Annotated in this window: 342 protein-coding genes, 1 tRNA gene, 3 pseudogenes and 3 riboswitches (1 of these 349 running past the window's edge); of the genes and pseudogenes, 184 read left to right on the forward strand and 162 right to left on the reverse strand. The window is 67.6% G+C overall.

All coding sequences use genetic code 11. The annotated features are described in order from the left end of the window. From U742_RS0109455 to U742_RS0109480, 6 genes are all read left to right on the forward strand, one after another. Nucleotides 1–1106 carry the 3' portion of a D-arabinono-1,4-lactone oxidase gene (locus U742_RS0109455; protein ID WP_029352354.1) on the forward strand. Its footprint begins 163 nt before the window's first position, so only the last 1106 of its 1269 coding nucleotides appear in the window; its start codon lies off the left edge, out of view; the stop codon is at nt 1104–1106. A 128-nt stretch (nt 1107–1234) separates the two neighbouring features. After that, nucleotides 1235–3235: a sigma-54-dependent Fis family transcriptional regulator gene (locus tag U742_RS0109460; RefSeq protein WP_029352355.1), complete on the forward strand. Its 2001-nt coding sequence runs from the start codon at nt 1235–1237 to the stop codon at nt 3233–3235. 311 nt (nt 3236–3546) lie between these two features. Beyond that, nucleotides 3547–4650 carry an ABC transporter substrate-binding protein gene (locus tag U742_RS0109465; protein WP_029352357.1) on the forward strand — a complete coding sequence of 368 codons (1104 nt, stop codon included), beginning with the start codon at nt 3547–3549 and terminating at the stop codon, nt 4648–4650. 36 nt (nt 4651–4686) lie between these two features. Continuing rightward, nucleotides 4687–5784 (forward strand): ABC transporter ATP-binding protein, encoded by a 1098-nt coding sequence (locus tag U742_RS0109470; RefSeq protein WP_029352359.1) that lies wholly within the window; start codon nt 4687–4689, stop codon nt 5782–5784. Beyond that, nucleotides 5777–7531 (forward strand): ABC transporter permease subunit, encoded by a 1755-nt coding sequence (locus U742_RS0109475; RefSeq protein ID WP_029352361.1) that lies wholly within the window; start codon nt 5777–5779, stop codon nt 7529–7531. The genes U742_RS0109470 and U742_RS0109475 overlap by 8 nt, the downstream gene beginning before the upstream one ends. Nucleotides 7532–7599: 68 nt before the next feature. After that, nucleotides 7600–9063 carry an aldehyde dehydrogenase family protein gene (locus tag U742_RS0109480; protein ID WP_051661010.1) on the forward strand — a complete coding sequence of 488 codons (1464 nt, stop codon included), beginning with the start codon at nt 7600–7602 and terminating at the stop codon, nt 9061–9063. A 104-nt stretch (nt 9064–9167) separates the two neighbouring features. Here the strand turns inward: U742_RS0109480 and U742_RS0109485 are convergent, their stop codons facing one another. Genes U742_RS0109485 through U742_RS0109495 form a run of 3 tightly spaced genes read right to left on the reverse strand, consistent with a single transcriptional unit; the run spans nt 9168 to nt 12215 of the window. After that, complete coding sequence (locus tag U742_RS0109485; protein ID WP_029352364.1) at nt 9168–10703, reverse strand: tripartite tricarboxylate transporter permease; 1536 nt, start codon at nt 10701–10703, stop codon at nt 9168–9170. A 12-nt stretch (nt 10704–10715) separates the two neighbouring features. Then, on the reverse strand, nt 10716–11183 hold the full coding sequence (locus U742_RS0109490) for a tripartite tricarboxylate transporter TctB family protein (RefSeq protein WP_029352366.1): 468 nt from the start codon (nt 11181–11183) through the stop codon (nt 10716–10718). Between the two features lie 60 nt (nt 11184–11243). After that, nucleotides 11244–12215 carry a Bug family tripartite tricarboxylate transporter substrate binding protein gene (locus U742_RS0109495; protein ID WP_029352368.1) on the reverse strand — a complete coding sequence of 324 codons (972 nt, stop codon included), beginning with the start codon at nt 12213–12215 and terminating at the stop codon, nt 11244–11246. 104 nt (nt 12216–12319) lie between these two features. Here U742_RS0109495 and U742_RS0109500 point away from each other — a divergent pair, with 104 nt between their 5' ends. From U742_RS0109500 to U742_RS0109510, 3 genes are read left to right on the forward strand one after another with little or no spacing between them, the layout of a single operon-like run. Beyond that, nucleotides 12320–12997, forward strand: coding sequence for a response regulator transcription factor (locus U742_RS0109500; RefSeq protein WP_029352370.1), 678 nt, complete (start codon nt 12320–12322; stop codon nt 12995–12997). Next, on the forward strand, nt 12984–14363 hold the full coding sequence (locus U742_RS0109505) for a sensor histidine kinase (RefSeq protein WP_029352372.1): 1380 nt from the start codon (nt 12984–12986) through the stop codon (nt 14361–14363). The genes U742_RS0109500 and U742_RS0109505 overlap by 14 nt, the downstream gene beginning before the upstream one ends. Before the next feature lie 8 nt (nt 14364–14371). Continuing rightward, entirely contained in the window at nt 14372–15484 is a 1113-nt protein-coding gene (locus tag U742_RS0109510; protein WP_029352374.1) for an ABC transporter substrate-binding protein, read from the forward strand. A gap of 42 nt (nt 15485–15526) precedes the next feature. Here U742_RS0109510 and U742_RS0109515 read toward each other — a convergent pair whose 3' ends face one another. Further along, the gene (locus U742_RS0109515) at nt 15527–16660 is read right to left on the reverse strand and encodes an alpha/beta hydrolase (RefSeq protein ID WP_051661011.1); all 1134 of its coding nucleotides are present in this window, start codon (nt 16658–16660) and stop codon (nt 15527–15529) included. Between the two features lie 378 nt (nt 16661–17038). Between U742_RS0109515 and U742_RS0109520 the strand changes: the two genes are divergently transcribed. Next, a complete protein-coding gene (locus tag U742_RS0109520; protein WP_029352378.1) occupies nt 17039–17329 on the forward strand; it encodes a hypothetical protein in 291 nt (96 codons plus the stop codon). A gap of 31 nt (nt 17330–17360) precedes the next feature. Further along, complete coding sequence (locus tag U742_RS0109525) at nt 17361–17816, forward strand: hypothetical protein (protein WP_051661012.1); 456 nt, start codon at nt 17361–17363, stop codon at nt 17814–17816. On the opposite strand, the gene U742_RS0109530 is transcribed toward U742_RS0109525, so the two are convergent. Both U742_RS0109530 and U742_RS0109535 read right to left on the reverse strand, forming a co-directional pair. Then, on the reverse strand, nt 17817–19322 hold the full coding sequence (locus U742_RS0109530; protein WP_029352382.1) for a hypothetical protein: 1506 nt from the start codon (nt 19320–19322) through the stop codon (nt 17817–17819). A 118-nt stretch (nt 19323–19440) separates the two neighbouring features. Further along, nucleotides 19441–20070 carry a hypothetical protein gene (locus tag U742_RS0109535; protein WP_029352385.1) on the reverse strand — a complete coding sequence of 210 codons (630 nt, stop codon included), beginning with the start codon at nt 20068–20070 and terminating at the stop codon, nt 19441–19443. Between the two features lie 323 nt (nt 20071–20393). On the opposite strand from U742_RS0109535, the gene U742_RS0109540 reads away from it, so the two are divergent. Continuing rightward, nucleotides 20394–20738, forward strand: a complete 345-nt coding sequence (locus tag U742_RS0109540) for a twin-arginine translocation signal domain-containing protein (protein WP_029352387.1) — start codon at nt 20394–20396, stop codon at nt 20736–20738. A gap of 115 nt (nt 20739–20853) precedes the next feature. On the opposite strand, the gene U742_RS0109545 is transcribed toward U742_RS0109540, so the two are convergent. The 3 genes from U742_RS0109545 to U742_RS0109555 all read right to left on the reverse strand — a co-directional run bounded on the left by U742_RS0109545 (nt 20854) and on the right by U742_RS0109555 (nt 25698). Then, nucleotides 20854–21192: a hypothetical protein gene (locus U742_RS0109545; protein WP_029352389.1), complete on the reverse strand. Its 339-nt coding sequence runs from the start codon at nt 21190–21192 to the stop codon at nt 20854–20856. A 197-nt stretch (nt 21193–21389) separates the two neighbouring features. After that, entirely contained in the window at nt 21390–22319 is a 930-nt protein-coding gene (locus tag U742_RS0109550) for a response regulator transcription factor (RefSeq protein ID WP_029352391.1), read from the reverse strand. Then, nucleotides 22309–25698: a hybrid sensor histidine kinase/response regulator gene (locus tag U742_RS0109555; protein WP_029352394.1), complete on the reverse strand. Its 3390-nt coding sequence runs from the start codon at nt 25696–25698 to the stop codon at nt 22309–22311. Before U742_RS0109555 ends, U742_RS0109550 begins: the two co-directional genes overlap by 11 nt. Before the next feature lie 463 nt (nt 25699–26161). Between U742_RS0109555 and urtA the strand changes: the two genes are divergently transcribed. From urtA to U742_RS0109590, 7 genes are all read left to right on the forward strand, one after another. After that, nucleotides 26162–27436 carry an urea ABC transporter substrate-binding protein gene (urtA, locus tag U742_RS0109560; protein ID WP_029352396.1) on the forward strand — a complete coding sequence of 425 codons (1275 nt, stop codon included), beginning with the start codon at nt 26162–26164 and terminating at the stop codon, nt 27434–27436. Nucleotides 27437–27531: 95 nt separating this feature from the next. Next, nucleotides 27532–28458 (forward strand): urea ABC transporter permease subunit UrtB, encoded by a 927-nt coding sequence (gene urtB / locus U742_RS0109565; RefSeq protein WP_029352397.1) that lies wholly within the window; start codon nt 27532–27534, stop codon nt 28456–28458. 10 nt (nt 28459–28468) lie between these two features. Continuing rightward, nucleotides 28469–29635 carry an urea ABC transporter permease subunit UrtC gene (gene urtC / locus U742_RS0109570; RefSeq protein WP_029352399.1) on the forward strand — a complete coding sequence of 389 codons (1167 nt, stop codon included), beginning with the start codon at nt 28469–28471 and terminating at the stop codon, nt 29633–29635. Between the two features lie 12 nt (nt 29636–29647). Continuing rightward, complete coding sequence (gene urtD / locus U742_RS0109575) at nt 29648–30409, forward strand: urea ABC transporter ATP-binding protein UrtD (protein WP_029352401.1); 762 nt, start codon at nt 29648–29650, stop codon at nt 30407–30409. 11 nt (nt 30410–30420) lie between these two features. After that, on the forward strand, nt 30421–31110 hold the full coding sequence (gene urtE / locus U742_RS0109580) for an urea ABC transporter ATP-binding subunit UrtE (protein ID WP_029352403.1): 690 nt from the start codon (nt 30421–30423) through the stop codon (nt 31108–31110). 67 nt (nt 31111–31177) lie between these two features. Beyond that, nucleotides 31178–32416 carry a formamidase gene (gene fmdA / locus U742_RS0109585; protein WP_029352405.1) on the forward strand — a complete coding sequence of 413 codons (1239 nt, stop codon included), beginning with the start codon at nt 31178–31180 and terminating at the stop codon, nt 32414–32416. 118 nt (nt 32417–32534) lie between these two features. Next, nucleotides 32535–32900: an FmdB family zinc ribbon protein gene (locus tag U742_RS0109590; protein ID WP_029352408.1), complete on the forward strand. Its 366-nt coding sequence runs from the start codon at nt 32535–32537 to the stop codon at nt 32898–32900. 19 nt (nt 32901–32919) lie between these two features. Here U742_RS0109590 and ggt (U742_RS0109595) read toward each other — a convergent pair whose 3' ends face one another. Next, a complete protein-coding gene (ggt, locus tag U742_RS0109595; protein WP_029352410.1) occupies nt 32920–34689 on the reverse strand; it encodes a gamma-glutamyltransferase in 1770 nt (589 codons plus the stop codon). Between the two features lie 446 nt (nt 34690–35135). On the opposite strand from ggt (U742_RS0109595), the gene U742_RS0109600 reads away from it, so the two are divergent. Continuing rightward, a complete protein-coding gene (locus U742_RS0109600) occupies nt 35136–35603 on the forward strand; it encodes a YaiI/YqxD family protein (protein WP_029352412.1) in 468 nt (155 codons plus the stop codon). Between the two features lie 48 nt (nt 35604–35651). On the opposite strand, the gene U742_RS22490 is transcribed toward U742_RS0109600, so the two are convergent. Further along, nucleotides 35652–36314, reverse strand: coding sequence for a sulfotransferase family 2 domain-containing protein (locus U742_RS22490; RefSeq protein ID WP_029352414.1), 663 nt, complete (start codon nt 36312–36314; stop codon nt 35652–35654). A gap of 207 nt (nt 36315–36521) precedes the next feature. Here U742_RS22490 and U742_RS0109610 point away from each other — a divergent pair, with 207 nt between their 5' ends. Together U742_RS0109610 and U742_RS23190 are read left to right on the forward strand one after the other, a co-directional pair. Then, the gene (locus U742_RS0109610; protein ID WP_029352416.1) at nt 36522–37289 is read left to right on the forward strand and encodes a 3-keto-5-aminohexanoate cleavage protein; all 768 of its coding nucleotides are present in this window, start codon (nt 36522–36524) and stop codon (nt 37287–37289) included. A 446-nt stretch (nt 37290–37735) separates the two neighbouring features. Then, on the forward strand, nt 37736–39310 hold the full coding sequence (locus U742_RS23190) for a hypothetical protein (protein WP_156034183.1): 1575 nt from the start codon (nt 37736–37738) through the stop codon (nt 39308–39310). 54 nt (nt 39311–39364) lie between these two features. Here the strand turns inward: U742_RS23190 and ppc are convergent, their stop codons facing one another. Continuing rightward, nucleotides 39365–42145 (reverse strand): phosphoenolpyruvate carboxylase, encoded by a 2781-nt coding sequence (gene ppc, locus U742_RS0109620; protein WP_029352420.1) that lies wholly within the window; start codon nt 42143–42145, stop codon nt 39365–39367. A 211-nt stretch (nt 42146–42356) separates the two neighbouring features. Between ppc and U742_RS0109625 the strand changes: the two genes are divergently transcribed. Both U742_RS0109625 and U742_RS0109635 read left to right on the forward strand, forming a co-directional pair. Next, nucleotides 42357–42641 (forward strand): hypothetical protein, encoded by a 285-nt coding sequence (locus U742_RS0109625; protein WP_197028224.1) that lies wholly within the window; start codon nt 42357–42359, stop codon nt 42639–42641. Between the two features lie 470 nt (nt 42642–43111). After that, nucleotides 43112–44125: a Tim44 domain-containing protein gene (locus U742_RS0109635; RefSeq protein ID WP_038361132.1), complete on the forward strand. Its 1014-nt coding sequence runs from the start codon at nt 43112–43114 to the stop codon at nt 44123–44125. Nucleotides 44126–44224: 99 nt separating this feature from the next. Here U742_RS0109635 and U742_RS0109640 read toward each other — a convergent pair whose 3' ends face one another. Continuing rightward, the gene (locus tag U742_RS0109640; RefSeq protein WP_029352426.1) at nt 44225–44617 is read right to left on the reverse strand and encodes a DUF805 domain-containing protein; all 393 of its coding nucleotides are present in this window, start codon (nt 44615–44617) and stop codon (nt 44225–44227) included. 581 nt (nt 44618–45198) lie between these two features. Between U742_RS0109640 and U742_RS23195 the strand changes: the two genes are divergently transcribed. After that, on the forward strand, nt 45199–45603 hold the full coding sequence (locus U742_RS23195; RefSeq protein WP_156034185.1) for a hypothetical protein: 405 nt from the start codon (nt 45199–45201) through the stop codon (nt 45601–45603). Nucleotides 45604–45834: 231 nt separating this feature from the next. Here U742_RS23195 and uvrB read toward each other — a convergent pair whose 3' ends face one another. Together uvrB and U742_RS0109650 are read right to left on the reverse strand one after the other, a co-directional pair. After that, complete coding sequence (gene uvrB / locus U742_RS0109645) at nt 45835–48420, reverse strand: excinuclease ABC subunit UvrB (RefSeq protein WP_029352428.1); 2586 nt, start codon at nt 48418–48420, stop codon at nt 45835–45837. Nucleotides 48421–48497: 77 nt separating this feature from the next. Continuing rightward, on the reverse strand, nt 48498–49388 hold the full coding sequence (locus tag U742_RS0109650; protein WP_029352430.1) for an SDR family oxidoreductase: 891 nt from the start codon (nt 49386–49388) through the stop codon (nt 48498–48500). A 78-nt stretch (nt 49389–49466) separates the two neighbouring features. Between U742_RS0109650 and U742_RS0109655 the strand changes: the two genes are divergently transcribed. Then, nucleotides 49467–50324, forward strand: coding sequence for a helix-turn-helix transcriptional regulator (locus U742_RS0109655; protein ID WP_081852929.1), 858 nt, complete (start codon nt 49467–49469; stop codon nt 50322–50324). Nucleotides 50325–50332: 8 nt separating this feature from the next. Here the strand turns inward: U742_RS0109655 and U742_RS0109660 are convergent, their stop codons facing one another. Then, nucleotides 50333–51013: a hypothetical protein gene (locus tag U742_RS0109660; protein WP_156034186.1), complete on the reverse strand. Its 681-nt coding sequence runs from the start codon at nt 51011–51013 to the stop codon at nt 50333–50335. Nucleotides 51014–51405: 392 nt separating this feature from the next. Between U742_RS0109660 and U742_RS0109665 the strand changes: the two genes are divergently transcribed. From U742_RS0109665 to U742_RS0109715, 11 genes are all read left to right on the forward strand, one after another. Next, nucleotides 51406–52092, forward strand: a complete 687-nt coding sequence (locus U742_RS0109665) for a cysteine hydrolase family protein (protein ID WP_029352436.1) — start codon at nt 51406–51408, stop codon at nt 52090–52092. 52 nt (nt 52093–52144) lie between these two features. Further along, the gene (locus U742_RS0109670; protein WP_029352438.1) at nt 52145–53761 is read left to right on the forward strand and encodes a hypothetical protein; all 1617 of its coding nucleotides are present in this window, start codon (nt 52145–52147) and stop codon (nt 53759–53761) included. Nucleotides 53762–53972: 211 nt separating this feature from the next. Next, on the forward strand, nt 53973–54476 hold the full coding sequence (locus tag U742_RS0109675; RefSeq protein WP_029352440.1) for a peptidoglycan-binding domain-containing protein: 504 nt from the start codon (nt 53973–53975) through the stop codon (nt 54474–54476). 168 nt (nt 54477–54644) lie between these two features. Next, nucleotides 54645–54998: a cupin domain-containing protein gene (locus U742_RS0109680; protein WP_029352441.1), complete on the forward strand. Its 354-nt coding sequence runs from the start codon at nt 54645–54647 to the stop codon at nt 54996–54998. 174 nt (nt 54999–55172) lie between these two features. Next, nucleotides 55173–56420 carry an aminotransferase class III-fold pyridoxal phosphate-dependent enzyme gene (locus U742_RS0109685; protein WP_197028225.1) on the forward strand — a complete coding sequence of 416 codons (1248 nt, stop codon included), beginning with the start codon at nt 55173–55175 and terminating at the stop codon, nt 56418–56420. Between the two features lie 3 nt (nt 56421–56423). Next, nucleotides 56424–57059 (forward strand): helix-turn-helix domain-containing protein, encoded by a 636-nt coding sequence (locus tag U742_RS0109690; protein WP_051661014.1) that lies wholly within the window; start codon nt 56424–56426, stop codon nt 57057–57059. Nucleotides 57060–57173: 114 nt separating this feature from the next. Continuing rightward, nucleotides 57174–57650 carry a hypothetical protein gene (locus U742_RS0109695; protein WP_029352446.1) on the forward strand — a complete coding sequence of 159 codons (477 nt, stop codon included), beginning with the start codon at nt 57174–57176 and terminating at the stop codon, nt 57648–57650. After that, on the forward strand, nt 57647–58309 hold the full coding sequence (locus U742_RS0109700) for a ribonuclease T2 family protein (protein WP_029352447.1): 663 nt from the start codon (nt 57647–57649) through the stop codon (nt 58307–58309). The genes U742_RS0109695 and U742_RS0109700 overlap by 4 nt, the downstream gene beginning before the upstream one ends. A gap of 16 nt (nt 58310–58325) precedes the next feature. After that, entirely contained in the window at nt 58326–59177 is an 852-nt protein-coding gene (gene rlmJ, locus U742_RS0109705) for a 23S rRNA (adenine(2030)-N(6))-methyltransferase RlmJ (RefSeq protein WP_029352448.1), read from the forward strand. A gap of 239 nt (nt 59178–59416) precedes the next feature. After that, nucleotides 59417–59632, forward strand: a complete 216-nt coding sequence (locus tag U742_RS0109710; protein WP_029352449.1) for a cold-shock protein — start codon at nt 59417–59419, stop codon at nt 59630–59632. A 111-nt stretch (nt 59633–59743) separates the two neighbouring features. Continuing rightward, nucleotides 59744–60352 (forward strand): glutathione S-transferase family protein, encoded by a 609-nt coding sequence (locus U742_RS0109715; RefSeq protein WP_029352450.1) that lies wholly within the window; start codon nt 59744–59746, stop codon nt 60350–60352. Between the two features lie 85 nt (nt 60353–60437). On the opposite strand, the gene U742_RS0109720 is transcribed toward U742_RS0109715, so the two are convergent. Beyond that, on the reverse strand, nt 60438–61208 hold the full coding sequence (locus U742_RS0109720; RefSeq protein WP_029352451.1) for an outer membrane protein: 771 nt from the start codon (nt 61206–61208) through the stop codon (nt 60438–60440). A gap of 241 nt (nt 61209–61449) precedes the next feature. On the opposite strand from U742_RS0109720, the gene U742_RS0109725 reads away from it, so the two are divergent. After that, on the forward strand, nt 61450–61719 hold the full coding sequence (locus tag U742_RS0109725) for a hypothetical protein (RefSeq protein WP_029352453.1): 270 nt from the start codon (nt 61450–61452) through the stop codon (nt 61717–61719). A 14-nt stretch (nt 61720–61733) separates the two neighbouring features. On the opposite strand, the gene U742_RS0109730 is transcribed toward U742_RS0109725, so the two are convergent. Next, nucleotides 61734–62378 (reverse strand): outer membrane protein, encoded by a 645-nt coding sequence (locus U742_RS0109730; RefSeq protein ID WP_029352455.1) that lies wholly within the window; start codon nt 62376–62378, stop codon nt 61734–61736. A gap of 430 nt (nt 62379–62808) precedes the next feature. On the opposite strand from U742_RS0109730, the gene U742_RS0109735 reads away from it, so the two are divergent. Beyond that, nucleotides 62809–63606, forward strand: coding sequence for an SDR family oxidoreductase (locus U742_RS0109735; RefSeq protein ID WP_029352457.1), 798 nt, complete (start codon nt 62809–62811; stop codon nt 63604–63606). A gap of 9 nt (nt 63607–63615) precedes the next feature. Here U742_RS0109735 and U742_RS0109740 read toward each other — a convergent pair whose 3' ends face one another. Beyond that, nucleotides 63616–64554: a DMT family transporter gene (locus tag U742_RS0109740; RefSeq protein WP_029352459.1), complete on the reverse strand. Its 939-nt coding sequence runs from the start codon at nt 64552–64554 to the stop codon at nt 63616–63618. Nucleotides 64555–64983: 429 nt separating this feature from the next. On the opposite strand from U742_RS0109740, the gene U742_RS0109745 reads away from it, so the two are divergent. From U742_RS0109745 to U742_RS0109765, 5 genes are all read left to right on the forward strand, one after another. Further along, nucleotides 64984–66009, forward strand: a complete 1026-nt coding sequence (locus U742_RS0109745) for an aldo/keto reductase (protein ID WP_029352461.1) — start codon at nt 64984–64986, stop codon at nt 66007–66009. Between the two features lie 260 nt (nt 66010–66269). Continuing rightward, complete coding sequence (uvrC, locus tag U742_RS0109750) at nt 66270–68207, forward strand: excinuclease ABC subunit UvrC (RefSeq protein WP_348981013.1); 1938 nt, start codon at nt 66270–66272, stop codon at nt 68205–68207. 110 nt (nt 68208–68317) lie between these two features. Then, on the forward strand, nt 68318–68959 hold the full coding sequence (gene pgsA, locus U742_RS0109755) for a CDP-diacylglycerol--glycerol-3-phosphate 3-phosphatidyltransferase (RefSeq protein WP_081852930.1): 642 nt from the start codon (nt 68318–68320) through the stop codon (nt 68957–68959). Then, on the forward strand, nt 68956–69207 hold the full coding sequence (gene moaD, locus U742_RS0109760; protein WP_029352467.1) for a molybdopterin converting factor subunit 1: 252 nt from the start codon (nt 68956–68958) through the stop codon (nt 69205–69207). The genes pgsA and moaD overlap by 4 nt, the downstream gene beginning before the upstream one ends. Before the next feature lie 5 nt (nt 69208–69212). After that, complete coding sequence (locus tag U742_RS0109765; RefSeq protein ID WP_029352469.1) at nt 69213–69710, forward strand: molybdenum cofactor biosynthesis protein MoaE; 498 nt, start codon at nt 69213–69215, stop codon at nt 69708–69710. 54 nt (nt 69711–69764) lie between these two features. On the opposite strand, the gene U742_RS0109770 is transcribed toward U742_RS0109765, so the two are convergent. Next, nucleotides 69765–70652, reverse strand: coding sequence for a branched-chain amino acid aminotransferase (locus U742_RS0109770; protein ID WP_029352471.1), 888 nt, complete (start codon nt 70650–70652; stop codon nt 69765–69767). A 246-nt stretch (nt 70653–70898) separates the two neighbouring features. On the opposite strand from U742_RS0109770, the gene U742_RS0109775 reads away from it, so the two are divergent. Genes U742_RS0109775 through U742_RS0109790 form a run of 4 tightly spaced genes read left to right on the forward strand, consistent with a single transcriptional unit; the run spans nt 70899 to nt 74559 of the window. Then, nucleotides 70899–71510 (forward strand): MarR family winged helix-turn-helix transcriptional regulator, encoded by a 612-nt coding sequence (locus U742_RS0109775; RefSeq protein ID WP_051661073.1) that lies wholly within the window; start codon nt 70899–70901, stop codon nt 71508–71510. An 11-nt stretch (nt 71511–71521) separates the two neighbouring features. Continuing rightward, nucleotides 71522–72253 (forward strand): response regulator, encoded by a 732-nt coding sequence (locus U742_RS0109780; protein ID WP_029352475.1) that lies wholly within the window; start codon nt 71522–71524, stop codon nt 72251–72253. Between the two features lie 38 nt (nt 72254–72291). After that, a complete protein-coding gene (locus tag U742_RS0109785) occupies nt 72292–73779 on the forward strand; it encodes an ATP-binding protein (RefSeq protein WP_248310319.1) in 1488 nt (495 codons plus the stop codon). 12 nt (nt 73780–73791) lie between these two features. Next, nucleotides 73792–74559, forward strand: a complete 768-nt coding sequence (locus U742_RS0109790; RefSeq protein WP_029352478.1) for a bestrophin-like domain — start codon at nt 73792–73794, stop codon at nt 74557–74559. Nucleotides 74560–74587: 28 nt separating this feature from the next. Here U742_RS0109790 and U742_RS0109795 read toward each other — a convergent pair whose 3' ends face one another. The 6 genes from U742_RS0109795 to U742_RS0109820 form a co-directional block, all read right to left on the reverse strand. After that, a complete protein-coding gene (locus tag U742_RS0109795; protein WP_029352480.1) occupies nt 74588–74941 on the reverse strand; it encodes a tRNA-binding protein in 354 nt (117 codons plus the stop codon). A 22-nt stretch (nt 74942–74963) separates the two neighbouring features. Further along, complete coding sequence (locus tag U742_RS0109800) at nt 74964–75689, reverse strand: TetR/AcrR family transcriptional regulator (protein ID WP_156034188.1); 726 nt, start codon at nt 75687–75689, stop codon at nt 74964–74966. 332 nt (nt 75690–76021) lie between these two features. Then, the gene (proC, locus tag U742_RS0109805) at nt 76022–76846 is read right to left on the reverse strand and encodes a pyrroline-5-carboxylate reductase (RefSeq protein ID WP_029352487.1); all 825 of its coding nucleotides are present in this window, start codon (nt 76844–76846) and stop codon (nt 76022–76024) included. Nucleotides 76847–76936: 90 nt separating this feature from the next. After that, on the reverse strand, nt 76937–77434 hold the full coding sequence (locus tag U742_RS0109810) for a type III secretion system chaperone family protein (protein ID WP_029352489.1): 498 nt from the start codon (nt 77432–77434) through the stop codon (nt 76937–76939). 248 nt (nt 77435–77682) lie between these two features. Then, nucleotides 77683–77964 (reverse strand): accessory factor UbiK family protein, encoded by a 282-nt coding sequence (locus U742_RS0109815; protein WP_029352491.1) that lies wholly within the window; start codon nt 77962–77964, stop codon nt 77683–77685. 126 nt (nt 77965–78090) lie between these two features. Further along, the gene (locus tag U742_RS0109820; RefSeq protein WP_051661015.1) at nt 78091–79026 is read right to left on the reverse strand and encodes an AraC family transcriptional regulator; all 936 of its coding nucleotides are present in this window, start codon (nt 79024–79026) and stop codon (nt 78091–78093) included. A 96-nt stretch (nt 79027–79122) separates the two neighbouring features. On the opposite strand from U742_RS0109820, the gene U742_RS0109825 reads away from it, so the two are divergent. From U742_RS0109825 to U742_RS0109895, 15 genes are all read left to right on the forward strand, one after another. Then, entirely contained in the window at nt 79123–79869 is a 747-nt protein-coding gene (locus U742_RS0109825; protein ID WP_029352494.1) for an SDR family oxidoreductase, read from the forward strand. Between the two features lie 149 nt (nt 79870–80018). After that, nucleotides 80019–80849 carry a prolipoprotein diacylglyceryl transferase gene (gene lgt / locus U742_RS0109830; RefSeq protein ID WP_029352496.1) on the forward strand — a complete coding sequence of 277 codons (831 nt, stop codon included), beginning with the start codon at nt 80019–80021 and terminating at the stop codon, nt 80847–80849. Continuing rightward, nucleotides 80846–81973: a class I SAM-dependent methyltransferase gene (locus tag U742_RS0109835; protein ID WP_029352498.1), complete on the forward strand. Its 1128-nt coding sequence runs from the start codon at nt 80846–80848 to the stop codon at nt 81971–81973. The genes lgt and U742_RS0109835 overlap by 4 nt, the downstream gene beginning before the upstream one ends. Continuing rightward, nucleotides 81970–82731 carry a peptidoglycan editing factor PgeF gene (gene pgeF, locus U742_RS0109840; protein ID WP_029352500.1) on the forward strand — a complete coding sequence of 254 codons (762 nt, stop codon included), beginning with the start codon at nt 81970–81972 and terminating at the stop codon, nt 82729–82731. Before U742_RS0109835 ends, pgeF begins: the two co-directional genes overlap by 4 nt. A gap of 25 nt (nt 82732–82756) precedes the next feature. Further along, nucleotides 82757–83908, forward strand: a complete 1152-nt coding sequence (locus tag U742_RS0109845; protein WP_029352502.1) for a M24 family metallopeptidase — start codon at nt 82757–82759, stop codon at nt 83906–83908. 123 nt (nt 83909–84031) lie between these two features. After that, complete coding sequence (locus U742_RS0109850) at nt 84032–84652, forward strand: hypothetical protein (RefSeq protein ID WP_248310320.1); 621 nt, start codon at nt 84032–84034, stop codon at nt 84650–84652. 205 nt (nt 84653–84857) lie between these two features. Next, complete coding sequence (locus U742_RS0109855) at nt 84858–85811, forward strand: ribose-phosphate pyrophosphokinase (RefSeq protein ID WP_029352505.1); 954 nt, start codon at nt 84858–84860, stop codon at nt 85809–85811. Between the two features lie 100 nt (nt 85812–85911). Beyond that, the gene (locus U742_RS0109860) at nt 85912–86724 is read left to right on the forward strand and encodes a hypothetical protein (protein ID WP_156034189.1); all 813 of its coding nucleotides are present in this window, start codon (nt 85912–85914) and stop codon (nt 86722–86724) included. 138 nt (nt 86725–86862) lie between these two features. Further along, nucleotides 86863–87681: a chromate resistance protein ChrB domain-containing protein gene (locus U742_RS0109865; protein ID WP_029352508.1), complete on the forward strand. Its 819-nt coding sequence runs from the start codon at nt 86863–86865 to the stop codon at nt 87679–87681. 11 nt (nt 87682–87692) lie between these two features. Then, nucleotides 87693–89096: a chromate efflux transporter gene (gene chrA, locus U742_RS0109870; RefSeq protein ID WP_029352510.1), complete on the forward strand. Its 1404-nt coding sequence runs from the start codon at nt 87693–87695 to the stop codon at nt 89094–89096. A 213-nt stretch (nt 89097–89309) separates the two neighbouring features. Then, nucleotides 89310–89954, forward strand: a complete 645-nt coding sequence (locus U742_RS0109875) for a 50S ribosomal protein L25/general stress protein Ctc (protein ID WP_029352512.1) — start codon at nt 89310–89312, stop codon at nt 89952–89954. Nucleotides 89955–90036: 82 nt separating this feature from the next. Then, nucleotides 90037–90645 carry an aminoacyl-tRNA hydrolase gene (gene pth, locus U742_RS0109880; protein WP_029352514.1) on the forward strand — a complete coding sequence of 203 codons (609 nt, stop codon included), beginning with the start codon at nt 90037–90039 and terminating at the stop codon, nt 90643–90645. Between the two features lie 77 nt (nt 90646–90722). Further along, entirely contained in the window at nt 90723–91820 is a 1098-nt protein-coding gene (gene ychF / locus U742_RS0109885) for a redox-regulated ATPase YchF (RefSeq protein ID WP_029352516.1), read from the forward strand. A gap of 150 nt (nt 91821–91970) precedes the next feature. After that, entirely contained in the window at nt 91971–92429 is a 459-nt protein-coding gene (locus tag U742_RS0109890) for a MaoC family dehydratase (RefSeq protein WP_029352519.1), read from the forward strand. A gap of 13 nt (nt 92430–92442) precedes the next feature. Further along, complete coding sequence (locus U742_RS0109895; protein WP_029352521.1) at nt 92443–92919, forward strand: MaoC family dehydratase; 477 nt, start codon at nt 92443–92445, stop codon at nt 92917–92919. A 274-nt stretch (nt 92920–93193) separates the two neighbouring features. Here U742_RS0109895 and U742_RS0109900 read toward each other — a convergent pair whose 3' ends face one another. From U742_RS0109900 to petA, 3 genes are read right to left on the reverse strand one after another with little or no spacing between them, the layout of a single operon-like run. Then, the gene (locus U742_RS0109900; RefSeq protein ID WP_029352522.1) at nt 93194–94075 is read right to left on the reverse strand and encodes a cytochrome c1; all 882 of its coding nucleotides are present in this window, start codon (nt 94073–94075) and stop codon (nt 93194–93196) included. A gap of 14 nt (nt 94076–94089) precedes the next feature. Further along, entirely contained in the window at nt 94090–95319 is a 1230-nt protein-coding gene (locus U742_RS21990; RefSeq protein WP_051661016.1) for a cytochrome b, read from the reverse strand. Nucleotides 95320–95344: 25 nt separating this feature from the next. Beyond that, on the reverse strand, nt 95345–95905 hold the full coding sequence (gene petA / locus U742_RS0109910) for a ubiquinol-cytochrome c reductase iron-sulfur subunit (protein WP_029352524.1): 561 nt from the start codon (nt 95903–95905) through the stop codon (nt 95345–95347). Between the two features lie 206 nt (nt 95906–96111). Here petA and U742_RS0109915 point away from each other — a divergent pair, with 206 nt between their 5' ends. Further along, nucleotides 96112–96624, forward strand: coding sequence for a tRNA (cytidine(34)-2'-O)-methyltransferase (locus U742_RS0109915; protein ID WP_051661017.1), 513 nt, complete (start codon nt 96112–96114; stop codon nt 96622–96624). 9 nt (nt 96625–96633) lie between these two features. Here the strand turns inward: U742_RS0109915 and U742_RS0109920 are convergent, their stop codons facing one another. Beyond that, nucleotides 96634–98499, reverse strand: coding sequence for an ABC transporter ATP-binding protein (locus U742_RS0109920; protein ID WP_029352528.1), 1866 nt, complete (start codon nt 98497–98499; stop codon nt 96634–96636). Nucleotides 98500–98723: 224 nt separating this feature from the next. On the opposite strand from U742_RS0109920, the gene hemF reads away from it, so the two are divergent. Continuing rightward, nucleotides 98724–99617, forward strand: a complete 894-nt coding sequence (hemF, locus tag U742_RS0109925; protein ID WP_029352530.1) for an oxygen-dependent coproporphyrinogen oxidase — start codon at nt 98724–98726, stop codon at nt 99615–99617. 54 nt (nt 99618–99671) lie between these two features. Here hemF and U742_RS0109930 read toward each other — a convergent pair whose 3' ends face one another. The 5 genes from U742_RS0109930 to U742_RS0109950 all read right to left on the reverse strand — a co-directional run bounded on the left by U742_RS0109930 (nt 99672) and on the right by U742_RS0109950 (nt 103097). Beyond that, nucleotides 99672–100085, reverse strand: coding sequence for a VOC family protein (locus tag U742_RS0109930; protein WP_029352531.1), 414 nt, complete (start codon nt 100083–100085; stop codon nt 99672–99674). A 156-nt stretch (nt 100086–100241) separates the two neighbouring features. Beyond that, a complete protein-coding gene (locus U742_RS0109935) occupies nt 100242–101477 on the reverse strand; it encodes a CCA tRNA nucleotidyltransferase (protein ID WP_029352533.1) in 1236 nt (411 codons plus the stop codon). Continuing rightward, nucleotides 101474–101737, reverse strand: coding sequence for a DUF6111 family protein (locus U742_RS0109940; RefSeq protein ID WP_029352535.1), 264 nt, complete (start codon nt 101735–101737; stop codon nt 101474–101476). The genes U742_RS0109935 and U742_RS0109940 overlap by 4 nt, the downstream gene beginning before the upstream one ends. Continuing rightward, on the reverse strand, nt 101737–102387 hold the full coding sequence (locus U742_RS0109945) for a CoA pyrophosphatase (protein WP_029352536.1): 651 nt from the start codon (nt 102385–102387) through the stop codon (nt 101737–101739). Before U742_RS0109945 ends, U742_RS0109940 begins: the two co-directional genes overlap by 1 nt. Next, entirely contained in the window at nt 102384–103097 is a 714-nt protein-coding gene (locus U742_RS0109950) for a DUF1285 domain-containing protein (RefSeq protein WP_248310321.1), read from the reverse strand. The genes U742_RS0109945 and U742_RS0109950 overlap by 4 nt, the downstream gene beginning before the upstream one ends. A gap of 54 nt (nt 103098–103151) precedes the next feature. On the opposite strand from U742_RS0109950, the gene U742_RS0109955 reads away from it, so the two are divergent. The 4 genes from U742_RS0109955 to U742_RS0109970 are packed head-to-tail and all read left to right on the forward strand — an operon-like array spanning nt 103152 to nt 110065. After that, nucleotides 103152–104162 carry an AAA family ATPase gene (locus U742_RS0109955; protein WP_029352539.1) on the forward strand — a complete coding sequence of 337 codons (1011 nt, stop codon included), beginning with the start codon at nt 103152–103154 and terminating at the stop codon, nt 104160–104162. 40 nt (nt 104163–104202) lie between these two features. Beyond that, a complete protein-coding gene (locus tag U742_RS0109960) occupies nt 104203–105129 on the forward strand; it encodes a DUF58 domain-containing protein (protein WP_081852931.1) in 927 nt (308 codons plus the stop codon). Further along, complete coding sequence (locus tag U742_RS0109965; RefSeq protein WP_029352542.1) at nt 105126–108002, forward strand: DUF4159 domain-containing protein; 2877 nt, start codon at nt 105126–105128, stop codon at nt 108000–108002. Before U742_RS0109960 ends, U742_RS0109965 begins: the two co-directional genes overlap by 4 nt. Then, a complete protein-coding gene (locus tag U742_RS0109970) occupies nt 107999–110065 on the forward strand; it encodes a membrane protein (RefSeq protein WP_029352545.1) in 2067 nt (688 codons plus the stop codon). The genes U742_RS0109965 and U742_RS0109970 overlap by 4 nt, the downstream gene beginning before the upstream one ends. Before the next feature lie 42 nt (nt 110066–110107). Here the strand turns inward: U742_RS0109970 and U742_RS0109975 are convergent, their stop codons facing one another. Both U742_RS0109975 and U742_RS0109980 read right to left on the reverse strand, forming a co-directional pair. Continuing rightward, nucleotides 110108–110320 carry a hypothetical protein gene (locus tag U742_RS0109975; RefSeq protein ID WP_029352547.1) on the reverse strand — a complete coding sequence of 71 codons (213 nt, stop codon included), beginning with the start codon at nt 110318–110320 and terminating at the stop codon, nt 110108–110110. A gap of 81 nt (nt 110321–110401) precedes the next feature. Next, on the reverse strand, nt 110402–110944 hold the full coding sequence (locus tag U742_RS0109980; RefSeq protein WP_029352549.1) for a GNAT family N-acetyltransferase: 543 nt from the start codon (nt 110942–110944) through the stop codon (nt 110402–110404). Between the two features lie 274 nt (nt 110945–111218). On the opposite strand from U742_RS0109980, the gene U742_RS0109985 reads away from it, so the two are divergent. Continuing rightward, complete coding sequence (locus U742_RS0109985) at nt 111219–111782, forward strand: helix-turn-helix domain-containing protein (RefSeq protein ID WP_029352551.1); 564 nt, start codon at nt 111219–111221, stop codon at nt 111780–111782. Between the two features lie 6 nt (nt 111783–111788). Continuing rightward, nucleotides 111789–112313 (forward strand): GNAT family N-acetyltransferase, encoded by a 525-nt coding sequence (locus U742_RS0109990; RefSeq protein WP_029352553.1) that lies wholly within the window; start codon nt 111789–111791, stop codon nt 112311–112313. 25 nt (nt 112314–112338) lie between these two features. Here the strand turns inward: U742_RS0109990 and U742_RS0109995 are convergent, their stop codons facing one another. Beyond that, on the reverse strand, nt 112339–112731 hold the full coding sequence (locus U742_RS0109995) for a GFA family protein (RefSeq protein WP_029352555.1): 393 nt from the start codon (nt 112729–112731) through the stop codon (nt 112339–112341). Nucleotides 112732–112872: 141 nt separating this feature from the next. Here U742_RS0109995 and U742_RS0110000 point away from each other — a divergent pair, with 141 nt between their 5' ends. Beyond that, nucleotides 112873–113838, forward strand: a complete 966-nt coding sequence (locus tag U742_RS0110000) for a glutathione S-transferase family protein (RefSeq protein WP_029352556.1) — start codon at nt 112873–112875, stop codon at nt 113836–113838. On the opposite strand, the pseudogene U742_RS23545 reads toward U742_RS0110000, so the two are convergent. Further along, nucleotides 113772–113969, reverse strand: a pseudogene (locus tag U742_RS23545) (hypothetical protein); the annotation flags it as partial. The gene U742_RS0110000 and the pseudogene U742_RS23545 sit on opposite strands and share 67 nt — an antisense overlap. Before the next feature lie 149 nt (nt 113970–114118). Beyond that, complete coding sequence (locus U742_RS0110010; protein ID WP_051661018.1) at nt 114119–114484, reverse strand: winged helix-turn-helix transcriptional regulator; 366 nt, start codon at nt 114482–114484, stop codon at nt 114119–114121. Nucleotides 114485–114634: 150 nt separating this feature from the next. Between U742_RS0110010 and U742_RS0110015 the strand changes: the two genes are divergently transcribed. Then, nucleotides 114635–115228, forward strand: a complete 594-nt coding sequence (locus U742_RS0110015; protein ID WP_029352560.1) for an FMN-dependent NADH-azoreductase — start codon at nt 114635–114637, stop codon at nt 115226–115228. Nucleotides 115229–115355: 127 nt separating this feature from the next. Here U742_RS0110015 and U742_RS0110020 read toward each other — a convergent pair whose 3' ends face one another. Genes U742_RS0110020 through mnmA form a run of 3 tightly spaced genes read right to left on the reverse strand, consistent with a single transcriptional unit; the run spans nt 115356 to nt 117560 of the window. Beyond that, nucleotides 115356–115637: a hypothetical protein gene (locus U742_RS0110020; RefSeq protein ID WP_156034190.1), complete on the reverse strand. Its 282-nt coding sequence runs from the start codon at nt 115635–115637 to the stop codon at nt 115356–115358. A gap of 8 nt (nt 115638–115645) precedes the next feature. Then, nucleotides 115646–116329, reverse strand: coding sequence for a class I SAM-dependent methyltransferase (locus tag U742_RS0110025; RefSeq protein WP_029352564.1), 684 nt, complete (start codon nt 116327–116329; stop codon nt 115646–115648). Between the two features lie 34 nt (nt 116330–116363). Next, nucleotides 116364–117560, reverse strand: coding sequence for a tRNA 2-thiouridine(34) synthase MnmA (gene mnmA / locus U742_RS0110030; RefSeq protein ID WP_029352566.1), 1197 nt, complete (start codon nt 117558–117560; stop codon nt 116364–116366). Between the two features lie 219 nt (nt 117561–117779). Here mnmA and U742_RS0110035 point away from each other — a divergent pair, with 219 nt between their 5' ends. Together U742_RS0110035 and U742_RS0110040 are read left to right on the forward strand one after the other, a co-directional pair. Beyond that, the gene (locus U742_RS0110035) at nt 117780–118427 is read left to right on the forward strand and encodes a hypothetical protein (RefSeq protein ID WP_051661019.1); all 648 of its coding nucleotides are present in this window, start codon (nt 117780–117782) and stop codon (nt 118425–118427) included. A 199-nt stretch (nt 118428–118626) separates the two neighbouring features. Continuing rightward, complete coding sequence (locus U742_RS0110040; RefSeq protein WP_029352570.1) at nt 118627–118902, forward strand: CtrA inhibitor SciP; 276 nt, start codon at nt 118627–118629, stop codon at nt 118900–118902. Between the two features lie 46 nt (nt 118903–118948). Here the strand turns inward: U742_RS0110040 and phnN are convergent, their stop codons facing one another. From phnN to phnG, 8 genes are read right to left on the reverse strand one after another with little or no spacing between them, the layout of a single operon-like run. Then, a complete protein-coding gene (gene phnN, locus U742_RS0110045) occupies nt 118949–119557 on the reverse strand; it encodes a phosphonate metabolism protein/1,5-bisphosphokinase (PRPP-forming) PhnN (protein WP_248310322.1) in 609 nt (202 codons plus the stop codon). Next, on the reverse strand, nt 119554–120696 hold the full coding sequence (locus U742_RS0110050; protein ID WP_029352573.1) for an alpha-D-ribose 1-methylphosphonate 5-triphosphate diphosphatase: 1143 nt from the start codon (nt 120694–120696) through the stop codon (nt 119554–119556). The genes phnN and U742_RS0110050 overlap by 4 nt, the downstream gene beginning before the upstream one ends. A gap of 7 nt (nt 120697–120703) precedes the next feature. Beyond that, a complete protein-coding gene (phnL, locus tag U742_RS0110055; protein ID WP_029352575.1) occupies nt 120704–121402 on the reverse strand; it encodes a phosphonate C-P lyase system protein PhnL in 699 nt (232 codons plus the stop codon). 5 nt (nt 121403–121407) lie between these two features. Continuing rightward, nucleotides 121408–122184, reverse strand: a complete 777-nt coding sequence (gene phnK / locus U742_RS0110060; protein WP_029352577.1) for a phosphonate C-P lyase system protein PhnK — start codon at nt 122182–122184, stop codon at nt 121408–121410. After that, complete coding sequence (locus U742_RS0110065; protein WP_248310323.1) at nt 122181–123200, reverse strand: alpha-D-ribose 1-methylphosphonate 5-phosphate C-P-lyase PhnJ; 1020 nt, start codon at nt 123198–123200, stop codon at nt 122181–122183. The genes phnK and U742_RS0110065 overlap by 4 nt, the downstream gene beginning before the upstream one ends. Continuing rightward, nucleotides 123197–124309 (reverse strand): carbon-phosphorus lyase complex subunit, encoded by a 1113-nt coding sequence (locus U742_RS0110070; protein WP_029352581.1) that lies wholly within the window; start codon nt 124307–124309, stop codon nt 123197–123199. The genes U742_RS0110065 and U742_RS0110070 overlap by 4 nt, the downstream gene beginning before the upstream one ends. A gap of 4 nt (nt 124310–124313) precedes the next feature. Further along, a complete protein-coding gene (gene phnH, locus U742_RS0110075) occupies nt 124314–124931 on the reverse strand; it encodes a phosphonate C-P lyase system protein PhnH (RefSeq protein WP_029352583.1) in 618 nt (205 codons plus the stop codon). 1 nt (nt 124932) lies between these two features. Then, entirely contained in the window at nt 124933–125397 is a 465-nt protein-coding gene (gene phnG / locus U742_RS0110080) for a phosphonate C-P lyase system protein PhnG (protein WP_029352585.1), read from the reverse strand. 139 nt (nt 125398–125536) lie between these two features. Between phnG and phnF the strand changes: the two genes are divergently transcribed. Together phnF and U742_RS0110090 are read left to right on the forward strand one after the other, a co-directional pair. Continuing rightward, on the forward strand, nt 125537–126307 hold the full coding sequence (gene phnF / locus U742_RS0110085) for a phosphonate metabolism transcriptional regulator PhnF (RefSeq protein ID WP_029352586.1): 771 nt from the start codon (nt 125537–125539) through the stop codon (nt 126305–126307). Between the two features lie 23 nt (nt 126308–126330). After that, nucleotides 126331–126939, forward strand: coding sequence for a pyridoxamine 5'-phosphate oxidase family protein (locus tag U742_RS0110090; RefSeq protein WP_029352588.1), 609 nt, complete (start codon nt 126331–126333; stop codon nt 126937–126939). Here the strand turns inward: U742_RS0110090 and U742_RS0110095 are convergent. Beyond that, entirely contained in the window at nt 126918–128036 is a 1119-nt protein-coding gene (locus U742_RS0110095) for an alpha-hydroxy acid oxidase (RefSeq protein ID WP_029352590.1), read from the reverse strand. The genes U742_RS0110090 and U742_RS0110095 overlap by 22 nt on opposite strands. A gap of 98 nt (nt 128037–128134) precedes the next feature. On the opposite strand from U742_RS0110095, the gene U742_RS0110100 reads away from it, so the two are divergent. Continuing rightward, nucleotides 128135–128725, forward strand: a complete 591-nt coding sequence (locus U742_RS0110100; RefSeq protein ID WP_029352592.1) for a hypothetical protein — start codon at nt 128135–128137, stop codon at nt 128723–128725. An 8-nt stretch (nt 128726–128733) separates the two neighbouring features. Here U742_RS0110100 and U742_RS0110105 read toward each other — a convergent pair whose 3' ends face one another. Beyond that, the gene (locus tag U742_RS0110105; RefSeq protein ID WP_029352593.1) at nt 128734–129651 is read right to left on the reverse strand and encodes a metallophosphoesterase family protein; all 918 of its coding nucleotides are present in this window, start codon (nt 129649–129651) and stop codon (nt 128734–128736) included. Between the two features lie 102 nt (nt 129652–129753). Between U742_RS0110105 and U742_RS0110110 the strand changes: the two genes are divergently transcribed. Then, nucleotides 129754–130188, forward strand: a complete 435-nt coding sequence (locus U742_RS0110110) for an NUDIX domain-containing protein (RefSeq protein ID WP_029352595.1) — start codon at nt 129754–129756, stop codon at nt 130186–130188. A 9-nt stretch (nt 130189–130197) separates the two neighbouring features. On the opposite strand, the gene U742_RS0110115 is transcribed toward U742_RS0110110, so the two are convergent. Beyond that, nucleotides 130198–130911 carry a methyltransferase domain-containing protein gene (locus U742_RS0110115; RefSeq protein WP_029352597.1) on the reverse strand — a complete coding sequence of 238 codons (714 nt, stop codon included), beginning with the start codon at nt 130909–130911 and terminating at the stop codon, nt 130198–130200. A gap of 143 nt (nt 130912–131054) precedes the next feature. Between U742_RS0110115 and U742_RS0110120 the strand changes: the two genes are divergently transcribed. The 5 genes from U742_RS0110120 (at nt 131055) to U742_RS0110140 (ending at nt 137996) form a co-directional block, all read left to right on the forward strand. Then, a tRNA-Met gene (locus U742_RS0110120) sits at nt 131055–131131 on the forward strand. 610 nt (nt 131132–131741) lie between these two features. Continuing rightward, entirely contained in the window at nt 131742–133106 is a 1365-nt protein-coding gene (locus U742_RS0110125; protein ID WP_197028227.1) for a capsular biosynthesis protein, read from the forward strand. A 5-nt stretch (nt 133107–133111) separates the two neighbouring features. Beyond that, a complete protein-coding gene (locus U742_RS0110130; protein WP_197028228.1) occupies nt 133112–134416 on the forward strand; it encodes a glycosyltransferase family 4 protein in 1305 nt (434 codons plus the stop codon). Beyond that, nucleotides 134413–136407, forward strand: a complete 1995-nt coding sequence (locus tag U742_RS0110135; RefSeq protein WP_051661022.1) for a capsular polysaccharide biosynthesis protein — start codon at nt 134413–134415, stop codon at nt 136405–136407. The genes U742_RS0110130 and U742_RS0110135 overlap by 4 nt, the downstream gene beginning before the upstream one ends. A 479-nt stretch (nt 136408–136886) precedes the next feature. Next, the gene (locus U742_RS0110140; protein WP_248310324.1) at nt 136887–137996 is read left to right on the forward strand and encodes a polysaccharide biosynthesis/export family protein; all 1110 of its coding nucleotides are present in this window, start codon (nt 136887–136889) and stop codon (nt 137994–137996) included. Between the two features lie 96 nt (nt 137997–138092). On the opposite strand, the gene U742_RS22870 is transcribed toward U742_RS0110140, so the two are convergent. Beyond that, nucleotides 138093–138764 carry a class I SAM-dependent methyltransferase gene (locus U742_RS22870; RefSeq protein WP_081852933.1) on the reverse strand — a complete coding sequence of 224 codons (672 nt, stop codon included), beginning with the start codon at nt 138762–138764 and terminating at the stop codon, nt 138093–138095. 413 nt (nt 138765–139177) lie between these two features. Between U742_RS22870 and U742_RS0110150 the strand changes: the two genes are divergently transcribed. From U742_RS0110150 to U742_RS0110180, 7 genes are all read left to right on the forward strand, one after another. Further along, complete coding sequence (locus U742_RS0110150) at nt 139178–140245, forward strand: GSCFA domain-containing protein (RefSeq protein WP_081852934.1); 1068 nt, start codon at nt 139178–139180, stop codon at nt 140243–140245. A gap of 4 nt (nt 140246–140249) precedes the next feature. Then, nucleotides 140250–140918, forward strand: a complete 669-nt coding sequence (locus U742_RS0110155; protein ID WP_197028229.1) for a GDSL-type esterase/lipase family protein — start codon at nt 140250–140252, stop codon at nt 140916–140918. 411 nt (nt 140919–141329) lie between these two features. Further along, on the forward strand, nt 141330–142109 hold the full coding sequence (locus U742_RS23365; protein ID WP_029352612.1) for a tetratricopeptide repeat protein: 780 nt from the start codon (nt 141330–141332) through the stop codon (nt 142107–142109). Beyond that, nucleotides 142106–144376, forward strand: a complete 2271-nt coding sequence (locus tag U742_RS22495; RefSeq protein ID WP_051661026.1) for a glycosyltransferase — start codon at nt 142106–142108, stop codon at nt 144374–144376. The genes U742_RS23365 and U742_RS22495 overlap by 4 nt, the downstream gene beginning before the upstream one ends. Further along, nucleotides 144306–144728: a hypothetical protein gene (locus tag U742_RS0110170; protein WP_029352617.1), complete on the forward strand. Its 423-nt coding sequence runs from the start codon at nt 144306–144308 to the stop codon at nt 144726–144728. Before U742_RS22495 ends, U742_RS0110170 begins: the two co-directional genes overlap by 71 nt. 21 nt (nt 144729–144749) lie before the next feature. After that, entirely contained in the window at nt 144750–145925 is a 1176-nt protein-coding gene (locus U742_RS0110175) for a hypothetical protein (protein WP_156034191.1), read from the forward strand. A gap of 259 nt (nt 145926–146184) precedes the next feature. Beyond that, nucleotides 146185–147015 (forward strand): polysaccharide pyruvyl transferase family protein, encoded by an 831-nt coding sequence (locus tag U742_RS0110180; protein ID WP_029352621.1) that lies wholly within the window; start codon nt 146185–146187, stop codon nt 147013–147015. Between the two features lie 12 nt (nt 147016–147027). Here U742_RS0110180 and U742_RS0110185 read toward each other — a convergent pair whose 3' ends face one another. The 7 genes from U742_RS0110185 to U742_RS0110215 all read right to left on the reverse strand — a co-directional run bounded on the left by U742_RS0110185 (nt 147028) and on the right by U742_RS0110215 (nt 154694). Then, on the reverse strand, nt 147028–148350 hold the full coding sequence (locus tag U742_RS0110185) for a glycosyltransferase family 4 protein (RefSeq protein ID WP_029352622.1): 1323 nt from the start codon (nt 148348–148350) through the stop codon (nt 147028–147030). Nucleotides 148351–148363: 13 nt separating this feature from the next. Then, nucleotides 148364–149107 (reverse strand): ABC transporter ATP-binding protein, encoded by a 744-nt coding sequence (locus U742_RS0110190; protein WP_248310325.1) that lies wholly within the window; start codon nt 149105–149107, stop codon nt 148364–148366. Beyond that, a complete protein-coding gene (locus tag U742_RS0110195) occupies nt 149107–150333 on the reverse strand; it encodes a KpsE/RkpR family capsule polysaccharide export protein (RefSeq protein ID WP_029352625.1) in 1227 nt (408 codons plus the stop codon). The genes U742_RS0110190 and U742_RS0110195 overlap by 1 nt, the downstream gene beginning before the upstream one ends. Beyond that, complete coding sequence (locus tag U742_RS0110200) at nt 150330–151121, reverse strand: ABC transporter permease (protein WP_029352628.1); 792 nt, start codon at nt 151119–151121, stop codon at nt 150330–150332. Before U742_RS0110200 ends, U742_RS0110195 begins: the two co-directional genes overlap by 4 nt. Continuing rightward, nucleotides 151118–152296, reverse strand: a complete 1179-nt coding sequence (locus tag U742_RS0110205; RefSeq protein WP_051661027.1) for a KpsE/RkpR family capsule polysaccharide export protein — start codon at nt 152294–152296, stop codon at nt 151118–151120. The genes U742_RS0110200 and U742_RS0110205 overlap by 4 nt, the downstream gene beginning before the upstream one ends. 73 nt (nt 152297–152369) lie before the next feature. Then, entirely contained in the window at nt 152370–153314 is a 945-nt protein-coding gene (locus U742_RS0110210) for a hypothetical protein (protein WP_156034193.1), read from the reverse strand. A 138-nt stretch (nt 153315–153452) separates the two neighbouring features. Then, nucleotides 153453–154694 carry an FkbM family methyltransferase gene (locus U742_RS0110215; RefSeq protein ID WP_197028230.1) on the reverse strand — a complete coding sequence of 414 codons (1242 nt, stop codon included), beginning with the start codon at nt 154692–154694 and terminating at the stop codon, nt 153453–153455. A 382-nt stretch (nt 154695–155076) separates the two neighbouring features. Between U742_RS0110215 and U742_RS22875 the strand changes: the two genes are divergently transcribed. Next, on the forward strand, nt 155077–155889 hold the full coding sequence (locus U742_RS22875; RefSeq protein WP_029352636.1) for a glycosyltransferase family 2 protein: 813 nt from the start codon (nt 155077–155079) through the stop codon (nt 155887–155889). A gap of 155 nt (nt 155890–156044) precedes the next feature. Here U742_RS22875 and U742_RS23760 read toward each other — a convergent pair. The 3 genes and pseudogenes from U742_RS23760 to U742_RS0110235 form a co-directional block, all read right to left on the reverse strand. Then, a pseudogene (locus U742_RS23760) lies at nt 156045–156716 on the reverse strand (phosphatase PAP2 family protein); the annotation flags it as partial. Between the two features lie 126 nt (nt 156717–156842). Then, a complete protein-coding gene (locus U742_RS0110230) occupies nt 156843–157160 on the reverse strand; it encodes a lipid-A-disaccharide synthase N-terminal domain-containing protein (protein WP_248310326.1) in 318 nt (105 codons plus the stop codon). Between the two features lie 25 nt (nt 157161–157185). Beyond that, entirely contained in the window at nt 157186–158877 is a 1692-nt protein-coding gene (locus U742_RS0110235) for an ArnT family glycosyltransferase (protein ID WP_038361140.1), read from the reverse strand. Nucleotides 158878–159154: 277 nt separating this feature from the next. On the opposite strand from U742_RS0110235, the gene U742_RS0110240 reads away from it, so the two are divergent. The 3 genes from U742_RS0110240 to U742_RS0110250 all read left to right on the forward strand — a co-directional run bounded on the left by U742_RS0110240 (nt 159155) and on the right by U742_RS0110250 (nt 165696). Continuing rightward, nucleotides 159155–160369 (forward strand): efflux RND transporter periplasmic adaptor subunit, encoded by a 1215-nt coding sequence (locus tag U742_RS0110240; protein WP_197028231.1) that lies wholly within the window; start codon nt 159155–159157, stop codon nt 160367–160369. Beyond that, nucleotides 160366–163482: a multidrug efflux RND transporter permease subunit gene (locus U742_RS0110245; RefSeq protein ID WP_029352645.1), complete on the forward strand. Its 3117-nt coding sequence runs from the start codon at nt 160366–160368 to the stop codon at nt 163480–163482. The genes U742_RS0110240 and U742_RS0110245 overlap by 4 nt, the downstream gene beginning before the upstream one ends. 105 nt (nt 163483–163587) lie before the next feature. Further along, nucleotides 163588–165696 carry a glycosyltransferase gene (locus U742_RS0110250; protein WP_051661030.1) on the forward strand — a complete coding sequence of 703 codons (2109 nt, stop codon included), beginning with the start codon at nt 163588–163590 and terminating at the stop codon, nt 165694–165696. Nucleotides 165697–165699: 3 nt separating this feature from the next. Here U742_RS0110250 and U742_RS0110255 read toward each other — a convergent pair whose 3' ends face one another. Beyond that, a complete protein-coding gene (locus U742_RS0110255) occupies nt 165700–166137 on the reverse strand; it encodes a GlcG/HbpS family heme-binding protein (RefSeq protein WP_029352649.1) in 438 nt (145 codons plus the stop codon). A gap of 123 nt (nt 166138–166260) precedes the next feature. Here U742_RS0110255 and U742_RS0110260 point away from each other — a divergent pair, with 123 nt between their 5' ends. Beyond that, complete coding sequence (locus tag U742_RS0110260) at nt 166261–167061, forward strand: enoyl-CoA hydratase/isomerase family protein (protein WP_038361142.1); 801 nt, start codon at nt 166261–166263, stop codon at nt 167059–167061. Between the two features lie 27 nt (nt 167062–167088). On the opposite strand, the gene U742_RS0110265 is transcribed toward U742_RS0110260, so the two are convergent. Then, a complete protein-coding gene (locus U742_RS0110265; RefSeq protein WP_029352654.1) occupies nt 167089–168102 on the reverse strand; it encodes an amino acid ABC transporter substrate-binding protein in 1014 nt (337 codons plus the stop codon). A gap of 34 nt (nt 168103–168136) precedes the next feature. Further along, entirely contained in the window at nt 168137–168751 is a 615-nt protein-coding gene (locus U742_RS0110270; RefSeq protein WP_248310327.1) for a L,D-transpeptidase, read from the reverse strand. 630 nt (nt 168752–169381) lie between these two features. On the opposite strand from U742_RS0110270, the gene U742_RS22005 reads away from it, so the two are divergent. The 4 genes from U742_RS22005 to U742_RS0110290 all read left to right on the forward strand — a co-directional run bounded on the left by U742_RS22005 (nt 169382) and on the right by U742_RS0110290 (nt 172458). Continuing rightward, complete coding sequence (locus tag U742_RS22005; RefSeq protein WP_038361144.1) at nt 169382–169756, forward strand: DUF2946 family protein; 375 nt, start codon at nt 169382–169384, stop codon at nt 169754–169756. A 116-nt stretch (nt 169757–169872) separates the two neighbouring features. Further along, nucleotides 169873–170442: a copper chaperone PCu(A)C gene (locus tag U742_RS0110280; protein ID WP_051661031.1), complete on the forward strand. Its 570-nt coding sequence runs from the start codon at nt 169873–169875 to the stop codon at nt 170440–170442. Between the two features lie 95 nt (nt 170443–170537). Further along, complete coding sequence (locus tag U742_RS0110285) at nt 170538–171908, forward strand: PepSY-associated TM helix domain-containing protein (protein ID WP_029352661.1); 1371 nt, start codon at nt 170538–170540, stop codon at nt 171906–171908. Nucleotides 171909–171963: 55 nt separating this feature from the next. After that, nucleotides 171964–172458, forward strand: a complete 495-nt coding sequence (locus U742_RS0110290) for a winged helix-turn-helix domain-containing protein (RefSeq protein WP_081852937.1) — start codon at nt 171964–171966, stop codon at nt 172456–172458. On the opposite strand, the gene modC is transcribed toward U742_RS0110290, so the two are convergent. From modC to glgA, 6 genes are all read right to left on the reverse strand, one after another. After that, on the reverse strand, nt 172367–173542 hold the full coding sequence (gene modC, locus U742_RS0110295) for a molybdenum ABC transporter ATP-binding protein (protein ID WP_051661033.1): 1176 nt from the start codon (nt 173540–173542) through the stop codon (nt 172367–172369). The two genes, U742_RS0110290 and modC, sit on opposite strands and share 92 nt — an antisense overlap. After that, the gene (gene modB / locus U742_RS0110300) at nt 173539–174228 is read right to left on the reverse strand and encodes a molybdate ABC transporter permease subunit (protein WP_038361248.1); all 690 of its coding nucleotides are present in this window, start codon (nt 174226–174228) and stop codon (nt 173539–173541) included. The genes modC and modB overlap by 4 nt, the downstream gene beginning before the upstream one ends. A 129-nt stretch (nt 174229–174357) precedes the next feature. Next, a complete protein-coding gene (gene modA / locus U742_RS0110305) occupies nt 174358–175143 on the reverse strand; it encodes a molybdate ABC transporter substrate-binding protein (RefSeq protein ID WP_029352668.1) in 786 nt (261 codons plus the stop codon). Between the two features lie 201 nt (nt 175144–175344). Next, nucleotides 175345–175584, reverse strand: coding sequence for a hypothetical protein (locus tag U742_RS0110310; protein ID WP_029352670.1), 240 nt, complete (start codon nt 175582–175584; stop codon nt 175345–175347). A gap of 415 nt (nt 175585–175999) precedes the next feature. After that, complete coding sequence (gene glgX, locus U742_RS0110320; protein WP_029352672.1) at nt 176000–180184, reverse strand: glycogen debranching protein GlgX; 4185 nt, start codon at nt 180182–180184, stop codon at nt 176000–176002. Further along, a complete protein-coding gene (glgA, locus tag U742_RS0110325) occupies nt 180181–181638 on the reverse strand; it encodes a glycogen synthase GlgA (RefSeq protein WP_029352674.1) in 1458 nt (485 codons plus the stop codon). Before glgA ends, glgX begins: the two co-directional genes overlap by 4 nt. Nucleotides 181639–181837: 199 nt before the next feature. Between glgA and U742_RS0110330 the strand changes: the two genes are divergently transcribed. Further along, nucleotides 181838–182911: a site-specific integrase gene (locus U742_RS0110330; protein ID WP_029352676.1), complete on the forward strand. Its 1074-nt coding sequence runs from the start codon at nt 181838–181840 to the stop codon at nt 182909–182911. A gap of 309 nt (nt 182912–183220) precedes the next feature. Here U742_RS0110330 and U742_RS0110335 read toward each other — a convergent pair whose 3' ends face one another. Further along, the gene (locus U742_RS0110335; protein WP_051661035.1) at nt 183221–183892 is read right to left on the reverse strand and encodes a helix-turn-helix domain-containing protein; all 672 of its coding nucleotides are present in this window, start codon (nt 183890–183892) and stop codon (nt 183221–183223) included. Between the two features lie 138 nt (nt 183893–184030). On the opposite strand from U742_RS0110335, the gene U742_RS0110340 reads away from it, so the two are divergent. The 5 genes from U742_RS0110340 (at nt 184031) to U742_RS23705 (ending at nt 189072) form a co-directional block, all read left to right on the forward strand. Continuing rightward, nucleotides 184031–185185 (forward strand): mandelate racemase/muconate lactonizing enzyme family protein, encoded by a 1155-nt coding sequence (locus U742_RS0110340; protein WP_029352680.1) that lies wholly within the window; start codon nt 184031–184033, stop codon nt 185183–185185. A gap of 42 nt (nt 185186–185227) precedes the next feature. Continuing rightward, entirely contained in the window at nt 185228–186238 is a 1011-nt protein-coding gene (locus U742_RS0110345; RefSeq protein WP_029352682.1) for a dipeptidase, read from the forward strand. Continuing rightward, nucleotides 186235–186597 (forward strand): carboxymuconolactone decarboxylase family protein, encoded by a 363-nt coding sequence (locus U742_RS0110350; protein ID WP_051661036.1) that lies wholly within the window; start codon nt 186235–186237, stop codon nt 186595–186597. The genes U742_RS0110345 and U742_RS0110350 overlap by 4 nt, the downstream gene beginning before the upstream one ends. Nucleotides 186598–186712: 115 nt before the next feature. Then, nucleotides 186713–187567, forward strand: a complete 855-nt coding sequence (locus tag U742_RS0110355) for a substrate-binding periplasmic protein (RefSeq protein ID WP_029352685.1) — start codon at nt 186713–186715, stop codon at nt 187565–187567. A 26-nt stretch (nt 187568–187593) separates the two neighbouring features. Then, complete coding sequence (locus tag U742_RS23705; RefSeq protein ID WP_029352687.1) at nt 187594–189072, forward strand: amino acid ABC transporter permease/ATP-binding protein; 1479 nt, start codon at nt 187594–187596, stop codon at nt 189070–189072. A 256-nt stretch (nt 189073–189328) separates the two neighbouring features. Here the strand turns inward: U742_RS23705 and U742_RS0110365 are convergent, their stop codons facing one another. Further along, nucleotides 189329–190117, reverse strand: a complete 789-nt coding sequence (locus tag U742_RS0110365; RefSeq protein ID WP_029352689.1) for an SDR family oxidoreductase — start codon at nt 190115–190117, stop codon at nt 189329–189331. Beyond that, nucleotides 190114–190443 carry a nuclear transport factor 2 family protein gene (locus U742_RS0110370; RefSeq protein WP_029352691.1) on the reverse strand — a complete coding sequence of 110 codons (330 nt, stop codon included), beginning with the start codon at nt 190441–190443 and terminating at the stop codon, nt 190114–190116. The genes U742_RS0110365 and U742_RS0110370 overlap by 4 nt, the downstream gene beginning before the upstream one ends. 127 nt (nt 190444–190570) lie before the next feature. Here U742_RS0110370 and U742_RS0110375 point away from each other — a divergent pair, with 127 nt between their 5' ends. The 19 genes from U742_RS0110375 (at nt 190571) to acnA (ending at nt 211759) form a co-directional block, all read left to right on the forward strand. Next, complete coding sequence (locus tag U742_RS0110375) at nt 190571–191494, forward strand: LysR family transcriptional regulator (RefSeq protein WP_029352693.1); 924 nt, start codon at nt 190571–190573, stop codon at nt 191492–191494. A gap of 517 nt (nt 191495–192011) precedes the next feature. Next, entirely contained in the window at nt 192012–192395 is a 384-nt protein-coding gene (locus tag U742_RS0110380) for a carboxymuconolactone decarboxylase family protein (protein WP_029352694.1), read from the forward strand. A gap of 23 nt (nt 192396–192418) precedes the next feature. After that, a complete protein-coding gene (locus tag U742_RS0110385) occupies nt 192419–193123 on the forward strand; it encodes a 4-carboxy-4-hydroxy-2-oxoadipate aldolase/oxaloacetate decarboxylase (RefSeq protein WP_051661037.1) in 705 nt (234 codons plus the stop codon). A 42-nt stretch (nt 193124–193165) separates the two neighbouring features. Continuing rightward, nucleotides 193166–194644: an aldehyde dehydrogenase gene (locus tag U742_RS0110390; RefSeq protein WP_029352697.1), complete on the forward strand. Its 1479-nt coding sequence runs from the start codon at nt 193166–193168 to the stop codon at nt 194642–194644. Nucleotides 194645–194674: 30 nt separating this feature from the next. Continuing rightward, nucleotides 194675–195388, forward strand: coding sequence for a GntR family transcriptional regulator (locus tag U742_RS0110395; RefSeq protein WP_197028232.1), 714 nt, complete (start codon nt 194675–194677; stop codon nt 195386–195388). An 83-nt stretch (nt 195389–195471) separates the two neighbouring features. Continuing rightward, nucleotides 195472–195921, forward strand: coding sequence for a tripartite tricarboxylate transporter TctB family protein (locus tag U742_RS0110400; protein ID WP_197028233.1), 450 nt, complete (start codon nt 195472–195474; stop codon nt 195919–195921). Next, entirely contained in the window at nt 195921–197423 is a 1503-nt protein-coding gene (locus tag U742_RS0110405) for a tripartite tricarboxylate transporter permease (protein ID WP_029352703.1), read from the forward strand. Before U742_RS0110400 ends, U742_RS0110405 begins: the two co-directional genes overlap by 1 nt. A 16-nt stretch (nt 197424–197439) precedes the next feature. Next, nucleotides 197440–198189 (forward strand): electron transfer flavoprotein subunit beta/FixA family protein, encoded by a 750-nt coding sequence (locus U742_RS0110410; protein WP_029352705.1) that lies wholly within the window; start codon nt 197440–197442, stop codon nt 198187–198189. Nucleotides 198190–198207: 18 nt separating this feature from the next. After that, nucleotides 198208–199143 (forward strand): electron transfer flavoprotein subunit alpha/FixB family protein, encoded by a 936-nt coding sequence (locus U742_RS0110415; protein WP_029352708.1) that lies wholly within the window; start codon nt 198208–198210, stop codon nt 199141–199143. Nucleotides 199144–199617: 474 nt separating this feature from the next. Further along, nucleotides 199618–201144, forward strand: coding sequence for an FAD-dependent tricarballylate dehydrogenase TcuA (gene tcuA, locus U742_RS0110420; protein ID WP_051661040.1), 1527 nt, complete (start codon nt 199618–199620; stop codon nt 201142–201144). A 30-nt stretch (nt 201145–201174) separates the two neighbouring features. After that, nucleotides 201175–202113 (forward strand): NAD(P)-dependent oxidoreductase, encoded by a 939-nt coding sequence (locus U742_RS0110425; protein WP_248310328.1) that lies wholly within the window; start codon nt 201175–201177, stop codon nt 202111–202113. Further along, entirely contained in the window at nt 202113–202802 is a 690-nt protein-coding gene (locus U742_RS0110430; protein ID WP_051661044.1) for an HpcH/HpaI aldolase family protein, read from the forward strand. Before U742_RS0110425 ends, U742_RS0110430 begins: the two co-directional genes overlap by 1 nt. Nucleotides 202803–202908: 106 nt before the next feature. Next, nucleotides 202909–203847 carry a LysR substrate-binding domain-containing protein gene (locus tag U742_RS0110435; RefSeq protein WP_029352716.1) on the forward strand — a complete coding sequence of 313 codons (939 nt, stop codon included), beginning with the start codon at nt 202909–202911 and terminating at the stop codon, nt 203845–203847. A 152-nt stretch (nt 203848–203999) separates the two neighbouring features. After that, on the forward strand, nt 204000–204989 hold the full coding sequence (locus U742_RS0110440) for a Bug family tripartite tricarboxylate transporter substrate binding protein (RefSeq protein WP_029352718.1): 990 nt from the start codon (nt 204000–204002) through the stop codon (nt 204987–204989). A gap of 104 nt (nt 204990–205093) precedes the next feature. After that, entirely contained in the window at nt 205094–205624 is a 531-nt protein-coding gene (locus U742_RS0110445) for a thiamine pyrophosphate-binding protein (RefSeq protein ID WP_029352719.1), read from the forward strand. 2 nt (nt 205625–205626) lie between these two features. Next, the gene (locus U742_RS0110450; RefSeq protein ID WP_029352722.1) at nt 205627–206226 is read left to right on the forward strand and encodes a thiamine pyrophosphate-dependent enzyme; all 600 of its coding nucleotides are present in this window, start codon (nt 205627–205629) and stop codon (nt 206224–206226) included. A gap of 71 nt (nt 206227–206297) precedes the next feature. Continuing rightward, a complete protein-coding gene (locus U742_RS0110455) occupies nt 206298–207695 on the forward strand; it encodes a CapA family protein (protein ID WP_156034197.1) in 1398 nt (465 codons plus the stop codon). Beyond that, nucleotides 207692–209059 (forward strand): MmgE/PrpD family protein, encoded by a 1368-nt coding sequence (locus U742_RS0110460; protein WP_051661047.1) that lies wholly within the window; start codon nt 207692–207694, stop codon nt 209057–209059. The genes U742_RS0110455 and U742_RS0110460 overlap by 4 nt, the downstream gene beginning before the upstream one ends. Nucleotides 209060–209071: 12 nt before the next feature. Next, the gene (acnA, locus tag U742_RS0110465) at nt 209072–211759 is read left to right on the forward strand and encodes an aconitate hydratase AcnA (protein WP_029352729.1); all 2688 of its coding nucleotides are present in this window, start codon (nt 209072–209074) and stop codon (nt 211757–211759) included. Between the two features lie 252 nt (nt 211760–212011). Here the strand turns inward: acnA and glgC are convergent, their stop codons facing one another. From glgC to U742_RS0110495, 5 genes are all read right to left on the reverse strand, one after another. Beyond that, nucleotides 212012–213280 carry a glucose-1-phosphate adenylyltransferase gene (glgC, locus tag U742_RS0110475; protein ID WP_029352731.1) on the reverse strand — a complete coding sequence of 423 codons (1269 nt, stop codon included), beginning with the start codon at nt 213278–213280 and terminating at the stop codon, nt 212012–212014. Between the two features lie 43 nt (nt 213281–213323). After that, a complete protein-coding gene (glgB, locus tag U742_RS0110480; protein WP_029352733.1) occupies nt 213324–215522 on the reverse strand; it encodes a 1,4-alpha-glucan branching protein GlgB in 2199 nt (732 codons plus the stop codon). A gap of 135 nt (nt 215523–215657) precedes the next feature. Further along, on the reverse strand, nt 215658–218159 hold the full coding sequence (locus U742_RS0110485) for a glycogen/starch/alpha-glucan phosphorylase (RefSeq protein ID WP_029352734.1): 2502 nt from the start codon (nt 218157–218159) through the stop codon (nt 215658–215660). Nucleotides 218160–218282: 123 nt separating this feature from the next. Beyond that, on the reverse strand, nt 218283–218660 hold the full coding sequence (locus tag U742_RS0110490; protein ID WP_029352737.1) for a DUF423 domain-containing protein: 378 nt from the start codon (nt 218658–218660) through the stop codon (nt 218283–218285). Nucleotides 218661–218705: 45 nt separating this feature from the next. After that, nucleotides 218706–220040, reverse strand: coding sequence for a cobyrinate a,c-diamide synthase (locus U742_RS0110495; protein WP_029352739.1), 1335 nt, complete (start codon nt 220038–220040; stop codon nt 218706–218708). A gap of 38 nt (nt 220041–220078) precedes the next feature. Here U742_RS0110495 and U742_RS0110500 point away from each other — a divergent pair, with 38 nt between their 5' ends. Continuing rightward, nucleotides 220079–221206, forward strand: coding sequence for a cobalt-precorrin-5B (C(1))-methyltransferase (locus U742_RS0110500; protein ID WP_029352740.1), 1128 nt, complete (start codon nt 220079–220081; stop codon nt 221204–221206). Nucleotides 221207–221208: 2 nt separating this feature from the next. On the opposite strand, the gene cobM is transcribed toward U742_RS0110500, so the two are convergent. Genes cobM through U742_RS0110515 form a run of 3 tightly spaced genes read right to left on the reverse strand, consistent with a single transcriptional unit; the run spans nt 221209 to nt 223624 of the window. Next, a complete protein-coding gene (gene cobM / locus U742_RS0110505; RefSeq protein ID WP_029352742.1) occupies nt 221209–221967 on the reverse strand; it encodes a precorrin-4 C(11)-methyltransferase in 759 nt (252 codons plus the stop codon). Further along, on the reverse strand, nt 221964–222398 hold the full coding sequence (locus U742_RS0110510; protein ID WP_248310329.1) for a cobalamin biosynthesis protein: 435 nt from the start codon (nt 222396–222398) through the stop codon (nt 221964–221966). Before U742_RS0110510 ends, cobM begins: the two co-directional genes overlap by 4 nt. Continuing rightward, a complete protein-coding gene (locus tag U742_RS0110515; protein WP_038361260.1) occupies nt 222377–223624 on the reverse strand; it encodes a bifunctional cobalt-precorrin-7 (C(5))-methyltransferase/cobalt-precorrin-6B (C(15))-methyltransferase in 1248 nt (415 codons plus the stop codon). Before U742_RS0110515 ends, U742_RS0110510 begins: the two co-directional genes overlap by 22 nt. A gap of 10 nt (nt 223625–223634) precedes the next feature. Here U742_RS0110515 and U742_RS0110520 point away from each other — a divergent pair, with 10 nt between their 5' ends. Then, nucleotides 223635–224438 carry a cobalt-precorrin-6A reductase gene (locus U742_RS0110520; RefSeq protein ID WP_029352748.1) on the forward strand — a complete coding sequence of 268 codons (804 nt, stop codon included), beginning with the start codon at nt 223635–223637 and terminating at the stop codon, nt 224436–224438. On the opposite strand, the gene U742_RS0110525 is transcribed toward U742_RS0110520, so the two are convergent. The 7 genes from U742_RS0110525 to U742_RS0110555 form a co-directional block, all read right to left on the reverse strand. Next, nucleotides 224405–225166 carry a precorrin-3B C(17)-methyltransferase gene (locus U742_RS0110525; RefSeq protein ID WP_029352750.1) on the reverse strand — a complete coding sequence of 254 codons (762 nt, stop codon included), beginning with the start codon at nt 225164–225166 and terminating at the stop codon, nt 224405–224407. The two genes, U742_RS0110520 and U742_RS0110525, sit on opposite strands and share 34 nt — an antisense overlap. Then, nucleotides 225163–225909, reverse strand: coding sequence for a precorrin-2 C(20)-methyltransferase (locus U742_RS0110530; RefSeq protein ID WP_029352752.1), 747 nt, complete (start codon nt 225907–225909; stop codon nt 225163–225165). The genes U742_RS0110525 and U742_RS0110530 overlap by 4 nt, the downstream gene beginning before the upstream one ends. Continuing rightward, entirely contained in the window at nt 225906–226535 is a 630-nt protein-coding gene (locus U742_RS0110535; RefSeq protein WP_029352753.1) for a precorrin-8X methylmutase, read from the reverse strand. The genes U742_RS0110530 and U742_RS0110535 overlap by 4 nt, the downstream gene beginning before the upstream one ends. Nucleotide 226536: 1 nt before the next feature. Then, nucleotides 226537–227790, reverse strand: a complete 1254-nt coding sequence (gene cobG / locus U742_RS0110540; RefSeq protein ID WP_029352754.1) for a precorrin-3B synthase — start codon at nt 227788–227790, stop codon at nt 226537–226539. Then, nucleotides 227787–231056 carry a cobaltochelatase subunit CobN gene (gene cobN, locus U742_RS0110545; RefSeq protein ID WP_029352756.1) on the reverse strand — a complete coding sequence of 1090 codons (3270 nt, stop codon included), beginning with the start codon at nt 231054–231056 and terminating at the stop codon, nt 227787–227789. The genes cobG and cobN overlap by 4 nt, the downstream gene beginning before the upstream one ends. A 21-nt stretch (nt 231057–231077) precedes the next feature. Continuing rightward, on the reverse strand, nt 231078–232124 hold the full coding sequence (gene cobW / locus U742_RS0110550) for a cobalamin biosynthesis protein CobW (RefSeq protein ID WP_029352758.1): 1047 nt from the start codon (nt 232122–232124) through the stop codon (nt 231078–231080). A gap of 104 nt (nt 232125–232228) precedes the next feature. Next, nucleotides 232229–232440, reverse strand: a riboswitch (cobalamin riboswitch). A 38-nt stretch (nt 232441–232478) separates the two neighbouring features. Then, the gene (locus tag U742_RS0110555) at nt 232479–233636 is read right to left on the reverse strand and encodes a serine hydrolase domain-containing protein (protein WP_197028234.1); all 1158 of its coding nucleotides are present in this window, start codon (nt 233634–233636) and stop codon (nt 232479–232481) included. A 122-nt stretch (nt 233637–233758) separates the two neighbouring features. Continuing rightward, a riboswitch (cobalamin riboswitch) is annotated at nt 233759–233977 on the forward strand. Between the two features lie 32 nt (nt 233978–234009). Between U742_RS0110555 and U742_RS0110560 the strand changes: the two genes are divergently transcribed. From U742_RS0110560 to U742_RS0110585, 6 genes are all read left to right on the forward strand, one after another. Further along, on the forward strand, nt 234010–234204 hold the full coding sequence (locus U742_RS0110560; RefSeq protein WP_029352761.1) for a CbtB domain-containing protein: 195 nt from the start codon (nt 234010–234012) through the stop codon (nt 234202–234204). 24 nt (nt 234205–234228) lie between these two features. Then, a complete protein-coding gene (locus U742_RS0110565; RefSeq protein WP_029352763.1) occupies nt 234229–234999 on the forward strand; it encodes a CbtA family protein in 771 nt (256 codons plus the stop codon). Then, nucleotides 234996–235535: a bifunctional adenosylcobinamide kinase/adenosylcobinamide-phosphate guanylyltransferase gene (gene cobU / locus U742_RS0110570; protein WP_029352765.1), complete on the forward strand. Its 540-nt coding sequence runs from the start codon at nt 234996–234998 to the stop codon at nt 235533–235535. The genes U742_RS0110565 and cobU overlap by 4 nt, the downstream gene beginning before the upstream one ends. Continuing rightward, nucleotides 235532–236146: a cob(I)yrinic acid a,c-diamide adenosyltransferase gene (cobO, locus tag U742_RS0110575; protein ID WP_029352767.1), complete on the forward strand. Its 615-nt coding sequence runs from the start codon at nt 235532–235534 to the stop codon at nt 236144–236146. Before cobU ends, cobO begins: the two co-directional genes overlap by 4 nt. A 102-nt stretch (nt 236147–236248) precedes the next feature. Beyond that, nucleotides 236249–236473: an NINE protein gene (locus U742_RS0110580; protein ID WP_029352769.1), complete on the forward strand. Its 225-nt coding sequence runs from the start codon at nt 236249–236251 to the stop codon at nt 236471–236473. A gap of 52 nt (nt 236474–236525) precedes the next feature. Then, nucleotides 236526–237971, forward strand: a complete 1446-nt coding sequence (locus tag U742_RS0110585) for a cobyric acid synthase (protein WP_029352771.1) — start codon at nt 236526–236528, stop codon at nt 237969–237971. An 8-nt stretch (nt 237972–237979) separates the two neighbouring features. Here the strand turns inward: U742_RS0110585 and cbiB are convergent, their stop codons facing one another. After that, nucleotides 237980–238963, reverse strand: coding sequence for an adenosylcobinamide-phosphate synthase CbiB (cbiB, locus tag U742_RS0110590; protein WP_029352774.1), 984 nt, complete (start codon nt 238961–238963; stop codon nt 237980–237982). An 81-nt stretch (nt 238964–239044) separates the two neighbouring features. Between cbiB and recQ the strand changes: the two genes are divergently transcribed. From recQ to tmpT, 4 genes are all read left to right on the forward strand, one after another. Then, a complete protein-coding gene (recQ, locus tag U742_RS0110595) occupies nt 239045–240874 on the forward strand; it encodes a DNA helicase RecQ (RefSeq protein WP_029352776.1) in 1830 nt (609 codons plus the stop codon). 168 nt (nt 240875–241042) lie between these two features. Continuing rightward, nucleotides 241043–241543: an SRPBCC family protein gene (locus U742_RS0110600; protein WP_248310335.1), complete on the forward strand. Its 501-nt coding sequence runs from the start codon at nt 241043–241045 to the stop codon at nt 241541–241543. Nucleotides 241544–241632: 89 nt separating this feature from the next. Continuing rightward, nucleotides 241633–242580 (forward strand): YVTN family beta-propeller repeat protein, encoded by a 948-nt coding sequence (locus U742_RS0110605; RefSeq protein WP_029352780.1) that lies wholly within the window; start codon nt 241633–241635, stop codon nt 242578–242580. Between the two features lie 10 nt (nt 242581–242590). Next, a complete protein-coding gene (tmpT, locus tag U742_RS0110610; protein ID WP_051661053.1) occupies nt 242591–243283 on the forward strand; it encodes a thiopurine S-methyltransferase in 693 nt (230 codons plus the stop codon). Here tmpT and U742_RS0110615 read toward each other — a convergent pair. Continuing rightward, the gene (locus U742_RS0110615; RefSeq protein ID WP_029352784.1) at nt 243271–244374 is read right to left on the reverse strand and encodes a sulfate/molybdate ABC transporter ATP-binding protein; all 1104 of its coding nucleotides are present in this window, start codon (nt 244372–244374) and stop codon (nt 243271–243273) included. The genes tmpT and U742_RS0110615 overlap by 13 nt on opposite strands. Nucleotides 244375–244661: 287 nt before the next feature. On the opposite strand from U742_RS0110615, the gene U742_RS0110620 reads away from it, so the two are divergent. After that, the gene (locus U742_RS0110620; protein WP_029352786.1) at nt 244662–245303 is read left to right on the forward strand and encodes a GNAT family N-acetyltransferase; all 642 of its coding nucleotides are present in this window, start codon (nt 244662–244664) and stop codon (nt 245301–245303) included. 9 nt (nt 245304–245312) lie between these two features. Here U742_RS0110620 and U742_RS0110625 read toward each other — a convergent pair whose 3' ends face one another. Continuing rightward, nucleotides 245313–245708, reverse strand: coding sequence for a flagellar export protein FliJ (locus tag U742_RS0110625; RefSeq protein WP_029352788.1), 396 nt, complete (start codon nt 245706–245708; stop codon nt 245313–245315). A gap of 548 nt (nt 245709–246256) precedes the next feature. Between U742_RS0110625 and ctrA the strand changes: the two genes are divergently transcribed. Continuing rightward, nucleotides 246257–246958: a response regulator transcription factor CtrA gene (ctrA, locus tag U742_RS0110630; RefSeq protein WP_029352790.1), complete on the forward strand. Its 702-nt coding sequence runs from the start codon at nt 246257–246259 to the stop codon at nt 246956–246958. 148 nt (nt 246959–247106) lie between these two features. Here the strand turns inward: ctrA and U742_RS0110635 are convergent, their stop codons facing one another. The 5 genes from U742_RS0110635 to U742_RS0110655 form a co-directional block, all read right to left on the reverse strand. After that, entirely contained in the window at nt 247107–247571 is a 465-nt protein-coding gene (locus tag U742_RS0110635) for a CopM family metallochaperone (RefSeq protein ID WP_029352792.1), read from the reverse strand. 68 nt (nt 247572–247639) lie between these two features. After that, nucleotides 247640–247933 (reverse strand): hypothetical protein, encoded by a 294-nt coding sequence (locus U742_RS22010; RefSeq protein WP_197028235.1) that lies wholly within the window; start codon nt 247931–247933, stop codon nt 247640–247642. Between the two features lie 138 nt (nt 247934–248071). Then, nucleotides 248072–248437 carry a response regulator gene (locus tag U742_RS0110645; RefSeq protein WP_029352796.1) on the reverse strand — a complete coding sequence of 122 codons (366 nt, stop codon included), beginning with the start codon at nt 248435–248437 and terminating at the stop codon, nt 248072–248074. A 127-nt stretch (nt 248438–248564) separates the two neighbouring features. Further along, on the reverse strand, nt 248565–249611 hold the full coding sequence (locus U742_RS0110650; protein WP_051661055.1) for a chemotaxis protein CheW: 1047 nt from the start codon (nt 249609–249611) through the stop codon (nt 248565–248567). A gap of 123 nt (nt 249612–249734) precedes the next feature. Then, nucleotides 249735–250379 carry a histidine phosphotransferase ChpT gene (locus U742_RS0110655; protein WP_029352800.1) on the reverse strand — a complete coding sequence of 215 codons (645 nt, stop codon included), beginning with the start codon at nt 250377–250379 and terminating at the stop codon, nt 249735–249737. 297 nt (nt 250380–250676) lie between these two features. On the opposite strand from U742_RS0110655, the gene U742_RS0110660 reads away from it, so the two are divergent. After that, nucleotides 250677–251255 (forward strand): DUF1134 domain-containing protein, encoded by a 579-nt coding sequence (locus tag U742_RS0110660; protein ID WP_029352803.1) that lies wholly within the window; start codon nt 250677–250679, stop codon nt 251253–251255. A 254-nt stretch (nt 251256–251509) separates the two neighbouring features. Further along, nucleotides 251510–252724: a coiled-coil domain-containing protein gene (locus U742_RS0110665; protein WP_051661057.1), complete on the forward strand. Its 1215-nt coding sequence runs from the start codon at nt 251510–251512 to the stop codon at nt 252722–252724. Between the two features lie 3 nt (nt 252725–252727). Here U742_RS0110665 and U742_RS22015 read toward each other — a convergent pair whose 3' ends face one another. Both U742_RS22015 and U742_RS0110675 read right to left on the reverse strand, forming a co-directional pair. Further along, nucleotides 252728–253417, reverse strand: coding sequence for a DUF2865 domain-containing protein (locus tag U742_RS22015; RefSeq protein ID WP_051661059.1), 690 nt, complete (start codon nt 253415–253417; stop codon nt 252728–252730). A 188-nt stretch (nt 253418–253605) separates the two neighbouring features. Beyond that, nucleotides 253606–253914: a hypothetical protein gene (locus U742_RS0110675; protein ID WP_051661060.1), complete on the reverse strand. Its 309-nt coding sequence runs from the start codon at nt 253912–253914 to the stop codon at nt 253606–253608. Between the two features lie 202 nt (nt 253915–254116). Between U742_RS0110675 and U742_RS0110680 the strand changes: the two genes are divergently transcribed. Together U742_RS0110680 and U742_RS0110685 are read left to right on the forward strand one after the other, a co-directional pair. Beyond that, nucleotides 254117–255484 carry an NAD(P)H-dependent oxidoreductase gene (locus U742_RS0110680; protein ID WP_029352810.1) on the forward strand — a complete coding sequence of 456 codons (1368 nt, stop codon included), beginning with the start codon at nt 254117–254119 and terminating at the stop codon, nt 255482–255484. Nucleotides 255485–255685: 201 nt separating this feature from the next. Continuing rightward, on the forward strand, nt 255686–256222 hold the full coding sequence (locus U742_RS0110685) for a DUF2087 domain-containing protein (RefSeq protein ID WP_029352812.1): 537 nt from the start codon (nt 255686–255688) through the stop codon (nt 256220–256222). Nucleotides 256223–256265: 43 nt separating this feature from the next. On the opposite strand, the gene U742_RS0110690 is transcribed toward U742_RS0110685, so the two are convergent. The 6 genes from U742_RS0110690 to U742_RS0110715 all read right to left on the reverse strand — a co-directional run bounded on the left by U742_RS0110690 (nt 256266) and on the right by U742_RS0110715 (nt 261714). Continuing rightward, on the reverse strand, nt 256266–256871 hold the full coding sequence (locus U742_RS0110690; RefSeq protein ID WP_029352813.1) for a thiamine phosphate synthase: 606 nt from the start codon (nt 256869–256871) through the stop codon (nt 256266–256268). 24 nt (nt 256872–256895) lie between these two features. Further along, the gene (locus tag U742_RS0110695) at nt 256896–257690 is read right to left on the reverse strand and encodes a thiazole synthase (RefSeq protein WP_197028242.1); all 795 of its coding nucleotides are present in this window, start codon (nt 257688–257690) and stop codon (nt 256896–256898) included. 11 nt (nt 257691–257701) lie between these two features. Next, nucleotides 257702–257899: a sulfur carrier protein ThiS gene (gene thiS / locus U742_RS0110700; RefSeq protein ID WP_029352816.1), complete on the reverse strand. Its 198-nt coding sequence runs from the start codon at nt 257897–257899 to the stop codon at nt 257702–257704. Then, on the reverse strand, nt 257877–258881 hold the full coding sequence (locus U742_RS0110705; protein WP_029352819.1) for an FAD-dependent oxidoreductase: 1005 nt from the start codon (nt 258879–258881) through the stop codon (nt 257877–257879). Before U742_RS0110705 ends, thiS begins: the two co-directional genes overlap by 23 nt. A 53-nt stretch (nt 258882–258934) precedes the next feature. Next, a riboswitch (TPP riboswitch) is annotated at nt 258935–259066 on the reverse strand. An 82-nt stretch (nt 259067–259148) separates the two neighbouring features. Then, a complete protein-coding gene (locus U742_RS0110710; RefSeq protein WP_029352821.1) occupies nt 259149–261401 on the reverse strand; it encodes a response regulator in 2253 nt (750 codons plus the stop codon). 115 nt (nt 261402–261516) lie between these two features. Beyond that, complete coding sequence (locus U742_RS0110715; RefSeq protein ID WP_029352822.1) at nt 261517–261714, reverse strand: DUF3008 family protein; 198 nt, start codon at nt 261712–261714, stop codon at nt 261517–261519. A 235-nt stretch (nt 261715–261949) separates the two neighbouring features. Here U742_RS0110715 and U742_RS0110725 point away from each other — a divergent pair, with 235 nt between their 5' ends. The 3 genes from U742_RS0110725 (at nt 261950) to U742_RS22505 (ending at nt 263637) form a co-directional block, all read left to right on the forward strand. Next, entirely contained in the window at nt 261950–262690 is a 741-nt protein-coding gene (locus U742_RS0110725; RefSeq protein WP_081852941.1) for a phosphatase PAP2 family protein, read from the forward strand. An 80-nt stretch (nt 262691–262770) separates the two neighbouring features. After that, a complete protein-coding gene (locus U742_RS0110730; protein WP_029352827.1) occupies nt 262771–262983 on the forward strand; it encodes a hypothetical protein in 213 nt (70 codons plus the stop codon). A gap of 21 nt (nt 262984–263004) precedes the next feature. Next, the gene (locus tag U742_RS22505) at nt 263005–263637 is read left to right on the forward strand and encodes a lysozyme inhibitor LprI family protein (protein WP_197028236.1); all 633 of its coding nucleotides are present in this window, start codon (nt 263005–263007) and stop codon (nt 263635–263637) included. A 20-nt stretch (nt 263638–263657) separates the two neighbouring features. Here the strand turns inward: U742_RS22505 and U742_RS0110740 are convergent, their stop codons facing one another. Beyond that, nucleotides 263658–264224 (reverse strand): RBBP9/YdeN family alpha/beta hydrolase, encoded by a 567-nt coding sequence (locus U742_RS0110740; protein ID WP_029352830.1) that lies wholly within the window; start codon nt 264222–264224, stop codon nt 263658–263660. A 15-nt stretch (nt 264225–264239) separates the two neighbouring features. Then, nucleotides 264240–264638: an MAPEG family protein gene (locus U742_RS0110745; protein WP_029352832.1), complete on the reverse strand. Its 399-nt coding sequence runs from the start codon at nt 264636–264638 to the stop codon at nt 264240–264242. A gap of 81 nt (nt 264639–264719) precedes the next feature. Between U742_RS0110745 and U742_RS0110750 the strand changes: the two genes are divergently transcribed. Then, nucleotides 264720–265241 (forward strand): NUDIX hydrolase, encoded by a 522-nt coding sequence (locus U742_RS0110750; protein ID WP_197028237.1) that lies wholly within the window; start codon nt 264720–264722, stop codon nt 265239–265241. Nucleotides 265242–265303: 62 nt separating this feature from the next. Here the strand turns inward: U742_RS0110750 and U742_RS0110755 are convergent, their stop codons facing one another. Together U742_RS0110755 and U742_RS0110760 are read right to left on the reverse strand one after the other, a co-directional pair. Next, nucleotides 265304–265711, reverse strand: a complete 408-nt coding sequence (locus U742_RS0110755) for a DUF1236 domain-containing protein (protein WP_029352837.1) — start codon at nt 265709–265711, stop codon at nt 265304–265306. A 136-nt stretch (nt 265712–265847) separates the two neighbouring features. After that, entirely contained in the window at nt 265848–267092 is a 1245-nt protein-coding gene (locus U742_RS0110760) for a multidrug effflux MFS transporter (RefSeq protein WP_248310330.1), read from the reverse strand. Between the two features lie 360 nt (nt 267093–267452). On the opposite strand from U742_RS0110760, the gene U742_RS0110765 reads away from it, so the two are divergent. After that, complete coding sequence (locus U742_RS0110765) at nt 267453–268355, forward strand: SDR family NAD(P)-dependent oxidoreductase (protein ID WP_051661064.1); 903 nt, start codon at nt 267453–267455, stop codon at nt 268353–268355. 16 nt (nt 268356–268371) lie between these two features. Here the strand turns inward: U742_RS0110765 and U742_RS0110770 are convergent, their stop codons facing one another. After that, nucleotides 268372–268956, reverse strand: a complete 585-nt coding sequence (locus U742_RS0110770; RefSeq protein WP_038361153.1) for a TetR/AcrR family transcriptional regulator — start codon at nt 268954–268956, stop codon at nt 268372–268374. Nucleotides 268957–269127: 171 nt separating this feature from the next. On the opposite strand from U742_RS0110770, the gene U742_RS0110775 reads away from it, so the two are divergent. Further along, on the forward strand, nt 269128–269619 hold the full coding sequence (locus tag U742_RS0110775) for a hypothetical protein (RefSeq protein ID WP_038361156.1): 492 nt from the start codon (nt 269128–269130) through the stop codon (nt 269617–269619). A 28-nt stretch (nt 269620–269647) separates the two neighbouring features. Here U742_RS0110775 and U742_RS0110780 read toward each other — a convergent pair whose 3' ends face one another. Both U742_RS0110780 and U742_RS0110785 read right to left on the reverse strand, forming a co-directional pair. Further along, on the reverse strand, nt 269648–271060 hold the full coding sequence (locus U742_RS0110780; protein WP_029352848.1) for a TRAP transporter large permease: 1413 nt from the start codon (nt 271058–271060) through the stop codon (nt 269648–269650). 51 nt (nt 271061–271111) lie between these two features. After that, a complete protein-coding gene (locus U742_RS0110785; protein ID WP_029352849.1) occupies nt 271112–271651 on the reverse strand; it encodes a TRAP transporter small permease subunit in 540 nt (179 codons plus the stop codon). A 158-nt stretch (nt 271652–271809) separates the two neighbouring features. On the opposite strand from U742_RS0110785, the gene U742_RS22510 reads away from it, so the two are divergent. The 5 genes from U742_RS22510 to U742_RS0110810 all read left to right on the forward strand — a co-directional run bounded on the left by U742_RS22510 (nt 271810) and on the right by U742_RS0110810 (nt 279072). Beyond that, the gene (locus U742_RS22510) at nt 271810–274146 is read left to right on the forward strand and encodes a glycosyltransferase family 4 protein (protein WP_156034200.1); all 2337 of its coding nucleotides are present in this window, start codon (nt 271810–271812) and stop codon (nt 274144–274146) included. Continuing rightward, complete coding sequence (locus U742_RS22020) at nt 274143–276050, forward strand: glycosyltransferase (protein ID WP_038361159.1); 1908 nt, start codon at nt 274143–274145, stop codon at nt 276048–276050. Before U742_RS22510 ends, U742_RS22020 begins: the two co-directional genes overlap by 4 nt. Continuing rightward, entirely contained in the window at nt 276047–276925 is an 879-nt protein-coding gene (locus U742_RS0110800) for a hypothetical protein (protein WP_051661066.1), read from the forward strand. The genes U742_RS22020 and U742_RS0110800 overlap by 4 nt, the downstream gene beginning before the upstream one ends. 49 nt (nt 276926–276974) lie before the next feature. After that, entirely contained in the window at nt 276975–278567 is a 1593-nt protein-coding gene (gene ggt / locus U742_RS0110805) for a gamma-glutamyltransferase (protein WP_029352855.1), read from the forward strand. Between the two features lie 73 nt (nt 278568–278640). After that, complete coding sequence (locus tag U742_RS0110810) at nt 278641–279072, forward strand: globin family protein (protein WP_029352857.1); 432 nt, start codon at nt 278641–278643, stop codon at nt 279070–279072. A 51-nt stretch (nt 279073–279123) separates the two neighbouring features. Here U742_RS0110810 and U742_RS0110815 read toward each other — a convergent pair whose 3' ends face one another. The 10 genes from U742_RS0110815 to U742_RS0110860 form a co-directional block, all read right to left on the reverse strand. Then, on the reverse strand, nt 279124–279369 hold the full coding sequence (locus U742_RS0110815; RefSeq protein ID WP_029352859.1) for a hypothetical protein: 246 nt from the start codon (nt 279367–279369) through the stop codon (nt 279124–279126). 126 nt (nt 279370–279495) lie between these two features. Further along, nucleotides 279496–280350, reverse strand: coding sequence for a Pnap_2097 family protein (locus tag U742_RS0110820; RefSeq protein ID WP_038361162.1), 855 nt, complete (start codon nt 280348–280350; stop codon nt 279496–279498). A gap of 8 nt (nt 280351–280358) precedes the next feature. Next, entirely contained in the window at nt 280359–281618 is a 1260-nt protein-coding gene (locus tag U742_RS0110825) for an MSMEG_0569 family flavin-dependent oxidoreductase (RefSeq protein WP_029352862.1), read from the reverse strand. 17 nt (nt 281619–281635) lie between these two features. Next, nucleotides 281636–281923 (reverse strand): MSMEG_0570 family nitrogen starvation response protein, encoded by a 288-nt coding sequence (locus U742_RS0110830; RefSeq protein ID WP_029352864.1) that lies wholly within the window; start codon nt 281921–281923, stop codon nt 281636–281638. Beyond that, entirely contained in the window at nt 281916–283067 is a 1152-nt protein-coding gene (locus tag U742_RS0110835) for an MSMEG_0565 family glycosyltransferase (RefSeq protein ID WP_029352866.1), read from the reverse strand. Before U742_RS0110835 ends, U742_RS0110830 begins: the two co-directional genes overlap by 8 nt. Further along, nucleotides 283064–284056 carry a sll0787 family AIR synthase-like protein gene (locus U742_RS0110840; protein WP_029352868.1) on the reverse strand — a complete coding sequence of 331 codons (993 nt, stop codon included), beginning with the start codon at nt 284054–284056 and terminating at the stop codon, nt 283064–283066. Before U742_RS0110840 ends, U742_RS0110835 begins: the two co-directional genes overlap by 4 nt. Then, the gene (locus U742_RS0110845; protein WP_029352870.1) at nt 284056–284598 is read right to left on the reverse strand and encodes an MSMEG_0567/Sll0786 family nitrogen starvation N-acetyltransferase; all 543 of its coding nucleotides are present in this window, start codon (nt 284596–284598) and stop codon (nt 284056–284058) included. Before U742_RS0110845 ends, U742_RS0110840 begins: the two co-directional genes overlap by 1 nt. Further along, the gene (locus U742_RS0110850; RefSeq protein WP_029352872.1) at nt 284595–285737 is read right to left on the reverse strand and encodes an MSMEG_0568 family radical SAM protein; all 1143 of its coding nucleotides are present in this window, start codon (nt 285735–285737) and stop codon (nt 284595–284597) included. Before U742_RS0110850 ends, U742_RS0110845 begins: the two co-directional genes overlap by 4 nt. Beyond that, the gene (locus U742_RS0110855; RefSeq protein ID WP_029352874.1) at nt 285655–286707 is read right to left on the reverse strand and encodes a Nit6803 family nitrilase; all 1053 of its coding nucleotides are present in this window, start codon (nt 286705–286707) and stop codon (nt 285655–285657) included. Before U742_RS0110855 ends, U742_RS0110850 begins: the two co-directional genes overlap by 83 nt. Before the next feature lie 34 nt (nt 286708–286741). Further along, nucleotides 286742–287224, reverse strand: a complete 483-nt coding sequence (locus U742_RS0110860; protein WP_029352876.1) for an MSMEG_0572/Sll0783 family nitrogen starvation response protein — start codon at nt 287222–287224, stop codon at nt 286742–286744. Between the two features lie 383 nt (nt 287225–287607). Between U742_RS0110860 and U742_RS0110865 the strand changes: the two genes are divergently transcribed. Both U742_RS0110865 and dapB read left to right on the forward strand, forming a co-directional pair. After that, nucleotides 287608–288996, forward strand: a complete 1389-nt coding sequence (locus U742_RS0110865) for an aminotransferase-like domain-containing protein (protein ID WP_029352878.1) — start codon at nt 287608–287610, stop codon at nt 288994–288996. Nucleotides 288997–289180: 184 nt separating this feature from the next. Next, nucleotides 289181–289990 carry a 4-hydroxy-tetrahydrodipicolinate reductase gene (dapB, locus tag U742_RS0110870; RefSeq protein WP_029352880.1) on the forward strand — a complete coding sequence of 270 codons (810 nt, stop codon included), beginning with the start codon at nt 289181–289183 and terminating at the stop codon, nt 289988–289990. Between the two features lie 4 nt (nt 289991–289994). Here dapB and U742_RS0110875 read toward each other — a convergent pair whose 3' ends face one another. Both U742_RS0110875 and U742_RS0110880 read right to left on the reverse strand, forming a co-directional pair. Further along, nucleotides 289995–291233, reverse strand: a complete 1239-nt coding sequence (locus U742_RS0110875) for an NAD(P)/FAD-dependent oxidoreductase (RefSeq protein ID WP_029352882.1) — start codon at nt 291231–291233, stop codon at nt 289995–289997. A 25-nt stretch (nt 291234–291258) separates the two neighbouring features. Beyond that, nucleotides 291259–291462, reverse strand: a complete 204-nt coding sequence (locus U742_RS0110880) for a tautomerase family protein (protein ID WP_029352884.1) — start codon at nt 291460–291462, stop codon at nt 291259–291261. 155 nt (nt 291463–291617) lie between these two features. Here U742_RS0110880 and U742_RS0110885 point away from each other — a divergent pair, with 155 nt between their 5' ends. Next, nucleotides 291618–292427, forward strand: a complete 810-nt coding sequence (locus U742_RS0110885; protein ID WP_029352886.1) for a shikimate dehydrogenase family protein — start codon at nt 291618–291620, stop codon at nt 292425–292427. 8 nt (nt 292428–292435) lie between these two features. On the opposite strand, the gene U742_RS0110890 is transcribed toward U742_RS0110885, so the two are convergent. The 11 genes from U742_RS0110890 to U742_RS0110940 form a co-directional block, all read right to left on the reverse strand. Beyond that, complete coding sequence (locus U742_RS0110890; protein WP_029352888.1) at nt 292436–293221, reverse strand: SDR family NAD(P)-dependent oxidoreductase; 786 nt, start codon at nt 293219–293221, stop codon at nt 292436–292438. After that, nucleotides 293218–294072 (reverse strand): sugar phosphate isomerase/epimerase family protein, encoded by an 855-nt coding sequence (locus U742_RS0110895; protein WP_029352890.1) that lies wholly within the window; start codon nt 294070–294072, stop codon nt 293218–293220. Before U742_RS0110895 ends, U742_RS0110890 begins: the two co-directional genes overlap by 4 nt. A gap of 4 nt (nt 294073–294076) precedes the next feature. Then, on the reverse strand, nt 294077–295807 hold the full coding sequence (locus U742_RS0110900; protein ID WP_029352892.1) for a hydantoinase B/oxoprolinase family protein: 1731 nt from the start codon (nt 295805–295807) through the stop codon (nt 294077–294079). 38 nt (nt 295808–295845) lie between these two features. Further along, complete coding sequence (locus U742_RS0110905; protein WP_029352894.1) at nt 295846–297918, reverse strand: hydantoinase/oxoprolinase family protein; 2073 nt, start codon at nt 297916–297918, stop codon at nt 295846–295848. 165 nt (nt 297919–298083) lie between these two features. Beyond that, on the reverse strand, nt 298084–299811 hold the full coding sequence (locus U742_RS0110910) for a dihydroxy-acid dehydratase (protein WP_029352896.1): 1728 nt from the start codon (nt 299809–299811) through the stop codon (nt 298084–298086). 70 nt (nt 299812–299881) lie between these two features. Further along, the gene (locus U742_RS0110915; RefSeq protein WP_029352898.1) at nt 299882–300550 is read right to left on the reverse strand and encodes an amino acid ABC transporter permease; all 669 of its coding nucleotides are present in this window, start codon (nt 300548–300550) and stop codon (nt 299882–299884) included. Nucleotides 300551–300553: 3 nt separating this feature from the next. Next, on the reverse strand, nt 300554–301222 hold the full coding sequence (locus tag U742_RS0110920) for an amino acid ABC transporter permease (protein ID WP_029352900.1): 669 nt from the start codon (nt 301220–301222) through the stop codon (nt 300554–300556). Then, nucleotides 301222–301995, reverse strand: a complete 774-nt coding sequence (locus tag U742_RS0110925) for an amino acid ABC transporter ATP-binding protein (protein WP_029352902.1) — start codon at nt 301993–301995, stop codon at nt 301222–301224. Before U742_RS0110925 ends, U742_RS0110920 begins: the two co-directional genes overlap by 1 nt. Nucleotides 301996–302072: 77 nt before the next feature. Further along, nucleotides 302073–302843: a transporter substrate-binding domain-containing protein gene (locus U742_RS0110930; protein WP_248310336.1), complete on the reverse strand. Its 771-nt coding sequence runs from the start codon at nt 302841–302843 to the stop codon at nt 302073–302075. A gap of 220 nt (nt 302844–303063) precedes the next feature. Beyond that, nucleotides 303064–304689, reverse strand: coding sequence for a choline dehydrogenase (locus U742_RS0110935; protein ID WP_029352906.1), 1626 nt, complete (start codon nt 304687–304689; stop codon nt 303064–303066). A 61-nt stretch (nt 304690–304750) separates the two neighbouring features. Next, the gene (locus U742_RS0110940; RefSeq protein ID WP_029352908.1) at nt 304751–305521 is read right to left on the reverse strand and encodes an SDR family oxidoreductase; all 771 of its coding nucleotides are present in this window, start codon (nt 305519–305521) and stop codon (nt 304751–304753) included. Between the two features lie 415 nt (nt 305522–305936). Here U742_RS0110940 and U742_RS0110945 point away from each other — a divergent pair, with 415 nt between their 5' ends. The 12 genes from U742_RS0110945 to U742_RS0111000 all read left to right on the forward strand — a co-directional run bounded on the left by U742_RS0110945 (nt 305937) and on the right by U742_RS0111000 (nt 320351). Then, nucleotides 305937–306686, forward strand: a complete 750-nt coding sequence (locus U742_RS0110945) for a GntR family transcriptional regulator (RefSeq protein ID WP_051661067.1) — start codon at nt 305937–305939, stop codon at nt 306684–306686. A gap of 107 nt (nt 306687–306793) precedes the next feature. Further along, entirely contained in the window at nt 306794–307141 is a 348-nt protein-coding gene (locus tag U742_RS0110950) for a hypothetical protein (protein WP_156034201.1), read from the forward strand. A 121-nt stretch (nt 307142–307262) separates the two neighbouring features. Continuing rightward, nucleotides 307263–307853, forward strand: coding sequence for an ANTAR domain-containing response regulator (locus U742_RS0110955; RefSeq protein ID WP_029352914.1), 591 nt, complete (start codon nt 307263–307265; stop codon nt 307851–307853). 37 nt (nt 307854–307890) lie between these two features. Beyond that, the gene (locus U742_RS0110960; RefSeq protein WP_029352916.1) at nt 307891–309042 is read left to right on the forward strand and encodes a CmpA/NrtA family ABC transporter substrate-binding protein; all 1152 of its coding nucleotides are present in this window, start codon (nt 307891–307893) and stop codon (nt 309040–309042) included. 415 nt (nt 309043–309457) lie between these two features. Then, the gene (locus tag U742_RS0110965; protein WP_029352918.1) at nt 309458–310777 is read left to right on the forward strand and encodes a CmpA/NrtA family ABC transporter substrate-binding protein; all 1320 of its coding nucleotides are present in this window, start codon (nt 309458–309460) and stop codon (nt 310775–310777) included. Between the two features lie 32 nt (nt 310778–310809). Next, entirely contained in the window at nt 310810–311706 is an 897-nt protein-coding gene (gene ntrB / locus U742_RS0110970) for a nitrate ABC transporter permease (RefSeq protein ID WP_029352919.1), read from the forward strand. Nucleotides 311707–311716: 10 nt separating this feature from the next. After that, entirely contained in the window at nt 311717–312511 is a 795-nt protein-coding gene (locus U742_RS0110975) for an ABC transporter ATP-binding protein (protein WP_029352920.1), read from the forward strand. 11 nt (nt 312512–312522) lie between these two features. Further along, a complete protein-coding gene (locus U742_RS0110980) occupies nt 312523–312960 on the forward strand; it encodes a globin family protein (RefSeq protein ID WP_029352922.1) in 438 nt (145 codons plus the stop codon). A gap of 17 nt (nt 312961–312977) precedes the next feature. Then, on the forward strand, nt 312978–314222 hold the full coding sequence (locus U742_RS0110985; RefSeq protein WP_081852955.1) for an NAD(P)/FAD-dependent oxidoreductase: 1245 nt from the start codon (nt 312978–312980) through the stop codon (nt 314220–314222). Beyond that, nucleotides 314222–316006, forward strand: a complete 1785-nt coding sequence (locus tag U742_RS0110990; protein ID WP_029352926.1) for a NirA family protein — start codon at nt 314222–314224, stop codon at nt 316004–316006. Before U742_RS0110985 ends, U742_RS0110990 begins: the two co-directional genes overlap by 1 nt. Beyond that, nucleotides 316003–317616, forward strand: a complete 1614-nt coding sequence (locus U742_RS0110995) for a sulfite reductase subunit alpha (RefSeq protein ID WP_029352928.1) — start codon at nt 316003–316005, stop codon at nt 317614–317616. The genes U742_RS0110990 and U742_RS0110995 overlap by 4 nt, the downstream gene beginning before the upstream one ends. Then, entirely contained in the window at nt 317616–320351 is a 2736-nt protein-coding gene (locus U742_RS0111000; protein ID WP_081852944.1) for a nitrate reductase, read from the forward strand. The genes U742_RS0110995 and U742_RS0111000 overlap by 1 nt, the downstream gene beginning before the upstream one ends. A 13-nt stretch (nt 320352–320364) precedes the next feature. Here U742_RS0111000 and U742_RS0111005 read toward each other — a convergent pair whose 3' ends face one another. The 4 genes from U742_RS0111005 to U742_RS0111020 are packed head-to-tail and all read right to left on the reverse strand — an operon-like array spanning nt 320365 to nt 323732. Then, nucleotides 320365–320724, reverse strand: a complete 360-nt coding sequence (locus U742_RS0111005) for a hypothetical protein (protein ID WP_029352932.1) — start codon at nt 320722–320724, stop codon at nt 320365–320367. Nucleotides 320725–320779: 55 nt separating this feature from the next. Beyond that, entirely contained in the window at nt 320780–321532 is a 753-nt protein-coding gene (locus tag U742_RS0111010; protein WP_051661069.1) for a cysteate racemase, read from the reverse strand. Further along, nucleotides 321529–322899, reverse strand: coding sequence for a dicarboxylate/amino acid:cation symporter (locus tag U742_RS0111015; RefSeq protein ID WP_029352936.1), 1371 nt, complete (start codon nt 322897–322899; stop codon nt 321529–321531). The genes U742_RS0111010 and U742_RS0111015 overlap by 4 nt, the downstream gene beginning before the upstream one ends. A gap of 8 nt (nt 322900–322907) precedes the next feature. Beyond that, nucleotides 322908–323732 (reverse strand): substrate-binding periplasmic protein, encoded by an 825-nt coding sequence (locus U742_RS0111020; protein WP_081852945.1) that lies wholly within the window; start codon nt 323730–323732, stop codon nt 322908–322910. A 241-nt stretch (nt 323733–323973) separates the two neighbouring features. Between U742_RS0111020 and U742_RS23370 the strand changes: the two are divergent. The 3 genes and pseudogenes from U742_RS23370 to lhgO all read left to right on the forward strand — a co-directional run. Then, nucleotides 323974–324099 (forward strand): annotated as a pseudogene (locus U742_RS23370) (biotin synthase); the annotation flags it as partial. A gap of 7 nt (nt 324100–324106) precedes the next feature. Beyond that, entirely contained in the window at nt 324107–324562 is a 456-nt protein-coding gene (locus tag U742_RS0111030) for a hypothetical protein (protein WP_029352940.1), read from the forward strand. Next, nucleotides 324466–325665, forward strand: a complete 1200-nt coding sequence (lhgO, locus tag U742_RS0111035; RefSeq protein ID WP_029352941.1) for an L-2-hydroxyglutarate oxidase — start codon at nt 324466–324468, stop codon at nt 325663–325665. The genes U742_RS0111030 and lhgO overlap by 97 nt, the downstream gene beginning before the upstream one ends. 109 nt (nt 325666–325774) lie before the next feature. Here lhgO and U742_RS0111040 read toward each other — a convergent pair whose 3' ends face one another. The 3 genes from U742_RS0111040 to U742_RS0111050 are packed head-to-tail and all read right to left on the reverse strand — an operon-like array spanning nt 325775 to nt 328215. Further along, nucleotides 325775–326701 carry a dihydrodipicolinate synthase family protein gene (locus U742_RS0111040; protein WP_029352943.1) on the reverse strand — a complete coding sequence of 309 codons (927 nt, stop codon included), beginning with the start codon at nt 326699–326701 and terminating at the stop codon, nt 325775–325777. After that, a complete protein-coding gene (locus U742_RS0111045) occupies nt 326698–327405 on the reverse strand; it encodes a ribonuclease activity regulator RraA (RefSeq protein WP_029352945.1) in 708 nt (235 codons plus the stop codon). The genes U742_RS0111040 and U742_RS0111045 overlap by 4 nt, the downstream gene beginning before the upstream one ends. A 24-nt stretch (nt 327406–327429) precedes the next feature. Beyond that, nucleotides 327430–328215 (reverse strand): SDR family oxidoreductase, encoded by a 786-nt coding sequence (locus tag U742_RS0111050; RefSeq protein ID WP_029352947.1) that lies wholly within the window; start codon nt 328213–328215, stop codon nt 327430–327432. A gap of 90 nt (nt 328216–328305) precedes the next feature. On the opposite strand from U742_RS0111050, the gene U742_RS0111055 reads away from it, so the two are divergent. Beyond that, nucleotides 328306–329178: a LysR family transcriptional regulator gene (locus U742_RS0111055; protein WP_029352949.1), complete on the forward strand. Its 873-nt coding sequence runs from the start codon at nt 328306–328308 to the stop codon at nt 329176–329178. Nucleotides 329179–329191: 13 nt separating this feature from the next. On the opposite strand, the gene U742_RS0111060 is transcribed toward U742_RS0111055, so the two are convergent. The 6 genes from U742_RS0111060 to U742_RS0111085 all read right to left on the reverse strand — a co-directional run bounded on the left by U742_RS0111060 (nt 329192) and on the right by U742_RS0111085 (nt 335962). Further along, nucleotides 329192–330094, reverse strand: coding sequence for a succinate--CoA ligase subunit alpha (locus U742_RS0111060; protein ID WP_197028238.1), 903 nt, complete (start codon nt 330092–330094; stop codon nt 329192–329194). Next, nucleotides 330091–331218 (reverse strand): succinate--CoA ligase subunit beta, encoded by a 1128-nt coding sequence (locus U742_RS0111065; protein WP_029352953.1) that lies wholly within the window; start codon nt 331216–331218, stop codon nt 330091–330093. The genes U742_RS0111060 and U742_RS0111065 overlap by 4 nt, the downstream gene beginning before the upstream one ends. Before the next feature lie 10 nt (nt 331219–331228). Then, nucleotides 331229–332644 (reverse strand): acylating sulfoacetaldehyde dehydrogenase, encoded by a 1416-nt coding sequence (locus U742_RS0111070; protein WP_156034205.1) that lies wholly within the window; start codon nt 332642–332644, stop codon nt 331229–331231. 223 nt (nt 332645–332867) lie between these two features. Then, nucleotides 332868–334376, reverse strand: a complete 1509-nt coding sequence (locus U742_RS0111075; RefSeq protein ID WP_029352956.1) for a tripartite tricarboxylate transporter permease — start codon at nt 334374–334376, stop codon at nt 332868–332870. 35 nt (nt 334377–334411) lie between these two features. Further along, complete coding sequence (locus U742_RS0111080) at nt 334412–334969, reverse strand: tripartite tricarboxylate transporter TctB family protein (protein WP_051661070.1); 558 nt, start codon at nt 334967–334969, stop codon at nt 334412–334414. A 90-nt stretch (nt 334970–335059) separates the two neighbouring features. Beyond that, complete coding sequence (locus U742_RS0111085) at nt 335060–335962, reverse strand: tripartite tricarboxylate transporter substrate binding protein (RefSeq protein WP_248310331.1); 903 nt, start codon at nt 335960–335962, stop codon at nt 335060–335062. A gap of 320 nt (nt 335963–336282) precedes the next feature. Between U742_RS0111085 and U742_RS0111090 the strand changes: the two genes are divergently transcribed. Beyond that, nucleotides 336283–337212: a LysR substrate-binding domain-containing protein gene (locus U742_RS0111090; RefSeq protein WP_081852956.1), complete on the forward strand. Its 930-nt coding sequence runs from the start codon at nt 336283–336285 to the stop codon at nt 337210–337212. Nucleotides 337213–337267: 55 nt separating this feature from the next. Here U742_RS0111090 and U742_RS0111095 read toward each other — a convergent pair whose 3' ends face one another. Together U742_RS0111095 and U742_RS0111100 are read right to left on the reverse strand one after the other, a co-directional pair. Beyond that, nucleotides 337268–338926 (reverse strand): GMC family oxidoreductase, encoded by a 1659-nt coding sequence (locus U742_RS0111095; RefSeq protein ID WP_081852947.1) that lies wholly within the window; start codon nt 338924–338926, stop codon nt 337268–337270. A 108-nt stretch (nt 338927–339034) separates the two neighbouring features. Beyond that, nucleotides 339035–340345, reverse strand: a complete 1311-nt coding sequence (locus U742_RS0111100) for an MFS transporter (protein ID WP_029352967.1) — start codon at nt 340343–340345, stop codon at nt 339035–339037. Nucleotides 340346–340576: 231 nt separating this feature from the next. Here U742_RS0111100 and U742_RS0111105 point away from each other — a divergent pair, with 231 nt between their 5' ends. Beyond that, the gene (locus U742_RS0111105) at nt 340577–341338 is read left to right on the forward strand and encodes an IclR family transcriptional regulator (RefSeq protein WP_029352969.1); all 762 of its coding nucleotides are present in this window, start codon (nt 340577–340579) and stop codon (nt 341336–341338) included. A 106-nt stretch (nt 341339–341444) separates the two neighbouring features. Next, nucleotides 341445–341663, forward strand: a complete 219-nt coding sequence (locus U742_RS0111110) for a hypothetical protein (RefSeq protein ID WP_029352970.1) — start codon at nt 341445–341447, stop codon at nt 341661–341663. 114 nt (nt 341664–341777) lie between these two features. Here the strand turns inward: U742_RS0111110 and xsc are convergent, their stop codons facing one another. Further along, the gene (xsc, locus tag U742_RS0111115) at nt 341778–343571 is read right to left on the reverse strand and encodes a sulfoacetaldehyde acetyltransferase (protein ID WP_029352973.1); all 1794 of its coding nucleotides are present in this window, start codon (nt 343569–343571) and stop codon (nt 341778–341780) included. 296 nt (nt 343572–343867) lie between these two features. On the opposite strand from xsc, the gene U742_RS0111120 reads away from it, so the two are divergent. Both U742_RS0111120 and U742_RS0111125 read left to right on the forward strand, forming a co-directional pair. Beyond that, entirely contained in the window at nt 343868–344629 is a 762-nt protein-coding gene (locus tag U742_RS0111120; protein WP_029352974.1) for an IclR family transcriptional regulator, read from the forward strand. A 33-nt stretch (nt 344630–344662) separates the two neighbouring features. Then, nucleotides 344663–345592, forward strand: a complete 930-nt coding sequence (locus U742_RS0111125; protein ID WP_156034202.1) for a bifunctional enoyl-CoA hydratase/phosphate acetyltransferase — start codon at nt 344663–344665, stop codon at nt 345590–345592. 244 nt (nt 345593–345836) lie between these two features. On the opposite strand, the gene U742_RS0111130 is transcribed toward U742_RS0111125, so the two are convergent. After that, nucleotides 345837–347414: a winged helix-turn-helix domain-containing tetratricopeptide repeat protein gene (locus U742_RS0111130; protein ID WP_029352982.1), complete on the reverse strand. Its 1578-nt coding sequence runs from the start codon at nt 347412–347414 to the stop codon at nt 345837–345839. Between the two features lie 214 nt (nt 347415–347628). On the opposite strand from U742_RS0111130, the gene U742_RS0111135 reads away from it, so the two are divergent. From U742_RS0111135 to U742_RS0111150, 4 genes are all read left to right on the forward strand, one after another. Beyond that, nucleotides 347629–348579 carry a helix-turn-helix transcriptional regulator gene (locus U742_RS0111135; protein WP_029352984.1) on the forward strand — a complete coding sequence of 317 codons (951 nt, stop codon included), beginning with the start codon at nt 347629–347631 and terminating at the stop codon, nt 348577–348579. Between the two features lie 175 nt (nt 348580–348754). Then, nucleotides 348755–349960 (forward strand): NAD(P)/FAD-dependent oxidoreductase, encoded by a 1206-nt coding sequence (locus U742_RS0111140; protein WP_029352986.1) that lies wholly within the window; start codon nt 348755–348757, stop codon nt 349958–349960. Between the two features lie 118 nt (nt 349961–350078). Further along, nucleotides 350079–350996 carry an MBL fold metallo-hydrolase gene (locus U742_RS0111145; RefSeq protein ID WP_051661086.1) on the forward strand — a complete coding sequence of 306 codons (918 nt, stop codon included), beginning with the start codon at nt 350079–350081 and terminating at the stop codon, nt 350994–350996. Between the two features lie 125 nt (nt 350997–351121). Continuing rightward, nucleotides 351122–352150: a mechanosensitive ion channel family protein gene (locus U742_RS0111150; protein ID WP_038361169.1), complete on the forward strand. Its 1029-nt coding sequence runs from the start codon at nt 351122–351124 to the stop codon at nt 352148–352150. A gap of 435 nt (nt 352151–352585) precedes the next feature. On the opposite strand, the gene U742_RS0111155 is transcribed toward U742_RS0111150, so the two are convergent. From U742_RS0111155 to U742_RS0111185, 6 genes are all read right to left on the reverse strand, one after another. Further along, a complete protein-coding gene (locus U742_RS0111155) occupies nt 352586–355261 on the reverse strand; it encodes a DEAD/DEAH box helicase (RefSeq protein WP_029352992.1) in 2676 nt (891 codons plus the stop codon). Then, the gene (locus U742_RS0111160; RefSeq protein ID WP_029352994.1) at nt 355258–356916 is read right to left on the reverse strand and encodes a site-specific DNA-methyltransferase; all 1659 of its coding nucleotides are present in this window, start codon (nt 356914–356916) and stop codon (nt 355258–355260) included. The genes U742_RS0111155 and U742_RS0111160 overlap by 4 nt, the downstream gene beginning before the upstream one ends. After that, complete coding sequence (locus tag U742_RS22025; protein WP_038361172.1) at nt 356913–358727, reverse strand: AIPR family protein; 1815 nt, start codon at nt 358725–358727, stop codon at nt 356913–356915. Before U742_RS22025 ends, U742_RS0111160 begins: the two co-directional genes overlap by 4 nt. A 3-nt stretch (nt 358728–358730) precedes the next feature. Then, entirely contained in the window at nt 358731–361592 is a 2862-nt protein-coding gene (locus U742_RS0111175) for an SNF2-related protein (protein WP_029352997.1), read from the reverse strand. After that, nucleotides 361582–361833, reverse strand: a complete 252-nt coding sequence (locus tag U742_RS0111180) for a methylation-associated defense system helix-turn-helix domain-containing protein MAD1 (RefSeq protein ID WP_081852948.1) — start codon at nt 361831–361833, stop codon at nt 361582–361584. The genes U742_RS0111175 and U742_RS0111180 overlap by 11 nt, the downstream gene beginning before the upstream one ends. Before the next feature lie 155 nt (nt 361834–361988). Further along, nucleotides 361989–362654, reverse strand: a complete 666-nt coding sequence (locus U742_RS0111185; protein ID WP_029353001.1) for a hypothetical protein — start codon at nt 362652–362654, stop codon at nt 361989–361991. Here U742_RS0111185 and U742_RS22885 point away from each other — a divergent pair. Both U742_RS22885 and U742_RS0111195 read left to right on the forward strand, forming a co-directional pair. After that, nucleotides 362653–363042, forward strand: a complete 390-nt coding sequence (locus tag U742_RS22885; RefSeq protein WP_156034203.1) for a helix-turn-helix domain-containing protein — start codon at nt 362653–362655, stop codon at nt 363040–363042. The two genes, U742_RS0111185 and U742_RS22885, sit on opposite strands and share 2 nt — an antisense overlap. 545 nt (nt 363043–363587) lie before the next feature. Further along, on the forward strand, nt 363588–365696 hold the full coding sequence (locus U742_RS0111195) for a DUF3363 domain-containing protein (RefSeq protein ID WP_029353004.1): 2109 nt from the start codon (nt 363588–363590) through the stop codon (nt 365694–365696). On the opposite strand, the gene U742_RS0111200 is transcribed toward U742_RS0111195, so the two are convergent. Beyond that, nucleotides 365693–366964: hypothetical protein (locus U742_RS0111200; protein WP_248310332.1), on the reverse strand; the 1272-nt coding region annotated here is incomplete at its 5' end. The two genes, U742_RS0111195 and U742_RS0111200, sit on opposite strands and share 4 nt — an antisense overlap.

Consider the following 366964-nt stretch of genomic DNA (forward strand, 5'->3'; position numbering starts at 1 on the left):
CGAGCGGCGCCGGCCACTCCAATCCGGCCGTCGTGCCGACGCCGGGCGTGCACGTCGATTTCGACGCCTTCAACCAGGTCGTCTCGGTCGACAAGGAGAAGCTCCAGGTCACCGTGCGTCCCGGCATGCGGGTCAGCGAGCTGACCCGCTTCCTGCGCGCGAACGGCATGTCGCTCAACAACCAGGGCGACATCGACCGGCAGGCGGTTCCCGGTGCGCTGATGACCGGCACGCATGGCGCCGGCAAAAAGCTCGGCTGCCTGTCCACCCAGCTCATCGCCGCCCGCATCGTCACCGCGGACGGCGAGCTGCGCGACCTCACGGCCGCCGACGGCGAGCTGTTCAAGGCGTTCCGCACCTCGATCGGCCTGTTCGGCCTCATCGTCTCGCTGACGATACAGGCCGTGCCGTCCTACAACATCCTCAAGCGCTCCTGGAACACCGATACCGAGGACTGCATCGGCAACCTCCACGAGCTGCTCGACGCCAACCGGACCTTCTGGTTCTTCTGGCTGCCGCGCAAGGAATCCGCCGATCTCTATGAGCTGCCGGGCGGCGTGGTGCCCTCCAAGGCGACGCGCGACTTCGACATCTGCCACATGCGGACCTACAACGCCGTGCCGGTCGCCGAGCCGGCGCCCGATCTCGGACCGGGCGAGCAGTTCGACCACTCCTCGATCATCTACCCGAACGACTACATCCCCAACTTCCGGGAGATCGAATACGCGGTGCCGTTCGCGCGCTTCGAGGAGTGCTTCGCGGAAGTGCGGCACATGTTCCAGACCAAATATCCGGACGCGCTCTACCCGGTGGAGTGCCGCGCGGTGAAGGCCGACGACACCTATCTATCCGCCTATGCCGAGCGCGATGGTTACGCCCTCTCCATCTCCGGTCCGCTGGAGGAATCCACCTGGGCCATGCTGCGCGACGCCGACGCGATCCTCGACCGCTATGACGCGCGCCCGCACTGGGGCAAGCACCACTTCATGACGCCCGAGCGGCTGGAGCGCATCTATCCGAAATACGACGCCTTCAAGCGCCTGCGCCGCGAGATGGACCCCGACGGGGTCTTCCTGAACGACCATCTGCGCATGCTCTTCGCCTGAGGGAACGGGCCGGCTCAGCCGGCCCGTTCCGCATTTCCGCCGGTCCGTCCTCGCGAAGGGGATTCAGGTTGACGACCAAGATTTGTGCTGCGCAAAATTTAATCGAGGGACCTGACCCGGAGCCCCCGATGCTGGATCTGCGCAGTCACGTCTCGCGCATCGTCTCGAACGCCAACCAACTCTCCGTCTCCGGCGGCGAGGGTCGGCAGCTACGCGCGGCCGACGCCATGGCGGCGTCCTGGCGGCGCTGCATGGAAGGCTACCGCTTCGATCCGGCCGCGAAGTTCCGCATCGAGGCGGTGAGCGATGCCGAGCTGCGGCTCCAGCGTGAGGCGAACGACAAGCTGCTCAGCATCGCGCAGCCCGAGATCGACGCGATCTTCGGCGCCGTCTCGCTGGCCGGCTTCAGCATCAGTCTCGGCAATCTCGACGGCTACATCATCGCCGAGCGGGCCAACTACAATCCTGAGTTCTACAGCGAGGTGGAGCGGGCGGGCACGGCCTGGGCCGAGCAGTCGGCCGGCACCAACGCCATCGGCACCTGCCTGGTGGAGCGCCGGCCGGTCGGGGTCCACACCAACGACCACTTCTTCTACGAGTTCTCGGCGCTCTCCTGCGCCAGCGCCCCGCTGTTCAGCCCCGACGCCGAGCTGATCGGCGCGATCAACATCTCGATCCGCAATCCGGAGCTGCAGCGCGAGACGCTGAAGGTCGTGCTCGGCCTGTCCACCGGGCTCGCCGACCGTATCGGCGAGCGCCTGTTCCGCGAGGCCTTCCGCCGCAACTACATCCTGAAATTCGCGACCAGCCCGGTCGATCACGGACTCATCGCGATCGATAGCGACTTCCAGCTCGCCGGCCTGAACCACGCCGCGCGCGAGGCGCTGCAGGACAAGGTCCAGCTCGCCCGGGTGCGCAGCCTGTGGGCGGTGTTCGAGCGTGACCACCGCCTGTTCGACCTGACGCGGCTGTCGGGCTCCGAGCTGACGCTGCATCTGCAGAAGGGCGGCGATGCCGTCGCCGTCTCCCTCAGCGCTCCGATGGAAGCGCCGCCCCAGATGATGCGTGCGGCCGCGATGCCGAGCGAGCCCGCGCGCCTGCGCAACCCGGCCCCGCCGCAACGCACCACCACCGGCGCCCTCACCCTCGACGACTGCGCGGGCAGCGACCCGCGCATGGCGACCAATGTGCGCTTCATCCGGCGCGTGCTCGGCGGATCGCTGCCGATCCTGCTGCTCGGCGAGACCGGCGTCGGCAAGGACGCCTTCGCCCGCGCCGTGCATGACGAGAGCCCACGCCGCGACGGCCCCTTCGTCGCCTTCAACTGCGCCTCGGTTCCGGACACACTGATCGACAGCGAGCTGTTCGGCTATGGCGGCGGTGCCTTCACCGGCGCGCGACGCGAGGGCAGCCCCGGCCGCCTCGTCGAGGCCGACGGCGGCACGCTGTTCCTCGACGAGATCGGCGACATGCCGGTTAGCCAGCAGACCCGCCTGCTGCATGTGCTGGAATCCGGAACGGTCACGCCGCTCGGCTCCGGCAAGCCGCGCCGCATCGACGTGCAGGTGGTCGCCGCCACCAACCAGAATCTCGAGGCCCGCATCGCCGAGGGGCAGTTCCGGCAAGACCTCTATTACCGTCTCGCCGGCGCCGTGATCGACCTGCCGGCCCTGCGCGAGCGGACCGACCGCCGCGCGCTGATCGAGACCGTCTTCTCCGACCTCGCGGAGGGACGCCGGCTGGCCTTGTCCCCCGAGGCGCTGGCCCTGCTGATGGGCCATGACTGGCCCGGCAACATCCGCGAGCTGCGGCATGTGCTGAACCGGGCCGTGCATGTCTGCGAGGGCGGCCTCGTCATGCCGGGCGACATCCAGATCCGCGGCACTACCCGGGTCACGGCCCCGCTCGCCGCGCCGTCCACTCCGCCGGCGCCCGAGGCACCACTCGATATGCCTCTCGATGCGCTGGAGGCGGGCACCGCGCGCCACGCCATCGCCGCCGCCGAGCGGGAAGCCATCGTCGCCATGCTGGCTCGTTGTGGCGGCAACGTGAAGGCCGCCGCCGCCGCCCTGCGGCTCAGCCGGGCGACGCTCTACCGCAAGCTCCAGCGCTACCAGATCGTTCACTGAAAACCGCCGCGCTGCGCGGAGGAGAATGTCGCATTGGCGCGACACACTGGCTCATTCACGCAACGTCGCGACGCTGACACCTGTGTGTCTCATTCCTGCACGTACATTTCGACGTGTCTCATGGATGATCCCGACATATACGCTCGCATATTCTTCGATCGGCACGCGGATAAATCATTTTTATTGTGAAACAGTAGGTATTTTGCCTATCACACAGGCCTGATTGTTTTTCGTATCCTGATCATTTCGGCTGGCACGATAGTTGCCGAACCCTGCAGAGGCCGCCAGAGGCCCAACCACAGGGGATAAGAATGACCAGCCTCAATGGAAGCGGGGCGCCGTCGCGGCGCAGCGTAATCAAGAGCATGGGCGTCGCGGCTGCCGCCCTGGCCGCCCCCGGCGTCCTGCGGCGCGCCTATGCGCAGGACCCGATCGTGCTCCTGACCTGGGAGACCTACCACGATCCGGCATGGTGCAAGGAATGGAGCGAGGCGAACGGCGTCGAGGTGAAGCCGGTGGTCATCGGCTCGGTCGACGAGCTGTTCTCCCAGCCCTTCTCCGGCGCCATCAAGCCGGACGTCATGTACATCGAGACCGGCTCGCTGCCGCGCTTCAAGGAGGCCGGGCTGATCACCGCGTTCAACACCGCGAAGGTGCCGAACATCGCCAACATCACCCCGAAGCTCGACTGGAAGAAATACACCACGGTCGGCGGCGAGGTGGTCGGCGTGCCCTATAACTGGGGCACCCAGCCGCTGATGTTCAACGCCGACGTCGTCAAGTCGCCGGATAGCTGGGCGATCCTGTGGGACGAGAAGTACAAGGGCAAGGTCAACGTGTTCGACGACTGCACGATCGTCTTCCCGATGATCGCGCTCTATGTCGGCGCCAAGGATCCGTTCAACCTGACCGACGCCGACTTCACCGCCTGCGAGAAGGCGCTGCGTGCGCTGCGCGGCCAGGTGCGCACCATCGCCCGCGGCTTCGACGACGCCACGACGATCTACGCCGCCGGCGACGCCGTGATCGGCTATTGCCAGAACATCGCGGTGGTCACCTCGCTGCAGGACAAGGGCAAGAACTTCAACTACTCGCTGCCCAAGGAAGGCACCCCGACCTGGATCGACTGCACCGGCGTCTCCAAGAAGGGCGACCGCGACATCGTCTACAAGTTCATCAACGACAACCTCGCCACCAAGTGGCAGGCCCGCTTCATCGAATCCTCCACCAACAACGGCGTGCTCACCGCCGCCGAAGCCAAGAAGGGCGGCGTCACCGAGAAGACCCTGAAGCGCACCAATCTTGAGGACGCCGAGGCCGGCGACTTCTGGCAGAAGCTCGTCATCCTGCAGAAGCCGGAGGATTTCGACCGGCGCCTGCAGATCTGGAACGACTTCAAGGCCGGCACGCTCTGACAAGCGCGCGTTCCCTCGAACATCGGAGCACGGGTGATGGCGAAGGATTCGCAGCCGATCCTCAACGTGGCGGGCGTCGACAAGACCTATGAGGGGGCGGTGCGTCCGGCCCTCGACAGGATCTCATTCTCGGTCGAGCCCGGCGAATTCTTCTCCATCCTCGGCCCGAGCGGCTCCGGCAAGACGACGCTGCTGCGCCTGATCGCCGGTTTCGAGCGCCCGGACATCGGGCGCATTATCATTGACGGCGAGGACGTCACCCACGTCCCGCCGTTCCGCCGCGACGTGCGCACGGTGTTCCAGAGCTATGCGCTGTTCCCGCATATGAGCGTGCTGGAGAACGTCGCCTATCCGCTGCGCATGGCCGGCGCCCGCAAGGCCGAGCGCATGGCGAAGGCGCAGGAAGGGCTGGAGCTCGTCAGCATGGGCGAGTTCGCCGCCCGCCTGCCGCACCAGCTCTCCGGCGGCCAGCGCCAGCGCGTGGCGCTTGCCCGCGCCATCGTCTGCCGGCCGCGCATCCTGCTGCTCGACGAGCCGCTCGGCGCGCTCGACCTGCGCCTGCGCCAGCAGATGCAGCATGTGCTGGTCTCGCTGCAGCGCGAGCTCGGCATCGCCTTCGTCTACGTCACCCACGACCAGGGCGAGGCCCTCTCCATGTCCGACCGCGTGGCGGTGATGAGCGAGGGCCGCATCGCCCAGCTCGGCACGCCGCGCGAGATCTATTTCGACCCCTCCTCCGAGTTTGTCGCCCAGTTCGTCGGCTGCTCGAACCTGCTGCCGATCGAGTTCGTCACCCGCGGCAGCGAGGTGACGGCGATGCTCGGCGGCCAGCCACTCGCCGGCCTCGACGCGCCGCGCGGCGATGCCGGATCGCGGGCCGGGCCGGCGCGCATGGCGGTGCGCTTCGAATGCGTCCGCCTCGGCGCCCCCGGCGAGCCGGCGAACGGCGCCTGCAGCCTCGAAGGCACGGTCGAGGACGTGCTGTTCCTCGGCAATGCTCTGGAGGTGAACGTGCGTTGCGGCGAGATGAGCATCATCGCCCATGTGCCCTCGACGGGTGGGGAAGGCGCCGCGCCCGGCCAGAGGGTGCGGGTCATGTTCGAGCCGGACAACGCGACGGTGTTCCATGGCTGACATCGCCACCGAAGCCGTCGAAGCCGGAACCATGGCCACGCCCGTCGCCCGCCCTCTCCGGCTCCGGTCCTTCAGCATGCTCGGCTGGCCGGTCTATGCCTGGTTCGTCGCCCTCGTCCTGGTGCCGAACCTGCTGCTGATCGGCACCAGCTTCCTGCGCACCTCCAACGGGCTGATCGTCTTCGATCCGAGCGTCGCCAGCTATCTGCGGCTGTGGAACTCCGCCAGCTTCCAGTGGCTGCTGATGCGCACGCTGGCGACCAGCGCCGCCGCCGCCGTGCTCGGCTGCCTCATCGCCTACCCGATGGCCTATTACGCGGCGCGTGTCGTGCAGCGCGGCCGCTCGGTGCTGATCGTATTGGTGATCATCCCGCTGTGGATCAGCCTGCTGATGCGCGTCTTTGCCTGGCGCATGATCCTCGGCCAGAACGGCATATTGAACTCGTTCCTGGTGAACAGCGGCATCCTCGACCAGCCGAGCGAGGCCTTCCTCTATACCGGCTTCTCGGTGCTGCTGACCTATACCTACATCTCCATTCCCTTCGCCTTCATCGCCATCTTCACGGCGCTGGAGAAGATCCCGCATTCGCTGATCGAGGCCTCGCAGGACAGCGGCGCCTCCGCCTGGCAGACCTTCCGCCACGTGGTGTGGCCGCTCTCGCGCCCGGGCGTCGCCATCGGCTTCGCACTCGCTTTCCTGACCACGGTGGGCGACTACATCACGCCCTCCATGGTCGGCGGCATCGACGGCACCATGATCGGCATGGTGATCGCCTCGCAGTTCGGCATCGCCAACAACTGGCCCTACGGCTCGGCCATCGCGGTCTGTCTCATGGTGAGCGCGGGCCTCGTGCTCGCTTTCGTCATGTGGCTCGGCCAGACGAAGGGCGTGCTGATGGGCGACGAGGGCGCCAAGCCGCCATCGTCACGCGCACCGCGCACCCCCGGCGAACGTCTGCTGCGCGCCGGCGCGGCCGTCGCCTTCGCCGTACCCTATCTGTTCCTCTACGCGCCGCTCGCCATCATGATGCTGATGTCGTTCAACGATTCCTCGGTGCAGGCCTTCCCGCTGCAGGGGATGACGCTGCGCTGGTACGTCGAGCTCGCGCAGAACGACGCGATGCTGGAGGCGGTGCAGCGCAGCCTCGTCGTCGGCTTCACCGTGGTGCTGGTTTCCACCGTGGCGGCGACCGGCTTCGCCTTCGCCATCCATTACGGACGGGTGCGTCAGCCGCGCTTCTTCGAGTTCGCGCTGGCGCTGCCGGTGGCGATACCGGGCGTGGTGCTCGGCATCGTCATGGTGCTCGCCACCCAGCTCGCGCACATCCCCTCCGGCGTCCCGCGCACCGTCATCGGGCAGGCGAGCTTCGTCATGCCGGTGATCCTGATGGTGATCCTCGCCCGGCTGCGCCGGCTCGACGGCGCGCTGCTGGAAGCCTCGATGGATGCCGGCGCCAATCACTGGCAGAGCTTCGTCCATGTGCTGTTCCCCTCGATCCGCGGCGCGGTCATCGGCGGGGCGCTGCTCGGCTTCACTTTGTCGGCCGACGACGTGATGGTGACGCTGTTCCTCTCCGGCACATCGCCGACGCTGCCGATCTGGGTGTGGAACCAGATGCGCTTCGGCTTCACCCCGTCGGTGAACGCCATCTTCACGCTGGTCGGCGTCGGCTCGCTGCTGATCATCCTGCTGTGCAACCGGCTGCTCTTCCGCGGCCCGTCGCGCGGCAACGGCAGCGCCTCCTAGCGGAGCGCAAGGACAAGGCGTGCCGCTCGAACCTACGGATTTTCAGAGCCTGCGAAGGGGACAAGCAGATGCGTGAGTACGGTCATTTCATCGACGGCGTGAATGCCGGATCGACCGGCGGCGAGATGATCGCGCGGGAGAACCCCGCCACACGCATGCCCGTCGCCTCCTGGCCCGCCGGCACCAAGGCCGATGTGGACCACGCCGTGGCGGCAGCCGGCGCCGCCTTCAGAGACGGCCGCTGGTCCAACCTGCCGGCGCTGGCGCGCTCCGACGTGCTGCGCAAGGTGGCCGAAAAGCTGCGCAATGACGGGGGCGCCCTCGCCCGCATCGAGAGCGAGGAGACCGGCAAGCCGCTGCGGCAGGCCACCGAGGAAGTGCCGTGGGCCGGCGACATCTGGGATTTCGCCGCCGGCCAGGCGCGCGCCATCCATGGCGACGTGCACTCCAATCTCGGCCGGGACAAGCTCGCGCTGGTGCTGCGCCAGCCGGCCGGCGTGGTGGCGCTGATCACGCCGTGGAACTATCCGCTCGTCGTGCTGAGCCAGAAGCTGCCCTTCGCGCTCGCGGCCGGCTGCTCGGTCGTCGTCAAGCCGAGCGAGATGACCTCGGGCACCACTCTCGAAATCGCCCGTATCCTGACGGAAGCGGGCCTGCCGGACGGCGTGTTCAACGTCGTCACCGGCGTCGGCGATCCGGTCGGGCAGGCTCTCGCCGAGCATCCCGACGTCCGGGTGATCTCGTTCACCGGCTCGACCGCCACGGGCCGGAAGATCGTCCAGGCCTCCGCTGGCAACATGAAGAAGGTGGTGCTCGAACTCGGCGGCAAGAATCCCTTCGTCGTCTTCGACGATGCCGATCTCGACGCCGCCGTCGACAATTGCATCAAGGGCTTCGTCTACAATGCCGGCGCCGAGTGCTGCAGCGGCAGCCGGGTGTTCGTGCAGCAGGGCATCTTCGAGCGTTTCGCCGGCTTGCTCACCGAGAAGCTGAAAAGCGTGAAGGTCGGCGATCCCAACGACCCGGACACGGTGATGGGCGCGCTGATCAGCGAGACGCACTTCCGGAAAGTGACCGGCCATATTGCCGAGGCGCGCAGGCTCGGCACGCTGCTCCATGGCGGAGGCACGCTCGACGCGCTGCCGGGCTATTTCGTCGAGCCGACCGTGATCGCCGGGCTGCCGGCCGGCGCCGCGGCGCTGCGCGAGGAGATATTCGGCCCGGTCATCGCCCTCGTTCCCTTCACCGACACGGCCGAGGCCATCGCCGTGGCGAACGACACGGAATACGGCCTCGCCTCCAGCATCTGGACCGACAGTCTCAACACCGCCAACGAGGTGTCGCGCGCCATCGAATCCGGCATCGTCTGGGTCAACACCTTCCTCGACGTCGCCTCGGAAATCCCGATCGGCGGCATCAAGCAGAGCGGCTACGGGCGGGAGAACGGCCGTCAGGCCATCGAGGAATTCACCGTCCTCAAGACCATCGTCCAGCAGGACACACGGACCATCGGCCGCTATCTGCCGGGCTGAGCCGCGCATCCGGATCGCAGGAAGGACCATACGACATGCGAGAACGCGGCGCTCAGGGCGCCGCGTTCGTCATTGTAGTGGCTGGCCCGATGCGTCCCGGCGTCTCAGCCTGCCTGCGAGGCCCGCCCCTGCAGTTCCGCCTGCGCGCGCGCCGCACGCGCCTTGGCGCGCCGGCTGATCAGATAGGGCAGGACCGCGATGGCGATCGCCATGATCCACAGCACGATGGAAATGGTGCTGCTGAACAGGATACCGATCTCGCCGCCGCTGATGGCGAGCGCGTTGCGCAGGTTCACCTCCATCACCCTCCCCAGCACGAAGCCGAGGATGATCGGCGCCATGTCGAAGCCGAGCTTGCGCAGCAGCCAGCCGACCACGCCGATGCCGAGCATCATCAGGATGGCGAGCACGCTCGCATGGGTCGAGTACACGCCGACCACCGAGAGGACGAGGATGCCCGGCACCAGGATCCAGTTCGGCAGCAGCAGCACGCGCGAGAAGATGCCGACGAAGGGCAGGTTCAGGATCAGCAGCAGGACGTTGCCGACATAGAGCGAGGCGATCAGGCCGCCGACCAGTTCCGGCCGCTCGGTGAAGAGCTGCGGGCCGGGCTGGATATTGTAGAGCATCAGCGCGCCGAGCATCACCGCGGTGGTGCCGCTGCCGGGCACGCCGAGGGTGAGCATCGGCACGAAGGCGCCCATGGCCGTCGAGTTGTTGGCCGCCTCCGGCGAGGCGAGACCACGCATGTCGCCCTTGCCGAAAGTGCCCTCCCGGTCGGAGATGCGCTTCTCGGTGGTGTAGGACACCGCGCTCGACACCGAGGCGCCGGTGCCCGGCAGCACGCCGACCACGAAGCCGATGATCGAGCCGCGCAGGGTGGCGCCGGTGCAGAACACGATGTCGGCCCAGCGCGCCAGCGTGCGCCCGGTGACCTTGATGATCGAGCCGCCGCTCGCCTGATGCTCCAGCATCAGCATCGCCTCGGAGATCGAGAACAGGCCGATCACCAGCACCACGAACTCGATGCCGTCGCCGAGCTCCGGCTCGTTGAAGGTGAAACGATAGGCGCCGGAGGTGGCGTCGAGGCCGACGGTGGCCAGCATCAGACCGATGACGCAGCCAATCAGCGTCTTCACCGGCTGGTCGCCGACCATCGAGCCGAGAGTCGCGAAGGCGAAGATCATCAGCACGAAATACTCGGCCGGGCCGAAACCGATGGCGAGGCCGCTCAGCATCGGCGCGAAGAAGGTGAGGCCGATGACGCCGATGATGCCGCCAACGAAGGAGGACAGGCCGGAAATCATCAGCGCCTCGCCCGCCCGGCCCTGCCGCGCCAGCGGATTGCCGTCGAGCGCGGTCATCACCGCTCCGGCGTCGCCCGGCACGTTGAGCAGGATCGAGGAGATGCGCCCGCCATATTCGGCGCCGGAATAGATGGCGGCGAGCAGGATCATCGTGCTCTCGGCCGGTAGGCCCAGCGTGTAGGCGATCGGCAGCAGCAAGGCGATGCCGTTGATCGGCCCGATCGCCGGCAGCGCGCCGATCAGCGTGCCGAGGAAGCAGCCGATGAAGCCGATGAGGAGGTTGGTCGGCGTCAGCGCGACGGCGAAGCCGGTCCACAGATAGCTCAAATCCATGTCGGTCGCCCCTTAAAGGCCGAGAAGGCTGCCGCCCGGCAGATAGACGTCGAGCAGGTAGCGGAAGATCACGAACCACAGCGCCGCCTGCGCGACGCCGCCGATGAGCGCGGCGCGCCAGCTCGCCCCGAAGATGCGCCCGACGCCGACCACCATGACGGTGATGGCGATGGCGAAGCCGAGCGGCTCCAGCAGCAGCGCCGCCGCCAGCACCAGGGCGGGGATCGCCAGAGAGGCGGCGAGCAGCCGACCGCGCGGCCAGCTCTCCGCCCCGCTCGGACGCATCAGGTAGATCAGCGAGAGCAGCGCCAGCAGGCCGGCGAGCGCCAGCGGGAAGACGCGCGGCCCGAGCGGGTCGGAGGAGAAGGAGTAGGCGATGCGGCTCGCCTCCAACCCATAGAGCAGGGCGAGGACGAGCAGGACGATCGCGCCGATGCGATCGCTCCGCGTGCTGGCGCGCGGGCCGGTCGAGGTCGTCATGACGGGTCCAATCGAAAAAGGGCGGCCCCGGTCACCGGAGCCGCCGCCATGCGTGGAGGATCAGAGACCGGCCTCGGTGGCCAGGGTCTTGAAGCGCTGCACGTCCTTCTTCACCTGCGCCTCGAAATCCGCGCCGATCAGGGTGAAGGGGAACAGGCCGCGCGCTTCGCGCTCCTTCACGAATTCAGGGCTTTCCGACAGCTTCTTGAAGGTGTCAGCCCACCACCGGTAGTCGGCATCGGAGACCTTCTTGCCGACATAGTAGCCGCGCCAGACCACCCAGTCGAAGGCGTAGCCCTGCTCGCGCGCGGTCGGGATCGCGGAAAGCTCGCCCGGCAGGCGCTCGGGGGACATCACCGCGATGATGCGCACCTTGCCGGCGGCGTGGTGCTTCGCCATCTCGGACGCCTCGCCGGCGCCGATCTTGATGTGGCCGCCTTCGAGCGCGGTCAGCACCGCGCCGCCGCCTTCGAGAGCCACATAGCGGATCTTCTTCGGGTCCTGATCTGCGCTCTTGGCGATCAGCGCCGCCTTCATCCAGTCCTGGCTGCCGACCGCGCCGCCGCCGCCGATGGCGAACTCGTTCGGTGCCTTGCGGTAGGCCTCGACGAGATCCTTCATCGACTTGTAGGGCGAATCCGCCGCGACGACGATGACGCCATAATCGGCGCCGAGCGCGCCGAGCCAGCGCACCGCGTTCTCGTCATACTGGCCGAACTTGCCCTGCGCGAGCAGCAGCGCCGAGCCGGTGGAGGCCGCGGTGATCAGCGTCGGGTCGGCCGAGCGCTTGCCGACCACATGGTTGTAGGCAACCGCGCCGACGCCGCCCTCCATGTAGGTCACGATCATCGGCTTCTCGATCAGCTTGGCCGCGAGCAGCGAGTTCGCCGCCAGCCGGCAGGTGACGTCGAAGCCGCCGCCTGGCTTGGCGCCGGCGAGGCACTCGGTCTTTTCCGGAGCTGCCGCAGCGGGAAACGCAAAGGCGCTCGCAAGCACCACGGCCGCAGTGTAATAAGCGATGGTTTTCATCATGTTCGACCTCCCGGTTGAATAGAAAAACGCCCGTCTTGAGCGGTGCTTGCGCGGGACGCTAGGGCGGGAACCTGTCATCCACCTGTCACGCCGCCGGCCGCCGCATGCGCATTTTTCTCGTCGAGGACACGCTGGACGTCGCGGAGGCGATCATTGAGCGCTTCGCGCGCATCGGACACGTGGTCGACCACGAGACCGACGGCACCGCCGCCGCCGCAACGCTGGAGGCCACGACCTACGACCTCGTCATCCTCGACGTTATGCTGCCGGGGCAAAGCGGCTTCACGCTGCTGCAGCGCCTCCGTGCCGCCGGCCGCACCACCCCGGTGCTGATGCTCACCGCCCGCTCGGAGATCGAGGACCGCGTCGGCGCGCTCGACATCGGCGCCGACGACTACCTCGTGAAGCCGTTCGACTTCCGCGAGCTGGAGGCGCGCGCCCGCGCGCTGCTGCGCCGCCGCCATGGCGACGCGACCAACATCCTGACCTGCGGCGACATCACCATCGACCGCTCGGCCCGCTCGGTGCAGGTCGGCGAGCGGGAGGTGCATCTCACCCGCCGCGAGGTCACGCTTCTGGAGATCCTCGCCTCCCGGCCGGGGCGGGTGTTCAGCAAGGAGGACCTGCTCGACCAGGTCTTCGGCTATGACGTCGAGGCGCCGTCCTTCAACGCCGTCGAGCTCTATGTCGGCCGGCTGCGGCGCAAGCTGCAGGGCGCCAAGGCGCAGATCGTGACCGTGCGCGGTTTCGGCTATCAACTGGTGCGCGATGGCGCGACGTGAACCATCGATCTTCGCGCGGCTCATCGCGCTCATCTCGGTCGTGCTCGCGGTCGGCGCCGCCCTGCTGACGACCGCCGCCTGGTATTACGCGCGCGAGGCCGCGAACGAGGCCTATGATCGGCTGCTGGTCGGCGCTGTGCTGCAGATGGCCGAAGCGGTTCAGGTCGAAGGCGGGACGCTGCATGTGGAACTGCCGGTATCGGCCTTCGAGCTGCTGGCGCTCTCCGAGCGCGACAGCATCTACTACCGGATCGTCGACACCGCGGGGCGCACGCTAACCGGCTATGGCGACCTGCCGGTGCCGGAGGCCAGCGCCGATGTGCTGGAACGTCCGGCGATCGAGGATGGCCGCTATCGCGGCGTCGCCGTGCGCATCGCCAAGACCTCGCGCAATTTCGCCGACCCGGCCGTGCAGGGCCGCGTCGACGTCGTCGTCGGGCAGACCACCGAGGCGCGCAAGCAGCTCGCGCGCGAGCTCACCCTGCGCGCGGTCGGCCTGATCGCGGTGATGAGCGGGCTCGCGCTCGGCGGCGCGGTGTTCGCCATCCGCTACGCCCTGCGCCCCATCGAGCGGGTCGGCAACGCCCTGCGCCGGCGCGACCCCCACGACATGACGCCGGTGACCATCGACACGCCGCGCGAGCTGCGGCCCTTCGTGGCGGCGACCAACGAGTTCATCGCGCGGCTGAAGAGCCGCGTCGATCTCATGCAGCAATTCGTCGCCGACGCCGCCCACCAGATCCGCACCCCGCTGACCGCGCTGAAGTCCCAGTCCGACCTGCTGTCGCGCTATCCGATCGACGGGCAGGCCCGCGTGCATCTCGGGCGCGTCGAGCAGCGGGTCGACCAGCTCTCGCGCCTTGCCGGGCAGCTTCTGAGCCATGCCATGGTCGGCCACCGCGCCGGCGTGGTGCGGTTCGAGCCGGTCGACCTCGTCGAGATCGTCCGCCGCGCGATGCGCGAGGCGGTGCCGGACACGCTGGAGCGTGACATCATCACGACGCTTGAGGCGCCGCGCGGATCGCTGGAGATCATGGGCGACGCGATCAGCCTGAAGGAGGCGGTCAAGAACGTCATCGACAATGCCGTCCGCCACGGCGCCCCGACGCGCATCACCATCCGCCTGCGCGAAATACCTGGCGGGGCCGAGATCGAGGTGGAGGATGACGGGCCGGGCATTCCCGAGACGGACTGGCCGCGTGTCGTCACCCGCTTCGGCGCCCCTTCGGAGCGGGGGTCCGGCCTCGGGCTCGCCATAGCGGTCGAGGTGCTCGCCATGCATGGCGGCGCGCTCGGCTTCGCCGCGCGGGGCGCGGACGGCTTCGCGGTGATCATGACGATCCGGCACGACGGAGACGAGGCATGAGGAAGCACATGACAGCCGCATGGACGTTGCGGCGCGTCACCCGGCCCGGCCTGCTGGCGGCGCTGGCGATACTCGCGGCGGGTGCGGCGCAGGCGCAGGTGACGACCGATTTCCCGAGCCGCGGCGCGGAGCAGGAGGTGCTGTCCATCCACGCCGCCACCGACCTCGCGGCGATGCGCCCGCTCATCCTCGACTTTCAGGAGGCCAATCCCGGGCTGCGGGTCGCCTTCGTCGAATATGTCACCAACGACCTCTACGCCGCCGCGTCGGAAGCCTGCCGCAGCGGGCGCGTCATCGGCGACATCCTGCTCTCCTCCTCCGTCGACCAACTGGTGCGGCTCGCCAATGACGGCTGCGCCCATAATGTCGATCCGCCGAACGCCGCCGCCCTGCCCCGCTGGGCGAAATGGCGGGGCGACGTGTTCGGCTTCACCTTCGAGCCGGTGGTCTTCGTCTATAATCGCAAGCTCGTGCCGCCGGACGCCGTGCCGAAGACCCATCTCGAGCTCGCCGACCGGCTGCGCCTCGAACCGGAAACCTATCGCGGCCGCGTCGGCACCTACGACATCCGCCTCTCCGGCATCGGCTATCTGCTCGCCTTCAACGACGCGCTGCAGACCACCACCACCTATGGGCGCCTGCTGGAAGGGCTCGGCCGCGCCGCGGTGGTGGTGCGCTGCTGCACCAGCGAGATCCTCGACGAGGTCGAGGCCGGGCGCGTCCTGATCGGCTACAACATGCTGGCGTCCTACGCCTATGCTCGAATGCGCGCCGGGGCGGATATCGGCATCGTCATGCCGGCCGACTACACACTCGTGCTCAGCCGCGGCGCCATGATCCCCAATGGCGCGCCGCACCTTTCCGCCGCCACGCGCTTCCTCGACTATCTGCTCTCCCCGCGCGGCCAGACGACGGCGCGGGAGAAGGCCTTCTTCTTCGGTTTCGACGGACAGGCGCCACCGGATATCGAGGGCGCGTCCGCCATCATGCAGACCGGCATCGGCCGGCCCATCGCCATCGGCCCCGCCCTGCTCGCCGTGCAGGACGACCAGCGGCGCGGCCGCTTCCTCGGCGAGTGGAGCCGCAGCATGGTCGACATCGGCGCCAGCGGCTCGCAGTGACGCGGCGCATGGCGCGCCGCGTCACGCATCCTCGCGCGGCCTCTATTTGCGGGCGTCGAGACCGGTGCGCCTGAGGAAGTCGGAGAACACGTCGGCGACCTCGACATTGTTGAGGTCGAGCATCAGCAGATGCGTGTTCCCCTTGATGCCCTTCTCCGGTAGATAGACGACCTCGACCTGCCCGCCGGCCTCGTTGACGAGCTCGGCGAAGCGCCTGGCATAGATCAGGCTGATGCGCCGGCGCTCCGGGCCGCGCACCTTGCTGCTCTCGGTCGGGATGAAGTCGCCGAAGACGAGCTGCATCTTCACGTCCTTCAATCGCGCGAATTCCTCCGCGCTCACCTCGACGCCGGGGTCCTGCGGCTTGTTGTTGAAGCCGGTGACGATCGCCTCCGGCTTCTTGCCGGGCGGGAACACGAAGGCGCTCGGCTCATAGGACACCACCGCCTTGACGTGCGGCACGCGGGTGGCGGTGAAGAAGCCCATCACCCCGCTGCCGGAATGGGTGACGAGAATGGAATCGCCGGCCTTGTCCAGCAGCGCGCCCACGGCAGCCGCGTTGCGGGCATTGGCATCGTCGCCCTCGGCTTCCGGATAGCGGGCGCGCAGCACCTGGTCGAGCCATTGCGGATCGTTGGCCGGCACCTGTGCGCCCGGATAGAATTTCGGCGCATCCGGCGGATTCCAGGTGCCGAAGCGCCAGCCGTCGAAGGTGTACTGGTCGAGACCCGGATTGGGCTTGTATTCGAGCACGCCGCAACCATTGCCGGCACGCCCCTGCCCGGGCAGGTCGATGATGTAGACCGGGAAGCCCCGGCGCAGGAAGATGCTCTGGAAGCCGTCGCGCCCGTCAGGCGAGGATTCCCACGTCACCGTGCTGGCGCTGTGCCAGAAGACGATCGGATAGCGGCGCGGCTCGACGGGAATCTGGAACTGCGCATAGCCGTGGTTGCAATGCTGCGTGCCGCCCTTCTCGCCGGTGATGGTGGTGCCGCCGAAGGCGAAGGCGCCCATCTTCTGCAGCATGATCGGTGCGTCCTCGGCCGTCGCCGGCGCGGGCAGCGACATCGCCGCCAGGGCAAGGCCAAAGGCAGCGGCGAGAGCATGGCCGGCGGCGCGGCCGCTTCCGCACCGGCTCGGCGGGAGGCGGCGCGATCGGGTCGTCTGGCGTTCCATGGGCGGTTTCCTCCTGTCCCGGTTCTCTTGTGCCCCCGGCGACGTCGTGGTCCGGCCTCCGGTTGGGCAGCCCGACAAAGGCGCTCCGGTTTAGGCCACATCCGACATTTTGTCGACAGTTGACGATTTTGAACAAATCTGGATGGAAGGCGCAGCCATCAGTATAATCCGATGTATTAAATTATTTGCTTTCAAATGATAACGTCATTTCATAAGAATATTCTCAGCAACGTAAAAAGACACTCCCCTGCAATCGAACTATCAAGCTTCTGCTGATACTGTCAGGAATTGATCGCAGCTACGTCACGATGCCTCTCCCGGCCTTGCCCGAGCCCGCCCCTTCTGGAAGAATGCCCGGCGCAATGGGGAGTAGACCCGATGGTCCTTCGACGTGCCCACCTCGCTCCTACCGGTATTTTGATTGTCGCTCTCGGCCTCGCCGGAGCCACGCCCGCCAGCGCCCATAACAGCACCGGCGCGCTGATCGGCGGCCTGGTCGCCGGCGCGCTCATCGGCGGTGTCGTGAGCGCCGCGACCACACCGCCGCCCCCGCCGCCGACCTATTATTACGGTCCGCCGCGGGCCTATGCCCCACCGGCGCCGGTCTATGGTCCGGGCTATTGCGGCGCGCCGCCCTATCCGCCCTGCCGCACGCCCGTGCCCTATTGATATGCCCCCTTCATCGCTCAAGGCCGTTTCCATGCCTGCCATCGCTTCCCGCCTGCTTCTCGGCGCCTGTCTTCTTGTGATCGCGGGCCCCGCTTCCGCCCAGACCCCGGCCGCTGCTCCGGCGCCGGCCGCCGCCACGGCTCCGCCGCTGCCGGGGCCGCTCGACTGCAGCTTCGACAAGGCGTTCCTCTGCGAGCCAGCCAAGGGCTGCGCCACGGTTAACACGCTCGGCGAGCTTCCACTGCCCGGCCGCATGCTGGTGCATTTCGAGAAGCAGATCATCGCCAGCACCGCCAAGGATGGCATGCCGCACGTCTCCGGCATCACCTCGGTGGCGAGCGCCGGCGACAGCCTCGTCCTGCAGGGCGTCGACGGCACCATCGGCTGGGTGATCCAGACCCTGCACAAGGGCCCCGCGGCCTCCTTCACCGCGGTCGATCACGATTCGGTCCTGACCGCCTTCGGAACCTGCAAGCCGGCCGAGTGATCAGGGCGGGCTCACACCCAGCCCGGCGCGGCGGGCGACGACGACCGCCGCGTTTCTGCCGAAAATCTCCATGGAGATGCGGGCGCCGGCATAGTCCGGATTCCAGCTCGTGAAATACGCCGCCTGACCTTCCGCGCCGGCCGGTATCGGGCCCGTATCGGTGTGCGGAATCCACACGATATCCGGACATCGGCCGGGCGGGCTCTCGATCGGTTTCGTTTCGAGGTCCGCAAGCGGCAGGCCGACATCGCGTGCCATCATTGCATGAGCGAGCACCCGGACCCGATCCTCGCCATAGACAGGAGAAGGATTGAGCTCCCTCGCGACCACACGCGAGGTTGGGCAGGCAGCGAGCAGTTCCTTGACCCGCGCCGCCGGCCCGTACCAGCGCGGCTCGCTGGCACGGACCCCGGCCGCGCCGATGAGCAGCAGGACGCTCGTCGCCATCACGGCTCCCCGCACCCACCTGCGGTCGAACGCCGCGAGTTCCCCGAGATTGGCGACCACCGCCAGCGCCGCGACGCCGAGAGTGAGGACATAGCGATCCTGCACAATCGCATGGCGGGCGTGGTAAGCCAGGAGCACTATCGCAGCGAGCGCGATGCCGAGGCTCGTCAACAGCGCGACATCGATGCGTCCCGAGCGCACCGTCGCGGCGAGACGGCCCTCGCGCCACTGGCGCAGGAGTTCGTTGCCGGCAAGCAGCAGCACGACGATCTGACCGAGCGCCGCCAGCCCCACCACGAATATGATGAAAGCCGCCGCCTTCGGCGTTGAGGTCGTGATCCAGGTGCCGGCATTCGCCTGGATCACCTCGTGATTGCGGATGAAGAAGCCCAGCATCGGCACGCAGGCGGCGATCCCCATCAGGGCGATGCGCAGAAAGTCCCCGGTGCGGCCCGCGAGCAGGAAGCGCAGCCCGAACACGCCGACGATGAGCGCTGTGATCAGCGCCGTGATGAAGTGCACGTTCAGGCACAGCAGCAGCGCGACGAAGAAGACCGTCCATACGCCCCAGCCGAAGCCCGCGCCGGGAATCGGCTCCGACAGGCGGCGCAGGCACAGCATCACCACCGCGAAGGTGCACATGCCGAGGAAATAGGAGCGCAGCTCGGCGAAATAGGTGACGAACATCACCGACGAGGTGACACCGAGCAGGAACAGCACAGTGAAGCGCCGCATCGCCGGTTCGCGCGCAATGAACGCGGCAGCGGCGAGGAGGCCAGCGAGCGGCACGAAATTGAGCAGCCGGCCCTGATCGACGCTGAGCGGCGCCCATGCGGCCGCTGCATGCACCAGCGCCACATAGAGCGGCGGGTGCACATCGATGCTCCAGCGCTCCCACAATTCGCCGGCGGTCAGGGTGCGGTCGGTGAGCCACAGCGTCCAGTACTCGTCCAGCCAGGGCCCGCGATGGGTGGCGACGAAGGCGAGCGCCACCACCAGCAGAACGAGATAGACACCGACGAGGGCACCGATGCGCACGCGCGGGGCTTGGCTGTTCATGCGTTGCGGCTCCGGTCGAATGGCGGCTTCGGACAGGCCGTCCCCCATACCGGCGCAGCCCTTAAAATCCGATGACGGCGACCCGTAAAGGCTGCCGCATCCGGTGTCGCGCGAGGGCCTATTTCAGGTTGATGCCGAAGAAGAAGACGAGGATCGTCAGGATATACATCAGCGAGTTGCCGACGCTGAGGATGGTCGTGCGGAACGCCGTCCTGGCGTCGATCTCGGCGGCCACGCGGTTGGAGCTTTCCTGCAGCATGGTGAGCTGGCGGCTGGCATCGGCGATCATCGCGCTCTCGGCCGATTGCAGCTCGCGCACCGTCTCGGCGCTGCGATAGTCCTGCTGCACCAGATGCTCATAGGGCGCCATCCGGTCCTTCCACTCGACCGGATAGAGGGTGGCGGCGACCCGGCGCATCGAGTTCAGCGCGTTCAGCCGGAACAACTTGTCGAGCGCGAATTTGAGCTGAATGTCGGCGTCCTGCCCGTTCATGATCAGCAGCAGGGCGGCGCGGTCGAGCTGCAGGCGCTCGACGTCGCGCGTGAAGCTGTCGAGCTCGCGCGAGGTCTCAGTGAGCCGGTCGCGGCGCTGCGTCAGCCCGGCGATCTCGGCGTCCACCGAGCGCGACATGATGAAGGAGCCGGTGGCGGCGAGGATCGCCGGCGAGGCCAGCAGCACCGCGTTGAGGCTCGCGCGGTTCCAGACGAAACGGCGGAAGGCGAGCGCCGCGCGGCTCATCTCGGGCATGGGAGGTCCTTGTCGCGGGAAGCGCGGCGGAGGTGTACTGCCACCAGTTTGCCCGCCCGCGCCCGCTGCGTCGAGACGGTCGCGGAGCTGCCGCGAAGAATGCCGGCGCGGGAGAATGTTTTTCATGGCAGGTTACCGATGTCGGATGCGCCTGCGGCCTGTTAGTCTGCCGGCATCATGGAACCGACGGCGAGCCGTCGGAACGGAACTCGGTGCAGCACACCGAGTTGAGTAAGGCCCTTTCCGTGCCGGTGATCGGTCGGGAACCGGGCACGGAAACGGTGAACGCCGCACCCCGCGCGGCATTGTTCGGAGGCTGGACTATGGATCGTCGCTCATTCCTCACTGGGCTCGCCGGCACGGCCGGCATCGTCGCGGCCGGGGCCGCCGGCATCTCCATGCTTCCCTCCGCCGCCGAGGCGACGCCGCTCGATCAGCTCCGTGCGCTGTCGGGCCGTCGCCGCGAACTCGGCGAGGATCCGCGGGCGACGAATATCGACGACGGGCTCGATGGCGAGTTCGATGCCGACGCCGCCGACCTCGCCTATGGCGCGGCGCCCGATGGCACGCCGGTCGAGCAGGTCTGGCATCATCGCCGCCGCCGCGTCTGCCGCTGGTACTGGCGTCGCGGCGTCCGCGTGCGTCGCTGCTGGTGGGTCCGCTGGTAGGAATCCGGGCCCGTCGAGGTCCATCCGACATGAAAAAAGCCGGCCATCGATCAACCCCGATGGCCGGCCTTCCTCGTGGACGTCCCGCTGCCTCCAGCGGCCCGGCGGCAGGCACTCAGAGCAGTTCGACCAGCATATAGGTGAGGCCGCCGGCAATCGCGGTGGCGGCCAGCGGCCCGATATAGCCGCTGGAACGCTGCCGCGGCGGCACCGCGCCGGGCGCCAGCGTGTCGCGCTCCTCAGTCACCTCGCCGCTGGTGATGTGCCCGCTCTCCAGAAAGAACTCGGCCACCGCCCGCGCATGCGGCGACCAGGGCGACGTCTGGTGGAATTGCGAGCGGACCTCGTTCCGCAAGGCCGCCGGAACGCGATCAAGATGCCCGACGCGCGCCATGTCGCGCCACGCGTCCAGGACGACGATCACGCCTCCGGCCACGTCTCCGCTATTGGACATTTCCGTATCCCCTCCCCGCGCACATTCCTGTTGCGACGGGCAATATTTATGGGCCGGGGCCCATTCCGGGACGGGCGGACGGTCGGCGCCCCTCGCCGGAACGGACCCAAGCAAAAATAGTTTACAATTGGTTTTACGGAACGACAAGAATACGTAACTACCTGCGCGTGCAGGGCGCCAACCGGTGCAGCCTCATATCATTTGGGCGCGAGCGCCCGCACCGCGAGGGCAGTGGCGGCGGCGCGGTTCTCGACGCCGATCTTCGAATAGATCTGTTCGAGATGCTTGTTCACCGTGCGCGGCGACAGGCCGAGAATCTCGCCGATGTCGCGGTTGGCCTTGCCGCGGGCGAGCCAGGTAAGCACCTCCGCCTCGCGCAGCGTCAGGTTGAGCCGCGCCTTGAGTATCTGCTCGGGCGGCAGTCCCTCGTCCTCGACGATGCGCAGGAGGAGCTCGTCCGGGCCGATCTGCCCGACATAGGAAAGCTTGAGGCGGCGCGCCGATCCTTCGAGCGGCACGTCGATCGAATCCGGCTCGGCGCTGGCTTCGCCCCGCCGCCCATCGAGCCAGCGCCGCACCGGCTCGGGCAGGAGAAAGCTGTCGCCCGGCGGCGAGACGGTGATGGCGGTGAGCAGCGCGGTCGCCTGCGGCGTACTCCAGAGCACCCGGCCGGCGCGCGTCGCCGACAACAGGAAGCGGCCCGACGCGTCGAGCGCCGCGCGGGCGGAATGGGTATGGCGGGCATTGGCGAGGTGCACGCGCATACGGGCGATAAGCTCATCGGGCGCGATCGGCTTGGTCACATAATCGACGCCGCCGGCCTCCAGCCCCTTCACGATCTGCTCGGTCTCCGAAAGACCGGTCATGAAGATCACCGGCACATGCGCCACCGCCTTGTTGCGCTTGAGCTGGCGGCAGGTCTCGAAGCCGTCCATGCCGGGCATCACCGCGTCCATCAGGATGACGTCGGGGGTGATGCGCTCGACCAGCGCCAGCGCGTTGGCGCCCTCCACCGCCACCAGCACGGTGGCGCCGGCGGCTTCCAGCGCATCGGTGAGCAGGCTCAGCGTTTCGGGGGAATCGTCCACCACCAGGACGATGTCGCGGCGCTCCATGCTATGCATCATTGCTGCGCAGCGCCCCCAGAACCGCCATGTACTGCTTGAAGTCGAAGGTTTCCATCAGGTCGCGCATGTGGTTGACGAACGCCTCGTAGTCCGGGGAATTTGCCTCGATCTCGCTCAGCTTCGCCTGGATGCCGCGCACATAGCCGATCTCGCCCAGCTTCATCAGGTCGTCGATATGACTGCCCGACGGCGCGTGGATCGCCTGGACGGGCATCGGCGCCGGCTGGCCCGGCACGATGTCCCCCTCGCCGATCCATTCGAGGTCGAGCAGGCTCTGCATCTTCTCCATCAGTCCGCGCAGATGCACCGGCTTGATGATCTGGTCGTCGTGATGGCTGGCATTGGCCGGCTCGCGGATCTCGCCGGCATTGGCCGAGATCATGATGATGCGCAGCTTCGAGAAGCCCTCGTCGCGCAGTTGCCGCGCCACCTCCCAGCCGTTCAGCCCCGGCATGGAGATGTCGAGCAGCAGAAGCTCCGGCTCCCACTGGCGTGTCATGTCGAGCGCGGCGACGCCGTCCGCCGCCGAAAGGACGGTGAAGCCGAGCGGCGCCAAAAGCTCGTGCATGAGGTCGCGATGCGCCTCGTCGTCATCCGCCACCAGCACGGTGCGCCGCGGGCCCGTATAGCCGACGATGCGCCGGTGCTGGATCGGCCCGGTACGGGTCGGGCTGCTGACCTCCGAGAGCATCAGCCGGACGCGGAAGGTGCTGCCCGCGCCCGGCGTCGAGGTGAGCGCGATCTCCCCGCCCATGATCTCGGTCAAAAGCTTGGTGATGGTGAGGCCGAGGCCGATGCCGCTGGTCGAATAGGTGCCGGCTCGCTCCCCCCGCTCGAAGGGCTCGAAGATGCGCTTGTGGTCGGCCGCCGGAATGCCGATGCCGGTGTCCTCCACCTCGAATTCGGCGACCTGGTTGCGATAGGCGACGCGCAGCCCGACGCGTCCCTCATGGGTGAACTTGATAGCGTTGGACAGGAGGTTGATGAGGATCTGCCGTAGCCGCTTCTCGTCGGTGTAGACCACCGCCGGCAGCCGTTCGGGGCGGACATAGACGAAGTCGATGCCCTTGGCGGTCGCCTGCAGGCGGAACATGTCGACGAGCTGGTCGAGGAACTCGCCGATGCGCACCTCGTCGCGGGTGAGGTGCAGCCGCCCGGCCTCGATCTTGGAGATGTCGAGCAGGCCGTCGATGAGGCCGGACAGATGCTCGGCCGAGCGGCGGACCACGCGGATGGCGTCGCGCCGGTGCGGCGGGATCGAAATGTCGCGCTCGAGCAACTGTGCATAGCCGAGAATGGCATTGAGCGGCGTGCGCAGCTCGTGGCTGATGCCGACGACATAGCGGCTCTTGGCGAGGTTGGCAGCCTCCGCCACCTCCTTCGCCTTCTGCAGCTTGGCGTCGGTGCGCTTGTGCGCCTCGATCTCGCGCATCAGCAGCGCGGTCTGGCGCTGGCTCTCCTCCTGCGCGACGCGGCGGCTCTCCTGCGCCAGCACGAACAGCCAGGCGGCGACGCCGGCGATGATCAACAGGATGAAGTAGAGCGTGAAAAGCACCTGGCCGATGGCTTCGCGCCCGACAGCGGGCGCGAAGGTGGCCTGGAAATAGATGACGGCGAGTATCCCGCCGATCACCGTCGCGAGCAGCGACAGCACGCCGAGATAGTGGCCGAGCCGCGAATTGAGGCGCACCACCATCCAGCTCGGCAGCGTCGCCTGCATCACCGCGAGGATCTGGTCGGGGAAGCGCGCATCCTCCTTGCACCGGTCGTGGCAGCGCGCGTCGAGCGAGCAGCACAGCGAGCAGATCGGCCCGGCATAGACCGGGCAATGCGCCATGTCCTCCGGCTCGAACTTGTGCTCGCAGATGCAGCACTTGATGGTGAGGCGCGAGTCCCAGTTCTTGGTGGTGCGCCGGGCGATGTAGTAGCGGCCCTGCGTCGCGAAGGCGATTGCCGCGGCACTCACGAAGGAAGCAACGAGCGCGAGGAACGGCGCGAAGGCCTGCAGCGCCGGCCCCAGGAAGCCGGTGAAGGCGATCGTGCCGATCAGCGTGCCGACGATGACCGCGCCGACCCCAACCGGGTTGATGTCGTAGAGATGCGCCCGCTTGAACTCGATGCCCGGCGGGCTCCAGCCCATCGGCTTGTTGACCACCAGATCGGCGACCAGCGCGGCCACCCACGCCACCGCGACGATGGCGTAGAGCCCGAGGATCTGCTCCAGCACCTTGTAGATGCCGAGCGCCATCAGCATCAGCGCGATGGTGACGTTGAACACCAGCCACACCACCCGCCCCGGATGGCTGTGCGTCAGCCGCGAGAAGAAGTTCGACCAGGCGATCGACCCCGCATAGGAGTTGGTCACGTTGATCTTGAGCTGGGCGAGGATGACGAACACGCCGGTGAAGGCGAGCGCCACCTCCGGCGAGAACACCGTGCGGAACGCCGCCAGATACATCTGTGTCGGCTCGGCGGCATGGACGAACGGCACGCCCTGGGTGAGCGCGAAATAGGCGAGGAAGGAACCGGCGAGCATCTTGATGCCGCCGGGGATGATCCAGCCCGGCCCGGCCGAGAGCAGCGCCACCCACCACAGCGCGTTGCGGGTCGCCTCGCTGCGGCCCGGCGCCCGGCGCGGCAGGAAGCGCAGGAAGTCCACCTGCTCGCCGATCTGCGCCACCAGCGCGAAGATCACGGTGCAGGCCGCACCGAACATGAGCCAGTCGAACGAACCGTCCAACGCGCCGAGGCGGCCGGTATAGGAGGTCCATCCGGCGAAGGAATCGCCGTGATAGACGAGGATGAAGCCGAACGGGATGAGGTTCAGCAGCAGCCAGAACGGCTGGGTCCAGAGCTGGAAGCGGCTGATGAAGGTGATGCCGTGCGTCACCAGCGGGATCACCACCAGCGCGCTGATGAAATAGCCCACCATCAGCGGCACGCCGAAGCACATCTCCAGCGCCAGCGCCATGATCGCCGCCTCGATGGCGAAGAACAGATAGGTGAAGGAGGCGTAGATCAGCGAAGTGACGGTGGAGCCGATATAGCCGAAGCCGGCGCCGCGGGTGAGCAGGTCGATGTCGACGCCGAACTTCGCGGCGTAGTAGCTGATCGGCAGCCCGGCCGCGAAGATGACGACGCACACCGCCAGAATGGCGGCGACCGCGTTTGGAAAGCCGTAGGCGAGCGTGATGGCGCCGCCGATCGCCTCCAGCGCGAGGAAGGACACGGCGCCGAGCGCGGTGTTGGCGACGCGCAGCGCCGACCAGCGCCGCGCGCTCTTCGCGGTGAAGCGCAGCGCGTAGTCCTCGAGTGTCTCGTTGACCACCCACTGATTGTACTGGCGGCGAACACGGACAATCTTCTGTTCCGCAGCCATGACATCTCGCCCCGTCGCCCCGACGCCCGATGTCCTCCCTGGCTGCACGCGTTCCCTGCCCATTTTTTTGATCACCCCGTGGCGCGAGCGTTTCGCCGCCGGCACCGCGCCGAACATAGCGGACCGACCATGCACGAGACGTTCCACCACGCGGTGTGGCAAATATGCGCAATGGCGACAGTCCAGACTGGCCGACGGTCGCGAAGAATTCCGTCTACCGGCCGGACTTTCCGCACTCGCTGCAACATTCGCCTTGGATTTACCGAGCGCGCGCGCGCGAAAAACATGCGTGCACGCGCGATCCCGCACGACATCCTTGTCCGCAACTGTGTGACCGCGGGCCGAAAACCCCTATACGTCAATTGACGTATTGCTGCAGCGCGGCAATCCCGCCCACGATCCTCGCAATACAAGCCAAAATGAAAAGCTTGTTGGGCCACGTCTAACCCGTGGAGGGGATCGCATGTCTTCAAATAACGACAATCATGACAAGTTTTCCGGCACACGTCGCCGGCTTCTACAGGGGATGGCGGCGCTGCCTCTGCTGTCGACGACTTCGCTGTTCTCGGGATCAGCCTTCGCCCAGGCGCCCGCGACCTCGGCCGTGAATACGACGGGGCTTGCGGTTACTGACACCGAAGTCACCGTCGGCATTCTCCATTCCGTCACCGGCACCATGGCGATCTCGGAGACCGGCTCGGTGCAGGCCGAGAAGCTCGCCATCGAGCAGATCAACGCCTCCGGCGGCGTGCTCGGCCGCAAGATCAAGTTCATTCAGGAGGACGGCGCCTCCGACTGGCCGACCTTCGCCGAGAAGGCCAAGAAGCTGCTGGTCAACGACAAGGTTGCGGCGATCATGGGCTGCTGGACCTCGGCCTCGCGCAAGGCGGTGCTGCCGGTGGTCGAGCAGTACAACGGCATGCTCTACTACCCGACCTTCTACGAGGGTCTCGAGCAGTCGAAGAACGTCATCTACACCGGCCAGGAGGCGACCCAGCAGATCCTCGCCGGCCTCGACTGGGTGCAGAAGGAGAAGGGCGGCAAGACCTTCTACCTCATCGGCTCGGACTACATCTGGCCGCGCACCTCGATGAAGATCGCCCGCAAGCACATCGAGGGGCACCTGAAGGACTCTTCGGTGGTGGGCGAGGAATATTTCCCGCTCGGCCACACCCAGTTCAACTCGGTGATCAACAAGATCAAGCTGAAGAAGCCGGACGTGATCTACGCCGCAGTGGTCGGTGGCTCGAACGTCGCCTTCTACAAGCAGCTCAAGGCCGCCGGCATCGACCTCTCCAAGCAGACGCTGCTCACCATCTCGGTGACCGAGGACGAGATCGACGGCATCGGCGGCGAGAACATCGCCGGCGCCTATAGCTGCATGAAGTACTTCCAGTCGCTCGACAACCCGAACAACAAGGAGTTCGTCGCCGCCTTCAAGAAGATGTGGGGCGAGAAGACGGTGATCGGCGACGTGACGCAGGCCGCCTATCTGGGCCCGTGGCTGTGGAAGATGACGGTGGAGAAGGCCGGCTCCTTCGACATCGACAAGATCGCCGAAGCCTCGGCCGGCATCGAGTTCACCAAGGCGCCGGAAGGCTACGTCAAGATCCACCCGAACCACCACCTGTGGTCCAAGACCCGCGTCGGCCAGGCGCAGCTCGACGGCCAGTTCAAGGTGGTGTTCGAGACCGCCAATCTCATCGAGCCCGATCCGTTCCCCAAGGGCTACCAGTGACCGCCTGAGCTCCCGCCCGGAGAGGACGGCCACGTCCTCTCCGGGTCCTCGTGTCGTGAAGACCGCGCGGGCACGCGCATGTCGGGGGATTCGTGATGTTTTCTGATTATTCGCTGGCCGAACTCGGCTCGATCTTCGTGATGCAGGGCTTCGCCGGGCTCATCCTGTTTTCCGTCTTCGTGCTCATGGCGCTCGGCCTCGCCATCATCTTCGGACAGATGGGCGTCATCAACATGGCGCATGGCGAGTTCATGATCCTCGGCGCCTATGTCACCTATTTCACGTCACAGTTCTTCCTGAACTACCTGCCGGGCCTGTTCGGCATCTACTTCTTCATCGCGATGATCCTCGCCTTCATCGCCGCCGGCGCGCTCGGCATGGCGGTGGAATGGCTGATGATCCGAAGGCTCTACAAGCGCCCCCTCGACACGCTGCTCGCCACCTGGGGCCTCAGCCTCATCCTCCAGCAGATCTACCGCTCGGTGTTTGGCCCGCGCGAGGTCGGCGTCGAGCTGCCGGGCTGGATGATGGGCTCGCTGCCCGTAACCGATTCCATCGAGATGCAGATCAACGGCCTGTTCGTCATGGGCCTGACCATCTGCATCACCATCGCGGTGGCGCTGCTGATGTACCGCTCCAACTGGGGCATCCAGGTGCGCGCCGTCGTGCAGAACCGCATCATGGCGGGCGCGGTGGGCATCAACACCGAGAAGGTGGACCGCTACACCTTCGGCCTCGGCTGCGGCATCGCCGGCGTCGCCGGCTCCGCCTTCACCATGATCGGCTCGACCGGGCCGACCTCCGGCCAGCTCTACATCGTCGACACCTTCCTGGTCGTCGTGTTCGGCGGCGCGCAGAGCCTGCTCGGCACCATCGCCTCCGCCTTCACCATCTCGCAGGCCCAGTCGACCCTGGAGTTCTTCCTCTCCGGCTCGATGGCCAAGGTCCTCACGCTGCTCGGGGTGGTCATCATCCTGATGCTGCGGCCCCAGGGCCTGTTCGTCATCAAGGTCCGGCGTTGAGGAGGCGCACATGACCCAATCCGGCCGCACCTTCTTCCTGCGCCCCCGAGACATGATCGGGATCGTCATCCTCGCCTTCCTGCTGATCGTCGTGCTGCCCCTGACGCTCGACAATTTCCGCCTGCAGTTCGTCGGCAAGTACCTCACCTACGCCTTCGTGGCGCTCGGCCTCGTGCTGTGCTGGGGCTATGCCGGCATCCTCTCGCTCGGCCAGGGCGTGTTCTTCGGCCTCGGCGGCTACTGCATGGCGATGTTCCTGAAGCTGGAGGCCTCCAGCGTCGCGAACACCAAGATCCAGACCACGCCGGGCATCCCGGACTTCATGGACTGGAACCAGATCACCGCCCTGCCCTGGTTCTGGGAGCCGTTCCGCAGCTTCCCGTTCACCGTGCTCGCCGTGGTGCTGGTGCCGGCGATCTTCGCCTTCATCGTCGGCTTCGCCCTGTTCAAGCGGCGGGTGGGCGGCGTCTACTTCGCCATTATCACCCAGGCGCTCGCGGCGATCATGACCATCCTGATCGTCGGCCAGCAGGGCTACACCGGCGGCATCAACGGCATCACCGACCTACGCACGCTGAACGGCTGGGACATCCGCACCGACAGCGCCAAGACGGTGCTCTACTTCGTCTGCGTCGGCCTGCTCATCGCCTGCATCCTGATCGCCTATTTCGTGAAGTCGTCCAAGCTCGGCCGCATCCTCGTCGCCATGCGCGACAAGGAGGACCGCGTCCGCTTCTCGGGCTACGACGTCTCGAACTTCAAGGTGTTCGTGTTCTGCCTGGCGGCATCGCTGTCGGCGATCGGCGGGGCGATGTTCACCCTGCAGGTCGGCTTCATGTCGCCCTCCTTCGTCGGCATCGTGCCCTCGATCGAGATGGTCATCTACACCGCGGTCGGCGGGCGCCTGTCCATCCTCGGCGCCATCTACGGCACGCTGCTGGTCAACTGGGCGAAGACCTCCTTCTCCGAGACCTTCCCCGAGCTCTGGCTGCTCGGCCTCGGCGGCCTGTTCATCGCGGTGGTCCTCGCCTTCCCGAACGGCATCGCCGGTCTCTGGCAGACCTATGTCGCCCCGCGCCTCGGCCCGCTGTTCAGCGACGCCGTGAAGCGCCGCGACGCCACCCCGCCCGCGACGCCCCCGGCCTCCGGGCCGGTGGCGCCCGCCGCTGCCGAGTGAGGAGAGCACGCCATGAACGTCATCACCGACCAGATGAACAAGGACTTCGTGCTCGCGGTCGAAGGGCTCACCGTCTCCTTCGACGGCTTCAAGGCGGTCAACGACCTGTCCTTCTACGTCGACGAGAATGAGATCCGCGTGATCATCGGCCCGAACGGCGCCGGCAAGACCACGGTGCTCGATCTCATCTGCGGGCGCACCAAGGCGACCAACGGCTCGATCCGGTTCAAGAGCCAGGAACTCACCAAGATGAAGGAGCACGAGATCGTGCGCGCCGGCGTCGGCCGCAAGTTCCAGAACCCCTCCATCTATGAGGACCTGACGGTCTTCGAGAATCTGGAGATCTCCTACCCCAAGGGCCGCTCGGTGTTCGGCGCGCTCGCCTTCCGCCGCGACGCCCCGGTGAAGGAGCGGGTGCAGGAGATCGCCGAGACCATCTTCCTCGCCGACCAGCTCGACCAGCGCGCCGAATATCTCTCGCATGGCCAGAAGCAGTGGCTGGAGATCGGCATGCTGCTCATCCAGGACCCCGAGCTGCTGATGCTCGACGAGCCGGTGGCCGGCATGAGCGTGTCCGAGCGCAAGAAGACCGCCGAGCTGCTCAACACCATCATCAAGGACCGCTCGGTGATCGTCATCGAGCACGACATGAAGTTCGTCGAGGACATCGCCCACAAGGTGACGGTGCTGCACCAGGGCAAGATCCTCTCGGAAGGCTCGATGGCCAAGGTCCAGGCGGACCCGAAGGTCGTCGAGGTCTATCTCGGCCATTGAGGAGGCGCGCGATGCTGAACGTATCCCACCTGCACGTCTCCTACGGCGAGAGCGAGGTGCTGCACGGGCTCGACTTCAAGGTCGCGCCCAACGAGATCGTCGCCATCATGGGCCGCAACGGCATGGGCAAGACCACGCTCATGAAGTCGCTCATGGGCATCGTGCCGACCAAGAGCGGCGCGGTGTCGATCGGCGACACCGACATCACCAAATTGAAGAGCTATGAGCGCGTCGCCAACGGCATCGCCTATGTGCCGCAGGGCCGCATGATCTTCTCCACCATGACGGTGCAGGAGAACATCGAGACCGGGCTGATCCCGCGTGGCGCCTCGAAGGTGCCGCCGGACCTCTACGAGCTGTTCCCTGTGTTGCTGGAGATGAAGGGCCGTCGCGGCGGCAACCTCTCCGGCGGCCAGCAGCAGCAGCTCGCCATCGCCCGCGCGCTCGCCACCGAGCCCAAGGTGCTCCTGCTCGACGAACCGACCGAGGGCATCCAGCCCTCCATCATCCGCGAGATGGCGCGCACGCTGAAGCGCATCCGCGACGAGCGCGGCCTGTCCATCGTGGTGTCCGAGCAGGTGCTCTCCTTCGCCCTCGACATCGCCGACCGGGTGCTGGTGCTGGAGAACGGGGAGATCGTCCACGAAGACGCCCGCGCCGATGTCGACGAGGCGAAGGTCGCGAAATTCCTGTCCGTCTGAAGACGCGTGCCGGCGGGGTCCGCCGGAGCGTGACGTTCGTTGCAGCCCAAGGGGAACGGAGTGCGCAATGCCTGAAACACTGATCTCGGTCGATCTGTCCAAGCCGGCCACGGAGAACGAGTACCTCCACAATCGCTGGCACCCCGACATCCCGATCGCCACCTGGGTGGAGCCGGGCGCCGACTTCATCGTCGAAACCGTCGACTGGACCGGCGGCGCCATCGCCAACAACGATTCCGCCGACGACATCCGCGACGTCGACCTCTCCACCGTGCACTATCTGTCCGGCCCGATCGGCGTGAAGGGCGCCGAGCCGGGCGATCTCCTGGTCGTCGACATCCTCGACGCCGGCACGCTCAAAGGTCACGAATGGGGCTTCAACGGCTTCTTCTCGAAGAAGAACGGCGGCGGCTTCCTGACCGACCACTTCCCGCTCGCCCAGAAGTCGATCTGGCATTACGAGGGCATGTTCACCCGCTCGCGCCACGTGCCCGGCGTCGGCTTCGCCGGCCTCATCCATCCCGGCCTGATCGGCACCCTGCCCTCGCAGAAGCTGCTCGACACCTGGAACGCCCGCGAGCAGGCGCTGATCGACACCAACCCGACCCGCGTGCCCCCGCTCGCCAACCCGCCCGCGCCGAAGACCGCGCATCTCGGCAAGCTCGGCAAGGGCACCGATGCCTATGCCAAGGTCGCCTCCGAGGGTGCCCGCACCGTGCCGCCGCGCGAGCACGGCGGCAATTGCGACATCAAGGACCTGTCGCGCGGCTCGAAGATCTACTTCCCGGTCTATGTGCCCGGCGCCGGCCTCTCCATGGGCGACATGCACTTCTCCCAGGGCGACGGCGAAATCACCTTCTGCGGCGCCATCGAGATGTTCGGCGCGTGGCTGCACATCAAGGTCTCGCTGATCAAGGACGGCATGGCGCTGTACGGGATCAAGAACCCGATCTTCAAGCCCTCGCCGATCACCCCGAACTACAAGGACTACCTGATCTTCGAGGGCATCTCGGTCGACGAGAGCGGCACGCAGCATTACCTCGACGCCAACGTCGCCTATCGGCAGGCCTGCCTCAACGCCATCGAGTACCTGAAGAAGTTCGGCTATTCAGGCGCGCAGGCGCACTCGATCCTCGGCGTCGCGCCGGTGCAGGGCCATTTCTCGGGCGTGGTCGACATTCCGAACTCCTGCGCCACGCTGTGGCTGCCGACCGAGATCTTCGACTTCGACATCAAGCCGTCGGCGGCCGGCCCGACCAAGTTCATCGACGGCTCCATCGACATGCCGATTTCGCCGGACCTTTGACCCCCGCTTAAGTCCGGCGTCGCGGGGCGGCCCACATGCCGTCCCGCCCCCATCGAGGAAACGCCCAGGGACGGTGCTCCACACCGTCCCTCAAAACAACGACCCGAGGAATCCGGCCATGCCCGTCTACGAGTACATGTGCGAGAGCTGCGGCGACTTCACCGAACTGCGGCCGATGAGCGAGTACCAGGATCCGCAGCCCTGCCCGGATTGCGGCGCCGCCTCGCCCCGCGTGCTGCTGACCGCGCCGCATTTCACCGCGATGTCGCGCGAGCGCATGATCGCCCATTCGACCAATGAGAGCGCGCGCCACGCGCCGATGAGCATCGACGGCTACAAGGAAAAGCAGGAGCGCGCCAAGCACGCCGCCGGATGCTCCTGCTGCTCCGGCATGCAGAGCCGGACCAAGAAGAACCGCACGGCGACCTCGAAGAGTGGCGCCAAGAGCTTCCCCTCGGCACGCCCCTGGATGATCAGCCACTAGCCACCGGCGTGCTTCCTCATCACTCCCCGATCGCCAGACCTTCGCGGCGCGGATCGGCGGCGCCGGTCAGCCCGTCCGGCGCGATGAGCACCGCCTGCACGCCCGATGTCATCTCGGCGCTGGTCACCGGAAAGCCGAGCTGCTTCAGCTCCGGCACCAGCGCCTCCGCGGAACTGCCCTTCTCGACCTCCACCGCATCGAAACGCGCCAGCACGTTGGGCGCGGCGATCGCCTGCTCGATCGGCAGGCCCCAGTCGAGATGGGCGATCAGCGTCTTCGCCACATAGCCGATGATCTGGCTGCCGCCCGGCGAGCCGAGCGCCAGCACCGGCGCGCCGTCCTTCATCACGATGGTCGGCGCCATGGAGGAACGCGGCCGCTTGCCGGGCTCGACCCGGTTGGCGACCGGCACGCCGTCGACCTGGCTGCGGAAGGAGAAGTCGGTCAGCTCGTTGTTGAGCAGGAAGCCGCCGGCCATCAGCCGCGAGCCGAAGCCGTTCTCGATGGTCGTGGTCATGGAGAGCACATTGCCGTCGGCATCGACGATGGAGATCTGGCTGGTCGAGGGCAGCTCGATCGCCCCGCCATCGGCGTAGCGCGGCGGCGCCTCGAGGCCGGCATGGCTCCATTTCGGCTGTCCCGGCACGACCTCAGGTAGCGCGTCGTCGCCCTTCAGCAGCGTCGCCCGCGCGGCGAGATAGTCCGGCGCGATCAGGCCCTTGGTCGGCATCGGCACGAAATCGGCATCGGCCATGTAGCGGCCGCGATCGGCGAAGGCGAGGCGGGAAGCGTCGGCGATCAGCCGCCACGCCTCGGGCGAGGTCGGCCCCAGAGCCTTGAGGTCGAAGCCCTGCAGCATGCCGAGGATCTGCCCGAGGGTCAGCGCGCCCGAGCTCGGCGGCCCCATGCCGCAGACGTCATAGCCGCGATAGGGCGCGCAGACCGGCATGCGCTCCTTGACCCGGTAATTCGCGAGGTCCGAAAGCCGCATCACGCCGCGATTGCCCGGCGCCCGGCGCACCGTGTTCACGATGCCGCGCGCCAGCGGGCCGGTATAGAAGGCGTCAGCCCCGTTCTCGGCGAGGTGGCGCAGCGTGCGCCCATAGGCGGGGTTCTTCAGGATGTCGCCGGCGACGAGCGGCGTCCCGTCGGCATGGAAGAAATAGCCGCGCGTACCCGGAAAGCGCTTCAGCCCTTCGCCCTCGGCGGCGATCAGCCCGGCGAGGCGCGGCGAGACGGGAAAGCCGGCCTCGGCCAGTTGGATCGCCGGGGCGAAGAGCCGCCGCCATGCCAGCTTGCCGTAGCGCCGGTGCGCGGTCTCCAGCAGGCGCGGCGTGCCCGGCACGCCCACCGAGCGCCCACCGATCACCGCATCCATGAAGGCGAGCGGCTCGCCTTTCGCATTCTGGAACAGGGTCGGCGTCGCCGCCGCCGGCGCCGTCTCGCGCCCGTCGAAGGTGGTGAGCCGCTTGGCCGCATTGTCCCAGTAGACCAGGAAGGCGCCGCCGCCGAGGCCGGAGGACTGCGGCTCGACGAGGCCGAGCACGAGCTGCACCGCCACCATGGCGTCGACCGCGCCGCCGCCCGCACGCAGCACGGCGGCCCCCGCCTCGGCGGCCAGCGGGTTCGCCGCGGCGACCATCCAGCGCTTCGCGTGGACGGCGGGCCTGGCGGCGATCGCGCCCGCCCGCTCCGGCGCCAGGGCGTCGGATGCCTGCTGCGCCGGCGCGGAACCCACGGCGAGCGCAAGGAGAAGGGCCGTCAGACCCGCACGCACGACGCCTCGCATCGAAGGAACTCCCTCTTCGCAGTGCACAAATCGTCTCACATCGTAACCGGATTTGAACAAAACTCACCCGGAGAGGGGTGACGAATCACTCAGATCACGTAAACTCGTAGTCGTTCTCAACAATCGAAAGGAGGTGATCCTGTGTCTATCAGTCTTGACACGCGGTCGGAGGTGACCGCGACGAGGATACTCGCCTCCTGCGAGGTTCTGGTCGCGTAGAGCGCATTGCCGCTGCGTCATCGACGCTGGCTCCATTCGGATGATGTCGTCCGAACAGGAAACGAATGCTCCGGCGATAGCCGGGACAGGATCGTTGCGTGAAGTGCTTTGCCTTCGCGCGGGCAGTCGTCGGGATGCCAACCGGGCCGGACCGCGGTCTGACATTGGGAAGGGCTGCTCGCAAGGGCAGCCCTTCTTGCTATGAAGGACGCCCTGGAGGCGCCCCCTTGAAACCGATCACCATCTATATCGACGCCGACGCCTGCCCGGTGAAGGACGAGACCTACCGCGTCGCCGGCCGCCATGGGCTGCGCACGGTCGTCGTCGCCAACAGCTACATCGCCCTTCCCCGTGATGAGCTCATCGAACGCGCGCTGGTCGGCGCCGGAGCCGACAAGGCGGACGATTTCATCGCCGAGCACGCCGGCGCAGGCGACGTCGTCATCACCGCCGACGTGCCGCTGGCCGCCCGCTGCGTGGCGACGGGTGCCGAGGTGCTGGCGCCGAACGGCACCGCCTTCACCGCCTCGTCCATCGGCATGCAGCTCGCCACCCGCAACCTGATGCAGGAGCTGCGCGAGACCGGCACCGTCACCGGCGGCCCGCGCCCCTTCGCCCCGCGCGACCGCTCGAATTTCCTGCAGGCGCTGGAACGCACCGTGGTCCGGCTGAAGCGCAGGGGCGGCACCGCCTGACGATGCCGGAGCGGACCAGACCGCGGCCGGGCATCTCGGCGGCGGCGTTCAGCCGATCATCTCGTAGCCGAAGATGCGGAAATCGCGCTCATAGATCCGGTTGACGATCGCGATCGACGCCGGCGTCAGATAGTCCTGGAACGAGCCGGCCATCGGGCGGCTGTTGCGGTGCCTCGCGCCCCGCAGTTTCAGCGCCAAATCCGGACGCAGCAGGCGCAGCGCCTCCAGGCACTGCGGATAATCCTCGATCTTCATGACGAGATCGACATATCTCTTCGTTCCCAGATAAGCGAAGTCGACCTGTCGGACGAAATGCCGGAAATCGAAGGTCCACCCGTCCACCATATCGCCGGTCATGCCGCCGATCAGCTCGTTTAGGCTGCGCACATAGCCTTCCCGGCCATCCTCCGTGTCATGGGTGGCATAGAGCGCGTCGCGGGTTTCGTTGAAGGCGGAGATGATGCGCGAATAGGGGTTTCGCACGAACATGAACGAGAAATAATCGTCGAACAGCGCGAAGTAGTCCGGGTATTCGTCCTTCAGGATCGACAGCGGCAGATGCGCCTTGTCGATCGTCTTGCCGTCCTTCTCGTCATACAGCCAGAAGAAGTCGCCGGTGGTGTCGAAAGCACGCAGCGCCCGCCGGACCGAGGTGCCGCCGCATTTCGGATTATGGACGAAAATAAAGCGCTTACGCGTACTGACGATCATCGGTCGGTTCGGCGCCGCCCCCAAGATGCAGGATGACCAAGGTTAGGACAGAACCGGTCCGCTCCACAACGAAGCGCGGCCGCGCAAGACGCGACGGCGCCCCGAAGATTGAACTGCGCGATGCTACGACTGCAACGAAACGGCGCCGCACGGGATTAAGCTTGCTGAATTGAAAGCTCGCTGGGTTAACGCGGACAGGAGAACACCATGCTGCAGGCCTGCCTCAACGGTTCCCGCGACAAGGACTTCCATCCGCAAACGCCGGTCACGCCTGCCGAGCTGGCGGCGGATGCGAGGCGCGTGGTGGCGGCCGGCGCTGCCGAGCTGCATTTCCACCCGCGCGACGCGGACGGCGCCGAGACACTCGATGCCGCCCATGTCGCCGCCGCCATAAAGGCGGTGCGCGCCGCCGTGCCCGGCACACCGATCGGCCTCTCCACCCACGCCGGCATCGCCCCCCGCGGCAGGGGACGGCTCAAGACCGTCGAGGCCTGGACGGTGAAGCCCGACTACGTCTCGGTGAACCTCGTCGAGGAGGACGCACCGCAGATGATCGCACTGGCGCTGGACAAGGGCATCGGCGTCGAGGCGGGGCTGTGGTCGGTCGCCGACGCCGAGCGCCTCATAGCGCTGCCGCGGGCGCACGACTGCCTGCGCATCCTCATCGAGATCAACGAACAGGACATCGCGCAGGGGCTGGAGGTCGCCGCCGCCATCCGCACGCTGCTGGCCGGCGCCAATCTCGATCTGCCCATCCTCCAGCACGGCTTCGACGCGAGCGTCTGGCCGCTCTACGAGGACGCGCTGCTGCGCCAGCTCGACACCCGCATCGGATTGGAGGATGGCCGCCACCTTCCGGACGGCACGCCCGCCGCCGACAATGCCGCGCTGATCACCGCCGCGCTACGCCTGGCGCGCCTCGCTCCCAACCTGCCGCCGGAAGCGGCCGCTCCCACGCGGGCCACCCGGAATTGAGCCGGCGGCCGACCGCCCCCGCCGCCTTCAGCTTCGCTTACGCGCGGACACCGATCTCGGGCCGGCCCGCTGATCCCGGCATATTTTTCGGGCATCGGCGCGCTGCAAGGCTTTACCGCATCTTGATTTGCGGCAGCAACCCGTCAGACTTGCTCGACTTCACTTCGCAACTCCACACGGATGCGACACTGCGGCGAACAGCCCGCCCGACGATCCGCCGAACCCCTCGCATGACATCCGCGGAGACCCGCAAGCCATGACGAAAGCGACGTGGATTTCCGGGCTGGCAAGGCGCGGCTCGCCATCCGAATATTTCGGATGTCATCCAGAGCGCATGACCGGCGATATGTACCATGGCAACACGACGTGATATTTCATTAGTATATAATGATAATTTGAGAAATATATACTATCGAGCATGCTTCATATGCCTGTGCATACTTGCGATGATTGCATCCGCCAATGCACAAACTCCACCCGCGCCGGGAAACATCAACGCTCCATTCGAAGGTCGCTGGGGCGGCTCATATGCCTGCAACGAAACAGAAAAGCATGTTTCCTTGAGCGTCATATCGAACGGCACCAGCCTTGACGCCACGATGATCAGCTTTGGACTATCCGATGACGGGCGGCTGAAGGTCGACAGAGCTCGCGCGACGATCGCGCCGGAATCCGGAAACGCTGCTTACTCGATAACATCGGATTCCCCGGACATACCGATATTCAAAGGTCGATTCGGACTTGGCAACGGCACGTTCCGCGGCGATATGAACACCTCGGGCTGCACTTATTTTTCTTTTCGTCGCATGTCGGCTGACGAACAGAAGATCTATGAAACGTCGGCTGAATCCCGATTGAGAAAAGCGGCGCAGAGCAAAACAAATCTTGCCAAAGCAATCACGAACAATACATCGACACCATTGACCGAAGACCAGATTCTGAACTATCTCCCTCGCCATAAGAACTATCAAGGCGATATCGTCGCAAGCTTTGAAGACGCCTATGCGCCGTGCGAGGAAGCGCCCCGCAATCTCAGTGGTTTCAAGATTGAATCTTGCCTTATATTCTATCATTTTTATAAAACACGAAGCACAATATCGATCAGAAATATAATCGATAAGAATGATTCCTGTGTCGAATTCATAGATTTCTATAACTCATATATCGTTTATGACCTGAGAGGTGGCCGGAAAAGCGCGCTTCTTTCCGTGAGTCCGGCGAGCTGCCGAGCGGTCGCGGAAGTATACAAGCGCAACGGTCAGGAAAAGCCGTGGCGATACTGCATCGATGACGATCTGAAACGCAATCCGGACGCCATAGCGACCTGCGGCGCGGGGGCTCCGCTCGGAAGCGACGCCCTTCGCGCGGCATGGGCGAAGGCGGCAGACCAATGCGCTGCGACGAACGGTGCCGAGTTGATCGGCAATATCCGCGACCTCCAGTACAAGACATTTGACCGCGAGGACGTTCTAATCTCGTGCGACACGGTGCTCGACATTGCTCAGAGGGTGGGCGCGATCGCGCCGGCCGACGCGGCGCGCCACAGACGGTCACTGGCCGAGATGATCGGCCGCCGCCCACCGAGCGATTTCGAGATCGACGAGCTGTATCGGGCCGCCTTTGGCCGAACCTATGACTGCTCCGTCAATGGCGCCGAAACATGCAATATTCATCGCCCCAGAAAGGCCGTCGACAGGGCCGCGATTCAGCTCGGCAACGATATGGCCAAGCTCTTCGCCGATGCTTTCGCGGAAGCCTCGAGCATCAGCAAGACGCCGAATCTCGGGCCGACTGTGACCGAGATTCATTTGGGTGTTCGGTACGTCGGGAATACGAAATGCCGAACTCTCAGTCCATCGTCCTATTCATGCGTGTTCGTCGTTACGCGCACATGCGCGATCGCCGCCCAGACGAGGGAATTGTCGATTCTGTATCGACCGCTCATTTGTCCAAAATTTCTTGTGCCTGCGATATATGAATGGTCATTTTCTTGGGATGGTGATCGCATCGTGGCGCAATAGCCTCGCGACCGAGGCGCAACGCCGTGCACAGCCTTACCAGGCGCGTCGCCTGCCTCACCCCGAATTCCGCAACCCCGCCGAGATGCCGTTGATGGTGAGCTGGATGCCCTGCAGCACCTTCTCGTCGGTGTCGTTGGCGCGGTACTTGCGCAATAGCCCGACCTGCACGTGGTTGAGCGGATCGATATAGGGGAAGCGGTAGCGGATCGAGCGGTCGAGCACCGGGTTGGCGGCGAGCAGCTTCGGCTGCTGGGAGATCGTCAGCAGCGCGTCGATCGAGTCGTGATACTCGGTGCGGATGCGCCCGAAGATGCTCTCGCGCAGCTCCACGTCCTCGACGAGTTGCGCATAGCGCGAGGCGATGGCGATCGAGCTCTTCGACAGCACCATGTCCATGTTGGAGAGCTGGGTGCGGAAGAAGGGCCACTCGCGATACATCTCCTGCAGCAGCGGCAGCCCGTCCGGGTGCTTGGCGAGCCATGCCTTGACCGCAGCGCCGAAGCCATACCAGCCGGGCAGCATCAGCCGGCACTGCGCCCAGGAGAACACCCACGGAATGGCGCGCAGGTCCTCGATCCGCCGCGTCTTCTTGCGCGAGGCCGGGCGCGAGCCGATGTTCAGCGTCGCGATCTCGTTGATGACGGTGGATTCCCAGAAATAGTCCTCGAAGCGCGGCGTCTCGTAGACGAGCCCGCGATAGGCGCTGAACGCGGCGTCGGAAAGCTCCTCCATCACGGTGAGATATTCGTCGCGCGGCGCCTTGGCGTCGCCCGAGAGCAGCGTCGCCTCCAGCGTCGCGGCGGCGAGGATCTCGAGATTGCCGCGCCCGACGCTCGGATTGGCGTATTTCGAGGAGATGATCTCGCCCTGCTCGGTGATGCGGATGGCGCCCTGCACCGCCCCGCCCGGCTGGGCGAGGATGGCGTCGTAGCTCGGCCCGCCACCGCGCCCGACCGAGCCGCCGCGGCCATGGAACAGCCTGAGCCTGACGCCATGGCGCTTGAAAACCTCGATCAGCTCGATCTCGGCCTTGTAGAGCTCCCAGCCGGAGGTGACGAAGCCGCCGTCCTTGTTGCTGTCGGAATAGCCGAGCATCACCTCCTGCATGGAGCCGCGGCTGTCGACCAGCCTGCGATATTCCGGCAGGCGGAACATCTGCTCCATCACCCGGGCGGCGTTGCGCAGGTCCTCGATGGTCTCGAACAGCGGCACGATGTTCACCGCGCTCGTCCCGGCCGGGTCGACGAGGCCGACCTCCTTCAGGAGCAGCGCCAGCTCCAGCATGTCCGAGACGCCCTCGGCCTTGGAGATGATGCAGGTCTGGATCGCCTCGGGGCCGAAAAGCTGGTGGATGCGCGCGCAGGTGCGCAGCATCGCCATCTCGCCCAGCGTCTCCTCCGAGTACTTAGCGAAGGGCGAGGTCAGCGGACGCGCCGTCGCCAGCTCGCGCAGCAGCATGGAGACGCGCGTGCCTTCCGGCAGGCCCTTGTAGTTGGTGCCGGGCGCGGCGACCTCGAACAGCTCGGCGACGCAGCGCTCGTGCACGTCGGAGTTCTGGCGCGAGTCGAGGATGGCGAGATGGAAGCCGAAGCAGTCGACCGCGCGGCGCAGGTGCCGCAGCTTGCCGCGCGCGATGGCCGCCGACTTGTGCATGCGCAGCGAGCGGTCGATCACGTCGAGATCGGCCTTCAGCTCGGCGGCGCTCTCGTAGGGCACCGCCGCCGGCTTGTAGGCGATGCCGACCAGATCGGCGATCTCCAGGCGGAAGGCGGTGGCCTTCAGCCGCGCCGCGATGGTGGTGGTGGCGAGGCGATAGGGCTCATTGCGCCGGTGCGGCGAGGGATCGGGCGAACTGTCGACGAGGGCGAGCAACTCCTCGGAGACATGCACGCGGATGGTGCTGATGGAGAGCTCGGCGCCGAGCGCGGAGAGCTCGTCGAGATAGAACTTCACCGCCACCGCGGATTGCAGGCGCATGGTCTGCGCCGTCACCTCGGCGGTGACGAAGGGATTGCCGTCGCGGTCGCCGCCGATCCAGCTACCGGTGCGCAGGAAACGACCGACCGCCGGTCCCTCCCCATGGCCCTCGATCGCCGCCAGCCGGTCCTCCAGCGCCGCATAAAGCTTCGGCAGTTCGCGCAGAAAGGTGCTCTCGTAATAGGAGAGCCCGTTCGCCACCTCGTCGAGCACCGTCAGCTTGGTCTTGCGCAGCAGGTTGGTCTGCCACAGCGTCAGCACCCGGCGGCGCAGCTCGTCGGCGCCGCTCTCCAGCTCCTCGGGCGTCGGGTCGATCCGCTCGCGCTCGGCCAGCAGCTCGGCGATGCGCGATTCGTGGGTCATGGTGGAGCGTCGGCGCACCTCGGTCGGATGCGCGGTCAGCACCGGGCTCGCCAGCGCCGTCTCGAAGAACTTGCGCAGCTCGGCCGTCGGGATGCCGCTCTCGCGGGCATGCCCGAGCGCGTGGGTGAGCGTGCCGGGGCGCAGCTCCCCGTTCGCCGCGGCGGTGCGGTTGCGGCGGATGACGTGCTGGTCCTCGGCGATGTTGGCGAGGTGCGAGAAATAGCTGAAGGCCCGCACGATGGTGATGATCTGATCCGGCGGCAGGTCGGCGAGGATCGCTTCCAGCTCGTGGCGCGCGCCTTCGTCCTCCTCGCGGTGAAAGCGCGTCGAGAAGCGGCGGATGCGCTCGACGAGCTCGAACATCGCCTCGCCTTCCTGATCGCGCAGCGTGTCGCCGAGCACCCGCCCGAGCATGCGGATGTCGTCGCGCAGCGAGATGTCGAGGTCGTGCTCGTTCTCAGGAATCGACTGCGCGACGTGGAGGGCGAGTGACATGGCTGGAACGCTCCGCTGACCGAAATCAACATAGCAATTAGCATGCCGTCGACGACAGCGATGCCACCCTCGCTGCGGCAGATCGCCGGGATTACGCCACGGCAATTCCTCGATCCGCCGCATCCTCGCCGCGATGCTGAACCGATCGGGCTCCTATATGAACGGGCCGCTCAGACGGGGTTCAGGCCAAGCCTCGTACAAGGACGGCATGGTGAGCGTGCTTTCCCGGTCGCCGTCGAACAGCAGCACCGGGGCGCGCATGCCTCAGGAGTTGAGAGTGGCAGTGAGTGTAAAGGAGGCTGAAATGGCCAGAGTTTCCAATGGTCCGGAAGGTGGCGCCGCCACCGCGGAACGTCCGGCCCGGACCTTTATCAGCACGCCGGCGCGCCGCGCCGACGCCATTGATGCGCCCGAGCGGAAGAACGCGGGGACCCCGGCATCCGGCAACATGCCGGCCGGCTCCATCGCCGCCATCGAGGCGCGGCTCGGATTCTGATCCCGCAGGGTCAGACAGGCCTCGTCAGCTCACGCCGATCAGCAGGAATGCGAACGGCAGCAGCACCGGCGAGAGGCCGAGCAGCAGATTAAGGCACATTCGGCCCATTTGTCGTGCGCCCGGAAGGCGCCTCCTGTTATGCGCCCCTTCCGGGGAGCTCCCTGTCCGCCGGGCGACGCCTGCGTCGGCGCCGCTCACGCTGCGAGGCAACAGCCTGGACACGGGAAGTTTCCGGCGTCTTGCCGGTCCGCACGCAAACGTGATCGCGGCAGGAAAATCGCCGATCGCGGTTGATCCGCTCTCGCCGCGCGCTCCCAGAATCCGTGATGCCCATTTGCAATCCGTTCACCGGACGGGATGACAAACCGCGCCGGGCGCCCCATATGGATGACCTTACGGCAGGCACTATCGCTCTGCCGCGTCACATGGAATCAGCAGCACCGATGCCCGCTTCCCCGACGACCCGCCGTATGCCGCGTGCCCTGCTCGCGGTGCTGGCGCTCGCCGCCGGCCTCATGGTCGCCACCGATTTCGCCGAGGCCCGGGTCGGGCGCAGCGGCAGCTTCGGCAGCCGCGGCAGCCGCACTTGGTCGACGCCGGCGCCGACCCCGACCGCGCCGACCGCCCAGCCAATGCAGCGCTCGGCCACCCCGAACACCACCCAGCCCGGAGCGACGCAGCCCGGAGTAACGCAGCCCGGCGCGGCCGCGCGGCCGGCCGGCGGACTGTTCAACCGTCCCGGCCTGATGGGCGGTCTCATGGGCGGCCTGCTCGGCGCAGGCATCTTCGGCCTGCTGATGGGCACCGGCTTCTTCTCCGGCCTCGGCAGCCTCGCCGGCATTCTCGGCTTCGTCCTGCAGATGGTGCTGATCGTCATCGTGGCGCGGCTCGTCCTCGGCTGGTGGCGCTCGCGCAACCAGCAGCCCTCCTATGCGGGCGGCCCCGCCGGCCCGCGACCGGGCCCAATGTCGCGCGATCCGCACGCGGAAGGCGCAGCCTCCGGCAGCGCGATGGGTGCGCCGGACGGCGCGGCCCGCGCCGGCTTTGGCACCGGCCCGCGCGGCAAGCCGCTGAAGCTCGCGGCGAGCGACTTCGACAGCTTCGAGCGCACGCTCGGCGAGGTGCAGGAGGCCTATGGCCGCGACGACCGCGCCACCCTCGATCGCCTGCTGACCCCGGAGATGGCCGGCTATATCGGCGAGGAGCTCGACGAGCTTGCCCGCGACGGCCTCGTCAACCGCCTCTCCGACGTCAAGCTGCTGCAGGGCGACCTCTCCGAGGCCTGGAGCGAGCCGGACGAGGGCGGCACCTCGGAATACGCGACCGTCGCCATGCGCTACGAGCTGAAGGACGCGCTGGTCGAGCGCGCCACCGGCCGGCTGGTGCAGGGCGACCCCGACCGCCCGACACAGGCCACCGAGTTCTGGACCTTTGTGCGCCGCCCCGGCGGCGCGTGGAAGGTCAGCGCCATCCAGCAGGGCTGAGCCGCCTTCAGCGGCTCCGCTCCTCCGGCGCGGCGGATCTCCTCTCCAGCCGTTGTGCCTTCCCGATCCCCGGCCTCTCGGCCGGGGATTTTTTATGGCTCAGGCCGGGCCGAGCGGATCGGGCCCGTAACGGTTGGGGCCTTCGGTGCCCTTGAACATGAACCAGAAGAAGATGACAAAGGCGCCGATGCCTGTCAGCCCGATCAGGATCCACCAGCCGGTGCGGTCCATGTCGTGGAAGCGCCGCACGCCGACCGCGATGGAGGGGATGAGCAGCGCCAGCCCCACCAGCGAGGTGATCGGCGTGAAGGCCTGGGTGTCACCGAAGCGGTAGAGCGCGTATCCGGCGAACACCGCGAAATCCAGCAGGCTGGTGGCCCAGTTCACGATGACGATGAACAGCACCCACCACCAATATTCCGACCGCGGCGCGCGGCCTTCGAAGGTGGCGTATTTGTTGAAGACGGACGAAACCGCCTGAGTGAGTGTCATTGCGAGCCCCCGACCGCATCGATCGGGAGAGTGGAGTCCGCGGCGTGAGTCGAGTCAATGCTCGCGGCAGGCATCCCGACCAGCACGATCTGCCCCCTCCTCCACCCGGGCGGAGGTTGGGTCGGGCGGTCTTTCAGTTAGCGGCAGGGAGGCAACTATGTGGCCGGTAGCGAACTTGCGACGGGATCGCCGCTTCTTTCAAAAGATCGAGTCTTTCGATGCTAGGGACAGGCCATTGTATCGAGGTCGAGCCGGACCTTGGCGACTTGGCCTGACTCAGCCATGATTGTGCGGCGAAAATCTACAATCCCAGGGAGCGAGACTTGAGTGTATTCACTGACTTTCAGCACAGCATCGCATCTGCGAGAAGCCTTACGGCAATGTACGTGGAACTTCGAAGATTCCGTGGTCTTGGTCGGCGCGGCCAACTTCCTCCAGGGAATGACGACTTGCTGTGGCTTCCACGTTCCGCCGTTGTCGCTGCGATTTCCTCTTTGGACGCTTATGTACACGCAGCCATTCTGGAGCGTCTACCTCACGTGCTGAGAGCTAGTCCAGTGCCGTCGGCGCTTTGTGCTGCGATGGCTGATATTCTGCCAATCAAGAATTCTGATGGTTTTCGCGAGGCGCTTCCGGTTATCATCAGTCCAAGTGGGGAAATCGAACTCACGAAACGCCTGAATGAAAAAGTTCTTGCGTTCAGCTCTTACCAAGCACCTGAGAAAGTACAGGGGGCGTACGCTATTATTGGTCATTCAAACGTGTTCGATGCTGTCGCTGCGACGTGGCCAGGGCCAAACAGCTCCGCCGATGACCTTAAGAGATTGTTGGCGAATTACGTAAAGCGTCGAAATCAAATTGCGCATGAGGGAGACCGCGAAGCCACTGGGTCTGTTCGCCCCATGCAGCCCAGCTATGCCAACAACTGTACGGCTTTTATCGAGAATCTAGTGACTCGCCTCAATCGGATCGTTTACGGCGTGTGACCAGTGCGTGCTGCCGACCGCGTCGGCTGCGACCGTTATAAACGGCAGGGCTGGGTTGAAAGGCAAAATGCAACCCACCATAATCCTTGATTGTCAGTCGTCAGGCTCTGACAGCGAGTTCCCTATACAAGGTTCTTCCCGGCACAGCCGCTCCGGACTTGCAGGGGATTTGCTAGAATAGCATCTCGCCCTTTTCCCTCCCGGCTCACTCCGTCGCTTACCACCAGTGCCTCACCGCCCCTTGCGCCGCCCGCCCTTGCGATGGCCCTTGGTCATCGGGTCCGGCCGCGCGGGACGGTTCCAGCCGTCAGCGCCGAGCGGCTCGGCGCGGTCGGTGCCGGGGCCCATGTCATCCAGCGAAGGACGCACGACGCGCGAGCGGAAGGTTTCGCCCGCTCCCGCATCATAGGCCGCCTGCGCCTCGTCCGCCCGCGCCTCGTGGCCGGACGATACGTGACCCGGCGAGGAACGTACGCCCGATCGTCCGCCACGCGCCTTCTTCTCCGGCAGATTGGCCGAACGGCCATATTTGCGCTCGCCGCGATAGCCGCCGGTGCGGTCGTCGATCGCGTCCTGACGCGCCAGCGGATCGTCGGAGACGGCGAGCTCGGTAGCCTGCAGCCGCTTGATCTCGTCGCGCAGCCGCGCCGCCTGCTCGAAATCGAGATCGGCCGCGGCCGCACGCATGCGCTTCTCAAGGTCCGCGATCACCGCCGCGAGATTGTGCCCATAGGCGGCCGGCGCCTCGGCGAGGCCGCTGTCGACCGTCACATGGTCGCGCTCATAGACGCTGTTGAGGATGTCGCCGATCGCCTTCTTCACGCTCTCCGGCGTGATGCCGTGCTCGACGTTCCAGGCGATCTGCTTGGTGCGGCGGCGCTCGGTCTCCGCCATCGCCCGCTCCATCGAGCCGGTGATGTTGTCGGCATAGAGCACCACGCGGCCGTCGACGTTGCGCGCGGCGCGGCCGATGGTCTGCACCAGCGAGGTCTCGGAGCGCAGGAAGCCCTCCTTGTCGGCGTCGAGAATGGCGACGAGCCCGCATTCGGGGATGTCGAGCCCCTCGCGCAGCAGGTTGATGCCGATCAGCACGTCGAAGGCGCCGAGGCGCAGGTCGCGGATGATCTCGATGCGCTCGATGGTGTCGATGTCCGAGTGCATGTAACGCACGCGGATGCCGTTCTCATGCAGATATTCGGTCAGGTCCTCGGCCATCCGCTTGGTCAGCGTCGTCACCAGCGTGCGGTAGCCCTTGGCCGCCACCTCCCTCACCTCGCCGAGCAGGTCGTCGACCTGCGTGCGCGCCGGGCGCACCTCCACCGGCGGATCGACGAGACCGGTCGGGCGGATCACCTGCTCGACGAACACGCCGCCGGTGCGGTCCATCTCCCATGGGCCGGGAGTGGCCGAGACATGCACCGTCTGCGGGCGCATCGCCTCCCATTCCTCGAAGCGCAGCGGCCGGTTGTCCATGCAGCTTGGCAGGCGGAAGCCGTATTCGGCGAGCGTCGCCTTGCGCCGGAAGTCGCCGCGATACATGGCGCCGATCTGCGGCACCGTCACATGGCTCTCGTCGACGAAGATCAGCGCGTTGTCCGGCACATATTCGAACAGCGTCGGCGGCGGCTCGCCGGGGCGGCGCCCGGTCAGCCAGCGCGAATAGTTCTCGATGCCGGCGCAGCTTCCCGTCGCCTCCATCATCTCGAGGTCGAAGGTGCAGCGCTGCTCCAGCCGCTGCGCCTCGAGGAAGCGGCCCATGGCGTTGAGCTCTTCCAGCCGGTGCTTCAGCTCGGCCTTGATGCCGTGGATCGCCTGGATCAGCGTCGGGCGCGGCGTCACATAATGCGAGTTCGCATAGACCTTCACGAATTTCAGGTCCTGCGACTTCTGCCCGGTGAGCGGGTCGAACTCCTGGATGCTCTCCACCTCGTCGCCGAACAGCGAGACGCGCCAGGCTCGGTCCTCGTAATGCGCCGGGAAGATCTCGATCACGTCGCCGCGCACCCGGAAGGTGCCGCGCCCGAAATCGCCCTGGATGCGCTTGTATTGCAGCGCCACCAAGTCGGCGAGGATGCCGCGTTGGTCGATGCGGTCGCCGACCTCGATCTTGAAGGTCATCGAGGCATAGGTCTCGACCGAGCCGATACCGTAGATGCAGGACACCGAGGCGACGATGATGACGTCGTCGCGCTCCAGCAGCGCGCGGGTCGCCGAGTGGCGCATGCGGTCGATCTGCTCGTTGATCGACGATTCCTTCTCGATGAAGGTATCGGTGCGCGGCACATAGGCTTCCGGCTGGTAGTAGTCGTAATAGGAGACGAAATACTCGACGGCGTTGTCGGGGAAGAAGCTCTTGAACTCGCCATAGAGCTGCGCCGCCAGCGTCTTGTTCGGCGCCAGCACCAGCGCCGGGCGCTGCAGCCGCTCGATGACATTGGCCATGGTGAAGGTCTTGCCGGAGCCGGTGACGCCGAGCAGCACCTGGTCCCGCTCACCCTGCCGCGCCGCCGCGACCAGCTCGTCGATCGCCTGCGGCTGGTCGCCGGCCGGCGCATAGTCCGACTTGATGACGAATTTGACGCCGCCCTCGGACTTGTCCGGCCGCGCCGGGCGGTGCGGCACCCACACCTGCCCGTCGACCTCCGGGCGTCCGCCCTCGATCAGCGCCGACAGCGCGGCGACGGTGGCGGAGGCACCCGAGGTCGGCGCCACGCCGAGCTTCTCGGCGAGCGCGGGATCGAGCGTGGCGGATTGCGCGGGTTCGAAGGCGCGCTGAGAGCGCTCCGCGAATCCGCCGGGACGAGCAGCTTTGGCCATGGCCGGGAATATGGGGCGGCCAGGCGCCGGAGGGAAGGGCCGGCGAGCGTCCACCCGCCGGCGCGTGGACGGCCCTCTCAGCCCGCGAAATAGCTCGGCCGGTCGAGATCGGCGAGAAGCCCCGGCTGCTCGGGCGCCCAGCCCAGCAGCGCCCGCGTCCGCGCGCTCGACGCCGGAACGTCCATCGCGGCGAAGGACGCGAACCAGCCGAAATGCCCCGCCGCCTCCTGTGCCGGCACGCCGATCACCGGCAGGTTCAGGCGGCGGCCGATCACGCTCGCGATCTCCCGGAACGGCACGCCCTCCTCGGCGATCGCGTGATACGGACCTTCGGCTGCACCCCGCTCCAGCGCCAGCCTGTAGATCCGGGCGGCGTCGAGGCGGTGCACCGCGGGCCAGAGATTGAGGCCCTCGCCGACATAGGCCGAGACGCCCCTCTCGCGCGCCAGGCGGATGAGGATCGGCACGAACCCGTGATCGCCTTCGCCATACGTCGATGGCGGAAGCCGGACCACCGCTGCGCGAACCCCGCGCTCCGACAGCGCGACCGCGGCCACCTCCGATCGGCGCGGATAGGCGAGATCGGTGCTCACCGCATCGGCCTCTGTCGCGACGCGGCCCGAAGCCAGATCGGCAAGACCCGAGGTGACCAGCAGAGGGCGCTCGGTTCCCGCAAGCGCGGCGCCGAGCGTCTCGATGGCGCGCCGGTCGGCCCGGCAGTTCTCGGCGAAGCGGGAGAAGTCATGGTTGAAGGCGGTGTGGACCACCCCGTCCGCCAAGGCCGCACCGGCGCGCAGGCTTTCAGGATCCTCGAGCGAGCCGCGATGGACCTCGGCGCCCGCCGCACGAAGAGCGGCGGCGCCGGCTTCCGATCGGGCGAGGCCAACCACCTTGTGGCCCGCGCCGATCAACTCCCGGACAATGGCCGAGCCGACGAAGCCGGTGGCGCCGGTGACGAGAACGCGCATGGAAAGTCTCCGGTTATGAACCGCGCGACTGTCCTCACGTTGATTATCCCGGTAAAGTCGTGACCTTATCAGGGTATAATGCCTAACAGGATCAGCATGGTCGAGGCGAGCGAACTGCTGGGCAGCTATCTCAAGGACCGCCGTTCGCGGCTCGATCCGGCGGCGCTGGGGTTCTCCTCGACGCGCCGGCGAACGCCCGGCCTGCGCCGTGAGGAGGTGGCGCAGCGCGCCAATATCAGTCCGACCTGGTACACCTGGCTCGAACAGGGCCGGGGCGGCGCCCCTTCCGCGGACGTGCTCGACCGGATCGCCCGCGCGCTGATGCTGACGGAGGTAGAGCGGGAGCATCTCTTCCTGCTCGGCCTGGGCCGGCCGCCGGAGGTGCGCTACCAGGCCGCCGAGGGGGTCACGCCGCGCCTCCAGCGGGTGCTCGACGCGCTGGAGCTCAGTCCCGCGCTGGTGCGAACCGCGACCTGGGACGTGGTGGCGTGGAACCGGGCGGCGGCGGCGGTGCTGACCGACTACGGATCGCTCCCGCCCCCGCAACGCAATATCCTGCGCCTGATCTTCTGCGATCCCCGCGTCCGCGCCGCGCAGTTCGACTGGGACAGCGTCGCCCGCTTCGTGGTCGGCGCCTTCCGGGCCGACGCGACGCGGGCCGGGGCAACGGCGCAGGTGAAGGCTCTCATCGACGAGCTCTGCCAGCTCAGCGCGGATTTCGCGGCGATGTGGCGCGACTACGACGTGCGCACCTATGGCGAGGGCATGAAGCGCCTGCGCCACCCGACGCTTGGATCGATCGCGTTCGAATATTCTGCCTTCGCCGTCGACGGACGCCCCGACCTCGGCATGGTGGTCTACAACCCGGCGACGGCGCAGGATGCCGACCGCGTCCGGTCACTGCTGCATCCCGGCGCCGCGTCTGCACCGCCGTAGTCGCGCTTTCACGATCCCTCGCCGTTCTTCACCAGCAGGACGACCGAATAGACCAGCCCGCGCCCGGAGAACTTCAGCGAGAAGCTCCGGCTCAGCGTCGCCTGGATCTGCGGTCCCAGCGCGTCGAGCTTCGCCAGTACGGACGCGCTCAGATTGAGGTTCTGCCGGCGGGTGAAGATGATGTCGCCGACATAGGCCGACTTCACCTGATAGACGGCGTTGTCGCGCACCGTCAGGCCGAATTCGTCGCGGCAGGCGCGCTGCTTCATCAGGCCGTTGAAGACGATCCGGGCCGACGTCGCGGGTATGTCGTAGAAGGTGACGTTGGTGATCTTGTACTCGAAATAGTTAGTCACCGAGCCGCTCAAGCCGAGATCGGCGAGATGGCTGGTGAAGCCGGCCAGCGACGCCGCGATCTGCCGGTTCGCGAACAGATCGACATCCGCCGACTCGCTGCCCATGGGCGGAGGCACCCCGAACTCGGCGAGATCGCGCGATACGGCGCACAGGGAAAAGAGCGACACCGGCTTGTCGATCTTCGTGGTCGGCTGCTCCCGCGCCGAATAGAGGCCGCCGACATAGATCCCCTTGCCCGGCGGCTGAATCTCGCGGGCGCCGAACAGCCCGCCCTGCGTACATCCGGCCACCGCCAGCGCACCCAGCAGCACCAATCCCCATCCCGCCCGCATGCCAACCCCCAATGATTGCATGGGAAAATATATACACTCATAAGTTGATATCTGTACATCTCCATCGTGAGTTGAGCGACGAGTTCCGACATACGTGCGCAGATGGCCGCCACCGACTCTCGTCCTACACATTCAGGCGGAGGCACTGGCGCTCATATCGTTCTGATTAATTTTTGATCATAACGCCCGCAAACGTCACGCCGGAGCGCCGTCGGCACGGCGCGGGAATGGCGTATCTCCACGACATATAATGCATTAATTTCAGTTATTTAATTGAAATATGCCATGCCTCGAAACGCTGGCACGCGGCATGCATACGAAATTGTATGCATGCCGCGGCGCCCCCGGCTCCGTCCGGCATGTGTGTTCCCCGCACCGTCCGTGGAGCCGCCATGCCGAAGCTCAATCTCGCCGCCGAGCCCGCCCCGCTCGCCTTCGATCCGCCGCGCACGGCGCTGATCATCATCGACATGCAGCGCGACTTCCTGGAGCCGGGCGGCTTCGGCGAAACGCTCGGCAACGACGTCTCGCTGCTGCAGGCGGCGGTCGGTCCGTGCAAGGTGGCGCTCGCCGCCGCCCGCGCCGCCGGCATGCTGGTCATCCACACCCGCGAGGGACACCGCCCGGACATGGCGGACGCGCCGCCCGCCAAGGTCGAGCGCGGCGAGCCGACCGCCCGCATCGGCTGCGCCGGCCCGATGGGCCGCATCCTGATACGCGGCGAGGCCGGCCACGACATCATCGCCGAGCTCTATCCGGCCGAGGGCGAGGTCGTGCTCGACAAGCCCGGCAAGGGCGCCTTCTACCAGACCGACCTCGAGCTCATCCTGAAGAACCGCGGCATCGACACGCTGCTGGTCTGCGGCGTCACCACCGAGGTGTGCGTCCACACCACCATCCGCGAGGGCAACGACCGCGGCTATCGCTGCGTCGCGCTGGCCGATTGCTGCGCCTCCTATTTCCCGGAGTTCCACCGGATGGGGCTGGAGATGATCAAGGCGCAGGGCGGCATCTTCGGCTGGGTGTCGGATTCCCGTGCCTTCGCCGGCGCGCTCGGCGCCGCCGCCAGGGCCGCCTGACGGCGCGGATCGCCGACCGCATGCACAAACGCATCATCGTGGGGATGACAGAATGAGCGCGACAGACATGACGCCAATATCGCCCTCCCGGATCGGCATGCGGCCGAACCTGTGGACCAAGGGCGACTGGAACGCCCTGTTCGGCTTCGGCACGAACATCCTTGTCAACATGCTGGTGCTCACCGGCCTGCTGCAGTTCGTGCTGAAGATGCCGCCCGATATCGTATTCGGCCGCATCCTGCCGGCGGTCGGGCTGATGATGTTCCTGTCGACCGCCTATTACGCCTTCCTCGCCTATCAGCTCGCCAAGAAGACCGGCCGCGAGGACGTGTGCGCCCTGCCCTCGGGCATCTCGGTGCCGCACATGTTCGTGGTCGTCTTCGTCATCATGCTGCCGATCGGCGCATCCACCGGCGATCCGATCCAGGGCTGGGAGGCCGGCCTCGTCTGGGTGTTCTTCCAGAGCTTCATCCTGATGATCGGCGGCTTCGTCGCCCCCTATATCCGCCGCATCACGCCGCGCGCCGCGCTGCTCGGCACGCTCGCCGGCGTCTCCATCGCCTTCATCTCGATGCGTCCGGCTTTCGAGATCTTCATGACGCCGGTGATCGGCCTCACCTGCTTCGCCATCATCCTGGTGAGCTGGTTCGGCGGCGTGAAATACCCGAAGGGCATTCCCGCCGGCCTCGTCGCCATCGCGGTGGGCATGGTCATCGCTTGGGGCTCGAACCTCGTCGGCCTGAACTATGGCGGCCTCAGCGTCGAGAAGCTCGGCGACTCCTTCGCCAATTTCGGCTTCTCGATCCCGCTGCCGGCCTTCGACCACGTCTTCCACGGCTTCAAATATCTCGGCGTGATCCTGATCACCGCCATCCCCTTCGGCATCTACGACCTCGTCGAGGCGATGGACAATGTCGAAAGCGCGGAAGCCGCCGGCGACCATTTCCCGACCACCCGCGTGCTGAGCGCCGACGGCGTGGTGAGCCTGATCGGTTGCCTGATGGGCAACCCCTTCATCAACGCGGTCTATATCGGCCATCCGGGCTGGAAATCGATGGGCGGGCGCATCGGTTACTCCGCCGCGACCGGCGTGCTGGTGCTGCTGCTGGCCTGGTTCGGCATCATCGCCGTGCTGTTGGCGCTGATCCCGATCGTCGCCATCTCGCCGATCCTGCTCTACATCGGCATGCTGATCGGCGCGCAGGCCTTCCAGACGACGCCGAGCCGCCATGCTCCTGCCGTGGTGCTGGCGCTCACCCCGCATCTCGCCGCCTGGGCGAAGCTGCTCATCGACAACACGCTGAACCTCGCCGGCACCTCGGCGCAGGCTCTCGGCTTCGACAAGCTCGGCGGCGTCGGCGTGCTTTATCATGGGCTCGAGGTGATGGGCGGCGGCGCCATCCTGGTCGGCCTCGTGCTCGGCGCCATCGGCGTCTTCATCGTCGACCGCAAGTTCATGCACGCAGCCGCCTTCGCCGGGGCCGGCGCGGTGCTCACCTTCTTCGGCTTCATGCATGGCGAGAAGGTCGGCTTCGCGGTGACTCCGGGGGTCGCCGTCGCCTATCTCCTCGTCGCCGGCGTGTTCGTCGCCTGCGCCAAATATGCCGAGGTCGAGAAGCCGGCGGAGGAGCCGCTCGTCGAGGGCGCCCACCCGGCGCCGGCCGAATAGCCGGCAACGAGACGCAGCGCCGGCGGGGGCGGCGGCGCGGCCGGGAGGGGACGCCGGAACGGCGTTCCCTCTCTTATCATTCGTACACACCCCTTTCCGTTACCATCGAAGCTGTGCTCTGATCGCGCCGCGCGCGACGTCCATGCCACGGTCACGCAAGACGTGTACGGCAGGCATGCATGATTCTGCGTCAGCTCAAGGAGAGGCGACGATGTCGGTACTGAAGAAGGGGCTCGCCGGCGAGCCCGTGAAAGTCCTGCAGCAGAAGCTCGGCGTGCCCGCCGACGGCCAGTTCGGCCCGAAGACCGAGGAGGCGCTCAAGGCCTACCAGAAGGAACACGGCCTCGCGGTCGACGGCATCGCCGGCCCGGACACCTTCGCCACCCTCGGGCTCTACGAGCTGATCCTCCTGAAGGTCGGCACCTCCGGCGAGACGGTCAAGAAGCTGCAGACCGCGCTCGGCATCGCCGCCGACGGCAAGTTCGGTCCCGGCACCCAGAAGGCGGTGAAGGAATATCAGGCGAAGAACGGCCTCGCCTCCGACGGCTTCGCCGGCCCGGCGACGCTCGCCAAGCTCACCATCTTCAAGGAGATCACCCCGGAGGTTGTCTCCAAGGCGGAGCTCAAGCCGGGCGCCGCTCCGGCGGAGGCCTCCGCCACCGATGAAGCTCCCGCCAAGAGCATCTGGGCGACCATCAAGGGCTTCTTTAGCTGAGAAGCACGGGCGGCGCCTCACCGTGCCGCCCGACCTGCTCCGTGCGTCTGCCCTGAGCCGGAGGCTGCCGCAAAAGACGTGGACCGTCCGGACAAGCCGGCCATGACGGCGGAAACGGCCTCGGCTCCCCATACTTTGTCTCTTCCGGCCAAGCCCCGAGGTCGAACGATGTCCTCCCTGCTCCGCTTCGACCCCGCCGCCCTCGGCGCTCCCGAGGAAGGCGCGCCGCCGGCCGAGCGCATCGTGACGGGCGAGCCCCGGCACCGCACATGGAACCTTGAGACCGCCTATGACGAGACACAGTTCGCCGGGATATGGGAATCGACGCCCGGCGCCTGGCGGGTGGTCTATGAGGAGTGGGAGTTCTGCACCATCCTCGAGGGCGTCTCGATCCTGCACGAGGACGGCGCCGCGCCGGTGCGCCTCACCGCCGGCGACAGCTTCGTGCTGCGCCCCGGCTTCACCGGCGTCTGGGAGGTCGTCGAGACCACCCGCAAGCTCTACGTGATCCGGCTGGCCTGATCCGTCCGCGGTGACATCGTCCGGCGGCTTCGAATAATTTTCGATCTCGAAAAAATCCTTTGATTACGCCGATATCTGGCGAAACTCATATTTCGATCTCGAAAATATGCCGGCTGTGGCGCCCTCGGCCGGTCGGTCCGGCATGACATCAGCCCTGCACGAAAGGGACGCGCGGTGACAAGCACGCATGCGCTTTACGACGCCTATGAGCAGCGCTACTGGCGCGAGCTCGTCCGCCGCACCCGCTCGCGCGGCATCGAGTTCGTCCTCGGCCGGCGCGAGGGACCCTATGTCTGGGAACGCGACAGCGGCTTCCGCCTGCTTGACTGCGGCCTCACCGGCGGCGTGCACGGCCTCGGCCATCGCCATCCTGATATCCTCGCCGCGCTGACCGGCGCGCTCGAGGCGGGGCTCGATTCCGGGCTATGGAACTTCCCCACCCACGAGATGCTGGCCTTCCAGGACCTGATGGCGGCGCTCGCTCCGGTGCCCGCGCTCAACCGCACCGTGGTGACGCTCGGCGCCACCGCCAGCATCGACCTCGCGGTGCAGTTCTGCGCCCGGGTGACCGGCCGCCACAAGGTGCTGGCCTATCGCCATGGCTATCACGGCCATGCCGGCTTCGCCGCCATGGTGACCGGCTCGGAATCCGAGGGCATCGCCGGCCATTATGGCCTACCCAATTCGACAGCGCGCTTCTTCCCGAACTACGGCGTGCTCGACGATGTCGCCGCCGCCATGGGGCCGGACATCGCGGCCATCATCATCGAGCCCTTCAACTACGAGACCTTCGCGCCGCCTCCGGCCGACTATCTGCCGGGGGTCGAGGCGCTGTGCCGCCGGCACGGCGCGCTTCTCATCATCGACGAGACCCGCACCGGCCTGTCGCGCTCCGGCCGGCTGTGGATGAGCGAGCATGACGCCTTCACGCCCGACATCCTCATTTCCGGCAAGGGCCTCGGCGGCGGGCTCTATCCGGTGAGCGCCCTGCTCACCACCGAGGCGATCTATGACGACTGCATCAACGGCCATGCCTATGGTTTCGCCAGCAGCATGGCCGGCAACGAGATCGCCTGCACGGTCGGCCGGCGGGTGCTGGAGGTGGCATCCCGGCCGGAGACGCTGGCGCATGTCGCGCGGCTCGAAGCGCGCTTCCGGGAGGCCTTCGCGGCGCTGTGCGAGCGCCACCCCGGCGTCTATGCGCCGGCCCATATCAGGGGTGGTGTCGTCACCCTCGGCCTACGCGATCCGGCCGACGCCGACGCCATCGGCCCGGCGCTGTTCCGCCACGGCGTCTATTGCCACAGCGTCTCGCTGGTCGATCCGCTGGTGGTGAAGTTCTTCCCGGTGCTCACCGCGCCGCTCGACATCGTCGACGAGGTCGCCGAGGCACTCGACCGCTTCGCCCGGCGCGGACATTAGGCCATGAACACCGCGCGCAGCCTCACGGCCGACATCCACGGCGGCGACACCGGCCCCCGCGACATCGTCCGCGCGCTGAGCGAATACCGGCTGCGCCGCCGCATGACGCTGCAGGACGTCGCCAATCTTACCGGCGTGTCGGTGGGCACGCTGTCGAAGCTGGAGAACGACAAGGCGACGCCGAGTTTCGGGACGCTGACCCGCATCATGCGGCACATCGACCTTTCCGCCGACCTACCCCTGCGTCCGGCGGCGCCGGCCGCCAGCGCGCGCAAGGCGGTGACGCGGGAGGAGAACGTCATCACCGCCACCACCGACCGCGCCATCATGTCGATCCACGCCGCCGAGCTGATGAGCAAGCAGATGTTCCCGATGGTGGCGCAGATCACCCTGCACGAGACGCCGCCGGTCGAGGAATGGACACGCCACGCCGGCGACGAGTTCGTCTATGTGCTGAGCGGCGAGGTCGAGGTCCACGTGGAACCCTACCGACCCTTCGTGCTGCGCTCCGGCCAGAGCGCCTATTACGACAGCGGCATGCGCCACGTCATCGTCTCGCGCGGAAGCGAGGACGCCGTCGTCCTCTCGGTGTCGACCTCGCCAGCCAGCGCGGACATTACCGCGCCGGACCCGCGCTGAGCGCCACAGCCTCGAAGGGTGGTGCATTTTCGTTGCACTGTGGCGCCGCCGACATTGACGCCGGCCCTGCGGCCGACGCATCGTCCGCTCAACAGGCATACGGGGAGACTGAACATGCGCGCAGCGCGGCGGAGCTCGGCGGTCCGGCGGGCCGTGACCGGATTGGTGACGGCGGCCCTGCTGGCGGCATCGGCGGCAAGCGGCCATGCCGCGAGCTTCCTCGAGAAGAACTTCTGGCTCTCCGGGCCGAACTGGGACGGCGTCGTGCCGGCCTGTGACACGCCCGGCGCCATCTCGCTCATCCAGAGCCGTTTCGCCACCACCGAGGGGCGCTTCTGGAACTCGGCGCTGACGCTCGGCGAGTTCGACCGCATCCATCAGGTCGCCTTCCGCCCCTGGGGCGAGGAATACCAGCCCCGCCGCTATTGCTCGGCCCGCGTGCTGGTCTCGGACGGCCGCCGCCGCACCATCTACTATTCGATCATCGAGGATGGCGGCTTCATCGGCGCTTCATGGGGCGTCGAATGGTGCGTGGTGGGCCTCGACCGCGGCTGGGGCTATCCGCCGCGCTGTACGGCGGCGCTGCCGTGAGGCTTGCTAGCGCGGCGCGGCTTCTCCTCGCCGCGCTTCTCCTGCTGGGCATGGCCCTCCCCGCCGCCGCGCAGAAGGCCGGCTGGCCGGGCGATTTCGACTATTACGTGCTCTCGCTCTCCTGGTCGCCGAGCTATTGCGAATCCGCCGGCCAGAAGGCCGATCCGCTGCAGTGCCGGCGCGGCGGCCCGCCACTCGGCTTCGTCGTGCACGGCCTGTGGCCGCAATACAAGGACGGCTGGCCGCAGGACTGCCGGAACCCGGCGCCGCGCGTGCCTGAGGCGACGCTCGCCGGCATGCTCGACCTGATGCCGAGCCGCCGCCTCGTGCTGCACGAATGGCGCAAGCACGGCACCTGCTCGGGCCTCGCGCCCGACGCCTATTTCACGGCGGTGCGCGAGGCCTTCGGCAAGGTCACCGTTCCCGGCCAGTACCGCGGCGTCGCCCGGCCGATGTCGACCTCGGCGCCGGAGGTCGAGAACGCCTTCCGCGTCGCCAATCGCGACATCGCCGCCGACATGATCGCGGTGACCTGCGAGGACGGGCGGGTGAGCGAGGTGCGCGTCTGCTTCGACAAGTCGCTTGCCTTCACCGCCTGCCCGGCGGTGGACCGGCGCGCCTGCCGCGCCGGCCGCATCACCCTGCCGCCGACGCGGTGAAGCCCGCGGCGCGCCCATGAACTACCGCCACGCCTTCCATGCCGGCAATTTCGCCGATGTGCTGAAGCACGTCGTGCTGGCGCGCATCCTCGCCTATCTCGGCCGCAAGGACGGCGCCTGGCGGGTCATCGACACCCATGCCGGCGCCGGGCTCTACGATCTCGCCGGCGAGGAGGCCGAGCGCACCGGCGAATGGCGCCAGGGCGTCGGCGCCGTCTTCGAGGCGACGCTCGCTCCGGAGGTCGAGACGCTGCTCGCGCCGTGGAAGGCCTCCGTGGCGGCGGCCAATCCGCAGGGCGGCCTGCGCCATTATCCCGGCTCGCCGCTGGTCGCGCTGTCGCTCGCCCGCCCGCAGGACCGGCTGCTGTTCTGCGAGACCGAGCCCGGCATCCGCGCCGCCCTCGCTGAAGCCGTGAAGGGCGACGCCCGCGCCAAGGTGCTCGCCACCGACGGCTGGCAGGCACTTTCCGCCTATGTGCCGCCGAAGGAGCGGCGTGGCGTGGTGCTGGTCGACCCGCCCTTCGAGCAGCCGGGCGAGTTCCAGCGCCTCGCGGACGGGCTGATCTCTGCGCATGCCCGCTGGCAGGGCGGCGTGCTCTGCGCCTGGTATCCGATCAAGGACATTCGCGCGGTCGACGCCTTCCGCCGCGAGATCACCCGCGCCGGCATCCCGAAGACCCTGCGCGTCGAGCTCGACATCTACGCCACCCGCCAGCCGGACCGGCTCTCCGGCTGCGGCATGGTCGTGGTCAATCCGCCCTTCACCCTTGCCGACGAGATGCGCACCGTGCTCACCGCCCTCGCCCCGCTGCTCGCCGCCGACGGCAAGGGCCGTGTGCGGGTCGGCTGGCTGATGCCCGAGCGATAACGCAGCCGACGGGTCCGGCTGAGGCCCCCGGTGGCCATGTTGCCGCAGCGTCGGAAAGATGTTTTCTCGCCGCCCCCGATGTCCTACCAATTTCACATCCAGTGAGTGAAGTTTGGGTTGGAGGAACGGGGCCCAGCGCCGCGCCTGCGCGCACGGCATCGGTTTTGCTTGAGCCAATCCAGCGGAGCGATCGACGGGGTGGTGTGGGAGCCACCTGTGGCGTGAAGGAGCAGGACGCGATGGCGATGACGGGTACCGTCAAATTCTTCAACACGGAAAAGGGCTACGGCTTCATTCGCCCGGATGACGGCGGGCGCGACGTCTTCGTGCATGTCTCCGCCGTCACACGTTCCGGCCTCGGCACGCTCGCCGAAGGGCAGCGGGTGAGCTTCGAGGTGGAACCGGACAAGCGCGGCAAGGGGCCCAAGGCGGTCGACCTGCAGACGGCCGACTGATAAGCACGGAGCCCGTTGGTGGCGGCGCGGCGCGCCACCGGCTGCCATCCGCCGCCATCTTCCGGGCGCGTAAGGGACGGCCTTCCGCACGCGCCGCAGATGGCGGATTTCATGCAACTGCGTTCCTCCCCTGCCTCGCCGTTCGGACGCAAGGTCAAGATCGGCGCGGCCCTGTGCGGCGTCGCCCTCGACATCGTCTGGGCCGACACCTCCGATCCCGGCGATTCGCTGCGCAGCCAGAACCCGCTCGGCAAGATCCCGGCGCTGCTGCGCGAGGGCAAGGCGCCGGTCTTCGATTCCCCCGTGATCCTCGAATTCCTCGACATCGAGGCCGGCGGCGGATGCATCATCCCCGCCGCGGGCGAAGCGCGGATCGCCGCCCTCACCCAGCAGGCGCTGGCCGACGGCATCATGGATGCCGCGCTTTTGCAGGTCTACGAGGTCCGCCACCGCGCCGAGAACGAGCGCAGCCCGAAATGGGTGGAGAACCAGGCCGGCAAGGTGACGCGCGGGCTTGATGCCTTCGCCGCCGCGCTGCCGGCGCGCGGTGGGGTGAGCGCCCCGGCCCATGTCGGCGAGATCGGGCTCGCCTGCGCGCTCGGCTATCTCGACCTGCGCTTCGCCGGAGCCTGGCGCGCCGGCTATCCCGTCCTCGTCGACTGGCTGGCCGATTTCGCCGCGCGCGTGCCTGCTTTCGAGGCAACCCGCCCGCCGGCGTGAGGCGCCGGAAAACAAAAGGCCCGGGCGGACCGGCCCGGGCCTTCGACGTGCGCCTCCCCTTGGCGAACGCCAGATGCAGTGAACCTCAGAACTTGTAGTTCACGCCGACCTTCAGCGTCTGGATGCTGAAGTCGAGGTCGCTGCTGTTGAAAAGCTGGTCGAAATTGGTCGCGCCGAGATCCGAGTAGATGTACTCGGCCTTGAGCGTCCAGTGGTCGGTGACGGCATATTCGACGCCGGCGCCGATCGCCCAGCCCCAATAGGTCTCGCTCTCCGACCCCTGGTACCAGCCGAGCTGCGGGCCGCCCGAGAGGTCGACGGTGCCGTTGCCGGAGACCTCGACATTCGCCCAGGCGAGACCGCCGGTGATGTAGGGCAGGAAGCGGTCGGCGGCGTAGCCGAGGCGGGCGCGGACGGTGCCGAAGGTGTCGATCTTCGCCGTGGCGGTGGCGTTGTAGGTGTCGGTGATGCCCGGCAGCACCGCGCCATAGCCAAAGCTGAAGGTGTCCTTCATGTCGGCGAACATGACGTCCGCTTCGATGCCGAGCACGACGTTGTTGTAGAATTGGTAGTTGTAGCCGGCCTGCAGGCCGCCGAACCAGCCGTCCGGCTCCATCGAGCCCGAGGTGTAGGTGTTGATGTAGGAATCGTAGCCCGGCACGTAATAGGGGCCGACGCCGTCGACACTGGTCCAGCCATAGCCGACCGAGCCGCCGATGTAGAAGCCGGTCCAGGTGAAGACCGGCACCACCGCCACGATCGGCGCCTTGACCGGATAGGAGAGATCGGCCGCCATGGCCGGCGCGGCCGAGAGCGCGACGGCGAGGGCGGTGCCGCTCAGAAGCTTGCGAACCATGACTGGCACTCCGCGTGAAGAACTGCATTCTTCATACGCGAATGACCTAAAGACATCTATGGCATAAAAGTCACAGCGAAGATCGCCATATACACTCTCAAGACGAGATAATGTATATACTGGTTAATAACTTGATAAAATACTTAAATCGGCAATCGATTCAATTTTAATCAAATCCGACCAATCGCCAACATGGTTAAAAACCCGCTAATCCAACAGCTTAGCGGTGAGAATAGGCGAGATGTGCACGGGTTTTGCCGCTCATCACGAGGAGCGCCGCACGCCCGGAAGCCGCAACGGGCACCGCATTTTCTTTGAGCGGATGACGTGGCAATACAGCCGGCGCCGTCACGCCGGACAACAGAAGGGTCACGCGGCCGCTCTCATGGAGCAGAAGGAGGGCGCGCGCCCGGTGGGCACCCAGCCCGCCGCAGCGGTCGGCCCCTCCGCGGCCCGAAAACAGTTCGGCGGAAACGGCATCGCCGTTCCCGCCGAAAGGCTCGTACTCTGATACGCTCAGGAAGATCAGAACTTGTAGTTCAGACCAGCGCGCAGGACGTTGGCGGTGAGGCCGGCATCCGCGCCGATGCTGTCGTAGTACTCGTCGCCGAAATCCATGTAGAGGTATTCGGCCTTGGCGGTCCAGTTCGGCGCGAAGCCCCACTCGACACCACCGCCGACGGTCCAGCCGACATGGGTCTTGTCGGAGGTGAAGCCGTCATACTTGATCTCGTTGTGGCCCCAGGCGAGACCGCCGGTCACGTAGGGCAGCACGTTGTCGAACGCGTAGCCGAGGCGGGCGCGCACCGTGCCGAAATAGTCCATCTTGGAACGGACGCCATAGAAGTCGTCGTTATCCTTGAAATCCGAACCCTGGATGTCGGCCTCGGCGCCCAGCACGACATTGTTGCCGAACTGGTAGTTCACGCCGATCTGGCCACCGGCCAGCCAGCCGTCCGGATCGATGCCGAGGTCATCCGTCAGGCCGGAGCCGCTGCCCCAGCCATAGCCGGCGTTCACGCCGAGATAGAAGCCGGTCCAGTTGAAGGCCGGGGCGATGATGGCCGCCGGAGCCTTGGTCGGATAGGGCTGGGACATATCGGCGGCGAAGGCCGGGGCCGCAGCGAGGAGCGCCGCCGCCGCAATGCCAGTGCCAATGATCTTCTTCATAGGTGTGGTCTCCGACGATACTGCAACTATACAACTACGCAGTCGCGAGATTGGATAGAGGTCGAGCTTGGCAGGTCGAAGGCAGGATTGCGGCAGATAGTACATAATTGGTGCCCTATTCGCCCCTCACAGCCGTGTGAATTAACCGGCCGGGACTTTGCAGGTGCATGATTCGTGGAGGTATCCGCCGCGCTCTTTAACCATGAATGCCAGCAACAATTTCGCCACGATTCATTGCGCGATGACGAACACCTGTGTCGTACATATCACAGATTCCCGATTACTTACGTACCGTAATAGGCGCCGGGCGGCTGGAATACGCGCCGGCATGGACCCCGGAATCTGTCAAGATCGCCCTGTCCGCCCCTGAATCCGGTCCGCCGCGGGTTCGCGGCTGGACGCCTGCCGCAATTGCGGGCATCACACGCCGATGCCCTCGCCCGACGCCACACATCCTTCCCCGCGGCAGGTCGCCCTCGTCACCGGCGGCGGCGTGCGGATCGGCCGCGCCATAGCCTGCGCGCTGGCCGGGGCCGGCTACGACGTCGCGATCCACCTGCGCCGCCCACCGACCGGCGAGACGCAGGCGCAGGCCGACGCGCTGCTCGCCGAGGTCGCCGCCTGTGGCGGCCGGGGCGCCCTCGTCCATGCCGAGCTCGCCGACGCGTCCGCCGTCGCCGGGCTGCTGCCGGCGGCGGAGGCCGCTCTCGGCCCGGTGACGCTGCTCGTCAACAACGCCTCCGAATTCCACGATGACGGCATCGGCCATCTCGACGCGGCGGTCTGGGACCGCCAGTTCGCGGTCAATCTGCGCGCGCCGGTCTTCCTTGCCGAGGCACTGGCGGCACGACTGACGGAGGGTGCGAATGCAGCAGTGGTCAATATTATTGACCAGAGGGTATTGAAGCCGACGCCGCGCTTCCTCTCCTACAGCCTCGCCAAGAGCGGCCTGTGGGCGGCCACCCGCCTGCTTGCCCAGGCGCTCGCCCCGCGCGTGCGGGTCAACGCGGTGGCGCCGGGCCCGACCATGCGCAGCGCCCGCCAGAGCGAGGAGGATTTCGCCGCGCAGAACGCGGCCATGCCGCTGGGGCGCGGCGCGAGCCCGGAGGAGGTCGCGGACGCCGTGCTGTTCCTCGCGCGCGCCACCAGCGTCACCGGCCAGATGATCGCGGTCGACGGCGGCCAGCACATCGGCTGGCAGACGCCGGACACCTTCGTGATCGAATAGCGGACAGGCTCAGCGCCGGCTGTCCGCCAGCGTGAACCAGCCGACGCTCACCATCACCAGCACCGCGCCAGCGATCTCGGCGGGCGTCACGCTCTCGCCGAGCACAAGGACCGCCAGCACCATGGTGGCGACCGGGCTCACCGTGCCGATGGTGGCGTTGGCCTGCGCCGAGATGCGCTGCAGCGCCGCGTTCATCAGGAAGGTCGGCAGCACGGTGGCGCCGATGGCGATGGCGACCGACAGCGCGAAAAGGCGCGGCGAAACCAGCAGCGCCGAGAACGGCCGAATGGCGGCGAACTGCAACAGCGAGGCGAAGGCCGCCGCGCTCATGGCGATGCAGGTGAACAGCCACGACGATCCGATCCTTCCGATCAGGTCGCGGGCCATGAGCTGGTAGAGCGCGAAGCTCATAGCCGCCATCATGACGAAGCCCGAGCCGCGCGCGACGTCGACACCCGCCACCGAGAAGTTCTGCAGGAAGATCAGCGCCAGGCCGGCATAGCTGACGAGAAACGCCAGCAGCGCCCGAGGCCGGATCGGCTGGCGAAACAGCAGCGCGCCGAACAGCACGGTGAACAGCGGATAGGTGAACAGGATCAGCCGTTCGAACGAGGCCGAGATGTACTGTAGGCCGAGAAAGTCGACATAGCTGGAGAACCAGTAGCCGAGCGCACCGACCCCCATCGCCTGCAGCACCAGCCCACGCGGCGGCAGCTCCAGCGCCCTGGCCCGCATGCCGCGTGCCGCCAGCACCCCGATCACGATGTAGAAGGGCAGCGAGAGCCCCATGCGCAGGGCGAGCAGCGTCTCCGCGTCGATTCCCTCGGCATAGGCGAGCTTGATGATCACGCCCTTGGCCGAGAACAGGATCGCGCCGGCCGCGCCGAGCGCATAGCCGGTCATTGGCAGGCGCGCCGGGGCCTCCCGTTCGTCCTGAGCCGTCGTCATTGCCGTTCCTTGTGTCGGAAGCAGGCGGAGCGTCGCGCGCTGGAGGGAAACCGGCATCGCGAGCCCCGCGTGCCGGTGGAGAGGTCGATCGGATTGATCAGCCGCCCCCACCGCTACGCGTGGTAGCGGTAAGCGTAAGGCCTCGCCAGTGGCGGGCCGGGATGCGGCTGGAAACGATCATGATGCCGCCGGATTAGCACCGCGGAACAGCACCGGCAATGCGTACCGTAGGGTCAGACGAACAGGCTGCCCCTGTTCGGCGGCGCCGGCGACACCTATCTGCAGGAGAGGTCCCCCGATGGACCTGCTTCCTTCCTTTGCGCCTCAGGCGCCTTTCATCCTTCCGACCCCCGCCTTTCGCGAGGGCCGCGTTCCTCTCCCGGGCGGCGGCGCGCGGCGTCCTGCCCTGCACGATCACAGGATCACGGCATGCGCTACAAGACACTCGGCAATACCGGCCTCCTCGTCTCCGAAATCTGCCTCGGCACCATGACCTTCGGCGGCAAGGGCTTCTGGACCGCCATCGGCACCCTCGACCAGTCCGTGGCGGACGACATCGTCGCCCGCTCGCTCGACGCCGGCGTCAATTTCATCGACACGGCGGACGTCTATTCGGAAGGTGTCTCCGAGGAGATCACCGGCGCGGCGATGCGCAATTCCGGCCGGCCGCGCACGGACGTCGTGCTGGCGACCAAGGTCTATGGTTCGGTCGGCAGCGGCGGCCCCAATGACCGCGGCGCCTCGCGCGGCCATATCATGGATGGCGTCAAGGCCAGCCTGAAGCGGCTCGGCACCGACTATATCGACCTCTACCAGATCCACGGCCTCGACACGCTGACCCCGATCGAGGAGACGCTGCGGGCGCTCGACGATCTCGTCCGGCAGGGTCATGTCCGCTATGTCGGCGTATCGAACTGGTCGGCCTGGACGCTCATGAAGGCGCTAGGCCTCGCCGACCGGCACGGCTGGACCCGGCCGGTGACGCTGCAGGCCTACTACACCATCGCCGGCCGCGACCTCGAGCGGGAGATCGCCCCGTTGCTCGAGGCCGAGAAGCTCGGCCTGATGGTGTGGAGCCCGCTCGCCGGCGGTCTGCTCTCCGGCAAATATGACCGCGAGGGCAGCGGCCCGCAGGGCTCGCGCCGCGCCAGCTTCGACTTCCCGCCGGTGGACCGCGAGCGCGCCTTCGACTGCATCGACGCCATGCGCCCGATCGCGCAGGCGCATGGCGTCTCAGTGGCGCGCGTGGCGCTCGCCTATGTGCTGGCCAAGCCCTTCGTGATGTCGGTCATCATCGGCGCCAAGAATGTCGAGCAGCTCGACGACAACCTCGCGGCGACCGGCCTCGTGCTGTCGCCGGAGGAGATCGCCACGCTCGACGCGGTGAGCGCCCTGCCCCGCGAATATCCGGGCTGGATGATCGAGCGGCAGTCGGAAGGCCGCCGCATCGGCTGATCCGGCATCGCATCCAACCTCGCGGCGGCGGCCCCTGTTCGCCGCCGCCGCGAATCCCTATTTTGCCGCGCATGACATCCCGCCGGACCATCGACGCCCCCGAGCTCGACGACGATCTCGCCGAGACCGAGGACGAGGCGCTTCCCCTCGCCGAGGACCTCGCCGACAGCACCCTGCCGAGCGCCGGCTCGATCGCTTCGGGCCGCGAGGCGATCCTGCGCGCGGTGAAGCACGCACCCTCCGGTGCCGGCGTCTACCGCATGCTGGGTACCGACGGCGCCGTGCTCTATGTCGGCAAGGCGAAGAGCATCAAGAAGCGCATCATCGCCTATACGCGCCCGACCGGCCTGACCAACCGCATCGCCCGCATGGTCGCCGCCACCGCCGAGATGGAATTCGTCTCGACCGGCACCGAGACCGAGGCGCTGCTGCTGGAGGCCAACCTCATCAAGCAGTTGAAGCCGCGCTTCAACGTGCTGCTGCGCGACGACAAGTCGTTCCCCTACATCCTCATCACCCGCGACCACGCGGCGCCGCAGATCACCAAGCATCGCGGCGCGCACTCGCGGCCGGGCGACTATTACGGCCCCTTCGCCTCGGTCTGGGCGGTGAACCGCACCATCAACGCGCTGCAGAAGGCGTTCCTGGTGCGCTCCTGCACGGACAGCTTCTACGAAGCGCGCACCCGGCCTTGCCTGCTGTTCCAGATCAAGCGCTGCTCCGGCCCCTGCACCGGCGAGATCTCGCACACCGACTACGCCGCCCTGGCGCAGGAGGCGCGCGACTTCCTCTCCGGCCGCAGCCGCGCGGTGAAGGAGCACATGGCGCGCGAGATGGAGGAGGCCGCCGAGACGCTGGAATTCGAACGCGCCGCCGCCCTGCGCGACCGTCTCGCCGCGCTCTCTGCCGTGCAGGGCACGCAGGGCATCAACCCGCGCTCGGTCGAGGAGGCGGACGTCTTTGCCCTGCATCAGGAGGGCGGCGCGACCTGCGTGCAGGTGTTCTTCTTCCGCACCGGGCAGAACTGGGGCAACCGCGCCTATTATCCGCGCGCCGACCGCGCGCTGGAGCCGGCCGAGGTGCTCTCCTCCTTCCTCGCCCAGTTCTACGAGGACAAGCCCTGCCCGCGCCTGATCCTGCTCAGCCACGCGGTGGAGGATGCCGAGCTCCTGACCGAGGCGCTCTCCGCCCATGCCGGCCACCGCGTCGAGATCGCCGTGCCGCAGCGGGGCGAGAAGCGCGAACTGGTCGAGCACGCCTTGCAGAACGCGCGCGAGGCGCTTGGCCGCAAGCTCGCCGAAAGCGCCAGCCAGGCCCGCCTGCTGGATGAATTGGCCCGCGCCTTCGAGCTGCCGCGCCCGCCGCGCCGCATCGAGGTCTACGACAACAGCCACATCATGGGCACCAATGCCGTGGGCGGCATGATCGTCGCGGGGCCCGAGGGCTTCGCCAAGAGCCAGTACCGCAAGTTCAACATCAAGTCGGCCGATCTCGCCCCCGGCGACGACTACGGCATGATGCGCGAGGTTCTCCGCCGCCGCTTCTCGCGGCTGATGCGCGAGGCGCCGCGGGCCGACTCACCTCTCCCCGTCGTGGAGAGGTCGACGGCGCCGCCGTCGGGTGAGGGGGAAGCAACCTTGCTTGCCCCCGCCCCCTCACCCCACCCCTCTCTCCACCGGGGAGAGGGAGAGGAAGCGCGCAACGACGACACCGCCGAGGCCTTCCGCGAGACCCCCGAAGGCTGGCCCGACCTGGTGCTGATCGACGGCGGCGCCGGGCAGCTCAAGGCCGCCGCCGACACGCTCGCCGAGCTCGGCATCGCCGACGTGCCGCTCGTCGGCGTCGCCAAAGGGCCGGACCGCGACGCCGGCCGCGAGACCTTCTTCATGGCGGGACGCGCGCCGTTCCGGCTGGAGCCGCGCGACCCCGTGCTCTATTTCGTGCAACGCCTGCGCGACGAGGCGCACCGCTTCGCCATCGGCTCGCACCGCGCGCGGCGCAAGAAGGACATCGCGCAATCCGGCCTGCAGGAGATCGCCGGCATCGGCCCCACCCGCAAGCGCGCGCTGCTGCGCCATTTCGGGACGCTGAAGGCGATCGAGCGTGCCTCGCTCACCGATCTCGAGGGCGCGCCCGGCATCAATGCTGCAACCGCACGCGCGGTCTACGACTTCTTCCATGCAAGGTCGGGCGGATGATCGCCGGGCCTGGATACCACAGGCCATGCCGGCCACGAGCGATCGTCAAGCTTTGGATTGACGCCGGCCCCCCGGATGGCTACCTCGGGTGCATTGGAGCCTGACACTTCATGGTCGACGCAACCTCCAGTCGAAACGTCGCGCCGGAGCCCGCAGTGGCGAAGCGGGGGCATGCCTTCGCCCTGCCGAACCTGCTGACCTATGGCCGCTGCGCCGCCGTCCCGCTGCTCGCCGCCTGCCTGTTCTGGTCCGACATCCTCGCCGGCGGGCTCTGGTTGCGCTGGGTGGCGGTCGGCCTCTACATCGCCGCCGCCATCACCGACTTCTTCGATGGCTACCTCGCCCGCGCCTGGCAGCAGCAATCGGCGATCGGGCGCATGCTCGATCCCATCGCCGACAAGCTTCTGGTCTCCACCGCGCTCTTGATGATGGCCTCCGACGGCACCATCCGCGGCTGGTCGCTCTGGGCCGCAATCGTCATATTGTGCCGCGAGATTCTGGTCTCGGGCCTGCGCGAGTTCCTCGCCGAGCTGCGCGTCAGCGTGCCGGTGACCCAGCTCGCCAAGTGGAAGACCACCTTCCAGCTCGTCGCCGTCGGCGTGCTGCTGGCCGGCCCCGCCGCCGACAGGCTGCTGCCCGGCACCACGCTCGCCGGCATCGTGCTCTTGTGGATCTCCGCGATCCTCACACTTTATACGGGGTGGGACTATTTCCGGGCCGGCGCCCGCCACCTCATCGAGGACGACGCGTGAAGCTTCTCTATTTCGCCTGGGTGCGCGAGCGCGTCGGGCTGGATTGCGAGAACGTCGATCCGCCCGCCGGCGTCGGCACCGTCGCCGAGCTGGCAGCCTGGCTCGCCGCGCGCGGCGAGGGCTATGCCCATGCCTTCGAGAACCCAAAGGTGGTGCGCGCCGCCATCGACCGGCGCCACGCGCGCCCCGACAGCCCGCTCGCCGGCGCCAGGGAAATCGCCTTCTTCCCGCCGATGACGGGGGGCTGAGCGCCATGGCCGCGCCTTTCACCGTGCGCATCCAGGCCGAGGATTTCGACGCGGCGGCCGACGCGGCGGCGCTCACGTGTGGGCGCACCGATATCGGTGCCGTCGTCACCTTCACCGGCCTGTGCCGTGCCGATGCCGGCCACCCCGACGGTGCCCTCACGGCGCTGACGCTGGAACATTATCCCGGCATGGCGGAGGAGGAGATCGGCCGCCTCGTCGAGGAGGCGCGGCAGCGCTGGCCGCTCGACGGCGCGCTGGTGGTCCACCGCTTCGGGCGCATCGTGCCGGGCGAGAACATCGTGCTGGTGGTCACCGCCTCCGTCCATCGCGGCGCTGCCTTCGCCGCAGCCGAGTTCCTGATGGATTGGCTGAAGACCAGCGCGCCGTTCTGGAAGCAGGAAGAACGCGCCGGCACGCCGGGCCGCTGGGTCGAGGCGAAGGACCTCGACGATGACGCCGCCGCGCGCTGGGCGCCCCCTGCCCGTCCCGACGCCGCCGAATGAAAAAAGGCCGCCTCGAAGGCGGCCTTTCACTTTGGCGTTTCGACGAGGCCGGCCTCAGGCCGCCGCCTTCTTCGGCTGCACCTCGGCCATGTAATCGTCGAACAGGATCTTGGTGACCGGGCCCGGCTGGAAATGCGTGCCGGCGATCTCCGAGACCGGCGTCACCTCGGCGGCGGTGCCGGTGATGAAGCACTCGTCGAACGTCGCCAGTTCCTCCGGCATGATCGCCCGCTCGTGCACCGCGATGCCGCGCCGCTTGGCCAGCTCGATCACCGTCTGGCGGGTGATGCCGTTGAGGAACGCATCCGCCAGCGGCGTGTGGATAGCGCCGTCCTTCACGAAGAAGACGTTGGCGCCGGTGCACTCGGCCACCTGGCCGCGCCAGTCCAGCATCAGCGCGTCAGCGAAGCCCTCGCGCTCGGCGGCGTGCTTGGAGATGGTGCAGATCATGTAGAGGCCGGCCGCCTTCGAGGTCGAGGGCGCGGTCTGCGGATCGGGGCGGCGATACTTCGCCATGCCGATGCGGATGCCCTTCAGCCGCTGCGCCGGGTCGAAATAGCTCGGCCACTCCCACGCCGCGATGGCGAGGTGGATCTGGTTGTGCTGCGCCGAGACGCCCATCATGTCCGAGCCGCGCCACGCCACCGGGCGCAGATAGGCGTCCTTGAACTTCTGCTTCGCCAGGATCTCGCGGCAGGCCGCGTTGATCTCGGCCTCGCTGTAGGGGATCTCGAAATCGAGCAGGCGGGCGCTCTCCTTGAGGCGCGCCGTGTGCTCCTCGAGCTTGAAGATCTCCCCGCCATAGGCGCGCTCGCCCTCGAACACGCAACTGCCATAGTGCAGGCCGTGCGTGAGCACATGCACCTTGGCGTCCGTCCACGGCACGATCGCACCGTCGTACCAGATCCAGCCGTCGCGTTTGTCGAAGGGTTCGCCTGCCATGATCGTATCTCCATACCGAGCAGCCGCCGGTCCGGCGCGTCAGCCCGCCTTGCAAATAGGCACCGCCCCGAGGAACTGCATGCGCCGATTGCACATGTTTTGCCTCGCGGCCCAAGTCCCGTTATCGTTCGCCGCCTGGTTGGGCGAGCAGAATCCGATGCCAACGAGGGGTTCCGCCGGCCGATGCCGAACGATCCTTTCGTTGTGCGGGACATCTCGGTAACGATCGAAACGAAAAAAGTCAACATGGCTGACATAAATGTCTCGACCCCTCCCCGCTCCGGAGAGGCGGAACTGCCGGCCCAGACACGCCAGGGCACCGCGCCCGCGGCCGACCCTATGGTCGACCTGATCGAGCTTTTGTTCTTTGCCTACAGGAACTTCGTAAGCGACCCCGACGACATTCTGCAACGCTTCGGCTTCGGCCGCGCGCATCACCGCGTGCTGCACTTCGTGAATCGCCACCCAGGCATGCGCGTGACGGACCTCCTGGACATCCTGCGCATCACCAAGCAGAGCCTCGGGCGCGTGCTGCGCGAGCTCGTCGACCAGGGCTTCATCGACAGCCGCGCCGGCTCCTCCGACCGCCGCCAGCGCCTGCTCTACCTCACCCCCAAGGGCGAGACGCTGGCCCGCGACTTCGTCGCCCTGCAGTCGCGGCGCATCGAGCGGGCACTCGCCGAATGCGGCGGCGGCGACGCGCGGGAGAATGCGCGCCGCTTCCTCGTCTCGATGATCGATCCCGAGGACCGCGGGCCGATCGAGAAGCTCATCGCCCGGGCCGACCGCGCTGCCGAGGAAAGCGCGCGCCGCGCCGCGATGCCCGGCATCGCGCCGCGCCCGCGCGGGCTCGGCTGAGGAGACGCGCCATGCTCGAATCCAGCCCGACCGTCCAGAAGCCCGCGCGCAAGCCGCTGCCGGACGATGCCCCGCATCTGATGATCGTCGACGACGACCGGCGCATCCGCGACCTGCTCTCGCGCTTCCTGAGCGAGCGCGGCTACCGCGTCACCACCGCCGCCTCGGCGGCGGAGGCGCGCACGCGGATGACCGGCTTCGCCTTCGACCTGCTGATCCTCGACGTGATGATGCCGGGCGAGAGCGGCTTCGACCTCGCTCGCGCGGTCCGCACCGAATCCACCGTGCCGATCCTCATGCTCACCGCGCGCGCCGAGCTGGAGGACCGCATCGAGGGGCTCGAGATCGGCGCCGACGACTATCTGCCGAAGCCCTTCGAGCCGCGCGAGTTGCTGCTGCGCATCGGAAACATATTGAAGCGCTCGGCGACGCCGCCGCGCCAGGCGATCGAAAGCGTGCGCTTCGGCTCCTTCCTGTTCCATCTGGAGCGTGGCGAGCTGACCAGCGAGGGCGAGCCGGTGCGCCTCACCGACCGCGAGCGCGAGATGCTGCGCGTGCTCGCCGAGCGGCCGGGCGATACCGTGCCGCGCCAGGCGCTGGTGGCGCCGGGCGCCAATGCCGGCGACCGCGCCGTCGACGTGCAGGTGAACCGCCTGCGCCGCAAGATCGAGCGCGACCCGGCCAATCCGGCCTTCCTGCAGACCGTGCGCGGCATCGGCTACCGGCTGGTCGTCACGCCGTGACGGCACGCTGACGAGGCGCTGGGCGAGGTGATGACGAAGTGAGCCTGCTCGACAGCTTCCGTTTCGAGGGGACGCTCGCGCGCCTGCGCGGCATGCAGGACCGGCTGCGCCCGCGCGCGGACTGGCTGCGGCCCGTCCGGGAGGCGCTCCGCCCGGTCGGGGAGCGGCTGAGCCCCGTCGCCGAGCACATCCGCCGGCAGAACGAGCGCTTCGGAGCCTGGTTCAACCGCGTCATGCCGAAGGGCCTCTATGCCCGCTCGCTGATCATCATCGTGACGCCGATGGTGATCCTGCAATCGGTGCTGGCCTTCGTCTTCATGGAGCGGCACTACAACACCGTCACGCGCCGCCTCTCCGCCGCAGTGTCGCAGGACGTGACCGCCATCGTCGATCTCGCCACCACCTTCCCCGATCCCGCCGACCGCGAGAAGATCCGCCAGATCGTGCAGGACCGCATGGGCCTGTCGGTCGACATACTGCCCGGCGAGCGGCTGCCGCCGCCCGGCCCGAAGCCGTTCTTCTCGATCCTCGATTCGAACTTCACCGGCGAGCTCGGCAAGCGCATGCGCCGGCCGTTCTGGACCGACACGGTGGGCAATTCGAACCTGATCGAGGTGCGCGTCCAGCTCGACGATTCGGTGCTCCGCATCTTCGCCCGGCGCAGCCAGGCCTATCTCTCGAACTCGCACATCTTCCTGGTCTGGATGGTCGGCACCTCGCTGGTGCTGCTCGCCGTCGCCATCCTGTTCCTGCGCAACCAGATCAAGCCGATCGAGGCGCTCGCCGACGCCGCCGAAGCCTTCGGCAAGGGCCGCGAGGCCGCCGGCTTCCGCCCGCGCGGGGCGCGCGAGGTGCGCCGCGCCGCGCACGCCTTCATCGAGATGAAGCGGCGCATCGAGCGGCAGATCGAGCAGCGCACCATCATGCTCGCCGGCGTCAGCCACGACATGCGCACCATCCTCACCCGCTTCAAGCTGGAGCTCGCTCTGCTCGACGACGGCTCCGAGGTGGATGCGCTGCGCAAGGACGTCGACGAGCTGCAGAGCATGCTGGAGGCCTATCTCGCCTTCGCCCGCGACGACAATGGCGAGGTGCCGGTCGAGGTCGACGTCGCCGCCATGCTCGACGACATCCGCTTCAACGCCGAGCGCCACGGCGCCAGCGCGAATGCCAGCTTCCGCGGCCCGCCGCTGGTCACCATCCGCGCCGACGCCTTTCGCCGCTGTATCTCCAACCTCGTGGCCAATGCCTGGCGCCACGGGCAGCATGTCGAGATCGCCGGCGCCCGCGACGCCCGCTGGCTGATCGTCACCGTCGACGACGACGGCCCCGGCATCCCGCCCGAGCAGCGCGACGAGGTGTTCCGCCCCTTCCTGCGGCTCGACGATGCCCGCAACCAGGATGCCGGCGGCTCCGGCCTCGGCCTGACCATTGCGCGCGACGCCGCCCGCGCCCATGGTGGCGACATCACCCTCGGCGACAGCCCGCTCGGCGGATTGCGCGCCACCGTCCGCATTCCCGTCTGAGAACCCGAGCCGATGCTCACCGACTGGCAACTTCTCGCCGTGCTGACCGGCGGAACCGTGGTGCTGTGCCTTTCGACCTATGCGATCGCCCGGCTGTTCCTGTCGCGGCACGGCGACGAACACACCAGCCCGCTCTCCAAATCCATCCTCGATCGCATCGCCACGCTGCTGTCGCTGATCCTCGCGCTGGTCTTCGCGCAGGAGTTCCTGAACTACAACGAGACCCGCGCCGCGGTGGACCGCGAGGGCACGCTGCTGAGCAACACCTATTTCGATCTCAAGCGCTACGATCCGGTCGAGACGCTGCAGATGCAGCAGGATCTCGTCGCCTACGCGACCAGCGTCATTGTCAACGAATGGCCGATCCTGGGCCGCGAGCACCATCTCGACGAGACGACGTGGCAGTTGCGCGAGAACGTCTATCTCGGCGCGCTCGACCTGAAGCCCGCGAACGACCGCCAGAAGGACCTGCGCGACCGCATCGTCCGCTCGATGATGCAGCTCGGCGACGAACGCGACAAGCGCGGCTACGCCGCCGCGCGCGGCGTCGGGCCGGCCTTCTGGATCGTCTCCTTCGTCGGCATCTTCCTGGTCTCGATGCTGTTCTTCGTGGTGCCGCCGACGGCGATCAACGTCGCCGTGGTCACCGTCTTCGCGTTCTATACGGGCATCGTCCTGGCGCTGATCGGCGCCTATGCCGACCCGTTCCAGCGGCCGGGCTACATCCCGCCCGCGCCGATCGAGGCCTTCCTCAGCCAGGTCGAGCGCGGGGTGCGGTGAGAGGGCGGCCCGAGCAGGATCGCCGCCCTCAGAACAGCCGCGCGCCGTTCGGCACCTCGCGGTCGGGGGCGAACAGCACGACCTCGCCATCCTCGTCGGGGAAGCCGAGGGTGAGCACCTCGGACATGACCGGCCCGATCTGGCGCGGCGGGAAGTTCACCACCGCCGCCACCTGCCGACCGACAAGATCCTCCGGCGCATAATGCGCGGTGATCTGCGCTGTGGACTTCTTCACGCCGACATGCGGTCCGAAGTCGATGATCAGCTTGATCGCCGGCTTGCGGGCCTCGGGAAACGGTTCGGCCTGGATGATCGTGCCGACCCGCACGTCCACCTTCAGGAAATCGCCGAAGGCGATGGTCTCAAGCGGTGCGAGGCTCACACCCGTCCTCCCTTTGTGGATTTCAGGCCGCGACCGGCGCTTCGGGCTCGGCGTCGGAGGAGGTACGCCGCGAACCGCGTCTGCCGCAAGTGGCAAGACGGCAGACATCGTGGAGTAGCCCGAGGGCGCGCTCGCCCTTGGCGAGCTCGCCGTCGAGCGCCGCCATGGTGCGGGCGAGGCCCGGGTCGTCGTCATCGACGAAGGTTCGCAGCACCTTGGTGAACACCACCACCAGCCCCTGCGCGCGCACCGCGCCGCCGAGGCCCGACGTGTCGATACCGGCCTCGGCAAGCATCCATTGCTGCGAGCGCACCGACAGCCGGTTGAGGCCGAGCGCCAGCAGCGGATTGCGCTTCGCCGATTTGGCCAGCGAGCGGATCACCGCCTTGTAGGGGGCCAGCGCGTCGAGCCGGCGCATCAGTACGTCGAACAGCCGGTCACGCGCGGGCTGGTCGTCCATATCGCCGCCGCCGGCGCTCAGCACCTTGGTGTCGGTCCGCTTGATGAAGGCGGCGAGCATGTCGAAGGTCGAGCCATAGGCGGCGCGCAGCTCGCCGAGCGGGACGCCGGCGCGCTGCGCTACCTCCGACAGGCTGATGGTCTCGAACCCCTTCTCGGCCAGCAGCGCGAGGAAGGCGTCGAGGATGAGCACGCGGGAATCGGCAGGCGCCGTCGTGTCCTTGGCCGCCGTGTTCTTCGCCTTGCCGGAGCGTGTGGAAGGGGACCGTGCCGAGGGAGAACGTGCCATGGAAGCCTCCTGTGCCGGGCGTTTCCCTCAAGTTAGGGCGCCCGGCCCGGGAAAAGAAGGGGCGCGGGCGAGATTGGCGAGCAGCCGGAGGTTGGAAGCCAGCATCGGCGCGCTGCCATCTTGAGAGCCCGACGCTATTGCGCCGTCATCCTGAAGTGCGAGCGTGAGCTCGCCTCGAAGGATGGGCGCCCAGGCGCGCGAGACGAACATCCTTCGAGGCCCGGCCATTGGCCGGACGCCTCAGGATGACGGCGTCGATGGATGGGACCGAGCTTCGGGCAGGCCCGTCGCATGACGCTGAATGATCAGCGTTTGAGACAGGGCCGCCCCACTCAGCCCGCCAGCTCGCGCGAGCGACTGGCAGCGGCGGCGACCGCCTCGACCAGCAGCGGGCCGAAACCCCGTTCCTCGTCCATGAGCACGGCGAGCGCCGCCGCGGTCGTGCCCTTGGGCGAGGTCACGTTCTGGCGTAGCGTCGCTGGGTCTATCCCCGAGCGCAGCATCAGCTCACCGGCGCCCGCCACCGTGGCGCGGGCCAGCCGGTCGGCCATGTCGGCCGGCAGCCCGGCCGCCGCGCCGGCTTTCGCAAGCTCCTCGGCGAGCAGGAAGACATAGGCCGGCCCGGAGCCGGAGACGGCGGTGGCAACGTCGATCAGCGCCTCGTCATCCACCCATTCCACGCCGCCGGTGGCGCGCAGCAGCGAGTCGGCGAGGCCGAGCTGGCCCTCGCTCACTGCCGCGTTCGGCACCGCGACGGTGATGCCGCGCCCGATCGCCGCCGGCGTGTTGGGAATGGAGCGCACCACCGCCGTGCCCGGCGCGAAGGCCGCCTCGAGGAAGCCGAGCGTGCGCCCGGCCATCACCGAGACGATGAGCGTGTCCGGCCCGGCGAGCGGGGCGACGCGGGCGAGCACGTCGGTCGCCACCTGCGGCTTCACCGCGAGCAGGAGCACGGCCGGCGGGCCGCCGTTCAGGGGATTGAGAGGTATGGAATGGCGCTCCAGCAGCGCCAGCACCTCGGGCGGCGGGCCGGGATCGATCACCGCGGCTTTCGCCGGATCGAGCCCGAGGCCGAGCCAGCCCTCCAGCATGGCACCGCCCATCTTGCCAGCGCCGACGAGGATGACGCGGCCGGGAATATCGGAAAGCTCAGGCATGGCAGACCCCGCTGACGACGGCGCCGCACCTTTCCGATCAGGTCGCGTGCCCGATCGGAAAGCCGGCTGCCGTCCGACACATCGCGCCGGTCACGCCTCGCCGATGGTCTCGAACAGGGTCGCGTCCATCGCCTCGCGCGCCGACTTGCCAGCCCATACGACGAACTGGAACGCGGGGAAATAGCGTTCCACTGCCTCCACCGCCGACTCCATCAGCACTTCGCACTGGCGGTCGGTGGCTTCGGCATCAGCGAGCAGCAACGCATGGCGGAACATGATCACGCCCTCCTTCGACCAGAGGTCGAAATGGCCGATCCACATCTGCTCGTTGATCAGCGCGAGGAGGCGCAGCACCTCGGTCTTGCGCTTCTCCGGCACCTTGAGGTCGAAGGCGCAGGCGATGTGCAGCGCCTCCACCTCGTCCATCCACTGGAAGGAGACGTGGCAATCGGTCCAGCGCCCTTCCAGTGAAATGGTGATCTCGTCCTCGGCCGAACGCTCGAACGACCATTCGTTCACCGCCGCCATGCGCTCGACGAGATCGAGCGGATTGAGGCGGGTCTCAGTCTCGAATTCTGTATAGGTCATGCTCGACCTCGCGAGGGAAGGCGCGGGGAGGGTCGAACGCACGCAACGCGGTCGGCGGAGCGAGAGGATTGAACGGCCAATCGAATCACTACGTTGAACACTATATTGCGCAGATTCATTACCTCGCTACGACCGTGTGCGGCATGAAGGGAACATGACCGGCCCGGTCAGGTGTGGCGGGATTCGCAGGAGCGCGGCAAGCGTCCCGGAAAGCGGATGCGGCGGCGTCCACAAGGGATCGGATGCGCTCAGCTCGCGGCCCCGAGTTTGTCGGCTTCGAGCTTGGCAAGACGGGTCTCGACCTCGGCGAGGCGGGCGGAGAGCCGCTCGTTCTCCTCGCGGGCCGCGACGGCGAGGTCCTTCACCGTGTCGAACTCCTCGCGCGTCACCACGTCGAGCTCGCGCAGCAGCCGCTCAGCCTGGGCGCGCATGACGGTCTCTGCCTCGCGGCGGACGCCGGTTGCGACGCCGGCGGCGTCATTCACCAGTCGGGCGAACTCGTCGAAGATGCGGCCTGTGGTCTGGGTCATGTCACTTCTCCCGGCGTGAGGCGCTCGGCGTATCTCTAAATTGCGCGGCCACTACCCCGTTTAAAACAATGGGGCGCGTACTGGTAGTCTGCAAGTGCAGCGCAAAATTTGGCGCGCGACGCGACCTCACTGGGAATCTTGTGCAGGCGGCGAACGCGGACCCGCCCTGTTGGCGCGCGCATAGGCCGCCGGCGAAACGCCGACCTGTCGTGAGAACGCGACGCTGAACGTGCTCGCCGATCCGTACCCCACCCGCTCGGCGACGTCGGCTATGCCCACGGCTTCCCGGCGCAGCAGGTCCTTGGCGATCGCCATGCGCCACGCCAGCAGATACTCCATCGGGGCCAGGCCGACAGCGTGTCTGAACCGCTCGAAGAACATGGAGCGGGAAAGGCCGGCCTCCCGCGCCATCTGCTCCACCGTCCACGGCGCGGTCGGCTGCTCGTGCATCCTCCTCAGCGCGCTCGCCAGCCGCTCGTCGGAGAGCCCGCGCACCAGGCCCGGCGAAGCCGCCGGGCCGCTCACCGAGCGCAGCGCCTCGATCAGCAGCACTTGCAGCAGATGCGCGAGGACGATGTCACGCGCCGGCCGCCGCTGGCGCGCCTCGTCGTCGATCAGTTGCACGAGGGCGGCAAGCCGCGTCTCGCCCTGGACTTGGACGAGTTCGGGCAGCAGCGAGACCAGCAGCGCGGCGTCCGGCGAGCCGAAATCGCAATAGCCGACAACCATGCGCAGTTCGACGGGCCCGTCCAGTTGCCCGAGCCTGAACTCGCTAGGCCCGACCTGCACGGGCATCACTTCACCATCGCCCGGCGGGGGCGGCCTTAGGCTGGAGGTCGAAAACTCATAGGCGGCGGGAACGAGAATGAAATCGCCTCGCCCAAGCTCCATCGTCTCGCGCCCGTGAACGCTCAGGAGACAGCCCCCTTCAAGGATAACAGCATAGAACGGGCGGCCCGCCTCCGAACGGCTGATGCGCCAGACCCCAGCGGCATTCACCACCTTTGAGAACGAGGCACTGGGTTGCAGCAGCGTGACGATTTCGGCGAGCGGATCTGTCATTTCCGGACTATCGCTAATGAATAACGGACTTACGATGATACAAAGTCCTAAGCTGCCTATCTAGATAAAACTCCTCGATACGTCGCAGGAGCTGATATGAAAACCGTTCTCATCACAGGCTGCTCGTCCGGGTTCGGCCTCGAGACCGCCCGCACTTTCCTCGACCGCGACTGGAACGTCGTCGCCACGATGCGCAATCCGCGCGCGGTCAATCTTCCTTCGACCGACCGGCTTCGCATCGTCGCCCTCGACGTGACCGACGCGGAAAGCATCCGTCGGGCCGTCGAAGCCGCGGGCGACATCGATGTGCTCGTGAACAATGCCGGCCTCGGCCTGTTTAACGCTCTCGAAGGCACGCCGATGGACGAGGTACGCTCGATCTTCGAGATCAACACCTTCGGCCCGATGGCGATGATGCAGGCCGTGTTGCCGCAGTTCAGGGCGCGCAAATCCGGGGTGATCGTCAACGTCTCCTCCAGCGTCACGTTGAAGCCGCTGCATCTTCTTTCCGTCTACACCGCCAGCAAGACCGCGCTGAACGGGTTCAGCGCGAGCGTGGCGCTGGAACTGGAACCATTCGGCGTCAGGGTGCGCACAGTCCTTCCCGGCCGCGCGCCGGAAACCCGGTTCGCCGAAAACGCCGCTGCCCGCAATCCGATCGCCGGCATTCCCGAGGCTTATGCCGGGATCGCCCAGAGCGTCTTCGCGGCTTGGCAGCAACAGCCGGCCAACGAGGTCACCCACGCCGCCGACGTGGCGGAAGCGATCTGGCGCGCGGCCACCGATCCTTCCTGCCCGATGCGGTTGCCCGCCGGTGCGGATGCGGTGGCGCTCGCCGCCTGAGACCGGAAAACGGGGTCGGCGGACCATCATAGGCTCCGCCGCCTCTCGGGGCCTTGATCCCGTCACGCGACGCAGGCAAGACGGCACAGGAAGACCGTGCATCGGCGCGGTCGACCTCGTGGCAAGCCTGCCGCGCCTGGGATTGATCGATGCCGCTTCTTGCCCTGCCCTTTCCCAACATCGACCCGATCCTGATCGAGCTCGGCCCCTTCGCCATCCGCTGGTATGCGCTGGCCTATGTCGCCGGCCTGCTGCTCGGCTGGTGGCTGGCCAAGCGGCTCTGCGCCGAAGGCGCGCTGTGGGGCGGGCGCTCGCCCATTCCGCCGGAGGCCTTCGACGACGCGGTGGTGTGGATCGCCTTCGGCGTCATCCTCGGCGGGCGTATCGGCTACGTGCTGTTCTACAACCTCACCTATTATGTCGAGCACCCGCTGGAGGCGCTGACCGTCTGGCACGGCGGCATGTCCTTCCATGGCGGCTTCCTCGGCTCGATCCTCGCCATGGGGCTGTTCTGCCGCCGCCGCGAGATTCCCCTGATGTCGATGCTCGACATCGCCGCCGCGGTGGTGCCGATCGGGCTGTTCCTCGGCCGCATCGCCAATTTCATCAATGGCGAGCTGTGGGGCCGCGTCACCGACGTCGCCTGGGGCATCGTCTTCCCGACAGGCGGGCCGCTGCCGCGCCACCCGAGCCAGCTCTACGAGGCGGTGCTGGAAGGCCTCGTCATCTTCATCGTGCTGCAGATCGCCATCCGCCGCGGCGCGCTGGCCCGGCCGGGCCTCGTCGCCGGCCTGTTCGTGCTGCTCTATGGCTGCGCCCGCATCGCGGTCGAATTCGTCCGCGAGCCGGACGCCCAGCTCGGCTATCTGCTCGGCGGCTGGCTGACCATGGGCATGCTGCTCTCCGTGCCGATGCTGCTCGTCGGCCTCGCGCTGATCCTGCGCGCGCGCCGCCGCCCGGCGCTGGCGCTCCAGCCGTGACGACGCCGCTGGCAGCGAGGCTGGCGCGCGACATCGCGGCGACCGGACCGATGACGGTGGCCGACTATATGGAACGCTGCCTGTTCGACCCCGTCGACGGCTACTACACCACCGCCGAGCCCTTCGGCGCCAAGGGCGACTTCGTCACCGCCCCCGAGATCAGCCAGATGTTCGGCGAGCTGATCGGCCTGTGGGCGGCCGACACCTGGACCCGCCTCGGCAGCCCCACCCCCTTCGTCCTCGCCGAGCTCGGGCCGGGGCGCGGCACCATGATGGCCGACATGCTGCGCGCCACGCGCATCGTGCCGGGCTTTCTGGCGGCGGCGCGCATCCATCTCGTGGAAGCCTCGGAGCGCCTTCGCGAGGTGCAGCGGGCGACGCTGAGCAGCGAGCGCATCGCGTGGAAGGTCTCCCTCACCGAGCTGCCCGCCGGCCCGCTGGTCCTTGTCGCCAACGAGTTCTTCGACGCCCTGCCGATCCGCCAGTTCGCGCGCACGCCCGAAGGCATCGCCGAGCGCATGATCGGGCTCGACGGCGAACGCCTCGCCTTCGGCCTGCGCCCCGGCGCGCGGCTTGATGAGGTCGCGCAGGCCCGGCTCGCCGCCGCGTCGGCCGGCGCGATCCTCGAACTCTGCCCCTCGGGGCTCACGATGGCGGCGGAGATCGCCGCCCGCATCGCCCGCGACGGCGGCGCCGCCCTCATCGTCGACTACGGCCATGCCGGCGCGCGCGAGCCAGCCGGCGGCTTCGGCGACACGCTGCAGGGGCTGCGCGCGCACGCCTATGACGATCCGCTGGCGCATCCCGGCACCGCCGACCTCACCGCCCATGTCGATTTCGGCGCCCTCGGCGACGCCGCCCGTGCCGTCGGCGCCCGCGCCTTCGGTCCGGTGGCACAGGGCCTGCTGCTGGAACGGCTCGGACTTTCCACGCGCGCCGCCCGGCTGAAGCGCGACGCGAGCCCCGAGACCGCCGCCACGATCGAGGCGGCCCATGCCCGCCTCGCCGGACCGGGACCGGATGGCATGGGGGAACTCTTCAAGGCGCTCGCTCTGGTGCATCCTGCGCTGGATGCACCCGCGGGATTCGCGCCCGACGAGGAGATGGGGAAAGTCGCCGCATGAAGATCCAGTCGCCCGCTTTGGCCGCGCTGCCGGGCATCAGACATGCCTTTTTCACCCGGCGCGGTGGCGTCTCGCGCGGCATCTACGCCGCGTTAAACGGCGGCACCGGCTCCAACGATCAGCCGGTCTACATCGCCGCCAACCGCGCCCGCATGGCGGCCTCCCTTGGCGTGTCGCCGGAGCGCTTCCTCACCGCCTACCAGATTCACTCGCCCGATTGCCTGAAGGTGGACGGCCCCTGGGCGGAGCGCCCCAGGGCCGACGCCATCGCCACGGCGACGCCGGGCATTGCGGTCACCGTATCGGTCGCCGATTGCGGCCCGATATTGTTTGCCGACCCTGAGGCGCGCGTCGTCGCCGCCGCCCATAGCGGTTGGAAGGGGGCGGTCGGCGGCGTGCTCGACAGCACGGTGAGCCGCATGGAGGAACTCGGCGCAGAGCGCTCCCGCATCGTCGCCGCCATCGGCCCGCTGATCCGCCAGCCGAGCTACGAGGTCGGCCCCGAATTCGTCGCCAATCTCGAAGGGCTCGATCCCGCCAATGCCCGCTTCCTCGCGCCCTCCGCGCGGCCCGGCCACGCCATGTTCGACCTGCCCGGCTACATCACCGGACGGCTCGCGGGGCTCGGCGTCGGCCATGTCGAGGACCTCGGCCTCGACACCTATGCCGACGAGGACCGCTTCTTCAGCTATCGCCGCGCCACCCATCGCGGCGAGCCCGACTACGGGCGCCTGATCGCCGCCATCACCCTCTCCTGACATCAGACGCCATCACGCGAGCACCATGACCCTGCACTTCACGCCGGCCGAATTCGACCGCCGCAAGCAGCGGCTCCTCGCCGAGCTCTCCGAACGCCGCCTCGACGGCCTGCTGATGTTCCAGCAGGAATCGATGTACTGGCTCACTGGCTACGACACCTTCGGCTTCTGCTTCTTCCAGGCGCTGTGGCTCGGTATCGACGGAAGGCTGGCGCTGCTCACCCGTTCCGCGGACCTGAGGCAGGCGCAGCACACCTCGCTGCTGGAAGACATCCGCATCTGGACCGACGGACGCGACGCAAGCCCGCAGCAGCAGCTCCGTGACATGGTGGAGAGCCTCGGGGCCAAAGGCGCGCGCATCGGAGTCGAATATGAGAGCTACGGCCTCACCGCCGCCAATGGCCGCCGACTCGACGCCGTCTTCGAGGGCTTCGCCACGCTCGAGGATGCCTCCGGCCTCGTCGACCGGCTGCGCGCGGTGAAGTCGGCGGCCGAGATCATCTATGTGAAGCAGGCCGGCAAGCTGGCCCTCGCCGCCCGCAAGGCGGCGATCGACCTCATCGCGCCCGGCATCGACGAGGGCGACGTGCTCGCCGCCATGCAGGGCGCCATCTTCAAGGGCGGCGGCGACTATCCGGCCAATGAGTTCATCATAGGCTCGGACCGCGACGCGCTGCTGTGCCGCTACAAGTCCGGCCGCCGGCAGCTCGCCTCCGAGGACCAGATCACCCTCGAATGGGCCGGCGCCTTCCGCCATTACCACGCGGCGATGATGGAGACGGTCATCGTCGGCCCGCCGCGCGACCGGCATCTGGAGCTGTTCGCCGCCGCGAAGCAGGCGATCGAGGCCTGCGCCCACGCCATCGCGCCCGGGCGGACCGCCGGCGACGTCTTCGCCGCCCATGCCCATGTAATGGACGGGCACGGCCTTTCCGAGCACCGGCTCGCCGCCTGCGGCTACTCGCTCGGCGCCAAGTTCACCCCCTCCTGGATGGACCCGCCGATGTTCTATGCGGACAATGGCTGGGTGCTGGAGCCGGGCATGGTGATGTTCGCGCACATGATCCTGATGGACAGCACGACCGAGACGGCCATGTGCCTCGGCCGCACCTTTCTCGTCACCGAGCGCGGCAACGAGCCCGTGACCGACGCCCCGCTGGACCTGATCGTTAATTAGCTTTAACGATTAGCGCGTTACCGGCGACAAAGCGGCGTCTCCTCGAGGAGAATGATACGCGGCGCGTCCGGCGATCAGGGGACGGCGCTTATGACCGAACGGCCACGCCGGGGATGGAAACGCATGTCGGCCGCCATGGCGGTGGCCTTCGCGCTGGCCGGCTGCCAGACCGGCGGCGGCAACAGCCCCACGGCCAAGGCCGGGATGAGCGCAGGCGGCAGTCCCGCCATCGCCTTCGAATCGATCGACGGCCCGCCCCAGCCGGTATTCCACAAGCTCGTCGCCAACCTCACGACCGAAGCCGACCAGCGCAATCTGCGCGTCGTCTCGCGCGAGGGCGAGGCGAGCTACCGCGTGCGCGGCTATCTCGCCGCCACGACAGTGGAGGGCCAGAGCATGGTCGACTACGCGTGGGACGTGTTCGACCGCGACAAGGTGCGGGTGCTGCGCGTCGCCGGCACCGAGCCGGTCGGCAAGGCCGCGGACATTTGGGCACGCTGCGACGACGCCATGATCCAGCGTATCGCCAGCCAGAGCCTCGACGAGATCGTCGCCCGCCTCGACGGGAAGCCGGTCCCGAGCCGCCCGGCTCCGGCCGCGCCTGCAGCGAGCCCGAGCGAGCCCTCCGACGTGCCGGTCGGCGACGGGCCGGCGGTCGCCAGCGCGCCGAGCGACATTCCCGACGATGCCGTCCTGCCGGCGGGCGCGGCGCCCGCCCTGGCGCTGGCGGCGCCCAGCCGCTGAGCCCACCCGAGCCGCTCATCCCGAGCCGGGCGCCACCGCCCGCATCGGCCCGATCGTCCATCCGAGCGCACCGATCGTCCGATCCCTCTCACGGGGGAAAGGCGGCAAACGCACGCTTTACAGGGCGGGCCGGCCCGCCTATCAGGGCTTCGCGACGGCCGTGCGACGGCCGCCGAGCAGGAAGCACGGCTGGGAGCGCGCCGGAATGTCCAGTAACAACGGGTCGATAAAACTTGTCTCGGGCAATGCAAATCGCCCGCTGGCGGAGGCGATCGGCGCCTATCTCGCGACCCCGCTGACCAAGGCCGTGGTGCGGCGCTTCGCCGACATGGAGATCTTCGTCGAGATCCAGGAGAACGTGCGCGGCAAGGACGTCTTCGTCCTGCAGTCGACCTCCTTCCCGACCAATGACCACCTGATGGAGCTGCTCATCATCACCGATGCGCTGCGCCGCTCCTCGGCCCGCCGCATCACCGCGGTGATCCCCTATTTCGGCTATGCGAGGCAGGACCGCCGCTCCTCCGGCCGCACGCCGATCTCGGCCAAGCTGGTGGCCAACCTGATCACCCATGCAGGCGCCGACCGCGTGCTGACCGTCGACCTCCATGCCGGCCAGATCCAGGGCTTCTTCGATATCCCGACCGACAACCTCTTCGCCGCGCCGGTGATGGTCCAGGACATCAAGGAGCGCTTCGACCTCGGCAACATCACCGTGGTCTCGCCGGACGTCGGCGGCGTGGTGCGCGCCCGCGCGCTGGCCAAGCGCATCGACGCCCAGCTCGCCATCGTCGACAAGCGGCGCGAGCGCCCCGGCGAGAGCGAGGTGATGAACGTCATCGGCGATGTCGAGGGCAAGCGCTGCATCCTCGTCGACGACATCATCGATTCCGGCGGCACGCTGGTGAACGCCGCCGACGCGCTGCTGGAGCGCGGCGCCACCGAGGTGCACGCCTACATCACCCATGGTGTGCTCTCCGGCGGCGCGGTGGCCCGCGTCACCGCCTCCAACCTCAAGGAACTGGTGATCACCGACACCATCCAGCCCACCGAGGCGGTGCGCGTCGCGCGCAATATCCGGGTCGTCTCCGTCGGCACGCTGATCGCCGAGGCCATCGGCCGCACGGCGCATGAGGAAAGCGTCTCCAGCCTGTTCGACTGACCTCACCGTCGCGCCGGATCGATTTTTTTTGCACTGCGCCATTTTCGTTCCACGATTGCCGGCGATGATTCCCGCTCGCCGATCGAACGGGGAATATCTCATGCAGCGTGTGTTGTTGCCTGCATTGCTCCTGCTCGGCCTTCAGGTGCCGGCCCTTGCGCAGACCCGACCCGCGACCGATCCGTGGGCTGGGATTGTCGTCGTGGTGACGCCGGAACATGAGGACGAGGCGGGCGCGGGTACGACCGCCGAGGCGGCCGCCCAGCCCGAGGACGGACAGGCCGTCGAGGCCGCGCAGGCACCCGACGACGAGGCCAGCGACGTCCCTGCCCCCTCGCTCTTCACCACGCTCGATCTCGGCCTCGGCGATCTCGACGCGGTGCCGGCACCCGAGCCGACCCCGGCCGAAACCATCGCCCGCCAGAGCCGGAAGGCCAAGACACCGGGCACCCCCGCCTCGATGCCGACGACCGTCGATCTCAACCAGGGACCGGCCAGCCTGTCGCTGAGCAGCAAGGTCTCGACCAGCGCCCCGGTGTCGTCCGCGCTCGCCACCAAGCCCGGCGGCGCCAATGGCGAATTGAAGGGGCGCGTCGACTATTCGCTCGACAATTTCGTCGTCTATGGCACTGGCAATGCCGGCGCGGCGAGCAGCCTCGGCAATGTCTCGCTCTACAAGGGCGTCGCGCTCGGCAGCAGCTACAAGGTGCCGCTCGACACGCTCGGCGTCGGCACGCCCGGCGAGAGCCTCGGCACCAGCGTGGAAGTCGCCAACACCACCGAGGTCAAGACCTCGGTTGAACTGCGCAGCCCGCTCGGCCACTATGAGCGCTTCATCTCCGTCGAGCGCTCCGCCACCCCCGACAGCGCGGCCAGCGGCGCGCTGCGCGCCGGCGTCCTCGGCAAGTTCTGACTGGCGGGCGGCCGCGAGGCGCAGCTTGTGCGCAAGAGGTCCAGAGGCTAGATTGTAAGCAAGGGGTTGATCGCGATTACCCCGTGAGGCGGCAGCCCAAACATCGCGTCCATGTTCCCGATCAAGGGATGGACGCTCATGCCATCGAACACCGAAATCACCGCATCCCAGCTCATGCGCCTCGTCGGCTTGCCCGGCGTACCGACGATCATTGACGTCCGCACGCAGCAGGACGTCGACGCCGATCCGCGACTTCTGCCCGCCAGCCTGCGCCGCGACGCGCTGGGCGTCACCGCATGGGCGCACGACTTCGCGGATCAGGCGGTCGTCGTGGTCTGCCAGCGCGGCCTGAAGCTCAGCCAGGCCGTCACCGCCTGGCTGCTCCACGAAGGCATCAGGGCGGAGACCCTCGAAGGCGGGTTCGAAGCCTGGCGCGACGCCGGCGGGCCGCTCGTCTCCGCCAAGGCCCTGCCCCCGCGCGACGGCGCGGGCCGCACAATATGGGTGACGCGCGCCCGGCCCAAGGTCGATCGCATCGCCTGCCCATGGCTCATCCGTCGCTTCGTCGACCCGGACGCCGTTTTCCTCTTCGTCGCGGCGTCGGAAGTAGCGGCGGTCGCCGAGCGCTTCGGCGCCACGCCTTTCGACATCGACGGCGTGTTCTGGAGCCATCGCGGCGAGCGCTGCACCTTCGACACCATGATCGAGGAATTCGGCCTGTCCTGCGCGCCTCTGGACCGGCTGGCGATCATCGTGCGCGCCGCCGACACCGCGCGCCTCGACCTCGCGCCGCAGGCGGCGGGATTCCTCGCCGCCTCGCTCGGCCTCTCGCGGATGTTCCGCGACGACCTCGAACAGCTCGAGGCCGGCATGCTGCTCTACGATGCGTTCTATCGCTGGTGCCGCGACGCGACCGAGGAGACCCACAACTGGCCATCCGGCCCGAAGCCGGCGTGAGGGAGGCAGCCATGTCGATCTCCCTGACGACGCAAGACGCATCCGCCGCCCCCGCCGCGCCGAGCCTCGCAGAGGCGACCCGCGTCTGGGCCAGGATCGGCCTGCTCAGCTTCGGCGGCCCCGCCGGCCAGATCGCGCTGATGCACAAGGAACTGGTGGAGGAGCGCCGCTGGATCGGCGAGCAGCGTTTCCTCCACGCGCTCAACTACTGCATGCTGCTGCCCGGCCCGGAGGCGCAGCAGCTCGCCACCTATATCGGCTGGCTGATGCACCGCACCGTCGGCGGGCTGGCCGCCGGAATGCTCTTCCTGCTGCCCGGCGCCCTCGTCATGCTGGGCCTCAGCATCCTCTACGTGCTTTACCGCCACGTGCCGCTGATCGATGCCGCGTTCTTCGGCGCGAAGGCGGCGGTGCTCGCCGTCGTCGTCGAGGCGGTGCTGCGCATCGGCCGGCGGGCGTTGAAGAACCGCGTCATGATCGGCATCGCCGTCGCGGCCTTCATCGGCATCTATGTCCTACACGTGCCGTTCCCACTGATCATCCTCGCCGCCGGCCTCTTTGGCTGGTTCGGCAGTCGGGCGGCGCCGGAGCTGTTCGCCGGCGGCAGCCATGGCGGCAGGGGCGCCGCGGTGGAGATGCCGGGCATTATCGACCGCATGTATGAGCGCGGCGAGCTCGCCCATGCCGATCCCTCCTGGCCACGGGCATTTCGTGTGCTGGCGGTCTGGCTGCCGGTCTGGCTCGGTCCGGTGCTGCTGCTCTGGCTCGCCACCGGCTCCTCCAGCGTGTGGACGCAGATCGGCGGCTTCTTCAGCGCCATGGCGGTGGTGACCTTCGGCGGCGCCTATGCCGTGCTCGCCTATGTCGCGCAGGCGGCGGTCGATGGCTTCGGCTGGCTGGCGCCCGGCGAGATGGTGGACGGGCTCGGGCTTGCCGAGACCACGCCGGGGCCGCTGATCATGGTGCTGCAGTTCGTCGGCTTCCTCGCCGCCTACCGCGCGCCCGGATCGCTCGATCCGCTGCTCGCGGGGTGCCTCGGCGCGCTGCTGACCACTTGGGTGACCTTCGCGCCCTGCTTCCTCTGGATCTTCCTCGGCGCGCCCTATGTCGAGGCGCTGCGCGGCAACCGGGCGATCACGGCGGCGCTCTCGGCCATCACCGCCGCCGTGGTCGGCGTCGTCATGAACCTCGCCCTCTGGTTCGCGCTGCATGTCGTCTTCCGCGAGGTGCGCACGCTCGACCTGTTCGGCGTCGGGCCCGACGTGCCGGTGCCGGACTCGATCGACTGGCGGGCGGCGCTGCTGGCGACGGGCGCGATGGTCGCCATGCTGCGCTTCCGGCTCGGCATGATCCCGACGCTTGCGGTCTGCGCGGCGGCGGGAATAGGCCTGAGCTATCTTCCGGCCGCACTCTGACGTCGCGTCGGACCCGGCGGAAGCCGCGCATCATTGCCCTGCAACGGCTTTGCTGCTATGAGCCCGCGTCGCTCGGCCTATCCGCACCCCTGGAGGCGCGCCGGGCGACATCCGTACTGAACCGCCCCGACGGGAGCGCCGCAAGAGTGGCGGTCTGCCGCCGGGCTCATTTTATTGCCGTGCCGCGAGGCATGGCGCGAAAAGGACGAACCCATGACCGCCATCAAGGAACTGAAGGCGACGGCGCGCGCGAAGGTCGGCAAGGGGGCCGCTCGTGCAGAACGCCGCGCCGGACGCGTGCCCGCCGTGATCTACGGCGACGGCAAGGCCCCCCTCGGCATCTCGCTCGACTACACCGAGATCACCCGCACCATCTATGCCGGCCACTTCCTGACGACGTTGTTCAACGTCGACGTCGAGGGCGAGAAGCACCGCGTGATCCCGCGCGACTACCAGCTCGACCCGATCAAGGACCTGCCGCTGCATGTCGATTTCCTGCGCGTCGCCATTGGCGCGACCCTCGAGGTGGACGTGCCCGTGCACTTCGTCAACGCCGAAGCCTCGCCGGGCATCAAGCGCGGCGGCACGCTGAACATCGTCAGCCACACCGTTGCGCTGAACGTGCCGGCCGATGCGATCCCGGACGCCATCAACGTGGACCTCACCGGCCGCGAGATCGGCGACTCGGTGCATCTGTCGTCCGTCGCCCTGCCGGCGGGCGTGACCTCGGCGATCCACGGCGACGACACGCTCGCCACCATCGTCGCCCCGTCGGGCCTCAAGGAGGCGGAGGCTGACGAGGCCGCTGCCGCCGCAGCCGCGGCTGCGTCCGCCGCGACCCCGGCCAAGAAGAGCTGATCGCGCGGCATCGACGGTCCGGCATCGCCGGGCCGTCTCATTCTCGGCGGATCGAGGCAAGTCTTCGGGAGGCGCGCTCTCCGTGTTCCTGTTCGCGGGGCTCGGCAATCCCGGCCCGAAATATGCCGGCAACCGGCACAATATCGGCTTCATGGCGGTGGACGCGATCGTCCGCCGCCATCGCTTTTCGCCGTGGCGCCGGCGCTTTCAGGGCGCGGCCTGCGAGGGCGAGATCGCCGGCGAGAAGGTGCTCGCGCTATTGCCCGAGACCTTCATGAACGAGTCCGGCCGTGCCGTCGCCGAGGCGCAGCGCTTCTACAAGGTCGAGCTCGACGACATCTTCGTCTTCCATGACGAGCTCGACCTGCCGCCCGCCAAGGTGCGCGCCAAGTTCGGCGGCGGAAATGCCGGGCACAACGGCCTGCGCTCGGTGACCGCCCATTGCGGCAACGATTATGGCCGCGTACGCCTCGGCATCGGCCATCCCGGTGACAAGAACCTCGTCATGCCCTTCGTGCTGAACGACTTCGCCAAGTCCGAGAAGGACTGGGTGGAGGCGGTGTGCGAGGGCTGCGCCGATTTCGCCGAGCTCCTGATCGCGCACCGGCTCGACGAGTTCCAGAGCCGGATCCATCTCTTCCTCGAAGCGCGCGGCTTCAACGGCGTGAAGGCGGCGGGCAAGCCGGGCTGACCGGCGATCCGCTTGCCTATCAGGCCCGACTTGCCTAACCACGGCACAACCTTTTCAGACGACGAGCAGCGACCCCCATGGGCTTCAAATGTGGCATCGTCGGCCTGCCGAACGTCGGCAAGTCGACCCTCTTCAACGCGCTGACGCAGACGGCGGCGGCGCAGGCGGCGAACTATCCCTTCTGCACCATTGAGCCGAATGTCGGCGAGGTCGCCGTGCCCGATCCGCGGCTCGACACGCTGGCGGGCATCGCCGGCTCGCAGGCCATCGTGCCGACGCGGCTCACCTTCGTCGACATCGCCGGCCTGGTGCGCGGCGCCTCCAAGGGCGAGGGCCTCGGCAACCAGTTCCTCGCCAATATCCGCGAATGTGACGCCATCGCCCATGTGGTGCGCTGCTTCGAGGATGGCGACGTCACCCATGTCGACGGCAAGATCGCCCCGATCAACGACATCGAGACCATCGAGACCGAGCTGATGCTCGCCGATCTCGAAAGCCTCGAGAAGCGCGCGGCGGCGCTGGAGAAGAAGGCCAAGGGCGGCGACAAGGAGGCGAAGGAGACGCTCGACCTCATGAACCGCGCCCTCGTCCTGCTGCGCGAGGGAAAGCCCGCCCGCCTCGTCGCGGTGAAGCCGGAGGAGGAGAAGGCCTTCCGCATGCTCGGCCTGCTTTCCTCCAAGCCGGTGCTCTATGTCTGCAACGTCGAGGAGGCCTCGGCGAAGGAGGGTAACGCGCTCTCCGCGCAGGTGTTCGCCCGCGCTGAGGAAGAAGGCGCCAAGGCGGTGGTGGTCTCCGCCAAGATCGAGAGCGAGATCGCCGTGCTGCCACCGGACGAGCAGAAGGACTATCTCGAAGCCATCGACCTCGACGAGCCCGGCCTCAACCGGGTCATCCGCGCCGGCTACGAGCTGCTGCAGCTCGTGACCTACTTCACCGTCGGCCCGAAGGAAGCGCGCGCCTGGACCATCACCGCCGGCACCAAGGCGCCTGGCGCCGCCGGGGTGATCCATACCGATTTCGAGAAGGGCTTCATCCGCGCCGAGACCATCGCCTATGACGACTACGTCAAGGGCAAGGGCGAGGCCGGCGCGCGCGACGCCGGGCGGCTGCGGCTCGAAGGCAAGGAGTACATCGTCGCCGATGGCGACGTTCTGCACTTCCGCTTCAACACCTGACCGAGGCCCTGACGGCGCGCTGCGCGCCGTCAGGCACCGCATTTCTCCCGGCATAGGTGCGGCACGCCGCCGGCCAAACGCAGGAGCGCTTGACCTCGGCGTCCGCCTCGCCTGTCATGCCCTGACGCAGCGAGGGAGGCCGACGGCGCGATGCTGTTCTGGGAGGATTTCCACGAAGGCCACGTCGCGACCTGCGGACGCTATGTGGTGGGCCGCGAGGAGATCATCGCCTTCGCGCGGGAATACGATCCCGACCCCATCCATCTCGACGATTCCGCCGCCGAGGCGACGCGGCTCGGCGGCCTGTCGGCCTCGGGATGGCATGTCTGCGCGATCTTCATGCGGCTGCTCGCCGATGGCCTGCTGATCAACGCCGATTCCATGGGCTCGCCCGGCATCGAGGAGGTGCGGTTTCTGCGCCCCGTGCATCCCGGTGCGGTGCTCAAGCTGCGCCGCGCCGTGCTGGAGACGCGCGACTCGAAGAGCCGGCCGGAGATGGGGCTGGTGAAGTTCCGCTTCGAGCTGATCGACGCCACCGATGCGATCGTCTTCGAGCTCATAGGCGTCATCATGTTCGGCCGTCGCAATCCCGGCGCCCGGCTGGCATGAGAGGACATCTGCCATGAGGTTCTTCGAGGATGTCGCCATCGGCCTGCGCACGCCGCTCGGTTCGCACACCTTCCTTGCAGCCGAGATCGTCGCCTTCGCCCGCGCCTGGGACCCGCAGCCCTTCCATCTCGACGCGGCAGCGGCGGCGCGCAGCCATTTCGGCGGCCTCGTCGCCTCGGGCTGGCACACGGCGGCGATCTGGGCGCGACTGCGCGCGCAGGCACAGCAGCGCCTGCACGACGACATGCGCCGCCATGGCGAGCGCATCCCGCGCGTCGGCCCCTCCCCGGGCTTCAAGGACATGAAATGGGTCAAGCCGGTGCTCGCCGGCGACACCATCAGCTTCGAGAGCGAGATCGTCGCCAAGAAGCCGAGCGCCAGCCGCCCGGAATGGGGGCTCGTCTTCACCCACGAGACCGGCATCAACCAGTATGGCCGCCTCGCCTTCGAATTCGCCAACTGCGTCTTCGTGGAGCGGCTGGAGGCGTGAGCGCAGCGCCGAGAGACGCCTTCGCGCAACGCGATCTTTCCTCCACCGCAATTACACCACGTCATCCTGAGGTGCTCGCGCCAGCGAGCCTCGAAGGATGGTCGTCCGGGCGCGCGAGACGAGCATCCTTCGAGGCCGGCCTGCGGCCGGGCACCTCAGGATGACGTTGCTGGGCAGGGAGTTACGTCCACCGTTGGAAATGTTCATCACGGCCGGCAAACAAAAAGGGCCCCAATCGGGGCCCTTCGCATGTGGGAGGCGGGACGCGCCCGGCTCAGGCGTGCTCGTCGTGGACCTTCTTCCACACCTTCTTCTTGGTGAAGTAGAGCAACCCGCCGAAGACGATGAGGAAGATCATCACCTGGAAGCCGATGCGCTTGCGCGCTTCGAGATGCGGCTCGGCGAGCCACATCATGAAGGCGATGACGTCGCGCGAATACTGGTCGACCGTCTGCGGCGTGCCGTCGCTGTAGGTCACCTGGTCGGCCGAGAGCGGCGGCGGCATCTTGATCGCGTGGCCGGGGAAGTACTCGTTGTAATGCGCCCCCTCCGGCAGCTTGAAGCCCTCCGGCGGGTCCTTATAGCCGTTAAGCAGGGCGTGGATGTAGTCCGGCCCCTGCTCCTGGTACTGCCGCACGATGTCGATCAGGAAGCCCGGGAAGCCGACCTCATAGGTACGCGCCTTGGCCAGCACCGAGAAGTCCGGCGGAAAAGCGCCGCCATTCGAGGCGCGCGCCGCCTGCTCGTTCGGGAAGGGCGAGGGCCAGCGGTCGGACAGGCGGCCGGGACGCTCGAACATGTCGCCGGCGTCGTTCGGGCCATCCTGGACCTTGTACTCCTCGGCGACCGTCTTGGCCTGCTCCTCGGTGAATCCCGGGCCGCCCTCCTGGGCGAGGTTACGAAACGCGAAGAGATGCGCGCTGTGGCAGGAGGCACAGACCTCCTTGAACACCTGGAAGCCGCGCTGGAGCTGCGCGCGGTCGTACTTTCCGAACGGACCGGCGAAGGTCCAGGATTCGCGGTGCGGCTGCGGCGCCCCGTGCTCCTGGGCGGACGCCATGCCGGCGCCGCCGGCGAGCGTGGCGAGCGCCACCGCGCCGGCGAGAACACCGCAGCGCAGCGAGACGAAGGAGAGCGAGGACATGAGCTTGTTCATCGTTCTGTTCCCGCTCAAGCCTTGGACTTGCCCAGCACGGACTCGGTGATCGAGGCCGGCACCTGCTTCGGCTTCTCGAACAGGCCGAGCAGCGGCAGGATGATCAGGAAGTGCGCGAAGTACCACACGGTCAGGATGCGGCCGGCGATCACGTAGCCGCCTTCCGCCGGCTTCGAGCCGAGCCAGCCGAGGCCGATGCACACCGCGATCCAGATCCAGAAGAACTGCTTGAACAGCGGGCGATAGGCCGCAGAGCGCACCTTCGAGGTGTCGAGCCACGGCACGAAGAACAGCACGATGATCGCGCCGAACATGGTGAGCACGCCGCCGAGCTTGTCCGGCACCGAGCGCAGCATCGCGTAGAACGGCAGGTAGTACCATTCGGGCACGATGTGGGCCGGCGTCACCAGCGGGTTGGCCGGGATGTAGTTGTCGGCGTGGCCGAGATAGTTCGGGATGTAGAACACGAACCAAGCGAAGAACAGCAGGAAGCACACCATGCCGAACGCGTCCTTGATGGTCGCGTAGGGCGTGAAGGGCACCGTGTCCTTCTCGCTCTTCGGATCGACGCCGGTCGGGTTGTTCTGGCCGACCACGTGCAGCGCCCAGACGTGCAGGACGACGACGCCCGCAATCATGAAGGGCAGCAGGTAGTGCAGCGAGAAGAAGCGGTTCAGCGTCGGATTGTCGACCGCGAAGCCGCCCCACAGCCATTCCACAATGGTCGGGCCGACGAGCGGGAAGGCCGAGAACAGGTTGGTGATGACGGTGGCGCCCCAGAAGCTCATCTGGCCCCAGGGAAGCACGTAGCCCATGAAGCCGGTCGCCATCATCAGCAGATAGATGATCACGCCGAGGATCCACAGCACCTCGCGCGGGGACTTGTAGGACCCGTAATAGAGGCCGCGGAACATGTGAATGTACACCGCGATGAAGAACATCGAGGCGCCGTTCGAATGGATGTAGCGGATCAGCCAGCCATAGCTGACGTCGCGCATGATGTGCTCGACCGAGTCGAAGGCAAGCGTCACATGCGGCGTGTAGTGCATCACCAGCACCACGCCCGACAGGATCTGGCAGACCAGCATCAGCGACAGGATGCCGCCGAAGGTCCACCAGTAGTTCAGGTTGCGGGGCGTGGGATAGGCGATGAAGGAGGAATGGATCAGGCCGACCAGGGGCAGCCGGCTCTCGAACCACTTGAGCGCCGGGTTCTTCGGCTCGAATGTCGCGTGTCCGCTCATGTTCTCTCGGGTCCCTTGGGCCGGTTCAGCCGATGGAGATCTTCGTGTCGGACACGAACTGATAAGGCGGGATGGGCAGGTTTTCCGGCGCCGGACCGCGGCGCACGCGGCCCGCGCTGTCATATTCCGAGCCGTGGCAGGGGCAGAACCAGCCGTCATACTCTCCGGAATGGCCGATCGGCACGCAGCCGAGATGCGTGCAGATGCCGATGACGACCAGCCACTTTTCCTTGTCTTTGGCGGCGCGGTTCTCGTCCGTCGCCGGCGCGTCGGCCGGCAGGTTGGCGTTGCGCGCGACCGGATCGAGCAGGGCGGAGAGCTGGACGTCCTTCGCCTTGGTGATGTCGTCCGGCGTGCGGTTCCAGACGAAGATCGGCTTGCCGCGCCACTTCACCGTGACGATCTGGCCCTCGGCGATCTGCGAGAGGTCCACTTCGGTGGTGGAGAGCGCCAGCACGGATGCGTCCGGCTGAAGCTGTGAGATGAAGGGCCAGATCAGCGCCGCCGCCCCGACCGCGCCGACGGCGCCGGTGGCGATGTAGAGGAAATCGCGGCGGGTGGTTTCCGCCGTCTCCGTTGTTGCCACGTTCGGTTCCTTTTCCCTCGACCCCTAACGCCGTGCCCCCGCGCGACGCACCGCGTCGCCCGCATGCGCGCGCAAACGGGCGACGTACCTTCGAGAGCCTCTAATTGCATCGTCGCCGCCCCTTGTCCAGATGAGCGCAGTGCGGCAGTCCGTCCTGCCCCCGGGACATCCGGGGACACCTGCCGCCGACCGCCGACGGAGCCGCCATGACATCGACCGCCTCATCGACCGACGCGCCCGCCGCCGGGCTCGCCCTCGCTCTCTACGAACCCGACATCGCGCAGAACGCCGGCACGCTCGCGCGTCTCGCCGCCTGCCTCGGGCTCGGCCTGCACATCATCGAGCCCGCCGGCTTCCCCGTGGGCGACGCCGGATTCCGCCGCGCCGGCATGGATTATCTCGACCGCGCCGTAATTGTGCGCCATCCGAGCTTTCCCGCCTTCGAGGCATGGCGGCGCGGAGAGGGCCGCCGCCTCGTGCTGGCCACCACGCGCGGAGCGCTCGCCTATGCCGATTTCCGATTCGCGCCGTCCGACGTGCTGCTGCTCGGCCGGGAGAGCACCGGCGTGCCGGAGGCCGTCCACGAACGTGCCGATGCGCGGGTCATCGTGCCCATGGCAGCGGGCGCACGCTCGCTGAACGTCGCCGTCGCCGGCGCGATGATTACCGGCGAGGCGCTGAGGCAGACGGGGGGATTTGTCAGGCCTGCGGCGGGTTGAGAGCGATGGTCATTCCGCCGCCATCTCCGTCGTGTCCTCGGCATCGATGAAGCCGCCGGACTGGCGGCGCCAGAGGCGGGCATAGAGGCCGTCGCGGGCGATCAGCTCGGTGTGGGTTCCGGTCTCGACGATGCGGCCCTTGTCCATCACCACCAGCCGGTCCATGCGCGCGATGGTCGAGAGCCGGTGCGCAATGGCGATCACCGTCTTGCCGGCCATCAGTTCGTCGAGATTGGACTGGATCGCCGCCTCGACCTCCGAGTCGAGCGCCGATGTTGCCTCGTCCAGCACCAGTATCGGCGCGTCCTTGAGCAGCACGCGGGCGATGGCGATGCGCTGACGCTGGCCGCCGGAGAGCTTCACACCGCGCTCGCCGACATGGGCGTCGAGGCCCTGCCGGCCCTGCGGGTCGACCAGGGTATCGATGAAGGCCTCGGCATGCGCACGCCGAGCCGCCTCCGCGATGGCGTCCTCGCTGGCACCGGGATTGCCGTAGCTGATGTTGTCGCGCACCGAGCGATGCAGCAGCGAGGTGTCTTGCGTGACGACGCCGATCTGCGCCCGCAGCGTATCCTGCGCCACCTCGCGCACATCCTGCCCATCGATCAGGATGCGGCCGTCCTCGGCGTCGTAGAAGCGCAGCAGCAGGCTCACCAGCGTCGACTTGCCGGCACCCGAAGGGCCGACCAGGCCGACCCGCTCGCCCGGCCGGATCGTCAGGTCGAGTTTGTCGATCACCCCCGAACCGCGCCCGTAGTGGAAGCTCAGGTCCTGAAAGCGGATCTCGCCCTTCTGGATCGCCAGCGCCGGCGCGCCTTCGCGGTCGGTCACGTCCTGCGGCTGCGACAGCGAGGTGATCGCCTCCTGCACCGTCCCGACATTCTCGAACACGCCGGTCACCACCCACATGATCCAGCCCGACATGTTGGTGATGCGGATGGCAAGGCCTGTGGAGAGCGCGATGGCGCCGAGATTGATCGCCCCGATCGACCACAGCCACACGCCGAGCCCGCCGACCCCGCCGAGCATGAGGCTGTTCAGCACGCTCACCGCGAACGCCATGCGGGTGATCTGCCGCTGCTGGCCGCCATTATCCGCGACGTTGCGCGTGAGGGCGGAGCGCACATAGCCGTCCTCGCGGTTGGAATGAGCGAACAGCTTGACGGTCAGGATGTTGGTGTAGCTGTCGACGACGCGCCCGGTGAGCGCCGAATTGCTCTCCGAGGTGCGCTTCGACAAGTGCCGGATCTTCGGCACGAAGACCACCAGCGCCAGGACATAGAAGAGGATCCAGCACACCATCGGCACGGCGAGCCGCCAGTCCGCCTCGGCGAACAGCAGCACCGCACTGCCGGCATAGATGCCCGCATACCAGAGCGCGTCGATCACTTCGACCACCGAGCCGCGCACCGCGGGGCCGGCCTGCAGCACGCGGGTGGCGATGCGCCCCGCGAAATCATTGTTGAAGAAGCCGACGCTCTGGCGGATCACCCAGCGATAGGACTGCCAGCGGATCATCGGTCCGAAATTGGCGGTGATGGTCTGGCGCACCAGAAGGTCGTGAAGGAGCTGCGCGCAGGGCCGCGCCACCACCACCACGAACCCCATCCAGAGCAGCAGCCCGCCATGATCCGCGAAGATCGTCGCCGGCGAGGAGGACTGCAGAAGATCGACGATCCGGCCGATATAGCGGAACAGCGACACCTCGATGATGGCGACGAGGAAAGCGGCGAAGAGGGCCGCGACGAACACCCGACCGCTCTGCCGCACGAAGTGCCAGTAGAAGGCGATCAGCCGCTCCGGCGGACGCTCGATCGGCGCCGGCCGGAAGGGATCGACCAGATTCTCGAACCAGGCAAACAACCGTGTCAGCATGCCGCGCCTTTTCGACCCGCGATGCGGCGCGAGTATGTCGCGCCGCGGAAAACCTCATGCGCATCGCCCCGCGCCGCCGCTCCCGAAGCGTCGCAGCCGGTCCGCCCCCGCCGAATCGCCGAAGGGAAAAGCGCCTCTCTTATGTGGTGGAGCATGGTGCGGTCGCAAAGCTCTTCCACCCTTCGCGGAAGATGCTCTAGAAGCCGCGGCGGAAGGAGCGCGCGATGCACGATACAGCCGCAGACACACCCGAAGGCCGGAAGGCCGCCGCCCGCGCCTGGTTCGAGGAGCTGCGCAACCGCATCTGCGCCGTCTTCGAGAAGCTGGAGGACGAGGCCCCCTCCTTCCTCTATCCCGGCGAGCCCGGCCGCTTCGTCCGCACGCCGTGGCAGCGCACCGACCACACCGGCGCGCCGGGCGGGGGTGGCGTCACCGCGATGATGCGGGGCCGGCTGTTCGAGAAGGTCGGCGTGCACTGCTCGACCGTCTTCGGCGAATTCGCGCCCGAGTTCCGCAAGCAGATTCCCGGCGCGGAGGAATCGTCCCTCTTCCACGCCACCGGCATCTCGCTCATCGCCCACATGGCGAATCCGCATGTGCCTGCGGTGCACATGAACACGCGCTATGTCGTCACCTCCAAGGCGTGGTTCGGCGGCGGCGCCGACCTCACCCCGGTGCTCGACCGCCGCCGCAGCCAGGAGGATGCCGACGCCATCGCCTTTCACGCCGCCATGCGCGGCGCCTGCGAGGGGCGGCCGAACGTCGACTACGCCCGCTTCAAGCAATGGTGCGACGAGTATTTCTGGCTGCCCCACCGCGCCGAGCCGCGCGGCATCGGCGGCATCTTCTACGACTGGCTCGACAGCGGCGACTGGGAAGCCGACTTCCACTTCACCCGCGCCGTCGGCCTCGCCTTCCTCGACGTCTATCCGCGCCTCGTGCGGCACAATTTCGCGACGCCGTGGAGCGAGGCGGAGCGCGAGGAGCAGCTCGTCCGCCGCGGCCGCTATGTCGAGTTCAACCTGCTGTATGACCGCGGCACGGTGTTCGGCCTGAAGACCGGCGGCAATGTCGATTCGATCCTCTCCTCCATGCCGCCGGTGGTGAAGTGGCCGTGAGCCTATGTCGTCATCCCGGACCGACCGGGATGACGACACCGGGGTAAGCGCCACTCACGCCGCCGGCGGCATCTGGCTCATGTGGAAGATCTCCCACACATGGCCGTCGAGGTCGTCGAAGCCGTGGGAATACATGAAGCCGTGATCCTGCGCCGCGCGCGGGGCGGTGCCGCCGGCCGCGAGCGCCTTGGCGATCAGCTCGTCGACCTTCGCGTTGCTCTCCACCTGCAGTGCGATCAGCACCTCGTGGCCCTTGCGGGGATCGGGGATCGGCGTCTTGCTGAAGCCCTCGAAGAAGGGCTCGACCAGCAGCATCGCGTAGATGTTCTCGCCGATGATCATGCAGGTCGCGTTCTCGTCGGTGAACTGCGGGTTGAAGGTGAAGCCGAGCGCGGTGAAGAAATCCACCGACGCCTTGAGGTCCTTGACCGGGAGATTGACGAAGATCTGGCTGGCAACAGGTGACATCGGTCCGCCTTTCGCTGGTCTATCCGGCCGCCTAATCCGACGCATTGGGAAGATGCCCGGCCGTCCGCAACTCCCTGCCCGGCCCAAGGACGGACCGGTGATACGGCTTCCGACATCGATGACGAAAAATATTTGACGTCACGTCAGGCGGCCGGATCAGGCCGTCGGCATGGCGTCCCGCACCAGCGCGACCAGCGCCAGCGGGTCCTCGGGAAAGCCGCGCTCGATCCACAGCGCTTCGGCACGGCGGAGCGCCGCGCCGACCTCCGGGCCCGGCGGCAGGCCGCGCGCCAGAAAGGCGCCGGCGTTGAGCGGGAATTTCGGCGCGCTCCAGCGCTCCGGCAGGGCGGCGAGCTCGCGCCAACCCGCATCGTCCGCCGGTGCACCGGAGCGGGCGAAATCGGCGAGCACGCGGTCGCGGTAGCCTTCCGCGCCCATGTGATAGAGCGCGGCGCGGTGCTCCAGCCCGGAGATGTCCGGTGACAGGGCGAGCCGCGCATCCGCCATCGGCGCGAGCCGCTTCGTCTCGGCATTGGAGAGCCGCAGCCTATCTTGAAGCGGTTCGCCGCCGGTACCGTCGAGCGCCAGCACGCCGAGCCGGCGCACCGCGTCCGGCGCGAGGCCGAGCCCGGCCTCTATGGCGGCGAGCCGCGCGAAGGCGGCGACATCGCCCGCGCCGCCGAGCACCGGAGCGAGCAGGCCGGCGGCCTCCATCTCCTCGATCGTGTCGGCCGCGCGTGGCGCCGTCAGCAGCTTCATAAGCTCCGCCCGCACCCGCTCGCGCGAGAGCTGCGAAAGGCCCTCCCGGCCCCGCATCGCCGCCGCCAGCGCCGCGGGATCGAGGTCCCCCCGGCCATAGGCGGCGTGGAAGCGGAACAGCCGCAGGATGCGCAGGTAATCCTCGCGGATACGCTCGTCCGCATCGCCGATGAAGCGCACCTTGCCCGCACGCGCATCCGCGATGCCGCCGACGAGGTCGAGGACGGTGCCGTCGCGCTGCTGATAGAGCGCGTTCATGGTGAAGTCGCGCCGCTCCGCGTCGTGCCGCCAGCTCCGCCCGAACGCCACCTTGGCGCGCCGCCCGTCGGTCTCGACATCCTCGCGCAGCGTCGTCACCTCGAACGGCTCGCCCTCGGCGATCACCGTCACCGTGCCGTGCTCGATGCCGGTCGGCACCGCCTTCAGGCCGGCGGCCTCGACGCGGCGGATGACCTCCTCGGGCCGCGCTGTAGTGGCGACGTCGACATCGCCACGTCGCGGCAGGCCGAGCAGCGCGTCGCGCACCGCGCCGCCGACCGCGCGGGCCTCCTCGCCGTCATGGTCGAGAAGGGCGAGCACCCGTTCCAATCCCGGATGGCTCTCGGCGAGCGGGGGAATACGGACCGCGCTCATTCGATATGCCCGGGAATGAGGATGCCGTCCTTCCAGGTGGGCGGCACATAGCGTCCGGTGGTCGGCCCGCGCGTCTCGAATTCGAAGAACACCAGCCCCGCCGCGACCAGCAGCACCGCCGCCAGCGCGCACAGCACGAAGGCGCGCGTCGACCAGCCCTCGACCAGGCTGTCGAGGCCGCGGCCGAAGCGCAGATAGAGCGCGAACAGCACGAAGGGCGTGATGAACAGCAGGATCTCGGTGATCGCGACACGCAGCATCAGCCGTACATCCGCTCATAGAGGTTGCGCAAAATGCCGGCCGTCACGCCCCAGATGAAACGCTTCTCATAGGCCATGGCGTGGAAGGTGCGCACCAGTCCCTCCGCCTCGCGCGAATGGCGCTGGTGGTTGGCCGGGGTCATCAGGAAGTCGAGCGGCACCTCGAACGCCTCGTCGACCTCGCCGGGGTTCAGCGTCAGGCCGAATTCGGGCCGCACCATCCCGACCACCGGCACTATGCGGAATCCGGTACGGCTGAGATAGGCGTCGAGATAGCCGAGCGGCGAGACGAGGTCGCGCGCAAGGCCGATCTCCTCCTCCGCCTCGCGCAGTGCGGCAGCGAGCGGGCCGGCATCCTCCGCCTCGATCTTGCCGCCCGGGAAGGCGATCTGGCCGGCATGGTTCGGCAGGTGGTTGGAGCGCAGCGTGAGCAGCACGGTCGGCTCAGGGCGGGCCACCACCGGGATCAGCACCGCCGCCGCCCGCACCGGCCGGCCGTCGACCAGAGCGCGAAACTGCGGCGTCAGCTCGTGATCGCCGCGCGGCGGCTCGCCGTCGAGATCGGGCTGGGGGTTCAGCCGGGCATGCGCGCGGGCAAGGAAATCGCCGAGCGCCGGCGAGGTCGTCTGGGCAGGCACTGCGGTATTCATGTCGGCTCATCCAGCAGGGTCGCCGGCGCCATCGCGAAGAAGGCGCCGCCGGACGCCACGCCGAGCACCCCCTCCCCCTTTACCGTCTGCTCCTCGACGAGTTCGGCGAGTTCGAGCGCGACGGACCGGGTGAGGCGCGCCCAAAGGTCGCGGCGTACCCTAATATAGGGACGCAAACCCCCGCCCGCCGCCTCCCGATCGAAGCGCAGCGGATGCGCGGCATCGCAGCGGACCAGTTCGTCGAGATTGGTGCGGAACACCAGCCCCCGCACGCCTGATTCGTCGGTCTCGCTCGCCATCTCAACGGCGAGGAACGGCGCGTCCTCGACCGTGATCGACAGCATTTCCGCCGGCGTGACCAGCACATAGCGCCCGGCGCGGCGGTCGAGCACCGAGGCGAACAGGCGGATGAGCGGCATTCGCCGGATCGGCGCGCCCTCATGGAACCAGGTGCCGTCGCGGTCGATACGGATGTCGATTTCGCCACAATCGGGCGGATTCCACCTGTCCACAGGCGCGGGAGAACGGCCACTTGTGGCAGATACGGCCCTCATCAATTCCGCAAATCGCGCCGAAGCGTCTGATTCCATGAATATTTCCGTGCTGCGGCGCAAAGATCGCGCAGTCGTGATGGTCTGCCCGATGGTCGACGCGATGGGAAGATAGCGTAAGCTTGACCTGCCGACAGCCGGCGAGGTGGCGAAGTGCATTGCAATGTTTCTTGTTGCAGCGCAACATAGCCAACGAAGGGTCAGGAGCTCGATATGACATCAGCCACCGGCGAGAATTTCGAATCCCTCGACACCATGATCATCCGCACCGCGGAAGCGACGGCGGCCAATGTGCGCGCCGCCCGCGCCGGCATCGGCGCGGTGATCTTCGGCCAGGAAGCGGTGGTCGAGCGGGCGCTCATCACCATCCTCTCCGGCGGCCACGGGCTCCTCGTCGGCGTCCCCGGCCTCGCCAAGACCAAGCTGGTCGAGACGCTCGGCACGGTGCTCGGGCTGGATGCGCGGCGCGTGCAGTTCACCCCCGACCTGATGCCGTCCGACATCCTCGGCGCCGAGGTGCTGGAGGAGAGCGCAGGCGGGCGGCGCTCCTTCCGCTTCATTCCCGGCCCGGTCTTCACCCAGCTCCTGATGGCCGACGAGATCAACCGCGCCTCGCCGCGCACCCAGTCGGCGCTGCTGCAGTCGATGCAGGAAGGCCATGTGACGGTCGCCGGCGTGCGCCACGACCTCCCCAAGCCGTTCCACGTGCTGGCGACGCAGAACCCGCTGGAGCAGGAAGGCACCTACCCGCTTCCGGAAGCCCAGCTCGACCGCTTCCTGATGGAGATCGACGTCGACTATCCCGACCGCGACGCCGAGCGGCGCATCCTGTTCGACACCACCAGCGCCGAGGAGACCAAGCCCCGCGCGGTGATGACCGCCGAGGACCTCGCCGCCGCGCAGCGCCTGGTGCGCCGCCTGCCGGTCGGCGAGTCGGTGGTCGAGGCGATCCTGACGCTGGTCCGCTCCGCCCGCCCTGGCGCCGAGGCCGGCGCGCTCGGCAAGTTGATCGCCTGGGGCCCCGGCCCGCGCGCCTCGCAGTCGCTGATGCTGGCGGTGCGCGCCCGCGCGCTTCTGGACGGGCGCTACGCGCCGTCGGTCGACGACGTCGCCGCGCTCGCCGAACCAGTCCTGAAGCACCGCATGGCGCTCACCTTCGCTGCCCGCGCCGACGGCGAGACGGTGAACGGCCTCGTCGCCAAGCTTGTCGCGCGCATCGCGTGACGGCCCTTCCCCGATATCCGAAAGATGGAGGTCCGCACGGGTGGAGCTAGACGCCGATAGTGCCGTGCGCAGCGCGGCGCAGGACGCGGCCGGTCTCGTCGCCGCCATGCCCCGGCTCGTGCTGGAGGCGCGCCGCATCGCTGCCAGCGTCTATCACGGCCTGCACGGGCGCCGGCGCGCCGGCTCCGGCGAGAACTTCTGGCAGTACCGCCGCTTCGTCGACGGCGAGCCCTCGACCCGCGTCGACTGGCGCCGCTCGGCGCGCGACGACCATCTCTATGTCCGCGAGCGCGAATGGGAGGCCGCCCACACCGTGTGGATCTGGCCGGACCTCTCGGCCTCGATGGTGTTCGCCTCGCCTCTGGTTTGGGAGACCAAGCGCGACCGCGCCCTCGTTGTCGCCTTCGCCCTCGCCGAGCTCTTGGTGAAGGGCGGCGAGCGGGTCGGCATTCCCGGCGTCATGCGTCCCTCGGCGAGCCGCGCCATCGTCGAGAAGATGGCCGAGGCGCTGGTCCACGCGCCAAGCCTGCCGCAGAGCCTGCCGCCCGCCTTCGCGCCCTCCCCGCTCGCCGAGGTGCTGATGCTCGGCGACCTGTGGAGCCCGACCCCCGAGGTGGTGGCCAGCATCAACAGCCTGTCCGCCTCCGGCGCGCACGGCCATGTGGTGCAGGTCTGCGACCCGGCCGAGGAAACTTTCCCCTTCTCCGGCCGCATCGAGTTCCGTGATCCCGAAAGCGGCACCGCGCTCACCATCGGGCGCGCCGAGACGGTGCGCGAGGAATATGTCGCCCGCGTCGCCCATCACCGCGCCGCCATCCGCCACGAGGCCGAGCGCCACGGCTGGACCTTCATCGTCCACCGCACCGACCGGCCGGCGAGCGAGCTGCTGCTCGCCCTGCACGCCCGCATGAGCGGCGGCGTGCCGCTGGCCATGCTGACGCCGGCAGGAAAGGAGAATGTGGCATGATGGGGCTGTTCGGGTCGTTTCCGCTCGCCTTCTCGACGCCGCTGATCCTCGGCGCGCTGGTCGGCCTGCCGCTGCTGTGGTTCCTGCTGCGCCTGGTGCCGCCGCGGCCGCGCCGCATGGCCTTCGCCCCGACCCGCCTGCTGCTCGACATCCCGCCGAAGGAGGAGACACCGGCCCGCACGCCCTGGTGGCTCACCGCGCTGCGCCTCTTGCTCGCCGCCCTCGTCATCTTCGCCGCCGCCGGACCGATCTGGAATCCGCCGGTCGCCGGCCCCGCCGCCACCGGCCCGGTGGTGCTGCTGATCGATTCCGGCTGGCCCGCCGCCTCCACCTGGGAGACCCGCCGCATGGGCGCGGAGGGTGTCGTCGCCGACGCCGACCTCGACGGTCGCGGCATCATCCTCATTCCCACCGGCGAGCCACCGCTGGAGCCGCGCGTGCTGCGCCCGAGCGAGGCGCGCGACCGGCTGCGCACCCTCGCCCCGGTGCCGAACGCACCCGACCGGCAGGCGGCGCTGGCCAGCCTCGAAAAGGCGCTCGCCGCCGCGCCGGACGCCTCCCTCGTCTATCTGTCCGACGCCGTCGCGCTCGACGGCGAGCAGAACATCGCCGCCGATCTCGCCCGCGTGCTCGGCGACCGGCCCGTCACCACAATGGCCGGAGGCATCACCGAACCACTCGCCCTCGCCGCCGCCGACAACGCGGTCGACGCGCTGACGGTGAAGGTGCTGCGCGCCGACCGCGACATCACCGCCCGCGACGGCACGGTGCGCGCGCTCGACATGCGCGGCCTCGCGCTCGGCGAGGCGCCGTTCGGCTTCGAGCCGGGTGCCAGCGAGACCGAGGCGCGCTTCGACCTGCCGGTCGAGATCCGCAACGAGATCGCGCGGCTGGAGATCGTCGGCGAGGCCTCGGCCGGCGCCGTGCAACTGCTCGACAAGCGCTGGCGCCGCCGCACCGTCGGGCTGGTCTCCGGCGTCAGCGCCGACCAGCGCCAGCCGCTTCTCGCGCCGTCCTATTATCTGACCCGCGCGCTCTCGCCCTTCGCCGACCTGCGCCTCTCCGAGGGCCGCGCCTCATCGGAAAGCATCGAGCGCTTCATCGATCAAAAGCTGCCGGTCATCGTATTGTCCGACATCGGCACCATTCCGCCGGAGACGCATCAGCGCCTGCAGCGCTGGATCGAGGGCGGCGGCGTGCTGGTCCGCTTCGCCGGCCCGCGCCTTGCTAATGCCTCCGACGATCTCGTGCCGGTCGTGCTCCGCCGCGGCGGCCGCGTGCTCGGCGGCTCGCTCTCCTGGGAGCAGCCGCAGAAGCTCGGCGGCTTCTCGGCCGAAGGGCCGTTCCGGGACGTCGCCGTCCCGAACGACGTCACCGTGCAGCGCCAGGTGCTCGCCGAGCCGGACGCCCTGCTTGGCCAACGCACCTGGGCGACGCTGACCGACGGCACGCCTCTCGTCACCGGCGAGCGGCGCGGCAAGGGCATGCTGGTGCTGTTCCACGTCACCGCCGACACCACATGGTCGGACCTGCCGCTCTCGGGCGCCTTCGTCGACATGCTGCGCCGCGTCGTGGCGCTCGGCGGCGGCAGCGCCGCGGAGGCCGGCGTCGAGGGCGAAAGCGTGGCGGCGACCGGCGAGAGCATCGCCCCGACCCGCCTTTTGGACGGCTTCGGCGCCTTCCGTTCCACCCCGCCCACCGCCAAGGCGATCCCGGTCGGCTACAATGGCCGCGCCACCGCCGACCATCCGCCCGGCTTCTACGGCCCGCCGGAAGGGCTCGTCGCGGTGAACGCGCTGCTACCGCGCGACCGGCTGGCGAAGCTCGACCTCTCGGGCCTCGGCCGCGTCGAGCCCTATCGCGACGTCGCCCCGCGCGACCTGCGCGGTCCGTTCCTGCTGGCGCTGCTCGGCCTGCTCATCGTCGACGCGCTGATCGTCTTCCTGCTGGCCGGCGGCTTCGCTCGCCTGTTCCCGCGCCGCGCCGCAGCCGCCGCGCTCGCCGGCCTGATGGCGGTCGGCCTCGCCTCCGGCCAGCCGTCGCCTGTCCGCGCGCAGGGCGCGCCGCCGGCCGCCGCGCAGACACCGGCACCTTCCGTGGCCCAGCCTTCGCCGGCCGACGACGACTTCGCGGTGAAGGCGACCAGCTCGACCCGCCTCGCCTATATCGTCACCGGCGACGCGGAGACCGATGAGGTCAGCCGCACCGGCCTGAAAGGTCTTACCGAGTTCCTCGGCCAGCGTACCGCGCTGGAGGCCGGCGAGCCGATGGGCGTCGACCCGGCGCGCGACGAGCTCGCCTTCTTCCCACTGATCTACTGGCCGGTGCTGCCCGGCGCGCCGAAGCCCTCGCCGGCCGCGCTCGCCCGTATCGACGCCTTCATGAAGCAGGGCGGAACCATCCTGTTCGACACCAAGGACGCCGAGACCACCCTGCCCGGCTCGAACGGCGCCAGCTCGGCAGCCAACGAGGCGTTGCGGGCGATCCTCGCCGGCCTCGACGTGCCCGAGCTGGAGCCGGTGCCTCGCGACCACGTCCTCACCAAGGCGTTCTACCTGCTGCGCGACTTCCCCGGCCGCTTCTCCGGCGGCGCCACCTGGGTCGAGGCCCTGCCAGCGCCAGAAGACGGCGAGGAACGTCCGGCCCGCGCCGGCGACGGCGTCTCGCCGGTCATCATCACCTCGAACGACCTCGCCGGCGCCTGGGCGCTGTCCGATACCGGCGAGCCGCTATTGCCGATGTCGCCCGGTGAGCCGCGCCAGCGCGAGATGGCCTACCGCGCCGGCGTCAACCTCGTGATGTACGTGCTGACCGGCAACTACAAGGCCGACCAGGTCCACGTCCCCGCGCTGCTTGAGAGGCTCGGGCAATGAATCTCGGCCTCGCCTTCGATCCGCTCGTCCCGCTGCCCTGGCTGATCGGCGCCGGCGTCGCCGCCGCCATCGTCGCGGTGCTGGTGCTCGCCGCCCGCTCCCGCGGAGCGATCTTCCGCGCGCTCGCGCTGGCGTTCGCGGTGCTGGCGCTCGCCAACCCCTCGCTGACCCGCGAGGAGCGCGAGCCGCTCTCGACCGTCGTCGCCGTGGTGGTCGACAAGAGTGCCAGCCAGCAGTTCGGCGACCGCATCGCCATGACCGAGGCCGCCCGCGCCGAGCTGAAGACGCGGCTCGACCGCCTGGCCGGCGCCGAGGTGCGTTGGGTGGATGCCGGCGGGGGCGCCGGCGACGTCGACGGCACGCGCCTCTTCAGCGCGCTCGCCACCGCGCTCGCCGACGTGCCGCCCGAGCGGGTCGCCGGCGCCATCTTCCTGACCGACGGGCGCGTCCACGACATCCCGGCGACCGCCGCCGCACTCGGCTTCCGCGCGCCGGTGCACGCCATCGTCTCCGGCCATGCCGGCGAGCGCGACCGCCGCGTCGCGCTGACCTCGACCCCGCGCTTCGGCATTGTCGGCCAGCGCCAGACCGTCGGCTATCGCGTCGAGGACGAGGGCGCTCCTGCCGGTGCGCGCGTCGGCGTCACCGTGCGCCGCGACGGTGAGGTGGTGGCGCGCCCCATCGTCACCGCCGGCCAGCCGGCCAATGTCGACATTGAGATCACCCATGCCGGCGCCAACATCGTCGAGATCGAGGCGGCCGGTCTGGACGGCGAGCTGACCCCGGTCAACAACCGCGCGGCGGTGTCGATCGACGGGGTGCGCGACAAGCTGCGCGTGCTGCTCGTCTCCGGCGAGCCGCATGTCGGCGAGCGCACCTGGCGCAACCTGTTGAAGTCCGACGCCAATGTCGACCTCGTCCACTTCACCATCCTGCGCCCGCCGGAGAAGCAGGACGGCACGCCGATCAACGAGCTCTCGCTGATCGCCTTCCCGACCCGCGAGCTGTTCCAGCAGAAGATCAAGGATTTCGACCTGATCATCTTCGACCGCTACGCCCAGCAGGGCGTGCTGCCGATGATCTATTTCGACAACATCGTGCGCTATGTGCGCGAGGGTGGCGCCGTGCTGGTCGCCGCCGGCGCTGACTACATCTCCGATGGCTCGATCTTCCAGACGCCGCTCGAATCCATCCTGCCTGCCGAGCCCACCGGCACCATGGCCGAGCAGCCCTACCGCGCCGCGCTGACCCCGCTCGGCCAGCGCCATCCGGTGACCCGCGCTCTGCCGGGCTCGGAGAGCAACCCGCCGCACTGGAGCCGCTTCTTCCGCGTCGTCGACACGGTGAACGCCAAGGGCACCAGCGTGCTCGAAGGCCCGGGCAACCGCCCGGTGCTGCTGCTCGACCGGGTCGGCGAGGGGCGCGTCGCTCTGCTGCTCTCTGACCATATCTGGCTGTGGGCGCGCGGCTATGAGGGCGGCGGACCCTATATCGACCTGCTGCGCCGCCTCTCGCACTGGCTGATGAAGGAGCCGGACCTCGAGGAGGAAAGGCTGCGCATGACGGCGCATGGCGGCGACATCGTGGTCGAGCGCCAGACCATGGGCGACGCCGTCTCGCCCGTCACCATCACCACGCCCACCGGCCAGACCCGTTCGCTGACGCTCGCTTCCGCCGCGCCGGGGCTGTTCCGCGCCACCTTCCCGGCCGACACGCTCGGCCTGTGGCGGGCGAACGACGGCGCGCTCACCGCCCTCGTCAATGTCGGCCCGCTGAACCCGCGCGAATTCGCCGAGGTCACCTCCAACACCGAGGTGCTGAAGCCGATCGCGGAAGCCACCAATGGCGGCGTCTGGCGCATGGCGGACCTTTCCGGCGGCGTGCCGCGCGTCGTCGCGGTGCGCTCGGGCGAGCGCTTCGCCGGCGAGGACTGGATGGGCCTCGCCATGCGCGACGTGTCGGTGGTGCGCGGCCTCGGCCTGTTCCCGCTCTTCGCCGGGCTCTCGGGCCTGCTCATCCTGATGGCCGGAATCGCTGCCGCGTGGGCGCGCGAGGGGCGGTAGATTCCTCGACCGCCATCCGTCCTTTCCCGTGAGACGCGCTCGTCAGCCGGTGAACGGGACTTCCTGCTTCTCGAAGGTCTGCGACCCGTAATTCTGCCGGCAGGAGCACAGATGCTGCCGGGCGATCTCCTTCACCAGCGCCGCACGGGAGGCGTTGGTGCCCGCGATGTGCTTATCGATCCACTCGTCGGGAACGGTCAGCGACATGCCGGGCGCCATACGGCACAGGATCAGTTTCAGCTCTTCGCCCTGCAAGCGAACCTCCCGAGCACGCGCCCTATCCTGCCGCAGCACCGGTCCGAACCGGGCCGGTGCTGCGAAAACTCTCGCACGAGGCTACTCCGCCGCGCGCGGTACCGCCTCAGCATAGGCCTTGCGCACCGGACCGGCGACATCGGCAACGCCGCCCCCGTCCAGCGCGCAGACCAGCACACGATCGGGATCGACCGGGCCCGGAAGGCTGACCTTGCCGCGCCCCACCCGACTGAAGCCCATGCGCCCGTAATAGGGCTCGTCGCCGACCAGCAGCACGAGCCTTGCGGCACTCCCGCCGTCGAGCTGCGCCCGCGCCGCCTCCAGCGCGCGCTCGACGAGGCGCCGGCCGATGCCGTGCGAGCGGAACGGCGGCTCGACGGTGAGCGGGCCGAGCAGCAGCGCCGGCGCCGGCCCGATGGTGATCGGCGTCAGCCGCACCGAACCGACCAGCATGGTGCCGATATAGGCGGTGAAGGAGAGATCCAACCGATGCGGGTTGCGCTCGCGCAGCCGATAGGCGGTGCGCGCGAACCGGCCGGGGCCGAAGGTGCGCGCGACCAGCCGCTCGATGGCGGCGTCGTCGGTGGGTTTCTCGTGCAGGATGGAGACGGAAAGCTCGGTCATTGAGGCACTCGGGCGACAGGGCGACGGCAGGACGCCACGCCGAGCGACCGTTTCCTCAACGTCGCCGGCGCGGACAGGCGAAATCACGCAGGCGCATATGCGCCGCGCGGGCTCGCTCGTCTCGTCGTCGCTGAATCGGCCGGGACATCATGACCGTGATCCTGAAGGGTGCGGCCGGATAGCACAGGCGTGGGCCGAGGTCGAGACGGTCGCAACGCAATGCAGCGCGGGAATCCGGCTTGCTGGGACATTGATCGTTTCGTATAGAATACGAATGTCTAACATAATTGACGATACGGAAATCCGTCTCGCCCGCCGCCTGCGCCTGGAGCGCGACGCGCGAGGCTGGTCGCTGGCCGATCTCGCCGCCCGTTCCGGCGTCTCCAAGGCGACCATCAGCAAGATCGAGCGCGGCGAGATGAGCCCGACGGCGGTGACACTGGTGCGGCTCGCCGGCGCCTTCGATCTCACACTCGCCGGTCTTCTGCTGCGCGCCGAGGGCGGCGAGAGGCTGTCACGCGCCGCCGACCAGCCGGTCTGGCGCGATCCGGCCAGCGGCTATGTACGCCGGCAGGTCTTCGCCCGGCCGGACCATCCGGTAGAGCTGGTAGAGGTCGAGATGCCGCCCGGAGGGCGCGTCACCCTGCCCGCCTCCTCCTACGCCAATATCCGCCAGATCCTGCAGGTCCGTTCCGGCACGCTGGTCGTCGCCGAAGGCAGCGGGCGCCATGAGCTCGCCGCCGGCGACTGCCTCGGCTTCGGGCCGCCCGCGGAGGTCGTGTTCGCCAATGAGGGCGAGGCCCCGTGCACCTACATCGTCGCCCTCACCCGCATCTGAGCCGCCATGAACGCCGACGACGCCCTCGCCATCCGCCCGCTCCTGCCCGATTCCGCCATCGTGGAAGCCCTCGGCGCGCTGCTGGTCGAAACCGTTGCGGCCGGCGGCTCGGTCAGCTTCATGCACCCGCTCGATGCGGCGCAGGCGCGCGCCTTTTGGGAGAACTCGCTCGAAAGCGCCGCGCGGGGCGAGCGCGTGGTGCTCGGCGCCTTCATAGGCACCGAGTTGGCCGGCACCGTCACCCTGCTGCTCGCCCTGCCGCCGAACCAGCCGCACCGCGCCGAGATCGCCAAGATGATGACGCTGCCTAGCTTTCGCAGGCGCGGCGTCGCTAGCGCGCTGCTCGCCGCGGCCGAACGCATCGCCCGCGAACGCGGCCGCACGCACCTTGTGCTCGACACCGCGAGCGACGGCGGTGCAGCGGGGCTCTATGAGAGACACGGCTTCGTCTTCGCCGGCGAGATTCCGGACTACGCCTTCAAGCCCCATGGCGGCCTCACCGGCACGCGGCTCTACTGGAAACGGCTCTAGATAGCCCTTTCGCCGTCCGTACGGTCTATTCCTCGAAGCGGCTCGCGCCGTCGCGGTCGCGCTCGTAATGTCGCGCGAGCGGAAACGGCGGCAGCCAGGACTCGCGCCGTATGGTCCAGAGCTCATAGGTCGGCGTTAGCTGGTCGGAGGCGTCCAGCGCGCCCAGATTCACCTCGACCTCGTCGCCGGTGCGCCCGAACACCGACGAGCCGCAGCGCGGGCAGAAGAACCGCCCGGCATAGCCGCGTGTTTCGCCCTCGATCCTCACCGCATCCTCGGGGAACACCGCGGATGCGTGAAACAGCGCCCCGTGATGCTTGCGGCAGTCGAGGCAGTGGCAAAGGCCGACCCGATAGGGACGCCCCGTCGCCACAAGCCGGATATCGCCGCACAGGCAACCACCCGTGAATCGGTCCATGGCGCTCCTCCATCCACACTGCGAAGCGAACATGCGCCGGTTCCCTGCACCCTCGCAATCGCATCTCCCGCTCCGCGCAAGCGGGAATGGCTGGCATCCGCGCCGGTTCGCCCTAGCTTGGGGAGGATCAGGGAGGACGCCATGGGATTACTCGTCGACGGCAAATGGTCGGACCAGTGGTACGATACCAAGAGCACGGGCGGACGCTTCGTGCGCACCGTCACCCGCTTCCGCAACTGGGTGACGCCTGACGGCGCGGCCGGGCCGAGCGGCGAAGGCGGTTTCCCGGCGGAAGCCGGGCGCTATCACCTCTATGTCTCCTATGCCTGCCCCTGGGCGCACCGCACCCTCATCATGCGCAGGCTGAAGAAGCTGGAGAGTGTCGTCTCCGTCTCGGTGGTCGATCCTTTCATGGGCGAGGAAGGCTGGGTCTTCGCCGACCATGCGGAGCGCCGCACCGAGGGCGCGACGGCCGACGAGGTGCTCGGCAGGCAGCGGCTCTACGAGGTCTATCTCGCAGCCGATCCGCACTTCTCCGGCCGCGTCACGGTGCCGGTGCTGTGGGACAAGCTGCGCGGCACCATCGTGAACAACGAATCCGCCGAGATCATCCGCATGTTCAACGCGGCCTTCGACGCCTTCACGGATGATCGGCACGACTATTATCCCGCGCCGCTGCGGGCGGAGATCGACGCGCTCAACGCCGAGATCTACGACAAGGTGAACAACGGCGTGTACAAGGCCGGCTTCGCGACGCGGCAGGAAGCCTATGAGGAGGCCGTCAGCGCCCTCTTCGCCACGCTGGACGCGCTGGAGGAGCGGCTTTCCACACGCCGCTGGCTGACGGGCGACCAGCTCACCGAGGCGGATATCCGCCTGTTCACCACGCTGGCGCGCTTCGATCCGGTCTATGTCGGGCACTTCAAGTGCAACATCCGCCGCATCGCCGACTACCCGAACCTGCAGCGCTTCCTATCCGAGCTCTATCACCTGCCCGGCGTCGCCGAGACGGTGAACCTCACCCACATCAAGCGGCACTATTACGAGAGCCACAAGACCATCAACCCGACGGGAATCGTACCGGTGGGGCCGGAATTGGAGTGGTGAGGGAGGAGCACGCCGGCAATGTCCCGCATGCCTGACACCGGCCCGAGCACGAGCAAGCCGATCGCCGTCGCTGGCAGCAGGGCCAGCATCAAGGCAAAGCTCTCGCGCGGCATCCGCGACATGGCGATCTGGAGCGGCTGATCGACCAGATCATCCCTGTGCGATGACCAACACCGCGCTCGTCCAGTCGTCGCCAGTGAAGAAGCACCTGCCGCCCTTGCCGTGCGGGTGAGCGGGGAGTGTCGGGCGCCGTCTTGTTTGCCCGGCGCCGAGGAGAGGGTCAGGATTTGCCGCGTTCGGCAGCGCAGCGCGCGTCGAACTGCGCCCGCGCGTCGTCGATCTCGTCGAGATGGCGCTGCGCCCAGCCTCCGAGTGCCACCACCGGCTCGCGCAGCGAGCGTCCCAGCTCGGTCAGCTCGTAGTCCACGCGCGGCGGCACGGTGGGAAACACGGTGCGCTTCACCAGCCCGTCGCGCTCCAGCCCTCTCAGCGTCAGTGTCAGCATGCGCTGGGAAATGCCGCCGACTAGGCGCTTCATCTCGTTGAAGCGCCGCGGCCCGTCGCTCAGCAGCATGACGATCAGCACGCTCCATTTGTCGCCGACACGCGCGAGAATCTTGCTCACCCGCGCGCAGTCGCCATGCATGAGCCCCTCGTGATGGGCAGTCACCTGCGTGTGCTCCAGTACAGAAAATGTGCCTTCTTGCACCACATAGGGGCAGGCACATAGTTAGTCCAGTCACAAAACGTAACTGGTCACAAAACGTAACCAGTCGCAACCTTTGGCATGGACCCAATGAAGCTCCTTCATATCGATTCCAGCATCCTCGGCGATCACTCGGTCAGCCGGCAGGTCAGCGCCGCCGCCGTCGCGCGGCTCCGCCTCGCCGATCCCAGCATCGAGGTGACCTATCGCGATCTCGCCCGCGAACCGCTGCCGCACGCCACGCCCGCCAGCATGCCGGCAGACCATCCGCTCTCGGGCGGCACGGGCGATGCCGCCAGCCAACAGGCGCTGGAGGAATTCCTAGCCGCCGATATCGTGGTGATCGGCGCGCCCATGTACAACTTCTCGATCCCGACCCAGCTGCGGGCGTGGATCGACCGCATTCTGGTGCCGGGCAAGACCTTCAGCTATGGCGCCGACGGCAAGGTCGCGGGGCTCGCGGGCGATAAGCGCGTCATCGTGGCGCTCGCGCGCGGCGGCGTCTATTCCGACCCCGCCTTCGCCACCGCGGCCGAGCACGCGGAGACCTATCTGCGCTTCATCTTCGGCTTCATCGGCGTGACCGCGCCGGAATTCATCGTCGCCGAGGGCATCTCGGCGGGCCTGCGCGAGCCGGCGCTGGAAGCCGCGCTCAGGAGAGCCGAGGAACTGCGGGCGGCCTGAGCCGAAGCTGCCGCCCATGGCCGGAGACATGTCCGGCCATGACGGCCGTCGAAGCCGGCCTTGTCGGCGCCGACTTCGCCGGGGGAGCCGGAACTGGGTGGTGAAGGAGTAGCTCGCGACCCCTCGGCTAGTCGACGTCCCGAAACCTACAGACGCCCGGCGCCGGATATGGCCCCATATCCGGCGGGCGCAAATCCGGATGCTCGCGGTAAATGGGCTCCAGCACATAATAGTCGAGGTCGAACACGATGTTGCAGAGATCACCTGTCAATTTCTTGAAGGCTACCTCGTCCAACGTCTCGCGCAAATCATCAATGGCGACGAACATATCGCTCATCGCCTTCTCGATGCGCTGATTGATCTCGGCTGCAACCGCGCGATCCATCGGAAAGCTCGCAGGGCGTGCCATAAACGGCCTCACCCCGCCAGCGCCACCGCGTCGCTGCCCTCGTCGGCACCGGCCTCCGCCTTCTTCCGGAAACGCACCAGCGTGTAGACGCCGAGGCCGACATTGCGGGCGATCGGCATCTCGACGGTGCCGTTCTTCCGCGCCCATTCCTGCAGGCGGGCGAACTGGAACTCCGGGCGCCAGCCAAGCTTGCGCGCCTTGCGGGCAAACCAGCGCTCGAAGGAGGCGCGCGGCCCGTCCTCCGCGCCGAGATGATTGACCAGGACGATCTCGCCGCCGGGCTTGAGCACCCGGGCCATCTCGTCCAGCGTCTCCTCCGGCTGCGGCACCACGGTGATGACGAACTGCGCGATCACGACGTCGAAGCTCGCATCCGCGAAGCCCATCTGCGCGCCGTCCATGAGGTAGAGGCCCTCGACATGGTCGAGCCGGTCCTTCTCCACCCGCTCGCGCGCCTTCTGCAGCATGGGTTCGGAGATGTCGACGCCGACGAGGCGGTTGTGGCGCCTGTAGAGCGGCAGGGCGATGCCGGTGCCGACCCCGAATTCGAGGATGCGCCCGCCCACCCGCTCGGCCGCCGCGATCGCCGCCTTGCGGCCGGCATCGAACACCGCGCCGAACACCACGTCGTAGACGGGCGCCCAGCGGGCATAGGCCTCCTCGACGGTGGCACGGTCGAGATCGGTCGTCATGCTTCCCCCCAACGCTCTATTTTGTCTAAGCGAATCAGGCCGGATGGATGTCGGCCGGCACTATCGTCGACCCTCGTGTCACTGCCGTGAAGCCCTCGCGGGCGCGCCGGATGACGCCGCCGCCGAGCAGCCGCGCATTCGCCTCGCCGTCCGCGTAGAGGACGCAGGCCTGGCCGGGCGCCACGCCCTCCTCCGCCGCATGCAGATGCACCGCCACCGCGCCGTCCGCCTCCCGCGCCAGATGCCCCGGCACCGGAGAACGGGTCGAGCGCACCTTCACGAAGATCTCGCGCTCGCCCTCGACAGCCTCGTCGAGCGGCTCGTCGCCGAGCCAGTTCACATCGCCGATCCGCACCACCGAGACGCCGAGCGCCGAACGGGGGCCGATCAGCACCCGCCGCGCGGCCGCGTCGATGCCGATGACGTAGAGCGGTTCATGCGAGGGAATGCCGAGTCCCTTCCGCTGGCCGATGGTGTAGCGCATCACCCCGTTGTGCCGGCCGAGCACCCGCCCGTCGAGATGCACGATCTCGCCCGGTTCGGCCGCCTCGGGGCGCAGCTTCTCGACGATGGCCGTGTAGTGGCCGTTCGGCACGAAGCAGATGTCCTGGCTGTCCGGCTTGTCGGCGACCTTGAGGCTGAAGCGCTCGGCCAGCGCGCGCACCTCGGGCTTGGTGGTCTCGCCCAGAGGGAAGCGCAGCAGGCGCGCCTGCTCGGCCGTGGTGGCGTAGAGGAAGTAGCTCTGGTCGCGGCTCTCGTCGAGCGGGCGAAACAGCCCCCGCCCACCGCCGGGCAGGGGCCGGCTGGTGACATAGTGGCCGGTGGCCAGGACATCGGCGCCGAGATCGCGCGCGGTGTCGAGCAGGTCGCGGAACTTGATGGTGCGGTTGCAGTCGACGCAGGGGATCGGCGTCTCGCCGGCGGCATAGGAATCGGCGAAGCGCTCGATCACTTCGTTGCGGAAGCGGCTCTCATAGTCGAGCACGTAATGCGGGATGCCGAGCTTCTCGGCGACCATGCGCGCGTCATAGATATCCTGCCCTGCGCAGCAGGCGCCGGGGCGATGGTGCATCGCCTCGCCATGGTCGTAGAGCTGCAGCGTCACCCCGACCACGTCGTAGCCCGCCTCGGCATAGAGCGCGGCGACCACCGAGGAATCGACGCCGCCCGACATCGCCACGACCACGCGGGTCTGGCTGGGGCTGCGGTCATCGTCGTCGAGGCGGATCATCGGAACGCTTGCGGTGAATACTGGGACGCGGTGCTCTCTATATAGGACGGTGCGGCGCTTCACGGAACCCGCCCGTGCGGGAAGGTCCGGACGGCGCGCCGATGCGGCAAGCCTCATCTCCGGGATGTGATGCGGAGCGCGCCTCAGTTGGCTGGGCATTTTGCCGCCCGCGGCCTTTGATGGCGCCAACATCCGCATTGCTGGAATGGAGGACTACTAATGCTCGCCCCGTATCCGCACCCGCCCCACCGCCATGCCGCGCGCCTGCGGCCCGCCCCGCTCGTTGCCCTGGCGCTGCTGCTCGGCTGCGGAGCCGCCGTCGCACAGTCGGCTCCGGCGGCGCGGCTTGCCGCCACCGTGGTGGCGCTCGACGGCAATCGTCTCGACGTCACCGACGCCTCGGGCAAACCGCTGGCGCTGGTGCTTCCCGACAACCTGCGCATCATGGGCGTCACCGCCCTCGATCCCGCCGCGATCAAGCCGGGCAGCTATGTCGGCAGCGCCGCCGTGTCCCGGCCGGACGGCACGCTCGAGGCGCTGGAGGTCCACGTCTTCCCGCCCGCGCTGCGCGGCACCGGCGAAGGCCACCGCCCGTGGGGCACGGACGCCGGCACCACCATGACCAACGGCACGGTCGGCGACGTGGTGATGACGCAGGGCCGCACCATGACCGTGAAATACGGCGACGGCGGCGTGCAGACGATCTTCGTCCCGCCCGACGCGCCGGTGGTGAGCCTGGAGCCCGGCGACCGCAGCCTGCTGGTGCCCGGCGCCCACATCGTCGCCGGCTACAGCGGCGCCGACGACGGCACGCTGACCGCCAGCCGCCTCAATGTCGGACGCAACGGCACCGTGCCGCCGATCTGAGCGCGCGGGGCTGCCGCGCTGCAATGCAAAATTAGCACGTTAACGATTTTAGTTTGAATTCAGAAGTAAACGAGTCGTTTCGCAACTATTAATAAATTTCTACGAGCAAGCCGCTCAAAGAACCGTGATTCGCTTAGGGAAATATTCATCGCTCTCGCGTAGGGTTCATAGTCGATTGGGTGTCTTTAGTGAGCGTACCATGACCGAACCCTATCGCCCGAGGGTGAAATACGTCATCGGGCCGGACGGCAGTCCGTTAACCATTGCCGACCTGCCTCCACCGGAAACCAAGCGGTGGGTGATCCGCCGCAAGGCGGAGGTGGTTGCGGCTGTGCGTGGTGGCCTGCTGAGCCTCGAGGAAGCCTGCAAGCGCTATACGCTGACCACGGAGGAATTCCTCTCCTGGCAGGCCTCGATCGACCGCCACGGCCTCGCCGGCCTGCGCACCACGCGCATCCAGCAATATCGTCAGTAGTTCTTGAGCTCTCGCGGCAGTATTGCGCCGCCGGCCATCTTCGGCCTCAAAGCTCCGACAGGAACGCCACCAGCCGCTCGCCGGCCGCCTCGACCGCGCCGTCATTGACGATGGTGAGATCGGGCGGCGCGTCGAGCGCCGGGTCCCGCGCGAGCCGCTGCTCGATCCGCTCGCCGGCTTCGCGGCCGCGCGCGGCGATGCGGGCGGCAAGCAGTTCCGGCGGCGCCGTCACCAGCACCAGCCGCACATTCGCGAAGCTGCGCCGCGCCTGCCTCACCGCCGCGCGCGAGCCGTTGGCGACCACCACGCGGCCGGCGGCGATATCCTCGGCCACCTCGGCGCCGAGCGCGTAGTGCAGCCCGTTGGCCCGCCAGTAGAGCGGGAAGGCGCCGAGCGCCACCTGCCGCGTGAAGGCAGCCTCGTCCAGCGGCAGATGATCCTCGCTGGCTTCGGCCGGCCGGGTGATGCGGCGGCGGGCGAAGCGGATGTCCTCGCGCCCGCGCAGGCGATCCCGCGCATAGCTGAGCAACGTGTCCTTGCCGGAGCCGGACGGCCCGACCACGAACACCAGCACGCCGGTGCCGCTCTCCGCCCCGCCGAGACGGTTCGCCTGCCCACGCTCCACCGTGTCCTGCCCCATCGCGCGAACCTTCACGCCACCCGTTCGCCGCTACGCCACACCGTGCGGACCACCGGCACACCGTCGGCGAGGCGCACGCGCACCAGGTCCGCCCGCAGCCCTTCCGCCAGCCTCCCGCGGTCGGCAAGCGAGGTCGCCGCCGCCGGATTGGCGCTCACCATGGCGACCGCCGCGGGCAGGTCAATGCCCTCGACGCGCTGCGGCAGCGCGAAGGCGGCTATCATGAGGCTCGCCGGCACATAGTCCGAGGAGAGGATGTCGAGCGTGCCCTCGCGCGCCAGCGTCTCGGCGGCGATGTTGCCGGCATGCGAGCCGCCGCGCACCACGTTCGGCGCACCCATCAGCACGCGGATGCCGGCCCGGTGCGAGCCGGTCGCCGCCTCGGTGGTGGTGGGGAACTCCGCGATCGCGACGCCGTCCTCGACCGCCTCAGCGACATGCGCGTCCGTGGCGTCGTCATGGCTCGCCAGCACGATGCCGCGTTCGCGCGCCAGCGCGACGAGGCGCGCGCGGTTGGGGGCCGAATAGAGCTCGTGGGCATGCAGCCGCAGCGCCACGATCTCGTCCATCTCGGCGTCGGTGATGCCGCTCTTCTTCTGGTAATAGCTGCGGAAATGCGTCTCGGTGAGGAACTGCCGCTGGCCTGGAGTGTGATCCATCAGCGAGATCAGCCGCACGTCGGCCTGTCTCATCAGCGCCTCGGCGTCGTCCGCCACGCGCTCGGCCGCCACCTCGCAGCGCAGATGCACATGGTGATCGGCGCGCAGCAGCCCCTGCCCGCCGAGCGCGGCGATGATCTGCGCGAGCGGGCCCGCCTCGCCGTCGATGCTCGGTGCCTTGTCGTCCGGCCACACGCGCAGCGAGTCGAACACGGTGGTGATGCCCGAGGCGGCGATCTGCGCGTCATAGGCGAGCACGGCGGCCTGCGGGTTCCACTTCACTCGCGGGCGCGGGAAGAGGTGGCTCTCGACATGGTCGGTGTGCAGCTCGACGAGGCCGGGCAGCAGATGATCGCCCTCGAAATCGATGGCGCCGGCCACATTGGCCCGCCCCTGCCCGATCGTGGCGATGAGCCCGTCGCGCACCACCAGATGGCCGGAGACGACCTCGTCGGTAAGCACCAGCGTGGCATTGTCGAGGACGGTTTCGTTCATCTTCCCCTCACGCCGCCGCCGCGAATTCGGTCACGTCGATCACTCGGTCGCAGACGGCATCCCGCACCTCGGCGTCGTGGAAGATGCCGAGAATGCCGACGCCTGCCGCCTTCTTCTCCTCGATCAGCCCGATCACCACCGCCCGGTTGGCGGCGTCGAGCGAGGCGGTCGGCTCGTCCATCAGCAGCAGCGGGCGGTGCGCGATCAGCCCGCGCGCGATGTTCACGCGCTGCTGCTCGCCGCCCGAGAAGGTCGCCGGCGGCAGGGCCCAGAGCCGTTCCGGCAGGTTCAGCCGGGCGAGCAGCGCACCGGCGCGCACAGTCGCCTCCTCGCGCGGTATGCCGTCGCCGACCAGCGGCTCGGCCACCACGTCGAGCGCGGAAACGCGCGGGATCACCCGCAGGAACTGGCTAACATAGCCCATGGTCCCGGCGCGCAGCCGGATTAGCCGGCGCGGATCGGCGCTCGCGACGTCCACGATCTGGTCTTCGTCACGCACACGGATATGGCCCGCATCCACGCGGTAATTGCCGTAGACCATTTTGAGCAACGAGCTCTTGCCCGCGCCGGACGGCCCGCCGAGCGCGACGCATTCGCCGGGGAACAGCTCGAAGCCGGCGCCTGCCACCACCGGCAGCCGCGCCCCGCCGCGCAGATGCAACACGAAGGTCTTGGAGAGGCCGGAGACGGAAAGGAGTGGTGTCATGTCGCTCACGCCGCCAGCACCGAGGAAACCAGAAGCTGCGTGTAAGCCTCGCGCGGGTCGTCGAGCACCTGGTCGGTGAGCCCGGTCTCGATCACCCGCCCGTGCCGCATCACCACCATGCGGTGGGAGAGCAGCCGCGCCACTGCTAGGTCGTGGGTGACGATGACCACCGCCAGCCCCAGCTCCGCCACCAGCGAACGCACCAGGTCGAGCAGGCGCGCCTGTACCGAGACGTCGAGGCCGCCGGTCGGCTCGTCCATGAAGACGAGGCGCGGGCGCGTGACGAGGTTGCGGGCGATCTGCAAGCGCTGGCGCATGCCCCCGGAGAAGGCACGCGGATCGTCGTCGATGCGGTCGGCCGCGATCTCGACGCGGGCGAGCCAGTCCAGCGCTTCGGCGCGGATGTCGCCGTAGTGGCGCCAGCCGACCGCCATCAGCCGCTCGCCGACATTGCCGCCGGCCGAGACCGCCATGCGCAGCCCGGCTTCCGGGCTCTGCCGCACAAAACCCCAGTCCGTACGCATCAGCAGGCGCCGTTCGGCAGGACCGAGGGTGGAAAGATCGGCGAGGCGCCCGTCGCGCATGCGATAGGAGACGCGGCCCGCGTCCGGGGTGAGTTCGGTGGAGAGCAGGCCGAGCAGGGTCGACTTGCCCGAACCAGATTCCCCGACCACCGCCAGCACCTCGCCGGGATGGACGGCGAGGCAGACGTCGCGGCAGCCGATACGCGCGCCGTAGTTCTTGGAAAGGCCCTCGGCGACGAGGAGGGGTTGGTCGGTCATGGCAATTTCTCCGCGCCGGAAGCCCCCTCGCCCGCCCCTACGGGGCGACCTCCTCCCCTCGGGGAGAGGTGAGGAGTGCCGCCTGCTACACCCTCTCCCCGAGGGGAAGAGGGTCGGGGTGAGGGGGAACCTCCCGCCACCCCCATCTCGCCGACATGCCCCTCGGCCTGTCGGCCCTCGCAATGGTCGGTGTCGGAACACACGAACATCCGCCCGCCGCGATCGTCGAGGATCACCTCGTCGAGATAGACGCCCTCGGCGCCGCACAGTGCGCAAGGCTTGTCGAAGCGCTGCACGCGGAACGGATGGTCGTCGAAATCGAGCGAGCGCACGCTTGTATAGGGCGGGATGGCATAGATGCGCTTCTCGCGCCCGGCGCCGAAAAGCTGCAGCGCCGGGCAGTCGTCCATCTTCGGGTTGTCGAATTTCGGGATCGGCGAGGGATCCATCACATAGCGCCCGGCCACCTCGACCGGATAGGCGTAGGTGGTGGCGATGTGGCCGTGCCGGGCGATGTCCTCATAGAGCTTCACATGCATGAGGCCATATTCGGCCAGCGCGTGCAGCGCGCGCGTCTCGGTCTCGCGCGGCTCAAGGAAGCGCAGCGGCTCCGGGATCGGCACCTGATAGACGAGGATCTGCTCCTCGGAGAGCGCCGTCTCCGGGATGCGATGGCGGGTCTGGATGATCGTGGCCTCGCGCGTCGCGGTAGTGGTCGCGACACCCGCCGTCTTCTCGAAGAAGCCGCGAATGGCGACGGCATTGGTGGTGTCGTCGGCGCCCTGGTCGATCACCTTCAGCACGTCATCGGGACCGAGCACGGCGGCGGTGACCTGCACGCCTCCCGTGCCCCAGCCATAGGGCATCGGCATCTCGCGCGCGGCGAACGGCACCTGATAGCCGGGAATGGCGATCGCCTTCAGGATCGCGCGGCGGATCATGCGTTTCGTCTGCTCGTCGAGATAGGCGAAGTTGTAGGTTATCGCCGGCATCGCGCCGGTCGGGGCGGCGCTCATTCGGCGGCCTCCTGCATGTCGTCGTCGGCACCCATCTCGCGGCGCATGCGGCGCACCAGGTCGAGTTCGGCCTGGAAGTCGACATAGTGCGGCAGCTTCAGGTGCTCGACGAAGCCGGTTGCCTGCACGTTGTCGCAATGGGAGAGCACGAACTCCTCGTCCTGCGCCGGCGCGCTGCGCTCCTCGCCGAGGTCGGACCAGCGCAGCGCCCGCTCGACGAGGGCCATCGACATCGCCTTGCGCTCGCACTGCCCGAAGACGAGGCCGTAGCCGCGAGTGAACTGCGGCGGCGAGGTAGCCGAGCCCTTGAACTGGTTGACCATCTGGCACTCGGTGACCTGCACCCGGCCGAGCGGCACCTCGAAACCGATCTCCTCGGCGAAGAACGAGACCTCGACATCGCCGAAGCGGATCTCGCCGACGAAGGGATGCGAGCGGGCATAGCCGCGCTGGGTGGAATAGCCGAGCGCGAGCAGGAAGCCCTCGTCGCCGCGCGCCAGCGTCTGCAGCCGGGTGGCGCGGTCGACCGGGAAGCTCACCGGTGCGCGGGTGATGTCGAACGGCTCGCCGCCATCGTCCTCCGGCGAAGGCTCGATCAGCCCCTCCTGCCCGATCAGGTCGGTGACGCGCGGCATCGCGGGAGGCTGCACATCGATGCCACCGTCGGCGCTATCCGGCACACTGCCTTCTTCGCCACCCTCCGCCTCCGCGAGGGAGGGGTCCAGTAGGCGGTGCGTGTAGTCGAAGGTCGGCCCCAGAAGTTGCCCGCCGGGCAAATCCTTGTAGGTCGCCGAAACGCGCCGGCGCACCAGCATGACGCCGGTGTCGAGCGGTAGGGTAGAACCGAAGCGCGGCAGGGTGGTGCGGAAGGCGCGGATCAGGAAGATCGCCTCGATCAGGTCGCCGCGCGCCTGCTTCACCGCCAGCGCCGCGAGATCGACGTCGTAGAGCGAGCCCTCCGCCATCACCCGGCCTACAGCCAGGGTGAGCTGGGAGGCGATCTGGTCGAGCGTGATCGAGGGCAGGCTCCTGTTGCCGCGCCGATGCTTGGCGAGAAGCTTATGGGCGTTGCGGATCGCCGTCTCGCCGCCCTTGGCCGCGACATACATGGCTTCAGCCCTCCAACACGGTCACGGAACGCGGCAGCGCCGCGACGCGCCCCGCTCCGGCCAGAACCAGATCGACGCCGCGCGGGAACAGCGCCCGGTTCGCCCGCAGCCGCGCCGCGATATCGGCGGGCAGCGGATCGGCGCCGAAGCCGAGGCGGCCCCTGATGCCCGGACCTTCCAGCAGAAGGCCGTCGTCGCGGTATTTTTCCACCTGAACAACAAGCGTGGTGGAGGCGTCCGGATAGTCCGGGGAACCCTGGGCGAAGACCGAAAAATCCGGCATGGCCGAGGGATCGGCGATCAGCGCGAAGCGTGCGGCGGCGGGGTCGGCGGTCAGTGGAGCGCCGGTATGGAAGCGCAGATAGCGCGCCACCTCCGACGAGGCCGCGAGCGCCGGATCAAGCCAGATCGGCGTCTCGTAGTCGCACAGCGCCAGCGCCACGGCCGCCGCCTCGGGCGCCAACGGCGCAGGCGGAGCCAGATGCACCGGCATCGCGCGAGTCAGGCCCGGCCGGGCCATCGCCCACATCACCGCGCCGAACGCCGCCTGCGCATCGAAGACGGCATCGGCGAAGCCCGGCGCGAGAGCCTCGCGAGAGGCGCTTTCGGCTTGAGAAAGCACGTCAATCCTCCCCGCGCACGAGGGTGAAGAATTCGACCTTGGTGGCCGCCGTCTCGTGCACCGCTTCCGAGCGCTCGGCCGCGAGCCGGGCCGCGATGGGCTCAATCGCCGCCTCGACCTGCGCGCGCCGGGCCGCGTCGTGCCACAGCGCATCGATGACGGCGGCGGCGCGGGCGGCGGCCGGCGAGCGGCCGAGCCGGTAGGAGAAGCCGTTCGCACCGCCCTCCAGCCGCACCGCCGCGCGGCTCACCGTCGCCTCGCCGAGATTGAACGGCGCCCCGTCGCCTCCGACACGTCCGCGCAGCATGACGAGCCCCATCTCCGGCGCCCGGAGATCGGTCGCCGGCGGAACCGGCGCGAGTTGCGCCAGCACGGCGTCGAGCTCCGCGCCCCTCGCCTCGGCAAGCACGCCCATCACCCGACGACGGGCTGCCGCCTCGGCCGTAATCTCACTGGAAACACTCATGAATTATCCCGACAGGCAATCGGCAGCCGCAACGGGACCTGTCGCGGCGGGACCATCAACATCTCTCGACAAGGTCGCAGGATTTGTATATTGATCTAGACAAATAGGCAATAGTGCCGTCGCGCTTTCGGACAGAAACATGCCCGCGAACGACAACAGCTCGATGACGACCGAGGATGCCGGCAGCGATGCCATCGCGCGCGGCAGCGGCATCGCGCTGTGGAAGCAGATCGCCGAGCGGATCGAAGCCGACATCGCCGCCGAACGGCTGGCGCCCGGTGCCCGGCTGCCGATCGAGGCGGAACTGGCGGAGCGCTTCGGCGTCAACCGCCACACGCTGCGCCGCGCTCTGGCCGAGCTCACCGAGCAGGGCATCATCGAGGCGACGCCCGGACGCGGCACCTTCGTGAAGGAGCCGCCGATCCGCTATCCCATCGGCGCGCGCACCCGTTTCTCGGAAATCGTCTCGGCGGAAGGCCGCGCGCCCAGCGGCCGGGTGGTCGGCTCGCGCCTCGAGCCCGCCAGCGCGCAGGTCGCTGCCGCGCTGCGCATCGCGCCGGGGGAGGAGGTGCTGCGCGTCGATATGGTGCGCGAGGCCGACGGCGTGCCGATCACCTGCGGCACCCACTGGTATGTCGCCGCCCATTGCCGCGACCTCGATCTCATCATGGCGGCGACCGGCTCGGTCACCCGCGCACTGGAGGCGCTCGGCCTCGGCGACTACCGGCGGCTCGAGACCCGCATCACCGCCCGCCTCGCCGACGAGGAGGAGCGCCGCCTGCTCGCCCTCCCCGCCGGCCGGACCGTGCTGGTGGTGGAAAGCCTCAACGGCGACCCGCAGCGCCGCCCGATCCAGTTTTCGCGTGCGCGCTTCTCGGCGGATCGGGTACAGCTCGTCGTGAAGAACTGAACCGAATCCGCCGCGAGACCGACATGCCCCGCATCACCACCGTCGAGCAGTTGCGCAACCTCTATGGGGAACCGCGCGAGCGCAGCCGCCGCAAGGTGTTGCCCGCGCTCGACGTGCACTGCCGGCGCTTCATCGCGCTCTCGCCGCTGGTGATGGTGGGCAGCACCGGGGCGGACGGGCGCGCCGACGTGACACCGCGCGGCGACGCGCCCGGCTTCGTGCAAGTGGCGGACGAACGCACGTTGCTGATCCCCGACCGGCCGGGCAACAACCGGCTGGATACGTTGACGAATCTCGTCGCCAATCCGGCCATTGGCCTGCTCTTCCTCATCCCCGGCGTCGACGAGACGCTGCGGGTGAACGGCACCGCCGGCATCTTCGACGACGAGGAGCTCCGCCTCCCCTTCGCGATGGAGGGCCGCCTGCCCGCCACCGTGCTGAAGGTCAAGGTGGCGGAATGCTATCTCCACTGCGCCAAGGCTTTCATGCGCTCGCGCGCCTGGGATCCCGAGAGCCATACCCCGCGCGATGCCTTGCCCAGCATGGGCGAGATGCTGCGCGACCAGCTCGGCCTCGCCACCGCCGAGACGCAGGCGGAGATGCTCGTGCGCTACCGCGAGACGCTGTACTGAGGCGGGCCGCGCCAGATCACCTGCGGGCCGATATCGGCCAGCGTCCGGCAGCCGGTCAGCACCATCGCCATCTCGAACTCGCAGCGCAGCACGTGGAGCACATGCGCGACGCCCGCCGGCCCCGCAACCGCGAGCGCGTGGAGATAGGGCCGGCCGAGCAGCACCGCGGAGGCGCCGAGCGCCAGCGCTTTGAGCACATCGGTGCCGCGCCGGATGCCGCCATCCGTCAGCAGCGGCACGCGGCCCGCCACCTGCTGCGCGATGGCCGGCAGGACATCGATGCTGGGCGGCAGCGTGTCCAGCACGCGACCGCCATGGTTCGACACGACGATGCCATCCGCGCCCTCGGCGATCGCCCTCTCGGCGTCCTCCGGCGCCATGATGCCTTTCAGGATCAGCGGCAGCCGCGTGAAGGACTTCAGCCAGGCGACGTCCTCCCAGCGCGGCATCACGTCCATATAGCCCTTGAACATCAGGCTTTCGCCGAGCTCGGCATGGGCGAAATGGGTGGTGTGGAGGCCGCGCAGATTGGCGAATTCCGAGAGCTTGGGGCTCACATAGCCGGCGCGCTGCTCGCGGTTGCGTGCGCCGAACACCGGCGCGTCGACGGTGAGCACCAGTGCCTTGTAACCCGCCCGCTCCGCCCGCCCGACCAGCTCGCGGGTGAAGCCGCGGTCGTGCTGGATGTAGAGCTGGAACCAGAGAGGCGTCTTCGCCGCCGCCGCGATCTCCTCCAGCGTGAAATCGGATTCCGTGCTCACCACCATGCCGGACTTCGCGCCGCCAGCACCGACCACCGTGGCGATCTCGCCATCCGGGCAGGCGAGCTTGTGGCGCGCCGCGGGGGCAACGAAGATCGGATGATCGAAATGGTCGCCGAACAATTCCAGCGTGGTGCCGCCGCCGGAAAAATCGCCGAGCGCGCGGCCGACCAGTTCGATGCGGTCGAAAGCTTCGCGGTTGCGGCGCATGGTCAGCTCGTCGGCCGCGCCGCCGGCGATGTAGGCCCAGCCTTCCGGCGTCATGCGGGCGCGGGCGAGTTCCTCGTAATCGGCGAGCGCCTCCACGCCTTTGGGAATCTCATAGGTCTGCGCCATCACCCTCTCCGCACCGAACCGCATCACGCCGCATCTGGCACAGCCGGCCGCCGCCCGCTAGTCTCTCCTCCCGGTCCGGGGAGCGTGGGTAGAGTAGTATGGACGAGACCGAGCGTCCGCGCGGCCAGCCGCTCTCGCTGCGCGATGCCCTTCGCGCCGCGCGGGTCGAGGCCGCCGAACAGGCGAGCGTGGTGGTGGAGCTGCGCGATGCCGAGCTCGCCCGCCTCGCCATGCTCAACGAGATGCTGGAGCCGATCTTCGCCGAGCTGCCGCTCGAGCATGCCGACATGTTCGATCGCGGGCTGATGCCCGGCGCGACGCCGCGCCTGTTCATCGACATGGTGGCCCATGTGTCGATGGCACATGACAAGCGCACCTATCGATTCATCCAGGACACGCGCTCCGGCCGGCGTATCCTCGCCGAAAGCGCGAGCCCGACCGACATCGCCGATGCGGTGACCCGATACGTCGCACGCCGCCTCATCGCCCGCGAGCAGGCGATGACCGGCTACGCGCCGGATGATCCGGCGCTCGCTCCGCGCCCGCTGCCGCACGCCGCCAGACGCCTGCAGGCGGAGGAGGACGCCCCTGCCCCGCCCTCCCGTCGCGGCGCCGTCGTCGCGCTGGTGGTCGGATTGTGCGCCGGCGCGCTGCTCGCCGCCGCGGCGCTGACCTTCATCCCGCGCTGAGCCCGCAATCAGATCGCGCGTCGCGGCGGCGCCGTGAGCACCCGCACAGTGCGCAGCGCGACCGCATGGTCGCCCGGCGCGAAACCGTGCGCCTCCATGGTGCAGCGCCAGCCGGCCTCCAGCCGCTCGATGCGGTAGAGGTTGTATCCCCCGGGCCAACGCTTGTCGTCCGGCCCTGCTGCCGAGGACGGCGCCTCGACCACCGGGATCAGCCCGTGCGGCCCTTGGATCTGCTCGACCATCAGGTGATGGTCGTGGCCGCAGATGACGAGATCGGCACCATGCCGGGCAAGGCAGGCACGGACCGCCTCGGCGTCGATCAGCCGCTTGTGCGTCGCCCGCGGCCCGCACGGAGGATGGTGGATCAGCACCACCCGGAACAGGTCCTCCCGCGCGAGCTCGTCCAGCACCCGCCCGAGCCGCACGAGCTGGGCGCGGCCGACGCGCCCGGTCGCCATGAACGGATTGGTCGGCACCGCCGTCGACACGCCGATCAGCGCCACCTCGCCGCGCCGCCGCACGAACGGGAAGGCGCTCTCGGCCGTGACGTCGCCGCCGGCAGCGTCTCCGCGCATGTAGTCGCCCCAGTTGAGCAGCGCGTGATGGGCGGTGGAGCGCACATAGGCGTCGTGATTGCCCGGCACCACCGTCACATCGTGCCCGTCGCCGAGCGACTCGAGGAAGGCAAGGCCGGTCTCGTATTCCGCCGGCAGGCCGACATTCACCAAATCGCCAGTAACCGCGATATGATCGGGCGCCTTGGCCTTGATATCGGCGATCAGCGCCTCGATGGTCGAGGCGATGAAGCGTCGCCGGCGATTGCGCAGGTTCAAAATGCCGAGCGCGCGCTTGCCGGCAAGCTCGCGCAGTCGCGCGCGTGGCGTGGGGCCGAGATGAGGGTCGGTGAGATGGGCGAGAACGAACACGGCCGTTTCCATATCAGCCCCTACCGGCCGAGGGAAAGCGATCCGCCGCTGAATCACGAGCGCCCGCCCGATGAGCCGCGGCGGCCGCGACGGCTGCAGCGCATGATGCATGTGTGGTGGCGCTTCGCCCGGGGCATGACGCTCGGGGTGCGCGGGGTCGTGCTGGCACCGGACCAGCACGTCCTGCTGCTGCGCCACACCTATTCGCCCGGCTGGCAGTTTCCCGGCGGCGGCGTCGAGCCCGGCGAGACGCTGATGGAGGCGCTGAGGCGCGAGCTGGAGGAGGAGGCGGCGATCCACGTCGTCGGCGAGCCGCGTCTGCACGGCGTGTTCTTCAATTCCTTCGCCTCGCGGCGCGACCATGTGGCGGTCTATGTGATCGAGCACTTCCGCGCCGGGGCGCCGATGGTGCCGAACCGCGAGATCGCCGAGGTCGGCTTCTTCCCGCTCGACGACCTGCCGCCGGAGACGACGCCCGGCACCCGCCGGCGCCTGCATGAGATCGTCGGCCAGCAGCCGGCGGCGCCGCGCTGGTAGGATGGCGCCTCAGACGCGCTCGCAGAAGAAATAGTGCGAGCGCCCGCCCCATTCCGGGGAATGATCGAGCACCCTGAAATTGCTCGCCTCCAACATGCCAATCATGGTGCTCGGCGCGTAGAGCCACCACCACGGTCCGTAATTGGCCTTGCCGTCGACGCGGAACGGCTCCGACTCGGCACGGTTGAAGTGCATGATCTCGATGCCGCTCAGCCGGAAATGCTCGGACATGATGGCACGCTTGCGCTCGTTCACAGCCGGGATGAACAGGGTCTGCCCGCCGCTGAAGTCGATGGCCCCGACCTCGTTCTCCACCCGCTCCGGCACCACCATCGAGCCGAGCAGCAGATATCTGCGCGTCACGCTGGCGAGCCGGTCCAGCGTGTGGACCGGCGAGGGCGCGTGATAGATGATCCCCGAGCAGTGCACGACATCGAAGGTGCCGAGACGCTCGTGGACGTCCGGGGAGTCGAGATTGACGTTGCGCCGGCCATAGCCGGAAAAGCCGAGTTCGGCGGCGCGGGCGTCGAAACGGCCCCAGAGCTCGTGACTGAAGGGCAGGATGTCCGCCATCGTCGCGGCGCTCGCGCCGGCGTCCATCGCCACCGTGACCTTCTCGTTCACCGTGCCCCACAATCCGCCGATATCCACAAAGCTGAGGCCCGGCACATGGGCGCGGATGAGGCGATTCTGGAAGATGGTCGGATCGGGCAGTTCGGCCATGAGACCCCCCTCGCATCGAACCTGCCCGCTTGCGAGAGCAGGCATGACGCTGGCCCGGCCGACCGCGCCTTGACACTGATCGGCCGCGTTCCTTATATCCGCCCACCTCGCGCTCGGAGCCGCATGCCGGCTTCGATCTCGGCGGCGGAGTAGCTCAGCTGGTTAGAGCACGGGAATCATAATCCTGGGGTCGGGGGTTCAAGTCCCTCCTCCGCTACCACTTAAAGAAAAATACCTCGACGACCCGGGCCGGCTCCGCACTGGCGGATGATCCACGCCACAGCGCGCCGGCTTGCGCAGCGTGAGGGTGACGGGCCGGCGTGCGCACGGCCGCGAAGCGACGTCACTTTACTGTAGCGTCGATGCGATCTGCTCTTCGGCAAAGCCGGCTCGCCACCACGAACGGTATTGGACGTGCCAAGGACATTCTGCCGCAGGCCCCATGCCAGGCCGACATCCTTCGGATGCTGGGACAACTGGTCCGAATCTTGCCAGTGACGTTACTGGAAGTTTGGGCTCGACGATGGGGGTACGCCAACGATATTACCGCCACGCGCTTCGATCCCGACTCTCAGGGCCGGACCTCGAAGAGAAGCCCTCAAGACGATTGCGACCGGGAGGCGAATTATGCCGGGGAAACAACCCGGCGCGGTTAACGCATTTATGCCGAGCCTCGTCAGCGCTCGTTAATCGCTGGACTTGGGTTGGTCATAATTGCACAATGAAGAATAAATATTCCTAGCGCATCTCGCGTACGAGTAAAGAGATTCAAAATTGCCTTTAAGTTATGCCCATACTCACTCTAAGCGCAACGCTTGTTGGTGATGAACATGAGCATCGCGTTTCATCAATCGCAGCATGGGCAGCGCCGCCGGCGTGCCATATTCCTTCAAGGTCCGGTCGGGCCCTTCTTTTCTACGCTGCAGGAAACGCTTGATCGCGCAGGCTGGCTAACCGTCAAGATCAACTTCAACGGCGGCGACCTCCTGTTCCAGGGAACGGGGCGCAAGCTGAGCTTCACCGACCGCCTGGCGAGCTGGCCTCGCTGGTTCAAGGGATTTCTGCAGAACTTCCAGCCCGACGTCATTCTGCTGTTCGGCGATCAGCGGCCGATCCACCGTGCCGCCCGCGCCATCGCCCGCGCGGCAGGCGTGCAGGTCATATGCTTCGAGGAAGGCTATCTGCGGCCGAACTACATCACCATGGAGATGGGGGGCAATAACGCGGCCTCCGCCCTGCGCCTGTGGCGCGGTGACGAACCAACGGTCGAGGCCACCCCGCCCGCGATCATGCCCACCAACGGCTTTTCGCCGATGGCGCGCTCCGCCGTATGGTACTTTACAGCCATGCATGCCGGCGTGCTGCGCTTCCCCCATTATCGCCATCATCGCCGGCGCGGCTTTGTGCTCGAAAGCGTGATGTGGGCGCGGAACGCGCTACGGAAATGCCTGCGCCGCTATGAAAACCTTTTTCTGATCCAGTCGATTGTGGAGCGCCTGGACGGCCAATACTTTGTCGTCGCGCTGCAGGTACACGACGATCTTCAGTTGCGGCGGCACGGATGCCGCTGGACGATCGAGGGCCTCATCGAGACGGTGATCGGCTCCTTCGCGCGCGAGGCGCACCCCACCCATAATCTCGTGTTCAAGGGCCATCCGCTGGATCGCGGCCACAGCTCCGCGCGCGAGCTGGTTCGGGAGCTTGCTGCACTGCACGATATCAAGGATCGCGTGCATTTCATCGACGACGGCTCCCTCGGCCTCCTCACCCGCCATTCATGCGGCATGATCACGGTCAACAGCACCTCGGCCATGGTCGCCTTCGCGCATGGCAAGCCGGTGCTGGCACTCGGCGACAGCTTCTACGAGCCGCTGACCGTCAATGGCGCGGACCGCGCCGATCACACGCTCTCGCGGTTCTGGCGGGCCGCGCCGCTGCCCGAACCGGAGCGCTGGGAAGCCTTCCGTGCCCACATCGTTGCCACCAGCCAGGTGAATGGCAGCTTCTACATCGAGAACGAGATCGATCAGACATGCGTCAGGGTATTGGCTCGCCTCGAAGCTATGCTCGAGGAGCAGCCCGCAGTGCAGCAAAATGTCATCCCGCTCGTGTACCGTGAGCAAACCAACGATGATCATGAGCCCGTCGACAACGTCGTCTGGCGCGGAACGGAAGATGGTGTATGGAGGCGGTAGGCGACATGCGGTTGTTGCTCGACGTCACGCGCTTGTGCCAGCGCGGACGGAGAACGACGCCGAGCGGCATCGACCGCGTCGAGTACGCCTATTTCTCCCATGCGATGGGCCAGCCCGCCGGCCTTGAGCCCTCTTTCGTCGTCTTCCAGAAGCTCATCGCCGGAATGCTGCGCAAGGAGCGCGCCCGCGAGTTGCGGCAGGCCATCGTGGAGGCCTGGAGCCTAGACCGCGGCTCGAACGAGGAAGCTTCCTATGTCGACCTGTGCGCCGAGCTGGAGCGCCCGCTTCGACTGGAAGCCCGGACACCGCTGCGCGTCGCGGCGCCGTCATCGGTCACGCATTGGCCCGGACGGGTGCTGTTCACGCCGCGCGACATGCTCCGCGCGCGCGTCCGGCTCGACCGGCATCTCGGCAGCGTCCCGCGCCATCCGCCCATTTATCTGCATACCTCGCACGGCCGGCTCGATCAGGGAGCCATTCAGCGCTGGCTGTCCTCGGCCAAGATCGCGCCGGTCTTCTTCCTGCACGACGTAATCCCGATCGACTATCCGGAATTCTGCCGCCCGGGCGAGAACGAGCGCCATCTCTCACGCCTCAGGGCCATCTCGAACCACGCCCGTCTCGTCTTGGTGAATTCGCAGGCGACCGCGGCTGCGGCATCCGCGCAGATGGATGCGATGGGCCTGCGCGTTCCACCCTTCGCCATTGTTCCTCTCGGCGTGGAGGACTGCTTTCGCGACCGCTCCGCGCTCACGCCGCCGCGCTCCACCCATCCTTATGCGGTCGTCGTCGGCACGATCGAACCGCGCAAGAACCTCGCCTTCCTTCTCGCCATCTGGCGCCGCCTCGTCGAGAAGCACGGCACGCGCACGCCGCGCCTGGTCATCATCGGTCGCCGGGGCTGGGAGAACGAGAACGTTCTCGACTATTTCGAGCGCTCGACCCTGCTCGCCCCCTTCGTCGTCGAGGCGTCCGACATTTCCGATACCGCGCTCGCTTCCGTCATGGCTGGCGCCTGCACGATGATTGCGCCTTCGCTCGCCGAGGGGTTCAATCTGCCCATCGCCGAAGCGCTGGCGCTCGGCTGCCCGGTCATCGCGTCGGACCTGCCCGTCCACCGCGAGATCGCCGAAGGCAGCGCCCGTTTCGTCGATCCGCTCGACGGGCCGGGCTGGATGCACGCCATCGAACAGACCTTCCTCACCGAGAACGACGCGTCATCGCACGCGGCTCCGCCTTATGCTTCGCTCAGCTGGCGCGAGCATGTCGAACGCGCACTCGGCTTCATCGCCGAAAACGTCGCCGCATGAGTCCGCGTCGTATCGCGCTGCCTCTCGTCACCCTCCGCCGCTTCCCCTGGTTAGCCACGGCACTTGCCCCGATCGAGGTCGGGGCGCTTGAGGATCCGAGCTTCCGGCCCGACGCTGTCGCCGGCTGGGGCGCGAAGACGACAGCTTTCTACGCCCGCCTGCATGCGAAGGCACGCGGCCTCCCCTTCCTGACGCTCGAAGACGGTTTCTACCGCTCGGTCGGCCTCGGCAAGCAGGGAACGCCGGCGCTCTCCTTCACCCTGGACGCGCGCGGCCCCTATTTCGACGCGCGGCAGGAGAGCGAGCTCGAGATGCTCCTGCTCGGCCCACTCGGCGCCGATATCGAGAGCCGCGGCCGCTCCCTGCGCGAGTTCATCGTCGAGAAGCGCCTGTCAAAGTTCAACTATGTCCCGGAGGATCCCGTTCGGCTCGACGCGCCGGAGGGACTGCCGCGAATCCTCCTGGTCGATCAGGTCGCCGGGGACCGCTCGCTTCTGGGCGCCGGAGCGAGCACCGCGACCTTCGCGGCCATGCAGGCACAGGCGGAGGCGCTAGCGCGCGAGGGGCGCGCAGCGGCTTTCCTGAAAGTCCACCCGGACGTGGTTGCCGGCTACGCGAAGGGCATGTTCGGTGCACCCTCCCCGCTCACGCGCCTCGCGCCCGAGGCGGGCCCGCACGCGCTCCTCGACGAGATCGACGAGGTGTGGACCGCATCGAGCCAGTTGGGCTTCGACGCCCTCCTGCGCGGACGGCGCGTCGTCACCTTCGCCGCCCCCTTCTATGCCGGCTTCGGGCTGACGGAGGACCGCCCCGACGATGCCGCGCCGCACGCCCGGGCCGCCCTCGCGCGGCGTGCCGCAAAACGCCTCTCGCTCGACGCGCTCGCCGGGGCGGCGATAGGCCTCTATCCGCGCTATTTCGATCCCGGCAGCGGCCGCGCCCTCGATGCCGAGGCGGCGCTCGAGCGCCTCGCCTTCTGGCGGGATCACTACCACGCACGGCGCTGGCCCGTCGTCGCGGTCGGCTTCGCCCGCCACAAGCATCGGCTCATGCGTGCCTATCTCGGTGCCGCCGGCCCCGGTGTACGCTTCTTCCGGCGCGAGCCGAGGGATCTGGTTCAGCGGGCACAGGCCGCGGGCGCCGGCGAGGTCGTCGCCTGGGGCGACCGGATATCGAGGAAGGCGGAATCCGTGGTGCGCGCGGCCGGTATTACCGTGACGCGGGTCGAGGACGGCTTCCTGCGTTCGCGCGGGCTCGGGCGGAAGACAACCCCTCCCGTCTCGCTCTGCTTCGATCGCCGCGCCGCGCATTTCGATGCCACCCGCCCGAGCGATCTGGAAGCGCTGCTGCAGACCCACGCCTTCACCGACGCCGAGCGGGCCCGTGGCGCCGCCCTCGTGCACCGGATCGTCACCGGCGGACTCACCAAATACAATCTGCGCGAAACGCTGCCGGACCTGCGGGCCAGGGCACGGGGGCGACGCATGGTGCTGGCGATGGCGCAGGTGCCGGGCGATGCCGCCTGGCGATTGGGCGCCGTGCCTTTCACCAACAATCTGGAGTTTCTCTCGGCGGTTCGCGCCGAATGCCCGGACGCGTATCTCATCTACAAGGAGCATCCCGACGTCGTCGCGCGCCTGCGCTCGGGAGCGATCGATCGCGAGGCCGCCGACCGGCTGGCCGACTGCGTGCTGACGCAGGGCGACGCCGCCCAACTCTACCCGCAGATCGACACGCTGCACGTCATGACCTCGCTCTCCGGCTTCGAGGCCCTGCTCCGGCGGCGCGAGGTGGTCTGCTGGGGCCTCCCCTTCTATGCCGGCTGGGGACTGACGCAGGATCGCGTACGCTCGTCGCGGCGGGGGCGGAAGCTCACCCTCGACGAGCTTGTCGTCGGCACGCTCGCGCTCTATCCGGCCTATCTGTCGCCACAGTGCGGCATCCCGTGCGAGGTCGAAGACGTTCTGACCGCGCTGGCGGAGCCTGCCTGACCAGGTGCTGGAGCCGTTTGGAGTGCGCCGGCATCGAGCCCGACCGGCCGCGCTTGTTCTCCCTGATAGAGCGCGGGGACATTTGCAGCCCGCTTCGTCCCCATTCCCGGCAATTTCGGCGCTCGAACGCGGCGCCACACCTGGTCACTTGCCGTTGCCGCACTGTGCTCGGCGGCGGCGTGACAATCCCCGCTATGAAATTCGCGCAGTTTTATCTTCACTCTGTCATCGCGGCTGCGTAGAGGGAGCGGAAATGACAACCTCCTCCTTTGAAAGAAACCTGAGGAAAAGGAAATTGGCGTAACACGGTGACTGGCCAAGATGCCTGTGGCCGGCAGGAGACACTGTCGGCGTAAGCGTTTCCATTGGGGTCGCCTCGTTACGGTGTGCGTGTTATGGCTTCCCGGTAGGGGTCGAGATCGAGACAGATGCGTTTGATTGTTTTGGCCGCGATGGGTTTCGCATTGGCGGGATGCGCGATGCTGCCCTCCGCCGGTCCCACGGCAAGGGATGTGCGCGAAGAGAGCAAGCAGCAGGAAGCCGTGTTGCCGGGCTTTGCTCTCATTCCGGTCGACGACCAGGTCATCTCGGTGCTGCGCCGTCGCGCGGCCGATACCTCCCTCTCCTCCTTCGGCGACCGGCGTGCCTCGGGCGACTATAAGGTCGGCGTCGGCGACGCCGTCACCGTGACGATCTGGGAGGCGGGCTCCGGCGGCCTTTTCAGCGCCCCCGCCGTGCGCGAAGGGCAGATTCCCGGCTCGCGTCAGGCGACCATTCCCGAGCAGATCGTGGGGCGCGACGGCGCCATCACTGTGCCTTATGCCGGACGCGTGCAGGTGGCCGGCCGCCACACCAGCGAGATCGAGCGCTCGATCGAGCAGACCCTCGACGGCAAGGCCATCCAGCCCCAGGTGCTCGTCACCATCACCAGGCCGCTTAGCAACACCGTGACGGTGGTCGGCGAAGGCGCGGCCGGTGCCCGCATCCCGCTGTCGCCCAAGGGTGACCGGATTCTCGACATTCTGGCTTCCGCCGGCGGCAACCGCGTGGACGTCAATGAGAGCTTCATCCAGCTCACCCGTGATTCTCGCACGGCCCGCGTGGCGATGACCAAGGTCGCCGCCGACCCCCGCGAGAACATCTATCTGCGCCCCGGCGACGTGCTGACCGTGATCCGCGATCCGCAGATCTTCTTTGCCGTTGGCGCAGTCGGCCGCAATGCCGAGATTCCGTTCAACGCTGAAGGCATCACGCTCGGCCAGGCGATCGCCAAGGCCGGCGGCCTGCTCGATTTCCGCGCCGACCCGGACGGCGTCTTCGTCTTCCGTCTCGAGAAGCCGGAGATTGCGCGGGCTCTGACGGAGGTGACGCCGGAGATGATGACGATGGGCGGCGTCCGCGTCGCTTATGCGTTCAACATGCGTGAGACGTCCGGCATCTTCGCGGCGAGCCAGTTCCGGATCTTCAATCGCGACGTCATCTTCGTGTCGAACGCCATCCTGAGCGACGTCCAGAAGGTCGCCCAACTCTTCAACATGATCACCTCGCCGGTGGCCCAGGGCGCGAGCATCGCCAACGCGGTGCAGTAACAGCGCCGCGGCTCCCGCGAGAGCGCGCAGACACAGAAACGCCCGTCTGCGTGCATCGCAGGCGGGCGTTGTTCTTTCCGGGGACGGTCTGTCGGATCAGGCGGCCGGCATGCGCAGGGCGACGTCGTGATGCGCGGTGCCGCTCAGCGCCACACCTATGACCTTGGCATTCGTGTCCCGCACGAACTGGTTGACCGCCGCCACGACGCCATAGGGCTGCACCTCGTTCAGCGACCAGTTGGTGTAGTCGTTGAACATCACGATGGCGCCCGGCTTTATCTTCCGGCGGATGACCTTGAGCTCCGAAACGACGGAGTCATAACCGTGGTCGGCGTCGACATATATAAAATCGAAATAATTATCCGAGAAACCGGAAAGTATTTTCGTTGAATCTCCGAGGTGTTTACTGACCGCGATATTTTGCCGCAGACCTTCGTCGAAGCGCGAAAAATCTATGTCAATCACATGAAGCTCTTCGGGATCGAAGGCGGCTAATATTTCTTTGGCGAACGCGCCGGTGGAGGTTCCCACCTCACAACAAAATGAATTTTTTGGGAGTGACAGGCTCGCGAGCAGACTTGATCTGCTGGCAAATACCTTGGCGCTCACGACGTCCTCATCCCTCAAGTGAACGATGGGATGATCCATGAAAGCCTTGGGATAAGTGAGTTTCTCACCCTTCTGAAATTTCCTCAGATTTCGAACCGAACGCTTCAGGGCAGCGAGGTTATGCTCAATCGCGACTTGAAGATCTTTGACATCGATCATGATACACCGCGAGAGTAAGGGATGGAGACGCTGAAAGCGCTAGCACGCATGGGCCAATTTGCAAAGGTCTGAGCCCTATCACCCGCATCCGCAGCTTGAAGCGGATTGGCGCGACAGTATATTCGTAAAGGCAGTTACACCTCTTACCTAATGTCGTTCATTCCTCTGGGACAAATTGGCCCAGAACATGCATCATTCAAGGCACCGCAACTCAACGTCAGTGCCGCGCGATGTCATCGTGGATACACCTGCCTGCCAGTAGACAGGCCTCCGAGGCGTGGCATGCCTGGCCTCGTTGGGACAGACGGGGAACGTAAAAATTCGCCCTTCAGCATCCAGCAATACGCAACACAACTGAGCTGCACTTGGAAAAATAGTTATTTTCGATTAGTGACGATATCGGAGGCATTTGCATGGAACACGGCATTAAACAAACGACCGACCTCTCTCAACAGGAGGTAATTTCGTTCAATCTTGATAGCGAAACCCCAAAATCCATTGGATCGTCATTTTTTCGAGGCGAAAATTGTAATTTAAATCCGTATCACAAGGATTTTATCCGAAACGATTTTCTGAAGAAAACGCTAAAAGGCTGGACACCCGACGCCCCTGTCATCAATAAATCGACAAAGATAACCGCATTCGGCAGCTGCTTTGCCTCGAACATAGCCAAGCACTTAAGCGGTGTCGGATATAATCTCACCAAAGACCGCCATCCTGATATTTACATTTCAAAGATGGGCGAAGGACTGGTCAATATCCATTCGCTATATCAGCAATTTGCCTGGGCGCTTGAAGATGTGGCGCCGCCGACCGGGCTCTGGCACGGATTCAAGGCAGAAGAGTTCGGTTACGACGAAGACGTCCGGAAACGCACGCGAGAGGCCTTCCTCGACACCGATTTCTTCATCATCACGCTCGGCCTGTCGGAAGTCTGGTACGACGAGGTCACGGGCGGCATTTTCTGGCGAGCGGTGCCGCGCCAGAACTACGACCCGAGCCGGCACAAATTCCGGGTGTGCAGCTTCGCCGAAACCAAGGCTGGCCTGGAGGCGATCTATCAGGCGATCCGCAAGCATGTGCCGAACGCGAAGCTGCTCTTCACGCTCTCGCCGGTGCCGCTCGCCGCGACCTTCCGGCCGGTCAGTTGCATCACGGCAAACTCGGCATCCAAGGCGATCCTGCGCGCAGCGCTCGACGAATTCATGCGGGAGCATGACGACGAGCGAAGCAAAAATCTGTTCTATTTTCCATCCTACGAAATCGTCAACGATCTCTTCTTCTGCCGTTTCAGCTCGGATGGACGTCATCCCTATGACGAGATCATTGACGTCATCATGTCTTCTTTTGAACTATTCTTCTGTGAGACGAATCTGACGATGGAAGAACTGACGCAGAAATATCTTCAGGTCCGGAAGCTGAACGGCGACAAATCGTCCCGGGTCGGCAATCTCCAGAACACAATCAAGGTCGATGCCTGACACCATGCTGACGAGCGCGGCGCGCCGGACCTTCCTGCGCAATTCGCTCGCCAGCCTTGTCTTCTGCCTGTCCGCCCCGGCCTTCGCCGAGACCGGAAATATCGGCCTGACTTCAGTCACATGCGTGCTGCTCGGCGACAGCATCATGAGCGACGGCCCGTCGGGACCGGGCTGGGCTACGCTGGCGCTGGGCAGCCTGCGTGTACGGTCCCTGCAACGCTCCGTTCCCGGGCGCAGGCTTCAAGGATATGCGGACGCGCCGGATCTGCTGCGATCCAAGATCGTGGGCGCGACGCATATCATAACCAATCTCGGCATTAACGATCTCGTCTCCACCGGGACGAAAGCGGACGATTTATTCGCGATGTATGACGAGGTGCACTCCGTCATCGCCGCCCAAGGCGCCCGGATGATTCAGTGCACGCTGCTGCCATGGACCCGGAAGAACAGGCCCGACGTCCAAGCCAGCCGGACCCAGGTCAATCAATGGATCCGCACCAATCCTTTCGGCAATGGCATCCTCGACATGGATTCCGTGGCAAGGGATCCATCACGACCTGCCCATTGGCGCCAGGACCTAGGGCTTCCGACACGCGACGGAACACACCCTACGCGCCCGGTCATAGAAGCCATGGCGACCTATGCACGCACCGAATTACCCGCCTTCCTATAGCGTGGTTACTTGCCCATTCAAGCGATTCCGGTTCGAATTGTGAATCATTTCAACTATAGCGGAAGTACTCCAACGTGACACGCACCCCTCACATCCCGCATCATACTGGAATGAATTCCCGCATGGTTAATATTGTAGGCACGTGGATACCTCTTAGCGCATTGGAGGCGGCCGGAATTTGAATGGAGACGCAAATCGTGTTGGCAAGAGGCGGTCACCGGTTTTAAGCTGCACTGCGGCATAAACCGCGATAGGATTTCGCGAGCGCGCCACTTTTGTTGCAGCGCAAACGAAACGGGGGTCACGAGTTTGCGTAAGATCTTTAAAGGACGGGACGCCGCCTCTTCCTTTGGTTCGGGCTCTTCCGTCCCACTTCTGCCGGTTCCTCCCGTCACCGGCCTCGATCCGCTGGTGATCGACATCGTTGAGAACGATTTCGACGAGGCCTATCTCTTCGGGCAGATTGACGGGTCCTTCGGCGGTGACGGCGACGCGCTGGTCGAGCGCCTCGTCCAGGCGGTCTCGGCCGCCAAGCAGGCGAATTTCGAGACGCCCGTCTCCCTCAACTATTTCATGCAGCGCTTCACGCAGGCCACATCGTGCCGGCGCAAGCTGGCGGTTGCGGCGACCGCGCGCTTCATCTCCCTCGACGAGGATTTCAGGTACAGCGTGGCCGACGCCGACGCCAAGCGGGACGCCCGCAACTGGAGCGCCGGCGAGGCCGCCTACTACCAGGCGCTGCGACGATATCCCCTGTGCGCTGGCTATTACATCCAGTACGGCCACTGCCTGAAGGAGCAGAACAAGTGGGAGGATGCGGAGCTCACCTACCGCACCGCCTGGTCGCTCGGTGAGACGAGCGATGATCTGTTCGAGCACATCGCCTTCGTCTCGCGCCAGCGCAATGCGAACCTGAACAGGTCCACCCTCGAGGCGATCCGACGCTATTGGGCGGACCCCTCGCGAAGCGGCGGCCTGCTCGACGCCCCGCCCGTGCGACAGGACGTCGAAACCCTGTTCCGCGCCTTCCTGGCGCGCTCCTATTACGCGTTCCACGAGATCTGTGCCGTCATGAACAACGCGCCGACAAATGCAACCGCGCTCGAGCTCATCGTGCGACAGCCCGAATTCGCCTCCGTCAATCGCGACCTGATGGCGGTCATCGCCGAGTCGAAGGGGAATGCCGCGTGAAGCTCCCGAGCTTTTCCATCGTCATCAACACCTATAATCGCGGCAAGGAACTCGCCGATACGCTTCTGAGCCTGCGTGGCCTCGATTATCCGGATTACGAGGTGATCGTCGTCAACGGGCCGTCGACCGATGACAGCCAGCAGGTGATCGACGGCTGGGCCGGCAAGGTCAAGATTCGCACGTGCCCCGAGGCCAACCTGTCGATGTCGCGGAACATCGGCATCGAGGCGGCGTCCGGCGACATCGTCGCCTTCCTCGACGACGACGCCGCGCCGCACTCCAAATGGCTCCAGGCGCTCGCCTCCCCTTATGGCGACCGCCGCGTCGGCGCCGTGGGCGGCTTCACCATCGACAATTCGGGCGTGCGCTTCCAGGTACGCAAGACGGTCTGCGACCGCTACGGCAACGCCTTCGACGTCTCGCCCTTCTTCGACGAACGCCCGCTGTGCGTTAAGGGCACGCCCTTCTACCCGAGCCTCCTTGGCACGAACTCGTCGTTCCGCCGCGACGTGCTGCGGCAGATCGGCGGCTTCGACAACATCTTCGCCTATCTGCTGGACGAGACCGACGTCTGCCTGCGCATCGTCGATGCCGGCTATCAGGTGCTCTATGCGCCCGAGGCGCTGATCTTCCATCAGTTTGCGGAATCCCACATCCGCACGCCCAAGCGCATTCCCAAGACCCTCTACCCGTCCGTGGTGAGCAAGTCCTATTTCATCATGCGCCACGGCTCGGCGCGGCTCGACGAGGCGAACCGCCAGCTCGAGGATTATAGGGCCGAGCTGCATCGGGCCAACGCCTGGCTCGCCGATCACAGCGAGATCACCCGCGAGCACCAGACCAGCCTCGATCAGGATGTCGCCTGGGGCATCGACCGCGGGTCGGTCGCAGGCATGCAGGCGGTCGGCCAGCCGCTCGGCGATCTCGATCTCGAGAAGACGACCGATCCCTTCCTGCCCTTCCCGAAGACGCAGGGCCTGCAGATCGCCCTCGTCAGCCAGTCCTTCCCGCCGGACAACGACAGCGGCATCGCGCGCTGGACGTCGATGATGGCGGCGGGCTTCTCCAAGCTCGGCCATGTGGTGCATGTCATCGCGCGTTCCGACAAGGAGCCCAGCGTCAACTACAAGAACGGCTACTGGATCCACCGCGTGGTGCCCGATACCGGCCTCGAATCCGTCGTCATGGCCGACCACAAGGTGCCGCCGAACGTCGCAGGCTGGGCCGCGGCCGTGCGGCGGGAGGTCGAGAGCCTCAAGACGTTCGGGCTCGACGTCCTCTCTTTCCCGATCTGGGACGTGGAAGGCGTCGCGGTGGCGGACGATCCCGACATCGGGATCATCATGAGCCTGCACACCAGCTACGCCATGGCCATGCCGTTCAAGCCCGAATGGTCTCTGCGGCCGATCTACAACCACATGACGGTCCAGAAGATCATCCGCAAGGAGCAGGAGCTGCTCGAACGCACGCCCGTCATCCTCGCCAATTCGAACGCGATCATCGACGACCTGACCAATGCCTATTCGATCTCCTTCAGGGACCGCACGGTGCTGGCACCGCACGGCACCTGGGATCCGTTCGAGCTCAAGCCCTCCCGCCGCAACCTGCGCGGTGCGCGCGACGCAGCCTTCCAGGTGGCCTATGTCGGGCGCTTCGAGCCGCGAAAGGGCATCGACGTCGCTGCCCGCGCCCTCAAGCTCCTGCTCGATGCCGTGCCGGAAGCCACGGTCGTCTTCGTCGGCGACGAGGTGTCGGCCAACGCCCGCGAATATTTCGTGGACGCGGACGCCGAGGCGCTCCTGACGCATCCGCGCGTCTCGTTCCGCGGCATGGTCACTCGCGAGGAGCTCGACGACATCTACGCGACCTGCGACACGACGCTGATGCCGAGCCGCTATGAGAGCTTCGGCCTCGTCGCCATCGAGGCCATGGCCGCGGGAGCGAGCGTGGTGGCGCTCGCCTCGGGCGGCCTGAAGGAGGTAGTGAGCGACGGTGTTTCCGGTTACCTCGTGCCGGTCGACGGCAACGAGGCCGACGTCTGCGCGCGCCGGCTGATCGATATCGCCCGTGACCGGCAGCTGCGCGAGCGTCTCAGCCAAGGTGCGCGCGCCGAATTCGAAAACCGCTTCACCGTCACATCCATGGTTGAACAGGCGATCCCGGCCTATGAAAAGGCGGCCCGCCGGAGGAACGTGAATGAGCCTGAATCCCACTCTCACGATCGAAGCCTGGCAGCTCTGCAAGTCGAAGACGCTGTCGGAGGATGAGGCCAAGCGGCTCAGCCGGATGCTCTGGTCGCGTGAGGAGCTGGCCGCCTCTCTTCTGCTTGATCCCCTCGTCTTCGACACCTACCCCGATCTGCGCGCGGCGTTGATCAAGGTGGCGAAGGCGAGCCACGCGGCCGCCAAGACGCCGCGCCCGCAGAAGGGCGATGCCAAGATGCGACGCGACCTCGACGTCGCGCGGACCACCGCGCTCGGGAACCTTATCCGGGCCGAGTCCGAGCGCAGGTCCCTGACCGAAGGCGTGCATGCCGCGCTGCGAACCGTTGCGCGGCAGGGCGACGGTTCCGGCCTCGCACATGGCTACCAGTGGTGGATTGCCGCCGACGCGCGGTGATCCCCACCAGGGATCGTAGGCATGACGCACGCCACCAGGTCTCCTGAACCTCCGGTGCGAGCAGGGCTGTTCCGGGTTCTCGCGGTTGCGCTCGTCGGGTTCCTGGTTGGAACCTGCTGCCTCGTCGTGTCCCGGGAGGCCCTTGCGCGCAGCGCTGCGGGCAAGCTCATCCTGGGCTTCTCGATCGAGGAAGCCTTCGTCAACAGCCCGGTGCAGAATCGCGACTTGGCCGGCCTATCCAACACGCTCGACGCCATCAAGGGACTGGAAGGAACCTTCCAGCCCCTCGTCTTCCTGGGCTGCGCGCAGACCGACGAAACCCTGCTGTTCGACGCGCTCGATCTCGTCGTGCAGAAGCAGTTGAACTTCGTGCTCGACACCTGGACATCCGGCACCAAGGCGCCGCCCCGTCCGGCGGCGAAACCCGTCACGCAGCCCTATGACCGGCTGCACGGCGTCTGCAAATCGGTCGAACAGTTGCAGGCGATCCGCGACCGGTATGGCGCGTCCTTCGCCGGCATCCGCATCCATGAGAGCTTCGCGGCGAATTTCTCTACTCAAATGTATCATAGCGGGGTGAACTGGTTCACCAAGAAGAAGGCCATCTTCCCCGACGGACCGTATTTCCTCCGCAAGATCCTCGACGACCAGCTCGGCTTTGCTGCGCGCAACGACATGCTCGTCGTTTTCAATGATCCCTGGTGGTACGCCTCGGGCAACAAAGATCTGCGCAAGCCCTTTGTCGGTCAGGAGCGCAATGAACGCGAGTTGATCGACGCCGTGTCACAATACCGCTCACGAGTGATCATAACCTACGGCAACAACGAGCCGCTGAAATCATGGGCGGATCCGCTCGCCGCGCGCATGGACAGTTGGCCGAAGCTGTTTCCACCTCAGCTTGTCGCGGAGGCTGAAGGCATCGGCTTGTCAAACCAGGCCTGGCTGTGCGATCGCATTTCGGTGCCGGAGACGTCTTGCAGCGTCGATTGGCTGATCAAGTGGTCGGAACGTGCGGTCGATCTCGGCTCGACGCTTATCCAATACGAGCCTTACTGGTATTTCTTCAACTATCCACGTTCCGCAGGAGAGAAGAACGACTATGGCCCTTGGCTTTCCAATCCGCAACGTGGCGCTCCCACGCGCAATTTTACCGTGATGGTGGAGGCGCTGAGGGCATATGTCCGCGATCGGAATTGAGCGCCATGGGCAAGGAGCTTGGCTGCTCGGTGGAATCGCGCTCCGCGGCGGACAACCGTAAGTCGCGGTTCATCTCCAGCCGCCTGGTCGACACCCGAAGATTGTCGGCAAGGCGTGGAAGACGCAGGGGAAACGCTTTCCCGGCGACCCGAATAACCCTAAAAGCCAACAAGGTCGCGAGGCATGAACCTCATCCTTGCTTCGGGACCATCTGCGTCAGATTGCACAAAGGCTGGGCCATAATAATAGGCGATCCGGAATGACAAAATTCCTCAATCTTCATCGCTTGAAGACGAATAATATCGGCGATCTGAAATGCGCCCCCTATCTGTACTTTGACCAGAAAATCCCCGTCATCGGACGCGAGATTCTCGGCTTCATGCCGCGCGAAGTGCCGACTCAGCCGGAACGCAGGGAGTGGAAGGAGCGTTTCTTCGAAGCGGCAGTGATCATCGTCGGTGGCGGCGGGCTCCTGGAGCTCGACTTCTTCATGCCGGGCCTCACTTACATCTTCCAGAACAAGCGGCAGGAGACGAAGGTCGTGGTCTGGGGTGCCGGGCACAACGACTGGAAGCTGGGCGACTGGCGCCATCTCAAGCGCAAATATCATTTCGAGGGCCTCCCCTTTGATCTCATCGGGGTGCGCGATCACGGCCATCCCTACGAATGGGTGCCGTGCGTGTCGTGCATGGACCCGATTTTCGACCGCAAGTTCGAGGTGAAGCACCCGATCGTCATGTATGCCCATGAGGGCACCTATCGGAACGAGAACCTGCGCAAGACCCTGCCCCAGGATGTTCCGCTCCTGACCAATTCCGCGGATTTCGAGACGGCCATTACCTTCCTCGGGGAGGCGGAGCTGGTGCTCACGGACAGCTTCCACGGGGCCTATTGGGCGACCCTGATGGGTCGCAAGGTCATCGCGTTCCCGAGCTCGTCGAAATTCTACGACTACAAGCACCCGGTGCCGCTGTGCGACCCGACCGATTGGCAGCGCTTCCAGAGAATGGCCACCTCCTATCCGGAGGCGCTGGAGGAATGCCGGTCCGCCAATACCACCTTTGCCGACAAGGTGGCGGCGCTCGCCTGAACCGTCAGGACGTCAGCGAAGGGTCGCGTCGTAGGCCGCGGCGATCCTTCGCGCGTAGATGTCCATCGAGAATTTCTTCGCCTGCTCCAGGCCCCGCCCCTTCAGCCCCTGCCGCAGGTCCGCGTCGGTGTCGAGCGCGACGATGGCCCGGGTCATCTCGTCGATATCGTAGGGATCGACATAAAGCGCCGCCTCGCCGGCCACCTCCGGCAGGGAGGCGACGTTGGACGTCATCACCGGCGCGCCGAGCGTCATAGCCTCGAGCACCGGCAGGCCGAAGCCCTCGTAGAGCGACGGGAACAGCACCGCGCGGGCACCCCGGATGAGCGCCACCAGATGACTCAGCGGGACATGATCGACATGGCGCACCCGGCGCTCGCGGCGGATCTCCTCCTCGCGGATGCGCCATGAGGAGAAATGCTCCTGGTCGATCTGCTTGACCTCGGATTCGTAGCTCCAGCCGAGGCCCCCCGCGATCACCAGCGGCGCCTTCACCCCCGACGCGGCATAGGCGTCGATGAGGCGCGAGACGTTCTTCTTCGGTTCGAGCGCGCCGAAGAACAGGAAATAGCCGCCCATCTCGAGCCGGAAAATGTTGTCGAGTATGTTGGCCGTCTGCGCTTCGTCGCGCTCCAGCAGAGCGGGCGGCAGGCTCACGGCCTGATAGGTGACGTCGATCTTGTCCTCCGGCATGTCGACGATGCTCAGAATGTCGCGCTTGGAACATTCGGAGACCGTCAGGATCCGGTCGCAGTCGCGGCAGAGCACGCGCAGCGAATTGAGGAAGTGTTTCTTGTTGTCGAGCGTCGCGTTGGGCAGGCGCAGCGGGATGACGTCGTGCACCGTGCAGATATTGGCCGCTCCCCGCACGCGCACGGGCGCGAGATGGGTGAGGTGGAAGAGGTCGGGCGTCCTGTCGGGCTTCAGCTCCAGCAGCCGCCCGTGGCGACGGAAGTGCCGGCGCGCCGCGTTGACGAAGCGATAGGCCACGAACAGCTCATTATACCGGGCGAGAAGATCGTCGGTCGACCCCTGCAGGACGATGCCGGTGCGCGCGAGCCCATGGGCGCGCAGACCGAACGGCACGCCGACCGCTACCTCCAGCGGTTCGCGCAGATAGCGATCCTTCCAGTTGGTGCTGCTGACGCCTTCGAAGAAGGCGATCTCGGCGAGCATGTTGTCGCGCCGGTTCAGCCGCCGGTCGGATTGCAACAGCGCATCGACCTTGTAGCCGAGCTCGCAAGCGATGTCGGAAAGCGCCTTCACATAGGTCTTGATGCCCGTACCCCTGGCGAGGGTGAGGTTGTAGGCTTCGATCAGGATGGACTTGGACATCAGGTACAATCACTCAAAGCGTGGCGTAGATCCGGATCGCCAGATCGATATCGTCGAAGATGCGCGCCCGGCCGCCCTTCAGAACCATCGCCCGATGGCAGAAGGTGCGTATCGAACCGATGTCGTGGCTGACCATGATCAGCGCGCGGTCGGCCCGCTTCACGAACAGCTCCTCGTGACACTTGCGATGGAAGCGCTGGTCGCCGACCGCCGTCACCTCGTCAATCAGGAAGCATTCGAAATCGATGGCGAGCGTCAGCGCGAAGGCGAGACGCATGCGCATGCCCGACGAATAATTGCCGACGGGCACGTAGAGGAAGCGGCCGAGCTCCGCGAAATCCTCGACGAAGGCGGTCACGTGGTCGACCGGGCGGTTGTAGAGCTTGCAGATGAAACGGATGTTGTCCATGCCGTTCATGTTGTTCTCGACGCCGCCCGAGAAGCCGAGCGGCCAGGACATGAACAGACCCCGCTCGACAGAACCGACCGTCGGCGTCTCGACGCCGCCGAGAAGGCGCACGAGCGTCGACTTGCCGGCGCCGTTGCGCCCGAGCACTGCGAGCTTTTCGCCCTCGCGAACCTCCAGGCTGACGCCGTCGAGCACGCGCTTGACGCCCACAGGCGTCTCGTACTCCTTCACGACATTGGTCATCCGCACAGCGCGGGGACGGGCCACGCCCGTCTGCACCGGGGCCGGAGGGCGGGGAGCGAAAGGCCAGTCGCGCAGTACGGGAGCCGGCAGCAGGGATTTCAGCATCAGCCGTTGTGATCCCAGATGAGGGTGCGCACGGCAAGAATAACCCGATAGGCAACCCAACCGACCGCAAAGACGATGAGGAACCACATGATCCGGCGGGGATATTCGGGCGTCTGGATGCGATTGGGCTCGCTGACGCGCGCGAGATAGAAGTGCTGGACCTGTGCTTCCTGGCTGACCTTGTCGAGATAGGAGGAAGCGGCTTCCAGCCCCTTGGCGGCGATACCTCGCTCCAGAGATAGGCGCTCGAACTCCCCGAGGTCGCGCGTCATGGAGGTGCTCTCGCCCGTGACCCGCTTCTTCAGCTCGTCGATCTGGCTCTTGAAGGAGGCGATGCGCTCGCGCAGCGAGGGAATGCCCGGATGGTTCGGCGTCACGCTCATGGTCTGCTTGAGCGATGCCTCCATCTGGGCGAGCTCGGTCGCCATTTTGCCGATCTGGTTGAGCGCGGCCGTGGATTCGCGCCCGAGGTCCACCGTCTGCGTCGCGTTGCGGAAGGCGGTGAGATTGGCTTCGGCCTTGGCCACCTCGCTTCGCGCCTTCTCGATGACGCTGCGGGCATAGTCGACCCGGTCCTGATAGGCGCGCGCGTTCAGCCGGTTCACGAGTTCCTCGGCCGAGGTGAGCATGGCGGAGCCGACCGCATAGGCATCGTCCGAGCGATAGGCATAAGCGCGCAGCGTCATGATGCCGGTCGCCTCTTCCAGATCCGTCGTGGCCCAGCTCTTGAAGTGGCGCAGCAGGCGCTCCTCGGTTCCAGCCATGAAGGGCAATGGAAAGCGGCTGAGGAAATCTGCTTCCGGGCGCGAATAGATCGCCCGCAGATCAAGCTTCCGGTCGATATCCACCATCATGTCCCGCGAGGACATATAGGCCTCGACGATCTGCGACTCGTCGCTCGAGCGCAGCATCCCCTGGTTCACGGCCACGGTGAAGGCGCCGGTCGAACTCGGCGCACGCACGAGGAACTGAGCTTCGGACATGTAGACGTTCGAGGCGAACAGGAAGATGTAGATGCCGAAAAGCGTGGTCGGGATGGTGACGCAGAAATGGAGCAGCCAGCGTCGGCGGCGCGGCGCTGCAAGTGTCGCCTCTCCCGACACCGGCACGATTTCCCGCCCCTCGAGCTCGCGCGGGGCGGGAACCGGCCGCATCTCGATCGGGCGCAATTCCGGCTCGCGGACCGCGACTATCTCGCCCGAGGATGTGCGCTCGACTTCGCTCATGTGCCGATATGCTTCTTGACGTCGCGCATCAGCAACAGGCCAAGCGCGCTCATGGCGAGACAGCAGCCGATCAGATAGGGCACGCTGAACTTCGTGACGACCTCCGGAGGCATGACACCCGAACGAAACATCTCAAGTGCATTCACCATCGGCGAGTAGAGCATGACATTCTGGACAGCTTGAGGCAGCCAATCGACCATGGTGAAGACACCGGTCAGCGGCAACGTCACATACATCGTCGCTTGCGCGAATTTCTCGATGATCTCGTAGCGCTCCGACAAAGCGGCCAGGCACAGGTTGAAGCCCGAGCCGAACCAGCCGAGCAGCATGAACCCTCCAACGAGGTTGAGCGGATCGTAGATCGGATGGACGACCTCGAAGAGCGCCAGCGGGATATAGGCGATCATGAAGGCGGTGAAGATGCCGAGCGTCTCCAGCACGCAGATCGCGAGCAGGATGTCGAGCGGCTTGACGTTGGCGTGATAGAGCAGGCCTGAGCGGCGCCGGAGCGCGTGCACCGACTGGTTGATCAGATGGCGCCACAGGGTGATCGCGCAATAGCCCGTGAGCACGAACAGGACGAGGCCGACCTCCTCCATATGGTTATGCTTGATGATGGTCCACAGAGCCATGACGGCACCGGCGAAGACGAGCGGCTCGCCCATGACCCAGAAGAAGCCGAGATTGTCGTGGCCGTACTTGGCAAGCCCCTCGCGCGCGACCAGCGCCGACAGGACCCGGAACTGCATCCGCACTGGTGCCCAGCGGCGCGCGTCGAAAAGCTTCATACCGCGTGCTCCTTGGTTCCCACCGACAGGATCCAGAACATGGCGTAGATGATCAGCGTGACAACCAGCACCATGAAGACCAGCCGCAGCCGGCGCGGCTCCGTCGATTGATCCGGCAAATTGGGCGCGGAGATGGACTCCACGTAGATTTGCTGGCGCAGTGCCTCGGAGCGCGCCGACTCGAGCGACGTCATGGCTGACGCCAGCGCCTTGTCGGCGAGGTCGCGCACCAGGGTCAGCCGCTCATAGGCCGAGACCTTCGTCGCAAGTGCGTTGTCGTCACCCGCCAGGCTTGCTCGTTCCGCGCTGATGCGCGCCCGCAGTGCCTCGACCCGCGCCTGCGCGATGGCAATCGCCGGGTTCGAAGGCGCGGTGCGGCTCATCTCCACGATCTGGGCCTGGGTGAGGCTCATCTCGGTCGCCAGGCTGGTGATGGTTTCGAGCACCGAGGTCGAGGTCTTGGTCGGATCGACCAGAACCGCGGCATTGCGGAAATCGGTTAGGGCCGCCTGCGCCTCGATCAGACGGCGCTCCGAGGCCCTGACCTCGTTCTGGGCAAGATTGATCGCGTCTCCGAGAGCACGCTCGTTCATGCGATTGACGACCTGCTCGGCCAAACGCACCAGTTCCTCGGTGATGCGCTTGGCGTCCTCGGGCTGGAAGGCCTCGGCCGTCAGGGTGATGATGCCGCGATTGAGGTCCTGTATCGCCGAGATGCGGGTCTGGTAATAGCGGAAGAAGCTCTCGAAGCTCCCGTCGTCCCACGGACGGGGATAGCGGGAGAAAACATCCACCCAGCTATGCCCGAACATTTCGCGCAGGGGCAGGCGCTCCTCCAGCGCGATCAGCGCGTCGCGCGCGACGAGATATTTCTGGACCACATTGGTATCGTCGACGGCGCGCGCGACGCCGAAGCTGCGGAACAGCGCCTCCAGCCCCGATACGCGCGAGGAATTCGCGCTGCGCACGACGATCTGCGTCTCGGAGACGTAGCGGGGCGTGGCGAAGAATCCAAAATAGACCGCTGCCAGCAAGGTGGGCAGCACGAGCGCGATCCGCAGCAGCATGCGGCGCCGGCGGACGAAGCCGCGGAAGGCGCCATGCGTGCGGGCTTCGCCCGCGACGCGCCGGGCCGGAATCGCGACGGCGGACGATGTCTTGACCAGCCAGTTCAACGGAAGCCTCCGCGCCCGACGGCCTCAGCGCCAAGCCTTCGTTCTAATGTACGACATTTGCGGTTTGCGCTCATCATAGCCGCTCATACTCAAGATGCCGAAGCGCCAGATAGCCCTCGATTGCCCCCTGCTGAAGCACCATCCGGAGCTGGACCGGCGGAAAGGCATCGGAGACATCGAAGTCGATCTCGAAGGTGAAGGCGCCCTGCGCGGGCAGCGGACCCGTTACGCCACCCACGGACAGGTCGCCGAGCAGCACGTCGGTCGACAGCACGTTTCCCGACAGGTTCTCCTCGACCTCGATCTCCACGCGTGCGCGCCAGCGCCCCACCGGAAGATGGAGCGAATGTCCCGCCGTGAGAATCCGCGCCGGCCCGGTCAGGTCGATCGGAGCGGGCGACAGATAGTGGCCGGGGTGGTCCCAGTCGTGCAGCAACTCGACGGGGCAGACGACATTGTTGATCGGCCTGCGCCCCATGGCCATCGCATAAGGCATGAGTGCGGTGCGGGCGAGCGCCTGCTCCGCCTTGTCGAAGGTGGTCGCCACCGGCGGGATGTGTCGGGCGAGGTTGTCCTTCGCCGTCTCGTCGAGCGACCCGGGGCCGATCATGCGTGTGAGCACGGCCTGCATCTGCTCCTCGCCCAGCGTCAGATTATAGGCCGACAGAACATGGTGGATGAAATCCGCCAGCCGCATCGACTTGTTGCGCGGTGACACGACAAGCGAATTTGAGGCCAAGTAGATGTTCTCAAGCGTGGCGTAGCTCTGTGCGAGGAAGCGGATGCCCTGCCGCAGGTCGATCTGGCGCGCCTGCATGTTGAAGGCCAGCGCGAGCAGCGGATCGTCATAGGCAACGACGATCGGCGCGCGCGCCTGCAGCATGAGCGCCGAGAGCTTCTGCTCGGGGATGTCGGAGAAGATGATGAGCGGCTCGCCGGCCCGATGCGCCCAGGCTTCTCGCAACTGCGAAAAATAGACGCAGCTCAGGATGCGGGCCGGGCCATGAGCGGTTTCCACGATCTGTCGCAACAGATGCAGAAGCCACTGCGAATATGCCGATGGCGTCCCGAACAACGTATAGAGCATGTCACTCGCGATCCGCGCCTTCGCAGGCGTGCCGACAGCTAAGAAGGCCGTTCCACTGGCGATTTATCGTCAGCCGATCCTCTCCAGCTCCACCCAGTTCAACGCCACCGATGCGGGGCCACCCTTGGCCCGCGCGACGATCTCGAAATACTGCAGATCACGTTCGCATATGAATTCGGCAGATTTATAGGCGGCGCTCAGTGACAAGGTCGCAACCGGGAAGCCGAAGCGTGCGGCGACGGTGAGCGCAACGTCGCCATCGATCTCGCCGCCCAGCTTGATCCGGTAGACGCCGCGCCGCAGCCGCCAGTATGGCCCGTAGAAGAGGATTTCACGATCTCCGCCGGTGGCCTCAAGAAGATCGCGCTCCTGCCGCTGCAGAGTGGCCGCCTGCGTGACGAACTGCCGGGGATAGATCCGGAAAAACGACCGGGAACGCCGCAGGTCAGGATCACGGTGGGCAAGTACATAGCCACTGTAATCCGCCAGCGTATCCTTCTGCAACGGCCGCAGGACCGGACCGGGGTCGATCCCGAACAGGTGAAAGCCGAGCTTTTCGAAATAGGCTTCGAGTGGAGCCTCGTTTCCGGCGCCGCGTTCCAGCTTCTCGAACAGCACGACAGCATTCGGCGAGCGCGCCAGAGTTCCGCGCATGCCCCGCAAGACTCCGAGCTCGTGCCCCTCGACATCGATCTTCACAATGTCACAGATCAGACTATCGGGCATCAGGTCGTCGAGGCGGTGCAATTCGGCCTTGATCTGCTGTCCGCTGCCTGCACCCTGGGTACCTCCCCCCAGATGATCCTGAGGATAGGAGAAGGTTACTTCGCCATTCTGCTCCCCGAGGCCGAGCTGGTGCACCACGATGCGGGCGTCCGCCGTTCCGTGTAGCTGCGAGAAACCGTTCAGATAGGCACTCGCCCGGGCGAGCCGTGCAAGCTGAGGATGCGGCTCGAAAGCATGAACGCGACCGAATGGCAGCCGGCGCGCCAGATTGAGCGAGAAAAACCCTAAATTCGCACCAATATCGAGGAAGACCGAATCGCAATGAACGAAGCTGAACAGCGTCTCCAGATTGTCGACTTCGTAGAGCCCGCCCGCGACGAAATTCGCGGGAGGTCCGAAATCGTTGGAGTTGACATAAATCGGCGTACCGTCCGCCAGATAGGTTAGCGCCGTCTGGGAACCGATGTAGCTCGACAAGTGACTGGTTATAAAATCCAGTTGAAACAACGCTTCGTCGAGCTTTGCTTCCAGACGCCGGAATTGAGCCGTGATGTCCACTGCGTCGGCAGCCGAAGAAAATTTCATCAATTTGTTCGTCTTATCCACACAAGGAAGGTAACTCGCTCGCGAGCGCATCCCTTATAGCGGAGTCCTTCTCCCCTCGACAATGCCGCACTGCACACTCCGGCCGCCGCGCCCTCGGTTGCCGGCAGCGGACGGTATCAAGGTCACGATTTTACCACTGGATTACCGGTCGAGGCACCATGGCCATGCGGCGCGCGCATGCGCTCCGATGGCCGGCGTCGAACCCTGCCCACTCGCCTGGCCCAATAATCACCCAAGGTCATTACGTTAGGTTATTTGGCCAACGGAGAACACTTCTCGAAACAACTGTTCCTGCCGCGATTTCATCGCAGTTTCATGAAAGACGGGAATTGTCGGCCGCCCCGGCTGCAGAAGGTTCTCCATGCGCGTCTCGGTCATCATCCCGGCCTATAATGAAGCTGGTAATATCGGCCGTCTCGTCGCCGAGACGCTCGCGGTGGTGCCGCAGGATATGCTCGGCGAGATCGTGGTGGTCGACGATTGCAGCGACGACGGCACCGCCGACGAAATACGGGCCATGCTCGAAGCCCAGCCCGCGGGCGCGCCGAAGCGCCTGCGCTATCTGCGCCACGGTCGCCGCGCCGGCCAGAGCGCGGCGCTGCGCACCGGTGTTTCCGCCGCCGCCTTCCCGGTCATCGCCACCATGGACGGCGACGGGCAGAACAACCCGGCCGACATCCCCGCGCTGGTTGCCCGCCTCGCCCCTCCCGGCGCCGAGGGGCCGGCGCTGGTCGGGGGCATTCGCGAGAAGCGCCGCGCGACGGGGTCGCGCCGTTTCGCCTCGCGCTTCGCCAACGGGCTGCGCGGCTGGCTGCTCGCCGACGACTGCCCGGACACCGGCTGCGGCATCAAGGTCTACTGGCGCGAGGCGTTCCTGCGTCTGCCTTATTTCTCCAGCATGCACCGCTATCTGCCTGCGCTTTTCCTGAGCTACGGCCAGCAAGTGGCCTATGCGCCGGTAGGCGATCGCCCGCGTCTCGCCGGCCGGTCGAAATACACGAATTTCGGCCGCGCCCTCGTCGGCATCTATGATCTGTTCGGCGTCACCTGGCTCAGGAAGCGCACCATCGTCCCGCCGATCGCCGAGGACAGTGGCGCCGCGATCCCGTTGAGGGTGGCTTCCAGCCTGCCCGCCAGCGCGCCGGCGAGCGACAGCAGCACCGGCACCTGCTGAGCGCCGAGCCGCCCGACGCTTCCGGCCACCCCTCGCCCGCCATCGACGAGGCGGCGGAACGCCGCCTGGCTGTTCAGCCCGATCCGGGTCAGCCGCGCCTCCAGCACTTCGTTGGAGAGCGCGGCGGCATGGCTCACATAGAACAGTTGCCGCGATGCCACGGCGACCGTCACCACGAGCGCGATGGAGATCGCCACGTCGGAAAGATAATGCGCCCCGAAGGCGATCCGGTTGAGCGAAACGCCGCCGACCATCAGCGCGACGATGAAGACCACTTGCCAGCGCCAGGGCCGCGGCACGAACAGCACCAGCGGCAGCAGGCACGCCACCGCAGCCGCCTCGCCTGAGACGAAGGAGCGGTTGCTGAAGAGCTTGTCGCCGATCGACCAGGCGTCGACAAAGGGCAGCGAGCCGCCGAAATCGAGCGTCTTCACCGGCCGTGGGCGACCCCAGAAGGTCTTGAGGATGCCGTTCACCAGCAGCACCGGCCCCAGCAGGTACACGCTCGTCATGTAGAGAGTGAAGCGTGGCGGAAGCAGGCAGGGCCGAAGCGGATAGATGAGCTTCAGCACCAGCACGACGATCAGCACGATGGCGACCGCGACAGGAATGTTGCTTCCGGCCTCGCGCAGTTCCTGCAGCAGCCCGATGCGGGCCGCCGGGAACCCCTCGCCCGCAACATAGAACAGGCGGGTGAAGGCGAGATCGACCGCCGGAAACACGATGAAGAAGAGCGACAGGGCGAAGGTGGCGACGGCGACGAAGACGATCGGCCTCGCAGCCAGGCGTGCCCGAAGGCTACGCAGCAGCGGCTTCAGAATGGTCATTTCCGCTCCCCCGGACCACGGCTTCCCGTATCCGGCGGCGACTACAGATCAGCGCTGTGAAGGGGGTGTGAAGCGGCGATGACGTCCCCCTGAAAGTTGCGGGATGCGGCGCCTCGCCGCGGGGCGCTACGGGGTCTCCGCGGCGGCGCCCGTGTCCTTCCCCCGCGTACGCTCACTGGCGAGAAAGTAGATGTTGCGCCCATAGATCAGCAGTCCGGCCGCCTGCCCGACGATGAACACCGGGTCCTGCCGGTAGATGGCATAGGCGAGCAGCGTGACGCCGCCGAGCACGGAGAACGTCCAGAAGGCGACCGGCACCACACTCCGCCGCGCCCGTTCGCTGGCGATCCACTGCACCAGGAAGCGGCCCGTGAACAGCGCCTGACCGATGAAGCCGACGACCAGCCACGGATTGATCGACAATGCGGAGAGCGACATCGTCATGAGCGGAAACCTTTCGCAGGAGCGATCATTTCGCAGCCCCTTCGGCCGCCAGCACGGCAAGCGAAACGGGGTGCATGGTACCGGAATTCACCCCCGAGACCGTCGCGAGCGGCTCCGGCGCGCGGCCGAGTTCGCGGTTGCGGGCATCGAAGCGGGCACGCTCGCGCTGCGCGACCACCGCCACGCGGCAGCCCGGCGTGGCGAGGAAGTCTGCCGCGCCGGCGCCGTCGCTGAATTGGACGTCGGTGCCGAGCTCGAACAGCACGCTCGCCTCGTAGAAGCCGGCGACGAGGATCCGCGGCTTCCCGCAGGAGACGTCGCGGGCGATCACCTCGGCAACGCGCGGGGAGAGCCACAGCGCATCGAGGCGAGGCATCACAACGCCGTAGCCGAGCGTGTAGAGGACGATAGCCTGCGCGAAGAGCGGCACATAGACCGCCTCGAGCCCCATCCTCAGGCTGCGGACTACCGCGATGGCGCCGACCGGCAGGGCCGCCGCCGCGAGCAGCAGCGCCTGGAACGGCACATGCCCCTCGAACCAGTAGAGCGCGCCGACGAGGCCGATGGCGGCCAGCGATCCGCCCGCCGCCGCGAGGAAGGCGAAGAGCCGCATCCATCCCCTGGGCGGAGTCAGCGCGCCTGAGGCGAGCGCCGCGCCGGCGAGCAGCGCGATCGCCGGATAGGCCGGCAGCGTGTAGTGCGGCAGCTTGGTCGCGATCAGCTCAAAGGCGAGGAAGAACGGCACCGCCCAGCACAGGCAGAAGCGCACGGCGGGCTCGTTGCGGTTCGCCCATGCCCAGGGCGCCGCCGCGGCGGCGAGCGCCGCGCCCGGCCAGAAGATGAAGAAGAAGGTGAGGAAATGCGCGCCCGGCGGCAGGCCGTGCGATTCCTGCCCGGTCGCTACCTTGCCGAGCAGATCGCGCCCGACGGCCTCCTCGAAGAAGGCGGTGCCGGATTTCATCGCGATGACGATGAGCCAGGGCGCGACGATGGCAAGCAGCAGCGGCAGGCCGATGGCCGGCCGCAGCCGGCGAAGCCAGGCCGCCCGGCGGTCCCAGATCACCAGTCCGAGGATGGTGAGGCCGGCCAGCATCGGCACGATCGGCCCCTTGACGAGGATGCCCGCGCCCATCGCCCCCCAGAACAGCAGCGGCCAGCCGATCGACAGCCGTTCCTCGGCCTTGGCGAGATAGAGCCGCGCCAAGGCGAACTGCCCGGCGACGGCGGCGGCGAGCTGCGTCGCGTCGGTCTTGGCGAGCCGGGCCTCGGCGCCGAGGATGATCGAGGCCGCCATCAGCGCCCCGGCAACCAGTGCCGCGCGCGGGCCGAACAGCCTGAGGCCGATGGCGTGGATGAGCAGCACGACCAGGCATCCGGCGATGAGCGAGGGCAGGCGGTAGACCCAGATCGGCGCGTCGGCGCCGTGGCCTGTGATGCGCACCGCCGCCGCCTGCAGCCAGTAGATGCCGATCGGCTTCTTGAAGCGCGTCTCCTCGCCGAGACGCGGCGTCACATAGTCGCCGCTCTCCACCATCTGCCGCGTCGCCTGCGCGAAGCGCGCCTCGTCGCGATCGAGGATCGGCATGGTGAAGAAGCCCGGCAGCGCGCAGGCGAGGAAGAGCAGCGCCAGCACGAGGCGCGAGCGGCGCGCGTCGGACGCGATCTCGCCAAGCGACGGCAGCCGCCTTTGCGGTGCAAGTCCGGCAGCCTCGCTCATTCCCCCTCCGCGCTCCGCGACATGTCGCCGCCGGTCGCCTCGCGGACCCGGCGCAACGACCTTCCTTGGTGCCTGTGCATGTCGGTTGTGTGACGCGGATGCGGCGGCATGAAGCCTCCAATTCCTTGACGGCTCGGCCGAAAGTAGTGGGCCCCGCCGAGCCCGGCCAAGACTGACGTAACGTCCTGAAGTGAAGAAAAATTAATGCCTCCGCAAACATGCGACGACATCGATTCCGATAATGATCTCGGGTGTCGTCGATCCATCGAGCACCCTGATGCCGGATTCCTCCACGCCCGCCCGCCGCCGCGTCCCGCGCGTCGCCATGCTCCTTGCCCTCGCGCTCGCCGGCGGCGGCGGTTTCGCATGGTACCGGCTACCGGCCCGCGCTGCGCCGGAAGCCCCGGCCAGGGCCGAGCACGTCGCCGTGCCGGTGAAGGTGGCGCAGGCCGAGAAGCGGGACGTGCCGGTCGAGCTCGACGCCATCGGCACGGTGCAGGCGTCCAACACCATCGCCATCCGCAGCCGGGTCGACGGCACGCTGCAGAGCGTCGATTTCGACGAGGGCCAGGAGGTCCATGCGGGCGATGTGCTCGCCCGGATCGATCCGCGCGTCTATCAGGCGGCGCTCGACCAGGCCAAGGCGCAGAAGGCGAAGGACGAGGCGCAATTGCGCAGCGCCTCCGCCGACCTCGCGCGCTACACCTCGCTGGTCCAGAAGGACTATGCCAGCAAGCAGAGCGTCGATCAGCAGCAGGCCACCGTCGACCAGATCAAGGCCGCGATCAGTGCCGACGAGGCGGCGATCGAGAGCGCGCAGACCACGCTCGGCTACACCACCATCACTGCCCCGACCGACGGCCGCATGGGCATCCGCCAGATCGACGCCGGCAACATCGTCCATGCCAGCGACACCACCGCGATCGCGACCCTCGCCACGCTGAAGCCGATCGCCGTGCTGTTCACCAGCCCCGAGAAGAATCTCGACGCCCTGCAGGCGGCAATGCGCGCCGGCGCGGTCACCGTGACCGCCTACGCCAAGCAGGACAGCAGCACGCCGCTCGGCACCGGCCGGCTCACGGTGATCGACAACCAGATCGACCAGACCACCGGCACCATCCGCCTCAAGGCGGTCTTCCCCAACGACGACGAGAAGCTCTGGCCCGGCGCCTTCGTGCGCGTGCGCGTTGCGATGTCCGTGCGCAGGGACTCCGTCACCATCCCGGTCGCCGCCGTGCAGCGCGGCCCGGACGGGCTCTATGCGTGGGTCGTCGACGAAGGCTCGACCGTACGCATGCGCCCGATCGAGACTGGATCGATGTCGAACGGCGTCGCCGTGGTACTGAACGGACTGTCGCCCGGCGATCGCGTCGTCACCGAGGGCCAGTACAAGCTCCGCCCGGACAGCCGGGTCGCCGTGGCCGACCCCGGCAGCGAGCGGACCGCCGAGGCGGCGGCACCCGCCGCTCCCGCCACCGGAAGCCGGCCATGAACATATCCGAGCCCTTCATCCGCCGGCCGATCGCCACCTCGCTGCTGATGGCGGCGATCGCCTTCGCCGGCATCGTCGCCTATCCCTTGCTACCGGTGGCGCCGCTGCCGCAGGTCGACTTCCCGACCATCCAGGTCTCCGCGCAGCTCTCGGGCGCCAGCCCGGAGACCATGGCCTCCTCGGTCGCCGCGCCGCTGGAACGCCGCTTCGGGCAGATCGCCGGCATCACCCAGATGACCTCGGTGAGCACGCTGGGCTCCACCTCGATCTCGATCCAGTTCGATCTCGACCGCAACATCGACGGCGCCGCGCAGGACGTGCAGGCCGCCATCACCGCCGCCCAGCGGCAATTGCCCGATGATCTCACCAGCCCGCCGAGCTACCGCAAGGTCAACCCAGCCGACAGCCCGGTCATGGTGTTGGCGGTGCATTCCGACACCATGCCGCTGACCGACGTCGACGACTATGCCGACAATGTGCTGGCCCAGCGCCTGTCGCAGGTCGTCGGCGTCTCGCAGGTGCTGATCGGCGGCGAGCGGAAACGCTCCATCAGGGTGCAGATCGATCCGGCCCGGCTGGCCGCCACAGGCCTGACGCTGGAGGACGTGCGCGGCGTCATCGACGACGCCACCACCCTCGCCGCCAAGGGCAACATCCGCGGCCCTGTGCGCAGCTTCACCATCGGCGCGAACGACCAGCTCACCACGCCCACCGACTACGGCAACGTCGTGCTCGCCTACAAGAATGGCGCGCCGGTGCGGATCAGGGATGTCGGCGACGTCGTGGAAGCGCCGCAGGACGTCACCACCGGCGCCACCGAGAACAACCGGCCGGCCATATTGCTGCTGGTGTTCAAGCAGCCCGGCGCCAACGTCATCCAGACGGTCGACGCCATCAAGGAGGTACTGCCGAAGCTCTCCAGCATCGTGCCGCCCAGCGTCGAGGTCGACACCATCATCGACCGCACCACCACGATCCGCGCTTCCGTCGAGGACGTCGAGTTCACGCTCGCCCTCACCATCGGGCTCGTGGTGATGGTGATCCTCGCCTTTCTGCGCAACATTCGCGCCACCCTCATCCCGAGCGTCGTGGTGCCGCTGGCGCTGACCGGCGCGGTCGCCGCGATGTATCTGCTCAGCTTCAGCCTCGACAATCTGTCGCTGATGGCGCTGACCATCGCGGTCGGCTTCGTCGTCGACGACGCGATCGTCGTGGTCGAGAACATCTTCCGCTATCTCGAAAAGGGCATGACACCGTTCGACGCCGCCATCGCCGGCGCGCGCGAGATCGGCTTCACCGTCGCCTCGATCAGCATCTCGCTGATCGCGGTGTTCATCCCGCTGCTGCTGATGGGCGGCATCGTCGGTCGCCTGTTCCGCGAGTTCGCGCTCACCGTGACGCTCGCCATCGTGGTTTCGATGTTCGTCTCGCTGACGCTCACCCCGATGCTGTGCGCCCGCTTCCTGAAGGCTCATGGCGACGGGCATCACGGGCGGATCTACCGCGCCATCGAGGCGGTCTTCGACGGCATGCTCGGCTTCTATCGCCGTACGCTCGACATCGCGCTGACCCACCGCTTCGTAACGCTGATGGTGTTCTTCGCCACCGTGGCCGCCACCGGCTGGCTGTTCCTCACCGTGCCGAAGGGCTTCTTCCCGACACAGGACAATGGCCTCATCACCGGCATATCCGAGGCCGCACAGGACGTCTCGCCTGACGAGATGCGCCGCCTCCAGACGGCTCTGGGCGCCATCGTCCTGAAGGACCCGGCCGTGGCCGGCTTCGGCTCGGCCATCGGCGGCAGCGGCAACACCACCAATACCGGCCGCTTCTTCATCGCCCTGAAGCCGCGCGACGAGCGCGATGCCTCGGCCTCGCAGGTGATCGACCGGCTGCGGCCGAAGCTGCAGGCGGTCTCCGGCGCCGCCCTGTTCCTGCAGCCGGCGCAGGACATCACGGTGGGCGGGCGCGCCTCGCGGGCGCAGTTCCAGTACACGCTGACCGACGCCAATCTCGACGAGCTCAACGAATGGGCGCCGAAGCTGCTGGCGAAGTTCCGCACCCTGCCCGAGCTCGCCGACGTTTCAAGTGACCAGCAGGGCAACGCGCCGCAGGTGAAGATCAACATCGACCGCGACCAGGCCGCACGCTTCGGCATCCAGCCGCAGCTCATCGATGCCACGCTGAACGACGCCTTCGGCCAGCAGCAGGCGACCCAGTATTTCACGCAGCTCGACACCTACTCGGTGATCATCGAGGTGACGCCGGAGCAGCAGAAGCATATCGGCACGCTCAACGACATCTATCTGAAGTCGCCGCTTACCGGCGAAGCGGTGCCGCTCTCGACCCTCGTCTCGATCGACACCCGGCAGGTCGCCTCGCTATCGGTGTCCCACCAGGCGCAATATCCGGCGGTGACGCTGTCGTTCAACCTGCGCCCCGGCGTGGCGCTGAGCCAGGCGGTGGCGGCGATCAACAGGGCGTCGGCCGAGATCGGCGCGCCGACCGCGCTCACCGGCAGCTTCCAGGGCAACGCGCAGGCCTTCCAGAGCGCGCTGGCGAGCGAGCCGGCGCTGATCGGCGCAGCGCTCTTCGTCGTCTACATCATCCTCGGCATGCTCTATGAGAGCTATGTCCACCCCCTGACCATTCTCTCCACCCTGCCCTCCGCCGGCATCGGCGCCCTGCTCGCGCTGTGGGCGGGCGGCTTCGACCTGTCGGTTATCGGGATCATCGGCATCATCCTCCTGATCGGCATCGTGAAGAAGAACGGCATCATGCTGGTCGACTTCGCCATCGCCGGCGAGCGCGAGCGCGGGCTCACCCCCGAGGCGGCGATCCGCGAGGCGTGCCTGCTCCGCTTCCGGCCGATCCTGATGACCACCATGGCCGCGCTGCTCGGCGGCGTGCCGCTGATGCTCGGCCACGGCACCGGCTCGGAGATGCGCCAGCCGCTGGGCTACGCCATGGTCGGCGGCCTCGCGCTGAGCCAGGTGCTCACGCTCTACACGACGCCGGTGGTCTATCTCTATCTCGACCGGCTGAACCGCTGGATCGGCGGCACCCGCGAGGCCGACGAACCGGCCGAGGCCCTGCCCGCGCCGGCGGAATAGGAAAGCCGCGATCGCCTTTGGCGCCCTCCCCCTTTGCGGCGGGCGCCTCTATGATCGCGCCGCGCGTCCCACCGGCCGCCCGGAACGCGATGGAATTGCCGCGACATGCGTTTGAAGATCGATGCCCTCAGGAAGCTCAAACACCGGATCCGCAAGGCCCTGGGCATCAAGAAGAAGCGGCGCGGCGACTTCTGGCGCGATCCGGCGACCTTCGTCCACACGCTGCGCGACATCGACCCGGCGACGATCCGCTTCCCCGAGGTGGACGGCACGCCGGACGTCTCGGTCATCATCCCGACCTATGGCAACGTCGTCCATGTGCTGAACTGCCTCGCCTCGATCGCCGGGCATCTCCCGAAGGCGTCGCTGGAGGTGATCGTGGCGGAGGACGCCTCCGGCGCGCCGGAGGTTGAGAAGCTGCGCCGGGTTGCCGGCATTGTGCTGATGGTCCATCCGGCCAATCTCGGTTTCCTGCGCTCCTGCAACGCCGCCGTGGCCAGCGCGCGGGGGCGTTTCATCCACCTCCTGAACGACGACACCATCGTGCTTCCCGGCGCCATAGACGCGCTCGTGGAATGCGCCAAGACCCGCACGGATGCCGGGCTCGTGGGCTCCAAGTTGGTTTACCCGGACGGGCGGCTGCAGGAGGCTGGCGGCATCGTCTGGTCCGACGGCTCGGCGGCGAACTATGGCTGGCGCGACGACCCCGACAAGCCGGAATACCAATATGCGCGGGAGGCCGACTACGTGTCGGGGGCCTCGGTGCTGATCCCGAAGGAGGTCTGGCAGGAGCTCCGCGGTTTCGACGAGGCCTTCCTGCCGGCCTATTACGAGGACACCGATTTCTGCTTCCGCGTGCGGGCCTCGGGCCGGAAGGTCTATTTCGAGCCCCGCTCGGTCATCTGCCATTTCGAGGGCGTGTCGCACGGCACCGATACCGCCAGCGGCATCAAGGCCTATCAGGACGTCAATAAGCGCACCTTCGCCGCACGCTGGGCGGGCGTCCTCGCGCGCGAGAACTATCCATTCGAGCGCGAGGGCCGAGCGCCCCCTCGCCATATCTTCCGCGCCCGCGACCGGGCGAAGCTGCGGCCCGTCCTGCTGATCGTCGACGAGAAGGTGCCGGAGCCGGATCGCGACGCCGGATCGCGCAACATGGTGGAGTTCGTGCGCAGCCTCCAGAGCATCGGCTGGGTGGTGAAATACTGGCCCTACCACCTCGCTTACGATCCCGTTTACGTCCCCGCCTTGCAAGCCATGGGCGTCGAGGTGTTCTACCGGCCGTTCGAGCATACGCTCGACGAATGGCTGCAAAAGAACGGTCGCGATATCAACTACGTGCTGATGTCGCGGCCCGGCATCACCGACGGCCTCATCGGGTCCGTGAGGAAATGGACCAAGGCGTCGGTGCTTTATTACGGGCACGACCTCCATTCCGCCCGCATGCGGCTGGAGGCACAGGTGAAGGGCGACGCCTCGATCGCCCGCGAAGCGGACAGGATGGAGACGATGGAGCGCCACGTCTGGCGCCGGGCCGATGCCGTCATCTACCCCGCTGCCGAGGAGGCCGAGACCGTCCGCCAGATGGAGCCGAGCGTCGAAGCGCTGAGCGCGACGATCTTCTGCTTCGACCGCTTCGCTCCTCGTCAGGCCGCTGCCCGAGAACACAAGATCCTGTTCGTGGCGGGCTTCAGCCATGCGCCGAACATCGACGCGGCGATCTGGCTGGCGAACGAGATCATGCCCCGGATTCGCGCGCGGATACCGGATGCCGAGCTCTATCTCGTCGGCTCCAATCCGACGCCCGAGATCGTGGCCCTCGCCGGCCGATCCGTGCACGTCACCGGCTGGGTCTCGGCGGAGGACCTCGCCGCGCACTACGCCGATGCGCGCGCGGCCGTGGTGCCGCTGCGCTTCGGTGCTGGCGTAAAGCTGAAGGTGGTCGAGGCGCTGGTCGAAGGCGTGCCGCTGGTCACGACGCCGGTCGGCGCGCAGGGCCTGCCCGACCTCGCCGAGGTTGCGAGCGTCGAGGAGACCCCCGCGACGATCGCGGACCGCCTCGTTGAAATTCTGGAGGCGGGCGACGAGGAATGGCTCGCCCGCTCGCGCCGGCAGACCGACTACGCGGCGCGCCACTTCGCGCGCCAGCGCCAGGTCGACGATCTGCTCGCCGCCTTTGCCGCGGCCAAGCGGGTGCGGGAGAATCGTTGCTGAAGGTCAGTCGCTGCCCGGGTCAGGCACGAAACCGGCCGCGGTGATGCCGGCGGCGGCCGCCGCCTCGTCATTCTCCGAGGTGTCGCCGGAGATGCCGACGGCGCCGATCACCGCCCCTTCCGTGTCGCGGATCAGCACGCCGCCCGGCACCGGAACCAGCGCGCCGCCGACCACGTGCGACACGGCGCTGATGAAGAAGGCCTGCTCCTTCGCCCGCTTGAACAGCGAGCGCGACCCCATGCCGAGCGAGAGCGCGCCATAGGCCTTGCCATGCGCGACCTCGCCGCGCTTCAGGCTGGTGCCGTCCTCGGCGGCGGCGACCTTGATCGCGCCGCGTCCGTCGAGCACGACGACCGCCATCGGCTTGAAGCCGCCCTTGCGGCAATGATCGAGAGCGGTGGAGAGAATGGTCTGCGCCGCCGCAAGGGAAAGTGTCGTCATGGCCCCTACCTTCAGCCGGGGCCGGTCCGGGCGCAGCGCCCGGCATGGTTGCCGCCCCGATGCTTCTCCGATAAGCCGACCGCCGAGCCGGATCAACCCGGGTCCTACGCGAAGGAGAGCGCCGTGAGCATCGCAGAGTCGGACCAGCCGAAGACGTCTCCCGGCACCGTCCGGCTTGCCGTCGACGGCCCGGTCGCCCGCATCACCTTCGATCGCCCCAGCGCCCGCAACGCCATGACCTGGCGCATGTATGAGGATCTGGCCGGCGCCTGCGCCACTATTTCCGCCGATCCATCCATCCGGGTCACGGTGCTGCGCGGTGCCGGCGGGAAGGCCTTCGTGGCCGGCACGGACATCGAGCAGTTCCTGGCATTCCGGTCGGGCGACGATGCCATCGAATACGAGAAGAAGGTTGAGGCCTACATCAGCGGGCTGGAGAGCCTGCCGATGCCGACCATCGCCGTGATCGACGGCTGGGCGGTCGGCGGCGGCATGGCGATCGCCAATGCCTGCGACTTCCGCGTGGCCGTGCCGGGGGCGCGCTTCGGCGTGCCGATTGCCCGCACCCTGGGCAACTGCCTCTCGGCCGCGAATCTGCGCCGGCTGACCGCCACGCTCGGCCTGCCGACGGTCAAGCGCATGATCTTCCTGGCCGAGACGCCGAGTGCCGAGGAGATGCCGCCGAACTACGCCGATGTGGTGCCGGCGGAGGCGGTCGACGCGCATATCGAGGCGATGTGCGCACGCATCGCGGGGCTGGCGCCGGTCACGCTGCGCTCGACCAAGGAGGCGCTGCGCCGGCTCGCCACGGACCCCGAGGCCAACGGTTCCGACCTCGTCAGGCAGACCTATGGCAGCGCCGATTTCCGCGAGGGAATCGAAGCCTTCCTCGCCAAGCGCCCGCCGCAATGGCGCGGCGAGTGAGCGCCGCGCCGGCCGTTGCGCTGGGACTCAGCGGATCGGCGGAGCGTACTGGATGCCGCCGGCGCTCCAGAGCTGGTTGATGCCGCGCGGAATGCCGAGCTTGGAATTCGCGCCGATATTGCGCTCGAACACCTCGCCGTAGTTGCCGACGCTGCGCACGATCCGCACCGCCCAGTCCTTCGTCAGGCCGAGCTGCTCGCCATAAGTGCCCTCTGTGCCGACGAAGCGCTTCACGTTCGGCTTCTCGGACTTCAGCGCCTGGTCCAGCGTCGCCGTGCTGATGCCGAGCTCTTCCGCGTTCAGCAGGGCGTAGTAGCTCCACTTCACGATGTTGAGCCACGCATCGTCGCCCTGGCGCACCACCGGTCCCAGCGGCTCCTTGGAGATCACGTCCGGCAGTACGATGTGGTCGGCGGGCTTCGACAGCTTCAGGCGCAGCGCATAGAGCTGCGAGACGTCGGTCGTCAGCACGTTGCAGGTGCCGCTGTCATAGGCCTTGACCAGCTCGTCGATGTTCGGGAGCTCGACGAGCTCGAGCTGCATGTTGTTCTGGCGGAAGTAGTCCTTCACGTTCAGGGCGCTGGTGGTGCCGCTCTGGGTGCACACCTTGGAGCCGCCGAGCTCGAGCGAGGATTCGATGTTCTTCGCCGCCGGCAGCATGAAGCCCTGGCCGTCATAATAGGAGACGGCAGCGAACAGCAGTTTCAGCTCCGCCTCGCGCTGCAGCGTCCAGGTGGAGTTGCGCGACAGCACGTCGATCTCGCCCTTGGCGAGCGCGGGGAAGCGCGCATCGGCGTTGAGCGGCACATAGGTGACCTTGGACGCATCGTCGAAGATGGCGGCCGCGACCGCCCGGCAGAGATCGACGTCAAAGCCCTGCCACTGCCCCTTGTCGTCGGGCGCGGAGAAGCCGGCGAGGCCCTGGCTGACGCCGCATTTCAGCGTGCCGCGCGCCTTGACGTCGGCAAGCGTGTCGGCCTGCACCGTACCGACGACGCAAGCGAGGCCGGCGGCGGCCAGCGCGATCTTGACGATATTCATGTTTCCCCCGTTCCGCGTCCCCAAACGCGTCGTATCAGAGTTCCGGCGCCTGCCTGATGATGACCTTGGTGCCCACCGGCACGCGCTGGAAGAGGTCGGCGACGTCGGCGTTGACCAGCCGGAAGCAGCCGGACGAAACGGCCATACCGATGGTGTTCGGCATGTTGGTGCCGTGGATGCGATAGACAGTCTGGCCGAGATAGAGCGCAGCCGCCCCCATCGGATTGCCCGGACCGCCCGCCATAAATCTCGGCAGATAGGGCTGGCGCTGGATCATCTCCGGCGGCGGCGTCCAGTCCGGCCACTCCGCCTTGCGGCTCACCTTCTGCAGGCCCGACCACTGGAAGCCTTCGCGCCCGACGCCAATGCCGTAGCGCAACGCCCGGTTGTCTCCCTGCACCAGATAGAGGAACCGCTCATTGGTGTGGATGACGATCGTGCCCGGCGCCTCGGTGGTGCGGAAATAGACCGGCTGGCGGCGGAATGCCGGGTCGAGCTGTGATTCGTCGTCCGAGGGCACGTAGCCGGGCTTCTCGTCGATCTCCATCACGCTGTTGAGACCGGCCTGAGGGCGCGTCTGCGCCATGGCGCCGGAGGCGGCAAACAGGGCGGAAAGCCCGAACGCAACGGCAAGGACCGACTGACGCATCATGAAATTCCCGTTTCGGCGTCTTCCTATATCGCGCATCGACGACGGCTGAGCGTCGGCGCCGCGCGGCGTGATCGAAAGCGCTAACGAGGCGGAAGTCAATCGGCGAGGTGTCTTTATGCCGCTCGCGAGCTCGTTAGTGCGCTCACATTTCAGCAACCCGACTGGGGCGATGCAGCCCCGCTCCGCGCCTGCGGTCCATCGATCGGATTGAGGCCGGTCGCGGCCTCGGGGTGCTGGTTCGGCGACGAGGGAACCGGCCCGCTGGGCGTGGTGCCTATGTTCGATCCGCCAAGCCCGCCAGTCCATCCGGTCGAGCCGGCCGATCCCGGATCCGTGCCGGAAGCCGAGCCGTCACCGGACGGCGGCGTCGGTGGTTGGGCCGCCGGCGCTTGCGGCGCGCGGGAAAGGTCGCAGGCGGTCGAAAGCGGCGTCTGGGCCATCGCCGAGGCGCCCAGCAGCAACAGGATCGCGAGAGGCATCACGCGCTTAATCGGCATCGGCTATGATTCCCTGCGGCACGCGACGTGCCCGACCGATAGGTTCCTGCGGTCAACGCGCCGCAGGCGGCTGCGTTCCACGCCGCTGTGCCCCGTGATAGTGGTGCGGCGGATAGGGAGTGGCATGGGAATGGCGCGCAGCTCGGCACGCATGGCGGTGGTGGCGATCTTCGCCGCCTATCTCGTCGTGTTGCAGAGCCTTCTCGGCGGCCTCGCCACCGGCGCCCACGCCGGCGCCGCGAGCGGGCTGGACGCCTTTGGCCAGATCATCTGCCGCGACGGCGCTGCCGACCCGCAACTGCCCTCCGCCCCCGATCACCACGTGCCGGACTGCTGCGGCCTCGGCTGCCAGCTCGGTATCGGCGCGGCCCTGCCGACGCCCGCGGTGGCCGCGCCCGTCGGTCTCTCCGGCCGCGGCACGAAGATCGCAGCACCGCATCCCGCTCTCCTCCTCGCCGCCGCCGAACGCTCCCCGCGCAACGCCCGCGCACCGCCTGCCGCCTGACACTGCTCGCCGCCTAGGCGGCCTGACGCCCTTTGTCAGTCGAAATCCGTGCCGTCGCGCCCCGCGCCTGTTGCGACAGAGCCCCCCGCGCAGACCGGCCGTGCAGGAGATATCCGATGTTCCGTCTTCTTTCCGGCGCCCGCCCGCGCCGTCCGTTGCTGCCGAGCGCCGAGGATCGCCTCGGCTTCGGCCTGCTTGCCGTCGCGTTCGTGCTTTTCGCGCTCCAGCCGGCAGGCGCCCACGAGTACAAGCTCGGCACGCTTGAGATCGCCCATCCCTGGGCGCGCATGACGCCCGCCGGCGCCAAGGTGGGCGGCGGCTATCTCACCGTCGCCAATGCGGGCGACGCCCCGGATCGGCTCGTCGGGGTGACCGCCGAAGTCGCCGATCACGTCGAGATCCACGAGATGTCCGTAAAGGACGGCGTGATGACCATGCGCATGCTCCCCGACGGCGTCGAGGTGCCCGCGAAGGGCGAGGTGAAGTTCGCTCCGGGCGGCTACCACCTGATGCTGATGGGCCTGAAGCAGCCGTTGAAGCAGGGCGAGCGTGTCAAGGGCACCCTCACCTTCACCAAGGCGGGGACGGTCGCAGTCGAATTCGCGGTCGAGGGCATGGGCGGACCGTCGGGCAGCAGCGGCATGCCGGCCGGCCACGACATGCACGGCGCCCCGCCCGCGAACTGAGCGTCAGCGCATTCAGGCCGCCCGAACCAACCCCGCCTTGCGAGCGGGGAATGCGGGCGCATGTCCCCCCCCCCTCCAATTCCGGATCGCTTCCGATGAACGCCACGACTCTGTCCGCCGAACCCGGCGCCGACACCGCGTCCGATCGCGCGGCCAACCTCTATCGCGCCGTCTGGCGCTGGCATTTCTATGCCGGCCTGATGGTGCTGCCCTTCATGGCGCTGCTGGCCGTCACCGGCGGCCTCTATCTCTTCCGCGACGCGATCGACCGTGCCTGGCACGCCGACCTCAAGCAGGTGGTGGCGCGCGAGGCCACGCCGCTTCCGGCCTCCCGGCTCATCGACGCGGCGCTGGCCGCCCGTCCGGGCACCGCCCTGAAGATCGTCGTGCCCACCACGCCGGACAGCTCGGCCGAGGTGGTGGTGAAGGCCGAGAGCGGGCGACGCTCGGTCTATGTCGATCCCTATGACGGGCGCGTGCTCGGCGAGCTCGCCGACCGCGGCACGCTGATGTGGCTCGTCCGCCGACTGCACAGCCTTGCCGAGTTCGGGCCGGTCGCGAACGCCATCATCGAGATCGTCGGCGGCTGGGCGATCCTCCTCGTCGGCACCGGCTTCTATCTCTGGTGGCCGCGCCGGCAGACCGGCGGCGTCATCTCGGTGCGCGGAACGCCGCGACGGCGCGTCTTCTGGCGCGATCTCCACGCCGTCACCGGCGCCTTCGCCGGCCTCGCCATCGGCTTTCTGGCGTTGTCCGGCATGCCGTGGTCGATGTTCTGGGGCGCGAAGGTCAATGAATGGGCCAACAGCTCCAACTACGGCTATCCGGCCGGCGTCTATGTCGACGTGCCGATGTCGGACGAGCATCTCGCCCATGCCAACGGGCCGACCACCTGGTCGCTGGAGCAGGCACGCATGCCGGAATCGCAGCCGGCTAGTGCCGCACCCGCACCGATCGGCATCGACAGGGCCGTCGCCATCATCGACGGCCTCGGCGTTTCGCCCGGCTACACGCTGAGCCTGCCCGCCTCACCAACGGGCGTCTATTCCGCCACCGTCTACCCGGCCGACCTGTCGAGGCAGCGCATCGTCCATCTCGACCAGTACAGCGGCAAGCCGCTGATCGACATGAGCTATGCCGATTACGGCCCGGCCGCCAAGGCGATGGAGTGGGGCATCAACGTGCATATGGGGCAGGAATTCGGGCTGGCGAACCAGCTCTTCATGCTGGCCATCTGCCTCGCCATCATCCTCATGTCGGTCTCGGCCGGCGTGATGTGGTGGAAGCGCCGGCCCGCAGGCTCGCTCGGGGTACCGCCGGCCCCTGCGAACCGTTCGGTCATGGCCGGCCTCGTCGCGATCATGGCGGTGGTCGGCGTGATCCTCCCCCTGGTCGGCGCCTCGCTCGTCGTGATGGTCGCGCTCGACCTCGCCTTCGCTTGGCGGCGGCGGCCCGTCGCGGCCTGAGCGCTTCCGGCCGCCCTCCTCTTCCCCTATCCTCGCGATCGGGGAAGAGGGCCGCATGAAGAAACCAGCGCTGCCGGACGAGGAAGGCGAATGCCACCGCGACGGCCTGTTCATTCGCGTCTATTTCGGCGACGGCCGGCATGTCGGGCCGGGGATGATCGATCTTCTGGAGCATGTGCGCGCCGAGCGCTCCATCCTCTCCGCCGCCAAAAAGATGGGCATGAGCTATCGCCGCGCCTGGCTGCTGGTCGACGAGGTCGACCGCATGTTCGCCGAGCGGGTGGTCATCACCCATCCCGGCCGGCGCGGCCACGGCACGGAATTGACCGCCTTCGGGGAACGGCTGATCGCCCTCTATCGCGACATCGAGGCGCACAGCGCCGAAGCGACGGTCGAGGCGGTGGGGGAGCTCCGCGCGACGCTCGCTCCCCGCGCGGCGGATACCGACGACGGGGACGCTAGCTCCGGGACTGATGCGGGGCCGCCACCTGCGTCGAGCCGTCCGCCGGCGGTCCGCCCTGCCCCGGCGCCGCGGCGTCGGGCGCGCTGAACAGCGTGCTGCGGCTGTCGACCGCCACCGCCTTGATCATCGCCCACAGCGCCATTCCGGGCGCCAGCGCCAGCCGCTCGACGCTCTCCGCCGTCACCGTGGCATGCAGGCTGCTGCCGCCCACCACGAGCTCGACGTCGGAATAAGGCCCTTCCATCCGCACGATGGACTTCACCGTTCCGGCGAGCAGATTGGTGACCGAAACATCCGTCGGCCGCGCCAGCGCGAGCGCCACGTCTCGGGAGCGGATGCGTGCGCGCACCGGCGCGCCGAGCGGCTGGTCAACCAGCGGCACGCGCAGCTCGCCATCGGCGAAGCGCAGCGTCGAGAGCTCATAGGCGGGATCGTGCCGCGCCACGGTGCAGTCGAAGATGGTGCCGAGGTCGAAGCGCCCGACCACCGGCAATATGCTCGGCTGCGACATCACCCCGGCCACCGGGCCGGCGGCAATCATGCGCCCCTGCGCCAGCGCCACCACGGTGTCGGAGAGGCGAAGCACCTCGTCTACCGAGTGGCTGACATAGAGGATCGGCAGCCGCGTCTCGTCGCGCAGCCGCTCCAGATAGGGCAGGATTTCGCTCTTGCGCTGCTCGTCGAGCGCGGCGAGCGGCTCGTCCATCAGCAGCAGGCGCGGCTGCGCCAGCAGTGCCCGGCCGATCGCCACGCGCTGGCGCTCGCCGCCCGAAAGCGTATGCGGCCGGCGCGCCAGCAGGTGCCGGATGCCGAGCATCTCGACCACCGCGTCGAAGGCGATGAAGGGAACGCCGCGTGCGCGCCTCTCGCCGTAGCGCAAATTGCGCTCGACCGACAGGTGCGGAAACAGGCGCGCATCCTGGAACACATAGCCGACGCGGCGCGCCTCGATCGGCAGGTCGATGCCGCGGTCCCTGTCGAAGAAGACAGTTTCGCCGACCGCGATACGCCCGGCATCTGGCCGCACCACGCCGGCCACCGCCTGGATGATCGTGGTCTTGCCGGCGCCAGAGCGGCCGAACAGCGCGGTGACGCCGACATCCGGCGCCGCGAAGGCGGCCCGCAGCGAGAAGCCGCCCGGCCGGTCGATACGGATGTCGACCCCGATCATGCGCGGCCGATCATCGTGCGGATGCGCCGGTCGGCCAGGTTGGCGAGCAGCAGCGCGGAGAGCGCCAGCACGATAGAGACGACGGTCAGGCGCAGCGCCATGGCGTCGCCGTCCGGCATGTGGGTGGCACTGTAGATGGCGAGCGGAATGGTGCGGGTCTGCCCTTCGACATTCGACACGAAGGTGATGGTGGCACCGAACTCGCCGAGCGCCGAGGCGATGGCGAGCAGCGCGCCGGAAAGGATGCCGGGCAGCATCAGCGGCAGCGTGACGGAGAAGAACACGTCGAGCCGGCTCGCCCCGAGCGTGCGTGCTGCCATCTCGAGACCGCGGTCGACCGCCTCCAGCGACAGGCGGATCGCGTTGACGGTAAGCGGGAAGGAGACCACCGCCGCCGCCACGGTGGCGCCTGCCGTGGTGAAGATCAGCCTGATGCCGAACCAGGCGTCGAGATATTGCCCGAGATAGCCGCGCGCGCCGAGCGTCACCAGCAGCAGATAGCCGACCACCACCTTGGGCAGCACCAGCGGCAGATAGACGATGCCGTCGAACAGGCCCTTGCCGGGAAAGGAGGTGCGCGCCAGCAGCCAGGCCACCAGCACCGCAAAGGGCAGGCTCCAGAAGGTCGCCCAGAAGGCGACCCTCAGGCTGAGCTGCACGGCCGTCCATTCCTCGGGGGTGAGCATGTCCATCGCAAACTCGTCATTCCGGCCACCGGCGAAGCCGGAGAGCCGGGATCGCTCGACATTCATTCTGCGGGCGATCCCCGAAACGGCCTGTCGGCCGTTTCGGGTGCCTGACAAAATGCCAGTCGTTCACTTAACGATGAAGCCGTATTTGGCGTAGATCGCCTTGGCTTCCGGTCCGCCGAGAAAGGCGAGCAGCGCCTTGTTCGCCTCGGTGTCCTGTCCCTTGGCGATCGCCATCGGATATTCCACCGGCGGATAGGAGCCGGCGGGGAATTCCGCCACCACCTTCACATTCTTCGCGATGGCGGCGTCGGTCGAATAGACGATGCCGGCGGTCGCTTCGCCGCGCTCGACCAGGGCAAGCGCCGCGCGCACGCTCTCGGCGCCGACCACGCGATCCTTCACCTTGTCCCACTGGCCGAGATTGGTGAGCGCGGCCTTCGCATAGACGCCGATCGGCACGCTATCGGTGAGGCCGGTGGCGATCTTGCCGTCTGCGCCGAGGAAGGCGTGCCAGTCGAAGTCCTTGGAGATGGTCACCGCCTTCGCCTTGTCGGCCGGCATGATGAGCACGAGGTTGTTGCCGATCGGCGTGATGCGCGTCGCCTTCAGCGTCAGGTCCTTGCTGTCCGTGTAGTCCATCCACTTCAGATCGGCGGAGGCGAAGATCGCCGCCGGCGCGCCGGCCTCGAGTTGCTTGGCGAGTGCCGAGGAGGCTGCGAAGGAGAATTTCGGCTCGACGCCAGCCTTCTCCTTATAGGCCTTGCCGATGTCCTGGAACGCGTTGGTCAGGCTCGCCGCGGCGAAGATGGTCGGCGGCTCCTGGGCGCGCGCACCGGTGATCGACAGCGGCGCGAAGCCGAGCACCAGCGCGGCGACGACACCCAGCGACAGCAGACGGATGGACGGCATGACGGAGCTCCCGGTCGTTATATCCGCTCATATACATGTATCCGTCCATATACATGATAGCGACCGGTCCGCTAGTCTTGATCGCGCGACGCGACGTAACGTTGTGCGGAGGAGAGCGGCGGAGCGGAAAGACGACGCGCACAAGCACGCCGACGGCCACTCGGCCATCGGCGCTGCTGCAAAGCTGAAGAGAGACGACCGTCAGTCGATGAAGCCGCACTCGCGGGCGACCGTCGAGGCCGCGGTCTCGGCCGCGCCAAGCAGATTCCAGGCCGCCACCTTGCCGTCCTTGCCGAAGGTGATGGACGGGCCCTGACTGACGACCTTCCGGCCGCAGCCGTCGTCCACCAGCGCGAACTCGTAGATATGGTGCTCGTTCCGGTGCATCACCCGCACCGTCGATGGCGACAAGGTCACGACCTCGAATTCGGCAGCCGTCATGGCGGCGTCTCCCTCCCCTTCGCCGGACACGTGGCCCGGCTGACCCCATGGGAATGCTGTTCTCGTTGTTTTACACAGTGTAACCAAATTTGAAGCCGCGGCCACAACGCGATGCGTGCATCCCGGTGGTGATGCGCGCCGGACGTCGCGACCGGGACCCCGCCGGGGAACCACTTGCCCCACCCCGGACTTGACCCGCGCAACCTTTGCCCTGCGTAAGGCGCCGGCCGGCGCCGTTTGGGGAGACGCGCCATGCAACGCAACACCTTGCTCGTGCTCGCCGCCGTCGTGCTCGTTCTGGCCATAGGGACGGCGATGTACTACTCTGGCCGGGGAACACCGGACACGGCCCAGCCGCCGGCAGCCCCGGTGACACAGCCCGCCACGCCGGCGACGCCTCCGCCGGCGCAGTAGTTCAGCCGCCGCGCTCCGTGCGCATGGCGGCGAGCGCCTCGCGGGCATGCGCGGTATCGAGCACCTCGTCGATGGTCACCGAAAGTCGCCGGCGCCAGTTGGGACGCTCGCGGTCGGTGCCCGGCAGGTTCACCGCGACCGTCTCTCCGGCGAGATCGTCAATCTGCGTGAGGGCCAGCATCGAACGGGTGCGCGCTACATAGGCATGCACGGCGACGAAGAAGGCTTCGCCGAGGTCGCCGTCGAGGTCAGGCACCGCCTCGATCAGCCCTTCCCGGATGAGCGCGCGCGCGAGCTCTTCCTTTTCCAGCCGCCGGGCGCCGAGCGCGGCCTCAGTGGCCTCATTGCCGTCGAGGCCCAGCGCGCGACGCTCCGTGATATCCGCCCCCGACCACCAGCCGGCGAGCGTCGGCAAATCATGCGTGGAGACGCAGGCGACGGCGAGGCTGGGATAGTCCTCCGGTGGCGTGAAACGCTGCTCGGAACGCTCGAACCACAGCACGCGATAGGACAGCATGCGTTCGCGCGCGAGCTGGTCGCGCATGCCGAACGGCACCGTGCCGAGGTCCTCGCCGACGACCAGACATTCGGCCCGCGTGCTCTCCAGCGCGACCTGCCCGGCGAGGTCGTCGAAGGGATAGGACAGATAGGCGCCCTCAGTCGCCTTAGCGCCTTCCGGCAGCAGGAACAGCCGCCGCAGCCCCATCACATGGTCGATCCTGAGCGCCCCGGCATGGCGCATATTCGCCGCAAGTAGACGCGCGAAGCCCTGATAGCCGTCGCGCTGGAGCGCCAGCGGATCGGGCGGCGGCAGGTTCCAGTTCTGCCCTTCGGGTCCGAGCGGATCGGGCGGCGCACCCACCGTCACACCCTGCATCAGCGCGTCCGCCTCGGCCCAGGCCTCGGCGCCGTCCGGCGCGGTGCCGACCGCGAGGTCGCGGTAGAAGCCGAGGCTCAGGCCGCCGGCGCGGGCCTTCTCCGCCGCCCCGGCGAACTGCCGGTCAGCGATCCATTGCTGCCAGAGCGCGAAGCGCACCGCCCGCTCATTGTTCCGCGTGAAGGCGGCCACGCCGGCGCCAGCAGGGTCGCGCAGCGCCTCCGGCCAGGATCGCCAACCGAGCGCCGGATGCGCGCTGGACATCGCCTCGAAGACGGCGAAGCGGCGCAGCGGCTCCCCGCCTACGCGGCAGAAGGCCTCGAAATCCGGATCGGGGCGTGATTCGAACAGCGCGAAGGCACTCGCCAGCACCGCCCGCTTCGCCGCCCACACCGCGCTGTAGTCGACCGCCGGCTTCGCGGCGAGCGCCGCGAAGGTCGCGGCATGGCCGTTGAGCGCGGCGTTGACCGCCTCGGGGCCGGCAAGGGCGGCGACGTCGATATAGATCGGGTCGAGAAAACGCCGGTCGGACGGGTAATAGGGGCTGGCCCGCTCCCGGTCGCCGGGAAACAGCGCGTGCAGGGGGTTGACGCCCACCGTCCCGGCGCCTGTCGCCGCCGCGGCCGCCCCGAGGGTGCCAAGGATGGTGAAATCGCCGATGCCCTGATCGTTCTCCGCGCGCCGCAGCGCATAGAGATGCGCGACGACGCCGAAGGCGCGCCGACCGCTCGCAAGGGCGTCGGGCAGGTAGCACGACAGCGGCGCGACGGTGAGCCGGCAGTCCGTGTCGCCGAGCGTCAGGAGGTGACGGCCGACCGGCAATTCCGGCAGATCGACATGGCGCACCAGCGCAAGCCGTCCGTCCGGCCGCGCAAGCTCCGCCCGCTCGCCGCTGTCGGGGGCGATCGGCACATCGATCCGCGTACCATCGTCGCATTGGACAGCAAGCTCCAGCGCCCGCCCGGCGCGCGCCGCCGCACCGCCGAGCCGGAGGCGCGCCGGCTCACCTGTCCGCGCGACCAACGCATGCGGCAATGCGCGGGCGAATTGCTGCTCGGAAAGCGAGGCCAGGCTGTCCTGCGCTTCGCCCCGCCCCGAGGCGGGCAGGCGCAGCGCGGCGAGCAGCGCGCGCCTGGTGTCGTCGCTCACCGCGTGGCGCGTGCCGGATACGTCCCACCATTCGGACGCGATGCCGGCGGCCGCCGCCAGCTTGCCGATGAGCGCGGGATCGGCGGCCCGGCGCGGTGCCTCGGGCGCCGGCTGTTCGACCGTAATCGACACGGCGCGCGCCGAGGCAGTGAAGCTCTCGCCGGCAAGGCGCAGCGGCGCAGCCTGCGCCGAGGTCGCGCTATCGAGCACCACGTCCCACGCGAAGCCGTCGCGCGCCGACGGCAGCACCACGTCGACCGCCTCGTCCGAGCCGTTGAGCACCACCGCCACGCGGTCGGCGGGCTCCTGCGCGCTCGCCGGCGCGTAGAAGGCGGCGACCAGCACGCGGTTTCCGGGAGCCGACCAGTCGACCGGACCGCCGGCGGGCGAGCGCCACTCGACATCGGGAATACCGCTGTCGTCGAGCGGCCGGCCGTTCAGCGGCGCCTCGCCCCGCAGCGCGCGATGACCGCGGCGAAGCGCGATGAGCGCGCCGGCGAAGTCCGCGAGCCCGCCGTCGAAACGCGTCCAGTTGATCCAGGCGGTCTCGTTGTCCTGCGCATAGGCGTTGTTGTTGCCGCCCTGCGTGCGGCCGCATTCGTCGCCCATGGCGAGCATCGGCGTGCCGCGCGCGACCATGAGCGTCGCCAGCAGCGCCCGCATGTCCGCCCGGCGCCAGGTGACGACGGTGCGGTCGTCGGTCGGCCCCTCGACGCCGTGGTTCCAGGAATGGTTGGCGTCGGTGCCGTCGCGATTGTCCTCGCCATTCGCCTCGTTGTGCTTGTGCGCATAGGAGACAAGGTCGGCGAGGGTGAAGCCGTCATGCGCGGTGACGAAGTTCACGCCGCGCGAGAGCGGCCGGTGGCGCGGCGTAAAGATGTCCGCCGAGCCGGCGAGCCGCGTGGCGAGTTCGCCTATGAGGCCACCATCGCCCCGCCAGAAGCGCCGGGCGGTGTCGCGGAAATGGTCGTTCCACTCTGCCCATTCCGCCGGGAATTTGCCGACCTGATAGCCGCCCGGCCCGACGTCCCACGGCTCGGCGATGAGCGCGAGGTTCTGCAGCGCAGGGTCCTGCTGGATCGCCGCGAGGAACGGCGCCTCCGGGTCGAAGCCGCCGACGCGCCGCCCGAGCGTCGCGGCGAGGTCGAAGCGGAAGCCGTCGATGCCGGTCGCCGCCCAGCGCCGCAGGCTGTCCATGGCGAGCCGCAGCACCGGCGCCCGCTCCAGCGCCAGCGTGTTGCCGGTGCCGGCATCGTTGAGCAGGCGCGAAGGCTCCTCCACCGCGTGCCGGTGATAGGTCGCGTTGTCGAGCCCGCGCAGCGAGACGGTCGGCCCGAATGCGTCGCTCTCGCCGGTGTGGTTTAGCACGACGTCGAGGATGACGCTGATGCCCGCCTCGTGCAGCGCCTCGACCGCCGCCCGCACCTCCTCGAAGCCGCCGGGCGCGAGCCGCGGATCAGGCGCGCCGAGCACGATGGGGTTGTAGCCCCAGTAGTTGGAGAGGCCGAGCGGCGGCAGATGCCGTTCGTCGATCCACGCCATGGCCGGCATCAGCTCGACAGCGGTGATGCCAAGTCGGGTCAGGTGATCGAGCACGGCCGGCTGGGCGAGCGCCGCGAAGCGGCCGCGCAGATCGACCGGAACGCCCGGATGCAGCCGGCTGAAGCCGCGAATGTGCAGTTCGTAGAGCACCTGGTCGCCCCAGGCGAAGGGCGGGCGTGCCGGCGCCCGTTCCGGCAACGCCTCGACGATAGCCTTCGGCACGAAGGGAGCACTGTCGATCTCGTCGCGCGAGGCACCCCGCGCGCGCTGGTCGAACAGCGCGGCATCGAGCCGGAACGGCCGGTCGAGCCGCACGGCATAGGGGTCGACCAGCAGCTTACAGGGGTTGAAGCGGTGGCCCTTGTCCGGCGCCCACGGGCCCGCAGCCCGCAGCCCGTAGCGCACACCCGGCGCGACCCCGGCGATATGACCGTGGAAGATGTCGCCGGTCCGCGACGGCAAGGCGAGGCGCGCCACTTCACGCTGCCCCTCCGCGTCGAACAGACAGAACTCGATCGCATCGGCATGAGCCGAGAACACCGCGACATTCACGCCGTCGGCATCGGCGGTGACACCGAGCGGTTCGGGACGGCCGGGAGAGACGGAGAACTCGCTCACCCGGCACGCTCCGCGATGAGGTCGCGATAGAGCCGCGCATATTGCGCCGCCGGGCCCCGCCACGACACGTCGGTCGCCATCGCGTTGCGCTGCGCCCGCCGCCACGCCGGGGGATCGCGCCACAGCTCGCCGGTCCGGCGCAGCGCTCCCTGCAGGGCCGGCACCGTGACCGGCGAGAACTGGATGCCGGTGCCGACGCCGGCGGCGCGCGCCATCTCGTTGATGTCCACCACCGTATCGGCGAGCCCGCCCACCCGCGCCACCACCGGCAGGGCGCCGTAGCGCAGAGCGGAAAGCTGGGTCAGCCCGCAGGGTTCGAAGCGCGATGGGACGAGCAACGCATCCGATCCGGCCTGGATCAGATGGGCGAGCGCCTCGTCATAGCCGAGCTCGACGCCGATCCGGCCCGGCAGGGCCCGCGCCGCACTGGAGAAGCGCTCGGCGAGATAGGGATCGCCCGAACCCAGCATGGCGAGCTGCGCACCCATGTCCAGCAGGGCGCCGAGCGATTCCGCGAGAAGATCGAGCCCCTTCTGCCAGGAGAGCCGGCTCACCACGCCGAACAGCAGCGCGGCGGGATCGGGATCGAGGCCGAGGCGCACCTGCAGCGCCGTCTTATTGGCGGCACGGGCCTTGAGCGCGCGGGCATCGAAGGGACGGGGAATCAGCGGGTCGCTCGCCGGGTTCCACACCGCCTCGTCGAGCCCGTTCAGGATGCCGTGCAGCACCGAGCGGCGCACATTGAGCAGGCCGTCGAGCCCCATGCCCGCCTCGGGCAGCAGGATCTCGGCGGCATAGCCGGGCGAGACCGTGGTGATGCGGTCGGAGAGTTGCAGGCCGGCCTTCAGATAGCCGATCATGCCGTAATACTCGACGCCGTCGATGGCGAAGGCATGCGCCGGCAGGCCGAGCGCCGGCATGAGCTGGCGCGGGAACTGGCCCTGGAAGGCGATGTTGTGGATGGTGATGACGGTTCCCGGCCGCCGGCCGCCGGAATAGTGCAGATAGGCCGGCGCCAGCCCCGCCTGCCAGTCATGCGCGTGCACCACATCCGGCACGAAGGCCGGCACCAGGCCGAGCCCGATTCCCGAGGCGACCACGCCGAGCGCGGCATAGCGCTGGGCATTGTCCGCGAAATCCTTACCGTCCTCGCCGGCATAGGGGCCGCCGGACCGGTCGTAGAGATGCGGAGCGTCGATCACGAACAGGTCGAGCCCCGCCGCCTTGCCCGCCAGCAGCCGCGCCGGACCGCCGAACAGATGGTCGAAGCGGTGCACCACCTCGGCCTTGCCGATGCCCGCCTTCACGCGCGGATAGCCGGGCACCAGCGAGCGCACCTCGACGCCCTCGGGGCCGAGCGCGCCGGGCAGCGCCCCGGCGACATCCGCGAGGCCCCCGGTCTTGATCAGCGGATAGATCTCGGAGACGACCGAGAGCACCTTCACGGGCGGCATTGCGTCCTCACGTCTCCAGCCGGTCGATCATCGGCTGGGAGGGTAACTGCGGCGCCTTGAGAATTCTCATTTATTCCTATTTCCCAACTCTTAGTCAGGTACAGCGCCGTCCGATTGCCGCTCATTTACGCCCATTCTTGACCGTTTCGCATCGTCCGGCGCCGCAATATAGTACCGGCGTGAGGCTTACGGCGACATCATGGGCATTATCACCACTCGCAAGCGAGGGGGTGGATCGGTCGGATATACGGCTCAGATCAGAAAGAAGCAAAAGGGCAAGGTGATCTTCAACGAGGCGCAAACCTTCGACAGAAGGTCGGCCGCGGTGGCATGGATACGCAAGCGCGAAGGCGAGCTGGACAAGCCAGGGACGATGGAGCGCCTGAGCAGCCCGAAAATGACGCTCGGCGAGGCCATCGACCAGTACATCGAGCAGTCTTCGAAAAAATTCGGCCGCACGAAAGAGGCTACGCTCAAGCTCATAAAAATCTACCACATCACCGAAATGGATTGTGCCTCCATCCAGAGCAGCGACATCACCGAGTTCGCTCAACAGCTCTCAAAGGAGCGATCCCCCGCTACGGTCGCGAGCTATATCGCACACCTTGCCGTCGTGTTCTCCATAGCGAAGCCAACTTGGAATGTGGCTCTCGATGCCGGCGTCATGGAGAGCGCCCGCAACGTGATGAAGCTCATGGCCACGACCGGCAACAGCAAGCGTCGTACTCGCCGGCCGACCGTCGACGAAGTGAAGCGGCTGATGCAGCACTTTGCCGATCGTCCGGAGCGGTGGCGCAGATCGCTCCCCATGACGAAGATCATACCCTTCGCGCTCTTCTCGGCACGCCGGCAGGAGGAGATCGTCAAGATCAGGTGGGCCGATCTGGATGAGGCCGGGAAGCGCGTCCTCGTTCGAGATATGAAGGACTCCGATGCGAAGGAGGGGAATCACATTTGGTGCGATCTTCCGGAGCACGCCTTGGAGATCATCCTGTCGATGGATCGGTCCTCAGAGGAAGTCTTCCCATGGAAGAAGGACACTGTCGCTCAAGCGTTCTGCGCCGCGTGCGATGAGCTGAAGATTGTGGACCTTCACTTGCACGATCTGCGCCACGAGGGCGTCTCTCGGCTATTCGAGATGGGGCGAACAATCCCGCAGGCGGCCAGCGTCTCCGGGCATCGCACGTGGAGCAGTCTTCAGCGCTACTCCCATCTGCGCCAGACCGGCGACAAATGGGCCGACTTCGACTGGAAGAAGTGGGACCCGGTTTAGACCGGCTCTTCCAACTCCCAGGCCAACCACAAGGACACCATCAGCTCCATGGGCAGCGATGTCCTGCTCGATCATCTCGGCAAGACTTGCGAGCAAGTCCAACCACCAATGAATATCGCCTTCATGAGCACAATTGGCGGCTTGTTGCCGACGGCGCTGTGCGGGAGAACCTCGCCGCATAGCAGAATTGGGGCACCGTTAGCGTGCCCCTGGGCACCTGCCGCTTAAGCGCCAAGAACGGACACGCGCTACCCGTCCAGGAGCGAACGCCGCGCTCGATCCGCAAGCACGGCAGGAATTCAATCTAATTCAACCAGTCTTCGACTTCCGCGGCACCTCTTGCGCCGAAGGATTCATGAAGTTCGAAATCCGGCGCCCTCCCTGCTCGGGATCGTAGGAGATCGACAGCACGCGCGCGTCTTCCGGGCTCACGGAGATGTAGAGATGCGCCATTCCGCTGTCGAAATAGCTGCTCTCGCCCTGGTTCAACCGGTAAGGCTCGTAGAACTCGGTATGAATCTCGATGGCGCCGGAGAGCACGTAGACGAACTCCTCGCCATGGTGCCGGCTCCAGTGATCGAACTCCTCGATGGCGCGGGCGCGCACCGTTATCTCGAGCGGCACCATTCCCTTTCGTGAGATTTCGGTCGCGTGTGCCTTGTAATCGTACTGCACGCTGGTGAAATGCACGCCGCCGTCGATGAGCGTCGCGGTTTTGCGGCCGGAAATCTGGCTCGGCGCGCCAGGTCGCACGAACTCTTCGATCGAAAGGTCGAGGCCATCGCATATCTTCTTGATGATGTCGAAGGACGGCGAGACTTGGTTGTTCTCGATCTTCGACAGGGTCGAGATCGAGACCCCGGACAATTCGCTCGCCCGGCTCAGCGTCAGCCGGTTTGCCTTGCGCACCTCTTTGAGGCGACTGCCGATCACGCTCGCGACGCTGTTATCGCTCACCGAAGCTCTCCTGTTCGACGGCATTTTGCACGGAACTGCGCCGGGGCACGCCCAATTTTTAACATAGTGAACATTTTTCTCGCAATTTTCTCTTTAAAGAAAATTTTCTCTTGCGAAAAAATATCACAGGTTCTTCACTGCGGTCCATCGAAAGGTATGGACATGAAGATCACCGCGATTGAAGCGATCCCCTTCCGCCTGCCGGCACGGCGCGATTTCAAATGGGCCGGCCTTGCGGTGGATCTTGGCGGCTTCGTGCTCGTCCGCATCCGTACCGACGAAGGGCTCGTCGGCATAGGCGAAGCCACGCCCCTTCCCGACTGGGGCGGGGATCACGGCCGTCGCTCCGGCGAAACGCTTCGCACGGTTTGCGCGGTCGTCGAGGACGTCCTTGCGCCGCGGCTCATCGGACAGGATCCGACGCGGATCGAAGCACTGCGGGTGGTAATGTCCAAGGCGCTGAAAGGCAACAGCTACGCCAAGGCGGCGATCGATATCGCGCTTCACGATCTTGCCGGCAAGGCGGCGGGCGTACCGCTCTATCGGCTTCTCGGAGGCTTGGCCCGCGAGGCCGTGCCGGTGACGCACATGGTCGGCCTCATGGCCTTCGACGAGGCGGTCGCCGAGGCCGTCGGGGCGGTCGAGGACGGCGCGCGCGGCATGCAGATCAAGGGGGGCGAGGATGCCGAGCGCGACGTCGCGCTGGTGCAGGAGGTACGCCGGCAGGTCGGGGGCGACATCACCATCCGACTGGACGCCAACCAGGGCTATGGCGATCCGCGCAACGCCATTTCCGTCGTGCGTCGCCTGACGGACGCCGGTGTGAGCATGGTGGAGCAGCCGACCTCCGGCCACAGGGAGATGGCGCGCGTCGTCGCCTCCGTCGACGTGCCCATCATCGCCGACGAAAGCTCGTGGGATGCGCGCGAGGCGATGGAGCTCGTCGCCGCCGGCGCCGCCGACCACATCTCGATCTATCTCGCCAAGGCGGGCGGGCTTGCCGGTGCGCGCCGGGTCGCCGCCATCGCCGAGGCGGGCAGCTGCCGGTGCGACGTCAACGGCTCGATCGAATCCGCCATCGGTACCGCCGCCAATCTGGCCTTCGCGCTAGCGACCCCCTGCGTGGACCTCGGATGCGTGATCCCGATCAGCGCGCCGGCTGGCGCGCACCCCTACCGCATCGCCGGCCACTATTACGAGGACGACATCGTCGCCGAACCGTTCCCGACCGCCGACGGTGCGCTTCTGCCACTCGAGGGCCCCGGCCTCGGCATCGAGATCGACGAGCAGCGCCTCGCGCGCTTCAGGCTCGACTGAACAGAAGAATCAAATCCGCAGACGTGGGACGTGGGGATGCAAATGTCCGCTTCAGCTGACGCTCTTCATCGGGATGCGGTCGTCTTCGACGGCCTCATCATTTCGAACTGGAGCCGCGAGATCTTCGAGCACATGCATGGCGCCGGCATCACCGCGGCCAACTGCACCTGCTGCATCTGGGACGACTTTAAGAGCGCGATGGACAACATCGTCCGCTGGAAGCGCTGGATCCGCGAGAACGACGACATCCTGCTGCAGGTCTATTCCACCGCCGACATCGCGCGGGCCAAGCGCGAGAACAAGGTCGGCATCGTCCTCGGCTGGCAGAACACGTCCGGCATCGACGACCAGATCGGCTATCTCGAGCTGTTCAAGGAGCTCGGCGTCGGGGTCATGCAGATGACCTACAACACCCAGAACCTGAGCGGCTCGGGCTGCCGCGAGGATCGCGACAGCGGCCTGTCCGGCTTCGGCCGCGAAGTGCTGGCCGAGATGAACCGGCTCGGCATCCTCTGCGACCTGTCGCATGTCGGCCCAAAGACCTGCGAGGACGTGATCCTCGCCTCGAAGAAGCCGGTGGCCTTCACCCATGTCTGCCCGGCGGCGCTGCGCGAGAATCCGCGCAACAAGAGCGACGACCAGTTGAAGCTCATCGCCGATCACGGCGGCTTCGTCGGCATCACCGTATATCCCTGGTTCCTGCGCCGCGGCAATGAATCGACCATCGACGACTTCGTCGAGGCCATCGAGTACACGATCGACCTCATCGGAGAGGACAGGGTCGGCTACGGCACCGACTTCACCGAGGGCTATGGCCCCGACTTCCTGGATTTCCTGGGGCGGGACAAGGGCTATGGGCGGCGCATCGTGCCGGTGGCCGATGCCGTGTTCCCCGCCGGCCTCGAATGCATCGGCGACACCCCGAACATCACCGCCACCATGCTGCGTCGCGGCTGGCCGGAAGCGCGCATCCGCGCCGTTATGGGCGAGAACTGGGTCCGCTTCCTCGCCGATGCCTGGAACGAGCCTGCCGCAGCAGAGGCGAAGCCATGAGCCATCCGGAGATCTTCAACGAAATCATGCGCGAGCGTGGCTTTGCCGAGCTGCCCGACTTCTACCGCGTCATGATCCCGTTTCCGCGCATGACCGCTCAGTTCTGGCAGAGCCTGAAGGTGGCTATGGCGCCGGGGGTCATCGACGCCAAGACCAAGGAGATGATCGCCATCGCGATCTCGATCGCACTCAACGCGCGCTACGCGATCGATTCCCACATCGACATCGCCCGCGGCCTGGGCATGACCGACGACGAGCTCGACGAGCTTCTCATGCTGGCCGGCGCCTACGCCCACACCGCCGCCATCTGCGCGGCGCTGAAGCCGGCCTACGCGTCTTCGCCATCCACGCCCGGATGACGTCAGCGCGTGTCGCCTGACGCGCAAGAGCCGCCTGCCGGCTTTACGGGCGCGGTCCGGCCGACGGCTTCCGATCCTAAGCAGTGCTTACGGCAACAACGACAGGACATGGGAAATGAACACTGAGATCACACGCGGACAGTTCCTTTCGCTCCTCGCCGGAGCGCTCGCCTATTCCGGCGTCGGCCCGGCGCTCGCCGCCGACGGCCCGACCATCGCCGCCAAGGACGGCTCATTCGAGCGGGTCAAGAAGGCCGGCACCGTCGTCTTTGGCACATCGAACGACCAGCCGTTCAACTTCCTCGATCCCAAGACCCAGCAGATCAGCGGCATCGACGCCGACATGCTGCTCTACATCATGGACAAGCTCGGCATCCCCAAGCGCGAGATGATCCAGAACGAGTTCTCGGGCCTGATCCCCGGCCTGCTCGGCGGACGCTTCGACATCGTCGCTGATGCGATGGCCATCACCGAGAAGCGCAAGCTGCAGATCGCCTTCACCGATCCCTGGTACATCTATGGCGACGCCTTCATCGTCGCCAAGGGCAACCCCCTCGGCATCAAGTCCATGCAGGACCTGACCAAGGGCTATCGCGGCGCCTCCTATGCCGGCACCATCTACATGGACTGGCTGAACGAGCTCGCGCCGAAGGGCGCCAAGATCTCCAGCTATCCGGCGGTTCCCGAGATGTTGCAGGACTTCAAGAACGGCCGGCTCGACGCCGCGCTCGTGGACGGTCCGGTGTTCGGCTATCTGCTGATCCAGCAGCCGGACCTTGCCAACTATGTCGAGGTGCTGAAGGGCTACGAGGTGCGTCCGGACAAGACGAATGTCGGCGCCGGCATCCGCAAGGAGGATGTGGCATTGCGTGAAGCCGTCAACTGGGCCCTGGCCGAGATGAAGAAAGAAGGCGCCGACCTGAAGATCCTCAAGAAGTGGGGCCTCGACGAAAGCAACCGCGCCTCCTGAGCCGTCCAGACGCGGAATCGCCATCCATGTCCTTCTCCTGGCAAGACTTTGTCGAGTTCCTTCCGATCCTGCTCGCCGGGGCGTGGATGACAGTCAAGCTTTCGGTCGTGTCGATGACCCTCGCGCTCAGCCTCGGCGTCGTGATGGCGCTGGCGCGAGGGTCCTCGAACCGGCTGATCCGGTGGCCCGCCGCCTTCTACATCGATTTCCTGCGTGGAACGCCGCTGCTGCTGCAGATTTTCTACGTCTATTACGCCCTACCCCTTGCCGGCATACGTTTCGACTCCTTCACCGCAGGCGTGCTCTCGCTCGGTATCAACTACAGCGCCTATCTCGCCGAAGTGTTTCGTTCCGGCATCCAGGCCATCCCCTATGGTCAGCGCGAAGCGGCATCCTGCCTCGGAATGTCGCCGCTCATGACGATGCGGCGCATCGTCCTGCCCCAGGCATTCCGTATTGTCATTCCGCCGATCGCCAACTATTCGGTTGGAATGATCAAGGATTCCGCGCTTGTGTCGGTCATCGCGGTGACAGACCTGTTGCGCGCCGGGCAGCTGCTTGCGTCGACGACATACAAGCACTTTCAGATATACACTTACGTCGCGGGAATATACCTTGTTCTATGCTATCCGCTCACGCTGTTCACGAGCTGGCTTGAGCAGAAGCTTCGCTCGCGGATCGACCGTGTCGCGCCCGTGCCGGAGGTCGATCAGGCTGTGCGCGAGGCGCCGGCCGCTTCGGCGCCGGACAGATCGCCCGCGCTGCGCTCCGACGGCCCGCTGATCGAGGTCCGCAATGTCAGCAAGCAGTTCCACGATCACCCCGTGCTCGACCGGATCGAACTGACCGTCGCGCGTGGCGAGGTAATCGTCGTGCTCGGCCCGAGCGGTTCAGGCAAGAGCACGCTGCTGCGCACACTGAACAAGCTCGAGACCATCGACGACGGACAGATCGTCATCGATGGCATGGACATCTGGGCGGACAAGGCTCCATCCGATGTGCCACGCGCACGGGTCGGCATGGTGTTCCAGCAATTCAATCTGTTCCCCCACCGGACGGTGATCGAGAACGTCATCGAGGCGCCAATCCACGTCGCTGGCCTGCCGCGCCGGCAGGCCGAGGCCGAGGCGCTAGCGCTGCTCGACAAGGTTGGGCTGCTGCACAAGGCCGGCGCCTATCCAGCCAAGCTTTCCGGCGGGCAGCAGCAGCGTGTGGCGATCGCTCGCGCGCTCGCGATGCACCCCGACATCATGCTGTTCGACGAGGTGACATCGGCGCTCGACCCGGAGCTGGTCGGCGAGGTGCTGCGCGTCATGCGCCAGCTCGCCACCGACGGCATGACCATGTTCGTCGTCACCCATGAGATGAACTTCGCGCGCGACGTCGCCGACCGGATCCTGTTCCTGGCGGAAGGGCGGATCATTGAGCAGTCGACGCCGGAGGTCTTCTTCAGCAATCCTGCGACGGACCGCGCGAGGGCCTTCGTGGCGAGTTTCAGAGGGTAGAAGCTGTTCTTGAGGAACTTGTTCCCTTTGAGCCGTCGCGGCTGTGTTCGCATATGCTGACGGCGGGAGTACCTACCGGCTTCGCAGCAAACGCTTCAATTTGTCAAAAACCCGGCCACCCTCGCGTCCATGGCCGCAGGGCGCCATGAGCGGAAAGTCGCTGTTGGCCGGAGAGCAGACGTTGAGAGCAGCGGACCATGGGCATGCATCTGTCCACGCTCGGCCCGTTCGGCCAAGCGTGGACAGACCTTTGTGATCAAACGGTCGGGACGGTGCCGCCGTCGACGACGAGCTCCGAACCATGGATCGAAGAGGCGCGATCCGAGGCCAGGAAGGCGATGGCTTCGGCGACCTCGAAGGGTTCGGCGCCGCGACCAATGGCAATGCCGCCGAGGCCCTTCAGGACGAGCTGGCGCGCGTCCTCAAGCGTGCCGCCGTTGGCGTCCTGAATGCGCTTCAGGAAGACATCAGTCCCCTCGGTCATGATCCATCCGGGGGAGACGACGTTGACCCGCACCCCTTTGGGACCGAGTTCCTTGGAGATGGACTTGCTGTAGGTCCGGAGCGCGGCCTTGGCGCTGGCGTAGGCGGTGGTCGCGTCGGGAAGCGGCAGGACCGACTGGATTGAGGTGACGTGCACCACCACGCCCGATCCCCGTTCGATCATCTGCGGGATCAGCAGGCGATCGAGACGGACGGTCGCCAGAAGGTTCAGATTAAGTTCGGAGAGCCAATGGTCGTCCGTCAGGGCGACGAAGCCGCCACCCGGTGTGGTGGAGCCGCCGAGCACGTGGGCGAGGATGTCGATGCCGCCCAGGCGCTCAAGCGCCAACCTGGCCAGGGCTTCGCCGCCCTCGGCCGTCGTGAGGTCCGCCTGGACGAACTCAACACCATCGATAGGTTCTAGGGCTCCACGGGCGGCGGTGACCACCCGGGCGCCGCCGGCCAGGAAGCGGTCGACGGTGGCGCGGCCCAGACCCTTGGTGCCGCCGCTGACGAGCACACGCTTGCCCGCGAACTCGGTCGGATCAGCCTGAATGGTCATGCCGTGATCTCCAGGGCTTTGATGACGTCGTTCTCGAGCGTGAAGCGGTAGGTGAAGCGGATCGGGCTGCCCTTGAAGTCGCCATGGGCGGGTCCTTCGACGACAACCTGATCGTCCTCGTGCCGCACGGTGTCCGGGGTGAAGATCGCCCTCACCGCGACCACTGCTTCCTCGAAGAGATGCCTGAGTTCGGCGTGCCCCTGAAGAACGGCGCCGTTGTCGCGAAGGACGGCGTCGGCCGCGAAGGGTGCCAACATGCCATCGATGTCCAGGCGGGCGTTCGCGGCCACATAGGCGGCGATGGGGATTGGAAGTTCGAGCGACATTGTTCTGTCCTGCTTGCTGCGGTCGCAGCCGTGGCGGCCGCAACTGCGCTTGCCAGCCAAGGTAGAGATGGACAGATCGTCCGATAATCAGGACAATCGAGGACGTTTCATCACGAAAGTCGGGACAATGGTGCAGAACAGCCTGACGGAACTGGAGGCCGTTCTCATGGTCGCCCGCCGAGGCAAGTTCCGCACGGCGGCGCTCGAGCTCGGGGTCTCGACGACCGCGCTCAGCAATGCGGTGGGAAAACTGGAACGCACGCTGGGCGTAAGGCTGTTCAACCGGACAACGCGAAGCGTCTCCTTGACGGAGGCAGGCCAGCAGTTCGTCGCGCAGGTCGCTCCCGCCGTGCGTGATATTCATGAGGCGATGGAGGTTGCGCGCTCCCAACAGGCCACGCCTTCGGGCACACTGCGCATCAACGCCTTTCCGACAGCGGCACGGGAGATCTTCTCCTGGCTCGTCCTGCCGTTTCTGCGCGAGCACCCCCGGGTCCATATCGACATCGTCACGGAGGGTCGACTAGTGGACATCGTCGCGGGCGGCTTCGACCTCGGCGTCCGGAGCTCGGACCTTGTGCCGGCCGACATGATCGCACTCCCCTTGGGGGTCGCGCGGCGCAATGTTGTAGTGGGCACTCCGAGCTATTTGAAAGCGCACGGGACGCCCATGATCCCTCAGGACCTCGCCGGGCATCGCTGTCTCCGCGTCCGGCTTCCCAATGGCGCGATCCACCGCTGGCCGTTCGGGAAGGACGGACAATCGGTCCATATCGACGTCGAGGGCGCCATCACCCTCGACGAGGCGAGCCTCGCACGCACCGCGGCGCTCGCCTCCGTCGGCCTCACCCTGGCGATGGAGTCCGACGTTCGCGACGACATCGAGGCGGGCCGCCTCGTGCCCGTGCTTGAGGATTGGACCCCGCCACTGTCGCCCTTGAGCCTCTATTATCCGAGCCGGCGCAATCCGACCGCTGCGTTCAAGGCGTTCGTCGACTTCGCGCGGCGACATAGTGGAGACGGCGATGCCCCTCGGCTGTCGACAGGATGAGATGCGCCACTTTCGGACCTCGGCTCACTGCCAGAAAGCGGACACACCGCTAGGCGAAGCCTTGCCATGATCGTCATTCAACGCGTTTCTTCGCATAGAATTTCAGCAAGCTTCATCCCGATCGCTTGACCGGGTACCCGTTGCGACACGGCCTGCCAGACGAAAAACCTCCTTCACCGTCTGCCACCGACCCCAAACTGCTCATTCGTGATAACCGCTGCGAACCCATAAGCTCCAGCAGTAATTCGTCGCGCGGCCGGGTGGCGGCCGGCTCTCCTCGCGCAGGAACGCACCCTTGCTCGCCCCACCCCGCATGTAGACGGCAGCAATCGCCCGCTGGGGCATTCCCGATCCACCCCCTCATGTCGCGCAGCCGGGCCCAGAGGGCCGGGGATTGCAGCGCTGCGCAAGATTGGCGAGGCCATTGCCAGGTTGCTCTATTGACGGATTGTCCGTCAATCTGTAAGTGTCGTGTCGGCGCTCTGGATCGGCCGCTCATCTTGGATGGAAAGCAAAAATGAGTAATGATTCCCTGTTCGACATCGGCCTGAAGAATCGTCGTGAAGTTCTCGGCGCCGACTATGTGGATAACTCCATCAAGAACGCCGACTCCTTCAATACGGAATTTCAGAAGCTAGTCACCGAATATTGCTGGGGTGAGATCTGGAGTCGCGATGGGCTTACGCGGCGTGAGCGTTCTCTGATCAATCTTGCGATGATCTCGGCGCTCAACCGCCCGCACGAGCTCAAGCTGCATGTGCAGGGCGCGCTGAACAACGGCCTCAGCCGCGAGGACATCAAGGAAGTGCTGCTCCAGGTCATGATCTATTGCGGCGTGCCGGCGGCGGTGGACGCCTTCCGCATCGCCCGCGAAGTCGTCGGCCACGACAAGGACCGCTAGTTCGGCCGCCCCGGAGACGCAGCATGTACGGCCACATCTACCATACGTTCGAACGTGCCCCGGCCTCGCTGGTCGAGCGCTTCAGGGGCGTGTCCACCTCGACGCTGAGCGATGCCATGGGCCGGCACGGCGCGATGAAGTCCAACATCCGGCCGATCTATGACGACATCAGCATGGTGGGCTCGGCCTTCACCGTGCTGTGCTTCCCCGGCGACAACATCATGACGCACAAGGCGCTGCAGATGGTGGGGCCGGGCGATGTGCTGGTGATCGACGATGGCGACTACGACACCGGCTGCTTCGGCCATCGCAGCGCGCTGCAGGCGCGCTCGCGCGGCTGCGTCGGGCTGGTAGCGAGCGGCTCGATCCGCGATCTCGCCTTGCTGCGCAAGGAGCGCTTCCCAGTGTTCAGCCGCAGCGTCTCGCCGCGTGCGCCGCAGAAAAGCACGCCGGGCTCGATCAATGTTCCCGTCCATGTCGGCGGGCTGGTGGTCAATCCCGGCGACATCATCGTCGGCGACGACGACGGCGTGGTGGTGGTGCCGCTCGCCTCGGCCGAGGCCATCCTCGAAAAGGCGACGCAGCGCGACCGGCTCGAGGCCGAGGCGATCGCAAAGGGGCGCACCGGCGAGCTGCCGCTCGACCCCGCCCATGGCGTGCTGGAGATCGATAAGCTGCTGAAAGGCAAGGTGGTCGAGCATACCGAACCCTATGCGCGACACGCCTGAGGCTGCCTTCCGACGGACGGTGCATTTCGTGAGAGAGCGTTGATGGAAAAGTACCAGCACTACATCGATGGCGCCTTCGTCGATCCGAGCAGCGGCCGGTGGTTCGAGACGTTCAACCCCTATACCGGCAAGCCCTGGGCTGAGATGGCGCGCGGCGATGCCATCGATGTGGAGCGTGCTGTCGCGGCGGCGCACTGCGCCTTCGAGAGCGGGCCGTGGAAGACAACGACGGCGAGCGAGCGCGGCGCCCTGTTGCGGCGCATCGGCGACCTCGTCGCCCGCGACGCCGAGAAGCTCGCGGCCATCGAAGTGCGCGACAACGGCAAACTGATGGCGGAGATGCTGGCGCAGGTGCGCTACATCCCGCAGTGGTACTATTATTACGGCGGGCTCGCCGACAAGATCGAGGGCTCGGTCATCCCGCTCGATAAGCGCGGCTATCTCAACTACACGAAATACGAGCCGCTCGGCGTCGTGGCGATCATCACGCCGTGGAACTCGCCGCTGATGCTGACGACCTGGAAGCTGGCGCCGGCGCTGGCGGCCGGCAACACCGCGGTCATCAAGCCCTCCGAGTTCACCTCCGCCTCGGCGCTGGAATTCGCCAAGCTGCTGGACGAGGCCGGCGTGCCGCCGGGCGTGGTCAACATCGTCACCGGATTCGGCGGCGAGGTCGGCACGCCGCTCATCGAGCACGACAAGGTGGCGAAGGTCGCCTTCACCGGCTCCGACGCGACCGGCAAGAAGATCTATGCCGCCGCCGCGCAGACCATGAAGCACGTCACCATGGAGCTCGGCGGCAAGTCGCCGAACATCGTCTTCGCCGATGCCGACCTCGACGATGCGGTGAACGGCGCCATCTCCGGCATCTTCGCCGCCACCGGCCAGACCTGCCTCGCCGGCTCGCGCCTCCTCGTCGAGGACAGCATCCATGACGACTTCCTGGACCGGCTGGTCACCAGGGCGAAGACCGCGCGCATGGGCGACCCGGCCAGCCTCGACACCCAAGTCGGGCCAATGACCACGCTGCCGCAATACCAGAAGGTGTTGGACTACATCGCCATCGCGCTGGGCGAAGGCGCGACGCTGGTCGCCGGCGGCAAGCCGGCGGAACAGCCGGAATGCGGCGACGGCTGGTTCGTCGAGCCGACCATCTTCAAGGACGTAAAGAACGACATGCGCATCGCGCAGGAGGAAGTGTTCGGCCCGGTGCTCTCGGTCATCCGCTTCAAGGACGAGGACGATGCGGTGCGCATCGCCAACGAAACCATCTACGGCCTCGCCGCCGGGGTATGGACACGCGACATCGGCCGCGCAATCCGCATGACCGAGGCGCTGCACGCGGGTACGGTGTGGGTCAACACCTACCGGGCGACCAGCTTCATGTCGCCCTTCGGCGGCTATCGGCAGAGCGGCATCGGCCGCGAGAACGGCGCGGAGATGATCAAGGAATATCTGCAGACCAAGAGCGTCTGGATGAATTTCGGCGCTCCCTCCACCAACCCCTTCGTCCAGAGGTAGCTGATGGACGAGAGCCCCGACTTCAGGATCGTGGCGACGCCGGCCCCCCTGCGCAGGCAGGTGGAGGATCGGCTGCGGCAGGCGATCGTCTCGGGCTATTTCAAGCCCGGCACGCATCTGTCCGACCGGGCGCTGTGCGAGATGTTCCAGGTGAGCCGGGCGCTGGTGCGCGAGGCCATCCGCCAGCTGGAAGCGGAGGGCCTGACCGAGACGATCGCCCATCGCGGTTCCTTTGTGCGTATCATGTCGGCGGCGGAAGCCGAGCAGATCTACGATGTGCGCGGCGTGCTCGAGGCGCTCGCCGCCAAGGGCTTCGCCCGCAATGCCAGCGCGGCTCAGGTCGCGGCGCTGAAGGCGGTGTTTGAGGAGCTGAAGCAGGTCGCCGCCTCCAGGGCCGAGGCCAACCTGCTCAACATCAAGCAGCGCTTCTACGATGTGCTGCTGGAAGGCGCCGGCAACGATTACGTCACCCGCATGCTCAACCAGATACTGAACCGCAACGCGCTGTTGCGGGCCACGTCGCTCTCCGATCCGCAGCGGCTTCCCAACACGGTCCGGGAAATCGGCAGGCTCATCGACGCGATCGAGGCGCGCGACGAGCAGGCGGCGTGGGAAGCCAGCCTCGAACATGTTCGAAGCGCGGCGACGGTCGCGATCGACATTCTCAATCGCCAGAAAAGCGCGCGCAGCGCCGATGCGCCGCCGAGCGACGCCAAGAACGCGCAGAAGGCTCGAGAGCAATAGAAGTCACTGCAGGCATGAGCCTGCACCGCGTTCTGAAGGTCCCGACCACGCCACAGAAGCGCGACGGGACGCAGGGAGGAAACATGAAGATCCAACTCACCAAAGACTTCCTTGGTGGGGTGCTGTTCCTGCTCATCGGACTCAGCACCATCGTCATCGGCAATACCTACAAGCTCGGCACGGCGAGCAACATGGGCCCCGGCTACTTCCCGATCATGCTCGGCGTGATCGTCGGGCTCATCGGCGTGACGATGATCGTCACCGCGCTGCGGAACCCCGAGAATTCCGAGACCGTGGCGAGCTGGGAGATCCGGCCGCTGATCTTCGTCACCGCGGCGATCGTGCTGTTCAGTGCGCTGATCGAGACGGCCGGACTGATTGCGGCAGTGGCGGGACTGGTGGTGGTCGGCCGGTTCGGCGCCCGCGAGGGCAGCATCCCGGAACTCGTCGTCATCGTCGCCGTGCTGATCGCGGTCTCCGTCGGCATCTTCGTCTACGGGCTCGACATCCCCCTCCGACTGAGGCCTTGGTGATGGATCTGCTGCAGCATCTCGCTTTGGGATTCAGCGTCGCGCTGTCGCCGGGAAACCTGCTCTATTGCTTCATCGGCGTGCTGCTCGGCACCTTCATCGGCGTGCTGCCGGGCGTGGGGCCACTGGTCACCATCGCCGTGCTGCTACCGCTGACCTACGGGCTGCCGCCGGAAGGCGCGATGATCATGCTGGCCGGCATCTATTACGGCGCGGCCTATGGCGGCTCGACCACGGCCATCCTGGTCAACCTGCCGGGCGAATCCTCCGCCGCGGTGACCTGCATCGACGGATACCAGATGGCTCGGCAGGGCCGCGCCGGGCCGGCGCTCGCCATCGCCGCCATCGGCTCGGTGATCGCCGGCTGCTTCGGCACGGTGCTAATCGCGCTGTGCGGCCCGCCGCTCGCCAGCGTCGCGCTGCAGTTTGGCGCCGCCGAATACTGCTCGCTCATGTTGATGGCGCTGGTCTCAGCCTCGGCGCTGGTGCGCGGCTCGCTGGTCAAGGGCATGGGCATGGCGATGTGCGGGGCGATCTTCGGCCTCGCCGGCACCGACATCAATTCCGGCATTGACCGCTTCACTTTCGGCCTGCCGGGGCTGGCGGAGGGCTTCGACTTCGTCGTCGTCGCGGCGGGCCTGTTCGCCTTCTGCGAGATTATGGTCAATCTCGGCATATCGCATAACCGCGGCGTGATCTCCTCGAAAGTCACCGGGCTGATGCCGACGCGCGACGACATGAAGGCGTCCTGGCGGCCGATACTGCGCGGCACGGCGGTCGGCTCCATCCTCGGCGTGCTGCCGGGTGCCGGGCAGACCATCGCCTCCTTCGCCTCCTACGCCATGGAGCGCAAGCTGAGCCGGACGCCGGAGCGCTTCGGCCGCGGCGCCATCGAGGGCGTCGCCGGACCGGAATCGGCCAACAACGCCGCGGCGCAGACCCACTTCATACCGACGCTGACGCTCGGCATTCCCGGCAGCGCCACCATGGCGCTGCTGCTGGGCGCGTTGATGATCCAGGGCATCACGCCCGGCCCGCAGGTGATGACGCAGCATCCCGCGCTGTTCTGGGGCCTTGTCGCCAGCATGTGGATCGGCAACGTGCTGCTGGTGATCCTCAACCTGCCACTGGTCGGCCTGTGGGTCGCGCTGCTGAAGGTGCCGTATCGCTGGCTCTACCCAGTGATCCTGGTATTCTCCTGCATCGGCATCTACACGGTGAACATGAGCGCCACCGATGTCGCCTTCGCCGCCTTCTTCGGCGTGCTCGGCTACATCTTCCTGAAGCTCGACTGCGAGCCCGCGCCCTTCATCCTCGGCTTCCTGCTCGGCCCGATGCTGGAGGAGAACTTCCGCCGCGCCATGCTTCAGTCGCGCGGCAGCCTCGCCGTCTTCGTCACCCACCCGCTCAGCGCGACCTTCCTGGCCATCGCCGTCATCTTCGCCGGCCTGATGATCTTCCCGAAAATCGTGAAGCGGAAGAACCAGGCGATCACCGAAGGCTAGGCAAGGAGCGAATGCAGTGAAGATTCTGGTGGCGGTGAAGCGCGTCGTCGACCCCAACGTGAAGATCAGGGTCAAGGCGGACGGGTCCGGCGTGGAGCTGGGCGGACTGAAGATGGCGATCAACCCGTTCGACGAGATCGCCGTCGAAGAGGCGGTGCGGCTGAAGGAGGCAGGCCGCGCCAGGGAGATCGTCGCCGTGACCGTGGGTACGGCGCAGGCGCACGACGTGCTGCGCACCGCGATGGCGATCGGCGTCGACCGCGGCCTACTGGTGCAGGCGGAAGGCCCGCTCGAACCCCTAGCGGTGGCCAAGGTGCTGGCCCGCGTCATCGCCGAGGAGGCGCCCGACCTCGTGCTGCTCGGCAAGCAGGCGGTCGACGACGATTGCAACCAGACCGGCCAGATGCTGGCCGCGCTGCTCGACTGGCCGCAGGCGACCTTCGCCTCAAAGATTACGGTTGTCGGGGACATGGTGGAGGTCACCCGCGAGGTGGATAGCGGGCTGCAGACGCTGGAGATGGAGCTGCCCGCCATCGTCACCGTCGATCTGCGCCTAAACGAGCCGCGCTACGCCTCGTTGCCGAGCATCATGCAGGCCAAGCGCAAGCCGCTGCAGACCCGACCGGTGACCGATCTTGGCATCGACGTCGCGCCGCGCCTGCGGGTGCTCAAGACCGCCGAGCCGGCTGCTCGCGCGGCGGGCATCCGGCTGAACTCAGTCGAGGAGCTGCTTCACAAGCTGAAGCACGAGGCCGGCGTTCTCTGATGCGAAAGGAAGGACATCATGGGTTCGACCCTGGTACTCGCCGAACATGGTGACGGCGAGCTCAAGCCCGCGACCGCGAGTGCGGTGACAGCCGCGCGGCGGCTCGGCGGCGAGGTGCATGTGCTGGTCGCTGGCGCCTCGCATGCGGTGGCGGAGCAGGCCGCCGCGCTCGACGGGGTGGACCGCGTGCTGCTGTGCGAAGACCCGGCGCTCGCCGACCAGCTCGCCGAGCCCGCGGCAGCGCTGCTCGTCTCGCTCGGCGCGACTTATGCGGCCTTCGTCGCGCCGGCCACGTCGACCGGCAAGAACGTGATGCCACGCCTCGCCGCGCTGCTCGACGTGATGCAGGTTTCGGACGTGACCGCTGTCGTGGCGCCGGACACCTTCGAACGGCTCACTTATGCCGGCAATGCGGTGGAGACCCTGACCAGCAGCGATGCACGCCTCGTGCTCACAGTGCGCCCGGCGGCCTTCGCACCTGTCGGGACGGGCGGCAGCGCACCGGTCGAGATCGTCGCGATGCCGAAGTTCCGCGCCCGCGCCCGCTTCAAGGGCGAAAGCCGCACCAAGTCCGACCACCCCGACCTCACCTCGGCGCGGATCGTCGTCTCCGGGGGGCGCGGACTCGGCTCGGTGGAGAAGTTCGACAATATCCTCGGCCCGCTTGCGGCCAGGCTCGGCGCGGCCCTCGGCGCCTCGCGCGCGGCGGTCGATTCCGGCTTCGCGCCGAACGACGTACAGGTCGGCCAAACCGGCAAGATCGTCGCGCCAGACCTCTATATCGCGGTGGGCATATCCGGCGCTATCCAGCATCTGGCTGGCATGAAGGACGCCAAGGTGATCGTCGCCATCAACAAGGACCCTGACGCGCCGATCTTCAGGATCGCCGATTACGGGCTGGTCGGGGACCTGTTCGAGCTGGTGCCGCAGCTGGAGAAGGCGCTGGACGCCTGAGAGGCGGGGCGGGGTCATTTCTCGGATTCCGCCGCTCCAGAAACGGCCCGGCTGGGAGACACGGCCGCAGAGTCTTGTGCTGGATCCCGGATCGGCGCTCCACTTCGTGCAGCTTGTCCGGGAAACGAGGCGTCAGGGCGCCTCGGATGCCACGTCTGTTTCCGGGGCAAGTGACGCCGCAGGCGGAACGCAGATCCGGAATCCAGAGCGGGACTCTTCGGCGACATCCGTTGCCGCCCCTCCCCCGATCCACCTCGTCCTGCCGAAATCCATGGAACCCTCCTCCCGGTTGCTGGAGCAGGAGCCGCTGGCGCGCCAATGCCCCCCCGCGCCGGACATGCGAGGGCGGCTCCTCAGTATGCCCCTCAGGAATAGTAGGAGCACGAGATAGTCTGAGGGCGCATCGCGGGGTTTTGCTAAGCGTAATCCGAGTTCGGTCCGACAGGTGCCAGCAAGAGCTTGGAGCAGTCATCAATGAATCTGGAAAAAGAGTACGACGTGATCGTCGTCGGGGGTGGAAACGCTGCGCTGTGTGCCGCCCTGTCGGCCCGCGAGGAAGGCGCTTCCGTGTTGGTGCTGGAGCGCGCGCCGAAGGAGGAGCGCGGCGGCAACAGCACCTATACCGAGGGACTGATGCGCTTCGCCTATTCCGGATCCGACGACATCCGCGCCCTCTCGCCCGACCTCACGCCGGAGGAGATGGACAGCGACTTCGGCGCCTATACCGAAGATCAATATTTTGACGACATGGCACGCATCACCATGAACCGGACCGATCCGGACCTGTGCGAGATGCTGGTGCGGCAGAGCAATTCCGGCATGCACTGGCTGGTCAAGCAGGGGGTGAAGTTCTACCCGCAATTCGGTCGCCAGTCCTTCAAGGTCAACGGCAAGTTCAAGTTCTGGGGCGGGGCTACGCTCGCCGCCTGGGGCGGCGGCCAGGGCCTCGTCGACTTCCTCTATGCCGCGGCCGACAAGACCGGCGTCAAGGTGCTCTACGACGCCTGGGTGCGCGACCTCATCACCTCGGACGAGGGCATCACCGGCGTGGTGGTGAAGCTCGATGGCGTCACCCAGGAGATACACGGCAAGTCGGTCGTGCTCGCCTGCGGCGGCTTCGAGGCCAACAGCGAGTGGCGCAGCAAATATCTCGGCCCAGGCTGGGACCTCGCCAAGGTGCGCGGCACCCGCTTCAACACCGGCGACGGGCTCGACATGGCACTGCGCAAGGGTGCCCAGCCGAGCGGCAACTGGTCCGGCTGCCACGCGGTGGGCTGGGAACGCTACGCGGTCGATTTCGGCGACATGGCGGTAACCGGTGACTATGAGCGCGACAGCTATCCCTGGTCGGTCATGGTCAACGCCGACGGCAAGCGCTTCCTCGACGAGGGCGCCGACATCCGCAACTATACCTATGCGAAATACGGGCGGATCGTTCTGCAGCAGCCGGGGCAGTTCGCCTGGCAGATATTCGATGCCTCGGTGACGCATCTGCTGCGACCCGAATACAAGACCCGCCACGTCACCCGCGTCACCGCCGATACGCTCGAGGAGCTGGTCGATAAGATGGGCGACGTCAATCGCGAACAGTTCCTCGCGACCATGCGCGAATACAATGCGGCGGTGAAGCGCGACGTGCCGTTCGACGCCACGGTGAAGGACGGGCGGGGCACGGAGGGGCTCGATATCCCCAAGTCGAACTGGGCCAACCCAATCGAGCAGGCGCCGTTCGAAGCTTATGCGGTGACGTGCGGCATCACCTTCACCTTCGGCGGGCTGAAGATCTCCACCGACGCGCAGGCCATCGACACCAATCAACGCCCGATCAACGGGCTCTATGTGGCGGGCGAGATGGTCGGCGGCCTGTTCTACTTCAACTATCCCGGCGCCACCGGCCTGATGAGCGGCACGGTGTTCGGCCGCATCGCCGGCCGCAACGCGGCGATCGCCGCCCGCAAGGTCCAGCGCGCCGCTCCGCGGGCGGTGGCGACCGCCGGCTGACGCAGGCCTCGTGGAGAGAAGGAGTTGATGGTGAGCGCGTCGGGAAATCTGAAGATCGGCTTCGTCGGCATCGGCAATATGGGCCAGCCCATGGCCGGCCATCTCGTCAAGGCCGGCTGGGAGGTCGCGGTCTATGACACCGACCTCGCCAAGGCGGCGGCGTTCGCCGCGGCGCAGGGCTGCGCGCACATCGGATCGCTCGCCGAGCTCGGCGCGCGTTCCGACGTAGTGGTACTGATGCTGCCCGACGGCAAGATCGTCCGCCGGGTGGTGCTCGGCGTGGACGAGGCGGGCGACCACCTGCTGGCCGGCATGGCGAAGGGGGGCAGCTTCATCGACATGAGCTCGTCGGCGCCGGTCGGCACCCGCGAGCTCGGCGCGGAGCTGGCTCAGAAGGGCTACGGCCTCATCGACGCGCCGGTCTCCGGCGGGGTAAAGGGGGCGGTGGCGGGCACCCTCGCCATCATGGTCGGCGGTGACGAGGCTCTTGCCGCCCGCTTCGACAGCCTGCTCTCGGCCATGGGCCGGCGCTTCCATGTCGGCCCGCTCGGCTCCGGCCATGCCGCCAAGGTGCTCAACAACTACGTCTCGGCGGCGGGCCTCGCGGCTGCGGCCGAGGCGCTGCTGGTCGCCCAGCGCTTCGGCATCGACGGCGGCGTGCTGGTCGACGTGCTCAATGCCTCGACCGGGCGCAACAACAGCACCGAGAACAAGTTCAAGCAATACGTGCTGAACAGCGCCTACAATTCCGGCTTCTCGCTCGACCTGATGGTGAAGGACATCCAGCTGGCTATGGAGGTGGCGGAAGCCTGCGCCGCGCCGACAGAGCTCGGCCATTCCACGCTGGAAATATGGGAGGCGGCGCAGTCCTGGACCGGCTCCAATGCCGACCATACGGAGTTCGCCCGCTTCATCCTCGAAGGGGCGTCGACGCCAGCGGCAACGGACAAGGTCAAGGCCTCGGCGTGATGACGACGCTCAAGGAGCGGTTGCGGGCGGGCGAGACCATCGCCGTCTGCAATCCCGATTACCCAACGCCGCGCATGGTCGAATTCATCGGCACGCTCGGCTTCGACGCCATCTTCATCGATTGCGAGCATGCCAGCACCGACTTCGCGCTGGTCGAGGAGCTCGCCCGCGCGGCGCGCAGCGCCGACCTCGCCACGGTGGTGCGGCCGTGGAGCAACGAGGAGGGGCTGGTCAACCGCTATCTGAGCTGCGGCGTGGACGGGGTGCAGACGCCCCACGTCCAGTCGCGGGCGGAGGCGAAGGCGATCGTCGAGGGCATCGCGCGCTGGGAGGGCGACCACACCGCCAAGCTCCTAGTGGCGATGATCGAATCCGAGCAGGCCATCGCCGCGCTGCCGGAAATGCTGAATATCGACGAGATCGACGTGTTCTACATCGGCGCGGTCGATCTCGCCCAGTCCATGGGGCTAAAGGGCAATCCCGGCCATGCCCGCGTGCGGGCGGCGGTGGACGCTACCATCGAGATCATCGCCGGCTCCGGGCGCGTCGCCGGCATGAACGTGCAGGGCGACCTCGATGCGGTGGCGCGCTATCGCGGGCTCGGTCTGCACTGGATCAACGTGCACCTGAAGACCTTCGTCAGCCGCGGCGCGCGCAGCTTCATCGACAATGTGCGCGGCCCGCTCTGAGCGCCGACGGTCCCCACGCGGCCAGGCCGAAGCATTTCCAACCGGGCGTTTTCACACGCTTGGAAATGGCTCTATGGTGCGTCGGGTCTGATCAGGATGGACCGCGGTGCAGTTCCGGCAGCTTCGTTACATCGTCGAGGTCCATAGACGCGGCAACCACATCTCCGCCGCCGCCGAGGCCCTGAATACCTCCCAGCCGGGCATGAGCAAGCAGATCCAGGAACTGGAGCTGGAGCTTGGCTTCGCCATCTTCGAGCGCAGCCGCAATCGCGTCGTCGGCCTCACCGAGCCGGGGCGCGAGGTGATCGAGATCGCCCAGCGCATTCTCAACGAGGTCGGCAGCCTCAAGACCATCAAAGACGATTTCGGCGCGCAGGAAGAAGGCACACTGACTATCGCCACGACGCATACTCATGCGCGCTATCTGCTGCCCTCGGTGATCAAGCGCTTCGTGCAGATCCATCCACATGTGCGCATCGGGCTGGTGCAGGGCAATCCGACGGAGATCTGCGAGGTGGTGGAGGCCGGCAAGGCCGACGTCGCCTTCGGCACGGAGACCGCACGCCCCTTCCCTAGCCTGCTGATGCTGCCCTGCTTCAAGATCCATCGCAGCCTGATCGCGCCGAAGGGCCATCCCATCCTGCGGCAGAAGGTGCTGACGCTGGAGGAGATCGCGAAATACCCGCTGATCGCCCACGATCCGCACCGCAGCGGGCGCTGGAAGGTGCTGGATGCCTTCGAGCGGCGGGGCATCCGGCCGACCATCCTGTTCGACGCGGTGGATGCGGATGTGAGCAAGACCTATGTCGAGCTCGGCCTGGGCCTCGCCATATTGGCGACGCCTGCCGTCGACCCACGCCGCGACCGCGAATTGCGGGCGCGTGACGCCAGCCACCTGTTCGAGCCCAGCACAAGCCATGTGACGGTGCGCACGCACACTTATCTCAGGCGGTTCGTGTTCGACTTCATCGAGCTGTGCGCGCCGGGACTGACCATCGACCATGTGCGCTTGGCGCTGCGCGAGCGAGAGCGGGCGGCGAAATAGGCGCCGCGCATGCGTGCCAGGCGCTTCGCCGGCCGGAGCCGCCCACCAGTATGCCGCGGCGGCATACTACTATCCGCAATGACGCTTTGATCCGCCGTCCGGCGATGACTAGCCTACCTCCTGCAACAAGAAACGATGTAAGGGAGGAAACCATGCTCGGACGTTGGAATCTGCTGGGAAGCCTATCGGCCCTCGCACTTGCCTTCTCGTGTGCGCCGTCGCTGGCGCAGACGAGCTACCCTACCGAGACCGTACGCATCATCACACCGTTCGAGGCCGGCGGCGGCACCGACACCATGTCCCGCGCGCTGGCACAGAAGCTAGAGGGCATATGGAAGGAGTCCGTCATCGTCGAGAACAAGGCAGGCGCCAACGGCAATCTCGGCAGTGACGTCGTTGCCAAGTCCAAGCCCGACGGCTACACGCTGCTGCTGACGACGAACGCCACGATCGTCATCAACCCGCAGTTGTTCGGCGAGCAGGTGAAGTACAATCCGGAGAAGGACTTCGCCCCGGTCACGCTGATGTCATCGCTGCCCTTCGTCTTCCTGGTGCCGCCGACCTCGCCGGCCAAGACGATGGAAGAGTTTATCGCGCTGGCGAAGAAGGAGCCCGGCAAGCTGGATTGCGGCTCCTCCGGTGTCGGCGGCGGCGCGCATCTCGCGCTGGAAATGCTCAAGCAGCGCGCCGGGGTCGATCTCGTTCACGTGCCCTATAAGGGCACCGGCGGCTCGGTCACGGCTCTGCTGGGCGGTCATATCGACTGCCTGTTCGTCTCAATCCTCAGCGCCACGCCCTACATCAAGCAGGGCCAGCTGCGCCCCCTCGCGGTGAGCAGCCTGCAGCGCAACCCGTCGCTGCCTGACATTCCCGCCGTCGCCGAGCTGCCGGGCCTCTCCGGTTTCGAATCCGACCTCTGGTACGGGCTGCTGGCGCCGGCCGGCACTGACCCCGCCGTGGTGCAAAAGATCTACGAGGGCACCAAGGAGATGCTCGACGATCCGGAGATTCGCGCCCGCTTTGAGCCGACCGGCGCGCTTATCGTCGGCAGCACGCCGGAAGAATTCTCCAAGCTGATCTCGTCGGACATCAAGAAATGGACCGACACGATCAACGCCTCGAACGTCAAGGCGCAGCTCTGATCGGCTGAGCTCGCCGGCCAGCTTGCAGAAGCTGAAAATCCCGCGGTGCCGGCCGTCAGGCCGGCACCGGGAACGATCCCCCACATCATCGCAGTGGAGTTCTCGTGAAACCCGAACCCAATCCCCGCGTCTGGCCGGGCGACATCTATCAAACCTTCAAGGCCGTCGGCGTGAAGCAGGTCGCCTATGTCCCGGACGCCGGGCACACCCAGCTCATCTCGAACTGCCAGTCCGATCCGGAGATGGTCGCCGTCTCGCTGACCACCGAGGAGGAGGGCATCGCGCTGCTGGCGGGCGCCTGGCTCGGGGGGCAGAGAGGCGCGCTGCTGATGCAGTCCTCCGGCGTCGGCAATTGCATCAACATGCTCAGCGTCCCGTTGCATTGCCGCATGCCGCTGCTGATGATCGTGACCATGCGCGGCGAGTGGGGCGAGTTCAACCCGTGGCAGCTGCCCATGGGCCAGAACACCGAGAAGGTGCTCGAAGCGATGGGCGTCTACGTCCAGCGCGCCACCCATCCCGACGAAATCGGCCAGATCGTCAATGCCGGCGCGCAGCTCGCCTTCAATTCGAACTGTGTCGTCGCCGTACTCCTCAGCCAGCGCCTGCTCGGCTTCAAGGACTGGAGCAAGTGACCATGACCGAGAAGAAGAAGGGCACGCTCGACCGTCGCCAGGTGATGGCCACGGTGCAGGCCGCGCGCGGCGACGCGCTGATGGTGACCGGGCTCGGCTCCACCACCTATGACGCGGGCACCGCCGACCACCTCAACACCTTCTGCCTGTGGGGCGGCATGGGCGCGGCGGCGATGACCGGCCTCGGCCTCGCGCTCGCGCAGCCGGAGCGCCGCGTGCTGGTGATGACCGGCGACGGCGAGATGTTGATGGGCATCGGCGCCTTCGCCACCATCGGCGTGCAGCACCCGAAAAACTTCGCCCTCGCGGTGATCGACAACGAGCACTACAGCGAGACCGGCATGCAGGCGACCCACACCCAGCGCGGCGTCGACCTCGCCCAGGTGGCGGCGGCGTGCAGCTTCGCCTCGACGCAGACGGTCTATACCGAGGAGGAGCTCGATGCGGCGATCCCCAAGCTGTTCGCCGACGAAGGCCCGACGCTCGTGGTCATCAAGGTCAACACCCAGCGCTACCCGATGTCGATCCGCCTGCGCGACGGCGCGCGGCTGAAGGACCGCTTCCGCGAGAACCTGCTCGGCGCGGCCGAGGCCTATTACTGACTGATACCGGCCGGGCCAGCCCGGCCGGTCCTGTGCTCCGGCGCGGCATCGCATTCACGGAAAGAGAAAAAGTGGCCAAGCCTAGGGATTGGAAAATCGTCCTTGCAGGCGAGTGCATGATTTCCCGGCCGTTTTCCAAGTATGAAGAGCCGGAGTTTCTCGCCGTTCTCGACCTGCTGCGCGGGTCCGACCTCACTTACGCGCATCTGGAGATGAATTTCGGTGGCGCCGACGATCTCGACCATGCCTCGCGCGGCGACTGGACGGCGAGCTACATGATCGCCGAGCCGGAGCTGGCGCGCGAGCTGCGCTCGGCCGGCATCGACCTGATCTCGCTCGCACACAACCACAGCTTCGACTTCGGCGCGCCGGGCTTGCTCTCCACCATCCGCCATTGCCGCGAGGCGGGCTTCGCCTGCGCAGGCACCGGTGTCGATCTCGAAGCGGCGCGCGACCCGGCCTATTGCGAGACGCGCAAGGGCCGTGTCGCGCTGGTTTCAGCCAGTTCCGGGAACAAGGCCTATGAATGGGCCGGCCACCCCAAGGCCGGGCTGCGCGGCCGTCCCGGCGTGAACCCGCTGCGCGTCGCGATGAAATACGAGGTGGACGCCGAGACCGCCGGCCAGCTGCAGCGCCTCGCCAAGGACCTCGGCATCGGCTGCAGACGCAGCGGCGCCGACGGGCGCGACGAGATCGCGTTGAACTTCCCGGGCGACCAGTCGACCCGCACCTCCGCGGTGTTCGTGCCGAGCGACCGCTTCAAGGTGCACAGCGAGTGCCACCGGCGCGACCTCGAAGGCAATCTGCGCTCCATCGACGAGGCCGCCAGCATGGCCGACCTCGTCATGGTCGCGCACCACTTCAACGTGTCGGAAGGGCCGCGTGGCGACAAGCCGCCGGCCTTCGCCCGCGAATTCGCCCATGCCGCGATCGATGCCGGCGCCGACATCTATATCGGCCATGGCTGGCACAAGACGCTCGGCATCGAGATCTATCGCGGCAAGCCGATCTTTTATGGCGTCGGCAACTTCTTCGCCCAGTCGGAATTCGTCCACCGCGTGCCCTATGACAGCTACGAGGCCTGGGACCACGACGTCGACCGGCTCAGCACGCTCACCCCGGCGGCCTATCCCCTGCATCCAGGCATGGAGCTTGCCGCCTGGTGGAGCTCGGCGGTGTTCTCACTGACCTATGAGGGCGACGCGCTGAGGGAAATCCGGCTGCACCCGGTGGAGATGGGCCGCAGCGCTCCTCCCGAGCTCGCAATCACCCGCCGCACCGGCAAGGGCGCCCATGTGCTCACCGAGGGCCGGCCTTTCATCGCCGATCCAGCCAATGCCGAGGCGGTGCTGACCCGGCTCAAGAGCCTTTCCGAGCCGCTGGGCACGCGGATCGACATCGAGGACGGGATCGGCGTGATCCGGCTCGAGCCGCATCCGCCTTCCCTTGCATCCGGAACGACGACATGACACCGAGCCATGCCCGCGACCTGATCGCCTTCGTGCACCAGATCTCGCTCGACACGCTGCCGCCGGCCACCGTCGAGCAGGCCCGCATCTGCCTGCTGGAAGCGCTGGGCTGCGGCGCCTTCGGCTCCGGGCAGCCTTGGTCGCGCATCCTTGCCGACGAGATTTGCGCGGAGCAGTCGAACGGCGTCGCCACCATCATCGGCCGCACGCAGCGCGTCTCAGCGCCCGGCGCGGCGCTGTGCAACGGCACCGCGATCCACGGCTATGAGCTCGACGACCTGATCGCCGAATCCGTGGTGCATCCCGGCGCCTGCGTCATCCCCGCGGCCATGGCGGCGGCCGAGGCGGTCAATGCCAGCGGTGCGCAGCTGCTCACCGCCATCGTCGCCGGCTACGAGGTGATGCACCGCGTCAGTCTCGCCATCGGGACCGAGCCGTTCAGGCGCGGCTTCCACATCACCAGCCTTACCGCGCCGGTCGCCTGCGCGGTGTCGGCGGGGATGGTGATGGGGCTGTCGCTTGACAAGCTGCTCTCCTCGGTCGGGCTGTGCTGCTCCGCCGCCTCCGGCATCAAGAGCTTCGCCGCCGGCCATGGTGGCGGCATGGTCAAGCGGCTGCATCTCGGGCGCGCGGCGGAAGCGGGCGTGCGCATGGGACAGCTTGCCGAGCGCGGCTTCCTCGGCCCGCCCCACGGCATCGACAGCAAGTTCGGCCTGCTCGACGTATTCGGCGGCGCGGGGGCGGATCCAGGCAAGCTCGACCGCGACCTCGGCAGCGATTGGGCGATCGACCAGATCTGGTTCAAGGTCTTCCCGATCTGCGGCTGGATCCAGTCCGCCGTGCAGCTCCTGCTGGAGCTCCGCGGGCCGGAGCCGCTGGCGGTACCGGAGATCAAGAAGGTCACCATCGGCGTCAGCAAATATGCCGCGCTAAACAACAGCCAACCGGCGCCGGTCGACACGATGGGCGCGCAGTACAGCATCCCCTATTGCACCGCGCTGGCGCTGACCGGCAATCCGCGCGACCCGGAAATGTTCTCCAATGCGCGGGTCGGCGATCCGGTGACGCGCGCGCTCGCCTCGCGCATCGAGATCGTCGTAGATCCGCGCATCGAGGCGGTCTACCCGACGCAATACGGCGCGAGCGCCACCCTTACCCTGTACGACGGCAGGAGCTTCGAGGGCATGGTGCTCGATTGCCACGGCACGCCCGCCGATCCCTGCACGCAGGAGGAGAGCCGCGCCAAATTCAGGCTGCTCACCTCCCGCCGCCTCCCCACCGAGAAGGTCGACACGCTGGTCGAGAACGTGCGCATGGCTGCGAGCCTGCCGTCGATCCGCACTCTGACCCAGACGCTGTCCTGAGCGAGAAGACCCATGTCCCAGTCCCTGCATGCCCTGACGAAGCGCGAGATCGACCTTGGCCTTAAGGAGAAGTTTCACTTCTTCTCCGTGCCGGCGCTGGAGGAAGCCGGCATCGGCAAGGTGTCGCGCCTGCCGGTATCGCTGCGCATCGTGCTGGAGACGGTGCTGCGGAACTGCGACGGCAAGCGCATCCTGCCCGAGCACGTCGAGTGGCTCGCCACCTGGCAGCCGAACGGCGCGCGCGAGGAAGAGATCCCCTTTACGATTGGCCGCATCGTGCTGAACTGCGCCGCCGGCATCCCGCTGCTCGGCGACCTCACGGCCATCCGCGCCGCGGTGATGCGGCAGGGCTATCCCGCCGAGACGGTGGGCCCGCACGTACCGGTGGACATGGCGCTCGACCACACGCTGACGGTGGACTATCACGGCACGCCGGACGCGCTGCGGCTGAACACAGAGCTGGACCTGCAGCGCAACGGGGAGCGCTACCGCTTCGTCAAATGGGCGATGCAGGCCTATGGCGGCATCCGCCTGTTCCCGCCGGGGGCGGGGATATTGCACCAGCTCAATCTCGAATTGCTGGCGCCGGGCTTCCTCGCCAAGGATGGCATCTGCTTCCCCGATACGCTGGTCGGCACGGATTCGCACACTTGCATGATCGCCGGCCTCGGCGTGGTCGGCTGGGGCGTCGGCGGCATCGAGGCGGAGGCGGCGATGCTGGGCCAGCCGCTCTATTTCCTGACGCCGGACGTGGTAGGCGTCCACGTCTCAAATGCACTCGAGCCTGGGGTGACCGCCACCGACCTCGTGCTCCACGTCACCGAGATGCTGCGCAAGGCTAAGGTGGTGGGCAAGTTCGTCGAGTTCTTTGGCGAGGGCGTCGCCACCCTCAGCCTGCCGGATCGTGCCACCATCGCAAACATGGCGGTCGAGTACGGCGCCACCATCGGTTATTTCCCGGTCGACGAGCAGACCTGCCGCTATCTGCGCCAGACCGGCCGCTCCGAGGAACGGGTGCGCGCGACTGAAATCCTCTACCGTGCGCAGGGCTGCTTCGGCGCGGCCAGGCGCGGCGAGGTGGATTACAGCCAGGAGCTGGAGCTCGACCTCGCCGGCGTGGTGCCGAGCGTCGCCGGCCCGAAACGGCCGCAGGACCGTGTCCCGCTCGACGAGCTGAAGTCGCGCTTCACCGAGCTGCTGGCGGCGCCGGTGAGCGCCGGCGGCTACGGCAAGGCCCCGGCAGTCTCCTCCATCGACCGGCATGTGCCGAGCGACGGCGATGTCGTCATCGCCGCCATCACCTCCTGCACCAACACCTCCAATCCCGGTGTCATGCTGGCGGCCGGGCTGGTGGCGAAGAAGGCGGTGGCGCTCGGGCTGAAGACCAAGACGTGGGTGAAGACCTCACTGACCCCCGGCTCGCGCGTGGTGAGCCGCTATCTCGAAGCCGCCGGCCTGCAGGAGCCGCTGGACGAGCTTGGCTTCGTCGTTGCCGGCTACAGCTGTGCCACCTGCGTCGGCGCCTCTGGCCCGATCGACGCGGAGCTGGAGAAAGCAATCGTGGAGCGCGACGTCGTCGCCTGCGCGGTGCTCTCCGGCAACCGCAATTTCGAGGCGCGCATCCATCCGGCGGTACGCGCCTCCTTCCTCGCGAGCCCGCCTCTGGTGGTGGCCTTCGCGCTGACCGGCCGGGTCGACATCGGTCTTTCGATCGAACCGCTCGGCATCGGCGCCGATGGCCGGGAGGTGTATCTCCGCGACGTCTGGCCGACGTCGGAGGAACTGGCGGCGGCCTATGCCGTTGCCGCCAATCCGGAATTCTACCGCGAGACCTATGCGCAGGACATCGCTGCCACCGATCCAATGTGGGCGACCATCCCACAGGCGGGCGGCGAGCTCTACCGCTGGGAGGACGACTCGACCTATCTCAAGGAGCCTCCCTTCCTCGCGCCGGAACTGTCCCGCAGCTCGCTGAAGCCGATCCTCGGCGCGCGCACGCTCGCCATACTCGGGGATTCGGTGACCACCGACCACATTAGCCCGATCGGCTCGATCAAAAGCACCTCGCCCGCGGGCGCCTATCTGCGCCGGCTACATGTCGAGCCGGCGGACTTCAACAATTTCGGCGCCCGGCGCATGAACCACGAGATCATGGTGCGCGGCGGCTTCGGTAATCTGCGCCTGCGCAACCTGATGGTGCCGGGACAGGAGGGCGGCGTCACCCGCCACCAGCCGAGCGGCGAGGAGCTCGCCATCTACGACGCCGCGCTGCGCTACGAGGCGGAGGGCGTGCCGCTCATCATCGTCGCCGGGCAGGAGTACGGCACCGGCAGCGCCCGCGACTGGGCGGCGAAGGTGACGCGCCTCCTCGGCGTGCGCGCGGTGGTGGCGAACAGCTTCGAACGCATCCACCGCAGCAATCTCGTCGGCATGGGCGTGTTACCCTGCCAGCTCCACGGCGTGAACGCCACCGACCTCGAGCTGACCGGTGCGGAGAGCTTCGACATCATTGGACTCGACGAGCCAGTGGTGCCGAAGCAGCGACTGACCCTGCGCGTCCATCGCGCGAATGGCACGATCAGCCATGTGCCGCTGATCCTGCGCCTAGATACGCCGGCGGAGATCGACTATGTGCGCTGCGGTGGCATCATGCCCTATATTCTCGCCGATTTGATCGCCACGGTACCGGCTGTGGCGTGAGCCGGTGTGATCGTGACCTGAAACCCTGATCTTCCTCCAGATTTGAGTAGAGTCCGTCACTCAAGGAGACGGACGATGTGCCCCTCACGGTTCACAGAGGAACAGATCATCGGGATGCTGAAGAAGCAGGAAGCGGCCCGCCGCGCCGCTGCCCTCAAGGAGTGCTGCCAGCTCAACGGCTAGGCGGTGCTACGCTGAGTGCTACAGCCTTTTTAGATCCGACTTAATGAATTGATTTTATAACAAATTTTTCTATTCAGAAAGCCGGTCGATCATCGGCTGGGTGATGAGGCAGACCCCCTTCTCGGTCCGCCGGAAGCGCCGCGCATCCTCCTCCGGGTCCTCGCCGACCACGAGCCCGTCCGGAATACTGACATTGGCGTCGATCACGACGTTCTTCAGCCGCACCGATCGCCCGATGCGGGCATAAGGCAGCACGACGCCGCATTCGATGTCGCCGAAAGAGTGCACGCGCACGCCGGTGAACAGCAACGAGCGGCGCACCCGCGAGCCGGAGATGATGCAGCCGCCGGAGACGAGCGACTGTACTGCCTCGCCGCGCCGTCCCTCCACGTCGTGGACGAACTTGGCGGGCGGCGTGATCTCGCCATAGGTCCAGATCGGCCAGTCGCGATCGTAGAGGTCGAGCTCGGGGATGACCTCGGTGAGGTCGACATTGGCTTCCCAATAGGCGTCCACCGTACCCACGTCGCGCCAGTAGGGCGCGACCTCGGTGCTCGCCCGCACGCAGGAGCGCGAGAAATGATGCGCGCGCGCCGAACCGTGCTTCACGATGTAGGGGATGATGTCCTTGCCGAAATCATGCGTCGAATTGGGATCGGCCGCGTCGCGCCGCAACTGGTCGATGAGGAAGCGCGTCTCGAAGACGTAGATGCCCATGCTGGCCAGCGCCATGTCGGGTCGGCCAGGCATCGAAGGCGGCACCTTGGGCTTCTCGAGGAAGGACAGGATGCGGTCGTTCTCGTCGACATGCATGACGCCGAAGGCGCTGGCGTCCGCCCGCGGCACTTCGAGGCAGCCGACTGTCACGTCGGCCTGCTGGTCGACATGCTGCTGCAGCATCACCTCGTAGTCCTGCTTGTAGATGTGATCACCGGCCAGGATGATGATGTATTTGGGGTCGTAGCCCTCGACGATGTCGAGGTTCTGATAGACCGCGTCCGCCGTTCCCAGATACCACATGGTCTCGGACACGCGCTGGCTGGCCGGCAGGATGTCGAAGCTCTCGTTGCGTTCGTGGCGGAAGAAGTTCCAGCCGCGCTGCAGGTGCCGGATCAGGCTGTGCGCCTGATACTGCGTGGCGACGCTGATGCGGCGTATGCCCGAATTGAGCGCGTTGGAGAGCGCGAAGTCGATGATGCGCGACTTGCCGCCGAAATAGACCGCGGGCTTGGCGCGGCGGTCGGTCAGCTCCATGAGCCGGCTGCCACGGCCCCCGGCGAGGACATAGGCCATCGCCGAACGTGCGATAGGTGCATTGACGACCGGCGGCCTTGTCATCGGTGGCCCCTCCCTCAGGGCGGTGTTGTGCGGGTGCCGGGCATCATTGCGGCACCCATTGGAAGTAAAGGGTTGCGAGCGGCGGCAGCACCACCTCGATGCTCGCCGGCTGTCCATGCGCCGGCACGTTCGCGGCGCTCGCGCCGCCGAGATTGCCGACGCCCGAGCCGCCAAAATCGGCGGCGTCGGTGTTGAGGATCTCGCGCCACTGCCCGGCATGCGGCACGCCGATTCGGTAGCTTGGGCGCGGCACCGGCGTGAAGTTCGCCACCATCAACACCGGCGGATCGCCCCCGCCCGCCAGCCGCAGCCACGCGAAGACCGACTGGTCCGCGTCGTCGACGACGACCCAGCGGAAGCCCTCGGGCTCGCAGTCGCGCGCGTGCAGGGCCGGCAGATCGCGATAGAGGTGGTTGAGGTCGCGGACCAGAAGCTGGAGGCCGCGATGGTGCGGGCCCTGGTCGATGAGATGCCAGTCGAGGGAACGCTCCTCGCTCCATTCCGCGCGCTGCCCGAACTCCTGCCCCATGAAGAGCAGTTTCTTGCCGGGATAGGCCCACATCAATGCGTAATAGCACCGGACGGTCGCGAATTTCTGCCAGTCGTCGCCCTTCACACGGTCGACGACCGTGCTCTTGCCGTGCACGACCTCGTCATGGGAGATCGGCAGCACGAAATTCTCGGCGAAGGCGTACATCAGCCCGAAGGTGATCTTGTCGTGATGCCAGCGGCGATGGACCGGCTCCATCTTGATGTAGTCGAGGGTGTCGTGCATCCACCCCATGTTCCACTTGAAGCCGAAGCCGAGCCCGCCGGCATGGACGGGCTGCGACACGCCGGACCATGAGGTCGATTCCTCGGCCACCACCACGGTGCCGGGATGTTCGGCATAGATCGTCGTGTTTGCCTGCTTCAGGAAAGCGACGGCGTCCTTGTTGTCGTTGGAGCCGTCGGGATTGGGCGACCATTCGCCCTCGCGCCGCGAATAGTTGAGATAGAGCATCGAGGCGACCGCATCGACGCGCAGCCCGTCGATGTGGAAGCGGTCGAGCCAGTAGAGCGCGTTGGCGGTCAGGAAGTTCGTTACCTCCCGCCGTCCGAAATCGTAGATCGCCGTGTTCCAGTCCGGGTGGAAGCCGCGCTGCGGGTCGGCATGCTCGTAGAGCGGCGAGCCGTCGAAATGGGCGAGCCCGTGGATGTCGGTCGGGAAATGCGCCGGCACCCAGTCGAGAATGACCGACAGCCCCGCCCGGTGCGCCCGGTCGACGAAGCGCGCGAAGCCCGCCGGATCACCGAAGCGGCTGGTCGGCGCGAACAGGCCGATCGGCTGATAGCCCCACGAGGCGTCGAGCGGATGCTCGGAGATCGGCAACAGTTCGAGGTGAGTGAAGCCCATCCAGACGGCATAGGGCACGAGCTGGTCGGCGAGCTCGTCATAGCTCAGGAACCGGTTCCACTCGCCGCGCCGCCAGGAGCCGAGATGCACCTCGTAGATCGACATCGGCTTACGACGCGCCTCGCCGGCCGCTCGGGCGGCGATATGCGCCTCGTCATCCCAGGCGAAATCGTCGACGCGCCCCACGACGGAACCGGTCGCCGGACGGAACTCGCCGCGAAAGCCGAACGGGTCAGCCTTGAGCGGCAGCAGCCGCCCGTCATGCGACACGATCTCGAATTTGTAGATCGTACCCTCGCCGACATCCGGCGCGAAGATCTCCCACAGTCCGCTGTCGACGCGCTTGCGCATCTGGTGCAGCCGGCCGTCCCAGCCGTTGAAGTCGCCGACCACAGAGACGCGCGAGGCATTCGGCGCCCACACGGCGAAGCGCACGCCCGAAACACCCTCATGCTCGCAGGGATGCGCGCCGAGCCGCTCATAGAGCTGGCGGTGCGTGCCTTCGAGCAGGAGATAGTCGTCGAGCGGACCGAGCACGGGACCGAAGGCATAGGGGTCGCGCAGCAGCCATTCGCCGCCGTCGTTGCGCGCCCTCAGGCGGTAGCGCGCCCACGCAGGACGACCCGGAGCCAGCCCCTCGAAGAAGCCGGCGTCGCGCCGCCGCTCCAGATGCGCAATCACCTGACCGTCGTCGTCGATCGCCTCGACCGATCCCGCATGCGGAACGAGCGCCCGGATGACGAGGCCGTCCGGCGTCTCGTGAGGCCCCATGAGCGCGAACGGATCGGCGTGGCGGGCCTCGATGAGTGCGTCGACCTCGCGGTCGGGCGCCTGCCACGCAAACATGTCGTTCGACCTCTCCGGAACCCTGGCCCGAATATCAAGCCCGGACCATACGCTAGGTTCCGCTACCGCACTCACAAAGTCCACAGTCGGGTACCGGGCTGTGTCAAAGGCCGCGGATTATCGGGCCGTTTCTTTCTAGCGGCCCATCCGCACCGGCACGTTCCAGATGTCCTTCGCATATTCGCTGATCGTCCGGTCGGACGAGAACCAGCCCATATTCGCGGTGTTGAGGATGCTCGACGTCCACCACGCCGAGCGATCGGCCCACAGCTTGTCGACACGGCGCTGCGCGTCCCAGTAGGAATCGAAGTCGGCGGTCACCAGGAAGTAGTCGTGGTGGCGCAGCGCGTTCACCAGCGACTTGAAGCGGTCCGGCTCGTCCGGTGAGAACACGCCCGACTCCACCGCGTCCAGCACCTCGCCGAGATGCGGCGAATTGGCGATGGTGTTGAACTCGTCGACGCCGTTGCGGCGGCGCTCCTCGACCTCCTCGGCGGTCAGGCCGAAGATGAAGATGTTGTCGTCGCCCACATGCTCCTTGATCTCGACATTGGCGCCGTCTAGCGTGCCGATGGTGAGGGCGCCGTTCAGCGCCATCTTCATGTTGCCGGTGCCTGAGGCCTCCATGCCGGCCGTCGAGATCTGCTCCGACAAGTCGGCCGCCGGAATAATCACCTCGGCGAGCGAGACGTTGTAGTTGGGCAGGAACACCACCTTCAGCAGGTCGCGCACGGTGGGGTCGTCGTTCACCACCCTGGCGACGTCGTTGGCGAGCTTGATGATGAGCTTGGCCATGTGATAGCTCGCCGCCGCCTTGCCGGCGAAGATCTTCACCCGCGGCGCCCAGTTCTTGGCCGGGTTGGCGCGCATCGCTTCGTAGAGCGCGATGGTCTCCAGCACGTTGAGGAGCTGGCGCTTGTACTCGTGGATGCGCTTGATCTGCACGTCAAACAGCGCGCCCGGATTGACCTTGATGTCCATGCGGTCGCGGATCAGCCGGGCGAGCGCTACCTTGTTCTGCCGGCGCACCGCGGCGAAGCGCTCCTGCAGGCCGGGATCGGCGGCCATCGGTATGAGCGCCTTGAGCTGGGACGGATCGTCGAGCACCTCCGGCCCGCAGGTCTGCACCAGCAGGCTGGTGAGGCCCGGATTGGACTGGTTGAGCCAGCGGCGGAAGGTGATGCCGTTGGTCTTGTTGTTCATGCGGTCGGGGTAGACCGCGTTCAGGTCCTTGAAGATCGTCTCCTTCATCAATTCGCTGTGCAGCCCGGCGACGCCGTTGATGCTGTGCGAGCCGATGAAGGCGAGGTTGCCCATGCGCACCCGGCGCCCGTGCCCTTCCTCGATCAGCGACACCGAGCTCAGGATGGCGTCGTTGTTCGGGAATCGCTCCTTCACCTTGTCGAGATGCAGCGAGTTGATGAGGTAGATGATCTGCATGTGGCGCGGCAGCACCCGCTCCATCAGCGGCACCGGCCAGGTCTCCAGCGCCTCCGGCAGCAGGGTGTGATTGGTGTAGGAGATGGTGCGCTGGGTGATGTCCCACGCCTCGTTCCATTCGAGGTCGTGCTCGTCCACCAGCACCCGCATCAGCTCCGCCACCGCGATCGCCGGATGCGTGTCGTTGAGCTGGATCGACACCTTGTCGGGCAGCGAACGGACGTCGCCGAAGCTGTCGACATGCCGGCGCATCAGGTCGCGCAGCGAGGCGGCGGTGAAGAAATATTCCTGGCGCAGCCGCAGTTCCTGGCCGGCCGGGGTGGCGTCGCTCGGATAGAGGATCTTGGAGATCGCCTCCGCCCGCATCTGCTCGGCCAGCGCGCCGACATGGTCGCCCTGGTTGAAGGCGTCGAGCCGGAGCGGATCGGCCGCGCGGGCTGACCACAGGCGCAGCGTGTTCACGTGGCGGCCGCGCCAGCCGACGATCGGCACGTCATAGGCCACCGCCTCGACCGTCTCGGCGGGGTGCCAGACCTGTTTCTTGCGCTCGCCGCCCATCGGCAGCGCCTCGACCGAGCCGCCGAAGCCGATGTCGTAGAACACCTCGGGGCGCTCGAACTCCCACGGATTACCGAAGGACAGCCAGTCCTCGGGATATTCCTGCTGCCAGCCATTCTTCACCACCTGCCGGAACAGGCCGTGGTCGTAACGGATGCCGTAGCCGTAAGCTGCGATGGAGAGCGTCGCCATGCTCTCCATGAAGCAGGCGGCGAGGCGGCCGAGGCCGCCATTGCCGAGCGCCGCATCCGGCTCGACCTGCCGCAGCCGGTCGAGATCGACGCCGAGATCGCCGAGCGCGGCGCGCGCGGTGTCGAGCATCTCGAGATTGGTCAGCGCATCGAACAGCAGCCGGCCGATGAGGAATTCGAGGGAGAGGTAGTAGACCCGCTTGCGACCTTCCGAATAGGTCTGGCGCGTCGAGGTGATCCAGCGGTCCACGATCCGGTCGCGCGTGGCGAACGCGGTCGCGAGGAACCAGTCGCGGTCGCTCGCCGCCGCCGGGTTCTTGCCCACCGCATAGGTAAGCTTGGCGATAACGGCGGCGCGGAACCGCGCCACCTCGTCGCCCACCCCCGCAGCTTGAACCGGCGGCGTTTCCGGCTTCTCGAGCACCTTCTCTTCGACCCCGACCGTCATATCCAGTCCCTGCTCCACTCTTGCGATGCCTCGCCGCGACCGGCATATCCGGCCCGCTCGCGACGATCACCCGTTCCCGCTCATGCAACCTTTTGGCCAACTCGGCCGGCAGAGGGCGTCTCGTCAGACCGCCGCGCGCAGCCGGCGGAAGGCGGCGAGGCCGAAGACCAGCCAACCGAAGATCAGGATGGTACCACCGGTCGGCGCCGCCATCGGAAAGATAACCAAATCCCACAACACGCGTCCGATCAATGCGCCGCTGAACAGCGCGGTGCCGAGCGCGATCGCGCCGCCGCCGATATCGGCGAACGACCATCCGGCGCCGCCCGCCGCGCCGACGAGCGATGCCGCCGCGAGGGCAGGCGCGCCGAGCATCAGGAACTGCGCCGCCGTCGCCAGCGACGGATCGGGATTGATATGCGCGCCGGCAGCGGCCCCGGCGACCCCGGCGGCACCGAACAGACCCGCGAGCAGCACCAAGAAGCGGCGGAAAAGGGTCATTCTCGACCTCCATCGGTGGAACCGGGCACAAGGCTCCGCCCGCGCTCAGCCATCGCCGGCGATGACGTGGAAGAAGCTGCCCGACACGTGTCCGCGACGGCTGCCCGCCGGTCCCATCGCCTTGCCCTGCCCGTCCGCGAGCTCGACGAGCGGCGCATCCTCGCCGCGATGTATGACGGTTGCGTAGTGGAACTCATGTCCGCGCAGCATAGCGCCGGCGTCCCCGATCGGCGAGGCGGCGAGCAGCCGCGCCCGCCGATAGCCGAGATTGAGCCGGCGCTTCGCGAAGCTGGTCGCATGGCCGAGCAGGCCGAGCATGGGATGGCTGGCGCCCTCCGCATCCTCGATGGACCGGCCGAGCACCATGTAGCCGCCGCACTCGCCATGCACCGGGCGGCTTTCGGCAAACCGCACCATACCGCTTCGGAAGCGCTCCGCCGCCGCCAGCCGCGCCCCGTGCAGCTCCGGATAGCCGCCGGGCAGCCAGCAGGCATCGCAATCCTCCGGCGGCACCTCGTCGGCGAGCGGCGAGAAGGTGACGATCTCCGCCCCGGCGCGCCGCCACCCGGCGAGCATATGCTCATAGATGAAGCTGAAGGCCGCATCGCGGGCGAGCGCGATGCGCCGGCCGGGCGGCGCGATCACCCCCACGAGCCGCTCCCCGGCGGACGAAACCTCGGGCAGGACGGGCATCGGCGCGGCGAGCGCGGCCAGCGCGTCGAGATCGACATGATCGGCCACGAAGCGGGCGAGTGCCGCGAAATGCGTCGCGAGGTCGGGATGCTCCTCCGCCTGCACGAGGCCGAGATGGCGCTCCGGCAGGCTCACCGCCGCCTCGCGCGGCAGGCTTCCGAGCACCGGGATGCCCAGCGCGGCGATCGCCTCGCTCGCCTGCCCGCGATGGCGCTCGCTCGCCGCTTTGTTGAGCACGACGCCGGCGATCCGCACGTTCGGGTCGTGCGTCGCGAAGCCGCGCACCGCGGCGGCGGCGGATTGCGACTGGCCGGAAATGTCGGCGACCAGCACCACCGGCAGTGCGAGCCGCGCCGCGAGGTCGGCCGCCGCGCCGGTGCGCCCAGGCGTGCCCGATACTCCGTCGAACAGCCCCATCGAGGCTTCGACGATGACGAGCTCGGCGCCCTCCGCCGCCTCGCCGGCGAGACGGTCGATCAGCGCCGGCGGCATCGCGAAGCTGTCGAGATTGAGCCCGGGCCGGCCGCTCGCCGCAGCGTGGAAGGCGGGATCGATATAGTCCGGGCCCGACTTCACGGCGCGCACCTTCACCCCACGCGCCGCCAGTGCGGCGACGAGGCCGAGCGTCAGCGTCGTCTTGCCCGAGCCGGAACGCGGCGCGGCGATGATGAGGCCGCGCGCGCTCATCGGTGACGCCTCCGCGCCGCTGGCCTATACCGTTCGGCATGGAGGAGCCCACCGACGACATTCCCGATACGACACCGGACGAGCCGGCGCGCCCGCTGAGGCGTGGCTGGACCACCGGAAGCTGCGCCACCGCCGCCGCCAAGGCCGCTTATGCCGCGCTGCTCACCGGCCACTTCCCCGATCCGGTCGAGGTGAGGCTGCCGGGCGGCGAGCGGCCGGCCTTCGCCCTCGCCAAGCAGGCGCTGGGCGAGAACGGCGCCATGGCCGGCGTGGTGAAGGACGCCGGCGACGACCCGGACGTGACCCATGGCGCGCTGGTCTGGGCGCTTGTCCGGCGCAATCCGCCGGGTGCCGGCGTCACCTTCCGGGCCGGCCGGGGAGTGGGCACCGTCACCCGGCCCGGCCTGCCGCTGCCACCGGGCGAGCCGGCCATCAATCCGGTACCGCGCCGCATGATCGCGGAAGGCATCGCCGAGATCGCGGCCCTGCACGGCGCGACGGGCGACGCGGAGGTCGAGATCGGCATCGAGGGCGGCGAGGAACTTGCCCGCCAGACCCTGAACGGGCGGCTCGGTATCGTCGGCGGGTTGTCGGTGCTCGGCACGACGGGGATCGTCATTCCGTTTTCCTGCGCCGCGTGGATCCATTCCATCCATCGCGGCATCGACGTCGCCCGCGCGATCGGTCTCGACCACGTCGCGGGCGCGACCGGCAACGCCTCGGAGATCGCCGTACAGCAGATGTACGACCTGCCCGAGCCCGCGCTGATCGACATGGGCGATTTTGCCGGCGGCATGCTGAAATATCTGCGTGCGCACCCGGTCCCGCGCGTCACCATCGCCGGCGGCGTCGCCAAGATGACCAAGCTTGCGCAGGGCTTCCTCGACCTGCATTCCAAGCGCGGCAGCGCCGATCTCGATGCGCTGGCGGGGCTGGCGGCGGAGTTCGGCGCCGGCGAGGCGCTCCGCGCCCGCATCCGCGCCGCCAACACCGTGGCGGAAGCTTTCGGCCATGCCGAGGCGGACGGGCTGAGGCTGGGCGACGCGGTGGCCCGTCGCGCGCAAGCGACCGCGAGAGGCGTGCTCGCCGGCAGCGGCGTCGCGGTCGAGGTCGTGGTGTTCGACCGCACCGGCGCGCTGATGGGCCGGGCGGATTTCGCGGGCTAGCCTCATCCCCGGCCCCGGAAGCGGCGCTGATAGGCCGCGTCATAGAGCGCGCTCTCGCGGAAATCCTCCGCCGCCAGCGCCCGCCCGACAAGGATCAGCGCCGTGCGCTCGGCCGGCTCGGCGGCGAGGCGCGCGTCGATGTCACCGAGCGTGCCGGCGATGACGCGCTCGCCCGGCCGGCTCGCCTCCACCACCACCACGACCGGGCAGTCGGCGCCATAGAGCGGCGTCAGTTCGGCGACGACGCGGTCGAGCACATGGATGGCGAGATGGATGGCGAGCGTCGCCCCGGTCGCGCCGAACGCTTTCAGCGTCTCGCCTTCCGGCATGGCCGAGGCGCGGCCCGAGACGCGGGTCAGCACTACGCTCTGCGCGAGGCCCGGCACGGTGAGCTCACGCCCGATGAGCGCCGCCGCCGCCGCGAAGGCGGGCACGCCGGGGGTCAGCGTGTAGGGAATGCCGCGCCGCTCCAGCCGACGCATCTGCTCGGCCACCGCCGAATAGATGGAGAGGTCGCCCGAATGCAGCCGCGCCACGTCCAGCCCCGCCGCATCGGCGGCGACATATTCGGCCTCGATCTCGTCGAGCGAGAGCGGCGCCGTGTCGACGATCCGCGCGCCCGGCGGGCACCAGCCCAGCATCTCTGGCGGCACGATGGAGCCGGCATAGAGGCAGACCGGGCAGCGGGCGATGAGATCGCGACCACGCAGCGTGATGAGGTCGGCCGCACCGGGTCCGGCGCCGATGAAATGCACGGTCATATGCCACCACCCGCCATAGTGGACGGATCGAGCGGCTCGGCCTCGCGGGCGAGCGCGCAGGTGACCGGGCCGAGCACGAAGCGCGGGCCGATGAGCGTCGAGCGCCGACCGGCCACCGCCAGCGCCGCCGCCTCCGCCGCCGAGGGCACGCCGAGCAGCGCCACCACCCGCTCGGAACGAGTGACGGCGCGGGCGCCCGCAGCCTCAAGCTGCTTCTGCGGCACCATGACCAGCAGCAGGCCGAGATCGAGCGCCGCCCGTATGATGCCGGGCTCGTTGCCCTTCAGCGCCGGCGCCGCCATCAGCGAGATGTCGCACAGCCGCACCTCGTAGCGCGCCAGGGCGCCCTCCACCGCGGCACGCACCTCCTGCGCCGTGACACCGCGACGGCTGCCGACCCCGGCGACGATCATGGCTTCAGCCAGCTCCACTGCGTCACCGGCATCGCCGGGCGCCAGCCGATCATGCCGGCGACCGGCGCCGCCCGCGCCACGGCGAGGCGGATGAGCTCGCCCCCGAGCGCGGCATGGCGGGCGAGCAGCAGCGCCTCGGTCTCCAGCGTCACCGCGTTGACGACGAGGCGCCCGCCGACGCGCAGCGCCTCGGCTGCCGCATCCAGCACGCCCGCATCGCTCGCCCCGCCGCCGATGAAGATCGCGTCCGGCTGCGGCAGGCCTGCGAGGGCGGCCGGCGCGGCGCCCTCCACCACCACGAGCTCCGGCACGCCGAGCGTCGACGCGTTCCGCCGGACGCGGGCGGCCCGGTCCGGATTCTGCTCGACCGCCACGGCGCGGAGCGAGGGATCGGCCAGCATCCATTCGATGCCGATCGAGCCGGCGCCGGCACCGATGTCCCACAACAATTCGCCCCGGCGCGGCGCAAGGGCGGAGAGCGTCACCGCGCGGATCTCGCGCTTGGTGAGCTGGCCGTCATGCTCGTAGAGCGAATCGGGCAGGCCGGAGGTGAGCGCGATGATGCGGCTCTCCGGCCCCGCCGCGACCTCGATGCCAACGAGGTTCAGCGCATCGACCCCGTCGAGGTCGAAGGACGCCGCCGCGACGCTGCGCATCCGCTCGCGCGCCCCGCCGAGCGCTTCGAGCACATGCAGCCGGGAGCCCCCGAAGCCGGCACCGGTCATCAGCCGCGCCACCGCGGCGGGGCCGTCGGCATCGGATGTCAAAGCGAGGATGCGCCGACCGGAATGCAGATGTGGGCGGAGGAGATCGAGCGCCTTGCCGTGGAGCGACAGGCAGATCACCTCCGGCAGCGCCCAGCCGAGCCGTGCCGCCGCGAGGCTGAAGGCGGACGGCGCGGGGATCACCCGCATCTCCTCCGCTGCGGCATGGCGGGCCAGCACCGTGCCGACGCCATGGAGGAACGGATCACCCGAGGCGAGTACGCAGACCCGGCGCCCACGCAGTTCCAGCACCGCGCGCACGCCGTCCTCGAACGGGCTCGGCCATGGCGAGGCGACGCCCCGGACCAGATCGCCGGCGAGCGCCAGATGCCGGCGGCCGCCGAACACCACCTCGGCTTCCTCGATCAGGCTGCGGGCCAGCGGCGACAAACCTGCCGCCCCGTCCTCGCCGATGCCGACGATGGACAGCCAGGGCGTGGCGCGCGCATGGTCGGGCGCGATGGACTCAGCTTCCGGCATCAAGGCATCCATGATCAGGCCTTCCGCCTCCGCGCAGCGGCGCATCCTGCTGCTCGGGGGCACCACCGAGGCGCGACTGATCGCCGAGCGCCTCGCCGGGCGCGGCGACATCGACCTCACCGTCTCGCTCGCCGGCCGCACGCAGAACCCGCTCGCCGTTCCGGGCGCGGTGCGCAGCGGCGGCTTCGGCGGCGCCAAGGGGCTTGCCGCCTATCTCGCGGCCGAGCGCTTCGACGCCCTGGTCGATGCGACGCATCCCTTCGCCGCCGGCATCTCGGCCAACGCGGCCGAGGCGGCGCGGCTGGCCGGCCTCCCCTTCCTCGCGCTGCGACGTCCCGCATGGCAGCCGCAGCGTGGGGATCGCTGGCGCGAGGCGGCGGACATACCGGCCGCCCTCGCCCTCATCGGCGCGGCGCCGCGCCGGGTGTTCGTCACGCTGGGGCGCAACGAGGTCGGCGCCATCGAGGCGGCACCACAGCACGCTTTTCTCATCCGCAGCATCGACCCGATTGTGCCGCGGCTCAAGCTTTCCGACGCGCGCTACATCGAGGCGCGCGGGCCGTTCGAGGAGGCGGCCGAGCGGGCGCTGCTGACCGAGCACCGCATCGAGGTGATCCTCGCCAAGAACAGCGGCGGCGCGGCGAGCTACGGGAAGCTCGCGGCGGCGCGCGTGCTCGGCATCGAGGCGGTGCTGATCGCGCGCCCGAAGCTCCCCGATGTTCCGACGGTCGACCGGGTCGATGCCGTGCTGGAATGGATGGAACATCTGGGCAGTGGGCATCAGGCGGCGCCTCCCGCCCGGCGCGGCGTGTAGACCAGCGGCGGCAGGCCCTCGCGCGGTACGACCCGCGTCTCCGCCGAGCCGATGAGGATGCAGGTCGCCATGTCGGCGTCCTCGGCCCGCGCCTGTTCCAATGGCACCACCGCGAGACGCTCGTCGGCGCGTCCCACCGCCCGCCCGAAGATCACCGGTGTGCGGGCAGGCAACAGCGTGCGCATCAGCTCGAAGGCGCGCCCGAGCTGCCAGGGCCGTGCCTTCGAGACCGGATTGTAGAGCGCGATCACGAATCCTGCCTGCGCGACCGCGCGCAGTCGCTGCTCCACCAGATGCCAGGGCTTCAGATTGTCGGAGAGCGAGATGGCGCAGAAATCATGGCCGAGCGGCGCGCCCGCCTTCGCCGCCACCGCCAGCATGGCGGTGATGCCCGGCACGACGTGTACATCGAGCGCGCGCCATTCGGACGGCCCCGCCTCGATCGCCTCGATCACCGCCGCCGCCATGGCGAACACGCCGGGATCGCCGCCGGACACCATCGCGACACGCGCGCCCTTTGCCGCATGTTCAAGCGCCGCGCCGGCCCGCGCCAGCTCCTCGCGATTGTCGGAGGCGTGACGGGTCTGGCCCTCGCGCACCGGCACGCGGTCGAGATAGGGGCCGTAGCCATAGACCGCCTCGGCCCGCGCCAGCTCCTCCGCCGCCTCGGGCGTGAGGAAGCGCGCCTCGCCCGGACCGAGGCCCACAACCGCAAGGCGTCCCCTCACCCGCGCGCCTCCCAGCCCGGCACCAGCACGATGGCGAAATAGGGCGCCGGCTCCTCGCCGCGCCCGGCGAGCGGCTCGCAATGCCCGCCTTCCATGGTGCCCCGCTCGATATAGAGTGCGCGCGACAGCCGCCCGGCGCTTGCCAGCGCCCGCCGGATCTTCGGCAGGTTGCGGCCGACCTTCATGATCACCGCCGCATCCGCCTCGCCGAGGCGGCGCGCCAGCTCGGCTTCCTCCAGCGTGCCCGGCAGCACCGAGAGCACGTCGTCGCCCTGCGCGATCGGCGCGCCGGCCAGCGACCAGCAGCCCGACATGCCGGTGACGCCGGCGATCACCTCGGTCGGATAGCGCGTGGCGAGCCGCACATGCAGGTGCATGTAGGAGCCGTAGAACAGCGGGTCGCCCTCCGACAGCACGGCGACCGTATGGCCCGCGTCGAGACGCGCCGCCACGTGCGCCGCCGCTTCGTCGTAGAAATCGCCGATAGCGGCGCGATAGGCCTCGTCGTGGCGGTGCAACTCCGTGGTCACCGGATAGCCGAGCGCGAGTTCCTCGGCGTCCGGCCGGAAATGGCGGCAGGCGATCGCCCGCGCATGGCTGCCATTGCCGAGCTTGGCGAAATAGGCGACGACGTCCGCCGCGCCGAGCGCGCGCACCGCCTTCAGCGTCATCAGTTCCGGGTCGCCCGGCCCGACGCCGACCCCGATCAGCCGCCCGGCGGAATTCGGTGCAGACCCGCTCATAGACCCGCCCTCGCCAGCGCGTTGATCGCCGCCGCCGTCATGGCGCTGCCGCCGAGCCGCCCGCGCACGATCAGCCACGGCACGCCGTGCCCGCCCTGCGCCAGCGCCTCCTTCGATTCCGCCGCGCCGACGAAGCCGACCGGAATGCCGAGGATCGCCGCCGGCTGGGACGCGCCCTCCGCCAGCATCTCCAGCAGGCGGAACAGCGCGGTCGGCGCATTGCCGATGGCCACAACCGCGCCGGCGAGATGCGGGCGCCACAGCTCCATCGCCGCCGCCGAGCGGGTGGTTCCGAGCTCTTCGGCCAGCGTCGGCACGGCGGGATCGCGCAGCGTGCAGATCACCTCGTTCTTCGCCGGCAGCCGCGCGCGCGTCACGCCATGCGCCACCATCTCGGCATCGCACAGGATCGGCACGCCCGCCTCGAGCGCACCGCGCGCGGCCGCCACCAGCCCCGGCCCGAAGACGATGGACGGCGCCGCCTCGACGAGCCCGCAGGCATGGATCATCCGCACCGCGACGTCGGCCTCCTCGGCCGAGAAGCGCGAGAGGTCCGCTTCGGCGCGGATGATGGCGAAGGAGCGCTCATAGATCGCCGCGCCCTCGCGCACATAGTCGAACCGCACCTCAGACACCCTGCTTCTCCAATAGGCTCCGCGCCGCCGCCGCCAGCCGGTCGACCGGCACGATCTCGGCCGGCGCGTCGCGTGGGCCGCCTTCGACCACGAGACCGGCCCCGCCGTCCAGTCCGACGATGGTGAGGTCGGCGCCCGCCGGATGCGCGCAGCCCTTGGCGCAACCCGAGACATGCACGCGGCGCCCGCCCGCCAGCAGCGCCAGCGTGGCGGCAAGCGCGCGCGTCTCGATATGCGCGGAGGCGCAGGACGGCATGCCGGGACAGGCGTCGACATGGCGCAGCGGATCGTCGGCATCGACGATGAAGCCGAGCGCGGCGCTCATGCTGCGCAGCACGGGTGCAGCATTTTCCGCGACGCCGATCAGCAGCAGCGTCCGGCCTGCGGCCGGCATGATTGCTGAACCGCCGGACTTTTCCGCCTCCTGCGCGAGCGCGACCAGCGATCGCGCCTCGCCATGGCCGAAGGGCAGCCCGATGCCGAGCGCGACCCGTCCATCCTCCAGCACGTGCAGCCCGACTGCTTCGGGCCGCCCCTCCGCCGAAGCCGCTGGCTGCGGCAGGGCGGTCATCACCCTATCCAGAGCGGCCAGCAACGGCGCGGTGCCTTCTTGCTCGACCAGCGCCGCCATGCGGGCACGCCGGCCGCGCGCCGCCAGCAGGCCGAGCAGAAGCAGCACCGCCTCGACCGCCCGTTCGAGCGGCACCAGACCGAGCGGCGCCATCGCGGCGCTGACCAGCACCTCCCTCTTCGCAGCATCCGGCGCCGGTGCGAGACGGATGTCGGCGGACAGCGCGGAGAGGTCCGGCGCGCCGCCGCCATCAACCACCACCGCAAGCTTCGGCGCGAGGCGAGGCCCGAGCCCGGCCGTCGCCACGGCTTCAGCGATCGCATCGGCGATAGGGCGCGGATCGAAGTGCATCGGCGCGAGGCCGGCGAGCGGATTGATCTGGATTTCCAGCCCCTCGCGCAGCGCGAGGTCGAGCGCCCCCACGTCCCGCGCGAAGGGCGCGGCGCTCGCCTCGGTGAGACCCCGCACCTGCAGCTTGCCGCGTGCGGTCACCTCGACGATGCCGTTGCCGTGGCGTGCGGCCAGCCCGGCAAGCGCGGCGAACTGCGCGGGCTTCGCCGGCGCGGCGAGCGCGATGCGGGCGAGCAGGCCGTCACCGGTCGGCATCGGCTCCGGCAGGGTCGGGCAGGCCCCGCGCGGGCGGACCGGTAGGGAATGCGAGAGCGCCGCGCTCATTCCGCCGCCTCCCCGGAGAGCGCGGCGAGCGCCGGTCCGACATCGTTGCGGCGCGGATGCCAGAGACCGCGCGCCTGCGCCTGCGCGAGACGGTCCGCCACCGCGCGCGCCGCCTCGGGCGACTGCGCGACGAGGAAATCGCGCACCATCACGTCGCCGATATAGGCGTCGTGGATCATCTCGATGAGACGGCCCGGTACCGCCCACGTGGACTCGGCGAAGCCGACCAGCCTGTCGACCGTCTCTGCGATCTCCGCCGCGCCGCGCGGCCCGTGGCGCATCAGCCCGGCGATGTATCGCGCGTTGGTGCGGCCATGCACGATGCGTGCGAGCGCCTCATCGAGCGTCCGCGCGCGCGGACGCGCCGGGTTGCTGGTGTCCAACACCACGAGGTCCGGTGCGCGGCCCAGCCGCTCGGCCGCCGCCGCGAAGCCACCGATGAAGGCGAGATCAGCATCACCCTCAAGCAGATCGCGGCCCGGATCGTCACCGGTGTGGATCAGGAGGTCGGCCGCCGCGACGCGGTCCGCGAAGGCGTCGCCCGCCGCATGCCCCTCACCGTCCGCTCCGCCATAGGCGTGCGAGGCGCTAGCGAGGTAGGCCTCGCCCAGCGCCGCCCGGTCGATGCCCTCCGCCCCGGCGTCGAGCCCGGCGCCATAGGCGCCCGGCGCGGTGCCGTAGATGCGCGGCGCGAAGCTGCCGGCCGCCCGCTCGGCGGCGAGCGGGTTCTCCTCCGCCGGCTCATCGCGTGCGGCGACCGCGCGGATGGCGGCGTCGAGCAGCGCGATCTGCGCCGGGAACAGGTCACGGAACAGGCCGGAGATGCGGAAGGTCACGTCGATGCGCGGCCGGCCCATGCTCGCGGCCGGCAGCACCTCAATGCCGGTCACCCGTCCGGTGGCGGCGTCCCATACCGGCCGGCAGCCCATCAGCGCGAGGCCCTGCGCGATCTCCTCGCCGCCGGTGCGCAGAGTCGCACTCCCCCATAGGTCAAGCACCAGAGCGCGCGGCCAGTCGCCATGCGCCTGCAGATAGGCGCGCACCGCCTCCTCGGCGGCGAGGCGGCCGAGGTCCATGGCGGTCGGCGTCGGCAGCGCACGCGGGTCGGCGGTGAAGAGGTTGCGCCCGGTGGGTATCACGTCGGAGCGTCCGCGCCCCGGCGCGCCGGCAGGCCCGGCCGCGACGCGCCGCCCGTCGAGCGCGGCGAGCAACCCCGCGCACTCGGCCTCGCCGCACGGTCCGCGCCCATAGACGTGGAAGCCGTCCTTGAGGCGCAAATCCTTGAGGTCGCAGAGCCAGGCGTCGATGCGCTTCAGCGCCTCGTCCGGCGCCTCGGCTTCCCCGAGACCCGCCTCGCGGGCGAGGCCGGTGCGGGTGGCCTCCTCGACGATGAGCCGCGCTAGCCGCTCGCGCCGCCGCCGGTCGAGCCCGTCGGCCTGCGCATATTCGTCGACGAGGCGTTCGAGCTCGCGCGCCTCGCCACCGAGCTCGCCATCGACCAGCGGCGGCGGCAGATGGCCGAGCGTGACGGCGGCGATGCGCCGCTTGGCCTGCGCCGCCTCGCCGGGATTGGAGACGATGAAGGGATAGGCGACGGGGAGCGCGCCCAGCACCAGCTCGGGGAAGCACGCACCAGTCAGCGCGACATGCTTGCCCGGCAACCATTCGAGCGTGCCGTGCGCGCCCATATGGACGAGGGCATCGGCCCCGCCTTGCAGCCAGAGACCGAAGGCGAGCAGCGCATGGCGCGGCGGCAAAGCGGGATCGTGATAGTCCGCGCGCCGCTCAGCCCGGCGCCCGCGATCCGGCGCGACGGTGACGAGGATATTGCCGAAAGCCTGCGCACGGAAGCGGAAGGCCCCATCCGCGACATCCGGGTCGTCCTCCGGCGCGCCCCATGCGGCGCGGATGGCGGCAACGGCTTCGGCCGGCAATTCAGCGATCAAGCGACGGTAGTCGGCGAGCGGAAGGTCGAAGCCGCCGGCCGCTCCCGACAGCCCCTCCACCAGCACCCGCTCATCCGCCGGTTCGCTCTCGACGCGATAGCCGGCGCCGCGCAGGTCGGACAGCAGCGCCAGCACGCTCGCCGGCACGTCGAGCCCGACCGCCCAGCCGGTGCGCCCCGGCGCGCCGGCATATTCCGGCAGCACCACGGCGATGCGGCGCTCGGCCGGGAGGGTGGCGCGAAGCCGGGCCACGAGCGCCACCCTTTCCGCCACCATGGCGATACGGTCCGGCTCGGCGCGGTTCACCAGCCCGGCAAAGCCGAGCGCCGCGTCGCCGGATTCCTGCAAGGCCTTGAAGGACAAGGCGCCGGCGAGGATCCGCCCGTCGAGCTCGGGCAACACGACATGCATGGCGAGGTCGGCGCCGGTCAGCCCTCGCGCGCCCTCCTGCCACGCCTCGCGCTTGGTGGTGGCCACCACGGCCTGAAAGACCGGCACGCCGGGAGCGTCGAGCACCGTCGCCTCGCCCGGATCGGCGGCAGCGAAGGCGGTGAGCGTCACGATGGCGACGGGATCGAGCGTGGCGAGCGCGTCGCGCAGGAAGGCGACGGAGGCCGGTTCCTTCAGGCTGGCGACATAGATCGGCACAGGCCGCAATCCCCGTGCCTCAAGCGCCGTGCAGAGCCCGTCGACCGGTGCGAGATCGTCGGCCAGCCACATGGAACGGTAGAAGATGACGGGGACGGCGGGAGCATCAGCCACCGCCGTCCCGTCCTGCCATTCATAATACCCTGCCAGCGGCACGGGCTGCGCCTCCGGCGCTTCCAGCGCGGCACCGGCATGGCCGGCGAGGCGGTGCAGCAGGGCGCGCATATTGGCGGGCCCGCCGGCGCGGAAATAGCCGAGCAGCGCCTGCGCCTCGTCCATCGGCAGGGTGGAAAGCGCCATCAGCCGGGGGTCGTCGCGGTCCTCGCCCGGCAGCACGGCGAGCGCGATTCCGCGCGCGCGGGCTAGCGCGGCGAGCTGCTCCGCCCCGTAGCGCCACCAGTCCAGCCCGCCGAGCAGCCGCAGCACGATGATACGGGCATGGCCGGCGACCTTGTCGAGCCACAGGTCGACCGACATCGGATGGCGCAGGTCGCGCAGATTGGCGAGGCGCAGGCTCGGCAACCCATTACCTTCCGCGCGCCAGGCGCGGGCGAGCGCGCCGAGGTCGCTGTCGGTGAAGGACGCCACCACCATCTCGCCCGGCGTCTGGCCGAGGTCGACCGGCTCGACGAGGTCGTCGAGGCTGGCGCTGGTGGTGGTGAGGATGTGCATGCCGGCCTCGGAATGCCGCCTTTACACGGTTTCCGGCGCGGCGAGCGCGCGCTCCACCGCGTCCCGGTCGAGACCCTTGAGCCCGATCGCCACCAGTCGGCCGGCGCGTGGGCCGGCGCCCCACGCACGATCGTACTGCCAGGTCACGCGCGGACCAACCGCCTGCACCAGCAACCGCAACGGTTTGCCGGCCACTGGTAAAAAACCTTTACAACGTAGCATACCGGTCGTTGCAACGACGCCGGCGATGCGGGCGGCGAACTCGGCCGGATCGGCGATCTCGGGGACCTCGACCACGAAGCTGTCGAACTCGTCGTGATCGTGGTCCTCCTCCTCGTCGTGATGGGTGCGGCGGTTCTCGATGTCGTCCTCGGTGCCGACGCCGAGGCCCATCAGCACCGCCGGATCGAGCCGCCCCTCGGTGATGCTCACCACCCGCACGCCGGCCGGCAGCTCGGCGCCGAGCGCGGCGCGCGCCCGCGCCTCGCCGTCCGCGTCGATCAGGTCGGCCTTGGTCATCACCACGAGGTCGGCGCAGGCGATCTGGTCGTCGAACACCTCCTCGACCGGATCGTCATGGTCGAGCACCACGTCGGTGGCGCGCTGCGCGGCGAGCGCGTCGTGGTCGTGCGCCACCCGGCCGGAGGCGAGCGCCTCGCCGTCCACCACCGCCACCACGCCGTCGACCGTCACCCGGCTCCTGATCGCCGGCCAGTGGAAGGCCTGCACCAGCGGCTTGGGCAGAGCGAGGCCCGAGGTCTCGATGAGGATGTGGTCGACTTTCGGCGCACGGGAGAGGATGGCGTCGAGCGCCGGCACGAAGTCGTCCGCCACGGTGCAGCAGATGCAGCCATTGGCCAATTCGACGATGTTCTCCTCAGGGCAGCTCTCGACGCCGCAGCCGCGCAGGATCTCGCCGTCGATGCCGACATCGCCGAACTCGTTGACGATGACGGCGAGCCGCTTGCCCTTCGCCTCGCTCAGCGCGTGGCGGATCAGCGTCGTCTTCCCCGAGCCGAGGAAGCCGGTGACGATGGTGCAGGGTACGCGGGCGAGATCGGTGCTCATGAAGCGCCTCCGTTTGATCGAACGACAGGGGCGCGCCGGCCACGGGCGGTGCCCGTGCGGGGACCGCGAGCGGTCCCGTGCGTACCACCCAGCACCCCGCTGGCGGATACGACCGAGCCGTCGGCAGGTCTCCTGGCTCGCGGCTCGGCGCCCGCTCGCCGCCTTCCCGGACATATCGTCCAGTGGCTTTCGGCACGGGCTCGCCGCTTACAGTTGCGGGGGCAGCCGCGGAATTGGGCCTCCCGACGGAAGCCCGCACCGCATTCCCTCTTCGTCCCTCCCCGGTGGGGAAGGAACCGTCGGCCTCCGCACTAAAGGAGCGCTTTCGAGCAATGTCAAACGCAGGGAGAAATCTCAGCGTGCGCCGGCGTCACGGATCGCCGGGATCACGTCGTCTTCGAGGATGGCACGGGCGTAGTAGCCCTGGTCTGCTTCACGATAAAGCCCGGCGGTGCTGGCGACCACCAGATCGAGCGACGGCACGATGAAGAGGCGCTGGCCCCCGAGGCCGATCGCCGCGATCCACGGGACGCTGCGATCTCCGACTTTCGACCCGCCGACCCACCATTGATAGCCGTAGCGCATCGGCAACCAGCCCTCGAATCGCGGCTCGATCGACTGGCGGATCCATTCTTCCGACACGACGCGCCGGCCCTGCCAGATGCCTCCGGCCAGCACGAGCTGGCCGATCTTCGCCATGTCGCGCGGCTTCAGGCGAAGCCCGCCGCCGGCTGCAGCGTCGCCATTGCCCAAGGTGATCCATTCGACCTCACGCATACCAAGCGGCTCGAACAGCGCCTCGCGCGCAAAGTCCGGCAGTTGGCGACCGATCGCCTTCTGCAGCACGGCGCCGAGCAGCGTCGTTGCGCCGCTGCTGTACTCCCAGCGCGTACCGGGCGCGTAGATCGGCCGGCGGGTGAACACGTAGCGGTAGGGATCGGTCGCCTCATACATCAGCCGTTCGTCATTGGTCGGGCCAAACCACGGGCCGCCCTCGCTCCAGGCAAGACCGGGCGTCATGGTGAGCAGATGCTTCAGTGTGATGCGGTTTATGTCCGGGGTGGCGAGATCGGCATATTCGGGAAAAAAGCCGATGGCCGGCGCATCGAGATCCTTGATCGCATTGCGTTCGAACGCGATGCCGAACAAGAGCGACACCACGCTCTTCGTCACCGAGCGCATGTCGTGCAACCGTCTGGCATCATAGGCGATCACACCGATGTCCCGGCCCCAGCGCTCGTCGCGGCCCTCGGCGTAGGTCTCGTAGACCAGCCTGCCGTGGCGAATCACCAGCAGGGAATGCAGGTTGGGTGCATTGGGATCGGCAAGTCGCGCCCCGATCGCACAGAGCGCCGCCGGATCAAACCCGACCGATGCCGGGGTCGCCACGTCCCAATCGTCGAGGATGTCGGGCGCCTCGCCGCAAGGTATGTCGGCCGCGCCAGGCCAAGTTGCGGCCAGGAGGCCCAAGCCGGCCACCAGCATCGCAGCTAACGATAAAGGTCGCAGCATCGCACGCTCCCGGCCGATCCACGGTTCTCGGTCACGCTCGTCCCACCCCATCGGCGGAACAAGCATCCTCCGACGGCCCCGAAGCGGCAAATGCCCATTTGCACTGTGGTAGGCGGCCGCTATAGTCGTCGGATGTCGTCGGTTCCTGTGATCCGCACGGGACGCAAGACGGGAACGCGGTGGGGTGTTGCTTCGCGAGAAGCGGCACCGAATCCGCGGCTGCCCCCGCAACTGTAAGCGGCGAGCTTCGCTCCTTTTCGCCACTGGCGTTCGCGCCGGGAAGGCGGAGACGAAGCAAGGACCCGCGAGCCAGGAGACCGGCCGGCGACGAAACCGTAACCGGCCCTCGGGTGGAGGGCTCAGGAGAGACGACATGCAGACCCAGCCGACCCGGCACCCCCATTCCGCCACGCTCGCCAGCGAGAGCCCGGCCTCGCGCGTGCTCGCCGTCACCTTCGCCGCACTGCTCGGCGTCTTCGTGCTCGGCGGCGTGGGCTTCTCCCACATCAGCGCCGTGCACAATGCGACGCACGACGTGCGGCACGCCAACGCCTTCCCCTGCCACTGAACCTTTCAGTGAGGGGAGGAATCCATGTCGCTTTTCAGGACGATTCTGTTCGTCGCTGCGCTGGCCGCCATCGGCACCGGCGCGCTCACCTCGGTGCTGCACATGTTCGGCACCGTGCCGCTCATCCTCAAGGCCGAGACCTTCGAGGGCGGGGAAGCCGAAGCCCCGGCCTCTGCCGCGCAAACGCCCGCCGCGCAGACCCCTGCCGCGCACGAACATGCGCCCGGCACCGCCGCCCATGATCACGGCGACGGCGAGGAATGGGCACCGGCCGACGGTTTCGAGCGCAACGGCCTGACCGTCGTCTTCACCATATTGACCGCCTTCGGCTTCGGGCTTCTGCTCGTCGCGGTGAGCGAGCTCAAGGGTGGACTCGCCGATTGGCGGGAAGGCATCCTGTGGGGCCTCGCGGGCTTTGCGGTGTTCACGCTGGCGCCGGGCCTCGGCCTGCCGCCCGAGCTGCCCGCCATGCCCGCCGCGGATCTCGCGGCCCGCCAGGTCTGGTGGATCGGCACCGCGGCGGCGACCGCCGGCGGTCTCGCGCTGCTGGTGTTCGGCCGCACGCCGGTGCTCGCCGTGCTCGGCGTCGTGCTGATCGTCGCGCCGCATCTCATCGGCGCGCCGCAGCCCGACAGCCATGAGAGCCCGATTCCGGAATCGCTGCACCACAGCTTCGTGGTGGCGAGCATCGTGACCAGCTTCGTGTTCTGGGTGCTGCTCGGCGGCCTTTCCGGCTGGCTGCGCCCGCGCATCGCCGCGCAGCAGGCGGGCCATCCCGCGGCCCAGCCGGCGTGAGCCTCGCGCTGGTGCTCGGCGGCACCCGCTCCGGCAAGAGCGGCTACGCCGAAGCGCTGATCACACGGCACCACGCGTCCGGCGACCCGCCGGGCGCGGATGGGCGGGACAGATGGGTCTATCTCGCCACTGCCGAGGCGCTGGACGACGAGATGGCCGAGCGCGTCGCCCGCCATCAGGCCTCGCGCGGCGGGGGCTGGATCACGCGGGAATGCCCGCACGCGCTCACTGAAGCCATCGCCGCGCTGGCGCCCGGCACGCCGGTTCTGGTCGACAGCCTCGGCATGTGGGTGTCGAACCGCCTTCTCGCCGGCGCCGACCTCGCCACTGAACGCGCCGCGCTGGTCGGCGCGCTCCGCGCCAGCCGCGCGCATCTCGTGCTGGTCTCCGACGAGGTCGGCTTCGGCATCGTGCCCGATAACGCTCTGGCGCGCCGCTTCCGCGACGCGCTGGGCGAGCTCAACCAGGCGGTCGCCGCCATCGCCGACGAGGTGGTGCTGATGGTCGCCGGCCTGCCGCTGAAGGTGAAGGGATGACCGATATCACCCCAGAGGAAGCCGAGCGCCATCGCGCCAAGATGGCCAAGCGCAAGGCCGTGCAGGACGCCGAGGTGGCCGGCAAGACCGCCGAGAAGGGCCTGCTCATCGTCCACACCGGCTCCGGCAAGGGCAAGTCGACCGCCGCCTTCGGCCTCGCGCTGCGCATATTGGGACATGGCGGGCGTGTCGGCGTGGTGCAGTTCATCAAGGGCGCCTGGCACTCCGCCGAGCGCGACGCGCTGGCGACCTTCGGCGATCGTGTCGAGTGGCACTCCATGGGCGAGGGCTTCACCTGGGAGACCCAGGACCTCGCCCGCGACATCGCCGCCGCCCGGCGCGCGTGGGAGAAGGCACGCGAGCTGATGGCCGATCCGACCATCGGCCTCGTCATCCTCGACGAGCTCAACATCGCGCTGCGCTACGACTATCTCCCGCTCGACGAGGTGGTGGCCGAGCTGAAGGCCCGGCGCGAAGGGCTGCACGTCGTCGTCACCGGCCGCAACGCCAAGCCGGCGCTGATCGAGGCAGCCGACCTCGTGACCGAGATGGGCCTTGTGAAGCACCATTTCGCGGCCGGAGTGAAGGCGCAGAAGGGCATCGAATTTTGATGTCCCGCCCATCTTCGCGATCTCGAAATCCCGCAGCGTCATCACTATGTGAGGCCCGACGCCGATTGTCGCGGCGTGGTTTTGAGATGGAGATGCGCTTCGATGCGCTCGACCCCCGTCGCCTATCTGTTCTGGTTCTTCTGCCTGGTCGGCGTATGCGGCATCCACCGCTTCTATGCCGGCCGCTACTGGACCGGCGCACTGTGGCTGCTCACCGTGGGCCTGCTCGGCATTGGCCAGATCATCGACCTGTTCCTGATCCCCGGCATGGTGCGCGAGGCCAATCTCGAGCGCCGCGTGGATTACCTCGAAGCCAACCGGACCTGATCCGTTGCCGTGAGGGCGGCGGTCCCGAGGACTATCGGTGACCGCCGCCCTCATGTTCCAGGGCACGGGATCGGACGTCGGCAAGTCGCTGATCGTCGCCGGCCTCGCCCGCGCCCTGACGACACGCGGACTGAGCGTCCGCCCGTTCAAGCCGCAGAACATGTCGAACAACGCCGCCGTCACATGCGACGGGGGTGAGATCGGCCGCGCGCAGGCACTGCAGGCGCGCGCCGCCCGCGTGGCGCCGTCGGTGCACATGAATCCGGTGCTGCTGAAGCCGCAGAGCGAGATCGGCGCGCAAATCGTGGTGCAGGGCCGCGTGCACGGCACCGCTCGCGCCGCCGAGTATCAGGCGATCAAGCCGACGCTCATGCCCGCCGTGCTGGAGAGCTTCGCGCGACTGAAGGCCGAAGCCGACGTCGTCCTCGTCGAGGGCGCGGGCTCGGCTTCCGAGATCAATCTGCGCGCCGGCGACATCGCCAATATGGGCTTCGCCCGCGCCGCGGACGTGCCGGTCGTGCTGATCGGCGACATCGACCGGGGCGGCGTCATCGCCAGCCTCGTCGGCACGAAAGCCGTGCTGCCGCCGGACGACGCGGCGATGATCCGGGGCTTCCTCGTCAACCGCTTCCGCGGCGATCCGGCGCTGTTCGCCTCCGGCATGGCGGAGATCGCGCGGCGCACCGGCTGGGAGGAGTGCGGCCTGATCCCGTACCTCTCCGACGCCGCCCGCCTGCCGGCCGAGGACGCGTTGGGGCTCTCCGGCCCGCGCCCGGAAAAGCCCGGCGCACGAATCCGCATCGCCGTGCCGATCCTGCCGCGCATCGCCAATTTCGACGATCTCGACCCGCTCGACGCCGAGCCTTCCGTCGAGGTGGTGCGCGTGCGTCCCGGGCAGGCGCTGCCGGGCGACGCGGCGCTGGTTATCCTGCCCGGCTCCAAGTCCACGATCGCCGACCTCGCCGATTTCCGTAGCCAAGGCTGGGACATCGACCTCGCCGCCCATGTGCGTCGCGGCGGGCGCGTGCTCGGTCTGTGCGGCGGCTACCAGATGCTCGGCCGCTCCATCGCCGACCCGGACGGTATCGAAGGCCCGCCCGGCCGCGTCGACGGGCTCGGCCTCATCGAGGTCGAGACGGTGCTGGCGGGCGCGAAACGCCTCGTCGCGGTGACCGGCGCGACGGCGGACGGCGTGCCCTTCTCCGCCTATGAGATGCACATGGGCGTCACCGAAGGCCCCGGCCGCGCCCGCGCCTTCGCCCGCATCGACGGCGAGGGCGACGAGGGCGCCGCCTCGGCGGACGGGCTCGTCTGCGGCACCTATGCGCACGGCCTCTTCGCCGACGACCGCCAGCGCGCGGCGTGGCTCGCCCGGCTCGGCGCCGGCACCAGCGCTGTTGCCTATGAGGCCGGCGTCGAGGCGGCGCTCGACGCGCTCGCCGCCCATCTCGAACGCCATGTGCGGATCGACCGGCTGCTGGCGATCGCCAGTGTCTGACGCGGTCTCTAGTGGCTGAGCATCGCCAGCACGGCGAGGATGCCGATCAGCCCGATCAGCAGCCCGTCGGCGAGCCTATACAGTCGCAGCGCCCGGCGGATATCCGCCGCATTCGCCTCGCGGCGCCCGCCCGCGCCCATAGTGCCATCGACCACCACCTTGCCGCCATAGGCCCGCGGCCCCGCGAGGGCGAGGCCGAGCGCGCCCGCGACCGCCGCTTCCGGCCAGCCCGCATTGGGCGAGCGGTGCGAGGGCGCGTCGCGCAGCATCGCCTCCCACGCCCCACGCGCCGAGGCGCCCGGCAGGAAGAACGCCGCCGCCACCACCAGCCCGCCCGCCAGCCGCGAGGCCGGCAGGTTCACGAGGTCGTCCAGCTTCGCCGCCGCCCAGCCGAAGGCCTCGTGACGCGGCGTGCGATGGCCGATCATGCTGTCGGCGGTGTTCACCGCCTTATAGAGGGCGCCGCCGGTGAGCCCGCCGGCGGCCATCCAGATCGCCGGCGCGACGATGCCGTCGGAGAAATTCTCCGCGAGGCTCTCGATCGCCGCACGCGCCACCCCCGCCTCGTCCAGCGCCTCCGGATCGCGCCCGACGATCTGCGAGACCGCGGCCCGGCCGCTCGCGAGGTCCTTCTCCAGCCCGGCCGCGACTCGCTCGACATGTTCATAGAGACTGCGCTGGGCAAGCAGCGAGCTCGCCACCAGCGCCGCCGCCACGCCGCCGACGAAGGGCAGCGCGAGAAGCGTGCTTTCGATGCCGTAGGCGACGATGCCGACGGTCGCGAGCAGCAGCATGAGGCCGATCATACCCGCCTGCCGGCGGGAGGAATGATCGTCCTTCTCGTCGTTGAGATAGCGGTCGATCAGGCCGATCAGCGCGCCCATCCACATCACCGGATGGCCGATGACGCGCAACAGCAGCCCCGGATAGCCGCAAGCGGCCTCGAAGATCAGCGCAAGGAAGGCTAGACCGATAGTGGCTTCGGAGAACATCCGCACCGATTCGTTCGGGGTTGGGCTTGGAAGCAGCTTTTCCAGCCGCAGGGTCGGCATCAAGGGGACATTTCGCCTGCGATGAACGAGACGCGCCCGATCGCACGCAGTCTGCTGGCGCCCGAGACCGAGGACCGCATGCGCGCCGCGCTGCAGGAGGTGTTCGGCTTCGACCGCTTCCGCCCCGGCCAGCAGGAGGTGGTCGAATCGGTCCTCGCAGGCATCCCGACGCTCGCCATCATGCCGACTGGGGCCGGCAAGTCGCTGTGCTACCAGCTCCCCGCACTGACGTTGGGCGGGCTCACGGTCGTGGTATCACCGCTGATCGCGCTGATGGACGATCAGGTCGCCGCATTGAAAATGGCCGGTGTGCCGGCCGAGGCGATCCACTCCGGCCGATCGCGCGAGGACAATGTCGCGGCATGGCGGCGCGTCGCGGCAGGCGAGACGCGCCTGCTCTATCTCGCCCCCGAGCGGCTGCTCACCGACCGCATGCTTGCCGCGCTGGAGCGCCTGCCGCTCGGCCTCGTCGCCATCGACGAGGCGCATTGCATCTCGCAATGGGGGCACAGCTTCCGCTCCGAATATCTCGGCCTCGGCCGGCTGCGCGAGGTCTTCCCGCGCGTGCCGCTGGTGGCGCTCACCGCCACCGCCGACGAGGGCACCCGCGCCGACATCGTCGAACGGCTGTTCGGCGGGCAGGCGCGCGTCTTCGTTTCCGGCTTCGACCGGCCGAACATCTTCATCGCGGTGGAGGAGAAGCGCAGCCCCGCCGAGGATATCGAGCGCTTCGTCAAGGCGCGGCCCGGCCGCTCCGGCATCGTCTACCGCATCTCGCGCAAGAAAGTGGACGAGACCGCCGAGCGCCTCGTCCATGCCGGCATCCGCGCCCTGCCCTATCACGCCGGGATGACGCCGGAGGCGCGCGCGGCCAATCAGGAGGCCTTCCTCGCCGAGGACGGCATCGTGATGGTGGCGACGGTGGCCTTCGGCATGGGCATCGACAAGTCCGACGTGCGCTACGTGCTGCACGCCGACGCGCCGGGCAGCCTCGAATCCTACTATCAGGAGATCGGCCGCGCCGGGCGCGACGGCCAGCCGGCCGAGGCGCTGCTGCTCTATTCCGCCGCCGACATCGCCACCCGCCGCCGCTTCATCGACGAGGAGAGCTCCGAGCCGGAGCGCAAGCGCGTGGAGGCCCGCCGGCTCGAGGCCATGGTCGGCTTCTGCGAGGCGGTGACCTGCCGGCGCGCCGTGCTGCTCGGCTATTTCGGCGAGCGGGCGCGGGCCTGCGGCGCCTGCGACGTGTGCCGCGATCCGCCGCGGGTGATCGACGCCAGCGCGCAGGCGCGGCTCGCTTTGCGCGTGGTGCGCGCGACCGGCGAGCGCTACGGCGCCGCCCATGTCGCCGCCATCCTCACCGGCCAGCACGGCGAGCAGGTGACGGCGCGCGGCCATGACCGGCTCGCCGATTTCGGCGCCGGCGCCGACCGGCCGGCGAGCGAATGGCGCGCCATCCTGCGACAGCTCGTCGCCATCGGCGGGTTGAACGCGGATGCCCAGCGCTACGGAGCGTTGCAGCTCACCGAGACGGGCCTTGCCATCCTCGCCGGCACCCGCGCCTTCACGCTGCGCGCGCCCAAGCCCCGGCGCGAGCGCGCGGCCGCCCGCGAAATGGCCGCCGAGCTGGCCCCGGCCGAAGCCGACCTTCTCAGTCGTCTCAAGGCCTTGCGGCGCAAGATCGCGGCCGAGCGCAACGTGCCGGCCTATGTCGTCTTCGCCGACCGGACGCTGGAGGAGATGGCGGTCGAGCACCCGCGCAGCCGCCGCGAGCTCTCCGGCATCAAGGGCGTGGGCGCGGCCAAGCTCGCCGCCTTCGGCGACGCCTTCCTATCGGTGCTCAAGGGCTGAACCGGCGGGGATTACGCAGCGGGATCGCCGAAAGACGGGTTCCCTAGCCCGCACGCCTCATCCTAGGATGCCGGCAACGGGCTCCCAAGCCCGGCATGAGAACCACGTTCCGGGATGGAAACGATGAAGATAGTTCTGCTTCAGGCCGCGCTCGCGGCAAGCTTCGCCATGGTCGGCCTCGCCGGGGCCGACGCGCACGGCCCCACGCGCCAGAAGGTCAGCGAGACCATCGAGATCAACGCCCCGCCGGAGAAGGTGTGGGCCGTGCTCGGCAATTTCCAGGACATGAGCTGGCACCCGGCCATCGTGAAGACCGAGGGCACCGGCGGCAACGCGGTCGACGCCAAGCGCAAGCTCACCTTGCAGGGCGGCGGCACCATCGACGAGGTGATCGCCAAATACGAGCCCGAGAAGTTCTCGCTGATGTACCGGATCGCCGAGGTCGACGTGAAGGTGCTCCCGGTCACCAACTATTCCTCGTGGCTCACCGTCACCCCGCTCGACGGCGGCAAGCGCTCGCAGGTCGAATGGCGCGGCGCCTTCTACCGCGGCTATCAGAACAACGATCCGCCGCCGGAGCTGAACGACGAGGCGGCTGTCAACGCCGTGACCGGCGTCTACAAGGCCGGGCTCGAAGGCCTGAAGAAGAAGGTCGAGGGCGGCAGCTAAGCGTGGCGAGCCTGCGCCGCTCGGCTCTCCTTCAAAGAGCAGAGCGCTCGCTCACAGTGAGCCACGTCATGCCCGGCATCAGGCCGGGCATGAACGTTCTGGCATTCGGCCTGAGCCTCGCGTTCTTCCTGTCCGCCATCCCCGCCCGTGCCGACGAGGCCTTCGTCACCTCGCAGCCGGCGCAGATGCTGAGCGTCGTGGATCTCGCGAGCCGCAAGGTCGTCGCGACGCTGCCGATCCCCGGCAAGCCGGCGGGCATCGCGGTATCGCCGGACGGGCGGCGTGCCTTCGTCACCTCGCCGGACGGCAAGGCGCTGAGCATCGTTGATGCCGCCACGCGCAGCGTGACCGCCCGCGTCGAGGTCGGCGGCGGCCCGCTCGGCGTTGCCGTCCACCCCTCCGGTAGTCCGGTCTACGTCGCCGACTGGTACCAGCATCGCATCGTCGCGGTGGACGCCGCCACCGGAAAGGTGACCGGCGAGGTCAAGGTCGGCGATTCCCCCTCCGGCCTCGCGGTGACACCGGATGGCAAGCTCCTGCTCTCCGCCGACCGCGATTCCGACGCGGTGAGCCTCGTCGACACCGCGCGCTTCGAGAAGATCGGCGAGGTGAAGACCGGCAAGCGTCCCTTCGGCGTCACCATCGACGCGGAGGGCCGGCGTGCCTACACCGCCAACGTCGCCTCCAACGACGTGACGGTGATCGACATCGCGCAACGCCGCGTCGTCGCCACCGTACCGGTCGGCGAGCGGCCCTATGCGGTCGCGCTGGCGCAGGGCCGCGCCTTCGCCACCAACCAGTATGCCGGCACGCTGAGCGTGTTCGATGTCGAAAGCCTCAAGCCGCTCGGCACGGTGACGGTGGGCGAATATCCCGAGGGCATCGCCGCCAGCCGCGACGGACGTCTCATCTATGTCGCGAACTGGGAGACCAATACGCTGAGCGTGGTCGACGCGGCGACCCTCAAGCTCGTCGACGACATCCCGGTCGCGGACGGACCGCGCGCCTTCGGCGCCTTCATCCGGCCGACGCCGTAGGGGCCCAAAAATGGATGCGGAATTCTGGCACGGCAAATGGCGGCGCGGCGAGATCGCCTTTCACCAGCCCGAGCCGAACCCGCTGCTCACCCGCAATCTGCCGGCGCTTGGCCTGCCGGCGGGCGCCCGGCTGTTCCTGCCGCTGTGCGGCAAAAGCCTCGATATCGGATGGCTGCTCGCCCAAGGCTACCGCGTCGCCGGCGCCGAGCTGAGCCGGATGGCCATCGAGCAGCTCTTCGCGGAGCTGAGCGTCGAGCCGCAGATTACGCAGGACGGCCCGCTGCTGCGCTTCGAGGCCGGGAACCTCGTGATCTTCGTCGGCGATATTTTCGATCTCGACGGGGCGCGGCTGGGCGTGGTCGACGCCGTCTATGACCGCGCGGCGCTGGTCGCCCTGCCGCAGGACATGCGGACGCGCTACGCCGCGCACCTCCTCGCCCTAACGCGGGGCGCGCCGCAGCTCCTCGTCACCTTCGAATATGACCAGGCGCACCAGGAAGGCCCGCCTTTCGCTGTGGGCGAGGCCGACGTTCGCCGGCATTACGGGGCGACCCACGAGCTCGCCCGCCTCGAATGGCAGGAACTCGCGGGCGGCCTGAAGGGGCTCTGTCCGGCGGCGGAGGTCGTGTGGCGGCTGATACCGCGCCGACAGAGGCTTGAGCAGAGCCCGGCGCCGGCGCCGGCGCGCGATCAGATCGCGTAGTCGCCCGGCTGCTGGGGCGGCGGGGCGCGGCAGTCGACCCCCGGCCCGCCCGACGCGAACAGGCGCGCGCGCTCGAGCCGCACCGCCACGTTCTCGCCGATCGGCACCTTCACCGTCGGCGCGATGTCGGCCTCGAACAGCGCGTTGCCGACCTCCAGCTCCAGCCGGCGGATGGCGCCGTGACGACGGAAGCCGCGCACCGATCCCTTGAGCCCCGGCGTGCCCGGCAGCCCGATCGCGACGTCGTGCGGGCGCACATAGATCAGCCCCGGCCCGTCCGGCACCGGTTGCGTCGCCGCCGCGATGGGCGTCGCACCGGCCAGCGCGATGCCGTCCTTCACTTCGACCTCGATGCGGCTCGATTCGCCCATGAAGCCGAAGACGGCGGCGGTCGCCGGGCGGTCATAGACGTCGTCGGGCGTGCCGACCTGCTCGATCTTGCCCTTGCCCATCACCACCACCCGGTCGGCGAGCTCCAGCGCCTCCTCCTGGTCGTGGGTGACGAACAGCGTGGTGTGGCCGGTGCGGTCATGCAGCTCGCGAAGCCATTTGCGCAGCTCCTTGCGCACCAGCGCGTCGAGCGCGCCGAAGGGTTCGTCGAGCAGAAGAACCTTCGGCTCGATGGCCAGCGCGCGGGCGAGCGCGACGCGCTGGCGCTGACCGCCGGACAACTGTGCCGGAAAGCGCCCGCCATAGCCGTCGAGCTGCACCAAAGCGAGAAGGTCGTCGACGCGGCGGCGGATCTCGGCCTCGGCGGGACGCTCGGCGCGCGGGCGCGAGCGCAGGCCGAAGGCGATGTTCTCGGCCACCGTCATGTGGCGGAACAGCGCGTAGTTCTGGAACACGAAGCCGATGCCGCGCCGGCGCACCGGCACCGAGAGCGCGTCCTCGCCGTTGAACAGCACGCGGCCATGGCTCGGCTGCTCCAGCCCGGCGACGATGCGCAGCAGCGTCGTCTTGCCCGAGCCCGAGGGGCCGAGCAGCGCGACCAGCTCGCCCGGCGCGACGTCGAGCGAGACCTCGGACAACGCCGCCGCGCCCTGCGCGCTGAACGACTTGCCGACCTGGTCGATGGTGACCGCAACCGTCATCTACTCACAGCCTATGTAAATTGTAGATTTATCCGGAACATATCTGAAAAATTCGCGCTGTGAAGTCATTCTAGCCAAGCCGCGCGCATTCGTCGAAGGCGCCGGGCGCGCCGGGCCTTCCCCTCACGGTGCATCCCGCGCCAGAGCCCTTTCCGATCAGGTGGAACACCTGATCGATAGGAAAGTGCTCTCATCCAATAAGTTGGAGCATGTTCTCATCGCGAAAGTCTCTCAACTTTCGCGGAACATGCTCTAAAGCAGGCAGGCCATAGCCTCTGGACGCCGGAATGACCGACACCGCCTCCCTTACGACGACGCTCGTCCTCGACGGCTACACGCCGCTGCCGGCCGGCAAGATCGCGGCGATCGTCACCTTTCTCGAGATGCGCGCGCCGCCCGCACCCATGCGCGAGCCCGCCGTCGACGGCCTTCATCTTGACCGCGTGGAACGGCCGGACCTCGGCTGGTATCGCGCGCTGTTCCGCCGCATGGGCGAGGACTGGCTGTGGTTCTCGCGCCTGATGATGGCTGACGATGAACTCGCCCGCGTCCTCGGCGATCCGGCGGTGGAGATTTATGTGCTGCGCCAGCAAGTCGCGGGCGGCACGGAAGATATCGGCCTTCTGGAGCTCGACGCCCGCACGCCGGGCGAGGTGGAACTCGCCTTTTTCGGCGTGGTGCCGGAACGCGCCGGCCAGGGCCTCGGGCGCTATCTGATGAACCGGGCGATGGAGCGCGCCTGGTCGTTCGAACCCACGCGGGTGCATGTGCACACCTGCAGCCACGACCACCCCGCGGCGGTGAGCTTCTATATGAAGGCCGGCTTCATACCGGTGGCGCGGGCGGTGGAGGTGGTCGACGACCCACGGCTCACCGGCGCGCTCTCACGCGACGCGGCGCCGCAGATACCGATGATCGTGGCGGGCTGAGAGAAGGGCTTACAAGGACAGGCTGGCGCGCGGCCGGCCGGTTGCGCGGGCGGTCTCGACGGGCGCCTCGATGCCGCGCTCGCGCTCGCCGAGCGCCTCGACCTTGCCCAGTTCCTCCAGCGCCGCATCGAGAGCGGCGCGGGCGTCGTCGAGCTGCTGCTTCAGCTCGTCGGCAGAGGCCTTGAGATTGTCGCGCCGGCCCGCCGCCGCGCGGGCATAGGTCGGGTAGGCGAAATGGTTGGGGTCGGTGATGCCGGCCCGCTGCTGCTCGACGGCGATCTCGCGATCGAGCTCGTGCGCCATGCGCTCGAACTCGGCGATCATCGTCTCGATCTGGACGAAGTGCCGGCGCTTTTCCTCGGCCTGGAACCGCTTCAGGCGGATGAGTGTGTCACGCGAGCTCATAGACGCGATACTCCGATACGCAGGTTAGCGACGGCTTTCCGCAATGCCTCGAATGCGCTGAAAACCCGAGCCAACCCATTCCTTCCAATCGAGCGGCAACAGCCATCTGGGCACCATCATGGCGCGGACAGGTTGCCGCTTCCTTACACTGCCGCGCGCATTCGCAAGGGGATGGCGCGCCTTTCTTCGACATTGCAACGGGATGGAAACGATTTGTTTACCGGCTCCGTTAATGATCATGTCACCGTCCGGTGCAGGCTGGCGGCTCGCGCTTGAAAAGCCGAGTCCGCTGACTCGCTTAGGCGCACTTCTTAAGATTCGACTCGAATATTGGGGTTGCCAGAATCTGTTTTCCGATCAGGTGCTTGCAGGAAGACTCGTAGAAAAATCGTCTTTCCGCTTGTGCCCGGGAATCAGGTTTTGTTACCCCTAATGCAGTGAGTGTCGAATCGGTGTGCCGAGCCGGGCGCGAGGTGGGGTGACGCTCGGCTGGGAAGTATTCCGAACGAGCGCTACCCCCCGGGGCCGTGGCGAGGAAGGGGATTGGCATGCGCGTCTTGCTCATCGAGGACGACCGCGCGACCGCGCAAAGCATCGAGCTGATGCTCAAGTCCGAGAGTTTCAACGTCTATACGACGGACCTCGGAGAGGAAGGTGTCGATCTCGGCAAGCTGTACGACTACGACATCATCCTGCTCGACCTGAACCTGCCCGACATGTCGGGCTACGACGTGCTGAAAGGCCTGCGCGTCGCCAAGGTCAAGACACCCATTCTCATCCTCTCCGGCCTCGCCGGCATCGAGGACAAGGTGAAGGGTCTCGGCTTCGGAGCCGATGACTACCTCACCAAGCCGTTCCACAAGGACGAGCTGGTCGCCCGCATCCACGCCATCGTGCGCCGCTCCAAGGGCCACGCGCAGTCGGTCATCCAGACCGGCGATCTCATCGTCAATCTGGACACCAAGACAGTCGAGGTCGGCGGCGCCCGCGTGCACCTCACCGGCAAGGAGTACCAGATGCTGGAGCTCCTCTCGCTGCGCAAGGGCACGACGCTGACCAAGGAGATGTTCCTCAACCATCTCTATGGCGGCATGGACGAGCCCGAGCTCAAGATCATCGACGTGTTCATCTGCAAGCTGCGCAAGAAGCTCGCCAACGCCTCCAGCGGCCACAACTTCATCGAGACCGTGTGGGGCCGCGGCTATGTGCTGCGCGAGCCGAGCGAGCAGGACGAGCGCATCCCCGCCTGACACCCTCGCGCGTCCGGGATACAGAAAACCCCGCCGCAAGGCGGGGTTTTCATTTGTGCGGCAGGGACACGCCCTGCTCCACGCCGGCGAGGACATGGATGCCCGGCAGAAGGAGGCCGAAGCCTCCCCTTTCACGCGGCCTCCGGCCTCATTTCGCGTTCTTGGCGATCCAGGCCTTGAGGAAGGCGATCTCGCTCTCCTGCGCCTTGATGATGTCCTCGGCGAGCTTGCGCAGCTCCGGATCCTTTCCGTATTTCAGCTCGATCCGCGCCATGTCGATCGCGCCCTGATGGTGCGGGATCATGCCCCGCGCGAAGTCGACATCGGCGTTGCCGCTGAAGGCGATCGCCATGTCCTTGTGCATGCGGGCATTGGCCTCCTCGAATTCGGCGGTGGCGGGGCCGGCGGCGGCGCCGTGCATGGCGCCGTGCCCCATGCCGGGCATGTTCTGCATCGGCATGTTCTGCATGGGCATATTCTGCATCGGCATATTCTGCATCGGCATGTTCTGCATCGGCATGTTCTGCGTCGGCATGTTGGACTGGGCCAGCGCGACGCCGGCGGCGCCGCCGAGGGCGAGAGCGGCGAGGGCCGCCTTGGTGATGACGTGCATGATCATTCTCCTGAAAGGAACAGATCGCGCGGGCAACGCCGCGCGCGGGACAAAGGTTGCGGGTGGTTTCAGGAGGCCGCGCGGGGCGGCGGGTCCGGCAGGGGCGTAGCAAGGCCGGCGAGCGGCACGGTCGGCCGCGGGTCCCACAAAGCGAGGCGGTGCGGCGCCCGGATGCTGACGCCCGGCGCCGCTGGGGCCGCGAGGAGGCAGATTAGCGCGCAGCAGGGATGTGGCGCGAGGGAGGAGCGCTCGCCGCCCGGCATCGCCGCCCGCTCGGCCACCACCATGCTGGCCGCGCTCGCCGGGTGGCAGGGCGCGACCGGCGCCGCCATGACGCGCGCGGCGAAGACCGGCGCCGCCATCGTGGAGATCACGGCCGCAAGGCCCAAGGCCAGTAGGAGAAGGCGCGCCAGGCGCAAGGTCGCACTCATGCCGGCAGAATAGCACGCGCGAAACGCGCCGCTACCGCAGGAACCCGTACGGGGTTCATATCGCCGCGATCAGATCAGCCCCACCGCATGCATCTTCGCCGTGAGCACCTGATGGTCGAACGGCTTGAGGATGGTCTCGTCAGCGCCGCCGTGCCGGGCGCGGGCGAGCGTGGCGAGGTCGTTCTCCACGGCGCAGAACATCACCTTCGGCTGGTCGCCGCCCGGCATGGCGCGTAGCGCCTTGAGGACGTCGAAGCCGTCCATGGTCGGCATGCTCCAGTCGAGCAGGATCGCCGCCGGCATCTCGCGCAGCACGAGGTCGAGCGCCTGCCGCCCGTCGCTGGCCTCCACCACCGAGAAGCCGTGGCTCTCGAAGATGTGGCGCGCCACCTTGCGCACGACGCTGGAATCATCCGCCACGAGGCAGGTTCTCATCGGGCTCGCTCCCCGCTCGGCTGCCGCCGCGCGCATCCTATTGCAGAAATGGCATTTCCGGACCGGCAGCGCACCGTGGGTTGCAGCGCCGGGCGCCGCGTTCCGGTGGCATGTCGGGCGGTGTTCATCACGCCGCCCGCGACTGGCGCGGCAGCAGCGCGGCGAGCAGGGCGACCTCGTCGTCCGGCTGCACCACCATGTCGAAGCCCGGCACCGGCCGCCCGGCAGCGCCGCGTGCCAGTCCGATCAGCCGCGCCTCGCCTATCGGAGCGGCGATGTCGCCGAAGCCGTCGAGATCGATCAGCACCACGTCGAAGCGGCGGCGGGCGAGGCCCACCGCGCGCGGATCGTCGGCCAGCGACACGCCATAGCCGAGCTCGCGCGCCAGCGCCCTCAGCCGTGGACGCTCCTCCGGCTGCGGCGCGACGATGAGCAGCCGCGGCCGGCTCGGCGTGCGCCGGTCCGCAGGCCGGCTCTCCTCGCGCGCACCCAGCACGCGGTAGATGCCGCCGGGCGTCACCAGCCGCACGATGCCGGCGATGGTCTCCATCCGGCCCGCCGGCGCCGGCCCCTCGACCGCCTCGACGGCGAGGGATTCGCCTTCCGCCGCTTCCACCAGTAGGCGGCAGGGCCGATCGGTGCCGCGCAGCGCCGAGACCGGAGCGACGCAGAGCTCGTGCCCCTCGGCGAGGCGCACCAGCAGATGGCAGTCCGCCGGCTCGCCTTCCGCCGCAGTGCGCAGGCGCTCGTCGGCGATGCCGGTGGGGATTCGCAGCAGGATGGCGCGCAGCCCGTCCGGCAGCCGCGCCGTGCCGGCGATCAGCCCGGCCTGCGGCTCGACCGCATCGGCGTGCGAGGCTGCGATCGGCAGGCAGTCGGCGGTGGCGATGAAGGGCTCCGCGTCGATCAGCACGACGCCGCGCGGCCGGCCCTCGCCGCCGACCAGCATCAGCGCGCTCGCCGCCGGCGGCGCCTCCGGCGCGATGCCGAGCCGCGCCGAGAGGTGCAGCAGCGGCAGCCCGGTCGGGCCGAGCGTTCCGTTCTCGGCCATGCGCGCGAGCCTCGACCAGCGGGCCCGCTCCACAGGCATGATCTCGATGACGTCCCGCCGCGGCAGCGCGAAGCGCACGCCGTCGAGCGCGAAGGTCACAATGTCGATGCGGCACGGTTCCATGGACGCGATACACAGCCGACGGGGTTGCCGACCCATGCCCGCGGACCGATGCATGGGTATTCAGCCGTCAGTGTCGGCGCATCATGTTAAAGTCTTCTGAAGCGATGCCGGGCAGGCCGAAGCTTACGGCAAGGCGGTGATAACCACGCCGCCGCCGTCGAGCTCGAAGCGGATGGTGACGCCCACCGCACGCGCCAGCAGGCCGGCATAATGCGGCTGGATGGCATGGGCGTCGATCGCCCCTTCCGCCGGCGCCTCGCCGGCGGTGAGCGCCGGCAACTGCGGGGGAATCCGCGCGCTGGTGCCCTCGGTGCGCAGCCGGAAGCCGGCCTCCTCGCCCTCCCCCACCGTCTCCACCACGATGCTGCCGCCGCGCGGAATGGTGGCGCCGGCGAGCAGAAGAAGATTCAGCAGCAGCTTCACCCGGTTCTTCGGCAGCAGCGCGCGCGGCACCTTCCAGTCGAGGCTGGTACGGTCGTCCTGGATGAAGCCGCGCGCCACCTGCTCGGCGTCGCCGGTGTCGATCTGCGCGCCGGCCGAGCCGGCCGCGCCGAAGGCGAGACGGGCGAACTGCAGCCGCGCGGAAGCCTGCTTCGCGCTCTTGGTGATCAGGTCGAGCGCGAACTGCTTCATGCTCGCGTCGTTCTCGTCCTCCAGCACCTCGAGGCCGTTCACGATCGCCCCGACCGGGCTGATCACGTCGTGGCAGACGCGCGAGCAGAGCAGCGCGGCGAGGTCGAGCTTGTCGAGATCGATGGCGGTCGTCATCGGAATCCTGATTGCAGACGGCGTTCGGGCGGGACTGAACGAATCGCCGCGGTGACGGGATCGCACATGCCGGCTGTGATACACCGCGCCCGGCACCCCGCCAACACGTCGCGCCCGCCGCTCGGAAAGGCGCAGGAACGCAACATCCGCGCGCATTCGCCATCCGGCGTGGCGCGCCGCCTTCCTCTGGGCGCACTCCGTGCTAATTATGCGGTCAGCCGGGCGAGCTGCGGCCCTTCACCGTGCGTCCATCCGATCCTTCCAGCCTGTTCGCGAGACCGTCACATGCCGATCAACATGCCGACCTTGCGCCGTCTGTTCGCCTGCCTCGCCCTCGGCCTTTCGCTCTGCGCGGCACCGCTGCTCACCACGCCGGCCAGCGCCCAGCAGCAGGGCACCTATACGAGCGACGAACTCGTCTCGCGAGGGCACGGTTTCTTCGGCGAGGTGTCGCGCGGGCTGGCGCTGTCGATCGAGAAGGCGGTGAGCCAGTGGGGCCAGCCGAACGGCTACATCCTCGGCCAGGAAGGCTCCGGCGCCTTCGTCGGCGGCCTGCGCTACGGCGAGGGCACGCTCTACACCCGCAATGCCGGCGACCTGCGGGTCTACTGGCAGGGCCCGACGCTCGGCTGGGACTTCGGCGGCGACGGCGCCCGCACCATGATCCTCGTCTACAACCTGAACTCCATCAACGACATCTTCCGCCGCTTCGGCGGCATCTCCGGCTCGGCCTATTTCGTCGCCGGCTTCGGCATGACGGCGCTCGCCGCCGACCCGATGGTGGTGGTGCCGATCCGCTCCGGCGTCGGCGTGCGCCTCGGCGCCAATGTCGGCTATCTGAAGTTCACCCCCAACGCCACCTGGAACCCCTTCTGAAGCTGGCGTCGGGTGATGCGCCGGCTTGACGCTTTCTTGCGGATTCCCGGCTGGAGCCCTTTCCGATCAGGTGGAATCACCTGATCGATAAGAAAGTGCTCTCGATTCAATAGGCTGGAGCATTTCCCGATCGCGAAAGTCGATCAACTTTCGCGGGAAATGCTCTAAGCTCCGACACTTCCGGACCCGCCCGCAGGTTGCGGGCATGATGGCGGCCATTCCGACCGCCGTCTCGATCGAGGTGAGACCGCCGCATGATCGAAGCGATCATGTATTCAGCGCTCGGCTTTCTGGTCGCGTCGCTGATCGCACTGCTGATACTGCCGGCGGTATGGCGCCGCGCCGTGCGCCTCACCACGAAGCGCATCGAGGGCGCGATCCCCGTCTCCATGGCGGAGATCCAGGCGGACAAGGACCAGCAGCGGGCCGAGTTCGCCGTCGCCGCGCGCCGGCTGGAGCTCGACGTCGACAGCTACCGCACGCAGGTCGTCTCGCAGTCCGGCGAGCTCCTGAAACGGGCCGACCGCATCGCGGCGCTCGAACAGGGGCTGGAGGAGCGCGCCCGCGACATCGCCGAGCTGACCGCCGGCGGCGACAACCTCGCCGAGCGCCTGCGCCAGACCGAGGAGGAGCGCGACGCCAACGCCCGGGCGCAGGAGCGCACCGAGGGCGAGCTCGGCATCACCCGCCGCGAGCTGGCCATCACCACCGAGCGGCTGGAGGAGCAGCGCACGCTCGCCGAGAACCTCAGGATCGAGAACGTCGCCCTCACGACCCAGGTCGGCACGCTGTCGGACCGCATCGGCGACCTCGAACGCGAGCTCTCGGGCACCCAGGCCCGCCTCGCCGACGACCGCTCCGCCCTGCGCCAGACGGTCGAGCAGCTCTCCGGCGAGCGCGGCCGCCTCGCCGGCACGACCAGCGAGCTCATGACCAGCCGCACCACCGCTGAGAAGCTGACCATCGATCTCGCCGCCGCGACAGCCGAGATCGCCCGCCTTTCCGGCATCGCCCGCGACGCCGAAGCCGCCCGCTCCAGCGCCGAGGCCCTGGCCGGCGAGGCGGATTCGGCGCGGCAGGCCGCCGAGGCGATGGCCCGTCAGGCACAGGAGGCCTATGACCGCCTGCGCGCCGAGACGACGCTGCTCGAAGGGGCGCTGGCACAGGTGCGCGAGGATCGCGCCCGGCTCCAGGCCGACCTCGTGACCGGCGACGACGGCGCCGGCGACGCACGGGCCGAGAACGCCATGCTGCGCGAGCGCATCAGCGACATCGCCGCCGAGGTCGCCCGCCTCACCGCCGCGCTGGAAGGCCCCGATTCGCCGATCGAACACATCCTGGCCAGCGCGAAAGGCACGGCCGGGGCAAGCACCCTGCCCCTCGCCGAACGCATCCGCGCGCTTCAGGCGCGGGCCGGAGCGGTCAGGAACGCGGCGCCGGAGCGCGAGGAAGCGCCGGCCGCCGAATAATCCTCACAGCCCGGCGGGCTGCGCCGCGATCTCGATCGCCTCGAGCTGCCGGCGCAGCGTCGGCGGAAGGCGGCGATCCTCCCCCACATCGACGAAATCGCCGGCGCTGTGCGGCAGCCGGCTGTCGCCGCGGAAGACGACGACGCCCTGCCCGGTCACCACGACATCGCCGGGGCGCAGGGTCGGGTCGTCCTTGACGTCGATGCGTGTGAGGCCGACGCCGCCGGCCGCGTTGCAGCCGCAGTTGGGCCGCGTCTCGGTGCGGAACACATAGGCATTGGCGAGCGCCGCATAGGTCTCGCCGTCCTTGGAGGTGGCGGCGTCGATGCCGGACCCGCCGTCATAGGAGGTGAAGACCTTCACCTTGGACGCCGGGCAGAAGGCGGCGCAGCGCGCTTCCGCCGTCTCGCCCTCCTTCGCCGCGCCGGCCAGCGGGAAATAGCGCCCGTCGCAGGTGCGCACGCAATAGACGACGCCACTGCCGCCGCGCCTCGGCGTCACGACGATACGCGGGCGCCCGGCATCGGTGGGCGGGGTCATCTCCTCGCGGGGAACGGCGATACGCGGGCGCAGCCAGTCGCCGCGCAGGAAGCTGACGAAAGGATTCTCCGCCGCCGCCGGCGCGGCCCACAGAACGCCTCCGGCGCCGAGAGCGCCGGCGAGGACAAGCACACGCGATCCGGGCACCGACATGACGCTCTCCTCGCCGATGCAATTTTGTTTGCGTACTTAGGAATGCTACCTAATTTGTGTACCTAGGAAACGGCGGCCTCGCTTTATGGTTTCCGCATCGGCACGCCGATAAAGAAAATGCGCCGTTCCGCGGACGGAACGGCGCATCGAATGCGAGACAGAACGGTAGGGGCTGCTCGGCAGAAGGTTCAGCAGACCTGGACCCAGCGGCCGGCCGGACCGCGCGTCCAGTAGCAGCCGGGCCGACGCGGCGGCCCCCAGTAGCGCGCATAGCCCGGCACGACGTAGACGCCGCGATAGTTCGGACGCCAGGCGCAGCGATAGGGGCCGCAGATCCAGCGCACTTCCTCGGTGAGGGGCGCGGGCTGCACAGCCGAGCCGAGCGCCGGCATGGCCGCGCCGGCATGTGCCGGAGCCGAGCCGGCGCCGACGGAGAAGGCAGCGGCGAGCGCGAAGGCGCCAGCCGCCAGAGTGAGTTTCGATGAGACCCGTTTCATGACGATTCCTCTCATTGACCGAACAACCGCGCGCCGGGAATAAGCTACGGTGCGACATTATGGCGGAGCGAAGGCAGACGAGCCCAGCGCCGCCGCGAAACCGGAGGCAAAGCCGCACCGCTGTACCTTGAAACGATTAACAAGCCGAAAAGTGCCGGTAAGACGCCCGCCAGAACAAGAATTTTCACGGAGGAAACGCCCCATGAATCTCGCCCGCATGCTGAAGCAGCGTGCCGAGGCCGGCCGCCCGATCCGCGTCGGCCTGATCGGCGCCGGGAAGTTCGGCTCGATGTTCCTGTCGCAGGTCCGCACAACGCCGGGCATGCACCTCATCGGCATCGCCGATTTGTCCGCCGCCCGTGCCCGCGACGCGCTCCGACGCACCGGCTGGGACGCCGCCACCGCCGAGGCGTCCTCCTTCGACGATGCCCTGCGCAGCGGCCGCACCATGATCACCGAGGATGCCTCCGCCCTGATCGCCGCCGACGGGCTCGACGTGGTCGTCGAGGCGACCGGCAGCCCCGCCGCCGGCGCACGCCATGCGCTGCGGGCAATCTCGCACGGCCGCCATGTCGTGATGGTGACAGTGGAGGCCGACGTGCTGGTCGGCCCGCTCCTCGCCCGGCGGGCAAAGCAGGCCGGCGTCGTCTATTCCATGGCCTATGGCGACCAGCCGGCGCTCGTCTGCGAGCTGGTCGACTGGGCGCGCACCTGCGGCTTCGAGGTGGTCGCCGCTGGCAAGGGCACCAAGTACCTGCCGCATTTTCACCGCTCCACGCCGGACACGATCTGGGACTTCTACGGCCTCACCGCCGAGGAAGCGGCGCAGGGCGGGATGAACGCCCAGATGTTCAACTCCTTCGCCGACGGCACCAAGTCGTCCATCGAGATGGCCGCCATCGCCAATGCGGCGGGCCTTTCGGCACCCTCGAACGGGCTGCTCTTCCCGCCCTGCGGCGTCGATGATCTCGCCACCGTGCTGCGCCCGAAGGCGGCCGGCGGCGTGCTGGAGCGCGCCGGGATGGTCGAGACGGTCTCCAGCCTCGAGCGCGACGGCCGGCCGGTGTTCCGCGACCTGCGCTGGGGCGTCTATGTGGTGTTCGAGGCGGACGAGACGGCGCGCGGCGACTATGCCCGCCGCTGCTTCAAGGAATATGGCGTGCTCACCGATTCCTCGGGCCGTTACACCGCGCTCTACCGCCCCTACCACATGATCGGGCTGGAGCTCGGCGTCAGCGTCGCCAGCGCGGCGCTGCGCGGCGAGCCGACCGGCGTGACCGAGGCCTTCAACGCCGACGTGGTCGCGGTCGCCAAGCGCCCGCTCAAAGCCGGCGGCACGCTCGACGGCGAAGGCGGCTTCACCGTGTGGGGGAAGCTGCTGCCCGCCGCCACCTCGCTCGCGCGCGGCGGCCTGCCGATCGGCCTCGCCCACAATGTCCGCCTCAACCGCGACATCGCCGAGGGCGAGATCGTCGGCTGGGCGGACGTCTCGGTGCCGGACAACGACACGGTGCGCCTTCGCCGCGAGATGGAGGCGATGTTCGGCGGCAGGGCAGAGGCGGCGGAGTAGCCGGCGCGGCGGGCGGCGCCTCTGGACTTCACCGTGCACCGCTTGTAGAGAGGCGGCACGGTCTGCAGTTCACCGAGGCGTCGCCGCCCCGAAAGGGGAGCTAAACCTGCATCTTCGTTTCGACACGCACTTGTCCTCGTGCGCAGTCGCAAGCCGGCGACCACGACACTCCTCACCGATCGCGCACGACGAGGATGAGTCATGCCCCGATCCCATCTCGCCTATGAAGTGGCGGACATTTCCGCTTTGGCCCGCTCGCTGCGCGACGGCCTCGGGAAGCTGGAAGGCCCGCCCGGCCATGTCCAGCTCCTGAACCTGCTGGCCCGCGCCGCCGGCTTCCGGAACTTCCAGCATTTCCGTGCCGACCACGCCGCCCGCCAGCCGCCGGAAGCCCCGGCGCCAGCGCCCGCGCCCGACCATGCCCGCGCCGCCAAGGCGGCGCGGCTGTTCGATGCGGGCGGCGGGCTCACGCGATGGCCGAAGAAACGGAACCAGCAGCTTCTCTGCCTCTGGGTGCTCTGGTCGCGCATCCCGGCCGGCGAGGTCTTCGCCGAGCGGCAGGTGAACGAGCTGCTGAACGGCTGGCACCATTTCGGCGATTACGCGCTGCTGCGGCGGGAGATGGTCGATCTCGGCCTGCTTCGCCGCACGCCGGACGGCCGCGAATACAGCCGCGTCGAGCAGCCGCCGCCGGCCGAACTCGGCGCGATGCTGGCGCTGACGCGCGCGGCCGCGTAGCAACGCGAAGGCGATCATTCCGCCGGTGCCGCCCGGCGGGATGTCACACCGTCTCGCGCGTCGCCACCACCCATTCACGGGCGCGCTGCTCGGGGTCGGCGTTGAGCAGCACGTCGGTCACCACCGCGACGCTGTCGGCGCCGGCCTCGAAGGCGCCGACAGCGCGCTCGATGGTGAAGCCGCCAATGGCGACCAGCGGCAGCGCGCCGACCCGGTCCTTCCACAGCCGGATGCGCTCCAGCCCCTGCGGCGCGAAGCGCATCGCCTTCAATATGGTCGGGTAGATCGGCCCCAGCGCCACATAGTCGGGCTTGGCCAGCAGCGCGGATTCGAGCTCAGCCTCGTCATGGGTGCTGATGCCGAGCTTGATGCCGGCCGCGCGGATCGCCGGAATGTCGGCGTCGGCAAGGTCTTCCTGGCCGAGATGCACGAAATCGCAGCCTTCCTCGATGGCGAGCTGCCAATAGTCGTTGACCACGAGCTGCGCGCCGTAGCGCGCGCAGGCCTCGCGGGCGCGGCGGATTTCGTCGCGCAGCATCGGCGGCTCCATGTCCTTGGCACGGAGCTGCACCAGCTTCACGCCTTGCGGCAGCAGGCGCGGCAGCCACGAGGCACGGTCGACGATGAGATAGAACGGATCGAGCAGCATGCTTCCGCCTTCTGGCACGCAGGGTCAGTCGCCGAGCATGGCGCGGCCCATCACCGGGGTCGAGGGCGCGGCCATGTCGCGGGTCTCCATCGGGTCGGCCAGCAGCGCCTCGCGCCCGGCCTCGATGGCCTGCGCGAAGGCGCGCGCCATGCGCACCGGGTCTCCCGCCTTGGCTACCGCCGTGTTCAGCAGCACCGCGTCATAGCCCATCTCCATCGCCGCCGCCGCATGCGAAGGCAGGCCGATGCCGGCATCGACGACGAGTGGGATGCCGGGGAAATGCGCCCGCAGCGAGCGCAGGCCGTAAGGGTTGTTGAGGCCGCGGCCGGAACCGATGGGCGCGCCCCACGGCATCAGCACCTCGCAGCCGGCGGAGATCAGCTTCTCCGCCACCACGAGGTCCTCGGTGGTGTAGGGAAACACCTGGAAGCCGTCGCGCGAGAGAATGCGCGCCGCCTCGACGAGGCCGAACACGTCCGGCTGCAGCGTGTCGTCCTCGCCGATCACCTCGAGCTTCACCCAGGGTGTGCCGAACAGCTCGCGCGCCATCTCGGCGGTGGTCACCGCCTCCTTCACCGTCTTGCAGCCGGCGGTGTTGGGCAGCACCTTCACGCCGAGCTCGCGGATCAGCGACCAGAAGCTCTGCCCCGCCTTGCTCGCCCCGGATTCGCGGCGCAGCGAGACGGTGACGATCTCCGCCCCGGAGGCGCGGATCGCCTCGGAGAGGATCGCCGGCGAGGGGTATTGCGCGGTGCCGAGCAGCAGGCGCGAGCTCACGGCGGAGCCGTAGAACTCCACCCGGTCCGGCTTCACGTTCATCGCATCCATTCTCAGCCTCCCTGCATGGGTGCGAGGATCTCGACGCGGTCGCCGTCGGCGATCGCGGTCGCGGGGCGCCTCGGGGCGCGCACCATGGCGCCGTTCAGCGCGGTGGCGACGAGGGCGTCGGCAAGGCCGAGTTCGGCGAGAAGCTCGGCGAGGGTGTGGGCGCGGGTGTCCGCCGCCTCACCATTCACGACGATCTTCATCCATGACCTCCGGAAAATGCGCGCCGTCGAAGGCCACCGCGGCGGCGCGGCGGGCGAGCGCCGGGGCCAGCAGGAAACCGTGACGGTAGAAGCCGTTCACATAGATGGTCCGGCCGCGCTTGCGGATGCGCGGCAGGTTGTCGGGGAAGGCCGGGCGTACATCGGCGCCGATCTCCACCACCTCCGCCTCGCCGAAGGCCGGGTGCAGCGCATAGACGGCCGAGAGCAGTTCCAGCATGGAGCGCCCCGTCACCCGTCCACGCTCGTCATTCTCGATCGAGGTGGCGCCGATCATGAAATGCCCGTCGCCGCGCGGCACCACATAGACCGGGATGCGCGGATGCAGCATGCGCACCGGACGCTTGAGCGCGATCTCGCGGGTGAACAGCACCAGCATCTCGCCCTTCACGCCGCGCAGGTCGGCGAGCTGGTCGCGCGCCGCGAGGCCGCGGCAGTCGACCACGATGTCGGCCTGGCCGGCGACCTCGCCGTCCGCGTCGGTCTCGTAGCGGATGGTGACGTCGTGCTCGTTCACCAGCTTGGCGGTGAGCGCGGCAAGCGCCTTGCGCGGTTCGAGATGCGCTTCCGTCGGGAAGAACAGCCCCTGGTCGAAGCGGCCTTCGAGGTCCGGCTCCAGCGCCGCGATCTTCGCGCCGTCGACCCATTCGAAGCCTTCGGTGCGTCGCGCGAAACGCCGCAGATCCGGCAGGTCGCGCGGCGGCGCCAGCACCAGGCTGCCTTCCTTGGGAACGTCCGGCACCTCGCGGCGCCAGTAGTCGAGCGATTCGAAGCCGAGCTCGGCAACCAGCGGCTCGGCGCTCTCGCGCTCGCACCACGGTGCCAGCATGCCGCCCGCATACCAGGAGCAGCCCTGCCCGGTGCCGGCCCTGCGCTCCAGGATGGTCACCCGGGCGCCGCGCTCGGCGAAGGCGTGGGCGCAGGTGAGCCCGGCGACGCCGGCCCCGACGATGGTCACGTTCATCGCATTCGCGGCGCCGTCGCGCGCGACGGCTGCGGTATCATTATCTATGGTTGGAGACGACACGAACTCCTCCCTCCGCCAGTCCAAACTGGATCAGGTTCTAAGGGTCGCCATGCCGCAAAATGAGATGTCGTTTTGCGCCGATGGCCTCTCAGCCTCCTGACGAGGCTCCCCCGGACGCATCTGATATAATCCCTCGCCGTGCCCCTGTCACGGTTCCGTCGACAATATTCCGTGCCGGCAACGGGGTGCGGGACTGGTGCTGTCTCAGCCGTGCCGCGAGGATAGTGACACGACGTTGCCGCGCGTCGGGCAGGCCTTGGCGATGGCCCGCTCCAGCGCCTCCCGGTCGAACGGCTTGCCGAGCCGCATCAGGCTCGGATCGGCCCCCTCGGGGAGCTCGGCATAGCCGGTGCCGAGGATCACCGGCAGATGCGGCCGGCGCACCTTTATGGTCGCGGCGAGCTGGACGCCGGACATGCCCGGCATGGCCTGATCGGTGAGCACGACGTCGATCGAGGCGTCGCCGTCGAGTATGTCCAGTGCCTGATGGCCGGAGGAGGCCTCCGTCACCGCATAGCCGAGGTCCTCCAGCATCGCGGCGGTCGACATCAGCACGAGCGGGTCGTCGTCGACGACGAGGATCGAGCGTGCGCCGCCCGAGATTTCAGGTTCGCCGGTCGCCTTTGCATCCTCAGGCATCGCCGTCCCCTCCGCGATCGGCAGGTAGATTTCCGCGACGGTGCCTTCGCCCACGCGGCTTTTCAGCACCAGCCGGCCGCCGGACTGCGCCGCAAGTCCGTGCACCATGGCGAGGCCGAGGCCGGTGCCCTTGCCGACGCCCTTGGTCGTGAAGAACGGCTCGGTCGCGCGGGCGAGCGTCTCCTCGTCCATGCCCGCGCCGGTGTCGGCCACGCTGAGGCAAAGATATTTCCCAACCGTCATGGCGCCTTCGGAATCGGAAGCTTCCTGAATCTCTTCCTCCCGGGCACCGATGACGATCGTGCCGCCATTCGGCATCGCGTCGCGCGCGTTCACCGCGAGGTTGAGCAAAGCGAGTTCGAGCTGGTTGGCGTCGACCCGCGCACGCGGCAGGCCGAGCGGGAAGCGCGTCTCGATGCGCACGGTCGGACCGATCGAGCGCCGCAGCAGTTCCGCCATGCCCAGCACGAGATCGGGCACGTCGACCGGCTCTGGCTTGAGGTCCTGCCGGCGCGCGAAGGCGAGCATGCGCTGCGTGAGCGAAGCGCCGCGCTGCGCGCCCTGGATGGTGTTGTCGATCAGCCGCAGCAGGCGCGGATCGTCCGGCGCGCGTTTGCGGGCGAGTTCGAGATTGCCGAGGATCACCGCGAGCAGATTGTTGAAGTCGTGCGCGATGCCGCCGGTGAGCTGACCGACCGCCTCGAGCTTCTGCGCCTGCCGCAGCGCTTCCTCGACGCGCCGGCGCGCAGTCACGTCGACGAGGCCGCACGAGGTCTTGGTGATGCGTCCCTCGGCATCCCGCTCGGCATTTGCCGAGAGCACGCAATGCAGCGTCTCTCCGTCCTTGGTGATGAACTGGTACTCGGCGTCGCGGACCTCACCGACCGAGCGCAGCATCGGCCAGTGCTCTTCCTGACGGCGCTGCGCCGATTCCGGCGTCATGAAATCGGTCAGGGGGCGGCCCAGCACCTCGTCGCGCTGATAGCCGAGAAGCCCCAGCCAGCGGTCGCTGACCTGAAGGATCCGCCCTTCCGAATCGAGCGAATGCAAAGGCAGCGGCGTCGTGCGGTAGAGCACGCGGTAGCGCTCTTCGCTCGCGCTGAGCGCGGCCGCCTCGCGCGCGGCGATGGCGACCAGCCGCATGTCGTGCAGCGCCGCCGTCACCGCCGCACACAAGGTGAGGAATGCGGCAGCGATCACCGCCATGGCGAGGTGGGCGTTGGCGCCCGCCTCCGGCGGCGTTCCGCGAAACAGCGCGAACGCGTTGCCGTCGAGCAGGAGCAGATGGGACGCGCCGATGCCGAGCCCCATCGCCACCGCCGCCGCCGGACGCGCCGCGCCGGACGAATGATCACCGAAGGCCAGCCACAATCCCGCGATGGCGCCGGCCGTCGCGGCCCCGGCCGCCATGGCGACGCGCACCATGTCGCCCGTCGCGCCCGACAGCGCCAGCGTGGCGAGATATTGCATGGCCACGACGCCGAGCCCGATCAGCACACCGCCGCCAAGCAGCCGGGCGAAGGTCACCTGCGCATGGCATGCGAGATAAAAGCCGAAACCGGCGGCCACGAGGAGGACCAGGAAGGAGACGATGGCGAGAGGCAGATCGAACGCGGCGCCCGCAATCGCTGCGCCCGCGAACACCATGGACCATGCGCCGCCCGCAATCACCACCGCGGCGGCGGAAAGCCATGCCCAGCGGGAGCCGCCGCGCGCTCGCGCGACATGGTCGGCGAGGTCGAAGGCCGTGTAGGCCGTCGACATCGCGATGACCATGGAAAGGGCGATCAGCACGACATCCTGGCTTTCGAAGCTCATCTGCGTCGCCCTGCGCCCATCCCCGTGCGTAACTCGATACAAGGCACGTCTCAATCATCCCAACGCAGCGGCGTCGAGCGACTGTCCATCACTGGACCGATAGCTGCCGCCTGGATCAATGGCGCTTGCCTTCGCCGACGTGCTCGGGCTTGCCCTTGCGCTTGGTCGAAGCGAACTCGTCGAGCTGCTTTTCGCTCATCGAGTCGTACATCGAGCGCGACGCGCCTTTGAGCTCGGACTTCTTCGTCTCGCCGCGCTTGGCCGCGAGTGCCGCACCCGCGGCCATCTGCTGTGCCTTCGATTTGGCTGGCATCGATGCCTCCATCCTTCGAACGCTAGGTCGGGAAGTCGACCACCCTCAATTGAGATAGCCGAGCAGCCACAGACCGAGGATGATCGGAAGAGGAATGCCCAGCAGCCAAAGCAAACCACCTTTCAGCATGACACTCTCCATGTTGTGTGATGCTCAAACCCGGCGGGTGGACTTTGGTTCCAGCACCGCTACCAAATCGCCCTGCCCGCCGATGAGAGCCGGCAGGGCCGGGAACATGGAGATCGTGCCGGTGAAGATGAACTGGCTGCCGTGGCGAAGCGTCGCCGAATTCAGCACGCTCGCCACGCTGCTCGCCGCGGCGAGTGCCCTGCTCGGTTTCGCGCTGATCGCCGATGCGGTGACGGAAGGCGAGACCCATAGCTTCGACACCGCCCTCCTGCTCGCCTTCCGCAATCCCGCCGATCTCGCCCAGCCGATCGGGCCGGCATGGCTTCACGTCGTCATCCGCGACATCACGGTGCTTGGCGACACGACGATACTCGCGCTGGTGACGCTGATCGTCGTCGGCTACCTGCTGATCGACGGCAAGCGCGGCGCGGCCGCCTTCGTCGCCATATCCATCGTCAGCGGCACGCTGCTCAGCTTCGGCCTGAAGTCCGGCTTCGAACGCCCCCGCCCCGATCTCGTCGCGCATCTCGTCAAGGTGCAGACCATGAGCTTCCCGAGCGGCCACGCCATGATGTCGGCGCTGACCTATCTGACGCTCGGCGCACTGCTCGCCCGCACCCAGAGCCGGCGGCGCATCAAGGCGTATATCCTCGGCGTCGCCATGGTGCTGACGCTGCTGATCGGCGCCAGCCGCGTCTATCTCGGCGTCCACTGGCCGACCGACGTGCTGGCCGGCTGGTGCGCCGGCAGCGCCTGGGCGCTGATGTGCTGGCTCATCGTGCTCTGGCTGCAGCGACGCGGGCGAATCGAGGACGACACACCCGAGCCCGCCTCGCCATCGGCCTAAATGCGGATCGTCAAACGCCCCGTTCTCCGTGCTAGGCTGCCGCTGGAACCGCCGCAGAGCGGCTCGCGAGGGAGGGCATTATGCCGAACAAGACGAGCGAAGGATTGTTGATCCGCGAGATCGGCGTCATCGAGACCACCGAGTCCGACAACGTCCTACGCTGGGACGGCACGAACCTCTATGTCGAGCAGGACATCTTCCACAACGGCCAGCTCGTGCACCGCAAATACAAGCGCCGCGTGACGAAGGACGTCGCGCGCACCATCGCGGCCATGCTGGCCGACACGCACTGAATGGCCGGAATCCCGCTGCACATGCCCGTCTTCACCATGCCGATGCGCGTCGCCCTGCTGCTGGTGGCGCTCACGCTCGTCTTCGCCGGCCCGGCCAGCGCCGCCGACTGCGCGGCGGCCGCCACACCGGCCGATCGCCTGTCCTGCGCCGCTACCCAGCAGAAGGCCGCCGACACCGCGCTGAACGCCAGCTACAAGGCGCTGATGGGCGCGCTCGGCCCGGACGACCAGGGCCGGCTCCGCGACGCGCAGCGCGCGTGGATCGCCTTCCGCGACAAGGAATGCCAGTTCCGCGCGGGCGTGCCGGCGGACCCGTTCCGGCAGACGCTCTGCGTTGCCGAGCTCACCGGCCGGCGCAACGACCAACTCGCGGCGGCGGCGGGCTGCAAGGCGGGCGACCCGGCCTGCCTGCCGCGCTCCGGCGCCGCGACCGCTCCCAGCACGCCCATCGCTGCAGACGGCAACACCTCCTGCCGGCAGACGGCCGGACCGGCCAAAGCGCAGCAATATGTGGCGCAGTGCCTCGAGGTCTCGCCGGCCACCCACCCGCCCTGCAATGCGGACAACGCGTGTAGCCTGATCATCGACGAGATCAAGCGCGGCTGCGGCATGATCGGCCAGGGCGCGCCGGCCTATTGCGCGACCTATCGCTGATCGGGCTCCCGGCTCTCGGCTCAGATTTTGGCCAGCAGGCCGCCGAGCAGCAAAAGGCCCGCCGGCCACAGGCCGAGGCGGGCGGCGCTGCCGATGTGACCGAGCTCGCCCACATCGGCGAAGTCGGCACCCCACACATCCGCGAACTGGCGTGCCTGCTGGAAGGTGACGCGCGGGTCGTCGCGGCTCGCCGCCACCAGCGCCGGGAACGGCAGGGCGCGCAGCGGCATCGGCGCGAAGCTGCGCACCAGCGCGAAGGAGGGATCGGGATCGTCGACATTGGTCGGCGCGGCCAGAAAGGCGGCGGCGACCTTGCGCGTCAGCTCCGGCGGCGCGCCGGCGCTCCAGCGCACGATGGTCGCCACCCCGACCGAATGGCCGACGAGCACGACACGCCGCGGCGCGCTCTCGACCGCAGCGCCGAGCCGGGCAATCCAGGCCTGCGCATCGGGGCGCGACCAGTTCGCCTGGATGAGGCGCGTCGAATTGGGAAAGGCGCCGAGCCAGTGCGACTGCCAATGGTCGGGCGGAGAGTTCTCCCGTCCCGGAACCACCAGGAAATCGAAGGAGGAGAGATCGACGGCCATGGGGCGTGTCTCCGTTCACAGCGGCCGCAGCAGGGCGACCAGTATGAGCGCCAGCCCCGCCATCGAGACAAGCCAGGCGAGCGAGCGCAGATAGGCGATGCCGGCGGCGTAGAGCGGCACATAGACGATGCGGGCGGCAAGATAGAGCCAGCAGCCGAGCAGCGTCAGCGCGCCGAGACGGCCGGCGAGATGGGCGGCGAGCACCGCGGCCGCGAACAGCGGCAGGGTTTCCATCAGGTTCGCCTGCGCCCGCCGCAGGCGTCCGGTCAGGCGTCCTTCCGGCGGCCCCGGCTCGTCGCGCGGACCGGTGTTGTAGGCGATGCCTGTCTCTCGGTTGCGAAACATGGCGGGTAGCAATATCTGCACGATCGCGAGCATGAGTGCCCAGGCGAGCAGGCTGAGTTCCGTCGTCACGTTGCTCTTCCCTTGTGCATGGCTCATTTCCCACCAACCAATAGGCGTCGCGATCCGGCGCCGATGATCTAGATTGCCGTTATGGCTAAGTCCAAGCTCAAGAAGAAGAAGCGCAACAGCGGACAGACGCTGCGACAGGTCGCCGCCCTGCCGTTCCGCGACGCGGCGGAAGGGGGCATCGAGTTCCTTGTGCTGAGCTCGCGGGAGACGCGGCGCTTCATCGTGCCCAAGGGCTGGCCGATCAAGGGCCGCAAGGACTGGAAGGCGGCGCAGATCGAGGCGCGCCAGGAAGCCGGCGTGGTCGGCGAGATCGGCCGCAAGCGCATCGGCGAGTACCGCTACTGGAAGCGGCTGGACACCCATTTCACCCTTATCAAGGTCAGCGTCTATCCGCTGAAGGTGACGCGCCAGCTCGACGACTGGCCGGAGCGCCACGAGCGCGACCAGCGCTGGCTTTCCCCGCAGGATGCGGCCCTGCTGATCGACGAGAGTGACCTCGCCGATCTCATGCTGGACTTCGCTCGGACGGACGCCGTTGGAAAACCCGGCAAATCCGCCAAAGGCGAAGACGCGGCCCCGCGCGAGGCCGAGCCGCAGGGCTGAGCGTCAATGCGCGGGCGGCCGGGCTCCTCGACGATGTCGAAAGGCCCGGCCGGAGCGTGCGGTCACTCGATGATCTGCACCACGCGATGGGTGCGCGGATCCACCAGCACGGTGCGGTTGTTCACGACCGTGTAGCGATACGGGGTATCGCCGAAGCGCTCGGGCACCTCGTAATAGCGCACGCCCGTGGTCGGCAACTCGGTGCCGACCACCACGTCGCGCTCATAGGCGTAGGACGGGACCTGCTCCTCGACGACATAGCTGCGGAAGCCGGCGCGACGCTCTTCCGCGATGCCGCCGACAAACGCGCCGGTCACGCCGCCGACCACCGCGCCGACCGGGCCGCCTACGATCGCACCGCCGACCGCGCCGGTGGCGGCGCCGGCCGCGACGCCGGCGCCCTGCTGGGCGCTGGCCGCGACGGGCAGGGCAAGAACGATGGCCGTCGCGAGAATTGCTTTCCTGATCATATCAAGTCTCCTCTCGGGCCCCATACCCCGTGCGCTCCTTAACGTACGGGGCGGAGGAGCGTTCCCAAGAAGAGCTGATATGAACGAGACTGATTTATTTGATCACGAACGTCATATACGTGACCGAATTGTGGAATCAGTGAGGTGTAGATGAGCCTTGTGTTTGAAAAAGCTTTCCCCTCTCGGTCACCAGTACGATGACGAGAGCGGTAAATCCAAGAGTGGCGAAGCCGAATACCAGAGGCAGCGTGGTGCCGTCGAACTGCTGCCCGAGCGCGAAGCCCAGCAGCGCGCCGCCAACCGTGGTGACAAAACCGAGCAGCGACGACGCGGTTCCCGCGATATGGCCGACCGGCTCCATGGCCATGGCGTTGAAGTTCGACACCATCAGCCCGAAGAAGAACATCATCGAGGCCTGCAGGATCGAGAACACCCAGATCGACTCGTAGCCCGCCAGCGCGATGAGCGCGTGGCTGGCGGTCACCACGATGAAGCCGACCAGCGCCGCGTGCGAGACCCGGCGCATGCCGATCTTGCCGACGATGCGCGCATTCAAGAGCGATGAAAGCGCCATGAAGAGCGCGATGCCGGCGAACACCGAGGTGAACAGATGCTCCGCGTGGAAGGCGTCAGCGAACACCTGCTGGGCGGAATTGATGAAGCCGAACAGGCAGCCCATCACCGCAGTCATGGCCAGCGCATAGCCGACGGTCAGCCGGCTGTGGAAGAACAGCGATACGGCGTGGCTGACCCCCTGGAACGAGATCGGCGTGCGGTCCTCCGGATGCAGCGTCTCGGGAAGGCGCACGGCGGTCCAGACCAGCGTCACCGCCCCGAACACCGTCAATATGCCGAAGATCCACCGCCACTCGGCGACCAGCAGGATCGCCTGTCCGATCGAGGGGGCGAGGATCGGCACGGAGAGAAAGACGATGAAGGCGAGCGACATCACCCGGGCCATCTGCCGCCCGGAATAGCAGTCGCGCACCACCGAGATTGCCAGCACGCGGGTCGCCGCCGCGCCGATTCCCTGCGTCGCGCGCGCCGCCATCATCACCTCGAAGCTCGGCGCGAAGGCGGCGACGACCGAGGCGACGGCGTAGAGGCCGAGGCCGAAGATCAGCACCGGGCGCCGGCCGTAACGGTCGGCGATCGTCCCGTAGAGAATCTGCGCGGCACCGAATCCGAGCAGATAGGCGGTGACGACGAGTTGCACATGGTTGCCGGCCTCGATGCCGAGCGCGGCACCGATCTGCGGCAGCGCCGGCAGCATCGAATCGATGGCAATGGCATTGGTCGCCATCAGGGCGGCGATGTAGCCGACGAACTGGCGAAACCCCATGCCCGGATGCGGATTTTCCGGGACGGCAGGAGAGGACATGACGGCTTTCTGAAAAGGCAAAATGGCGGAAGGGAATGAAAACGACGCTCGGCCAATGGCGGCCCGCGCCCGCCTTATGCCTCAAAAAACGCGGTTCCCCTATCGACCACAGGTCACACCGGCGGCAGAAAAATACGGCGCATGCTCATAAGATTGTGATTTCGCGCCGGGCGACGTTGCGGCATGCGCGGCCGGATCGCGCCCCCCGCTTGCGCGCGGCCGCAAAGCGGAAGTTCTGGAAGACCCGGTGAGGAGGAGCGCATATTCTGCGGGCCGATCAAGCGGTCTGTCCGGAACCGCGCCAAGCCGCCCTGTCATGACGGACCGCAGGTCTGCGGACCGACGCCGAGGAGTTGCGCCATGCCCCACCCCGCTCTTAGCCCGTCCCATGTCGCCGTCGTCACCGGAGGCGCCTCCGGCATCGGCCTCGCCGCCGCCAAGCGCTTCGCCCGGCTCGGGCTGAACGTCGTGATCGCCGACATCCCCAGCGCCGCCCTGAGCGATGCGGTCGATGCGGTCGCCGCCGCGGCCGAGGGCAGCCCGGTGGACGTGCGCGCCATCCCGACCGACGTCAGCCGCGTGGAGGAGGTCGAGAAGCTGCGCGAGGCGGTGCGCGCCGCGTTCGGGCGCGTGCATGTGCTGATGAACAACGCCGGCGTGCAGCCCGGCAGCAACGTGTTCGGCCCGCCGGAGAACTGGGCGAAGGTGCTCGGCGTCAATCTGTGGGGCGTCATCAACGGCACCCAGCTCTTCGTGCCGGACATGGTGGCGAGCGGCGAGCCGGGGCTGGTCATCAATACCGGCTCGAAGCAGGGCATCACCACGCCGCCGGGCGATCCGGCCTACAACGTCTCGAAGGCGGGCGTGAAGGTGTTCACCGAGCAGCTCGCCCATGAATTGCGGGGCAGCACCAGCGGGCGCATCTCGGCGCATCTGCTGATCCCCGGCTTCGTCTTCACGCCGCTAGCCGCGCGCGGCCGTACCGAGAAGCCGGCTTCCGCCTGGACGCCGGAGCAGACGGCCGACTTTATGCTGCAGGGCATCGCCGCCGGCGATTTCTACATTCTCTGTCCCGACAACGAGGTGGACCGGGCTACCGACCAGCGCCGCATCCTGTGGGCCGCCGGCGACATCGTCGAGAACCGGCCCGCCCTCTCGCGCTGGCATCCCGATTACGCGGCCCGTTTCGCCGCCTTCGTCGAGGCCCCGCCGCCGTCCGACGGGATGCGGGTGGAGACGCTGAACGCCTCCAACGACGACTGAAGGCTGGGCCGGCGCGTCAATCGCCGCTCGCCGCCTTCCCGACGATCGCCGCGCGTGCCGCTTCGAGGAAGTCCTCGGAGAGCTTCTCGTCGCTGCTGAGGCGTGCCAGAACCAGCGCGCCGACGAGGGTCGAGAAGGTCGCCAGCGCGGCGGCATGGCGCTCCGCGGCCGTGGCGCCGGGGCTCAGCGCCTCGATCGCCGCGATGTTCTGCCTTAGCGACGAGGTCGCCGTGGCGCGGGTCTCCGGCGCCTGACGGGCGATCTCGGGGCCGAGGGCGGCGAACACGCATCCGCACTCCGGCGCGTCGCGATGCGCCTTCGAGAGATAGCTGGCGACGATCTCGGAAAGCGCGGTCTCCGGGGCCTCCCGCGCCAGCGTCTGCCACTGCGGCCGCACGACCTCGGCCGCCCGCGCGCTCGCCTGCGCGATCAGGTCGTCCTTCGAGGCGAAATGGCCATAGAAGCCGCCATGCGTCATCCCCGCCGCCTTCATGATGTCGGCGACGCCGATGCCGTCGAAGCCCTTCTCGCGGAACAGCCGCGCGGCCGCCTCAAGAATCCGTTCGCGGTTTTCCGCACATTTCTCGCGGCTGACCCTCATCACTCCGATCCGTCGTTATTCCCATCCGTATATAGGATGTCGCCCGGCAATCAGCAATTATGATAGTTATCATGATTATGTGCCGGCCGTATCATCCTGCGTGATCGGTGCGTCCGATACGGGGTCGGGCGGCCGGGGGACCACAGCTCGTGCGCAATGGGGAGCGCTGCCATGTTCGATCCGACCACCCTCACCGGCTTTCACACCTGGCTCAGCCTGATCGGCATCGCTGCCGGCTTCGTCGTCGTCCTTGACCTGATCGGCGGACGCAGCCGGCCGCTCTGGGCGGCGGTCTTCCTGATCACCGCCATCGGCACCAGCGTCACCGGCTTTCTGTTTCCGTTCAACGGCGTGCTGCCGTCGCATGTCGTCGGCGTGATCGCGCTGCTGGTGCTGGTGTTCCAGACGCTCGGGCTCTACGCCTTCGGCCTCGCCGGCGGCTGGCGGCGGATCTATGCCGCCAGCGCGGTGATCAGCCTCTATCTGCTGGTGTTCGTCGGCGTGGCGCAGGCCTTCGCCAAGATCCCGGCCCTGCACGCCGCCGCGCCGACGCAGGCCGAGCCGCCCTTCGCCATCGCGCAGGGCATCGTGCTGCTGATCTTCGTCGGCCTTGGCCTGCTCGCGGTCCGCGGCTTCAGGCCCGCGCTGCGGCCGGCGGTCTGACCCGCCGGCCCGAGGTCGGGACGCCGGGTCAGAACTTCGGCGGCTCCATGTCGAGCCCTGGCGGTTCCATCTGCGGCAGGTTCAGCTCGATCGTCGAGGGATCGACGGTCGGGCCGGAGCTGACCCAGTAGGTCACCGATTCTGGCCACATGATCACGATCACCACCAGGATGAGCTGCATCAGCAGCCATGGGATCGCGCCCCAGTAGATCTGCGAGGTGCGGATCGAGGGCGGCGCGATGCCGCGCAGATAGAACAGCGCGAAGCCGAAGGGCGGATGCATGAAGGCGGTCTGCATGTTCACGCAGAGCAGCACGCCGAGCCAGATCAGGTTGATGTCGAGCTTGATCGCCACCGGCACGATCAGCGGGATGATGATGAAGGCGATCTCGAAGAAATCGAGGAAGAACGCGATGAAGAAGACGAACACGTTCACGAAGATCAGGAAGCCGACACGCCCGCCGGGAAGCTGAGACAGCAGGTGCTCGATCCAGCGCGAGCCGTCCATGCCCTGGAACACCAGGCTGAACACGGTGGCGCCGATCAGGATGAACACCACCATCGAGGTGAGACGCATGGTGTTGGCCATGCCCTCGCGCACCAGCTTCCAGCTAAGGCGCCGGTGCAGGGCGGCGAGGATGATCGCGCCCACCGCCCCCATCGCGCCGGCTTCCGTCGGCGTGGCGAGGCCCATCGCCAGCGTGCCGAGCACCAGCGCGATCAGCACGATGGAGGGGATCATGCCCCACATCACTTGCTTGATGAGCGGCCAGCCACCCTCCCCGATCGCCTCGGGCGGCAGCGGCGGCATTGTGTGCGGGCGCACGATCGACAGGCCGAACACATAGAGCAGGAAGATCAGCACCTGCAGCAGCGACGGCCCGATGGCGCCGAGATACATGTCGCCGACCGGCTTGCCGAGCTGCTCGGCGAGGATGATCAGCACCAGCGACGGCGGGATCAACTGGGTGATGGTGCCCGAGGCCGCGATCACGCCGGTGGCGAGCTTCTGGTCGTAGCCGTAGCGCATCATGACGGGCAGCGAGATCACGCCCATGGCGATCACCGAGGCCGCCACCGTGCCGGTGATCGCGCCGAGGATCGCGCCGACGATGATCACCGCATAGGCGAGGCCGCCCGGTATCTTGCCGAACAGCTTGCCCGTTCCCTCCAAGAGGTCCTCGGCGAGGCCGCAGCGCTCGAGGATCGCCCCCATGAAGGTGAAGAAGGGAATGGCGAGCAGGAGGTCGTTGGAGATGATGCCGTAGAAGCGCAGCGGCAGCGCCTGCAGGAAGCTCGGATGGAAATGGTCGGTGAGGACGCCGAGCGTGCCGAAGAACAGGCCGACCGCGATCAGCGAGAAGGCGACCGGAAAGCCGGCCAGCATGAAGCAGATCATGCCGCCGAACATCAGCGGAGGCATTACGCCATGAGAGAACATGCGGATCCCACGAGCTGATCGGTTGAGGAGAGGGCGGCGCGGAAGGGCGGGCTACTGCAGCGGCTTCTCGTAGTCGGTCTCGATGCTGATGTCCCCGCGCAGCGCGGCGACCCGCTTGATCAGCTCCGACACGCCCTGCGCCACCAGCAGCGCGAAGCCGAGCGGCAGCAGCAGCTTGGCCGGCCAGAGGGTGAGGCCGCCGGCGTTCTGCGAGACCTCGTCGGAGACGAAGGCCTGCCAGAAGAACGGCCAGCACAGGGCGGTGAGATAGATGCTCGTCGGGATGAGGATCAGCACCAGTCCGAAGGTGTCGAGCCAGAGCCGGCCGCGCGACGACAGCATCATGTAGAGGAGGTCGACGCGGACATGCTCGTTCTTCTGCAGCGTGTAGGAGGCGCCGAGCAGCACCACCGCCCCGAACAGGTACCACTGGATCTCCAGCAGGCCGTTGGTGCTGTAGCTGAACAGATAGCGCACCGTGGCGTTTCCGGCGCTGATCAGACAGGCGGCAAGGACGCAATAGTCCGCCACGCGGCCGAAGCGCTCGTTCATCGCGTCTATGCCACGGCTGAAGGCGAGCAGAGCTCCCATGCCGGCGTTTCCCCTCTTGGTCTCGTTGCAGCCTGCATCGGCTGTCTTGCTGTCTGCCGGCAAGATAGACGATCGTCTCACGCAATTTAACCCTTATTGCGCAAGCGTTTTCCGTATTGAGCGTGACGCTGGGTCATGCATCATCCCCTGCGACACGCATGGATCCCCCGCTCGGCGACGCCAACTTGCGTTTGGGTTGGGCGACTTCTATAGATTACAAACTGTCGGCGGGCGGAAGTTGTGAAGCATTTTTCGGCCAGTTGCGCCGTTTTTTCAAAAGTCTTGGCATAGTAAATATGCCCTTTGAGGCGCTGCGGGTGACGGGTTCGCATGATCTCGATGATCTGGCCGTGCTGAAGCAGGTAGCTTCAGGCGCACTTCGCCCGTTCATCAACGACGGCGACTTGGCAACTTCGCCGCCTGCCCTGCGTACCCATGTCGCTTTCCTTGTCTGGCTGTTCCATTGCCTTGATCCGCTAGTCGCGGCTGATGCGGCCGACGACGATGCGACCTCCGCTGTCTTAAAGAGAATCGCGGCCGCGGGCGGCAACCAGGTAAGGTGTGTCTCGCTCGCCTCGGCGGCGATGGAAACGCCGGTCGACCTGCTGCACCTCCCGGCGCAGGCATCCGCCGAACTGGCACGGCGGACGCTCGAAACCGCGCTGCCCCGGCTGTCGCGCCGTGGCGTCGTTGTGGTGTCCGGCCTGCGGCGGCCCGGCAATGGGGCGGTTGCGCTGTGGGACGAGCTGATCGCCCGCCATCCGTCCTTCGAGTTCCGTCACGGGGAGGGGCTCGGCGTCCTCTGCATCGGCGAGGACCCGCCGCCGGCCCTCCGCCTGCTGTGCGAGGCGACGGAAGATGCCGCCGCCGCGCAGAATCTGCGCAGCTTCTTCGCGAGCCTCGATGGACCCGAGACGCCCGGCGATGAACTCGGCACGGCGATGGACGACGACCGCCCTCTCCCACGTGCCATGCCGCTCGTGCCGGCCTCCGGTACGGGCAGCGGGCTCTCGCAGACTCTCGACCGGATGCTGCAGCGCCATGCCCGCTCGCTCTGGCGCAAGCTCCATGCACGCGATGTCCACAAGGCTCCCCTGCCCGGCACGCGACAAGGTCCGGCCCAGACGTCGACGACGCCGGCCGGCGCGGCCAGGCGCACACCGTCTCCCCCGTCCCCCACGGCCCTCCACGTCCGGCGCATCGACGCGCCGCCGCGCACCGTCCCCGGCCGGGAAAAGCTGCTCGTCTGTGTCAGCCATGTCCCGCCCTTCCCGCCCCGCGCCGGCAACGAATACCGCATCGATCGCATGCTCGACTGGCTGGGGCAGCGGGGCTGGGACGTGCTGCTCGTCGTCTGCCCGCTGGGTGGCGAGAGCCTCACGGATGCGCAGGGCGCCGCGCTCGCCGGCCGCTATGAGAACGTCGCCGTGCTGTCGCGCAGCGGCGAGCTGAGCTGCGCCGCGGCCCGTCCGGCCATCGCCGCGGCTCTCGGTGCGCTCGACGGCCGGCCGATCCGCGACGCCGCGGCGCGGCTGAACGAGGGTGCCGACCGCAAAACCGCCCGTCTGCTGCCGGTCACCCGCAACTTCTGCCCGGATGCCCTGGTCGAGACGCTGGCCGCCCTCGACGAAGAGCTGCGGCCCGACATGGTGCTCGCCAACTACGTCTTCATGACCCGCGCCCTGCCGCTGCTCCGGCGCGAGACCCTGAAGGTGGTCGACACCCACGACGTGTTCTCCACCAAGGCCGGCAAGGTGGCGACCTTCGGCGTCGCGGACAGCCTGCAGATCACGCCCGCCGAGGAAGCGGCGCTGCTGTCGCGCGCCGACCTCGCCATCGCCATCCAGCCCGAGGAGGCGCAGGAGCTCCGGCAGATCGAGCCGGAGGTGCCGGTGGTGACGGCCGGCGTCGACATGCCGGACATCGCCGGCGAGACGGCCGGCATCCCGCCTTCCGAACCCGTGGTGCTCATCGTCGCCTCGGACAATGCGATGAACGCCAAGGGGCTGCGCGACTTCCTGCGCTTCGCATGGCCGCATGTGCGCGCCGCCGTTCCCGGCGCCGAGCTGCATGTCATCGGCTCCGTCGGCGCCATCCTTTCGGGCGACGAGCCGGGCGTGCGGGCGCTGGGACGCGTCGATGATCTGGCCGGTGCCTATCGGGCCGCGCGGCTCGCCGTCAATCCGGCGGTGGCCGGCACCGGGCTCAAGATCAAGACACTGGAGGCGCTCGCTCATCTGCGCCCCATCGTGTTGTGGCCGACCGGCGTCGAGGGCATGGCGCCCGAGCTGCGGGGCCTGTGCGATCGCGTGACCGACTGGTTCGCCTTCGCCGAGGCGGTGGTGCGCCTGTTGACCGACGATGCGGCCGCCGGCCGCGTCGCCGCCGCCCGCGAGCGCATCGCCGCGCTGCTGTCGCCCGAGACGGTTTACGCCAGTCTGGAACAGGCGCTCGCCGAAGGCCTGTCGCGTTCCCGGCGGGCTGTCCCGGCATGACCGGCCAAAGCGACATGCTGGCCCCGGCGCCGCCATTCGACGTCGTCGTCGACCTCTCGGCCAGCGGGATGGACGCGCCCCGGCTCGCCGCCCATGCGAGGGAGCTTGCCGGGATCAGCGGCCTGCCATTCGCGGACGGCCGGGTGCTGATCGTGCCGCCCGCACCGCTCGCCGAAAACCCTCCTGCCGAACCGCTGCCGGCCGGCTTCGCATGGACCGGCACGGCGCGGGCGCTGCGACGTGCTCTGGCGGGCGCGGCGGCGCACCGACGCGGCCTTGTCGTCGTGAGTGGCGACTGGCTCCCCGGCATCGAGGCGATGGCGCAGATCGCGGCGCTGGGCGACGCCGATCCGATGATCGGCACGGTGCAGCCGCGCTTCGCCGACCCGGAGACCGACCGTGTCGCTGCTCTGCCCGGCATCAGCGACAAGGCGCCGCCGGACCTGCCGCGCGCCGCGCTCGCCCGCCTGCCGGCCCTCGCCGTCACCGCCGAGCTGCCGGCCGCGCTGGTCTTCGTGACGCCGCAGGCGGTGCGCGCGGCAGCCTCCATGGAAGAGGCGACGGAAGCCGGCTTCGCGGAGGCGCTGGAGGCGTTTCTGGTCGCCCTGCGCCGGCTTGGCTTCCGCAATCTCGTCTCCAACCGCACGGTGATGCCCTGCCCCGGCGGCGCGGCCGTCGCGTATCCGGCGCCATCGAGCAGGGCATCGAAGCATCAGGCCGATGCGCTGCAGGGGCGCCAATGGCTCGCCGAGCAGCCCGAGCGGACGCTGGAGCGCACGCTCGCGGAAGGCTTCGATCGTTTCGGACGCCCGCGCCTGCTGCTGGACTGCCGCGGCCTCACCGCCCGCCACAACGGCACGGCACAGGCGATCCTCGGCTTTCTCGGCGGCATGGAAGCTCTGCGCACTCCGGGCTTCGCGATCACCGCGCTGGTGTCCGGCGCCGCCGCGCGCTTCCACGATCTGCGCCGGCGCTTCCCCGGCCTCGCCTTCGAGATCGACCGCCCGAAGGGCCGCTATTTCGCGACCGCCGTGCTCGACCAGCCCTGGTCGGTCCGCTCGGTCTTCGAGACGCACCGCATCTCGGCGGTCATCGCCTTCAACATCCTCGACACCATCGCCTGGGACATCGTCTACGCCGCGCCGGAACGGCTCGACGAGGCATGGCGGGTCGCCGCCAATCTGTCGGACGGGCTGCTGTTCAATTCGCACTTCACCCGCGAGCGCTTCGCCTTCCGCTTCAACCCCGATCCGGCGATACCGCTCGCCGTGACCCATCACAGCCTGGCGCGCGCGGAACTCGTCGCCGCGCCGCCCGCCTCGCCCTATGCCGAGCCCTTCCTGTTCGTCGTGGGCAACGATTACGACCACAAAGACGTAACGCCGACGCTGGCGCGGCTCGCGGACGCCTTCCCCTATACGCGGATCGTCGCGCTGGGCGGAGCGAGCGCCGGCAACCCGCGCGTCACCATCCTGCGCAGCGGCCACATCGCCGAGAGCGACATCCAGGCGCTGCTCGCCAATGCCGCCGCCGTCGTCTTCCCCTCCTTCTATGAAGGGTTCGGCCTGCCGGTGGCGCAGGGCGCCGCCTATGGCCGCACCGTCGTCGTGCGCCGCTCGCCGCTCTGGGAGGAGCTCGCCGCCCATTCGCGGCTGCCGGGCGCCATCGTGCCGTTCGACGACGAGGCGAGCCTCGTCGAAGGGGTGGGCCGCGCGCTTCACGGCCTCCCCCCATGCGCCCTGCCTTCCGGCGGCGCACTCGAGCCGGACCAGTCCGGTCCGACATGGGCGAACTGCGCGCAGCGCATCCTCGATCTCATGGAACGCGCCGCCGCCAACTTCGACGGCCGGCGCTGGCTGCTTCGCGAAGCGCTGTTCCGCACCTTGCGGCAGGCGAAGCCATGACGGCCGGCGCGCCGGCGCTGCGCATCGCGACGCTGTTCGTGCGCCACGGTACGGCGAAATACGCCTCCGCCCTCGACGCCCTCGATGCCTTCTATGCGCGCCGGCTGCCGGAGGTCGCGCGCGAGCTGGTGGTGATCGACAACGCCCTGCCGCCCGGCCATCGCGAACCGCTCGGCGGAGCACGCACGCTGATCGGCGGCTCCAACGAATACTGGGAGTTCTCGGCCTGGGACGACGGCCTCGCCTTCCTCGGCCCGCGCCTCGCCGGCTTCGATTTCGTGCATCTCGTCACCTCGGCCTTCGGCGAGCTCTACACCCGCTACATCGAGCGCATCGACACCCGCGTGTTGGAGGCGCTGCGTGGCCGGGCCGCCGCGCTCGGTCATATCGATTGCTACAATACGCCGGTGCGCCTGTTCGGGCGGCAATCGCAGAGCTGGCTGCGCTCCTCCTTCCTGTTCCTGCCGCCGGCGGAGCTCGCGCTGCTGGGCTCGCTGGTCTCCATGCGTGATCGGGCGACACTGTTTTCCGGCGAGCCGGAACGGCCGTTCCGTTCGGAAGCCGCCGTGGATGCCACGCTGCAGGCCAATATTCTCGGCTGGCTGACGGGTGCCGGCACCGGTCAGGGCACCTCCTGGCATTCCCGCTTCGATCTCGATGCCGGCACGCTTCCCTTCTTCGAGGCGAAGACGCTCGCTATCCTGAACGAGCAGGCGCTCGCCATGCGGCTGCGCGCGCAGGGCTGCGCGCCGGTCGACGCCACCTGGCTCGCCACCATGCTCGGCCGCCGCCGAAACCGCGACGTGCTCGGCGCCGTTCCGGACTGGCGCCGGCAGCTTTCCGACCGCGACGAAGCCCGGCTCGTGATTTCCTGAGAGCCCGAGCGGACTCGCCCAAAACAACTCGCCCAAGAGAGAGGACACCATGCGCGATTTCGAACGTCCCGGCCGCTCCCTCGCCGTCGGCCGCCACGGCATGGCCGCGACCTCGCACCCGACCGCGACGCTCGTCGCCCTCGACATATTGAAGGCCGGCGGCAACGCCATCGACGCGGCGGTGGCGGCCTGTGCCGTGCAATGCGTGGTCGAGGCGGGATCGACCGGCGTCGGCGGCGACTGCTTCGCCCTGCTCTCGCGCGCCGGCGCGACCGACATCGTCGCCTATAACGGCTCCGGCCGTGCTCCTGCCGCCGCCACCGGCGATTGGTACCGCGAGCGCGGCTTCACGGCCATCGACCGCAACTCGCCCCATGCCGTGACGGTACCGGGCGCGGTCGAGGCCTGGGCGCGCCTCGTCGCCGACCACGGCCGGCTGACGCTTGCGGAGCTGTTGCGCCCGGCCATCGAGATCGCCCGCGAGGGCTATCCCGTCACCCCCCGCGTCGCCCACGACCTCGCCACCCAGGCCGACCTCCTGCGCAAGGACCCGACCGCCGCCCAGACCTTCCTCGCCGAAGGCGCGTCTCCGGCCGTCGGAGCGCTGCAGCGGCAGCCCGCGCTCGCCGAGACCCTGCAGGCGATCGCCGACGGCGGCGTCGAGGCCTTCTACCGGGGGTCGGTCGCGCAGGACATGGTCGAGCGTCTGCGCGGATTGGGCGGCCTGCATACGCTCGAGGACTTCGCGGCGACGGCCGGCGAATACGTGACGCCGATCAGCACCAATTATCGCGACCACACCGTCTATGAATGCCCGCCCAACGGTCAGGGCATCATCGCGCTGCTGATCCTCAACATCCTCGCGCGCTTCGACATCGGCGGCGATCCGCTCGGTGCCGACAACCTTCACCGCGAGATCGAGGCCACCCGCCTCGCCTATGCCGCGCGCGACCGCTTCCTCGGCGATCCGCGCATGGCCGGGATCGCCGCCGACCATCTGCTGTCCGACGCGCTGGCCGACGACTTCGCCGCGCGCATCGATCTCGGCCGGGTCATCGATCCCATCGCGGTTCCCGATGCGGCAGAGCACAAGGACACCGTCTACATCACCGTCGTCGATGCCGAGCGCAACGCGGTCAGCTTCATCAACTCGATCTTCACGCCCTATGGCAGCGGGCTGATGAGCCCGCGCACCGGCGTGCTGTTCCACAATCGCGGGCAGAGCTTCTCGCTGAAGAAGGGGCATCCGAACGAGATCGCGCCCGGCAAGCGACCCATGCACACCATCATCCCCGGCATGGTGGCGCGCGAGGGCCGCGTGGTGATGCCGTTCGGCGTCATGGGCGGGCAGTATCAGGCGATGGGCCACGCCCATTTCCTCTCCAAGGTGCTGGATTTCGGCCTCGACCTGCAGAGTGCGATGGACCTGCCGCGGCTCTTCCCGCTGCCCGGTACGAAGACGGTCGAGATGGAGGCGCGCCTGCGCGAGACCGTCGGGCCGGAGCTGACGCGACGCGGCTTCACCGTCCAGCCGCCCAACTGGGCGATCGGTGGGGCGCAGGCGATCTGGATCGACTGGGAGCGCGGCGTGCTCCTCGGCGGATCGGACCACCGCAAGGACGGCTGCGCGCTCGCGCTTTGATCTCTCTCGGCCGATGGTGGTGCTTGAATGCCGCCCTCCGGGGCCGCTATTTTGGCAGCGGAATGGGGGCTTCATGACACCGGATCAGATCGTGCTGCTACGTCGCAGCATCGATGGGCTGCGACCGCACTCCGAGCAGGCCGCCGCGCTCTTCTACGGGCGGCTGTTCGAGATGCTCCCGGAGGTGCGTCCGCTCTTCACGGAGGACATGGTCGAGCAGGGCCGCAAGCTGATGCGCACGCTGGTCGCCGTCATGAACGGCATCGACGACATGCGCTCGCTGCGCCCCGCGGTCGAGCGGCTCGGCCAGCGCCACCTGCAATACGGCGTCCGGCAGGAGCATTACGAGCCGGTCGGCGTGGCGCTCATCTGGGCGCTGGAGCAGGGCCTCGGCGACGCCTTCACGCCCGACACGCGTAGCGCCTGGCTGAAGGCCTATGACGTGCTCACGCAGATCATGCTGGATGCGGCGGGGAATCCGGAAGCGGCGGAGCCGGCACCCTGAGCGGCCTCTGCCGGCCGCCTGGAAGCATTTCCGATCAGGTCGGGACGGACCTCAAGCGCCGGCGAAATGTTCCATGCCGACGCGTATGCCTTCCGACGTCAGGCGTACCCGCTCCTGCGAGCCGCTCAGCCAGCCCCGGTTCAGGCAGCTTTGCAGCGCGCCGCCCACATCGACCCAGTCGAGCAGGCGGATATCCGCCACCGCCTTCACATGCCGACCGGAATAGTCACGGGCCTCGCCGTTCAGCCGCCAGTCGCGGTAGAACATCTCCAGCACCGCGACTTCATCTTCCATCATCCTCGCCTCCATCGACGTGGCAGGCGAATGGTAAGCCGAAGCGATATTACGAATTCGTTTCGAAAATCGAGATGGCCGGACACTGTGGCCGAAGCCCCACAGCGGGCGCGGCGGTGGGATGGCGCCTCAGCGCCGGCGGGTGAAGACGTCGGCCAGCAGCGCGCCGTCGGCGAGGCGCCGTAGCTGGCACCAATGCGACAGGCCGTCCCGCTCCGCGCGCTGCGCCTTCAGTTCAACGACGATGCGGTCGCCGATCTCGACATTGCCGTGATAGACGATGTCGCGCGCGCTGGTCGAACGCGGCTGGAGAGGCGCCAGCAATTCCCATTCGGCGCGGTCGACGAAGGCCTGGAACGCCGCGAAATAGAGGAAGTCGGCGCCGTTGAAGTCCTGCGATGGGCACGGGTTGATGACCAGACGCGTCGCGTCCCCTGCCCCTGCCCGGTCGAAGCCGAAATGCTCGCTCCACGCCCCGCGCATCTTCGCCGCCATCGTCGCCGCTGCGCCGAAACCCTCCGGCGGATCGGCGGCGGGGAAGATGTCGAGCGCGATGCGGGCGATCGACCGGTTGCGCCCCGGCTCGCTACGCCGCACGAAGACCGAGGAAAGCTCGACGGTCCCGACCGGGCGGCCGCGGCACGACAGGCGATGCCGGCTGGCGAACTGGGTGCGGGAGATGCGCGCCAGCTCCGAGGAGATGGCGAGTTCGTCATGCTCGCGCAGCGCGTCGAAGCGGGCATCGGCGATCGAGACCGCGCAGAAGGCGGCATAGACCGGCGTTCCGTCGGCGTCGCGGAAATCGGGAACGGCCCGGCCCGCCATGCCCGCCAGAAGCTGCCAGTGCCGATGCCCCAGCTCCTTCAGCAGCCACGTCTCCGACAGGCCGCCGAGGCTGAGATGCGGCATGCCGAGCACGAGACGATCCTGCATCGCGATCGTGGCGCGGGATTTCAGTTCGGCGGCGGTGATCGCGATGTTCATCGGCGCCCTCAGCTCGCCTTCTGCATCGCCGGTTCGCCGGCGAGCCGTTCCGCGATGTGATTCACGATATGCTCGGCATCGCGCCCGACGCTGCCGAAGCGGCCGGATCCCCAGGTGTGCAGCCATGGCAGGCCGATGAAATAGACGCCGTCCTGCGCGGTGATGCCGCGACGGTGCTTCGGATGGCCGCCGCCGTTGAAGACCGGCGCGTCGAGCCAGCGGAAATCCGGCCTGAAGCCGATGCACCAGACGATGGAACGGATGCCGGAGGCGCCGAGATCGAGCCTGGCGCGCTCGCCGGACGGCTGCCACACCGGCGTGTAGACGGAGCCCGGCGGGGCGGAGATGCCGTTCTCGGCGATATGCTTGTCGATGGCGGCGTTGATGCCGTTATAGGTCTTGTCGGCCTCGTCGAGGGAGGAGGCGAGATTGCCGCTGAAATGCAGCTCCGTGCCGTCGAAGTCGCGCAGCGCGCCGTAGAGCTCCATGCCTTCCAGCGCGAATTTGCGCAGGTCGATGTCGCGCCCGCCGTCGCGGCCGGTGACATAGTGGTTGGTATTGTCGCGCACGCCTTCCCGCAGCGGATGCTGGTCGACCGACATGTCGTAATAGTTCATGTCGGCGAGCCAGCTCACCACGTCGCGGCCGCGATAGAAGCGGGCGCAGCGCGGGGCGTTGCCGATGGCGAGATGCACCTTGCGGCCGGCCAGGTGCAGATCCTCGGCGATCTGGGCCCCCGACTGGCCGGAGCCGACGACCAGCACGCCGCCGTCGGGGAGCTGGTTGGCGTTGCGATAGTCGGCCGACTGCACCTGGAGGATATCGGCCGGCAGGCGCTCTGCCATGCGCGGTACGATCGGCTCGTGATAGCCGCCCGACGCCACCACCACCGCCTCGGCGGAGAGTTCGCCGGCCGAGGTCGAAACACCGAACCCACCGCTGGCGCGCGGCGACACCCGGGTCACCGCCACGCCCTCGCGGATCGGCGGATCGACCACCGCGCGGAAGCCCTTGAGATAGGCGATGATCTCGTCCTTCACCATGAAGCCGTCGGGATCGGCCCCCTGATAGGGATGCCCCGGCAGGGCGCACTGCCAGTTCGGGGTGACGAGGCAGAAATTGTCCCAGCGCTGGGTTTCCCAGACATGCATGGCGCGGTGCTTCTCGATCACCAGGTGATCGATGCCGCGCGCTTTGAGGTGATAGCTCACCGAAAGGCCGGCCTGGCCGCCGCCGACGACGATGACGGGATAGTGCTGCGAGGTCATGGAGGAATCTCCGGCGTTCACTCGTCGAAGCCTTCGACGGCGACGTGAGGATCGGGAAAGGTGATGAAGCGCGCGGCGGCGCCCTCGATGCGGGCGAGTTGGCCGAGCGCGAGCGAACAGGGGTGCCCGTAGCGGGCCTCGACACGCGCGCTGGCGATGTTCAGCGCGGTCCGCGAGCGAGCGAGGAAGTCTTCCAGCGGGTAGCTGGCGCCCGGCTGGAAATAGTCCTTGATGACGAGGGAGGGCGAATAGCAGCTCTCCACGGCGCCGTCCGGCCAGCGGACGCGAAACTGCATCTCAGGCATGAGCCCGTTCCCTCTGTCGCTGATAGACCGGAAGGTGCGCGGCGGCGGTCGTGTCCCAGTCGTGCCGCGCGGCCGCCTCGGGACCGCGACGGGCAAGACGCCGCCGCAGCTCCGGAGCCAGCGCGACGGCGAGCGCGTTGGCGATCGAGGCGGCGTCATGCGGATGGCACCACACCACCTCGTCCTCGCGCAGATGCTCGGTGAAGGGCGCGATGCGCGAGACGACGCACGGCACGCCGCTCGCCAGCGCCTCCAGCACGACGAGGCCGAAGCCCTCCTTCACGGAGGGAAAGGCCAGCACATCCGCCAGCCGGTAGAGTGCCGGCATGTCGTCGTGCGCGACCGGTCCGGTCATGACGACCGCATGCGGCGGCAGGCCGCTCGCCGCGAGTGCGGCGGCGAATGTCTCCTGATAGGCGCGATGATCGAGCACCGAGGCGCCGCCGGCGATGACCAGTTGGGCGTGCGGATGCAGCGCCCGGAGCTGCGCGAAGGCATCGAGCAGCCGCACCGTGTTCTTGCGCGGTTCGACGCCGCCGACGCTGAGCACGATCGGGCCGGCGCCGAGCCGCAGCCGGTCGCGCAGCACCTCCTCGCGCCCGTCAGGCACGCGCGTGTAGCGGGCGAGGTCCACCCCGTTGCCGACGATCGAGGCGCCGATGCCGAACTGGTCCGCGAGCAGACCCTGCCACAGCCGGCTGACCACGACATGCCGGTCTGCCGCGACGATGGCGCGCCGCTGCAGGGCGGCGAGGCGCGGATCGCGGAAATCATCGATGTGATGGACGGTGCGGGTGAAGCCGCCGATCAGCCCTCGCGCCTTCAGCGTCGCCAGCGCGTTGCCGGAAATGCCGTCCTGCGCGTGGAAGACGTCGAAGCGCCGCGCGGCACCCTCGAAATGGCGGACATAGTCGGCGGCGCGGATCTCCACCATCTCGGCCACGTCGAAGCCGACCGGCGAGGCGGGAACGGACACCGTCTCGCAGAGCGTCGGCCGGAAGAAGCCGCGTCCCTTGGGGTCCGGCGCATGGACCACCGGCTCGTGCCCGAGCCGCGTCAGCGCGTCGGCGAGTTCGAGCGCGTGCACCACCCCGCCGCGCGGATTGGTGGAATGCGCGAGGATGGCGATGCGCAATCCGCTCATGCCGCGCTCTCCCCGGCGAAGCGCGAAGGCCCGCAGCCGAGCAGCGGCGCCCGCGCGAAATCCCAGACGGTCTCGACCGCGGACCCGCTGCCGATGGTGACGCGCCGCTCGGCGGTGATCGCTCCGATGTCGGCGCAGGCGATGCCGCGACCGGCGAAAAGCGCGCTCACCACCGGCACCTCGTCAGGGCGGACCGAGAGCAGGAAACCGAAGCTCGGAAAGGTCAGCAGCCAGCGGGCGAGTTCCACGCCCGGCGGCGTGGGGATGGCTGCGGGGTCGATGGCGATGCCGACACCCGAGCATTCGGCGAGCATGGCGGCGGTGCCGACGATGCCGCCCTGGCTGATGTCCTTGGCGGCACGCGCGAGGCCCGCCTCGGCGATCGTCGGCAGCAGCGCCAGATCGCCCTGCAGGCGGGATGCCGGCGCATCGGTCGCCGCCTCCCAGTTGGAGAACGGCACGCGGTAGCCGCCCCGCAGATCGACGGCGGCGATGAGCCGTTCGCCGGGCCGAGCGTCGAAGCTGGTGAGCAGCCGGTTGGCGCGGCCGAGAATGGCGACCGAGAGCTGCCCGCGATCGGTGCGGATGTTGGTGTGGCCGCCGACCAGCGGCACGCCGAAGCGCTCGGATGCCGCCCTGAGACCGTCGAGCACCGGTGCTGCGTTGGCCTCGCCATCAGCCCATACGGCATCGACGATGGCCAGCGGCCGTCCGCCCATGGCGGCAATGTCGGAGACGTTGACCATCACCCCGCACCAGCCGGCGAACCACGGGTCGCCGGCAACGAACTCGTTCATGAAGCCCTCGATGGCGAACAGCAGATAGCCGTCGCCATCGGGTATGGCCGCGCAGTCGTCGCCGACCGGCACCGCCCCCGCCCCGCCGAGCCCGAGCCGTGCCGTGGCAGTGCCGATATCGGCCTTGGCGGCGAGCCCGTGGCTTCGGCGCAGGGTCTCGGCAAGCGCGGAAATGGCGGCGGAGCCCAGCATCACGCGGCCTTTCGCGGCAGGGTCTGGAAGCCCGCCTCGGCATCGACGAAGGGCGGGTAATAGGAAAGGTCCGCCTCCATCTTCAGATGCGGGCGGCCGAGCAGTTCGATCTCGTCGACGACGCGCCAGCGCATGCGGCGGAACAGCAGCCCGTTCTGGCTCTGCACATGGGCAAGGAAGCGGGTGCAGCCGCGCGCATGCGCCGAGGAGACGGCGAGCCGTATCAGCGCCGGGCCGAGCGAGCCGACGCTGCGGTGGTCGGCCGCGACCGCGAGGCGCGAGCCCCACCACAGGCCGGGCGCCTCCTCATGGATGCGCACCGTGCCGACCACGTCGCCGGCCGCGACGCCGAGCAGGGAGAGGGCGACGATGGGGGTCGCGATGTCGTCTATGCCATCGCGGTCGTCGCCCTCGAACAGGCCCTGCTCGGCGCAGAACACCTGCCGCCGCAGCCGCGCCGCGCCGCGCTTCTCCCACGCCTCGGTGGCGTATTTCACGCGGAACTCGGCGGCGGTGAAGGGCCTGAACGGCTCGAACATCATGAGCACGCTCCCCGTCCACTGATTTGCCGCTCATAGGTGGAGAGCGCCGAGCAGGCGCCGCATTTGGCGCAGCCGGCCTTCACGTCGATCGCCTTGAGTCCGCTGGCGATCAGCATGCCCGACAGCGGGCCGAGGATCGCGTGCATGAAGGCCGGCGACGGGGTGGGGTGACTTTCCAGCGGCGTGCCGGAGATCGGCACGAAGGGCACGACGAAGGGATAGACGCCGATGGCGGTGAGCCGGCGGCAGATGTCGAGGATCTCCTCGCGGGTGTCGCCGAGCCCGGCGAGGATATAGGTCGAGACCTGCCCGCGCCCGAACACCTTCACCGACGCCTCGAAGGCCGAGAAATAGCGCTCCAGCGATACCTGCGCCTTGCCAGGCATGATGCGCCGGCGCACCGCGTCGGTGACGGCCTCCAGATGCATGCCGAGCGCGTCGACGCCGGCCTCCCGCATGCGCTCGAACCAGGCGTCGTCGTCCGGCGGCTCGCACTGCGCCTGGATCGGCAGGTCAACGGCGGCTTTGATCGCCGCCGCGCTCTCGGCGAGGATCGCTGCGCCACGGTCCTTGCCGGGCGGCGTGCCGGTGGTCATCACCATGTGCTTCACGCCGTCGAGCTCGACCGCCGCCTTCGCCACCTCGGCGAGCTGCGCCGGCGTCTTGCGCTCGATGGTGCGTCCGGCGGCGAGCGACTGGCCGATGGCGCAGAACTGGCAGGTCTTGGTCCGGCTCTGATAGCGGATGCAGCTCTGCAGCACCGTGGTCGCCAGCACGTCGCGCCCGTGCAGCACGGCGATTTTCGAATAGGGAATGCCGTCCGCCGTCTTCAGCCCGTAGAACTTCGGCTGGAGCGGAAACGACACCTCCCCGAGCGTCAGCCCGTCGCGGCTGATGCGGCTGCGGCCATAAGCATCCGGCTTCTCGACCAGATAAGGGCTCTCGAAGGCCGGCGCCGTGTGTACCGGCACCATGACGGTCATGCCGTCGAGGGTCATCGCCTTGTGGTCGGACGGCCCCGCCCCGCCGCGCCGGGAATCGACGCCGGCCTTCGGATCAACGAGCCGCACCCCGTAGGACTGCAACTCGTTGATCAGTTGCTCCGTCGGCAGAGGCTGCAGGTCGCTCGTCGGCACCATCGGTTTCATCGGTGAGGCTCCCGAAGGTCTGGAAGGAGGCCGCCATGTGCATCGGCGCGGCCGGGCGGTTGTCGAGGGTGAGGCTCAGCAGTTCCGGACGGGCGTAGTGGCCGACCGAATCCATCATCCGCTTGCGCTTGGTGATGAGGGCGAGATCGAGATCGGCGAGGAGGATGCCCTCGCCGGATGTGAGCGGCGGCACTACATGGCTGCCTTCCGGCGAGATGATCGCCGTCATGCAGCCGCCGGTGAGCGCCTTGCGCAGCTTCTCGTCGGGCGAGATGCGGGCGATCTGCTCCTCGGTGAGCCAGCCGGTGGAGTTGATGACGAAGCAGCCGGATTCCAGCGCGTGGTGGCGGATCGTCACCTCGATCTGCTCGGCGAAGATCGGCCCCACCAGCGAGCCCGGGAACTGCGCGATGTGGATTTCCTCGTGCTGCGCCATCAGGGCGTAGCGGGCGAGCGGGTTGTAATGCTCCCAGCAGGCGAGCGCGCCGACGCGCCCGACCGCGGTGTCGACCACCTTCAGCCCCGCCCCGTCGCCCTGGCCCCAGATCATCCGCTCATGGAAGGTCGGGGTGATCTTGCGGCGCTTGAGCTTGAGCGCGCCGTCGGCGTCGAAGACGAGCTGGGTGTTGTAGAGCGAGCCGTGGTCGCGTTCGTTCACGCCGAGCACCACCACGACCCCGAGCCGGCGGGCGGCGGAGGCGACCGCCTCCGTCGCCGGTCCCGGCACCACCACCGCATTCTCATAGAGGCGCAGATGCTCGCCCCCCGTCAGCACCGGCGGGTAGACGAAGGAGAAATAGGGATACCAGGGCACGAAGGTCTCGGGGAACACCACGAGCTTCGCGCCCTTCTCCGCCGCCTCGCCGAGCGCTGCGAGCACGCGATCGAGCGTGCCCTGCAGGCTGTCGAGATCCGGCGCGATCTGCACCGCGGCGACGCGGACCACTCTTTTCTCGGCCATTGCGGCCTCCTCGCGAATGCGGACGGCCGGCCCTTTAGAGGGTCCAGGTGTGGAGCATGAAGGCATCATCCTTGCGGTGGAGCAGGATGAGATCGAGCACGTCGAGCGGGCTGATCGGGATGATGCCGGGGATCAGCGAGGGCTCGCCATGGCCGTAGAGCGCCTGCAGGGCGAAGCGGCAGGCATAGACCTTGCCGCCCTCCTCCATGAACTTCACGATCTGGTTGTTGAAGTTGAGGTGGCCGGGGAACGCCTCGTCGCCGAGCTTCGGGAAGCCGCGCTGCACGCCGAGCGTGACGCCGGGACCATAGAGCAGCACCGAGGTCTCGAAGCCCTTGCGCTGGAGACGCAGCGCCTGCAGCAGGTTCACGAGGCCGATCGAGCCCTCGAAGGCCACGGTGTGGAAGGTGACGAGCGCCTTTTCGCCGGGCGCGGCTTTGACGTCCTCGAACTTCTTGTCCTCGTAGTCAACGAGATAGTCGCCCTTCTGGTGAAAAGGCATGGTGACGGCGGGCATTGCGCGCTCCCCTGGTGAGACGTCCGGAACGGATCGGCACGCACGAAATGATGCATGCAGTCAATTCATACATTGACCGCTAATATGAGGCTTCAAATTGCTATCAATGTACAGTCAATAATATAGTCAATAAACCACTCGAAACTGCACAAGCGCTAAGCAGAATCACGTAGGTTTACGCAGCCACATGCGGTGAAAGCCCAGTTTCTGGGCATATGCCGGGCGAATGCCCGCGGCACGCGCGACGCCTATGATCGTCGCAAAAGTCACGCCAAGCGTGACACGGCGGGAATGCAACATTATACATACAATTCCGGATTCAGGTCTGCGGATACCGCCGCAGGCTCGACCGCCGACCGTTTTGGTGGCAAACGAAAGCGATCATGGCCGACTGGACTCCCGACCTCTCCCGCAGCGACAAGCCGCGCTATCTCGCCATCGCCGACCTTCTCGCCGAGGACATCCGCGCGGGCCGTCTGGCCATCGGCGATCGCCTGCCGCCGCAGCGCAAGCTCGCCGGCCGGCTGGACATCGACTTCACCACGGTGGCGCGCGGCTATGTCGAGGCACAGAAGCGCGGGCTGGTGGAAAGCCGCGTCGGCCAGGGCACCTTCGTCGTCGGCGCGCCGAGGCCGGCGGTCCGCCTGCCCTCGGTGGCGGCGAGCCACAGCGTCGCCGACCTCTCGATGAACCTGCCGCCCGAGCCGGACGACCCGGCGCTGATCGAGCGCATGCGGGAGGGTCTCGCCGAGGTCGGAAGCGACATCGTCGCGCTGCTGCGCTATCAGGGCTTCGGCGGCTCGTCCGCCGACAAGGATGCCGCTTCCGCCTGGCTCGGGCGCCGCGCGCTGGTGCCCTCGCAGGAGCGCATCTTCGTCACGCCGGGCGCACACCCCGCGCTCTTGGGCATATTCACGCTTCTGGCGAAGCCCGGCGACGTGATTCTGTCGGAGGCCATCACCTATCCCGGCGCGCGCTCCATCGCGGCGCAGCTCGGCCTGCGCCTCGTCGGGCTGCCGATGGACGCCGACGGCATCGATCCCGATGCGTTTGCCGATGCCTGCAAGCGGCTCGCGCCGAAGGCGCTCTACATCAACCCGACCCTGCAGAACCCGACCACCCTGACCGTGCCCAAGGCTCGGCGTGACGCCATCATCGCCGTCGCCCGCCGCTTCCGCGTGCCGATCGTCGAAGACGACGCCTATGGCTTCATTCCCGCGCACGGTGTGCCGCCGCTCGCCGCCATCGCGCCGGACCTGACCTGGCACGTCGCCGGCCTTGCCAAATGCATCGGCGCCGGCCTGCGCGTCGCCTATGTGGTGGCGCCCGAGGCGCGGGCGGGCTGGCCCTTCGCGGCGGCGCTGCGCGCATCCACCGTCATGGCCTCGCCGCTCACCGTCGCACTCGCCACCCGCTGGATCGAGGACGGCACGGCGGACACGCTGCTGCGCTTCATCCGCACCGAGACCGCCGCGCGCCAGCAGCTCGCGGCGGAGATCCTGCCCGCCGGCAGTTTCCGCGCCGATCCGATGAGCTTCAACATCTGGCTCGAACTGCCCCAGCCCTGGACCCGCTCTGCCTTCGTGGGACACATGATGTCCACCGGTATCGGCGTGGTGGCGAGCGACGCCTTCACTGTCGAGGGTCCGCCGCCGGAAGCCGCCCGCGTCTGCCTTGGCGGCCCGGCCTCGCGGCAGAAGGTGCGCGGCGCGCTCGAATTCATGGCGCACGCGCTGAACCACTCGCCGGCGGTGTCCTCCACGTTCCTGTAGGACACAGGCGCCGGCCACTGATGCGGCCGATATCCGCGACCTTCTTCCGGTTCACATCACGGGTACATTCGCGTCGTTCGATTGCGGGCTCCCTTGGGCTCCCGACAATTTTGGATGACCTCGGCGCTTCATTGTCTACAAAAGATCGACTTGAAGTCGTCAACAGTGAATCGGAGCGTTCGCCATGGCCTTCCGCATCATTCTCGCAGGCGCCACCGGCCGGGTCGGCCGCGCGCTCACCGCCGCTATCGAGGAAGCACCTGACATGGATCTCGTCGCCGCCGTGTCCCGCAGCGGCGCCGGCAGGGATCTCGGCGAGGTGCTCGGCGGCGCGCCCAGCGGCGTGCCGGTGTTCTCCAGCGTCGCCGAGGCGCTCGCCGTCCCGGCCGACGTACTGATCGACTACACCGACCGCGAGGTGATCAAGGCGGCGACGCTCGCCGCCATCGACGCCGGCATACACGTCGTCATCGGCACATCGGGTCTCACCGCGAAGGATTTCGACGAGATCGACGCGCTCGCACGCGCGAAGGGCGTCGGCGTGCTCGCCGGCGGCAATTTCGCGATCACCGCGGTCCTGCTCCGCCGCTTCGCGATCGAGGCGGCCAAATACATCGCCGATGTCGAGCTGATCGAATATTGCCCGGCCGAGCGGCGGGACGCGCCTTCCGGCACTGCGCGCGAGCTGGCCGAGGAGCTCGCCGAGGTGCGCCAGCCGGCGACGAGCTGGCCGGTCGAGGAGATGGTCGGCGCCGTCGAGACGCGCGGCGGCGCCTTCGGCGAAGGGCGGACCGAGGTCCGCCTGCATGCGCTCCGGCTGCCGTCCTATCTGCTGGCGGTGGAAGCCGTGTTCGCCACGCATGACGAACGCCTGACCATCCGCCACGATGCCGGCTTTTCGCCCATGCCCTATGTCTCGGGCACGATGCTCGCCGCCCGCAAGGTGTCGGGCTGGACCGGCGTCAGGCGCGGCCTCGACTCGGTGATGGACTGACGCCTCAGAACCGTTCGGGGCGGAACGGCGCGAGGTCGACGGAGGGCTCGCGACCGGCGACCAGCTCGGCGACCAGCCGGCCGGTCGTCGCGCCGAGCGTCACGCCGATCTGCCCGTGGCCATAGGCCAGGAAGACATTGGCGTGGCGCGGCGCTCGCCCGATCGCCGGCAGGCCGTCCGGCAGGAACGGGCGCGGCCCCATCCAGAGCGTGCCGCCCGACAGGTCGAGCCCCGGCAGGATGCCGGCCGCCTTCCGGGCCAGCATGTGGGCGCGCGAGAAATTGGGCGCCGGATCCGGCCCCGCCACCTCTATGGTGCCGGCGATGCGCAGGCCGGTCTCCATCGGCGTCAGCACGAAGCCGCCATTGGCGTAGAGCACGGGGCGGCCCAGCGCGACGCCCGGCGCGGGCACGTGATAATGGTAGCCCTGCAGCGCGGCGAGCGGCGCCTTCAGCCCGAGCTCGCCGAGCAGCGGCCGGCTCCAGGCACCCGCCGCGACGACGAGGCGGCGGACATCAATCCGTTCGCCCCCGGCGAGGTGCAGCGCCGCGACACGGTCGCCCGCGCTCTCGATGTGCCGTACCTCGGCGATACGGATGATGCCGCCGCGAGCCTGAAAGAAGGCCGCCAGCCGCCGTGCCATCAGGTGGGGATCGCTGAACTGGTGCCATCCCTTCAGCCGGGCACCGCAGGAGACCGGTCCGCCGAGCGCCGGCTCCAGCTCGCGCACCTCCTCGCCGGAGAGGAAGCTGTGCCGGAAGCCGAGCGCCTCGCGCAGCTCCCAGGTGAAGCGGTCCTTCTCGTAATCGGCACGGTCGTGGAAGACGATGAGGTTCTCGGCCGGAACGAGGTTGCCGGCGATCCCGGCGCGGTCGAGCAGCGCGCGGTAGTCGGCCTCGGCGTGGCGTGTCAGCGTGGCGAGGAAACCGGCCGCCTCGGTGACGCGTCGCCGGCTTCCCGTCGACAGGAAGCGCAGCAGCCACGGCAGTTCGCGCAGCAGCGCCCGCGGACGCACAAAGAGCGGCCCCTCGGGGTCGAGAAGCCAGCCCGGTATCTTGCGCGCCGTGCCCGGCTTGGCGAGCGGCACCACCTCGCCGACCGCCAGCAGGCCGCAATTGCCGAAGGTCGCCCCGCCACCCGGCTGGTCGCGCTCGATGATCTCGACCGAATGGCCGTCGTCCTGCAGGGCGAGCGCCGTGCACAGGCCGACGATGCCGCCGCCGATGATGGTGACGTCGCTCATCTGGGTTCTGCCGCTGGCAGCCTCGTCAGGAGGCCGGCGCCGCCGGCTTGGCGTCGGTCAGCACACCGCCGATCGCCCAGTCCTCGCGCTCGACCTCGGTGAAGACGATCTGCACGCTCGCGGGGGTGCACTTGGCGATGCGGGCCATTTCGCTGGTCAGGGACTCGGCGAGCTCCTGCTTCTGCTCGCGGGTGCGGCCTGTCAGCATTTCGACGCGGATGATGGGCATATCGGCTCCGGACCAGGGGCGGCGAGGAGGGACGGCACCGCTCATCGCCTTCTTCATTGTATAACCAATGTCGACATGTGTAGATTGACCGTCGACATTGTCAACGCGTGTTTCGCGTCCGTTCGGCGGAAGACCCGGCGCAGAGGTTGCTCCTGATGCACACTCCCTCCCCTACCATCATCACCGGCACCACGCGCATTTTCTTCATGCTGGCGCATCCGATCGAGCATGTGCGCTCGCCCGAGGTGTTCAATCCGGAGTTCGAGCGCCGCGGCATCGATGCGGTGATGATCCCCATGCATTTCGCGCCCGAGGATTTCGCCGAGGGCTGGGCGGGGATGAAGCGCATGCGCAATCTCGGCGGCATCGTGATCAGCGTGCCGCTCAAGGAGCAGGCGCTCACGCTCGCCGACGCGGCGGACGAGACCGCGCTGTCGGTCGGTGCCGCCAACACCGTTCGCCGTGAACCGGACGGGCGGATGGTCGCCGCCAATTTCGACGGTCCGGGATTCATGCAGGGCCTGCTCGGCGGCGGCCGGGACGCCGTCGGCCGCCACGCCCTCCTCGTCGGCGCGGGCGGCGCCGGGCGCTCGATCGCCTTCAGCCTCGCGGCGGCGGGCGTCGCCTCGGTGCATATCAACGACGTCGACGACGGCCGGGCGGTTGCTCTGGCGGCCGAGGTGCGCCGCCGCTATCCGGCACTCGCGGTGACCAGCGGCACCGCCGACCTCGCGGGGCGCGACCTCGTCATCAACGCGACGCCCTGCGGGCTGCATCCCGAGACCGACCCGGTGCCGGTCGACATCGCCGCGCTGAAGCCGGGCATGATCGTCGCCGACATCGTGATGAAGCCGCGCGAGACGCCGCTTCTGCTCGCCGCCCAGCGCGCCGGCTGCGATGTGCGCTTCGGCAACGGCATGCTGGACGAGCAGCTCGGTCTGATGATGCGCTTCTTCGGCTATTGAGCGCCGGCTCAGGCCGGCTGCGCGGCGGCCGCGCTGTAGCTCGTATAGACCAGCCAGCCGCAATCGATCGGCAGCGTCGCGCCGGTGATGGCGCCGGCCAGCGGCGAGGACAGGAAATAGATCGCCTCGGCGACTTCGTGGGGCTCGACGAAACGGCGCAGCGCCGAGCGTGCGATCACCGTGCTCGGGTCGCGCTCGCCGCGATCGATGCGCGCCTTCATCGCCGGCGTCAGCGTGTAGCCAGGCGCCACCGCATTGACCCGCACACCCTGCGGACCGAGTTCGGCGGCCATGATCTCGGTCAGCATCTTCACGCCGGCCTTGCTGACGCCATAGGCCGGCTGCGGCCAGGGGTGGAAGGTGGTGAGCGAGCAGAGGTTCACGATCGAGCCGCGCCCCGCCTCGACCATGCGGGTCGCGAAGGCGCGGCCGACCAGCAGCGTGCCGCGCACATTGATGTCGAGTATCCGGTCGAATTCCTCGATCGGCATCTTGGTCACCCGCACCGCGTTCTGCAGCACCCCGCCGGAATTCACCAGCGCCGCCACCGGGCCGTGATCGGTGCTCACCGTCGTGGCGAAGCGCTCGACCTCCTCCTCCGAGGACACGTCGAGGCGATGGAAATCGCAGCGCGTGCCGCCGGCCGCGATTTCCGCCGCCACCGCGCGGCCGCGCGTCTCGTCGATGTCGCCGATGACGACCGTCCAGCCGGCGGCGGCGAAGCGCTTTGCGGTGGCCTCGCCGATGCCGCTCGCCCCGCCGGTGATCACGACGACATTGCCGGAGGAGTTCATGCCTGATCCTTTGCTGTGTCGCCGAGCGCGCCGACATAGGGGGTGCAGCGCTCGATGCCGATCCGCACGGTCTCGTCGCCGGGGCGCGTCCACCAGTCGAGCTCGGAGAAGATTTCGAGCTCGAACACGCCGGAATAGCCGATCTCGTCGAGCCAACCGCGGATGCGAGCGATATCGGCAACGCCGTCGCCGACCATGCCGCGGTCGCGCAGGTTCCGGGTCGGCACCAGCCAGTCGCAATAGTGGAAGGTCAGTATGCGCTCGGGGCCGGCGCGGCGCAGCTCGCTCTCGAAGGCCGGGTCCCACCAGCAGTGATAGACGTCCGGCACCAGCCCGGCGGCATCGCCGAGCTCGTCGCACAAATCGTTGGCGACGGTTATCGAGTTCAGCACGCTGCGGTCGCCGGCATACATCGGATGCAGCGGCTCGAGGCCGAGCTTCACGCCGACGCTGCGGGCATGTGGCGCCAGCGTGTGGAGGGCGTCGCGCACCCGCGCGCGCTGGCCGGCGATGTCCTTGGAGCCGGGCGGCAGTCCGCCGACCACCATGACCACGCAGGGCGCGCCAATGGCGGCGGCATTGTCGAGGATGCGCCGGTTCTGCTCGATGGCGGCGTCGAAATCGGCTTCCGTCGCCGCGTTCAGCCAGGCGCTGGTGCAGAGCGAGGCGACCCACAGGCCGGCGTCGCGCAGATGCCGGGCGGTGCGCTCAACGCCATATTCGTCGAGGTAGCTGCGCCAGCAGGCGATGCCCCCGACGCCCTGCGCCGCATAGCCCTCGATCGCCTGCGCCATCGTCCAGTTCGGCGTGGTGATCTGGTTGATGGCGAAGCGGGCAAGATCCGGGCGCATGGGATCACGCGCCCCCTGCGGCCGCGCGCCGGGCCTCGGTGGCTGCCTCGTCGATCATCTCGCCGGCGAACACCACGCCGTAGTGCCGCTCGGCATAGGCGCGGGAGATCTTGCCCTCGTCGAGATCGGCGCGGATGCGCGAGATCGGCCGCAGCCTGGGATCGCCATAGCCGCCGCCGCCCGCCTGCTCGTGGCGGATCACGGTGCCGGCCCGGATGTTGCGCGTGATCTTGCTGTCGAGCTCTTCCGCGACGCCGTCCGCCGTCATCAGCACATTGCGCGACAGCGCCGCCGGCCCGCCGCCGAACAGACCGTAGGGCGGGTTCACATAGCGGTCGGAGCGAACCTGCAGCACCGCCTCGTCGGCGAGCAGCCGATATTGCCGCACCAGCCCGAGACCGCCGCGATATTCGCCCGGCCCGCAGGAATCCTCGCGCAGCGCATATTCCTCCATCAGCACCGGATAGCGGGCTTCCAGCGTCTCGATCGGCAGGTTCGACATGTTTTGCGAGGGGTTGGTCACGCCCTCTATGCCGTCCTGGTTGAAGCGCCCGCCCCAGGCGCCGTTGATCATGTCGACCAGCACGAAGGGCTCGCGCGAGCCCTTATGATAGCCGCCGAGCACCACCACGGTGTTGCCGCCTTCGCCCGCCGCCATCACCTTGCGCGGCGCGATCTGGGCGAGCGCGCCCATCACCGTGTCGACGACGCGGTAGCCGGTGAGCGCGCGCGCGGCGACGGGGGCCGGCATCAGCGGGTTGAGGATCGAGCCTTCCGGCGCCGTCACGGTGATGCAGCGATAGACGCCGGCATTGTTCGGCACCTCGCTGTCGAGTGCACAGCGCACGGTCAGATAGGTCGAGGATTTGGTGAAGGAGAGCGTCGAGTTGATGGCGCCCCGCACCTGCGGCGAGGAGCCTTCGAAATCGACGTACAGATGGTTCCCGCGCACGCTGACGCGGCATTTGATCGGGATCGGCTCGGGCGAGAAGCCGTCGCCGTCGATATAGTCGGTGAAATCGTAATCGCCGTCCGGCCAGGCGGCGATGGCGGCGCGGGTAAGCGCCTCGCCATAGTCGATCAGCTCGTCGAAATAGCGGTTCAGCTCCTCGGCGCCGTAGCGCTCCACCAGCTTGACGAACTCGCGCTCGCCGATGTTGCAGGTGGCGTATTGCGCCTCGATGTCGCCGATGACCAGCTCCGGCAGGCGCACATTCTTCTCGATGATCGTGAACAGCGTCTCGTTCGGCGCGCCGCGATCATAGAGCTTCATCGGCGCGATGCGGATGCCTTCCTGGAAGATCTCGGTCGAGTCGCTGGCATTCGAGCCCGGCACGCGGCCGCCGACATCGCAATGATGCGCCACCACGACGGAGAAGCCCTGCAGCTCGCCGCCATGGAAGATCGGCTTGAACATGAAGATGTCCGGCAGGTGCATGCCGCCGTCATAGGGGTCGTTCAGCACCACCACGTCGCCGGGATGCAAATTGCCGGCGAAGCGCTTGATAACGACCTCCATCGCGTCCGGCACCGCGCCGAGATGGAGCGCCACGGTCTTCGCCTGCGAGAGGATGCGCCCCTGCCGGTCGCACATGGTGACCGAATAGTCGAGCACGTCGCGCACGATGGGCGAGCGGGCGGTGCGCATCACCGCATAGGCCATGTCGTCGACGATGGTGTCGAGGCCGCTCTTGATCACCGCGAAGGTGATGGGATCGATCCTGCGCTCCACCATGGTTGGCTCCCTGCCTGTCGCCTGCGCCGCGCCCGCATTCATAGCGTCACCACCACATTGCCGACGGGGTCGAGGCCGGCGCGCGCGCCGGGCGGCACGATGATGGTGGTGTCGGCGCTCTGCAGCACCACCGGCCCCTCAACCTCGCCACTCAGCGCCGCCCGCTCGATCACCGGCGTGTCGACCCAGCCGGTGTCGCGGCTGAAATAGATCGGTCGACGGCCGACGACCGCCTCGCCCGGCGCGAGCTGGCCCGCCTCGATATGCGCGAAGTCGAGATTCTGCGCGCTGATGCCGCGTGCGCGCAACCGCACATTGACGATCTCGACATCGTCGCGCGAGGCATAGCCATAGATGCCGCGATAGCTCTCCAGGAACGCCTCGCGCAGCGCGCCGGCATCGAAGCCATCGGCCCCCAGCGGCACGGCGAGCTCGGAATCCTGGCCGCGGAAGCGCAGGTCGAGCTCGAATTCGAAGGCGATGCGGTCTTCCGGATAGCCCTCGCGGGCGAGAGCCGCGACTGCGTCGGTGCGCAGGTCGGCGACGACCTTCCCGATTTCCGGGGCCTCGACCTTGCGCAGCAGCGTCGGGAAGGCGCGCAGGAAATAGTGCTCCACGCTGCCGGCCAGCATGCCCATCGCGGTGAACACGCCCGGCGCGCGCGGGAACAGCACGCGGCCGATGCCGAGCGAACGGGCGAGGTCGCAGGCATGCACCGGGCCGGAGCCGCCGAAGGCGAGCAACGTGAAGTCGCGCGGATCGACGCCGCGCTCGACCGTCACCGCGCGGATGGCGCGGGCCATGTTGACGTTGACGATCTCGCGTATGCCGGTCGCCGCCGCCTCAACGGTGAGGCCGAGCGGGCCGGCAACGTCGCGCTCCACCGCGTCGCGCGCCTTGGCGACGTCGAGCGTGAGCGTGCCGCCGGCAAGCTCGGCGGGCAGGAAGCCGAGCACGACATTGGCGTCGGTCACCGTCGGGCTGGTGCCGCCGGCTCCGTAGCAGGCCGGCCCCGGCTTGGCGCCGGCGGAGACCGGGCCGACATTCAAAAGCTTGCCGGGATCGAGCCAGGCGATGGAGCCGGCGCCGCTGCCGACCTCGGCGACGTCGATGGTCGGCACCCGCATCAGATAGCCGCCGGCCTTGATGAAGCGGCTCGGCGTCGAGATGCCGGCGCGGAACTCGTATTCGTTGGTGCGGGTCAGCTTGCCGTCATGGATCAGCGAGGCGGAGGCGGTGGTGCCGCCCATGTCGAAGACGATGAGGTTGCGCTCGTCGATCGCGGTGCCGAGCCGCCCCGCGCCAACGACCCCGGCCGCGCGGCCGGACGAGATGAAGAAGACCGGTTTCTCCTGGGCGATGGCGGCGGCGGAGAGACCGCCATTGGAATTGCTCACCAGCAGCGGCGCGGCAACCCCGATGTCTCGCAGGCCTGTTTCCAGCCGCTCGATATAGCTGCGCAGCGCCGGCAGCACATAGGCGTTCACCGCCGTGGTGGAGGTGCGCTCATATTCGCGGATCTCCGGCAGCACGGCGACCGAGGCGGTCACCCACAGCTCGGGGAACGCCTCGCTCAGCGCCCGCGCCGCCTCGGCCTCGTTTTCACCGTTGCTGTAGGAGTTGAGGAAGCAGATGGCGACCGACTCTATGCCCTCGCGCACGAAGTCGCGGCCGATCTCCAGCACCTGATCAATGTCGACCGTCTTCAGGATTTCACCGCCGGCGGTGGTGCGCTCGTCGACCTCGCGACGGTAGCGCCGGGCCACCAGCGGCTCGGGCTTGGTCCAGGACAGGTCGAACATGGTGGGGGTGCGCACGCGACCGATCTCCAGCACGTCGCGGAAGCCGCGCGTGGTGATCAGGCCGGTCCTGGCGCCAGCCTTCTGCAGCAGAGTGTTCGAGCCGACGGTGGTGCCATGCAGCACCTCGACCACCTGCCCGACACCGAGCCCGGCGGTCTCCAGGATCTGGGCCACACCGGTCAGCACGGCCTGTTCCGGATGGTCCGGCGTGGACGCGACCTTGGCGAAGAACGCCCGGCCCTCGCTGTCGAGCAGGACGAGGTCGGTGAAGGTGCCGCCGATGTCCACGCCAATCCGCGCTTGCCTCATCCGTCTCTCCGCAGGCCGGCTCCCCTACGGGAGAGCCTTGAAAAATCTCAGTCGACTTTCTGTCGACAATGTTTAGGAGCCGCCGGAAACCCTGTCAAGCAGCGGCATTGCGCGATGCCGATGCCTGTTGCCGGAAGCGAATGTGAAGTCTTGCCGGGTGCCGGCTCAGAACGGCCGGCGCAGGGGGGTCGAGGTGTCGCTGCCGCCGACCAGGAAGTCGAAGTCGAGCCCCTGGTCCGCCTGCAGCACATGCTCGATGAACAGCCGCTCATAGCCGCGCCGCGCCGCGGCCGGAATCGGTCCCGGCTCGCCCTTCCGGCGTTCCAGCTCCTCGGGCGCGACGTTGAGATCGAGCGTTCCGGCGTCCACATCCAGCGTGATCAGATCGCCGTCGCGTACCAGAGCGAGCGGCCCGCCGATGGAGGATTCGGGCGTGACGTGCAGCACGACCGTGCCATAGGCGGTGCCGCTCATACGGCCGTCGGAGATGCGCACCATGTCGGTGATGCCCCGCTCCAGCAGCTTCGCCGGCAGGCGGATATTGCCGAGCTCCGGCATGCCGGGATAGCCGCGCGGCCCGATGCCCTTCAGCACGAGGACGCTGTTCTCGTCGACGGGAAGGTTAGGATCGTCGATCCGCGCGTCGAGATCCTCGACCGTCTCGAAAACCACGGCCGGCCCGGTGTGCTTCATCAGATGCGGGCTGGCCGCCGAGGGCTTGATGATGGCGCCGCGCGGGGCGAGGTTGCCGCGCAGGATCTTCAGCGCGTTCTGCGGCTTCACCGGCGCGTCGAAGGAGGCGATCACCTCGGGATTGCCGTTGCGCGCGCTGGCGATGTCCTCGCCGAGCGTCCGTCCGGTGACGGTCAGCGCATCGAGATGCAGCCGGTCGCCCATCTCCGCCATCAGCGCCGGCAGGCCGCCGGCGGCGAAGAACTCCTCGACGAGATAGGCGCCGTTCGGCGCGATGTTCGCCAGCAGTGGGATGCCGGCAGAATTGGCCTCGAAATCCGCCAGCGACAAGTCGATGCCGAGCCGGCCGGCAAGCGCGGTGATGTGGAGGATGGCGTTGGTGCTGCCGCCGAGCGCGGCGTTGACGCGGATGGCGTTCTCGATGGCGCGCCGGTCGACCACCTTCGTGATGGTGAGGTCCTCGCGCACCATCTCGACGATGCGCCGGCCGGCGAGCTGCGAACTCGACAGGCGTCGGCTGTCGACGGCAGGGATCGCTGCGGTGCCCGGCAGGCTGAGGCCCAGCGCCTCGGCGAGGCATCCCATGGTGGTGGCGGTGCCCATGGTGTTGCAGTGGCCGTTGGAGCGCGACATGCCGTACTCGGCGTCGAGGAAATCGTCCTTCGACATCCGCCCGGCCCGGTAGTCGGCGTGCATCTTGAAGATATCGGTGCCCGAGCCGACCGTGCGGTTGCCGAAGCGACCGCTGATCATCGCCCCGCCATGGACGACCACGGTCGGCAGCATCACGCTGGCGGCGCCCATCATATAGGCGGGAGCGGTGTTGTCGCAGCCGGTGAGCAGCACCACGCCGTCGAGCGGATTGGCCCGCAGCGTCGCCTCGAGCTCCATGCTCATGAGGTTGCGGAACAGCATGCCGCTCGGCCGCACGATGGAATCGCCGATCGACATGGTGGGGAAGATCAGCGGATAGCCGCCCGCCTCGAGCACCCCTTTCGCCACCCATTCGGCGATGCCGGACAGATGCGCGTTGCAGGGCACGAGGTCGGAGCCGGAATTGGCGATGCCGATCACCGGCCGCCCCTCGAACATCTCCGGCAGGGCGCCGCGCGCCTTCAGATGGGTACGGTGCTCAAATCCGGCATTGTTGATCAGCCGGAACCAGGCTTCGCTTCGCAGCGGACGCTTCTCGGATGGCATGCGCGGGCTCCCAATGCTCCGGCAGGCGTTCCCGTCCGCCGCCGGATCTCGCACGAAACGGATCGTCGGCTCAGCTCTGGACCCGAGCGCGGATGCGCAGCTCGACGCTGGAAACCACCCAACTGAAGCCATAGCCGATGACGAAATAGATCAGCGCCACCGCGGTCAGGATCTCGATCGGCCGGGCGGTGATGTTGGAGATCGACTGCGCCGTGTACATCAGCTCGACCATGCCGACCGCGGAGACCAGCGTGCTCTCCTTGAACAGGCTGATGACGTTCGAGAGGATGTTCGGAATGGCGCGGATGAGCGCCTGCGGAGCGATGACGTAGAAGGTGCGCGTCGCCGGCGCGAGGCCGAGGGCGTTGCAGGCGTCGTACTGGTCCTGCCCGATCGACTTCAGCGACGAGCGGAAGGACTCGCTGGTGATGGCGCCCATATAGAGCGTCAGCGCGATGATCGACGACCAGAACGCGTTGATCTCCACGCCGAGGATGATCGGCAGGCAGAAGAACACCCAGAACAGCGTGATGAGGGTGGGCGCGCCGCGCAGCACCTCGACATAGAGCGCCGCCGCCCAGCGCACCGCCCGGAACCGGGACTGCTGGCACAGCGCGATGAAGAAGCCCAGCACCGTGCCCGCCAGCGAGCAGATGCCGCTGAGCAGGAGGCTCATCATCAGCCCCCAGGCGAGCGCGTCGCGGAACTTCCAGACCACGGAGAAATCGAGATTGTCCATCGCTCACGCCTTCAGCGCACGATCGCTTCTCGCCTCGATGAAGGCGGCGAGGCGCCCGATCGGTATCGAGACGGCGAGATAGAACAGCACGAGGAAGGTGTAGGTCTCGATCGGCCGATAGGTCGATGTCGAGATCAGGCGGCCGTTGTACATGAGCTCATCGACGCCGACCAACGCGACCAGCGAGGTCTGCTGGAACAGGCCGATGCCGTTGGTGATCAGCACCGGGATCGCGTAGCGCAGCGCCTGGGGCATGATGACATAGGCGGTCCGCTCGAACGGCGTCAGGCCGAGCGCCACCGCCGCGTCGACATGGGCGCGCGGAATGGTCTGGATCGCGGCGCGGAAGGCCTCGGCGTTGAAGGCGCTGAGATTCATGCCGAGGATGACGACGCCCATGAAGATCGGCGACCAGAACACGTCGAACAGGATCGGCACGCAGAAGAAGAACCACACGATCTGCACGAGCGCCGGCGTGCAGCGGAAGAACTCGATATAGAGCTTCGCCGGCGCGCTGAGCAGGCGGTAGGGACCGGTGGTGCATAGCGCCAACAGCGCGCCGCCGATCAGCCCCGCCACATTGGCCCAGAAGGTGAGGTAGAGCGTGACCCACAACCCTTTGAGGAACAGCGGCCACGCCTGGATGATGAAGAAGTAGTCGAGATTCTGCATCACGCCGGCTCGGCATTGGCGTGCAGGACGTTGTTGATGAAGTCGCGCGCCCGCTGGCTGGTGGGCCGGGCGAAGAACTCCTCCGGCGGGGCGTCCTCGGCGATGGTGCCGCCGGCGCAAAACACCACGCGCGTGGCGATGCGCCGGGCGAACCACATGTCGTGGGTGACGATCATCATCGGCATGCCACCATCGGCGAGCTCGATGATCATCGCGATGACCTCCGAGACGAGCTCGGGATCGAGCGCCGAGGTCACCTCGTCGAACAGCATCAGCTTGGGATCGAGCATCAAAGCGCGGGCAATGGCGACGCGCTGCTTCTGGCCGCCCGACAGCTCGGAGGGATAGGCGGTGAGCTTCTGGTCGAGCCCGAACCGCCGCATGATCTCGCGCGCGCGGTCCTCGGCGACGCTGCGCGGCACGCCGCGCGAGCGCACCGGTGCCAGCGTCAGGTTCTTCAGCACGTTCAGGTGCGGGAAGAGCGTGTAGCTCTGGAACACCATCCCGATCTGCTTCTGGATGCGGCGGTCGATGCGGGTGGCGCCATTGTCGGCGCCGATATAGGGCTCGCCATTGATGTCGATGGCGCCGGCCGCGATGTTCTCCAGCCCCATGATGCAGCGCAGGAGCGTGCTCTTGCCGCCGCCGCTCGGACCGATGACGACCAGGCGGTCCTTCGAGGTCATGGTGAGATCAAGCCCGTTCAGGACCTTGATCACCCCCATCGCGTAGCTTTTCTCGAGACCTCGAATCTTCAGGAAGTGGTCTGCCATTGAGCGTCCCCAAACGAACGGCTGGAGCACCGTCATGCCGCTCCAGCCGTCGCATCGTTGCAAGATCGAGGACCAGCCTACTTCGACGCGCCGATGATCTTGGCAACATATGCGTTGAAGAGATCCGCCGTCTGGCCGGTGGCCGCCTTCTCCTCGATGAAGATGTTGAGGGCGTCGATGTCGGCGGCGCTGGCGGTGCGGCGCAGGCCGAAGGCGATGCCCTGCTTGGCGACGGCCGGCGTCGGGAACAAGGCCACCCAGCGGTTCGGCGCGGTAGCGACGAACAGCGCGTTGGCATCGCTGTCCTCGACCACGATGTCGGCGCGGCGGGAGGTGACCGCCAGGCGGTTCGCGTCGACGTCGGCGAGACGCATGATGGTGGCGTTCTTGAGGTTCGCGGTCATCGCCGCGTCCTCCGCGCTGCCGGTCTTCACCACGAAGGTGGTGCCGGAAACGTCGAGATCGGCCAGCGACTTCGGATCCTTGATCTTCGGATTGGCCTTATCGTAGACGAGCGAGATCTGGTACGCCCACACCGGCGCGCTGAAGGCGATCGCCAGCGCGCGCTTGGGCGTGCGGTTCAGGGCCAGCGAGAGGTCCCAGCGGCCGGCCTGCAGGCCCGCCACCATCTGGTCCCAGGTGGTGTCGACCATCTCGGCCTTCACGCCGAGCACCTTCTCGGCAAACTCGTTGCAGAAGTCGACGAACAGCCCGCTATAGGTGCCGGTCGAGGGATCGCGCATCACATGCGGCGGTGCGAGGGCGACGCCGCAACGCAGCGCGCCGCGCTTCTGCACCTCCTGCCAATAGCCCTCGGCGGTCTGCGCGCGGGCCGCGGGCGCCGTCATCGCGACGCCGACCACGCCCAGCGCGGCAAGGATAAGCCTGCTCCAGTTCATGAAATTCCCCTGCTCTCTGGTTTTGGAATTTGTTTCAGACAGAATGTCGACCAAATGGCGACAATGTCAAGCGAAGGTCGGACCGGGTTGCTTCCATTTTGAGCACGCCAACTGCGATGGCAGACCTGCCTACGCGTTGAGCACCGTGGCGGCGGAGGTCCACCGGTACTCAGGAGGGCAGAGGGACGTCCGCCGGAGTCAGCAACGGCCTGCCCCGGACGATGTCCGAGGCCATCTCCGCGATCATGATCGTGGTGGCATTGGTGTTGGCGTTGGTGATGAACGGCATCACCGAGGCGTCGATCACGCGCAGGCCCTCGATCCCGTGCACCTTGAGCGTCGGATCGACGACACTGTCCGCGCCCTGCCCCATCCGGCACGTGCTGGTGGGATGGAAGTCGTTCACCCCGGCGCGCGTGATGTAGGCGTCGAGTTCCGCCTTCGAGGCGAACGAATGCGGCGGGTCGGCCGGTCCGTCGAGCAGCCCGGCGAAGGCGCGCTGGCGTGCCACCTCATGGCCGATGCGGATGCTCTCGCGCATGCGGCGCCGGTCGCCGTCCGTATTCATGAAGTTGCTGAGGATGCGCGGCGGGTCCGCCGGATTGGCCGAGCGGAGCTTCACCCACCCGGTGCTCTCGACCCGCGTCGGGCCGATGCAGAAGGTCAGCCCGTGGTTCTTCATGTCGATGCCGTTGTCGTGGTCGAAGATCAGCGGCAGCGCCTGGACCTCGATGTCGGGATAGCCGGGATCGATCTCGCTGCGCAGCAGCGCCATGGCTTCGAGATTGCTGGTGGCGAGCGGACCGGAGCGGCGCAGCGCCCAGTCGACACCGGCCAGCGCCGCCCGGTGCCAGGCCACATATTTGATGGCGGAGACGGGCTGGCTGGAGACGAACTTCATGTAGACGCAGGCATGGTCCTGCAGGTTCTGTCCCACCGCCGGCAGGTCCATCGCGACGTCGATGCCGATCTCCTCCAGATGCGCCGCTGGCCCGAGGCCGGAGAGCATCATCAACTGCGGCGAGCCGAAGCTGCCGGCGCAGAGCAGCACCTCCCGCGCGGCGCGGACCTGCTCGCGCTGGCTCCCGCGGCTGTAGGACAGGCCGACCGCCCGGCCCTTCTCGAGCACAATGCGCTCCACCATCGCGCCGGTCAGCACCGCGAGATTGCGGCGGCTGGCCGCCGGCTTCAGATAGGCGCGCGCCGTCGAGGAGCGGATGCCGCCGGCGCAGTTCGACTGGAAGCCGCCGAAGCCCTCGGGCTGCGCGCCGTTGAGGTCGTCCGAGAACGCGTAGCCCGCCTGCTTTCCGGCCTCGAAGAAGGCCTCGTGCAACGGGCTGAAGCTGTAGGTGCCGCCCTTGACGAGGATCGGCCCGCTGCCGCCGCGATAGGCGTCCTCGCCGCCTTCCCACGTCTCCATGCGCTTGAAATAGGGCAGCACCTGCCGGTACGACCAGCCGGCCGCGCCGGCCGCCACCCAGCGCTCGAAGTCGTGCGCGTTGCCACGGATGAAGCCGAGACCGTTGATCGAGGACGAGCCGCCGAGCACCTTGCCGCGCGGCTGGTACATGCGCCGGCCGCCGAGCCCGGGCTCCGGCTCGCCGGTGAAGCACCAGTTGTATTTCGGATGCTTGAAGGTGAAGTCGTAGCCGGCGGGCATGCGTATGCCCCAGTAATTGTCCTTCGGCCCGGCCTCGACCAGCAGGACGCGGGTGTCGGGATCCTCGGACAACCGCGCGGCCAGCACGCAGCCCGCCGAGCCGGCGCCGACGATCACATAGTCATACGCGCGCATGCCGACCCCTCCCGTCGCGAGACCGGGCGGCGCCTTTCAAAACGGCGCCGCGAGGCCCGCTTCACACCGTGGCGGTGATCCCGCCGTCCACGTAGATGATCTGCCCGTTGACGAAGCTCGACGCTTCCGAGGCGAGGAAGATGCTGGCGCCGACGAGCTCGTCGGGCCGCCCCCAGCGCCGCGCCGGCGTGCGCGCACCGACCCAGGCCGAGAAAGCGGCGTCCTCCATCAGCGGCCGGTTGAGGTCGGTCTGCATATAGCCGGGGCCGATGGCGTTGATCTGCAGCCCGTGCTGCGCCCATTCCGCCGCCATGGCCCGCGTCAGCATGGCGATGCCCGCCTTGGTCACCGCATAGGGACCGACGGTCGGGCGCGCGAGGCCGCTGGTGAGCGAGCCCATATTGATGATCTTGCCGCCCTTGCCGCGCGCCATCATCCGTTCGGCGGCAAGCCGCCCGATGAGGAACGGCGCGGTGAGGTTGACGTCAATGATCCAGGACCACTCCTCCGGCGTCACATCGACCATCGGCGCGCGGCGGACCACGCCGGCATTGTTCACCAGGATGTCGATGTCGATCCCTTGCGCGTCGAAGCGCGCGAAGGCGTCGGCCACGGCCTCGCGATCGGTCACGTCGAAGGGCGCGGGGATCACCTCGACACCGGCGGCCGAAAGCGTCTGCACCGCCGCGTCCACATTGCCGGTATCGACGCCGTTGACGATGACGCGGGCGCCTGCCGCCCCGAGGCCGCGCGCGATGGCGAGGCCGAGCCCGCGAGACGAGCCCGTCACCAGTGCGGTCTTGCCGGACAGATCGAACAGCGCCAGTGACACGAACGCGAACCCCGCTTCCCCGGACCAGCCGTCACGACGCGCAGGCGCGTCGGCGAATGGCCGACAGACTGTCATGTCGACATTTAGACGACAAGACGTTAGTTTGACCGTCGTCAATGTCGGATGGCGGGCGCCGGACCAGCTTCGCGGAGCACTCGACCCGCCGCACGCAACCATTTGGGGAGACACGACCTTCGCGCGAGGCACGAGCGTATACGGACGATACGGCAGCCTATATGGTGCCCGTATCGAGTCGACATTGGCCGGACACGATCGGCGTTATGGGTCGGCTGTCACGGCCGGCGTGGCGGACGGCGACAGGTTGGCTTGATGTGCGCGCGCGAACGGGTGTTTTGACTTTTCTCTGAACTTCGTTTGAACAGCGCCGAATTACGCAACACCGCCGGAATAGAATATGTCGATGCTCCTCGATTCCGATCATCCGAGCCCCGCGAAGGAGACCGGCAGCGCCCGCGTCTACGCCCAGCTCCGGCAGGACATATTGCGTGTGGCCATCGCGCCCGGCGCGCCGCTCGACGAGGTGGGGCTGAGCGAGCGCTTCGGCCTTTCACGCTCGCCGATCCGCGAGGCGCTGGTACGGCTCTCCAGCGAGGGGCTGGTGGTGATCCTGCCCAACCGCAGCACCATCGTCACGCCGATCGACGTGCAGAGCATTCCCGAATTTCTCGACGCGCTCGACCTGCTGCAGCGCGCGACCACGCGGCTCGCCGCCCTTCACCGCACCGAGGCGGACCTCAAGGCCATCGTCGCGGCGCAGCTCGGCTACGAGGAGGGCGTGCGCGAGACGCTGGCGACCGGCAATTCCCTGCCGCTCATCGAAAGCAACCACGCCTTCCACATGGCGATCGCCCATGCCGGGCGGAACCGCTACTTCACGCAGTTCTACAAGCGCCTTCTGGACGAGGGGCGCCGGATGCTGCACTTCCATTTCGAGTTCCTCGCGCGGGATACCCAGATCTCGGTCGAGATGATGGCGTCCGGGCACACCGAGATGGTGGACGCCATCCGCGCCCGCGATGCCGACCGGGCCGAGGAGATCGCGCATATCCACGCCACCCAGTTCCGGGGCCGCTTCGTCCAGTATCTGGACCGCAACATCACCTCCGAGATGCGCATCAGCCTGCGGAACGGCGACGAGACGTGAGGCCGCAGGCACCGCCCGGCGTCCCGCATTCTCATCGCACCGAACAGCGTCTATGCTTGATGCGCGCGGCGCCGAACGCGGCAAGCCGCGAGCAAGCGGGTCCGCCTATGCCTGAACTGGTGCGCTTCCTCGTCCGTCATGCCCTGATCGGCATCGCCGTCGCCGCGGCCTCCGTCGCCGCGCTGCTGGCGTTCGACGTGGCGCGGCTCGGCACCTTGGTCTGGCAGTCGCCTTCCGGCATCGTGGCGGTCATCGCGCTGACCTGCGGCCTCGCCATCACCTTCGGCAGTGTGCAGATGGGCTTCGCCGTCATGCTGCTGCGGGCTAGCGAGGACGATGCGCGGGGCGGCAAGCCGCGGCACACGGACGCGCCCGAGGGCGCAAGGCCGGCGCTCGCGACCCTCCCCGGAAGGCGCGCCACGGGCCGCGATCGCCGGCTTTTCGAGGCTTTCTGAGCCCGCTCGCCCGCGCCCATAGCGCCGATTCAAGGGCCCGCGCATGGGGGAAGGATGGCCTTCTCCTTGCTTGCGAGTCGCGACCGATGCGTATCAACCGACCATCCCAGCTTCCGCCGCCATGACGGTCGACACCAGTCTCAAGATCGTCATCGTCGACGAGAGTCCGCTGCGCGCCGCCATTCTGGAGGACGGGCTGCGCGAGGCCGGCTATGTCAACGTGCTGCGCCTGCCCGAGCGGCACAATCTGCTGGCGCGGCTGCACGCCATCGACCCCGACGTCATCGTGATCGACCTGGAAGACCCCTCGCGCGACGTCGTCGAGCAGATGTTCCAGGTCAGCCGCGAGGTGAAGCGTCCGATCGCCATGTTCGTCGACCAGTCCGACACCTCCACCATCGAGGCGGCGATCGAGGCCGGCGTCTCCGCCTACATCGTCGACGGGCTGAAGAAGGAGCGCGTGAAGCCGATCGTCGACATGACGATCAGCCGCTTCCGCGCCTTCGCGCGGCTGAAGGACGAGCTGGAGCAGACCAGGACGCAGCTCGAGGAGCGCAAGACGGTCGACCGCGCCAAGGGCATCCTCATGAAGCTGAAGGGCCTCGACGAGGAGCGGGCCTATGCGCTGATGCGCCGGACCGCGATGAACGAGAAGAAGCGCATCGTCGATATCGCCCAGTCCATCATCACGGCGGCGGAGCTGTTCAAATGAGGCCGCGAACTGAAGCCTCCTCCATGAGGAGCGCGTCATGAGACGCCTGTCGATCGGCTTCATCCCACTCACCGACGCCGCGGTGCTGATCGCCTGCGCCGAGCGTGGCTTCGCGCGCGCCGAGGGGCTGGAGATCGAGCTGCACCGCGAGGTCTCCTGGGCCAATATCCGCGACAAGGTGAATGTCGGCCTGCTCGACGGCGCGCATATGCTGGCGCCGCTCGCCATCGCCTCCTCGCTCGGCCTCGGCCATGTGCGGGTGCCGCTGGTGGCGCCCTTCGCGCTGAACCTCAACGGCAACGCCGTCACCGTCTCGACCGCGCTCCACGCCGCTATGATCGAAACCGGCGAGGATCTGGCGGTCGGCGAAGGCACGGCGCGGGCGCTCGGCCGCGTGGTGAAGACCCGGCAGGCGGCGGGAGAGGAACCACTCGTCTTCTCCTCGGTCTACGCCTTCTCCACCCACAGCTTCATGCTGCGCCACCTGTTCGCGGCCGGCGGCCTCGACCCCGAGCGCGACGTGCGCCTCGTCGTGGTGCCGCCGCCCTACACGGCGGAGAGCCTGCGCAACGGCCTGATCAACGGCTTCTGCGTCGGTTCGCCGTGGAACAGCGTCGCGGTGGAAGCCGGCGTCGGGCGCATCGCCCTGCTCGGCTCGGAGATCTTCGCCCGCGCGCCGGAGAAGGTGCTCGGCGTGCATGCCCGCTTCGCCAATGCCGAGCCCGAGGTGCTGCACCGGCTGGTGCGCGCGCTCGACGCCGCCGCCCGCTGGTGCGAGACGCCGGAGGCGCTCGACGATCTCGCCCGCCTGCTCGCCGAGCCGCGCCATCTGGACCTTCCGGTCGAGATGCTGCGCCGCGCGCTGCAGGGGCGGCCGGTCGGCGGCAGCGGCGAGGCCGAGCGCTCCGATGCCGACTTCCTCGTCATGCATCGCGACGGCGCCAACCGGCCGGAGCCGGCGCATGCGCTCTGGATCTACGCGCAGATGGTCGCCGCCGGACAGGCCGAATACAGCCGGGAAGCCGCGCAGGCGGCGATGGAGGTCTATCTGCCGGGCTTCTACGACGCCGCGACCGGCAATTCCGACAGCCACCTGCCGCCCGGCGCCGATCCGGTCGGCACCCGCTTCGGCGAGCCCTTCACCCCCGACGACGTCGACGGCTATCTGGCGCGGCTGCGCGGCGCGTGATCGCGGCACAAACCGTGGATGGCCGGCTCAAGCCCCGCCATGGGCACGCGATGCGCTGCACAATTTCGCGCCAGATGACGCGTCGCCCTGCGCATCGATGTGGCATACCAGAGCGGCGCGGCCGATCTAGGCGCGCTCGCCCCTCTGCCGGGCAAGTTTCTGAATCTTCTTTGGATTAATTCTCGGAAGCGATGCCGCGCGCGAGTTGGCATGCTTCGTGAATATAAGTCTGCGCCGCCGATCAACGATGATCTCGGCATTCCCGATTTCGCCCAGCGATGGGCCTCAGCAAAGCCGCTGACTCCGTGACGGGTTCACCCGTCCGGGTCCGTGGCTTTTTGTGTTTTCATCGCTGCGCTCGGGTTCGATCAGGACGGGCGCGGCTTCTCGAAACAAGATTCCGAGGGCAACCCATATGACCGAAACCCCGCCGTCCCGTTCGCGTCTGTCCCGCCGCTCCTTCCTGAAGTCGTCCGCCGCCACGCTGGGCGCCGCCGCGCTGTTCGACAGCGTGCGGATGGCCTTCCCCGGTGGCGTGCCGCAGGCCTACGCCGCGACGCCGGAGACCACCAAGGCGACGCTCGGCTACATCGCGCTGATGGACGCCAGCCCGCTGGTGATCGCCAAGGAGAAGGGGCTGTTCGCGAAATATGGCGTGCCGGATGTCGAGGTCGCCAAGCAGGCCTCGTGGGGCGCGACGCGCGACAACCTCGTGCTGGGCGGCGGCGCGAACGGTATCGACGGCGCCCACATCCTCTCGCCGATGCCCTATCTCATCTCGGCCGGCAAGGTGACGCAGAACAACGTCCCGACCCCGATGTACATCCTCGCGCGGCTGAACCTCGACGCGCAGGCGATCTCGGTCTCCAACGAGTACAAGGACCTGAAGGTCACCGCCGACGCGGCGGCGCTGAAGGCGGCCTTCGCCGCCAAGAAGGCGGCCGGCAAGGAGGTGAAGGTCGCCATGACCTTCCCGGGCGGCACCCACGACCTGTGGATCCGCTACTGGCTCGCCGCCGCCGGCATCGACCCCGACAAGGACGTCTCGACCATCGTCGTGCCGCCCCCGCAGATGGTGGCGAACATGAAGGTCGGCAACATGGACGCCTTCTGCGTCGGCGAACCGTGGAACGAGCAGCTCGTCAACCAGGGCATCGGCTTCACCGCCTGCACAACCGGCGAGATCTGGAAGCACCACCCCGAGAAGGCGCTCGGCATGCGCGCCGAGTTCGTGGACAAGAATCCCAACACCACCGCGGCGATCCTGATGGCGGTGATGGAAGCCCAGCAATGGTGCGACCAGATGGCCAACAAGGAGGAGATGTCGGCCATCGTCGGCAAGCGGCAGTGGTTCAACGTGCCGGTCGCCGACATCGTCGGCCGCGCCAAGGGCGACATCAACTACGGCAACGGCCGCGTCGAGAAGGGCACCTCCCAGTACATGAAGTTCTGGCAGGACCACGCCTCCTACCCCTTCAAGAGCCATGACGCCTGGTTCGTCACCGAGGACATACGCTGGGGCAAGTTCGAGCCTTCGACCGACGTAAAGGCGCTGGTCGACAAGGTGAACCGCGAGGACCTCTGGCGCGCCGCCGCCAAGCAGATGGGCGTCGCGGCGGCCGACATCCCGGCCTCGGCCTCGCGCGGCAAGGAGACCTTCTTCGACGGCAAGGTCTTCGACCCCGAGAACCCCACCGCCTACCTCGCCAGCCTCGACATCAAGCGCGTCGCCTGAGGCGCTGCCTTCCTCACCACCGGGAGCCGATCATGTCCGTGACCGCACTCAAGGGCGAAGCCCCGCCCACGCCGGCGAAGAAGAGCGCCGATATCGTCCAGCTCGCCGTGCCGGCTCGCCCGGCGAAGCCGAGCCGCCTCGCCGGCCTCGCGCGCGGCGTCGCCGTCGCGGTGGTGCCGCCGGCGATCGTCCTCGCGCTGCTGCTTGGGTTGTGGGAGCTGCTGTGCTCCAGCCCCGGCGCGACGCTGCCGCCGCCCTCGACCATCTGGAGCGAGGCGCGCGATCTCATCGTCGATCCGTTCTTCGTCAACGGACCGCAGGACATCGGCCTCGGCTGGCGGGTGCTGACCTCGCTGCAGCGGGTCGCCATCGGCTTCGGCCTCGCGGCGGTGGTCGGCGTGGTGCTCGGCGTCATCGTCGGCCAGTCGGTCTGGGCGATGCGCGGGCTCGATCCGATCTTCCAGGTGCTGCGCACCGTGCCGCCGCTGGCCTGGCTGCCGATCGCGCTCGCCGCCTTCCGGGATTCCAGTCCCTCGGCGGTGTTCGTGATCTTCATCACCGCGATCTGGCCGATCATCATCAACACCGCGGTGGGCGTGCGGAACATCCCGCAGGACTACCGCAACGTCGCCGCCGTGCTGCGGCTGAACCCGCTGGAATTCTTCCTGAAGATCATGCTGCCGGCGGCGGCGCCCTACATCTTTACCGGCCTGCGCATCGGCATCGGCCTGTCCTGGCTCGCCATCGTGGCGGCCGAGATGCTGACCGGCGGGGTGGGCATCGGCTTCTTCATCTGGGACGCGTGGAACTCCTCGCGCCTGTCCGACATCATCGTGGCGCTGGTCTATATCGGCGTGGTCGGCTTCGTGCTCGACCGCATCGTCGCCGGCATCGGCGCCTTCATCACCCGCGGCACTGCCGCTGCCTGAGGAGGAACCGATGAGCGCCTATCTCCAGCTCGACCATATCGACAAGTCCTTCACCCGCGGCGGTGCCACCTCCGAGGTGCTGCGGCAGGTTTCGCTCGGCATCGCCAAGGGCGAGTACGTCTCGATCATCGGCCATTCGGGGTGCGGGAAGTCGACCCTGCTCAATATCGTCGCCGGCCTCACCCCGGTGAGCGGCGGCGGCGTGATCCTCGAGGGCCGCGAGGTGAACAGCCCCGGCCCCGACCGTGCGGTGGTCTTTCAGAACCACTCGCTGCTGCCGTGGCTCTCGGTCTACGACAATGTCCGCCTCGCCGTGGACAAGGTGTTCTCCGGGCTGAAGAGCCGCGCCGAGCGCCACGACTGGACGCTGCACAATCTCGACCTCGTGCAGATGGGTCACGCCAGGGACAAGCGTCCCTCGGAAATCTCCGGCGGCATGAAGCAGCGCGTCGGCATCGCCCGCGCGCTCGCCATGCAGCCCAAGGTGCTGCTGCTCGACGAGCCGTTCGGCGCGCTCGACGCGCTGACCCGCGCGCATCTGCAGGACTCGGTCATGCAGATCCATGCCAATCTCGGCAACACCATCATCATGATCACCCACGACGTCGACGAGGCGGTGCTGCTCTCCGACCGCATCGTGATGATGACCAACGGCCCCGCCGCCCATATCGGCGAGGTGCTGGAGGTGCCGCTGCCGCGCCCGCGCCGGCGGCTCGAGCTTGTCACCGATCCGACCTACCTCAAATGCCGCGAGGCGGTGCTCAAGTTCCTCTACGAGCGCCACCGCTTCGTCGAGGCGGCGTGAGGGAGGACGGCATGACACCCGACCAGATCACCCTCATCCGCGCGAGCTTCGACAAGGTGCGCCCGATCTCGGAGAATGCCGCCGCGCTGTTCTACGGCCGGCTGTTCGAGATCGCGCCCGAGGTGCGCCCGCTGTTCAAGGCCGCCGACATGCCCGAGCAGGGGCGCAAGCTGATGGCGACGCTCGCCGTCGTCGTCAACGGCATCGACGACCTGCCGGCGCTGCTGCCGGCGGTGGAGCGCCTCGGCGCCCGCCACGCCGGCTACGGCGTCACCGACGAGCACTTCGCCCCGGTCGGCGCGGCGCTCATCTGGACGCTGGAGCAGGGCCTCGGCGACGGTTTCACCCCCGATACGCGCGAGGCCTGGGTCACCGCCTATGGCGCCCTCGCCGGGGTGATGAAGGACGCCATGAAGGCGGCACCGGCCGGCACCGAGGCGACAGCGTGATGAGCGAGCCCCACATCATGGGCGAACGCCTCGTCATCGTCGGAAACGGCATGGCGGCCGCGAAGCTCTGCGCCGAGCTCGTGGACGCCTGCCCCGGCCGCTACGCGCTCACCGTCATCGGCGCCGAGCCGCACCTCGCCTATAACCGCGTGCTGCTCTCCTCGCTGCTCGCCGGCGAGGTGGGCGCGGACGAACTCACCCTGCACTCGCGCGGCTGGTGGGAGGCGCACGGCATTCGCCTCGTCTGCGGCAACCCGGCGATCGCCATCGACACCGGGGCGCGCACGGTGCGGCTCGCCGACGACACCGTGCTGCCCTTCGGCAAGCTGGTGCTGGCGACCGGCTCGCACCCGATCCGCCTGCCCATACCCGGCATGGACCTGCCCGGCGTGATGACCTTCCGCGACCGCGCGGATGTCGAGGCGCTGCTCGCCGCCGGCGCTGCCGGCGCGCGTGCGGTCGTCATCGGCGGCGGCCTGCTCGGGCTGGAGGCCGCGACCGGCCTCGCCGGCGCCGGCGTCGAGACCACGATCGTGCATCTCGCCGACCGGCTGATGGAGCGCCAGCTTGACGCCCGCGCCGGCGCCATGCTTCGGGGCGCGGTCGAGGCGCGCGGCATCGCCGTCGCGCTCAACGCCTCGACCGTCGCCATCGAGGGCGAAGGGCGCGTCACCGGCCTGCGCCTCGCCGACGGAACCGTGCTGCCGGCCGATCTCGTCGTCGTCGCCTGCGGCGTGCGGCCCAACGCCGATCTCGCCCGCGCCGCCGGCCTCGCCTGCAATCGCGGCGTGCTCGTCGACGACGGGCTCGCCACCGACCATGCCGGCATCTTCGCCATTGGCGAATGCGCCGAGCATCGCGGGCTGGTCTACGGCCTCGTCGAGCCGGCCTATGAGCAGGCCCGCGTGCTGGCGCGGCGCCTTTCCGGCCGTGCGGGCGCCTATGAGGGCAGCGTCACCGCCACCAACCTCAAGGTCTCCGGCGTGCATGTCTTCTCCGCCGGCGACTTCCTCGGCGCCGAGGGCACGCAGGACCTCGTGCTGTCGGACCCCGGCATCGGGCTCTACCGCCGGCTGGTGGTGCGCGAGGATGCGCGCGGCACCCGCCTCGTCGGCGCGGTGCTCTATGGCGACACCGCCGACGGGCTGTTCTACCGCGACCTGATCCGCTCCGGCCGCGACATTTCCGGGCGTCGCGCCGACATCGCCTTCGGCCGCTGCGATTTCCCTGAAGACACGAACCTCACCGCGGAGGCCGCGTGATGGGCACCGAATTCTCCCCCGAGCAGAAGCGCTATCTCGAAGGCTTCGTCGCCGGCCTCGCCGCCACCAAGGTGGCCGGCGGCCTCGGCAGCGCCGCTCCCGCCGCTTCCCCGACCAAGGCCGAGCCGACCGGCCCGGACGCGGCCGCCCACCGCGCCATGGCCCGCACCGAGGCCGAGGGCCGCAAGCTGGTCAATGAGGAGAAGGCGAAGCGCGAGGAACTCGGCCTCGATTCCTACGCCCGCATGAAGCAGCACGCCCGCGAGGGGGTGTTCCCGAAGGGGATCGACGTCTTCCGCTGGAAGTTCCACGGCCTGTTCTATGTCGCCCCGACGCAGGACAGCTTCATGTGCCGGCTGCGCATTCCCAACGGGGTGCTGAAATACTGGCAGTTCGACGGCATCGCCGACCTCGCGGCGAAGCATGGCGGCGGCTATTCGCACGTCACCACCCGCGCCAATCTGCAGATCCGCGAGATTCCGGCGACAGACGGCCCTGCCCTGCTCGAAGGGCTGATCGGCCTCGGCCTCACCGCGCGCGGCTCGGGCGCCGACAACATCCGCAATGTCACCGGCTCACCCACCGCCGGCATCGACCCGCAGGAACTCCTCGATACGCGGCCCTATGCGCTGGAGTGGCATCACCACATCCTCGCCGACCGCTCGCTTTACGGCCTGCCGCGGAAGTTCAATGTCGCCTTCGATGGCGGCGGACGGATCGGCGCGCTGGAGGACACCAACGATATCGGCTTCCAGGCGGTGGAGATGGCCGACGGCTTCGGCGTCGAGCCGGGCGTGTGGTTTCGCCTCGTGCTCGGCGGCATCACCGGCCACCTTGATCTCGCCCGCGACACCGGCGTGATCGTGAAGCCGGAGGACGCGACCCGCGTCGCCGACGCCATCGTGCGCGTCTTCATCGACCACGGCGACCGCACCGACCGCAAGAAGGCGCGGCTGAAATATGTGCTCGACGCCTGGGGCTTCGAGAAGTTCCTCGCCGCCACCGAGGAGAAGCTGGGCGAGACGCTCGTGCGCGTGGCCCCGGAGGCGGTGGCGCCGCGTCCCGAGCCGGACCGGCTCGGCCATGTCGGCGTGCATGCGCAGAAGCAGCAAGGCCTGAACTGGGTCGGCGTGGTGCTGCCGGTGGGCAAGATGACGGTCGAGCAGATGCATGGGCTCGCCCGCATCGCCCGCGACCTCGGCGACGGCGAGCTGCGCCTCACCGTGTGGCAGAACCTGATCCTGTCCGGGGTTTCCGACGCCAATGTGCCCCTCGTCGAAGCGGCGCTCGAGGCGATGGGCCTGACCTCCCGCGCCACCGCGCTGCGCGCCGGCCTCGTCGCCTGCACCGGGGCGGCGGGGTGCAAGTTCGGCAATGCCGACACCAAGGCCACCGCAGAGGCCATCGCCCAGCATTGCGAGGGCCGCGTCGCGGTGGACCTGCCGGTGAACATCCACGTCACCGGCTGCCACCATTCCTGCGCGCAGCACTATATCGGCGACATCGGCCTGGTCGGCGCCCGCGTGCCGGTGAGCGACGACGGCGACACGGTCGCCGGCTATCACGTCGTGGTCGGCGGCGGCTTCGGCTCGGATGCCGCCATCGCCCGCGAGCTGTGGCGCGACGTGAAGGCCGAGGACGCGCCCGCCCGTGTCGAAGGCCTGCTGAAGGCCTGGCTCGCCCACCGCGCCGACGCCGGCGAGACGCTCGCCCGCTTCACCCGCCGCCATGAGCCCGAGGTGCTGCGCGCACTGGTCAGCGAAGCGCTGGAGGCCGCCGAATGAACGCCGCGACCCCGACCCCGGTGCCGCCCGCTGTCGCCTTCTTCCCGGAGACCGCGCCCTTCAGCGAGGAGCAGCGCGCCTGGCTGAACGGCTTCTTCGCCGGCATCCTGACTCCGCAGGGCCTGCCCGGCGGCCCGACCGCACTCTCGCCGGCCGAGAACGCCGCGCTGATGCCGGGCGGCGCGGCGGATGCCGACGACGGCGCACCCTGGCACGACCCGGCCATGCCGCTCGACGAGCGCATGAAGCTCGCCGAAGGGCGTCCGCTGGCCCGCCGCATGATGGCGGCGATGGCGCAGCAGGATTGCGGCCAGTGTGGCTATCTCTGCGAGACCTATTCCGCCGCCATCGCCTCCGGCGCGGAGAGCAAGCTCAACCTGTGCTCGCCGGGCGGCAAGGAGACGGCGCGCATGCTGAAAAGCCTTGCCGCCGAGCTCGGCGACGCGCCAGCGGCGGCTCCCGCGGCTGCCCCCCCGGAACCGGCTCCGGTGGGCGCGCCCGGCACCTCGCGCGACAACCCGGCGACGGTGACGCTCCTTGCCCGCCACCGGCTCAACAAAGGCGCCTCCGAGAAGGAGACGTGGCACGTCGAGTTCGACCTCTCGTCGGCCGGGCTCGACTATGAGGTCGGCGACAGCTTCGGCATCTTCCCGCAGAACGATCCCGGCCTCGTCGCCGCCGTGCTCGACGCCATCGGCGCCACCACCCACGACATGATCGGCGAGCGCGCCGCAAGCGACGTGCTCGCGAACGACGTTGCGCTGGGCGCCGCGCCGGACGGGCTGTTCCAGCTCCTCACCTATCTCACCGGCGGCGAGATGCGCCGCAAGGCTCGGGCGCTCGCCGCGGGCGAGGATCCGGACGGCGACGCCGCCACCCTCGACGTGCTGGCGGCGCTGGAGAAGTTCGGCCGACCGCGCATCGCTCCCGAGGTGCTGGCCGAGGCGCTGGAGCCCCTGCAGCCGCGCCTCTATTCGATCTCCTCCAGCCCGAAGGCGACGCCCGGCCGGCTCTCGCTCACCGTCGACGCGGTGCGCTACCGCATCGGCGCGCGCACGCGGCTCGGCGTCGGCTCGACCTTCCTCGCCGCCCGGCTGGAGCCCGGCACGAAGCTGCGCGTCTATGTGCAGAAGGCGCACGGCTTCGCCTTGCCGAAGGACCCGTCGACGCCGGTGATCATGGTCGGGCCCGGCACCGGCATCGCGCCTTTCCGCGCCTTCCTGTGGGAGCGCTTCGCCGCCAAGGCGCCGGGCCGTAACTGGCTGTTCTTCGGCCACCAGAGGAGTGACTGCGACTTCTTCTACGAGGACGAGCTCGCCGGCATGCGCGCCTGCGGGCACCTGTCGCGCCTCACGCTGGCCTGGTCCCGCGACGGCGGCGAGAAGGTCTATGTGCAGGACCGCATGCGCGAGGTCGGCGCCGATCTCCACGCCTGGCTCGAGGCCGGCGCGCATTTCTACATCTGCGGCGACGCCAAGCGCATGGCGAAGGATGTCGAGCACGCGCTGGTCGACGTCGTCGCCGCCCATGGCGGCAAATCGACCGACGAGGCCCATGCCTATGTCGCAAGCCTGAAGAAGGCGGGGCGCTATCAGGCGGACGTCTACTGATGAACGCCCCCGTCCCCGCTCAGGCCGCTCTCACCGCGCTGACCGGCCCGGCCGTCCATCTCGCCGCACCGGCTGGCCAGGGCGCGGTGCGCACCACCTGCCCCTATTGTGGTGTCGGCTGCGGGGTGCTGGCGACGCCGGACGGGGCGGGCGGAGCGGCGGTCGCGGGCGACCCCGAGCACCCGGCGAATTTCGGTCGGCTCTGCTCGAAGGGTTCGGCACTCGGCGAGACGCTGGGGTTAGGCACCCGCCTCCTCCATCCGATGATGCGGGGCGCCGACGGTTCCATGGCGCGGACCGGCTGGGATACGGCGCTCGACCGCATTGCCCAGGCCTTTGAGGACACGATCGAAAGGCACGGTCCCGACGCGGTCGCGCTCTATCTCTCCGGCCAGCTTTTGACCGAGGACTATTACGCCGCCAACAAGCTCGCCAAGGGTTTCCTCGGCACCGCCAATGTCGACACCAATTCGCGGCTCTGCATGGCCTCTTCGGTCGCCGGCCACAGGCGCGCCTTCGGCTCCGACACCGTTCCGGGCAGCTATGCCGATCTCGACGAGGCCGATCTCGTCGTGCTGGTCGGCTCCAACGCCGCCTGGTGCCACCCGATATTGTACCGTCGCCTCGAGGCCGCGCGGCTGAAACGCGGCACCAGGCTCGTGGTGATCGACCCGCGCCTCACCGCCACGGCCGACGACGCCGATCTTTTCCTGCCCGTGAAGCCGGGAAAGGACGCCATTGTCTTCGCCGGCCTGCTGACGTGGCTGGCCGATGGCGACCATCTCGACGAGGCCTATGTCGCCGCCCATACGCGCGGTTTCGACGAGGCCCTCGCGGCCGCCCGCCGGCTGGCGCCCTCCGTGGAGGCCGCGGCCTTGGAGGCCGGCGTCGCGGCCGAGGACCTCGCCGCCTTCTATCGCCTCTTCGCCGGAACCGGGCGGACCGTCACCTGCTACTCGCAGGGCGTGAACCAGTCGGCGCAGGGCACCGACAAGGTCGGCGCCATCATCAACTGCCACATCGCCACCGGCCGCATCGGCCGGCCCGGCATGGGTCCCTTCTCCCTCACCGGCCAGCCCAATGCGATGGGCGGACGCGAGGTCGGCGGCCTTGCCAACCAATTGGCCGCGCACATGAATTTCACGGCCCCGGAAATCGACCGGGTGCGCCGCTTCTGGCAGGCGCCGCGCATGGCGGAGCGCGAAGGGCTCAAGGCGGTGCAGATGTTCGAGGCGATCGCTGCCGGCCGCATCAAGGCGCTGTGGATCCTGGGCACCAACCCGGCGGTGAGCCTGCCGCGCGCCGATGCCGCGCGGGATGCGCTTCGCCGGCTCGATTTCCTCGCAATATCCGAGAACGTCGCCACGAACGACACGCTCGGCTGCCGGCCGCACTTGATCCTGCCCGCCCTCGCATGGGGCGAGAAGGACGGCACCGTCACCAATTCCGAGCGCCGCATTTCCCGGCAGCGCGCCTTCCTCGCACCGCCCGGCGAGGCGAAGCCGGACTGGTGGGCGGTCGCCGAGGTCGGCCGGCGACTCGGCTTCGGCGAGGCCTTCGCCTGGCGCTCCGCCGCCGATGTCTTCCGCGAGCACGCCGCGCTCTCGTCTTTCGAGAATGAGGGCGTGCGCGATTTCGACCTCGGCGGGCTCAAGGACATGCCGGACGCGGCGTTCGACGCCATGGCCCCGGTGCAATGGCCGGTGCGGCGGCCGGAGGATACCGGCGAGAAGCGCTTCTTCGCCGATGGCCGTTTCTACACGCCCGACGGCCGCGCCCGCTTCGTCGCTCCCGATCCGCCCGCGCTCGCGACAGCGACGGATGCGGAATTTCCCTTCATCCTCAACACCGGGCGCATTCGCGACCAGTGGCACACCATGACACGCAGCGGTCTTAGCCCACGGCTTGCCGCGCATCTGCCGGTGCCCTTCGTCGAGATCCACCCCGACGACGCGGCCCCGCTCGGCATTGGCGACGGTGACGCGGTGCGGCTGGTCTCGATTCACGGCACTGCGGTGGTTGAGGCACAGCTTGTCCCCGGCCAGCGCCGCCACAACCTGTTCGCGCCCATCCACTGGAGCGGCGCCAATTCCTCGGCGGGGCGCATCGGCGCGCTGGTAGCCGGCACCACCGACCCCTTCTCCGGCCAGCCGGAATCCAAGGCGACGCCGGTGCGGATGGAACGCCTCGACATGCCGTTCCGCGGCTTCGTCCTGATGCGCCGCGACATCGGCCCGCCACCGGTCGCCTGCTGGGCGCGGGCGGCGGTCGAGGGTGGCGTCGGCTATATCCTCGCCGATCCGCAGCCCCCACGCGACTGGATGACCGGGTGGTGCGCCGCGCTCGGCGCCGACGCGGCCGATTACGACGACGCCGGCGCAGGTCGCTATCGCCTCGCCGCCTTCGAGGGCGGCCGCCTCGCCGTGCTGGGCTTCATGGAGCGCTCGCGGCAGCGGCTGGACTGGAGCGGCGTGCTGCCGCTCCTTGCGGACGGCGTCATCGCGCCCGATCAGCGTCGGGCGCTGCTCTCGGGCCGCACGGAAGGCGGCGCCGGTGCCGGTCCTCTGGTGTGCGCCTGCCATGGCGTGCCGCGCGCGGCGATCGAGGCGGCCATCGCCGGCGATCCTCGCGCCAGCGTGGAATCGCTCGGCCGCTGCCTCAAGGCCGGCACCAATTGCGGCTCCTGCATTCCGGAGCTGCGGCGCATGCTGCGGCAGGTCATGGAAGTGACGTGACCCGGCGAGATGCTCAGGCTGCGCCTCGCGCGCGCTCCAGCACGTCGGTCAGCGGCCCGGCGGAGGCGGCCGGAAGCTGATATTCGGTCCATCCCAGGCCGGGATGGCGAAGGCGCAGCGCGAATTCGCCGCGCTCGGTCATGCCCGCCTGCCAGCAGGGATCGACGACGACCGGCATGGCGACATTCGCGTCCGGCTGCGTCGGAAACGGCGCCGCCATTCCGGCCCGCAGCGAGACCAGAAGGTCGATGAGGCTGGAAAGCTCCGCCGCCGTCGAGCTGCTCCAGGCCTGCGGCTGGTCGTCGATCATCACCTCGATGAGGACCGTGTTGCGATCCTGCGCCAGTGTCGCGCGGTATTCGGCCTTCGGCATCCGCCACTCCCCTTGTCTTCGATTGCCCACGCCGCCTCGCCGGCCGGGCGACCCGTCAGTTCGCTGCCGCCAGAAGCCCGCGCTCGGTGTCGCCCGATGCGCCATAGCCCAGATGGGCCAGACAGGCGCGCGCCAGCGAAACGTTGCAGTCCACGATGTCCGGGTCCGCCGTGGCGAGGCCGTTCGCGGCCACCGAAAGCTCGGTGCAGCCGAGCACCGCGGTACGCGCGCCGGTGGAGCGGGCGAGGCGCAGGGCAGTCCGGAACGCGGACGCCGCCTCCGCGACCATGCCGGATTTCACGAGATCGATGGCGTCGTCGACGCTCGCCTGGAACTCGGCCGAGGCCGGCACGAACAGCTCATAGCCCGCGGCGCGAATCCGCGTCTGGTAGAATCCCGAGGCGAGCGTGCCCTGCGTCGCCAGCACCGCGATCTTTTCCCGGTGCGGGCGGCTCCTCAGATCGGAGACGACCGCGTCGGCGATATGGATGATCCGTGCCCGCGAGGCCTCGGCGATCTGCTCGTACCAGTGGTGGGCGGTGTTGCAGGGTATGGCGATGCAGTCGACGCCGAGCCCGTTCAGCGCCTCGACCGCATTGCGGAGCGGCAGCAGCGGCTCGTCCGTGCCGCGCAGGATCGCCTCGGTCCGCGCCGGCAGTTGCGGCACGCTCAGCATGACCGCCGGAACATGCTCGGCATCGGTACGCGCCGGGGTCAGGCGCGTGAACTTGAAGAAGAAGTCGGCCGAGGCGAGCGGACCGAGCCCGCCGATCACGCCGAGCCGGGGACGTATCGCTTCGGCGATCACGACCTCGCCTCGCTCAGCACGGGCGCCTCGGATGCCGCCGGCACCGGATGGCTGTCCTTGTGCCCCTCATGCGGCGCGATGGCCGCCGTGCTGGCGGCGACGGTGCTCACGCTGGCCAGCGTCATGAAGGTGTCGGTGACCGCGTCGACCGCCACGAACAGGGCGAAGGCCGCCTCGAAGGGAAGCTTGAGGTAGCCGCACAGGATCGACATCTGGGACAGTATGACGATGCCGCTCATTCCGGTCGTGGTCAGCGCCAGCAGGGACGCCACCACGCCGACCAAGGTCAGGTCCGCTATGGACAGCGAGCGGCCATAGAGTTGGGCGATGAAGATCGTGCCGATCGTGTAGAGGAAGATCGGCCCGGTGCGCAGCAGCGCCGCCTGCAGCGGCACCAGCAGCTCGACCACCACCGCACTGAACCGCAGCCGCTCGGTCAGCAGGTTGATGATCCACGGCAGCGAGGCGACGGTGGAGCGGGTGGTGATCGCCACCATGAGCAAAGGCTGGAACGCCTTGACGGACGCCCAGTAACTGCGGCCGGAGCGGATGGAGACGATGGCGAAGGCCGTAGCCATCGCAATAGCGCTTGCCAGCCCCATGACGAGCAGGAAGCCGCCCATCAGCTTCAGCGGCTCGGCGCCCATCTTCGCGGTCTGGTCCGCGATGAGGATGAAGGTGGTGAAGGGCAGCGCCCAGATGAACCAGTTCGTCAGTATGATGCAGGACCGGTAGACGGCATCGAGCACCCCGGCAAAGGTCGTGGAGGACGAGCGCGGGACATTGCCCATCGCCAGCCCGAACAGCAGGCAGAACAGCAGAACCTGGATCGCCTCGCCGCTTGCCAGCGCGCTGAACACGTTGTTGGGCACGAGGTTCAGGAAGATGGAGAGCGGCCCGACCGTCTTGGTGTCGGCGTCGGACGGGGCCAGCGTCAGCTCGAGATCGGTCGAGACGGTGCCCTGCGAGTTGATGAACTGGCCGAGCTGGATGCGGGACTGCGGATCGTCGATCTGTCCCTGCTGCAGGATGGTGGCGAGTGTCCCGCTCACCATGACGCTGATGAACGATACCGCGAGGACGGCCAGCGCGATCTTGCCCAGATAGCGCACGGATTGCGGGTCCTGGACCATGGAGGTGATCGAGAAGATCACCGAGGAGACCAGGAACGGCAGCACCACCATCTTCAGGAGGTTCAAATAGGCATGGGCGGCCGGGCCCATGGCGTGGGAGAGCTCGGGATAATGCAGGCCGCACAATATGCCCGCGCCGATCATGAAGATGGTGGTGAGCGGCGAGCGCAGCACCCGGCGGAGGGCACCGCGCCAGTTGAACGCCCTCGCCTCGACCGGTTTCGGCGTCGACATGTCCATGGTCAGACGCCGGCCTCGGCACGATAGCGCGCGATGAGTTCGTCGGTGGTCATGACCTTCCCGTTGCGGTCCAGCTCGAGAAACAGGTTCACGAAATCCTTCAGATGCGGGGCATCGGGCCGGATGCCGATCGCCAGCGTGTCCGTCTTGTCGGTCAGCGTGATGGAGCGCGCGACGACCGTCAGCGAGGGATCGTCCACCAGCAGCTTCTTGATCTCGAAATCGTCCCGATAGGCCATGTCGAGCTGCTCGGCGCGGATGGCCTCGACGATCTCCCGCCAACTGCCGAATTCGCGCACGCGGGCATTGGGAAAGCTCGTCGGCGCGTATTCGGCGAAGGACGAGCCCGCGATGACGCCAAGATCGCCCTTATAGTCGCGGATGACGTCTTCGGCCGTCCGGCCGCCGACCATCTGCGCAAACCGGAGCCGGTTGGCGAGCAGCCCGTGATGCAGCCGTGCATAGGGGGCGGAATAGCGGATCACCCGGGCGCGCTTCAGGGTGCGGCTCAGCTTGCCAATGGCGAGGTCCGCCCGTCCTTCGGTGATCTGCTGGACGGTACTGTCGAACGTCGTTCCGGAACGGTCGACGGCCGGCTTCACGCCCAGCGCCGCGGCGATCCCGCGGCCAAGATCGAAATCGAGCCCTTGTTCGGGCTCTCCCACCGCCCGGAAGAAGGGGCGGGCGGAAAAGCCGGGCGTCGCTATGCGCAGAGCCCCGCTGTCGACGATCTGGCGAACGTCACCGACGGCTTCCTGCGCCCATAGCCGGGGCGCCGCGAGGAACAGGCCTCCGGCCGCGAGAAGCGCCCGGCGCGACATGGCCATAGGTGTCTTCCTGTCCAACGTCATAGCGCGCCTTGGGCGACCGTCCCGATCATCGGACCGATAGCGCAAAAATACCGGGAGAGCTGCAGCGCCGGAACCTTAGCGGTCCGGCCTTAACCGACTATAACTGCGATAGCTTCACACTGCGCAAGCCGACCCGGCAGACGCCGGGGGATAACGAACAGGTTACAGGCGCCCTCCGGTATCGGGTTGCAGCAAGCTGCGCAGTCCGCTGTGCACCGCGCGCATCCTGATGCCGGCGAGCGTGGTGCGCCTCTCGGCCGGCCGCCACGCAATGAGCGAGGAGATGCAGGCGCTCTGCTTCCTCGCCGGCGCCAACTCGATCTTCACCGGCGACGTGCTGCTCTACCCCGATGGTGCTGGCGGTGGTCGCCTTCGGCGTCTGCGCCATCGAGTACTCGACCGGCTCGATCTTCATCGCCGTGCTGGCGAGCGTCGTCGGCATGGCGCTCACCAAGCTCGACTATCCGGCGGTGCCGCTCATCCTCGGGCCGGTGCTCGGGCCGATGCTGGAGCGCAACATCCGCCGCACGCTGATCCAGAGCCAGGGCGACGTGCTGGTCTTCGTCGAGCGGCCGATCGCGCTCGGTCGTCCTGACCATCGCCGCCCTGCTCATTCCGGTGATATTGAAGGCTCTCGACGAGCAGCGGATTCCGGCCGACGAGGCGGAAGCCTGAACATCCACCCCCGACACCGGCACGACATCGGCTCATGGATTATCGGTATCTCATCATCGGCGGCGGCATTGTCGGCCTCGCCACCGCCCGCGAGCTCAAGGCCCGCGATCCCGCCGCCCGCATCGTGCTGATCGAGAAGGAGGCCGATTTCGGCCTCCACCAGACCGGGCACAACAGCGGCGTCATCCATGCCGGGGTCTATTACGCACCGGGCTCGCTGAAGGCCCGGCTCTGCTTTGAGGGCGCCGAGGCGACCAAGCAGTTCTGCCGGGACAACCAGATCCCGTTCGAGGTCTGCGGCAAGCTGATCGTCGCTACCAACCCCGTCGAGGTCGAGCGCATGCATGCGCTGGCCGGCCGTGCGCGGCAGAACGGCCTCGACATCCACCACGTCGACGGCGCCGAACTCGCGCGGATCGAACCGAATGTCAGTGGGCTGGAAGCGCTGCTGGTGCCGGCAACCGGCATCGTCGACTACCGCCGCATCTGCCTAGCCATAGCCGAGCGGCTGCGCGAGGCGGGCGCCGAACTGCGCCTGTCGACCCGCGTCACCAGCATTCGGGAAGACGACGCCGGCGTCACGGTGACGACCGACAAAGGCGAGGAGCTGCGCGCCGAACGCCTCGTCGCCTGCGCCGGCCTCCAGTCCGACCGCATCGCCAGTCTCGCCGGCCTCGACGTACGCCACCGCATCGTGCCGTTCCGCGGCGAATACTACACGCTGCCGCCCACCAAATCGGCCGTTGTGCGGCACCTGATCTACCCGGTGCCCGATCCCGAGCTGCCCTTCCTCGGCATCCATCTCACCCGCATGATCGACGGGCGGGTGACGGTCGGGCCGAACGCGGTGCTCGGCTTCTCCCGGGAGGGCTATCCGCGCGGCAGCGTGAACCTCTCCGACATCGCCTCAATGGTGGGCTTCAGCGGCTTCTGGTCGATGGCGCGGAAGAATCTCGCTTCCGGCCTCACCGAATTCCGCAACTCGCTGCTGCGCCGGCGCTATCTGGAGGAATGCCGGAAATATTGCCCGAGCCTGACGCTGGCCGATCTCGGAACGCCCGGCGCCGGCATCCGCGCGCAGGCGGTGCTCGACGACGGCACGCTGGTGCAGGACTTCCTGTTCCTCGACAGCCCGCGCAGCCTGCATGTCTGCAACGCGCCCTCACCGGCGGCGACCTCCGCCATGCCGATCGCGAAGATGATCGTCGACCGGATGGAACAGGCGGCAGCCTAGAGCGTTTTTGAGCGAAGTGGAAACCGGTTCGCGTGAAGAAAACGCGATGAAATAAGAACTTAGAGTGTTTCCGTGTTGCCAATAAAAACGGAAAGACTCTAGGCGGCGCTCACACCGCCGCGCGCGGGTCCTTGCGGGCGAGCCGCGCCAGCAGATAGTCGATCTCCGCCCGCGCGGTCTCGCTCAGCCGGCCCGCCGGCTTGCGCTGCGCGTCGGAGGCGATGACGCCGCGCCGCATCAGCACATATTTGCGCACAGCGAGCCCGACGCCCTGCTGCTGCTCGTAGCGGATCAGCGGCAGATGCGCGTCGAACAGGTCGTGCGCCTCGTCCCGACGGCCCGCCTTATGGAGCGCCACCAGCTCGGCCAGCATGTCGGGAAAGGCATAGCCGGTCATCGCGCCGTCGGCGCCGCGCTCCGGCTCGAAATCGAGGAACAGCCCGCCATTGCCGCACAGTATGGAGAACGGGCGCAGCGCGCCCTTCGCCTGCAGCGCGCGCAGCGCCGAGATCTTCTCCAGCCCCGGCCAGTCCTCGTGTTTGAGCATGACGCAGGAGGGGTGGTCGGTCATGATCCGGGCGATGACGCCGGTCGACAGTACGACCGACAGGGTGAGCGGATAGTCCTGCAGCACGAAAGGTACATCCGTGCCGATCGCCTCCACCGCCTGCGCGAAATAGCCGAGGATCTGCTCGTCGCTGCGCAGATGCGGGGCGGGGGCGATCATCACGCCGGCGGCGCCCGCCTCCAAGGACCTGAGGGCAAGCGAGCGCATGGCGGCGAAGCCCGGCGCCGAGACACCGACCACCACCGGCACCTTCGACCGGCCGACCACCTGCTTCACCAGGCCGAGCGCCTCTTCCGGCTCCAGCTTCGGCGCCTCGCCCATGATGCCGAGCACGGTGATGCCGGTGGCGCCACTCTCGTGATAGAAATCGGTCAGCCGGTCGACAGAGGCGGCATCGATCATGCCCTCCGGCGTGAAGGGCGTGGTGGCGATGGCGTACAGGCCGCCGGCGTCGGGACCGAACGTCACGGCGCACCGGCCTTGAAGGCCTCGTAGCGGGCCTTCGTATCGGCGTTCATCGGATAGAGGCCGGGCAGCGGCACGCCGCGGTCGACCTCCGACATGATCCAGGCTTCCATCCGTTCCTGCTCCGGCGCTTCCGCCAGGACCACATCAAGATAACCCGCCGGGATCAACACCGCGCCGTCGTCGTCCACCACGATGATGTCGTCCGGGAACACCGCGACGCCTCCGCAGGCGATCGGCTCCTGCCAGTTGACGAAGGTGAGACCCGCCACCGAAGGCGGCGCGGCGACGCCCTCGCACCAGATCGGCAGGCCGGTCGACAGGCAGCCCTCGCCGTCGCGCAGCACCCCGTCGGTGACGAGACCGGCCACGCCGCGCTTCTTCATGCGGGCGCAAAGGATGTCGCCGAAGATGCCGGCATCGGTGACGCCCATCGCGTCGGCGACGACGATGACGCCCTCAGGCATCGCCTCGATGGCGCCGCGGGTCGAGATCGGCTTCGACCAGCTCTCCGGCGTGGCGAGATCCTCGCGGGCCGGCACGAAGCGCAGCGTGAAGGCCTTGCCGACAAGGCGCCCCTGGCCCTGGCGCACGGGCTTGGTGCCGCGCAGCCAGACGTTCCGGAGCCCCTTTTTCAGCATGATGGTGGTGATGGTCGCCGTGGTGACCTTCTTCAGGGTTTCGATGGCGGCAGTATCGAGGCTCATGAGGGAATCCCGGTTCTGGAAGGTTCAGATGCTGGCGATCAGGCCGCCGTCGATGCGGATCACCGAGCCGGTGATGTAGGAAGCGCGGTCGCTGGCGAGGAAGGCGACGGTGTCGCCATATTCACGCGGGTCGCCATAGCGGCCGAGCGGTATGCTGGCGGTGCTCTCCGCGGTCACCTCGGCGACCGGGCGATTCTCGCGCTTGGCCTTCTGCTCGTCGAGGAAGGTGATGCGCCCGGTAGCGATGCGCCCCGGCAGCACGATGTTGCAGGTGATGCCGTCGCGCCCGACCTCGCGCGCCAGCGTCTTCGACCAGCCGACAAGGGCGAGCCGCAGCGTGTTGGAGATGCCGAGATTGGGAATGGGCGCCACCACGCCGGAGGAGGTGGAGGTGATGACGCGCCCCCATTTCCTCTCGCGCATGCCCGGCAGCACGAGGTCGGTGACCGCGATGACCGAGCGCACCATCTCGTCGAAATAGCGCGACCAGGTCTCGGGACTCTGCCCGCCCGCGGGGGTCGGCGGCGGTCCACCGGTGTTGTTGACCAGCACATCGACCGGCCCGAAGCGCGCGGCGATCTCCTCGATATGTGCGGGGGCGGCGGCGATGTCCGCGATGTTCCAGGTGAGCGCCCGCGCCTGTCCGGCGCTGCCCGTGATCGCCGCCGCGGTCCGGCCGGCCGCCTCGCCGTCGATATCGGCCACCACCACCCGTGCGCCTTCCGCTGCCAGCGACCGCGCGATCGCGCCGCCGAGGCCGCCACCGGCACCGAAGACCAGCGCCGTTTTTTCCTTCAGTCCGAAATCCATGACTGCGGCTTCTCCCTTTCGGGAATTATCCCGCATAGGAAGCACAGCGAAACTGGTGTTTTCTTCCTTCAGGAAGTAGTTTTTCTTGCGATGGAAACCCGCTTCCTGGAAACCTTCCTGACCGTGGTCGAGCGCGGCTCGCTGGCTGAGGCGTCGCGCCGGCTCGGCATCACGCCCGCCGCCGTCGCGCAGAGGATACAGGCGCTGGAGGACGAGATCGGCGTGGCGCTTCTCGCCCGCGCCGGCCGACGCGTGCGGGCCACCCCGGCGGGCCTCGCCATCATGGAGCGCAGCCGCCGGATTCTCACCGATGCGCGCCATCTGCGCATCCTCGCGGCGGAGGATGCGCCGGCGGGCGAGCTGCGCCTCGGCGCCATCTCGACCACGCTGACCGGGCTGCTCGCGCCCGCGCTCAGCCGCCTGCGCGAGACGGTGCCGAATGTCGAGGTGTTCCTCCTGCCCGGCACCTCGGCCGCGCTCCATCAGCAGCTCGTCGACGGCGGCATCGATGCGGCCCTTCTGGTGGAACCGCCCTTTCCGATCCTCAAGACCTTCGACTGGCGGCTGCTGCGCTCGGAGACGACCACCCTGCTCGCGCCGCGCGGCTGGGCGGATGAGGACGTGCACAACCTCCTCGCCACGCGCCCCTTCATCCGTTACGACCGCAACAACTGGGGCGGGCGGATCGTCGATCGCTATCTGCAAGACGCCGGCATTGTCCCTCGGGAATGGCTGGAGCTGGATTCGCTGGAGGCCATCGCGGTGATGGTCGCCAACGGGCTGGGCGTCGCGCTGGTGCCGGACTGGGCGCGCCCGTCGCCGGATTCGGACGACGTCGTGCGCCTTCCGCTGCCGCTGCCCTCCGAGCCCCGCCGCATCGGCATGCTGTGGCCCCGCAACTCCGCGGCGGGCCGCCTGGTCGAAGTCCTGATCGGCGTGCTGGGCAGCAGGCCGGCAACGTAGCCGGCCCGCCGCCTCAGGTCGTCGCCATGGTCCGTGGCTGCGCCGCCGCAAGCCGGGCGGAGAGAGCCGCGGTGATCTCGGCCGGCGTATCGACCACCGTGATTCCCGCCGCCTCGAGAGCGGCCCGTTTGGCGGGATAGCCGCCGGCGCTGCCCGTGACGATGGCGCCCGCATGTCCCATCTTCTTGCCGGGTGGCGAGGCGCAGCCGGCGATGAAGGCGACGACGGGCTTCGTCATCCCGGCCGCATATTCCGCCGCCTTTTCCTCCATCGATCCGCCGATCTCGCCCACCAGCACCACCGCCTCGGTGCCGGGATCCTCGTCGAGCGCCTGCAGCGCGGCGCGGGTGGTGACGCCGATCATCGGGTCGCCACCAAGGCCGAGGAAGGCCGACTGCCCGAGACCCACGCGGGTGAGATTGAGGCAGATCAGCGTGCCGAGGCTGCCGCTGCGCGAGAGCACGCCGATGCGCCCCGGCTTGAAGATGTTCGGGTTGTGTCCCGGCATGATGCCCACGAAACCCTCCCCCGGCGTCACCAGGCCGGCCGTGTTGGGACCGACGATCCGGGTGCCGCTGCGCGCCGCCGCCCGGTGTATAGCCATCACGTCATGGGCCGGGATGTGTTCGGTGAGCACGACGAGGAGCGCGGCGCCGGCGTCGATGGCATCGAGCGCGGCTTCCTTGGCGGCGGCGGGCGGGATGAACATCACCGCCACGTCGAACGGCGCTGTACGCGCCGCCTCCCGGGCGGTGGCGAAGACCGGCACACCGAGATGGGTCTCGCCGGCACGCTTGGGGTTGACGCCGGCGACGACCCGGGTGCCTGCACCCATCATCTTCTCGGCCCAGAACGAGCCCTGCTTGCCGGTGAGGCCCTGGACGAGCACACGGTGATGTTTGCGGAAGATGATCATCGAGCTGCCTCCACCGCGGCTTTGACCGCGTCCTCCATGAAATCGAACGGCTCGATGCCGAGGCGCTCGCGCACCAGCCGCACCGCTTCGTCCTCGCCGGTGCCGTGGATCGAGAAATAGACCGGCAGCGTCGGCTTCAGGCTCTCCCATGCCTTGACCACGCCCTCGGCCATCACGTCGGTTCGCGCAAACGCGCCGCAGAAGTTCACGACGAGACTCTTCACGCCGGGATTGGAAAGCACGAGGTCGAGCGCGGTCTCCGCCTTGGTATAGGCTTCGCCGCCGATCTCCAGGAAGTTGGCCGGCCGCCCGCCGAAATGGGCGATGGCGTCCATGGTGGTCATGGTGAGCCCCGCGCCGTTGGCGAGCACGCCGACATTGCCGTCGAGCTGGATGAACTTGAGCCCGGCAGCGGCGCCACGCCGCTCCAGATCGGTCGCCGGCTCGCGCGCCGCGGCGGCGGCGAGCTCCGGCTGGCGGAAGGCGGCGGAATCGTCGAGCGTGAACTTGCAGTCGAGCGCCACCACGCGCCCGTCCGAAAGCACCGCGAGCGGATTGATCTCGAGCAGTTCCGCGTCGCTCGCGACATAGGCGGCATAGAGGCGAGCGAGCACGTCGGTCACCTGCCCGACCGCCGCGCCGAGGTCGAGACCGCGCACCAGCGCTGCCGCGTCGGCTTGGCTGAAGCCGTCATCGGGATCAACGACCGCGCGCCGCAGCGCGTCGGGCCGCGATGCCGCCACCTCCTCGATGTCCATGCCGCCTTCGGTCGAGAACAGCACCAGCGGCCGGCGGCTGGCGAAGTCGGTGAGGACCGCGGCATAGAATTCGTGGGCGATCGCCGCGCACGCTTCGACGAGGACGCTCTCGACCGCATGGCCGTCGATCGACATGGCGAGGATCGCCCGGGCCGCGTCGGCGGCGGCCTCCGGCGTATCGGCCCGTTTGATGCCGCCCGCCTTGCCGCGCTTGCCGGTCGGCACCTGGGCCTTGACCACGCACGACCCGATGCTGCGGCAAGCCTGCGCGGCCTCCTCCGGCGTGCGGCAGAGAACGCCCTGCGGGATCGGAATCCCGGCCGGGGCGAGGACGAGGGCCTTGGCGGCCTGTTCCACGAGGTTCATGGCGCCGCCCTCACTCTTTGCCGTACTTCGCCCACAGCGGCCCGAACAGCTCCTCCTCGGAGGGCTTGTCCTCGGGAATCACCGTGACGAGGTGGGTGATGTTGAGGAAATGGCGGTAGCTCAGATTCTCGGAGATCGAATTCTTCTGCCAGGAGCCGCAGCCCATGGAGAGCGTGAAGCCCAGGCCGGAATCGAAGCCGCCGCCATTGCCGAAGGTGTGGGCGAAATTGACCAGCACGCGCACCACCGGCAGATCGGCGGCCAACTCCCGTCCATGGTCCAGGTTCTTGGTGTGGATGCCCAGCGAATGGCCGCGACCCTGATGGTCAAGGATCGAGCGCACCAGGGTCTTCGCCTCGGCGAAGTCGCGCGCCCGGTAGACGGTGAGCACGAGCGACAGTTTTTCGCCGGAGAAGGGATGCTCGCGACCGATACCGGTCTCCTCCACCATGAAGAACTTGGCGCCCTTCGCCGCGTCCGGCAGGCCGAATGCGGCCGCTAGCGTCGCCGCGTCGCGGGCGATGAGGTTGCGGTTGAGCTTACCGCCGACCCATAGGCCGCCGCGCACCCGCTCCTTCTCCTCGGGCGTGCACATGTACCCGCCAGCCGCCTTTAGCGCGGCGATCGCCGCGTCATAGACCTCGTCGAGGATGACGACGGCGTTCTCGGAGGAGCAGGAGGTGGAATTGTCGAAGATCTTGGAGGCGCAGATCTTGCGGGCCGCATCGTCGAGGTCCGCGCTCGCATCGATGATGACCGGCACGTTGCCGGCTCCGACCCCGATCGCCGGCGTGCCGGAGGAATAGGCGCGCCGCACATTATCCTGCGATCCGGTGACGACGACGAGGTCGGCCATGCGCATCAGCGCGGTGGTGGCTTCCTTGGTGACCGGCTCGGGGACGATCTGCACCAGATCTTCCGGCAGGCCTATGCGGGCGAGCTCGGCACGCATCATCTCCACGACCCGGGCGGTGGTGCGATAGCCGAGTGGCGAGGGAGCGATGACGATGGCGTTGCGGCCCTTGATGGCCATCATCGCCTTGTTCGCCGGCGTGGCCGCGGGATTGGTGGAAGGCGTTACCGCGCCGATGACGCCCATGGGCTTGGCGTATTTGAAGATGCCCCTGGCATGATCTTCCTCGATCACCCCCACCGAGCGCCCGCGCATCAGGTCGCGCAAGGTGCCGAAGGTCTTGCGCTGGTTCTTCACGACCTTGTCCGGCACGTTGCCGAGGCCGGTGTCGGCGACAGCCAGCTCGGCCAGCTCACGCGCGCGGCCAGGCTCGTAGATGGCCCAGGCCAGCGCGCGCACGGCTTCGTCGGCCCGCTCCTGGCTCACATTCGCGAAGCTTTCCTGGGCACGGCGCGCGGCGCGGATGGTGCGCTCGACGACGGCGCCAGCGTCGTCCGCATCGTCGAGCGGCATGACGGCGGCTTGTGCCATGGCTTTCCTCCTTTGCGATTTCTCTGGTTGCGGGGAGCCACCTGGGCCCTCCGGTGTGGCTCCGTACTCGCGAGCCGTGCGGCGTCACGCCAGGCGGGCCTCGAGTGCGCAGCTCCATTCCGGGGCTGCGGATCGAAATTTACGGACGGGATGGAGCTAAAGAAAATTTATTATCTGAATTGCATCCATTCATGTGCCGCATGACCTACTCCGCAGGCACATGGCGCCGGCGCGGCAGCAGCGGGCCCACCACCGGCAGCACCAGAGTGAGGATCACCAGCGCCAGAATCGTGCCGGAGATCGGCCGCGTGAAGAACACCACCCAGTCGTTCTGGAACGAAATCATGGAGTTCATGAAGGCTTCCTCGGCGATTGGACCAAGGATCACCCCCAGCACCATGGGCGCGATGGGAAAGCGCATCCGCTCGAACAGATAGCCGACCACGCCGAAGCCGAGCATCAGCCAGAGGTCGGTCACGTTGGAGCGGATGGACAGCGCGCCGATGAAGCAGAAGATCATGACAAAGGCGGAGACCACGGCCTCCGGGAAATCCATAATCCTCACCAGCGGGCGGATGGCGAAATAGCCCAGCACGCACATGGCGACGACGCCGATGAAGAGCGAGGCGAAGATGGTGTAGACCATCGCCGGCGAGGTCATCATCACCTGCGGTCCCGGCTGGATGCCGTGCAGCATGAAGGCCCCGAGTATCACGGCGGTGGCGCCGCTGCCCGGAATGCCGAGGGCGAGGAGCGGGATCAGCGCCCCGCCCACCGAAGCTGTCGCCGCGCTCTGCGGCGCGACGATGCCTTCCGGTACGCCGGTGCCCATCCGGGCGCGCTGGCGGCCGAACTGACTCTCGACACCATAGCCGACGAAGGAAGCGATGGTGGCACCCGCGCCAGGCACCACGCCGACCACGTGGCCGATCAGGGTCGAGCGCAGCATCATGCCCTTGAGCGCCATGATCTCCTTGAAGCTCGGCAGTTGCGTGCGCGTGCCGCCCACCCCCTGGAGCGGGGCGGAGGAAAAGCCGATCTCGAGCCGCGCCAATACCTCTGCCACGCCGAATGCGCCCACCATGACCACCAGGAACTCGATGCCGTCGGCGAGGATCGGCAGGTCGAAGGTGAACCGGTAGGAGCCATAGATGGCGTCGGTGCCGACGCAGGCGATGAGCAGCCCGATCGCGAGGCTGATCAGCGCGGAGGGGATTGAGCCCTTGCCGAGCGCGATCACGCTGGCAAGGCCGAACAGCACGATGGCGAAATACTCCGGCGAGGAGAACTGCAGCGCGAAGTCCGCCACCGGCTTGGTCAGCACCACCATGATGCATGCGGAGATGAGGCCGCCGATCAGTGCCGCGACCAGCGTCCAGCCCAGCGCCTTCGCCGGCTGCCCGCGCTTGGCCATCGCATAGCCGTCCCACAGCAGCGGCACATGGATCGGCTCGCCGGGAATGCGGAAGAGGATCGAGGTGAAGGCGCCGCCATATGTGCCAGAGACATACATGGCGGTGAGCAGGATGATCGCCGCGGTGACTTCCATCTGATAGGTGAAGGGCAGGAACAGAACCACACCCATCACCAGCGTCAGGCCGGGCAGGATGCCCACCAGGAGCCCGACGACGAGGCCGACCAGCAGCATCAGCATGTGGATCGGGGTGAAGCAGGCGATGAAGCCCGCGCCGAGCTGCGTGAGAATATCGAGCATGTGAGGCGCCTTTCCGGTCGTTCGGACCCGCGGGGTCAGTACAGGCCGACGATGAAGTCGGTGACGGCGTCGAACGGGGCGATCCCGCGCGGCAGCGAGACGTAGACCACCTTCAGGAACAGGAAGCTGAGCACCACCGTTCCGATCAGGGCGGCGGCCCAGATCGTGCCGTGCCTGCGGAAGCGGCCGAGATAGATGAAGGCCACCAGGAAGCAGAATGTGGAGAGCGGGAAGCCGATGACGCCGAGCAGGAGTGCATAGGCGACGCACAGTCCCATGCCGCCGAGAAGAAGGGGAATGCTGCGGTCGTTCAGCTCTTCGGCATCGGGCAGCGGTTCGGCGGCCTCGAGCTGATCGGTGATGCCATGCGCCTCACTATGGTTGGGCGAGATGACCGCCCGCACCAGCTCGACCATGCTGACGATGGCCATCAGCCCGATGGCGAGTTTCGGCCAGAAGTCGGGGCCGAGCTGACCCGGCCGCGCGGCGACGTCGATCCGGTTGGCGAAATGCCAGAGGGCGGCAGAGACGATGATGAGAACGGCATAGGGCAGTGCCGCCGAGACGCGGCTCGACAACGAGTGCGTGGTCATGGCGACCCTCCTCGACGCGAAACGGAACGGGTTATGGAGACGGCGGACATGCCGAGCGTCCCGGCCACAGCGGCCGGGACGCATGCCCGATCAGGCGGGCTTCGCCAGCGCCTTCATCTCGCTGAGCTGCTGCTCGAGGAAGGCTCCGGATTGGCTCGCCGTGAGGTAGCTGTTGGGGTCCGCGATCTGCTCGGTGAGGAATTTCTTGTATTCCTCGGTCGCCGCGACCTTGCCCATGACGGAATCGAACACCGACAGCGCCCCTTCCGGGGTGCCGGCACGCAGCACCACGGCACGGAACTGCGGCAGCGCGACCTGGTAGCCGAGCTCGTAGGAGCACGGGACGTCCTTGAAAGCGGGGAAGCGCTCCTTGCCGAAGACGAGGAGCGGCCGCATCTGCTTGCCTGCGAGGAAGCTGCCGACGTCGCCCGCCTGCTCGTAGAGAGCGTCGGCGTGGCCGCCGAGGATCGATACGTAGCGCTCACTCGGCTTGGAGAAGGGAACCTGGATGACGTTGACGCCCTTGCCCGCGAGATAGCTGAGCGTGAAATCGTCGACGCTGCCGAAACCGAGGGTCGCCACCTTAAGCTTGTTGGGGCTCGCCCTGGCCTCCTTCTCGAAATCGGCCCAGGTCTTGAACCGGCTGTCCTGCGCCACGAAGATGAAGGACGGCGCCTGGATCATCACCGCCGCGGGCGTGATGTCGGAGAGCTGCCAGCGCGGGTTCGAGCCGGCCAGCAGAGCGTGCGCGTCAGCGATATAGATGGCAGCGGAATAACCGTCTGGCGGCGTGGCGAGGAGCTTGGCCATGCCGGTGGCGCCGGTGCCGCCAGGCACGTTAACGACCGGCACGCCCTGGCCGAACATGGGTTCGGCAAGCTTGCCGATCTGACGGGCGAGCTGATCCGCGCCCCCGCCGGGTCCCCACGGCACGATCATCTCGACCGGCCGCGTCGGGAACTTCTCGCTCGCCGCGAATGCCGCTCGCCGCAAGGGCAAGCCAGCCGCGGCCAGAGCACTGCCCGCGTAAAGAAAATGGCGTCGTGATAGATTCATACCGATTACCTCCCTCACCGGATTCCGCTGTCCGCCGGTTGACCCGACGTGACACTGCCCGGAGTGCTTCTGCGCGACTTGTTTCAAACTTGATTCGACGGCCCGATGACGTGGCCGTCGCTTCGAAGATGGGCCGGAGGACTTGGCGTAATCCCACGGTCCGACGCGACAACAGGGTAGTCGAAAGACGGTATGTCGACGAAGCCATTAAACGAAATCTATTGTGTTAATCGCGATCATTCGCGATGTTTATGATCATGATCCATGACCTCGACATCGCTTTGGTTCGCACCTTTGTCGCCATCGTCGAGACCGGGGGGCTCACTTCGGCGGGGCGCGTCGTAGGCCGGACGCAGCCGGCGGTCACCCATCAGATCAAGCGGCTCGAGGCGACGCTGGGCCGTCCGCTTTTCGGCCAGGATCGCCGGCACCTGACGCTGACGCCGGACGGCGAGATATTCCTCGAATATGCCCGCGCGATCCTGCGCTTCAACGACGAAGCCCGTGCACGCTTCGGCGCCCCCGAGATTCAGGGGCGTGTCACACTCGGCGTGCCCGATCTCTACGCCGCCTATCTGCTGCCGCAGCTTCTGCGTCGCTTCGCGCGGGCACATCCGCATGTGGAAATCGAGATGCGCTGCATGCGCAGCGTCCATCTCTACGAGGCGATGCAGCGCGATGAGCTGGACCTCGTCATCGCCACGCGGCAACCTGATCAGATGACCGGCACCGTGGTGCGGTGGGAGCCGCTGACCTGGGTCGCCGGGCCGCATGATCGGCCGGAGACGGAAGAGGTGGTGCCGCTTGCGGTGCTGCCGCCCGGCAGCGTCTATCGCCAGCGCACATTGGAGGCGCTGGGCCGCGTCGGCCGACGCTGGACCATCACCTCCTTCAGCGAGAGCCTGGCCGGGCTTCAGGCGGCAGTGTTCGCGGGGCTCGCGGTATCGGTGTTTCCGCGCTGTGCGGTGCAGCCGGGCATGCGCTGCCCGGGAACGCAGGACGGGCTGCCCGACCTTCCCGCCATCGAGCTGGTGCTGCACCGCCGCCCGATGGGCCTGAGCGCCGCGGCCGAACATCTCGGTGACTTCGTCGAGCGCGAGCTGGCGCAGGTTTCCGCCTTCCATACCACCGCCATCGTCGGAGGGTCTCCGCCGCTGCCGCCGCATCTGGGCATGGCGCGGGTCTAGAGACAGCGTAGCCTCGGTCATCTGACGCAATCGCGTTTATCTCCGATGGTCTTGATCAGGCGACCTCCGCGACACGGCTCGCGACAGCTCCGCCGGCTTCAACACCTGCGCGCCGGTCATCGAGGACCATGCGCGCCAGCTTGGCACCGATCATCATGGCGGGAGCATTGGTGTTGCCCGAGACGATCTCGGGCATGATCGAGCAATCCGCGACCCGCAGTCCCGCGATGCCCCGTACCCGCAGCCGTGCATCCACCACGGCGCGCTCGTCCGGCCCCATCCGGCAGGTGCCAGTGGGATGATAGATCGTCGTCGAATTCATCCGGGCCCAGTCGAGCAGTTCCTCATCGTTCTCAAGGGCCGCCACCGGCCGGAACTCCTCCGAGATCGCCGATCGCAGCGGCTCGGTGCGGGCGATCTGGCGGGCCATGCGGATGCCGGCCACCACAGTGTCGCGATCGGTCGCCGTCGCGAGATAATTCGGAGCGATAAGCGGATGCGTCAGCGGATCGGCCGATTTCAGTGCGACGGTTCCCCGGCTTTCGGGACGCAACTGGCAGACGGACTGGGTGAAGGCCGAGAAGGGATGGACGCCTTCCCCGGGGCTGTCGGCCGACCAGGGCTGGATGTGGAACTGGATGTCCGGCGTCGCGAGCCCCGGCCGCGTCTTCATGAACCCGAAGACGAGGCTCGCCGCCATGGTCATCGGCCCGGTGCGGAACAGCGCGTATTCGAGACCCATACGCGCCTTGTTGAGGAGGCTGCGCACCTCGTCGTTCAGCGTCGCCTCGTGACACTTGAAGACCAGCCGTGCCTGGAGGTGGTCCTGAAGATTGCGGCCGACCTCCGGGAGATCGCACCGGACCTCGATGCCGTGCTCGCGCAGCCGGCGGCCGTCACCGATGCCCGACAGCATGAGGATGTGCGGCGATCCGATCGCTCCTGCGCTCAGGATGACCTCGTGGCTGGCGCGCACGATCTCAAGGCTGCCGTCGTCGCGGCGCAGCTCGACGCCGGTCGCGCGCCCGCCCTCGATCACGACGCGCAGCACATGGGCATCCGTCACGACCGAGAGATTCCGGCGATCGCGCACCGGCTTCAGAAAGGCCGTCGCGGAGGAGCAGCGGCGCCCGCGGTCGACGGTCAGTTGGAAATGGCCGACCCCCTCCTGCACCGGCCCGTTATAGTCCGGGTTGTAGGCATGGCCGAGAGACAGGGCAGCCTCGATCCAGCGCTCGCAGATCTCGCGCCGCAGGCGAGGGTCCGATACCTGCAGCTCACCCGCCGTGCCGCGGCCTTCGCCGCCACCGCGCTGAAACGTCTCCAGGCTTTCGAAGATCGGCCCCACCTCGCTCCAGGACCAGCCCGCATTGCCCATCTGCGCCCAGCGGTCATAGTCCTCGCGCTGCCCTCGTACATAGAGCAGGCCGTTGAGCGACGACGAGCCGCCCAGCACCTTGCCGCGCGGCCAGTTCAGTTGCCGCCCGTTCAGCCCCGGATCCTTCTCGGTCTGGTAGCACCAGTCGAAGTCGGGATTGTGCATGGTCTTGAAATAGCCGACCGGGACGTGAATCCAGGGGCTCGAATCCTTCCCCCCGGCCTCGATCAGAATCACCCGGACCGTGGGATCGGCGCTCAGCCGGTTGGCGATCACGCATCCTGCGGAGCCCGCGCCCACGACCACGTAGTCCGCCGTCTCCATCGCCTGCCTCATCTCGTGATCCTCATTTCTGAGACCATCGGCCTCGAAAACTCTGCCTTTCGCTGAATGGCGGACTCCCCCTCGCCCGCGAGGGAGAGTCCGTCTGGCGACCGGGAGGTTTCAGGAAAGACGGCGACGCCGGCCGATGAGGATCGCGCTGAACATCGAGACGAGCGCGGCGAAAACCACGTAGACACACAGCCAGAACGGATCGTTGTTGTTCGCCGTCATCAGGTAGGTGGCGATCATCGGCGTGATGCCGGACGCGAAGATGCCCGAGAACTGGTACACGAAGGATATGCCCGTGTAGCGCACCGTCGGATCGAACAGATCGGCGAACAATGCGGCCTCGGGGCCGTAGCACATCGGATAGATGACGCCGAAGGGCAGCACGATACCGAGCACGATCAGTACCGGGTCGCCGGTCGACATCAGCCAGAAGGCGGGAAAGACGCTGAGGGCCAGCAGCAGCGATCCCCAGGCATAGGTCGTCGGGCGGCCGATCCGGTCGGAGACCCGTCCGAAGAAGGGAATGAATATCACCATCACCATCGCCGCGGCGCACACCGTCCAGAGGGCCTGCGTGCGGTCGATGCCGACGAATTTCGTCAGGTAGAGGATCGAGAACACCGCGAAGATGTTGAAGAACACACCGTCGATGTACCGGGCGCCCATGCCCAGGACCACATTGCCGGGATAGCGCTTCAGCATGTCGGCGAACGGCAGAGCGAGGTCGCGCCCCCGCGATTCAGCCTTCGCCTTCTCGAATTCGGGGCTCTCGCCGATGTTCGAGCGGATCCAGGTGCCGAGCAACACCAGCACGATCGATCCGACGAAGGCGGCACGCCATCCCCACGACATGAAGTCTTCGTCGGGAAGCAGCGTGAGGAGAGCCATGACGCCGGAGGACATGAACAGGCCGAGCGACAGGCCGATCTGGGGGATCGAGGCGTAGAAGCCCCGCTTGTTCTGTGGGGCATACTCATAGGCCATGAGCACGGCCCCGCCCCATTCGCCGCCGATGCCGATGCCCTGCAGCACGCGCAGCAGCAGCAGCAGGACGGGCGCCAGAATGCCGATCGACGCGTAGCTCGGCAGCAGGCCGATCGCCACGGTGGCGCCGCCCATCAGCATCAGCGTGATCACCAGCATCGTCTTGCGGCCGATCCGGTCGCCGAAATGGCCGAAGATCAGGCCGCCGAAGGGGCGGGCGACGAAACCGACCGCGAACGTCGCGTAGGCCAGCATGATCGAGACGGTGGGATTGTCGGCCGGAAAGTACAGCTTGTTGAAGACGATACCGGCGACCACACCATAGAGAAAGAAATCATACCATTCGATCGTCGAGCCGATGAGGCTCGCAGCGACAACCTTGCGCAGGCCGCTCACATGCGTGCCTTTGCCTACGGAATCCAGAGCGATATCCGACATTGCGCCCTCCCTACGTGGCGACGTTGTTTTTTATGATTTTCATTTTGGGCCGACGTCTTTGCGTCGGCTCACTCCCCTATGCTGTCATGTTACAAAATCGAGTCAATGCTTTTTGAGACTTTGAGTATCACTATTGGATACTCTAACGGATTTCGCACATGCGATATGTGTCGGTTGCCGGCGCGCAGGCGCGGTATAGAATGAGCGGCACATACGGGTTGCAGCGTTGAAATGAGCGAACAAGAAGCCGCCGAATCCCCTCCGAGCCTGAGGTATCTCCTGATCCTCGAGGTTCTGGCGGCCGAAGCCCGGCCGATGACGCCCACCGAGATCAACGCCCTGCTGAAGCTGCCGAAGCCGACCATCCATCGGCTCGTCCGCAATCTCGAGGAACTCGGCTGGCTCAGCCGCCATCTCGACGGGCGCAGCTATCTGCCCGGCCCGCGGCTGCGCCAGATGATGCAGGGCCTGGTGCGGGCCGCCAGCCATGCCATGCCGCGCCGCGAAATCCTGCTGCGGCTGAACGCGCTGGTGGGCGAGACGTGCAATCTGTCGATCCCGGACGACGGCGCGATGATCTATGTCGACCGCGTCGAGACCCAATGGCCGCTGCGAATCGCCCTGCAGGTCGGCTCGCGCGTCCCGCTGCATGCGACCTCGGCGGGCAAGGCCTGTCTCGGCTCGATGGCCGAGTCCCTGTTCGAGCGGTATCTGCGCAGCGCCAGCCTCAAGGCCTATACCAGCCGGACCATCACCGACCCGGCGGCACTGCGCGAGGAGGTCATCCGCATCCGTGCCCAGGGCCATGCGGAAGACAATCAGGAATTCGTCGACGGCATGATCGCGCTGGCGGTGCCGGTGAAGGATCGCCAGGGGCATCTCGCGGCGACGGTTTCCTTTCATGCGCCGATGCAGCGCATGTCGCTGGAGGAGGGCCGCAAGCACCTGCCCGACCTGCGCGCCGCCGCGCGTGAGCTCGCCGAACTGTTGTAGGCCATCCCACCCGCATTGCTGCCATGCAGCAAGAACGGCGCCGCGTCTTTGCAGCGCAGCAAAACGCATGCTATCGACGGCTGATCGTTCCTTGATGGCTCCTGCAATGAACCGGACCGAGCGGCTGCACGTCGCCTTGTTTCTTGCCACCTCCTTTTGCCTGCTCGTGGCTCTCGTGCAGGCGCACAGGCCCGTCCCTGCCCCCTTCTCGAGCGACGAGGCGGTGCAGTCCGTGGCGCGAGCCTTCGATGCCCTGAAGCAGAACATGTTGGAGATCGGGCGCGGCGAGGGCGACGGCGCCCTGCCGTTCTATCCGGGGAACTGAGCACCTCCGAGCCAGGCGGGAGGCCACGGCGTCGAAACCAGCGGTTCCGGCGCCATGCTTGATGACGATATCGGGCGGGTCAGACACCCGCCCGCATCTCGGAGATCGGCGGCCCTATTCGGCGGCCGCCGCGGTGATCCCTTTCTGCGGACGCATGTCGGAGCGGCTGATGCCCGCGACCCGGACCGGCTTCTTCATGGCGTCGCGACGGAAGGGTTCGCCCAGTTCCTGGTTGAGGATCACCTCGACGAAGGTCGTCACCCCCTCCGCCTGATCCTTCGCCGCCACCTTGAGCGCTTCGGTCAGCTCCTGCATCGTCCGCACCGCGACGCCCTTGAAGCCGCACCCCTCCGCCACCTTGGCGAGGCTGAGCTTGGGGTTCAGCTCCGTACCGACGAAATTGTTGTCGTACCAGAGCGTCGTGTTGCGCTTCTCGGCGCCCCACTGATAGTTGCGGAACACCACCATGGTGACGGCCGGCCATCCCTCCCGCCCGATCGACGTCATCTCGTTGATGGAGATGCCGAAGGCGCCGTCGCCGGCAAAGCCGAACACCGGCGTGTCGGGGCAGCCGATCTTGGCGCCGATGATCGAGGGGAACCCGTAGCCGCACGGGCCGAACATCCCGGGCGCCAGATATCTGCGCCCTTCATCGAAGCTCGGATAGGCGTTGCCGATGGCGCAATTGTTGCCGATGTCGGTGGAGATGATCGCGTTGCGCGGCAGGCCGGCCTGGATCGCGCGCCAGGCCTGGCGCGGCGACATGCGGTCCTTGTCCCGCTCGCGCGCCTCGGCGTTCCAGCGGGTGCCCGGATCGTCCTCCTCGTGGTCCATCGAGGACAGCGCCTGCAGCCAGGCCGACTTCGTCTGGTGGATGAGCGCCGTGCGCTCCGCACGGCCGGCGTCGCCCGCGGTCTGCGACAGACGGTCGAGGATCTGGGCCGCCACCTGCTTGGCGTCGCCGCAGATGCCGACGGTGATCTTCTTCGTCAGGCCGATCCGGTCGGCATTGATGTCGACCTGGATGATCTTGGCCTCTTTCGGCCAATAGTCGATGCCGTAGCCCGGTAGCGTCGAGAACGGATTGAGGCGGGTGCCGAGAGCGAGCACCACATCCGCCTTGGCGATCAGTTCCATGGCCGCGCGCGAGCCATTGTAGCCGAGCGGTCCGACGGCGAGCGGGTGGCTGCCGGGAAACGCGTCATTGTGCTGGTAGCCGCAGCAGACCGGCGCCGACAGGCGCTCGGCGAGCGCGGCGGATTCGGCGATGGCATCGCCGATGACCACGCCACCGCCGTTCAGGATGACCGGGAACCGGGCGCCAGACAGGAGCTCGGCGGCGTCGGCGATGGCGTTCGCCCCGCCCGAGGGGCGCTCCAGCCGCACGATCTGCGGCAGCTCGATGTCGATCACGTGGGTCCACATGTCGCGCGGCACGTTGATCTGCGCGGGCGCGCAGCCGCGCCAGGCCTTCTCGATCACCCGGTTGAGCACCTCGGCCACGCGCGAGGGGTCGCGGACCTCCTCCTGGTAGCAGACCATGTCGCGGAACAGGGCCATCTGCTCGACTTCCTGGAAGCCACCCTGGCCGATGGTCTTGTTCGCCGCCTGGGGAGTGACCAGCAGCATCGGCGTGTGGTTCCAGTAAGCTGTCTTCATCGCCGTGACGAAGCCCGTCACGCCCGGGCCGTTCTGGGCGATGGCCATCGCCATCTTTCCGGTCACCCGGCTGTAGCCGTCGCAGATGAGCCCCGCATTGGTCTCGTGCGCGCAGTCCCAGAAGGTGATGCCGGCACTCGGGAACAGATCGGACACCGGCATCATGGCCGAGCCGATAATGCCGAAGGCATGCTCTATCCCGTGCATCTGCAGCACTTTGACGAAGGCTTCTTCGGTGGTCATCCTCATGGTGCTTCTCCTTGGCCGGACTACCGGCGCGGACCCTTCAGGCGGGCCGCTTCTTTCCTGCATCGTCCGGGACATCTCGTTGGTCGGTACGCACGGAAAGCCGCGGCGCGCCGTGCGTGCGTCCGTCCTCCCTTGACTTCGGGCGCGCACTTCGCCGCTAGCTTTCACCGGCCCGGCGGCGATCGTTCTGATCCCGACTGAGCCAAAGTGTGAACGGAACCAAAATCAGCCGCAAGAGAGAAATTCCATTTTTTCGCTTCAAACGCGATAAAAAATGGAATAGGAATTAAAAACAGATGGACGACATCCCTGACGCCCCGCCCGCCATGAAGGTATTCGGCCTGTTGGAGATCATGGCCGCCATGGACCATGCCCCGACGCTGGCCGAGCTCACGGATGCCGCCGACCTGCCCAAGCCCACGCTGCACCGCTGGTTGACGATGCTGGAGAATGCGGAGCTGATCCACCGCCTGCCGGACGGACGCCGCTACGAGCTGGCGTCGCGGGCGACCTCCCTCGCCTTCTCCATCCTCGCCAACAGCCCCGGCTCCGCGCGCCGCCACCAGATCCTGGAACGGGTGGCCCGCGAGCTCGGCGAGAGCTGCAACTTCACCGTGCTGGAAGGCTCGCAGGTGGTCTATCTCGATCGCGTCGAGGCATCGCTGCCGTTGCGCGTCGCCTTCCAGAAGGGCTCTCACGTGCCGGCGCACTGCTCGGCGAGCGGCAAGCTGTTCCTCGCCCTGATGCCGCCGGGCAAGCGCGATCGGCTTATCGAAGCCACCGGCCTTATCGCCTACACGCCCAACACCTTCACCGACCGCACGCGGCTCGAGGCCGAGCTCGGCGAGGTGAGGAAGGCGGGGTTCGCGCTCGACGACGAGGAATTCCTGTCCGGGCTGTTCTGCATCGCCGTGCCGGTGCTCGACGTCACGCGCAAGCAATGCGTCGCCGCGTTGGCGCTGCAGGCACCGATTCTGCGTCTTTCGCGCGCCAACGCGATGGAGCGGCTGCCGACGCTGCAGGCCGCGGCGGAGGCATTGGCCTCGACACTGACATAACACGCACAACGAAAACGGGAGGGATAGCCGGTCATGTCGATGCTAGAGACGAGTAATGCCCATCCGCGGCTCGGCATCCTCTCCCGGAAGGCGCTGGAGGCCGGCCCTCTCCGCGTCGGTGTGGTCTATCCCTGTGAGACCGGCGCGCTCGTCGCCGCACTCGATGCCGCCGATTGCGGCCTGATCGAGCCCGTTCTCATCGGCCCGAGAACCCTCATCTCCCGGATCGCTGACGCTGCCGAACGGAACATCGCGGACCTCGAAGTGGTCGACGCACCGGACGCGATCCAGTCGGCGCGCCAGGCGGTTGCCCTCGCCGGCATGGGGGCGATCGCGGCGATCATGAAAGGGTCGCTGCACACGGACGAACTGCTCGGCGCCGTGGTCGGCCGCGACAGTCCCCTGCGCACGGGGCGCCGGGCCAGTCATGTCTTCTGGTTCGATTGCCCGGTCTACCACAAGCCGCTGATGCTGACCGACGCGGTCATCAACATCGCGCCGACGCTGGCCGAGAAGGCGGACATCGTCCGCAACGCGGTGGAGCTTGCCCGCAAGCTCGGCATCGACAGCCCCAAGGTGGCGATCCTCGCGCCGGTCGAGACCGTCAATCCGGCGCTGCCGGTGACGATCGACGCGGCGGCGCTCTGCAAGATGGCCGATCGCGGCCAGATCGCCGGTGCGAAGCTGGACGGACCGCTCGGCTTCGACAATGCCGTGTCGCTGACGGCCGCAGCCACCAAGGGGATCGTTTCGGACGTCGCCGGCGAGCCCGACATCCTCTTGGTCCCGGACCTCAACTCCGGCAACAGCCTCTACAAGTCCTTTGTCTATCTGGGGGGCGCGGCCTGCGCGGGGGTGGTGCTCGGCATGCGCACGCCGATCATCCTGACAAGCCGGGCCGATTCGCAGCAGGCCCGCATCGCCTCCTGCGCCCTCGCCTCGCTGGCCGTTCGCGAGAACTGATCCGGCGCGGCAGTTCATCGATGGCTTCGGGCTACGGTCGCCGCGATATGGACCTAGGTCCTTCAAATCGCTGGCGCGTCGAGCAGGGCGAAACTGCAAACGCCTATGTTATTGAAATCACTACGCCTTAGTAACGTGCGCGAAATGGACTTGGCTAGGCCACGCGGTTCACGTCAATCAGATGGACCGTATGCTTGCATGGCACGAATGCTGAAGCCATGACTTGCCGCAGCTTCGTTGCAGCTCACATGTCGGGAAGGCCGGCTTTGCGCAGGCCGTCGGCGAACAGGGCGAAATCTTCCTGCCGGCGGATCGGCAGCCAGTCCCTCAGGGAAGAGAGGCGCAGAGCGGGGTTGAGCTCGCGCAAACGATCCATGGTTCGGCCGGCTTCCTCCCTGCGGCCCGATAGCGCCTGGCCGGCTGCGCCGATCGCTGCGGCCATGAGGAAGCTTGGCAGGTTTCGCTGAGCCTGGTCCGCCCATAGCGACGCAGTCTCGAAATGGCCGGCAAAAAGATGCGCCATCGCGATCCCGGCCTGCATCCGGTAGAGCTCGGGATCGACGGGGCTCAGACGCATGGCGTGCTCGAAATAGTCGATCGCCGCCTCCGGCTCGCCGTGCCAGACGCGCAGGAAGCCGCCGAGGAACCAGGCCGGCGCCAGATTGGGATTGAGGAACAGCGCGCGGTCGAGGAGACCGATGCCGCTCTCGAACTCGCCGGCGAGATGGGCGAGCGCATGGCCGGCCCTCGCCAGCACCACCGCGTCGTCCCGTCCGAGCTCGACGGCGCGACGGGCAAGGGCGATGCCCTCGGCCGTCTCCTGCACCGGATCGGTCGTCCAGCCATTGACCTTGCGCCAGAAATAGCCCCATGCCGCCATCGCATAGGGTGGAGCGAACTCGCCATCGAGCTCGATCGCCTTGCGGAAAAGCGGCAGCGCCTCCTCGACGGATTCCCTGCCGCCGCGATGCAGATGCGCGAGTCCGCGCAGATAGCAGTCATAGGCGTTGAGATTTTCGGTAGGCTTGCGCCGCGCGCGCTCGATCTCCGCCAATTCCATCTGCGGGGCGATGGCGCCGACGACATCGCCGGAGATACGGTCCTGCAGCGTGAAGATGTCGTCGAGGGCACCCTCGAAGCGGTCGGCCCAGAGATAGCCATTGGTGCTGGCATTGACCAGCTGGCCGGTGATGCGGATGCGGTCGGCGGCCTTGCGCACGCTGCCTTCGAGCACATAGGTGACGCCCAGCTCCCGGCTGATCTGTTTCACGTCGAAAGGACGGCCGCGATAGGCGAAGCTGGAATTGCGCGCGATGACGAACAGCCAGCGCACCCGCGACAGGGCGGTGATGATCTCTTCCGCGACGCCGTCAGCGAAATAGTCCTGTTCCGGGTCGCCGCTGAGGTTCTGGAACGGCATCACGGCGATGGAAGGCTTCTGCGCCGTCGCAGCCGTCGGCTGGATGGCGATGTCCGCCATGATCGCGGCTTTGCGCGACGCCTCCGGCATCCCGACCTGCCTGATGTCACCGACGAAGCGAAATCCCTTGCGGGCGACCGTGCGCACGAGGCGCTGCTCGGCGCCGGTGTCGCCGATCGCCTTACGCACCGCGTTGATGTGGCTGGTCAGCGTGGATTCAGAGATGACGCGGCCGTTCCAGACTGCATCGAGCAGGCCATCCTTGCTCACCACCCGCTCGTGATTCTCCACGAGATGAGCCAGCAGATCGAAGACTTGCGGACCGACGGCGACCGTCTGCGAGCCGCGAGTCAGCTCCCGTCGATCGAGGTCGAGCACGCAGTCTGCGAATTGGTACTTCAATTCAGCGCTCCATCGCCACGCGCAGGCGGGGCAGCTTGCCGCGCCGCTCTGCGGATCGCCCTCATATCATGACGCGTACGGAGCTTTTCTCATAAGGCCGCTCCGCGTCGCTTTGGACGTAAAAGCAAGATCAATCCAACCTCGCCGCAAGGACTTTACGCCGGCCTCGCCGCACCCTGCGCTCACGATGCAACCGAGCCGTGAGCGTGGATCGATGGACGAGACCATCCTGCGCGTGCCCTCGCCAGAGGATCTGTTCCGCGCTTCCCGACGCACCGAAGAACAGCCGTGGACCGCCTCCCGGCCAGCGGCGGGCGAGATGGCGCGCGTCCTCGGCACCACGCCGCGCCGCATCGTCACCGAGATTTCCGGCAGTTCCATCGCCCATTGGAAGCACGGCGAACTGCACGACGTCGTCGAGCCGATGAAGGACCATGTCATCATGACCTATGTCGGCACGATGCAGCGCCTGGAGCGCCGGACCGGCAGGACGCTCGCTTCCGGGACGGCGAGGTCGGGCGTGGTGACGATCATCCCGTCCGGTACCAGCTCGCGCTGGGACATCGGCGGAGCGGTCAACGTCCTCCAGCTCTATCTGCCGCACGCCGTCCTGGAACGCGTCGCCGCCGAAGCCGACACGGCCGGCCCCGCGCCCTTGCTCGAGCGCACCGGCCATCTCGATCCGACGACATCCCGCCTCTTGATGAGCGCGGCGGACGCTCTCGACGGTAGTGAGGCCCTGGACGCGCTGTTCCGGCAGCAGCTCACCGATCTTCTGGCGACGCGGCTCCTGTCCGCGCACACCGGCGCCGCTGCCAGCCCACAGCCGGCATTGGGAGGGCTGTCGCCGACGGCGCTGCGCCGTGCCATCGAGCGCCTGCGTTCGGATGACGACGCGGACCTGTCGCTCGCCGCGCTCGCCGCGGATGCGCATCTGTCGCGCTTCCATTTCTGCCGCGCCTTCAAGCAGAGCACCGGGCTGTCGCCGCACGCCTGGCTCCGGCAGCACCGGCTGGCGCAGGCCTCGACGCTGCTGCGCGATACCGACGAACCGGTCGTCTCGATCGCGGTGGCGCTGGGCTACGGCTCCCAGTCCGCTTTCGCCGCCGCCTTCCGGCGCCTGACAGGTGAGACCCCGAGCAATTGGCGCCGGCGCGCGCGATGACGGCAATCGCACGGCAATCGCAGCAATGCCTCTCGCGCACCGACGAGCGCGCCGAGGCTAGATCGATGGACTGACGCTCCACCGCCTTCTCGCATCGCAGCCCACCAAAGGCTCCGCCTGATGGCGGCGGCAACGGCGACCCGCACCTTCGGGACCCCTCACAGGAGTAGTTCACATGCGACTGGTCATCATCGGCGCCGGCTTCGCCGGCATGTATGCCGCCCTTTCCGCCGCGCGCCTGCGCGATCTCCAAGGCGTCTCGCCCGACGAGCTCGAGATCGAGCTGGCAGCGCCGCAGCCGACGCTGGTCGTCCGCCCGCGGCTTTACGAGCCCAGGCCCGAGACGCTCACGGCGCCGCTTCTGGAGCTGCTGGAGGCGATCGACGTCCGCTATGTGCAGGGCACCGCCGAGACGGTCGACACCCGTCTCAACTCCGTCGGGATCGTCACGGGTGGCAGCGAGCGCAGGACGCTGCCTTATGACCGGCTGGTTCTCGCGACCGGCAGCCGCCTGTTTCGTCCGGACATTCCCGGCCTTGCCGAGCACGTCTTCAGCGTCGACCAGCTCGACGATGCTGTCGCCCTCGACCGCCATCTTCACGGGCTGGCAAGCCGCCCGGCGTCGGCTGCGCGCGATACGGTGGTCGTCGCCGGCGGCGGCTTCACCGGCATCGAGGCGGCGACGGAAATGCCGGCGCGGCTGCGGACCATCCTCGGCGACAAGGCCGCTATCCGCGTCGTCATCGTCGACCGCAACGACGCCATCGCGCCCGATATGGGAGCCGGTCCGCGCCCGGTCATCGAGAACGCCCTGCGCAAGGTGGGCGTGGGGACCCGGCTCGGTGCCGGCGTCGCCGCGGTGGATGCGGGCGGCGTGACGCTCACCGGTGGCGAGCGCATCGAGTGCGCCACGGTGATCTGGGCTGCCGGCATGCGCGCCGCGCCACTGACCCAGCAGATCCCGGCCGAGCGCGACAATTCTGGCCGGCTGCTCGTCGACCGCGCCCTGCGCGTGCCGGGCGTCGGCGGCGTCTTCGCCACCGGCGACGCCGCCAAGGCGGCGTGCGACGACGTCGGCAACTACGCGCTGATGTCCTGCCAGCACGCCACCCGAATGGGCGCCTTCGCCGGCCACAACGCCGCCGCCGAGCTGCTGGGCGTGCCGACGATCCCCTACCACCAAGAGGCCTATGTGACCTGCCTGGACCTCGGCGACGCCGGCGCGCTGTTCACGCGCGGCTGGGACCGTCAGATCGAGTTCGTCGGCGCCGAGGCCAAGAAGATGAAGCAGGAGATCAACACGGTGTGGATCTACCCGCCTCGTGCCCAGCGCGACGTCGCCCTCGCCTCGGCGGAACCCGAGCGGGTCACCGACCTCTAGGCACAACCGATGCCGTGCGCGCGCCGCATCGGCGGCCGCGAGCGGATCGCCTCACGACAACCCACACCCCTCAGTGGAACCGATTGGCTCAGTTCCACCACCTCAACAGGAGATGAACATGAGCGTGCAAGACACCTCCGCCCCCCGTCGAACGGGACACGAAGAACTGGTGCCGTCGCGCTACGCGGTGCGGATCGGCGAGATCGACGTGCTGATCGTCAGCGACGGCGTCCTGCCGCTTCCGACCAAGATGCTGGGGCATAATGTCGAGCCGACCGCGCGGGCGGCCTGGCTCAACGACATGTTCCTGCCGGCCGAGGCCTTCGACTGGGCGCTGAACGCAGTCGTCGTCCGCAGCGGCCGGCAGACCATCCTCGTCGACGCCGGCCTCGGCCTCGATCCGGACCTGAACCTGCCGCGCGCCGGCCAGCTGATCCGGCGGCTGGCGGCCGCCGGCATCGATCTGGGATCTGTCACCGACATCGTCCTCACTCACATGCACATGGATCATGTGGGTGGCCTGCTCATCGACGGCGTCAAGGAGCAGCTCCGCCCGGATCTGCGGATCCATGTGGCGGCTGCCGAGGTCGAGTTCTGGAAAGACCCTGACTTCAGCCAGGTCAACATGCCGCCCGGATTTCCGGACACGCTGCGCGCCGCCGCGAAGCGGTTCACGCAGGAGTATCAAAGCCATCTGCGGCTGTTCGACGAGGAGTCCGAAGTGGCGCCCGGCGTGGTCGTCTCCCGCACCGGCGGCCACACCCCCGGCCACAGCGTGGTCCGCGTGGCGTCCGGCGGCGACCGGCTGATGTTCGCCGGCGACGCCGTGTTCGCGGTCGGGTTCGAACACCCGGAGTGGTACAACGGCTTCGAACATGACCCCGAAGAGGCGGCCCGCGTCCGGGTCCGTCTCTTGAAGGAACTGGCGGCTACGGAGTCATCGCTGGTGGCCACCCACCTGCCGTTCCCGTCCGTCGGCCATGTGGCAATTGATGGCGACCACTTCCGCTGGGTGCCGGTGTTCTGGGACTACTGATTTCGCAGCGCCGACCGGAGCATTTCCGCAATACAGTGAAACGCGGAAATGCTCCGGGACGCCCGAACGCATCACGCCGGCTCGGCCGGCGTGTTTTGCCGCACGCAATCCGGCAGATCTCTTCCATGTCTGGTGATGACCACTACCTGCCGCTTGCCCTGATCAACATCCTGGGCATTGCCGGCATCGTCGTCTGGCACGTTCAGGGCCGCAGCCGCCCGACAGCTCGCCTGATCGTCCAGATCCTGTTCTTCGCCGCCATGAGCCTCATTCTTTACATGGGAGGCATCGCGCCGCATCAGCCCGATGACGTCTACACGGAGGGTTTCGCCGAGTGGCTGTCGAAGTCCGCCAAGGTTCTTTGGTGGACCCACCTTGCATGGACGATCATCGGCCTTCTCCACATTTATGTCAGGCTCAACCGCAAGCCGCGGGAAGCCCATCTCATCTTGGACATGGCTGTTGCCGTCATCTATCTCGGCGTCGCGCTGTCGGTGATGGGCTTCGTGTTCGGCATGCCCATCGCCACTCTGGTGACGACCTCGGGCGTGGTCGCCCTCATATTGGGTCTGGCGCTACAGAACACGCTCGGCGATGTCTTTTCAGGCATCGCGCTGACGCTCGGCAAAGCCTATGCGATAGGCGACTGGGTGCAGCTGAGCGACGGTACGGCAGGCCGGGTCACCGAGACCAACTGGCGCTCCACAAATCTGCTGACCGGAGCGAACAACATCGTCGTGCTGCCCAACAGCCTGCTGGCGAGACAGGGCCTGACCAGCCTCAGCCGTCCCGACGAAACGCATCAGATCACAGTGGCCGTGCGCTTCGCCGCCGTGCAGCGGCCGCGCCGGATCGAGGCGGCGATGCGGTCCGTGCTGCAAGCCAGCACCCGCATCGTGAAGGATCCGCCGCCGGTCGTTGCCCTGAAGTCCATCGACGCCGTCGCGATCGACGTGGAACTGCAGTTCCGCGTCGCCAGCCTCGCCATGGGAACGTCCGCCAGGAACGAGATCATCGACCTCATCCACGACCATTGCGAAGCAGGCGGGCTCTGCCTGGCCTTGCCCGCGCAAAGCCTCTTATACGCGCCGGCGACAACGCGCGGCGAAGCTGTCGCTTCCGGTGCCGCATTGCGCTCACCCGGCGCGCCTTAGAACCGGCGACAGTATCCGAGTCGTCGGCCGGACGCGTGTCTCGCAACAGTAATGTCTGCAAGATCCGCCAGCGTGACGCTGCGCCGTTTCCGGCGCCGGCCTTCGTCGGCTTCCCATCTCATAGAAGCGACAACGTGGTGTCACCGTCGCAATAACTTGTCGGGAAGCAAGGATTGTTGGCGCAATTATTTGCGCCCTTGGCTCTGGGGATTTCCGGCGGCCACGTCGCACCGTGGAGGACAATCGGCGGTGCTGGCGCGCCGACCAGAGCGAAACTGCGAACACCTATGTCGTTGATATCGCGATGGTCTAGGACATCAAGGAAAGGGCTTTGCCACCACTATGAGACCTCCGGCTCCGCGCGCAGCACAGAGGTCTCTCCCTTCGCCGCAATTTGCAGAACCGGCAGCATGAGCGACTAGTAGTCAGGGACGCTCATCTCATCTCTCCAAACTGCTGCAGAAGACCGACGAGCGTCATGTTCTCCGCGATCGCATCATGCGGGATCAGGGCATAGCGCCATGCCTTGCCGCCGTAGCTCGCAGCGTGACCGCTCGCATGTCGACACCACTCGAGGGCGGAGTCGCGCTTTGCCAGCACATCCGGATCGGTCATCTGGTTTGAGGCCTTAGGTTCGAGCATCAAGATGCAGTCATCCGTCTCGGCCACGAAGTCCGGCTGATACTCCTGAAGGTCCGTGCCGCTGCGATAAAACAGCTGAAACTGCCCGCGCGCTGGCTTGAACCATTTCAGCGCCTCGCGATCGAGAACGACCGCCAGCTTCCGCTCGGCATCCGACTGGAATTTCTGGGTGGCGTACAGGCACTTCTGGAAGCCGCCGAACAGATATCGCGCCATGTTGGCCTTGTCCGCGGGGGACTGACGGAAATCGAGTGGCACCTCTCCGGCCGCCGCCGTATAGGCGCTCTTTCGCAACTCGGTGAAGCCGCGCGTGACGACGACCTCGTATTCGACCTCTGTGTCCTGCCAGAAGTGGTTCTGCATCTGCGCATGAACAAAGCGGGCAATCTCCTTCTGGTGGAGGCGCAGGATCTTGCGAACCCCGTCTTCAGGATGCGTGGTCAACAAATGGTTCGCCACCTGGGCCGCAAGATCGTAGAGCAGATCGGCATGCTCGTCGTAGGCCACGTCATCGAAGTCGATCAGGCCGCTGACGACATGGTCCTCCAACCGCTGCTCATCGATATTGCCGGCGCCGAGACCGATGCGGTCGACTTGCCCCGTCCGCAAATGCGCAGCCCATAGCGTTTCGTTCGGCACTTCGTAGCGCAAGCGCGACAGGTCGAGCGTGAATTGATGGAAGCCGGATTTCACCTCGCCCTTCGGCGTGACTAAAATGCGGGGAATATCGATCGTCTGCTGCACGACCAGGTCGACAGTTCGGGCGACGATGGCGGTGAGATCGGGTTGCTTGGCGATCCCATCCAGCTCCAACTGGCCGGGCTGATACTGGCTTTGGACCTCGCGCAGAACCGCTGCCTGCACCTCGGGTTTCTGTAGGTATGCGACGCTGGGCAGGCGCGATGGCTCGGTTTCCATCTTGCGGATCACATCATAGGCGATCCGAACGACCTGCTGCTCTTCGTTAGTGAATTCGGCCGGCGACTCCTCAAAGCCGGATGTGCCGTTGACCGGCGCATCAGAACGCAGGCCGAGCTTGGCGGCGAGTTGAGGCCGTGACTCGACCGTGACGGTCTTCTGCTGCAACTCCCCATCGGTGAGGATGACCTGCTGCAGGCGGATGGTCGAATCCGGCTTGCGCGCCTCGTCGACAATCTCCTGAAATCGGTCATGTGCTACAATGTTTAGTCGGTCGACGGCGGTGACCCCGGTCCGCCGGCCATAGGGCAGACGCAAACCCCGCCCAATTGACTGTTCGATGAGCGTGCGGGCATTGGCGGCGCGCAACGGCACGATCGTGTAGAGGTTGGTGACGTCCCAGCCTTCTTTCAGCATGTTGACGTGGATGACGATCTCGGTCGGCTCATCGGGGTCTTCAACCTTCAGCAGTCTCTCGATCGTCTCCTCTTCCTTTACGCTGGAATCGACCTGGATGACCTTGTCCGCATAGCGCCCCTCGAAGAAGGCGTTGGACTTGACCAGAGTCATCAGCTCCGCAGCATGTGTCGTATCGCGCGCGATCACGAGGATGAAGGGTTTGACGATCCGCTCGCCGATCTGGCGCGCATAGGTCTCCAGTTCGACCTTGACGCTTTCGTGCAGGCGCACGCCATCTTCCAGTTTGATCTGCTGCAGCTGTTCGGGCGACTTGCCGGTCGCGACGAAGTTCTCGCGGGTGACGACGGCCGGCTCTTTCACAAAGCCATCAGCCATGGCGCAGCCGAGCGGATAGTCGAAGACCACGTTCTGGAACGGCGCAGGTCCCCGCGTCGTCTCGACGAACGGAGTCGCGGTCAGCTCCAGCCCCATAACCGGTTTCAGCTCGTTGATGGCGCGCACGCCCGCGGTCGCCCGGTAGCGATGCGACTCGTCCATGATCAGAACGAGGTCCTTCTGCGCCGCGAGGTAATCGAAATAGCTGTCGCCGATCTCTTCCTTAAAGCTGCGGATGCGCGGGCTGCGGCCTCCCCGCACCTCGGAATTGATTTTGGAGATGTTGAAGATGTTGACGGTGACCGGGAACAGATTGCCGCCGCTGGCAATCTGCCGCTCGAAATTGTCGCCCGTCGTGATGACGGGCGGCGATATCGCGAATTCAGCGATGCCCTTCAGCACATATTTCGGCGTGTTCGGCGTAAAGTCGGTGATCAGCTTGTTGTAGATCGTGAGGTTCGGCGCGAGCACGAAGAAGTTGTTCAAGCCATGCGCTAGGTGCAGATAGGCGATGAACGCGCCCATGAGCCGGGTCTTGCCAACGCCGGTCGCCAGCGCGAAACACAGACTCGGGAAGTCACGTTCGAAGTCCGTGACTCTCGGAAACTCGCTCCTAATCGCCGCAAGCGCCGCCTCCAGATCAGCGCCCTTTCGCGGCGGCGCGAGTTCGGTGACGCGATCGAGAATTTCGAGAGATTGCCGCTGCGGAGCGCGGAGGCTGAGACGGCCGGCGATGGCGTTGACGTGACGGTTCATTGGTCGTCTCCCGCGAGATCGAACAGGCCCGGCTGGGAGGCGAAAAGGGACAGCGTTTTGTCGGCCGCCTTGGGCGCGGGCGGCGCCTTCGGCAGATTTTCGACATTGAGGCTGTAGTCGTCATGGCCCCATTCGCAGCGCTCGCGAATGTGGTTCGGAATCTTCTTCACCGTCAGGTTTGGCCAGGCGGATGTGTTGCCGCGGAACGCCGCGCAGAGCACGAGCAACGTGCGTCCGTCGCCGACCTCCTCGCTCAAGGCGTCAAGCTGCTCCGGCGAAAGCGTCTGCGTCGTCACATAAATGAAGTCACGCTCGGTCGACGTGCCATGTTGCCAATAGACGCTATCGCTCGGCGCATAGGTGAAGCCCTCGATCTTGCACAGCGCTTCGGCGAGCATCTCGGCATTGTAGGCCTTGCTGATGACCTCGCGGCCCCACTTGTCCTTTTCGAGGAGCGACGGCGCGAGCTTGAAATAGCGGAATCCGCCGCCACCCTGCCAGCCTGTCACCTCGGTCACGCCGCCCTTGTCTTCACCGTCAATAACCTTCTTCAGGCGGGGAATGATGTGGGTGTGTGCATGCTCGCCCAGCTCCACCATGATCCACCGCCGGCCCATCTTGTGGGCGACGGCGCCGGTGGTGCCGGATCCAGCGAAGGAGTCGAGGATGAGATCGGCCGGATGGCTGGCAATCTCGATAATCCTTTGCAAGAGACGCTCTGGTTTTGGTGTTGCGAACAAACCATCGCCGAAGAGCTGCTTGCTCTCCTTTTTTGCCTCGTCGTTATGGCCAGACTCCTTGTAGTCCCACCATGTCGTAGCAGGTATGGTGTCCGTCACTTCGGATATAAATCTTTTAATTGCAGGTCGCGCGCTGCCGTCGACACCAAACCAAATCCGATTATCATGAATTAACTCGGCGAATTTTTCTTTCGTGTAACGCCAGCTAGTTCCTGGAGGAGGCATTACCTGGCGGCCCGATGGCGTCGTTACAGGAAAAATGGCATAGTCTCGGACCTCATTGCGAAGCACGTCACCCGCCTTCCAAGGCCCACGAGGGTCATTGTCTCGATTGGTGTATCTGGATGTCTGAACTTCCGTTTTGGGCAGCCTATTGATTCGAACCCGTTCAATATCTTTCGCGATAACAAGAATAAAATCATGAGAGACCGAAAGCAGCTTTGAATCTGATTTTGGAGCGTATTTTTTTTGCCAAGCTATTGTTGTTATAAAATTCTTTCTACCAAATATTTCATCACATATCACCTTCAGATAATGCGCTTCATTGTCGTCAATTGTAATCCAAAGTGAGCCGCTATCTGACATTAGTCGTCGGATCAGCTCCAGCCTCTCGCGGATCAGCGAAAGCCAGAGAGAATGTTCAATTCCATCCTCGTACTCATCGAAAGCGCTGCCCGTGTTATAGGGCGGATCAATAAAGACGCATTGGACCCTTCCAGAAAATTCCTGCTCAAGCGCCTTCAGCGCGAGCAGGTTGTCGCCGAAGATCAGCCTGTTGTCGAAAATGTCGTCATCGCTCACCCGATGCTTCGCGTGATAGGACTTCTCCGGGTCCTCCAGCAGAATGCGCGGTTCTAGCCGCGGCCGGTTCTCTTTGCCCACCCAGGTCAGTTCGAGTTTTTGTTTTTTGGTCATGCTTGGTCCATTGCGGCTGGGGCGATCGCCGGCGCAGCCGCGCTGGCAGGAGCCTGTGGGTTCTGAGCGGCATCCAATTCGGCCAATCGAAGGAGGGCCTTCTCGGCAAGTGGCTGCGCATCGGTGAGATTGCGGAAGATGGCCAGAAAGCCGCGATCGACCTGCATCGCCCTGGAGGTCGCGAAGATCACCTCAGAAAGGTGATTGGTCTCCTGCGATATCTCGCGCTCCTCCTCGGCGGTGAGGGCCGGAGCCGCTTTGGCAATAAGCCTTGGCAGGCGATGTGCGACGAAGGCCATGATGAAATAGCGGCCGTGCCGGAAAAACATCCTGCGGTCATAGGCCGTCTCGGACCGCTCGCTGCCGGCCAGGATGCGGTCGACGAATTGATAGATGCGGACGAGCCTGCAGATCCGAACGCCGGATATCGATGCCGGGAAAAGTTGGGAATAAATCGCGCCTTCCTGTTCCCATAGGCGACCGATCTCGCGCTTGGCGATGACGACGAGGTCGATCGCGTTCTGTCCCCTATGGCCCCTTCGCTGCCCGTCCGTAACGGCGAACGCGAGGCACGCCAACGCGAGCGCCGCCTCTTCGAGTGTGAACGCATCGTCCTGCCGGATCCGGGATTCCGCGGACGGCCGATAATGGTAGCGAATGCCGACGGCCGCGAGTTCCTGCCGGATCCGCTCCTGATTGGGATCGAGCGCTGCGAAATCGACGCCCCGCACCTGATTCTGGTAGTTCCGCGCCCGCGTCACGCGGACAGCGAAATCGTCGGCCGGATCCGGAACCTCGATGATCGTGATATGAAGCTTTGCGTTATCAGAGATAGCTGCCGCCAGCGACGCCGTCGTGATGGAGCCCGCGGTCTGGGCGCCGTTGACGATCGAGAACGCTGCGAGCCCGAACACGCAACGGTCGGGGGAGCCCGGCGCGGGCGTGATGGCAGACGTGACAGCCGTGATGCCATTGTTCAGGTAGAAAAAATCCTCCGGACGTCGCCGCACGGTTTCCTCGATCGCGACATTCACACCGACCGAGCCGAGATAGTGCCGGATGTTGCGTTCAAAGAGCGCGGTCCCATGCTCGGTCACCAGCGCCGCAAGGTCCTGGCCCTTCACCAGCCCATAGACCGCCTTCCGCGGCGCGGTCACACTCGACCATTTTTCCAAGGTGAGACGGATATCGACGGCTTGGGTTGCCTGCTCGGCGACCATCCAGTCATAGGTCTGCGTGATGCCGACAACGGTGGCGCTCATGCAGTCCGAAAGGCTGTTGCACTGAGCGACGAAGGCGTCGAGGTCCACTTTCGCATGGATGTCCAACGCTTCGCCGAGGAATGGAAGAATTAGGCAGATCTTCACGCCCGGCGTGTCGAGCGCTTCCTCGATTTCATCCAACCGGTTCCTGACCGCCGCATTGAAGCCGTCGAAGCGCCGCTCGATGAGCGCTTTAGCGCCATTGATGAACTTGAGCGTCTCGGCCTGATTTGGACCTGTGCCCTGCGGATTATCGGCGTTGTTTGGCCGCTTGTACTTGGATTGAACAACAATGAGGCGTTGCTTCGCGCGATCGAAATGGAGTGCGTCGATACCACCATCGTCACTACCGTCGACCAGTGCGCCAGCAGCGGTCGCATCGGCGATCCCGCATATTCCGCACAGCGCATAAGCCGCGAGTGAACGTGAACACCGATCAATGTCATGCTGGTCAGCTGTCCATTTCTGAGCGCGTTCCGGCACCAAGGGGAAAAACCGGCGCCGGAGCGCAGCTTCGATGTGAGCGATTTTCTCCGCAGCGTTGGGCATGGCTCAGTCCAACGTCCAGCGGATGGTGAAAAGAGGTGCAACTTCGACCCTCTGTTCGAGCTTGGACTCGATCTGGGCGATGAGATCAGCACGCTGCCGGTCGATCTGGTCCTGCGCGTCGAAGAGCGAGCGCCGCTTCTGATTTCGCGTCGATTCGAGCGTTTTGATCTGTTTCTGCCCCGCGAGCTTTTCTTCGAGGGTCAAGGCGGTCGTGGCAGCGCGGCGAGCTTCCTTGATGAGCCTGTCGATTTCCTTGATCTCGCGCTCCAACCCGACCTTGAGGTCATCTGCCCAGCCATCGAGCTTGTCGGCTTCGGCTTCGAAGAAACGCGCGTTTCTTTCCGACACGCTTCTGCGGATCAGCGCCTGACTTTCGCTCAATGACCTATCGAGACGCGTCATGGCCCCGCCGTCGGGGGTGATATCCTGTCCGCGCGTGCCATGAATCGTCAGAAGGCGATCGCAGACTTCGCGGGTGAGCAAATCGCCTTCATCGGTGATCCCTGAAAGAAGGATGTGGTCCTCCGCCTCGTCGAGGGCCTCAACCGTCATCAAGGATGCGACCAGCCAGCCGGCCTTACCGATGAAGGGCTCCAGAATGCTGATTTTCCCGGAATGGTTGGCGTAGTCGAAACGTACCTCTGCCGGGGCGAGCGGGCGTTCCTTCGCGCGCGCGACAACGGCTTCGCCCAGGGGATGATTGAGCCGATAGGTGTGTGCCTCGCCGGACCGTCGCGGCAATTCGTAAAGCCCGGGCGGAATGGCGGCGCCATTTGCCCATTGAGGCCGTGCGGGCAAGGTGAACGACGAGCTGTTGTGGAACGTCGCCAACCCGTCGAGTTCATGGCGCGTCAGGCGCATCAACCACTGCTCATAGCGATCGAGATGAACCTTCGCGTCCTCGTCTCGAATCCGGAGCTTCTCTCGGACCTCGTCATCGAATTTTTCGAGGAGCTTCTGCCGCGTCTGGCTCATGGCCACATTGATTTCGAGGCTCAGCTCTAATTGTAGCTGGTCGAAGGCGGCCCGGATTTGTTCGGGTTGACGGCACTCCTGGTAGATGCCGGCTATCCTCTTCTCGAAATCGACCCCGGACTCAATCGCGCCTAAGACCTCGTCGCTCGCGCCGAACACCCCTTCGAAAAGGCGAAATTTTTCGGAGAGCAGCTGATAGACGCGCTGATCCGCCTCGTTCTTGCGATTGATGAAGTTCACAACGACGACGTCGTGCTTCTGGCCGTATCGATGGCAGCGGCCGATGCGCTGCTCCACACGCTGTGGATTCCACGGCAGGTCATAGTTCACGACGAGCGAGCAGAATTGCAGGTTGATGCCCTCGGCGCCGGCCTCCGTCGCGATCATGATCTGACCTTCATCACGGAAGTAATCAACCAGCGCAGATCTCATGTCCGCGGTTCTGGACCCCGTCATCCGGTCTGACCCGGCATGCCGCTCGACCCAGCGTGCATAAATCTCACGCGACAAAGGGTCTGTGTTTGTGCCGTTGAACAAAACAATGCCGCCTGCATATGGGCTACTGGCGAGAATGCGTTGAAGGTATTCCTGCGTTTTCCGTGACTCGGTGAAGATGATCGCCTTTTCAGCGCCACCAAGTTCGCGCGCTTTTGCGCAGGCCACGTCCAAGGCCTTCAGCAGGGCCTTGCCCTTGGCGTTGTGTTCTATCGAGGTCGCCAGCTTCGAAAAGGATTCTAGTTCTGCAATTTCTGCCTCAATGGCTTTGCGGTCGGCGTCGGTCAGTGGTTCTTCCTCCGCCTCCTCCGGCCACTCGTCGGCAGTCTCATCGAGAGCTTCGAAATCCTCGGAAAGCTCCTCCTCCAAAGGCGTCGCGACAGGGTGGGCATCCAGCTTTGCCTTTAGTCGCTGCGAGATTGAATTCAGGGCGCCTGCGATCGCAAATGTCGACGACGCCAGCAGTTTGCGTAGGACAAGCGTCATCAGCGACCGCTGTCCTGAGGGCAGCGCCTGGAGATTGTCGCGCTGCAGGTAGTCGGAAACGAGCTGATAGAGACGGTCTTCACCGTCCGCGGGCGTAAACTCCTCGACCAGAGGCAAGCGACGCGTGTACGGGATATACGCGGTCACCTGGCGCCGTAGTGTCCGGTGGCAGATCGGCTTCAGACGCTCCTTCAGCGCTTCGAAGTTGCGCTTATCTCCCGGATTCGCGAACTGTTCCCGGAAACTCTTAATGTCACCAAAGGCATGCTCGTCAATGAAACTAACGAGACCATACAATTCCAGCAACGAATTCTGGAGAGGAGTTGCAGTCAGAAGCAGCTTGTTCTTCTGGGCGAGTGCATTCTTGAGCGTGTTCGCGATGACATTCGACGGCTTGTAGACGTTCCTGAGGCGGTGAGCCTCGTCAACCACCACAAGATCCCAAGGCACCCTATGCACGTCTGACGCCTTGGAACGCGCGAACTGATATGAGCAGATCACGATCGCATTGTGGACTTCGAAAGGCTGAAGAACCCCATCCCGGATGGACTGGTTATAAGACTTGGATTCCAAGATCACACCGGGGAGCAGAAATTTCTCGCTCAGTTCCTGGTGCCATTGTTTGCGCAAGTTCGAGGGCACAATGACCAGGATACGACGCTTTCTTTCGGCCCATCGTTGGGAGATGACCAACCCGGCTTCAATCGTTTTTCCGAGACCAACCTCATCGGCAAGCAGCGCGCCCTTTGAAAGGGGCGATGCAAAGGCAAACAGCGCAGCGTCAACCTGATGCGGGTTCAGATCGACCTGAGCGCCGGCCACCGCTCCAGCCAAACGTTCAGAGCTATCTGGCGCGCACCGTTTCGTGAGCTCGTAGGCCAGGTACTTTGCATGGAAGTCAGTGATCATCCTGCCTCCCACGACGTGCCGCCTTCAAGTCCGAAGGCTTTGGCTCACTCTGCGCCGCCGACGGGTTGAGGGCGACCTTCTGCGCCTCAATCCACCGATCAAGATCAATGCGCTTGAACCGCCACTGTCCTCTTACCTTGAATGCCGGGATCTCCGCTCGCTGAGCCATCGTGTAGACAGTTTTCTCCGCCACCTTCAGCAGGCTTGCCACTTCCGGCAATGTCAGGATTTCGTCGGGCATTGGCCAACCGCGGTTTAAGGTTGCCAATGGATGCCAGATAGCGCCAGCTTACGCTAGCCTCGGTCAGAGGGGCGGAGCCTGGAGAGATCGAACTCGCGCCCTACACGAGAGACCGCGGGATGGTAGGCCTGCGCGCTGGCACCACGAGCACTGCTTCAAGCAGTGAAGGTGACGGGGCTCTGTCGCTGCAACTGCGCCAGTCGGGCGATATCTCTGCGAATGCGTCGCAGCTCGGGCCATGGGAAATGCCGCCCCTCGGCGCCATCCGCTCCGATGGCGATCAGCACGTCGAGCTTCGCCGAGAGGCCGCGCAGAGAGACGGCATCCGTTGCAAAGAGTCTCGCGATCAAGCGCTCTTCTTCGTCGGATGTTGCCGCCTCTTCTTGCCGGGTGACAGAGTAGCCGATGGCGCGATCAGCGTCGTCCCAGCGCCGCTGATGTGCCCACAGTGCGCCAGCGACTTCGTCGCGCCGCGTGCGAAGCGACGGCAGGTCGGCCGCAAGCTCATCGAACTGCCGCATGGAACCAATCCGCATCGGCGATGGCAGTTCGGCCGCAGTAAGAACCGCCTCCGGGAAGCCGATCGTTCGCGCAAGTTCGGACTCCAGACGCTGCTGTTTCCGACACAGGGCGAGCGTGCGCCGATGCGCGGCGCGCCACGCTTTCCACTCAATGACAGCTGCGTCCGTCGTGCCGGCATCCTGCGACGCGGCAGCAGCCGAACTGTTGAAGGAAGAGCCGCCGACCGTCACGAGGGCGGCAGAGAGAAGGTCCCTTCGGGATGGCCGGGACAGACTCGTGCTAATCTCAGAATCAGCCATGATCCGAGCTCCAAGCAGCTTGGGTTGTGGTCAGGCCGGGCTGAGTGTTACCGCACTTAGTCCGGCCGTCGAAACGATAGAAATAGTATCAAATAGGGCCCGACTCGTGTCAACTCAGGATGAAGAAACGGGACCTGAGCTCATCACGACGCGACAAGTGAAGGCGGCCCGAGCGCTGTTGGATTGGTCGCAGGCCGACTTGGCGAGAGCGGCAGATGTGTCCGAACCGACGCTTGCACGATTGGAAGCTGAAGACGGAACATTAGGCGGACGTCGAAGGACGAATGACAAGCTCCGCAGCGCCCTGGAGCGCGCCGGTATTGAGTTCATTTCCGAGTCCGACGGCGGGATAGGTGTCCGCTTTCGTAAGCCGTCAGCGTCCGACTGACGCTGCATCAGCCGCAGCAGACGCGTGAACAAACTGCGGGATCAGCGCAGCTCGACGGCAGGTTCGTTGCAGCGTTTCTGCACGGCAGCGGACACTGATTGGTATCTTCAGTGCAGGTTCGACGGCAGCGCGACCCTGTAGCAGCCGGGGCGGCGTTAGCGCGTCATAGGTTGGCTCGGGCCGCCGTCAACGTTGCTCGGTTGCTCTTTCGTAGTATATTCGGCATGCTTTGTTAGTTTATGTGCGACCGTGGCAGATTAGAAGGGATTGATGGCAAGATAAAGCGGATTTTCAATCCGCGCGGGCGACGCCCGTAAAATGTTGTCTGCACGTTGTTTTCCGTTCCGGAAAACGGATCTAAGCGGCCCCGCGGAAGGTGCGGATCTGCGCGGCGGTCGTTCAAAAGATTGATATTTGGCCGATTTTCGTGTGCATGCGCAATGTGCGCTCCGCCGGCCCTGCGCCAAAGCCGACGTTTCCACGCTATACTTTGATCGCTTGTTTTTCGACTTGCGGCGCGCGCTTTGGCGGCCAAACGTGCGGTCATGAGACGCCGCGACGAGGATGATTTCCGCATCAAGCCGGGCCGGCCGCGAAGCCGGGGGACGCGGCTGAAGACCCACGAGCTGCCCTTCGTCCAGCAGGCGCTGATCGCCGCGCGCCAGGCCAGTGGCGGCGCTCGGTCGGGTGGTGTCTTCGCCCGTGAAGGACGCGGCAGCGGTCGGTTCAATGCGCGGGGACGTGGCGCCAAGGTGATGGCGTCGCTGCCGCGTGACAGTGGTGGGTGGCAGTCGGGTTCCTCAGGCCGGTTCCGCTCCCGCCGCGTCGTGGTCAAGGCGCGGGTGGTGAAGCTTGCCGGGAAGGGGAAGAGCGCGCGCGGCCCGAAGATGCGCGGCGCGGTCTCGGTTGGCGCGGTAGGGGCTCATCTGCGCTATCTCGAACGCGACGGTGTGACCCGCGACGGCGAGAAGGGGCGCGCCTACTCGGCGCTTGGTGACGAGGTCGACACCAGGGCCTTCGTCGAGCGGAGTGGTGAGGATCGTCACCAGTTCCGCTTCATCGTCGCGCCGGAGGATGCCGCCGAGCTCGGCGACCTGAAGCGCTTCACCCGTGACCTGATGCAGCACATGGAGAATGACCTCGGGACCAAGCTCGACTGGATCGCCGTCGATCATCACAACACCGGCCACCCGCACAGCCATGTTCTCGTGCGCGGCGTGCTCAATGATGGCCGCATCCTCAACATCGCCGGTGACTACATCGCCCATGGCATCCGCCACCGGGCGAGCGAGCTGATGACGCTGGAGCTCGGCCCGCAGACCGAGGTCGAGCTGCAGAACAAGCTGCGCCACGAGGTGGACGCCGACCGTCTCACTCGGCTTGACCGGATGATGATCGCCGAGCAGCGTGAACACGGCATCCTCGATCTCCGGCCGGACGCTGGCGAGAGTTATCTCGTGCGGACCAACCGACATGTGCTCATCGACCGGGTGAAGAGGCTGGAGAGCTTCGGCATCGCCGAGGAGATCGAGCCGGGACGCTGGAGCATCGCGGAGCGGGCCGAAAGCACGCTCCGCGCGATGGGCGAGCGCGAGGACATCCTGCGCACCATGCATCGCGCACTGGCCGATCACGGGCTCGCGGAGAAGCGCGGCGCCGCGCAATACGTCACTCATGGCAGCCGCATCTCGCATGCCCTCATCGGCCGCGTGCTCGACAAGGGATTGGCGGGCGATGAGATGGGCGAGCGGTTCTATCTGGTCATCGATGGCGTGGACGGACGCACCCATCATGTCGAGACCAGCGACGCCTCCCGACTGGAGGACATAAAGCGCGGCCATATCGTCGCGCTCGACCCGCTGCCGACAAAGTCCGATCCACGCCCGGCGGACCTCAACATCGCCACCATGGGTGAGAGGAGCGGCGGCATCTATCGGCCGAGCGAGCATTTGGAACTCGCACGCCCGACGATCGAGCAGCAGCGCGGCGATCCGGACGCGTTCATCCGCGCCCATGTACGCCGGCTGGAAGCCCTGCGCCGCGCCGGCCATGTCGAGCGCATCGACGCGGATCGCTGGAAGATCCCGGACGATCTCCCCGAGCGCGGCATCGCCCACGATGCGCGAACCGGGCGGAAGGACTTCGCGGTCCGCACGCTCTCCACCTTCGATCTTGACCAGCAGGTCGCCAGTGATGGCGCCACTTGGCTCGATCGGGAACTAGCCTCCCGCCAGCGCACCGAGCTATCCGACGTCGGCTTTGGCCGTGAGGTGAGCGACGCCTTGGAGCGCCGCCGCCAGAGCCTCGTCGACCAGGGCCATGCCGTGCGGCTGGAGAACGGCAACGTCCGTGCGCCGCGCGACATCCTCGTCCGACTTGAAGCGGTCGAGGTGGAGCGCGTTGGCCGGGCCATGGCGGCGGAGCGCGGCCTTGCCTACACCCCGAGCCAACCGGGCGAGTATGTGTCCGGCCGGCTCGCCGGCTCAGTCAATCTGGTCAGCGGGCGCTTCGCCATGATCGACGACGGTCTCGGATTCCAGCTCGTGCCGTGGCAGCCCGTGCTGGAGAGGCAGATCGGCCGGCACATCTCCGGCGTCTCCCGCGATGGCGGGGTCGAGTGGAGCCTCGGCCGTAATCGAGGGCTGGGGCTTTAAGTCGGGCTAACCTGCGGCGGTGGCGTCTCCAGATCGGGATCGGCCGGCAGAGGCGCGAACTTATCGACTTCCGGGAACAGCGTGCGCTCGCGCAGCCAATCGCCAAACGAGGCGGGATCGAGCGCACGCTCCAGTTCGCTAAGGCGCTGGCGCGCCCAACTCAGCATGCGCCGCGTCTCGGCATCCTCGATATTCGCCGCCCACGCGATCCAGGAGCGCAGTTGTTCGGCCTTGCGGCCCATCTCGACGATCTCGTCGAGCAGTTCGTCGCGTTCCTCCTCGCGCTTCGTGCGCGCCTCTGTCCGCGTCCGGTTTTCCTCCGCGCGGCGGCGGAGGCGTGCGTTGCGCTCATCTTTGAGGCGGTCATCACGCCGGTAATCGATCCAGCCATGGAGTTCCTCGATGATAGAGTCGAGTTGGGCTTCCAGGGTCGCACGGCTGTTGTCCCGCCAGTTGCGTCGGCGCTGGTCCATGCTCCAGGCTTCAATGGAGATCGTCAGCTCACCGGTCGGGATATAATCGAACTCGGGATATTGGCGTTCGTAGGTGAAATCCCAATCACGGTAGCGAGCCGAGCGCCGATAGCGCTCCTCTGCCTTCAACTCATTGACCGTCGGATCGTGCTTTCGGCGCTTTATCGTCTCCGCCAGGATGAAGGGCACCTTGTCGACGCCCCGGCGAACTTCGACGTGCTTGCCCGCGAGGGTGCAGGAAATTTCCCGCGCCTCCATCCCGCGCGCGATGCTGTCGAGAATGAAGATCGCCCTCTCGACCGAACCGGCTCCCAGTCGCATAGACAGCAGGCCTTCCCCGCTAATCGCGATGATGCCGTCATGATCCGGCTTGGCCCGGCGCAGCGTATGGGCGGTCAGCGATACGGCCGTGTGGGGTTTGTCGATCCGGCTCCACTCGATCGTCCGTGTGTTCGGCTCTCGTGGCTTCATCAGCCGGCGCGGTGCGATCGCTGCCTTGCGCCCCCGTTCGAGGCGCTCCTCGATGACGGGATCTGACGGGCTCGTCGGATCGAGGCTGATGAGTTCGACAGCAGGATCGGCCGAGGAGGCAAAGATCGTCTGCCTCGGGTTCTTGCCGGCCGCCTTGTCTCGCCAATAGGCCGCCGTCGGCAGCGGCACGCGATGCTGGACGCATAAGTCCCGCAGTCGCCAATGCGAAAGGCCGAGCTTGCCGGCGACGGCGTCAAGCGGCTCGGCCCAAACGAGATCGTACATCTCGCGGCGGGTGATATGGGCAATCATGCGGATATGCGA

Source organism: Allobosea sp. 117, from assembly GCF_000702305.1.
Lineage (GTDB): Bacteria > Pseudomonadota > Alphaproteobacteria > Rhizobiales > Xanthobacteraceae > Ancylobacter.

Coding starts and splice junctions, on each gene's coding strand:
- U742_RS0109895 (WP_029352521.1), top strand. CDS start 92,443: ATGAGGTTCTTCGAGGATGTCGCCATCGGCCTGCGCACGCCGCTCGGT.
- U742_RS0110490 (WP_029352737.1), bottom strand. CDS start 218,660: ATGACCCTTTTCCGCCGCTTCTTGGTGCTGCTCGCGGGTCTGTTCGGT.
- U742_RS0109710 (WP_029352449.1), top strand. CDS start 59,417: ATGGCGATGACGGGTACCGTCAAATTCTTCAACACGGAAAAGGGCTAC.
- U742_RS0110450 (WP_029352722.1), top strand. CDS start 205,627: ATGACCGAGAAGAAGAAGGGCACGCTCGACCGTCGCCAGGTGATGGCC.
- U742_RS0110415 (WP_029352708.1), top strand. CDS start 198,208: ATGGGTTCGACCCTGGTACTCGCCGAACATGGTGACGGCGAGCTCAAG.
- U742_RS0109695 (WP_029352446.1), top strand. CDS start 57,174: ATGCGCGCAGCGCGGCGGAGCTCGGCGGTCCGGCGGGCCGTGACCGGA.
- U742_RS0110250 (WP_051661030.1), top strand. CDS start 163,588: ATGCGTTTGAAGATCGATGCCCTCAGGAAGCTCAAACACCGGATCCGC.
- U742_RS22885 (WP_156034203.1), top strand. CDS start 362,653: ATGATCCGAGCTCCAAGCAGCTTGGGTTGTGGTCAGGCCGGGCTGAGT.
- U742_RS22015 (WP_051661059.1), bottom strand. CDS start 253,417: ATGTCGGTGCCCGGATCGCGTGTGCTTGTCCTCGCCGGCGCTCTCGGC.
- U742_RS0110520 (WP_029352748.1), top strand. CDS start 223,635: ATGATCAGGCCTTCCGCCTCCGCGCAGCGGCGCATCCTGCTGCTCGGG.
- U742_RS0110135 (WP_051661022.1), top strand. CDS start 134,413: ATGAGTCCGCGTCGTATCGCGCTGCCTCTCGTCACCCTCCGCCGCTTC.
- U742_RS0110185 (WP_029352622.1), bottom strand. CDS start 148,350: ATGTCCAAGTCCATCCTGATCGAAGCCTACAACCTCACCCTCGCCAGG.
- U742_RS0111080 (WP_051661070.1), bottom strand. CDS start 334,969: ATGACCACGCACTCGTTGTCGAGCCGCGTCTCGGCGGCACTGCCCTAT.
- glgB (WP_029352733.1), bottom strand. CDS start 215,522: ATGTTTGCGTGGCAGGCGCCCGACCGCGAGGTCGACGCACTCATCGAG.
- U742_RS0109745 (WP_029352461.1), top strand. CDS start 64,984: ATGCGCTACAAGACACTCGGCAATACCGGCCTCCTCGTCTCCGAAATC.
- U742_RS0110390 (WP_029352697.1), top strand. CDS start 193,166: ATGGAAAAGTACCAGCACTACATCGATGGCGCCTTCGTCGATCCGAGC.
- U742_RS0110440 (WP_029352718.1), top strand. CDS start 204,000: ATGCTCGGACGTTGGAATCTGCTGGGAAGCCTATCGGCCCTCGCACTT.
- U742_RS0109790 (WP_029352478.1), top strand. CDS start 73,792: ATGCTCACCGACTGGCAACTTCTCGCCGTGCTGACCGGCGGAACCGTG.
- U742_RS0110365 (WP_029352689.1), bottom strand. CDS start 190,117: ATGACCATTCAGGCTGATCCGACCGAGTTCGCGGGCAAGCGTGTGCTC.
- cobW (WP_029352758.1), bottom strand. CDS start 232,124: ATGAGCACCGATCTCGCCCGCGTACCCTGCACCATCGTCACCGGCTTC.
- U742_RS0110370 (WP_029352691.1), bottom strand. CDS start 190,443: ATGTCGCTCGAACTTCCAATCCCCATCGCCGCCTATGTGGCCGCGAAC.
- U742_RS0110705 (WP_029352819.1), bottom strand. CDS start 258,881: ATGAACGTGACCATCGTCGGGGCCGGCGTCGCCGGGCTCACCTGCGCC.
- U742_RS0109920 (WP_029352528.1), bottom strand. CDS start 98,499: ATGCTGACACGGTTGTTTGCCTGGTTCGAGAATCTGGTCGATCCCTTC.
- U742_RS0110125 (WP_197028227.1), top strand. CDS start 131,742: ATGAGCATCGCGTTTCATCAATCGCAGCATGGGCAGCGCCGCCGGCGT.
- U742_RS0111050 (WP_029352947.1), bottom strand. CDS start 328,215: ATGGATTTCGGACTGAAGGAAAAAACGGCGCTGGTCTTCGGTGCCGGT.
- urtA (WP_029352396.1), top strand. CDS start 26,162: ATGTCTTCAAATAACGACAATCATGACAAGTTTTCCGGCACACGTCGC.
- U742_RS0110825 (WP_029352862.1), bottom strand. CDS start 281,618: ATGACCTCGCAGCACTATCCCGTCATCGTCGTCGGCGGCGGCCAGGCC.
- U742_RS0110265 (WP_029352654.1), bottom strand. CDS start 168,102: ATGAATATCGTCAAGATCGCGCTGGCCGCCGCCGGCCTCGCTTGCGTC.
- U742_RS0110255 (WP_029352649.1), bottom strand. CDS start 166,137: ATGACGACACTTTCCCTTGCGGCGGCGCAGACCATTCTCTCCACCGCT.
- U742_RS0110115 (WP_029352597.1), bottom strand. CDS start 130,911: ATGGCCGAACTGCCCGATCCGACCATCTTCCAGAATCGCCTCATCCGC.
- U742_RS0110190 (WP_248310325.1), bottom strand. CDS start 149,107: ATGCTGAAATCCCTGCTGCCGGCTCCCGTACTGCGCGACTGGCCTTTC.
- U742_RS0109720 (WP_029352451.1), bottom strand. CDS start 61,208: ATGGTTCGCAAGCTTCTGAGCGGCACCGCCCTCGCCGTCGCGCTCTCG.
- U742_RS0111095 (WP_081852947.1), bottom strand. CDS start 338,926: ATGAGGCAGGCGATGGAGACGGCGGACTACGTGGTCGTGGGCGCGGGC.
- U742_RS22020 (WP_038361159.1), top strand. CDS start 274,143: ATGACCGGCCAAAGCGACATGCTGGCCCCGGCGCCGCCATTCGACGTC.
- U742_RS0110095 (WP_029352590.1), bottom strand. CDS start 128,036: ATGGCGCAGACCTATGAGATTCCCAAAGGCGTGGAGGCGCTCGCCGAT.
- U742_RS0110880 (WP_029352884.1), bottom strand. CDS start 291,462: ATGCCCATCATCCGCGTCGAAATGCTGACAGGCCGCACCCGCGAGCAG.
- U742_RS0110675 (WP_051661060.1), bottom strand. CDS start 253,914: ATGAAACGGGTCTCATCGAAACTCACTCTGGCGGCTGGCGCCTTCGCG.
- U742_RS0110050 (WP_029352573.1), bottom strand. CDS start 120,696: ATGAACGAAACCGTCCTCGACAATGCCACGCTGGTGCTTACCGACGAG.
- ychF (WP_029352516.1), top strand. CDS start 90,723: ATGGGCTTCAAATGTGGCATCGTCGGCCTGCCGAACGTCGGCAAGTCG.
- U742_RS0110405 (WP_029352703.1), top strand. CDS start 195,921: ATGGATCTGCTGCAGCATCTCGCTTTGGGATTCAGCGTCGCGCTGTCG.
- U742_RS0111015 (WP_029352936.1), bottom strand. CDS start 322,899: ATGTCGACGCCGAAACCGGTCGAGGCGAGGGCGTTCAACTGGCGCGGT.
- U742_RS0110515 (WP_038361260.1), bottom strand. CDS start 223,624: ATGCCGGAAGCTGAGTCCATCGCGCCCGACCATGCGCGCGCCACGCCC.
- cobN (WP_029352756.1), bottom strand. CDS start 231,056: ATGCACATCCTCACCACCACCAGCGCCAGCCTCGACGACCTCGTCGAG.
- glgA (WP_029352674.1), bottom strand. CDS start 181,638: ATGCCGCCCGTGAAGGTGCTCTCGGTCGTCTCCGAGATCTATCCGCTG.
- U742_RS0110925 (WP_029352902.1), bottom strand. CDS start 301,995: ATGGCAGACCACTTCCTGAAGATTCGAGGTCTCGAGAAAAGCTACGCG.
- U742_RS0110290 (WP_081852937.1), top strand. CDS start 171,964: ATGAAGAAACCAGCGCTGCCGGACGAGGAAGGCGAATGCCACCGCGAC.
- U742_RS0110955 (WP_029352914.1), top strand. CDS start 307,263: ATGACGGTCGACACCAGTCTCAAGATCGTCATCGTCGACGAGAGTCCG.
- U742_RS0110140 (WP_248310324.1), top strand. CDS start 136,887: ATGCTGCCCTCCGCCGGTCCCACGGCAAGGGATGTGCGCGAAGAGAGC.
- U742_RS0110270 (WP_248310327.1), bottom strand. CDS start 168,751: ATGCGTCAGTCGGTCCTTGCCGTTGCGTTCGGGCTTTCCGCCCTGTTT.
- U742_RS0109850 (WP_248310320.1), top strand. CDS start 84,032: ATGTCGGCCGCCATGGCGGTGGCCTTCGCGCTGGCCGGCTGCCAGACC.
- U742_RS0110110 (WP_029352595.1), top strand. CDS start 129,754: ATGATGCATGTGTGGTGGCGCTTCGCCCGGGGCATGACGCTCGGGGTG.
- U742_RS0110200 (WP_029352628.1), bottom strand. CDS start 151,121: ATGAAGCTTTTCGACGCGCGCCGCTGGGCACCAGTGCGGATGCAGTTC.
- ctrA (WP_029352790.1), top strand. CDS start 246,257: ATGCGCGTCTTGCTCATCGAGGACGACCGCGCGACCGCGCAAAGCATC.
- U742_RS0109680 (WP_029352441.1), top strand. CDS start 54,645: ATGTCCTCCCTGCTCCGCTTCGACCCCGCCGCCCTCGGCGCTCCCGAG.
- U742_RS0110845 (WP_029352870.1), bottom strand. CDS start 284,598: ATGATGTTCGAGCCGTTCAGGCCCTTCACCGCCGCCGAGTTCCGCGTG.
- U742_RS0109465 (WP_029352357.1), top strand. CDS start 3,547: ATGACCAGCCTCAATGGAAGCGGGGCGCCGTCGCGGCGCAGCGTAATC.
- U742_RS0110565 (WP_029352763.1), top strand. CDS start 234,229: ATGTCGCTTTTCAGGACGATTCTGTTCGTCGCTGCGCTGGCCGCCATC.
- U742_RS0109915 (WP_051661017.1), top strand. CDS start 96,112: ATGACATCGACCGCCTCATCGACCGACGCGCCCGCCGCCGGGCTCGCC.
- U742_RS0111000 (WP_081852944.1), top strand. CDS start 317,616: ATGAACGCCCCCGTCCCCGCTCAGGCCGCTCTCACCGCGCTGACCGGC.
- uvrB (WP_029352428.1), bottom strand. CDS start 48,420: ATGGCCAAAGCTGCTCGTCCCGGCGGATTCGCGGAGCGCTCTCAGCGC.
- U742_RS0109610 (WP_029352416.1), top strand. CDS start 36,522: ATGCTGCAGGCCTGCCTCAACGGTTCCCGCGACAAGGACTTCCATCCG.
- U742_RS0109530 (WP_029352382.1), bottom strand. CDS start 19,322: ATGAACAGCCAAGCCCCGCGCGTGCGCATCGGTGCCCTCGTCGGTGTC.
- U742_RS0110065 (WP_248310323.1), bottom strand. CDS start 123,200: ATGAGCGCCGCCCCGACCGGCGCGATGCCGGCGATAACCTACAACTTC.
- U742_RS0109490 (WP_029352366.1), bottom strand. CDS start 11,183: ATGACGACCTCGACCGGCCCGCGCGCCAGCACGCGGAGCGATCGCATC.
- U742_RS0111090 (WP_081852956.1), top strand. CDS start 336,283: ATGATCCATGACCTCGACATCGCTTTGGTTCGCACCTTTGTCGCCATC.
- U742_RS0109980 (WP_029352549.1), bottom strand. CDS start 110,944: ATGACCGAGCTTTCCGTCTCCATCCTGCACGAGAAACCCACCGACGAC.
- dapB (WP_029352880.1), top strand. CDS start 289,181: ATGGCCTTCCGCATCATTCTCGCAGGCGCCACCGGCCGGGTCGGCCGC.
- U742_RS0109770 (WP_029352471.1), bottom strand. CDS start 70,652: ATGGCAGGCGAACCCTTCGACAAACGCGACGGCTGGATCTGGTACGAC.
- U742_RS0109825 (WP_029352494.1), top strand. CDS start 79,123: ATGAAAACCGTTCTCATCACAGGCTGCTCGTCCGGGTTCGGCCTCGAG.
- U742_RS0109955 (WP_029352539.1), top strand. CDS start 103,152: ATGACATCAGCCACCGGCGAGAATTTCGAATCCCTCGACACCATGATC.
- tmpT (WP_051661053.1), top strand. CDS start 242,591: ATGGATGCGGAATTCTGGCACGGCAAATGGCGGCGCGGCGAGATCGCC.
- U742_RS0111140 (WP_029352986.1), top strand. CDS start 348,755: ATGCGACTGGTCATCATCGGCGCCGGCTTCGCCGGCATGTATGCCGCC.
- U742_RS0110285 (WP_029352661.1), top strand. CDS start 170,538: ATGAACGCCACGACTCTGTCCGCCGAACCCGGCGCCGACACCGCGTCC.
- U742_RS0110680 (WP_029352810.1), top strand. CDS start 254,117: ATGAATCTCGCCCGCATGCTGAAGCAGCGTGCCGAGGCCGGCCGCCCG.
- U742_RS0110750 (WP_197028237.1), top strand. CDS start 264,720: ATGGCTAAGTCCAAGCTCAAGAAGAAGAAGCGCAACAGCGGACAGACG.
- U742_RS0111120 (WP_029352974.1), top strand. CDS start 343,868: ATGGACGACATCCCTGACGCCCCGCCCGCCATGAAGGTATTCGGCCTG.
- U742_RS0110730 (WP_029352827.1), top strand. CDS start 262,771: ATGCCGAACAAGACGAGCGAAGGATTGTTGATCCGCGAGATCGGCGTC.
- U742_RS0110070 (WP_029352581.1), bottom strand. CDS start 124,309: ATGTATGTCGCGGCCAAGGGCGGCGAGACGGCGATCCGCAACGCCCAT.
- cobG (WP_029352754.1), bottom strand. CDS start 227,790: ATGAGCGCGGCGCTCTCGCATTCCCTACCGGTCCGCCCGCGCGGGGCC.
- pgeF (WP_029352500.1), top strand. CDS start 81,970: ATGAAGATCCAGTCGCCCGCTTTGGCCGCGCTGCCGGGCATCAGACAT.
- U742_RS0109540 (WP_029352387.1), top strand. CDS start 20,394: ATGGATCGTCGCTCATTCCTCACTGGGCTCGCCGGCACGGCCGGCATC.
- U742_RS0110860 (WP_029352876.1), bottom strand. CDS start 287,224: ATGCCCGCCGTCACCATGCCTTTTCACCAGAAGGGCGACTATCTCGTT.
- U742_RS0110765 (WP_051661064.1), top strand. CDS start 267,453: ATGCCCCACCCCGCTCTTAGCCCGTCCCATGTCGCCGTCGTCACCGGA.
- lhgO (WP_029352941.1), top strand. CDS start 324,466: ATGGATTATCGGTATCTCATCATCGGCGGCGGCATTGTCGGCCTCGCC.
- U742_RS0110585 (WP_029352771.1), top strand. CDS start 236,526: ATGTTCCAGGGCACGGGATCGGACGTCGGCAAGTCGCTGATCGTCGCC.
- U742_RS0110810 (WP_029352857.1), top strand. CDS start 278,641: ATGACACCGGATCAGATCGTGCTGCTACGTCGCAGCATCGATGGGCTG.
- U742_RS0110635 (WP_029352792.1), bottom strand. CDS start 247,571: ATGCACGTCATCACCAAGGCGGCCCTCGCCGCTCTCGCCCTCGGCGGC.
- U742_RS0109780 (WP_029352475.1), top strand. CDS start 71,522: ATGCTCGAATCCAGCCCGACCGTCCAGAAGCCCGCGCGCAAGCCGCTG.
- U742_RS0111065 (WP_029352953.1), bottom strand. CDS start 331,218: ATGAACCTCGTGGAACAGGCCGCCAAGGCCCTCGTCCTCGCCCCGGCC.
- fmdA (WP_029352405.1), top strand. CDS start 31,178: ATGCCTGAAACACTGATCTCGGTCGATCTGTCCAAGCCGGCCACGGAG.
- U742_RS22505 (WP_197028236.1), top strand. CDS start 263,005: ATGCCCGTCTTCACCATGCCGATGCGCGTCGCCCTGCTGCTGGTGGCG.
- mnmA (WP_029352566.1), bottom strand. CDS start 117,560: ATGATCCGCCTCGACGACGATGACCGCAGCCCCAGCCAGACCCGCGTG.
- U742_RS0109520 (WP_029352378.1), top strand. CDS start 17,039: ATGGTCCTTCGACGTGCCCACCTCGCTCCTACCGGTATTTTGATTGTC.
- U742_RS0109590 (WP_029352408.1), top strand. CDS start 32,535: ATGCCCGTCTACGAGTACATGTGCGAGAGCTGCGGCGACTTCACCGAA.
- U742_RS0110485 (WP_029352734.1), bottom strand. CDS start 218,159: ATGACGGTCGGGGTCGAAGAGAAGGTGCTCGAGAAGCCGGAAACGCCG.
- U742_RS0110020 (WP_156034190.1), bottom strand. CDS start 115,637: ATGGCACGCCCTGCGAGCTTTCCGATGGATCGCGCGGTTGCAGCCGAG.
- U742_RS0110995 (WP_029352928.1), top strand. CDS start 316,003: ATGAACGCCGCGACCCCGACCCCGGTGCCGCCCGCTGTCGCCTTCTTC.
- U742_RS0109990 (WP_029352553.1), top strand. CDS start 111,789: ATGAACGCCGACGACGCCCTCGCCATCCGCCCGCTCCTGCCCGATTCC.
- U742_RS0109480 (WP_051661010.1), top strand. CDS start 7,600: ATGCGTGAGTACGGTCATTTCATCGACGGCGTGAATGCCGGATCGACC.
- U742_RS0109875 (WP_029352512.1), top strand. CDS start 89,310: ATGACCGCCATCAAGGAACTGAAGGCGACGGCGCGCGCGAAGGTCGGC.
- U742_RS23190 (WP_156034183.1), top strand. CDS start 37,736: ATGATTGCATCCGCCAATGCACAAACTCCACCCGCGCCGGGAAACATC.
- U742_RS0109775 (WP_051661073.1), top strand. CDS start 70,899: ATGGCTGACATAAATGTCTCGACCCCTCCCCGCTCCGGAGAGGCGGAA.
- U742_RS0109865 (WP_029352508.1), top strand. CDS start 86,863: ATGCCATCGAACACCGAAATCACCGCATCCCAGCTCATGCGCCTCGTC.
- U742_RS23705 (WP_029352687.1), top strand. CDS start 187,594: ATGTCCTTCTCCTGGCAAGACTTTGTCGAGTTCCTTCCGATCCTGCTC.
- modB (WP_038361248.1), bottom strand. CDS start 174,228: ATGCTCACCCCCGAGGAATGGACGGCCGTGCAGCTCAGCCTGAGGGTC.
- U742_RS0109845 (WP_029352502.1), top strand. CDS start 82,757: ATGACCCTGCACTTCACGCCGGCCGAATTCGACCGCCGCAAGCAGCGG.
- U742_RS0109510 (WP_029352374.1), top strand. CDS start 14,372: ATGACAGCCGCATGGACGTTGCGGCGCGTCACCCGGCCCGGCCTGCTG.
- U742_RS0110950 (WP_156034201.1), top strand. CDS start 306,794: ATGCCTGAACTGGTGCGCTTCCTCGTCCGTCATGCCCTGATCGGCATC.
- U742_RS0109940 (WP_029352535.1), bottom strand. CDS start 101,737: ATGCTGCGTGTCGCGATCACCGAGATCCTGCTGTTCATCACGCCCTTC.
- U742_RS0110130 (WP_197028228.1), top strand. CDS start 133,112: ATGCGGTTGTTGCTCGACGTCACGCGCTTGTGCCAGCGCGGACGGAGA.
- U742_RS0110865 (WP_029352878.1), top strand. CDS start 287,608: ATGGCCGACTGGACTCCCGACCTCTCCCGCAGCGACAAGCCGCGCTAT.
- U742_RS0110935 (WP_029352906.1), bottom strand. CDS start 304,689: ATGCGCGCGTATGACTATGTGATCGTCGGCGCCGGCTCGGCGGGCTGC.
- U742_RS0110500 (WP_029352740.1), top strand. CDS start 220,079: ATGGAGGAGCCCACCGACGACATTCCCGATACGACACCGGACGAGCCG.
- modC (WP_051661033.1), bottom strand. CDS start 173,542: ATGATCGGGGTCGACATCCGTATCGACCGGCCGGGCGGCTTCTCGCTG.
- U742_RS0110820 (WP_038361162.1), bottom strand. CDS start 280,350: ATGAACATCGCGATCACCGCCGCCGAACTGAAATCCCGCGCCACGATC.
- U742_RS0110040 (WP_029352570.1), top strand. CDS start 118,627: ATGACCGAACCCTATCGCCCGAGGGTGAAATACGTCATCGGGCCGGAC.
- U742_RS0110100 (WP_029352592.1), top strand. CDS start 128,135: ATGGACGAGACCGAGCGTCCGCGCGGCCAGCCGCTCTCGCTGCGCGAT.
- U742_RS0110975 (WP_029352920.1), top strand. CDS start 311,717: ATGAGCGCCTATCTCCAGCTCGACCATATCGACAAGTCCTTCACCCGC.
- U742_RS0110625 (WP_029352788.1), bottom strand. CDS start 245,708: ATGAGCTCGCGTGACACACTCATCCGCCTGAAGCGGTTCCAGGCCGAG.
- U742_RS0111055 (WP_029352949.1), top strand. CDS start 328,306: ATGGAAACCCGCTTCCTGGAAACCTTCCTGACCGTGGTCGAGCGCGGC.
- U742_RS0111150 (WP_038361169.1), top strand. CDS start 351,122: ATGTCTGGTGATGACCACTACCTGCCGCTTGCCCTGATCAACATCCTG.
- U742_RS0110890 (WP_029352888.1), bottom strand. CDS start 293,221: ATGAACTCCTCCGGCAATGTCGTCGTGATCACCGGCGGGGCGAGCGGC.
- cbiB (WP_029352774.1), bottom strand. CDS start 238,963: ATGTTCTCCGAAGCCACTATCGGTCTAGCCTTCCTTGCGCTGATCTTC.
- U742_RS0109460 (WP_029352355.1), top strand. CDS start 1,235: ATGCTGGATCTGCGCAGTCACGTCTCGCGCATCGTCTCGAACGCCAAC.
- U742_RS0110345 (WP_029352682.1), top strand. CDS start 185,228: ATGTCCGCTTCAGCTGACGCTCTTCATCGGGATGCGGTCGTCTTCGAC.
- U742_RS0110460 (WP_051661047.1), top strand. CDS start 207,692: ATGACACCGAGCCATGCCCGCGACCTGATCGCCTTCGTGCACCAGATC.
- U742_RS0110980 (WP_029352922.1), top strand. CDS start 312,523: ATGACACCCGACCAGATCACCCTCATCCGCGCGAGCTTCGACAAGGTG.
- uvrC (WP_348981013.1), top strand. CDS start 66,270: ATGCTGGGTACCGACGGCGCCGTGCTCTATGTCGGCAAGGCGAAGAGC.
- U742_RS0110655 (WP_029352800.1), bottom strand. CDS start 250,379: ATGACGACCGCCATCGATCTCGACAAGCTCGACCTCGCCGCGCTGCTC.
- U742_RS0110015 (WP_029352560.1), top strand. CDS start 114,635: ATGAAGCTCCTTCATATCGATTCCAGCATCCTCGGCGATCACTCGGTC.
- acnA (WP_029352729.1), top strand. CDS start 209,072: ATGTCCCAGTCCCTGCATGCCCTGACGAAGCGCGAGATCGACCTTGGC.
- U742_RS0111005 (WP_029352932.1), bottom strand. CDS start 320,724: ATGCCGAAGGCCGAATACCGCGCGACACTGGCGCAGGATCGCAACACG.
- U742_RS0111180 (WP_081852948.1), bottom strand. CDS start 361,833: ATGCCCGACGAAATCCTGACATTGCCGGAAGTGGCAAGCCTGCTGAAG.
- U742_RS0110380 (WP_029352694.1), top strand. CDS start 192,012: ATGAGTAATGATTCCCTGTTCGACATCGGCCTGAAGAATCGTCGTGAA.
- ppc (WP_029352420.1), bottom strand. CDS start 42,145: ATGTCACTCGCCCTCCACGTCGCGCAGTCGATTCCTGAGAACGAGCAC.
- U742_RS0111185 (WP_029353001.1), bottom strand. CDS start 362,654: ATGGCTGATTCTGAGATTAGCACGAGTCTGTCCCGGCCATCCCGAAGG.
- U742_RS0111160 (WP_029352994.1), bottom strand. CDS start 356,916: ATGACCAAAAAACAAAAACTCGAACTGACCTGGGTGGGCAAAGAGAAC.
- U742_RS0110760 (WP_248310330.1), bottom strand. CDS start 267,092: ATGTCCTCTCCTGCCGTCCCGGAAAATCCGCATCCGGGCATGGGGTTT.
- U742_RS0110945 (WP_051661067.1), top strand. CDS start 305,937: ATGTCGATGCTCCTCGATTCCGATCATCCGAGCCCCGCGAAGGAGACC.
- U742_RS0110175 (WP_156034191.1), top strand. CDS start 144,750: ATGACGCACGCCACCAGGTCTCCTGAACCTCCGGTGCGAGCAGGGCTG.
- U742_RS0109655 (WP_081852929.1), top strand. CDS start 49,467: ATGCCTAACAGGATCAGCATGGTCGAGGCGAGCGAACTGCTGGGCAGC.
- U742_RS0110230 (WP_248310326.1), bottom strand. CDS start 157,160: ATGACGATGTCGCTCTCCGCATTGTCGATCAATCCGTGGCTGGTCGTC.
- U742_RS0111030 (WP_029352940.1), top strand. CDS start 324,107: ATGGTGCTGGCGGTGGTCGCCTTCGGCGTCTGCGCCATCGAGTACTCG.
- U742_RS0111175 (WP_029352997.1), bottom strand. CDS start 361,592: ATGATCACTGACTTCCATGCAAAGTACCTGGCCTACGAGCTCACGAAA.
- U742_RS0110605 (WP_029352780.1), top strand. CDS start 241,633: ATGAACGTTCTGGCATTCGGCCTGAGCCTCGCGTTCTTCCTGTCCGCC.
- U742_RS0109485 (WP_029352364.1), bottom strand. CDS start 10,703: ATGGATTTGAGCTATCTGTGGACCGGCTTCGCCGTCGCGCTGACGCCG.
- U742_RS0109690 (WP_051661014.1), top strand. CDS start 56,424: ATGAACACCGCGCGCAGCCTCACGGCCGACATCCACGGCGGCGACACC.
- U742_RS0110910 (WP_029352896.1), bottom strand. CDS start 299,811: ATGCCATCCGAGAAGCGTCCGCTGCGAAGCGAAGCCTGGTTCCGGCTG.
- U742_RS0110400 (WP_197028233.1), top strand. CDS start 195,472: ATGAAGATCCAACTCACCAAAGACTTCCTTGGTGGGGTGCTGTTCCTG.
- U742_RS0111020 (WP_081852945.1), bottom strand. CDS start 323,732: ATGGCCATGTCGCGCCGGGCGCTTCTCGCGGCCGGAGGCCTGTTCCTC.
- U742_RS0110310 (WP_029352670.1), bottom strand. CDS start 175,584: ATGACGGCTGCCGAATTCGAGGTCGTGACCTTGTCGCCATCGACGGTG.
- U742_RS0111075 (WP_029352956.1), bottom strand. CDS start 334,376: ATGCTCGATATTCTCACGCAGCTCGGCGCGGGCTTCATCGCCTGCTTC.
- U742_RS0110775 (WP_038361156.1), top strand. CDS start 269,128: ATGTTCGATCCGACCACCCTCACCGGCTTTCACACCTGGCTCAGCCTG.
- U742_RS0111045 (WP_029352945.1), bottom strand. CDS start 327,405: ATGAGCCTCGATACTGCCGCCATCGAAACCCTGAAGAAGGTCACCACG.
- U742_RS0110780 (WP_029352848.1), bottom strand. CDS start 271,060: ATGTTCTCTCATGGCGTAATGCCTCCGCTGATGTTCGGCGGCATGATC.
- cobM (WP_029352742.1), bottom strand. CDS start 221,967: ATGACCGTGCATTTCATCGGCGCCGGACCCGGTGCGGCCGACCTCATC.
- U742_RS0109505 (WP_029352372.1), top strand. CDS start 12,984: ATGGCGCGACGTGAACCATCGATCTTCGCGCGGCTCATCGCGCTCATC.
- U742_RS0110930 (WP_248310336.1), bottom strand. CDS start 302,843: ATGACGGCGCCCGCGGCCCGCGCGCAGACCGCCGAGGGCTATTGGCAG.
- U742_RS0110530 (WP_029352752.1), bottom strand. CDS start 225,909: ATGAGCGGGTCTGCACCGAATTCCGCCGGGCGGCTGATCGGGGTCGGC.
- U742_RS0109725 (WP_029352453.1), top strand. CDS start 61,450: ATGTGCACGGGTTTTGCCGCTCATCACGAGGAGCGCCGCACGCCCGGA.
- U742_RS0110150 (WP_081852934.1), top strand. CDS start 139,178: ATGGAACACGGCATTAAACAAACGACCGACCTCTCTCAACAGGAGGTA.
- U742_RS0109495 (WP_029352368.1), bottom strand. CDS start 12,215: ATGATGAAAACCATCGCTTATTACACTGCGGCCGTGGTGCTTGCGAGC.
- U742_RS22490 (WP_029352414.1), bottom strand. CDS start 36,314: ATGATCGTCAGTACGCGTAAGCGCTTTATTTTCGTCCATAATCCGAAA.
- U742_RS0110830 (WP_029352864.1), bottom strand. CDS start 281,923: ATGCCTGAGATGCAGTTTCGCGTCCGCTGGCCGGACGGCGCCGTGGAG.
- urtC (WP_029352399.1), top strand. CDS start 28,469: ATGACCCAATCCGGCCGCACCTTCTTCCTGCGCCCCCGAGACATGATC.
- U742_RS0109730 (WP_029352455.1), bottom strand. CDS start 62,378: ATGAAGAAGATCATTGGCACTGGCATTGCGGCGGCGGCGCTCCTCGCT.
- U742_RS0110010 (WP_051661018.1), bottom strand. CDS start 114,484: ATGCATGGCGACTGCGCGCGGGTGAGCAAGATTCTCGCGCGTGTCGGC.
- U742_RS0110035 (WP_051661019.1), top strand. CDS start 117,780: ATGCTCGCCCCGTATCCGCACCCGCCCCACCGCCATGCCGCGCGCCTG.
- U742_RS0109800 (WP_156034188.1), bottom strand. CDS start 75,689: ATGGCACGTTCTCCCTCGGCACGGTCCCCTTCCACACGCTCCGGCAAG.
- U742_RS0110650 (WP_051661055.1), bottom strand. CDS start 249,611: ATGGAACCGTGCCGCATCGACATTGTGACCTTCGCGCTCGACGGCGTG.
- U742_RS0110710 (WP_029352821.1), bottom strand. CDS start 261,401: ATGAGCTTCGAAAGCCAGGATGTCGTGCTGATCGCCCTTTCCATGGTC.
- U742_RS0110855 (WP_029352874.1), bottom strand. CDS start 286,707: ATGGCCGAGAAAAGAGTGGTCCGCGTCGCCGCGGTGCAGATCGCGCCG.
- hemF (WP_029352530.1), top strand. CDS start 98,724: ATGCACGATACAGCCGCAGACACACCCGAAGGCCGGAAGGCCGCCGCC.
- U742_RS0111195 (WP_029353004.1), top strand. CDS start 363,588: ATGAGACGCCGCGACGAGGATGATTTCCGCATCAAGCCGGGCCGGCCG.
- thiS (WP_029352816.1), bottom strand. CDS start 257,899: ATGAAGATCGTCGTGAATGGTGAGGCGGCGGACACCCGCGCCCACACC.
- U742_RS0111110 (WP_029352970.1), top strand. CDS start 341,445: ATGAACCGGACCGAGCGGCTGCACGTCGCCTTGTTTCTTGCCACCTCC.
- U742_RS22025 (WP_038361172.1), bottom strand. CDS start 358,727: ATGCCCAACGCTGCGGAGAAAATCGCTCACATCGAAGCTGCGCTCCGG.
- U742_RS0110355 (WP_029352685.1), top strand. CDS start 186,713: ATGAACACTGAGATCACACGCGGACAGTTCCTTTCGCTCCTCGCCGGA.
- U742_RS0110990 (WP_029352926.1), top strand. CDS start 314,222: ATGGGCACCGAATTCTCCCCCGAGCAGAAGCGCTATCTCGAAGGCTTC.
- U742_RS22005 (WP_038361144.1), top strand. CDS start 169,382: ATGGCGCGCAGCTCGGCACGCATGGCGGTGGTGGCGATCTTCGCCGCC.
- U742_RS0110195 (WP_029352625.1), bottom strand. CDS start 150,333: ATGAGCGAAGTCGAGCGCACATCCTCGGGCGAGATAGTCGCGGTCCGC.
- U742_RS22870 (WP_081852933.1), bottom strand. CDS start 138,764: ATGATCGATGTCAAAGATCTTCAAGTCGCGATTGAGCATAACCTCGCT.
- U742_RS0110740 (WP_029352830.1), bottom strand. CDS start 264,224: ATGGCCGTCGATCTCTCCTCCTTCGATTTCCTGGTGGTTCCGGGACGG.
- U742_RS0110495 (WP_029352739.1), bottom strand. CDS start 220,040: ATGAGCGCGCGCGGCCTCATCATCGCCGCGCCGCGTTCCGGCTCGGGC.
- phnK (WP_029352577.1), bottom strand. CDS start 122,184: ATGACCGACCAACCCCTCCTCGTCGCCGAGGGCCTTTCCAAGAACTAC.
- U742_RS0110240 (WP_197028231.1), top strand. CDS start 159,155: ATGCCGGATTCCTCCACGCCCGCCCGCCGCCGCGTCCCGCGCGTCGCC.
- U742_RS0109935 (WP_029352533.1), bottom strand. CDS start 101,477: ATGAGCGCGGTCCGTATTCCCCCGCTCGCCGAGAGCCATCCGGGATTG.
- U742_RS0110695 (WP_197028242.1), bottom strand. CDS start 257,690: ATGAACGTGAAGCCGGACCGGGTGGAGTTCTACGGCTCCGCCGTGAGC.
- urtE (WP_029352403.1), top strand. CDS start 30,421: ATGCTGAACGTATCCCACCTGCACGTCTCCTACGGCGAGAGCGAGGTG.
- U742_RS0110215 (WP_197028230.1), bottom strand. CDS start 154,694: ATGAAATTTTCTTCGGCTGCCGACGCAGTGGACATCACGGCTCAATTC.
- U742_RS0109475 (WP_029352361.1), top strand. CDS start 5,777: ATGGCTGACATCGCCACCGAAGCCGTCGAAGCCGGAACCATGGCCACG.
- U742_RS0109810 (WP_029352489.1), bottom strand. CDS start 77,434: ATGACCTATACAGAATTCGAGACTGAGACCCGCCTCAATCCGCTCGAT.
- U742_RS0110555 (WP_197028234.1), bottom strand. CDS start 233,636: ATGCTGCGACCTTTATCGTTAGCTGCGATGCTGGTGGCCGGCTTGGGC.
- U742_RS0109660 (WP_156034186.1), bottom strand. CDS start 51,013: ATGCGGGCGGGATGGGGATTGGTGCTGCTGGGTGCGCTGGCGGTGGCC.
- phnL (WP_029352575.1), bottom strand. CDS start 121,402: ATGACACCACTCCTTTCCGTCTCCGGCCTCTCCAAGACCTTCGTGTTG.
- U742_RS0110600 (WP_248310335.1), top strand. CDS start 241,043: ATGGTCGGCCTCGCCGGGGCCGACGCGCACGGCCCCACGCGCCAGAAG.
- U742_RS0109525 (WP_051661012.1), top strand. CDS start 17,361: ATGCCTGCCATCGCTTCCCGCCTGCTTCTCGGCGCCTGTCTTCTTGTG.
- U742_RS0109735 (WP_029352457.1), top strand. CDS start 62,809: ATGCCCTCGCCCGACGCCACACATCCTTCCCCGCGGCAGGTCGCCCTC.
- U742_RS0110815 (WP_029352859.1), bottom strand. CDS start 279,369: ATGATGGAAGATGAAGTCGCGGTGCTGGAGATGTTCTACCGCGACTGG.
- U742_RS0109535 (WP_029352385.1), bottom strand. CDS start 20,070: ATGCCCGAGATGAGCCGCGCGGCGCTCGCCTTCCGCCGTTTCGTCTGG.
- U742_RS0110725 (WP_081852941.1), top strand. CDS start 261,950: ATGGAGATCGTGCCGGTGAAGATGAACTGGCTGCCGTGGCGAAGCGTC.
- U742_RS0109890 (WP_029352519.1), top strand. CDS start 91,971: ATGCTGTTCTGGGAGGATTTCCACGAAGGCCACGTCGCGACCTGCGGA.
- U742_RS0110580 (WP_029352769.1), top strand. CDS start 236,249: ATGCGCTCGACCCCCGTCGCCTATCTGTTCTGGTTCTTCTGCCTGGTC.
- U742_RS0110620 (WP_029352786.1), top strand. CDS start 244,662: ATGACCGACACCGCCTCCCTTACGACGACGCTCGTCCTCGACGGCTAC.
- U742_RS0111135 (WP_029352984.1), top strand. CDS start 347,629: ATGGACGAGACCATCCTGCGCGTGCCCTCGCCAGAGGATCTGTTCCGC.
- U742_RS0110685 (WP_029352812.1), top strand. CDS start 255,686: ATGCCCCGATCCCATCTCGCCTATGAAGTGGCGGACATTTCCGCTTTG.
- U742_RS0110840 (WP_029352868.1), bottom strand. CDS start 284,056: ATGCTGGGCTCCGCCGCCATTTCCGCGCTTGCCGAGACCCTGCGCCGA.
- U742_RS0111105 (WP_029352969.1), top strand. CDS start 340,577: ATGAGCGAACAAGAAGCCGCCGAATCCCCTCCGAGCCTGAGGTATCTC.
- recQ (WP_029352776.1), top strand. CDS start 239,045: ATGAACGAGACGCGCCCGATCGCACGCAGTCTGCTGGCGCCCGAGACC.
- U742_RS23195 (WP_156034185.1), top strand. CDS start 45,199: ATGGCTGATATTCTGCCAATCAAGAATTCTGATGGTTTTCGCGAGGCG.
- U742_RS0110690 (WP_029352813.1), bottom strand. CDS start 256,871: ATGCTGCTCGATCCGTTCTATCTCATCGTCGACCGTGCCTCGTGGCTG.
- U742_RS0109740 (WP_029352459.1), bottom strand. CDS start 64,554: ATGACGACGGCTCAGGACGAACGGGAGGCCCCGGCGCGCCTGCCAATG.
- U742_RS0110375 (WP_029352693.1), top strand. CDS start 190,571: ATGGTGCAGAACAGCCTGACGGAACTGGAGGCCGTTCTCATGGTCGCC.
- U742_RS0109635 (WP_038361132.1), top strand. CDS start 43,112: ATGCCGCGTGCCCTGCTCGCGGTGCTGGCGCTCGCCGCCGGCCTCATG.
- U742_RS0109950 (WP_248310321.1), bottom strand. CDS start 103,097: ATGCACTTCGCCACCTCGCCGGCTGTCGGCAGGTCAAGCTTACGCTAT.
- U742_RS0110755 (WP_029352837.1), bottom strand. CDS start 265,711: ATGATCAGGAAAGCAATTCTCGCGACGGCCATCGTTCTTGCCCTGCCC.
- U742_RS0110340 (WP_029352680.1), top strand. CDS start 184,031: ATGAAGATCACCGCGATTGAAGCGATCCCCTTCCGCCTGCCGGCACGG.
- proC (WP_029352487.1), bottom strand. CDS start 76,846: ATGCCTGAGCTTTCCGATATTCCCGGCCGCGTCATCCTCGTCGGCGCT.
- U742_RS0109670 (WP_029352438.1), top strand. CDS start 52,145: ATGAGCGCGACAGACATGACGCCAATATCGCCCTCCCGGATCGGCATG.
- U742_RS0110090 (WP_029352588.1), top strand. CDS start 126,331: ATGCCCCGCATCACCACCGTCGAGCAGTTGCGCAACCTCTATGGGGAA.
- ggt (WP_029352410.1), bottom strand. CDS start 34,689: ATGCGAGGCGTCGTGCGTGCGGGTCTGACGGCCCTTCTCCTTGCGCTC.
- U742_RS0109500 (WP_029352370.1), top strand. CDS start 12,320: ATGCGCATTTTTCTCGTCGAGGACACGCTGGACGTCGCGGAGGCGATC.
- U742_RS0110615 (WP_029352784.1), bottom strand. CDS start 244,374: ATGACGGTTGCGGTCACCATCGACCAGGTCGGCAAGTCGTTCAGCGCG.
- U742_RS0109860 (WP_156034189.1), top strand. CDS start 85,912: ATGCAGCGTGTGTTGTTGCCTGCATTGCTCCTGCTCGGCCTTCAGGTG.
- U742_RS22510 (WP_156034200.1), top strand. CDS start 271,810: ATGGATCCCCCGCTCGGCGACGCCAACTTGCGTTTGGGTTGGGCGACT.
- U742_RS0109855 (WP_029352505.1), top strand. CDS start 84,858: ATGTCCAGTAACAACGGGTCGATAAAACTTGTCTCGGGCAATGCAAAT.
- U742_RS0110785 (WP_029352849.1), bottom strand. CDS start 271,651: ATGGGAGCTCTGCTCGCCTTCAGCCGTGGCATAGACGCGATGAACGAG.
- U742_RS0110985 (WP_081852955.1), top strand. CDS start 312,978: ATGGGCGAACGCCTCGTCATCGTCGGAAACGGCATGGCGGCCGCGAAG.
- urtD (WP_029352401.1), top strand. CDS start 29,648: ATGAACGTCATCACCGACCAGATGAACAAGGACTTCGTGCTCGCGGTC.
- U742_RS0110330 (WP_029352676.1), top strand. CDS start 181,838: ATGGGCATTATCACCACTCGCAAGCGAGGGGGTGGATCGGTCGGATAT.
- chrA (WP_029352510.1), top strand. CDS start 87,693: ATGTCGATCTCCCTGACGACGCAAGACGCATCCGCCGCCCCCGCCGCG.
- U742_RS0110960 (WP_029352916.1), top strand. CDS start 307,891: ATGAGACGCCTGTCGATCGGCTTCATCCCACTCACCGACGCCGCGGTG.
- U742_RS0110835 (WP_029352866.1), bottom strand. CDS start 283,067: ATGAGCGGATTGCGCATCGCCATCCTCGCGCATTCCACCAATCCGCGC.
- U742_RS0110715 (WP_029352822.1), bottom strand. CDS start 261,714: ATGCCAGCCAAATCGAAGGCACAGCAGATGGCCGCGGGTGCGGCACTC.
- U742_RS0109820 (WP_051661015.1), bottom strand. CDS start 79,026: ATGACAGATCCGCTCGCCGAAATCGTCACGCTGCTGCAACCCAGTGCC.
- glgC (WP_029352731.1), bottom strand. CDS start 213,280: ATGACAAGGCCGCCGGTCGTCAATGCACCTATCGCACGTTCGGCGATG.
- U742_RS0109985 (WP_029352551.1), top strand. CDS start 111,219: ATGTCTAACATAATTGACGATACGGAAATCCGTCTCGCCCGCCGCCTG.
- U742_RS0111125 (WP_156034202.1), top strand. CDS start 344,663: ATGTCGATGCTAGAGACGAGTAATGCCCATCCGCGGCTCGGCATCCTC.
- U742_RS0109640 (WP_029352426.1), bottom strand. CDS start 44,617: ATGACACTCACTCAGGCGGTTTCGTCCGTCTTCAACAAATACGCCACC.
- U742_RS0109970 (WP_029352545.1), top strand. CDS start 107,999: ATGAATCTCGGCCTCGCCTTCGATCCGCTCGTCCCGCTGCCCTGGCTG.
- U742_RS0110025 (WP_029352564.1), bottom strand. CDS start 116,329: ATGACGACCGATCTCGACCGTGCCACCGTCGAGGAGGCCTATGCCCGC.
- U742_RS0111070 (WP_156034205.1), bottom strand. CDS start 332,644: ATGCCGCTCGACGATGCGGACGACGCTGGCGCCGTCGTCGAGCGCACC.
- U742_RS0111060 (WP_197028238.1), bottom strand. CDS start 330,094: ATGATCATCTTCCGCAAACATCACCGTGTGCTCGTCCAGGGCCTCACC.
- rlmJ (WP_029352448.1), top strand. CDS start 58,326: ATGAACTACCGCCACGCCTTCCATGCCGGCAATTTCGCCGATGTGCTG.
- U742_RS0110900 (WP_029352892.1), bottom strand. CDS start 295,807: ATGGTGGAGCGCAGGATCGATCCCATCACCTTCGCGGTGATCAAGAGC.
- U742_RS0109945 (WP_029352536.1), bottom strand. CDS start 102,387: ATGAATACCGCAGTGCCTGCCCAGACGACCTCGCCGGCGCTCGGCGAT.
- U742_RS0110560 (WP_029352761.1), top strand. CDS start 234,010: ATGCAGACCCAGCCGACCCGGCACCCCCATTCCGCCACGCTCGCCAGC.
- U742_RS0110850 (WP_029352872.1), bottom strand. CDS start 285,737: ATGGTGCCGACGAGCGACCTGCAGCCTCTGCCGACGGAGCAACTGATC.
- U742_RS22875 (WP_029352636.1), top strand. CDS start 155,077: ATGCGCGTCTCGGTCATCATCCCGGCCTATAATGAAGCTGGTAATATC.
- urtB (WP_029352397.1), top strand. CDS start 27,532: ATGTTTTCTGATTATTCGCTGGCCGAACTCGGCTCGATCTTCGTGATG.
- U742_RS0110875 (WP_029352882.1), bottom strand. CDS start 291,233: ATGAGCGACGTCACCATCATCGGCGGCGGCATCGTCGGCCTGTGCACG.
- ggt (WP_029352855.1), top strand. CDS start 276,975: ATGCGCGATTTCGAACGTCCCGGCCGCTCCCTCGCCGTCGGCCGCCAC.
- U742_RS0110000 (WP_029352556.1), top strand. CDS start 112,873: ATGGGATTACTCGTCGACGGCAAATGGTCGGACCAGTGGTACGATACC.
- U742_RS0110235 (WP_038361140.1), bottom strand. CDS start 158,877: ATGAGCGAGGCTGCCGGACTTGCACCGCAAAGGCGGCTGCCGTCGCTT.
- U742_RS0110280 (WP_051661031.1), top strand. CDS start 169,873: ATGTTCCGTCTTCTTTCCGGCGCCCGCCCGCGCCGTCCGTTGCTGCCG.
- U742_RS0110170 (WP_029352617.1), top strand. CDS start 144,306: ATGAGCCTGAATCCCACTCTCACGATCGAAGCCTGGCAGCTCTGCAAG.
- modA (WP_029352668.1), bottom strand. CDS start 175,143: ATGCCGTCCATCCGTCTGCTGTCGCTGGGTGTCGTCGCCGCGCTGGTG.
- U742_RS0109545 (WP_029352389.1), bottom strand. CDS start 21,192: ATGTCCAATAGCGGAGACGTGGCCGGAGGCGTGATCGTCGTCCTGGAC.
- U742_RS0110155 (WP_197028229.1), top strand. CDS start 140,250: ATGCTGACGAGCGCGGCGCGCCGGACCTTCCTGCGCAATTCGCTCGCC.
- xsc (WP_029352973.1), bottom strand. CDS start 343,571: ATGAGGATGACCACCGAAGAAGCCTTCGTCAAAGTGCTGCAGATGCAC.
- U742_RS0110770 (WP_038361153.1), bottom strand. CDS start 268,956: ATGAGGGTCAGCCGCGAGAAATGTGCGGAAAACCGCGAACGGATTCTT.
- U742_RS22010 (WP_197028235.1), bottom strand. CDS start 247,933: ATGGCGGCGCCGGTCTTCGCCGCGCGCGTCATGGCGGCGCCGGTCGCG.
- U742_RS0109665 (WP_029352436.1), top strand. CDS start 51,406: ATGCCGAAGCTCAATCTCGCCGCCGAGCCCGCCCCGCTCGCCTTCGAT.
- U742_RS0109675 (WP_029352440.1), top strand. CDS start 53,973: ATGTCGGTACTGAAGAAGGGGCTCGCCGGCGAGCCCGTGAAAGTCCTG.
- U742_RS0110430 (WP_051661044.1), top strand. CDS start 202,113: ATGACGACGCTCAAGGAGCGGTTGCGGGCGGGCGAGACCATCGCCGTC.
- U742_RS0109715 (WP_029352450.1), top strand. CDS start 59,744: ATGCAACTGCGTTCCTCCCCTGCCTCGCCGTTCGGACGCAAGGTCAAG.
- U742_RS0110385 (WP_051661037.1), top strand. CDS start 192,419: ATGTACGGCCACATCTACCATACGTTCGAACGTGCCCCGGCCTCGCTG.
- pgsA (WP_081852930.1), top strand. CDS start 68,318: ATGGTCGACGCAACCTCCAGTCGAAACGTCGCGCCGGAGCCCGCAGTG.
- U742_RS0109965 (WP_029352542.1), top strand. CDS start 105,126: ATGATGGGGCTGTTCGGGTCGTTTCCGCTCGCCTTCTCGACGCCGCTG.
- U742_RS0109765 (WP_029352469.1), top strand. CDS start 69,213: ATGGCCGCGCCTTTCACCGTGCGCATCCAGGCCGAGGATTTCGACGCG.
- ntrB (WP_029352919.1), top strand. CDS start 310,810: ATGTCCGTGACCGCACTCAAGGGCGAAGCCCCGCCCACGCCGGCGAAG.
- U742_RS0109515 (WP_051661011.1), bottom strand. CDS start 16,660: ATGGAACGCCAGACGACCCGATCGCGCCGCCTCCCGCCGAGCCGGTGC.
- U742_RS0109930 (WP_029352531.1), bottom strand. CDS start 100,085: ATGTCACCTGTTGCCAGCCAGATCTTCGTCAATCTCCCGGTCAAGGAC.
- U742_RS0109650 (WP_029352430.1), bottom strand. CDS start 49,388: ATGCGCGTTCTCGTCACCGGCGCCACCGGCTTCGTCGGCTCGGCCATT.
- U742_RS0110350 (WP_051661036.1), top strand. CDS start 186,235: ATGAGCCATCCGGAGATCTTCAACGAAATCATGCGCGAGCGTGGCTTT.
- U742_RS0110660 (WP_029352803.1), top strand. CDS start 250,677: ATGCCGACCTTGCGCCGTCTGTTCGCCTGCCTCGCCCTCGGCCTTTCG.
- U742_RS0110245 (WP_029352645.1), top strand. CDS start 160,366: ATGAACATATCCGAGCCCTTCATCCGCCGGCCGATCGCCACCTCGCTG.
- cobO (WP_029352767.1), top strand. CDS start 235,532: ATGACCGATATCACCCCAGAGGAAGCCGAGCGCCATCGCGCCAAGATG.
- U742_RS0110665 (WP_051661057.1), top strand. CDS start 251,510: ATGATCGAAGCGATCATGTATTCAGCGCTCGGCTTTCTGGTCGCGTCG.
- U742_RS0109470 (WP_029352359.1), top strand. CDS start 4,687: ATGGCGAAGGATTCGCAGCCGATCCTCAACGTGGCGGGCGTCGACAAG.
- U742_RS0111100 (WP_029352967.1), bottom strand. CDS start 340,345: ATGTCGGATATCGCTCTGGATTCCGTAGGCAAAGGCACGCATGTGAGC.
- U742_RS0110905 (WP_029352894.1), bottom strand. CDS start 297,918: ATGAGGCAAGCGCGGATTGGCGTGGACATCGGCGGCACCTTCACCGAC.
- U742_RS0109900 (WP_029352522.1), bottom strand. CDS start 94,075: ATGAACAAGCTCATGTCCTCGCTCTCCTTCGTCTCGCTGCGCTGCGGT.
- U742_RS0109995 (WP_029352555.1), bottom strand. CDS start 112,731: ATGGACCGATTCACGGGTGGTTGCCTGTGCGGCGATATCCGGCTTGTG.
- U742_RS0110965 (WP_029352918.1), top strand. CDS start 309,458: ATGACCGAAACCCCGCCGTCCCGTTCGCGTCTGTCCCGCCGCTCCTTC.
- U742_RS0109550 (WP_029352391.1), bottom strand. CDS start 22,319: ATGATGCATAGCATGGAGCGCCGCGACATCGTCCTGGTGGTGGACGAT.
- U742_RS0110895 (WP_029352890.1), bottom strand. CDS start 294,072: ATGCGCCCGGATCTTGCCCGCTTCGCCATCAACCAGATCACCACGCCG.
- U742_RS0110645 (WP_029352796.1), bottom strand. CDS start 248,437: ATGAGAACCTGCCTCGTGGCGGATGATTCCAGCGTCGTGCGCAAGGTG.
- U742_RS0111155 (WP_029352992.1), bottom strand. CDS start 355,261: ATGAACCGTCACGTCAACGCCATCGCCGGCCGTCTCAGCCTCCGCGCT.
- phnF (WP_029352586.1), top strand. CDS start 125,537: ATGCCCGCGAACGACAACAGCTCGATGACGACCGAGGATGCCGGCAGC.
- U742_RS0110335 (WP_051661035.1), bottom strand. CDS start 183,892: ATGCCGTCGAACAGGAGAGCTTCGGTGAGCGATAACAGCGTCGCGAGC.
- U742_RS0110885 (WP_029352886.1), top strand. CDS start 291,618: ATGCACACTCCCTCCCCTACCATCATCACCGGCACCACGCGCATTTTC.
- U742_RS0109815 (WP_029352491.1), bottom strand. CDS start 77,964: ATGACCCAGACCACAGGCCGCATCTTCGACGAGTTCGCCCGACTGGTG.
- tcuA (WP_051661040.1), top strand. CDS start 199,618: ATGAATCTGGAAAAAGAGTACGACGTGATCGTCGTCGGGGGTGGAAAC.
- U742_RS0110800 (WP_051661066.1), top strand. CDS start 276,047: ATGACGGCCGGCGCGCCGGCGCTGCGCATCGCGACGCTGTTCGTGCGC.
- phnG (WP_029352585.1), bottom strand. CDS start 125,397: ATGAGTGTTTCCAGTGAGATTACGGCCGAGGCGGCAGCCCGTCGTCGG.
- U742_RS0110915 (WP_029352898.1), bottom strand. CDS start 300,550: ATGGACAATCTCGATTTCTCCGTGGTCTGGAAGTTCCGCGACGCGCTC.
- U742_RS0110180 (WP_029352621.1), top strand. CDS start 146,185: ATGACAAAATTCCTCAATCTTCATCGCTTGAAGACGAATAATATCGGC.
- lgt (WP_029352496.1), top strand. CDS start 80,019: ATGCCGCTTCTTGCCCTGCCCTTTCCCAACATCGACCCGATCCTGATC.
- U742_RS21990 (WP_051661016.1), bottom strand. CDS start 95,319: ATGAGCGGACACGCGACATTCGAGCCGAAGAACCCGGCGCTCAAGTGG.
- U742_RS0109555 (WP_029352394.1), bottom strand. CDS start 25,698: ATGGCTGCGGAACAGAAGATTGTCCGTGTTCGCCGCCAGTACAATCAG.
- U742_RS0110920 (WP_029352900.1), bottom strand. CDS start 301,222: ATGCAGAATCTCGACTACTTCTTCATCATCCAGGCGTGGCCGCTGTTC.
- U742_RS0111145 (WP_051661086.1), top strand. CDS start 350,079: ATGAGCGTGCAAGACACCTCCGCCCCCCGTCGAACGGGACACGAAGAA.